This window comes from Pseudodesulfovibrio indicus (assembly GCF_001563225.1).
GTDB lineage: Bacteria > Desulfobacterota > Desulfovibrionia > Desulfovibrionales > Desulfovibrionaceae > Pseudodesulfovibrio > Pseudodesulfovibrio indicus.
This window is the reverse complement of the sequence record NZ_CP014206.1, coordinates 1-452,165: the sequence shown is the minus strand read 5'-3', so window position 1 is coordinate 452,165 and position 452,165 is coordinate 1. Positions and strand designations below refer to the sequence as shown.

The window sequence follows — 452,165 nt, the reverse complement described above, 5'->3', positions numbered from 1 at the left end:
TATCGCCGCAGGGCGCTGGACCCGCAAGCGCAAGGAAGCCATCCTCCGGAGCCGCGTCCGGGCCGGAGAGCGCATCAATCAGGCCGCGCAAAAGGCGAGCGCCCTCCCCGCCGTGCTCATCCAGGGCTCTGCCGTGGGCTACTACGGCCCGTGCGGCAACACCCCGGTCAACGAATACGCCGAGTCCGGCACCGGCTTCCTGGCCGAAGTGACCCGCCAATGGGAGGCGTCGTCCGCGCCGCTCGAGAACGCGGGCGTGCGGCGCTGCATCATCCGCACGGGCATGGTCCTGGGCCACGGCGGCGCGCTGCCGCGCATCCTCACTCCCTTCCGGTTCTTTGTCGGCGGCCCTCCCGGCAACGGGCTCCAGGGCGTGTCCTGGATTCACCTCCGCGACCAGGCGCGGGCCATCCGGTTTCTCATGGAACAGCCGGAGACCAGCGGCCCCTACAACCTGACCGCGCCGCAGCCGGTCAACTTCCGCAAGTTCGCCCACATCCTGGGGACCGTCCTGAACCGGCCCTACAAGACGCCCGTGCCGCCCTTCGCCCTCCGGCTCCTGTTCGGCGACATGGCCGACGAACTGCTCCTCGGCGGGCAGTTCGCCCTGCCCGAGCGGCTCCTCAAGGCCGGCTTCACCTTCCGCTTCCCCCACCTGGACGAGGCCCTGCGGGACATCCTGAAGTAGGGAAGACACTGCCTCCGGCGGCTGGGGGAAGGGGAGAGGGAAAACTTTTGTAAAAGTTTTCCCTCTCCCCTTCCCCCAGACCCCCATCCCCTCTCCCTTTCAAAACTTTTTGGGTCGCTTCGCGAGGGCTTTCCGATATGGGAAGGTTTCCTTCGTGTCCTGTCTTTAATTAAAAAATACCGCCCGAAATCGCCAATCGGCACGGCGGAAGGCTCCCGCACGGCCCCGAGCGAAGCGAGCGATGGGATGCTCAAGGCCCTCGGCCTTGAGCGGGTGCAGGGCGGCGCCCTGCCCGCCGGAGGCATCCGCCCGGCGGAGGCCCCCGGCCCGGAAAGCGCGAACGCCCGAGTCCTTGCGGACCCGGGCGTTTCGGTTACGGCTTGAAGGGACGTCTACAGGACCTGTTCGATATCCAGTCCCAATCCGCTGTTCTCCATGGCCAGGGAATCCCCGAGCACGCAGATGTCGCCGTGTTCGGCGTTGGCGCGCACGGCCTTGGCCAGGTCGCGGAAGTCCGCCTCGGAGGCGTTCAGGGCCTGCTCCCGAATGGCCTGGAGATAGGCGTCGTCCTGGCCGGTCAGGTGCCGGGTCAGGCCGGTGAACCCCTTGGCGTCGGGCAGCTGGTAGCTGTCCATCTCGCCGATGGCCCCGATGATGGACTTTTCCAGCTCGTCGGAATCGATCTTCAGTTTTTCGAGGTGGTCGGCCAGTTCGTCGAACGCCTTGACCGTGTCGGCCACGTTGGGATCGCGGTAGGAGACCAGGGCGATGGCTCCGGCCAGCCGGTCGAGGATGCAGAACGCGCCGTACGCGCCGCCCTGGACGCGGACCTTTTCCCAGAGATAGCCGGTGCGGATGAGCTTGTTGACCACCTGGGCCGCGCCGGTCAGCTCGATGCCGTATTCGGCCAGGCCGCAACCCTTGCCCACGTAGTTGACCTGGGCCGGGATGGCCAGCCCTTCGCGGGCGGGCAGAACGGGCATGGCGCGCTTCACGGGCGCGGGTTCGCTCTCGGGCAGACTCTCCACCACCCGGGCCAGGGCGGGCTCGGCCTGGGCGAACAGGGCTTCGTCCATGGTGGCGTTGAGGATCAGCCCGCTTCGGTTGATCAGCAGGGAACGGAATTTCTCCAGGTCCTTGGCTACGTTGCGGAAGTCCTTGTCGACGCGCTGCTCCAGCTCGCGCAGGAAACGCAGGTTGGTCAGCCCGGACATGGCCTCGTCCATGGCGTGGGCCGCGTGGGTCCGGGCGCGCAGCCGGGTGGCCACGATCATGTGCCCGGACGGGACCAGCCGCTGCTCGGCGCGGGCGCGCGCCTCGGCCACGATGCGTCCGATGCGCTCCTTGTTGTCGAGCTTGGCCGAGGCCAGGATCTCGGAGACGATCTCCAGGGTGTCGGCGAGCTTGTCGCCCGTGGCCTTGGTGCGCAGGAACAGCCGCGCGGCGGGCTCGGCGGAGTTCAGGACCGGGGCGGAGAAGGGCTGCGCCCAGATGCCGCCGGAGGTCCGGGCGATGCGCTGGGAGAGGTCCACGAAGTCGCGCTCGGCGGTGCCGGACTCGGTCAGGGCGCGGCCGAACACCCCCGCGTAGGGCAGCAGCTCGTCCGGGATCGCGGCGAGGTCGAAGCCGAAGTCCAGGTAGCCGATGCCGTTGGTGGGCAGGTCGTGGAAAAGCAGCTCGCGTCCGGCGAGGGACCGCAGCTCGGTGGGGATGGGCCGGTTCTCGGCGGGCAGGTCGGACGTGGTCAGGCGCGGGATGGTGCGCAGCGCCTCGGGGTCGTCCGGCGCGGCCTGGAGCCGCTTGAGTTCGGCGGCGTCGGCCATGACCTGTTCGATCTCGGCCGGGGACATGGCCGCCTTGGCCTTGTTCAGCCGGTCGCGCTCCTCCTTGGCCGCCTTCTTGCCGAGCGTGTGGTCCGGTTCCAGCAGCACGGTGGTCCGGTGCGGGTTGTGCAGGAAGAGCCGCGCCAGCAGCTCCTCGAAGATCTTTTCGCCGCTCTCGATCCACGCCTTGACGTTGCGCAGGGGGGCCTCGAAGGGCAGCAGGGCCAGGGGATCGCCCTCGACGCCCTCGTCGTCATAGAGCCAGGTGGACAGGGCCTGGAACATGAGGGACAGGCCGCGCGGGTACGAGCCGGTGTTGTTCTCGCGCAGGGAGAACTCCACGGAGTTGACGGCGGCCTCGATGTCGCGGGCGTCGATGCCGTTCTCCACCAGGTCCTTGATGGTGTGGAAGATGATGGACTCGACCTTGACCGCGTTGGACGGGTGCATGCCCTTGAGCCCCACGGAGAAGAACATCTGGCGCATGTCCGCCTCGAGCCCCACGCCCGCCAGGTCGTCGCCCAGGCCGGAGTCGGTCAGGGCCTTTTTCAGCGGCGAGCCGGGCAGCCCGATGAGGATGTGCTCCAGGATGTGCAGGGCGAGGTTCAGGTTGGGGTCCGAGGTCTCGGCCAGCAGCCAGTTGACCGTGAACATGCCCTTGGCCAGCCGGTCCGAGGCCGGGTAGCCCGTGCGCACGGCCTTGGCCTCGGTGAACCGGGCCTGGAGCGGCACGCGGGTCGGGGCCACGTCGATGGGCTCGTATTGCGAGAAGACCGCGTCCAGGATTGCCAGCCGCTTCTGCGGGTCGTCGTCACCGTAGAAATAGGCGTAGGCGTTGGACGGGTGGTAGTGGTCCCGGTGGAAGGCCATGAATTGCTCGAAGGTCAGGTCCGGGATGACCGCCGGGTCGCCGCCGGAGTCCAGGCCGTAGGTGGTGTCCGGGAACAGGGACTGCTGGGACGCCTCGTAGAGCCGGGAGTCGGGCGAGGAGTAGGCGCCCTTCATCTCGTTGAAGACCACGCCCTTGTAGGTCAGGTCGCGGTCGGCGGCCTCCAGCTCGTAGTGCCAGCCCTCCTGCTTCAGGGTGTTCTCGGTCAGCCGGGGATGGAAGACCGCGTCCAGGTAGACGTCCACCAGGTTGTAGAAGTCCTGCACGTTGGCCGAGGCCACGGGATAGCAGGTCTTGTCCGGGAAGGTCAGGGCGTTCAGGAAGGTCTGGAGCGACCCCTTGAGCAGTTCCACGAACGGCTCCTTCACCGGGTACTTGTCCGACCCGCAGAGCACCGAGTGCTCCAGAATGTGCGCCACGCCCGTGGAGTCCGAGGGCGGCGTGCGGAACGAGATGCCGAACACCTTGTTCTCGTCGTCGTTGCTCAGGGACAGGACGCGCGCCCCGGTCTTGTCGTGGCGGTAGACCACGGCCTTGGTGGCCATCTCCGCAATTTCCATTTCCCGTATCTTGGTAAAGCCGAAACTCATTGTCGCTCTCTTTTTCTTGGTCTTGCCGGTGGGGCCGAACCCTGTGCGGCTCCGGTCCCCGGCGGGAAATCCCGGTATACACTACCACGGGCCGCTGGGCAAAGTGGAGAAAATCGCAAAAAAAACTTGACGACGCCAGAGCTCGGCCTTAGTGTGCTGAGAACGGTAATCATTCCTAACAATATTTCAACTTCTTTAAAACAGAGGAAATTAATATGAGCAACGAGTACGATGTGAACGACAATCTCCCTGATTTCGCCAAAGTTGGCCAGCCCGTGCCCGAGTTCAAACTGGAGGCCTTCGACCCCACCGAGGGCGGGTTCGTTGAGCTGGATCTGGGCGAGCTGCGCAAGCAGGGCAAATGGACCATTCTCTTCTTCTATCCCGCGGACTTCACCTTTGTCTGCCCCACCGAACTGGCCGACCTGGCCGCCAAGCACCAGGCCCTGGTCGACTTGGGCGCCGAGGTGATCTCCGTGTCCACGGACACCAAATTCTCCCACATGGCGTGGAAAACCAGCGAACGGCTGCTGGAAAACGTGAAGTTCAAGATGGCCGCCGACCCGACCGGTGAGGTCTCCCGCTTCTTCGACGTCTGGGACTACGAAACCGGCCTGGCTCTGCGCGGCACCTTCATCATTAGCCCCGAAGGCGTGCTCGCCTCGTCCGAGATCAACTTCTACAACGTGGGCCGCAACGTCGACGAGCTGGTCCGCAAGATGGAAGCCAACAACTATCTCAAGGACCACCCCGCCGAGGTCTGCCCCGCCAAGTGGACCCCGGGCGAAAAAACCCTGACCCCCAATGACGAAATGGTGGGCAAGGTCTACGAAGCCCTCAACCCCATCGACTAACGGCAGCGAACTCACACTCTCGCTCCGACTGTTGCACCCCGACCCCCGCCACTCCTCCGGCGGGGGTCTTTTTTGTGAAGCTGCCTCCGGCGGCTGGGGGAAGGGGAGAGGGGAAACTTTTGTAAAAGTTTCCCCTCTCCCCTTCCCCCAGACCCCCATCCCCTCTCCCTTTCAAAACTTTTTGGGTCGCTTCGCGAGGGCTTTCCGGTATGGGAAGGTTTCCTTTGTTTCCTGTCTTTTTGAAAAACAACCCGCGATTTGGGGCGGGGCGAGCTGCGGGATGCTTGCAAGTACCCGCCACGTTTTCCAACTGTAAGCGCCCGCCTTGTTGAAAAAACAAGGCGGGCGCTTACAGTTGGTCTATCGCGGGCGCTCTGCGGATACAATCATGGACGATTGAAATGCCACCGGCGTTTTTTCGAGCGGAACCATGCGGGACGAATAAAGCGCGGGACCTTGACCCGTCCCCTTTGATTCCGTCCCTACGTTTACAGCTTGCTGTACATGCGTTGCAGCCGGGCCAGGTGCAGCTGTTCCTCTTTGATGCACTCGCGCACGGCCCCCTTTTCGCGGTCCGGGACAAACGCTTCCATTTCAACGAAGAACAGCAGGGTGTCCTTCTCGAAACCCATGGCCATGCGGATGGCCTCCCGTTCATCGGCCATGGCGGCCATGCGGCTTTCGGCCTCCGGGTCGGAGAAAAGGGCATGGGACTCGATCAAGCCCTGGATATACATGCCGTATTCCTCGCCGGTCGCCCAGGCGGGCAGCTCAATGTCTCCCAGGCGGTCCAGAAGTGCCTGGAATATCCCTTCGTGCCGCCCCTCTTCGGCGGCCAGAAAACGGAACAGTTCCCGCGTCTCGTCGCTGCGGGCGTTCTCCTCCAGGCACAGGTAGAACGCCCGCCCCTTCCGCTCTATATCCACCGCCGTCCGGGCGATTTCATTGGCTTTGAAAAAACTCGCCATGATGACTCCGTGTGTTGGGGTTGGCTAGAGCTCGTTGGGCAGTTCCTTGAGCTCGGCATAGGAGAAGACCGGGCCGTCCTGGCAGACGTATTTGCCGCCGATGTTGCAGCGGCCGCACAGGCCGACCCCGCACTTCATGCGCTTCTCCAGGGTGGTCAGGATCTGGTCGTCTCCGAAGCCGAGCTTGGCCAGGGCCTGGAGGGTGAACTTGATCATGATGGGCGGGCCGCAGGTGACGGCCACGCAGTTCTCGGGCGAGGGGTTCATCTCCAGCAGGACGTTGGGGATCAGCCCGACCTTGTGCTCCCAGCCCTCGGCCGGGTTGTCGATGGTCAGGACCGTGTTCAGGTCCTCGCGGCCCAGCCAGTCGGGCAACTCATAGCTGAAGGCCATGTCCTGGGGCGAGCGCGCCCCGTACAGCAGGGAAATGTTGCCGTAGTCCGCCCGGTTGTCGAGCATGTAGACGAGCAGCGTGCGCAGCGGGGCCATGCCGATGCCGCCGCCCACGAACACGATGTCCCGCCCCTTCAGGTCCTCGTAGGGGAACCAGTTGCCCAGCGGGGCGCGCACGCCCACCTGGTCGCCCACGGACAGGGTGTGCAGCTTTTCCGTGACCTCGCCCGTCCGCATGATGCTGAACTGCAGGTAGTCCATGCGCGTGGGCGAGGAGTTGATGACGAAGGTGGACTCGCCCGTGCCGAATACGGACAGCTGGCCCACCTGGCCGGGATGGAACGTGAAGTCCTTCATGGCCCGCTCGTCGTCGAGCACGATCCGAAGGGTCTTGATGTTCGGCGTCTCCCGGATGATCTCGATGATCGTGCCCATGGCGGGCATGTAGGGGTTCCTGGCGTCGGCCATGTCGAGTTCCAGCAGCATGACTATATCTCCTCCGGGCCGGCGGGCGCGGCCAAAACGTTGCGCACGACCTCGCGGACGTCCATGGAGACCGGGCAGCTCTTGATGCACCGCCCGCAGCCCACGCAGGCGATCGCGCCGCCGTGCAGGGAAGGGTAGTAGCCGAACTTGTGCCCGATCCGGTTCTTGAAGCGATGTCCCTTGGTGGGCCGGGGATTGTGTCCGCTGGCCTCCTCCGTGAACTGGGAGGACATGCAGTTGTCCCAGGTGCGCAGCCGCACGCCCTCCAGACCGCACTGCTCGTCCGTGATGTTGAAGCAGTAGCAGGTCGGACAGAGATAGGTGCAGGCCCCGCAGCTCAAACACTTGGCGGTCGCGGCCTCCCAGAAACCGGCGTCGTCGAACAGCGCGAGCAGCTTGGCGGGCGCGGCGGACAGGTCCGGTCCCGGGGTCATGGCCCCTTCGGCCGCCTCCAGAACGGCGCGGGCCTCGGACTCGCGGGACGCGCCGTCTTCGAGCAGGGCGCCGTCCAGCAGGGTTTCGCCCCGCTCGGTGACGGATTCCAGCAGCCAACCGTCGGAAAGCGGGGTCATGCGCACGTCCGCACCGGCCGTATCCCCCGGACCGCCGCCCACCCAGTTGCAGAAACAGGTGGTGGCGGGCCTGGTGCAGGCCAGGGTCACGATCAGGGTGCGCGTCCGGCGGGCCAGGTAGTTCTGATCCGTGACCTTGTCCGTGACGTAGACGCGGTCGAAGCTGTTGAACCCGGCGGCGTCGCAGCTCCGCGCTCCGACGACCACGGTCGGGGTCTCGTCCTTTCGTTCGCGCACGGACACCCGGACCTTGCCGGGATCGTCCGCGTCCTTGTCGTAGCGGAAGGTCATCAGCGGCTCGCACTGCGGGAACACCGCCCCCTTGGGCGACACCGTGGGCCGCAGCCCCAGCTCGGGAACCATGCCGGAATGGAACTTCCGGAAGACCACCGCCTCGCCCTCCCGGTGGGGGACCAGGGTGCGGTAGGCCGCGGAGAGCTCGGCCAGCCACGGGGACAGATTGTCTTTCGCAAGGAATTTGGCGGCCATTACAGTGTCCTCTCCTTGATGTTGTCCTCTTCGACCTTGAACGCCTGGAGGGGCGGCACGGCGTTGACGTCCATGCCCGCCCGGTAGCCGAACAGCTCGCGGATCTCCTTGTTCATCTTGCGCTTGAAGAGCAGCAGGGGAATGCCCACGGGACAGGCCCGCTCGCATTCGCCGCACTCGGTGCACCGTCCGGCCAGATGCACGGCGTGGATCATCTGGAAGAACCACTTGTCCCGCACGGAGTCTTCCTGCGAGAGCCAGTGGGGATCGCGGCTCTGGGCCACGCAGTGGTCGCGGCAGACGCACAGGGGGCAGGCGTTGCGGCAGGCGTAGCAGCGTACGCAGCGGTCCATCTCGCTCAGCCAGAAGGCCAGACGCTCCTCCTGGGGCCGGGTCTCGAACGCGGTTACGTCCGCATAGTCGTCCTCGGCCTCGCGGGCGTCGGCGGCGCCCACGAGGACGTCCGACAGCGGGGCGGTGTGCACGCCGCAGCGGGCGCATTTGGAGGCGGCCACGTCCTCGAACCGCAAGAGGTGGTCGACGCCGTCCGCCGTGATCCGCACGCCGTCCGCGTCCGTCTCCACGCTCTCCACATAGTCCAGGTCGCCCACGGCTTTTTGGACCTTGCGCAGGGACAGCACCCCCTCGCAGGGCATGGCGAAGACGACCACCTGGTCGCGATCGATGAGCTTCTCCTGGAGCAGCTCGACCACCGAGCGGCCGTCACACCCCTTGACCACGATGCCGACCTTCCGGCCTTTGAGCCCGGGCAGGTAGGTGGCCAGGTTGTGGACGCACAGGGGGCCCCACAGGAGCCGGTCCACGTCCTCCGCGGTGCGCATGAACAGGGGGCTGGTCCGCAGCGGGTCGAAACCCTGCTCCCAGCCGATGACCACGTCCAGGTCCGGCAGCCGCTTTTTGATTTCGTGTTTCAGTTCTTCAAGATTCGACATTGCGTTCTCCGTCAGGCCGCATCGGTCAGCAGGGCTTCCGCCGTCTTGACCAGCGAGGCGTCGAGCCTGGGCGCGGGACCCAGCTCGTGGATGTGTTCGGTAAAGGTCTGGACCACGTTCTTCCACTTCTGGCCTTCCGAGGCCGAGACCCAGGTGTACTCGAAACGGCGCTCGTCGATGCCGAGTATGGGCAGGAACCGCTTGAGCACCTCCAGACGCCGCCGGGCGTAGAAATTGCCCTCGGAGTAGTGGCAGTCGCGCGGATGGCAGCCGGACACGAGCACGCCGTCCGCGCCGTTGACCAGGCTCTTGAGCACGAACAGCGGGTCGATGCGGCCCGAGCAGGGCACGCGGATGATGCGCAGGTCCGTGGGCTGCTGGAAACGGCCCACTCCGGCGGTGTCGGCGCCGCCGTAGGAGCACCAGTTGCACAGGAAGCCGACTATTCGTAATTCCGGAACGGTGATTGCTGACACAGGGCGTTGACCTCCGCGAGGATCTGGTTGTCGGTGAAGTGCTGCAACTGGATGGCCCCCTGGGGGCAGGTCGAAGTGCAGATGCCGCAGCCCTGGCACACGGTCTCGATGACCGAAGCCTTGGTCATCCCCCGGAAGTCCACCGTCTCGATGGCCCCGAAGGGACAGGTCTGGATGCATTTGCCGCAGCCGATGCAGCGCTTTATGGCCACGTTGGATATCTGGGGATCGCTTTCGAGCTGGTCCTTGGAGAACAGGTTCTGCACCTTGGACGCGGCCGCGCCGCCCTGGGCCACGGACGCGGGGATGTCCTTGGGACCCTGGCAGGAACCGGCCAGGTACACCCCGGCGGTGTTGGTCTCCACCGGCCGCAGCTTGATGTGGCTCTCCATGTAGAAGCCGTAGGAATCATAGGAGATCCGCAGCTTCTCGGCCAGCCGGGCCGCGCCCTCGGAGGCCTCGGCGCCCACGGCCAGGACCACGAGGTCCGCCTCGATCTCCACCTGGCCGCCCATCAGGGTGTCCGCCCCCCGGACCACGTACTTGTCGCCCTTGGGGTAGATCATGGCCACGCGGCCCCGGATGTACCGGGTGCCGTATTCCTCCATGGCCCGCCGGGTGAACTCGTCGTACATCTTGCCCGGGGCGCGGATGTCCATGTAGAAGACGTAGGACTGGGATTCGGGCATGTGGTCCTTGGTCAGGATGGCCTGCTTGGCCGTGTACATGCAGCAGAAGCCGGAACAGTACGGACGGCCCACGGACTTGTCGCGGGAGCCCACGCACTGGACGAAGACCACGGTCTCGGGCTCCTTGCCGTCGGACGGCCGCTTCACGTGGCCGCCGGTGGGGCCGGAGGCCGAGAGCAGCCGCTCGTACTGCAGGGAGGTGATCACGTCCGGGTACCGCCCGCCGCCGTATTCGCCATACCGCGTCCAGTCGAACAGGTCGTAGCCCGTTGCCACGATGATGGCCCCCACGGCCTCCTCCACCACCTCGTCCTGCTGGTCGTAGCGGATCGCCCGGGTGGGGCAGACCTTTTCGCAGACGCCGCACTTGCCCTTGGTCAGCTTGATGCAGAACTCGGGGTCGATGGACGCCTTCTTGGGGATGGCCTGGGGGAACGGGATGTTGATGGCCGTGGTCGTGCCGATCTCCTCGTTGAAGCGATCCGTGGCCTTTTTGCTCGGACACTTCTCCGTGCACTGGCCGCAGCCGGTGCAGGCGTCCCAGTCCACATAGGTGGCCTTCTTGCGGACCGAGACGTTGAAATTGCCCACGTATCCGCCGATGTCGGCCACCTCGGAGCTGGCGTACAGGGTGATGTTCGGGTGCTGGGCCACGTCCACCATCTTGGGGCCGAGGATGCAGCTCGAACAGTCCACGGTCGGAAAGGTCTTGTCCAGCTTGGCCATCTTGCCGCCGATGGTGGCGGTCTTTTCCACCAGCACCACCTCCAGGCCGCCGTCGGCGCAATCCAGGGCTGCCTGGATGCCCGCGACCCCGCCGCCGATGACCAGCACGCGCTTGTTGATGGAGAACTTCTTCGGGGTCAGCGTGCGGTCGTTGGCCAGCTTGGCCACGGCCATGCGCACCAGGTCGGCGGCCTTGCGCGTGTTGGCCTCCGTGTCCTTGCCGATCCACGAGACGTGCTCGCGGATGTTGGCCATCTCGAACATGTACCGGTTCAGGCCCGCCCGCTCCACGGTTTTGCGGAAGGTGGGCTCATGCATGCGCGGGGTGCAAGAGGCGACCACCACGCCGTCGAGCCGGTGCTCGCGGATGGCCTCGATGATGGCCGCCTGGCCCGGTTCCGAGCAGGCGTACATGGTGTCGCTGGCAAAGGCCACGTCCGGAAAGGCGCGGGCCTCGAGGGCCACCCGCTCGACGTCGACCGTCCCGGCGATATTGCTGCCGCAGTGGCAGACGAAAACTCCGATTCGCATAATGTATTGACGCTCCTTGGGGCTTGGCCGGTTACGACGCCGCCGCGGACTGGGCGGCGCGCATATGCCGGAGCAGCGTTTTGGGGTCCACGCACAGCTTGTCCAGCATGAGGTCCGAGCCGTTCAGGCCCAAGGCCATGCCGATGAGCTGCGTGTAGTAGAATATGGGCAGGTCGTGCCTGCTGCCGTTGGCCCGGTTGATCTGCCCCTGGCGCAGGTCCAGGTTCATCTGGCACAGCGGGCAGGCCGTGACCATGGCGCTCGCGCCGCAGCACGCGGCGGCGTCCAGCAGCTTGCCGGACAGCCGGGTGACCACCTCGTTCCTGGCCACGCCGAAGGAAGCCCCGCAGCATTCCACCTTGAGGGGAAAGGGCATGACCTCGGCCCCGGCGGCCAGCATGAGCCGGTCCATGGCGATGGGGTTTTCGCAGTCGTCAAAGTCCATGATCTCCGGCGGGCGGTTCATGATGCAGCCGTAGTACGGGGCCACCTTCAGCCCGGTCAGCGGGCTGGTCACCCGGGCCTTGACCGCTTCCGGTCCCAGCTCCTGGTAGATGACCTGGAGCACGGACATGACGGGCAGGTCGTTGCGGCACGGTGCGTCCAGCAGGCTGTCGACCCGGGCCTTGAAGTCCGCGTCGCGCATGCGGCGGGCGGCCGTCTTGAGGTTGGTCAGGCAGCTGGGGCAGGGCGTGATGATGCCCCTGACGTCCTTCAGGGATTCGGCCTGCAGGATGTTGCGCGCGGACAGCGCGGCGGAGAGCACGTGGTCCACGGTGTGGGCCGGGGTGGAACCGCAGCAGCTCCAGTCCGGGATGTCCACCAGCTCGATGCCGAGGGCCCGGCAGATGCCGCGGGTCGAGCGGTCGTACTCGATGGACGTTCCCTGACCGGAACAGCCGGGATAATAGGCGAATCTCAGACTGCGGCTCATTGCTTCCCTTCCTTGCGGTCATACCGTTCGTAGATCCTGGCGATGCTCTCCTTGCCCACGATGTCGTGCGGTCGCATGGCGAGCTTGCGCTTGGGCAGGACCTTGAGGCTCAGGTCCACATCGCTCAGGAATCGGCCCGTGCGGGCCATGTACCGGGTCATCAGGCCCATTTCGAACACCCGACCGTGGCGGCGCACCGAGTCGAGAAAGGCGTCGCAGAAGGTCTTCACCGCGGGCTCCGGGGCCTTGCCCGCCTTGCGGGCCATGTGCCGCAGCACGTCCATGATGGTGGCCACGTCGATGTTGTTGGGACACCGCGTGGTGCAGGACTCGCAGGTGGCGCACAGCCAGAGGGAACGGCAGGACAACAGTGCGTCCCGCTGCCCGGCCTGCAGCCCCCGCATGATCCGGCTGACCGGCAGGTCGTAAAATTCCGTATACGGGCAGCCCGCCGTGCAGTTTCCGCACTGGTAGCACAAGCTGACGTTCTGTCCGCTCTCCCGCTCCACCGCACGGACAAACTCCGCGTCATAGGATTCCTTCATATTGATGACGTTCATGGTTCCATCCGTTCTTGTCTTGTGTTTCCCGGTTGCACCGGCCGTTGGAATGCGCCTTTCAAATCCAGGCTCCTCTCGGACCTCCACTTTGTCTTGATGACGGACAAACCTTCTGCCATCCGATTTCCAATGGGACAAGCCGAAAAAAACCGGTTCCCCTCTTTTATTCGGGGTGTTGGGAATAAAGCTTGACAAAGTTCGTCCTCCCCCCTTGACACCAAAAATCGTTCGGTCTAGAACCGAACCTGAACTGGGGTACAGCATACCGTGTTCCAGTGTCAAGCGGCATAGGGTCCCGATTTTACCAACGTCTAAAACCATATGCGGTGCAACGCATCAGGAAGAAACGATCGCGGCGGATTTGCAAACCGTTTTCTGGGGTACAGTACCCGATCGGGGACGCCATTCGGAGAACATCCAACAATCCAAGTACGATCGGCATTTTCCAAAGACGATGTGCAACCCCCATAATGGAGGACAACTCTTGAAACAGATAAAGCTCTACGGAATAGGTGGCCAAGGCGTGGTCACGGCCGCGAAGATCATTGCGGAAGCCGTGGCGATCGAGGAGGGGCAGTATGCTCAGGCTGTTCCCGCTTACGGGCATGAACGCCGCGGCGCACCCGTCTATTCGGACGTGATGCTCAGCGACAAGCCCATCAAGCTCAAGTCGTTCGTCTATCATCCGGACTACGTCGTGATCTTCGACATGTCCGTCCTGGACAAGGGCGTCGACGTCATGAAGGGCGTCTCTCCCGATACCGTCTTCATCATCAATGAAGAGTGCGTCGATCCCTCCCATCCCTTCCACAAGCACAAGACCTATTACGTCGGCGCCCGCCGCATCGCGGTGGACGTCATCAAGCGGGACATTCCCAACTCCTCCATGTGCGGGGCAATGGCAGGCGCAGGACTGGTCGGCATCGAGGCGACAAAGGCCGTCATCACGAGAAAATTCAAAAAAGCAGGTGAGATCAATGCCGCAGCAGCTCAGCAGGCATGCGATGAACTCCGCAGCAACTAGCGGAAAAAAGGCCCTGAAAGGGCCGGTCGCAACGGTTTTCTTGGCAACGAACACGGGCAGTTGGCGGCTGGAGCGTCCGGTCATCAACGGCGAGGAATGCATCTATTGCGGGACATGCCAGAAGTTCTGCCCGACCAACGTCATCACGGTGACCAAGGCGGATGACGACTCCAGCGTCGTCATTGATTTCGAGTACTGCAAGGGCTGCGGAATCTGCGCGAATCGCTGTCCCAAACAGTGCATCTCCATGGTGCCGGAAGAAGGAGTCTGCAAGTCATGAAAAGAGTGATGCTCGACGGCAACGGGGCCGCCACCGAAGGAATGCGGCTGGCGCGGATCCGAGTGGTCTCGGCCTATCCGATCACCCCCCAAAGCCCGATCTCCGAGAAATTGGCCGATTACGTCACCGACGGCACCCTGGACGCGAAGTACATCCGCGTGGAATCCGAACACTCGGCCATGTCCTGCGCCATCGGCGCGCAGTTGACCGGCGTCCGCGCCGGGACCGCCACGGCCTCGGTCGGCCTTGCCCTGATGCACGAGGTGCTGGGCGTCGCCGCCGGTTGCCGCGTGCCCATCGTCATGCCCGTGGTCAACCGCTCCCTGGTCAGCCCCTGGAGCCTGTGGTGCGACCACCAGGACGCCATGGCCGAACGCGACGGCGGCTGGATGCAGTTCTACGCCGAGTCCGCCCAGGAGGTCCTCGACCTCATCCTGATCGCCTACAAGCTGGCGGAGAAGAACGACGTTCTTCTGCCCGCCATGGTCTGTCTGGACGGGTTCTTCCTCTCCCACATGCCGGACGCCGTTTACGTCCCCGCCCAGGAAGACGTGGACAAGTTCCTGCCGGCCTACAAGAACGACAACCTGAAGCTGGACCCCGACGATCCCATGTTCATCAACGACCTGACCGGGTCCAACGAGTTCATGGAAATGCGTTTCCAGCAGGCGGTGGCCTTTGATTACGCCCAGGATCTCATGCCGGGCGTCATGGCCGAGTTCGAAGAAGCCTTCGGACGCAAGTACAGCATGGTCGAGGCGTATGAATGCGAGGACGCCGAGGCGGTCCTGGTCTCCCTCGGCTCCATGTCCGGCACCATCAAGCACACCGTGGACATGATGCGTGAACAGGGCCGCAAGGTCGGCATGCTCAAGATCACTTCGTTCCGTCCCTTCCCTGCCGAGGCCATTCGCGAACTGATCGGCCACGTGCCGCACATCGGCGTCATCGACAGGAGCGCCAGCCTCGGTTCCGAAACCGGGCCGGTCTGCAACGAAGTCCGCAGCGCGCTGCAGGTTCTGGACAAGGCCCCTGAAGTCCAGGGATTCGTCGCGGGCCTGGGCGGACGCGACGTGCCGCCCACGACCATCGAGGAAGCTTTCGATACGTTGCTCAACGACAAGACCGTCGCAGCCGTCAAGTGGCTGGACGTTCAGGATAATGCCTTAAGGTTAAGGGAGGTCGACGCGTAATGCTTGAGATGAAATCAAAAAGCCGGGGTTTGATCGCGCATGGCGTGAGCGCCTGTGCCGGCTGCGGCCTTGAGCTCGGAGCCCGCTACATCATGGAGGCCCTCGGAGAAAACTCCACGCTGGTCATCCCTCCCGGATGCGCCGCGCTGTTCTCCGGCTACGGCAAGGAAACCGTGACCAAGATTCCGGGGTTCCAGGGCAACCTGGAGAACACTGCGGCCTATGCCGCCGGGATCAAGGCCGGGTACGAGATGCAGGGCCGCGAGGACATCACCGTCCTGGGCATGGCCGGCGACGGCGCCACCGTCGACATCGGCCTCCAGTCCCTGTCCGGCGCCCTGGAGCGCGGGGACAAGATCCTGTACGTCTGCTACGACAACGAGGCGTACATGAACACCGGCGTCCAGGGAAGCGCATCCACGCCGACCTACGCCTGGACCACGACGACCCCGGGCGGCAAGCAGGGCTACCGCAAGAACCTCGCCAAGATCGTCGACGCCCACCGCATCCCCTACCTCGCCACCGCTTCCATCGGCTTCGTCGAAGACTTCCGCAAGAAGCTCGCCAAGGCCAAGGAGGCCACCAAGACCGGACCGGCCTTCATCCATCTGTTCGCCCCCTGTCCCACCGGCTGGAGAAGCCGTCCCGACACCTCGGTGGAAATCGCCCAACTGGCCGTGACCACCCGCTGCTGGCCGCTGTTCGAGATCGTCGACGGCGTGCTGTCGATCACCAAAGAGGTCAAGAAGCCCAAGCCGCTCACCGACTACTTCAAGCTGCAGGGCCGGTTCAAGGGCATCAGCGACGAACAGGTGGAAGCCGTTCGCCAGGAAGTCGACGCCGCCTACGACCGGCTGATGGAAGGAAGAGTCTAGTAATGGCCGCAACGTTGAACGAAATATACAACGCCCGCTCGATCGCCCTCATCGGGGCGTCCCAGGACCCCAACAAAGCGGGATACCAGGTGCTCAAGCTCCTGCTCGACGAGGGCTACGAGGGCAAGGTTTACCCCGTGCATCCCAAGGAACCGGAGATTCTGGGGCGCAAGTGCTACCCCTCGATCCTCGACATTCCCGATGCCGTGGACGTCATGGTCGTCGCGGTCTCCGCCAAGGTGGTCATCAACGTCATGAAACAGGCCGAGCAGCGCGGCGACGTCAAGGGCGCGGTCGTCCTGTCCGCCGGATTCGCCGAGACCGGCGTTCCCGAGCTGGTCGAGGCCGAGGCCGAGCTGGTCAGGATCGCCAAGCGCGCGGGCATCCGCGTGTTCGGCCCCAACTGCATCGGCATGGCCTACCCGGCCCTCAAGCTGAACACCGGGTTCGCGCCCGGCATCAAGCTCATCGAGGGTTCCGCCGCCTACGTGAGCCAGAGCGGCGCCTTCGGCGGCGCGCTGCTCATGTTCGCCGGAGACCAGCCCTGTCCCCAGGGTTTCGCCAAGTTCGGCCACATCGGCAACATGTGCGACGTCTCCAACCTGGAACTCATCGAGGCCTTCAACAACGATCCCTCCGTCAGCGTCACGGGCGCATACATGGAAGCGGTCAAGGACGGCCGGGAACTGATGAGAATCGCCGCCGCCTCGGAAAAGCCGAACCTGATCCTGAAGGTCGGGCGTTCCTCTCTCGGCGCCGCCGCCGCCATGTCGCACACCGGCTCCCTGGCCGGTTCGGACAAGGTCTACGACGGGGCCTTCAAGCAGTGCGGCATCGTGCGCATGGACACGGTCGAGGACATGACCGACGGCATGAAGGCCGTGGCCAGCCTCCCGAAGCCGAAGGGCAACCGGGTCTGCGTGCTGACCGAGGCCGGCGGCATGGGCATCGTCAGCATGGACACCATCGACAAGACGGACCTGGTGCTGGCCTCCATCGCCGGGGACACCCTGGCCAAGCTGGAGGAAACGCTGCCGTCCATGGCCATGATCTGCAAGCCTGACGGCTACATCGACATGACCGCCGCGGTCAGCCCCGAACAGCAGGCCGAATCCCTTCGCCTGGTGTTGGCCGATCCCGGCGTGGACGCCGTCCTGCTTATGGGACTGCCGCCCATTTTCCGGGATGCCAAGGATACCGCGGAACGGATCTCGCCGGTGGCCAAGGAGTTCGACAAGCCGGTAGCCGTGTGCTTCATGCGCGGCGAAAGCATGGCCGAAGGCCGCCGTCACTTCGAAGAAAACGGCATCATGACCTTCGACACGCCGGAAAGGGCGGTCAAGGCCCTGGAGACCCTGTATCGGGCGGCGTTCCGAAACGGACACCCCCTGGAAGACCTGCCCCCCGCGCCGCGGCACCACCTGGTGGAAAAAGCCGTGGCCCAGGGGCGCAATCTGCTCGAACCCGAGGCGGTTTCGCTTCTCGCCGACAACGGCATCCCCACCGTGGACCATGCCTTTGCCACCAGCAGCGAGGAGGCCCAGGACGCCGCCGAGAGGTTCGGCGGGCCCGTGGTGCTCAAGGTGGTGTCTCCCGACGTGATCCACAAGAGCGACGCGGGCGGGGTCAAGGTCAACATCCGCAGCCGGTCCGAAATGGCCGACGCCTACGACGCCATGATGTCCGAAGTCGCGTCCCGGGTGCCTGGCGCAGACATCCACGGGGCCATGATCGTCCCCCTGGCCGAGCCCGGAACCGAGATCATCATCGGCATGGTGCGCGACCCGCAGTTCGGGCCGACGATCATGTTCGGCCTGGGCGGCATCTTTGTCGAGGTGTTCAAGGACGTCAGTTTCCGCGTGGCCCCGTTCAACGAGGAAGTGGCGCTCGACATGATCAAGGAAACCAAAGCCTTTGAACTGCTGGGCGGCGTTCGCGGGGAAACCGCAAGAGACGTCGGTTCGCTCGTCGACCTTCTGGTCAAGGTGTCCAGGATGGCGGCGACGCAGCCGGAGATCAGCGAAATCGACCTCAATCCCGTGCGCATCTACGAGCGGGGCTTGGCCGTGCTCGACGCAAGAATCATCCTTTCTTGCGGAAATTAGGCAAGATGCCGCTTGAGTGACGACAAGGAAAACACTTAGCCTCACCTCCTTAGTAGCCGGGTCCCGGCGTCGTGCAGGCGCCGGGACCCGACCCAAAAAGGAAACAGAGAGCAAACCGTTTAACGGATAGCCAAGGAAATATCATGAAAATCGCGGTAATAGGTTCCGGAGCCATGGGGTGCCTCTTTGGCGGCAAGCTCCAGTTGCAACCGGAGAATGATGTCACTCTGCTGGACGCGTGGCCGGCGCATGTGGAGCAACTGAGCCGGCACGGCCTGACCATGGGCACGGATGACGGGGAAGTCGTGATCCCGATCAAAGCGACTCTTCCCGCCGAGGCCCGGGAAGCCGCAGACCTGGTCATCGTCTTCACCAAGTCCATGCACACGGCAAGCGCCCTGGAGACCGCCAAGGCGGCCATCGGGCCCGACTCCATGGTGCTGACATTGCAAAACGGATTGGGCAACATCGAGAAGATCGCACAGCACGTGCCCATGGCCAACATCGTGGCCGGGGTCACGACCATGCCGAGCGACCTGGCCGGCCCGGGCAGGATCAATTCGCATGGCGTGGGCAAGACCACCATCGGTTCGGCCCTGCCCGAGGGGGCCGGACGGGCGAAAATCGTCGCGGACCTGCTCAACCGGGCGGGACTGGAGACGATCGTCTGCGAAGACATCCTGAGCCGGATCTGGGGCAAGGTAGCCTTCAATTCGGCCCTGAACACCCTGTGCGCGGTCACGGGGCTTCCCGTCGGGGGAATCGGCCAGTGCGAAACCGGACGCAGCCTTGCGCGCAAGGTCGTGGAGGAAGTGGTCTCGGTGGCGCAAAGGAAGGGTTTGTCCGTCGATCTGGAGGAAAACTGGGCCATGGTCGCCAAGGCCCTGGATGAGCATGGAAGCCACAAGCCGTCCATGCTCCAGGACATCCTGTCCAAGCGCGAAACGGAAATCGACACCATCGCGGGCGGAGCCGTGGCCGAGGCCGAAGCCCTTGGCATGGCCGTGCCCACCACGGCGGTCCTCGCGGATCTCGTGCGCACCATCCAACACGAGTATTTGAAATAGTGGGTAGTTCGACATGATGTATTGGGAGCGGTCCTAGATCTCCCGGGTAACACAACAAATAAAAGGGGAAAGATGATGAGACGGTTAATGATTTTTGCGTTGGCTCTGACTTTTTTTGCCGCGTCCATCCAGCCTGCGGCAGCGGAAAAGGTCCTCAAACTGGGGCACATGATGCCCTTGGTTTCGGTTGAACAGTCCTGCGCCCTGAAGTTCAAGGAGTTGGTGGAGACCCGCTCCAACGGCAGGCTGAAGATCGAAATCTACCCCGCCGGACAGCTGGGCCGCGACAAAGACATCCTGGAAGCCCTCCAGTTCGGCACCCTTGACCTGGGCGTGATCACCACCTCTCCGCAGACGAACTTCGCCAAGGAGATCGGTGTGCTGGACGTTCCCTACCTGTTCAGGGACTGGGACCACGTCGGCAAGCTGATGCATGCCGATTTCTATGACAGCCTGCTGAGCTCCACGGAAAAGGCCATGTTCTACAATTTCTGCCTGCTGCCCCGTGGTTTCCGGAACGTCACCAACAACACCCGCCCCATCGTCGAGCCTTCCGACCTGAACGGCCTCAAGATCCGGGTCATCGAAAGCCCGGTCTTCGTCGACACCTTCAAGGCGCTCGGCGCGTCCCCGCAGGCCATGTCCTGGGGTGAGGTGTTCACCGCCCTGCAGCAGGGCGCCATCGACGGCCAGGAAAACGCCATGATCACGATCTACGACGAGCACGTCTACGAAGTGCAGAAGTACGTGTCCAACACGCGCCACATCTTCGCGTTCGCCTCCCTTTGCGGCTCCAAGATGCTCTTCGACGGGTATCCCAAGGAGGACCAGGACCTGATCCGCCAGGCCGCCAAGGACACCGCCGAAAGCATGATGGGCGTCGTCCGCGCCGACGTGAAGAAGGTCGAGGACAAGCTCGTGGCCAAGGGGATGCTGGTCAACGATGTGAACGCCGACGCCTTCCGCTCCGTCATCAAGCCTGTGCAGGAAAAAATCGCCAAGGATTATTCCGAAGACTTCTTCAACAAAATCAAGGCGCTTGCGGAATAATCAATTCCCCCACCCCATACCCTGCAGCCGGGGGATTCTCTTGTCCCCCGGCTGCGCCAAAGGAGATCCGGAATGAAAATGATTCAGCAACTGGCTGACTTCATAGACAGGGGGTGTCGATATGTATCGGTCGCGCTTCTCATGTCGATGACAGTCGTATTCTTCACGTAAATTTGCATGCGCTACCTATTCGGCAATGGGTTGAGCTGGGCCGAGGAGCTGTCCCGCTACATGATGGTATGGCTCATCTACATATGCGCGATCGTCGTCTTCCGCGAAGGGACGCAGATCAGCGTCACGGCGATCGAGGACAAGCTTCCGAACGCCTGGCGGTTCACCCTGAACATCGCGCAGAAGGTGGTCTGCATCGTCTTCTTTCTCATGGTCGGATACCTCGGCATCAAGATAATGCCGTTCGCCAGTTTTCAAAAATCTCCGAACATGCAGATTCCCATGAAGTACATGTACATGCTCTTTCCCATTGCCTCCTGGCTCATCGTGCTGCAACTGATCGCCAACCTCATTCGGGATTTTGGACGCGACCATGACTGAAATACTCCTCCTCTCCACCCTCGCGATGCTGCTCCTCGGGATGCCGGTGGCCATCTGCCTCGGCGCTTCGTCCCTCCTCGTCATCATACTCCAGGGGATGCCCTCACAGATCGCCGTGCAGCGATTCTTCGCCGGCGTCGACGTGCTGCCGCTGATGGCCATTCCGTTTTTCATTCTCGCCGGGAATCTCATGGACAGCGGCGGTCTGGCCAAGAGGCTCGTTTCCCTGGCTAACGTTTTCGTGGGCCGGGTCTCGGGCGGCCTGGGCATCGTCACCATCATGGGCTGCGTTTTCTTCGCCGCCATTTCCGGCAGCGGCGTGGCAACGGCCGCGGCCATGGGCGCGATTATGATCCCCTCCATGGTCAAGCGCGGATACGACCGGGGCTTCGCCTCGGCGGTGGTCGCCTCCGCCAGCCCCATCGGCGTGGTCATCCCGCCCAGCATCTCCTTCATCATTTACGCCGTCCTGACGAGCAGTTCCGTCACGGACCTGTACCAGGCGGGCATCCCCGCCGGAATGATCATGGGCCTGTGCCTTGTTGTCGTGGTGCTGACCATTTCCAAGAAGCAGGGATACAAAGGCGACGACCATCCCTTCTCCTGGTCGGAGGCCCTCCATGCCTTCAAGGACGCCAGCTGGGCGCTGGGCACCCCGGTCATTCTCATCGGCGGCGTGTTCGGCGGCATCTTCACCCCGACGGAATCGGCGGTCGTGGCCGTGGTCTACGCCCTGCTGATAGGCCTCTTCGCCTACCGGGAACTGAAGTGGACCGACCTCTACAGGGTGTTCCTCGATTCCGCCAAGATGACGTCCAAGATCATGCTGATCATTTCCATGGCTCTGTGCTTCGCCTACCTGCTCACCTACAACCAGGTCCCGCAGGCCGTCATGGAGATGTTCCTGAGTTTCTCCGAGAACAAATACGTGGTCCTGATGATCATCAACCTCCTGCTCCTGGTGGCGGGCACGTTCATGGAGACCAGCGCCATCCTGCTGATCACCGTGCCCATTCTCCTGCCGGTCCTGCAGAAGTTCAACATCGACCTGGTCCACTTCGGCATCATCATCAGCGCCAACACGGCCATCGGCCTGATGACGCCGCCCTTCGGAGTGTGCCTGTTCACGACTTCGAGCATCGGTCAGACGAGTATCCAGGAACTCTCCAGGCGGGTCATTCCCTTTATCGGAGCGCTGATAGTGGCCATGGCGATCATCACCTATATCCCGCAGAGCGTCATGTTCATGGTTGACTTGTGGTAACAAGGATGGATATCCTGTATCTCTTGGAAATCGACCGTGTTGGCAACTCCAAAGGACGTTGCCTGCCAAGGAATTCGTGTCCCCGATCACGATGGAAGATGTTGAATATTGATTGTTGATTCGTTACGATGGCGTGGGATGCCAATCCCACGCCATATTCCGTTCGATGAGCCGGGTCGGCGCCGGCTGTCTCCTTTACAAATTCGAAGGATCACCATTTAATGACGACAAGCGACAATCTGTTAATCGAATTTACGCGAAGGAGTCTATTGTGAACGAAGGTAAGGAATTTGTTTTGGAGCAACCGCTTCCCTTGCGGAAGCAAGTCTTCAATTACCTCCGGGACAATATATTATCCAGAAGCTTTACCCCGGACACCCGGATCGTGGAGGCGCAGATCGCCGCGAAGCTCGGCGTTTCCCGCACGCCGGTCAGGGAGGCGCTGCACCTTCTGGAGCAGGAGGGCTTCATCGAGTCCATCCCGAGAGTCGGGTACAAGGTCGTTCAGCTTGACGAGAAGGAACTGGACGAAGTCATAGAGATACGCCGGGTCAACGAGAGTCTGGCGTGCACCCTGGCCGTGAGGAATTACTCGGAGGAAACCCTCGCCGCGTTTCGCAAGAACATCGTCGCCACCCGAAAATCCATGAAACAGGAAGATTCCGACCAGTTCCTTCGCTGCGACGAACAGTTTCATGAGATTCTCGCCATGGCGTCGGGCAGCCGCCACCTCTTGAGCATCTGCCAGTTGCTCCGTCGCCTGATGCTCCGGTACCGCAGCCGGAGCGTCGGTTTTCTCGACTCCTACCAGGGGATTCTGGACGGGCATATCGCCATTGTCGAGGCCTACGGGAACAGGGATGAACAAGGCATGATCAAGGGCTTGAACGCGCACCTCGACTATGTCTGCAAGGAAGTGTGCACCCGGAGCCTTGCGAAAGCCGGGAGCGAAAGCCAGGACTAGGCTCCCTTGTTCGGCGTGCCGCTGCCGGGCGTTGAGGCGCATTCCCCGGCAAGCTTCCAGGGGCAATGAAAAACAACCGGGAACGACCATCGTCGTTCCCGGTTGTTTTTTTATCGATAAAGCCCCGCCGGACGCGGGAGGGCTTTCCGGCTACGCCGTCACCGCGTTTCTCAGTTTGGCCTTGTGCAGCGCGGCGGCGAGTATCAGCCCGAGGCCGATGCCGATGATGCCGGCGCTGAGGATGCGCAGGTGGGGGGGGAGCATGAACGTTATGGTATTGGCGGGGATCAGGAAGAAGGGGATGGCCTTCTTGAAGGTGAAGCCCCACATGATGTCCCAGTTGATTTCGCTGAAGTATCGGGCCGGGGCCGGGGGGGTCGAGAGGAACCGGCCCAGCCTGCCCCCGGTGTGGACGATGTGCGTGTCCGTCAGCTTGTGGAACAGCATGAAGACGGGCGAGAAGACGAGGTTGAACGTCACGCTGACGGAGAAGGCCCAGAGACACCTTTCGAACAGCGAGGCGGGCGCGGAAGAGCCGGGGATGCCGAGCAGCTGCATGAGGTTCCCGGTTCCGTTGGTGAAGACGGCAAACGCCATGGCGATGATGACGCCGTTGACGCCCCACATGAGCATCTTCGGCGCGAGGCCGGGAACGCAGTACCTCCCCGTATACAGACGCAAGGCGAGGCATTCGCCGAACGTACCCAACAGGGCGAACTTGATGAAGGAGGACAAAAGCGGATTGGCCAGCGTCCACGCTTTAAATGCCTGTGCGGTCACGGGAAACGTGGCAAGCGCGCAGAGGGCGCAAAACAGAGCGGCAAATACAACGTCCAGGTATTTCAAAATGTCCTCCTGAATTGTCGGGTTAAAGAATAAAACGTTGGGCATGCGCACCGTATCTCCTGCTGTGATCGGCCACGGCGTTGGCGGCGGGGCCGGGATTGGTTTCGGCAGGCTCGGATGCATTCGGGTGAAGCGGCGTCGGATTGCCCGCCCATTATCGCCTGCCAAACAGGAAATGGAGATAGTGTTTCTCGATCGTTTTCTCAGCCGCTTACGGCCCTCTCTTGCGACAACGCCGATAATGAGGGCTGCCACACCAAAACCGGTAATGGCGTATACGGTACCCCAAAAAATAGCAGACAAATCCCCCATTAAGGCCACAGGCTTTCCGTTCGCCCAAGTCTCAGCCATCGTATCGCACAGCGGCTTTCGAAGGCATTGCACATTGAGGTACAGTATTCCGTATCCTAACGCGGCAAAAAATAAACTGAACGAATATGGTTGTCAAGGGAAAGCGGTTCCGGCCATCGGGCGCGTCCGAACCGGACGGCGGCAGACCTCCCCGTAGGGGGTCTTTTTTGTGAAGCTGCCTCCGGCGGCTGGGGGAAGGGGAGAGGGGAAACTTTTGTAAAAGTTTTCCCTCTCCCCTTCCCCCAGACCCCCATCCCCTCTCCCTTTCAAAACTTTTTGGGTCGCTTCGCGAGGGCTTTCCGGTATGGGAGGGTTTCCTTTGTTTCCTGTCTTTTTGAAAAACAACCCGCGATTTGGGGCGGGAAAAGCGGCGTGCGTTTTAGGGTGAAGCAGCACTTCGTTTCGCCCGTTTTTCCCGTCCGAAATCGCCAACTGTACGCCGGAAGGGGTCCGCACGGACCCGAGCGAAGCGAGCTATGGGATTCTTAAGGCCCTCGGCCTTGAGCGGGTCCAGGGCAGCGCCCTGGTCTCCCCGAAGGGGCCGCCGGAGGCATGCCCAGCCCAGCCTAGCTAGACTGCCTGCCACTCCTCTAGGGCGGCGCGCAGGGCGGGGTGCCGGGCGGAGGCGGCCAGGGACCGGGCCTTGTCGGCGAGGGCGGTCTGGTCGGCGAGGGCGGCCCGGAGGTTGGCGAGGGTTTGGGAGTAGCGTCGGGCCATGTCCTGGAACCCGGCTTGGCGGGCGGTGCGCAGGCAGTGTTCGTAGGCCCGGATGCCGGGGCAGAGCAGGGAGCGGAAATAGGCCGCGGCTGCGGCTTCGGCGTGCATTCCACGTTCGGAAAGGTGGTTGGTGAGCAATTCGTGGCCGTGGTCCCAGAGGGGGTTCTGGTCCAGAAGCAGGGCGAGACGGTCCGGGGCGGGATCGGCCTGATATCGCCGGTCGAGTTCTGCGGCGCGGTGGTCGGGCAGTTTGACGACGAGGTCGAGCCAGGGGGTGAAGCCGGGTTCGAATCCGTCTTCGAGGACCAGGTCGTAGAGATCTTCGACCGGGCGGCGGCAGCGGGCGCGGAGGAGCCGGAGGTTCTCGGATTCGTGGGCGAAGCGGCCTTCGGTGCCGTGGGTGTGGTGGTGGACCACGCTTTCCGGGATCACGGAGAAATGGCCGCCGCGCGCGGCGATGCGGCAGCAGAGGTCCACGTCTTCCATGCCGTTTCTAAAGCCCTCGAAGAACCCGTTTTCGGCCTGGAAGAGGCGGGCGGGCATGAGCAGGGCGGCGGCGGTGATGACGCCGAGCTTGCGGCGGCGGTTCACGGCGGGGTGGGTGCGCGGAAAATACTCGTAGAGATGGCGGAATTCCAGGTTCTGGGACGCGGCGATGCCGAGGTGCTGGACGCGGTTCGCGCGTACGGTGTTGTCGTCCGGGAAGAGGAGCAGGGGGCCGACTCCGGCCAGGCGCGGGTCGGCGCGCAGTCCGTCGAGGAGCGGCGGGAGCCAGTTTTCGGTGACCACGGTGTCGTTGTTGAGGAACAGGAGATGGGCGGCTGAGGCGGCCGCCGCCCCCTGGTTGCAGGCCGTGGCGAAGCCGAGGTTTTCGGGCAGCCGGTGGTGGACGAAGCGGTTGGCGAAGAGGTTCGCGCCCAGGGCGACCCCTTCTGTCGGGGTTTGGTCGGTGGAGCCGTTGTCGGCCAGGACGACCTGGTACCGGTCGCCGGGGGTGTGCGCGGCGATGGAGCGCAGGCACGGCTCGGTCAGTTCCCAGCCGTTCCAGGCCGGGATGACGATGGCGACGTCGAATTCGGCCCCGGCCACGTCAGCCCATCTCCGGCTCGGACTTCCAGGCGAAGAGCGGAGTGAGCGGCTTCATGTTGGTGAAGTCCACGCGCGCGGCCACGAACGCGCCCAGGGCCGGGGGCAGGATGCGGGCGTTGATCAGGTTGCAGGCGCGGGTGTCCTTCCAGGTGCTCATGGGCCCGGCCAGGACCGAGCGGGCCAGGGTGGGCCGGAACCCGGTGGCCCGGTGGACCAGGTCCTGCATTTCGCACCAGGTGAACCAATGCGCCTTGGCCAGGGTCGAGCCGGACTTGCGCACGTTGAGGGAGTAGTAGAGGGAATTCTTGTTCAGGAACCCGATGAGCACGCCCTTTTCGGCCACCCGGGCGGCCTCGGCAAGCATGGCCTCTGGCTCGTCCGAGAATTCGAGCACGGACCACAGCAGGGCGTAGTCGAACTCGTTGTCCGAGAACCCCATGTGTTCGCCGTGGGCCAGGTGCAGCTCGGCGCGGTTGCCGAACCGCTTGCGCGCGGCCATGATCATCTCCGGCGAGTTGTCGATGCCGGTGACGTCCAGCCCCATCTGGTAGAGGTGGTCCAGGAACAGGCCGGTGCCGCAGCCGATTTCGAGCAGCTTGTGCTTGCGCCGGGGCCATCCGGCCAGCACGTCCTGCAACAGCTGCACCTCGCGGTCCAGGGCGTACTGCCCCTCCGGGGTGTCGAACCATGCCTCGTATCTGTCCGGATCCCAAACCATCGCGCGCTTCCTTTTGGTCAAAGTCCCTTTCCTGAAAGTATGACCATCCTGGCCCCTCCTGTAAATAGGGGGGCCGGGAAAGAGGGGCGAAAGGGGCGCGGGGACGGGCGGTACCCGCCGGAAGGGGCTAGCCCCGGACCTTTTCGAGGAAGGCGGTGGTGGAGTAGCCCTCGAGCAGGGGGAGGCTCCGGACCTCGCCGCCGGACTTTGCGACCACGTCCGCGCCCACGATCTGGTCCACGGGCCAGTCTCCGCCCTTGACCAGGACCTGCGGGCGGCAGGCCTTGATCAGCTCCAGCGGGGTGGATTCGTGGAAGATGACGATGTGGTCCACGCAGGTGAGCCCGGCCAGGACAAAGGCGCGCTCCTCGGCGCTGTTCAGGGGCCGGTCGTCGCCTTTGCCGAGCATCTTCACGGACTCGTCGGAGTTCAGGCCGAGGATCAGCGAGTCGCCGAGCGCCCGGGCGCGGGTCAGCAGATCCACGTGGCCGGGGTGCAGGACGTCGAAGCAGCCGTTGGTGAAGACCAGCTTGTGGCCGGGCGCGAACTGTCCCTTCCGCTTGAGGAAGGTGCGGATGGACATCAGCTTGGGATTGTCGGGCAGGGCCATCATTCTTCTCCCGGGCGGGTTCCCTTGCGGCGCAGGGGGACGTTCTTGGGCTTGAGCTTGGAGGTGTCCTGGAAGAGCACCAGCTCGAACCAGTCCATGGCGAAGGACAGGGCCACGTTTTCGTTTTCGAGGATCGCCTTCTGGCGTTTCTCGTCCACGTCCACGCGCTCGAAGAGCTGCATGGTCTGGATGAACTCCTGGAACCGGTCGATTTGGTAAAAGGCGAGAATGGCCATCTGAGCGAGCTTGTCGGAGATGGGGCGGCCGAGCTGCCGGGTGCGCGACAGGATGTTCATGTACCGGTCGTTGAACGCGGTGTAGTCCTTGAACCCCTGGTCCTGCTTCCAGGATTCGCCGGTCCATTCGTCTTTTTCAAGGAACCCCATGCAGTGGTCCTCGCGGACGATGAAGAATTGTTCCCGCACCCCGCCCTTGCCGTCGGGCCGGGTGGCGCGGCCCAGGGGATACATGCGGCACGCGCCGGGCCGGTCCGCGTAGATGCGGCAGCCTTCCTCGGTGACGAAGGCGCAGGTCCGGGCAGCGTTGTCGAGCATCTTGAACTTGAACACCGGGAAGTTGGTGTCCGGGGCGTGCATGCCGGTGGCGTGGACGCGCAGGAAATCAATGGAGTTCATGTCCAGCGCCGCGCGCATGCGCAGCACGTCGTAGGGGGTCAGGACCATGTCCAGGTCCGAGCAGCAGGCGTTGAAGCACTTGATGCCGGGGTAGCATTTGAAACAGTATGTCTTGCCCTCTTCCAGTTCCGGAAGGGAGTCGAGGAATTCCTTGGTTTCGTCTTGTTGCATTATGATTCTCCGGGCGGGGAGCCCCGTTTTTTGCCGCCCGGCACCGCCGGGCGTGAGTTCTCCTAGCACTAGAAGGGAGGAAAGGCAAAGTTGGCCCCTGCCGGCGGCAGGGGTGGTTTGCCTTTGCTTTGATGAGAGGAAGAGGGAGGAGCGCGGGGGTGTTGTCCGCGCGTCCGCGTCTGGGGTTTTATCTGTTGCGGGAGACCGTTTTGCGCTCTTACAGCGCCTTACTTTTTGGCTGGCGCCCCAAAAAGTAAGCAAAAAGTGCGCTGCGGTGCGGCTGCGCGGAAACAGTGGCCAAGAGCCTGTAAGCGCCTCCCGCTGCCCTGACGGCATGTCTGCCGAGGCAGACTCAGTCGGACTCCGCTTCGGCGCTTGAAACAGGCTCTAGGCCCCGGTTTCCGAATGACCGCTCTTCGGACCGGGATTGTCCGAGCGTGGGTGGTAAGGCACAAGAGGGAGGAGCGTGGTGGGTTTGGTGGGAGTGAGTGCGGATTTCTTTTTATGGATAAGAGGAAGAGGGAAGGAGCGCGGTGGGTTTGGGCCGCGCGTCCGCGTCTGATGTACCCCTGTTGCGGGAGACCGTTTTGCGCTCTTACAGCGCCTTACTTTTTGGCTTGCGCCCCAAAAAGTAAGCAAAAAGTGCGCTGCGGTGCGGCGGCGCGGAAACAGTGGCCAAGAGCCTGTAAGCGCCTTTCGCTGCCCTGACGGCATGTCTGCCGGGGCAGACTCAGTCGGGCTGTGCTTCGGCGCTTGAAACAGGCTCTAGGCCTCGGTTTCCGAATGACCGCTCTCCGGGCCGGGATTGTCCGAGCGTGGGTGGGATGGAGGAAGAGGCGGGTTGCGGGGAGGTTGTGGATTTGGCGGGAGAGTGTACGGATTTCTTTTTATGGATGAGAGGAAGAGGGAGGAGCGCGGTGGGTTTGGGCCGCGCGTTCGCGTCTGATGTACCTCTGTCGCGAGGAGTCGTTTTGCGCTTTTACAGCGCCTTACTTTTTGGCTGGCGCCCCAAAAAGTAAGCAAAAAGTGCGCTCGCGGTGCAGCGGCGCGGAAACCGGGGCCAAGAGCCTGTAAGCGCCTCTCGCTGCCCTGACGGCATGTCTGCCGAGGCAGACTCAGTCGGGCTGCGCTTCGGCGCTTGAGACAGGCTCTAGGCCACGGTTTCCGAATGACCGCTCTTCGGACGAGGACCGTCCGAGCGTGGAAGGGCGTGTGGAAGAGGCGGGTTGCGGGGAGGTTGGGGACTTGGCGGAAGTGTGTACGGAAGCCTTTTGGGATTGTGGGAGGAAGAGGGAGGAGCGCGGGAGGTTTGTCCGCGCGTCCGCGTCTTATGTACCCCTGTCGCGATGAGTCGTTTTGCGCTCTTACAGCGCCTTACTTTTTTGGCTTGCGCCCCAAAAAGTAAGCAAAAAGTGCGCTTGCGGTGCGGCTGCGCGGAAACAGTGGCCAAGAGCCTGTAAGCGCCTTTCGCTGCCCTGACGGCATGTCTGCCGGGGCAGACTCAGTCGGGCTGTGCTTCGGCGCTTGAAACAGGCTCTAGGCCCCGGTTTCCGAATGACCGCTCTCCGGGCCGGGATTGTCCGAGTGTGGAGGGATGGCGGAAGAGGGAGGAGCGCGGTAAAGGCGTCCGCGCGTCCGCGTCTGAAGTTTTTTTTGGTGCGAGAGACCGTTTTGCGCTTTTACAGCGCCTTACTTTTTGGCTTGCGCCCCAAAAAGTAAGCAAAAAGTGCGCTGCGGTGCGGCTGCGCGGAAACAGTGGCCAAGAGCCTGTAAGCGCCTTTCGCTGCCCAGACGGCATGTCTGCCGAGGCAGACTCAGTCGGGCTCCGCTTCGGCGCTTGAAACAGGCTCTAGGCCCCGGTTTCCGAATGACCGCTCTCCGGGCCGGGATTGTCCGAGCGTGGGAGGGCGTGTGGAAGAGGCGGGTTGCGGGGAGGCTGAGGGTTTGGCGGGATTGAGTGCGGAAGCTTTTTGGGGTTGTGGGAGGAAGAGGGAGGAGCGCGGCAATGATCTCCGCGCACGAGAGGGACGGCGAAAGAGGTGGAACACGCCCTGGCCGATTCAATTCCAAACCACCCTCTCTCGCGCTTTTGAGGCGCAGCCTCAAACAGCCGTCACCTCTAAACCTCGACCCTTAGCACCCCCGGAGCGCCTTGGGGCGCTGCCCCAACAGCGGCTTTCATACCCCGCCGCTCCGCCCAACGGCCCTCCCATGGAACACCTTTGAGGCGCAGCCTCAAACAGTGGCTCTCCTACCCCGAAGTCCCGTCCGAAGGCCCCTCTTCCTTCGCCCTTCGTACCGTCAAGCGGCAGGGAGCGAGCCCTGTTCTGGACGCCTAGAAGCCGACCGCGAAGGGGCGGCGGCTCCGCTTTCGTGACACCTCGGTATTCCATAAAAGGGGCGTTCCCGTGGAGACTCGCACTTTACTTTTGATCAGATGGAGCCGCCCCGAGCGGATCGGATTCTCAGCGGCCAAACTCCGGGCGGGGATGTCCCCCCCCCCCGGCGTTTCTTTGGTTCTTTCTTTTCGCCCGGAAAAGAAAGAACCCCGCCGGGAGGGCTCCAAAAAAACATGGAGGAGCGCCAGCGACGGCTCTTTCTTCTCCTCTCTCCCCCTCTCCCCCTCTCATCCTCATCTTCCCCCGCAACCAAAAGAGGAAGGGGACGACACCCACCGTCCCCTTCCTCTTCCCCTTCCCCCCTCACTCTGATAAACCCACCCTCAAGGAGCCCAAATGGAAAAACTCAAACTCGTCCAGATGGTCAAAGCCGCCGGCTGAGCGGCCAAAATCGCTCCAGGGGACCTGGAGACCGCACTTTCGGGCCTTTCGACCCTCCCTGACAACCGCGTCCTCGCCGGTGGCCCCGGCGACAACGAGGACGCCGCCATATTGTCCTTTCCCGCGGGCAAGGCCCTGGTCCAGACCGTGGACTTCTTCACCCCGGTGGTCAACGATCCCTACCGTTTCGGCCGCATCGCGGCGGCCAACTCCCTGTCCGACGTCTACGCCATGGGCGGCGAACCCTGGGCGGCCATGAACATCGTCTGCTTCCCGGCCAAGAAACTGCCCATGTCCGTGCTGGCCGAGATCCTGCGCGGCGGCAACGACGCCATGAACGAGGCGGGCGCGGTGCCGAGCGGGGGCCACAGCGTGGAGGACGACGAGATCAAGTACGGGCTGGCCGTGTCCGGCGTGGTGGACCCCGACCGGTTCGCCTCCAACCGGGGCGTGCGGGTCGGCGACGTGCTGGTCCTGACCAAGGGGATCGGCACCGGCGTGCTGGCCACGGCGGTCAAGGGCGAGATGCCCGGCTGCGAGGCCATGGAGGAGTTGTTGTTCGAGACCTGCGGGCAGTTGAACAAGGCGGGCGGCGCGGTGATCCGCGAACTCGGGCTGACCGGAGCCACGGACATCACCGGGTTCGGCCTGGGCGGCCACATGATCGAGCTGGCCGAGGCGAGCCGGGTGCGGCTCGAGTTGCACGCGGCGGACGTGCCGCTGCTGCCCGGCGCATTCGACATGGCGGCCATGGGCATGATGCCCGCCGGGTCCATCTGCAACCGCAACCACTACCTGCCCAAGGTCAGCGTGGCCGAGGGGCTGGACCCCATTCTCCGGGACATGATGTTCGATGCCCAGACCTCGGGCGGCCTGTTGCTGGCCGTGCCGGAGAAAGACCTGGAGCGCGCCCTGGCCCTGCTCGGGGAAGGGGGCGCGACCGGTGCCGTGGTCGGCAGGGCGTTGCCCGGCGAGGCCGGGACCCCGCCGCTGATCATCGTCTAGGGTTCGTCGGTGCGTCCGGCGGCTTTCCCCACCCGCTCGATCTCTTCCTTGAGCTGGCCCATTTCGAAGGGTTTGGCCACGTAGCCGCTCATGCCCGCTTCCAGGAACCGGTCGCGGTCGCCCTTCATGGCGTGGGCCGTCAGGGCGATGACCGGGATGTCGAGCTTGAGCTCCTCGCGGATGACCTTGGTGGTGGCCACCCCGTCCAGCCCCGGCATCTGGATGTCGGACAGGAACAGGTCGAAGCGCTTTTCGCGGAGCAGCATGATGGCGGCCTCGCCGCTTTCCACGCACTCCACGCGGTGGCCGAGTTTTTCGAGGATGCGCTGGATGACCACGCGGTTGACCCGCTCGTCCTCGGCCACGAGGATGTCCAACCCCCTGAATCCCGCCTGGTGGCCGTGCGGGTCGGCGATCGTCGCGGGCGGTTCGGCGTGGCGGGCCTCGATGGTGAAGAAGATGGTCGTGCCTTCGCCCTCCCTGGTGTCCACGGCTATGGAGCCGCCCATGAGCCGGACCAGCCTGCGGACGATGCCCAGTCCCAGGCCCGTGCCCTGGTACTTGCGGGTGGACGAGCCGTCCACCTGGGTGAAGGGGTCGAAGATGGACTCGATCTTGTCGTCCGGGATGCCGATGCCGGTGTCCTCCACCTCGAAGAGCAGCCGGGGCTTGCCCGAGCCGGAGGGCGAGGTCAGCGGGTAGGCGCGGACCTCGATGGACCCGGACTCGGTGAACTTGACGGCGTTGCCCACGAGGTTGAACAGGATCTGGCGCAGCCGTCCCTTGTCGGCCGTGAAATAGCGGGGCAGGGATTCATCGATCTCCCAGCCCATCCGGATGCCGCGTTCCTCCACCGGATAGCGGAAGGTGGAGACCACGTTGTCCAGGACCTCGCCCAGTTCGAAGGGAATCTCATCCAGCTCCAGCTTGCCCGACTCCACCTTGGAGAGGTCGAGGATATCGTTGAGCACCTGGAGCAGGCTGCGCCCGGAGTTGAGGGCGGTCTCCAGGTAATCGCGCTGCAGCGGCAGGAGTTCCGTGAGCTGGAGCAACTGGAGCATGCCGAGCAGCCCGTTGAGGGGGGTCCGGATCTCGTGGCTCATGTTGGCCAGGAATTCGTTCTTGGCCAGGCTCGCGGCCTCGGCCTTGACCTTGGCCTGCTCCAACTCGGCGGTCAGGACCTTGAGCTCGGTGATGTCGGCGGCCATGTGCATGTGCACGAGTTTGCCCTGGAGCCAGTAGATGGCCCGGTCGTGGTTCAGGTGCCAGCGCTTGTGCGACTCGTAGTAGCGCTCGGAGATCACGGTCCCCACCGGGTGGCCGTCGTCGTCTACCAGCCGGGGCTTGGGGCAGTTGGGGCACCGGCGGTCCAGTCCCCGGATCGACTTGTGGCAGGCCATGCCGACCTTGGAGTCGCAGTATCGGTCTTGCATGTGCGCGTTCATGAACAGGATCTCGTTGGTCTCGAAATCCGTGACGTAGATGTCCGCGCTGATGCCGTCCAGGATGGTCAGCAGCCGCTGGTGGGCCTGCTTGACCTCGGTGATGTCCGCGATCATGGCGAAGGCGCCCAGCAGACGGCCGTCCTCGGCCATGAGCGGGGTGGCCGAGATCAGCCCCCACGCCTCGCCGCCGTCCCGGCGCAGGAAACGCCGTTCGTACCGCTCGCGTTTGTCGATCCGATGGCTGCCTGCGGGGGCTCCCTCGAGGTCGGCCTGGTCGATGAAGTCGTTCAGTTCGCGTCCGATGATCTCCTCCACCGGACAGCCGAAGAAATTCGCCACGATCTTGTTGGCGTAGGTGATGCGCTCGTCCGCGTCCAGGCCGAGGATGCCCTCGTTGGCGGTCTCGACGATCAGCCGGTACTGCTCCTGGGTTTTCTTGCGCGCTTCCTCGGCGAACCGTTCCTCGGTCACGTCCCGGCCGTAGACCGCGATGGCGGTGGGCTCGTCGCCGTCCATCACCGGATAGATCGCGCCGTTCAAAATCTTGCCGGACCAGACCACCTGTTCGGTCACCGGCCGACGGGTTTCCAGGGCCTCGCGGAAGACCTTGCGCACGGTTTCCTTGAGGGAGTCGGGGATGAACTCGAAGACGTTCCTTCCCTTGGTCAGCTCCTTGGGCAGGTCGATGAACTTGGCCATGTTCTCGTTCATGGCCAGCACCTTGCCGTCGGGTTTGAACAGGGCCACGGAGTCGTTGGTGGCGTTGAGCGTGGCCCGCAGGGATTGCTCGCTGGTCCGCAGCCGCTCCTCGATGCGTTTGCGCTCGGTGATGTCGCGGGTGGAGCCCAGGTAGCCCACTTGGTTGCCGTCGTCGTCCACGAGCGCCCTGACCATGGTCTCGGCCCAGATGAAGCCGCCGCCCTTGACCTTGAGCCGGATCTCCATGCGCACCGAGGCGTCGGGGGCTTTGCCGTTTGCAGGCACCCGCGCCTTTGCCCAGGCTTCGCGGAATTCGGCCAGGGATGTCGCCTCCAGCATGTCCGAGGCGTTCCTGCCCACGACCTCTTCGGGGGTGTACCCCCGGATGCGCTTCACGGACGGGCTGACGTAGGTATAGCGGCCGTCGATGTCCGCGGTCCAGATGATGTCCGCCGCGTTTTCGGCCAGGAACCGGTATTTGTCGAGATGGCTGCGGGCCAGGGACTCGGCCGTGCGTTGCCCGGTGATGTCGCGGAACACGCCCCACAGCCGGAGGTGGGCATCCAGGGAGGGCCGGTACGCCCAGACGTTGACCTTGACCCAGAGCACGCGGCCGTCGGCGCTCACCAGCCGCTTCTCGAACTCTTTCGCGCTCTCGCCGGAATTGATTATCGTCAGGAGCTTGCTGCGTTCTTCGCTGCGGTCTTCCTCGGGGGTGAAGTCCAGCACCGTCCTGCCGACGACCTCTTCCCGCTCCCGCCCGATCAGGGCGCAGAACGCGGGATTGGTCTGCAGGATGTAGCCCCGGTGGTCGGTGTTGACCACGCCGTCCCCCAGGGCATTGTAGATGCCCTCCAGGCAGACTGGGTCTATGTCCAACCTCTCCGGTTCGGAGGCGTCGGCGCATTTGTCCGGTTTTTCGGTGCTGTTTGCTGTCATGATTCATTGGTCCAACGGGAAATTAAAGCCAGCGTAACCAATGCAATCCTCTTTTTCCACTATAATCACCCCGTTTCACCTACCCCAGGTTGAATCCGCGCGCGATGGCATGTATCCTTCCCTCCCGCCCTCCTGCGCAGGACGGCGCACCCGGCAACCGCAACCGCGAGGAAGAGCATGAAATCAGACAGATACATCCTGTTGGAAGACGAATACGGTGCCCACAACTACAAGCCGCTCGACGTGGTCCTCGAACGCGGCCAGGGCATCTGGGTCTGGGACGTGGACGGCAACCGGTACATGGACTGCCTGTCCGCCTACTCCGCCGTGAACCAGGGCCATTGCCATCCCAAGATCAAACGCGCCCTCACGGACCAGGCCGAAAAGCTGACCCTGACCTCCCGCGCCTTCCGCAACGACCAGCTCGGGTTGCTGTACAAGGAGCTCTGCGACCTGACCAACTCCCACAAGGTCCTGCCCATGAACTCCGGGGCCGAAGCCGTGGAGACCGCCATCAAGGCCGTGCGCAAGTGGGGCTACCAGGTCAAGGGCGTCCCCGAGGACAAGGCCGAGATCATCGTCTGCCGCAACAACTTCCACGGCCGGACCATCACCATCGTCTCGTTCTCCACCGACCCGGTCTCCACCACCGGGTTCGGCCCGTTCACTCCCGGCTTCAAGGTCATCGACTTCGGCGACGCGCAGGCCCTCGAGGACGCCGTTACCGAGAACACCGTGGCCTTCCTGGTGGAGCCCATCCAGGGCGAGGCCGGGGTCATCATCCCGCCCGACGGCTACCTGAAGGACATCCGGCGCATCTGCTCGGAGGCGGGCATCGTCCTCATCTTCGACGAGATCCAGACCGGCCTGGGGCGGACCGGCAAGCTCCTGGCCGAGGAACACGAGGGCGTGGAGGCGGACCTGACGCTCATCGGCAAGGCGCTGTCCGGCGGCTTCTATCCCGTGTCCGCCGTGCTTTCCAACACCGAGGTCCTGGGCGTGCTCAAGCCGGGCGAACACGGCTCCACCTTCGGCGGCAACCCGCTGGCCTGCGCCGTGGCCCGCGCCGCGCTCAAGGTGCTCGTGGAGGAGGACCTCATCGGCAACGCCCAGAGGATGGGCGACTATTTCCTGAAGGGGCTGCGCAAGATCGAGAATCCCAAGATCAGGGAAGTGCGCGGACGCGGCCTGCTCATCGGGGTCGAGTTCCACCCCGAGGCGGGCGGCGCGCGACAGTATTGCGAACGGCTCAAGGAGGCCGGGCTGCTCTGCAAGGAGACGCACCAGACCATCATCCGCTTCGCTCCGCCCCTGGTGGTCACCAAGGCGGACGTGGACTGGGCGCTGGAGCGGATCGCGCCGGTGCTGAGCGAGTAGGGCGTCCCGCCCGGCGGCGGGGCGGCGGTGGCCGGACGGCTAGATGAGCCCGGCGCGCCTGAGTTCCGAGACCAGTGCGCCGGCGTCGGTGGCCACGAAGTCCGGCGACAGCGGGGCGAAGCCGTCGGCGTCGATGCGCCCAGTGGTCACCCCGGCGGACAGGGTCCCGGCGTTCTTGCCGGTCTGCACGTCCATGGGGTGGTCGCCGACCATGAGGGCGCGGTCCGGGGAGACCCCGATGCGCGCAAGGGCTCGGAGCAGATGGTCGGGGTCCGGCTTGAGCCGATTGGTGTCCTCGCGGGGGATGAACACCTTGAGGTGCTCGTCGATATCCGGGAACACGCGCCGGACGGCTGCGGAGATGTTCCGGGTGATGACACCGGCGGCCACGCCCAGCCCGGCCAGCTCGTCGAGCATGGGCCGGGTGAACTCGAACAGGCAGCCGTCGCGGGCCGCGTCCAGCTCCATGGCCGCGATGACCAGCCGCCCGCGCGACAAAAATTCCATGCCCTCGGCGCGGTCGCGCTCCATGACCTCGGCGGCCAGCCGCTCCAGCCACTCCAGGGCCGGGGTCCCGTCCGGCACCGGGCGCTCGTCCATGAACACCTCGCCCAGGGCGGCGATCTTGGTCTTCATGAAGTCGAAATCCAGGGGCACGTCGGCCAGGGTCCCGTCAAAATCGAAAATGATCGCGTCGAGCTTGCGCAAGTGGCCTCCGGGGGGCGGCGGTTCGGGTTCGGGGTATGAAATACTATTTCGCCAGGCTGCGCAACAGGGTCAGGTTGCGGACGTCGTCCTGGAGATCGTCGTCCTTGGGGGTCTCCAGGGTCATGGGGATGTCCCGGAACCTGGGGTCGCGCACGATGTTGGCGAAGCCCGCCTCGCCGATCTCTCCCCGGCCGATGTGCTCGTGGCGGTCCTTGTGGGAGCCGAATTCGTTCTTGGTGTCGTTGAGGTGGAAGAATTTGAGGCGGTCGATCCCGATGATCCGGTCAAAGGCGTCGAAGGTGGCAGCGTAGGCTTCCGGGGTGCGGATGTCGTAGCCCGCGGCAAAGGTGTGGCAGGTGTCGTAGCACACGCCGAGCCGGTCCGGGTGGGCCGAGGCATCGATGATCGCCGCCAGCTCCTCGAAGGTGGAACCGAGGTTGGTCCCCTGGCCCGCCGTGGTCTCCAGCAGGACCATGGCCCCGGCGGTGCCGGAGTCCTCGATGGCCCGGTCCAGGTTGGCGGCGTAGCGCCTGATTCCCTCTTCCGCGCCCGCGCCCAGATGCGAGCCGGGGTGGGTCACGAGGTAGGGCACGGAGAGCTTTTCGATGCGCCGCAACTCCTCGGCAAAGGCGAGGAGCGAGCGGCTCAGGAGGTCGGGTTTGTCCGAGGCGAGGTTGATCAGGTAGGAGTCGTGGGCGGCAATGGGGTAATCGCCCCATTGTTCCCAGGCCATGGCGAAGAGCTCGGCGTCGTAATCGGTCAGCTCCGGGACCTTCCACTGGCGCTGGTTGCGGGTGAAGATCTGCAGGGCCGTGCCCCCCACCCGCCGGATGCGCTCGAAGGCCATGTGCAGGCCTCCGGCAATGGACATGTGCGAACCCAGGAACATGAGCCGGGCGCGTCCCCTAGTCGATCCAGCCGCTCAGGGCCTCGACGATCTTCTGGGCCTGGGCCTGGGAGGAAATGTTGAACTTGGACTTGGGGCGGTAGGTGCCGTCCACTTTCTGGTAGCGGCGGATGGTATATTTGTCCGGGCCGTATTCGCCCTTGGCGCGGTTCAGCTCCTGGTAGCGGAACACGATGGTGGTCCAGGCGCCCTTGGAAAGCACGACCTTGTCCAGCTCCTTGACGATGAGCTGGTTGTCCTCGGAATAGTTGATGGTGATTTCGTCCACGGTGGATGCCATGATGCGCTCCTGATGTATGTGATGTCCGCAGGCTCCTGCGGCCGGGGCTTACCCATACATATGATGATGGGCGAAGGCAACCCCCGGATTCAGGGGGCTCCCGGCGCGGTCGGGAGCGGATTGTCCCGGTTCCGGAAATCCGGTCCCGGGTCTTTTCCGGCCCCGGAGGGAGTCAACGAAATATTGTCAGCCGCGCGGAATACATGTATTCTCCGCCAACTGAAGCCATGCCCATTGCTCCCGGTCCGCGCTCCATGGGAAACAGCGCACTCACCCGGCTCCTGACGCCGACCCTGATCATCGCCGCCTTGCTCGGAGTATTCCTGCTCTGCTGTCCCGGAGCCCGCGCCGAACGGGTGCGCCTGACCGTGGGGGTGGAGTCCCTGGACTACCCGCCCTATGGTTCCTACCGCAACGGCGACTACGAGGGGTTCGCCCGCGACCTGCTCGACTCCTTCGCCGCCGAGGCCGGCGTGGAGCTGGTCTTCGTGCCCCTGCCGGTCAAGCGGCTCTATCAGGAGTTTCTGGAGACCCGGACCCTGGATTTCAAGTTCCCCGACGCCGAGGAGTGGCACCCCAGCAAGCGCGCCGGGCTGAACGTCCTCTATTCCGACCCCGTCTGCACGTACACGGACGGCATCCTGGTCAGGCCGGACAGGCTGGGCCGGGGTGTGGAGGGAATCGGCGTCCTGGGGATCATCGCGGGCTTCAAGCCGTGGCTGCTCAAGCCCAGGCTCAGCCCGAAGAAGCTGACCGTGTCGGAAAACGCGTCCATTTCAGGACTGCTCGGCAAGGCGCTGCGGGGCCGGGTGGACGCCATCTACGTCAACCAGGAAGCGGCCCAGCACCTGCTGGACGAGATGGGCATGCACGGGGGATTGGTCCTGGACCCGGACCTGCCCCACACCACCGGCGACTACCGGCTTTCCACCATCAAGCATCCGGCCGTGATGTGCCGGTTCAACGACTTCCTGCGGTCCCGCACGCCCCTGATCGACTCCCTCAAGCGGAAGCACGGCCTGCCGGTCCGCTAGCCCTTTATTCCCCGATGGTCTCGGCCTTGAGCTGGCCGCAGGCGGCCTTGATGTCCGCGCCCATGGAGCGGCGGATGAAGGCGGTCAGCCCGTGGCTCCAGAGCCGCTTCTCGAACGCCTCCACCTGCTCGCGGTCCGGGGCCTCGTAGGGCATGCCCTCGGTGGCGTTGTAGGCGATGAGGTTGATCTTGCCCTTGCGGCGGTCGATGAGCCGGGCCAGCTGGTCCGCGTGTTCCAGGGAGTCGTTGACCCCCTTGAGCAGCAGGTATTCGAAGGTGATCCGCTCGCGCGGGCGCATGGGATAGGCGTTCAGCGCGGCCATCAGGTCGTTCAGGTGGACCTGGGCGGCCTTGGGCATGATCTTGGCGCGCAGCTCCTGGTTGGGCGCGTGCAGGGAGATGGCGGGCAGGGCTATCTCCAGCTCGCCCAGCCGCTTGAGCTTGTCCGGGAAGCCCACGGTGGAGACCATGGAGCGCCGCCAGGACAGGGACAGGCCGCGCTCGCACGGCAGGTCGGTGAGCACCTTGATGAGCGTTTCAAGGTTCAGGAGCGGTTCGCCCATGCCCATGAACACGAGGTTCTTCAGCTCGTTCATGGAGCGGTCCGCCAGGTATTGGCGGCCCACCAGGATCTGGCCCATGATCTCGCCGTAGGTCAGGTTGCGCTCGAAGCCGAGCTTGCCGGTGTTGCAGAAGGTGCAGGCCATGGCGCAGCCCACCTGGGTGGACAGACATTGGGAGTAGCGGTCCTGCATGGGGATGAGCACGGTCTCGATGAGCTTGCCGTCGGTCAGCCTGAGCAGGAACTTGATGGTCCCGTCACTGCTTTCGGCCACCCGGGCGATCTCGGGCCAGACGATGGCCGCCATGGAGCCGAGCTTCTCGCGCAGGGGCTTGGACAGGTTGGTCATGGCCTCCACGTCGCGCACGCGCTTCTGCCACAGCCACTGCCATATCTGCTCCGCCCGGAAGCGGGGTTCCTTGAGGTCTTCGGCGACGAACGCCTCGAGGTCGTTCTTGTTCAGCTCTATAAGATTGTGCATGGCCGTTCCTTGCGGACTTATGGAGGCCGTGTCAAGGGCGCAGTTGGTCCTGGCCCGGCCGATCGGTTGCCTCACGGGTACTTCTGACGTATAGAATTAAGAGCTGCTTCCAAACAAACAATCCAGGAGGAACACCCTGATGTTCAACAAGTTCAGTAAACTCGTCTGCCTGCTCGTGGTGGCTTCCCTGTTGTCCCTGAACGTGGCCACGGCCCAGGCCGGGCTGATCTCCACCGAGGCGTCCATCGCCGCCAGCCGCGCCGTGGAGAACCGCGCCCTGATCAAGGCGCAGCTCGAACGCGAGGACGTGCGCCAGGTCCTGGCCGGACAGGGACTGACCGCCGCCGAGGTCGACCAGCGCATCGACGCGCTGTCCGACGCCGAAGTGGCGCGGATCGCCGACCACATGGGCGAGATGCCCGCGGGCGGCGGCGCGTTCGGCATCATCATCGGTGCGGCGCTGTTCGTCTTCATCGTGCTGCTCATCACCGACATGGCCGGGGCCACGGACGTTTTCCCATTCGTGAAGAAGGCCAACTAACCTGGGTCCCATGCGCGATTTGAATCCGGGCGGCGGCCGTTGGGCCGCCGCCTGTCTCTTCCTGCTGCTCCTGCCCCTCGTGGCTGGCTGCGCCCTCTACGGCGGGGTCATGCCGCAGGTGCCTTCCGGCGCTCCCCTGGCCCGCGTGGCCGACGTGCCTTTCTACCCCCAGGACGAATACCAGTGCGGCCCGGCCGCCCTGGCCATGGCTCTGACCTGGAGCGGGCTGCCCGTGCTCCCCGAGGAGCTGACCGCCTCGGTCTACACCCCGGCCCGCAAGGGATCGCTCCAGCCCGACATGATCACCGCGGCCCGGCGCAGGGGGCGCATGGCCTATCCCATCCACGGCGCGGACCGGCTGGCCGCCGAGGTCGGCGCGTCCATCCCGGTCGTCGTCCTCCAGAACCTCGGGTTGTCCTGGTACCCGGTCTATCACTACGCCGTGGTCACCGGCCTGGACCACGAGGCGGGAGAAGTCCTGCTCAACTCCGGCCTGACCCGCTCCAAGCGCACGCCCTGGCGGGTGTTCGAGAACACCTGGGGGCCGGACTTCTGGGGGCTGGTGGTCCTGCCGCCGGACCGCATGCCCGCCACGGTCACGGAAAAGGAGTGGCTGGACGGGGCCGTGGGGCTGGAGCGCGCTGGGCAGGCGCGGAGCGCGCTGGTCGCCTACCTCGCGGCCACGAACCGTTGGCCCGCGAGCCGCGACGCCTGGATAGGGTTGGGCAACGCGCGCTACTCCCTGGACGACAAGCCCGGCGCGGCAGAGGCGTTTCGCCGGGCCGCCGAGGCGGACCCGCAGAGCGGCATCGCCTTCAACAACCTGGCCTTTGTCCTGGGCGAGCTGGGCCGCATGGACGAGGCCGTGGCCGCCGCCAAAAAGGCCGTGTCCCTGGGCGGCCCCCACGCCGAGGATTTTCGCAAGACCCTGTCCGACCTGGAGCGGTGACGATCCGGTGCGCTCATATCGAAATATGACCACGTATTCATGCTTTCTATGGGTCGTTTCCCTGGCAGCCGGATAAACAATTGGCTGCATTTGATTATTTCCACTACCTTTCAGAGTCGAATCCGGAGGGGAGGGTATGGCTCGTCCTTTACACAAGGAGGAGGTATGCTCAACTTTTTTGCCTCGCGGAAAGGCATCATTTTCGTGGGGTTGGTCATCGGGTGCCTCGCGGCGCTGCTCCAGTACCTGGGTAATCCGGGGAACATGGGCATCTGCGTGGCCTGTTTCGAACGTGACATCGCCGGTGCCGTGGGGCTGCACCGGGCGGGCGTGGTCCAGTACATGCGCCCGGAGATCATCGGTTTCGTCCTCGGCGCCCTGGCCGCGGCCCTGTTCAGCAAGGACTTCCGTCCGCGCTCGGGTTCGGCTCCCATCGTCCGTTTCGTGCTCGGCGTGTTCGCCATGATCGGCGCCCTGGTCTTCCTGGGCTGCCCGTGGCGGGCCATCCTGCGTCTGGCGGGCGGCGACCTGAACTCCCTGTTCGGCCTGGCCGGGCTGATCGTCGGCATCGGCATCGGCACCGTCTTCTTCCGCCAGGGGTACAACCTGGGCCGGAGCCAGAAGACGTACTCGTCCGTGGGCCTCATCCTGCCCCTGGTCATGCTCGGGTTCCTGGTCCTGATGTTCCTGTATCCGCAGACGGCCGACCAACCGCAGTCCGGGGTGCTCTTCTACAGCCTGAAGGGACCGGGGGCCATGCATGCGCCCCTGTTCATCTCCCTTGGCGTCGGCCTGCTGGTGGGCGTCCTGGCCCAGCGCAGCCGGTTCTGCACCATGGGCGCGTTCCGCGACCTGATCCTGTTCAGGCAGGTTCACCTGCTGTCCGGCGTGGTCGCCCTGCTGGCGGCAGCCTTTGTCGTCAACCTGATCCTCGGCCAGTTCCACATGGGCTTCGAGGGCCAGCCCGTGGCCCATACCCAGGGGCTGTGGAACTTCATGGGCATGGTCCTGGCCGGATTGTGCTTCGCCCTGGCGGGCGGGTGCCCCGGTCGGCAGCTGTTCATGGCAGGCGAGGGTGACGGCGACGCCGGCGTGTTCGTGCTCGGCATGATCACCGGCGCGGCCTTTGCCCACAACTTCGGTCTGGCCAGCTCGCCCAAGGGCGTCGGCCCCCACGGCATCGCCGCCGTGTTCATCGGCCTGGCCGTCTGCCTGTTCATCGGGCTTACCATGCGCAAGAAAGCGGCCTAGGGGGTAACCATGAGTGAATTAGTCGACGCACGGGGCCTGTCGTGCCCCCAACCGGTTCTGGACACCCTGGCCAAGATCACGGCCATGGGGTCGGGTGAACTCGACGTCCTGGTGGACACCGAGGCGTCCAAGGAAAACGTGGCCCGCGCCGCCGAAGGCAAGGGCTGGAAGGTGGTCTCCATCACCGATGAAGGGGAGGAGTACCGCCTGAAGCTGCTCAAGGAGTAGGCTTGGCCTTCTTCGATCTGTTCAGGAAAAAAGGCTCCGGCCCCCGCCCGGACGGGCGAGCGGACCGGGGCCTGCTCGTGTTCGAGCACACCAGCGAGGTCATCCGGGCCGAGAAGGTCCTCAAGGACTCGGGCCGCGAGATCCGGGTCATGGGGCCGCCCCCGGAGATCCAGAAGGGGTGCGACCTGGTGGTCGAGTTCCCGCTCATGGAGAAGCTCGACGTCCAGCGCGTCCTGGCCGGTGCCGGGCTTTCTCCCCTGGAGATCGTGCCGGTGACCGGCCCGCTGCTGGCCCCGGTGGATCTCTTCCAGGTCAAGGACTTCGGGGACCACCTCATGGTCCGGGCCGCCAACATGAAGCTCACCGTGGACAAGCAAACCCTGGTCATCGTCAACGTGTCCGGCGGCGGCTGCCCGGACGTGCCGTATATCGCGGCCCGGCTCATCGGGCAACGGCTGGGGGAAGGCCCGGCCCCGCGCGAGATCGGCCACACTCTGTGCGGCTACGCCCTGGACCTGGCCTACGAGGAGATGGTGCGCCGATGCTCGCCGTAGCCGGAACCGTGCCGGACCCGACCGTGCCCGTGCTGGACGCGGTGGTGGAGTTTGCGGGTGGCGTGCTCCGGGTGGCCGGGCGCGAACTGCCGCCCGACCGGGGGACGCCCGCCCTGCTGGGAGCCGCCGTGGCCGCCTGCCGCTTCCTGGAACTTTCCCTGCCTCACGCCTTTCTGGTGGGGGACGAGGGACTGGGCAGGGGCAGCCGCGCCCTGTACGAGCGCATGGTCGAGGTCCTGCCCGGACGAGATTTTTCGACCCTCGCCTTCCACTATCTCCAGCCCGACGTGGACTGGCACAACCGGGTCCTGTTCGCGGCCCAGTCCATGGCCCCGGCGCCCGCGCTCATCGCGGACGCGGGGTTCATGTACGCGGCCAAGATGAGCGGCCAGGCCGGGGAGTACGGGCTGTTCACCCCGGACGCCGGGGAGCTGGCCTTCCTGGCCGACGAGGACGCGCCGCACCCGTTCTACACGCGCGGCTTCATCCTCCAGGACGAGCACCGCATCCCGGAGCTGATCGCCAGGGCCTATGCCCACGGCAACGCGGCGGCCTGCCTGCTGGTCAAGGGAAGCACGGACCGGATGGCGGATTGCACCGGGGTCCTGGCCGAGGTCTCCGGCCCGTCCGTGGAGGCCATGGAGGCCATGGGCGGCACGGGCGACACGGTCACGGGCATGGCCTGCGCCCTGATGGAATACGGATTGCCCGCGCCCAGGGCGGCCCAGGTGGCGGCCCAGGCCAACCGCTATGCGGGCGAGGCGGCGCGGCCCACCCCGGCCTCGCAGATCGGGGAGCTCATCGCCCACATCCCGGCGGCGCTTAAGCGCGCCCTGGAGGAACTCCCGTGACGAACCGCATCACCCCGGACATGACCCTGCTGGACGTGGTCCACCGATACCGCTCGACCGAGGCGGTCTTCCGCGCCCGCGACGAACAGGCGGGCGAATGTTTGCTCTGCAAGGCGCTCTTCGAGACCGTGGCCGACGTGGCCGCCCGCTACGGCCTGGACCTCGAAGCACTCCTGGCCGACCTCGAAGCCGCCGCCGAATCCGAATAGCCCCCGCGCGGGACCGTCCCCCTCTTCTTGTCCCGGCACATCGAATGCCGCATATTGGCTCCGCAAAGGAAGCCGCCATGGTTTTGGAATACGAATTTCTGGGTCGGGACAAGCTGGTCAAGGGCTTCACCTACCCTATAAAGCGGGGAGATCTGGACGCGGCCCTGGAGCGGGCCGGGGTCACGGAAGTGGAGTATGTCAGTTACACTTGCTGCACTGGGAAAAGCGATAAGAAACTCATAGTTGATGCTTACATGACAGGCGAGGCCTTTCATCCCGGAAGTTGGCACAAGAAGTCGCCATCCATCGGCGTTTATGCCGTAAAGATCGTGGTGTCCCAACGGATAAAACAGCTCCTGGCGGAGCAGGACGTCCTGGACGAATTCACCCGCTGGCTCAAGGAGTTGGAGGGAGCGGAAAACGTCCGGCGGGATCAACGCCAATACTACAAGGTCTTCTTCGCAGAAGACGCGCTGGTGATCGAGCACACACAGGCAACGGGCGGCGCAAGGCCGCCCGCTCGGTTTATGTCTTGTCGGGAATGTTCGGGTCGGTGAAGTGGTTGTCAAGCATCCGTCGAAACAGAGGGACGTTGAAGAGCATGAACGGAGCACCTGAACGGACCTTTCCATCGGTGATGATCTTCATCGCCCCCCTCCACTGATCCGCCCGTTGAAGGGGCTTTTTTCGTTCCTTTCCCCTTCCCGTGCTGCCCCTTGGACTGCACCATGCCGCCGAGGGCTCCGGCGCCTGCGTCACCGTTTTCATTGGTCTTGCCGTCCGGGGAGCCCGGTGTCAGGCCCGGCTCCGGCACATCGGTCACCCGACCCCGGAATTCGGGTGATCCCGGTGCTTCCGTCGTCTTGCCCCGATACACGTCCGGCCTGGGGTCCGTGTCCCTGTCCGTGTCGATGCGGGTGAACGCATCGCTATTCAACAACTCATTCATGTTCTTTTGTTTTCGGGCCGGAGGCTTTCGCCTCCGGCCCTACCGGGAGGTATGACAAGAGGGGCTGTGAAATACCCCTCGCACCATCTTGGTCAGATGCGGCTGCCGGGCACGTAGTCGCCGGGGTAGAGGTGCTCGAACCCCTGGTTGACCTTCTTGACGAAGGCGGGGTCGCGCTTGGACGGGTCGCTGTAGCGCGGGTCGCGCATCATCTCGCGCAGCCGCTCGATGGACAGGTCTTCGCCCCATCCCTTGGCCGAGCCGCGCAGTCCGCTCTCCAGGACCAGGGGCGCGATCTTGGCAAACGCGCTGATCACCGCGGCCCGGTTGCCCGCGCCCGTGGCGTCCAGGGCCGCCAGCAGCTCCTTGCCGCCCACGGCCTCGGCGGCGCGCAGGGCGGAGTCCAGCAGGGCCGGGGTGTCGCCCCGGTGCACGCTGCGCAGGGACTCCAGCTCGGACTCGCGGACCTTGCCCGCCTCGGCCTCCAGCCCGTGGTGGGCGTCCAGGACCAGGGGCAGGAACCACTGGTAGAGGCCGCTCACCTGGGCCGGGGTCAGCCCCAGCTCGTACGCCTTTTCGCGCAGCCCGCCGAGCAGGTCCTCGCGCAGTTCGAACCCGTCGGGCAGGTCCATACCGGGCAGCTCGTAGCCGTCAGGGGCCTCGGGCCTGCCCAGGGCCGCATAGAAGGCGGCCAGCTCGTCCGGGCCGTCCTGGTCGCCGGGCAGCCGGACGTACCCCTCCGGAGTCTTGCCGAGCATGCGCTGGGCGTGGACCAGGGCCTTCACGGCCTCGTCCTTGGTGGCGTACTTCTTCAGCGCCGGATGGTCGCGCAGGGGAATCTCGATCTCCTTGCCGTCCTCGCCCGTCTGGCGCACGGTCCATTCGCCGGGCAGGGTCATCTGCCATTGTTCGTTGTTGTTGCCGGTCATCGGTTGTTCTCCTTTTCGATGAAGTTGTTCTCGTCGAGCATCTGTTTCATGTGCAGGACCAGGGACCTGCGGCCCTCGTTGAATTCGGTGCGGCCCCGGTCCGTGGAATAGGTCGGGCGCAGGAAGCAGCCGCGCTTCTCCAGGTCGTCCATGACCACCCGCCCGTCAGCGGACTCGAAGAGCCGCCGGTAGGCGCGGTGCAGTTCCAGGGGGCTGGCCTCAGGCATGGGGAGCCTCCTCTTCGGTCAGGGAAGGTTCGGGCGGCGCGGCAGGGGACTTTGGCCCGGCGGGTGATTCCGGCTCCACGGGCGCGGGAGCGATTCCCGCCGTCGCGGCCCCGGTCAGCAGCCCCCACAGCTCGGTCAGGGCGCTGGGCCGGTCCGTGTACGCCTCGGACAGGGTCTTGGCGATGGCCGCCGCGTTGGCCAGGGTGGACACGGTCCGGGACTGGCCCGAGTCCTGCTGTTTCCGGGCCCGGCCCTCGGCCACGCCGTCCTCGGACTTCAGGTAGTCGGACGGGGTGTTGAACAGCTCGGCCACGTGCCGGGCCACCCGGTCGGTGTCGAAGTTGTCCATGATCCCGAAGGGATCGCCGGACCCCACCAGGGGGGAGAGGTACTCCATGACCTGGGCCAGCCCCTGGGCCTCGTACTGCTTCTGGGCGCGGGACACGGGCGAGGTGTAGCGCACCTCCAGGTCGCGGGGCGAAAGGTCCCGGGGGAAGGGCGGCAGCTCGCCGGAGCGGAGCATGATCCGGAACACCCGCCGGATGAGCGGGCCCAGGAACTCGGTCTGCAACCGGCCCAGCACCGGGCCGAGCACGCGCATCTTCTCGGCCTGGCGGATGACCGCCTCGGTGGCCGTCACCGCCGGGCCTTCCGGGGTGAGCTGGTCGCCCAGGAAGATGCGCCGGATGGACTCCCGGCGGCCGGTCATCATCTCCTCTGCGGCGCGCAGGTCCACGTTCACCGGCAGCGGTTCGATGCGGTCCGTGGACCCCGCCCGGTAGTACGACAGGCCGCCGGGGCCGGAGCGCACCGGGCCGAGGAAACCGTCGTCCGGGACCATCAGCGGCGGGTCGGACATCTTCTCCGCCGCCATCAGCGCGGTCCGGGCCATGGCGTTCAGCACCCGGGTGTCGGACAGGGCGGTCTGCCCCGGTCCGCGCCCGTAGGTTTCGCCCGCGGCCTTGGCCCAGCGCGGGACCATGTAGGGCATCTCCAGGTAGCCGCTCTCCTCCAGCACGTGCTCGGTCTTGACCTCCATGTACACGCTGGCGAACGGGAAATTGGCCGCCCCGAACCCCGCCGGGTCGCGGTCCGAGCGCGGGAACACCGCGTGCAGCACCTCCACCGGCTCGTCCGGTCGGTCCTCACCCTTGGCCCGGACCTCGTCCGAGCAGGCCGCGCCCCATTCCTGGATCGCCTGCCGGGCCGAAACCTCGTACCGCCGATAGACCGTGTCCACCTGGCCGCGCGCGTTTTCGGCCACGAAGACCTCGCCCAACGGGCGGGCCGAGAACCGGACCACCGTGGTCGGGTCCGCCTCCACATACATGACCGCCGTGCCGAGCAGGGCCACGTCCAGATACAGCTCGTGAACGTGCGCCTGGAACCCGGTGTCCTCGGAGTTGAACAGCGCCACCATGCGCTCGCGGGCCGCCTGCAGGAACTCGCGGACCTCGTCCGCGTCGCCCAGCGCCCGGTCCTTGACCGAGATGTCGAACCACGGCAGGGACGGGTTGGTCAGCAGCCCGCCCAGGGACGAGGCCAGAAGTTCCAGGGAATGCAGCGGGGTGGAATCGAAGATCCGCTCGTCCCCGGCCCGGCCCAGGGTCGCAAAACCCGTTCCGGGCGAGACGAAGCTGTTCTTGCGCGGGAGCATGTACTCGGTCAGCTCCTGCCAGGAGCCGACCCACGGACGCCGCGCCTCTTCAAGGCCCGCGAACCGCCTCAGCAGCGAACGGGCGAGTTCTGTCCTGTCCATGTCACTCCCCCAGCTTGCGCTTCAGGCCGTTTGCCGAGGTTTCTTCGTCCTCGGCCAGCGAGGCCGCGCCGCCGGAAAGCAGGCTCTCTGCCTCGCGCTTGTCCTCCAGCCGCCTGGCCTCCACGACCTTTTCCCGGTCGCGACGGCGCTCGTCGGCCTCCTTTTTGCGCTGTTCCTCCTCGCGGGCCTTGCGCTCCCTGCGCAGCTCCTCGGCCTGGTCCGACTGGCCGCCGCCAAGCAGCGACCCCACCGTGTTGAATACCGACGAGATCAAAGATCCAGCTCCTCCCATGACGTGTGTCCTCCTGTTAAGGGTTGTTTCGCGGGAGCATAGACCCGGTTTTTCCCGAACCCGGGAAATGTCGGCGAATGACAAGGAAAAGCGGCCGAGAGGTATGAAAAATCAACTTGACAGGGTGGCGGATTCAGAGGGTGGGGAGGGCGGTGCGGAGGGCTTGTTTGTATCAAGAAGGGAAGCGGGGCGTTCCTTGCCGGAACGCCCTCGCCAAGGGAGTTGAAAGGCTATGAAAGGAGAGGGGGTTGGCGGCCCGGGGCCGGGCCGGGTTCATGCCTTTAGGGCTTCTTGGCGGGACGGGCCAGGGAACCGGCGACATACGCCGCCGCGCTGGCCAGGGTGGTGGGCACGATGGCGTGGACACCGCCCATGTCCGGCTTGACGATGGACAGGGCCATGAAGGTCCCGACGCCGCAGACGATGGAGGCGATGGCCCCGGCCGCGTTGCCCCGTTTCCAGTACAGGCCGAGCACGATGGGGCAGAGGAACGCCGCCTCCAGCCCGCCGAAGGCAAAGATGTTGATCCAGACCAGCAGGTCGGGCGGCTCGATGGCGGCGACCACGACCAGCAGCCCCATGCCCGCGGTGATGGCGAAGCTCGCCTTCTTGAGCCTGGCCACCGGCATGGCCGAGGCGTCGCCGCGCAGCCGGAATTGGATGTACAGGTCCTTGATGATGGCCGCCGAGATGAGCAGCAGCATGGAGTCCACCGTGGACATGATCGCCGCCAGCGGCCCGGCGATGAAGATGCCCGCCCACACGGGCGGCAGCAGCTCGACGATCAGGGTCGGCATGGCCAGGTCGCCCGCGGGCAGGTCCGGGAACACCGCGCGGCCGAACGCGCCCGCCAGGTGGACGCACAGGATCATGAAGCCGATGAACAGGGTGCCGATGATCATGGCCCGGTGCATGGCGCGGGAGTCCCGGTAGCCCATGCACCGCTGCGCCGTCTGCGGGAGGCCGAGGACCCCGATGCCGACCAGGATCCAGAAGGAGAGGGTGAAGGTCTGGGGTATGGCGCCCCCGGGGCCGGTGGGCGTTATCAGCCCGGGGTCGATCTCCCGGAGCGTGTCCACGCACCGGGCCACGCCGCCTCCGGCCTTGATGACCGCCAGCAGCACGACCACGACGGCGGCGGTCATGACCAGGCCCTGGAGGGCGTCGGTCATGACCACGGCGCGGAAACCGCCCACCGCCGTGTACAGCACCACGCTGATGCCGAAGAGGACCAGCCCCACGACGTAGGGATATCCCGTGACGCTCTGGAAGAGCCGCGCCCCGCCGATGAACTGCGCCAGCATGGCGGCCAGGAAGAAGGCGATCAGCGCCAGGGAGCAGAGGATCACGACGGCGTCGCTTTCGTACCGGGCGCGCAGGTAGTCCGTGATGGTCACGGAGCGGGTCTCGCGGGCCGCGATGGCGAACCGCTTCCCCAGGATGCCCAGGGTGAGGAAGACCGTGGGCACCTGGATCATGGCCAGCAGCACCCAGCTCAACCCCATGCGGTAGGCGACGCCGGGGCCGCCCACGAAGCTGCTGGCGCTGGCGTAGCTGGCCACGATGGTCATGGCGAGCACGAACCCGCCCATGGACCGGCTGCCCAGGAAATATTCCTCGATGAACCCCTGGGAGGTGGCTTCGCAGGACCGTTTGCGCGCCCACAGGGCGATGGCCATGGACGCCGCCAGGTACACGGCCACGGGGAGGATGAGCCGGATGGAGTCGGTCATGGCCTGTCCTCCCCTTCCCGATCGTCCGTTCCCTCGTCGTCCAGGGGGATGTCCCGGAAGAAGAACCGGACGAAGACCCAGAGCAGGATGGTCACGAGCGGGTAGCCCGCCACGCAGCTGTAGAAGAACCAGGCCGGGAACCCGAACACGTAGTCGTAGTCCTCGGGCGCGCCGTTGCCCACGCCGTAACCGAAGACGTACCACCAGGCGAAATACAGGACATAGACGGCCAGGGCGAGCAGCGCCTCCCTGTCGGATTGCCGTTTCCGTTCATCCCGTTCCATCATTCCTCCTGCGGCGTTGGCGGGTCTCACGACATGGAGCCGCCGCCCATCTCGACGCTGCGGTTGAAGGCCACCCGGATAGCGTCCATTATGTTCCCGCGCACGGCGGTCCGGTCAAAATGGGCCAGGGCCGCGATGGTCGTTCCGGCCGGGGCGACGGACATCTCCCTGAGCAGGCTGATGTGCCTGTCGGACCGCTCCGCCATGAGGCTCGCGCCACGAAACAACTTCTTGACCATGCGGGAAGAACTCTCCCGCTCCAGCCCCAATTCCACGCCCGACTCGATCATGGCCTCGATCAGATAAAAGATGAACGCCGGTCCCGAGCCGACCACCGCGGTGAACGCGTCGAACGACCGCTCGGGCAGGACGTGCACGTCGCCCGAGGGGCGGAACAGATCGAGGACGGCCCGTTTCTGCGCTTTTGTCAGGGCCGGGTCGTCGAAGCACACCGCCGTCACGCCCTCGCCGATCATGGCCGGACTGTTGGGCATGGTGCGGACAACGGGGCAGATGTTGTCCACGCCGTGCCGGAGGTCGCTTTGCGTCAGGCCCGCCGCAAGAGACACCAGACACTTGTCCGGTGTCAATGCCGGAAGCATATCCGGCCAGACCGCTCCGGCCTGCTGCGGCTTCACGGCCAGGACGATGAGGTCCGACCTGCTCGTCAGCTCCCCGATGCCGCCGCAGGGGATGAGCCCGGTTTCCCTGGCCAGCGCCTCCAGTTTGTGCGGTGTCTGGTTCAGCCCGAACACCGTGATGTCCTTGGCGCCCGTCAGGGTCCCGATGATGGCCCCGCCCATGTTGCCCGTTCCGATGAATCCGACGTTCATTGCCGTCCTCCTTCGTGTGCTGCAAGAATGCTTTGGGCTGCGGCCCGGATGCCGCCCGAAGGGCCGACGATGCGGCGCAGCTCACCCAGTTCCTTTCTGATTTTCGGCAACAGGCCGGGGTCGCCCAGCCAGGCCTTCATCTGCGCATAGCAGTTCTCCGCGGTGGCCCGCTCCTGAAGGTATTCCGGGAATATCTCCCTGTTGAGCAGGATGTTGGTCAGGCTGGCCCGCTGCGACAGCGCCAGCCTGCGCATGACGAAGGCGGCGGGCGGGTCGATCTTGTAGGCGACGATGGTCGGCGTGCCCACCAGGCCGGTTTCCAGCGTCGCCGTTCCCGATGCGGCCAGGATCATGCCGGACCGGCGTATCATATTGAACCGGTCCTCGGGCTCCACGAAGACCGCGGGCACGCCGGGGGGCCAATGCCGCTTCAGGTAGCGGCGGCTGATGCCCGGAGCCCGAGCGATGGAGAAGAACGTCCAGGGCATCTCCCGATGGATGCGTCCGGCGGCCTCGGCGAACTCGGGCAGGAGGAAGGCGATTTCCTTTTTCCTGCTCCCGGGCATGATCCCGATCTGGAAGGGGTCGGGCTTCATCCGATCCAGCTGTTGCAGCGGGATCATGTCGAGGAGGGGATGGCCGGCGTACAGGGGGCGGCAGCCGCGGGTATGGAAGAAGTCGGGCTCGAAGGGGAGCGCGCAGAGGATGCTCCGCACGCACCGGCGCAGGGTCTTCAGGCCTTTTTGTCTCCAGGCCCAGAGCTGCGGCGCGATGAAGTAGAGGACGGGGATGTTCATGGCGTGGGCGGCCTTGGCCAGCGGCAGGTTGAAGTCCGGGCAGTCCACCATGACGACCGCGTCCGGGCGGTCATGCTCCCATGCCTTGGTGATCTCCCGGTGCAGCCGGAGCAGTCCGGGCAGCCCGAGGAGGACGTCGAGGAAACCCGTGAAGCAGAGTCGGCTCATGGGGAAACGCAGGTCCGCGCCCGCACTGGAGAGCATGGGGCCGCCCATGCCGCTGATATGCAGGGACGGGTCCTGGCGCAGCAGCTCCTCGGTCAGCGCCCCGGCGTACATGTCGCCGGACGCCTCGCTGCAGTTGATCCAGATCTTACGCATGGGCCTTGTCCTTTGCTCCCGGCGTAAGCGGGACGGACCAGCAGCCGGGGGAGGGGGCGGCGGCCGCTCCGGAAAGGGATTTGGTGCTCATGGTCGGGGGAGAAGGGGGCGGTGATGCCCCCGGGACATGCCGGGGGACATCACCAGGAGGTTATGTCGAATGCGATTTAGGCTTTGGCAAAGCTCTCGTTGGCGGAGAGCGGCTTGCAGGTAAACCTGGTCGAGGTCTCGGGGGCCAGGATCTGGCAGACCACGCCTCCGATGAGCAGGGAGGCGATGCAGCACACGAGGGTGGTGGTCACGCCGTACTGTTCGGTGACCACAGGCAGCATCCAGGTTCCCATGCCCGCGCCGATGCGGCTGGCGGCGATGGTCAGGCCGACGCCGGAGCCGCGGAGTTCCGTGGGGAAAAGCTCCGGCGGATACAGCCATTCGGCGACGATGGAGATGGCCAGCACGGTGGAGAAGGCTCCCAGCAGGACGAAGGCCAGGGTCGGGGGCATGGTCTGCCACACGGTCATCAGGGTCAGGATCGCCCCGGCGCCGTAGAAGGTCCACATCAGGAAGGCGCGGCGGGAGATCTTGTCGGCAATGAGGATGCCGATGATGACGCCGACCATGGTGAAGCCGTTGTACATCATGCCCGAGGCATGGGGATTGGCTATGTGGAGGCCCTTGACCACCACGGGCAGGAAGATGGAGATGGCGAAGAAGGGCAGGACCTGGCAGAGGAAGAAGGTGCAGGAGGTGACCGTGTTGCGCCACAGCTCGCGGCTGAACAGTCTGAAGAAGGAGGCGGATGCGGTCTTTTCCTTTTGCTCGGGAAGAGCGAACCCGGTGCCGAGGTGAGCATGCACCAGTTTCAGGGCCGCATCGGCCCCCTTCTTGGACAGGGTCCAGGACGGGGATTCCGGAGATCCGAGCCTGACGATGAGGGTGATTGCGGCGAGCACTGCGGAGGAGCTGATGATCCAGCGCCAGCCGTCGTCTCCCAGATCGCCGAGGGAGGCGATGAAGAATCCGGCGAAGTAGGAGATGATGTAGCCGAAGGTCCAGGCGGCCATGAGCCAGCTCATCATCTTGGTGCGGATTTTCTCCGGGGTCCATTCGCTGAGCAGGGAGACGCCGACGGTGTAGTCCGCGCCCACGCACATGCCGAGCATGAACCTGACGGCCACCAGCAGCGAGGGGTCGGAGATGAAGAACTGGAGAACCGACAGCACGAGGACGATCATCGAAACGAGCGCGTACGCCCCTTTCCGGCCCAGGCGGTCGATGATGATGCCGGTCAGCAGGCTGCCGAAAAGGATGCCGAAAAGGGCTCCCGCACCGATAAGACCCATCCAGTAGCTGTCCAGGCCCAGCACGCCGGTGGCGTACGACAGGGCGATGCCGACAATGCCGAGGATGTATCCGTCACAGATCTGGCCCATGAAGGTGCCTACCGCGATTTTCTTGTGAACGGGCGAAAACGGGGCGTCTTCGAAGCAGATACGGTTCTGTCCACTGGTAGCCATTGTAAACCTCTTCTTTTAGATATTATTGGAGAATCAACTACCTATTACATTCCTCGCGACTTTCCCTTGTAGGCGATCGCATCCAATTCCAGCAGACAGCCGTGGGCGATCTCTCCCGCGCCCAGGCACAGGCGGGCCGGGCGGTGATCGCCCATGAAGTCGGCGTAGACCTCGTTGAAGCCGTCGAAGTCTTCCATGCTGGTCAGGAAGACGTTGACTTTGGCGATGTCCGAAATATCGAGACCGGCGGCGTCCAGGACGCACTTCAGGTTGTACAGCGTCTGGAAGGTCTGCTCCTTGATGGTGGTTCCGACCACATGGCCGGAGGTGGGGTGGAACGGGACCTGGCCACAGATGTAATAGGTGTCCCCCGCTTTGACGCAGTGGCTGTAAGGGCCTATAACTTCAGCGGATTCGGCAGAATTGAAGAATTCCATGAGCTACTCCTTCGGGTATGGGGCTCCTGCCGGAAGGATGCCGGGGGCATTGGCGGCATCCTTCCGGTTAACAGGAGCTGGCTAGGGGTATGGTTAGATTTCCTTTTTGGCGCAGAACTCTTCAAAGAAGAGCCGGGCTTCCGCTCCCATGGTCAGGAACGGTTCCGGGGGAAGCTTTTTGGGGGTCGAGATCTTCTGGAGGAAGGCCAGGTTGTCGCTGTTCATGCCGCTGACCCATTCCGCCAGGTAGTAGCCGCACAGGCTGGTCTTGGCCACGCCCGCGCCCTCGCCGCTGGCCGAGGCGAACACGGTGGAGTTCTGCTGGAGCATCAGCGGCCGGAAGTTCATGGTCATGTTGATCATGCCGCCGTACACGAACTCGAAGTTGACGTGCTTCAGTTCCGGGAAACGGTTCTCGTAGGCCCGGCGGAGCTTGGGAATGGCCCGCTGGATGCGCTGGTGGGAAGTCGTCAGGTTGGTGGCGAAGGAGAACCCGTTGCGCACGAATATGCGGTTGTCGCGGGTGAAGCGGACGGTGGTTCCCGCCGGATGGCCCGCCGTGCATCCCCAGGGCTTGACGCCCGCGAAATGCCGCATCTCGTCGTCGGTGAAGCGGCGGGTGAAGGCGCCGTAGGAGAGCACGGGGCAGAACACCTTGTTGCCTATGCCGAACTGCGGGATGAAGGGGCCGCCCGTGACCAGGACGAACTTGCACTTGACCCGCTTGCCGCTGCGGAGGATGACGCTGGTGGGGCTGCCCTCGTCGATGCGCATGACCGGACACTCCTCGAATACGTCCACGGAGTCCGGCATGGCGGAGAACATGGCGCGCAGGACGTCGGCCGGGTTGATGAGCACGGAACCGGGGGTGTACAGGGCCTTCTTGTAGTACCGGGTGCCGGTGCGGCGGAACAGCTCCTCGCCTTCCACCACTTCGTAGGAGCAGTTCATCCGCTTGAGCTCGTCCACTTCGTGATCGATGAGCTTGAAGCTCTTTTCCTCGGCGCAGCACAGGTATTTGCCGCAGTGATCCCAGTCGACGTCATCAATGCCGTTGTCCTTGATGGTGTCTTCCATCCACTTGATGATGAAGGTGTTCAACTGGAAGTACTTCTGGTTCTCCTCGAAGGAGGAGGCGCCCTGGTCGCCGAAGTCGTGGGGGACGTCGATGATGAAGCCGGCGTTCTTGCCGCTGTCGTTGTCGCCGATCTTGATGGCCTCGAACACGGCGATCCGGGCGTCGGGATGCAGCTCGGCCAGGTGCCTGGCCGCGGCCTGGCCGCCGTATCCGGCGCCGACCACGACGTAGTCGTACTCGTCCCTGATCTCAGAGAGATCGTTGAAGCGGTGGAACTTGTAGTCGGACATTTCCACCCAGCTCTGGCCTGTGGTCGTGGGGTAAATCTTTACGTCTTTCATAACCCAACTCTTTTGTTGAAGTTTTATATTTAGCTAGCTGTGGAGGACGATTCGGGCGTCCGCGATGGCCAGCCCTTTTTCCCATGCGAAGACCGGGTTGAGATCGACCTCGGCGATGTCCCGCAGCTCGTTCACGAGGTGCGAGACCACGCAGGCGGTCTCGGCCAACGCCTCCAGGTCGCAGGGCTTGGAGCCGCGCGCGCCCTGGAGCATTCCCAGTCCCTTGATCTCGCGGATCATGCTGCGGCAGGCGGGCATGTTCACCGGGGCCACCCGGAAGGCCACGTCCTTGAGAATCTCCACGAAGATGCCGCCCAGCCCGAACATCACGGTCGGGCCGAAGGTGTTGTCGTGGCTCGAACCGATGATGCACTCGACGCCTCCGGGCAGCATCGCGGTCATCATGACGCCGAGGATGTCGGCGTCCGACTTGTACAGGCGGCCGTTTCGGACCAACCGTTCGTAGGCCTCGCCCGCCATCTCGCCGGACTCGATGTTCAGGGCCACGCCGCCGGCATCGGTCTTGTGCAGGATCTCCGGAGACACGATCTTCATCACCACCTTGCCGCCGATCTTCCCGTAGACCTCCGCGGCCTCTTCCGCGCTGGTCACCAGGAAGTCCTCGGTGACGCCGAGGCCGTAGCAGCGAAGGATCTCCCGCGCCTCGGTCTCGACCATGTTCACCCGGCCGGATTTTCGGACCGCGTCGATGATGGCCGCGGCCTTTTCCCTGCGGTCGGCGGGCATGTCCGGCAGTTCCCCGGCAGCCTCTTCCGCGAGGGCCTTGCGGAGGTCGCCGTAACCCGAGAGCACGCCCATGGTGCGGACGGCGGCGTCCACCTCGCCGAAGACCGGAACGCCGTTCTCACGGATGTATTCCAGGCATTCGGGGTTCTGGGGCGCATAGATGGAGTGCATCACGACGGGCTTGTCCCCGGCGGCGATCCGCTCGGTCATGCTCCGGGCCACGTCCATCTCCAGGGCGCGGAATTCCTCGGACAGGTCGGCGTATCCGCCGTACAGGCCCACGATGATTATGCCGTCCACATCCGGGTCGTCCAGCAGGACTTCCAGGCAACGGTCGAAAACCCACATGTCAGCTTCGGGGGTGCCCGCCAGATCGACCGGGTTCTTGATGGGGCAGTGCGGCATCAGGATTTCCCGGAGCTTGGCCTGGGTGGCGTCGGACAGGACAGGGGCTTCCAGGTTGAACTTTTCGGCAAAGTCCGTGGCCATGACGCCGTGCCCGCCGCCGTCGGTCAGGATGGCGATGCGCTTGCCCCGGGCGGGCTTGCACTTGGAGAAGGCCTCGGCCGCGTCCAGCAGCTGGTTGGGGCTGTCCACGCGGATGATCCCGGCCTGCCTGAGGGCGGCGTCGAAGATCTTTTCACTGCCCGCCAGGGAGCCGGTATGGGAGGCGGCGGCGCGGGCGCCCGCGGCGCTGCGGCCGATTTTGATGGCGGCGATGGGTTTGCGGGCCGCGGTCTTTTGCGCGGCCTCGATGAATTTGCGGCCGTCCTCCTCGCTCTCGACGCGGAGGCCTTCCATGTACAGGAGCAGGCACTTGGTGTCGTCATCGCCCTCGATGTACTCGACGAAGTCGTGGAACCGCATGTCCATCTGGTTGCCGATGGTCGCCCAGCAGCTGTAGCCGAGGTTGCGGGACTTGGCATTGAAGTTGATGTCGATGCCGAAGTTGCCGCTCTGCAGCACGAGGCTCATGGGGCCGGGGGCCAGGTCGATGATGCTCGCGTTCATGCTCTTGGCCGCGCTGTAGGTGCCCATGCAGTTCGGGCCCTGGACGCGCATGTTGCCCTTGCGGGCGATTTCGAGCATCTGCCGTTCCAGTTCCTTGCCCTCGGGGCCGACTTCGCCGAAGCCGGTGGAGACCACGATGGCGCATTTGACGCCCTTTTCCACACACTGCTCCATGACGGGCAGGATGAACTTGGGGGCGATGGCGATGATGGCCAGGTCCACTTCGCCCGGAACGGACAGGATGTCGGGGAAGGTCGGTCGGCCGAAGATTTCGCCGCCCGAGCGGGAGACAAGGTGGATGTCTCCCTCGAACTTGTTTTCAATCAGGCTCTTGGCTGTCCAATACCCGTACTTCTTCGAGTTGGAGGAAGCGCCGATCAGGGCGACGCTTTTGGGTTGGAACAGGGGGACCAGATCATTCATGAAGAAGCTCCTTACAAGAAACCATCCCCTGTAACGGGGATGGAAACGTACAATTTATGCTTTGATTACGCCAATGGCCATGTCGGGGCAGACGATGCCGCAGATGTCGCACAGCACGCAGTTTTCCGGGTTGGCCTGGACGACATAGTTGTATCCCTGCCCATTGATTTCCTTGCCGATGGCCAGGACTTCCTTGGGACAATTGTCAACACACAGTCCGCACGCCTTGCAGCGGCGGGCGTCGATAACATGGTGCTTGTCAGCCATTGGCGGCCTCCTTGTTCATGGCGGCGTATCCGGCGCGCAGCGCCTCGACGTTCAGTCCGACCAGTTTCGGTTTCTTGGCTCCGAAGACCTCGTTCACGACTTCCTCGACCGTTTCCAGCTTGAGGATTCCGGTCCCGGCCAGCACGGCCCCGAGCATGACCATGTTGGCGCAGCGCACGGTGCCGAGCTCGACGCCCATGTCCGAAACGGGCAGGAGAATCTGGTCACAGCCCTCGGCTTCCCGGGGCGTTTCGATCATGGAGGTGTTGGTGAAGAGCTTGCCGCCGGAGACCGTGCCGTCAAAGCAGTTGTCGTAGATGGACTGGCTGAGGGCCACGGCGATGGTGGCGTCGTTTTCCACGATGGGGCTGCCGATGCATTCGTCGGAGACGATCACGTAGGCGGTGGAGTCTCCGCCCCGCTGCTCGATGCCGTAGGTCTGGGTCATGACGACCTTCAGGTTTTCCTTGATCGCGCCCAGGCAGACCATTTTCGCCATCAGCGCGGACCCCTGTCCGCCGGACCCGGAAAACATACACTTATGCAACATTGTCTTGCTCCGTTTCGTCTTTGAAGACCTGAGGTTTGAAGTAGGCGGTCGCATGTTCGGCGCACCACTGGTAGGAGTCCCGGACGTTCTTCTTCAGCCCGGTCGGGCAGGGCACGATGACCTCCACGAAGGCGTAGCCGAGGCCCTTGACCTGGCATTCGAACGCCTTCTGGATGCTTTTCTTGGCCTTGCGGATGTCCTTGGGGGTGGCGACCGTCTCCCGGGCCAGGTATTTGACGCCGGGCATGTGCTGCATCATCTCCGGCACGAGCAGCGGGTAGCCCTGCCGGGCGGTGTCGCGGCCCTTGGTGGTGGTCGTGGTCACCTGGCCGTGCAGGGAGGTGGGCGACATCTGGCCGCCGGTCATGCCGAAGACCGAGTTGTTGACCATGACGGTGGTGACCGGCATGCCCTTGTTGGCCGCATGCAGCAGGTCGCCGAGGCCGATGGCGCAGGTGTCGCCGTCGCCCGCGTAGGTGAAGACGATGTTGTCCGGCCGGGTCATCTTGTAGCCGATGGCGAAGGACGGGGAGCGGCCATGGGTGGCCTCGATGGCGTCGATATCCATATAGTGATGCGAGAATCCGCCGCAGCCGATGCCGACGATGGCGACGGTCCGCTTCATGATGCCCAGGTTTTCGATGGCTTCGGCCACCAGTCTGGTCACGATGCCGTGCCCGCAGCCGGGGCAGTAGCTGGTCAGTTTGTCGAGGTTCAGCGTCTCGCCGTATTTGGCGCTCAGGTTTTCCATTTGGTTATTCCCCCAGGATTCTTTCTGCTTCGGCAACCATTTCTGCCAGGGTGTTCATGGGCATGTCGCCGCCGGTCTTGCCGAGGAAATGGACCGGGATCCGCCCGTTCACGGCCAGCCGGACGTCGTCGACCATCTGACCGTGGTTCATTTCCACCACCAGGATGTTCTTCACCGATTCGGGAAGGGCCGAGAACGCCTTGTCCGGGAACGGCCACAGGGTGATGGGCCGGATGAACCCGACCTTCCTGCCCTGGGCGCGCATCCTAGTGACCAGGTCCCTGCACATGCGGCCGTGGATGCCGAAGGCGGCGACCACCAGTTCCGCGTCCTCCACCTGCTCGGACTCCCACATGGGCTCGTTCTCGCGGATGACTTCGTACTTGGCGCGGAGCCGCTCGTTCATCACGTAGCCGTCCTCGTGGGAATAGCTGCCGGTGATGAGGGCGCGCTTGGGATGGTCCTGGGTTCCGGTGAAGGCCCAGCCGGAGGTGTCGAACTCGGCGGAATAATCGTTGTAGGCGGGGAGGGTGGCCGACTCGGTCATCTGGGCGCTGACGCCGTCGAGCACGAACAGCACGGGGGTGCGGTACGTGTATGCCAGGCGGATGCCGTGCGGCATGATGTCGGCGATTTCCTGGCCGGAGGAGGGCGCCAGGACGATGACGTGATAGTCGCCGTGCGCGCCGCCCCGGGTGGCGACGAAGTAGTCGCTCTGCGCGCCGAGGATGTCGCCGTCGCCCGGCCCCACGCGCATGGAGTCGAACATGATGCAGGGCAGTTCCGCGGCGCACATGAAGCCGATGGCTTCGTGCATCAGGGTCACGCCGGGGCCGGAGCTGGAGGTTGCGCACAGGGTGCCGGAGCTGGCCGCCCCGGCGAGGGCGCTGGATACGGCGATCTCGCTTTCCATCTGCATCATCTCGCCGCCGTATTCGGGCAGGATGACGGCCATCCTCTTCATGACGTCCGTCGCCGGAGTGATGGGGTATGCGAAGTGATACTTCACTCCGCAACGCGCCAGGCTCTCGGCGAAGGTTTCCGTGTTTTTCAAAAACAAAGTTTCCTGGGTCATATTCACCTCAATGAAATTTGTTGCGGTTCGTCCAATTAACGTCAGCTTGTTCCGTATTGTGGTATATTGTACCACAATACGGGGTAAAAAAAGGAGCAGTCGCCTGCTGCTTACATACCGCATTGCGGTATTGTGTACCGTTAAAGTGCACCTTATCCGAGATGCCGAGTTCCGTCAATACCCCTCGATGAAACTTGTATGAGCCAATTTTATTCATCTATTGAATGAGTTGTTGCATTTTTCAATTCAGATCGCGACAGAGCACATTTCCGGAAAGGTGCTCTTCCAAAAAAAGACAACCCCATTGACATCACGTTTCTGTTGCTCTAATCTTACCACAAAACGGTACGCGATATCATTATTGCGAAGAGGACGAGCCGTTATGTTGCAATGCCCGGCCTGCTTGCTCTTTCGAAATGTCGATGGAGACGGGAGCCGCGTTGACCGGCATTATGGCGGATCAGGTAGTTCATCAGACAAGTTGGGGATGAGATCATGACCGAGGATGCCTGTATAGCCGAACGAAGGAAACTCAATCACTACACCTTTTGGCCCGGTTTCATACTGCTCGCATTCGGGATACTTCTGGGGCTGGTCTATCACGAGGGGCTGGCCGCCATTTTGTCCCGGACCATGAGCTGGATCCACGTGAACTTCGGATGGCTGGAGGTGTCCCTCGGGATCATCATCGTCATGTTCACCGCCGGGATCGCCTTTTCGCCCATCGGCGACATCCGGCTCGGCGGGAGGGACGCCAAGCCCGAGTTCACCTTCTGGCAGTGGTTCGCCCTTTCCCTGTGCGGCTGCATCGGCATCGGCATTCTGTTCTGGGCCATGGGCGAGCCCATCTACCACATGATGCAGCCGCCGCTGAGCCTGCATCTGGAGCCCGGCTCAAAGGACGCGGGGGTGTTCGCCATCGCGCAGACCACCCTGCACTGGACCATCGCCCAGTACTGTTTTTACACCATCTGCGCCGTGGCCATCGCCCTGGTCAGCTACAACCGCAACTATCCCCTTTCCGTCGCGGCCGGGATGTACGCCATCTTCCCGAAGAAATACCGCCCGATCCTGGTCCCGACGGTGCACGCCATCTGCCTGTTTTCCCTGTGTTGCGCCATCGCCACCAGCATGGGCGCGGGGCTCATGCAGATCGGCAGCGGCACCGGCAGGATATTCGGCTACACCCCCGGTGCCGGCACCTGGGCCGTGGCAGCCGCCATCATCATCCCCATCTATGTGCTCTCGTCCTATTCCGGCCTGAAAAAAGGCATGCGCTATCTCTCCACGGGCACCACGCGGGCGTTCTTCTTTTTCATGGCCATTGTTCTTCTGGCGGGGCCCACGCTGTTCATCCTGGGGATAGGCGTCGAGTCCTTCGGCTATTTCGCCAACAATTTCTTCCGCAACAGCACCCTGCTCAACACCATGCAGGTCAACGACAAATGGCCCATGCAGTGGCTCGTTCCCTACATGGAGATCTTCTTCATCTTCGCCCCGCTGCTGGGTCACTTCCTGGCGCGCATGGGCAAGGGGCGGACCATCCGCCAGTTCATCCTGGTCAACGTCGTGCCGCCCACCATCTTCTGCCATTTCTGGATCGCCACCTTCGGCGGCACGGCCGTCTACTTCCAGTGGAGCGGCCTGGTGGACGTCTGGGCGGGCATCCACGAGTTCGGCATGGAATCCATGGTCTACATTCTCCTTTCCCAGTTCCCGTTCAGCAAGATCCTGATGGGAATATTCGTCGTGACCATCGTCTTCTCGTTCGCCACCATGACCGATTCCCTGGTGGCCACCCTGGCCATCATCTCCACCAAGGGCGTTCACGTCGGCGAGGAACCGCCCAAGCACCTGAAGATCATCTGGGGCGTGGTGGTCGGCCTCATCGCCTACGTTTTGTGCATATCCGGGGGGATCGAGCCGGTGCGCGGATTGATATCACTCGCCGGATTCCCGATGATGCTTTTTACTTTCGCCATGTGCGTGTCACTGGTGAAAGACGGTATGCATCTGTTGAACAAACCGGACTGGCTAGACAATAAATCGGATGATTGTTAAAAATGCAAAGCCCTTCCAATCCTGAAGGGCTTTGAATTTTCCCCCGGTGTCAATTCCGGCAATCATCTCTTCGAGGAAAATGATGGCAGACGACAAGTATTTCATGATGCGCTCCCTGGAAAAAGCCTTGTTCGTCATCGAGACGATGGCGACCAAAAGCAACTGGAAACTGAAGACGCTCCACGAGGCGTGCTCCATACCCAAGGGAACGTTGCAGCGCATCCTGCGGACCCTGGAAGAGCTGGACTATGTGCGGCAGATCGAACGCGGCGGCGCGTATGCGTTGACGCTCAAGCTGCACAAGATCGGCAAGCAGATCGCCTCGCAGAGCGACCTTGGCACCGCGCTGAAGCCGATTCTCTCCCGCCTGCGGGACAAGGTGAACGAGACGGTCAACCTGACCGTGCTCACCGGGACAGACATGGTCGTCGTGCATCAGGTCACTTCCGACCACGCGTTGCAGATGGACTCCGTGATCGGCGATTCCTTCCCCGCGTACATGTCCGCATCGGGAAAGGTCTTTCTGGCCTTCCTGCCCGAGGAGGAGCGCCAGCGGTTCGTCAAGGAGCTGCGGCGAAGCGACTCCGGCATCACCAGCGACACCCTCAGCGGTCTCTACGAAGAAATGGAAAAGGTCCGTGAAAACGGGATCGGCTTCGATTTCGAGGAACTGTACAAGGGCGTCCGGTGCGTGGCCGCGCCGGTTTTCGACGACGCGGGAACCATCGTCGCCTCCATAAGCTGCTCGGTCCCCACCGTGCGCCTGGACCGGTATTTCTCCCAGAAGCTCCTGTACGAAATCCCCCTGGCGGCGGGCGAAGCATCCAGGCTGCTGCACGCGCCCGAAAATTCCTTTCATTTCGACATCGACGAAGCGGTCGAGAAGCTCGTGGCCGAATAGCCGAAGACGGCGCGGCTTGCCCGATGAACCCGCAGACCATTGCGGCCCCGAGGAGACGAATAATGGAGCACCCGAAACGATTGACCATCGGGATAAGCGGAGCCAGCGGTTCCGTGCTGGCCCTGGAGCTGCTCAAGGCCCTCAAGGAGATTCCCGGCTGGGAGACGCATCTCGTGATCAGCAAGGGGGGCGTGCGTACCCTCGAACACGAGACGCGCGTCACGGAATCCCAGCTGACGGAATATGCGACCCGGGTGTACGACAGGGAAGACGTCGGGGCCAATGTCGCCAGCGGGACCTTCGTGACCGAGGGCATGGTCATCGTGCCGTGCAGCATGAAGACCGTGGCCGGGGTCTGCCACGGCTATTCCGACAACCTGCTCCTGCGGGCCGCGGACGTGACCATCAAGGAGCGCCGCAAGCTGGTCATGATCGCCCGGGAGACCCCACTCAGCCCGATACATCTGCGCAACATGCTGACCCTGTCCCAGATGGGCGTGGTCATCATGCCGCCCATGCTGACCTATTACACCCACCCCCGGTCCGTCGCCGACATGACCAACCACATCGTGGGAAAAATCCTGCATGAATTCGGCGTCGAAGGACAAGACTTCAAGCGGTGGGGCAACGCGGAGTGCGTCACTCCGCTCCGCGCGCTTTCGTGATTCGGCCTTGAAGCCCGGAAGGATGCTCCGCGGCGGGCGTCCCGTTCCATCCGTCCTTTCGGGAAAGCGCCGGACACGTGCCTCTCGCAAACGCGGCGGGTCTTTCAGGCAGAGTCGCTTTCTCCATGCGTGACTATCCGCTCTTCCGTTAGGCCGTCATCCGGCCGTACCTCCGCCGCAAAAGGCGGGTCATTCCGACACAGCCTTTTCCCCCGTTCGGGTCAATAGGGAACGGTCCGCGCGGGCGCCGCGCCCTGCGTTCAGGACCGTTTTACCGCATCCGAAAAATTCCCTCATTTTTTACAAATCGGCGATTGTGTAGGGCTAGTATTATGCCCAAATCATGCACGAAATGGCGGCGCCCGCCCGCTGCCGCGGAGGTGGTCCCGGAATTGCTCAAGGAGTGTTCATGCGGTTCAACGCGAAACACTACAGGAGGTAACTGTGAGCACCAACAAGGCAATGGACCATACGGCAACCGAGGAAGCGGCCGACGCCCGTCCGGCGGTCAAAAAGGAATCGTCTCCGTCCAAGGGGAAGGGAATATCGCGGCGCAAGATGCTCGGGTTCCTGGGCGTCCAGGTCGTGGCCGGAACCCTGGCCGGGGCGGCCATTGCGGCCCCCAAGAATTTCAAGGCGGAACACTACAACCGGGGGATCACGCCGGACCAGCTGCCCAACACGCGCTCCTGGCTGATCACCGATCCGACCACCTGCGTGGGCTGCCGGACCTGCGAGATCGTCTGCTCCCTGAGCCACGACGACATCTGCCAGCCCGCCCTGTCCCGAATCCACACCACCTATGACCCGCAGCACAAGCTGGTCAAGCTGGCGGTCATGCCCGACGTCTGCCGCCAGTGCAACATGGCCGACTGCTACCTGGCCTGCGAATACGACGCCCTGACCCTTGATCCCAAGACCGGAGCGCGGGTCATCGACCCCGCCAAGTGCGAGGGGTGCGGCGAATGCTTCGCGGCGTGTCCCTACGACATGATCGTGGAGAACAAGGAGAAGAGCATCTTCTCCAAGTGCGACCTCTGCGGCGGCGACCCCATGTGCGTCAAGTACTGCCCGGCGGACGCCCTGAAGTTCATCGAACTCGGTTAACCACACACAACCCAAGGAGACGGTACAATGTACGGATGGGCTGGAAAGATATTGCGAGTCAACCTGGACGACGGTTCCATAGTCAAGGAAGATACGTCCAAGTACCTGAATTATACCGGGGGCATCGGTTTCGGCTACAAGGTGGTCTTCGACGAGGCCCCCACGGCGGGTCCTTTTGACCCCGAAAACCGGATCATCTTCGCGGTGGGGCCGCTGACCGGCTCCCTGGCGCCCTCCACCGGGCGCTCCGAGGTCATCTCCATCTCGCCCCACGTCTACGCGCCCAAGTCCAAGCACCCGCTGGTCACCCGCAGCGGCTTCGGCGGCTATTGGGGCGCGGAGCTGAAATTTGCGGGCTACGACGCCGTGATCGTCCAGGGCAAGGCCAAGAAGCCCGTGTTCATCAACGTCGTCGACGACGAGGTGACCATCGAGGACGCCTCGGGCATCTGGGGCAAGGACACCTTCGAGGCCCAGGACATGATCAAGGCCAGGACGGGCGACGAAAAGACCCAGATCGCGGTCATCGGTCCCTCCGGCGAGCGGCTGGTGCGCATCTCCCCGATCATGCACCGCATCGGCAACGCCGCGGGCCAGGGCGGCTTCGGCGCGGTCATGGGGTCCAAGAACCTCAAGGCCATCGCCATCCGGGGCACCAAGGGCGTGCAGGTCGCGGACAAGAAGAACCTGATCAAGTACGTCAAGAGCGTCCGCGAGTTCCAGCCCGGCCCCCTGGGCTCCACGCCGCTGTCCACCGGCCCGCTCAGCTGGACCGAGAAGCACGTGGACCCCAAGGACATCAACAAGCAGGCCCTGCGTTTCGACCAGACCGAGAGTTGCGCCCCCTGGCTGAACAAGTACCACGTCAAGTCCCAGTCCTGCTACGGCTGCCCCCAGGGCTGCTACTCCTACATGAACGTGGACGGCATGGGCGGCGGCGCGGTGAGCTGCACCCAGTGGTTCTACTCCTGGCTGGGCAACCGCGACAAGGCCACCTTCCTGGCCAACCAGCTGGCCAACAAGCTGGGCGTGGACACCTTCGAGATGTTCCCCATGATCCAGTTCGTCTGGTACCTCCAGGACACCACCGTGGGCGGCAAGGACCTGTTGCAGATCCTCCACGAGAAGAAGCTGGTCGGCGACGAGATCATGGCCGGCCTCGAAAAGGGCCACTACCCGCCCAGGGGCGACTTCAGCACCGACGGCCTGGAGACCATGATGAACATGATCGCCTACCGCCAGGGATTCCTGGGCGAAGCCCTGGGCGAAGGGTTCCGTCGGGCCATGGACATCATCGCCGCCAAGTTCGAATCCATGGGCATGAAGGAAGCGGCGCAAAAGACCATGCACTTCGAGAACATGGAAGGCATCATGGGCGGCGTCGTGGGTGGCAACGGCGGCTGGGGCATGTCGGCCCACTACGATCCGCGCACCTTCGGCTACTACTGGGCCGTGAACTTCGCGGTGGAGAATCGCGATCCCAACCGCCACTCCATGACCAACCTGGTGGAGTGGACCGGCCTGACCTTCGAGCAGGCCATGCCCGTGGCCGTCCGGCACTGGGGCGAGGAGATCGCGGAAAACGGCCTCAACGACCTGCACCGCAAGCGCGACGTCCCCCTGACCTGGAACGGCGAGAAGTCGGCCAAGGCCAATGCCTACCTCGGCCAGTTCATCCACTACCGGGGCTGCATCAAGGACAGCATCACGGTCTGCGACTGGGTCTTCCCGATCATGACCAGCGGACGCAAGGACCGCGACTACACCGGCGACATCACCGTGGAGTACAAGCTCTTCGAGCTGGTCACCGGCGAGAAGATGACCCAGAAGACCCTGGACGACAAGGCGGCCCGGATCTGGGTTTTGCACCGACTGCTGACCGCCATGGAATGGGGCGGCGGCCACAAGGTCAACCTGCGCGAGGAGCACGATCAGCTGCCCGATCACTTCTTCACCCCTTCCGAGACCCGGCTGCTGCCGAGCTACCCCCCGGCGGACCCGCCCCATCCCCCGCTGGTCCGGGAGAACTTCGAAGCGGTCAAGAACGAATACTACAAGCTCATGGAGTGGGACACCGAGACCGGCCTGCCCACCCGGAAGCTGATGAAACGGCTGGGCATGGACGCCGAACTGGCGGCCTTCGAGAAGAAGGCGTTCCGGCTCCCGGCATAGCGGCAACCGTTCCTGGTTCACCTCCGTGGCAGGAGCGTTCAACAACCCCGGCCCCCCACCGTCCTTCCCGGGGGCCGGGGCATACCGTCCGGGCGGCCGCGCCCGGAACCAAACCTAGGAGGATGGATGAAGGCATTGCTCCTGACCCCGCCCGCCCCCCGGCTCTGGAACCCGGCCACGGCCGAGGAGGACCTGCTCCCGTCAAAGACGTGGGTCCCCCTCGGCATCGCCTATCTGACCAGCGCTCTGCGCGCCAACGCCGTGGAGACCGTCTTCCGCGACCTGCACCGGGAGACCTGGCCCGAGGTCGCCGCCCTGCTCGAACGCGAGCGCCCCGACCTGGTGGGCATCAGCTGCTTCACCCTGGGCCGGATCAACGCCGACCGCCTCGCCTCCGAGGCCCGGCGCGTGCTGCCCGAGGCGCGCATCGTCGTGGGCGGGCCGCACGCCACCTTCTTTCCGGAACACGTGCTCGCCAACCCCGCCGTGGACGTGGTGGTCCTGGGCGAGGGCGAGGAGACCATCGTCGAGTTGGTGGCGTGTTTCGAGCGGGGCGGCGACCTCGCGGACGTTCCCGGCCTGGCCCTGCGCACCGGAAACGGCGTGGTCCGCACCCGGGCCAGGGAGCGGTCCACGGACCTGGACGGCCTGGCCTTCCCGGCCTACGACGCCTTCGATCTCGCCGAATACAAGTCTCCTGAAATCCCGGAGAGGTACCGGGACCTCGTCGGGACCCACATCCTCAGCTCGCGCGGCTGCCCCTTCCACTGCGGCTTCTGCTCGGTGAACCGGTTCTTCGAGGGCCGCTGGTCCAGGCGCTCTCCGGCCAACGTGGCCGACGAGGTCGAGCGGCTCATAACGGACCTCGGCGTGGGGCATGTCTATTTTTCCGACGACCTGTTCACCCTGGACCGGCAACGCATCCTCGACCTCTGCCGGGAGATCTCCGATCGCGGCCTGCGCTTTGCCTGGATGGCCGAGACCCGCGTCGACCTGGTGGACGCGGAGCTGCTCGCCCGAATGCGCGAGGCCGGATGCTACCGAATCTACTACGGGGTGGAGTCCGGCAGCCCGCGCGTGCTCAAGGCGGCCAACAAGGGGTTCACCGCCGACCAGGTCCGCGAGGCCTTCGCCAAGACCCACGAAGCGGGGATCGAGCCGTGCTGTTTCCTCATGGTCGGCAACCCGGGCGAGACCCCGGAGACCATCGAGGAAACCGTGGCCCTGATCCGCGAAATCCGCCCGGCGACCATGCCCATCCTGGGCATCAACACCCTGCTCCCGGCCTCTCCCCAATACGATCGGGCCAAGGAGGCGGGGCTGATCAGCGACGGGTACTGGCTCGGCGGGGACGCGCCGCCCCCGTACACCCTGGAGCACGACGTGGACGACCTGATCTATCTGCAGATGCTCCTGACCAGGGGCATCGCCCCGCAGGTCTACGAACAGCTGTGCGCCATGGGTTTCGACGAGAAATACTTCCTCATGCGCCGCATGGCCAAGGGGATGGACCGCCGGGCGTGACGGACCCGGGGCGGGGTGTTGGGTCTTTGCAGACAACTGCCCGGAGAGAAAAGATTTTTTTCGTACCGCCTTGATCGCGGACGGGCAAGGCGCTATACAGAAAGCAAAAGGAATCACCGTGGACATATTCAAATTCGCCATACCGGAAGTGATCTTCGGGCGGGGAAGCCTGCAATACGCCAGCATCTGTGCGAAAAGGCTCGGCGCGTCCAAGATATTCGTGGTCTCCGACCCCGGCGTGGAGAGCGTCGGCTGGGTGGAAAACCTGCTCGACATCCTGCGCAAGGAACGGCTGGACTTCGTCTATTTCAACGATGTGGTTCCCAACCCGCGAGATTTCCAGGTCCACAACGGCGCGGACCTCTACCGCCGGGAGGAGGCGGACGTGGTCCTGGCCCTGGGCGGCGGCAGCCCCATGGACGCGGCCAAGGGCATCGCCCTGATCGTCAGCAACGGGGGCGAGATCGCGGACTACGAGGGGGCCAACATGGTCCGCCGTCCCCTGCCGCCCATGGTCTTCATTCCCACCACCATGGGCAGCGAGTCGAACATCTCGCAGTTCACGGTGGTCACCGACGTGGAGCGCAGGGTGAAGATGACGGTCATCAGCCGGACCCTGGTGCCGAACATCTCCATCACCGACCCGCTGCTGCTCGAAACCCTGAGCAGGGAACAGATCATCCCGCCCCTGTTCGACTCCCTGGCCCACGCCGTGGAGTCCTACGTCTCGCCCATCGCCAATCCGTTCACCGAGGCCTGGAGCCTCAAGGGGCTGGACCTGCTCATCCGGCACATCCGCCCCGCCCTGGAGCACTGCAGGCTGGAAGACCTCGAACAGCTGGCCATCGCCGGGACCTCCTCGGGCATGGCCTTCACCAACGCCAGCGTCGGCCTCGGCCACGCCCTGGCCCACGCCCTGGGCGGCATGCACGACGTGGTCCACGGCACGGCCCACTCTCTGCTCCTGCCCAGCGTCATGCGCTTCAACCTCCCGGTCTGCGAGGCCAAGATGGCCAAGATCGGCGAGATCATCACCGGCAAACGGCTCAGGACGGACGAGGCCACGGCCCTGGCGGGCATCGAGGCCCTGGAACAGCTGCGGGAGGAGATCGGCATTCCCTGCCGCCTGCGCGAGATCCTGCCGGACCGGACCATGCTGCCCCAGGCGAGCCACAACGCGGTCAAGGACATCTGCCTGCTGACCAACCCCAGGCAGGCGGACTGGAAGGACATCCTGAACATCTATTACGAGATGTGGTGACATGAACAGGGAAGACGGCAACGGAGACTCCGGCGTCCGCGCGAGCCTGGACGACATCATCGGCATCGAGTCCATCAAGCTCGGGTTCTTCAAGGAAGTCCAGAAGACCATCAACGAGCTCAAGGCCTCGAACATCGAGCTCGAGCGCAAGCGCCGCGACGTCCAGGACATCCTCAACGGCATCCCCGACGTGGTCGCCGTGGTCTCCCGCGAGTACAAGGTGCTCTCGGTGAACAGCGCCTTCTACGAGACCTACGGCAGCCGCGATCCCATCGGGCTGCCGTGCTACCGGGTGTTCAAGGGCGGGGACAAGCCGTGCTCCCCCTGCCCCCTGCTCATGGCCAGGGAGGAGGGCCGCAAGGTCTGCCGCCAGTTGCAGATCATGAACATCGACGGCGAGAACCGGCAGATCGAATGCTCGGCCACGCTCATGCCCGGCACGGGGGACGCGCCGGGCAAGGTCCTGCTCCTGCACCGCGACGTGACCGTGGAAAAGCAGTACCAGGCCAAGTATTTCCAGGCCGAGCGCATGGCGACGGTGGGCGTGCTGGCCGAGGGCGTGGCCCATGAGATCAACAACCCCCTGACCTCCATCCGGGGCTTTGCCGAGGCCCTGCACGGCCACCTGGACAGGCTGGGCACCTGTCTCAAGGACGGCGAACCGTGCAACGGCCTGCTCGAAACCTTCGAGGAATACCTCGACATCGTGCTCCAGGAGTGCAACCGCTGCTCGGAGATCGTCCAGAACCTCCTCAGCTTCGGCCACCGGGACGTGCGCTCCATGGCCATCGTCAACATCAACAACATCATCGTCAACTGCCTGAAGCTGCTCCAGCCCCGGCTGGCCTCTCTTCCCAACGGGATCATCGGCCTCGACCTGTCCGAAGAGGAACCCTGCCTCATGGGCCATCCGGGCGAGCTGATGCAGGTGGCGCTCAACCTGATCGTCAACGCCCTGTACGAGGTCCGCGACACGGGCGGCACCATCCGCATCAGCACCAGCGTGACCGGGAGCATGATCCAGCTGCGGGTCTCGGACACGGGCAAGGGGTTCGAGCCGGAGGACGCGGAAAAGCTCTTCCAGCCCTTCTTCACCACCAAGCCGGCGGGCCAGGGCATCGGCATCGGCCTGTCCACCTGCTACAACATCATCATGAAGCACGGCGGCGAGATCACCGCCACGAGCGAACCGGGCAAGGGCGCCGTCTTCGAGGTCATCCTGCCCCGGCTGGAGGAGTAGCCGCGCCATGACCACCCCCGAAACCAACCGCATCCTGGTGGTGGACGACGAGCCGTTCATCCGCAAGCTGGCCGAACGCGAACTGGCCCTGCCCGGCAGGGAAGTGACCACCGCGGCCACGGCGGCCCAGGCCCTGCGCCTGGCCAAGCGGAACGGGTTCGACGTGGTCCTGCTGGATGTGCGGCTGCCCGACGGCAACGGCAACCGGCTTTTGGAGCACTTCCGGGAGACCCTGCCCGACGTCGAGGTCATCATGATCACCGGCTACTCCGAGGTGGACAGCGCGGTGGAGGCCATGAAGGCCGGGGCCTACGACTACGTGACCAAGCCCTTTTCCCTGGACCGCATGAACCTGCTCATCGACCGCGCCTATCAGCGGCGGGTCATGCAGCGGGAGCTGCGCAGGCTGCGCATGAACAAGGGCGGCAAGCCCAGGTCGAGGCTCATCGGGACCTCGGCGCCCATGCGCCAGATCGGGTTCCTGGTGGACAAGGTCGCGCCCACGGACGCGCCGGTGCTGATCACCGGGGAGAGCGGCGTGGGCAAGAACGTGGTCGTCAACGTCCTGCACAGCCGCAGCTCGCGGGCGGAGATGCCGCTCATCGTAAAGAATTGCGGCGCGTTCAACAAGGAACTGCTGCGCAGCGAGCTGTTCGGCTACTGCAAGGGGGCGTTCACCGGGGCCGAGACGTCCCAGGAGGGCGTGCTGGCCCAGGCGGACAAGGGAACCCTGTTCTTCGACGAGGTGGGCGAGCTGCCCCTGGAGGTCCAGGCCATGCTCCTGCGGGTCTTCGAATCCCAGACCTACCGGCGCGTGGGCGACCGCGAGGAGCGGTCCGTGGACGTCCGCTTCCTCTTTGCCACCAACCGCGACCTGGCCAGGGAGGTGGAAGAGGGCCGCTTCCACGAAGCCCTGTACCACCGCCTGAACGTCTTCCGCATCGACATCCCCCCGCTCAGGGAGCGCAAGGAGGACATCCCGCAACTCATCGAGCACTTCCTGGAGAACCTCTATCCGGACCGGCCGCCCTACCGGCTGTCCAAGCGCGCCGGGCAGAGCATGATCACCTACGACTGGCCGGGCAACGTCCGCGAGCTGCGCAACGTCATCGAGCGGGGCATCATCCTGGCCGAGAACGACCTGATCACCACCAAATGTTTGCCCTCGGACATCGCCGACTCCCTGGAGCAGGGCGAACCGCTCGCCGCGCTGCCCACGCTGGAGCAGCAGGAGAAACGGTACATCCTGCGGGTCATGGAACACGTCGACCAGAACCGCACCCAGGCCGCGCGCATCCTCGGCATCGGGCGCAAGACCCTGTACCGCAAGCTGCGTTCCTTCGGGGATTCCTGATCCGTTCCGCCCGCCGCGCCGGAGGCGTCCTTCCTTACAGGGACGCTAGGCCGCGACATGGGAGCCGAATATTTCCCAGGTCTTGAGAAAGGTCGCGTCGAAGGTCCGGTTTTCCACGTGGGATCGGGCCTTGCGGCGCATGTAGGCGATGCGTTCCGGGGTGTCGATCATGTGGAGGATGGCCCGGAGCAGGGCGTCCGGGTCGTTTGCCGGGACGATGAGCCCGGTCTCGTTGGGCAGGACGTTCTCGGCCGGGCCGCCCTTGTCGGTGACGATCACGGGCAGACCGGAGGCCTGGGCTTCGAGGACCACGTTGCCGAAGGTGTCGGTGGCCGAGGGAAAGACGAAGAGGTCGGCGCTGGCGTAGGCCTGGGCCAGGGGTTCGCCCTTGAGCACGCCGGTGAAGGTGGCGGGGGTGTTGCGCAGACGCCGCTGCATCTCCGGCAGGTAGGGGCCGTCGCCGACCACGATGAGCTGGAGCGAGTCGCGCATTTTGGCGGCCTTGCGAAACGCCTCGGTGAGCACGTCGAGGCCCTTTTCCACGGACACCCGGCCCACGTAGAGCAGCTTGGTGCGCCCGCCCACATCGAACTTGTTGAAGAATCCGTTGCGCTTGGCGGGGTGGAACCGTTCGGTGTCCACGCCGCGCGGGTAGGTGACGATCTTGCCGGGGTCGATGCCCCGGTCGGTGAGTTCGAACCGGGTCGCCTCCGAGGGCGCGTAGATGACCTGCATCTGGTTGTAGAACCAGGACATGTACCGCCAGCAGCCGTCTTCCAGCCCGGCGTCCTCGGTGAACGCGCCCACGTATTCGGGGAAGGCGGTGTGGTAGGTGCCGTGGAAGGGCAGCTTGAGGATCTTCGAGATGGCCAGGGCCGCGAGGCCGACCGGTCCGGGCGTGGCCGCGAGGATGCAGTCGTACTCCTGCTCGAAGCAGTGGGTGAGCATGTCGAGAAACGGCGGGTAGGCCAGGGAGAGTTCCGGATATTCCGGGATGTTGAAGCGGCCCACCGGTTCGAAGGAGACCGCGCCGGGCACGTCGGCCATGGCCCCGCAGGTGACCACGGTCATGTCCTTGCCGTGGCGGGCGACCATCTTGAGCTGCTGGCGGATGGTCCGGGCCACGCCGTTGATCTCGTCGAAGGTGTCGGTGAAGTGCGCGATCTTGATGTCGTCGCCGGACCGCTTGGCCCTGCTCTTGCTGAACCGCGCCAGGCACTGGTTGGAAAAGGCGCGCTCGTGGGAGAAGAGGTCGTAGCCCACGAAGTAGGGGGCGAGCAGGGTGTAGAGCGAGCCCGCCGACCCGATGGAGTGGAAGACGTCGAAGAGGTTGGCGCCGAGCACGGAATTGAGGGTGCGGTCCGCGAACTGGGCCAGCACGCGGTTGGCGGCCAGGGACACGAAGCGCGCCCATTCCTTTTCCAGGACCACCACGTCGTCCACCTTGCCGCGCGCGATGCGCATCAGGGTCGGGTCGTGGGCGATGATGTCCGCGGCCTCCTTGAGCAGCAGCCCCTGGACCGTGTCCGTGGGGCCGTATTCGCGGTGCAGGGTGGCCTTGCCGCGCCCGATGATCCGCTGGAGCAGGGAGGAGAGGCGGGGCTTGGGCTCCGCGCCGGGGGACAGGGCGGCCTTGATGAACCGGAAGCAGAGGTGTTCCGAGACCTCGGGCGACAGGTGGCCCATGCGCGAGCGGTAGAACTGGTAGCCGATGCCGTAGAGGTTGTGGGCCATGGTCCGGGGCGTGGCCGGGGTTCCGGCGGGGCGCGAGGTCCGGTCGCCCAGCCCGGCCAGGACGTTGTTCAGGCTGGGCTGGCCCGGGAACACGGTGTGCATGCGCGCGATGTTCAGGGAGCTGTGGTCGTCGGACCCGCCGGTCAAGCCCTTTTCCCACGGCTCGTCGCCGTAGGGGGCGAGGTCGTGGGTGTTGGCCAGCCGGTCGATGTCCAGCGGGGTGAGCCGGGTGACGATGTCGCGCAGGGTCTTGTTCTGGCGGGCGTCGCGGGTGCCGTTTTCCTCGAAGGTGTTGAAGAGCAGGAGCGTCTGCTCGAAGTGGGCCGGGGTGAGGCGGTCGTTGACCGCGAAGAGCGGGTGGGCCAGGACGTGGTGGATGTTCTGTTCGCGGAGGTAGGGGACGAGCTCGAAGACGTTCTCGCGCAGTTGCTGGATGTCCTCGTGCTGGGGTTCGGTGATGTCATAGGCCAGGACGTGGAGCTTGCAGCGGTCTTCCGGGAAATAGGTGGTGATCTCCTCGCTGACGAAGGTGTTCGGCAGGTGGGCGATCTCCAGGGCCCCGGCGATGGTGTTGTGGTCGGTGATGGTGACCATGTCCATGCCCCGCTTGAGGGCGGTCTCGTAGAGGGCCTTCGGCTCGGTGAAGCTCTCGGGGCAGCCGATCTTTTGCAGTATCCACTGGGACGGCCGGGTGGAAAACCGGGAGTGGACGTGCATGTCCACCTTGAATTGGGGCTTGAACGCCGGATCGGCCATGGTTGCCTCCGTGGGGGATGTTATGCGCAGCGGCGGTTCAGGCCTTCTTCCTCTGCGGCCTGGCAGGAGACGCACAGGCGCGCGGAGGGGTTGGCCTTGAGCCGGGCCACGCCGATGTCGCAGCCGCATTCCTCGCAGATGCCGTAGTCGGCGCAGGAGAGGCGCTTGAGGGCCTCCTCCATCTCGCGGACGCGGGCCACGCTGCGGCGGCGCATGGCCACGCTCAGCCCGTGCTGGGCGAGCTGGGCCGCGAAGTCGGTGTCGTCGGGGCAGTTCTCCAGGATGGAGATGCCGGTGTTCAATTGTCCGTTGATGGCGTGCAGGCCCTGCATGAGATGGGACCTGATTTCCCTGATCTGGTTCTCGGTCATGGTGCCTCCCGTTGGATGGACTTTGATGTTGCCTCTACCTAGTCCTTCCGACCGGTTCATGAATGGCGCTCAGGTGACGGGTGTTCGACATTTTCGCACTTCGGGCCCCTGGCGAAAACATGGACTCTGCGCGAAAAGACCGATACCATTCCGGGCGGATGCGCTGTCGCGTCCGACTAACTCTTGAAAAAGTCTAGATAATCACGAGGAGCGACGCTCATGAAATGGCTATTCGTTCTCTTTGCCCTGGCCGCCGGCGCGCTGATGCCGTTGCAGGCGGGCATCAACCTCCGGCTCAGGGGTTCCCTGGGCGATCCGGTGTGGGCCGCGGCGGTCTCCTTCGGTGTCGGCACCCTGGCGCTGCTCGGCTATCTGGCGGCCGCGCGGGTTCCCCTGCCGTCCATGGCCATGGCCGGGAGCGCCCCCCTGTGGTCGTGGACCGGCGGCGCGCTGGGCGCGTTCTTCGTGCTCGCGACCATCATCCTGGCGGGCCAGATCGGGGCCACGAGCATGATGGCCTGGCTCCTGGCGGGGCAGATGATGGCCGCGCTGGTGCTGGACCACTACGGCCTGGTGAGTTATCAGGTCCATACGGTGTCATGGCCGCGCATCGCCGGGGTGGGCCTGCTGCTGGCCGGCGCCTTCCTGGTCAACAAATACTGAGGGCGGATACATGGAGTTCGTGAAAAACCTGGCCGCCGTGTGCCGGATGATCAAGATAGAACACTCGGTGTTCGCCCTGCCGTTCGCGTACATGGGCGCGTTCCTGGCGGCCGGGGGATGGCCCGGGCTGTGGAACCTGGCGGTCCTGACCGTGGCCATGGTCGCGGTGCGCTCCTTTGCCATGGCCTTCAACCGCTACGCCGACCTGGACATCGACCGGGAGAACCCGCGCACCCAGAAGCGCGAGCTGGTCACGGGCGAGCTGTCCACGGGCTTCACCCTGATGTTCATCCTGACCACGGCCCTGGTCTTCATCGCGGCCTGCGCCCTGATGAACCCCCTGTGCCTCAAGCTGTCGCCCCTGGCCCTGGCCCTGTCGGCCTTCTACAGCTTCTGCAAGCGGATCACCCGCTGGTGCCATTTCGTGCTCGGCTCGGTGCTGGGGCTGGCCCCGGTGGCTGGTTGGCTCAGCGTGGACCCGGTCTTCACCCTGCCCGCGGTGCTGCTCTTCCTGGGCGTGACCCTGTGGGTGGCGGGCTTCGACCTGCTCTACGCCTGCCAGGACGCGGACTTCGACCGCGAGCGCGGGCTGCACTCCATCCCGGCCCGGCTGGGGGTCCCGGCGGCGCTGGGCGTCTCCTCCCTGAGCCACGCGGTGACCGGCGTGCTGTTCCTGCTGGCCGGCTGGGCCGCGAACCTGGGCGCGATCTATTTCGCGGTGGCCGCGCTGGTGGCCCTGACTCTGATGGCCGAGCACCTGCTGGTCAAGCCGGGCGACCTGAGCCGCGTGAACGTGGCCTTCTTCACCATGAACGGCGTCATCTCCGTGGTCCTGTTCCTGGCCACGGTCATCGACCTGGCGGTCCGAGGATAAGGGAGCGGGGAGGACGATCGTGAAAGAGCAGCTCATGCCGGTCATGGACAAGATTTCCGAGGTCCTCGTCTTCCTGGAGGGGTGGTTCCGCTCCAACGTCCTGACCTGGAAAACCGGCCTGCAATGGGTCTGGGCCGCTGTCGCGCTGCTCCTGGCCCTGCTGGTCTGGCGCGGGCTGCGCCCGAGGTTCGACAACTGGCGCGGCGGGCTGGCCGAGAATCCCGTGGGCCGGGCCGTGCTCTCCGGGGTGCTGAACATCGGCTGGCTGCTGCTCTTCCTGGGGCTGGCCCAGGCGGGCGTGCAGGTCTTCGAGGAGCTCGAATACGTCCCGTGGGTCCTGGACGCCGTGAGCCAGCTCGCCCTGGCCGGCATGGCCCTGCGGCTGCTCGCCCTGGGCATGCCCAACAAGGCGCTGGCGCGCAGCACGGCCACCGTGGTCTGGGTCTTCGTCAGTCTCCATATCCTCGGCCTGCTCACCCCGCTTACCTCGTTCCTGAACAACCTTTCGTTCACCATCGGCGAAACCCGGTTCTCGGCCCTGGATGGGTTCAAGGGGCTGATCCTGGCCACGATCTTCCTCCAGGCGGCGGTCATCCTCTCACGCATCGCGGTGGGCCGCATCACGGCCATGCGCGACGTGTCGCCCTCGGTCCAGGTGCTCCTCGGCAAGACCGTGAAGGTGGTCCTGTTCACCGTGGCCATCCTTATGGCCCTGTCCAGCGTGGGCATCGACCTGACCAGCCTGGCCATCTTCTCCAGCGCGCTCGGCGTGGGCATCGGCTTCGGGCTGCGGACCATATTTTCCAACTACGTGGCGGGCATCATCCTGCTCATGGACCGGTCCATCAAGCCGGGCGACACCATCGAGGTCGGCACGGTCTACGGCGTGGTCACCGGGGTGTTCGGGCGGTTTTCCTCGGTCCGCACCCGTGACGGCAAGGAGTACCTGATCCCCAACGAGCACTTCGTGACCAACGAGGTGGTCAACTGGACCTACTCCGACGCCGACGTGCGCATCCGCGTGCCGGTGGGCATCGCCTATGAATCCGACGTGAACAGGGCGCTCGAACTCATGGAGGAGGCCCCCAAGGGGTTGAACCGCATCCTGGCCTCGCCCGAGCCGCGCGCCCTGCTCGTGGAATTCGGCGACAGCTCCGTGAACCTGGAGCTTCGGATCTGGATAGCGGACACCAAGGACGGCGTGGGCAACATCAAGAGCGACCTGCTGCTGCGCATCTGGAACCTGTTCCACGAGAACGGCATCGAGTTCCCGTTCCCGCAGCGCGACGTGCTGCTCAAGCCCGGCTCGGCCCTGTCCGTGACCCTGGACAAGGGCGGGGACGGCGACGCCCCGAAGCCCCTCAAGAACCCCAACCCCGGAGAATAGGCCGTGCGCCTCGCCGTCTTCCTCCTCGTCCTGGCCGCCTTCGTGCTGCTGTGGGATGCGGGGTGGTGGCTGGCAGGCGTCCCCCCCATGTCGCCCCCGGCCCTGAAGCGCGCCCTGGCGGGAGACACCCCGCCCACGGTCATCGACGTGCGCACCCCGGCGGAGTTCGAGTTCTTCCGCATCCCCGGCGCGGTCAACGTGCCGTACCCGGCGGACCTCATCGACCTGGCCCGGGTGGCCCCGGACCCGTCCGCGCCCGTGGTCGTGGTCTGCATGACCGGCCACCGCTCGCCGCCCACGGTCAGGCAGATGCAGCGGGGCGGGTACACCAACGTGCGCAACCTCACGGGCGGCATGCTCGTCTGGAAGCTCTTCGGCGGCCCGACCGTCTCGGGCGAAACGGATTCCGGCCCCCCGGAGCCGGGCGAATGATCGAGGGGCTGAGCCACATCACCTTTATCGTCCGCGACCTGGATCGCATGACCGCGTTCCTGGCCGCCGTGTTCGACGCGGACCAGGTCTACGACAGCGGCGACGCAACCTTTTCCCTCTCCCGCGAGCGGTTCTTCCGCATCGCCGGGGTCTGGGTGGCCGTGATGGAAGGCGACCCGCTGCCCGAGCCGACCTACAACCACGTGGCCTTCAAGATCCCGGAGAGCGAATTCGACGCCTACGAGGCGCGCGTGCGCGGTTGCGGGGTCGAGGTCCGCGCTGCCCGCCCCCGGGTGGCGGGCGAGGGGCGCTCCCTCTATTTTCACGATCACGACAACCATCTCTTCGAGCTGCACACCGGCACCCTGGAGGAACGCCTGGCCGCCTATGCGCAGGCGAAACCGACACCCTGACGAGGCATGGTATGAAGACCTTTCCCTTTCCCGGCTACGAACCGCTGCTGCCCGACATCGTCCGGGCCGACAACTGCTCCCTGTACGACGCCGGGGGCAAACGCTACGTGGACCTGGAGTCCGGGGTGTGGTGCACGTCGGTGGGCCACGGCAATCCGGCGGTGAAGCGGGCCCTGGTCGAGCAGTTGGAGTCCGTGGCCCACGTGGGGTTCAACTACGGCTCCGGCGTGGTCGAGGAGGCCGCCGGAGCGGTCCTGGAACTGCTCGGCCATGAGGGCGGGCGGTGCGCCTTTCTCTGCTCGGGCAGCGAGGCCGTGGAGTACGGGATGCGGGTCATGCGGTCCGTGCTGGACGGGGCCGAGGTGATGATCCTGAGCGATTCCTATTGCGGGGCCTACGGCGACGCATCCCGGCGCGGGGAAGGGTGGTTCGCGTTCGACTGGTTCGATTGCGACGGGTGCGGGCGCAAGACGTGCTCCCAGGACTGCGCCCGTTGGGCGGCCATCCCCTTTAACTCCGTCGGCGGCTTCCTCTTCGAGCCGGGCAGCTCGTCCGGCCTGGTCCGCTTTCCGCCCGCGCAGCTCGTCGAGTCCATCGCTCGGACCCTGTCGGCCAAGGGCGGCCTGTTCATGGTCAACGAAGTGACCACCGGCATGGGCCGCACAGGCAAATGGTTCGGCTACCAGCACTACGGTGTGCAGCCGGATATCGCGGCCCTGGGCAAGGGCGTGGGCAACGGCTATCCGGTGTCGGTCGCGTCCCTGAGCGCGGGCGTGGCCGATCGGCTGGGCCAGACGCCCATCCCCTACGGACAGTCCCATCTCAACGATCCGCTGGGCGCGGCGGTGGTCCGGTCCGTGGTGGGCGAGATCAGGGAACGGCGGCTCATCGAACGGGCCGGATACCTCTCGGACATACTGCTCCCCGGTTTGCGGGCCATCGCCGAAGCCTGCCCTCGGGATGTCGCGGTGCGCGGGCGCGGGCTCATGGCGGTCATGGACCTGGCCATGGACCCGGCGGACGCGGCCGAACTCCACCGGGAGCTGGTCCGCTCCGGGTACGTCTGCGGCCTGCGGCCCGGGACCTGCGTGCTGCGCATGGACCCGGCCCCGACCATCGACGAGGCCGATCTGCGCGCCTTCCTCCACGCCCTTCGTCCCCTGGCGGCCTGATTCCGACCCCCGCGCCGCCGCGTTCGGACAGTGCCGGGATTTTAGCTTGACACTCAAACTAATCTCCGCCTAGAAGGTTTGAAAGTCAAACTATACCCACTTCAAACAAATTGGACGGAACATGGAATTCGATTCGATATTCTGGGTGGCGCTTCAGTCGAGCCTGATCCTCGGCCTGGTGCACGGGGTCAATCCGTGCGGGCATTCCTGGCTGGTCCTGGCCCCCTTCGTCTACGGCGAGAAGCGTGGCCGGAGGGTGCTGGCCCTGACCCTGGCGTTCATCTCCGGCACCACCCTGGCCTGCCTGCTCATCGGCCTGACCCTGGGGTCGGTCTCCCTGGCCATCCCGGAATCCTTCACCCTGTACGTGGATGTGGCGACCTTCGCCGTCCTGCTGGTCCTGGGGCTGATCCTGATTTTCAGGCCGCATTTGCTGCACAGCCACGACCACGATCATGGCCATGACCATGACCACGATCACGGCCACCATCACCACGCCCATGACCACGATCACGACCACGATCACGACCACCATGACGATCATGACCACGGCCACGAGCACGAGCACGGCGCGGCCTGCGGCTGCACCGGCCGCGGCGGCTCCGTCCGGTCGGCGCGGTCCATGACCGTCTGGGGGCTGTTCACCATCGGGTTCGTGAACATGATCGTGCCCTGCCCGACCGTGGCGTTGATGTACGGCTACGCCCTGGATTCCGGCAGCGTGTTCAAGGGTACGGCGGTCTTCGGGGTCTATGCCGTGGGCACGGGCATCGCGCTGGGCGCGGTGATCTACGCCATCTACCGGGCGGCCTCCATGGTCCGCACCCTGACCCAGGAATGGGTGGAGCCGCTGGTCATGCGCACCGCCGGGGTCATGACCATAGCCTTCGGGGCGTACAGCCTGTATACGTCTTTGTAGAGGGAGGGATGGATGATCGGCAAAATCAATCACGCCATAGTGGAGTTCTTCGAGAAGCTCTCGTCCTGGGAGCACGACGTGGTCCGCGAGAAGGGCATGACCCTGCCGCAGATGCACACCCTGGAGGTGCTCGGCATCCACGGCTCCATGCGCATGAAGGAGCTGGCCGAGGCCATGGGCATCACCACCGGCACCCTGACCGTGCTGGTGGACCGGCTGGAGGACAAGGGGTGCGTGCGCCGCGTGCCCCACGACACGGACCGCCGGTCCATCAACGTGGAGCTGGCCGAGGAAGGGCGCAAGCTCTTCGAGGAGCACGACCGGCTGCACCAGCGCCTCACCGAGGACCTGGTGGCCGCCTGCCCCGCCGAGGACCGCGAGGCGCTCCTGCGCTGCCTGACCAGCATGAACAGCCAGTTCTAGGTCCGGACCGTCTCCCCGGTCGCGCATCGCGCCGGGTTCACCCTTGACCGCGCCATTGACCGAACCCGCCGCCTGTCTTACTTTCGGCGGCATGAGCGAATACATCGATCAGATCGAGACAGGGGCGTCCGTGGGGCTGGTGGAGAAGCGTCTCTTCACCTTTGCCGGGGACGAGCCGCTGGTCCTCGAATCCGGGCGCAGCCTCGGGCCGGTGACCCTGGCCTATGAAACCTGCGGGACCCTCAACGCCGACAAATCCAACGCCATCCTGGTCTGCCACGCCCTGACCGGGGACTCGCACGTGGCCGGGTTCTACGCCGAAGACGATCCCAAGCCCGGCTGGTGGGACATCATGGTCGGGCCGGGCAAGCCCATCGACACCGACAAATTCTTCGTCATCTGCTCCAACGTCATCGGCGGGTGCATGGGGTCCACCGGGCCGCAGTCCCCCGACCCGGCCGCGGGCAAACCCTACGGCGCGTCTTTCCCGGTGGTCACCATCGGCGACATGGTCCGCTGCCAGCGGCGGCTGGTCGAGTCCCTGGGCATCGGGACGCTGCTCGCCGTGGTCGGCGGGTCCGTGGGCGGCATGCAGGTCCTGGAGTGGTCCGTGCGCTATCCGCACATGGTCCGCGCCGCCGTGCCCCTGGCCACCACCACCAAGCACTCGGCCCAGGCCATCGCCTTCAACGAGGTCGCCCGCCAGGCGATCATGGCCGACCCCAAGTGGAACCGGGGCGACTACTACGAGACCGGGCGGCCCGAACACGGCCTGGCCGTGGCCCGCATGGTCGGGCACATCACCTATCTGTCCGACGAATCCATGCGCCACAAGTTCGACCGCAGGCTTCAGGACCGCGTGGAGCTGTCCTTCGATTTCGAGGCCGACTTCCAGGTGGAGTCCTACCTGCGCTACCAGGGCAACAAGTTCGTGGAGCGGTTCGACGCCAACTCCTTCCTCTACCTGACCAAGGCCGCCGACTATTTCAACCTGGAGAACCAGTACGGGGACGGCTCCCTGGTGGCCGCGTTTTCCCGCGCCCAGTGCCGCTACCTGGTGGTCTCCTTCACCTCGGACTGGCTCTATCCCACCTACCAGTCCAAGACCATGGTCAAGGCCCTGAAGAAGAACGGGCTGGACGTCTCGTTCTGCGAGATCGAGGCCCCCTGGGGCCACGACGCCTTCCTGCTGCCCAACACCCGGCTGTCCGACCTGCTCTCCGGGTTCCTGAACAAGGTCTGCGCCCGCTGCGGCATAGGAGGGTGTTCATGAGATTCGACCTTCAAGTCATCGCTTCCTGGATAGAGCCGGAGAGCCGCGTGCTCGACCTCGGCTGCCGCACCGGCTCGCTGCTGGCCCACCTGACCGAGGAGAAGCACATCGACGGCACCGGCATCGAGATCGACGAGGACGCCGCGGGCCAGGCCATCGCCAAGGGCCTCTCGGTGATCCACGGCGACATCTACGAGGAGATAGAGGATTACCCGGACAACGCCTTCGACTACGTCATCCTCTCCCAGGCGCTGATGCAGGTCCTGGATCCCGAGACCATCCTCCGCGAGATGCTCCGCGTGGGGCGCTTGGGCATCGTCTCCTTCCCCAACTTCACCCACTACCGAAACCGGCTCCAGATGCTTTTCACCGGGCGCGCGCCCATGTCCAAGGAGCTGCCATACGAGTGGTACAACACGCCCAACCTGCGGGTCATCCCGATCATCGACTTCCGCCGGTTCTGCAAACACCTGGGCGTGCCCATCGTCAAGGAAGTCGCCATCTCCACCCACCATCACGACGAGCAGGGCAAGGTCATCACCTTCCTGCCCAATCTCTTTGCCACCTTCGGCATCTTCATGCTCGGCCAGGCCCGCTAGGCCCGGGCTGCCGCAAATCGCGGGATTGTTTTCGAAGAAACACGAAACGAAGGGAAACTTACCCTACCGGAAAGCCCTCGCAAAGCGACCCAAAAAGTTTGGAAGGGAAGAGGGGATGGGGGTCCGGGGGAAGGGGAGAGGGGAAACTTTTACAAAAGTTTCCCCTCTCCCCTTCCCCCGGCCGCCGGAGGCGCTCTCCTCCGCCTACTCCCCGCAGGGCACGCCGTGGCTCTTGTAGATGGCGCCGAGGTCGCGGATGAGTTTCTTGTTGTTAAAGACCGCGTGGGCGCGGTCGACGGCGGCGGGGATGATGGCCCGGCGCAGTTCGTCGTCGGTCAGGATGCGGCGGATGATCGCGGCCAGGGCGTCGGGATCGTTGGACGGGCAGAGCAGGCCGGTCTGTTCGTGGGTCACCAGCTCGGGCACGCCGGACACGTCGGTGGCGGCCACGGGCACGCCGGTGGCCATGGCTTCGGCCACCACGTTGGGGATGCCGTCGCGGTCCCCGTCCTTGGCCTTGCGGCAGCCGAGCGTGAAGCAGTCGGCGTCGTTCAGGAGCCGGATGACCTCGTCGTGGGTGATGGTGCCGGGCAGGGTGGTGACGTCGTCCAGCCCCAGCTCGTTGATGAGATTTCTGATCCTGCGGTTGAACTTGGCCTTGCCCTCGCCCACCAGGGTGTAGCGGAACTCAAGCCCTTCGGCCCGGAGCTTGGCCAGGGCTCGAAGCACGGTGTCCAGCCCCTTCTTCTCCACGAACCGGGCCACGGTCAGGATGTGGTAGGGCGGTTCGGCCTCGGGCCGGCGGTCGCCCGGCGAGAACAGGTCGAGGTTGATGCCGTGGTACACGCAGTGGATGGGGTTGCCGTTGGCCACGTGCTCGCGCAGGTACTGCTCGTTGTACCGGGTGCAGGTGACCACGAACCGGGCGCGTTCCACCTTGTCCTCGATGCGGCGCGGGTCCTGGGTGTAGATGTCCTTGGCGTGGGCGGTGAAGGAAAAGGGGACGTCCGCGAGGAAGGCGGCGTACATGGTCACCGTGGTCGGGGTATGGGCGAAGTGTCCGTGCAGGTGGCCGAGGTCCACGCCGTCGTCGAGCACGGACTTCTGCATGATGTACCCGGCCTGGAGCATGTGCTTGACCCAGGTGTGTTTCTTGGGCGCCAGGCGGAACCGCTGCTTCATCAGCTTGAGGCAGTCCAGGTAGCGCCGGGGCATGCGCGCGAACAGCCGGGCGTTGTGGTAGAGCAGCGCGGGCAGGCCGAGGAGCATGGACGAGGGCAGGTAGGTGACGCCCGCCTTGATGGCCGCGATGGACTCGTGGGAGAAATTTTCGCGCGGGGCGCGCATGGAGTAGATGTGGATCTTGAACCCCATCTCTTCCAGGAGGCGAATTTCGTTGGAGATGAAGGTCTCGGAAATGCGTGGATACCCCTTGAGCACCATGCCCAGGGTTCGCTGGCCTGTGTTGGCGGTCATCAGCAGTTCTCGCGGAAGAATTGGAGCCGTTCGCGCATGACGTCGAGTCCGGTCATGGCGAAGGAGTCGAGTTCGGCGGTGTAGGGCGCGGGGTCGGCGAGCAGGGCGTTGATCTTTTCGCGCATGGTTTCGGGCGTGACCCGGCCCCATTCGATGTAGTCGCACAGCCCGCGTTTCTTGAACGCCTCGGCGCGGAGGAGCTGTTCCTGGCGCGGGTTGTCGCGCGGGATGACGAGGGCGGGCTTCTTGAGCGACAGGATTTCGCACATGGTGTTGTAGCCGCCCATGGAGACCACCAGGTCCGCCTTGGCCATCCGCTTCTCCATGTTGCGCACGAACGGCTTGATCTGGACCTTGAGGGCGCGGGCGCGGTCCGCCAGCTCGTCCAGGCGCTCCGGGGAGAGGAACGGGCCGGTGATCATCAGGGTCTTGAAGTCCACGGTGCCGTTGGTCTCCAGCATGCGCAGGTAGGTGTCGAGCACGGTGTAGCCGTCGCCGCCGCCGCCGATGGTGACCACCACCTGCTTGTGCTTGCGCTTGGCCTTGCGCGCGGTCGGGATCATGCGCGGGATGTAGCCGGTGAACACGGTCTTGGCCGCGATGTCCGCCGGGAAGGCGTACTCGGTGATGGGGTCGTACATCTCCTTGGTGCCGTAGACCCATATCTCGGAGTACAGCTCGCGCAGGACCTCGGGAAATTTCTTGCGCTTCCAGTCGGCGCGGGTGGACGCGGCGTCGTCCAGGATGTCGCGCAGGCCGAGGACCACGCGGGAGCAGGGCAGCTTCTTGTTCATCCACTTGAGGGTCGGCAGGACCTCGCCCTTGAGGCCGGTGGGGACCTTGTCCACCACGAAGAGGTCCGGCTTGAACGCCTTGGCCGTGGACAAAATGATGTTCTTGCGGATGGAGATGGCGATCTTGGGGTCCACCTTGATGGAGTGGGGGACGTAGATCACGTTGGTTTTCTTGATCATGCCGGGCATGCGCACGAAATCGATACCCTTGGGGAAGGAATAGCGGCCGACTATGGGGGAGCCGGTGACGATGAGGATGTTCACTTCCGGCCCCACCAGGTTCCTGGCGATGGCCATGGTGCGGCGGATGTGTCCCAGACCGTAAGTGTCGTGGGAGTACATCAGGATGTTGTAGTTGTGCGATTCCATGATTATGCGCGTGTCACAAAAAAAAGCCGGACATACCATCTACTCCGGCAATGGCAGGACTTTATCGGCTTGTGAAGGTTCTGTCCAGAACAGGGCCGTCAAAAGGGGAGATTTCCCCGAACTTTAGTCGGGGCGGGCGTTCGCGTTCACATCCAGGCAGATTTGCGGATCGAAATCGGGGTGTTGCGAGCGCGCCCCGTCGAGGTTCGCGACGTAGAGCCGGTTGTCCGGGACCAGTTTCAGGGCGGACTCGAACCATTGCCTGGCCTCGTCCCTTTCGCCGCGCCGCCAGGCGAGCACGCCGAGGTTGTTCTCGGCGCAGGGGTTGCCGGGGGAACCGGCCAGGGCCTGCTCGAAGGCGAGGCGCGAATCCTCGTTGGCGGCCACCACCGCGTACTGCACCCCGCGCACCAGGTCGGCCTGGGCATAGGTCAGCCGGACGTGGTCCAGTCCCCGGCACGGGCACCGTTTCTTGGTGCACGGCGGGAATCCCTCGTAGAGGTGCACCTTGTCCATGACGTTGCCGAGCACCGTCTTGTCGCCGGGGCAGCGGAACACGGTCCCGTCCGGCTCCAGACGCAGCAGGGTGCGGCCCGCCGAACAGGGCAGCCCCTGGAAATTGAAGGCCACCTTCTTGCCCTGCTCCGGGTGGCCGCCGAAGACCTTATCGGCCCGGTCTCCGTAGGCCTCGGGATAGCGCCGCCCCTCGTGCTCGCCCCGGAAGGGGCGCGGGGTGATGGCGATGCCGTGCTCGGCGAAGAAGGCGCGGTCGCGGGCGAACCGTTCCTCCAGGGAGGGGTGGACCACGTAGTTGACGATGACTTCGAACCCCTTGTCCAGGAGCAGCCGCGCGTTCCTGATGAAGGCGTCCACGCCCTTGATCCGCTCGCGCTCCTCGATGTGCAGGGCCACGTAGAGGTTGTGGACCCGGGCCGGGTCGATGCGCTCGGCGAACTCGCGCACCTTGGAGGACACGGACAGGTTGGTGTCGATGCCGATGACGTGGTTGCGGGTCAGGGTCTCGCAGATGTCGATGATGCCGGGATAGATGAACGGCTCGCCGCCGGTCAGGCCGACCTTCCAGGGCTTGCCGGTCGCGTCGAGGAAACCGCTGATGCGCTCCGCGTCCAGGGTCTCGGTGACCGGGGTGTTGTCGTGGGGAAAATAACAGTATTCGCAGCGGAAATTGCATTTCCGCGTCATGTTCCAGATCATTCTGTTGGACGGGACGTTCATGACTTTCGGCCTCCGTGCACGGTCGTGCCACATTGTCCGTGAAAATGCCAGCGCGGGTAGTGGCTTTTATTTTGTTCCTCTGCTACAACAGCCATCCCATGACTATCGACTATATGAAAACGCTGCTCCACGAATTGGACGCCTGGAAGGACGCGGGCCGGACCGCCGAATTCTGGTGGCGCGACGACGACGCGGCCGAACCCTCGGTGGAACTCGACCGGCTGATCCGGTTGAGCGACCGGTTCGGCGTGCCCTGCGGCCTGGCCACGGTTCCGGCCCTGGCGGGCGAACCCCTGCGCAAGGGGCTGTCCCATGCCAGCCACATCTGGATTCTGCAGCACGGCTACGCCCACAAGAACCGCGCCCAGTCCGGCGGCGGCGCCTGGGAACTGGGGGCCCACCGGCCCAAGTCCGAGGTCCTGGAGGAGCTCCGCCAGGGCATGGGCAAGCTGACCCAGCTGTTCAAGGGCCGTTTCGTGCCCGTGCTGGTGCCGCCGTGGAACCGCATCGACCCGGAGTTGTTCCCGTACCTGCCGGTGATGGGGTACCGGGGGTTGTCCACCAGTTACAAGAAGGGGCGGCCCAATCCGTCCGTCGAACTGCGCGTGGCCGACGCCCACTGCGACGTGCTGCACTGGAAGGACAAGCCCGCCGTGCGTTTTTCCGGGGCCGAGAAGTGCGTGAAATTGCTGGTGGATCACCTGCGCGACAAACGCACGGGCGAGGTCGACGCCAGCGAACCGACCTGCCTTTTGACGCACCATATGGTCATGGACGACGACGCCTGGGAATTTGTGGAAGCGCTCTTTGCCGCCACCTCGGAACACCCCGCAGCGGCCTGGATCACCCCGGCCGAAATCTGGCCGCCAAAGGCGTAGGCAGGGGGCGAACCCACGCCCAGCATGGTTTTCCGAACAAAATGACCGCTTTCTGCTTGCACACCGCAGGCGAACGATCTACCGTCCCTCTCGAACCTTTTCCGAGAGGATTGCCATGACCGCCATCTTGCGTCGTATGACCCCCGCCGACATCGACGATGTCTGCGCCCTGCTGCATGAGAACATGAACTCCAAGTTTTCCGTGGCGCGCTGGCGCGCGCTCTTCTCCCCCTCCTGGTGCGGCGGCAAGCCGGATCTGGGGATAGTGGCCGAAGACAACGGACGCATCGTGGGCGTGCACGGCCACGTCTGTTCCTATCGGGTCATCGACGGCCGCCGCGAGCGGTTCCTCAATTTCACCTCCTGGTACATCCTCAAGGAGTACCGCAGGCAGGGGCTGGGCTCCGGCATGCTGTCCATGGCCACCGCCGACCCGGAGGTGACCTGCACGGTCTTCTCCCTCTCCCCCCGGCAGACCGAGTTCTTCAAGACCCTGGGCATGAGCGTGCTCGAAGAGGACCGGCTGCTCTGGCGCAAGACCGGCAAGGCCTATGAAAACCTGGAGCTGGTCTCCGACCCGGTCAAGATCCGGCAGTGCTGCGACCTGGGCGACATCCGCGTCTTCGACGACCACAAGGACCTGCCGGTCATCCCGGTGCTGGTCATGACCAAGTGCACCCAGTGCCTGCTGTTCCTGTCCCGCGCGGTCAAGCACGGCGGCGTGATCTACTACGACGTGCTCTACCGCTCCAACCCCAAGCTCTTCACCGAGCGGGTCCAGGACATCGCCGAGGCCCTGCTGCCCGACGACGAGTGCGTGCTGGCGGCCGACCGCCGGTTCGTGGAGGGCGACGCGGGCGGCGAGATCGAGACCATCAAGTCCCCGCGCTTCTTCAAGTCCAGCCGCGTGCAGCCCAAGGACATCGACCTGGCCTACTCCGAGATCCCCCTGCTGGGACTCAAGCTCGATTAGCAGGCCGTTTTCAACGGCAACCCGCCTTGCGGCGGCAAACGGTGCAAACCGGAGCGCGCTTCGGCCCCGGGCTGAGGTTGGGCCTTGCGCCGCCTCGTTTTTGCGCGGACTGCGGCCTCGACGTTCCAGCAAAACAGTATACCGCCCTTGCCCAAAACGTGCCGGAAGGGTACGGAGTAGGGCATGAGCGAAGAGAAAACCTACCCCACCGCCCTGGAAGCGCCCCGGTCCGACGTCACCCACCTGACCCTGACCCTGGTGGGCGAGCTGCTGGCGCGTTCGCGGCAGAGCCCGCGCAAGCGGCTGCTGCAGAAACTCCACAAATCCGTCGAGGCCCCGGCGCACCGCATGTTCAACGCCATGCAGCCCGGCACCTACGTCATGCCCCACCGGCACCTCGACCCGCCCAAGGACGAGACCCTGCTGGTCATGGCCGGTTCCATGCTCTTCATCCGCTTCACCGACGACGGCGAGATCGCGGAGCAGACCCTGCTCCAGCCCGGCACCGAGATATTCGGTGTGGACGTGGCCCCGCACATCTACCACACCTACATCCCGCTCAAGCCGGACACCCTGGTCTTCGAATGCAAGACCGGCCCCTACGCCGAGGAATCGGACAAGGACGTGCCGTCCTGGGCGCCACGTGAAGGGACCCCGGAGGCCGAGGCGTACCTGCTGGAGCTGCTGCGGAGCCTGGCCGCCAAGGCGAGCGCCGAGGCCGAGGCCGTCCGGGCGGAGCGGGGCGAGGAACCGGACCAGTAGCCCGGCTTTCCTTGCCCCCCGGCATCGAATCGCGTACAGGGGATGATCTATTTTCGTAAGGAGCTCTCCCCGTGAATACCCGCGCCCTCCGCGCCGACGTCCTCCTCTTCCTGACCGCCGCCATCTGGGGGTTGGCTTTCGTGGCCCAGCGCGTGGGCATGGAGCACGTCGGCCCCCTGACCTTCAACGGCATCCGTTTCGCCCTGGGCGCACTCGCCCTGACCCCCCTGATCATGGTTCTGGAAAAGAGGCGCGCGCCCGGTTTCGCGGGCGCGGACCGCAAGGGCATGGCCGTGGGCGGGCTCCTGCTCGGGCTGGCCCTGTTCGCGGGCGCGACCCTGCAACAGGTCGGGTTGGCCGGTCCGCAGCTGGCCGAGTTCGGCCTGGAGGCCTCCACCGCGGGCAAGGCCGGATTCATCACCGGGCTGTACGTGGTCCTGGTGCCCCTCTTCGGCCTCCTCCTGGCCCAGCGGCCCGGCTGGGGGACCTGGGTGGGCGCTGGGCTCGCCGTGGTCGGCATGTACCTGCTCTCCGTCACCGCGGACCTGACCATCTCCTTCGGCGACCTGCTCGTGCTCGTGGGCGCGTTTTTCTGGGCGGGCCACGTCCTGCTGGTGGGCAAGCTGTCCCCCGGCCTGGACGGGGTGGACGCCATCAAGCTGTCCACGGTGCAGTTCGCGGCCTGCGCGGTGCTCTCGCTCTTCGGCGCGGTGGTCACCGAGGAGATTTCCCTGGCGGGAATCATGGGCGCGGCCCCGGCCATCGCCTACGGCGGCCTCATGTCCGTGGGGGTGGCCTATACCCTGCAGGTGGTGGCCCAGCGGGACGCGCAGCCCGCGCACGCGGCCATCATCCTCAGCCTGGAGTCGGTGTTCGCCGCCATCGGCGGGTGGATCATGCTCGGGGAGGTGCTGACCACCAGGGGATTGGTGGGGTGCGGGTTGATGCTGGCGGGGATGGTCTTGAGTCAGTTGAGACCGTAGTTTTCTTTTTTTTGGGGGGGGAGGGGACTCCTGCTTCCGGTGTTTTTATGGAGGAGGGAGAGCCGTGGCTGTCGCTCCTCCATGTTTTTTGGGACCTTCCCGGCGGGGTTTTCCTTTCCCGGGCGAAAGGAAAGAACCAAAGAAACGCCGGGGGGGCATCCCCGCCCGAGTTTCACCGCCAAGAACCCGATCCGCTCTGCGAAGCCTTCCGGCTCCATCTGATCATAAGTAAAGTGCGAGCCTCCACGGGAACGCCCCTTTCATGGAATACCTCCGGGTCACGGGAACGGAGCCGCCGCCCCTTCGCGGTCGGGTTCTAGGCGTCCGGAACAGGGCTCGCTGCGGGCGGCTTGACGGTACGAAGGGCGATGGAAGAAGGCCTTTGAGCGGGACTCCGGTGCAGGAGAGCCATTGTGCTGCGCCTTGAAGGCGCTCCTTGGGATCTTGCGTTGTTACCGGATTGTTGCCTGGTCGTTATGGGAATGACGGGCGGGCCGGAACGGGAATGGTTAGATATTGTTCAGCCAGCACGTAAGATGGAACTCCTTCCCTCCACTGCGGGGCGGGCCTCCCTTGCACACCCGCCCCGCAGCCTCTCCTTGCCAAACATGCCGGTTTGTGGTTCACAGAAAAGACCATGAAAACGTTCATCTTCTTGCCGCCGGTCTCCAAGCCGACCGGTGGCGTCACCGTGTTGCGGCAGTTGGCCGACATCCTCCACCAGGCGGGGCGGGAAACCTTTCTCGTGGCCAGGGACAAGGGCGGCTGGCGGCCTGCCGGCCTGGCCGATGCCGCGCCGGTCATCGAGTGGCAGGACCTTCGACTGACCGGGGCCGACCTCTGGCTGGTGCCCGAAGGGTGGGTAAACGCCCTGTCGCCCGGCCTGTACGCCGGGTCGCAGTGTCTGAGCTACGTCCAGAACTGGGCCTATCTCTTTTCCTCCATGCCCGATGGCGTGGACTGGCACAGCCTGCCCGTAGAGTTTCTGGCCGTGTCCGATCCCGTGGCCCGGTTCATCAAGGAATCCACCTGTAAGGACGCGCCCGTGCTGCGGCCCGGCATCGACCGGACCATCTTTCACGCCCCGGCCGCCAAACCGCGCGGCAAGGTCAACGTGGCCTACATGCCGCGCAAGAACAAGGCACTGGCCGAGCAGATCAGGGCCATCTTCGACCACCGCTGCGGCGGGTGCGAGGTCAACTGGCTGCCCATCGAAGGGCTGGACGCTCACGGAGTGGCCGAGGTCCTGCGCTCCGCGCACATCTTCCTGGTCACCGGGTTTCCGGAAGGGTGTCCTTTGCCGCCCCTGGAGGCCATGGGGTGCGGCTGCCTGCCCGTGGGGTTCACCGGCTTCGGCGGCTGGGACTACATGCGGTCCATGCGGTCGACCCCCCGCTTTACGCCGTGGGTTCCCCTGCGCGAGGTTCCCTGGTCCGGCAACGGCATGTGGTGCGCCGACGGCGACGTGCTGGACGCGGCCATGAGCCTGGGCGAGGCCGTGGACCTGTTCAACTCGAACGACCCGAGCCTGGACGAAGCGCTGGCCGCCGGCCAGGCCACGGCGGACGCCTATTCCCTGGAGGAGCAGCGGCTGGCCGTGCTCGCCCTCTGGGATTCCCTGTAAGCCAGGAACATCCGCGACCATGTCCAAGAGCAAACGACCCGAACCCGAATCCCTGGAATTGCCGCCTGTCGGCGTTGATTCCCACGCCCACCTCGACCTCGACGACTTCGACGAGGACCGCGAGACGATCATAGGCCGCGCCAGGGCCTCCGGCGTGGGCCACATCGTCAACGTCTTTCTCGGCCCCGAGGCCTACGAGCGGGGGCGTGCCCTGTTCGATTCCCACCCTGAGATATCCTTCATCATGGGCGTTCATCCCAACGACGCGGACCAGCTTGATGACGCGGCAGTAGGCCGCATGCGCGAGCAGTTCAAGGCCGACCCGCGCCTCAAGGGCGTGGGCGAGATCGGCCTGGACTATTACTGGGAGCGCGTGGACCACGACGTGCAGCAGGCAGCTTTCGTCCGCCAGCTCCACCTGGCCCGCGAGCTGGCCCTGCCGGTGATCATCCACTCCCGCGACGCCAACGACGACGCCGTGGAGATCCTGGAGGCCGAGGGGTTCCGGGACTATCCGGTGCTCTGGCACTGCTTCGGCGCGGGCATCGAGCTGGCCGAGCGGCTGGTGGCCAACGGCTGGCACATATCCATCCCCGGACCAGTGACTTTCCGAAAGAATTCCGACGACCTCCAGGCGGCGGTGGCGCGCATCCCCTTCGAGCGACTGCTGCTGGAGACCGACTGCCCCTACCTCGCGCCCGAGCCCTGGCGGGGGAAGCGCAACCACCCGGCGCTCAGCGTGTTCACCGCCCGGCGCGTGGCCCAGATCAAGGGCCGTCCCCTGGAGGACGTGTGGCGCACGGCGGGCGACAACGCGCGGCGCTTCTTCTCCCTGTAGGGTCCTTGCGCGGGCGGCATGGCCGCCAAGACGGGAAATGCCGAATATTGATTTTTCTATTCTCTTGAAAAATGATAGGTGTTGCCGAGGCGGAATCATCCAGTAACGAGGAAAGTCGGCATGACCTTGGGATCGAGCGGGCGCGGGATCGCCGCGCCATTCAGACTCCCCTTCCTTCTGGCGTTGGCCCTGTGCGCGTTGGCGCTTCCGGGGGCGTGTCTTGCCGCGCCCCCAGACCTGCGCCCGCAGATGGTCTTTTCCTCCTTTTCCAGCAACGGCATGAGCGAGCTCTTCGGCCGCATCTTGAGTGAGGCCTATACCGAGTTGGGATACGAGGTCGTCATCTGGAGACTGCCTCCCGAGCGTGCCCTGATCATGGCCAACGAGGGCTTTGTGGACGGTGAGGCGGCGCGCGTGGCGGTGATCGAAAAGGACTACCCGAATTTGATCCGCGTCCCCACGCCGCTCTACTTCAACCGCATTGCGGTCTTTACCAAGCGGTCGGACTATGACCCGGAGTCGGGTTTCCGAGGCATGGGCGACCGCCCGGTATGCATCTGCAACGGTTACAAATTCCTGGAAAAGGCCACCACGGGCATGGACCGGCACACGGTCGCCTCCTACGAGAACATGCTGGCCCTGCTGCAAAACGATCGCGTTGAATTCGGTCTGGCCGAGTATTTCGACATCCTGCCCACCCTGGCCAAGGTCAAGCTGGAGGGGATCAGGATTCTGGACAAGCCGCTGGCGGTCAACCCCATGTACCATTACCTGAACCGGAAACATGCGGACCTCGTCCCTGCCGTGAACCGCGTGCTGAGCCGGATGGCCGACGAGGGGAGGATGGAGGAAATCGCCCATTCGATGATGCACGAGTTCCTCGGCGAAAGCCTCTCGCCCTGCCCCATGCTGGAGGCCCACAACTAGCTGATTCCGCTTGACTCGGAGACCGAAAGGCATAGTCTCCGCCCATGGACATCCTGACCCCCGGCATGCGTTTCATGCTGTTCGGCACCTTCTTTTTTCCATCGGCTCCCTGTTCGTGAAGCTCGCCGGAACCCGTCTGCCCGCAATGGAAATTCTCTTCGTGCGGGGCGTCATCGGGCTGGTCATGTGCTGGGTCATGCTGCGCGGTTCCGGGCGGGACATGTTCGGCAAGCGCAAGCTGCTGCTGGCCGCGCGCGGGCTGCTGGGGTTCGGGGCCATGTTTGCGGATTTCTACACCATCGTGCACCTGCCCCTGGCTGACGCATTGGTGCTCATCTTCTCCCACCCCATCACCGTGGCCCTGCTGGCCTGGCTGATCATGGGCGAGACCCTGTCCAAGGGCGCGATGCTGGCCATCGTCACCTCCCTGGCCGGGGTGACCCTGGTGTGCAGGCCGGGCTTCCTGTTCGGACTGGGCGGCCCGGAGCTGGACCCCATGGGGCTGCTCGCGGCCATGGTCAGCGTGTTCCTGACCTCCTGGGCGATTCTGGCCGTGCGCGTGCTGGCCAAGACCGAGCGCCCGGCCGTGGTCATGCTCTATCCGCCCATCGCCATATCCCTGCTCTCGCCGCTCTTCGCCGAGGGCTGGGTCATGCCGACCCCGGCCGAGTGGGGCGTGCTGGTGGGCGTGGGGCTGTTCATGAACGCGGGCCAGTTCTTCATGACCAAGGGATACGCCATCGAGTCCGCGGCGCGCATCAGCGGCGTCTCCACGCTGGAGATCGTGTTCGCGGCCATGTGGGGCCTGATGTTTTTGGGGGAAGTCCCCGACGCCTGGACCATCGGGGGCGGTTCGCTCATCGTGCTGGGCATCCTGGCCCTGGGCCGCAGCGCCCGCAGAGAGCGGCTGGCCCAGGCGTGACGCCGGTCGATCAGAACTTCTCGAAAATCCGCATCAATTCCTCATCGACCTCTTCGGGATCGTCGGCGTTCAGCGTCACCAGCCGGTGCAGGAAGGTGAAGCTCAACTCGTCCATCTCCTTGAACGACATGGCGGCATAGTCGCCCTTGATGCGCACGATCTCGCCGGTGACAACGATGCGCACGCCCGGCGACAGCGGCAGGTGCAGCTCGCAGGTGATCCCGCTCTGACAGTCCTCGCATCCGGACAGGAGCGCGCCCTTGAGGCTCAGGTTGCGGGTGGCCACCGGGGTGACCACGTCGTCTATGGTCACATAGGCCTCGAAGTCGGCGGAAACTCTGGTGCCGCGTCGCTGATCGCTGGTCATGGCGCAATCCTCCTTACTTTGTTCCTACCACATTCCACGGGCGGCTCAAAGAAAAGAAAACGGGCCGGGACGCTTTCGCGACCCGGCCCGGTGCATTTTCATCAATCGGTGACGGCCTAGTCGTATTCCACGGCGCTGAAGCGCATCAGGGTATCCCAGTTGTGGATGGCCTCCACGTAGCGGATGGTCCCGGTCTTGCCGCGCATGACCAGGGAGGAGGTCTCCGCGCCGTGGCCGTGGTAGGTCACGCCCTTCAGGAAGGTGCCGCCGGAGATGCCGGTGGCCGCGAAGAACAGGTCGTCGGACTTGACCAGGTCGGCCACGGTGAGCACCCGGCGGATGTCCATGCCGAACTCGGCCAGGGCGTTCTTTTCCTTCTGCTTCTGGGGGTCGAGCTTGGCGAACATCTCGCCGCCCATGATCCGGATGGCGATGGCCGAGAGCACGCCCTCGGGGGTGCCGCCGGTACCCATCATGACGTCCACCTCGCAGCGCGGGTCAATGGCCATGAGCGAGCCGGTGATGTCGCCGTCGGTATGCAGCTGGATGCGCGCGCCCGCCTCGCGGATCTCGGAGATGAGCTTTTTGTGGCGCGGCTTGTCCAGGACGAAGACCACCAGGTCGTCCACGTCCTTGTCCAGGGCGCGGGCGATGAGTTTCAGGTTGTGGCCGGTGGGGGCTTCGATGTCCACCACGTCCTTGGCGTTGGCCGGGACCACGAGTTTCTGCATGTAGTAGCTCGGGCCCGGGTCGAACATGGCCCCGGCGGGGCAGACGCCGACCACGGAGATGGCGTTGGGGCGGCCGTTGGCCAGCAGGTTGGTGCCCTCCAGCGGGTCCACGGCGATGTCCACCTTGGGGCCGGAGCCCAGGCCGAGCTTTTCGCCGGCGTAGAGCATGGGGGCGTCGTCTTTCTCGCCTTCGCCAATCCTGATCTGCCCCTGGATTTCCAGGGTGTTGAAGCACAGCCGCATGGCGTCCACGGCGGCCTGGTCGGCGGAGATCTTGTCTCCCTTGCCGAGCCAGCGGGCGCAGGCCAGGGCGGCGGCTTCGGTCACTCGGACCAGGTCCAGTGCGAGGTTTTTCTGTGGGGCTTCCATTGGCAACTCCTAGTATTTCTCCCGGATCATCCGGGCGAAGTTCTCCGGCGTGAATCCGTACTTGTCGGACAGGACCTTGCCGGGCGCGCTGGCGCCGAAGTGGTCCACGCCGAGGATGACGCCGTTTATGCCGACATATTTGTGCCAGAGGGTCGTGCGTCCCGCCTCGGCGGCGGCCCGCGCTGTCACTTCGGGCGGCAATACTTCATTTTTATACGATTCGGGCTGATCGTCAAACAGTTTGGCCGACGGCATGGAGACCACGCGGACCTTGCGCTTGAACAGCTTGGCGGTCTCCAGGCACAGGGAGACCTCGGAACCGGAACCCACCAGGATCAGGTCCGGGGTGCCGTCGCAGTCCTTGATCACGTAGCCGCCCTTGCGCGGGCCGGTGAACAGGGACGGGTATTCGGCCGGGTCGAGGACCGGCAGTCCCTGGCGGGTCAGGAAGATGGTCGAGGGCATCTTCTCCTGGGTCAGGGCGATGTCCAGGCAGACCTTGGTTTCGTTGGCGTCCGCCGGGCGCAGGTCGATGAGGTCCGGGATGAGCCTGAGCGAGCTGACGTGCTCGATGGGCTGGTGGGTGGGGCCGTCCTCGCCGACCCAGAAGGAGTCGTGGGTGAAGACGTAGAGCACCGGCAGCTCCTGGAGCGCGGACATGCGGATGGCGTTGCGGCAGTAGTCGGCAAAGGTCAGGAAGGTGGCCCCGAAGGGGAGCAGGCCGCCGTGCAGCTGCATGCCGTTCATGATCGCCGCCATGGGGAACTCGCGCACGCCGAAGGCCAGGTTGCGCGCGCCAAACCCGTCCACGGCGAAGTCGCCGTAGGTGGAGCGGAAGGTGGCGGTCTGGTTGGACGGGTCGAGGTCGGCGGAGCCGCCCACCAGGGTGGGCAGGGAGTCCATGACCGCGTTCAGGCATTTGCCCCAGGCCTGGCGGGTGGCCATGGTCTCGCCGGGGGTGAATTCGGGCCAGTCGATCTTCCGCTCGGACCGGGGCAGGGTCACGTGGCCCCACATCTCGGCAAAGGCGGCGTCCTTGAGCTTCTCGTCCACCATGGCCTGCCAGTCGGCGGCGTTCTTGCGCATGCCGTCGAACCGCGAGCGGTAGGCGGCGACCACGTCCTCGGGGACGTAGAAGTCCTCGGCGGGCAGGCCGAGCTTCTTCTTGGTGGCCGCGATCTCGTCCGCCTTGAGCGGCTCGCCGTGGGTCTTGTGGCTGCCCTCCATGGAGGCGCAACCCTTGGCCATGACGGTGTGGCCGATGATCAGGGTCGGCTTGCCGGTCTCGAGTTGCGCGTCGGTGATCGCCTTGCGGATCTCGTCGTGGTTGTGGCCGTCCACCTCGATGACCTGCCAGCACAGCCCCTCGAACACCTTGCGGTGGTCGGTGCAGTCCGCCTTGCAGGTCGGACCGGCCAGCTGGATCTGGTTGGAATCGTAGTAGACGATCAGTTTGCCAAGGTTCCACAGCCCGGCCAGGGAGGCCGCGCCGAGCGCGATGGGCTCCTGCAGGTCGCCGTCCGAGGCGAGTGCGTAGGTGTAGTGGTCCATGACGTCCGCGCCGAGCTTGTCGCGCAGGTACGCCTCGGCCGAGGCAAAGCCCACGGACATGGCGAAGCCCTGGCCCAGGGGGCCGGTGGTGGCCTCCACGCCCGGGGTCAGGTGGACCTCCGGGTGGCCCGGGGTCAGGGACCCGAACTGGCGGAAATTCTTGATGTCGTCAATGGAGATGAAGCCGTTGAGGTGCAACAGGCTGTAGAGAAGCATGGACTCGTGCCCGGCCGAGAGGATGAACCGGTCGCGGTTGAACCACTGCGGGTCGTCCGGGTTGAAATTCAGGAACTCGGAGAAGAGGATGGTGGCGTAGTCCGACGAGGACATGGCCCCGCCCGGATGCCCGGAGTTGGCCTTGGCCACGCCGTCCATGATCAGCCCCTTGACCACGGCGATGGTCTTGTCCGTCTGTGTCATGTGTCTATACCCTTGGTTGCTGAGGTTATTTGGAGACGGTGTCGATCAGGTCGATGCGCCGCTGGTGCCGGTCGCCCTCGAACTGCGTTTCGAGGAACACCTTGAGGATGTCCAGGGCCACTCCCTGGCCGGTGACGCGCTCGCCCATGCACAGGCAGCGGGCGTCGTTGTGTCCGCGGGCCATGCGGGCCATGAATTCGTTGGTGCACAGGGCCGCCCGGACGCCCATGCGGTTGGCGGTCATGGTCATGCCCTGGCCCGTGCCGCAGATGAGCACGCCGAGCTTGGCGGGGTCGTCCTTGAGCCGTTCGCAGACCTTGGCCGCGTAGACCGGGTAGTCGCAGGAGTCGAGGCAGTCCGGCCCCTGGTCCTCCACGGTATAGCCCCAGTCGGTCAGGGCCTTGATGCACACCTTCTTGAGATTGTAGCCCCCGTGATCGGAGCCGATGACGATGGTCTTGCTCACTGTTCCTCCCCTTGAGATTGAGCGGGGTCCTGGCCCCGTACGCGGCGCATGCGCGCCTCCCGGTCGTTGGCCAGCTCTTCCTTGAGATGGGCGATCTCCTCCCTGAGGAAGGCGATCTGCTTCAGGCAGAGTTCCTTTTCCTCCATCCGGCCCCTGGGGGCCTCCGCGATGCGGCCGAGGATGCCATATTCCCGATCGAGTTCTTTTTCAAGCCTGCCGATCTCGAACCGCCCGGCCAGGGACCGGGTCAGCCACTTGACTTCGGCGAGCCAGGTCTTCAGGCCGAGGACGACCACGTCCATGACCGTTTCGTCGCGGGACTGCGTGCTCATTGCTTTTCCTCGTATACCACGGGGATCTCCCCGGTTTTTTCATCCACGTAGCCGTTGTCCAGGCGGATGGGGGTGACGTCCTCCGGAAGCGCGAGCTCCAGGGATTGCGCGGGCCAGGGGGCCAGCATAAGCTCCAGGGACTTTATGTGCAAGACGCCCTGTTCCCCGTTGTCCAGGGCCAGGGTCAGCTTGTCGGGCAGGGGCGGGACGCCGTTCACCGCGTCCTCGTAACGGTCCATGTCGAAGGTCCAGCCGGTCAAGGCCCGGGTTGTTCCCTCGAACCGCACAGGGCGGCCCCAGCGGTCCAGGACGATGCGCGAGACCGGCCCGCCCTTGAGCGTGAAGGCGAAGTTTTCGCCCGCCTGTCCGGCCTCGGCGTAGCGCCGGGGGGCCAGGCCCGAGAAGTCGCCCGCCAGGGCGGAGGCCAGCACGGACAGGGAAAAGGGGAAGGGCATGCCGAGCCGGGTGGCGCCGAGCACCGCGTTCTTGTGGGCGTAGGCCTTGTTGTCCTCGGGATAGAAGACCAGCAGCCCCTTCTTGTCCTCGCGGATGTGGGCCAGGAGCCGGCCTATGGAGGCGGACACGTCGAGCCGCATGGGCCCGTTGAAGTCGCCCCACAGGGAGACCAGGGTGCGGTTGGTGCGCCGGGCGGGTTTGGTGCGCGAATACTGGAGCGAGGCCTTGACGCGCACGCCCTTGCCGTCCGGGCGGTCGCAATAGTTCTGCCGGAAGGCGGTCCAGGCGTCCCGGGGCGTGGTCAGCACGGTGTCGGGCGGAATCCTGGTGGCGCAGCCGGAGAGGACGGCCAGGAGCAGGGCGGCCGCCATTGCCGCCAGTGCAGGCATCGGTCTGCGGCGGCTCATAACTGCTTCAGCTTCTCCCGGACCTCGTCAGCCTGCGGGGATTGGAACTTCAGGGAGAAGTTGTACCCCTTGCGGGCCTCCTTGACCTTGCCCAGGGCGGCGGCGATGTCGCCGTAGTGCTCCCAGATGGTCGGGTCCTTTTCGACCACGTCCACGGCGTAGCGGATGTACTCCCACGCCTTGGCCAGGTCGTTCTTCTTGAAGTGGACCCAGGCCACGGAGTCGAGGATGTAGCCGTTCTCCGGGTCCAGGGCCGAGGCCTTGGTGACCAGGACCAGGGCGCGGTCCAGCTCTCGGTTCTCCTCGGCCAGGGTGTAGCCCACGTAGTTGAGCGCGTTGGCGTGGTCCGGATGGGCGCGGATGACCGTCTCCATCAGGGCCAGCCCCTCGGGGCGGCGGCCCAGGGCCTCGTAGACCATGGCCAGCTCGTAGGTCAGCTCCGGATCGTTGGGCAGCCGCGCCAGTCCCTGCCTGAGCGAGAGCTCGGCCCCGGACAGGTCGCCCGTCTGCTTCAGCAGTCCGGCCTCCAGGATGTAGAAGATGGAGGCGTCGGGGTAGAGCCGCTTGCCCTCGGCCGCCATGGCCAGGGCCTCGGCGTCCTTGCCCTGGGCGGCCAGGAGCTGCGCCTTGAAGCGCAGGGCGTGGGGATAGAGGCGGTCGGTCTTGTCCACCTGGTCGAGGAAGCCCATGGCCTTGGCCGGGTCATTCTCGCCCTCGTCGGCGATGACCGCCTTGTAGAAATAGTATTCCGCGGGCACCGCACCGCCGGAGGTCAGCATGTCGAGGACCGTTGACCCCTGGGCGAAGAACCCGTCGTTGATGAACATGAGCACCGCGTCGAGGATGAAGGACTTGGTGGGCGGCCCGGACAGGGCCAGGTCAAGCGCCTTGCCGGGGTCGTTCAGCTTCAGGTTCAGGTTGATGAGCCGCAGCCGCGCCTCGGGGAAGGATTCGCTCTGGTCCAGGATGGTGGAGTAGATCTCCTCTGCGGCCACGTAGTCCTTGGCCAGCTCGTACTGGTAGGCCAGCTCGACCATGGCCTCGGTGTACTCCGGGTCGATGGCCACGGCCTTCTTGAGGTTGGCGATGGCCGCCTTGCGCATGCCCAGGTTGCCCTGGACCCTGCCCATGGCATAGAGGGCGTCGGCGGTTCGGTCCTTCTCCGGGATCTGCTTGAGCACGTCCAGGGCCTCGGCGTCCCGGCCAGCGTCCATGAGCATCTGGCCCAGCCGCTCGCGGGCCTCAAGGTCGTCCTGGTGGCGGTCCAGGTAGTTGTCCATGACCGAGATGGCGTCGTCCACCCGGTTGTCGGCCACGTAGGAATTGGCCAGGTACACGGTCAGCATGCGGTTGTCCGGGAACCGCTCCAGCCCCTCCTTGAGGGCGTTCCGGGACTGCCCGGTGCCGTCGGGGTGGTTCCAGAACATGGCCGCCTTGTCCGCATAGAGCTGCGGGGAGGGCGCGGCCGCGATGACGCGGTCCAGGGCCTCCACCGCGCGGGCGTGGAGATCGTTGACCTGCTCCACGGTCAGCTTGCTGCTCTCGCCCTCCTGGATGTGGCGCTGCAACTGGTGGATGAGATCCTGGTAGACCAGGTAGTCGTAGTCCAGCCGGGCCGTTTCGGTCATGGGCGACGCGGGCGGCAGCTCGGGAGTGCCGGTCCGGGCGGCGCAGCCGGTCATGGCGAAGAGCGCCAGCAGCGCGAGAACCGCCAAGGCGGTGTGAGTTTCAACCCTTGAGAAATGTTTCATCCGTTCGTCCCGATGACGTTTCGCAGCCGTTTATTCCTGTTCCAGAACCCAGTCCTTGGAGAAATCCTTGACCCTGTCGGTCAGGTGATCGCGGATCTTGGACAGCAGCCGGGCCTCGATCTGGCGCACGCGCTCCCTGGTGACGCCGTACTCCTCGCCGATTTCGCGCAGGGTCACGGGGTCGTCGGACAGCAGCCGCTGGTCGAGGATGGCCAGTTCCTTGTCGTTCAGCAAGGGGCGGATCTCCCGGATGTTGTCCAGCAGCAGGTCCACGATCTGGCCGTTGGCGATGGATTCCTCCACGCCGGGGGCCAGCGACGGCAGGAAGTCCATCCTGGTGGCGTCGGAGTCCTCGCCCAGCGGGGTGTTCAGCGACATGTCGTTCTTGGACAGCCGCTGGTCCATCTCGTCGATCTCGGCCTCGGTCACGCCGAGCCGCTCGCTCAGCACCTCGGTGGACGGGTCGAAACCCATGGTCTGGAGGCGCTGCCGCTCCTTGTTCAGATTGTAAAAGAGCTTCCGCTGGGTCTGGGTGGTGCCTATCTTGACCATCCGCCAGTTGTCCATGATGTACTTCAGGATGTACGCCTTGATCCAGAACGCCGCGTAGTAGGAGAACTTGATTCCCTTCTCGGGGTCGAACTTGGTCACGGCCTTGAGCAGGCCGACGTTGCCTTCCTGGATGAGGTCGAGTCCGTTCTGCATCCAGCGGCGCTGAAAGTCCATGGCGATCTTGACCACCAGCCGGAGGTGCGAGGACACCAGCTTGAAGGCCGCGTCCTGGTCGTTCTCCTCCTGCACCCGCTTGGCCAGCGCGTACTCCTCTTCGGGTTCGAGCATGGGGAAGCGGGCGATCTCCTTGAGATAGAGCTGGAGCGGGTCCCTAACCCGCACCGCCTTGGACGAGGGCGTGCTCAGGGCCGGAAGCTTGTCCTCCAGCCCGCGTGCCTTGGCCGGAATCCGCGGCGCGTCGTCCTCGGAGTCGTCGTCCGAAGAGCCGTCGAAAACGTCGCCGTCCAGGTCGTCGTCGGCAAAATCATCGTCGAAGTCAGTGTCGTCAAGATCCGTGTCCTCGAAGCCGTCCTCATCATTTTCGAGGATCTCCGGCTCGACCACGGTGGTCGTTTTTTCAGATGTCATTGTGTATGTGCGGATGCGGCGCTCGGGCGCCCGGTTCAATACTTAATATAATAGAGCAAGAAAGCCACACTATAGATTTTATTCGTGCTTATCAATAATTTTCGGGCAACCCCAACTTGTGCAAAACCGTGCGCCCATCCGCGGCGGCTCGCTTGCGGAGGGGGACAAAAGGCTTGATTTCCGGCAGAAGTCAAGCTATATTGAAATATCTTGATATACGAATACGACACGCGCCCGGCAAGCCCGTAAAAGGCGCGCGCCACAGGGAGGATACCAGTGCCCGATTTCAGGTCAATACTCGACGACGACAGAATATACTATTTCGACGGCGGCTACGGCACGCTGCTCCAGGGCAGGGGGTTGCCCGCCGGGCTGTCGCCCGAGCTGTGGGGGCTCAAGGCGCCCGACGTCATCCGGTCCGTGCACCGGGAATATCTGGAGGCCGGGGCGGACATCCTGACCACCAACACCTTCGGCGGCTCGCGGCCCAAGCTCGGCCTGGACGCCGACCCCTACGAGCTGAACAAGGCCATGACCGCCATTGCCCGCGAAGTGGCCGGGGACAAGGCCTTTGTCGCCGCCTCCATCGGGCCCACCGGGCATTTCGTCAAACCGCTGGGCGACATGACCTTCCGCGAGCTGGTGGACATCTACAAGGAGCAGATCCGCGGCTGCGTGGACGGCGGGGCCGACCTGATCCTGGGCGAGACCCATTTCGACCTGGCCGAGGCCAAGGCCGTGGTCGTCGCCGCGCGCATGGTCTGCGACCTGCCCGTGGCCGTCTCCATGACCTTCGAGGGCGCGGCCTCCCTGACCGGCACCTCGCCCCTGACCTTCGTGGACACCATGCAGAACATGGGCGTGGAGCTGATCGGCACCAACTGTTCCGCCGGGCCGGAGCAGATGCGCGACACCCTGCGCTCCTGGGCCTCCCGCCTGTCCACCCCGACCTTTGCCGAGGCCAACGCGGGGCTGCCGGAGCTGGACGAGAACGGCAACACCGCCTTCCGGCTGGCCCCCGAGTCCTTTGCCGAGCAGGCCGCGACCTTCGCGGAGCTCGGCGCGAAATTCATCGGCGGCTGCTGCGGCACCACCCCGGACCACATCCGCGCCCTGCGCGCCAAGGTCGGCGACGCGCGCTGGAACCGCCCCAACAAGACGGACAACGCCCAGCTGGTCCTGACCTCCCGCGCGGTCTCCGTGCCCGTGGGCTTCGACCACCCCGGCGTGATCATCGGCGAGCGCATCAACCCCACGGGCAAGAAACAGCTCACCGCCGAGCTGCAGGACTCGGTCTTCACCGAGGCCCAGCGGCTGGCCGCCGAACAGGTGGAGCTGGGCGCGCCGGTGCTCGACGTCAACGTGGGCGCGCCCCTGGTGGACGAGGTCGCGCTGCTGCCGGAGCTGATCACCTCCCTGCTGGGGCGGGTGACCACGCCGCTGTCCATCGACTCCAACGATCCGGCCGCGGTGGAGGCCGGGCTGTGGGCCTATCCCGGCTCGCCGCTGGTCAACTCCATCTCCGGCGAACCGGGCAAGATGGAGACCCTCGGCCCGCTGTGCAAACTGTTCGGCGCGCCGTTCATCCTGCTGCCCATCGTGGGCCGCAAGCTCCCGGTCACCGCCGCCGAGCGGTTGGAGGTCATCGAGGGACTGCTCAAGCAGGCGGACGAGCTGGGCATCCCGCGCCGCCTGATCATGGTCGACGCCCTGGCCCTGACCGTCTCGTCCAAGCCCGAGGCCGCCCGCCATTCCCTGGAAGTCATGCGCCAGTGCCGCGACCGCTGGGGGCTGCCCACTACCATCGGGCTGTCCAACATCTCCTTCGGCCTGCCCGCGCGCGAGCTGCTGAACTCCACCTTCCTCTCCCTGTCCATGGCGTCCGGGCTGTGTTCGTTCATCAGCAACCCCAACTCGGCGCGCATCCAGGAGACCCTGCACGCCGCCGAGGTCCTGCTGGGCCGCGACCCGCAGGCCGCCCGGTACATCGACAAGTTCTCCGGCTGGACCGGGGGCGGCGGGGTCCAGGCCGCGTCCACCCAGGCCGCGCCGTCCGGGACCGCGCCCATGCCGCCGGTGCAGGCCGCCGTGGTCAAGGGCGACAAGGACAACGTGGTCGGGCTGGTGGAGGCCGAGCTGGCCGGAGGCATGTCCGCCATGGAGATCGTCAACGACCTGCTCATCCCCGGCATCCTGGTGGTGGGCGACAAGTACGAGACCAAGGAATACTTCCTGCCCCAGCTGCTGCAGTCCGCCGAGACCATGCAGACCGCCTTCGCGCGGCTCAAGCCGCTGCTGGAGGAGGACGGCGCGGCCGGAAACCGGCCCGTGGTGGTTATGGCCACCGTGGAGGGCGACATCCACGACATCGGCAAGAACATCGTCTGCCTGATGCTCAAGAACTACGGGTTCGAGGTGGTGGACCTGGGCAAGGACGTGCCTGCCGCGAAGATCGTGGACGCCGCCGCCGAGCACAACGCCTCGGTCATCGGCCTGTCCGCGCTCATGACCACGACCATGGTCCGCATGGAGGACACCGTGCGGCTGGTGGCCGAACGCGGGCTGCCCGCCAAGGTCATCATCGGCGGGGCCGTGGTCACCGAAAAGTTCTGCAACGCCATCGGCGCGCACGGCTGGTCCACGGACGCCGTGGCCGCGGTCAAGCTCGCCCAGCGTCTGACGCAGTAAAAAACCGGGGGACGGGGAGGGAGCCCTTCCACTGGATGCTCCTTCCCCGTCCCCCGGATTCTCTCTTCCTTCCCGAACTATTCCCGCAGGGTCCCCCCCGTTCACCGGATCGTCGAGACAGTCCCCGTACCAGTCCGGGTCGCCGCCTTTCTCCCCGATGGGGTCGGGCGCGGTCTATCTGCCGGTCTTGACGTCGTAGTGATTCGGGCCGTCCATGGCCTTCACCCCTTCGGGGCGTTGCGGAAAGACCGCAACGTCATCGCTGCTGTCGTTGGCTCTAAGACCCAGGGGACTCGGCCTAAGAGCTAATGCCAAATCCGCTGTCCTGCGGATTTGTCCCGCCAGCCGAAGCGGACGAAATCGAGCCACTGGGATGCCTCCGGCGGCCAGGGGGGAAATCGCTTGAGAGAGGTTTCCCCCCTGGCCCCCCCCCAGATCTTTTTGGGTGCCTTCGGCGGGTCCGTGCGGACGCGGTTTGACATGGGAGCGGGTTGCCCCTTTCCGGCACGACGCATGACTTGCCCTTGCTTTGGTTTTCTCCAACACCCCGGTTTGTCGAGGAATGTCGCCTGAAAGCGGGCGACAGGCATGAAAAATCAACTTGACAGGAAGGCGGAATTGACCGCTTTTGGAGGCCGCCGCCGGTTCCGGCGACTTTTATTTGCCGGGCAAGTCTGCTATTCTGCCCGAAACTCGTCCAAGAGGTATGTATTATGATAAAAATGTGGCGCATTTTCGCCCTGGCGATATTCGTTCTGGTCATGGGGGCCTGTTCCGGCGAGTCCGGGACCGCGCCCGAAAAGTCCGGGGCCGCTTCCGCCGAAACCTCGGCCGCCCCGTCCCACGCCCCTGCGCAGGACGGTATCCCGTTCCTCGACGAGGCCGGGCTGGACAAATACCTGAAGGATAATGCGGGCCGTCCGACCATGCTCTTTTTCTGGGCCACCTGGTGCCCCTCCTGCAAGCAGGAGATTCCCGAGCTGGTCGCCCTCCAGGAGAGCCACGGCGACAAGGTGAACATCATCGCCCTGTCCGTGGACGAGAACCGCGAGGCCCTGGAGAAGTACCTGGAGAAGAAGCCCATGGACCTGCCCGTGTACTGGGGCGACCAGAACCTGGCGCGCAAGTTCCGGGTGGAGGCCATCCCCACCCTGGTCATCTTCGACAAGACCGGAAAGCAGATCTTCGGCCAGGCCGGGGTCTACCCCCACTCCATGCTCGGCGCCATGGCCGACAAACTGAACCAGTAGCCGCCATGATACGCAAAGCCCGCATAGGGGACGTCAAGGCCATCCACGGCCTGCTCATGCTCACGGACCAGCACGACGGCCTGGTCCTGCCCCGTTCCGTCAGCCAGCTCTACTCCCACCTGCGCGACTTCGTGGTCGCCCTGGACGACTCCGGCAAGGTCATCGGCTGCTGCGCCCTGAACATCATCTGGGACAACCTGGCCGAAATCCGCTCCCTGGTCGTCGAGTCCTCGCACCGGGGCAGGAACCTCGGCCGCAAGCTGGTCGAGACCTGCCTGAGCGAGGCCGTGACTTTGGGCATATACAAGGTGTATACCCTGACCGAGGTCCCCAAGTTCTTCGCCAGGGTCGGGTTCGTGGAAGAGGAGATGGAGAATCTCAACCAGAAGATCTTCATCGACTGTCTCAACTGCCCCAGATTCCCCGACCACTGCAACGAAGTGGCCATGATCATCAACCTGTAACCCCGAAGCAAGATGGCTCATAAACTCACACCGTTCATCACCGCCGAACAGATATCCGACCGCGTCCGGGAACTGGGCCGGGAAATCACCGAGTCCTATGCGGGCGACGGCCCCCTGGTCTGCATCTGCGTGCTCAAGGGCGCGTTCCTCTTCTACGCGGACATCATCCGCAAGATCGGCCGCGAGATCGAGGTCGATTTCGTCCGCCTGGCCAGCTACGGCACGGCCACGGCCCGCTCCGAGGACATCGTCTTCTCCAAGGACCTCGAAATTTCCATCGAGGGCAAGGACGTCCTGGTCATCGAAGATATCGTGGACACCGGCCACTCCATGGACTTCCTGCTCCACGTGCTCCGGCGCAGAAATCCAAAGAGTTTGAAAATTTGTGCACTTATTGATAAGCATGAGCGACGGGAACAGGACGTGACCGTGGATTTCGCCGGGTTCAAGCTGAGCGACGGGTTCATAGTCGGCTACGGCCTGGACTATGCCGAGCGGTACAGGGAGCTGGACGGCATCTATGAGCTGTCCAACGAATCTTAGAGCCAACCAACCGGAATTTCTGGAGATCAAGATATGATCGTCACCTGCCCGAATTGCGAGACCAGCTACAATCTGCCGGATGAAAAGATCCCGGCGGGGGGTGCCAAGGTCAAGTGTTCCAAGTGCGCGCACGTGTTCAAGGCCGAACTGCCTCCGGCGACCCCGGAGGAGGAGGTCGAGGCGCTCCTCGAAGACGAGAGCACCGACATGGACACCCGGGCGGGGGACGAATTCGACGAGACCTTCGAGGATGTGGCCGCCGCAGGCGTCGGCGGCGAGACCGCCGAGGACGCCGTTGCCGAGGAGCCCGCGGAACCCCCGGTTCCCGATCCGGCCGACGAGGTCGTGGAGGAGATGCCGGACATGGACGACCTCTTCGACGAGAGCGAAGAGGCGCCCGAACCCGAGGAGGGCCCGCGCGCCGGGGCCGCTCCCCAGGCAGGGGACGAGGCCGAGGAAGACCTGTTCGCCGACCTCGGAAGCGACGGGGACGAGCCGGGCGAAAACCTGTTCGCCGACAGCGGCGACGAGGACGACGGCGATCTCTTCGAGGACAGCGATGACGCCGAGGCGGACGATGTCGACTCGATCTTCGCGGACGACGAAAGGGCCGAGTCCGGCCTGGGCGGCACCCTGGAGCTGGACGAAGAACCGGCCAAGGGCGGACGCAAGCCCCTGGGTTGCCTGATCATCCTGCTCGTCCTGGCGGTGGCCGTGGGCGCGGCGGTGTATTTCAAGGCGTGGACCTACGCGGGCATCGACCTGGGCGACATGCTCAAGAACGTGCCGTTCGTGGGCCAGCTCTTCATGGAGGAGACCGGCGGGGCCGACGAGGCCGCTCCGGGCGAATCCCCGGCCGAGCGGGTGCGCAAGATCGAGCTGAAGAACGTCAAGCAGTACTACGTGGCCAACGAGAAGACGGGCAACCTGTTCGTGGTCGAGGGCAAGGCGGTGAACAAGTTCTCCAAGCCCAAGGAGCGGATCAAGGTCGAGGTCATCCTCTACGACGAGGCCAACAACGTGCTGACCTCCCAGTCCTTCCTGTGCGGCAACGTGCTCTCGCAGTTCCAGCTGCAGGTCCAGACCGAGAAGGAGATCACCGACGGCCTGGCCTCGGACGTGGGCATCCTGTCCAACAACACCTTCATCCGGCCCGGCTCGTCCACCCCGTTCATGGCCGTGTTCTTCCAGCCCCCGGCAGGGGTCAAGGAGTTCATGGTCAAGGTCGTGGACGTGGGCGACCCGGAATAGGGGACTCGCGGCCCGGTTGCATGGAATTCCGGCGGGTGGATGGCGGCATCCACCCGCTTTTTTCGGGCGGACGGTATAAAAAAGGGATATTTTTCACATGATGGCTTATTTTTCGGTCTAACCCCCCGGAACCAGTGGATTTGCGGGCGGCGTTAAAATGACGGAAAAGAGCCGGTGTCAGGGAAAAATGCATTGACGGGAATTGGCGGCCTGTGCTACTTCTCCTCCACTTGTGAAGGAATGCACGAAATGCCGTTTGCCTGGTGCAAAACGAATCGATGTGCGTGATAACCGGATTCACAAGGTGCGAACATGCTCTTTTCAAAAGACGATCGGTGGGTAACAATCACCCAGTTGGGTGGCACCGCGGGAACGATGGGACTGCACATCGTGTCCGCCACCGTCGTCGGGCTGACCTTCGGGTATTTCCTGGACGAGTACTTCGGAACCAGGCCCTGGCTGATCATGATCTTCTTCTTTCTGGGGGTCATAGCCGGGTTCAAGATGGTCTTCGAGGATTTCAGGCGGCTGCAAAGGCGTGAAGAAGCAAAACGGAACGGTTCTTTGAAACAGGATGGAGAAAAGGGTGCTGGGCGCGATGAACCAAAGGCTTGAGCGGCTGCTCGTCAGGAGCGGTTTCACCAAGCCGGACGTGCGCATTGTCGTCCGCAACCAGATCTATGTGTCGCTGGGGACCTCTCTAGTGATCATGCTGGTAACATCTTTTTCCCAGTGGTCTCTGGCCTATCTGGCCGGGGCGGTCATCGCCCTCGTCAACTTCTGGACGCTCGCCCGCGTCACCCAGTCGTTGGTATACGACCAGAAACGGGGACCATTTTTGCTGTTTGTTATATTCATGGGAAAAATGACTCTGAGCGGGCTGGCCCTCTGGTGGTTGATCGGAGTCGAACGTGTTCCCCACTGGGGGTTGATTACGGGTCTGGGAACCGTGGTGGTCAACATCACCGCTACCGGCCTGAGTCAGCTGGGGAAGAAATAGCCGAGCTGCTGTAAGGAGGCTTTAATATGGGTTTTTCGGGCGGTTTGCCGCATCCTCTCTTGTACATGGACATGCTGAAAAGCATCGGTCACTGGGGCGCCAGCGTTGAGCACGCTCTGGGCGTGGACAGCATCAACCACGTTCTCTACATGTGGCTGGTGATGCTCATCATCCTGTCTCTGGGCCTCATGGTCCGCAGCCGCCTTCAGCTGGTTCCCGGCGGCCTCCAGAATGTTTTCGAAACCATCATCGGCGGTCTTGAGGACTTCGTCGTCGCCAACCTCGGCGAGGAAGGACGTCAGTTCATGCCGCTGCTGATCACCATCTTCATCTTCATCCTGGGCATGAACTGGATCGGTCTCGTTCCGGGTTGCGACGCCCCGACCGCGAACATCAACACGCCGGCGGCCATGGCCATCATCGTGTTCTGTTTCTACCAGTTCGTGGGCATGAAGAAATGGGGATTCGGGTACATCAAGCACTTCATGGGCCCGGTCGGCTTCCTGGCCCCGCTCATGCTCATCCTTGAGCCCATCTCTCACCTTGCTCGTCCGCTCAGCCTGACGCTTCGTCTCTTCGGCAACATCCGCGGCGAGGAAATCGTTCTGATCCTGATGTTCTTCCTGGCGCCGATCCTCGGCTCCCTGCCGATGTACTTCCTGTTCGTCCTGGCGAAGACCATTCAGGCCTTCATCTTCTTCATGCTGACCATGCTGTACCTGCAGGGCGCAGTCGAGCACGCTCACTAGAAGAAGGCTGATCAACTTTGGGGAAATGGTCCTTGGACCACAACAATATTACGAATCCGTTTGGAGGAGTTACAATGAAAATCGCTAAGATTCTGTTCACCACCCTGGCTATGGTTCTGGTTGCTTCCGTCGCTTTCGCTTCCGAAGGTGCCGACCCCGTCATGTCCGCCAAAGCCTACGCCACCGCCATCGGCATGGGCATCGCCGCCGGCCTGTGCGGTATCGGTCAGGGCATGGGCGTGAAGGGCGCCTGCGAAGGCATCGCCCGCAACCCCGAAGCCGGTGGCCAGCTGTCCACCACCCTGATCCTGGGCCTGGCCTTCATCGAGTCCCTGGCCATTTACGCCCTGGTCGTCAACCTGATCCTGCTCTTCGTCGTCTAGTTTCAGACCGTCGAAATGCTTTTGAAGGGGAGGCTTCGGCCTCCCTTTTTCAGCCTCTTTCATGTTAAGATTTTCACATGGCTAGGCCGCTCTTGACCCGAAAGAGACCCGAGATATGAAAAGCGAACACATTCCAAAAGCCACCATCGGCAGGCTCGCCGTGTACATCCAGGTTCTGGAGAATCTGCTGCGCGACGGCAACGAAGTCATCTCCTCCGAGAGGCTGGCCCGCGCCTGCTCGGTGAACTCTTCTCAGATCCGCAAGGATCTGGCGTATTTTGGCGAGTTCGGCGTCCGGGGCGTGGGGTACTACGTCCAGGAGCTGATCACCTCCATCAAGCAGTCGCTCGGCATCGACCGGCTGTGGAAATGCGCGCTCATCGGCGTGGGCAACATGGGCAGCGCGCTGCTCAGGCACCACGACTTCGAGAAGCGCGGGTTCAAGATCTGCGCGGCGTTCGACTGCGACCCGGACAAGATCGGGTTGGAGTTCGAGGGCATGGAGATCGTCTGCCCCACGCATTTGAAGGAGCAGGCCCCGGAGCTGAACCTGGAGATCGGGATTATCGCCACGCCGCCGGACAGGGCGCAGCGGGCGGCCAATCACCTTGTCGAGGCGAACATCCGGGGGATTATCAATTTCGCGCCTTCGCGGATCAATGTGCCGAAGCATATTCCCGTTGAGTACGTGGACTTTTTCGACCATTTGTACTCGATCGCGTTTCAGATCACGTTGGGGAATGATTAGGGATTGGTGTTGGCTGAAATTTTTAAAGATGCCCGCTCCGGAGAACGGAGCGGGCATCTTTTTTTGTTGTAGCGGAAGGGAAGAGAGAGGCACGAAGAAGTGAGTGAGAGCCGTCGCTGGCGCTCCTCCATGTTTTTTTGGAGCCCTCCCGGCGGGGTTCTTTCTTTTCCGGGCGAAAAGAAAGAACCAAAGAAACGCCGGGGGGGTGCATCCCCGTCCGGAGTTTGGCCGCTGAGAATCCGATCCGCTCGGGGCGGCTCCATCTGATGAAAAGTAACGTGCGAGCCTCCACGGGAACGCCCCTTTTATGGAATACCGAGGTGTCACGGGAGCGGAGCCGCCGCCCCTTCGCGGTCGGCTTCTAGGCGTCCAGAACAGGGCTCGCTCCGTGCTGCTTGACGGGACGCAGGGCGAAAGAAGCGGGGCCTCCTGACGAGACTTGGGAGAATGAGAGCCACTGTTTGAGGCGTTGCCTCAAAGACGCTCCCGACGAGGGCATTGAGACCCGGATTGGGGGCAGGAAAGCACTGTTTGAGGCTGACGCCTCAAAGGTGTTCCAGGAGTGCCTTTGAGTTGAGAATCGCTGTTCAGAACTGACTGCTAAAAGGCGCTTTATGAGTAAGCTGAACTATACCCGTCCCCGCGAAGCGGCGCCAAAGAGTTTCGGAGGGGGAGATGGGGATGGGGGTCCAGGGGGAAGGGGAAGAGGGGGAAGCCCTTTGCAAAGGGTTCCCCCTCTTCCCCTTCCCCCTGGCCGCCGGAGGCTCTTTACGCCTTGAAGCGGTAGCCGACGCCTCGGATGGTTTCGATCCAGGCGGCGTAGGGGCCGAGTTTCTGGCGCAGGCGGCGGACATGGGTGTCCACGGTTCGGGAGTAGCCTTCGAAGTGGGTATCCCAGACGGTGTCGAGGAGGTTGTCCCGGGTCTGGACCTTGCCCGCGCCGGAGACGAGCACGGTGAGGAGCTTGAACTCGGTGGCGGTGAGGGCGGTCTCCTCGTTGTCGATGGTGATTTGGTGCGCCTCGAAGTCGATGCGCAGCCCTTCGCGTTCCCAGAGTTTGGGGGCGTTGGGTTCGGGTGCGCCGTAACGGCGGAGGATGGCCTTGATGCGCAGGATCAGTTCGCGCGGGGAGAACGGTTTGACCACGTAGTCGTCCGCGCCGAGTTCCAGGCCGACGATCTTGTCCACTTCCTCGCCCTTGGCGGTGAGCATGACCACCGGGATGCGGGCGGTGCCGGGATCGCCTTTGAGCTGGCGGCAGACCTCCAGGCCGTCGGTGCCGGGCATCATGAGGTCGAGGAGGATGATGTCGGGCTTGAAGGCGTGGGCGAGATTGAGGCCGAGCTGGCCGTCCTCTGCGGCGGCGACGTCGAACCCGGCGGCGGTGAGATTGTATTTCAGCAGTTCACGCGTGTCTCTGTGGTCTTCGACCACCAGGATTTTCTGGGCTGACACTGTACGCTCCTTATGAGTGAGGTTGGGACTGCTATACCCCATGTCTGTAACATTGAGTGTTACATGTGAGCGACAATTTCGCAACACGACGGCTTCGGCGATCTGCGGGGGGGCGTCATCGGTCCGGTCTCATGGGCGAGGATAACGCTTTGAATTTATGCGTCAACATTCTGCATCTGATGCATAAAGAGTCTGGCCCGGGCTGCCGATAGTATAGGCAGCGGCAGACGACAACCCCGACCTTGGAGCCAAGAAGTCATGTATTACCACGGATTCGACAAGAAGTTCCCCTCCGGCAGCAAATACTGGACGATGTACGACGACCAGCTCATCGGCATGCTCTTTTCCAAGATCGTGAACAAGACGGTCAGCGTGGAGCAGTCCGGGGCCGACGCCGAGGAGATGGTGGACGAAATGGTCCAGAACCTGTTCGACCTCTGTTTCTACATCAACAAGGATTTTCACGACTGCTGAGCCGTCGTTCGATCACATATCCATTTTGCGGAAGGCCCGGATTGTCCGGGCCTTTTCGTGTTTCAGGGAGAGGGCTTATCATTGACTCGCCGGTCGGTTTTGGGCAAGGATGCCAATAACCGGAAAAGTTTTCGTTCTTTTATAAGGATCGGCATCATGCGAATACAGTCCAAGTTCACCCTCAGCCACCTCATCGTCGGGCTCCTCAGCTGTGTGCTGGCCGGGGGCGTCGCCTACCAGCTCATCAAGGGCGAATACGAGACGCGCTCCCTGCGCAGGGGCTACGATGCTTTCAAGACCGAGCTGGCCGGATACGTGCTCGCGCACGGTTCCCTGAACAACGCCCTGGCGACCGAGCCGTTCGAGGAATACGTCGAACGCATGCGGACGGCCGGCACGCTGCCCGCCCTGGCGACGGACGCCCCGGCCTACAGGTTCCTGGGGCTGGACGGAAAGGGCGTGGTGGTCTTCCCGGCGGGCGGCTACAAGATCGGAGACGTGTTGCCCGAGGAGGTCCTGGCCGCGTCCGAGCCGGTGCGTACCGCAAACGGCATCGAGGCCTACGCCGTGCCCATCGGGGACGAGATTCTGGGCCGGGGGGACGGCGGGCTCATGTCCGTGGTGACCGGGAGCCTGGCCTGGGGCGCGTTGGCGGCCGTGGCGGCCTCGTTGCTGCTGGCGGTGGGACTGGGCCGGGGCATGACCGTCCGGCTGCGCGACCTGGCGAACGCGGTCCGGGCCATGCGCCGCAGCCCGGAAGAGCTGTTTCAGATGGAAGTGGTTCCGGGTGACGAGACCGGCGACCTGGCCGAGGCGTACAACGCCATGAGCCGCGAGCTGGCCCAGGCCAGGGTGGACGTGCGCGAGCTGTCCGTCCGCGACCCGCTGACCGGACTGTACAACCGGCGTGCCTTCGAGGAACAGGCGTCCACTTTCTTCGAGAGCTGCAAGCGGTACGGACAGTCCATGTCGGTGATGATGGGCGACCTCGACCATTTCCGGGTTCTCAATGAGACATTTTCCCACGAGGTGGGCGATCTCGTCCTGGAGCAGGTCGCCAAGCTCATTCTGGAGAACTCGCGCAAGAGCGACGTGGTGGCGCGGTACGGCGGCGAGGAGTTCGTGGTCCTGTACACCAACACCTCGCGCGACAAGGCGGCCATCGCCTGCGAAAACATCCGCAGGGCGGTGGAATCCTTCGACTGGGAGCAGTACCATCCGGGACTGGCCGTGACCATTTCCATCGGGCTGGCGGACAATACGGACCTGAGCAGCACCGGTTCCATGCTGACCCGGGCGGACCAGTACCTGTCCGCGGCCAAGGCGGGCGGCCGCAACCGGCTGGCCGGAGCGGAGTAGCCCGCTATCCCTCCAGGCAGATATTCACGGCCCTGATAACGTCGTCCACGTCCTTGTCCGTCAGCTTGGCGGACAGGGGCAGACTGATGGTCTCGCGGCCGAGCGCCACGGCGTGCGGCGTGTCTTCGAGCTTCCAGCCGTACCGCTCCCGGTAGTAGGGATGCTCTGGGACGGCCAGGTAGTGGACGCCCGCGCCGATCCCTTCCCTGGTCAGCCGGACCAGGAACTGGTCGCGATCGATGCCGCAGGCCACGGGGTCGACCATCAGGGTGTAGAGGTGCCGCGCGTGGCGGGTGCCGGGTTCCTCCGGGGCCGGGGTGCCCACCGGCAGGGGCCGGAACGCCTCCTGGTACCGGTCCCAGATCTCGCAGCGGCGCACGAAATATTCCTCGATCCGCTTCAACTGATGGATGCCGATGGCGGCCTGAATGTCCATCATGTTGTATTTGAACCCGGCGTGGACCACCTGGTAATGCTTGTATCCCTCGTCCGAGAACCGCTTCCAGGCGTCGGCGGACATGCCGTGCAGACCGAGCACCTTGACGTCGCGGATGGCCTCCTCGTCGCGGGCGATGACCATGCCGCCCTCGCCGGTGCAGACGTTCTTGGTGACGTAGAAGGAGAAGCAGCCGAAGTCGCCGAAGGTCCCGGCGTGTTGTCCCTTCCAGGTGGTCTCGATGGCGTGTGCGCAGTCCTCCACGACCTTCAGGCCGTGTTCGTCGGCCAGGGCCATCAAGCGGTCCATGTCGCAGGAGCGCCCGGCGAAGTGTACGGGCAGGATCGCCTTGGTGCGCGGGGTGATCTTCTCGCGGACGCGGTCCGGGTCGATGTTCTGGGTCACGGGGTCCACGTCGGCCAGCACGGGCGTGCCTCCGGCGTGGATGATGGCGTTGACCGAGGCGCAGAACGTCAGCGGGGTGGTGATGACCTCGTCGCCGGGCTTGAGGCCGAGCGCCACCAGCGAGAGGTGCAGGGCCGCGGTGCAGGAGTTGCAGGCCGCGGCGTGGGACGCGCCCACGTAGGCGGAGAAGTCCTTCTCGAACCGGGCCACCTTGGGGCCGGTGCCGAGCCAGCCGGACTTCATGGAGGCCACGACCTCGTCTATCTCGTCCTGCTCGATGCGGGGAGCGCCGAAAACCAGAAAATTATCCTTGGTACGAACGGGCATGTTCGCGTTCTCCTTTTACGGGTTGAGTGAGGCGAGGTTTAGCAGATAATGTGCGGGCGGTAAACGTTGACCGCGCGTTCCCCGGCGGCTATCGAATACGGACCGGACCCAAACCAGACAAGGGGATTTCGTGGATATAGCTCTCATCCTCATGGCGCTCGTCCCGTCCGCCGTCCTGCTGTGGCTGTTCGTTTCGAGCGACAAGTATCCCGAACCGGCAGGGGCGCTGATCTCCTCGTTCCTGCTCGGCGTGCTCATCGTCCTGTGCATCTACCTGGTGTACCCCTTCTTGTCCCTGGTGGAGTCCGCGCTGCCGCCCGACAATCCCTACCTGCTCGGCCTGGGCCACGCCCTGCTCATGGCCGCCATCCCGGAGGAATGCTTCAAGCTGATCGTCCTCCGGCGGTACTGCGTCAACCTCCGGGCGTTCGACGAGCCCATGGACGGCATCGTCTACGGCGTGACCGTGTCGCTGGGCTTCGCCACGGCCGAGAACCTGCTCTTCGTCATGGAGGGGGGCATGGGCGTGGCCGTTGGCCGTGCCTTCCTGGCCGTGCCGTGCCACGCCCTGGTCGGGGCGATCATGGGTTACTACGTGGGCCGGGCCGCCTTTGCCCGCAAGGAGCGCACCGCGCTGTACCTCAAGGCGCTCCTGCTGCCCATCCTGTTCCACGCGCTGTATGATTTCCCGCCCATGAGCTTCCGCATGGCCGAGCGCATCGGCACGGCCATCCCCGGCCCCACGGCCATCGGCCTGAACGTGCTCTTCGGCGCGGTGATCTTCGTCATGGTTCGCTACGTGGCCTCCATCACCCGGCGGATGAAGGCCCAGCAGCGCGAAGGCAAGTCGCCGGGGTTCGGGTTCAGCCGGGTCATGGCGGCCCGCGTGCGCGTGGACCACGAGCTGCGGCGCAGCCGGCTCAAGCGGTGGATGAAGGCGTACCGGGAGGAGTCCGGCCCCATGGATCTGCTCTTTGCCGCGCTCTGCCTGATGGGCGTGTTCTGCGCCCTGGCGGGTGCGGCCCGCATGGGGTCGCCGGGCGATCCCCTGTCGCGGCTTTCCCTGGCCGCCGCCGTGTTCTTTTTCGTCTACGGCATCGGGTTCGCGGCCCGGGGCATGGGCAAGCTCACCGCCCGGATGGTCCGCGAGCGCAAGGGGACCGACGGCTCCCGCTGATCTTCCGTCCGGGATCGTCCCCGGACCGGCCCATGACAATCGGGTGACGCGGCCGGGCGCGGGTTGCGCTTTGGCACGGCATTGGCTATATAGCCTGCCCCGGCCCAATCCCGGACCGGTGAAAGACATCTGATACGAGGTACCGCAAGTGATCAGACCAGATTTCGAAAAGATGAACGGGCTGGTGCCCGCCATCGCCCAGGACGCCGAGACCGGCGAAGTCCTGATGATGGCCTACATGAACGAAGAGTCATGGGAAAAGACCCTTGAGACCGGCGAGGTCCATTATTGGAGCCGCAGCCGACAGGAGTTATGGCATAAGGGCGGTACCTCGGGCCATACTCAGAAGGTGAAGTCCATCCGCATTGACTGCGACGACGACACCTTGGTACTTCTGATCGAGCAGATCGGCGGCGCGGCCTGCCACAAGGGCTACCGCTCCTGCTTCTACCGCGAACTCAAGGATGGCGCGGTGAGCGAATGCTCCCCGTACGTCTTCGACCCCAAAGAGGTTTACAAGAAATGAGCGAACAATTCCTCAGACTCGGCGTTCCCAAAGGCTCCCTCCAGGATGCGACCATCAAACTGTTCGAGAAGGCCGGCTGGAAGATCAAGCTGCACGAGCGCAACTACTTCCCCGACATCGACGACGACCGCATCAAGTGCTCCCTGGCCCGCGCCCAGGAGATGTCCATGTACGTCGAGAACGGCACCTTCGATGTCGGCCTGACCGGCATGGACTGGATTCGCGAGAACAAGTCCGACGTCGTGGTCGTGGATGACCTGATCTACTCCAAGGTCTCCAACCGCAAGGCCCGCTGGGTGCTCTGCGTGCGCGGCGATTCCCCGTACAAGCGGCCCGAGGACCTGCACGGCAAGAAGATCTCCACCGAGCTCATGGGCTTCACCAAGGAATACTTCTCCTCCCAGGGCATCGACGTGGACGTTTCCTTTTCCTGGGGCACCACCGAGGCCAAGGTGGTCGAGGGGCTGTGCGACGGCATTGTCGAGATCACCGAGACCGGCACGACCATCAAGGCCAACGGGCTTCGGATCATCGCCGAGCTGATGCAGACCAACACTCAGATCATCGCCAACAAGGACGCCTGGGCCGACCCCAAGAAGCGCCAGCTCATCGAGGAGATCAACATGCTCCTGCAGGGCGCGCTGCGCGCGGGCAAGATGGTCGGGCTGAAAATGAACCTGCCCAAGGACAAGCTCAAGGAGCTGAACGGCACCCTACCCAGCCTGAATTCCCCCACCGTGGCCGAGCTCCAGGACCCCAACTGGTTGTCCGTGGAAGTAATGGTCGAGGAGAAGATCGTCCGCGAGCTGATCCCGAGATTGGTCAGCTTCGGTGCCGAGGGCATCATCGAATATCCGCTGAACAAGGTCATCTAGTCCGGCGGTCACGAAAGCAAGAACAAGGCGCGGTCCCGAGGGGCCGCGCCTTTTTTTGTCGTGGGAAGGAGGAGGGGGGAGGAGGGAGGAGCGCGGTGGGTTTGGGCCGCGCGTTCGCGTCTGGTGTACCTCTGTCGCGATGAGTCGTTTTGCGCTTTTACAGCGCCTTACTTTTTGGCTTGCGCCCCAAAAAGTAAGCAAAAAGTGCGCTTGCGGTGTGGCGGCGCGGAAACAGTGGCCAAGAGCCTGTAAGCGCCTTTCGCTGCCCTGACGGCATTGTCTGCCGAGGCAGACTCAGTCGGGCTGCGCTTCGGCGCTTGAAACAGGCTCTAGGCCCCGGTTTCCGAATGACCGCTCTTCGGGCCGGGATTGTCCGAGCGTGAGGGGATGGAGGAAGAGGGAGGAGCGCGGGAGAATTGGCCGCGCGTCCGCGTCTGATGTACCCCTGTTGCGAGAAGCCGTTTTGCGCTTTTACAGCGCCTTACTTTTTGGCTGGCGCCCCAAAAAGTAAGCAAAAAGTGCGCTTGCGGTGCGGCGGCGCGAAAACAGTGGCCAAGAGCCTGTAAGCGCCTTTCGCTGCCCTGACGGCATTGTCTGCCGAGGCAGACTCAGTCGGGCTGCGCTTCGGCGCTTGAAACAGGCTCTAGGCCCCGGTTTCCGAATGACCGCTCTTCGGACGAGGACCGTCCGAGCGTGGGAGGGATGGCGGAAGGGGGGGGCGCGGAGAGGTTGTGGGTTTGGTGGGAGTACGTACAGAAGCCTTTTGGGATTGTGGGAGGAAGAGGGAGAAGCGCGGTGGATTTGGGCCGCGCGTCCGCGTCTGGTGTGCTTCTGTTGCGGGTGACCGTTTTGCGCTTTTACAGCGCCTTACTTTTTGGCTTGCGCCCCAAAAAGTAAGCAAAAAGTGCGCTGCGGTGCGGCTGCGCGAAAACAGTGGCCAAGAGCCTGTAAGCGCCTCTCGCTGCCCTGACGGCATGTCTGCCGGGGCAGACTCAGTCGGGCTGGGCTTCGGCGCTTGAAACAGGCTCTAGGCCCCGGTTTCCGAATGACCGCTCTTCGGGCGAGGACTGCCCGAGCGTGAGGGGGATGGCAAAAGAGGTCAAATGCGGAAGGGCAAATCAACTCCAAACCATCCCCTCTCGCGCCTTTGAGGCGCAGCCTCAAAAAGCCGTCACCCCCAAACCACCGCCCTTAACACCCCTGGAGCGCCTTGGGGCGCAGCCCCAACAGCGGCTTTCATACCCCGCCCTCTCGTCCGAAGGCCTTCCCCTGGAACACCTTTGAGGCGCAGCCTCTAACAGTGGCTCTCCTACCCCGAAGTCCCGTTCAAAGGCCCTCTTCCTTCGCACGGCGTTCCGTCAGGACGCAGGGAGCGAGCCCTGTTCTGGACGCCTAGAAGCCGACCGCGAAGGGGCGGCGGCTCCGCTCACGTTGCTCCTCGGTATCCCTTAAAAGGGGCGTTCCCGTGGAGACTCGCACTTTACTTTTCATCAGATGGAGCCGGAAGGCTTCGCAGAGTGGGTCAGCTGTGCATTTTTCGAGGGGGGATTTGACCGCAGCGTAGCAATACTACGTGAGGATCAAATTTCCCCTCGAAAAATGTGCAGATGGCCCGCTATGCGAAGCCGCACCGAGCGGATCGGATTCTTGGCGGTGAAACTTCGGGCGGGGATGACCCCCCCCGGCGTTTCTTTGGTTCTTTCTTTTCGCCCGGAAAAGAAAGAACCCCGCCGGGAGGGCTCCAAAAAAACTTGGAGGAGCGCCAGCGACGGCTCTCCTCTTCCCTCCTCTTCTCTTCCCAAAGAAAAAATCAGGAAACCACCGTCCCCTTCTTCCGAATCTTCAAATTCAAAAACTCCACAAACAACGAAAACGCCATGGCAAAATAGATATACCCCCGGTCGATATGCCTATGCATCCCCTCGGCCATGAGAAAAATCCCCACCAAAAGCAAAAACGAAAACGCCAGCATCTGCACCGTCGGATGCGCCGACACAAATTTCGAAACCGGCCCCGCGAAAACCAGCATCACCCCCACCGCTATGACGATGGCCGCGATCATCACCGTGACGTGCTGGGCCATGCCCACGGCGGTGATCACCGAATCCAGCGAAAAGACCAGGTCGAGCAGCAGAATCTGGACAATGGCCCCGGCGTAGGAATGCACCGCCTTGCCCAGCCCGGCCGCGGGCGGCGGCCCCTCCAGCTTATCGTGAATCTCGTGGGTGGCCTTGGCCAGCAGGAACAGGCCGCCCGAGAGCAGCACCAGGTCCCGGCCCGAGACCACATGCCCGAACACGGTGAACAGCGGCGCGGTCAGCCCCATGATGGCCGAAATGGCCAGCAACAGCGCGATGCGCGTGAGCATGGCCAGCCCGATGCCGAGCCGACGGGCCGTGGCCCGCGACGCCTCGGGCAGCTTGTTGGTGACCACCACCACGAACACGATGTTGTCGATGCCGAGCACGATCTCCAGCCCGGACAGGGTGACCAGGGCGATGAGGTTGTTCAGGGTCCACAATCCTTCGAACATGACGCTCCCTTTTTCAGCGGTTTACGGCGGTACTATGGATGATGGCCGGGCCGGAGGCAACTCACCGAACCGCGTACAGCCCGGCCCAGCCGTGCAGGAAAGTTCGTTTGATCCGGCCGGACAGTCCGGCGCGGGCGAACAGGGGTTCCGCGCCCCCGGCGGCCAAGTATTGCCGGAAGCAGGCGTGGTGGTCCTGCCCGGCCAGCCGCTCCACCAGGTGGATGGCGCGCCCGGTGAACCAGCCCCGGCCCGGCCCGGACGCGAGATAGTCGGCCACCAGGATGCGCCCGTCGTCCTTGAGGACCCGGCGCGCCTCACCCAGGATGGCCGCCGCGATGTGGAGGGGCTTTTCGTGCAGGGCGAAGCTCACGGCCACGGCGTCGAACCGGTTGTCGGGCAGGGGCAGGGCGGCGGCGTCGGCCAGCAGGTAGGCGGGTCCGGGCCGTTTGGCTTCGGCCACGGCGAGCATGTGCGGGGAGAGGTCCACGCCGGTCACGTCCAGCCCGAGTTGTGCTCCGATTCCGGCCAGCAACCCGGTGCCGCAGCACAGGTCCAGCAGGGCGGAGCCGGGCGCGCCCGCCAGTCCGGCCATGGCTTGATGTATGGGGCGCAGGGCGGGACCGACCAGCGGGTCGTAGAGTCGGGCGATGCGGCCGTATTCGTCCATATGGAGGTCAGCGCCCGTTGGCCTTGAGGACTTCCCGGATGAAGGTTTCCGGAAATCCGTAGCTGCGGTAGATGGTAGATGGCCTCCAGCCTGCCGGAGGAGGCGAGCTCCCGCATGCGGCGGTCGTAGATGGCGCACAGGCGCCGCCCGTTGTCGTCCGGGGAGAAGACCGGGAACACTTCCAGGGTCATGAGCGGGACGATGCCGAACTCCACGTCGGGCAGCCCGGAGGCCGCGATGGCCTCCCGCATCACCGTGTCGTCGGTGACGACATATTTCACGTGGCCACGGTCGAGCATGAGGATGGCCGAGGACAGGTCGTAGGTGGGCTGGGGGCGGACCTCCACGGGGAGCAGCATCTGGATGTCGGAGCCGTGGAGGTGGGCGACCTTCTGCCCGGCCAGATCCTCCACCCCGTGGAAGCCGTCGGCCAGGACGTAGCCCACGGCCGGGGAGTACAGGGCGATGACCGATTTGGCGCGGGTGACGCCCTTGACGTTGTCGCGGATGGACACGGTGCACTGGATCTTGCCTTCGGCCACCTCGGCCTTGGCGCGCGCGTAGGGCAGGTCCCGGTGGACCAGGTCGTACCCCTCGGGCTCGAAAACGGCCTTCAGGACCTCGGTGAGCACGCGTTGCTTGCTCATTCGCAGCTCGGTCCCGACCACGGGCATGCCGAACACGCAGGTGGGCGGTTCCGTCCAGTCGCCGTCGGCGGGCGCGGCCTGGACGGACGAGGCCAGAAGGAGGAAGGCCACGACGGCCAGCAGCGTTTTCCTGAGGGGCATGGTGAGATGGATACCATCCCCGGACAGCCAAGTCATCCACCCCGTCGAAAAAAAGAGTGGGGCCCGTTGGACGGTGCGGCGCGTGCCGTGCTAGGTTGGTCGGACCTGGGGGGAGCCATCACATGAAATTCACCGGCGTCAATCTTCTGGACGAATTGGAGCGGCAAGAGCTGGCCGATCTGCGGTCCGTGTTCCGCAGGCGGACCTACGCCAAGGGGACGGTCGTCTTCCGGCCCGAAGGCGAGGAGGACATGGTCTTCGTGGTCGCGGCGGGAAGGGTTCGGGTCTACCTGGCCTACGAGGACAAGGAGTTCACCCTGGCCATCCTCAACCCCGGCGACCCCTATTCCACGCACTCCGGCTGCTACATCCAGGCCCTGGAGGAGGTCGAGCTGCTGCTCACGGACGTGCGCTCGGTCAAGCGGTGCATGGCCGAGATTCCCCTGTTCACCCGGACCATGGTCCGCGTGCTCGGGCACATCCTCAAGAACTCGTTCTCCATCATCGGCGGGCTGGCCTTCAAGGACATCTACAACCGGCTCATGGACTACATCCTGAGCGAGGCCCGCGCCTCGGGCGAACCGCTGGACGGCGGCTGCGTGCTCAAGGTGAACCTGACCATCGAGCAGCTGGCCCAGCTCATGGGGGCCACGCGCCAGACCGTGTCCACCCTGCTCAACGACATGGAGCGCGCCGGGCTGATGCACAAGCGCGGTCGGGGCGAGTATTTCATCCCGGACCTGGACGCCCTGGAGCGGGCGGCCGGGTCCGGGGCGTCGTAATTATTCGAACCAGCCCTGGAGCCGTTCGATGACCGGGCCGTCCACGGCGAAACCGTCGGCCGCGGCCGGGAAATGCCCCCGCCAGAAACGGGCGCGGGTATTGATCGTGCTGACCACGTCCCTGGCCTTGGTCTCGGTCAGGTTCATTGCATCGGCAATGTCGGAGACGGTGAAGCGGAAGGGGTCCCCGCTCTTGGAATAACCTTGCTTGATGAAGTCCAGGGCGCCTTTGAGATCATTGTGTTTAACCATGTCTACTCCCGGGTGTTGCCTGAAGAGGGCATCTTGTTTGCGGTTCGAGTATTCGTTCGCGTCTGCCGGTTTTCCTAGAGAATATTACCCCTGCCCATACGTGGCTTCCCGGAATGTGTCCACCCTGTGGGCCAAAAAGGAAGCGTGCCGGGCGGGAACACGGTCAGCTCGCATGAACAATTCATCACCCGTCGTGGCCGTATTTCCACAACACGCCGTTTTATCCATATAATTCGTCTGTGTTTTTAACGAAGAGGGGTTTTTTCGGCCCGATTCGCCACTTTTTTTCCACTTTTCGTCGTTTTTGTCGGCTGGCCGACATACGCCGCCGCCAGGATCTGGTAGGGTTGGGGTCCATATAGGGTTCTAGACACGGCCGGGCGGGTTGCGACGTTGTCCGGCGAAAGGGATAGGAGGTATCTCATGGCAAAGGAACCGAGACCGATCGATGAACTGACCATCTGGGACGACGCCAAGGCAATGCTCAAAAAAGCGCGCGCCGAGGGCATCGAGACCGTCCACGAGCGGCTGGACCAGCAGACCCCGCATTGCAAGATGTGCGAGCTGGGTACGTCCTGCCGCAACTGTACCATGGGCCCGTGCCGGGTCAGCGAGAAAAAACCCCTGGGCGTATGCGGCGCGGACGCGGACGTCATCGTGGCCCGCAACTTCGGCCGGTTCGTGGCCGGCGGCGCGGCCGGGCACTCCGACCACGGCCGCGACCTGATCGAGGTCCTGGAGGCCATCGTCGAGGGCGAGACCACGGACTACAAGATCACCGAGGAAGGCAAGCTCCGGACCATTGCGGGCGAGATCGGCATCGAGACCGAGGGCCGGACCGTGAAGGAGGTCGCCCACGACGTCATGGACGAATTCTTCGCCGATTTCGGTTCCCGCCGGAAGGAGGTCTCCTTCCTGGCGCGCGTGCCGCAGAAGCGCAAGGACGTCTGGGCCAAGCTCGGCATGACCCCGCGCGGCGTCGACCGCGAGATCGCCGAGATGATGCACCGCACCCACATGGGTTGCGACAACGACGCGCCCAACACCCTGATCCACGCGGCCCGGACGGCTCTGGCCGACGGCTGGGGCGGGTCCATGATCGGCACCGAGCTGTCCGACGTCATCTTCGGCACGCCCACGCCGCGCATGTCCACGGCCAATCTCGGCGTGATCAAGGAGGACCAGGTCAACATCCTGGTCCACGGCCACAACCCCGTGGTCTCCGAGATGATCCTGGCTGCGGCGCGCGATCCCCAGCTGGTGGCCCGCGCCAAGGAGCTGGGCGCTTCCGGCATCAACGTGGCCGGGCTGTGCTGCACCGGCAACGAGCTGCTCATGCGCCAGGGCATCCCCATGGCGGGCAACCACCTGATGACCGAGCTGGCCATCATCACCGGGGCCGTGGAGGCCATCGTGGTGGACTACCAGTGCATCATGCCCTCCCTGGTCCAGATATCCGGCTGCTACCACACCAAATTCATCGACACCGCCAACAAGGCGCGCTTCACCGGCGGCATTCACTACGACTTCCAGCCCGCCACCGCCATGACCCAGGCCAAGGAGATCGTGTCCCTGGCCGTGGAAGGGTTCGCCCAGCGCGACAAGGGCCGCGTTGACATCCCCTGCGAGCCCATCGACATCATGACCGGCTTCTCCAACGAAGCGGTCATCGCGGCGCTCGGCGGCTCCCTCGACCCGCTGGTCCAGGCCATCGTGGCCGGGGACATCCGGGGCGCGGTCGGCATCGTGGGCTGCAACAACCCCAAGATCAAACAGGACTCCCTGAACGTCGGCCTGGCCAAGGAGCTGATCAAGCGCGACATCCTGGTCATCGCCACCGGCTGCGTGACCACCGCCGCGGGCAAGGCCGGGCTGCTCGTGCCCGAAGCCATCGAGATGGCCGGTCCCGGCCTCAAGAAGATCTGCGGCTCGCTGGGCATCCCGCCGGTCCTGCACTACGGCTCCTGCGTGGACAACTCCCGCATCATGCAGCTGTGCGCGGCCCTGGCCAACACCCTGAACGTGGACATCTCCGACCTGCCCGTGGGCGCGTCCTCGCCCGAATGGTACTCGGAAAAGGCCGCAGCCATCGGCCTCTACGCCGTGGCCTCCGGCATCCAGACCCACCTGGGCCACCCGCCCCACATCCTGGGGTCCAAGACCGTCACCAATCTCGCCGTCGCCGGCCTCGAAGACCTCGTCGGCGCGGCGTTCTTCATCGAACCCGATCCGGTCAGGACAGCCGAGATCTTCGATGAGCGCATCAAGGCCAAGCGCAAGGCGCTCGGCCTGAGCGAGTAGGAAGGCCTCCGGCGGCCAGGGGGGCACCCTTTGAAAAGGGGTGCCCCCCTGGCCCCCCCTCCCCAACTTCTTGTCGCGCCTTCGGGTGCGGCAGGGAGCGGGAGGGAGCGCCGGGGCCAACCTCGGTTTTTCCGGTTCAAGAAGACAAGCCCTCGCTTTCGTACACCCCTCGCGAAGCGACCCAAAAAGTTTGGAAAGGAGAGGGGATGGGGGTCCGGGGGAAGGGGAGAGGGAAACTTATCCCAAAAGTTTCCCTCTCCCCTTCCCCCGGCCGCCGGAGGCATCCATCATGAAAATAGCGTTTGCGGGCAAGGGCGGCGTTGGCAAGACCTCGTTGTGCGCCTGGGTGGCGGACTGGCTGGCCCGGAGCGGCAGGAACGTCTGGCTGGTGGACGCGGACACCGCGCTCTCCCTGGGCCAGGCGTCGGGGCTCGGCGTGGACGAGTTGCCGGAGCCGCTGGTGCGGCGCGGCGACCTGGTGCGCGAGCGCATCCATGCGGGCGGCTTTCTGAACCTGAACCCCGAGGTGGGCGACCTGCCGGAAGAGCTGGCCGTGGACCTGCCGCTGGGCGGCGACCCGGTCGAGGGCGTGACGCCCGGCCGCAAGCGGCTGCTGGTCATGGGCGCGGTGACCAACGCGGGCGGCGGTTGCGCCTGCGACGCCAACGCGCTGCTCAAGGCGTTGTTGGCGCACGTGGTCATGGACCGCGACGAGTGGGTGCTGGTGGACCTGGAGGCGGGCGTGGAACACCTGGGTCGCGGCACCGTGGCCCATGTGGACGGGCTGGTGGTGGTCTCCGAGCCGTCCATGCGCTCGTTGCAGACCGGGGCCGAGGTGGGGCGCATGGCCGCGGACCTCGGGCTGACCAACCAGGCCCTGGTCCTCAACCGGTACGAGGGGGATGGTTCCCCGGCCCTGGAGGGGCTGCCCGAGTGGTCCCTGTCCATACCGCCGCTGCCCGGCCTCGGAGCCCGCCAACTGACGAACGCCAGCGTCCTGGGGCTGCCGGAAAGCGACCGCCTGGACGGGTTGGTGCAAACCCTGCTGAAACATCTTTCAAGCTGAACCGACGTTTGTTCACAGGGCCGTCTCGTCGGGCACCATTGTTGAAGCCGAAAGCGCGCACCCTTCAGGTGCGTGCTTTTGTTTGCAGAACAGTGTTTGTTCATGAAAGGTCCGTAGAATTTTTAACAAATTTATAATTGCTAAAAACCTCCGGACAGGAGAGAGGGAGCGAAATGACGAATTTGGCGGTCATGTGAAGGGCATGGGAGGAAGTTATGGGATGGAAAAACTGTAAACTGTGCGTAAAATTTGGCGTTGGGTTCGGCTCGGTGCTCCTGCTGCTCGTGGTTCTGGGGGCATGGGCGCTGTTCGGCATCGACGGCATCGTGAAGAATGCCGGAGAAGTCATCACGGGCAACAAGCTGCGGGGCAATTTTACCCAGAAGGTAGTGGACCATCTGAAATGGGCGGAAAAGGTCAACGAACTGCTGGCCGATTCCCACGTCCACACCCTGGACGTCCAGACCGACCCCCACAAATGCGCCTTCGGCAAATGGTACTACAGCGACGCCCGGACCGAGGCCGAGACCCTGGTCCCGGCCATCCGGCCGTTGATGGCGGATATCGAGGGCGTGCACAACGACCTGCACCGCTCGGCCATCGAGATCGGAGAGAAGTACGCCCCCGCCGACGTTGAGCTGGGCTCCTTTCTGCGCGACAAGAAGCTGGACCACCTGATCTGGATGGGCCAAGTCAAGGACGCGCTCATCAATCCGAGCGCGCGCGAGACCGGCGTTCAGGCAGATCCCCACCAGTGCGGCCTGGGCAAGTGGCTCTATTCCGAAGAGACCGCCAAGCGCATGGAGGCGGACCCCGAATTCGGCAAACTGGTCAAGGCGATCTACGAGCCGCACCGCTCCCTGCACGAATCCGCCAAGGAGATCGACGTGGAGCTTGGCGCCGGTGACCGCGCCAAGGCCCAGGAGTGGTTCCGTGACATCACCGGCCCCCTGGCCGAAGAGACCCTTTCAGCCATCGACCACGTCCTGGCCCTCAACGATTCCCGCGTGGTCGGGTATGAAGCCGCCAAGGCCGTCTATACCGGCAAGACCATGCCCGCCTTGAACAAGGTGCAGGAAATCCTGAACAAGAGCATGGAGATCATTTCCCGCGACATCATGACCGACGACGAGATGCTCAAGGAGGCCACCAGCACCAGGGTGGGGGTGATGATTTTCGCCGTGGTCTCCATCGTCCTGGGCGTGTTCCTGGCCTGGCTCATCGCGCGCGGCATCATCGGCCCGCTGCGCAGGGGCATGGACTTCGCGCAGGAGGTCTCTTCCGGCGACCTGACCGCCACCGTGGACCTGAACCAGAACGACGAGGTGGGGCAGCTGGCCCGGTCCCTGAGCGACATGGCCAAAAACCTCAATCGCGTGGTGGGCGAGGTGAACTCCGCCACCGACGCGGTTTCGGCGGGCAGCGAGGAGTTGTCCGCCTCGGCCCAGTCCCTGTCCCAGTCCGTGGTCGAGCAGGCGGCGTCCATCGAGCAGGTCTCCGCCTCGGTGGAGGAGATGAGCGCGGGCGTGCGCGCCAACACGCGCAGCGCGCAGGAGACCGAAGCCATCGCCATGAAGGCGGCCCAGGGCGCCAAGGACAGCGGCGCGGCCGTGGGCGAGGCCATGGACGCCCTCAAGTCCATCGCCGAGCGCATCACCATCATCCAGGAGATCGCCCGCCAGACCAACCTGCTGGCCCTGAACGCGGCCATCGAGGCCGCCCGCGCGGGCGAGCACGGCAAGGGGTTCGCGGTGGTCGCGGCCGAGGTCCGCAAGCTGGCCGAGCGCAGCGGCAAGGCCGCCGAGGAGATCGGCGGGCTGTCCGAGGCTTCCATGGGCGTGGCCGACAAGGCCGGGCAGATGCTGGCCGAACTGGTGCCCCAGATCGGGCGCACCGCCGAACTGGTCCAGGAGATCGCCTCCAGCTCGGCCGAGCAGGACACGGGCGTGTCCCAGATCGGTGAGGCCATCACCCAGCTGGACCAGGTGATCCAGGGCAACGCCTCCGCGTCCGAAGAGATGGCCGCCACCTCCGAGGAGCTTTCCGCCCAGGCCCAGGCCCTGGCCGAGGCCATGACCTTCTTCAAGGTGGCGCACGGCGGAACGACGTCGGGCGGGCACAAGCGCGTGGTGGCCAAACGCGCCGCGCCCCGCTCCCTGCCCGCCGGTTCGACCCGTGCGCCCAAGACCGTTTCCGGCGCCGACACCGGCACCAAGGGCATCGACAGCGGAATCGACAACGGAATCGACATGGACATGGGTGAAGAGGACTTCGAGCGCTTCTAACCAACAGCCGACGCAGTCGAAAGGGCCGCATCCTTCGGGGTGCGGCCCTTTTTCGCGCGCACCGCCCATTCGCGCCCGTTCCTCATCGTGAAAAGGGCTTGGTTGCGCCGTGTGCAGGGGGGCGGTCCGTCCGGGGGAAAAGAAAAGGCTCCCGGGACAGGCAAGTCGGGGAGCCGTTGTCCATTCCAAGGCGCGCCGGGCGGTAGGCGGCCTGACCGCGTCCGGGGCAGGCAATCCGTTCTACTTTACGTCCTCGTCCGGGAGTCCGTCGAAGCCGACGATATTCTCCAGCCCCGCATCCCAGTTGGCCCGCCTGGCCGTAAAGATGTGCCCGTCGGGGCGGTTCGGGACGTCGCTGTCCAGGCTCCCCGCCGGGACGACCAGCAGGGTTCCGTCCATCTGGATGTTGGGCAGGGCCGAGCCGCAGAGGACGCAGAAGCTCTTGATGTGCCCGGTGTTGTTGAAATCAAAGGTCCGGACAAGTTCCTCCCCCGACAGCCACGTCAGGCGGGCCGTGGAGGAGAACAGGTTGGCCGCGTGGGCGGTGCCCGTGTCCTTCCGGCACCGCTCGCAGTGGCACAGGTAAAACCGCTCGAAATCCCCCTCGACCGTAAACGTCACCTTGCCGCACAGGCACGACCCCGCATGTTTCACTGCACTCTCCTCCCGATTCCCGTTGTCCGATTATTCCGATTCCCCATCCGGCAGCCCGTTTATGCCCTGTTTTGCCCGGCCTGTACAACGATGTCCCCCGTCCCGCGCGGAGAGCCCCCGCAATAAACGAAAAAGGGACCCACGGCATCCCCGCAAGTCCCTTGAAATTTTGGCGCGCCAGGTAGGATTCGAACCCACGGCCGTCGGCTTAGAAGGCCGATGCTCTATCCACCTGAGCTACTGGCGCGCGTGCGAGTCTCATTAATAAGGCGGGTGGCGGAGGTCAAGGATATTCGTCGGGCCGTCAGTCGCCGATGATCTTGACCAGCACGCGCTTGCGGCGGCGGCCGTCGAACTCGCCGTAGAAGATGCGTTCCCAGGTGCCGAAGTCGAGCTTGCCGTCCGTGACCGCGACCACCACCTCGCGGCCCATGACCTGCCGTTTCATGTGCGCGTCCGCGTTGTCCTCGTATCCGTTGTGCCGGTACTGCGAAACCGGCTCGTGCGGGGCCAGCTTCTCCAGCCAGACCTCGTAGTCGTGGTGCAGGCCGGATTCGTCGTCGTTGATGAACACCGACGCGGTGATGTGCATGGCGTTCACCAGGCACAGCCCCTCGCGGATGGAGGACTCCCGCAGGCACGCCTCCACGTCGTCGGTGATGTTCACGAACGCGCGCCGGGTCGGGACCTCGTAAAAAAGTTCTTTTCTGTATGATTTCACGATTGCCTCCCATGGGTTGCGGCGGGGTTGCCGGGTGATGGCGCTCGCCTGCCTCACCGCCCCGGCCAGGGGCCGGGGGCGGGGGGCGCTCCGTGTTTCCACCTTTACTAAAATCAGGGCATGGAATACAAGTAAAGAATTACACTGTTTAAGCCTCGACGGATGGAGATTCATGGACATTTCTCATTGGAGCAAAGCTTCCCCGCGCCTCAAGCCCCAGGTGTGGCCCGCGGTGACGGCCAAGGGGCGTATCCCCGAAGGGTCAACCGTCTTTACCATGGGGAGCTGTTTCGCCCGCAACATCGAAAAACATCTCCAAAGGCTCGGCTTTGCCATTCCCACCTTGGACTTCAGCGTCCCCAAGGAAGAGTTTCCCATGGGTGGCGGCAACGGCATGTTGAATAAATACACTCCGCCGTCCATTTTCCAGGAGATCAGCTGGGCCGCGCGCATCCACGACAGGGACGGCGTGGTCGTGGCCGAGGACCTGCACGACCTGACGTATCCCTGCCAAGGCGGCTACGTGGACCTGCAACTGGGCGGATATGTGCCCGTGGGGTTCGACAGGCTGCTGGAGCGGCGGCAGCAGTTGTACGACGTGGTGCGGAACATCTTTTCCTGCGGACTGGTCGTCATGACCCTGGGGTTGATCGAGGCCTGGCGGGACACCAAAACCGGGCTTTTCATCCAGCAGGCGCCGTCCATCAAGGAAATGATCCGGGATAGGGAACGGTTCGTGTTCCATCTCCTCTCCCACGGCGAATGCCTCGGCTTCGTCGAGGACGCCATCGCCCTGGTGCGGGCGCGCAATCCCAAGGCCCGCTTCCTGCTGACCACCTCCCCGATCCCGCTCGGAAGGACGTTCACCGATGACGACGTCATCGTCGCCAACCTGCACTCCAAGTCCAAGCTCCGGTCCGTGTGCGGCGAACTCGCGGCCAGGGAGGAGGTCGAGTATTTTCCGAGCTTCGAGTCCGTCATGCTGACCAAGGATTGGGACATCTGGTATCCCGACCTTCGCCATGTGGAAGGGTTCTTTGTCGGGGAGATCGTCAACAGGTTGTGCGACGCATATTTCGATTCGAGTGAAAGCGCCAGACTGTACCAACGGTCCTTCTGCTGCAAGAGCAACGAGGAATCGGTCGAGCTCATGCGGGCGGCCTTGGAGTTGGAGGAAAAAGCCGAGTACCACAGCCGGTTGGGCGGGCTGTATAGGTTGGCCGGGAGGCTCGACGAAGCGATCGAGAGCTTCCGGAACGCCAACCGGCTCGACCCGGCAGAGTGGGAAACCTACAGGCACCTGGCGATCCTCGAGGAAAAGAAGGGGTGTTTCAAGGAAGCCCTTCTCTGGTTGGCCCGGGGGGAGGAACACTGGCCGACCGGCAATGGCGAATTGCACCTTATCCAAAGCCGTCTGAGCAACAAGAGCCATGACCGCGCCGCAGCTGTCGAGTCCATGAAGCGCGCCCTGGACGCCGACCCGTCCTTGATGAAGAACAAGCTCTCGCAGGGCCAGGTGCTGTTGTCGGTGAAACAGGTCGACAGGGCCGCTCTCGTCGCGAATGAAGTGATAAACTACAATCTGTCCATTCCTGATTCACACCGTGAGGCCGGGTGCCTGGCGCAGGCGCGTCTGCTGCTCAGCCGCGCGCATGAGCATGCGGGCCGGTTGGACGAGGCCGTGGCCGAGGCAGAGAAAGCCGCGGCCCTGGACAACGGGGATTCTGAAATACGGGCGCATCTCGCGACACTTCGCGAGCGATGAGGGATTTCTGCGGAAAATGGATGCGGCGGGGTTGACGCGCCGATGTCCGAAAGGCGAGGGTGCGCGTTCCGCGGTTGACAGCCCCGAGGGCGTCATCCGGTTGTCCCCTCGTTGTGTTGCCGAAACGTCAGAGGGTTGCGGGAGCGACTTGATGCAAGGGCCGTTTCCCGCCGGGTTTTACCGGCAGGGAGCGGCAAAAGGGCTGATACATGATCCAGATCGATACCACGTCGCACTGCAATCTGAAGTGCCATTTCTGCGCCAGGAGCAAGCCGGAATATGAGGATGCGATCCCCATAAACACGGAGCTTGGCTGGGACGACTTCCTGACGACTATCCATTCCGTGAACGACTACCTGGAGAAAAACGGGCTGGAAAAGACCTGCATCCTGCACGGAGCGGGCGAGCCCCTGCTCTGGAAGCACTATCGGGAGGGGCTCCTTTACGTCCGGAAGCTCGGCTTCAACACCAAGCTCATCACCAACGGCATCCTGCTCAAGGACGAGATGGCGGACTTCGTCATCGAGAACATCACCTTCGGGCTGAACGTCTCGATCAACGCGGCCACGCCGGAGACCTATCGGGAAGTCTGCGGCTTCAACGATCCCGAACGGATTTTCTCCAACTGCCGCTCCTTGCTCGAAAAGATCCGCAAGGCGGAGAAGCGGCCCCGGAGGGTGACCTTCAGCCTGGTCGAGACAGAAAAGAACAGGCACGAGATCCATAAATTCAGGAAGATGTGGGCCGAGTACCGTGACGTCGTGATGGTGGCCATCGTCCAGGATATCTTCAGGCAGAAGGAAGGGACCTTTACCCCGGACATCAACGGGACCTGCGCCCGGTTGAAGCCCCATTCGTTCAAGATCCTGCAAAACGGCGACGTGATGCCGTGCTGCATGAGCCGCTTCATGCCTCTGGGCAATATCCGCAAGCAGTCCCTGGACGAAATCGCGGGGGGTGTCGTGTACCAATCCATGCAGGCGCTGAACGAGGCGGGCAAGCTGGGTGCTATCTACGAATGCAGCAAATTGTGCCTGAACAAACCCGAATAAACGGGAAAGGTGACCAACGCTTCCCTTCGGCCCGCTCCGGCCGGGGGGGGATTCCGACTCCGTGCGAAAGACCCGCGCCCACCGGTGCGGGTCTTTTCGTTGCCGAAAAACGCACGGCCCGCGCGGTTTGCTACGATTGTGTAAGATCACAAAATAATGCTTGCATTCGCACAATGATTGTATACAAGCTCCATCCATTGGTTCGCCGCGATGAGGATTGACCGGTCCGATTAGCGGCGGACGGAGCGGGACGCCCCCGGATTCAACACCCGGATGCGGCTCCCGCCGGGTTTGCGTCATTTCGGCGCGGGCCAACCGTACCAAGGGGGTTTTATGTGTTCAGTTGATGGCTGTGCTTTAATGCCGGCCGGTTTGGCAAGGAGGTGCTTCGGTCACTAACCCATTTTAATCACGAGGTGTTGATGAATGAACACTGTCGGTGTGCATTGCATTCTTGAACTCAAAGGTTGTCCTTCCCATCTGCTCGACGACGAGCAGCTCATTCTCGAAACCATGGTCAACGCGGCTGCGACGGCCATGTCCACCCTGCTCGACATCACGAGCCACAAGTTCGAGCCCCAAGGCGTGACCGCCCTGGCGCTGCTGGCTGAATCCCATATTTCCATCCATACCTGGCCCGAGTCCGGCTATGCCGCGCTGGATATCTTCACCTGCGGCGAAACCGCCCGGCCCAGAGTCGCCTGCGAGTACTTCATCGAAAAGCTCCAGGCCGCCGACCACACCCTGTCCGTGCTCCCGCGCGGCAACGGATGCGGCTGCCACATGCCCATGGCGCCGTCAGAGGAGGCCAACCTTTGGCAGGCTCGAAGCTAACTTGCGACTACTGGATCACCGAGTACATGACCGAGGATGACGTCCACCTCCACGGGGTGGCCGAAATGCTCGAATTCAAGCGGACCGAGTACCAGGAGATGTCCATTGTCCGGTCCAAGACCTTCGGCACGGGGTTGGTCCTGGACGGCAAATGGCAGACCACGGTGCGCGACGAGTTCCTGTACCACGAGCCCCTGGTCCACACCGCCCTCTACCAGCACGGCGCGCCAAAGCGCGTCCTGGTCCTGGGCGGCGCGGACGGCGGCGCCGTGCGCGAGGTCCTCAAGTGGAAGTCCGTGACCAACGCCGTGCAGGTCGAGATCGACGAGGTCGTGTTCAACGCCTGCCAGGAGCACCTGGGTGAGATCCACCAGGGGTGCTTCCAGAATTCGCGCGCCGAGATCCGTTTCGGCGACGCCTTCGAGGTCCTGGAAAAGGAAGGCGGCTCCTGGGACGTCATCGTCTGCGACCTGTCCGACCCCCTGGAGGACAGCCCGGCCATGGACCTGTTCACCAGGGAGTTCTTCACCACCTGCCGCGAAGCGCTGGCCCCCGGCGGCGTCTTCGTCATCCAGGCCGGACCGGTGACGCCGCCCTTCGACGACGGCCACGCGCGCATCGTGCGCACGCTCGGCACCGTGTTCGAACACACCACCCACTTCTTCTCCTGCACTCCCACCTACGTGGTGCCGCTCGGCTTCGCCATGGGCTCCCTCAAGCCCCTGGACACCGACCCGGAACCCGCCAAGGTGGACGCCATCCTGGCCCAAAGCGTGGAAGGGGAGCTGAAGTTCTTCGACGGCATCGCCCTGCGCGGACTCATGAGCCCGCCCAAATACCTGCGCGACAAGGTGGCCAATGGCGAAAGCCTCTCCACCCTCGACGACCCCGCCCGATATACCGGCTCCGGAGTCAAGTCCTAGCAGGGGCGGCATACGCAATGAACGGGCCGGGGATGCGCATACGCATCCCCGGCCCGAGCTTTTTTGGAGGAATGCCTCTGGACTCCCTTCCAAACTTTTATGTCGTTCCGCGAAGGTCGGCGGTGGTCGGTGGCCGTGCTGCTTCAGATTCTTGGACAAAGGCGAAAAAACACGGACACGCGCGGCCGCACGCCCCTGGCGAAGCCACACAAAAAGTTTGGAAGGGAGAGGGGATGGGGGTCCGGGGGAAGGGGAGAGGGAAACTTTTCCAAAAGTTTCCCTCTCCCCTTCCCCCGGCCGCCGGAGGCGCGTTCTATCGCTTCTCCCAGTCCCGGACGTCGCCTTTGACGAGAACGAACAGGGGATGGGGTGCGGGTTTGAGGTCGCGGGAGTCTTCGAACCGGTCGGGGGCGCGCTGTTCGAGCTTGGCGAGCAGGTGGCGCCATTCATAGTCGAGCTGGCCTGTGTGTTCGCGGATGGGCGCGGCCTTGGCCTGTTCGTCGATCTTTGAGCCGTCGAAGTTGTAGCCCCGGTTGCGGGCCTCGCGGAGCACGGCGGCGAGGTAGGCGTCGATGGCCGAAAGCGGGTCCGGGTGATCGCGGAACCGGTTCAGCTGGGGGTGGCGGGTGTACCCTTTGGTTTCGCCGCGCAGGACCTTGCGGGCGAGCAGTCCCTCGCGCCACACCGCGGTCAGTCCCTTGGTGTCCAGAAATCGGGGGTGCACGGTCCAGAGCCGCATGCGGCTACCTCGTCTCGGCCAGGTAGCCCAGCTCGCGCGCGAAGTCCTGGGTCTCGGCCGGGCAGCCGTGCAGGAGGTGCCCCAGCCGCATCATGTCGCCCGCGGGAAAATCCTTTTGCCAACGCTCGTAATAGCCGGTGAAGCCGTACATCCAGAGCATTTCGGACGCCTGGGTGAAGACCTGGCGGGCCAGGGCGTCCCAGGTGGTCGAGGTCTCGATCTTCCAGACCGGATATTCGTCGCCGTCCACCTCGCGCTTGCCCTTGAAATCCACGACGATGTCGAGGACTCCGTCGGGCCTGGGGATGACGGACCAGTAGTAGAGCCAGCCCTCGCCGCCCCATTCGAACTCGATGTGGCGATAGTCGGTCTCCATGTCCGTGGGCGCGTCCAGTCCCCGGACGTCGCACAGGCAGCGGAACAGGTCCTTGATCGGCTCCGAGAAATTGGAATGCACGCTCAAATCGTAATGGGAATCGCCCGACACCAGGCGCGCTTCGAGCCATCCGGCACGCGCTTCGGTGAGGTAGATTTCAAAACGTTCGTCAGACATTCCCGCCTCCAGATCGCTGTTTGAGGCACCCTACACAACTCCGCATTGTTACGCAAAGGGTGGGTGGGGCGGAGCGGCCCGAAATCGTGGCGGAACCCTTGCCGGAAAAAGGTTTACAGGGTGCGGGAATTTCGTTATGCACATTACTCTTCTTTATATGGGAGAATAGCTCAATCATAACCGGTTGATTTGCTTATCTTCCTCCAAAAGGAGCGTAAAGATGTCGGGTTCGATCCCTAGGACCGACCGCGCGGACGGGGCTCGCCTGCCTCGGAAACGATGACCCGCGAGCGCGGAACCCTCATCTTGAAAATATACGTTAAAACACCATTGTCCGAGGTCCGTTGTGGAGGTAACCCATGGAAAACACTAAAGCTGATGAAACCATTGACATGGAAATGAATTTTGCCGACGCCCTTGACGAGTATCTGAACTCCGATTTCGGCGATCTGGACGAGGGGACCATTGTCTCCGGCGAAGTCGTCAAGGTCGACAAGGACTACGTCCTGGTTGACGTGAACTTCAAGTCCGAAGGCCAGATTCCCGTTTCCGAATTCACCGAATCCGACGGCACCGTCGCCATCAAGGTCGGTGAGAAGGTCGACGTATTCGTCGCCCGCAAGAACGAAGCCGAAGGCACCATCTACTTGTCCCGCGACAAGGCCAAGCGGATGCAGCTTTTCGATAAACTGGAAGAGCTCCAGGAGAAGGACGGCGAAGTCGTCGGCCGCATCATCCGCCGCATCAAGGGCGGCTACACCGTCGACCTGGGCGGCGTCGAGGCGTTCCTGCCCGGCTCCCACGTCGACCTGCGTCCGGTCCCCGACATGGACGCCCTCGTGAACCAGGAATTCGACTTCAAGATCCTGAAGATCAACCGCCGCCGTTCCAACGTCATCGTCTCCCGCCGCGTGCTGCTGGAAGAGATGCGTTCCGAACAGCGCGACAAGCTGCTCGACACCCTCGAAGAGGGTCAGGTCGTGCAGGGCAAGGTCAAGAACATCACCGAGTACGGCGTGTTCATCGACCTCGGCGGCCTCGACGGCCTGCTGCACATCACCGACATGTCCTGGAAGCGCATCAAGCATCCCAAGGAGATGGTCAACCTGGGCGACGATCTCGAGCTGAAGATCCTGAACTTCGACCGCGAGGGCCAGAAGGTCTCCCTCGGCCTGAAGCAGCTCGTCCCCGATCCGTGGGAGAACATCGCCGAGAAGTACCCCGAGGGTTCCCGCTTCACCGGCACCATCACCAACCTGGCCGACTACGGCGCGTTCGTCGAGCTGGAGAACGGCGTGGAAGGACTGGTCCACATCTCCGAGATGTCCTGGACCCGCAAGCTCCGCCACCCGTCCCAGATGGTCAAGGTCGGTGAGGAAGTCGAGGTCATCGTCCTCGGCGTCGACCAGGACAAGAAGCGCATCTCCCTCGGCATGAAGCAGATCTCCCCGAACCCGTGGGATGTCGTGGCCGAGAAGTACCCCGAGGGCACCGTCCTCGAAGGCGCCATCAAGAACATCACCGAGTTCGGCGTGTTCATCGGCATCGAAGAGGGCATCGACGGCCTGATCCACGTGTCCGACATCTCCTGGACCAAGAAGATTCGTCACCCCTCCGAGGTCTACAAGGTCGGTGACTCCGTCCAGGCCAAGGTCCTCACCGTGGACAAGGAGAACGAGAAGTTCACCCTGGGCGTGAAGCAGCTGACCGAAGATCCCTGGACCCAGGTCCCGGCCAAGTACCCCGTGGGCCAGAAGGTCACCGGCGTGGTCACCAACATCACCGACTTCGGTCTCTTCGTCGAGGTCGAGGAAGGCATCGAGGGTCTGGTCCACGTCTCCGAGATCAGCCGCAAGAAGATCAAGTCCCCCTCCGAGATGTACAAGGAAGGCGACACCATCGAAGCCAAGGTCATCCACGTGTCCGCCGACGAGCGTCGCCTGGGCCTGTCCATCAAGCAGACCAAGGAAGAGCCCGCCCGCGCCGCTGGTGGCGGCAAGTCCAAGTCCTTCGGTGGCGACAGCGTCAGCGCCGGCTCCACCCTGGGCGACCTGCTCCGCGAGAAGCTGGAGGAAGCCGCCGGTGACGCCCTGGCCGCTGCCGAGGAAGAGGCCGAAGCCGCTGTCGAGGAAACTCCCGAAACCGAAGCTCCGGCCGAGGAAGAAGAGTCCAAATAAGGAAATCCGTCATGCGTTTGGAAGGAACCAAAACCCGTTTCTCCCAGCGCCACCCCCTTCTGTTCGGGGTGTTGATGATCATACTGGCCGTGGCCCTCTTTTCGGGGGTCGCGGCCTTTTTCCGTTCCATGGGCTGGACGCCCGGGGCCATCGCCCTGTCCGGCGACAAGATCGGCATCGTCCACATCGAGGGCATGATCTTCGACTCGGCCAAGGTCGTCTCGTTCATCAAGACCCTTGAGGACGACGACTCGGTCAAGGGCGTGCTGCTGCGCGTGGACTCCCCCGGCGGGGCCATCGCCCCCTCCCAGGAAATCTACGCCGCCGTCAAGAAGCTCGACGAGGTCAAGCCCGTGGTCGCCTCCTACGGCACCGTGGCCGCCAGCGGCGGCTACTACGCCTCCTGCCCGGCGCGGCTCATCTTCGCCAACCCGGGCTCGCTCACCGCGTCCATCGGCGTGGTCGCCGAATTCGTCACCGTGGCCGAGGCGCTGGAAAAATTCGGCATCAAGCCCGAAGTCCTGGCCACCGGCAAATACAAGGGCGCGGGAACCCCGCTGCGCGACCTGACCGACGCCCAGCGCGAACAGCTCCTGGACCTGATGCACGACCTCCACGACCAGTTCGTGGACCACGTGGCCGAAGCGCGCGGCATGGAACGCACCCGCGTGGCCGCCGTGGCCGACGGACGGGCCGTCACCGGACGCCAGGCCGTGTCCCTCGGGCTCATCGACCGCATCGGCACCCGCTCGGACGCCATCGACGAACTCAAGCGGCTGGCCGGAATCGAGGGCAAGGCCCCGGTCCTCGAAGGCCCCGTCGAGGAACGAACCCTGCTCCAGGAAATCGTCGGCTCCCTCAAGATCGACCTCTCCTCCAGCCTGCCCCAGGGCTGGTCCTTCTATTACAGATAGCCGGGGCGCTGCCCCGGACCCCGCTTAAGAACCTTTTGAAAAAGGTTCTTAAGAATCTCCAAAACTTTGTGGGTGCCTTCGGCAGGTCCGTGCGGGCGCGGGGTTGCTTGCGTCTTGTGTCCGGGCGAATAGGCGGAGGGAACAAACTACCGTAAAGGAAGCCGTTTACCCATATCCCCCCCAACCTCGCGAAGCGACCCAAAAAGTTTGGAAGGGTGAGGGAATGGGGGTCTGGGGGAAGGGGAGAGGGAAACTTTTCCCAAAAGTTTCCCTCTCCCCTTCCCCCAGCCGCCGGAGGCATTTCCCCCCGGTCAGGCTCCTTCGAGCTCTTTGAGGATGTGGTCGGTGAGTCGGCCGAATTCCGGCAGGGCGCGGCTTCTGGGGCGTTCCATGTCGACGTCGAGTACGGAGCGGATGCGTCCGGGGCGGCTGGTCATGATGACGATGCGGTCGGCCAGGTACACGGCTTCGTCCACGCTGTGGGTGACGAGGACGATGGTCTTGCGGGTGAGTTCCCAGACCTTGAGCAGTTCGCGCTGGAGCAGGATGCGCGTGTGCGCGTCCAGGGCGCCGAAGGGTTCGTCCATGAGCAGGACGTCCGGGTCGTTGCACAGGGCGCGGGCGATGGCGACCCGTTGGCGCATGCCGCCGGACAGTTCGTGGGGGTAGGCGTGGGCGAAGTCGAGCATGTCGACCATGCGCAGGTAGGTTTCGGCGTGTTGTTCGCGTTTGGCCTTGGGCGTTCCGGCGAAGGCGGGGCCTGCGGCCACGTTTTGGAGCACCGTGAGCCAGGGAAAGAGCGAGTATTCCTGGAAGACCAGGCCGATCTTGCCGCAGGGCCGGGTCACGGCCTCGGCGCGGTAGTGGATGGTCCCGGCGGTGGCCGGTTCCAGCCCGGCGGCCACGCGCAGGATGGTGGACTTGCCGCAGCCCGAGGGGCCGACGATGCAGGTGAAGGAGTTTTCGGCGATGGGCAGGGTGACGTCGTCCACGGCCAGGACGGGATCGCCCCGCTTGGTCTGGTATTGCTTGCAGAGATTGCGGATGTCGATGATCCGCTCTTCGGTACGGGTGTCGTTGCCGTTCATGTGCATGGTTATCTCCGCCAGGAAAATTTCTTGTGTTCGACGCGCCGGAAAATCGTATCCATGCACGCCCCGACCACGCCGATGGAGACCATTCCGGCGATGACGATGTCGGTGGACGCCAGGGTGAAGGCGTGGGTGATCATGTAGCCGATGCCCGAGAGCGAGCCCGGGAGCATCTCCGCCGAGACCAGGCACATCCAGGCGATGCCGAGCCCGATGCGCATGCCGGTGATGATCGACGGCATGGCCGCCGGGAGCAGGACCTTGCGGAAGATCTGGCCCTCGCTGGCCCCGAGCACGCGGGCCGAGTCGATGAGCGTGGGGTTCACGCCGCGCACGCCCTGGATGGTGGAGGTCAGGATCGGGTAGAACGCGCCGACGAAGATGATGAACAGCATGGCGAACTTGATGTTGTCCAGGTAGATGTACGCTTGGCCGACCTCCACGCCGGACAGGGTGGCCAGGCTGGCGATGCCGAACCAGGCCATGACCAGGGGGACCCAGGCCAGGGGCGGGATGGGCCGGAACAGGTTCAGGAAGCCGTTGAAGAAGCCGTAGACCGGCGCGTAGTAGCCCATGACCACGCCGAGGGGGATGGCCACGAGCGCGGCGGTGGTGTAGCCGAGCACCACGCGCACCAGGCTGACCAGCACGTTGGCGGTCAGCGACCCCATGCCTATGAGGTCGCGGAAGGGGTGTATCAGGATGTCGGCCACCTGGGAGATGGACGGCAGGATGACCTGGTTGTCGATGCGGTCGGCCAGGACCAGCCAGATCAGGCAGAGCAGGGCCGGGGCCATGAGCGGCACGGCCAGGGACAGGGGACGGATCTTCATGAACGCTCCGGATAGCCCGGGACCGGGCCGAATGGCCCGATCCCGGAGACGGCCCGCCTAGTGGCTCAGGCTCTTGTTGACGAAAGTGAAGTCGAACAGGAGCGCCTCGGTGGCGGGGCGGTCGGTGTCCTTGAGCTTGCCCTTGAGCTTGTTCATGCTCCGGAGCATCTGGATGAACATCTCTTCGCCGTTCAGCCAGTTCTCGGTGGGGTCGGTGGTGTAGATGATGGCCGACTTGGCCAGGGCCTCGGCGGGAGCGCCGATCCACTGGGCCGAAATCCCGGCGGCCTCGATCTTGTTTTCGTTGCACCACTTGGAGGAGACGGTCATGAGGTCGGTCATGGCCTGGATCACCTCGGGGTGTTCGGCGATGAGCTTTTCGGAGGTGCCCATGACGCAGCAGGGGAAGTCGTGCCACTTGCCCTCGGGCGGCAGGTCGCGGGAGTCCAGGGCCAGGTGGCCCACGCCCTTGAATTCGGCCACAGACGGGTGCGGGGCGGGTCCGACCCAGCAGTCGACCTGCTTGCTGAGCAGGGCCGGGATCAGGTTGGAGGTGGACTTGAGGTCGACCATCAGGATGTCGGCTTCGGCGTTGTTGGGGTCGCCGGTGATCTTGAAGCCCGCGTTGTGCAGCGCGCCCTCGAAGACCACGCGCGGGGCGCTGGTCGGGGAGTGGTAGCCGATCTTGAACGGGGTCTTGGACGCCCGGATGGCGGCGGCCACGTCGTCATAGCCGGTGACCGTGCTGCCCGCCGGGAAGACCATGCCCAGGCCGTCCACGTGCATGGGGCAGAGCGCCTTGACCTTGGTCCCCTTGTCCACGCCGCTCATGAAGGCGGTGCTCGACGCCAGGGCCAGGTCCATCTGGTTCATGGCGAACAGGGTGATGGTCTCGGAACCGCTCTTGGAGACCAGCAGGGTCAGCTCGGCCAGGGGCTGGTCCTGGCCGGTCATGAGCGTGAATTTCTGTTTGGGCACCAGGGTTTTCAGGTAGACCCCGTTGGGCTTGAACGCCTCGCCCCGGACCGCCGCCACCATGAGCGGGGTGTGGTGGGTGGTGAACACGTAGCCCATGTTCAGCTTGGGCACGTCGGAACCGATGGCCGGTCCGGCGCACAGGGTGACGACCGTGATCAAGGCCGCCAGCAGGCACAAGGCCTTGTTGCATGCAATCCTCTTCATCATACCTCTCCTCAACGGGTTGTTTGTTAAAAAAGTTCCAGGAACGCCTCGACGCGGGTGCGCAGCTGTTCGGTGTCGGACGGGGAATAGTCGGTCCCCACGTGCAGGAAGGGCAGGCCGAGCTTGCACTCGACGAACCGTTGCACCAGGGTCGATTCCGCATTGTAGGTGTGGCAGCCCAGCCAGGTCAGGTCGACCACGGCGTCCACCCGGTAGGTCCCGGCCATGGCGCGCAGGTCGTCGAGCCGGTTCGGGTTGGGGGTCATGCACGAGCAGGGAATCTGCAGGTAGCGGCGGGCCAGGGCCTCCCAGGGGTCGCCCTGCTCGTCCACCGCAAGGGGCAGCCCCTTGAGCCCGGAGCAGTTCTCCATGCACACCACCCGCGCGCCCAGCTCCTCCACGATGCGGATGAGCTTGTCCGACCCCTTGCCCGTGGGGCAGCCTGTGAGCAGGATTCGCGGCCCGCTGCGGGCGACCGGGCCGGGCTCGGCCAGGTGCGTTTCGAGGTCGCGGTGCAGCCCGCGCAGGGCGGCCAGGTATTTTTCCGGGTATACGGAAAAGCTTTTGCTCTCCTGCACGGCCAGCAGGTCCGAGGCGGTCAGGGGCGAACGGTCGTCGGCGGCCAGCAGCGCGACCCGGGCCAGCTCGGCGCGGATGGCGTTCTGCTGCACGATCTCCTCATGCAGGGCCTCCTCCGTGACCAGCACGCCCGAGACGCCGGTCAGGAACGCCTCCAGCTCCCTGAGCCCGCGCATCCAGTACTCCAGGGCGGCGGGGCCGGTCTGGGTGTGGGGCAGGTGCATCAGGTGCAGCGGCTTGAGCCGTCCCATCAGCTCGTACATCTTCTTCTTGCCGTCGCAGGTGGTCTCGGCCACCAGCACGTCGGCCGCGCTGAAGAACGGGCAGGTGCCGTTGATCGCATAGCCGTAGCTCGACTTGATGAGCGGACACAGGCTGTGCGGCAGGTCCTCCTCCGCGTCCTTGATGGGGTCCTGCTTCTTGCCGCACAGGCTGACCGGGGCCACCCCGGCCGCCCGGATCAGCTCCGTGGGCGCATAGATGCAGTACACGCCGGCAACCTTGCCGCCGTCTTCCTTCCATGCGTCCAGATCGGCAATGCTCAACTCCGAGAAATTGACGAAATGTTTGATGTTCATGGTTCCGCTCCCCTGAAATCGGCCGCGACAATGCACCGCCCGGCATATCGAACAATTTATTATGTTTTATTTTAGCTATTTAAAATATCTATCAGCAAGGACCTCTGCCTATCCGACCGTTGAAGATGTGTACAAACAAGCAGAGTCCCCCACGGTCTTGCACCAGACCGGAGGGCGTGGGGGGCGGTCGCAGTCCCGGGCGAAGCGGGCGGCGGGGAGCGGTGAAGGGGAAGGCCGGAGGGGGTTGCTAGCCCGGGGTCTCGATCTTCGCGCAGAGGTATTCGGTGGTCAGGGCGCTGGCCGTGTCGGCCTCGAGAATCTTGAATCCGGCGCGTTCGAGCATGCCGGTGATGACCCAGTCGAAGGTGCTGTATTCCTCGCGGATATGCAGGGCGGTCTCGTCGGCGAACTCCTGGCCGTGGTCGCGTGCCAGCCCGTCGAGCAGGGACTGGACGCTGACCTCGAAGTCGGGGTCAAAGGGGAAGATGACGTCGGTCAGGCAGAAGAAGCCGCCGGGCTTGAGCATCCGGTTGACGTTGAGCAGGGCGGCCTGCTTCCAGTAGTCGGGCAGGTGGTGGAGCGCCCATTTGGTGGTCACCACGTCCGCCGGTTCAGCGGGCCGGAAGCCGAGGAAGCCGCCGCGATGGAACTCGATGTTGGCGATGCCCGCCTCCCTTGCCTTGGCCTCGGCGATGGACTGCATCTCGCGGGAGACGTCCACGGCCAGGATAGTGCGGAAGTAGCGGGCCGCGTGCACGGAAAACGCCCCGGTGCCGCAGCCGAGGTCGATGGCGGTCATGGTCCTGGTGTCGGCCGGGGCGAGGCGGTCGACGAAGCGTTTGACCTCCTCGTCGTAGTCCCGAAAATCCATCTGCACGTCATAGTGGTCGGCGCTGGTCTTGTCCGTGTAGTCAACGCCCACTTGCTTGAATTCATTGTAAAACCAGTCTTTCATGATACTCCGTTGATGGTTGTGTCGGCGCGGGGATCAGAATCCGTACCGAGCGTACTCCTTGTCCAGCCGGTTGATGAGCTGGATGTAGCGGTAGGTCCCCTTGATCTGGGCGTCCTCCACCATCTGGTAGCCGCGCGCGCGGCATTCCGGGCAGGCGTCGATGGGGATCTCCACGCCCAGGCAGAGCGGCCCGGAGTCGGCGCGGGTCTCGACCTTGTAGAGCCCCCGGCACTGCTTGCACAGGGTCACGGACTCCTGCTGCACCTCGTTGATGCCGTCGGTGTCGTAGTAGATCTGCTTGTGGCGGATGAAGGTGTTGCCGGAGATCACGCCGACGCGGCTGTCGTCCTTGGGCACGAATTCCGGCGGATCGAAGTACAGGGCCGGGAGCTGCTTGCAGAGCTCCTCGATGTAGGCGGTGGTCCGGGCGTCCTGGCGGATGCGCTCGGCGTTGTAGTTGGGTTCGCGGACGTGGGAGTAGTCCACCCCGGCCATGGCCAGGCAGATGCCGAGGTTGATGTAGGGCAGCGCGCCCTGGATGGAGTAGCCGCCTTCGAGCACGGCGATGTCCGGCTTGAGCATGTCGTTCATGGCCGCATAGCCCTGGGCCGAGAAGTTCATGTTGGTGATCGGGTCGGTGAAGTGGTTGTCCTGCCCGGCGGAGTTGATGACCAGGTCCGGCTTGAAGTCCTCGAGGATGGGCAGGACGATGCGCTCCACGGCCATGAGGAACCCCTCGTCCGAGGTGTTGGGCGGCAGGGGGATGTTGATGGTCCTGCCCATGGCGTTGGGGCCGCCCAGTTCGCGCGGGAAGCCGGTGCCGGGGTACAGGGTGCGCCCGTCCTGGTGCAGGGAGATGAACAGGGTGTCCGGGTCGTGCCAGTAGACGTCCTGGGTGCCGTCCCCGTGGTGGCAGTCGGTGTCCACGATGGCGATGCGCTTGCGGCCGTACTTCTCGCGGATATGCTCGATCATGACCGCTTCGATGTTGATGGTGCAGAACCCGCGCGAGCCGTGCACGACCTTCATGGCGTGGTGCCCGGGGGGCCGGACCATGGCGAAGGCGCAGTCCCGCTCGCCCTCCATGACCAGGTCGGCGGCCTTCATGGCCCCGCCCGCGGAGATGAGGTGCGATCGGGTGGCCACGGCGGCCACCTCGGGGAAGCAGAAGTGGACGCGCTCCACGTCTTCCACGGCGGCCACGTCGGGCTTGTATTCGCCCACGCCCTCGATGTCGAAGAGCCCCTCCTCGCGCAGCTGGTCCTGGGTGTAGAGGAGCCGCTCCTGGCGCTCGGGGTGGGTGGGGGAGATGGCCCAGTCAAAGGCCGGGAAGAAGATGATGCCGAGGGTCTTGTTGGATTTGAGCATGGCTTAACTCCCAACTCTTGGGTTGAGAATGTGACGATATTCTTCCAATAAAGAATCTAAAACTTGATTTAACCTGTTTCGTGTTCCGAAATTGACATTAATAATGTTTCTGATGCGATCGTTGAAATGGTTGGAATCAACATTATCAATTTCGCTTTCTCTAAGTAAGATTAAGGAGTCTTTCCCTTCAAAATAACGAGTGAAATGGGTGAGGACATTTTGAATCTGATGATAACTGTCAGTGTGTAAAATAGGACCCGCCTTTCTAAGAGCCAGATTTGCTTTGCGCAATTTAGAAGAAAAAACTCTCAGATTTTGGATTGAGGCGTTGTCCCATAAATCGTCAACACATTGGTTTAGATCACATAGCATTTCCCATAAGTTGCGAATTGTTTGATAGTGAACATCTTCGTAACGATTCAAGCGATGCCTCTCTATCTCAAATTCTTGCTTGATATGTTCTGAAATTGTTGATTCGGTAACCCTTTTAATTATGAATAAAAAGATTCCCGATATAAAAGTGGCAACTCCTGCCGGAACTGCAATTTCAATAAGCATGGCTTAGCGGCCCTCCCCGAAGGTTTTGACCACGCCGGGCCGGACCTGGCATTTGACGCGGATGTTCTTGCCCACCTCGTCGTATCCCTCGACCATGTTGAAGCTGGAGGCGTGGGTGATCTGGGCGTCCTCGGGTTGCAGGAACACGCCCATGGAGCCGAGCTGCATGGTCAGCTGGTTGACCGCGTCCTTCCTGGCGTCGTCCAGGGAGTACCCGGAGGGCACGTTCTCGCGGTAGGAGAGGGTGGGGATGAACAGGACGTGCCGCTGGGTGTCGGCAAAGAGTTCGAGCTCCCAGGTGGTCCGGGTCAGGGCCGCGCCGATGGCGTTGGCCACGTCGTAGTTCTCCGGCACCTCGGTGGAGAGCTGAAACCGGCGGAAGAGTTCGGCCTTCAGGGCCTGGGCCGGGCCGCCCATGAGGTAGACCTTCTTGGGCACGATCTTCTTGCCCTCGATGAGTTCGTGGATGGTGTAGACCGGCTTGGAGTTGATCTCGTCCACCAGGGAGCGGGTGGCTTCGTGGATGGCGTCCGACGCGCCATCGATGGCCCTGCGCGCCAGGGTTGCGCCGGTCATGCCGTGGGTCGCGGCAAAGGTTTCCATGGCCTGTCTGGACTTCTCGGCGTCGCCCACGGCGCAGATGGTCTCGAAGTTGAGGGCGTCGGTCAGGGTGACGCGCTCGCCGCCCAGGCAGACGGACGGACCGAGCCGGTTGGGACCGACGCGCACCTCGGCCCCGTCGCCGGAGCCGATGACCGAGATGGCGGAGTCGCCGCCCACGCCGATGGAGTGGACCTTCAGGGCCGAGACCAGGGTGGGGTGCGAGCCGATGTCGATGCCCTCGCGCTCGATGAGCGGCGCGCCGTCGGCAAAGACCGCGATGTCGGTGGTGGTGCCGCCGATGTCGAGGATGACCGAGTCGTGGAAGATGTCGGTCAGGGCGATGATGCCCATGACCGAGGCGGCCGGGCCGGAAAAGATGGACTGCACGGGCATGGTCCGGGACTGGGGCAGGGGCATGGTCCCGCCGTCGGCCTTGAGCACGTTGACCTTGACGTGGCCCAGTCCCATCTCGTCCAGCGCCTTTTCCACGGCGGTGGCGAATTGGTTGTAGAGCCGCCAGACCGCGCAGTTGAAGTAGGCCGTGGCCACCCGCCGCGGAAAATTGAGCGCCCCGCCCAGCTGGTGGCCGAGGGTGACGAAGTCCGCGTGCTCGCAGACGTCCACGGACTTGCAGTTGCACACGGTGCGGCGGATCATGTTCTCGTGGCGCGGGTTGCGGGTGGAGAACTTGGACACCGCGGCGAATACCCGCACCTCGTTCTCGCGGCAGCGGTCCACGGCCTCGGCCAGTTGCCGGGAGCTCAGCGCGCGGACCTCGTTGCCCCGGTGGTCGATGGACCCGTCGATGACGTGGAAGTCCTTGCAGGGCATGAAGTTGTGCGGGTCGATGCCCGGCCCTGCGGAGACGATGACGCCCACGTCCTCGGTCTTGCCCTGGACGATGGCGTTGGTGGACAGGGTGGTGGACAGGTTCAGCTGGGCGACCTCGCCGGCATCCACCTGGGCGAGGATTGCCGTCAGCGCCTCGGTGACGGAAGAGAGCAGGTCGTGATGGCGGGTGGGGACCTTGCAGGAGGCGGCCACGGAAACCCCGCCCCTGAGGTCCAGGGCGACCGCGTCCGTGTGGGTCCCGCCCACGTCGATTCCAAGCAGCATTGCGACTCCGGTGTTTTTACAGGCTAGGGGCGATTTTGCACCCCTTGCGCCAAAGGCGCAACCCTCCTTTCGGCCAGTGGTCGAATCGGGTCGGGGAATGGTCGGAGGGCGGGCAGGGGTTTGCCTTTCCACGGCATCTTCGTGTAGCGTGCTGTGGTCAATGCGAACAACCCCCCGGAACTGCGGGGGAAGGAGAGCTTTCATGGGCAGGATATTCATAGCGGGCGCGGCCGGAAACATCGGCTCGGCCCTGATCGATACGCTGGGAGACAAGGCGGAGGTCGTGGCCGGGGTCCATTCCCCGGAAAAGGGCGCCTCCCTGGCCGGGGATTGCGTGGAGCCGCGCGTGTGCGACTTCGGCGACCTCGACTCCATGGAGCGGGCCATGGAGGGGTGCGACCGCATGTTCCTGGTCCTTCCGCTGCACGAGCGGCTGGCCCGCTACGGCAGGGTGGCCGTGGATGCGGCCAGGAAGGCGGGCATCAAGTACATCGTCCGCTCGTCGGCCTACGGCGCGTCCTCGGACGCCCACTGGCGGCTGGGGAGGGAGCACGGCATGGTGGACCAGTTCGTGGAGGATTCCAAGATTCCCTTCACCGTGCTGCGGCCCAACACCTTCATGCAGAATTTCAGCACCTTCATGGCCCCCATGATCCGGTCCGGGGTCATCGCCCTGCCCGAGGAGGAATACAAGGTCAGCTACATCGACGTGCGCGACATCGCGGCCTGCGCCGCCCGGCTGCTGCTCGACAGCGCCGGGTTCGAGGACGGGTTCTACGCCCTGACCGGGCCCAGGGGGCTGACCCTGGCCGAGGTGGCCGAGACCATCTCCGAGGCGGCGGGCGTTAAGGTGGCCTACACCCCCGTGGACGAGGAGACGTTCATCCAGGGGCTGGACCAGGCGGGCGTGCCCGAATGGAACCGGAACATGCTCGTGTCCCTGAGCCGGGTGGTCAAGCTCGGCATGCTGGGCAACGTGACCCAGGCCGTGGAGTACCTGACCGGCGCTCCGGCGCGGACCTTCGCGGACTTCGCCGCCGAGAGCGCGGCCGCCTGGAAGTAGCATGGCCGGGCTCAGGGGGCAGGAAGAACTGCTGCGGGCCATCCGGGCCATCACCTCGGGAAGCCACACGGACGAGATTCACCGGCTGACCGGGCCGGAGTACGACCCGGCCATCCAGGAACTGGCCGAGGCCATGGCCGTGATGCTCGTCCGGCTGGAGGCCCGGGAGGATCGGCTGGAAGAGCTCCTGGCCAAGATTCGGCGCGACACGGTGAACACCATCACCTCGGTCGTCCACGCCCTGGGCGCGCGCGACGCCTATACCGAGGGCCACGGCGAGCGCGTGGGCGTGTATGCCCGGCGGCTGGCCCAGCGGCTCAAGCTGCCCGCCGACGAGGTGGAGCGCATCCGTATCGCCGGGACTCTGCACGACATCGGCAAGATCGGGTTCAGCGACCGGGTCTTCAGCAGCGAGGACACCCCCTTGAGCGAGGACATGGTGGAGGAGATCCACCGCCACCCGGAGTGGGGCCGCGACATCCTCAAGGACCTGGACTTCCTCGGCCCGGCCCTGGAATACGTCTATGCCCACCACGAGCGGCTGGACGGCTCGGGTTATCCGCGGGGGCTGTCCGGCGACGCCATCCCGCTCGGCGCGCGCATCCTCTGCGTGGTGGACTATTTCGACGCCATGACCACGGACCGCCCCTACCAGAAGGGCCGTTCCCGCGAGGCCGCCTTCGCCATCCTGCGGGATTTGGCCGGGACCGCCCTGGACGAGACCCTGGTGGAGGCGTTCATCCTCGAAGTCGAGGAGAACGGTCCGGCGGGTTAGGGGCAAGAACGTGCAAGACCGGCCGCGGTCCGCTGCCGTATCCTCCTTGAAAACAAAGGAGGCATCATGCTGATATTCGACAGTTTTGATACGGGAACCGTGGTGGCGGGGGGCGCGGCAAAGACCGCCGAGGACCTGGAGTGGAACGCCCATCCGGCCTTTGCCGGGGTTTCCCTCAAGCATCTGATCACCGGGGCCGAGACCGGAGGACGGTTCAGCGCCCATCTTGTCCGGCTGGAACCGGGCGCGGAGATCGGCGACCATGTCCATGCGGCCAACTGGGAGCTGCACGAGGTGGCCGCGGGCGAGGGCGTGTGCGTGCTCGACGGGCGCTCCATCGCCTACGGGCCGGGCGTGGCCGCGGTCATGCCGGAAAACGCGCCCCATAGCGTGCGGGCCGGAAAGGACGGGCTTCGTCTTTTGGCCAAGTTCGTGCCCGCGCTGCTCTGACGGAGGACCCTTGGCTGACGAATCCACGACATTCCGTGAAATCCCCGGCCTGGACGGCGTCGGCGTGGTCCGCCACGCGGGACCGCCGCCCACCGGGGCGCGCCACGCCCACCGGTCCGTGTGCGTGTGCGCGGTCCTGTCCGGCGTGCGGATCGTGTCGTGCGCGGGAGCTCGTTGCGAGGCCGGGGCCGGGAACGTGCTGGTCCTCCCCGCCGGGCTGCCCCACACCTGCGCCGGTCCGCCCAGCGAGTATGTCGCGATCTCCATTCCCCCGGCCTGCTTCGAGCGGGGCGGGCTGGTCCCGGATGTGCCGGGGCCGATGATCGTGGACGACCCGGTCCGGTTCGGCGCGGTCCTCCACCTGTCGGAATTGGCCGGGGGCGGCGCGTCCCTGCTGGAGCGGCAGGGGGCGCTGCTGGCGGTCATGGAGCCGCTTTGCGGTTCCGGCCCACCCCAATCAGGTCCTCCGTCCGAGCCGGAGCGCATCGCCCAGGTCCGCCGGCGGCTGGAATCCAACTGCGCGGAAGACCTCCCCCTGGAAGCCCTCGCGGACATGGCCGGACTGAGCCCGTGCAGGCTGAACCGCGCCTTTGCCGCCGCTGTGGGCATGCCGCCCCACGAGTACCAGATTCTCCAGCGCGTGCAGCGGGCCAAGGAATGCATCCGCCAGGGCCTGGAGCTGGCCCGCTGCGCGGCCGAGGCCGGTTTCTCGGACCAGAGCCACATGACCCGCTGCTTTCGCAAGGTCATGGGCATGACCCCCGGCACCTTCGCGGCCGGTGTGACGCGCATCCGTTAAGCTGAACAGAACGTCGGGAAGCCGTTCCACTTTGGGCGCGCTTTTGCTATGGTCGCCGAAACGCGGCGCCCGCCCGGCCGTTGTAACGGACGTCACCATGCTCAAGCGCATTACCTACCTGATTCCCCCGCTCATCGGCCTGATGGTCGCGGCGATGGTCTATATCGGCTACCGGGCGGACCTGGACAACCACGCCCAAAAGAATCACGCCAGGGTGTTGCAGGTGCTCAACGAGACCAGGGCGACCCTGGAGGCCTCACTGGGCGCGAGCGTCCACCTGATCGGCTCCATGGAGGCGTTCCTCAAGGTCAACCCCGAGCCGAGCCGGGCCGAGTTCGAGGTCCTGGCCGGGTCCCTGATGGCCGATGTCCCCGCCGTGCGCTCCCTGATGCTCGCCAGGAACGACGTCGTCACCCGTATCTTTCCCCGGCCCACGGATGGCAAGGTCCTGGGCCGCGACCTGTCCAAGGTGGGACCGGTGGCCCTGCGGACCCTGGTGCAGCGCGCCAAGGAGACCGGACAGCGCCAGATCCTCGCCCAGGAGCAGCACTCCCACGGCGTCGAGGAGATCACCATCCTGGCCCCGGTCCATCCGTCGGGCGGGAAGGGGAGTGACGGGTACTGGGGGTTGGTCTGCGTCAGGATCGACGGCGCCGCCTTTTTCCGCAATGCGGGCATCGGCCTGAGCGGAAACGACGTGATCCTGGCCGTCCGGGACGGCGGACTCCTGGCCACCGAGACCGTGCTGGCGGGCGACCCCGTGGTCTTCGACATGGTCCCCATGGTCCAGACCATCCGCGTGCCGTCCGGCGAATGGGTGCTGGCCGCTGCCCCCGGCGGCGGCTGGGGCGGCTCGCCCTACAGCGCCGCGATCCTCTTCGGCGGCGGCGTGGCCACCATCCTCATTCCCGCCTCACTGTGGGCCGTGGTCGCCATGATCCTCGGCCGCCTCAAGGACCGGGAGCGGTACTACCAGCTGGTCCACAACGCCAAGTCGATCATCCTGCGTATCAACATGGACGGCGACATCGTCTTCTGCAACGAGTACGCCGAGGATTTCTACGGCTACGATCCGGGCGAACTGCTCGGCAAGCCCCTGGTCGGCACCCTGGTCTCGCGCAAGAGCCTGGAAGGCAAGTCCATGCGCCGCTACCTCGACCGGCTGCTCAACAACCCCTCGGCCCACCCGTTCAACGAGACCATGAACATCCGCAAGAACGGGGAGATCGTCTGGGTCGCCTGGGCCAACGACTCGGTCAAGGCCGGCGACGGCACCGTCGCGGGGCTGCTCTGCGTGGGTACGGACATCACCGACCGCAAGCTCATGGAAGAGGCCCTGCGCCAGCGCGAAAAGCAATATCGGCTCCTGGCCGAGAACGTCACCGACATCATCTGGGGGCTGGACGCCGACTACCGGTTCACCTACGTCAGCCCGTCCGACGAGGCCGTGCGCGGGTTCAAGCGGTACGACGTGCTCGGCCGCCCCATAACCGATTTCCTGACCCCGGCCTCGCGCCGCATATTCGAGGACGCCCTGCGCGTGCTCGACGACGCGGACGGGCCGCAGGGACCCGGCACCTCGGTCACCGAGGACCTGGAGTTCATCTGCGCGGACGGCTCCACCGTGTGGCTCGAATCCCACCTCGGCACCCTGCTCAGCGAGGAGGGCGAACGGATCGGGTTGCAGGGCGTCAGCCGCGACATCACCGATCGCAAGCTCGCCGAGGCCCTGCGCGACGACGTGGAGCGCATGGCCCGCCACGATCTCAAGACCCCGCTCGGCGCGGTCATCAGCCTGCCCGAGGAGATCCGCAAGATCGGCAGGCTGTCCGCCCCGCAGGAGGCCATGCTCAAGACCATCGAGAATGCGGGCGCGACCATGCTCGAACTCATCAACCGGTCGTTGGACCTCTACAAGATGGAGTGCGGGACCTACGTCCTCGAGCGGACCACCGTGGACGTCCTCGACGTGCTCGAAAACATCAAGGCCGAGGCGTTGCCCCAGATCCGCGAAAAAGGAATCAGCATGGGCATCGAGGCTCGCGGCGGGCCGAACCCCGGTTCGGCCGTCATCTCCGCGGACGCCGAACTCTTCCGGTCCATGCTCGCCAACCTCATGGTCAACGCGATCCAGGCCTCGCCCGAATCCGGGTCCGTGTCCGTACTCATCGAACTGGAGCGGGACCTGACTATCACCATCCGGAACCAGGGCGAGGTGCCGTGCTCCGTGCGCGATACCTTCTTCGACAAATACTCCACCTCCAGCACCGCGCGCGGCTCCGGGCTCGGCACCTACTCCGCGCGGCTCATCGCCCGGACCCACGGCGGCGACATCAACGTCGAAACCTGGAAGCCCGGCGAGACCTCGGTCATCATCACCCTCCCGCAGTAGGGCGAAGCCTCCGGGCCTCCTTCCCCCGAAATGCCGGCGGCCCGGCGTTCCCGCCTGTGAGGGGGGAGCGCCGGGCCGCGTCGGTGTGGTGAGGAGGCTTTGGTTTAGTCCTGAAGCTTCTTCATGAGCCAGGCCATGTTGTCGCCGAGGATATCCATGGTCAGCATGCCCTCTTCGTCCTTGAGGACCTCGCCCGTTTCGCGGCCGAAGCCCATGTTCCAGTAGCGGGAGCCGGGCACGATCATCTGCTGGATGAAGAACAGGGAGTTGAGGGTGTTGAAGGTCTGCATGGCCCCGCCCCGACGGGCGGCGACCACGGCGGCGCCGACCTTGCGGGCGAGCATGCCGCCGTTGACCAGGGAGACCATGCCCGCGCGGTCGATGAGGGCGGACATCTCGGTGGTGATGGTGGCGAAGTAGGTGGGCGAGCCGAGGATGATGCCGTCGGCGGTCTCCATGGCCGCGATACATTCGTTGAGGAAGTCGTTCTTGACGGCGCAGCGGCGGTCCTTGTTCTCGGCGCATTTGTAGCAGGCGATGCAGCCGTGCATCTTCTTCCCGGCCAGTTCGATCATTTCGGTTTCGATGCCCTGGGCTTCGAGTTTGACAAAGACCCGCTTGATCATGTCGGCGGTGTTGCCGCCCTTGCGTGCGGAGCCGTTGAACGCGACTACTTTCATGGTTCTCTCCTAATAGCTGTTGTAGTGGATGCGGTCTTCAAGGAACCGGCTTTCGGATTTGGGCTGCTGCGCGGGCCAGCCGATGGGGGCAAAGGCCAGGGGAATGATGTTCTCCGGGAGGTCGAACATGGCGCGGTATCCGGCCACGCGGTCCTCCTTGGGATAGATGCCGGTCCAGACCGCGCCCAGGCCGAGGGCGTGGACGGCGAGCAGCAGGTTCTGCATGGCCGCGGAGCAGTCCTGGACCCAGTAGCCCGGGTACTTCTCCTTGGTCAGGTCGCCGCAGACGATGATGCCGAGCGGCGCCTGGAGCACCATCTTGATGTAGGGGTGCAGGTCGGCCATGGCGTCGAGCCGTTCCCGCTCGTTGACCACGATGAACTGCCAGGGCTGCGCGTTGCCCGCGCTGGGGGCCATCATGGCCGCCTCCAGGATCTGGCGTACCATCTCCTCGGGGACGTCCTTCTCTTCGAATTTGCGCACGCTGCGCCGGGTCATCAGGGCTTGCAGGGTATCCATGGGTTTCCTCCCGGTTGGGGGTCGGTGACGTTGTTTACCTTCCCCATGTTCTCTGCTAATGGAGAAAAAAGATCAAGTACGCACTTGAAAGTTCTATAGTAACCAAAAAGAAACCATTGCGGCGGGGCGGTGAATTGGCCGTCCGCGCCGGTGATCGGAGTTCGGACATGGGCGCACCCTGTTCCCTGAAGTTTTGCGGCGACAAGAAGTACTATTGCAGCGTGGAGCTGACCCTGCAGGTCATCGGCGGCAAGTGGAAACCGATCATCATGCACCGGCTGGGAAGCGAGGGCACGTTGCGCTTCAGCGAGGTGAAGCGGTCCATCCCGAACATCACCCAGAAGATGTTGACCCAGCAGCTCCGCGAGCTGGAGTCGGACGGGGTGGTGCTGCGCGAGGTCTATCCGCAGGTGCCGCCCAAGGTGGAGTACTCCCTGACCGATCTGGGGCGCAGCGTGATGCCGGTCATCGCCAGCCTGAGCGAGTGGGGCACCCGGTACGCGCAGTGGTACGCCGAGAGCCAGCCCGACGCCGAGGCCGTATAGCTCGGCGGAATCGGCGGCGCGGTCTTTCCCCGTGCAGGAATTTGCGCTAAGGTGCAACAGGGGGAATCGTCATGACCGATCAGTTCAATCCATCCGCTCCGGGAGAGGGCGCATCCGGGTTCGACGCGGACGCGGCCCGCGAGGACATGGGGCTGTCGGACGAGGAGTTCGCCCTGCTTGCGGGCAGGGCCAGGGAGGAGATTGCGGCCCGTCTGGAGGCGGTGAGGCAGGGGTTTCGGGAGTCGGACCTGCCGGGCGTGGCGTTGAACAGCCACACCATCAAGAGCGTGGCCGCGTCCCTGGGCGCGGAAGGCGTGCGCCGGGTCGCGGAGAGGCTGGAGCTGTGCGCCCGCGAGGGCGACGCGGACCGCTGCTCCCGGCATCTCCCCTCCATGGAGGGCGAGGCCGGTTGGCTGCTGAAGGTCTTGGGACGGCTGTAGGGAGCCGCAGCGCGCCAACGGGAAAACCCGCCCCGTCCGCAAGGATGGGGCGGGTTTTTTCGTGCGTGCTGGTTAGCCCCGGCAGTTGTGTTTCATGTTCGTGCCTTCAACCACGAAGACCACGGTCTCGGCCACGTTGGTGGACAGGTCGCCCACCCGCTCCAGGTGGCGCGCGCCGATGATGGCGTGCACGCCGCGTTCCACGATGCGGGACTCGGCGACCATGTCGGAGACCATCTGGCGCAGGATGGCGATGGTCAGGTCGTCGGCCTTGTCGTCCATGCGGCAGACCTGCCCGGCCAGGTTGACGTCCTCGTCCACGTAGGCCTTGAGGGCCTCGGAGAGCATCATCTTGACGGTGTTGGCCAGGTCTTCCATCTTCGGGTTGTGGGGCATGGGCGGCCGGGTGGACAGGAAGATGGCCCGGTGGGCCAGGTTCACCGCCTCGTCGCCGAGCCGCTCCAGGTTCACCGTGATGCGCTGCGCGCCGATGATGGTTCGCAGGTCCACGGCCATGGGCTGATCCAGGGCGAGCAGCTCAAGGCTGAAATTGTCGATCTCGTCTTCCATCTCGTTGATCACCTCGTCGCCGACGATGACGGATTCCGCCAGGTCGGCATCGTTCTCGAGGTAGGCCCGGATGGCCTTGTGGATGGCGGACTCGGACAGAGCCGCCATACGCAAAACCATGACCTTGAGATCTTCGAGTTTTTTCGAAAAATGTGCGCGTTGTTCCATGATGCGTTGCGTCCTTTGCTTTCAGCTTAACCGAAACGACCCGTGATGTAATCTTCCGTCTGCTTGTTGGCCGGGTTGGTGAACATGGTCTTGGTGTCGTCCACCTCTATGAGCTTGCCCATGTAGAAGAAGGCGGTTCGGTCGGAGACTCGGGCGGCCTGCTGCATGGAGTGGGTGACGATGATGATCGTGAACTCCTTCTTGAGTTCGTGGATCAGGTCCTCGATCTTCTGGGTGGCGATGGGGTCCAGCGCGGAGGCCGGTTCGTCCATGAGCAGGACCTCGGGTTCCACGGCCAGGGCGCGGGCGATGCACAGCCGCTGCTGCTGGCCGCCGGAGAGGCCCAGGGCGGAGGTGTGCAGCCGGTCCTTGACCTCGTCCCAGAGGGCCGCGCCCAGCAGGCTTTCCTCGACCTTCTGCTCCAGGAACTGCTTGTCCTTCACGCCGTTGACGCGCAGGCCGTAGGCCACGTTCTCGAAGATGGTCTTGGGGAACGGGTTGGGTTTCTGGAAGACCATGCCGATGCGTCGGCGCAGCGAGACCACGTCCAGGCCGGGAGCATAGATGTCCTGTCCGTCCAGGGTCATCTTGCCGTCCACGCGGGTGCCGGGGATGAGGTCGTTCATGCGGTTGATGCAGCGCAGATAGGTGGACTTGCCGCAACCGGACGGCCCGATGAGGGCGGTGACCCTGTTGGATTCGAAATTGATGCTGATGTCTTCCAGCGCCTTGAAATCGCCGTAGTGGAAATCAAGGTTGGTGGAAGCCACCTTTATGGAGGTCGTCATTGAACATACTCCGTGGCAATGTGAAAAGATGTGTTCCGCCAGCGGCGCAACACGACACGAGTAACCCGGAGGAGTTACGGGACAATGACCCGTTTGTTACGATTTGGAAACAGCCGCTCATGGCAGCGGCACGGCCACGATCAGTTCGTTTTCCGATCGGGTGATGGTCGGTTCCAGCGCGCCTTCGGGCGGGGTGCGGAAGTATATGACCAGCCGGAATCGGTCCGGGTGTTCGCCCATGACCACGTGCAGCACGGTCGGCCCGTCGGAGCGGATCACGCTGCTCCCCTTGTGGTTCCATTGGCCTTTGAGGTCCACCACCAGCCGCTTGGGGTCGTCGAGGTTGAAATAGGAGGTGTCCGCCACCTCGCGGTCCGTGGCGATGGCGAGCCTGGGACCGGCGCCGGTCTCCTCCAGGGAGACCGAGAGAATCTGGCCGGGACCTGCGGGCGCGGGTTCGGGGGCGGGTTGGATGGCGGGAGCTGCTTCGGTTTCGGGCGCGGCTTGGGCTTCGGGCGCGGGTTCGGGGGCAACGGGCACGTCGGCTTCCTGCCCGTTATCCGCGCTCTCCTCGGCGGATTCCGGCTGCGCGGGCATGGCCGGGGACTCGCTGCCGTCCGGCAGGACAACGGGCAAGACCGTGAAATCCACGGTCATGCGCACCTGGCTGCGCGGCTCGTCCGCCCCCCTGGCCGCAGGGGGAAACACGGACAGCCCGGCCGCGGCGCAGACCGCCAGTAAAAGGACCCATTGCCTGAACGTCTTCGACATGCGAACCCCTCGCTGATGGTGAAACTTCCAGTGGGGTATACTGGAATTGTCGGTCAAAGGCAAAGCCGGGCTACCTGAGGTTGGCGTAGAAATCGGACAGTTGCCGGACGGCTTTCCGGTCGGACCAGCACTCCTCCATGAAGCGCCGTCCGGCCAACCCGGCCGCTTCGCAACGCGGCCGGTCCAGGGCCAGGGAGCGCAGCAGGTCGATGAGTTCCGCCTGGTTGGTGGCCGTAAGCCAGGGCAGTTCACTGGTCCCGGCGAACTCGGCCACCCGCTCGCGGCACCATTCGTCCAGACCGGCGATGACCGCCAATCCCTGGGACAGCCCCTCGAGGCTGGACACGCCGTAGTACCCCTGCATGTGGTCGAAAAGCACGTGGCAGCGCCGTTTGCGCGCCAGGCACTCGTCGTTGGACACGTCGTCGATGAGGTCCACGGAGAGATACGCCGTGCGCTTGTTCACGACCTTGACCGCAGCCAGGAATTCGGCGGTGTTCTTGAGGTCCTTTCGGGTGGGGGAGTGGCAGACCTGGAGCTGGCCGGGGTCGTCGTAGCGGCCCCACAAGGGCTGGAGCAGCGGGTCGTCGATGGGCACCAGATTGGGCTGCCACCGGGCCCCGGGCAGGAGGCGGAGCAGGTCCGGGGTGGAAACCAGGAGATTCCTGCGTCCGCGCTCGCGGTACTTGTCCGCGAACGAGCCGGGGTTGGAGCGGAAGTCGTGGTGGCCGTGGTGATGGTGGACCACCGCCTTACCCTTGAGAAAGTCCGCGGGCTCGAGTCCGCCGAAGGACTGGTGTTCGTCGCAGGTCATGTGGAAATGGAAGACGTCGGCCTCGCGCATGAGGATGGATATCTCCTCTATGCCGTCCGGGCCGAGGTCCGGGACATGGAGGTCCTTTTCCCAGGCGTGGTTGTACCTGGTCTCCAGGGTGACCAGCCGGGCCTTGTGTTCCGTATGCCGGTTCAGCGCCTTGCAGAACTGGATGGCGGTCCCGGCCGGATCATTTATGGCGAGCATGAGAATGCGCATTACGTTCGCCTTTACCCGAAGGTGATGTCCACGTTGTCAAGGAAATAGCCGACTTCCCCGGCCAGCTCGATGGCCGCGTCGCGGTCCCGAGCGGCTCCGGCACCCTCCAGCTCCCTGCCCAGCTCGCTCAGCCGGGGGAACCCATAGGAGCTGCCGTTGCCCTTGAGGGTATGTCCGAACTCGATCACGCTATCGTAATCCTCCTTGTCCAGGGCAGCCTTCAGGGCGATCAACTCCTGGCGCCGGAGATCCAGGTACCGGGCCATGATCGGCTCCAGTTCAGGGTCGACGGTGACGGGAATCCTCGGCATCGGTTCAGAACCTGCTGCCGCGCGAGCCCGAGTTCGCGGAGTTCTCCAGCTGCGCCTTGTTCAGCTTCTTGAGCCAGATCTCGCCCGAGTGGGTGTTGAACATCAGCTTGCGCCCCTGGACCCCGCCCACGTCCTGGGCCTGGATGTCCAGCCGGGCGAACTTGAGCAGCTTCTTGGCCATCTCTATGTTCCGCCTGCCGATGTTGTAGGAGCTGGACGGCTCGATATTGTTCACCGCCACGCCCTGGCCGCCGCCGAACATCTTGATGACCAGCTCGCGGCGCGGCACGCCGATCTTGTCCATGGTCTCCAGCATGTTCTGCAGGGCGGTGTCCACGTAGCGGCAGATTTGCGGCTCGCGCCCGTGGGGGTGCTTGCCGTCGGAGCTGTCAGGAAGAAACGCGTGACAGATGGTCCCGATGCCCATCTTGGGGGCGTGTATGGTCACCGCCAGGCAGGAGCCGAGGACTGTGGTCACCATGGTGGGCTGTACGCCGATGAAACAGTCGCCTGTCTGTAGAAAGACCTTGGGAAGTCCGGAACCGATTCCGCTCATTATCATCTCCGTTGCGCGAGAAAGTCGCTGGTCGCGAGGGCGTATGCTATAAAGCTATCACGTTGGCGTGACAAGTCAATAATGCCCGGCTTTTCTCGTTCGGGAAAAGTCCGGTTTATGTCTTGGGACCATTCGTGCGCAGCTGGCCTGGAATGAGCTGTGACAGGCTCAGGGAGACCAGGGACAGGGCCGCGGCCACCAAGAAGACCAGCCGGTAGTCCGCAAGCCAGATGAGCCCGCCGGAGACCGGGACGACCACGGCGGCGATGTGGTTGATGGTGAACCCCACGGCCATGCCCGAGGCGATGTCCTTGGGGTCCGCGATCTTCTGGTAGAAGGTCTTGATCCCGATGGCGAAGTTGAAGACGATGTTGTCCAGGATATAGAGCGCTCCGGCCAGTACCGCGCTCTCGGTCAGGGCGTAGCCCAGGAAGATCACGGTCAGGGAGGTGTACTCCACGGTCAGCACGGCGCGCTCGCCGAACCGGTTGATGGACCGCCCGATGATCGGGTTGGCGAAGTAGTTGATGACGTTGTTGGCCACGAACAGCGCGGTGACCTGCTCGATGGAGTAGCCGAACTTGGAGACCAGCAGATACACGGCGAAGGCCACGAATATCTGCCGCCGCGCGCCGGAGAGGAAGGTCAGGGCGTAGTAGAGCCAGTACCGCTTGCGGAAGGTCATCTTCTTGACCTGGGGCGGCAGGTCCTTGCTCGACGGGTCGAGGGTCAGGCACCACAGTCCGGCGGCCACGGCCACGCCGCCCAGCAGCGCGAACATCTCGGTGTAGCCCAGCACCCGGGCCAGGAAGTAGATGGCCCCGCCCACGGTGACGTTGGTCAGGGCGTTGACGCTTCGCAGCCTGCCCATGACCACCGGGGCCTGGGTGTGGCTGAAGTACTGCAGGGTCAGCGACTGGTTCATGGTCTCGTAGTAGTGAAAGCCGAAACTCATGAGCAGGGTGGTGAAGACCAGGCCGGGAAGGGAGGGCAGGAGCCCGGTCAGCCCCACGCCCAGGCCGAGGACGGCCACGGACAGGGCGGCCAGCCGGTGCTCGCTGATGAACAGGATCATGTAGATGGCCAGCAGGGCCAGGAAGCCGGGGATCTCGCGCACGGACTGGACCACGCCCATGTCCAGGCCGTTCAGCCCGGCCACTTCCACCGCGAAATTGTTGAGCAGGGTGCGCCAGCCCTGGAAGGCGGCGCCGGAACAGATGACCAGCACCAGCAGGAACAGGTACATCTTTCGTTTCTTGAAGTCGTCCGTCATGGAAGTCCTCGGTTGGGGTGCAGCGGACAATAGGACTTTGCCTTGCCAAAGATCAAGTGTAGATTTGGGCCATGAAAGACGCTCCCATCATCGTTTCCGCCTGTCTGGCGGGCATCTACTGCCGTTACAACGGCGAGGTCGAGCCGTTCGCGCCCGTGGTCGATCTGATCCGCGCCGGGCGCGCCATCCCGTTCTGTCCCGAGGCCTTCGGCGGGCTGCCCACTCCGCGCAGCCCGTGCGAGATCCTGGGCGACCGCGTGGTGGACGCCGACGGGGTCGACCGCACCACCGAGTTCCGTCGCGGGGCCGAAGAGGGACTCCGTCTTGCGCGTCTTGCGGGCTGCACCGAGGCGATCCTCAAGGCGCGCTCCCCGTCCTGCGGCTCCGGCGTGATCTACGACGGCACCTTCACCTCCGCCCGCATCCCCGGCGACGGCGTGTTTGCCGCGCTGCTCAAGGACGCGGGCATCCGGGTGCGCTCCGAAGAGGAGCTGGCGTGAAGGAGTTCGCCGGGCTGCCCCTGACCGTCAGGGCCAACCCGCGCGCCCGCAGGGTCCTGGTCAAGCTGGTCCCCGGCCGGGGGCTGGAGGTGGTCACGCCCAGAGGGTTCGACCCGGCACAGGTCCCCGCCATCCTGGAGGACAAGCGGGGTTGGGTCGAGCGCACCCGCGACCGGCTGCTGGCCGCCGGGACCGATCTCTCCGGCGCATTGCCCGAGCTGCCCGACGTCATCCATTTTCGCGCCGCGGACCGCACGGTCCAGGTGGACTGCGTGGACCGGCCGGGCCGGGTGCGGGTCCTGGAAAACGCGGCCCGGCTCCAGGTGAGCGGGCCGATGGAGGACCGCGCAGCCATCCTGGACGGAATGCGCGCGTACACGGTGCGCAAGGCGCGCGAGATTCTGCTGCCCTGGCTGGAGCGGGCGAGCCGTGCGACCGGCCTCGCCTACTCGGCCCTGCGCGTGCGGAGGCAGAAGACCCGCTGGGGGAGCTGCTCGGCCCGGGGGACCATCTCCCTCAACGCCAAGCTCCTGTTCCTGCCCCCGGAGCTGGTGGACCACCTGCTGCTGCATGAGCTCTGCCACACCAAACACCTCAATCACTCCAAGGCGTACTGGGCGTGCGTGGCCTCCTTCCAACCGGATTTCGAGCGGCTGGAACGCGAGGTCAGCCGGGGCGGCCGATACGTTCCCGCCTGGTTCCGCTGAGCCGTCTCGGCGAGCACCCCGTTCGCGTCTTCCCTTCGAGCCTCCCTTCGCGCTTCCCCCTCATGTCTGCCGCTCATGCCGCCGCTGGCACGCCGTTGACACCGGTCAGCGTACAGCCTATGGTTCGATGCATGTCGAATCCACAAACCAAAGGCGGGCAGGCCGCGAGCGACGAAGAGCTCAAGGGCATGGCCCGGATGTTCAAGGCGCTGTCCAATCCCCATCGGCTGCGCATCTACCGCGAGCTGGCCTCCTGCGTGAGCGGGTCCGTGACCAGGTCGCCGGAGGAGTTCAAGAACTGCCAGCGGGGCTTTGCCGAGCGACTGGGGCTGGCCCCTTCCACGGTGTCGCACCATTTCAAGGAGTTGCGCGCCGCCGGGTTGATCCACATGAAGCGCGAGGCGCGTACCGTGTCCTTCTGGGTGGACCGCGAGGCGGCCCTGATGCTGTCCCACCTGTTCAACAGGTAGCCGCCCTTTTTTTACGGTGTGGAATCGATGTATTTCGAAGTCTCAAATCAACAGCCGGCGACACGCCGGGGATCGGAGGACAGGGCATGAAAGTGATGGCCTTTAACGGCAGCCCGAGGAAGAACTGGAACACGGCCACCCTGCTGGAGCACGCCCTGGAGGGCGCGCGGGAGGCAGGGGCCGAGGTGGAGCTTGTCCACCTGTACCCCCTGGACTTCAAGGGGTGCGCCAGCTGTTTCGCCTGCAAGCGGATCGGCCGCGAGGAGATCGGGGTGTGCGCCCTGAAGGACGAGCTGCGGCCGGTGCTGGAGCGGGTGCGCGCGGCGGACGCGCTGCTCCTCGGCACGCCGGTGTACTACGGCTGCGAGTCGGCCTGCACGCGCGCCTTCATCGAGCGGCTCCAGTTCCCGTACCTGAACTACGCGGACTATTCCAAGCCGCACTTCCCGCGCAAGATCGCGACCGGGCTGGTCTACACCATGAACGTGCCGGAGGGGCTGCTGGAGCGACTGGGCTACCCGGCGTCGTTCGAGCGCACGCGGGCCAACCTGGCGCGCCATTTCGGCTCCTGCGAGCTGCTGCTGGCCACGAACACCAGCCAGTACGACGACTACGACAAGTACGAGGCGGGCTTCGACAAGCAGGACAAGGCACGCCATCGCGAGACCCAGTTCCCGGAGGACTGCCGCCGTGCCAGGGAGCTCGGCGCGCGCCTCGCCCAGGGCTACCGACCGTAATCTCCCCGCGAATCGCCCCAAAAAACCGGGACCGACACCCACGATGTCGGCCCCGGTCTTGTTTTTCGCCGAAGGCTACACAAAAAGTTTGGAAGGGAGGGTGAGAGGGGATGGAGGTCCGGGGGAATGGGAGAGAGGGAACCCTCTCCAAAGGGTTCCCTCTCTCCCATTCCCCCGGCTTGGCCCTCGCTCCCTAGCTGGCGGCGTCTTCGAATTTGGCCTGGATGATGGCGGCGTCTTCGGGCCCGGCTTCGAGCTGCAGGGATTTGGACTGGCCGTGGCAGCGCACGCCCTCGCTGGTCAGGGTGATGTACCCGGCGGACAGGGCGGTGGTGTAGGGCATCTGCTCGCGCATCTCGTCGAAGTTGATGCGGCTGGGGAATATGACGGGCACGGACGCGCCGGAGAAGTCTTCGAACATGATGTATTTCATGGGGTGCTCCTTTTGGTGTCCAAGGGTAGCCGTTGGACGCCCACAGATCAAGATGTTGCCTGAACCTGTTCGACAGGATACATCTAGCACCCATGCAGGCATACAAGAAAATCGGCGTCTGGCAGACCGCGTTTCTCGGCGACGCGGTCCTGACCCTGCCCCTGTTGCGCGCGCTCAAGGACCGGTTCCCGGAGGCGGAGATCCACTTCTTCGTCCGGGCCGGGGTGGAGTCCGTGTTCGAGGGCCAGCCGGAGATCGCCAAGGTCCGCCCGTTCGCCAAGCGCGGCAGGGAGAAGTCCCTGAACGCGGCGGTGCGGCTGGGCTGGGAGATCGGGCGCGAAGGGTTCGACCTTTGGGTGTCGGCTCATACCAGCCTGCGCTCGGCCCTGGTCGCGGGCGCGACCTCCATCGGGCGGCGCATCGGGTATTCCAGGCCGTGGTTCAACCGATTCGCCTACACCGAGACCGTGGACCGGCGGTTCGACGAGCTGGCCGAAATCGAGCGGCTCATGGAGCTGGCCCGGCCGCTCGGCATCGACGGCCCGGCCCCTAGGGCGGAGCTGGTCCTGCCGGAGGCCGCGCGCGAGGCGGCGGATCTGTTCTGGGCCGAGTCCGGATTCAGCGGACCGGTGCTCGGCGTGCATCCCGGCTCCACCTGGCCCACCAAGTGCTGGCCCGTGGAATATTTCAGCGACATCGTCCGGCGGGCGGTGGAGGCGGGCGCGCACGTGCTGGTCTTCGGCGGGCCGGGCGAGGAGCCCGTGGCCCAGGCGGTCATCGACGGCGCCCTGGCCGACCCGTCGCGGGTGACCGACCTTTCGGGCAGGCTGACCCTGCCGCAGCTCGCCGCCTACCTGCGCAGGCTCGACGCGTACCTGACCAACGACTCCGGCCCCATGCACCTTGCGTGGACCCAGGACGTCCCCCTGGTGGCCCTGTTCGGCCCCACGGTGAAGGGGCTCGGGTTCTTCCCGCGCGGGGAGAACTCGGTGGTCATGGAGACCGACGTGGACTGCCGTCCCTGCGGTCTGCACGGACCGAAGAAATGCCCCAAGACCCATTTCCGGTGCATGCGCGAGCTGACCCCTGACCGGGTCTGGGACGCGCTCCGGTCCAAGCTCGGGTTGTAGCGCCTCCCGTTCCGGCCTGGTCCCGCCGGTGCAGCCCGGACTAGGACTTGCCCTCAAAGATCGGGACTCCTTGTTGTCCCCCGGATCGGAGGAGAAAGGGACATTGGCCGGGAGTCGGCGCGATGCTCTTTTGATGATTCATGCCCCGGACGGGCAAAGGAAAAGGGCGGTTTCTTGCGAAACCGCCCTTTTGTTATTGGGGTGGTGAGGGGATCGAGGCTAGCAGGTGCCGGCGTTCTTTCCGCTGTTCTTGCAGTTGATACGCGAGATGGCGCGTTTCAGGGCTGCCTGGTTGCGGATGGACTCGATCTTCTCCTTGGCCGCGGTGGCGCGCTGTTCGGCGCGTTCCTTGGCTTTCGAGGCGCGATCAACATCGATCTCGGTGGCCTTTTCGGCAACTTCCGCCAGGACGGTGACCTGGTTGTTGCTGACTTCTGCGAAGCCACCGGAGACGAAGACGTAATGCGCCTTACCGTCTTGTTTGTAGTGAAGATTGCCGATCCCCAGGGCGGACAGGAAGGGCACGTGGTTCGGCAGTACGCCGAACTCGCCCATGATGCCGGGCGCTCCCACGTATTCCACGTCCTCGGAAAGTACTTTCCGATCGGGGGTGACAATTTCAAGCTTCAATGTGGCCATGAGTTACCTCGCTTACTGCTTGGCTTTTTCGATGGCTTCCTCGATGGGGCCGCACATGTAGAAGGACTGCTCGGGCAGATCGTCGTACTTGCCGTCCAGGATGTCGCGGAACGCCTTAACGGTGTCCTCGGTCTTGACGTACACGCCGGGAACGCCGGTGAAGGCCTCGGCGACGTGGAACGGCTGGGACAGGAAGCGCTGGACGCGACGGGCGCGGGCAACGGTCAGCTTGTCCTCGTCGGACAGTTCGTCCATACCGAGAATGGCGATGATGTCCTGCAGATCCTTGTACTTCTGGAGCACGGACTGGACTTCACGAGCGGTGGTGTAGTGCTCGATACCCAGGACATCCGGGGAGAGGATGCGGGAGGTGGAGTCCAGCGGGTCAACCGCGGGGTAGATGCCCAGCTCGGCGATCTGACGGGACAGAACCAGGGTACCGTCAAGGTGCGCGAAGGTGGTGGCCGGCGCGGGGTCGGTCAAGTCATCGGCGGGGACGTAAACGGCCTGGACCGAGGTGATCGAACCCTTGTTGGTGGAGGTGATGCGCTCCTGCAGCTTACCAAGGTCGGTACCCAGGGTCGGCTGGTAGCCAACCGCGGAGGGCATGCGGCCCAGAAGTGCGGACACCTCTGCACCCGCCTGGGTGAAGCGGAAGATGTTGTCGACGAACAGCAGCACGTCCTGGCCTTCTTCGTCACGGAAGTATTCCGCACAGGTCAGGGCGGTCAGGGCGACGCGGGCACGGGCTCCCGGAGGCTCGTTCATCTGGCCGTAGACCAGGGCGGCTTTCTCCAGAACGCCGGCGTCCTTCATTTCGTGGTAGAGGTCGTTGCCCTCACGGGTACGCTCACCGACGCCCGCGAACACGGAGATGCCGCCGTGCTGCTTGGCGATGTTGTTGATCATCTCCATGAGAATAACCGTCTTGCCGACACCGGCGCCGCCGAACAGGCCCATCTTGCCGCCCTTGGGGAACGGGATGAGCAGGTCAACGACCTTGATGCCGGTTTCGAGCAGCTCAACCTTGGTGGACTGCTCGGTGAAGCCGGGCGCCTCACGGTGAATGGGCAGACGCTTTTCGCAGGGAACCGGGCCCATTTCGTCAGCGGGCTCGCCGACGACGTTCATGATGCGGCCAAGGGAACCCTTGCCGACAGGAACGGTGATGGGAGATTCCTGGTCAGTGGCCTCCATGCCGCGGACGAGACCTTCGGTGGCGTCCATGGCGATGGTCCGGACCACGTTGTTGCCCAGATGCTGGGCCACTTCGCAGATCAGGATCGGCGCGTCCGTGTTGTTGGGGTTTTTAATCTCCAACGCAGACAGAATGTTGGGAAGATTCCCTTCGGCAAATTCGACGTCGACAACGGCGCCGATTACCTGAACGATTTTACCAATATTAGCCATTGTTCATAGCCCCCTTTTATCCTTTCAGCGCTTCCACGCCGCCGACAATGTCCATGAGATCGCCAGTGATGGCGGCCTGCCTTGTCTTGTTGTAGAGCAAAGTCAGGGTGTCCGAGAGTTCGTCACACGCCTTGGTGGCGTTATCCATGGCCGCCATGCGCGCGGCGTGCTCGGATGCGGAAGTATCCAGCAGACCGCGATAGACCTGAACCTTGATGAACCGAGGCAGAAGCTCGGCCAGCAGGCCTTCGACAGACGGTTCGTACAGATAGTCTCCGGAACTTCCGGATTCGCCTTCACCTTCTTCCTGGGCGGCCATGGGCAGCACCATCAGGTCGACGGGCGGCTGCTTGGCCATGCTCAGGAATTCACCGAACACAACGTGAACCTCGTCGAGGTCGCCGTTGATGTAGCCGGCGATCAGCTCGTTGCCGACGCTGGCCGCGAGGGTGAAGTCGAAGCTGGTCATGGCGTCGGCTTCGGCGCGCACGACTTCGTAGTCGAGCTTGCGGAAGGCGTCACGGGCCTTTTTGCCGATGCACCAGACCTTGACGGCCTTGCCTTCGGCGGCCTTTTCCTTGGCCAGTCTCTTCGCAGTGTTGATGATGTTGATATTGAACGCGCCGCAGAGGCCGCGGTCGGAAGTTGCCACCATGATACCCACGGTTTTCACTTCGTCCCGGACTTCCAGCAGCGGATGCACCGATTCGTCAGCACCGGCCGCCAAGTCGCCAAGCATCTCGTAAAACTTGTTCGCATACGGACGGAAGCGTTCGATACGCTCCTGTGCGTTGCGCAGTTTTGCCGAGGCCACCATGTTCATGGCCTTGGTGATCTGCTTGGTTTTCTTGACGCCAGTAATCTGGTTCTGGACGTCTCTTAACGAAGCCATTCAACTACCCCTTGGTTAAGCGCTGAAGCCTTTCTTGAACTCTTCGATGGCGGCCCGGAGGTCGGCTTCGACGGCGTCGTCGATGACCTGCTTCTCGGCGATGGCATCGAGGACGGCGGACTTGGCGTTGCGCATGAACTCGAGGAATTCGGCCTCGAACCTGATGACGGCGTCAACCGGGACGTCGTCGACGTAGCCGCGGGTGCCGGCGAAGAGCACGGAAACCTGCTCCTGGACGGTCAGCGGCTTGTACTGCGGCTGCTTCAGCAGTTCGACCATGCGGGCGCCGCGGTTGAGCTTGGCCTGGGTGGCCTTGTCCAGGTCGGAGCCGAAGGACGCGAATGCGGCCAGCTCGCGGTACTGGGCGAGGTCGAGGCGAAGGGTACCGGCAACCTGCTTCATGGCCTTGATCTGGGCGGAACCGCCGACTCGGGAGACGGACAGACCGACGTTGATGGCCGGGCGGACGCCGGACAGGAACAGGTTGGGCTCCAAGTAGATCTGACCATCGGTGATGGAGATAACGTTGGTCGGGATGAACGCGGAGACGTCGCCGGCCTGGGTTTCGATGACCGGAAGAGCGGTCAGGGAACCGGCGCCGAGGGAGTCGTTGACCTTGCAGGCGCGCTCAAGCAGCCTGGAGTGCAGGTAGAAAACGTCGCCCGGGTAGGCTTCGCGTCCCGGAGGGCGGCGGAGCAGCAGCGACATTTCGCGGTAGGCGGTGGCCTGCTTGGAAAGGTCGTCGTAGCAGATCAGGGCGTGCTTGCCGTTGTTGCGGTAGAACTCGGCCATGGTCGCGCCGGTGTAGGCGGCGATGAACTGCAGCGGGGCAGGCTCGGAAGCGGTGGCCGAAACGATGGTGGTGTATTCCATGGCGCCGTGCTGACGCAGGACGTCGGCGACCAGGGCGACGGACGCCTTCTTCTGGCCGATGGCGACGTAGAAGCAATGCACGTCGGTGGTCTTCTGGGCCAGGATGGCGTCGACGCAGACGGCGGTCTTGCCGGTCTGACGGTCGCCGATGACCAGTTCGCGCTGACCGCGGCCGACCGGGGTCATGGCGTCGATGGCCTTGAGGCCGGTGTAGCAGGGCTCGTGGACCGACTTACGGGAAATGATGCCGGGGGCCTTCATTTCGACGGGACGGACCTCGGAGGTCTCGATGGGTCCCAGACCGTCGATGGGCTGGCCCAGGGGGTTGACGACGCGGCCCATGACGGCGTCGCCGACCGGGACGGAGTAAATCTGACCGGTACGCTTGACCGGGTCGCCTTCCTTGACGCCGGTGTCCGCGCCCAGGAGGGCGACACCAACGTTGTCCTCTTCCAGGTTGAGCACCATGCCCATCAGGCCGCCGGGGAATTCCAGCAGCTCCATGGCCATGACGTTCTCAACGCCGTGCACGCGGGCGATACCGTCACCGACGTAGAGGACGGTACCGGTCTCGCTCATTTCAACACGAGATTCGTAATTCTGAATCTGGTCCTGAATGATTTTGCTGATTTCTTCTGCTTTGATCTGCATTGCCCTACTCACCCCTTTTAATATTTTCTTTCAAAATCTGCAGCTGAGCCTTGAGGCTGGCGTCCATGACCTTGTCGCCAACCTTCAGGACGATACCGCCGAGAATGGACTCGTCGGTACCGAAGGCGAGCTCCAGTTTCTTGCCTGCCTGCGCTTCAAGCTTGGCCTTGATTGCAGACTTTCTGTCCTCGTTGAGTTCGCTCACCGTGATGAGCTCACCGGTGATGACGCCGGACACGGCGTCGATCATGGCCTTATAGTCAGACGCGATGGCGGAGAGCATCTCGACCCGGCCGCGATCGGCCAGCAGGTCACAGAAGTTCTTGACCATCGGTTCAACCGACGCTTTCTCAACCAGCTGGTTCAGAACGGCCTTCTTCTCCTCGGCGCTGAACGCCGGGTTCTTGAAGAATGCCGTGGCCTCCGGGGCAGCCTCGATGGAGGCGGCGATGGCTACCAGCTGCTCGCCGTACTTCGCCTGCTCGGCCTCGCCCTTGGCGGCGCCAACTGCGAACAGAGCTTTGGCGTAGCGGCGGGAAACTACGTTACCGATCAATTGAGCACCACCTTTGTTAAATAGTCATCCACGAGCTTGTCGTGGTCTTCGGCGCTCAGCTTCTCGGCAACGATCTTCTCGGCGGTGGCGATGACCATGTCGGCCAGTTCGGCGCGGATGGACTCGATGGCCGCCTGGGCCTCGTTGCTAGCGGTGCGCCGCGCCTGCTCGGTCAAAGCCGCGGCATCGTTCTTGGCCTTCTCGATGATGGCGGCCTTGATGGCTTCGCCCTGGGCCTTGGCGTCATCGAGGATCTGCTGCTTTTCGGTAGCCATGTTGGCGATGCTCGCCTCGACGGCCTTGAGCTTCTTCTCGGCCTCGGCCTGACGGGCCTGGAGGTCGTCCAGGTCGTTCTTGATGCCGTCGCGGCGGCCGACGAAGAAGTCCTTCACCTTGGCACCGGCGAACTTGTACAGCAGGCCGGCGAAGATGACGAAGTTGAGGATGCGCAGACCGTAATCCTTCACGTTCGCAGCCGTGAATACGGCATGACCGCCTCCGCCTTCGCTGGCAAAAGCGATGGAGGAGATTGCCAGGGCGGCCAGAAGGACCGCAAAAAACACTTTCATCCGTTTCAAAATGAACCCCTCCTCTCGACTAAGCCTGGCCCAGGATCTTGCCTGTTGCCTGCTCAGCGTAAACGTAGACGTCTTTGGTCAGCTGCTCCATGGCGGTCTTGACTTCGGACTGGATCTCGGCGCGCGCGGCCTGGATGGTGCTGGAGGCTTCCTTGCCGGCTTCGGCCAGAATCTCGTGTTCCACGACAACGGCTTCGTCCTTGGCGGTGTTGCGGATCTCTCCGGCTTCCTTGCGGGCCTGCGTGAGCTGGGCCTCGTAGTCGGCCACCTTTTTCTCGGCGCTGGCGTTGAAGCCTTCGATCTTCTCCAGCTGGTCAGCCATCAACCCCTTGCGTTTCTTGATGATCTCGCGAACCGGCTTGATCAGCACGATGTTCAGCAAGAAGATCATCACAATGAAGTTCAGACCTTGGATAAAAATTGTTTTGTCAGGTAATACCATACCATCTGCCCCCGATGAGGTTGTGAATTTTGGCGCAAAGTCACACGCAATTACCCAATTTCAAGGGTTGTGTCAAAGGCTTTTTGCCGTTGAACACCCTTGAAATGGCGCCTCCGAAACCGGTCAGGAAGGATCTATATCCTGCTGCGGCTTCGACTCTGAAACGGTATCCCGGCTCCCCATGTTGAGTTCGCCTTCGAGAACCGCACCTTCCTCGACGACCAGGACCGGAGTCCTGATATTGCCCTGCAAATTCGCAGTCTTGTGCAGGACAACCTTGTTCTTCGCCTCGACTTCACCCTTGATTCTGCCGGACAGGACGAGCTGGCCCACCTTGACCTGACCGTCCACTACGGCCTCCTGACCGATGACCAGCGTTCCTTCGGAAACCACCTCACCCTGGAAGTTGCCGTCGATGCGGACCGCACCTTGGAAATGCAACTTGCCGTGATAATTGGTTCCCGCCCCCAAAAACGCATTGATTTCATCTCTGGCCATGAAACTCCGCTCCTGCAGAAAACCTGGTTGTGAAAAAATGGGCTTGATTTCGGCGCATCAGGCCTGTTTGAACAGGAACCGACGCATGGAAACGTTGAGCACAAGCCCCACGAGGCAAAAATTCACCAGGGTGGCGCTGCCCCCGTAACTGATGAACGGAAGCGGTATGCCGACCACTGGCATAAGCCCGAGCACCATACCCGTATTGATCAGGATTTGCCAGAAGAAATAGAAGAACACACCGGCCGCAAGGTACGATCCGAACAGGCCGCGCGCGTCCCTGGCGATGACCACCATCTGGTACAGGAAGACGCAGAACAGGGACAGCAGGACCATGGTCCCGACAAAGCCCCACTCCTCGCCGAACACGGCCACCGCGAAGTCCGTGTGCCGCTCGGGCAGGAAGCGCAGCTGGGACTGGGTCCCCTCCAGGAACCCCTTGCCCCAGAACCCGCCGGAGCCGATGGCGATCTCGGACTGGATGATGTGGTAGCCCGCGCCCAGCGGGTCGGTGGTGGGGTCCAGGAAGGTCATGATCCGCTGCTTCTGGTAGTCGTGGAGAAAGAACCAGGAGAGCGGCAGCAGGCAGGGGATGGCCACCAGGCAGGTCTTGAACACGCGCGCGGTCACGCCCCGGAAGAGGATCATGCCGCCCAGGATCATCAGGATGGACAGGCCGGAGCCGAGGTCGGGCTGCTTGATGATCAGCCCGGCCAGGACCAGCCCCACGCCCAGGACGTAGGCCAGGCGCACGAAATTCAGCGGTTCGCGCTCCCTGGACAGGATGCGCGCGCCCACGATGAGGATGGCGATCTTGGCCAGCTCGGACGGCTGGAAGTTCATGAACCCCAGGTCGAGCCAGCGCCGCGCGCCGTAGATGGTCTTGCCCATGAAGAATACGGCCACCAGCAGGATCACCGTGGTCCAGAAGAGCGGCCAGGCCAGGGTCTTCAGGTGCCGGTAGTCGAAGAACATGAACACGAGCATGCCGAACAGCCCCATGAGCCCCCAGAGGAGCTGGCGGTGGTAGTAGGGCGCGAGGTTCATGCCCTCCTCCAGCCGGGTGCCGCTGGCCGAATACAGGTTCAGCACGCCGATCAGGAACAGGATCACGGCCAGCCCGAACAGGGGCCAGTTGATGTACAGCAGGAGCCTGCGATCAATCGGCATGGGGTTTCTTCTCCTTGGCTTTGAGCGACAGGGCGCGCACGGCGCGGGCCTTGGCCTTGGCCTCTTCCGGCTTGTGCGTGATCTTGTTCAGGAACAGGTAGTCGATGACCGCCTTGACCACCGGCCCGGCGCCGGAGCCGCCGTGCAGGCCGTGCTCCACCAGGCAGGCGATGGCGAACCGCCGCCCGTCCTTCTCGGCGATGGCGGCCATCCAGGCGTGGTCGCGAAACCGGTAGGGGATCTCGTCGTCCTTCAGCTCCTTGATCTCGTCGGTCAGCCGGACCACCTGGGCCGTGCCGGTCTTGCCGCCCACGACCACGCCCTTGGTGCGCAGCCTGCGCGCGGTGCCGTGGGCGTCCTCCACGGTTTCGATCAGCCCCCGGCGCAGGATGGCCAGGGCCCCGGCATCCAGGGGGAGGGTCCCCTGGACCTCGGTCTTCTCGTCCTTGAGCAGCAGGGGCTTGAGCAGCTTGCCGCCGTTGGCGATGCTGGCGAAGAACCGGACCACCTGGAGGGGGGTGACCAGGGTGTACCCCTGGCCGATGGACATGTTCAGGTTGTCGCCGCCCTGCCAGGACTCCCCGAACCGCTTGAGCTTCCACTCCTTGGTGGGGATGATGCCCGCCTTCTCGTGGGGCAGGCGGATGCCGGTCTTCTCGCCGAAGCCCGCGGCAAAGGCGAACTCGCTCATGCGGTCCACGGTGAGCTTCTTGCCCTGCTTGTAGAAATAGACGTCGCAGGATTCGACCAGGGCGCGGCGGAGGTCCACCTTGCCGTGACCGCCCTTGCGCCAGCAGCGGAAGACCCTGCGGCCGAGCTTGGTGGAGCCGGAGCAGAACACGGTCTCGTTGGGGTCGATCATGCCGTAGTGCAGGCCGGCCCCGGCCACCACGTGCTTGAAGATGGAGCCGGGCGGGTACACGGACTGGATGACCCGGTTCTGCATGGGGTGCAGGGGGTTGTCGCGCAGCTTGGCCCACTGGTCCGAAGACAGGCCGGAGGCGAAGTCGTTGGAGTCGTAGGACGGGGCCGTGGCCAGGGCCCAGAGCTGCCCGGTGTCGGCGTCCATGACGGCCACGCTGCCCGCCTCCTCGGCGAGCCAGTCCATGCACAGCTTCTGCAGCTCCAGGTCCAGGGACAGGGATATCTCGTGACCGGCCTGGGGGTGCTTGAGCACCCGCTCCTTGAGCCGCCTGCCGTTGACGTCCACCTCGTACTGGGTCAGCCCCTTGATGCCGCGCATGCGGTCCTCGAGCATCAGCTCGATGCCCTGGCGGCCCACGTAGTCGCCCAGCGCCAGGTCCGGGCGCGCGCCCAGCTCCTCCTCGTCCGCCTCGGCCACGTAGCCGAGCACGTGGGCCAGCAGCATGCCGTAGCGGTAGAGCCGCCGGGGCCGGTACTGGATCTCCAGGCCGGGCCAGCGCAGCTTGTTGGTCTCGATCAGGGCCAGCTGCTCGAAGGTCAGGTCCGGGACCACGATGAGCGGCTCGAACGGTTTCACCCGCTTGCGGTTCTTGTTGTAGAGGGCCTTGAGCGCGAAATAGTCCTTGCCGGTCCAGACCGCGATCTGGTGCACCAGGCGGTCCACGTCCGGGCAGTCCTCGCGCACGATGCCGAGCGCGTAGGCGGGCTCGTTGACCGCCAGCAGCTCGCCGTTGCGGTCGCGGATCAGCCCGCGCGGGGAAAAGACCGACTCCTGCCTGAGCTGGTTCTCCTTGGCCTTGAGGGCGAAGTCCTCGCCCCGGTGGATCTGGAGATACCAGAGGCGCACGGCGAACAGGCAGAACAGCCCCAGGATGAGCGCCTGGAGCAGGAGCAGCCCGGCCCGGGGGGCCTGCTGTTCGGATTCGTTATAGAGGTCTGACATCCTGTCTCAGCCTCTTGGGGAAGAAGTAGTCGGCGAAAAACCAGATGACCGGGAAGGTCGCGGCCTGGATCAGCCCCTGTATCCAGAGCGGCTCCATGACCACCTTGAGGCTGGCCAGGGAGGCCACCCCGTAGACCAGCACGGGATGGAGCAGCCCGGCCCACAGGCCGAGCAGGGCCATGAACAGGTAGGAGCGCGCCTCGAACAGCCAGCGCCCGGCGAAGTAGGCCGCGGCCAGCAGCCCGTACCAGGCCAGCCCGTAGCCGAAGGGCAGGTTGCCCGCGCCCTCCAGGAGCAGGATCCAGATCAGGGCCAGCAGGGCGGTGCGCTTGCCCGCCTCCTCCTGCATGGAGAGGACGATGCCCGGGGCGAGGAAGTCCACGCCCGGCACGGTCCGCTGGGCCCAGACGCCGAGCACGGTGTACCCGCCCCACCAGAACAGGGCGAGGAGATTATTGGTCCGCGGCAACCGGCTCGCCCTCCTTCCCGGCGGGAGCGCCGGGTTCCTCGCCCGGTTCGGCCTGCACGCGGCCGAGGAGCAGGACCTCCTCCAGCCCGGCGACGTCCACCAGGGGTTCGGCCTGGACCGTCAGGAACAGGGAGATGTCGGAGCGGCGTATCTTGGTCACGCGGGCCACGGGGAGCCCCTTGGGGTAGACGCCGGACAGCCCGGAGGAGAGCAGCAGCTCGCCGGAATCGATGGTCGCGTTCAGGTTCACGTAGCGCAGCTGGAGCTGGTTGCCGTACCCCTGGCCCATGAGCATGCCGGGCGAGCGGTTCTTCTCGCCGATGACCGCGATGCGGCTGTTGGGGTCGGTCAGGAGCAGGACCGTGGAGGTGGCCGCGCCCGAGCGCAGGATGCGCCCGACCACGCCGTCCAGGGCGACCACGGGCATGTCGTCGGTCACGTCCTGGGCCGCGCCCTTGTCCACCACCATGGTGTCCAGCGCGCCCGCCGGTCCCATGCGGTGGCCGATGACCCGCGCCCCGGAAAAGGACCAGGTCTCGGGCGGGACGAAGCCGAGGAGCTTCTCCAGCCGGTCCGCGGACACGGCCTGGGCGTGCATCAGCATGTTGGCCCGGCGCAGCTCGGCGGACTCGGCCTTGAGCTGGTCGTTCTCCTGCTTCAGCCCCACCAGGTAGATGTAGCGGGTCCAGAACCCGGTGACCTGCTCCGCGACCCACAGGCCGGGCTTGAGGATCACGCCGGAGATGTCGAGCCCGGTGTAGCTGGACAGGGCGTCCAGGTGCCCGGTGCGCAGGTTCCAGGTGAAGAGCGTGAGGTACACGAACAGGCAGGCCACGATGAGGGTGGCGATTTTCTTGGGTCCTCTCATGCGTTTTTCCCTGCCCAGTCGTGAAAGCGCACAATTGCGGCCAGGTGCAATCGTGCGCTTTCGGATAGCCTTGTTTCGAACATCGGTCGCCTAGTCGGTGGTGATGTCCTTGTACAGGTCGATGTTGTCAAGCGCCTTGCCGGAGCCGAGCACGACCGCGGTGAGGGGGTCCTCAACCACGGTGATGGGCAGCTGCGTCTCGTGCTGGAGCAACTGGTCCAGCCCCTTGAGCAGCGCGCCGCCGCCGGTCAGGACGATGCCCCGGTCCACGATGTCCGCCGCCAGCTCGGGCGGGGTCTGCTCGAGCGCGATGCGCACGCCCTGGACGATGCCCTCCACCTGCTCGGAGATGGCCTCGCGGACCTCCTCGGCGGTGATGGGACGGTTCTGGGGAATGCCGGTGACCAGGTCGCGGCCCTTGACTTCCATGATCGGCTCCTCGTCACCCAGGGGGTAGGCGGAGCCGATGTGAATCTTGATCTGCTCGGCCGTGGATTCGCCGATGAGCATGTTGTACTTGCGTTTGACGTGCTGCATGATCGCCTCGTCCATCTTGTCGCCGCCGATGCGGACGCTTCGGGCGTAGACGATGCCGGACAGGGAGATGACGGCGATCTCGGTGGTGCCGCCGCCGATGTCCACGATCATGTTCGAGGTCGGTTCTGTGATCGGCAGGTTCGCGCCGATGGCCGCGGCCATCGGCTCCTCGATGAGGTAGACCTCGCGCGCGCCGGCGGACTGGGCCGACTCCTTGACCGCGCGTTTCTCGACCTGGGTGATCCCGGTCGGCACGCAGATCATGATCCGGGGACGGACCAGCCTGCGGGAGTTGTGGACCTTGGAAATGAAGTGGCGGAGCATGGCCTCGGTGACCTCGAAGTCGGCGATGACGCCGTCCTTCATGGGTCGGATGGCCACGATGTTGCCGGGCGTGCGCCCGAGCATCTTCTTGGCCTCCGCGCCGACCGCCAGGACGGTCTTTCCGCCCCGCGAGTCCTTTTTCACCGCGACCACCGACGGCTCTGAGAGCATGACGCCCTTGCCCTTGACGTAGACCAGGGTGTTCGCGGTCCCCAGGTCTATGGCAAGGTCGTTGGAAAACGAGCCGATGATTCTGTTGAGCAGGTTACCCATGTACCCCCCGTTCGAAATTCGAAAACTTTGTCAGAAACCTATGCGTGAAACGCGCTTTCCAAGAGGAGGGAAGTGCGCTAGCGTACAATATGAACTGAAGATTCGTACCAAATGAAACAAGGTCTAGCAATACGCCAGTTGTGGTTCGCGCCTTTTTTCTCAAGATTTTCTAAAAAACATGCAGCGCACCTTCCGACTGTCCGCCCACCTTCGCCGGAAGTTCGGCGAAAGAGTCCAGAAAATTCCCCTGGACGCCGGTTTCTCCTGCCCCAACCGGGACGGCACCCTGTCGCGCACGGGGTGCGTGTTCTGCAACCCGCAGGGGTCCGGTTCCGGACTCCTGGGCAAAGGGTTGTCCCTACCCGAACAATGGGCGTTCTGGCGTGACATCCATGTGAAGAAACACCGGCTTTCCCGGTTCACCGCCTATCTCCAGTCCTATTCCAACACCCACGGCCCGACCGCGAGGCTGGCCGAGACCCTGGACTCCCTGGCCGGGCTCCCCGGTCTGACCTGCCTGGCCATCGGCACCCGGCCCGACTGCCTGGACGAGGAGAAGCTCGACCTCCTGGCCGGACGCCGGGACGCCCTCGGCCTGGCCGAGGTGTTCCTGGAGCTCGGCCTGCAATCGTCGAGCGACGCCACCCTGGCCCACGTCAACCGGGGCCACGGCGCGGCCGCATTCGCCGAGGCCGCCCGCGCAGCCGCCGACCGGGGCCTGACCGTGGTCGCCCACGTCATGGCCGGGCTGCCGGCCCTGGACGGCCGCGAGGGTCTGGCCGAGCTGCTCGACACCGTGGCCTTTGTCAACGCGCTGCCCGTGGGCGGCATCAAGTTCCACAACCTCTACGTCTGCCGGGGCACGCGGCTGGCCCGCTGGTTCGAGGAGGGGCGCTATGTCCCGCCCTCGCAGGAGGAGTACCTGCACTGGCTCGGCCAAGCGGTCATGCGCCTGGACCCGCGCACCGTCATCCACCGCCTGAACGGCAACCCCGCCACCGGCGAACTCCTGGCCCCGGCCTGGGCGGGCAACATGCGCCGCGTCCACAACCTCATCCGCGACCACTTCGAGCGCGAGGACATCTGGCAGGGCAAGTTGAACGGCGCGGAATCCGGCCCGCCCCCGTGGTTTGATCCCGAGAATCCCGGTCCGGAAGACTGTTCCCCGGAGGCGGACGTATGACCGCCGCGCGCACCGAATGCGTCCGGGGCGCGAAGTTCGCCCTGTGCCTCAACTGGGAGAACGGTCTGGTCCGGTCCCTGGACGTGCGCTGGGCCGCCGAGGCCGTGGAATCCGACGTGCTGTCCGATCCCGCCCGCGACCTCAGGGAGGCGCTTTTGCGCTACGAGGCGCGCCGCGACCCGGAGTGGCCCGACCTGCCGCTCGATTTCTCCGGCCTGAGCGCGTTCCAGCGCACCGCGCTGGACGAGCTGCGCCGCATCCCGCCCGGCACCACCCGGACCTACGGCGAGCTCGCCGCCCTCCTGGGGCAGCCCAAAGGGGCGCAGGCCGTGGGCCGGGCCATGGGCGCCAACCCGTTCCCGGTCCTCTATCCCTGCCACCGCGTGGTCGGGGCGAACGGGGCCATGACCGGCTTTTCCGCGTCCGGCGGCATCGAAATGAAAAAGGCCCTGCTTCGCCTGGAAGGCGCGGCACAGGGGCTGTTGCCGGGATTGGAATGATCCGCCGGGAGACCGCATGAGGTACGACTACACTCCCCTTCCGCAGGAGGCCGCCTGTCCGTTCTGCACCACCGAGGTCCCGGCCGGGGCCAGCGTCTGCACCGGGTGCGGGGCCGTGTTCGTGACCAAACGCAGGTTGGGGCGCATGGCCCTTTACTTCTTCTTGGGCGGCCTGATTCTCGGGCACAGCCTCACGTTCGGCACCATGCTTGTTTTCGCCTCGGTCGTCGCCGCGCTGGGGGCGTGGGGCGTGAACTGGTCGGACGCGCGCAAGCCGTTCTGGCTCCGGGACGAACCCTGATCGCCGGGGGCGCAGCCCCGGTTCAGTGGATCGATCTGGACGTGTGCGAATCGCAGGAGGTTTCGGCCAGCGCCTGACGTCTGCGATAGTGCGCACAGTAAGCCATGCGCATGTCGTGGGGCATTCGGCTCCTGCCGCAGCCCGTCCCGTCGCCCAAGGGTTCCGGCGGGTCGAAGCTGACCAGGGCGCGGGCCAGATCGCCCGCCCTGGCCAGGACCGGGGAGCCGGTCAGGTCCACGCAGCGCCACTCCACCCCCAGCGTTTCGGCCCGCTTCCTCCCGAAGGAGACCGCCGCCGGTTCCTCCTCGCTGGTCAGGCACAGGCTCGCGGGCCAGGCCCGTTGTTCCGGCCCGGCATACGGCTCCTCAAAGGCTTTGAAGGGCAGCGCGGCGTCGCCCGTCCCGACGGCGCGGATGCGGTCGGCCAGGGGCGGCGGGCAGACGTCCAGGTAACTCTTGCCCTGTTCCGGCAGGGCCGCGTCCAGGAAGATGATCCTGCTGAAGACCGAGGGCATGCGTTCGGCCAGGGCCGGGGCGAGCATGCCCGCATAGCCGGAGCAAACCAGGACGGCGCGGGACACGCCCGCGTCTTGGATGCGGCGTTCCAGCCCGCGCAGCAGGGCGCGCGACGGCTCGCCTGCGGCGCAGGGAACCCCGTCCCCCAGGCCGGGCGACAGCACCCGGCGGCCCATGTCCCTCAGTTCAAGGGCCAGCTGATTCCATCCCCAGGCGTCCTGAAAGGGGTCGCGCAGCAATACCAGACTCGTCATGTTCCACCTCCGTATGTGGCTTGGCCGGACCGCAACCGGCGCGCCCTCTCCGAGAGCGTTCGGACTCCGCGCGCCGAGTTGTCCCCTGCGAACGGGGATGCGGGCCGACCAATGTAAGGCAGAAACCGTGCCGTTGATATTGATTCAATAATTTCAGATGGTTGATTGGGATGACCCATCAAGGGAGGTTGTCGGAAGATACAAAAGTGTATGGTCGCAGCGGACAATTTTGTGCCGTGACGGGAGGCCGCCTTCCAATACCCCGGGATTTCGGGCGGAAAAAAACGGCGTACCCCCCTCAAGAAGGGAAGCACGCCGTTTCATCCGTTTTCCGCGCCCGAACGGCAGCCGCACGGGCCATAGCAAAGCGAGGGATGGGATTTCCAAGGCCCCCGGCGAGGGGCCCCCGAGAGCCAGCCGCCTAACCGGCGTATTCGAAGCCGATCTTCTCGATGGCGGCCTTGATGTCGTCCTTCCGGATGGGCGCGGGTTCTTCGTAGTTCACGTCGCCGGTGAGCAGGTCGATCTTGACGTCCTTGGCACCGAGTTTTTCCATGGCTTCGGTCACGGACTTGACGCAGTGCTGGCAGGACATGCCTTTGACTTTCACGGTTGCCATAGTGGACTCCTTTGGTTGGTTAGCCGTTGAAGAATCTGAGCCGCAGGGCGTTGGAGACCACGGTCACGGAACTCATGGCCATGGCGGTGCCCGCGATCATGGGGTTGAGGGTCGGGCCGCCGAAGACGTGCAGCACGCCCGCGGCCACCGGGATGCCGATGACGTTGAAGGCAAAGGCCCAGAAGAGATTCTGCTTGATGTTGGTCATGGTCGCGCGCGACAGGCGCAGGGCGGTGAGGATGGCCCGCAGGTCCGAGTGCATGAGGACCACGTCCCCGGACTCCACGGCCACGTCGATGCCGGACCCCATGGCGATGCCGATGTCGGCTCCGGCCAGGGCCGGGGCGTCGTTGATGCCGTCGCCGACCATGGCCACCTTGCGGCCCTGCTCCTTGAGCCGGGCCACTTCCTCGGCCTTGCGATCGGGCAGGACCCCGGCGATGACGTCCTTGATGCCCGCGCGCTCGGCAATGACCCGCGCGTTGACCTCGCTGTCGCCGGTGAGCATGACCGGGGTCAGTCCTTCCCGTTGCAGTTCCGCGATGACCTCCGGGGTCTCGTCGCGCATCTCGTCGGCGATGGCGAACAGGGCGTTGAGCTTGTTGTCCGAGGCGAAGTAGACCACGGTCGCGCCCTGCTTCTCGTAGTGGCCCACGGCCTCCTCCGCGAAACCGTCGTCGCCGAATCCCAGGCCGTGTTCCTGCATGAACGCCCAGTTGCCGATGAGGATGTCGCGGTAGCCGACCTTGGCCTTGATGCCCTTGCCCATGACCGCCTCGAATTCGGCGGGGGCGGGGAAGTCGAGGTCCTTTTCCTTGGCGTGGCGCACGATGGCCTGGGCCAGGGGGTGTTCGGACCGGCTCTCGGCGGACGCGGCCAGATAGATGGCCTCGGTCTGGGCCAGGGTGCCCCGGACCATGGTGATGGCGGCCACCTCGGGGCGGCCATGGGTCAGGGTGCCGGTCTTGTCGAAGACGACGGTGTCCAGCGACCCGGCCTCCTGGAGGGCGCGCCCGGACTTGATGAGCACGCCGAGCTGTGCGCCGCGCCCGGCCGAGACCATGATGGACACGGGGGTGGCCAGCCCCATGGCGCAGGGGCAGGCGATGACCATGACGGCCACGAAGATGCGCAGGGAGAACGGGAAGCCCGCGTTGCCGATGAAGTACCAGGCCAGCCCGGCCAGCAGGGCGGTGAGCATGACCGCGGGCACGAAATAGTAGCTGATGCGGTCGGCCAGGTTGGCGATGGGGGCCTTGGACCCCTGGGCCTCCTGGACCAGGCGGATGATCCGGGCGAGCACGGTGTCGTTGCCCACGCGGTCGGCGCGCATGGTCAGCGAGCCGGAGGTGTTCAGAGTGCCGCCCGCCACGGTGTCGCCGACCTTCTTGCTCACGGGCATGGGCTCGCCGGTGAGCATGGACTCGTCCACGGGCGAGCCGCCCTCGGTCACGGTGCCGTCCACCGGGATGCGCTCGCCGGGCCGGATGAGCAGCAGGTCGCCGGGCTCCACCTCGGACAGCGGCACGGAGGTCGGCTCGCCGTCCTTCAGCAGGGTGGCGGTGTCCGGGGCCAGTTGCATGAGCGCGCGGATGGCGTCCGAGGTCTTGAGCTTGCTGCGGGCCTCGAAGTACTTGCCCAGCGAGATCATGGCGATGAGCACGGCGGCGGACTCGTAATAGAGGTCCATGGCCAGGACGTGCGGGTCGCCGAGGTGGAAGACCAGGGCCAGGGTGTTCCAGAGGGAATAGAGAAAGGCCGCGCCGGTACCCATGGCCACCAGGGAGTCCATGTTCGGGCCGCCGCGCAGCAGGGCCGGGATGCCCTGGAGATAGAAATGCCGTCCGGACCAGACCACGGGCAGGGTCAGCAGGAGCTGGGCCAGGGCGAAGGTCGCGGGGGAGTGCATGGGGTCCAGGAACGCGGGCAGGGGCATGCCCCACATGTGGCCCATGGACAGGACGAGCAGGGGCAGGGCGAAGAGGAAGGCGGGGATGAGCGCCCTTTTCTGGGCCGTCAGCCGCTCCTCGGCCTCCTTGCGCCGCTTGTCGAACAGGTCGGCGGCCTCGGAGCGCACCTCGGAGGTGAACCCCGCGCCGGAGATGGCCTCGCGGATCTCGCGCCGGGAGACCAGGGAAGGGTCGAAGACGAAGTTGCCGGTCTCGGCGGCCAGGTTCACCGAGGCGGTGGAAACGCCGGAGAGATTGCCCACCACGCGCTCGATGCGCGACGAGCAGGAGGCGCAGTGCATGCCGCCCAGGTCGAGGTCCAGGGTGGCCAGGCCGGGCGCGGCGTCGGTATCCGGGGCGAACTCGGCCTCGAACCCGAGGTCCTTGATGCGCTCGGCAACGGCGTCTTCGGAAACCAGGTCCGGGTCGTAGGAGAGGTCCATGCTCTCGGCGGCCAGGTTGACGGAAACAGTGTCCACGCCGTCCATCCCGCCCACCGCGCGCTCGATGCGCCCGGAGCAGGCCGCGCAGTGCATGCCTTTGATTTGTGCAGTCTTTTTCTTCATATTGAGAACCCTTTTCAATTGATGGGTCCAATATGCGCATTGAACGGCCCTTTGGCAAGGGCGGGATTTCGGGTCAGCGGGCGAGAACGGATTCGATGGTCGCCATGGCGTCGAGCAGCCTGGTCCGGTCCCTGGGGGCCAGGTGGGCCAGGGCCTCTTCGGCCTGGCCTGCGGCGGCGCGGTGCAGCCCGGCCATGAACAGGGTCCCGGCGTGGGACAGGCGCAACTCCTTGACCCGGGCGTCGTCCGGGGAGGGCGTCTCCTCCAGCCATCCGTGGCGCGCGAACCGCTTGAGCATGCGGCTCAGGTATCCCTTGTCCAGGCCGAGGCGGGCGGCCAGGTCGCGGGCCGGGGACCCGGGGCGCCCGTCCAGCTCGAAGAGCACCCGCGCCTCGCTCAGGTTCACCTCGCTGCCGTAGAGCGAGTTGCCGAGCAGGCCGAGGTAGTTGGTGTAGAACCGGTTGAAATGCCGGAATCGATCGATCTGGTATTGCGCTGGCATGCCCCACCTTGGGCAAACTGGTTGACAAAGTCAACCAGTTTGCCCATACACCACGAATGGACTTCGCCATTCATCAACACGACCCGGACCGCCCGGACCGAACGCCTCCCGTGGGGGAGACGGTCCGCCTGCACGCAGACTACTACGGGCGGCGGTGGGGGTTCGACCATCGGTTCGAGGCCCAGGTGTCCGGTGAGCTGGCAGCATTCATGGCCGGGTTCGACGCGGCTCGCGACGGGTTCTGGTGGGCGGAGATCAACGGCGCGTTCGCCGGGGCGGTGGCCGTGGACGGGTCGAGGTCCGGTCCGGGCCGGGCGCGGCTGCGCTGGTTCATCGTGCGCGAAGACGCGCAGGGGTGCGGCGTGGGCGGGGCGCTGTTCGCCGAGTCCCTGGCGTTCTGCCGCGGGCGCGGGTTCGGGTCCGTGTACCTGTGGACCTTCGCCGGGCTGGGCGCGGCCCGCAAGCTCTACGAGCGGAACGGGTTCGTGCTGGCCGAGGAGGCCGTGGGCGACGGCTGGGGGCCGGAGATCACCGAACAGCGGTTCGAGCTGGAACCCTAGGCCCGGTCCAGCCCGGCGGCGACCAGCCGCAGCAGGTCGAAGGGACGGGTGCCGCCCAGGGCGTCGAAGACCGGCGTCAGGGCGGTGATGCCCCGGGCGCGGTAGTCGCGCATGACCGACTCCACCTCGTCAAGCTCGTCCGCAGGCAGCCCGGCGGCGCGCCGGTACTCTATCTTTCCCATGTTCACGGCCAGGATCAGGTGCCGCCAGATGGACGACGGCTTGAGCCCGCGCGCCTCGGCCACCGCGTCGATGTCGCCGTGCTCCAGGAACAGGTCCAGGGTGGCCTGGGCCGTGGCCGTGAAGTCCGGCTTCTCGGCCTGGATCTTCCGGGCCTCGCGCAGCGCAAGGGGAATCTCCGGCACGGACGGCGGCCTGCCGTGCTCCTCCTCGTGGGCCGCCAGGCGCTCGAGGAAGGTCTCCCCGAACCGGTCGAGCTTGGTCGCGCCCACGCCGGGCAGGCAGCCGAACTCCTCCAGGTCGCGGGGCCGGTAGCGGACCATCTCGAGCAGGGTCTTGTCCGCGAAGATGGCGTAGGGCGGCACGGACTGCTTCTCGGCCAGGGAGAGGCGCAGGTCGCGCAGCTGCTCGAACAGCTTCTCCGCCTCCCAGCTGGTCAGGATGTCCTCGGCCAGGGCCGCTGCGGGCCGCTTTCTCTTCTTCTCCCGCTTGGGCAGGGCCGGGTCCTTGCGCAGCATGACCGGGCGCTCTCCCTTGAGCACGGGCCAGGAACGCTCGTTCAGGGTCAGGGCGTTGAACCGCTCCGGGTCCACCGAGACCATCCCGGCGGCCAGGAGCTGGCGGTAGACCGACTTCCATTCATCCTGGCTCATGTCCTTGCCGATGCCGTAGGTGGACACGCGGTCGTGGCCGAACCGGAGCACGGCGGTGGTCTCGGCCCCGGTCAGCACCTGGGCCAGATGGTTGACCCCGAACCGCTGCTCCACGCGGAAGACGTTGGACAGCGCCTTCTGGGCGATCTCGGTGCCGTCGTAGGTGTCCACCGGGTTCAGGCAGTTGTCGCAGTTGCCGCACGGCTGGATGTGTTCGCCGAAATAGGCGAGCAGGGCCTGGCGGCGGCAACCGGCGGTCTCCAGAAAGGCGAACAGGGAGCCGAGCTTGGCGTGCTCCACCCGTTTGCGCGTCTCCTGGGCTTCCCCGGACTCGATCATGGCCCGGAGGATGGCTATGTCCTGCATGCCGAAGCACATCCAGGCCGAGGCGGGCAGCCCGTCGCGTCCGGCGCGGCCCGTCTCCTGGTGGTACGCCTCCAGGGACTTGGGCGGCTCCAGGTGGCAGACGAAGCGCACGTTGGGCTTGTCCACGCCCATGCCGAAGGCCACGGTGGCGACCATGATGACCCCCTCCTCGCGCATGAACCGCTCCTGGTTCGCGGACCGCTCGCGGGGGGAGAGTCCGGCATGGTAGGGCAGGGCGTTGTACCCGTTCTTTTGCAGAAATTCGGCGGTCTGCTCCACCTTCTTGCGGGACAGCCGGTAGACGATGCCCGCGTCGCCGGGGTGGTTGTCGTCGATGAACCGCTTGAGCATGCGCGTGGGGTTCTTCTTGGGGACCACGGTGTAGGTGATGTTGGGCCGGTCGAAGCCGGTGGCGAAGACCCGCGCGTCCTCCAACTGGAGGTTGCGCACGATGTCCGCCTGGGTGGGCTTGTCCGCCGTGGCGGTCAGGGCCAGGCGGGGCACGTCCGGGAACCGCTCCCGGATGATCGAGAGCTGCATGTACTCCGGTCGGAAGTCGTGGCCCCACTGGGACACGCAGTGCGCCTCGTCGATGGCGAACAGGGCCGGGTTGCAGCGCGCCAGAAAGTCCAGGAAGCCCGGACGGCAGAGCCGCTCCGGGGCCACGTAGAGCAGGTCCAGCTGCCCGTTTTCGAGCATCCGCTCCACGTCGTAGGCGGTCTGCGGGTCCATGGCCGAGTTCAGGCAGGCCGCGTTCACGCCCATCTGGGCCAGCCCCTGGACCTGGTCCTGCATCAGCGCGATGAGCGGCGACACGCAGACTCCCACGCCGGGCCGCAGCATGGCCGGGATCTGGTAGCACAGGGACTTGCCCCCGCCCGTGGGCATGAGCACCAGTGCGTCGCCGCCGGACAGGACGTGCTCGATGACCGGTTCCTGAAGCCCGATGAAGCCGGGGAAGCCGAAGACGGAGGAGAGGATTTCGCGCGGGGAGGGCATGGCCGAGAGGGTAGGGCAAAGGGGGTCGGAAGGCAATGCGCGTGTATTTTCCGTTGTGTGTGGATTTTTCTTTGAACCTTGGGTAGGTTGCTTGCAGGGTCCATTGATAGGGGGAATCCCGGATGCAAGAAAGACTTGAGGCCGAGGCCAGGCGGTTGCGCCACAAACTGGCCAAGGTCGAGGCCGAGCTGGCCGCCCTCGGGGAACCGGGCCAGGGCGGGGAGATCGGTTTTCTCGACCTTTTCGACCTGGACGAGATCCAGGCCATTCAGGACGCCTTTGCCGCGGCCACGGGCGTGGCCTCCATGATCACCTCGCCGTCCGGCGAACCCATCACCAAGCCGAGCAACTTCTGCTCCCTGTGCGAGAAGATCATCCGCACCACGGAAAAGGGGCGGGCCAACTGCATGCGCTCCGACGCTGCCCTGGGCAAGTTCAACCCCAAGGGCGCGACCCTCAAGCCCTGCCTCAGCTCCGGGCTGTGGGACGGCGGCGCGTCCATCTCCGTGGACGGACGGCACATCGCCAACTGGCTCGTGGGCCAGGTGCGGAACGAAGAGACCGACCTGAAAAAGCTCCGGGCCTATGCCCGTGAGATCGGCGCGGACGAGGATGCCTTCGCCAAGGCCATGGAGGAGGTCACCTACATGCCGCTGGACCAGTTCAGGGAAGTGGGCCGCGCCCTGTTCCTGCTGGCCAACCTCATGTCCTGGACCGCCTACCAGAACCTCCAGCTGCGCGACAACATCCGCGAGATCAGGAATGCCCACAAGCAGGTTGTCAGCCTGCGCAACTATCTTTCCAACATCATCGATTCCATGCCCTCCGTGCTGGTGGGCGTGGACGCCAAGGGTCGCATCACCCATTGGAACATGCGCGCCTCGGCGGTCACCGGATACGAGCCCGGCGAGGTGGAGGGGCGGCTCTTGAGCGACGTCCTGCCCGAGCTGGGCGTGGAGCTCGCCCGGGTCTCCAGCGCCATCGACGAGGGCCGGACCGTGCACCAGGAGCGCGTGCCCGAGGACGTGGACGGGGAGCGCCGTTACCACGACGTCTCGGTCTATCCCCTGGTGGCCAACGGGGTCCAGGGCGCGGTGGTCCGGGTGGACGACACCACCGAGCGGGTGCGCATCGAGGAGATGATGGTCCAGTCCGAGAAGATGCTCTCCGTGGGCGGGCTGGCCGCGGGCATGGCCCACGAGGTCAACAACCCCCTGGCCGCCATCCTGGGCAACGCCCGGCTGCTGAAGAAACGCCTCCTCGAATGGGGCAAGCGCAACGAGCGGGTGGCGCAAGAGTGCGGCCTGGAGCTGGACCGGGTCATCGACTACGCCCGCAGGCGCGAAATCGCGTCCATGATCGACGCCATCATCGAGTCCGGCGAGCGCGCCGGCAACGTGGTCACCAACATGCTCGGCTTTTCGCGCAAGACCGACGGCGACGTGCGCGAGGAGTCCGTGGCCGCGATCCTCGACAAGTCCGTGGAGCTGGTCAAGAGCGGCCAGGACCTCAACCATCACTACAATTTCAAGGACATCGAATTCGTCCGGGAGTACGGCGAGGAGCCCGCGACCGTGCGCTGCGAGCCGGGCAAGCTCCAGCAGGTCTTCTTCAACATCCTCTACAACGGCGCCCAGGCCATGACCTTCGCCATGGCCGAGACGGGCCGCCCGCCCCGTTTCGTGCTGCGCTGCGCCCGATCCGGCGACATGGTCCGGGTGGAGATCGAGGACAACGGGCCGGGCATGGAGGAATCCGTCCGCAAGCGGGTCTTCGAGCCGTTCTTCACCACCAAGGCGCCGGGCGTCGGGACCGGGCTCGGCATGTCGGTCTCCTACTTCATCGTGTCCGAGGACATGGGCGGGACCATGCGCGTGGAATCCATCCCCGGCAGGGGCGCGAAATTCATCATCGAGCTGCCCGCCGCCTGATCCTTTCCCCGCTCTCGTTTCTTTCGGCCCGGCGCCCGCCGTCTCTCCGTGCTTGCGCCCCGGCCGGGCCGGGTATACCATGTATCCTTATGGAAAAGGGTGCGCACTCGCCGCGCCGTCCCGGGTGAACGGGCGGCCCGCTCCGCCATGCGTATTTTCGACCAGTGCAGCCTTCCAGGAACCAGACAACATCCCGGATTATCAGAACAATGAATTTCAATGCCTTTGACGACCGCACGGCGGGCCTCTATACCATCGCCGTCTCCCAATTCGCCCTGGTCTTCATGCTCTCGGCCGTGGCCGTGGCCGTGCCCGCCCTGGGCCGGGAGTTCGGAGCCAGCGCCTCCCAGCTCGGCCTGGTGGAGTCCGGCTACATCTCCGCGGTGGCCATGCTCCTCTTCCCCGTGACCCGGCTGTCCGACAAGATCGGGCGCGGGGCGACCTTCGCCTGCGGTATGACCCTGTTCACGGTGGTCAGCATGATCCTGCCCGTTTGCCACACCATCAACCAGTTCATCGTCCTGCGCGTGTTCCAGGGCGGCGGCGGGGCCATGATGGTCTCCACCGGGCTGGCCATCATTGCCGATCTCTATCCCGGCCCGGGCCGCGCCCGCGCCATGGGCATCGCCTCGGCGGGCGTCTATCTCGGCCTGTCCGCCGGTCCCTGGCTCGGCGGGTTGATCGTCACCAACTTCGGCTGGCGCTGGATCTTCTACGGCGGAGCCATCCCCTGCGCCGTCGGCCTGTTCCTTTCGCTCAAGACCCTGCCGGTGCGCCCGGTCATCGCGCGCGGCGTGCGCTTCGACTTCGGCGGGGCGCTGTTCATCGCGCTGGGCATGATCCTCCTGTCCCAGGGCGGCTCGCACCTCAACGACGTCGCGGGCAGGATCATGCTCGGGGCGGGCGTCTTCTTCCTGCTCTGCTTCGTGGTCTGGGAGGGCCGCGCCAAGGCCCCGCTCCTGAACATCACCCTGTTCAGCGGCAACCCCGCCTTTTCGCTCGGTTCCGCCGCCCAGTTCATCAGCTACGCCGCCATCTACGGCATCACCTTCCTGCTCTCGCTCTACCTCCAGGTGGCGCAGGGCATGACCGCCAGCGAGGCCGGGCTGATCCTCATGGCCCAGCCCGTCACCCAGGTGGTCTTCTCGGTGATCAGCGGCAAGTGGTGCGAGCGCTGGTCCGCCCACCTCGTGGCCACCGTGGGCATGGGGGGCGCCACCCTGGCGCTCGGCGCGGCCATCTTCCTGGGCGGCAGCCGCGAGCTGTGGTTCGTGGCAGGCATCCTCGCCCTGTGCGGCGCGGGCTCGGCCATGTTCGCCACGGCCAACATGGCGGTCATCATGGGCGCGGTCACGCGCGAATACTACGGCGTGGCCTCGGCCGTGGTCGCGGCCATGCGCACCACCGGCATGACCGTCTCCCTGGTGTTCATCAGCGGCGTCTTCGCCGTGGTCATCGGCCCCACGGCCCTGAGCCACGAAAACGCCGCCACCTTCATCAAGGCCATGCACGTCTCGTTCATCGCCCTGACCGGCTTCAGCCTCGCGGGCGTCCTCATGTCCGCCCGCGCCCGATCCAAGGCCGGGAAGAAGGAATAGGACCGCCCTCAGCCTCCACCCCCGCGTCGCCCCCCGGAGCGCCTTGGGGCAAAGCCCCAACAGCGGCCTTTGATCACCCAAGCCCCGCCCAACGGACCTCCCCTGGAGCGCCTTTGGGGCGCAGTCCCAAACAGCGGCTTTCATACCCCGCCAAATCTTACGATGGCCCTCCCATGGAACACTTTTGAGGCGCAGCCTCAAACAGTGGCTCTCCTACCCCGAAGTCCCGTTCGAAGGCCCCTCTTCCTTCGCCCTTCGTACCGTCAAGCAGCAGGGAGCGAGCCCTGTTCCGGACGCCTAGAAGCCGACCGCGAAGGGGCGGCGGCTCCGCTCCCGTGGCCCCTCGGTATCCCATAGAAGGGGCGTTCCCGTGGAAGCTCGCACGTTACTTTTGATCAGATGGAGCCGCCCCGAGCGGATCGGATTCTCAGCGGCCAAACTCGGGCGGGGCACCCCCCCCATAGCATTTTTCTTTGGTTCTTTCTTTTTTGCTTTGGAAAAAGAAAGAACCCCGCCGGGAGGGCTCCAAAAAAACATGGAGGAGCGCCAGCGACGGCTCTTTCTCTTCTCTTCTCATCTCCTTCTCCCAGGAACGAGAAGGGGAGCGCACCCTGACGCGCCGTCCTCGGAACGCGCAAACGGACACGCTCCCGCATGCACAAAAAACCCGGCGGAAGCCGGGCGGTTCATGAAAAAAGGAAAGAAAAAGAGAAACTAGACCACCCCGGCAAGCATCTGGCCGGGGGGCGGAAAGACCTGGGCGGCGGCCCGGGCATATGCGCTGAGGGCCGAGCGCACGCGGCTGCGGGAAGGGACCTCGCCGTCGGAAACCCCAGTATCCGCCGAACTCCCGGCGGACTGCCCCTCACGGTAGACGGCCCCGGTCGCCCCGACCTCTGCCCGCAAGCTCTCCACTTCTGCTTCGGCCCGGAACGCCCGCGCCTTCTGCCTGCGCTCGCGAACGTCGTGCGACAGCGACGGGTCGAGAACCGTGGTCTCCTCGCGGTAGTCCATCCCGAACTTGCCCAGGCGAAAGCCGAACGACGTGGTCGTCGTCCGAGCCTGGGGCTGGACCGAGGGCTTTTCGCTCCGGGTTTCCCCGAGCGAAGACGTCCTCCGGTACAGTTCGGTTGCCTGCGAGGTGATCCTCATGTGCGTCTCCCAATGCCCGGCCTTTTTTTCGCGCAAAAAAAGGCCGTGGCAGCGCCTAAGGCAGCCCGGCCGTCCCTGTGGCTTTCGCCACGCTCCATCCTGAGGGACCCGTGGTTTTCCGCTTCCCGTCCGTGGGAATTGGCAAATCCAAATCGGTCAGTACGCAGTACTATAATCATTCGGTTCATTTTTGACAAGCCCACCCCTTTGGCGCTACTAGCTTAGACCCTGCCACTGAATTTATTTCGGCGGTTCCGGGGGATGGGACGAGATTCAACCAACCGAGAGAGAGTTCGTATGGGTTACACGATTCTGAAAAAAGAGGAGCTGATCCCGGGCCAGACCACCATGATGGTCATCGAAGCCCCCCAGATCGCCAAGAAAGCCAAGCCCGGCAATTTCGTCATGCTCCGCGTCAGCGAGCACGGCGAACGCATTCCCCTGACCATCGCGGACTGCGACCGGGAAGCGGGCACCATCACCATAGTCTACCTGGTGGTGGGCAAGACCACGGCCGAGATGAACACGCTGCAGCAGGGCGGCGAGTTCATGGACGTCTGCGGCCCGCTGGGGCGGCCCACGCACATCGAGAAGTCCGGCACCGTGGTCTGCGTGGGCGGCGGCACCGGCATCGCGGCCATGCATCACATCGCCAAGGGCCACGTGGAGGCGGGCAACCGGGTCATCGCCATCATCGGCGCGCGCTCCAAGAACCTGCTCCTGTTCTGCACCGAACTTTCTTCGTTCTGTCCCGAAGTGCGCATCGCCACCGACGACGGCAGCGAGGGCCACAAGGGGTTCGTCACCGAGGTCCTCAAGGACATCCTGGAGACCGAGGACGAGGTGGCCGAGGTGGTCGCCATCGGGCCGGTCCCGATGATGGAGGCGGTCTGCCGCGTGACCCTGCCCTTCGGCACCAAGACCACGGTGTCGCTCAACTCCATCATGGTCGACGGCATCGGCATGTGCGGCGCGTGCCGCTGCACCGTGGGCGGCAAGACCCTGTTCGCCTGCGTGGACGGCCCGGAGTTCGACGGCCACCAGGTGGACTTCGCCGAGCTCAAGACCCGGCTGTGGCAGTTCAAGAAGCAGGAAGAGGAATCCATGGAGTTGTTCAGCAAGGAGTGTCAGTGCAATGGCCGATAAGAAGCAGAAGAAAGTTCGTGGCCGTACGCCGATGCCCCACCAGGACGCCCAGGTGCGGGCCGGAAATTTCAGCGAGGTGGCCCTGGGCTACTCCCGCGAGCAGGCCCTGATCGAGGCCGAGCGCTGTCTGCAGTGCAAGAAGCCGTTGTGCCAGGAAGGGTGTCCGGTGAACATCGACATCAAGTCATTCATCGGCTGCCTGGTGGACGACGACCTGCAGGGGGCCTATGACGCCATCCGCAAGACCAACTCCCTGCCCGCGGTCTGCGGCCGGGTCTGTCCGCAGGAGAACCAGTGCGAGGGCAAGTGCGTCCTCGGCAAGAAGCACGAGCCCGTGGCCATCGGGCGGCTGGAACGCTACGTGGCCGACACCTTTGCCGCGGAAAGCGCCTGCGAGGAGGTCACGGACCTGTCCACCTGTGCGCTCGAACGCGAGGACGTCAAGGTCGCCTGCATCGGCTCCGGCCCCTCCTCCCTGACCGTGGCCGGGTACCTGGCCGGGCGCGGCATCAAGGTGGACGTGTTCGAGGCCCTACACGAGCCGGGCGGGGTGCTCATCTACGGCATCCCGGAGTTCCGGCTGCCCAAGTCCGTGGTCGCCCGCGAGCTGGACGGGTTGCGCGCGCTCGGCGTGACCTTCCACACCAACTGGGTGGGCGGCAAGACCATCACCATCCAGGACCTCATGGACCAGGGCTACAACGCGGTCTTCATCGGCGTGGGCGCGGGGCTGCCGCGTTTCCTGAACGTGCCGGGCGAGAACCTGGTCGGCGTGTTCTCGGCCAACGAGTACCTGACCCGCGTCAACCTGGGCCGGGCCTATGATTTCCCCAACTACGACACCCCGGCCTACAAGGCCCGGCGGGTGGCCGTCATCGGCGCGGGGAACGTGGCCATGGATGCAGCGCGCACCGCACTGCGCATGGGCGCGAAGGAAGTCTCCATCGTTTACCGCCGGTCCGAGGACGAGATGCCCGCCCGCCGCGAGGAGATCGAGCACGCCATGGAAGAGGGCGTGCAGATCCGCTGCCTGTGCGGCCCGCTCTCCTTCCACGGCGACAACCAGGGCCGCCTCAAGGCCATGACCGTGCAGAAGATGGCGCTGGGCGAACCGGACGACTCGGGCCGCTGCTCCCCGGTCTGTCTGGACGGCGAGACCGAGCAGGTGACCTGCGACATGGCGATCATCGCCGTGGGCACCCGGCCCAACCCGATCCTGCTTGAGGCCACCCCGGACCTGGAGTTGACCAAGTGGGGGTATATCCAGGCCGACCCGGAAACCGGCGAGACCTCCATCCCCAACGTGTTTGCCGGAGGCGATATCGTGACCGGGGCGGCCACGGTTATCTCGGCCATGGGGGCGGGGCGCCGGGCAGCTGCGGAGATTGCCGCCCGGCTGCTTTAGAAGACAATGCGCAAAGCCCCGTCCGACGCACTCGTCGGACGGGGCTTTTGTTTTGCATCAAGGAAGAAGTGGGAAGAGCAAGAGGGGAGGAGCGCGGTCGGTTTGGGCCGCGCGTCCGCGTCTGATGTTCCCCTGTCGCGATGAACCGTTTTGCGCTTTTACAGCGCCTTACTTTTTGGCTTGCGCCCCAAAAAGTAAGCAAAAAGTGCGCTTGCGGTGCGGCGGCGCGAAAACAGTGGCCAAGAGCCTGTAAGCGCCTCCCGCTGCCCTGACGGCATGTCTGCCGAAGCAGACTCAGTCGGGCTCCGCTTCGGCGCTCGAAACAGGCTCTAGGCCCCGGTTTCCGAATGACCGCTCTCCGGGCCGGGATTGTCCGAGCGTGGAAGAGATGGCGGAAGAGGCGGGGCGCGGAGAGGCTGCGGATTTGGCGGGAGAGTGTATGGATTTCTTTTTTTGGATGAGAGGAAGAGGGAGGAGCGCGGTGGGTTTGGGCCGCGCGTCCGCGTCTGGTGTACCCCTGTTGCGGAAAATCCAATTGCGCTTTTACAGCGCCTTACTTTTTGGCTGGCGCCCCAAAAAGTAAGCAAAAAGTGCGCTTGCGGTGCGGCGGCGCGGAAACAGTGGCCAAGAGCCTGTAAGCGCCTCCCGCTGCCCTGACGGCATGTCTGCCGGGGCAGACTCAGTCGGGCTGCGCTTCGGCGCTTGAAACAGGCTCTAGGCCCCGGTTTCCGAATGACCGCTCTCCGGGCCGGGATTGTCCGAGCGTGGGTGGTAAGGCACAAAAGGGAGGAGCGCGGTAAAGACGTCCGCGCGTCCGCGTCTGGGGTTTTTCCTGTTGAGATAGACCGTTTTGCGCTCTTACAGCGCCTTACTTTTTGGCTGGCGCCCCAAAAAGTAAGCAAAAAGTGCGCTTGCGGTGCGGCGGCGCGAAAACAGTGGCCAAGAGCCTGTAAGCGCCTTTCGCTGCCCTGACGGCATGTCTGCCGAGGCAGACTCAGTCGGGCTGCGCTTCGGCGCTTGAGACAGGCTCTAGGCCCCGGTTTCCGAATGACCGCTCTTCGGACGAAGGCCGTCCGAGCGTGAGGGGGATGGCAAAAGAGGTCAAATGCGGAAGGGCAAATCAACTCCAAACCATCCCCTCTCGCGCCTTTGAGGCGCAGCCTCAAACAGCCGTCACCTCCACAGCCCCGTCCATCGCACCCCGGAGCGCCTTGGGGCGCAGCCCCAACAGCGGCTCTCATCACCCAAGCCCCGCCCAACGGACCTCCCTTGGAGTGTCTTTGGGGCACAGCCCCAAACAGCGGCTTTCATACCCCGCCAAGTCTTACGAAGGCCCTCCCATGGAACGCCTTTGAGGCGCAGCCTCAAAGAGTGGCTCTCCTACCCCGAAGTCCCGTCCGAAGGCCCCTCTTCCTTCGCCCTTCGTACCGCCAAGCAGCACGCAGCGAGCCCTGTTCTGGACGCCTAGAAGCCGACCGCGAAGGGGCGGCGGCTCCGTTCTCGTGGCCCCTCGGTATCCCTTAAAAGGGGCGTTCCCGTGGAGGCTCGCACTCTACTTTTCATGGGATGGAGCCGCCCCGAGCGGATCGGAATCTCAGCGGCCAAACTCGGGCGGGGATGTCCCCCCCGGCGTTTCTTTGGTTCTTTCTTTTCGCCCGGAAAAGAAAGAACCCCGCCGGGAGGGCTCCAAAAAAACTTGGAGGAGCGCCAGCGACGGCTCTCCTCTTTCTCCTCTCTTCTCCAAGAGAAAGAAAAGGAACAGCTTTCCTACCCAGCGCTCCCCGCCTTCTCCACTATCCGCTCCAACCGAGTCCTGATCAGCCGAATATGCACCCGCAGGGAATACACATTATCCGTGTACGAAAGCGGCACCGACGTCTCCAGCACCTGCCGGTCCATCTCCTTCAACTGGTCGAGCATCTCCTCGGCGCGGGCCGCATCAGTGAGGTCGAGCGCCTCCATGTCCAGCCGCTTCAAGTGCTTGTACCACTTGAAGATGCGCCGCCTGATCTGCCACCGGTAAGCGGGCGGGGTGATCTTGAACAGCGGGAAGAGCAAGGTCAGCAGGGGGATGAGCAGAATCTTGAGCCGTTCGGCGGTGATGGCCGCCTGGAACGGCAGATACCGCATCAGGAACGGCGGCCCGGACTTGAAGAAGTTGGCGGACTCGTCGCTCAGGGGGAAAAGCAGCGCCTGGCCGTTGGGGAACTCGCCGGACATGGCGAACATGTCGCCCTCACCGTGAATCTTGGCCGCTGCCAGCAGGAAAAGGTAGCGCAGGGCGGGATGCAGATCATCGCGGATGATCAGGTTGGCGGCGGGCGCGACCAAGGTCACGTCGTCGGCGGGCAGGTCGCGCATAAGGTCGATGCCGCCCGGCGGCAGAGTCAGCTTTTTCAGGAAGTGGTGGGTGCGCACGTAGGTCTCGGCCCGGTCGAAGGAATAGAGCTCCACGGTGCGGTTCGCCCCGCTCAGCTCGCGCACGGCCTTTGAATCCACCCCGGCGATGGTGAACAGGGCGTCGATTTCGCGATTCAGGAGCTTGGGCGCGGCCATGCCCGCCCCTTCGGGCAGGAACTCGGCGTTCTCGGCGGTCACCCCGTTCTCCGCGAGCAGCATGGAGACCAGGTGGTTGGTGCCGCTGCCCTCGGCCCCGACGGCCACTCTGCGCCCCTTGAGGTCGGCCAGGGTCTCCAGCCGGAGCCGCTTGGACACGAACACCCAGACCGGCTCGTAGTAGAGAGCGGCCAGGCTCTCCAGATGCGGGTGGTCGTCCGCCTTGGCGATGCCGCCCTGCATGAACGCGGCCTGGACGTCGGACTCCGGGTCCGAGAGGATGGCCAGGTTGTCCATGGAGCCGTTGGAGGTGCGCACCTCCAGATCATAGCCGTGCCCGGCGAAGAACGCCTTGTAGCGCATGGCGAAGGCGTAGTAGGCCCCGCTCTCGCTGCCGGTGACCATGATCACCTTGTCGGGCGGCAGCGGCTTGACGAACTGGAAGGTCCCCCACAGGGCACCAGCCAGGATGCCGATGGCGGCGCCGTATATGATGAACGACATGAGCACGTGGGAATGCAGGAACTTGATCACTCGTTTCAGGTAGGGATTCTTCATGATGGTTGAATATAGATAAACGGGTGTTGCCGTGCAAGCGGCGTGTGCCGGTTTTTTTTACACAAAGCAGCGATGCTTGCGGCAGTCCGGTCGTGCAGGCCGCCCGCGAAACCGAGGGGGACGCGCAGGGACGGGTTGGTGTCCGCAAAATACCGCCCAACACTCGCCACAACAAATCAAACGCGCCCGAGGCTTTTGCCTCGGGCGTATCAATAAATCTAAAAAGAAGACAGGAAGATCAATGCCGCAAACGCACCAATGATTATGCCATAATCCCGTTGATAAGCTTCTCTCGCGGGTTCAGGCCTTCATCTTTGTTGAACCACCGTTTCCATGAAAACGGACGAAGGTCCATATGTCGGGTACGGTACCATTTTCGGATATCCATCAACCCGCCCCAAGTGCATAGTACAAGGGCAATCGATAAGAATATCTGGCCAGCAATCATTTTCATTTGCCCGTCCTTAGCCTTGGCCGCCAGGTACGATCCGGTGGCGCTGATGGAAGGAGAAATGCCTTTATCTTCAAACGTTATTTGGGCCAATAAGCGGGGGACACCTCGCATCGAATATCCTGATAAGCGGCCAGCTTGGTTATGGGAGATTTAACCACAACTTCAAGAGTGACTGAGTCGTGCCCCTGAAAGGGAAGATCAAAGGTAAATAATACAATGTCGCAGCCTTTTTCATTCAAGCCACCCATTGGGTGTGGAGGTGGCGAGACAACCTTCGACACCAACACTATATCGCCGGATTTAATTGTGTATTGAATGGACCCATCCAAATTCGCGAAGAAGTTCATGGGCAAGTGATCACAAGGGAAAGTCAGAAAAAAACCATGCCGGACATCGTATTCAGATGTTAATTCGGCGCTCACAGTACTCCCAGAGTGCAATACATCCAAGTCGCCTATGAATATTGGTTTGTAGAAGGAATCGCTATTGAACCAAACTGCAAGTTCATTTCTGTGTGAATTTGCCCAAAAAGAGACAATCAGCAACACGACAATCAATATGCCCGTTTTTTTCATTTCGCGCCCATGAGGTGGGGCTGAACGCCCCACCCTTTTAATGGCTTTTTACTATCGTTGGCGGTCTCCTCGATCCAACAGCCAATATCTCTTACGCATCTTATCGGCATAGTCCTGGCAATTGTTTTTTTCCCCACCAATGCCCAACAGATTGTACTCTTGTTTCCCCAGACTGCCTACCGTCCGACGCATTCGCTTGTCGTCATAATGCTTATCTTCCAGCTCATAATCTTGAATATTTTCCGTATTGTGCCGAACGCCGTCTTTGAACAATCCAACATCGCCACCTGAACCATCTTCATAAAATCCGTGTTCATGAGCGATTTCCGTGTTCAAGGAATCATCAATCTGGTTGTCGGAAAAAATGCCAAGCAGCGGCAGTCCTCCCAACCCTCTTTTACCAAACCGAAAAAGCCCCACCGGGTCCACCCCGTTGACCGGATCGTCCAGGCAGTACCCATACCAATCCGGATCGCCGCCCCTGTCCCCGATGGGGTCGGGCGCGGTCCATCTGCCGGTGAAGGTGTCGTAGTCTCGCCACCCGAACCGGACAAAGCCCAGATCCCGGTCGTGCAGGCCGCCCGCGAAACCGAGGGGGACGCGCAGGGACGGGTTGGTGTCTTCGATGATCCCGCCGAACGGATCGTACACGATTTCCTTTATCACGTTGTCGTGTGTGTCCACAACCAGGCGCAGGGAGCCGACCTGGTCGTAAAACAGCCCGGCCACGGTCCCGTCGTCGCGGCGCATGGCGTAGGGGGTGCGCTCGTCCTTGCGGTAGGAGAGCTCGTAGGCGTGCCGCCCGTCGTGGAACGCGCCGAGTCGGATGAAGTCAAGCCATTGGTAAGCTTCGACTAGTTGGCCGTTTAGGTACTTGGCTGCCCGCCGGCCCTGATCGTCGTGGCGGAAGGTGTAGACGCGACTGTGGTCCTCAACTTCCATCTTGAGGAGCCGATAGTCCGGCGCGTACTCGTACAGATGGTACGTGCCGCCGTTCGACCAAATTGAGCGGAACCCGTTTTCGTCGTGCGTGAATCCGTTGTTTCCAGTACTCAGCAGCCGGTTGTCCAGGGTGTACCGGTAGTCGCGGAAGCCGGGCCCCACGGTGGCGGGAAAGCAATCCCGCTGTCGGCGACCGTCCCGGTCGTACCAACACTGGCAGATAAGCCGGTTGTTCAGGTACGCCTCCGAAAGGTTTCCGGCCTTGTCGTAGGCATACTTCCAGAGGTTGGCCTGACCGGCCACGCTCTCGGTTTTCTCCACGATTCGACCGTTCCGGTCGTGCTTCAGCCTCATTGCGAATACGCTCATGTGCATCTCCTTCGGGCCGCTGCTCGGGCCGTCCTTTCTTGGTTTGCGGGAGAGCGTAACCCCGGTTTTCGCCGAAATCGGAGTTTGTCGAAGAATGGAGGGAAAAAGCATGCGGGAGGCAGGGAAAAGCAACTTGACAGCCCTGGGGGAATCAGCGGCTTTCGGCCCTTCGGCAGGGCGGGCCGTTTGCCGGACCAGGCGTGCCGTTCACCGTAACGGCCTTGCGCCATGGCTGGAATATGGGTAGAGATGATGAAGTATTGGAGAGTCTTCCAGCACGCAACCCGGACAGAGACGACATGCCCAAGCTCAAAGCCCTGCTCATCCACCCCGACCCAGAGGTCCGCACCGCCCTGCGCGACGTGCTGGACGAGGTGCCGTTCATGCAGGTGCTGGGCGAGGCGGTCTCGGCCTTCGAGGCCCTGGAGCTCTTGGAGGCGATCCCCTACGGCGTGTTCTTCCTGGGCGTGGACCTGCCGGGCGGGGCGAGCGGCATCGAGATGGCCCAGATGCTGGCCGGGCGCAAGAACAAACCCGCCCTGGTGTTCATCTCCGATTCCGAGTCCCAGGCCTATGCCGCCTTCGAGCTGGGGGCCACGGACTACCTGCTCTGGCCGCCCGCGCCGGGCCGCATGGCCCGGACCATGGACCGGCTCCAGACCTTCAAGACCCGGTTCCGGGAGGTGCCGACCCCGGCCCCGTACACCGCCGACGCCGACGACGAGATCGAGGGCGACGACGAGCAGACCGTGAAGCTGCCCCTGCACGACGAGGAGCAGGACTCGCTGCTGGCCGCGCTCCAGGCCGCCTGGGACCAGACCGGCAACCGCAGGCCCGAGATCGACAAGCTGGCCGTGAACCAGGACGGGCGCACCATCCTCATCCCCTACGACCAGATCATCTTCGTGGAGGCGTTCGAGGACTATTCCTACGTGCACACGGCCAATCAGAAATTTCTCTCCTCCTACCGGCTCAAGAACCTGGAGGACAGGCTCGGACCGCACCGGTTCTTCCGCGTGCACCGCAAATACCTGGTGAACCTGGACATGGTCACCGAGATCGCCAGCATGCCCGGCTCCAACTTCATGCTCCGCACCGCGGGCCGCACGCGCATCGAGCTGCCCATCAGCCGCCGACGCATCGCGGAGCTGAAGAAGATCATCGGGCTGTAGAAGGCTGTTTGAAACAACGGGCCGTATTCATCCGGCGTACCGTTCAACTCGCTGCTGCGACCGCTGACCGAATATGGCGGGAGTTGCGCGGCGAAACTGTTATCAAGGAGACTCGCACAACCGATTTCGGTTGGCCCTGCGAGGAGGATATATGGACCAGTCAGGCGCAATAGACAGTTTACTTCAGGAAGAACGGGTGTTCCGCCCGCTTCCGCAGTTGGTCATCGAAGCCAACGTCAACCCCCAGGAGCTGGAGGGGGCGCGCCGGTTCGCGGCCATGGACCCCACGGGCTACTGGGAGGAGGCCGCCGACGAGCTGGACTGGTTCAAGAAGTGGGACCAGGTGCTGGACGACAAGGACGCCCCGTTCTACCGCTGGTTCCCGGGTGCGCGCTGCAACATCGTCTACAACGCGCTCGACCGCCACATCGAGACCGCCAACAAGAACAAGCTCGCGCTCATCTGGGAAGGGGAGCCGGGCGACCAGCGCAAATACACCTATTTCGAGCTCTACCGCGAGGTGAACCGGTTCGCCAACGCCCTGCGTTCCCTCGGCGTGCGCAAGGGCGACCGCGTGGTCATCTACATGCCGCAGCTGCCCGAGACCGTCATCAGCATGCTCGCCGCCGCCAAGATCGGCGCGGTCCACTCCGTGGTCTTCGCCGGGTTCTCGGCCAAGGCGCTGCGCAAGCGGATCAACGACGCGCAGGCCAAGCTGCTCATCACCGCCGACGGCTTCTACCGCAACGGCCGGATCATCAGCCTGAAGGAGACCGCGGACGAGGCGTTGGTCGGGGCCTGCGCCGACTGCGTGGAGACCATGGTCGTGGTCCGGCGCTGCAACATCGGCGTGGACATGGTGGACGGCCGCGACTTCCACTACGACGACCTGGTGCGCCAGGAGCGCAACGAGGCCCCCACCGAGGTCATGGACGCGGACGACCCGCTGTTCCTGCTCTATACCTCCGGGACCACCGGCACGCCCAAGGGCGTGGTCCACTCCCACGCGGGCTACATGGTCGGCGTGCACCGCACCCTGACCACGGTCTTCGACATCAAGCCCACCGACATATTCTGGTGCACCGCCGATCCCGGCTGGGTCACCGGCCACTCGGCGGGCATCTACGGCCCGCTCATGGCCGGAACCACCTCGGTCATGTACGAGGGACACCCCAACTATCCCCAGGCCGACCGCCTGTGGTCCGTGGTCGCCAAGTACGGCGTGACCATCTTCTACACCGCGCCGACCATGATCCGCATGCTCATGCGCTTCGGCACCCAGTATCCCAAGCAGCACGACCTGTCCTCCCTGCGGCTGCTCGGCACCGTGGGCGAGCCCATCTCGCCCGAGGCGTGGATCTGGCTGTACAAGAACATCGGCCGGTCCGAATGCCCGGTGCTCGACACCTGGTGGCAGACCGAGACCGGCATGTTCATGATCTCGCCCATGCCCATCTCCGTGCTCAAGCCCGGCTCCGTGACCAAGGCCCTGCCCGGCGTGTCCGTGGACGTGGTGGACAAGGACGGCAAGCCCGTGCCCACCGGCAAGGGCGGGCTGCTCGTGGTCACCCAGCCCTGGCCGTCCATGATGACCGGGCTGTGGAACGACGACGACCGGTACAAGGAATACTGGACCCAGATCCCCGGCGTGTACTACGCGGGCGACGTGGCCCGCCGCGACGAGGACGGGTACATTTGGATCCAGGGCCGCGCCGACGACGTCATCAATATTGCCGGACACCGCATCGGCTCAGCCGAGCTCGAAGCCGCCTTCGGCATGCACCCGGCGGTCTGCGAATGCGCCGTCATCGGCGTGCCCGACCAGATCAAGGGCGAGGCCGCCAAGGCGTTCGTCCTGCTCAACGACGGCTTCGGGCCGGGCGACGAGATGATCAAGGAACTCAAGAAGACCATCCGCAACGAACTCGGCCCCGTGGCCGTCATCAAATCCATCGAATTCCGCGACAAGCTGCCCAAGACCCGCTCCGGCAAACTCATGCGCCGCGTGCTCAAGGCCGAAGAGTCCGGCTTTGAGATCGCCGACCTGACCGGTTTGGACGAGGATTAGCGCCTCCGGCGGCTGGGGGAAGGGGGAGAAAAACCTTTTGAGAAAGGTTTTTCTCCCCCTTCCCCCAGACCCCCATCCCCCTCTTTTCCAAAACTTTATAGTGCCGCTTCGCGGGGCGGGTCACATTTCTATTCCGCTTGAGCAGATGTTTCCCGTTTGCTTGAATTTCTCCAAGGATAAACTCCATCCAACCGCCCCCGCACATACCTGCCGAAGGCACCCAAAAAGCTTTGAAGGGGGAGTCCAGAGGGGGAAACTTTCTCGAAAGTTTCCCCCTCTGGCCGCCGGAGGCATATCTCCCCCCACCCCGCGCTCTTGCGCGGGGTGGGGGGAGAGGGTAGGTTGCCTCCATGACTCGCATCGCCATCATGTCCGACGTGCACGGGAATTTCGAGGCCCTGAAGGTGGTCCTGTCCGATTTGGACGCGCATTCGCCAGACGCGGCGTATTGTCTGGGCGACATGATCGGGTACGGGCCGCAGCCCCAGGAGTGCGTGGACCTGCTGCGCGAGCGCGGGGTGGAGTGCACCATGGGCAACCATGAGCAGGGGCTGATCAACATCCATTATCTGCGCGGTTTCAACCAGCCTGCGGCGGACGTGTTGCGCCGGACCCGGGAGATGATTTCCGAGGACACGTACCAGTGGCTGGTCTCGCGGCCCAAGTCGTTGGTGGCGCACGGCTGCCGGCTGGTGCACGGGCTGCCGCCGGACTCGGTGACCGAATATCTCTGGAAGCACAAGGACGACATGGACCGGGTCTTTGCCGGGTACGGCGAGGATGTCTGCTTCGTGGGCCACACCCACGACCTGATGCGCTGGACCTGTTCGCGGGGCAGGCCGGTTCGGCATCCCCTGCCCCAGGGGGAGACTGTGCTGGAGGGCGGGGCGCGCCACCTGGTCAACGTGGGGTCCGTGGGCCAGCCGCGCGACGGAGACAACCGGGCCAAGTACGTGCTGTTCGACCTGGAGGCGCAGGCGCTGACCCTGCGTCTCGTGCCCTACGACGTGGAGCGGACCGCCGCGCTGATCCTGGCCCACGGGTTCCATCGCGGGTTTGCGGACCGGCTTCGCTAACGGGGACGCGGCAGTGAAAAGCCCCCGCGCACGATGGTGCGCGGGGGCTTTTTTTGTTGGGGATGGGGATCAGCGGACGAGGACTTCGACCCGCCGGTTTCTCGGTTCGGATTTGCCGTCGGGCGTGGGGATGAGCGGGTTCTCCTCGCCGTGGGAGGTGAGCTCGATGATGTCCTCGGGCAGGCCTTCCTTGACCAGCAGGTCGCGGACCTTCTTCGCCCGCCGGACCGACAGGTCGTAGTTGTACTGCTTTTCGCCCAGGGCGTCGGTGTGGCCGACGACGGACACGTCCGTGGAGGCGCGGTCCTTCCAGGCCTTTATGATGGCCGGGATTTCGGATTCGGATTCCGGCTTGAGTTTGGCCGAATCGCTGGCGAAGTAGAGCAGGAACCGGGCCGTGGGAAGGGGCTGGGCCGCCAGGGCTTCGCCGAAGGTGGCCTGGACCTGTTCGTCGGACAGGGTGGTGACCTTGCCGGAGCCGCTGACGGACTGGTTGGCCTCGGTCAGGGTCACGGCTTCGCCCTCCTTGTCGTTGACGGTCAGTTCGCCCACATGGCCGTTGAGGTCGGGCAGCAGGACCACGGTCTGGCCGCCGCAGCCCGCCAGCATCAGACAACAGATGAAGATGAATGCGAGTCTTTTCATGGCGCGCTCCTAGTCCACCTTGATGAGGAAACGGGTGCCCCGGATGCCGATGGTGGACAACGGGGTTTCGACGACCATGCTGCCGGGCTGGAGCCTGGTCATCTGACCGGAGATGAACTGGACGGTGCCCTTTCTGACGTTGGTCAGGAAACTCATGTTTTCCGCCGCCGGGTCGAAGACGAAGCGGTCGATGCGGACCGTGGACCGGGACCCCAGGGAAAGGATGGTGTCGTCGCGGAAGATGACGCCGATCGAGGAGTTCTCTCCGGTGACCAGCGTATCGCCCTCAAGCAGATAGCCGCCCACCTCGGCCACCAGTTTCTCCCCGTTGCGCTCGATGAAGACCTCGCCGGTGAGGGTCTTGATGGACCCGACCGTCTGGGCGCGGTCCATGGCCAAGGCCGGGGTGGCGGCGAGCAGGAACAGCATCAGAAGGACGATGAGCGATGCGCTCCGCGAACCCGTAGGCGCGACCGCTCTGATCGTTTTTGCCAAGAAACGGAACATGGGGCCTCCTTGTCGGAATAGCTATTTCGCCTGCTATACCAATAATTCGGTTTGTCGGTAAAGCCTATTGGCGAGGTGTCCGCTTTTTTTGTGAGGCATTTATTTTCTCTATCCGACCCCCTTGACACCTATACCCGGTATGGGTATATGGGAATCGAAACGCCCATACCGGGTACAGGTTATAATTGTTGGGACATAGCGCCGGGCCTTAGGGTCGGCGAGAGTGGGAAAAACCCTTTGCAGAGAGCAACAGTCAACTTTGGAGGCACCATGAAAAGCAAGCTCATCCTGGCCACCGCAACCGCCCTGATCACCGTTTTCGCCGTATCCATGGCCTTTGCCATGGGTGGCGGCAACGCCCGCAAGGGCAAGTTCCTGTACCGCAAGAACTGCCGTTCCTGTCACGGCCAGACCGCCAGCGACCTCAGCCCGGCATCCAAGACCCAGGCCGAGTGGACCGCCATGTTCTCGGATACGTCCAAGATCAAGTGCAGCCCGGACTGGACCGTGAACGAGAAGGATTTGAACGACATCTTCTCCTATCTGCACGACTACGCCAAGGACTCCCCGTCCCCGGCCAAGTGCAGCTAGCGCCCTGACGGCGCCGCGCCGGGCAATCCCGGCGCGGCGTCCGCGCGGACCGGTGGAGGAGCCGGGCCGCGCCATACGGCGGCTCCCCCGGCCGCGAGCCGGAACAACCGGCCGGTCGGGAGCCGTGAACATGCAACACAAGCGGACGTTCGGAGGTACTCAGTGCCCAATTCCAAGCAGACTATGTCCCGTCGCGATTTTTTCAGGGCCACCGGCCTGGTCGCGGCAGGGGCGGTGGGCGGCCCTGCGCTGCTCGGCGGCCTGACCAAGTCGCACGCGGCAGCGGCGCCCAAGCCCGCCTGGGAATCCAAATTCTCGGCCTGCGACATTTGTTTCAACAAGTGCGGGCTCATCGCCCGGGTTGAAGACGGGGTCGTCAAGAAGCTCGACCCCAATCCCAAGTTTCTCAAGTCCAGGGGCATGCTGTGCGCGCGCGGCAACGCGGGGTTGGCCCAGGTCTACGACCCGGACCGCCTCAAGCACCCGCTGCTTCGCAAGGGCGAACGCGGCGAGGGCAAGTGGCAGCGCATCCCCTGGGACGAGGCCCTGGACATGGCCGCCCAGAAGATGGCCGAGGTCCGTGACAAGTATACCCCCTGCGGGCAGCTGTTCACGGCGGGCACCGACCTGCACTCGCAGTTCGTGGGCCGGTTCGCCGAAGTCTACGGCTCCTTCAACGTGACCTCGCACGAATCCCTGTGCCTGGTCTCGGGCAGCCGCGCCTTCCTCGACACCTTCGGCGAGGTCCCCTTCGCCGACGTCCTCAATTCCAAGTACGTGATGATGGTCGGGGCCAACCGCTTCGAGGCGCTGGTCACCCCGGACTCCATCGACCTGATGACCGCCATCCGCGAAAACGGCTGCAAGCTGGTCACCCTGGACCCGCGCTACACCAAGACCGCGGCCCTGTCCCACGAGTGGTATCCGGTCAGGCCCGGCACGGACATGGCCTTCATGCTCGCCCTGGCCCACGTGATCATCAACGAGAAGCTCTACGATCCCCAGTGGATTGAGGAGAAGACCTACGGCATCGAGCAGCTCACGGCCCACGTGCAGCCGTATACCCCCGGCTTCGCCAGCGAGCAGTGCGGCATCCCGGCCGAGGACATCACCCGCATGGCCCGCGAGCTGGCAGCGGCGGCCCCGGCCTCCATGGTCTATCCCGGCCGCCGCACCTCGGATTATGAGGATTCCACCCAGATCCGCCGCAGCTTCGCCATCGTCAATGGGCTGCTCGGCAACTGGGACAAGCCCGGCGGGCTGCTGGCCGCGCGCCAGGTGGGCCTCAAGGGCGTGCCCTACGACGCCCCCTGGTACGACGAGAACCAGGAGGACCGCATCGACGCCCACAAGGTGCCGATGATGTTCGAGCACGAGGGGTCCTTCCTGGTCACCCGCGACGCGGTCCTGGCCGACGATCCGTACCCCATCCGCGGCTGGTTCATCTACAAGACCAACCCCATGGGCACGGCCCCCAACCGCAAGAAGACCATCGAGATGATGAACAAGATGGACTTCGTCACCGTGGTGGACATCGCCATGTCCGACACCGCCTGGATGGCCGACCTGGTCCTGCCCTCCCAGAGCTACCTGGAGCGCACCGACCCGTGCTCCGGCCTGCAAGGGTCCGTGGCCTGCGCCTGCGTGGTCAAGCGCGACCCGGTCATCGAGCCGCTCTACGAGTCCAGGCCCCTGTTCGACATCATGAAGGGTATCGCGGGCAGGATGGAGCTGGGCGAGTACTTCGACTTCACCATCGAGGAGTACCGCGAGATGCAGACCCGCGACATCCCGGAGGCCCTGGGGGTCATGGACCGCGACGGCGTGTACTACAACCCGTCCAAGGTCTACGGCATCTACGACGGCCGCATCTACAAGACCCTTTCCAAGAAGGTGGAGCTGTACAACCAGCGGTACGAGCAGATGGGCATCGACCCGCTGCCCGTGTACAAGGAGCCCGACTCCCCGCCCGAGAACCAGTTCCGCATGGTCATCGGCCGCAACGCCATGATCACCCAGACCTCGACCACCAACAACGCCCTGCTCCACGAGTTCATGCCCACCAACACCCTGTGGCTGAATACCGAGGCGGCCGGGAACCTGGGCATCGGCGACGGTGACCTTGTCGAGGTCTCCAGCCCCGTGGGCCGCCAGGAGCTCAAGGCCGAGGTCACGGACAGGATTCGCCCGGACACCGTGTTCATGCTCTCGGGGTTCAACACCCTGTCCACCATGCAGCACCTGTCCCACAACAACGGCGCATCCATCAACGAACTGCTGGACGACGATTACGACGCCATCACCGGCAACGCGTCCATGCACACCACGTTTGTCTCCGTAACAAGGAAGGTGGCGTAATGGCACAGCAACTCGCCATGGTCATCGATGCGGCCAAGTGCATCGACTGCAAGGCGTGCGTGGCGGCCTGCAAGGTGGCCAACGAGGTCCCCGAAGGGCAGTTCCGCAACTGGATCAAGACCACCGGCGCACCGGCGGTCCCGGGCAGGGGCGACGGCAAGCCGCGCTTCCAGCCCGGCGCGTGCATGCACTGCGAAAACCCCACCTGCGTGTCGGCCTGTCCCACGGGCGCGACCTACAAGGACACGGTCACCGGCGAGGTGGTCATCGACGACGCCCTGTGCATCGGCTGCGGCAACTGCATCCCGGCCTGCCCGTACGACGCCCGTTTCCGCAACGAGGTCAAGCGCAAGGCGGACAAGTGCAACTACTGCCCGGAGCGACGCGCCGCAGGGCTGCCCCCCGCGTGCGTGGACACCTGCCCGACCAAGGCGCGGGTCTTCGGCGACATCAACGACCCGGCCAGCGCGGCGGGCATCCTCTACAACAAGAACAAGGAGCGGCTGACCCGCGTGGCGGCCAAGACCGACACCAAGCCGAACATGTACTACCTGGGCGATCCCGGTCCGGGCGAGTGGGGCCGCGAGGCCGTGATCCCCGCGTCCATGGTGGCCATGAAGCAGACCGCCCCGCTGATCAAGGGAGTCGTGGCCCTGTCCGGCCTCGGCGTCCTGGCCATGCTCGGACGGCAGCTGTTTGCCGGTTCCGGCACCGACCACAAGGAGGACGGCGATGCCTAGCAAGACCTACAAGCGACACGACAGGTCCGACATCTTCATCCACTGGTTCAACGCGGCCTGTTGGCTGCTGCTCCTGCTCACCGGCGTGGGGCTGATCCAGAACCCGGACATCGACCCGTTCGGTTCCGGCTATCCCGAGGCGCTGCGTTCCCTGGTGGGCGGCGGCGGAAACCTGCTGGCCATCCACGAGTTCATCGGCCTGGTCTGGATCGCGGGCTTCCTGCTCTACCTGCTGGTCAATTTCCGGGGCGCGAAGTTCTTCCTGGCCGAGGTTTTCGCGGTCAGCCCGGCCCGCGACATGGCCTGGATGTTCAAGAAGATGATCCTCATGACCCTGGGTCCCAAGGCGCTCAAGGCCGTGGGCGCGAGCCCCGACCTGCCCGACCAGGGATACTACAACATGGGCCAGAAGGCGTTTGCCCAGGCCTCGGTGGTGGGCGGCATCGTCATCGCCGTCACCGGCGTGATCATGTACCTCTCCGACCGGACCTTCGGGGCCGAGTCCACGGGCATGGTCGGCTGGGCCGTGACCCTGCACTTCATCGGTGTGGGGCTGGTCTTCGCCGGTCTCCTGGTCCACGTCTACATGGCCGCCATCTCCCCGGAGGAGCGGCCCGGTTTCAAGTCCATGTTCACCGGCGTGGTGCCGGGCGACTACGCCAAGCACCATCACCGGCTGTGGTGGGAAAAGGTCAGATCCGGGTCCGAGGGCTCGGAGTAGCATAGAAAGAGGGTCCCGCGCAGGCGGGAAAAAACAATCCTTTAGGAAGGGAGTGTGTCATGCACAAGAAGTTGATTGCCGTGGCCGTCGTGCTGGCGTTCATGGTGGCGGCTATGGCCGGGCCCGCAGCGGCTCAGGACGGGAAGAAGCCCGCGTTCAAGCAGTATACCGCCATCGTGGACTACGCCTTCGTGGCCAAGTACGCGAAGATGCCCCAGCCCAAGGACGTGATGGTCATCGATTCGCGTCCCTACAAGCCCAAGTACGTCGAGGGGTACATCCCCACCGCCGTGTCCATCCCGGCCAGCCAGTTCGACAAGATGACGGACAAGCTGCCCGCGAACAAGGGCGCGCTGCTGATCTTCTACTGCGGCGGATTCGACTGCCCGCTGTCCCACAAGTCCGCCTATGCGGCCGAGGCCCTGGGCTACACCAACATCAAGGTCTACGCCGCCGGTTTCCCGGACTGGAAGAAGAACGCGCCGTACTATTCCATCGGCCTGGAGAACCTGAGCGAGCGCATCGCCGCCGGTGACCAGCAGCTGGTCATCGACGCCCGCCCGTACAAGAAGTTCCTGGAAGGGGCCATCCCCTCCGCCGTCGGTATCCCCGAGAAGGACTTCGCGGCCAAGCGCGGCATGCTGCCCGTGGACAAGGCCAACGTGACCCTGATCTACTACTGCGGCGGCTATGCCTGCGCCCTGTCCCACAAGTCCGCGGTCAAGGCCCGTTACCTGGGCTACAAGAACGTGCTCGTGGCCGAGGCCGGCTACCCCGGCTGGAAGGAGATGTTCGGCGCGGCCGACACCGGCGCCGTCATGGCCGGCGAGGCCGAAGGCGCCGTGGACACCGAGTGGTTCCTGGCGACCATCAAGAGCAATCCCGATTCCATCCTGCTGATCGACGTGCGTGATCCCGAAGAGTACGCCGCCGGTCACTTCCCGTCCGCCGTGAACATGACCGTGGACATGATCGAGAAGCAGGCCGCCGAGATCCCGACCGACAAGCCCATCGTCTTCTCCTGCGCCTCCGGCGCTCGGGCGGGCGAGGCGTTCTACCTGTTCAAGGACCTGCGCCCCGAGGTGGAGAAGGTCTTCTACCTGGAAGCCACCAACTCCTTCGGCAGCGACAACAGCTATGAGGTCCATCCCAACAAGTAGGGATCGACCGACACGGCCGGGAACATCCCCGGCACGCCGAGAATAAAAAAGGCGGGGAGCAAAGATGCAAAGACCGATCACCTGTGTTGCATGGCTGCTCCTCGCCTTGTGTTTTCTGCCCGTCCGGCCCGCGCTGGCCGACGAGACCGAGATATGGTGGGCTTCTGCCCAGGCCGAGGCGGACCGCGACGGTTACCTGCTGCTGGACGACGACGGGCTCAGGAAGCTCGTGGACGAAAAGGCGGACATGGTCCTGTTGGACGCCCGCGCGGACTACGAGTTCGCGGCCGGGCATCTCCCCGGGGCGGCGAACCTGGAGTTCGACCTGGGCGACGACATCGAGCTGCCGCAGGCCAAGCGCCAGGCCCTGCAGGACCTGCTCGGCCCGGACAAGGACCGGATGCTGGTCGTCTACTGCCGGAGCTTCAGGTGACTGCGCAGCTCCATTGCGGCGCGCTGGGCAGCGCGTCTCGGTTATACCAACGTCTACCGGTACCCAGGCGGCTTTCACGGCTGGAAGGAGAAGCATCCGACCCTGGTGGAAGGCAAGACCGAGGAGAAGCACGTCCTGGCCGTGGGCGACGACTTCCCCACCTGCCGGGTGGCGGTGCTCAACGGCGACGAGGACCGGGAATACCTGGAGCTGCCCGAGGGCGCGCGGTTCCTGGAGTTGTCCGAGCTCAAGGCGCGGTTCGTGCTCATCCAGCTCTACAACACCCTGTGCAACGACTGCGTGGCCGAGACCAAGAAGCTGACGCGGTTCTTCAAGCTCGTGGAGGCGGACCCGGTGCTGCACGGGCAGCTCAAGATCATCGGCCTGGGCATCTACGACTCGAACCAGCAGGTGGTCCGGTTCCGCAAGCACTACGACGTGGCCTATCCGCTGTTCTCGGACAAGAGCGGGCAGATATTCGAATGCCTCGGCCAGGCCGAGTTGCCGCTGGCCTACCTGGTCCGGGCCAAGGGAGACGGGACCTGGAACATCGAGCTGATCAAGCGCGGTTATTTCGAGCCGGACGAGCAGTTCCTGAGCGTGCTGCGGTCGGCGGTGGTCCGGGCCGAGGGCGCGGACTAGGCGTCCGGGACCCTCTCGAGTACGGCCACGACGATGTCCGCCGCGCCCAGGTAGACGGGATGCGGGTCGGCCCCGGCCAGGGCGTCGCGGAAGCGGCGGACCCACGGGAGCATGACCTGGGCGGCGAAGGCTTCGGCCTGTTCGGCCAGGGCTGGATCACTGGCCCAGCCCTCGGCGCAGAGGTGGTAGAGATACTCCAGCTCCAGGGTCAGGTGGTCGGGCGGCTCGTTGGAGTCCAGGGCGACCGAAAGCCCGGCGGCCGCCAGGCGGTCGCGCATGTCCAGGGCGCTCCGGCCCATGGTCCGGCGCTCGTTGCCCAGGTGGCAGGATTCGTAGAGCGGAGCCGGGATGCCGCCGGGACCGGCGATGAACAGGCGGACGTACTCGGTCTCCAGGTCGGAGAAGTCGCCGGATTCCGCCAGCGGCGCGAGGGCGTGGGCCATGTCCCGGAGCGGTCCGGAAGGGAATCCGGGAAAAGCCTGGACATGGTCGAGGAGTTGAGGCAAGGCAGTGTCTGCCAGCCGGGACCAGTCTTCCCGGCCCGGTCCCCGAAACACGGCGACGCACAACTCCATTAGATTGAGAAGCACTATTTTCGACTGGGATATCGGCATGAAGGCAACCCCCGCATTTGCATTGGAAAATACCCTACGACAGTACGGTAAAGAGCATGGCAGGGCAACGGGAACGTGGACCGAGACAAAGGAGACTGAAATGGATGAAGCCATGACCGCGGAAGAGCAGGCGATCAAGAAGAACGTACTCTCCCGCATGAAGCGCATCGAAGGTCAGGTCCGGGGCATCCAGGGCATGATCGAGTCCGGCAAGGAATGCCAGGATATTCTGGTCCAGATGCGGGCCGTCCGTTCCGCGCTCCAGTCCGCCAACAAGCTCATTCTGAAGCGGTATCTGATCAAATGCTATGCGGAATCCATGGAAAACGGAGCGGACCCCAAGGACGCGCTCGAGAAGTTCATCGGCGTCGTGACGGGGTTCATCGAAGGCTAACAACAACCTGGAGAACAGGATGAAGAAACTGATCCTGGCGGCGGCGTTCGCGCTGCTCCTCTGCCAGCCCGTGGCTGCGCGCACCAACTACAACGTCTGCTTCAATTCGTTGGACGCGGACGCCGACGGCTCCATGTCCAAGGGCGAATTCCTGGTCGCCTTTTCCGAGGGCGATACCTCGGTCTTCGACCGGGCCGACGCGGACAGGGACGGCGTGGTGACCCACGAGGAGTGGGAAGCGTACAAGCAGGCCCAGGGGTTCGAAGAGCACGAGTAGGCTCCGAACGACCCGGCTGAACGGCCGCTGTCCCCCAACCGGGGGACGGCGGCCTTCGCTTTTTCGGGGTCAGTGGCTGAAGCGGTCGAGGACGTCCTTGAGCTGGCCCAGGTCGGCTGGCTTGGCCAGGTAGCCGTCCATCCCGGCCCGGATGAACCGCTCCCGGTCCCCGGCCATGGCGTGGGCGGTCATGGCCACCACGGGCAGGCGGGCGTGGGCCCGGTAGAGCGGGTCTGTGCGCAGAGCGGCGGTGGCCTCCAGCCCGTTCATGTCCGGCATCTGGATGTCCATGAGGATGAGGTCGAACGGTTCGCGCTCCACTGCGTCCAGGGCCTCCCGGCCGTTGGCCGCGCACAGGGCGGTGTGGCCCAGCCGCTCCACCATGCGGGACAGGGCCACGCGGTTGACCCGTTCGTCCTCGGCGATGAGGATGCGCAGCGGCCTGCCGGTCCCGGGAATCGGGTCGGTGACCAGCGGCCCGCAGGCCGGTTCCGGCTCGGCGATGTCGAAGGCGGCGCAGAAATGGACGGACGTGCCCACGCCCTGTTCGCTTTCGATGCTCAGGCTGCCGCCCATGAGCCCGGCCAGCCGCTTGACGATGTGCAGCCCCAGTCCCGTACCCTGGAACCGCCTGGTGTACGCCCCGTCCACCTGGATGAACGGGCCGAAGATGCGCTCCACGGCCTCGTCCGCCACGCCGATGCCCGTGTCGCTGACCGTGAAGAGCAGGCGGCAGCGGTCCGGGCCCGAGTCGCCCACCCGGGAGACTTCCACGGTCACCTCGCCGCTCTCCGTGAACTTGATGGCGTTGCCCGCGAGGTTGAACAGAATCTGGCGCAGCCGGGCGGGGTCGCCCACCACCCGGTCAGGGGTGGACTCGTCCAGCCGGACGACCAGGCGGATGCCCTTGGTCTCGGCTGTGTGATGGAAGGTATCGCGGACCAGCCCAAGCAGCTCGGCCGGGCACAGGGGCTGGGGCGACAGCTCCAGCTTGCCCGCCTCGACCTTGGACAGGTCCAGGATGTCGCTGAGCAGTCCGGTCAGGTTGCGGCAGGAGAACAGGGCCGTCTGAACGTAGTCGCGGTGAGTTTCGGACAGCTCGTCCAGGGCCATGAGCTGGAGCATGCCCATGGCCCCGTTCAGGGGCGTGCGCAGCTCGTGGCTCATGTTGGCCAGGAATTCGCTCTTGGCCAGGTTGGCGGCCTCGGCCCGCTCCTTGGCCTCGCGCAGCTCGGCCTCGATGCGCTTGCGTTCGGTGATGTCCTGGATGGCCCCGATGCGCCGCACCGGAAACCCGTCCCTGTCGAACAGGTGGGAGTAGCGGCAGGAGGCGTAACGGTATTCCTCATCGCCTTTGGGCTTGAATCGGAAGTCCGTCTCGTAGGTCGGATTTTCCGGGCAGATGATGGCCACGCCCCGGAGGTACTCCTCGCGGTCGTCGGGATGGATCTGCTCGACGAACGAATTCAGGGCCGGCGCCCGGTCCATGGGCGGAAACCCGAGCAGTTTGCTCATTCCCTCTGACCAGTAGCCCTCGCCGGTGATCAGGTCCCGTTCGAAGCTGCCGAGGGCGGTCAGCTCCTGCGCCCGGTTCAGCCGCGCCTCGCTGGCCGTCAGCCGGTCCTGGGCCTGGAGCAGGTCCGTCATGGCCGCCCGGAGGTCGCGGTTGAGGGCGGACACGGACCGCCAGCGCCACACGGCAAAGGCCACGGCCATGGCGACCATGGCCGCCAGCGCGGCCAGCATGACCCGGAGCACGGTCCAGAACGGCTTGGGTTCGCCCCACCATTTGAGATACAATTCCCGGAATCCCGGCGTGCCGACGAAATTGGACAGCGCCTCGTCGAACCGCCGGGCCAGCTCCGCATCCCCCTTGCGGAGCAGGTAGCCGCGCTTGAGCTCCATGAGCGGCTCCCCCACCTGCCGCAGATGGTTGTCCACCTTGATCTCGATGGCCTTTTTCCAGACCACGGGGGCGGGTCCCACAAGGGCGTCCGCATGCCCGGCCAGGAGGTTGAACAGGGCCTCGTCCAGGGTGTTGTAGGAAAGCAGCCGCATGCCCGGCCGTCTGCCGAGCTTGGTCTGGGCCGCGCTGCTGCTCAGGACCGCGGTGCGCAGTCCCGGCAGGTCGTCGATGGATCGGATGTTCCGGGAGTCGGAGCGTATGAAGCAGGACACGGGGATGGTCTCGAATATCCCGGCAAAGCGGAACTCGGCCTTACGCGCAGGGGAGATGCCGATGCCGGGCATGACGTCGGCCCGGCCGGAGCGGATGGCGTCCAGGGCCTCGGTCCAGCTGCCGACCACGAACAGGTCGTAGGTCAGCCCGGCACGGTGGGCTACCTCCCGGAAGATGTCCAGGGCGTAGCCGTCGGGCCGGTCCTTGGCGTCCGTGGTGTACAGGGGCGGCAGGTCGCGCAGGACCACGGCCGTGACGTGGTCCGCCCCTGCGGCCGGGCGCACGCAGAGGACGCCCAGCCAGAGGGCCAGGGCCAAAACCGCCGCGGTCTTGAACGGATGCAGGGGAGATACGCTCCCGGCGAGAATGGGCTTTTGGGGCATTAGGGCACAATGCCCGATACAAATTTCTGCGCAACCCCTTTATAATGTGCGGGTGATAATTATTCGCCGAGGCCCAAGGAACGAAGAAATCCGGGATCTTCGGTCCAGCCTTCGCGGACCTTGACCCACAGCTCCAGGTGGACCTTGGTGCCGGTCAGCTCCGCGATGTCCTTGCGCGCCTGGGAGCCGATTTCCTTGAGGTTCGCGCCCTGCTTGCCGATGATCATGCCCTTGTGGCTCTTGCGCGAGGTGTAGATGACCGCGTTGATGACCACCATGTCCTCGCGCGTGGTCTCGTCCCACTGCTCGATTTCCACGGCCGTGGAATAGGGCAGCTCCTGCCTGAGCGAATAGAAGAGCTTCTCGCGGATGATCTCCGAGGCCATGAACCGCACGGGGACCGTGGAAATCTGGTCTTCCGGGAACATCTGCGGGCCTTCCGGGGTGAGCGCCAGGATGCGCTCCAGCAGCTCGTTGGTCCCCTTGCCCTTGAGGGCGGACACCGGGACGAACTCCGCCTCGGGCCACAGCTCGGACAACCGGGCCATGAACGGCAGCAGCTGGTCCTTCTCCTTGATCCGGTCGATCTTGTTCACGGCCACCAGAACGGGACGGCCCGCTTCGCTCACCGGCTTGACCAGGGGCGCGATCTCCTTGTCCAGGAGCTGCGGTTTGGCGCAATACAGCGCCGCGTCCAGCAGGACCACCACCGCATCCGACGAGGCCAGCGCGTTCCACGCGGACTCCAGCAGGAAGCGGTTCATCTTGCCGCGCAGCCGGTGGATGCCGGGGGTGTCCAGGAAAACGATCTGGGCCTCGTCAGTGGTCAGGATGCCGCTGATCCGGTTGCGCGTGGTCTGCGGCTTGGGCGAGACGATGGCGACCTTCTGGCCGAGATAGGTGTTCATCAGGGTGGACTTGCCCGCGTTGGGCGGCCCGATCAGGGCGATCATGCCGAATTTGTGCATAAATTACTCTTTGTTGCCGTTGTTTTTCACGCCGGTCTTTCCAAATTTGTTTTCCGCCACGCGGACCTTTTCCACGATGCGGCGGTAATAGTCGCCCGAATTGTCCAGGGTCACCGGCCGCCCGCGTCGCTCGTTCATCTGCATGATCATCACGTTGAGCTTCTGCATCTGGCGGTACCGTTCCTGCTCGTCCTCAAGGTGTTCCAGGAGGTCGATGGCCTGGGAAATCTCCTTTTCCTCGGTGATCTCCGGGGGCAGGTAGCCCGAACTCCTGAGTATCCGGTAAGCCATGCGCAGTTCCGGGGGCAGGTTCGCCGCCTCGTCGGGCCGGAGGGGGAGCCCCCTCCCTTCGAGGTCGTCGAATTTGCCTTCTTCCTGGGCTTTGCGGATATGTTCTTCGGCGATGAGAGCCGTCACGTTGAACATGGGGGTTATTTCCCACACTCCGTGGGGGGAGTCAAAGGGTGTATTAAGGGTGGGGAGGAAGGGGGTCATTTTTTGAGGAAAAGAAGAATGGAGGGAAGAAGAGAAAAAAGGGAAGAAGAAAGAGGAGAGCCGTCGCTGGCGCTCCTCCGTGTTTTTTTGGAGCCCTCCCGGCGGGGTTCTTTCTTTTCCGGGCGAAAAGAAAGAACCAAAGAAACGCCGGGGGGGCATCCCCGCCCGGAGTTTGGCCGCTGAGAATCCGATCCGCTCGGGGCGGCTCCATCTGATCAAAAGTAGAGTCCGAGCCTCCACGGGAACGCCCCTTTTAAGGGATACCGAGGGGCCACGAGAACGGAGCCGCCGCCCCTTCGCGGTCGGCTTCTAGGCGTCCAGAACAGGGCTCGCTGCGTGCTGCTTGACGGTACGAAGGGCGAAGGAAGAGGGGCCTTCGGACGGGACTTCGGGGTAGGAGAGCCACTCTTTGAGGCTGCGCCTCAAAGGTGTTCCATGGGAGGGCCTTCGTAAGACTTGGCGGGGTATGAAAGCCGCTGTTGGGGCTGCGCCCCAAGGCGCTCCAGGGGAGGTCCGTTGGGCGGGGCTTGGGTGATGAGAGCCGCTGTTGGGGCTGCGCCCCAAGTCGCTCCGGGGTGCGATGGACGGGGCTGTGGAGGTGACGGCTGTTTGAGGCTGCGCCTCAAAGGCGCGAGAGGGGATGGTTTGGAGTTGATTTGTCCTTCCGCATTTGACCTCTTTTGCCATCCCTCTCACGCTCGGACGGCCTTCGTCCGAAGAGCGGTCATTCGGAAACCGGGGCCTAGAGCCTGTTTCAAGCGCCGAAGTGGAGCCCGACTGAGTCTGCCCCGGCAGACATGCCGTCAGGGCAGCGAAAGGCGCTTACAGGCTCTTGGCCACTGTTTTCGCGCCGCCGCACCGCAGCGCGCTTTTTGCTTACTTTTTGGGGCGCAAGCCAAAAAGTAAGGCGCTGTAAAAGCGCAAAACGGCTTCTCGCGACAAGGGTACACCAGACGCGGACGCGCGGACGTCTTTACCGCGCTCCTCCCTTTTGTGCCTTACCACCCACGCTCGGACAATCCCTCGCCCGAAGAGCGGTCATCCGGAAACCGGGGCCTAGAGCCTGTTTCAAGCGCCGAAGCGCAGCCCGACTGAGTCTGCCTCGGCAGACATGCCGTCAGGGCAGCGAAAGGCGCTTACAGGCTCTTGGCCACTGTTTTCGCGCCGCCGCACCGCAAGCGCACTTTTTGCTTACTTTTTGGGGCGCAAGCCAAAAAGTAAGGCGCTGTAAAAGCGCAAAACGGTCTCCCACAACAGGAAAAACCCCAGACGCGGACGCGCGGCCCAAACCCACCGCGCTCCTCCCTCTTCCTCTCATCCATAAAAAGAAATCCGTATACTCTCCCGCCAAATCCCCAACCTCCCCGCGACCATCCTCTTCCCCACACCCTCCCACGCTCGGACAGTTCCGGCCCGAAGAGCGGTCATTCGGAAACCGGGGCCTAGAGCCTGTCTCAAGCGCCGAAGCGCAGCCCGACTGAGTCTGCCCCGGCAGACATGCCGTCAGGGCAGCGGAAGGCGCTTACAGGCTCTTGGCCACTGTTTTCGCTCCGCCGCACCGCAGCGCACTTTTTGCTTACTTTTTGGGGCGCCAGCCAAAAAGTAAGGCGCTGTAAGAGCGCAAAACGGTCTTTCGCGACAGGCAAAACCCCAGTCGCGGACGCGCGGCCCAAACCCACCGCGCTCCTCCCTCTTCCTCTCATCCACAAAAAGGAATCCGCACTCACTCCCACCAAACCCACAACCTCCCCGCGACCATCCTCTTCCCCACACCCTCCCACGCTCGGACAGTTCCGGCCCGAAGAGCGGTCATTCGGAAACCGGGGCCTAGAGCCTGTCTCAAGCGCCGAAGCGCAGCCCGACTGAGTCTGCCCCGGCAGACATGCCGTCAGGGCAGCGGAAGGCGCTTACAGGCTCTTGGCCACTGTTTTCGCTCCGCCGCACCGCAGCGCACTTTTTGCTTACTTTTTGGGGCGCCAGCCAAAAAGTAAGGCGCTGTAAGAGCGCAAAACGGTCTTTCGCGACAGGCAAAACCCCAGTCGCGGACGCGCGGCCCAAACCCACCGCGCTCCTCCCTCTTCCTCTCATCCACAAAAAGGAATCCGCACTCACTCCCACCAAACCCACAACCTCCCCGCGACCATCCTCTTCCCCACACCCTCCCACGCTCGGACGGTCCCGGCCCGAAGAGCGGTCATTCGGAAACCGGGGCCTAGAGCCTGTTTCAAGCGCCGAAGCGGAGCCCGACTGAGTCTGCCTCGGCAGACATGCCGTCAGGGCAGCGGGAGGCGCTTACAGGCTCTTGGCCACTGTTTTCGCGCCGCCGCACCGTGAGCGCACTTTTTGCTTACTTTTTGGGGCGCAAGCCAAAAAGTAAGGCGCTGTAAAAGCGCAAAACGACGCATCGCGACAGGGGAACACCAGACGCGGACGCGCGGACGACTCTCCCGCGCTCCTTCCTCTTCAAAGGAACAAGAAGCGAAGGCTACTCCCCGATTCCCTGCAACAGCAGCTTCCACCGTTTGGCCTCGTCCCAGTTGAATCCACCCGGCACGCAGGGCCAAATGGAATTGTTCTGGCAGAGCGGCTCGTCGGCCAGCGGGTACGGGCTGGCCTGACAGGCCGTCTCGAACATGGGCGAGCCGGGGATGGGGGTGTAGTGGGCGAGATGGGGGCGGAAACCGTAGGAACGAACGTGGCGCACGGCCTGCTCCACGTTGGAGAGGTCCTGGCCGGGCAGGCCGAAGAGGATGTAGACACCCACGTCGTCGAGGTCGAAACCCGCGTCCAGGAGGTTGCGCGCCCCGGCCTCCCACTGGTCGCGGGTCAATTTGACGTCGTGGCGATGATCGAAGTCCGTGGTCTCCAGGCCGAGTCGCACCGTGACCAGCCCCGCCGCTTTGAGCCGCGTGCAGACCTCGGGCGTCAGGTGCCGGACGTGCATGGCGTTGGGCGTGTGCAGCCGGATGCCGGGACAGGTTTCGGGCAGCGCGTCGAGGACCGGCCACAGCCAGCGGTCAGGGTTGACCAGCAGGGCGTCGTCATAGAACGCGAAGTCGCGCACCCCCCGTTCGTACTCGGATTGTATGGTCTCCATGACCGCATTGGGCGTACCCTGATCAAAGCGCGGATACAGGGCGTGGCTGGCGCAGTATTCGCAGGAAAACGGGCAGCCTCGCGAGCCGAGAACGAGGGAATAAACGGGATCGGCGTAAAGGTCGAGCGCCAATGAAAGCCCTGCGTTTGCTGGCGGTTGCGGGGCATCGAAATCAATCAGTTGCCAAAAGGCCGCCCAGTTGGCCGGGGCTTCGAGCGGCCCTTGCTGGAGGTGGGCGTCGGCGTGACGGGCCGCGTGTTCCCCGCACAGGGTCGCGTAGGTCCCGCCCAGGAACCGGGGTACGTCGGGCCACAGCTCGGCGCAGATATCGAGGACGTCCAGTGCGCCGGGATACCAATAGGTCATGATGGTCGTGACCAGCACCGCGTCCGGGATCGGATCGAGTGCGGCCAGCGCCTCCTTCACCTGCTCGCGCGGCAACCCGTAGCGGGAGTAGCGGCGGTCCATGAAGGCGAGCGGGGCGGGCGGCTCGATCTCCTCCTTGGGATAGTGGCCGGTGCCGTACTTGCCGGGCGCGGGCCACTTCAGGCCGAGGTCCGGGCGGGTCTCCCAGGTGGGGTCCAGACAGTCGAGCAGGGCCACGGTCGCTCCGGAACGGCGCAGCATGTCGAGGCAGGCGAGCAGCCCGGCGGGGCGCGACCAGACGTTGAAGGCCGCGAAATCGGTGATCCAGGGATTGATGCCGAGCACGCGCGGGGAGCAGGCGCCGGAGTCCGGCCCGTGCCAGGGGATGTGCGGGAACGCGGGCCGTCCCATGGGCGCTACCGGGTCAGGAAGTTGGACAGGATGGACAGGCCGAGCATGGCGATGACGATGATCAGCAGGACGTTGGTCCACTTGTCGCGGCGCTGCACCCGCTCGGCCTTGGACCGGGTGAACTGGCCGACGATCAGGAAGATCAGGCCGAGGATGACGATAAGCTTGACGAGCGTGCCCATGGGGAGGGTGTACAGCAAGTCGGTGTAAAAGTCTTGCCCGGGGTGGCCGGGCGGCGCGCTACGCCCTGATCCAGATGATCCCGCACTGCCGCCCGGTTTCGCGGACCGGGGAGGCGCACGCCTTGCGGTAGGAGAAGAAGGTCTCCTCCATGGTCAGGGTGCACAGGTCCATGCCGAATATCTGCTTCTCGGGCACGCCCGCGTTCATCAGCTGATCGCGGGTCAGCCGCCAGAGGTCCACGGTTTTGGCGGCCGGGTCGAACCAGGGGCGGAACGATGGGCCGAAGTCGGTCTCGAAGTTGACGAACTCGGCGGCCGCGGGCCCGAGGGACGGGCCGCGCACGGCGAAGATGTCCCTGGGCTTCAGGTCGTATCGATCGCAGAAGCGGCGCACGCCGGAGCCGGGGAAGTCGATCTTGTTGCCGCGCCAGCCCGCGTGCAGCCCGGCCACATACCTGCCCGAGCGGTGGGCCAGGAGGATGGGCTGGCAGTCGGCGGTCTTGATCACCAGGCCGTGGCCCGGTGCCGCCGTGGTCATGCCGTCGCCGTCAAGCCGCGCGTGCTCCTCGGGCGCGTGGGGCGCGGGGTCGAAGTGGATGACGTCGCCGTGCACCTGGTTCAGCTCGCACCAGCCGGTCAGCCCCATGCGCTCGAAGACCGCGCGCCGGTTGGCGGCCGCGGCCTGCGGGTCGTCGCCCACGTCGAAGGAGATGTTGGCCGAGTCGTGCGGCGGTTCGGAGACCCCGCCCCGGCGGGAGGTGAAGGCGCAGCCGACCTGCGGGATGTCCACGAACTCGAAGGGGAAGAACGCTATGGCCGCCATAGTTCCTCTTCGGTGCAGACCACGTCCACGGGCTTGTCCCAGGGCTGGGTAGGGATGTCGTCGATGAGCTGGAACTCGTAGGCCACGCCGACCACCAGGGTGTCGCGCATCTGCTCGGTGGCCAGCAGGCGGTCGTAGTAGCCGCCGCCGAACCCCAGTCGGTTGCCCTTGCGGTCGAAGCCGATGCCGGGGATGAGCGCGATCTCCGGGCAACATTCCTGCACGGGCGGGCATTTCACCGCGTCCGGCTCCATCAGGGAGAACGGGCCGGGGACCAGTTCGTCCTCGCAGGCGGCGCAGGCCAGGTCCATCTCTCCCGGCGTGTCCGGTCGGCAGCGGGGCAGGAGCACGCGGCAGCCGCGCTGCCACAGCTCGGCCACCAGCGGGCGCAGGTCCACCTCGCCCTTGATGGGCCAGTAGATCAGCGCCTCGTTGGCGTTCTTCCATTCGAACAGGGTCCGCACCAACTGCACCACGCGGCTCGACGCCTCGGCGATCTCCTCGGCGGAAAGCGCGGCGCGGCGGGCCATGAGCCGCTTGCGCAGTTCGATTTTTTCCTTTTCAGCCATGGCGGGACAATATCACGGCACGGAGCGACAATCCAGCACGGAACGGTGAATTCCCGGTGAAGCCGCGATGGCCCTTGGATTTCGGCCCGTCTTGGTCTATCGTCCCGATTGTTGATTTGCGAACTATACCTGCGGGAGACCGAATGGCCGCCAATATACTGATACTTGACGACGAGAAAAACTATCTGCTCATCCTGGAATCCATCCTGGAGGACGAGGGGTACAGCGTGACCACCCTGTCCGACCCGGAGATGGGGCTGGCCTATCTGGAGGATTCCGAGGTGGACGTGGTCCTGACCGACATGAAGATGCCGGGCCTCACCGGCCAGGACGTGCTGGAGCACTGCAAGAAGAATTATCCGCACATCCCGGTGCTGATCATGACCGCCTTCGGGTCCATCGAGGCCGCTGTGGAGGCCATGCGCATCGGGGCCTTCGACTACATCACCAAGCCGTTCGCCAACGAGGAGCTGCTGCTGTCCATCTCCAAGGCCGTGCAGTACGCCGCCACTCAGCAGGAGAACATCCGCCTCAAACGCGAGATCCGCGACCGCTACTCCAAGGACAACATCATCGCGCGCGGCAAGGGCATGCACCAGGTCCTGGACATGGTGGATCGCGCCGCGCCAAGCAAGTCCACGGTGCTCATCCTGGGCGAATCCGGCACCGGCAAGGAGCTCATCGCCCGCGCCATCCACACCTCGTCGCCCCGGCGCGAGGCCCCGTTCGTCACGGTCAACTGCATGGCGCTCAACCCCGGCGTGCTGGAATCCGAACTCTTCGGCCACGAAAAGGGCTCCTTCACCGGGGCCACGGCCATGCGCAAGGGGCGGTTCGAACAGGCCAACAAGGGCACGCTCTTCCTGGACGAGATCGGCGAGCTGACCCCGGAGCTCCAGGTCAAGCTCTTGCGCGTGCTCCAGGAGCACCAGATCGAGCGCGTGGGCGGCGCCGAGACCCTGGACGTGGATATCCGCATCGTGGCCGCCACCAACAAGAATCTCCAGGACTCCGTGGCCCGGGGCGAGTTCCGCGAGGACCTCTTCTACCGCCTCAACGTGGTCTCCATCTTCATGCCGCCCCTGCGCGAGCGGCGCGAGGACATCCCGCTGCTGGCCGCGCACTTCCTCGAAAAATACAACAAGGAAAACCAGTCGGCCATCACCGGGTTCACCTCGGCGGCCATGGATTACATGTCCGCCTTCGAATGGCCGGGCAACGTCCGCCAGCTCGAAAACGTGGTCGAGCGGTGCACGGTCCTGGCGCGCGGCGACGTCATCGACGCCGACGACCTGCCGCCCGAGATCAAGGACGAGGATTCCCAGTTCAAGTCCGCCGTGGACCTCCTGCCCACCCGCCTCAACCTCGCGGACACCATGGACAAGATCGAGGGAGCCCTGGTCAAGCGCGCCCTGGTGCGCACCGACTTCGTCCAGGTAAAGGCCGCCGAGATGCTCGGCCTGTCCAAGTCCAACCTTCAGTATAAACTGAAAAAATACGGCCTCACGGGCAAGGCGAAATAGATGATCGTCCTCGACTACCCCTACGTTTCCAAGTTTCTGGTCGAATCCGTCCGCGACCTGGGCCTGCCCGTGCTCGACACCCCGCAGGTGCGAGAGCTGGCGGGCGGCGTTCCGCTCGACTACATCGACGAGATCGAGTTTTCCGCCCGGCTCGCCCTGGGCGGCAAGGTCTACACCAACTCCGAGAACGGGCTGGAACACGTCCTGCGCTGCCGGTGCAACGAGGACCTCGCCCGACAGGTGGACATCTGCAAGGACAAGGCGCTGTTCCGCGAGACCGTGGCCAACCTGCACCCGGACTACAGATTCCTGCGCGTGTCCCACGCCGGTCTCTCCGGCCTCGACCTCTCGGATTTCCCCGTCCCCTTCGTGATCAAGCCCGCACGCGGATTCTTCAGCCTCGGCGTGCACGTGGTCAACGACCTCGCGGACTGGCCCGCCACCCTCGAAGCCATCGAAACCGAACGCGCGGCCCTCAACGCCGAATACCCCGAGGCCGTGGTCAGCGGGGCCGAGTTCATCCTTGAGCAGGTCATCGACGGCGAGGAATACGCCATCGACGTCTACTACGACGCCGAGGGCAACCCGGTGATCACCAACATCCTGCACCACCACTTCCTGTCCGCCGCCGACGTCTCGGACCGTCTCTACTACACCTCGGCCCGGATCATCGAGACCTGGCTCCTGCCCTTCACCGAGTACGTCCGCGACGTGGGCCGCGAGTGCGGGTTCAACAACTTCGTCACCCATATCGAGGTCCGCGTCACCCCCGAGGGCGACATCCTGCCCATCGAGGCCAACCCCCTGCGGTTCGCGGGCTGGTGCGTGGCCGATATCACCAACCTGGCCTGGGACTTCAATCCCTACGAGTGCTATTTCAAGGAGCTGCGCCCGGATTGGGACGCCATCCTCGAAGCCAACAAGGGCCAGGCCGTGGTCATGGTCATCGGCGACCTGCCGCCCGGCACCGACCGCGAGTCCATCGGTTCCATCGACTACCAGGGATTCCAATCGATGTTTTCCAACACTTTGGAATTACGAAAAATTGATTACAAAGCCTACCCGGTCTTCGCCTTTGCCTTCGCGCGCATGGACGAGCCCGAACTCGCCCGGCTCAAGCTCGCCCTGGCCGAAGACTTCTGCCGCTTCGTCAAAATGAAATAAGCATGCCTCCGGCGGCTGGGGGAAGGGAGGGAAAAACCTTTTGAGAAAGGGTTTTCCCTCCCTTCCCCCAGACCCCCATCCCTCCCTTTTCCAAAACTTTGTGTCGCTCGCTTCGCTCGTGTCCGTGCCGGGGCGGGGTGGTTTTGCGTTTTGTGTCTGAGGGGCAGGGCGCCGTTTCCCCTTGTCAGCCCCACCTCGCGAAGCGACCCAAAAAGTTTAGGAGGGGAGATGGGGTTGGGGGGTCCAGGGGGGAAGGGGAAGAGGGGGAGCCCTTTTCCAAAGGGTGCCCCTCTTCCCCTTCCCCCCTGGCCGCCGGAGACGTCTTCCACCTGTCATTTCCCGGCTTGCTTCGGGCGGGTGGGCGCAGTAGGGTTCGGGCGTGGAGAATCCCGTCACCGAATACGTATCGGCCATGCTCGATTCCGAGCGCATGGCCCATCAGATCGCCCATTATCGGATCATCGAGGGCGGCGATGCCCGTTTCGGCGAGGTGCGTCGCCCGTGGCCCGCGCCCCTGCGCGGTGCGCTTTCGCTGCTCGGCATCGACCGGTTGTACGACCATCAGGCCGAGGCGTGCGACCGCGTTCGCGCCGGACGCCACGTGGTGGTGGCCACGCCCACGGCCAGCGGCAAGACCCTGACCTACAACCTGCCGGTCATGGAGCGCATTCTGGCCGATCCCGAGGCCAAGGCGCTGTATCTGTTTCCGCTCAAGGCATTGGCCCAGGACCAATTGAAGGGGTTCAATGAATTGGCCGCGCTGCTGCCCTTGGACGGCCAGGAGGAGCGCAGGCCCACGGCGGCCATCTACGACGGCGACACCACGCCGCATTTCCGCAAGAAGATCAGGAATTCGCCGCCCAACGTGATCTTGTCGAACCCGGAGATGGTCCATCTGTCCATGCTGCCGCACCACGCGGGCTGGGCCGAGTTCCTGGCCGGGCTGACGCACATCGTGGTGGACGAGGTGCACACCTACCGGGGCGTCATGGGCGGGCACATGGCCATGGTCTTCCGGCGGCTCATGCGGCTGTGCCGATACTACGGCGCGAACCCGACCTTCGTGTTCTGCTCCGCGACGATCGGCAACCCGGCCCAGCTGTGCCGCATGCTGACCGGGCTGGACGTGCACCCGATTTTGGAGTCGGGCGCGGCGCGCGGCGGGCGGCACATGGTCTTCCTGAACCCGGACGCCAGCCCGTCGCAGGCGGCGATACAACTGCTTCGGGCGGCCCTGGCGCGGGGGTTGCGGACCATCGTCTACTGCCAGTCGCGCAAGATGACCGAGTTGATCTCGCTTTGGGCGGCGGAGCGCAGCGGGGAGTTCAAGGGGCGGATTTCCGCCTACCGGGCCGGGTTCCTGCCAGAGGAGCGGCGCGAGATCGAGGCCAAGATGTCGGACGGCGAGCTGCTGGCGGTGATCTCCACCTCGGCGCTCGAGCTGGGCATCGACATCGGCGGGTTGGACGTGTGCATCATGGTCGGCTACCCCGGCTCGATCATGGCCACCTTGCAGCGGGGCGGGCGCGTGGGCCGCAGCCAGCGGGATTCCGCGGTGGCGCTCATCGCCCAGGAGGACGCCCTGGACCAGTATTTCATGCGCAACCCGGACGATTTCTTCTCGCGCCCGCCGGAGTCGGCCATGCTCAACCCGTACAACCCGGTGATCATGGACCGCCACCTGGTCTGCGCCGCCGCCGAACTGACCCTGCGCCGGGGCGAGGAGTTCCTGCGCGAGGAGGAAGTGGGGAGCCGCGTGGACGAGCTGGTCGAGCTGGGGCGGCTGTTCGAAGTGGAGCCGGACCTGCCCGGCCACGCCGCCGAGATCGTCAGTCATCTGAAGCGGCCTCACCGGGACGTGGACCTGCGGGGCGCGGGCAGCCAATTGCACATCGAGGACGTCTCTGGCGGGGCCGGGCGCAAGGAGATCATCGGGACCATCGACGCCCACCGCGCCTACCGCGAGACCCATCCGGGCGCGGTCTACCTGCACCGGGGCCGGACCTACGTCATCCGGGACATCGATTTCGGGAGCGGGGCGGTGCTGGCCGCGCCCGAGCGGGTCGGCTACTACACCCGTCCCAGGGGGGCCAAGGACACGGAGATCCTGGAGGTCCTGGGCAGCAAGCCGTGCTTCGGCATCCCCGTGCATTTCGGGCGGGTGCGGGTCACGGAACAGATCACCGGATACGAGAAGCGGTCCGTGCGCGGCGGCAAGCTGCTGGGCATCATCCCCCTGGATCTGCCGGACCAGGTCTTCGAGACCGAGGCCATCTGGTTCGACATCGGCCACGACATCCGCCGGCGGTGCGAGGACGAGTATCTGCATTTCATGGGCGGTATCCACGCCTTCGAGCACGCGGCCATCGGCATGCTGCCGCTGCTGGTCATGGCCGACCGCAACGACCTGGGCGGCATCTCCACCCCCATGCATCCCCAGGTGGAAGGCCCGGCGGTCTTCATCTACGACGGCATGCCCGGCGGGGCCGGGCTGGTGCGCCAGGCGTTCGAGCGCGCCGACGAGCTGGTGGGGACCACGCTCAAGACCATTTCGGACTGCCCGTGCGAGCTGGGCTGCCCGTCCTGCGTCCATTCCCCCAAGTGCGGGTCGGGCAACCGGCCCATCGACAAGCGCGCCGCCCGGTTCGTGCTGGAGGCCATCCGGTCGGGCGACCCCAACTCCGTGACCGTAAAGGAGATCGACGTGAACACCCTGCCCGGCATCGACCTGAAGAAGCCCGCGCCGAAGCGGTTCGGCGTGCTCGACATAGAGACCCGCTACTCCGCCGACGAGGTGGGCGGCTGGGGCCGCGCCGACCGCATGGGCGTGTCCGTGGCCTGCCTCTGGGATTCCGGCGAGGAGGCCATGTACGATTACGAGCAGGACCAAATGGACGAGCTGGTCACGCACCTCAAGGCGTTCGACCTGGTCATCGGCTTCAACCACGTGAAATTCGACTATGCCGTGCTCGGCGGGCTGCACCCGTTCCGGTTCCGGTCCCTGCCGAACCTCGACCTGCTGGTGGAGATAAACGACCGGCTCGGCTACCGGGTGAAGCTCGACAACGTGGCCGGGGCCACGCTGGGCGTGGGCAAGTCCGCCGACGGGCTCATGGCGCTGAAGTGGTGGAAGGAAGGGCGGCTCGACCTGATCACCGAGTATTGCCGTCAGGACGTGGCCGTGACCCGCGACGTCTATCTGTTCGGCCGCGAGCACGGCCACATCTTCTTCACCAACAAGGCCGGGCAAAAGGTCAAGCTGCCGGTGGACTGGTAGCCCGACCCCGGCTGCGCGCAAAAAAAGGGTCCGGACCTGCATGGTCCGGACCCTTTTGCGTGTCGTGAACTACAGAGCGGCGGCGATGGCTTCGCCGAAGGCCGTCGCGGCCTTGGGGCCGTTGGCGGTCACGAACTTGCCGTCCACCTCGACGTTGGTCCGGGTGTATTCGCAGCCGTTGCCCTCCAGCTCGCCGCCCGCGCCGCTCTTGGCGTTGGCGGTGCCCTTGCGGCCCTTCATGACCCCGGCATTGGCCAGGACGCCGGGGGCGGCGCAGATGGCGGCCACCACCTTGCCCTGCTCGGCGGCCTCGCGCACCACGCGGTGGGCCTGGGCGTTATGCCAGAGTCTCTTTATGCCGTTGCCGCCGATGACGACCACGGCGTCATAGTCGGCCGTCCGCACGTCCTCCAGAGCCAGGTCGGACTGGACGCGCAGGTTCTTGTTGCTCTTGAGGGAGCCGACCTTGGTGGAGGCCACGGTGCAGGTCGCGCCCGCCGCCTCCAGAACCTTGCGGGTGTTGGTGTACTCGGTGGCCTCGAAGTCGCTGGGGGCGACGATCAGCAGGACTTTTCCGCCCTGGGCGTCGGCCAGGGCCGGGGAGGAGAAACACGGGAGCAGCAGGAGCAAAACGGCAAGGACGAGAAGCCGGGAAACGAAGTCGCGCATGGTATACCTCCGATGGTTGGTGCCGCGTTCGGCGGCGTGACAGATCGGCGGATATATCCCGTTTGACAACTACGGACAAGCTGTATAACTGGCTTGACATGGTGTTGTCCGCATTACGCAACAGGGGGAATTCCATGGCAAAGCGTATCCCGTGTCCGCATCGGTGCGAATCCTTGTGAGCGCGGGCCGCCCCGTCCACTACGGCTGGGTCATCTGCCTGACCGGCTGCGCCGTGCTCTTCGCCTGCCTGGGGCTGGGCCGGTTCTCCTTGGGCATGCTTCTGCCCTCCATGGGCGCATCCCTGCACCTCGACTACGCCCGCATGGGGTTGATCAGCACCGGCAATTTCGCCGGGTACATGAGCGCGGTCCTGGTGGCCGGGACCGCGACCCAATCCCTGGGCGCGCGCCGGGCCATCGCCCTGGGGCTGGCCCTGGTTGGCGGGTCCATGATCCTCATCGCCCGCTGCACGTCCTTTGTTCCGGTTCTGGTCCTGTATTTCGCCACCGGCGTCGGGTCCGGCCTGGCCAACGTGCCGCTCATGGGGCTGGTGTCCCACTGGTTCCTCAGGGACACCCGTGGCCGCGCCGCCGGGTTCATGGTCTCGGGCAACGGGTTGGCGATCATCTTCTGCGGCCTGTTCATCCCCTGGGTCAATCAGGGGTCCGGGGGCGAGGGCTGGCGCACGGGCTGGCTGGTCCTGGGAGGGATCTCCCTGGCCGTGACCATGCTGGCCGCGATCCTGCTGCGCAACCATCCGCGCGAAAAGGGGCTGGAGCCGCTGGGGACCGGAGGGGGGCCGCCCGCGTCCGTGCCGGGGGCCGGCAAACGCGCCGGAGTGGCGCGCCGGGACGTGGTCCATCTGGGCGTCATCTACCTGCTCTTCGGCGCCACCTACGTGGTCTACGCGACCTTCATCGTCACTTCCATGGTGGACGCGCACCACTTCGGCGAGGATGTGGCCGGGCGGTTCTGGGCCGTGGTGGGCGGGCTGTCCGTTTTCTCCGGCCCATTGTTCGGCTGGCTGTCGGACCGGCTCGGGCGCAGGCTCGGCATGATCGCGGTCTTCCTGCTGTTCACCGTGGCCTACGTTTTCGCCGCCCTGAGCGGCACGGGGTTCCTGTACGGCTCCATCGCCCTCTTCGGCATCGTGGTCTGGAGCATCCCGACCATCATGTCCGCCGCCGTTGGCGACTACATGGGGCCGGAGCAGGCTGTGCGCGCCTTCGGGTTCATCACCCTGTTTTTCGGCGCAGGCCAGATAGTGGGCCCGGCCGTGGCCGGGTGGCTGGCCGAGGCCACCGGCGACTTCAACGGTCCCTTCCTGCTCTGCGCGGCCCTCACGGCCTGCGCGGCCGGACTCGCGGCCTTGCTGAAAAAGCCCGCGGAGGCGGGCCGCGCCATGGGTTCCTGATCGGTTTTACCGATATACTCCCTTTGACATTGCGTCGGGCAGCGTATAACGGGCTTTGCTGGATACGTTTACCCTCGCGAACAGATGGTGGTGAACCATGGTGAAGAACAGCCCGCTTTTCCTCCTCTTCTCCGGCCTGCTCCTGGTCGGTCTCTTCCTGTCCGGCGTCTATTGCGGCGCCCTGCCCGAACTCGGATACGAACTCAAGGCCGCCGCCCGGTCCGGCGACGCCTCGGCCCAGCTGGAGCTGGCCCGCGCCTATTACGAGGGCGTGTTCGGCATGCCGGACATGGCCCGGGCCGCCCATTGGCTGCAACAGGCCGCCGACCAGGGCAACACGGACGCCGAGCACATCCTGGGCCGATTCTACGTCAACGGCGTGGGCGTGGAACAGGACGCGGCGGCCGGGATCGCGCTGTTGCGCAAGGCCGCCGACAAGGGCCAGGCCCAGGCCCAGGCCTACCTGGCCCAGGTCTTCGGCCAGGGCATGGGCGTGCCGCGCGACCCCACCCAGTTCCTCTACTGGACCCGGCTGGCCGCGGCCAACGGCGACGCCCAGAGCCAGTACAACCTGGCCGTGCTGCACCTGACCGGCACCCTGGTGCCGGTGGACCCGGCAACGGCCCACGACTGGCTGGTCCTGTCCGCCGAACAGGGCTATACCCAGGCCCAGATCGCCCTGGGCGAGTACCTGGTCCAGGGCATCGACCGCGACCCCGACGTGGTCGAGGCGTGCAAGTGGTTCGCCATAGCCGCCACCCGGGGCCATCCCAAGGGCCGCGAGTATCTTTCGCAGATTGTCGAACACATGACGGTAGCCCAGATGGACGAAGCCGCCGCTTTGGCTGAGGCTTGGTTGGCGGCGCGCGGCTTGCGATAGCGGGCCATTCGCACATTTTTGCCAGGGGGCTTTCATCCTCACGTAGACGGCTACGCTGCGGTGAAAGCCCCCTGGCAAAAATGCACGCCTGACCCACTCTCACAAGCCTATTTCGAGGGCGGAGGGCTTGGCAGAAACAGGGGGCCTTCGGTCGGAGGGGCGGAGGGTTGACCCGCTGTTCGGGTCTGTGCCCCGAAGACGCTCTTTTGGGTGTGAAAAAGATGAAGCCCCGCTCGGTCGTGCGAGCGGGGCTTGTCTTATTCTATTAACTGGAGCGATTCGGGTGCGTCAGCGCCCGACAGCGGCTCTTTGTACCCGGAATAGGCTTTCGAGAGTGGTGCAGCCGTGCATTTTTCGGCCCCCGTTTGACCGCAGCGTAGCCTTCTACGTGAGGACCAAACGGGGGAGCCGGAAAATGTGCGGATGCGCGGCTATCGGAAGCCGCCCCTAGTTCATCGCATATCTCTCGATTTTGCCTTTGTAGGCGAGAACGCCTTCGACAATGCCGTTGGAGAGGTGGTCGAGGTAGGAGTCGCTGGACAGGCGGGAGGCTTCGGTCTTGTTGGTGATGTAGCCGATTTCCACCAGGACCGAGGGCATCTTGGCGCCCATGAGGACGTAGAAGGGGGCTTCGCGGGTGCCCTGGTTCTTGACCGTGTACTTCTTACGGATGCGGTTGATGGTGTTGGACTGCACGTCCGAGGCCAGGTCGCGGGACTCCTTGATCTTGGAGTTGACCATCAGGTCCGTGAGGATGAACTGGAGGTCCGAAATGGCGCGCGGGTCCACGGCGTTTTCGCGGGCCGCGATGCGCACGGCGGCGTCGGACTTGGCCAGGTTCAGGCTGTAGGTCTCCAGCCCGTTGATCTTGCGGCTGCGGTTGGCGTTGCAGTGGATGGACAGGAACAGGTCCGCCTTCTGCACGTTGGCCATGGCCGTGCGCTTCTCCAGGGGGATGAAGACGTCCGTGGTCCGGGTGTAGAGAACATGGAATCCCTGCGCCTCGAACTTCTTGCCCAGCAGCTTGGCGAACTTCAGGTTGATGTCCTTCTCGCGCATGCCGTTGGCCACCGCGCCGGGGTCCTTGCCGCCGTGTCCGGCGTCGATCATGATCGTCTTGACCGTCAGGCCGAGCTGCTCCAGCAGGCTCCCGGCCATCTGCTTGCTCCCGCTGGGCGGGCGGTAGGTGGAGTCCGCCGTGGTGTGGTGCGGCTCTTCCACCCTGGGCCCAAGGGACGCCCGGGTTGTGGCCGGGGCGGAGCCGTCGGGCGCGTACACGTCGACGACGATGCGGTAGGGGTTCTGGAGCGGAAAGATCTTGTAGTCCTGCATGTCCAGGAAATCGAGGACCACGCGGGTGGTGTCCTTGGAATACTGGCCGGTGCGGATGGAGCGCAGGATGCCGTCCGCCACCGTGGTGGATGCGGTCACGTCGTGGCCGAGCCGCGCGTCCTGGATGTCGATGTAGAGCCGGTGCGGGCGGTTCACGTCCGTGTTGGGACCGAGCACCTGGTAGCGGTACTTGACCTGGGCGTCCAGTTCCAGGACCACGCGGGTGTACTCGTCGCTGGAGGTGAACCGGACCACGTCCAGATGGGCCATGCCGGACGGATCGGACGCCTTGGAGGCCAGGGGCTGCTGGCGCACGGGCTTGGCGGCCGGGGCCGCAGCCGGGCCGCTGGCCTGGGCCGAGCCCGAAACCTGGGCGATGGCCCAGTCGTATTTGCCGAGCCGCTTGAGCATGGCCTCGGCCTTGGCCCGCATGTCCGAGCGCGGGTATTCGACGATGATGGACGCCAGGTCGAGCCGGGCGGGGTCTGTCTCGTTGAGCCGCCGGGCGTAGATGTCGGCCCGCCGGTACAGGCAGTCGTCGGCCCAGCCGTGGCGCTCGTAGCGCGCCAATACCCGGCCGTAGTAGTCCACGGCGCGCCGGAAATCGGATTTCAGCCCGCTGCGCGCGCCCAGTTCCTCATATACCCGGCCGATGTAGTACAGGGCCTTGGGCGCGTACGGGCCGTTGGGCGACGCCTTGAGGCAGCGCGTGAAGTCCTTTTCGACCTTTTCCCAGTTGGAGCGGTACTTGGCCTTGCGGCTGTTCTTGAGCAGGGCGTGGAACGCGGCGTGGCCTTCGGTGAAATAGGATTGGGCCGAAGCCGCAGGGGCGGGAGAGGGGTACAGAAGCAGCACCGCCAGGGCGCAGAGCGCCAGGGCGAACAGGATGTTGGTGTGCGCGGCGTTGGGCTGCTTCATGGCTCGTTCGACCGTTTTGGGGCTGGTCCAGGCCCGCTGACGCCGTTCTCGGGACACGGTGATGGAACGGACAGTAGGTCCGTATTTTCCAGAAGAATCTAAAAAAAGTCCAGAAAAAAAGGGCGCAACCCGGTTGCCGGGCCGGTGCGGCGCATCAGGCCATGCCGGTGGCCAGCCAGCGCGCCCAATCCTCGCGTCCGTTCCGCCTGGCCAGGTTGGCAACGGATTCCCAATCATATTCAACCTCTATGAAGTCCGCTTCCCACCCGCCGGGCGCCCGTGTCAGCACGGCGTAGGCCGCTCTGGGCGAACCCGAGGCCATGATGTGGGGCGGATTGTCGTCATCGTAGGCGGGCAGCCCCACACTGCCGGGGTTGACCACGGTGATCCCGCCGGCCATTGCCAGTCCTGCGTGGTGGCTGTGTCCGGCCAGGACCAGGGAGCAGTTCGCCGCCTCGGGCAGCAGGTCGTCCAGGATGGCCGCTTCGGCGCGCGGCGCGGGCAGTCCGGTGGTCACGTCTTCCAGCAGGTAGGTCGCGTCGTCGCGGGGGGTGCCGTGGCAGAGCAGGACGTCCTCCTCCGGGCGCAGGGTCCCGGGCAACCCGGCCAGCCAGGCCAGCCCGTCAGGGCCGATCGCCGCGCGCACGGACGCGGTCTGCGGGGTCGCCTCCAACAGGATGCGGTCCTGGTTGCCGAGCACGGCGGGCATGTCCAGGTCGCGGAGTATGGCCCATGTACCGGCGGGGTCCAGGGGGCCGTAAAAGGTGTCGCCGAGGTTGACGAACCGCGTCAGCCCGCGCTTGCGGGCATGGTCCAGCACGGCGGCAAGGGCCAGCGAGTTTCCATGGATGTCGGCCAGCACGGCCCAGTGATTGCTGTCGCTCATGTCCGAAGTATCGGCCAAGGACGGGGTGAATGCAAGGGCAGAGGATGAGCTTTACTCTTGCGCATGCCCAATATAAGAGAGCCTCAACATGAACAACACGCTCGTCGTCGGCATTTCCGACATGAAACTCTCCCGGAATCCCGGGGACGTCATCGTGACCTACTCGCTCGGCTCCTGTCTCGGCGTGGCGATCTATGACCCCAAGGAGCGGATCGGCGGCATGGTCCATTGCCTGCTGCCTTCGGCGGCGGCGGCCAGGGAGAAGGCGCGCCAGAACCCGTTCATGTTCGTGACCACGGGCGTGGCCATGACCGTACGGCGGCTGGTGGACCTGGGCGCGAGAAAGGAGCGGCTGGTCTTCAAGGTCGCGGGCGGCGCGAACATGCGCAAGGACCGGTTGTTCGACACCGGGCTGAGAAATTTCAACGCGTTGCAGACCCTCATGGAGCGCAACAACCGGAAGCTCGACGCCGTGGACGTAGGCGGCACCATTCCCCGCACACTCTTTCTGTACCTCGACACCGGTCGTGTGGTAGTGAGGTCAATGGGGAAGGAGAAAGACCTATGACCCGACGCGACGAAATCCTGGCCGCCTGCAACAAGGTGGTGGCCATGCCGACCTGCGTGCGCAAGGCCGGGGCGCTCATGGAGGACCAGGAGGTGGACTTCCGCCACCTGGAACGGATCATCGAGCACGACCCGGGCCTGACCGCGAATCTGCTCAAGGTGGTCAACGCCTCGACCCTGACCGGGGGCGAGCCCGTGCTGACCGCCCGCCGGGCCATGGCCGCACTGCATTCCCCGGATGTCCTGCGGTTCTTCGTCTCCACCGGCGTGGCCCCCTATTACGTCAACGTCATCGCGGGGTACGACCAGGCCCCGTCCATGTTCCTGCAGCACTCCACCACCGTGGCCATCGCCTCGCGCGAGCTGGCCCGTGCGCTGGGGCTCGACGCGCCGGAGCACGTCTATACCGCCGGGCTGCTGTCCGGCATCGGCAAGCTCCTGCTGGGCGCGTTCGTCCAGGTGGACCTGCGCGAGATCCTGCGGATGGTGTTCGACGAGGGGTTGCCCTTCGACCGGGCCGAGGAGGCCGTGCTGGGCATCAGCCACGCCGAGGTGGGCGGGTTGCTGCTCTCCCGCTGGGGGTTGCCCGAGCCCATCACCCGGGTGGTCCGCCATCACCTGCGCCCCGACGCGTTCGAGGGCGAGGACCTGGTCCTGGACCTGGTCCACGTGGGCAACGTGCTGGCCAAGATGATCGGCGTGGGGCTGGGCGCGGACGGCCTGAACTACGAGGTCTCCAACAACGTGGTCAAGCGGCTGGGCATCACCTCGGCGGTGCTGGACACGGCTTCGGCCAACGTGGTGGTTGAGCTCAATTCCCTCTGGGATCTGTTCCTGGAGTGCGCCGGGGATTCCTGCAACCTGTAGGCCCGCCCGCCAACCGCTTCCGGGCGGCTGTCTCGGAAAATGCGACCCCCCGCCTGCGCACCGCAGGCGGGGGGTCGTGTTTTCGAGTCTTGGGGCGCGCCGTCCGCAGCGCGGCTAATTGGCCTTGTAGGCCTTCTTGATGAACACCGGGTCCACGGGCACGTCTTGCATGAGGCCCGATCGCGCGGTGCGCACCTCGCTGATCTTCTCGATCACGTCCATGCCCCGGATGACCTTGCCGAAGGCGCAGTACCCGGCGGAGACGCTGCTGGAGAAGGTGCCCGCGCCCACGACGGCGGCGGACTGGCGGTAGTCGAAGGGAGGGTTGTCCTCCACGTTGAAGAAGAATTCGCTGGTGGCTGAATCCGGGACATCGGTCCGGGCCATGGAGATGGTCCCCTTGGTGTTCATCAGTCCGGTGGAGGCCTCGTTGGGGATGGGCGGATAGAGCGGGCTCTTGCGTTTGGCCGGGAAGGTGTAGCCGCCGCCCTGGACGATGTTCATGGCCGTGTCGTCCTCGCCGCCCCGCTTGCGCTGGCGGATCACGCGGTGGAAGATGGTGTTGTCGTAGAAGCCCGCCTCCACGTATTTCAGGAAATTGGCCACGGTCTTGGGCGCGTCGGCGGGATAGAGCATGATCATGATGCGGCCCATGGAGGTCTCCATGACCACCACCGGGTTCGGCCCGGCCTGGGCCGTGGGGGCGAGGGTCAGGAAGAGCCCGAGGGCCAGAACCAGTGCCGAAAGAGCCAGGGAAAGACGTTTCAAGGGAGCTCCCTCCAATGTTTGGTTATCCGGCGAGGGCGGCGAGCAGCAGGGTGCGCGCGCCGTCCTCGTCCATGTCCCGTCCGGTCCACAGCCGGAACTGGGCCAGCCCCTGATGCAGGAACATCTCCAGTCCGGAGATCGTCCTGCGCCCGGCGGCTTCGGCCTCGGCCAGGAACCGGGTCTTCAGGGGATTGTACACGATGTCGTAGGCCACGCCGTCCGGTCCCAGCCGGGCGGGGTCGAAGGGCGTCCTGTCGGCCAGGTCGCCGGACATGCCGAGCGGGGTGGTGTTGCAGACCAGCCCCCAGCCGTTGTCCATGCGCTCGTCCCAGTCCACGCAGGGCACGGCGAAGTCGGCGGCCAGGGACTCGCCCTTGGCCCGCGTCCGGTTGGACACGGCCACTTCGAGGCCCAGCTCCAGGAACCCGGCCACGGCGGCCCGCGCCGCGCCGCCCGCGCCGAGCACCAGGGCCGAGCGGGGCATGGGGTCCAGGGTCCGCAGGGGGGCGACCACGCCGACGACGTCGGTGTTTTCGCCGCAGAGCAGCCCGTTGTCCCAGTACAGGGTGTTCACCGCACCGATGGCCTGCGCCCGGTCCGAGATGCGGTCCAGGAACGGCATGACCGCCCGCTTGTGCGGGATGGTCACGGACAGCCCGTGGATGGGGGTCTCGCGCACGCGCGCCATGAACGCGGGCAGGTCGTCCGGCCTGAGCGGCCACGCCTCGTAGCGCGCGTCCAGGCCGAGTTCCGCGAATCCCCAGTTGTGCAGGGCCGGGCTCATGGTGTGACCGAGCGGCCAGCCGATGATGCCGAAGGCGCGGGTCATGGCCTACAGCTCCCCGGCCTGGGCCAGGCTGCCCACGGCGCGGGCGGTCCAATCCTCGTCCGGTGCCAGGTTCGGCTTGAGCATCTTGGTCAGCACGCCCTTGGGGCCGACCTCCACAAAGTCGTTGACGCCCAGGGCGCGCATGGCCTGCACGGTCTGGACCCAGAGCACGGACGAGGTCATCTGGCGCTGCATGACGGTCAGGATCGCGTCCGGGTCGGGTTCGGGCAGGGCCGTGGCGTTGTGGAAGACCGGGAAGGCGGGTTCCCGCCAGGCCAACCCCTCCAGGAAGGCGGCGAACTCGTCGGCGGCCTCCTTGATGAGCGGGGAGTGGAACGCGCCGGACACGGCCAGCCGGATGGCGCGGCCCCTGGCCTCCTTGACCAGCGGTTCGGCGGCGTCCAGGGCTTCCTTCTCGCCGGAAATGACGAACTGCGCCGGGGTGTTGTAGTTGGCGATGCGCAGCTCCGCGCCGGACAGCTTCACGGCCTCGGCCACGATCTCCTCGACCTTGTCCTGCGGGAGCTTGACCACGGCGGCCATGCCGTGGCCCGCGCCGCCGGACTCGGCCATCAACCGGCCGCGCAGGATGACGGCGCGCACGCAGTCCTCCACGTCGAGGACCCCGGCCGCGCCCAGGGAGGCGAACTCGCCCAGGGAATGGCCCGCGGTGGCCGCCGGGGCGAGCTTGTCGCGCACGGCCATCCACAGGGTCAGGTTGACCACGGTCAGGGCGGGCTGCAGGGCGCGGGTGTCGGCCATGTCGGACTCCTCGCCGTCCCAGTATATCTCGCGCAGGGGCAGGCCGGACTCGCGCTCGGCCAGCTTCCAGAGGTCCAGGGCGGCGGAATCCGCCTCGGCCACGTCGCGGCCCATGCCTTTCTCCTGGGACCCCTGTCCGGGGAAGAGAATGCCGGTCTTGGTCATGTGTATCTCCTTGAATGGTATCGGGCGGGTGCGTCATGATGCCGGTCATGACCGGCCCATCCGGGGGCGTCTTGTCTTGGCGGGTATGGGAATAGCGTGGAGGGAAAGCGCGCGTCAAGCCCGTGCGGGCAGCGGAGCGGCCCGGTTATTTGTGATGGACTCCTCGCGGATGCTGTACTATAGGGGTTGCGGCTTCGTGCGGCCCGCCGACGGCGGGGCGGACAACGCCGCAAAACATAATCGACGGAAGGGTTTCATGACCAGAGAGAGCTACGAGAACGTCATCGCCGAGCACTACAGGAAGGTGGCCGAAGAACAGGGCGATTCCCCGTGCAGCACCATGGCGGATCAGAGCATCCGGCGAATGGAGACCGAGGCCATCTGCGGTTTCGTGGCCGACATCCTGTCCAGGGCCGACCGCAAGCTGGTCATAGCCGACGTGGGTTGCGGCAACGGCTACACTCTGGAGGTCCTGAGCAAGGCGTTCCCCGGACAGATATTCCTGGGACTGGAAAAAACCCCCGAGCTGTTTGCCATCGCCCGGAAGCGGTTTGAGGGCGCAGACAATGTGCGCGTGGTCAGCGGCGACATCCGCAACGAAGCGGACGTGCCCGAGGGCGGCATCGACATTCTCCTCTGCCAGCGGGTGCTCATCAACCTTCTCGACGCCGGGGACCAGCAAAAGGCCCTGAACAACCTGGTCAACGGGCTGCGCAAGCCCGAAGGCGGGCAGGGCGGCCATGCCCTCTTCATCGAGTCGTTCAACTCCTCCCTGGCCAACCTGAACGAGGCGCGCTCCGAGTTCGACCTGGACCCCATTGCCCCGGCCCACCACAACCAGTATCTGGCGGACGATTATTTCGACCATCCGGGCCTTAGGCCCTATGCGTCCGAGACCTTCGATCTGCCCAGCAATCTGCTGTCCACCTACTATTTCACGGCGCGCGTCCTTCATGCCATGCTGACCAAGGGCAAGGACTTCAAGCGCAATTCCGAGTTCGTCAAATTCTTCAGCGCGGCCCTGGCCCCTGCGGTCGGCGACTACTCCCCGCTCAAGTTCTTCGCTTTTTCCCGGAAATCGTAGGCTGGCCCTCTTGCCGTGCGGATGCACGGCTCATGACCTGATTTTCCCTTGAAAAGCGGCATCCGCCCGCAAAAACCGGACTTTTCTTTCGTCAGACCATCAACCAGCTGTATTTATTGAATAAATAAATCGAACATGGATTCCGGCCACTTAGCGCCGACCAACTGTCCGATTTTTCAGACAATATCTAGACTTCTCCGCAACCCTTGTGGCGCGGGGCTTTTCAGGTATTTGCGCCAACAGACTTGATTTGACTGGATTTTCCTTGTATGAATACAGCTAACGGTCAAAAAATGACAACCGGTGGCCGTGGATTCCATGCGGTTGAAACGTTTGGAGTTCGGGAATGACGGAGGAAAAAACGCGCATGACGATAACGGATTCCGATTGCATTTTCTGCAAGATCGTGGCCGGGGACATACCCTGCGCCAAGGTCTTCGAATCGGAAACGGTCCTGGCGTTTCTGGACATCGCGCCCGTGAACGCGGGCCACGCCCTGGTGCTGCCCAAGGACCACCACCCGACCCTCATGGACCTGCCGACCGGGTTGGGAGCCGACCTGCTGGCGGCCCTCAAGGCGGTGGGCGGAGCGGTCATGGAGGCGACCGGAGCCGACGGGCTGAACCTCATGCAGAACAATCATGAGGCCGCCGGACAGCTGGTCCACCACGCGCATTTCCACCTTGTGCCCAGATTTGCGGACGACGGGTTGCGGCTGTGGCCCCAGGCCCCCTACGACGACCCTGAACAAATGCGAAAACTCGCGGCCACCATCGCGGGATTGCTGAAGTAAGTCTTTGAAAAACCTTTTTGGAGGCAATCGATGAGCACCCTCACCAAAGCCGGAATCGTGGATTACATCTACGAACGCACCGACAAGAACCGCGCCGAGATCAAGGACCTGGTCGAGGTCATCCTCGAGATCATGAAGACGGCCGTGAAGAAAGATCACGCCCTCCTGATTTCCGGTTTCGGCAAGTTCGAAGCGTACGACAAGCGGGCGCGCAAGGGGCGCAATCCCCAGACCACCCAGACCATCACCCTGCCGCCGCGCAAGGTGGTCGTCTTCAGGTTGTCCCGCAAGTTCCGCGCTGAACTGAATCCCTAGGCCGGGGACGAAAAAAAGGGCCGAGCGACAACACCCGGCCCCGAAGTTCGACAACGATACGGTCTACGGCTTCTTCAGCACGAATCCCTTGGGGTAGTCCGTCCTGAGCTTGTCGAGCGCCACCCCGGCCGAAATCTCGTCCGGGAACGCGCCCGCCTGCACGCGGAACAACCCTTCGTCCGTCCTGATCATTACAGAGCCTTTGTACCCGTCCGCAAGGAGGCGTGCCAAGGCTCTGTTCGCGTTTTCGAGATCCGAGAACGCCCCCACCTGCACGTAGTACCCGCCGGAGACCGGCGCGACCTCGGTCCCTTCGATGGGCCGGGACATGACCTGCTCGTCCTCAGGGCTCAAGGACGGGCTGGCGGCCTCCTCGGCCCGGACGCCGGTTTCGGAGGGGTGGACGCCTGCGGCGGCGTCGGCCTCGCGGCGCAGCTGGTCGGCGTCCGGCAGCGGCTCTTCGGCCAGCTCGGTCTCGCCCACGGCAGCCCGGCTGGTCCCGGCCTCCTTGGCCGCATCCACCTCGTAGACCTCCTCGATGGGGGCGTCGAGCGGTTCGCCCATGGGCTTTTCCGGCCCGCCCACCACGTAGGTCTCCTCGATGATGCCCGGTTCGGGCTTGGGCTCGGCCTTGACCACCGGCCGTTGTGTGGCCGGGGCGGATTCGATGTGCTTGCGGGCGCAGCCGCCCGTGATGAGCGCGGCAATGGCCAGCACCGCCAGGGTCAGCACGATTCTTTTCATGGGATGATCCCCCTTCGATCCTTGTGACGTAAACGTCTAGAGTATGTCTAAAGTATACGCCAAAGCCGTTGATGGCAAGCCGAAGGGCGGGGGAAGGTTGCGGGTTCCGGCCTCGTGCTCCGCAACCCCGTCAAGTTGATTTTTTATGCTTCTCGACCGCTTTTAGGCGACATTCCCGCCCCAAGGCCGGGTTTTCCGAAAACAGGGTGTAGGGTGGCGGCGAAGTCCGGGGATCGTCCCCGGACGCCATCCCGGTTCCGGGGCGGGGGATCGGCTCCCGCCCCTTATCCGGCTCAGGGCGTGGTCTTGTTCCGGCTGAGGGCCAGGGCCAGGGCCGTGGTCAGCTTGACTATCTCGCCGTTGTTGCGGCGGATGGTGGAGGCCATGCGCCGGGCCAGCCGCTTGAACAGCCGCACGCCGATGGCCGGCTCCTTGTCCAGCAGGTCGAAGAACCGGAGCCGGTCGGTCACCAGGAACCGGGACGGGGCCACGGCCTGGACCGTGGCCGAGCGGGTCTCGCGGTCCATGAGCGCGATCTCGCCGAATACCGGATGGTCGATCTCCTCCAGGGTGGCCAGCACCTTGCGCGGGTTGTCCATCTCCAGGAGCGGGACCTCCATGCCCTTGATGAGCATGGACTTGCTGACCCGGACCCGGCCCTCCACCAGGATGAACATCTCGTCCCCTTCCTCTCCCTCGGTGATCAGGTTCTCGCCCGGCTCCAGGGTGCGCAGGTCGAAGATCGGCCGGACCTTGTCCATGGCCGGGGCCGGGAGGTCCTTAAACAGGGGGATGGAACCCCAGTCGATTCGGTCCGTGGTCATCGCTTCTCTCCCTGCCTCAGGTACAGCACCGCGTCGAACCCCGACAGCGGTTCGGAATCGGGCGGGTTGGCCAGCACGCGCGGTCCCGCGTTGCCGAGCCGCGTCTCCTGGCCCGAAGACTGGAACAGCTCCAGGATGAACTGGTCAAGGGCGGACCCCTGGTCCAGGACGTCCTCCAGGGAGAGCTGGCGGTCCGCCTGGGCCAGTCCCAGGGGCAGCAGCCCGTCGGCCCGGAAGCGGGGGAACAGGTCGCCCCAGGTGAGCCGCTTCTCCTCCTCGGTCAGGGGGCGGATGTCCATGTTGTTGCCGCCGCGCATGCCGAGCATCTCCTGGAGCAGGCTCCAGATGGACGGGTTGACGCCCATCAGCCCCAGGACCACGGAGGTCAGCTGGCCGTGGACCAGGATCTCGTTCACCCCGGCGCGCAGCAGGTGCTTGCGGTTCTCGGGCAGGGCGACCTCGCCGTAGATGGGCACCTTGGGGGCCATCTCGCGCAGGGTCAGGGCGCAGTACAGGGTGTCCTGGTCCGCGTCCTTGGCTTCGCGGCCCCGGTGCTGGGAGAGCAGGTAGATGACCCGCGCCCGGTCGGGCTGGGCCTTGAGCAGCACCGACTCCTGGGTGACATTGCCCCAGACGAAGTGCATCCGTTCCTCCAGCCCCAGCTGCAGGGCCAGGGTCTCGCGCTGGTCCGAGGTCAGGTCGTTGACCAACACCAGGTCGGACTGGCCGCCTTCGCGGGCGCGGAGCACGCCCTTGTCGCGGAGATAGTTCACGAGTTCCGTGCCGAAGTCGTTCCAGCCGATGACGATGACGTGGTTGGTCAGGTTCACCTTGAGCAGCCCCTTGCGCTTTTTGGCCTTGTGTTCCACCAGCATGGAGGCCAGGTTACCCGTCAATGTGGAGACCAGGCCGATGCCGCAGACCATGACCACCAGGCCCATGATCTTGCCGCCCGTGGTGTTCGGGACCACGTCGCCGTAGCCCACGGTGGTCAGGGTGACCACCGCCCACCAGAGCGCGCCGAAGGCGTCGTGCACCGTGCCCTTGGGATAGTGCTCGAAGAAAAAGAAGCCGCCCGTGGCCACCAGCATCAGCAGGAGGATGAGCAGGGTCAGCTTGCCGAACGGGTTCCCGGTCAGTCCCTGGACCGCGCCGCGCAGGGCGGCCAGGGTGCGTGGCGTTTCCACAGGTTTCATAGCACCTTCTATGACCAACAATGGTCCCGGAGTCAAACCGCGCGATGGACTCGGGCGCACCCTTGGGCTACCGTGTTCCCATGCATATCGGACGGTACGAGATACGCGGCCTGCTGGGCCGGGGCGGCATGGGCGCGGTCTACAAGGCGGCCATGCCCGTGACCGGGCGCATCGTGGCCCTCAAGGCGCTGCGCCCGACCGAGATCCTGGAGGACCTGGTGGGCGCGGACCGGCTCGCGGAGATGTTCTTCCAGGAGGCCGCGACCATGGCCGCCATCAATCACCCCAACGTGGCCGCCGTGCTCGACGTGGACCGGGGCGGCGGGACCGTACCCCCGCACTTCACCATGGAATATTTCTGCGGCAACCTCGGTTCGCTCATGGGCGAGACCTACGAGGTGGAGCGCGAGTCCCGGCGGCTCGGCGTGGAAGCCTCCCTGGCCATGGCCCGGGGCATGCTCCGGGGGCTGGACCGGCTGCACTACGAGGGCGTCATCCACCGCGACGTCAAGCCGTTCAACGTCATGCTCGCCGCCGACCAGGGCGGCCTCGGCACGGTCAAGCTCATCGATTTCGGCCTGTCCAAGCTGCGCGGCGAGCGGACCACAGCCCACAAGGGCATGGTCGTGGGCTCGCCCTACTACGCCGCGCCCGAACAGGAGGCGGACCCCGAAAGCGCGGACGAGCGCTCGGACCTCTATTCCGTGGGCGTGACCCTCCACCGGATGCTTACCGGACAGCTGCCGGACCTCAAGGACGCGCAACCCTTGGGCGTCCTGCACGCGGACCTGGACCGGAGCTGGGACGACTTCTTCGCCACGGCCCTGGCCCGCGATCCCTCGGACCGGTTCCGGGACGGCCGGGCCATGCTCGACGCGCTGGACGAACTCGAAGCCCGTTGGCGCGAGCGCATGGACGCGGTGTGCGCTCCCCCGGACCTGCTGGCCGAGCCCGCGCCGACCGCCCCCGGAAAGCGCCTGCGTTCGGCCCCGCTCAAGGTCGGGCTCAAGGAGGCCCGCGCCGTCTTCGGCCTGGACGACCTGTGGCGGCCAAAGGCTTACGCTTCGGGCACGTTCCTGGACAACGGCGACGGCACGGTCACGGACCGGGCCACCGGCCTGATCTGGGAGAAGTTCGGCTCGCGCTATCCCCTGACCTGGGAGCGCGCCGAGGCCCACGCCCGCCGTCTGGACAAAAACCGCTACGCGGGCCGCACCGGGTGGCGGCTGCCCACCGTGGACGAACTGGCCACGCTGTTCACCGGCCGCACCGAGCCGGGCGAGTTCTGTCTCCAGCCCGCGTTCGACCCGCTCAAGAGCCGCCTCTGGTCCGCCGACGCCAAGGCGTTCACCGCCGCCTGGTACGCCGACGCCGAGCTCGGCTTCGTCTCCTGGCAGGACCGCACCTGTCGTTTCTTCGCCCGCGCTGTCACCGGGTAGGGGAGGGAAGAGTGCCGCCGGGTTCACCGCGTTCACCGGGTCGTCCAGACAATACCCATACCAGTCCGGGTCGCCGCCCCGGTCCCCGATGGGGTCTGGAGCGGTCCATCTGCCGGTCTTGACGTCGTAGTGATTCGGGCCGTCCATGGCCCTCACCCCTTCGGGGCGTTGCGGAAAGACCACAACGTCCAAATCCGCTGTCCTGCGGATTTGTCACGCCAGCCGAAGCGGACGAAGCCCAAGTTCCGGTCGTGCAGGCCGCCCGCAAAGCCGAGGGGGATGCGGAAGACCGGGTTGGTGTCCTCGATAATCCCGCCGAACGGGTCGTACAGAACCTCTTTTATCACGTTGTCGTGCATGTCCACAATCAGGCGCAGGGAGCCGAACTGGTTGTGGGAGAGCCGTCGCTGGCGCTCCTCCATGTTTTTTGGAGCCCTCCCGGCGGGGTTCTTTCTTTTTCCAAAGCAAAAAAGAAAGAACCAAAGAAAAATGCTTTGGGGGGCGGCCCCGCCCGAGTTTGGCCGCCAAGAATCCGATCCGCTCGGGGCGGCTCCATCTGATGAAAAGTATCGTCCGTGCCTCCACGAGAGCGCCCCTTATATGGAATACCTCCGGGTCACGGAAGCGGAGCCGCCGCCCCTTCGCGGTCGGCTTCTAGGCGTCCAGAACAGGGCTCGCTGCGTGCCGCTTTACGGTACGGCGAAGGAAGAGAAGAGAGCCTTCGGACGGCTTGGCGGGGTATGAAAGCCATTGTTTGAGGCTACGCCTCAAAGGCATTCCAGAAGAGGAGCTTCGAGCGGGGCTTGGGTGTGGAAGAGCCGCTGTTGGGGCTGCGCCCCAAGGCGCTCCAAAAGACGGCGGGCAACGGTATTCTTTTCTTTTAAATGGAGTGCCTTCGAGTGCCGACGGCACTCGAGCAGCGGCTCTCCTCCCGCGCTCGCACAAGGCTTTCGAGAGTGGGTCAGATGTGCATTTTTCGAGGGGCTGTTTGACCGCAGCGTAGCCTAGCTACGTGAGGATCAAACAGGCCCTCGGAAAATGTGCAGATGGCCCGCTATCGGAAGCCGCCTCCCTTACGAAGACCACCCCCTAACCGTTCACCGGGCGGTTTGTGACCGTTCACCTAAAAATGGGAGCGATTGTCATTTCCTTTCATTACATGGTATGTAGTCCAGGGCCCATGGCGGCAATGGGCGCAAGATTTCAGAGGGTTGCGGCCCGTAAGCGGCGGGCGTTGTGGTGATAACGAACAGCTCAGGAGCATCTCGATGACCGAAGAAGAAAAGAAAATCGAAAGCCTGCAAAAGGACGGACAGATATTTCAGCCCGACGCGGCCATGCAGGATCAGGCATGGATCAAGAGTATGGACGAGTACAACGCGGCCAACAAGCGTGCCCTGGATGACCCGGACGGGTATTGGGGCGAGCGGGCCAAGGATCTGATCAGCTGGTTTTCCGAATTCGATTCGGTACTGGAGGCGGACTACGACAAGCCGGAGTTCAAGTGGTTTTCCGGCGGCCGGACCAACGTCTCCTACAACTGCCTGGACCGCCATCTGACCGACGGCCGCCGCAACAAGGCCGCGCTCATCTGGCAGGGCGAGCCCGAGGAGGACGTGCGCGTCTACACCTATCAGATGCTGCACACCGAGGTCTGCCGGTTTGCCAACGTGCTCAAGAAGAAGGGCGTCAAACGCGGCGACCGCGTCTCCCTGTACATGCCCATGATCCCGGAACTGGCCATCGCCATGCTGGCCTGCACCCGGCTGGGCGCGCCGCACTCCATCGTCTTTGCCGGATTTTCCTCCATCGCCCTGCAATCGCGCATCGAGGACGCCGAGGCCAAGGTCCTGGTCACGGCGGACGCGGTCCTGCGCGCGGGCAAGACCATCCCGCTCAAGCCCAACGCGGACGAGGCCCTGAAGGACTGCCCCTCGGTGGAGCAGTGCATCGTGGTCAAGCGCGGCGGCAACGAGGTGAACATGGTCGAGGGCCGCGACTCCTGGTGGCACGACGAGATCACCGCCGAGGACATCTCCTCGGAATGCCCCTATGAGGAGATGGAGGCCGAGGACCCGTTGTTCATCCTCTACACCTCCGGTTCCACGGGCAAGCCCAAGGGCGTGCTGCACACCACCGGCGGCTACCTGACCTACACCGCGCACACCACCCAGTACGTGTTCGACGTCAAGGACGACGACGTCTACTGGTGCACGGCCGACGTCGGCTGGATCACCGGCCACTCCTACATCGTCTACGGCCCGCTGGCACTCGGCGCCACCTCGGTCATGTTCGAGGGCGTGCCGAGCTATCCCAAGCCGGACCGGTTCTGGCAGATCGTTGACAAGTTCAAGATCAACATCTTCTACACCGCGCCCACGGTCATCCGCGCGCTGATGCGCGAGGGCGAGCAGTGGACCCAGCACTACGACCTTTCCTCCCTGCGGCTGCTCGGGTCGGTGGGCGAGCCCATCAACCCCGAGGCGTGGCTCTGGTACCACAAGAACATCGGCGGCGGGAAACTGCCCATCGTGGACACCTGGTGGCAGACCGAGACCGGCGGCATCATGATCTCCGCCATGCCCTACGCCACCCCGCTCAAGCCCGGCTCCGCGACCCTGGCCCTGCCCGGCATCTCGGCCAAGATCGTGCGCCGCGACGGCACCCAGGCCGACGCCAACGAGGGCGGCCATCTGATCATCGACAAGCCGTGGCCCGGCATGCTGCGCAACGTCTGGGGCGACACCGACCGCTACAAGTCCACCTACTTCGCCGGGTTCCCCGGAGCCTACGAGGCGGGCGACGGCGCGCGCGTGGACGAGGACGGTTACTTCTGGATCATGGGGCGGCTCGACGACGTCATCAACGTCTCCGGCCACCGCATGGGCACCGCCGAGATCGAATCCGCCCTGGTGGCGCACCCGGACGTGGCCGAGGCCGCGGTGGTCGGCATGCCTCACGACATCAAGGGAGAGACCATCTATGCCTACGTCACCCTGCGCTCCGGCCTGGAGCCGACCGACGACATGGTCAAGGAGCTGAAGGTCTGGGTGCGCAAGGAGATCGGCCCCATCGCCACTCCCGAGTTCATCCAGTTCGCTGACGGGCTGCCCAAGACCCGGTCCGGCAAGATCATGCGCCGCGTGCTGCGCAAGATCGTCGAAGGCTCCAGCGAGTTCGGCGACACCTCGACCCTGGCCGATCCGGGCGTGGTCACCGATCTGGTGGAAGGCAACAAGGAACTTGTCGGCTAACTCCCGGTCCGCGAAACACTACAAAGCCCCTGCCTTTTGCAGGGGCTTTTTTTTGTGCTATGTAGAGTGGCAAAAGCACATTTCCCGTAATCCTGGCGAATTGGCGCGGAATCGGATGTTTCCCGGAGGGTTCTTAAGAAAATGATATCGATAATTGTTACTATCTGCTATGGTCCCAGTCACCTGAGAAAAACAAGGGGCAAGCCGCCCCACAACACGTCGTAAGATGAGGAGCCGACCATGACGAAAGACAAGAAATTGACGAGCGCCTTTGGCAGCCCCGTAGGCAACGACCTGAACACCCTGACCGCCGGCGGACGCGGCCCGACCCTGATGCAGGACGTCCACCTGCTTGAGAAGCTGGCCCATTTCGACCGCGAGCGCATCCCTGAGCGCGTGGTCCATGCCAAGGGCGCGGGCGCATACGGGTATTTCGAGGTCACCGCCGACGTGACCAAGTACACCAAGGCCGCTTTTCTCTCCAAGGTGGGCAAGAAGACCGACGTCTTCGCCCGCTTCTCCACGGTGGGCGGGGAGAAGGGGAGCGCCGACGCCGAACGCGACCCGCGCGGTTTCGCCCTCAAGTTCTATACCGAGGAAGGAAACTACGACATGACCGGCAACAACACCCCGGTCTTCTTCATCCGCGATCCCCTCAAATTCCCCGACTTCATCCACACCCAGAAACGCGACCCGGCCACCAACCTCAAGAGCCCGACCATGGCCTGGGATTTCTGGTCCCTGACCCCTGAATCCATGCACCAGGTGACCATCCTGTTTTCGGATCGCGGCACCCCGGCCACCTATCGGAACATGAACGGCTATTCCAGCCACACCTACAAGTGGTACAACGACAAGGGCGAATACTACTGGGTCCAGTACCATTTCAAGACCGACCAGGGGATCAAAAACCTGACCGGCCCCGAGGCCGCGGAGATGTGCGGCAAGGACCCGGATCACGCCACCCGCGACCTGTACGACGCCATCGAGGCCGGGGACTACCCGTCCTGGACCCTGGAGATGCAGATTCTCTCGCCCGAACAGGCCAAGGACTTCGGCTGGGACATCTTCGACATCACCAAGGTCTGGCCGCACAAGGAGGTTCCGCCCATCACCGTGGGCAAGCTCGTGCTCGACCGCAACCCGGAGAACTACTTCGCCGAGGTGGAGCAGGCCGCCTTCAACCCGAGCAATCTCGTGCCCGGCATCGGCGTTTCGCCGGACAAGATGCTCCAGGGACGCCTCTTCTCCTATCACGACACCCATCTGCACCGGCTGGGACCCAACTACCACCTCATCCCGGTCAACCAGCCCAAGCTCGCGCCGGAAAACAACTACCAGCGCGACGGCAACATGCGCGTGGACAACAATGGCGGGGGCGGCCCCAACTACTGGCCCAATTCCTTCCACGGCCCGGTCCCGGACGGCGTCTCCAACGAGCCGGAAATCCCGCTCGACGGCGTGGGCGCGCGCCATGAGTACACCCACCCCAACGACGACTTCGTCCAGCCGGGGACCCTGTACTCCGTGGTCATGACCGACCAGGACCGCACCAACCTCGTGAACAACATCCTCGGCTCCATGAAAAGCGTGCCGCAACCCATCCAGCTGCGCCAATGCGCCCTGTTCTACCTGACCCACAAGGAGTACGGCACCCGCGTGGCCGAGGGCCTCGGACTGGACATGGATGAGGTCGAGCGGCTCGCCGCCATGACCCAGGAAGAACGGGTGGCCGCCACGCCCGTCAAGTAGGGATACCTCCGGTGGCCAGAGGGGGAACTCTTGAAAAAGTTCCCCCTCTGGACTCCTCTTCAAAACTTTTCGGCGCTCGCTTCGCTCGGGGGTTTGCGGACCCGGCGGGGCGGGCGTTTTCGAAGGAGGGGGGAGGAAAGGGTTATTCGTCCCTCCCTTCCCGCATGGCCCGGATCCTTTCGGCGACATATCGGCTGAGGTGGCAGGCCCCGGCCTTTTCGAGCCTGGCGGACAGCTGCACCTGCACCTTCTCCGCCTCCTTCAGCGTCGTCCGCCCGGTCTGCGGAGGTTCCTCCCGGGACCGCAGGATGAGACGTTTGATGTCCGCGAAGAGCTGCTTCTCCAGGGAGTCGCCGGACTCCACGGTGACGGTGGGCCTGTTCGCAGCAGCCTTGGCCCCGCCTTCCTTCCTCTCCTTTTCCCATTGGCGCATCTTGGCCTCGGCCAGGAGGTCGAACCCATGCACGGCTACTCCTCCCCGGCCAGCGCCCAGGCGACCAGGCTTTCGATGCCCGCTATCCGGCAGCGCAGCGCCGCTGCGAACGCCCTGCGGATGTCGGCCTCCTCCTTGAATTCCGTGAGGATGGCCACGGTTCCCCGGACGGACTCCTCCAGGATGCGGCGGACCATGAAGCGGAATGTCCGGGTCTGCTCCAGCTGCGGGAACTGCTCGCGCGCCTGGGCCAGGGTCCTGGTCTCCATGTCCTGGAGGTATGCCGGGACGAAGTCGCCGTATTCCGTTCCCCGGCTCCAGCCGAGGAGGATGACGGCCTTCAACCGGTTTCGGGCCAGGAAGCCGAGCAACTCCCCGGACGCGCCCGCGGCCGTGTCCTGAGTTGGCTCCATGCCCCCGGGCCGGGCAAAGGCGGCGATCCGACCCCGGGTCAGGCGGGACAGTTCGTCCACGAACCCGGGCGTGACGATCGATCGGAACAACGCCTGCTTGTTGGGGAAATACTTGTATACCGTGCCTGCGGCCACGCCCGCCTCCCGGGCGATCATGTCTATGGTCGCGCTCTCGAACCCCTGTTCGGCGAACCTCGATTCCGCCGCGTCCGCAATGCGTTTCCGGATGCTATCCTTGAGTACCTGCGCCATGGGTCCCGCTCCTTGTCGGTTAATAATGAATGAGGCGTTCGTTATTGTTAAAATGAACAGTATGTTCATTTTTGAACCGTGTCAACAGCCTGGATTCCTGAAGGCCGGAGGGCTTTGCGCCGGGGGCGGGGTAGTGTAATCAGGGGCGAAACCCCGGAGGATCCGATGAGCGAGATGACCAACCCCTTTCCGGACGGCACCTGTTTCTTCTGCGGCCCGAACAACCCGTCCGGGCTGAAGCTGACCTTCCACCGCGACGGGGAGGGCGGGGTGTATGCGGACTACACGCCGGAGTCCATCTACTGCGGCCAGGGCGATATCTTCCACGGCGGCCTGCAGATGGGGCTGCTGGACGAGGCCATGTGGTGGGCCGGGTACGAGGCCACGGGGATCATGGAGGCGGTCACGGCCAGCGCGAGTTTCCGGTTCCTGCGGCCGGTATACATCGGCTCCCCCATACGGGCGGCCTGCGCCCTGGTCTCGCGCGAGGGGAACGCCCTCCGGCTCAGGGGAAGCATCCGCAACGCCGAGGGCAAGGTCTGCACCTCGGTGCGGGGCGAGTACCGGATCATCCCCCGCGAGCGGTACGAGACCGTCCTGGCGGCCCGGCCCTGACCGGGACCGGGACCCCCGGATTAAATGGGGCCGGGAAAGCAAAAAGGGAACGCCCCGCGAGGAACGTTCCCTTTCGTTTTGTTCAGGGAGCCCGGTTAGAGGCTGAGGCCCATGGGAGCGAGGTAGAGTTCGCCCCGGAAGGTCAGTTCGGCCGCGCCCTGGAGGAAGACGTTGCCGTCTTCGAGGAACACGGTGAGGACTTCGTTGCCGGTGGTGGTCAGGTCGGCGCGGGACCCGGTCAGGCCGAGCTGGTTGGCCAGGAGCTGGGTGGCGGAGGCCCCGGTGCCGCAGGCGTAGGTCTCGGCCTCCACGCCGCGCTCGTAGGTGCGCAGCAGCATGGTGGCGTCGTCCACCACCTGGGCGAAGTTGACGTTGGTCCCGGCGGGCGCGAAGTGCGCGTGGTAGCGGATCTTGGGGCCGAGGTCCATGATGTCCACGGCGGCCACGTCGTCCACGAACACGACCGCGTGAGGCACGCCGGTGTCGGCGAAGTGCACGGTCAGGGGCGTGCCGTCCACGTCCAGGACGATGCCGGTCTCGGTCCCCTTGGGCGGGGTCAGCTGGACCTTGACGCGGCCCTGGTCCGGGCCGTCGAGCAGGACCTTGGCCTTGATGGGGCCGGCGTCGGTGCCGAAGACGTGCTCGGCGGGGGCCAGGCCGATGGCGTGGGCCAGCTTGCCCGCGCAGCGCGAGGCGTTGCCGCACATCTCGGCGCGGGAGCCGTCCGAGTTGTAGAAGTGCCAGCGGTAGGCCAGCGCCGGGTCGTCGCTGTTTTCGAGAAAGAACAGGCCGTCGGCGCAGACCCCGAAGGCGCGGGCGCAGACCGCCTTGGCCCAGTCGGCCATGGCGGATTGCGGGACCCCGAGCTCCCGGTTGTCGATGACCACGAAATCGTTGCCGCACCCCTGCATCTTGTAGAAGGGCACGGAGCGGGTGAATATGTCCATGTGGGTATCTCCGTATGTTCCCCGACGGGTAGCCGGAGGCGGGGGGTATGGTCCAATTCTTTTTGCGTATGGATGGCGTCAGCTGGTCAGCCAGGCCACGGCCGTCTCTTCGTCCTCGAAGATGCGGTAGTTGACCGAGCGGTTGCAGAGCACGGTCTCCAGCGTGTGCGCCAGCTGTATTTCGTCGGGATTGGGCAGGCAGGCCACCCGGGCGCCCATGGCGGCGGCCTCCACGGATACCTGGGACTCGCCCACGCTGTAGATGTCCAGGGCGTCGACGTTCTTTGTCAGCCGGTATTCCTTGAGCAGCGCCCTGGTCAATCCGTATTCCCGGCCCATGCTCACCAGCAGTCCGGCCAGGTCGGCGAGTTCCTCGCTGGATTCAATGGAGCCGGAGACCGTCACTATGAGGTAGGAGTCCATGGCTTGTATGCAGGCGGTGTATGACATTATGTCTCTTTTGGCTACCAATAGAGATTGTTTATGGATGTGATTGAGAGGTCTGTCAAGCGGTGTATTCTTGCAATTCGCGGGCGGGGGCGGTATCGGTTCGGCCAACCGGATCAAGGAGAAATTGCTCATGTCCAAACCGTGCGTCGGCTGCGGGTGGTGCTGCCTTCAGGACCCCTGTATGGAATCCCACAGGAGATACGGCTACATGCGCCGCTGCCCCGACCTGTTCTGGGACGGGGAGGCGGGCCGGTACATGTGCGGGCTGATGCTGGACCCGGAGACCGCGGAGCAGGTCAAGCGGTCCCAGCACGCCGGGCAGGGGTGTTACGCCCCGCTCAACTCCTGGCGGGAGGATGTTCGGAATCGCGATGACGATTAATTGAAATCCCCCTTGCCCTAATCGGATATTTGGTAAATACTGCGGCCCTATGCGAAGTCTGAGACGCAGGAGAAGCACATGCGCGTGACCTTTGCCGGGGTGGGCGAGGCCTTTGACGAACTGCTCCCCAACACCTCACTGCTCGTGGAGTCCGGAGACTCCTCCATCCTCCTGGATTGCGGGTTCACCGCTACCTGCCGGTTCTGGAGCCTGGCCACCCGTCCGCTGGATCTCGACGCGGTGTTCGTCTCCCATTTCCACGCCGACCACTACTTCGGCCTTCCGGCCCTGGTCGTCCGCTCCATCGAGGAGGGGCGCACCAAGCGGCTGACCATCCTCGGCCCCAACGGCATCGAGTCGCGGTTCAACCGGCTCATGGAGCTGGCCTATTCCAACGCCATGACCAAGGCCAAGTTCGAGATCTTCTTCATCGAGTGCGTGCCGGGCGAGGACTTCAAGCACAGCGGCTTCCGGTTCCGCTTCGCGCTCAACGACCATTCCATGCCCTGCCTGGCCATCCGCCTGGATGCCGGGGGCAAGTCGCTGTACTACTCCGGCGACGGCAAGCCCACGGACGCCACCGTGGACCTGGCCGAGGACTGCGACCTGGTGGTCCACGAGGCGTTCACCCTGGACGAGATCACCCTGGGCCACGGCGACGTGGGCACCTCCCTGGAAATGGCCCGCAAGTCCGGGGCCAAGGCGTGCGCCCTGGTGCACATGAAACGGACCATCCGCCACACCATGATGGACATGATCAAGATGGCCATCCAGACCGTGCCGGAAGTCAACGCCTTCGTGCCCGAACCGGGCGACGTCTACGAGTTCTGACCCCTCCCCCGAGGGGTGTATTTATCATTTCCTTTCATATTGGCCCGTGCCATTCTCTGCTCGCGCGTGTGGCGGTGTACCCATGCGCGAAACAGCCACTACCAGCCACTCCAGGGGAGAAAATGTCCGGGAAATACGACGCCATCGTCTATGAATATTTCGAGAAGGCGCAGGGAACCATCGTGCTCATCAGCGAAGACCCGCTGTTCAAGAAGATGCTTTCCTCGACCATCTTCAAGATCATCGGGACCAAGCGCGACTGCCTGTTCGCGGTGGAGACCCTGCAGGCGGGGTTGAAAAAGATCCAGGACCTGACGAAACGGTCCATGGAATGCATCGTGTTCATCGAGCGCATGGTCGGCGGGGTCACCAGCACCGACACCCTTCTGACCCTCAAGCGGCTGCTGCCCGATCTCAAGATCATCGTTCTGGTGGGCGAGACCAAGCGCGAGAACATCGCCTTCTTCTACGAGATCGGCGTCAGCAACGTCATCTCCAAGCCCGCCTCCATGAACAACATCATCGAGAAGATGGCCTTCACCGTGAAGCCCCAGGGCAAGCTCAGCGAGCTCATGTCCATCGGCAAGCGCTGCCTGGCCGCGGGCAAATACATGGAGGCCATGCAGGTCGCCAAGAAGGTTCTCCAGCTCAAGCCCGAAAGCCCGGCCGGACTCATGCTCCAGGGCGACATCCACATAGCCCAGAACGAGCTGGAAAAGGCGCTAAACTGCTACCACCAGGCGCACGAAAGCTCCAAGATATACCTGGAGCCCATCAAGAAGCTGGTGGACGCCTACCGGGGCGTGGACGAGAACGAGATGCTCAAGTACATGAAGAAGCTCGACCGTCTCAGTCCGCTCAATGCCTACCGCAAGACGGAGATAGGCAAGATCCACGTCAAGCGGGACGAGATGGAGCTGGCCGAGTCCTATTTCGACCAGGCCATCGAAACCGTGACCAAGGAGGCCATGGGCATGATCAGCTCCGTGGCCGAGTCCATTTCCGAAGCCGTGGACGCCAATCCGGGCATGGCCGAGAAGTATCTGGTCAAGGTCCTGGAGGCCAAGGGCAAGACCCTGGGCAAGGATGACATCGCTCTCTTCAACAAGCTCGGCATCGCCCTGCGCGGACAGGGCAAGTGGAAGGAAGCCATCGAGAACTACGCCAACGCCCTGCGCATCTCCCCGGAGGACGAGGGGCTGTTCTACAACATGGGCATGGCGTACTACGACGGCGGGGACAAGCGCATGGCCGTCAAGTGCTTCGACGACGCCCTGCGCATCAATCCCGACTTCTACAAGGTCAGCGAGGCGGTCTCCATGAACCTCGGCACCCTCTACGCCGAGGTCCGCGACTACGAGCGCGCCCTGCCGTGCTTCGAGAGCGCCCTCAAGCTGAATCCGAAAAACGGCCAGGCCCGGCGCAAGGTCGCGGCCCTCAAGGAAGCCGTGGGTTGATCCCGCCGGGTTGACCGGTTCCCCCCACTTCTCTACTGTGGCAGCATGGAAACCAAAACCTGCGCCCCTGGGGCGGAGAGGTGAGTCCCATGGCAGAGTCCGCTGAAAGCGTCGTCCGCGACTTCTTCGAGAAGGAAGGCGGTATCCTCGTCTACATCTCCGACGACTACGGTTTCACGCGCGCCCTGCGCAACGTGGTCTCGCGGGTCATCGGCCTGCGCGGCGAGGTCCTCCAGTCCTTCTCCTCGGTGAATGCGGCCATGGACAAGTGCGCCGAGCTGCGCGACCAGGACATCCCCTTCGTGGTTTTCATCGAGCGCATGCTGGACAACCGGCCGTCCACGGATTCCATCATCCGCATCAAGCGGGAATTCCCGGACGCGAGGATGATCGTCCTCACCTGGGAGGCCACCCAGGAGACCGTGGCCTACTTCTTCGAGCTGGGCGTCAGCCGGGTGCTGGTCAAGCCCGCCTCGGCCAACAAGGTCGTGGAGGAGCTGGCCGGGACCATCTCCCCGCCCATGGAACTCAAACAGCAGATCGAGCGCTGCCGCGAGCTGCTCGCCGCCCGCGACTACGAAGCCGCGCTAAAGAGCTCGGACCGCATCCTCGTCGTCCGGCCGGACAGCGCCCGCGCACTGGCCATGCGCGGCGACGCCCTCATGGGGCTGGGCCGGGTGGACCAGGCGGTCCAGGCCTACATGGCGGCCCACGAGGCCAACCCCATCTTCATGGCCCCGCTCATCAAGCTCGCCGAGGCGTTCCGCGACATGGAGGACGAGCGCGCCCTGGCCTACCTCAAGGAGCTGGACGCCATCTCCCCGCTCAACCCGGAGCGCAAGATCGACATCGCAGAGCAGCACCTGCGCCAGGGCCAACACGAGCAGGCCGAGCAGTACCTGGACCAGTCCATGCGCGCCGCCGAGCGCGAGACCCGGTCCATGGTCGGCGACCTGACCGAGCGCATCGTGGACGCGGTTTCGCCCGTGGCCCCGGACCTGGCGGTCAAATACCTGAGCCGGGTCATCGACACCAAGCGCGTGCTGGGCCGCGACGACCTCGTGCACTTCAACCGGCTGGGCATCATCCTGCGCGGCGAAGGGCGCTGGGCCGAGGCCGTGGACGTCTACGCCAAGGCCGTGGCCCTGGCCCCGGAGGACCCGGTCCTTCATTACAACATGGGGCTGGCGCACTGGGAAGGCCACGAGCGCATGAAGGCCCTGGACTGCTTCGAGAAGGGGCTTGGCATCGACCCGAATTTCTACGCCGGGAGCGTGGGCGCGGCCCTGAACATCGGCTCCCTCTACCTCGACCTGCACTACGCGGACGAGGCCCTCCCTTTCTTCGAGCACGTCCTCTCGCTGGACCCGGAGAACGAACTGGCCAGGGCCAAGCTCGCCAAGGCCGAACACCTGGCCCGGACCGACCCCAGGCCGAGACGCGGCCAAGAACCGGAGCCGGCGGGCGACACCGTCTTCAACCTGGAGGAGCTGGTCGCGCCGTCCAAGAAGAAGAAAAGAAGAAGAAAAAGCGCAAGCCGTTCACCAACCTGGAGATATAGCGGTTGTTGCCTTTCTCCGCGCCCTGGGCGAAGATCACGCCATGAACGGCGCACCCCGCGAGACCAGCCACGTCGCGACCCTGCCCCTGTGGGGCGGGGTGGATTTGCTGCGCGCGCGGTTCGTCACCCAGTCCTTTTCCAAACACTTCCACGAGGGGTTCGCCGTGGGCTGCATCGAGTCCGGGGCCATGCGCTTCCGCTATCGCGGCGAGTCCCTGGTGGCCGCGCGCGGCCAGGTCAACCTGGTGGTGCCGGGCGAGCCGCACGACGGCCACGGCGCGGACCGCGACGGGTGGGCCTACCGCATGTTCTACCTCAAGCCCGAGGCTCTGGCCGCCGCCGCAGGCGAACTCGCGGCCCGGAACCGCGCAGCCGGGCGGGGGCTGCCCCATTTCCGGGCGGGGGTGATCGACGATCCGGCCCTGGCCGCCCGCATCCGGCAAACCCACCGGCGGCTGGAAGACCCGGGCGCGCCGCTCATGGAGAAGGAGTGCCTGCTGCTCGACCTGCTCACCGGCTGGATCAGACGCCACGCGGACGACCGCGCGGGCGGGGTCCGGGCGGGACGGGAGCACCGCGCCGTCAATCTCGCCCGCGAGGTCATCGAGGCGCGCTACGCCGAGGACCTCCCCCTGTTTGAGCTGGCCCGCCTGGCCGGGCTGTCCCCGTTCCACCTGGTGCGCGTGTTCGAGCTCCAGCTCGGGGTCACGCCCCACGCCTATCTGACCCAGACCCGGATCGAGCGCGCCCGCCGCCGGTTGGCCGGGCAGGACCGTCTGGCGGACATCGCCATGGACTGCGGGTTCGCGGACCAGGCCCACCTGACCCGGCTGTTCAAGCGCCAGACCGGGGTGACCCCCGGCAAATACCGCAAGATTCTTCAAAACTCCTAGGCCGGGCAGGGGCATGGTGTCCCCATGCCCAAACAATACCTCGCCTGCGTCAATCTCTCCCTGGCCATGGTCCTGGTCGGCAGCTCGGTGGTGGCCGGCAAGATCATGGTCGAAGAGCTGCCCGTCCACCTGGCTTCGGCCCTGCGTTTCGCCCTGGCCCTGGCCATCCTCGCGCCCCTGGTCCTGGTCCGGGAGGGCGGGCTGCCGCGCCTGTCCCGCCGGACCTGGCTCAAGCTCGCGACGCAGTCCCTGTGCGGCTCGTTCCTGTTCACCGTGTTCCTGCTCCACGGCCTGACCCTGACCGGTCCGGCCTCGGCGGGGGTGATCACCTCCACCACCCCGGCCTGCATGGGGCTCATCGCCTGGGTTTTCCTCAAGGACCGTCCGCACCGCCGGGCCGTCCTCGGCATCCTCCTGTCCGTGGCGGGCGTGCTGGTCCTCAACCTGGCCGGAACCGACGGTCCGGGCGGCGCGAACCCGGTCTTCGGCAATCTTCTGGTCCTGGCTGCCGTGGTCTTCGAGTCCCTGTTCCTGCTCATCCGCAAGACCGTGCCCGAACCCCTGTCGCCCCTGGCCGCGTCCACGGTCATCTCCGGGTTCGGCCTGCTCTGGTTCCTGCCCGGCGGCGTGGTCGAGGCGGCGAGCACCGATCTTTCGGCCATCTCCGCCACCGGCTGGCTGGTGGTCGGCTACTACGGCGCGTTCGTCACCGTTCTTGCCTACCTCTTCTGGTTCGCGGGCATCACCAGGGTGGCGCCGTCCACCGCGGGCGTGTTCACCGCCGTCATGCCCGTGTCCGCGCTCATCCTGTCCGCCCTGGTCCTGAACGAGCCCATCGGCTGGCAGCAGCTCGCGGGCTGCGGCTGCGTGCTCGGCTCCATCGTGCTCATCTCCCGTTAGATCGGTCGCGTGCGGGGAGCGTCTCGGGGCGCGCGCCGTCGCGAGGCCGGTCCCCCGGCGCTGCGGCCCGGGTGGGCCGGTCCGTCCGCGAAAAGGCGGACAGCGTGTGGAGCATGCCGCTGAAGGTGTCCCAGCCCGAGGTGTGGCCGATGGCGTCCAGCCGCAGCCCGGTGCGCAAGGCGCTGTATATGCTGGAGGCGGGGAACTCCATTTTCCGCATCCCCAAGCGGGAGATCACCGAACTCTCCACTGCGAAGCATCCTGGAGCTGGCCGCCGCCGAGTTCGTCCTGGAGAACCCGGGGCTGGGCGAGCGGTTGGCCGCGTTGCGGGAGCCGTGGGAGCGGGCCCGGGAAGCCGGGCGGCTGACGGGCGAAGACCTCGCCCTCATCGACCAGGAGTTCCACGCCGGGCTGGTGGGCCTCATGGACAACAGCATGCTCGACTTCTATTTCGGCAGCATCAACGAGCGGCTCTTCCGCTTCCGGGTGATGGATTTCGACGAGACCCTGAACAGCAAAGCCATCGAAGAGGTGGCCGACAACCATATGGGCATCGTCGACGCCCTGTCGGCGGGCGACAGGGAGGAGGCGGTCGGGCGGCTGAAGGCCAATATTGCGGAAGGCCTCAGAAACGTCGACATCAGTCTCGGCCGCGCCCTGATGCGGACCTACGAGCTTTAGTTCCGGTCCCGGAACGGGGCGGGCGGCGACGGCGCGTTTCCTCACGGGAGGGGGCGCGCCGTTTCCCGTGGGGGGCCCGCCGGAGGGGCCTCTTCTATACTTGGATTGCGTGGGCTTTCGTGCTAGACCGTGCCGCACGAGCTTTGTTTAAGGAGAATACTCGACCATGAGAGCGAAAATACATTTGGAAGCGGCGCTCAAGGGAGCGCTGGACAACTTCGGCTGGGAATGGCCGGAGAAGGCGGTCATCGAGCCGCCCAGGGACAAGCAGTTCGGCGACATGTCCGCCAACGTGGCCATGCTGCTGGCCAAGGAGGCCAAGAAGGCCCCCCGCGCCATCGCCGAGGACATCCAGGCGGCCCTGTCCGGCGACCCGAACATCGAGAAGATCGACATCGCCGGTCCCGGATTCCTGAATTTCACCTTCTCCCCGTCCTTCTGGCGCGAGACCGTCTCGGTCATCGCCGGAGCGGGCGAGGGGTACGGCACGTCCACCATGGGCAACGGCACCAAGGTGCAGGTCGAGTACGTCTCGGCCAACCCCACCGGGCCGCTGCACATCGGCCACGGCCGGGGCGCGGCGCTGGGCGACTCCCTGACCCGCATCCTGGAGAAGGCCGGGTTCGACGTGGAGGCCGAGTACTACATCAACGACGCGGGCCGCCAGATGCTCATCCTGGGCGGGTCCATCCTGTACCGCGCCCGGCAGCTGGGCGGCCAGAACCCGGCCGAGCCCGAGGACTACTACAAGGGCGAGTACATCACCGAGATCGCGGCCGAGCTCATGAAGCAGCGCCCGGACCTGCTCACGCTGCCCGAAGAGGAAGCCGTGGAGGTCTGCAAGGTCTACGGCAAGGACGACATCCTGGAAGGGATCAAGGCCGACCTGGCCGCCTTCGGCGTGCGCCACGACGTCTGGTTCTCGGAGAAGTCCCTGGTCACCGACGGCAAGGTGGACGAGACCTTCGCCGACCTGACCGCGTCCGGCATGGGATACGAGGCGGACGGTGCGTACTGGTTCCGCTCCACCCAGCTCGGCGACGACAAGGACCGCGTGCTGCGCAAGTCCAACGGGGACACCACCTATTTCGCCTCGGACATCGCCTACCACGACAACAAGTTCAAGCGCGGCTTCGACCTCGTGGTGGACATCTGGGGCGCGGACCATCACGGCTACGTGCCGCGCATGATGGCCGCCTGCGAGGCGCTCGGCAAGCCGGGCGGCCTGTCCGTGATCCTGGTCAACCTGGTGAACCTGTTGCGCGACGGCCAGCCCATCGCCATGAGTACCCGCGCGGGCCAGTTCGAGACCCTGAAGGACGTGGTGGACGAGGTCGGGAGCGACGCCGCCCGGTTCATGTTCCTGTCCCGCAAGTCCGACTCCAAGCTCGACTTCGACCTGGAGCTGGTCAAGCAGAAGTCCATGGACAACCCGGTCTACTACGTGCAGTACGCCTATGCGCGCATCCGCTCCCTGGGCAGAAAGGCGGAGGAGACCGGCGTGGCCCCGGCCGCCGTATCCCCGGCCTCCCTGGCCCTGCTCGACACCGAGCACGACATGGAGATGCTGCGGCTGCTGGACCAGTACCCGGACTATGTGGAGTCCGCCGCGCGCACCCAGAGTCCGCATCTGATCTCCATGTATTTGCAGGAACTTGCCTCGACGCTCCACAGATATTATACCAACTGCCATGTGCTCAGCGCCGAGAGGGACGTGGCCGAAGCCCGGCTCATGCTCCTCAACTGCGTGGCGGGCGTGCTCAGAAACGGCCTCGGCCTGCTGGGCGTGAACGCCCCGGACTCCATGTAGGCGAGAACAACCCCAAGGCGGAACGGAAGAATGCCCGACAATATGGAACCGAAATACAAGGTCAAAGTGCCCAAGCTCAACGCGGACAAGCGGAAGATCGAATTCTCCATGTCCCTGCCCGGGTTCATCACGGCCACGGGCGTGGGGGTGCTTGCGCTGACCTTCTTCTTCGTCATGGGCATTCTCATCGGCAGGGGCTACCGCCCCGAGTCCGACGTGCCGCCGCTGGGGCAGATCATGCCGGGCGCCGAGCACGGCGAGCTGGCCCAGGCGAACGAGCCGCCCAAGGTCCTGACCTCCGAGGAGCTGGACTATCAGGAACGGCTCCAGGTCCCGCCGCAGCAGATGCTCGACACCCCGGTCCCGGCGGCCAAGCCCGAACCCAAGCCGGAAGCCAAGCCGGAACCCAAGCCCGAGCCAGCGCCCGCCGCCAAGGCCGAACCCGCCGCTCCCGAGCAGGCGGCCAAGCCCGCACCGGCCGCGCCCGGCGAAACGGTCTTCGACTACGTCTATCAGGTGGCCTCCTTCCGCAAGGAGGAGATGGCCCGGAGCCTGAACGACCAGCTGACCGCAGCCGGGCTGTCCACCCGCATCGAGTCCGGGGAGGCCAAGGGATCCACCTGGCACCGAGTCCAGGTGCTGCACCGCGGCACCCCCGCTTCCACGGGGGACATGAAGGCCGTGCTGGCCAAATTCGGCATCCAGAAGCCGCTGCTCAAAAAGAAGACGGCGGTCCAATAAGGACCCCGCTCAACGAACGAGAAGAGGCTGCCCGGATCACCGCGCAGCCTTTTTTTCGGCAAACAGGAAGGAGAGAAAGACATGACCGACGCATACCCCGGACAATACGGAACCGTGTTCCTCGTTCACGGTGCGCTGTCGGACGCGCGCATGTGGCGCGACCATCAGGAGCTGCTCAAGGACTTGGGTGACATCCGGGCCGTCACGTTGCCCGGATTCGGCCCTGAAGAGAATGCCGAAACGATTGAGTTCGGCATGAATACCCATGCCGAACGATTGGCGAAAGTCGTGGGCCACCCTGGAATTTCCGGCCCGGTCCATGTGGTGGGCTGGTCCTACGGTGCGGACGTGGTCCTCAATGCCCTGGCCCACCTGCACGGCAAGATCGCCTCGGTCATGGTCTACGAGCCGGGTTACCCCGGCTGCCTGGGCGAGGAGGAGATGCGCGACTTCGGCAAGGACGCCGGGGCCATGTTCGGCCCCGTCTTCACCCTGGCCGACGACGGCGACCTGCACGGGGCGGTGGAGGCCCTGGTCAACGGCTCGGGCAACCGGCTCGGTTATTTCGCGTCCCAGCCCGATGCGGTGCGCGCCGTGCAGCTCGACAACGCGCACACCCTGCCCGGCCAGCTCCACCAGCAGGAGACCCCGGACCTGGACGAGGCGCACCTGTCCAAGGTCGAGGTTCCGCTGACCGTGGCCTGGGGCGAGGCGTCCCGGCCCCTGTTCCGGATCGTGTCCCAGGCGGTCGCCCGCACCGTGCCGGGCTGCCGCGCCGTGCCCATACCCCGCGCCACCCACATGCTGCCCGTGGAGGACCCGCGCCGGTTTGCGGACCTGGTCCGCGAACACTTGGGCGGCAACAAGTCCTGACCGCTCGCGCGTCACCCCGGCGCGGTCCGACCGGCCAAGTGCAAACAAAAAAAAGGCCTCCGCAGCGCGCGGGGGCCTTTCTTCCTCTTGCGTGGACCGGGAGCGGCCTAAGCCTGGCCGTGGACGGCCTCATCTCGGTTGAACAGCCGCTTGGCCAGGTAGATGAACGGGGTGTCCAGCGCGGCCACCGCCACCTTGATGAGGTAGGTGGACAGCAGGATCTCCAGGAACACCTCCATGGGGAACACGCCCCAGAAGGCGATGACGCAGAAGATCGCGGAGTCCAGCAGCTGGCTGATCATGGTCGAGGCGTTGTTGCGCAGCCACAGCAGCCGCTCGCCCGTGCGCGCCCGGATGGCGTGGAACGCCCAGACGTCGTGCAGCTGGGAGACCAGGTAGGCGGCCATGCTGGCGAAGGCCACGCGCGGCAGGAACCCGAACAGGGCCTGCAGATGCGGCTGGGCGAAGTCGGACTCCGCGGGCTGGAAATAGAGCGCGATCTGCATGTACCCGACCATCATCAGCAGGGTGACGAAGCCGAGCAGCACGCCCTTGCGGGCCTCCTTCTTGCCGTAGAACTCGCTTAAAAGGTCCGTGGCCAGGAACACGCTGGCGTACAGGATGTTCCCCAGCGTGGTGGTCAGCCCGAACAGCTCCACGGTCTTGAGGACCTGGACGTTGCACAGGAGCAGGTTGAAGACCATCAGGCCGAACAGCCCCACCCGGCCGAACAGCCGGTACACCACCAGGACCATGCTCAGGTCCACCAATGCGAATACAATCCAAAGCGTCTCGTTCATGGAGGGTGACTTGCCCCCATTTCGGCCCCGCGTCAAGTCCGGGGTGGCCGCGCCGGGGGAGCGGAAAAGGAAAAGGGCCGGTCAGACCGGCCCTTTTCTCGTTGATTCGTGCGGGTTGCGGCTAGCCCTTGGTGACCAGGCCGTAGTTTTTCTTGCCCTTGCGGATGATCAGCAGCTCGCCGCCGATGAAGTGGGCGTCGAGGATGTCCTGGCCGTCCTCCACGCGCTCGCCGTTGACGTAGATGCCGCCGCCCTGGATGTCCTTGCGGGCCTGGCCCTTGGATTTCACCAGGCCGAGGTCCATGAGCATCTGGGGCAGGTCCGGGAGATCGCCGGGGGCGTAGCGCACGGCGGGCGCGGACTCGAACGCGGAGCGCAGGGTGGCCGGGTCGATGGCCTTGATGTCGCCCTTGCCGAACAGGGCCTCGGTGGCGGCCAGGACGCGCTCCAGCTCGTGCTTGCCGTGGATCATGGCGGTGACCTCTTCGGCCAGCCGCTTCTGGGCGGCGCGCAGGTGCGGCTCCTCGGCCACCTGGCGCTCCATTTCCACGATCTCGTCCGGGGTCAGGAAGGTGAAGAGCTTGAGGAACTTGATCACGTCCGCGTCGTCGGTGTTGATGAAGAACTGGTAGAAGGCGTAGGGCGTGGTCAGGTCCGCGTTGAGGTAGACCGCGTTGCCCTCGGACTTGCCGAATTTCTTGCCCGAGGCGGTGGTGATCAGCGGGAAGGTCAGGGCAAAGGCCTCGGCCTGCTCGCCGTCGTGGGCGTAGCGGCGGCGGATGAACTCGCAGCCCGCCGTGATGTTGCCCCACTGGTCGCCGCCGCCGATCTGCAGGCGGCAGTCGTGGTTCTTGTACAGGTGGTAGAAGTCATAGGACTGGAGGATCATGTAGGAGAACTCGGTGTAGGAGATGCCGGTCTCCTCGCGGTCGATGCGGCCCTTGACCGACTCCTTCTGGAGCATCCAGTTGATGGTGAAGTGCTTGCCCACGTCGCGCAGCAGCTCGATGCAGGTCATGTCCTTGGTCCAGTCGTAGTTGTTGACGATGTCCGGGCGCTCGCCGGTGTTGCGCTCCACGAAGCGGCGCACCTGGCGCTTGATCATTTCCAGGCGCTCGTCCAGCTTGTCGGCGTCGGACAGCTCGCGCTCCTTGTCCTTGCCCGAGGGATCGCCGATGCGGCCGGTGGCCCCGCCCATGAGGTACAGCGGATTGTGGCCCGCCTTCTTCATGCGCACCAGGCAGAGCAGGGGGACGAGGTTGCCGACATGCAGGCTTTCGGCGGTGGGATCGAAGCCGCAATACATGGTCGCTCCGGGTTCGGACAGATACGCGCGCACCTTGTCCTCGTCAGACACCTGATTGATCAGCCCCCGCCATTTCAACTCGTCGTAGATATTCACTTTCGTCCTCATTTAACTAGGTTTGACAAAGGTTCCCGGTCGCTAGCCGCGCTGGAACGTGGCCATGGATACCGCCTTGCCGGTGGTATCATCTATGTCAAAAATCGCGCCTTGTAAAACCCCTGGGCCGGAGGCCGCCTCCAGCTGCCGGGGCAGCCCGGTGAGGTAGCGGTCGAGGATGATCTCCGGCTTCATGCCGAGGCAGGAATCCGCCGCTCCGCACATGCCCAGATCGGTCAGGTAGGCCGTGCCGCCGGGCAGCACCTTGGGGTCGTTGGTCTGGACGTGGGTGTGGGTGCCGACCACGGCGGAGACCTTGCCCTCCAGGAAATAGCCCATGGCGATCTTCTCGCCCGTGGCCTCGGCATGGAAGTCCACGATCTGCACCGGCACGTCGGCGGGCAGGGCGTCGATCACGGTCTCGGCGGCGGCGAAGGGGCAGTCGATGGGCGGCATGAAGGTCCGGCCTATGAGGTTGATGACCGCCACCGGGGGCAGCCCCTCCTTGCGGAACACGCGCACCCCGGAGCCGGGCAGATGGTCCGGGTAGTTGTGCGGCCGCAGGATGCGCCCGTCGCCGTCGAGCAGGGAATACAGGTCCTTGTACTTCCAGATGTGGTTGCCGCCGGTGATGCCGTCCAGCCCCGCCTTGAGCAGTTCCCGGGCGTGTTTGGCCTTGAGGCCGTAGCCCCCGGACGCGTTCTCGCCGTTGGCGAAGGCCAGGTCGATGGACTCCTCGTCCCTGACGCGGGCGAGGTCGCGGATGACGGCCTTGCGGCCGGGCAGTCCGACGATGTCGCCGAGAAAGAGTATGCGCATGACGTTCCTCTGGTGATGCGTTGGTTGGGCCCGCAGGGGGGCTGATGCGGTCGTGGGGGATCAGACTCTCTGGAATACCGTGGGGGCTACCTGCCTGATGGGCAGGGGCATGCCGGAAAGGCTCTCCGAATGGCCGATGAAGAGATACCCGCCGAGCTGCAAATTGTTGCAGAACTTCTGGAACAGGACCTCCTGCGTGGGGCGGTCGAAATAGATGACCACGTTGCGGCAGAAAATGATGTCCTGCTTGTGGGGCAGCTTGAAGTCGTGCATGAAATTGAGCCGCTGGAAGGAGACCTTGTTGCGCAACTTGGCGTCCATCTTCACCAGCCGTTTGTCCTTGGACTTGAGCATGTATTTCTTCTTGAAAGGCATGGGCACGTCTTCCACCTTGTCCATGGTGTAGACGGCCCGCTGGGCCTCGGCCAGGATCTTCTGGGAGATGTCCGTGGCCAGGACGCCGAAGTCGAACCCCTGATGGGTGTCGGCCCATTCGTGCAACACCATGCCCAGGGTGTACGGCTCCTCGCCGCTGGAGCAACCGGCGGACCAGATGCGCAGGGCTCCGTTACGCCCGATGCCGCGTTTCCACAGCTCGGGCAGCACGATGTTGTTCATGATGTCCCAGTGCTTGGGCTCGCGGAAGAAATGGGTCGTGTTGGTGGTGACCACGTCGATCAGGTGCGAGCGTTCCTGCTCGCGGCCCTCGGGGGAGAAGACGTAGTCGCAGTAGTCCTTGTAGCTGGCCAGCCCCAGGGCGCGCAGCCGTTTCTGGAACCGGGACTGGAGCAGGACCTTCTTGGAGGGCGGCATCTTGATGCCGAACTCGGAGTGGATCAGCTCGCTGAACCGGCGGAACTCGGCGTCGCCCATTTCGGAGCGCACCAGGTTCATGGACTTGTCCATGGCGGTTTTGAGCTTTTCCGGGTCGGCTGCTTCGCGGTTCATGCTTGTCCTCGCTCCATTTGCTGACGGTCGCAGGTTCGTCACCATACGAGATCATTCACGGTGCGGGCCATGATTTTTTTTCCCTGGCAGAAAAAAACACCCGGCTCCATGCGGGGCCGGGTGCGTTCCGATAGCTATTTCGCGTATCCCACGGCCCGTTTCTCGCGGATCACGGTGACTCTGATCTGCCCGGGGTAGGTCATGTTGTTCTCGATCTTCTCGGCGATGTCCTTGCAGAGCACGTAGGTGTTCTCGTCGCCGACCTTTTCGGAATCGACCATGACGCGGATCTCGCGTCCGGCCTGGATGGCGTAGGCCTTCTGCACGCCGTCGAAGCCGGTGGCCAGCCCTTCCAGCTCCTCCAGCCGCTTGACGTAGTTCTCGAGCAGCTCCTTGCGCGCGCCGGGGCGGGCGCCGGACAGGGAGTCCGCGGCCTGGACCAGGTTGGCCAGGATGGACATGGGGGCCACGTCCTCGTGGTGGGCGGCGATGGAGTGGATGATCTCCTTGGATTCGCCGTGCTTCTTGGCCAGGTCCGCGCCGATGATGGCGTGGGGTCCCTCGATCTCGTGGTCCACGGCCTTGCCGATGTCGTGCAGCAGGCCCGCGCGCTTGGCCTCCTTCTCGTTCAAGCCGAGCTCGGCGGCCATGACGCCGCACAGGAAGGCGACCTCCATGGAGTGCTGGAGCACGTTCTGGGAGAAGCTGGTGCGGTAGTGCAGCCGGCCGAGCAGGTTGATGATCTCGGGATGGATGCCGTGGACGCCCACGTCGAAGGTGGCCTGCTCGCCGATCTCCTTGAGCTTGGTGTCCATCTCGCCCTCCACCTTGCGCACGATCTCCTCGATGCGCGCGGGGTGGATGCGGCCATCGTGAATCAGCCGCTCCAGGGCCTGCTTGGCGATCTCGCGCTTGAGCGGGCTGAAGGCGGACAGGACCACGGTCTCCGGGGTGTCGTCGATGATCAGGTCCACGCCCGTGGCCGCTTCAAGGGCGCGGATGTTGCGGCCCTCGCGGCCGATGATGCGGCCCTTCATGTCCTCGGAGGGCAGGGTCACGGCGGTCACGGTCTGCTCGCCCGCATAGTCGCCCGCATAACGCTGCAAGGCCAGGGAAAGGATTTCCTTGGCCTTCTTGGAGGCGTTTTCCTTGGCCTCCATCTCGATGTTGCGGATCATCTTGGCCGCCTCGTGGCGGGTGCGCGACTCGATCTCCTTGAGCAGGTTCTCGCGCGCCTCCTCCACGGTCAGGCCGGAAATCTCCTGGAGCTTGCGCTCATGCTCGTCCGACTTCTGATTGAGGTCTTCCTCCATCTCGGTCAGGTTCTTTTCGAGCTTGATGAGCTGCTTCTCCATCTCGACGACCTGGGCCTCCTTGTCGGCGACCTTCTCGCGCTTGGCGTCGAGCCGCTCCTCCTTGGAGTGGAGCCGCTTCTCCTCGCTCTTGAGCTGGCTCTCGCGGTCCTTGAACTCCCGCTCCAGCTCCTTCTTCTGGTTGAATATTTCGTCCTGGGCTTGGATGCGGGATTCCTTTTTCAGGGCCTCGCTTTCCTTGCGCGCTTCTTCCACGATGCGCTCGGCCAGCCCTCTGGAATCGGAGACTTTCTTGTCGGAGATATATTTGAAAAGCAGGATTCCGGCTCCGAGACCGACAACCAATCCACCGCCGACCATGGCGATTTGGTCAAACATGGGGTTACTCCTTAATTTATGTTGACAGGCTTTTCTGCAGGCGGCCTGTTATCGCCTCGCCCGGGCTTGTAGAGCACGCAAAAAAGGCACTCAACTCCGAAGAGAAGAGAGGAGGGGGATTGGATATGGCTGTAGGTTTATATTTCCGTCCGAAAACGCCGGACTTGGCCGGTCGGACGGTTTGTTAAATCCCCGGGAGGCCGTGTTGCCTGTATGTTTTGAACCTGGCATGTCCAGGTGGGCATGACTCGCGCACCTTCAGGCTTCCCGGCCGGACCGGGCCTGCTCACCAGCACGCTGGAGTCGTCGCCCTTTTACAGAGCATTGGCTCAATAACACTCCGGGCAATCACGCACGCCCCAGGGTAATTCCTTGCCGACCTCGGTCCCGGCCAGTTATCGGTCCGGTTCCGTTGAGGTCTTTTCCAAAATCTCTCCGATCTTCCCTTCCAGCCGCTTCAGTTTTTCCTCAGCGACCAGATAGTCGTCCGCAAGGCTCAATAGCAGGTAGGTGAGCAGCTTTTCCTTGCTGATGTCACCCGCCCCGGCAACAAGCTCCTTGTGCTTGTTCTCGATAAACGCCTGCGCGGACTCGATGCGTTCGTTATCCGCATCCGTCTTGAAGGATATTTCGAGGCCCATCAGGGTCAACGTATAGCGAGGCATCGTAAACCGCTATCATTCCAGCTCGTTCTGGATTTTCTCAAGCAGCGTGTCGATGCGGGATTCGATGTCGCTCCGCAACCGTCTCTCGGCCTCGACTTCCTCCCTCAAGCGCTGATTTTCTTCTTTCAGTTCCGCAATTTTATTCAGCAACCTGTTGAAACGCTCTTCAAGTTGGGCAACTAGTTCCATAACTTTTATCTATTCTTTTTTTGAGTGCAACGCAACATTTCTTTCCACAGTAAAACAGGGGTTTTCCACTGTCCGACCCCTACTTTTTCAACCGCCGCGCGATGATGGTCTGCTTGCCGCGTGCGATGCCCGTCTGCTCGTCGGGAACGTCCTTGGTGATGGTCGAGCCCGCGCCGATCAGCGCGTCCCTGCCCACCGTCACCGGGGCCACCAGCGCCGTGTTGGAGCCGATGAACGCCCCCGGGCCGATGACCGTCTTGAACTTGTTTTTCCCGTCGTAGTTGCAGGTGATCGTGCCCGCGCCGATGTTCGCGCCCGCACCCACCTCGGCGTCGCCCAGGTAGGTCAGGTGGCTCGCCTTGGCGCCCTCGCCCAGGCTCGCCTTCTTCATCTCCACGAAATTGCCGACCTTTGAGCTCTCGCCCAGCACCGTGCCGGGCCGCAGCCGCGAGTACGGCCCCACCGTGGCCCCGGAGCCGACCTTTGCGCCCTCGATGTGGTTGAATTCGCGCACCACGCAGCCCACCGTGGCCCCGGAGCCGACCTTTGCGCCCTCGATGTGGTTGAATTCGCGCACCACGCAGCCGGGCGCGAACGTCGAGTCCATAATGAAATTGTACGACCCCAGCCGCGCGCCGCCGGACACCTTCGACGAACCGTACAGCTCGCAATGGCCGAAGATCTCCGCCCCCGGCTCCACCGTCACCCGAGGCCCCACGATCACCGTGTCCGGGTTGTGGATCAGCACCCCGGCGTCGATCAGCTCGTCCACGATGCGCCGCCGCAAGGTCCCCTCCGCCGCGATCAGCTCGCGCGGGGAATTGATGCCCATCAGCGAGACGTCGTTGCCCGCCTGGACCCCGTCCACGGACAACCCGGCCTTCACCGCCAGCTCCACCAGGTCCGTGATGTAATACTCGCCGGACATGTTCTCGTTCTTGAGCCTGTCGAGCAGCGGGCCGATGGTCTCCACCTTCAGCAGGTAGATGCCCGCGTTCACCTCGCCAGTCACCGGGCCGTGGAGCGAAAAATCATAGTCCTTGGCCTCCACGATGGCCGTCACCCGCCGCTCGGGATCGCGCACCACCCGGCCGAACGCCGCCGTGTCCCGGGGCGTGATGGTCATGAACGCCAGGTCGCAACAGCCCTGCGCGGCCAACAACCGGTCCAGGGCCTCCACCGTGACCAGCGGCGTGTCGCCGTTGATCACCAGGCAGTGCGTGGCCCCGGAAGAGACCACCGCGTCCCACGCCACCTGCAACGCATGGCCCGTGCCCAGCTGCTCCTCCTGCACCACGAACCGGTCCGCCATGGACGGGAACGCCGCGCGCACCCCGTCCGCGTCATGGCCGACCACCGTCAGGATGCGCTCCTGCATCATGGGCGACAGCGCTTCATACACGTAAAACAACATCGGCTCGTTCAACAGCGTCTGCAATACCTTGGCCTTGGCCGAATGCATGCGCGTGCCCTTTCCGGCGGCCAACACCAGGGCGGTCGTCTTGGTCTGAGGCATATCTTCTCCGTAATGGTTCAAATCGAACGTCAACCGGAACCAAATTACCCCTTTGATTCCAAAAGGACAAGAACCAAGCTCAGTTGTGGAGAGTATGGTGGTTCCGGCGGGCAGGGCGCCGCCCTGCACCCGTCGGGGCGCTGCCCCGAACCCCGCCAGGGAACCCTTTGTAAAGGGTTCCCTGGACCCTCCCAAACTTTTTGGGTGCCTTCGGCAGGGCCGTGCGGGGCGGGAGGGCGAGTGGGGAGTGTGGGGGAAAGGGCGGGGGAGAGTGCTGCTTGGAGGATGACTTGGCTGGGCGCGGCAAGGCGGTGTCCCGGAGGGTCCGCGCCGGACGTCTGCGGCGCGCGGTCAGCCGCCCGGCGCGAACCCTCCGGGACGGTTGCCCACGCCGCCGGGCAGGGCGGCGGGCAAGGGATTATGCAAGGGCGGCGTGTGGTGACTTGGGGGGAGGGAAGTCGTTTACCCTTCTCAGCCCCAACCTCGCGAAGCGACCCAAAAAGTTTTGGAAGGGAGAGGGGATGGGGGTCCGGGGGAAGGGGAGAGGGAAACCTTTTCCAAACGGCATTATGTAGGAAATGCACAAATGAAAAGAAGGCCCACTTAACTGATGGGCCTTCTTGGTTTTTAAGTGTTGTCCTTATTGGGATCAAAGGTGTGATGTCGTGTTATTTGTATTCGCGGAGCAGGCAGATTAAGTAAAGACCGAGCAACGCGACCTACACAATGAAGACTTGCGACAAATGAATTGACCGCTGTTTCAAGTGTGTACTCGTCATTTTCTCCATCATCAATATATCGCGCTGACGCAGCACATTCGACCTGATCCACTATGTCTTTTTGGATTTCTGGCAACCCAAGTTCAACGCATTTCCGATGCAACTTAGCAAGATCATGCGTGAACTTAAACGTTCCCCCTTTCTCCGTTATGAAATTTTTAAATGTTTTCTCAAGGCTTTGTTGTGACGCCCATTCTGACAACCCGTAGTTCCTTCTTTGAGCAACCATGTGATTCACTGCACTTGCTAAATCGTCCGTACATTTTACCGGCAACAATTCGGCTGCTATGTAATCGTTATATTGCATCATTAAAGTTTGAACAAAGGGGGTCAGCGATTCTTCTGGAATAGAATTGAGGATAATAGGGGTAGCTCCTTGAATCCATTCAAGAGGATTTACTTGAACACGACCATAAATCCTTGGAAATTTTACAAGATAAGGTTCATGGCCTAACGCAACCACACCTGACCCTGGTGAAAAATCAACTTTAAGTTTTTCACCATAAACCGATCTATACCATTCGCTTATCGTCTTGGTTATCCAATGATCACCAGTCAAAGGTATTTGCAGACCAGTCTTTTGGGAGAACTTCATAAAAGCTTTTATTTCACGGGCGGTAACAGGAACTTTCTCCTGTTGAAGCTCCCAATCAATTTCCGTCATCATTTTTTTCACGTCTTCTACATTCATGGATTGATATTCGCTCATTCGTATTCGTAGAGTCAAATCAAAACGTGTTGATTCTTTTGAAAAAAGAAAAAGATAAACTCTTCACCGCTATTCCAAATACTTGTGGCAACATTTTGCCATCATTGACTTTTTTATAAATCTGTGTCATACAATGGTCATCGAAGTCTCTAGGTCGATGCCATGCACAACCAACATCACTTGCTCGCAGCTCGGGCACGCACAATATCCCTCCCGGAGATCGCTGGATGGGATGACGAAACGGTTCGCGCCACGTTCCGAAAGTTACGCTGGCCCGAGACCGACGGGGATCCCGTATGCCCGGAATGCGGGTGCGTGGACCTCTATTATCTGGGGACCAGGGAACAATGGCGGTGCAAGGGATGCGGCCACACCTTCTCCATCACCAGTGGTACCTGGTTGGCTTCCACCAAGTTGCCCCTGCGGACCATCCTTATCGCCATGGTCACCCTGGCCAATGCGGTCAAAGGCATGTCCGCCTTGCAACTGATGCGGCAGCTGGGTGTCCAGTACAAGACGGCCTACGTACTGTACCTAAAGCTTCGGGATGCCCTGTGGCAGACCCGCGACCCGTTCCCGGCAATGACCGGCCAAGTTGAGATGGATGGGGCCTACATGACCCCGTCCAAGCGGTTCCCGAACAAGGTGGAGGACCGCCAGGAGAAGACGGCCACCTCTAAGCGCCCCAAGCAATGTATCCTGGCCATGCGCAAACGGTCGCCTCATGGCGGCGGGCAGGAGACGCGGGTGAAGGTCGTCACTGAGGAAAACTCGGAAGACATTCTGGAATTCGCCATGGACAACATCGCGGGCGGCACCGAAGTCATCACCGACGAACATTCCGGGTACACGGACCTCAAAGCCTATTTCAAACACACCAGGGTGAACCACAGCATCCATTTCATGGGACCGGCCGGCGAGAACACCAATATCGTGGAATCACTATTCAGCAGACTTCGGCGATGCGTCTGGGGCCAGGTCCACCAGATCAGCGCCAAGAAGCTCTATCTCTACGCCAATGAAATCGCCTACCGGGAAGATGCCAGGAAGTGGGACAACAGGCGGATCGCCTTCGACATGCTGGCGCGGATGCTCACCCTGGAGGACGACGAAAGAAAGCCCCGTTTCCGGGGCTACTGGGGCGACTACAGGATACGCAAGGGCGGCGGGGTATCGCTTGGGGTCGCTGCGTAGTTCTTGAAGGCCCATAGCGCTTGGTGGTTTTCGATTTCCCCCACCTTGACCACGATCCGGTAGCCTTGCAAGGCCCGCTTCACGTCCTTGCGGACATCCCGGTCCATGCCTTTCCGTTTCTGCACTTCGTCGGCGATCTGCCGGGTGGTCAGCGGGCCGCCGTCCGCTTCCTTCAGGATGTCGAAGATCATCCGCTTCAGTTCGCCGTGGATGAAGGTCTTGGTGTACTTCCGCTTGGGCTTGACCGCTTCGGGATCGAATCCTTGGTCAAGAAGACGCATGGATTCGTCAAGGGCCGCTATCTGGATCTGCTTCTTGCGAAGCCGTCTTCGCAGTTCGTCGGCTTCGCCCATCAATTCCGCTTTCTTGCGGGCCAGGGCCACCATAACAGGGGATGTTCGGGTTCTCATAGGCATGCCCCCATCGTATGACGGGAGCATGCTTCACTTCAACGCAGGGCTTGTGCGGCTCCTACATAATGCCGTTTCCAAAAGGTTTCCCTCTCCCCTTCCCCCGGCCGCCGGAGGCATTCTTCTCTAATACGCCAGTCTGCCCAATGATTTCATGATCAGGGTGCAGCCCATGGCGAACATGCCGGTGAGGCCCATGCCGCAGGAGAAGCCGGCCAGGAGGACGGGTGCGTAGTGCCGCCATTGGGCGCCGTATTTTTTGAGGAAGTAGAAGCGGCCGAGGAGCGCGCCGACCACTTCGAGGAGCATGCCGTGGGGCGTGGACTGGCCCAGCCCGCGCACCACGCCGTAGACCAGGAGCACGGGCAGTCCGAGGACGTTGAGCACGGAGTAGAGGACGAGGCCGAGGCCGAGGCCGGACAGGACCACGGGGCCGGACAGGGCCTCGAAGAAGAGCGAGTTGCCTTCCAGGGTGGAGGTCTGGAGGAGCAGGGTGTTCAGGGCCTGGAGGTGCCACAGTTCCTGGGCGAAGGGGTATTCGGGCGACGGGATGGGCGCGAGCTGCCAGAGGAACTGGGAGAAGAGCAGGCTGGAGATCATGACGATGGGGAAGACCAGGATCTCGGCCTTGATGATCCCGCGCAGGCTGGTGCCGGTCAGTTCGATCTGGCGGAACTGGACGGTGGCCTCGCCGTAGTTGTGGATGGGGATGGGGGCGTACCAGATTTCGAGTCCCTGGTAGCCGAAGAACTTGGCCCCGGCGATGAAGGAGAATTCGCGGACCATGGGCAGGGCGATGAACTGTCCGGCCACGCCTTCCATGCGCGCGGTGATGTAGGAGATGACCGGGGTGTAGATGAACCCGTAGAGCACGAAAAAGATCCACGGGAAGCTCGGCACGAGCCAGACGCAGAAGGCGATGTAGCACAGGGTGGAGAAGACGTAGATACCGATGGACACCCAGAAGTTGATGTCGCCGCGCCCCTCGGGCGGGTTGAACAGGGCGGAGAAATCCAGGCCGCCGGAGGAGCTTTTGAAGGATTTGACCACGTAGTAGACGCCCACCGCGCCGATGGCCAGCCCGAGCCCGATGCCGAAGCTCATGTAGAAGTCGAAATTGTTGGCGAAGACCGTCTCCACGGTGGCCATGCCGGGGTGCCAGCGGTGGAGGATGCCGTGGGAGTAGAGGACCGGGTTGGCGACGATGGTCACGATGAGGCCGACCAGCCCGCCGATGACCGCCCAGAAGGGCAGGACCATGCCGATGAAGACCAGGCCGAGGTCGAATTGCAGGCCGGTGGCCACGGCGGGCAGCACGTCCTCGGTGTGCTGGGTCAGCTCGATCCACGGTATGGGGATGAGCCGGATGGGTTCGGTGAACAGCAGCCCGGACAGGGCGGGCAGGAGCACGTAGAAGAAGCCGAAGGCCAGTCCGATGACCCCGCCTATGGAGAAGACGCGCCATTTCCAGCCGGTCTTCTTGTCCTCGGTGGATTCGGCCAGCGCCATGGTGCCGAGCGCGCCCACCGGGGCCATGGGGAAGGGCAGTTTCTCCACGTCCGAGGTGATGCGGTACAGGGAGTAGCCCAGGCCGAAGTGGTCGATGCGCTGGACGAGCTGCGCCCCGATCAGGAGCATGATGGGCACCAGCCAGTCGCGGTGCATGAAGGTCCGCTCCAGGTAGGAGCCGGAGCCGAGCGCCGGGGCGACCCACTGGGGGATGAACTCGGTCAGGCCGAGCATGCGCGCGGCGTCGGACTGGACCAGGTACTGGTTCCACAGGAGGCCCTGGAACGGCGAGGCCAGGGCCGCGCCCGCCATGTAGTACAGAAGGAATATTTCCTGTTGTTTCAGGTGGGTGTAGGACCGTTTCGCGATCTCGGCGAAGAGGATGATGGTCACCCAGCGGGCGGCCGGGCCGATGCCCTGGCCGATGACCAGCTGGAGGTACATGGAGCCGGGCATCATCAGGAAGCCGATGAAGATGGCTCCCACGATGGTCTTCCAGTCGAACCCCTCCTCGAACTTGTCCGGCGGTTTGAGGAGGTCCCGGTATTCCTTGAGTTCCTTATCGTCGTACATGCTCGCTCCGGCCTAACGGTAGTGGTCGAGGATGCGCTCCAGGGCGCCGTTTTCCCGCATCTCGCGGATGCGGTCGTTGAATTGCTCGATGACGGGTTCCCAGTCGCGGTTGCGCGGGAAGATGAAGCGGAACCAGGCCAGGTCCACCGGGTTGGGGTCCATGCGGAACAGGTCCGGGTTCAGGTCCTTTCGGTTGTGGAACATCCATTCTATTTCCGTGCGGTTGATGAGGATGGCGTCGGCACGGTTCAGGATCAGGAGTTGCAGCAGGGCGTCCGGGGAGGGCGCGTCGATGCGTTCTATGCGTCCCGGCCCGAAATGGGATTCCAGGGCGGGATAGACGAATCCCTTTATGCCCGCCACCCGTTTGCCGTAGAGGTCCAGGGGGTGGTGGAAGGCCAGGGTGGAGTCGGCGAGGTAGAGGAACACGTCCTCGTTGACCATGAACGGTTCGGTCCACAGGAACCGATCCGGTTCGAGGACCCATTCACGCGCCGAGGCATAGACGTCCACGTCCCCTTTGCGGAGCATGTCCCAGCCCCGTTTGTCCGGCAGCCGCCGGACGGTGAAGGTCATGTCCAGCGATTCGGTGATGGCCCGCAGTATGTCCGGCAGGATGCCCTTTCCGGGCTGGCCCGGCTCGTCGATGTAGTAGGGCGGCACGTCCGCGTGGGCGATGAACAGGATCAGCCTTTGGCGGGCCTGGGCCGCAAGGGCCGATTCCGTCCCGGTCAGGGCGGCGAGCAGCAGGAGGGCTATGAGGGCGGGGAAGCGTTTCATGGCCGACTCCGTCACAGGGGAAAGACGCTGTACGCCTGGCTGGAGAACAGTCCGATGATCGCGTAGGCGCCGCCCATGAGGAAGTCGCCGAGGATCAGGCCGATGAACAGGTAGCGGACCTTGTTGTACAGGCTGGTGCCGCCGTAGTGCAGGACCAGGTGGTTGCACAGCCAGCCGAGGAAGAACGGGTACCACAGGATCTTCATGCCCGCGGAATAGGCCGCCAGGTAGCCGAGCGGGTGCAGGGGCCACCAGGGCAGCTTGTAATAGCAGTAGATGAGCGCGAACATGACCAGCGCGCCGAAGCCCGCGTAGATGAGCAGCCAGCGGTTCGGCCCGGCGGGCTGGTCCACCAGCCGCTGGGCGTTCTCCAGGTTGGCCAGCACGGTCTGGGTGGCCCAGTCCAGGCGCAGCTCGCGCAGCCCGTAGCGGTGGCCGAGATAGAGCATGGTGGCGAAGGCCACGGCCACGGCCAGGGCCAGGGACAGGCCGATGGCCAGCAGCACGAGATTGCGCCGCCGGGTGGCCTGGCCGATCTTGGCCCCGTGGAACAGGGTGGGGGCCACGGCCTCGCGCACGTCCAGGAACAGGACCTTCTGCATGACCGCGGTGGCGGCCAGCCCGGCGGACCCGAAGATGCCCGTGCCGAACAGGCCCATGAGCCCGTCCGACGGGGCGGCGGTCAGGGTGAAGTAGGGCAGCCCGCCCTGGCAGACCAGCCGGCTGGTGACCAGGACCACGAGCATGAAGGCCATGGGCAGGAGCACGGCCCCGGCCCAGGGCAGGCCGAACCATCGGCACCAGCCCATGAGGAACGCCATGCCCAGGACCAGGCCGATGAGCGGCCAGGCCGGGGGCGCCCAGGTTTCGGGCGGTTCGTTGAAGCCGGGCTTGTGGAGCGGCTTGCCGCCGCAGACCGGGCGGAGCATGCAGAACACGGTCTCGCGCAGGTGGTGGCGGGCCAGCCAGATGAGGAACAGGAAGAAGATGGCGTAGGAGCCGATGGTCTGGGCGTTCTCGGGCCGGGCCAGGTCCGGGCCCAGCGTGGTGCCCAGTGCGGCCTCGGGCAGTTGCCAGCCTATGACGTAGAGCGCGCCGAAGAGCAGCCCGGCCATGAGGTGGAAGAACCACATGGAGAAGGATATCTGGCGGGTGGTCAGGAAGGCGAAGCCCACGAAGGCCGGGATGAAGTAGAGTTTGAGCTTGTAGAAGCCCGAGAACAGGCCGAATTTTGGGAAATAGGACCCGGCCAGCACCAGGGTCGGCAGTTCGGGCACGGACGGATAGTAGAAATGCAGCCCGTTGAGCAGGTGGAGCGCGCCGGTAAAGACCAGGCCGATGAGCAGGAACCGGTTGGACCACCAGCTGCCGAACTGCTTCTGGTCCAGAGCCTCGCCCATGAGCATGGGCACGCGCAGGAGCGGGAAGTTGACCCGCTCGTTGACCACCCACTGGCGGCCGAACAGGGCCATCAGGCAGACCATGACGAAGTAGGCGCCGAGAATGAACAGGGCCCAGACCAGGAGCGGCGGCAGCCAGACCGACCACGGGATGGCGGCCAGAACCTGGGTCACGGACATGTCGCGCCCGCCCTCAAGTCCCTGGAAGAGCAGGGACACGGCCTCGGGGGAGTGCGGGAACCAGGCCTCGGGCAACAGCGGCCCCAGGACCTCGGTCCAGCGGTAGGCGTCCTTGGCGAAGCGCAGCGGCGCGGTGATGTTGACGAAGAAGGTCTCGGTCAGCCCCGCATAGCCGATGGCCGTGAACAGGACCATCATCAGCCAGACCACCAGCAGCTCCACGCCCGAGTAGAAGGGCGGCCTGCGGGTCAGGCGCGAGGCCGCGGCGTCGAGGACGAAGAGCCAGGCCAGGATGAAGAACGGGGCCAGGGGGAAGTGGCCGCCGCCCAGCGGCTCGCCGCCCAGGACCGCGTTGTTGAACGGGGTGAAGACGCACAGGAACAGGCCGAGGGCCAGCCCGGTCAGAAGCGCGCGCAGCCTCAGTCTGCCGTTCATGCCTCCACCTCCCTATCGGCGCTTTCGCGCACGGCGTCCAGGTCGCGGGCGTACTTGACGACGGCGTCGTCGTCCAGGGAGCGCCAGACCAGCAGTTGCTTGCGCAGGTCGTTGATGAAATTCCGGTTCAGGTTTTCCCAGGCGGTCAGTTCGCCCGCCTCATGGGCCAGGACCACCTTGATCTGGCGGAACCCCTGGTAGATGTCCGACGGGCAGAAGACCAGCTTGACCTTTTGGCGCACGCCGAAGTCGAAGGGGGCCAGCCAGACGCGCAGGTCCATGGAGAAGCACAGGTCGTCGGACAGGGGGATGTCCGGGGTCGCGCCGGAAAGCAGTCCGGTCCGGACCTCCTGCTGCTCCAGGTCGAGGAAGTTGCAGACCATGTCGTCGGTGCAGAACATGCCGTGGGACACGTCGTGGTGGGCCATGTAGTACTGGCGCAGGAACCCGCCCGCCGAGTTCATCTCGGTCATCTTGATCAGGAAGGGCAGGATTACGGTCATGCGGCCGCCCTCGGCCTTGGGCATGGTCCAGGACTTGTTCACGTCCGGGATGGCGATGGAGGCCGCCACCCGCGCCGGGTAGATGGCCGAGATCAGGACCACGCCGATGACCAGGATCATGGCGGCCACGCCCGCAGTGGACGAGTAGTTGGCGGTCATGCCCGCCCACAGCGAGGTCCCGGCCAGGAACGCGCTGGAGGTCTGGGCCAGGATGTAGCCGACCACCACGGAGATGACCGCAAAGGCCAGGGCCTCGGCGATGAACAGGAAGGCCACGTGCGGCGGGGCCAGCCCCACCGAGGTGTAGACCGCGATCTCCGGGCGGCGCTCGTAGACCGAGCCGATCATGGTGTTGAGCACGATCAGGATGGAGATGGCCAGCGGGATCAGGATGTTGGCCATGCCCGAATAGTTGACCGCGTCCGAGGCGTAGTACAGGAAGGTGCCGTCCGGCGACCCCTTGAACAGGAGCAGGCCGAACCGCTCGCCCAGGTCGTCGCCCACGCGGTGGCCCACGTCGGGGTGCACGGCGATGCCCTTGAGCCTGCCCGCGGACAGGGCCAGCAGCTCCTCGGCCGGGATGATCACGGTCTCGAAGCCGGGGATGTGCTGGTAGCGGGACTCGGTGGCCATGACGTCCTCGCCGTTCTCGATGGCCTCGGCCTCCACCTCGGAGAGCTGGGTGGCCGCCTGGTTCGGGAAGACGATGGGCGTGATCGGCTCGCCGTCGAGGTCCGGGTTGTCGCGCAGCCCGTTGTCGTCGAACACGCCGACCACGGTCAGGGGGATGCCCCACAGGACCACCTTGCTGCGGGCCGGGTCGTCCGGGTCCGCGCCGATCTGGTCTGCCATGCGCCTGGGCAGCAGGATCGCTTGGCGTTCGCCCTCGCGGAACCAGCGGCCCTTGACCAGGATGCGGTCCAGGCCGCTGACCTGCGGCTCCAGCCAGGACAGGCCGATGAGGCCGCGTCCCCGCGTCTCCTTGCCGTCGCGTTCCACCGGAATGAGCGGGGCGCGCGACTTGTCCGAGGTGAAGCCGGTGTCGTACCACGCGCGCGGGGCCACCACGCCGGTGCCGGAGAAGGAATTGCGGACCACGGACAGGGCCTCCACCGGCAGGTCCTGCCAGTTGAGGTACTTGACCATCAGCCCGTTATAGGAGGCGTGGCCGCTGAACTTGGACCACCCTGCCTGGCGCACGGACTTGACCGTGGTGAAGTTCATGATGGTGAAGGTCAGGATGACCAGGGTGGCGAGGGTCAGGAAGGTCCGCAGGGGGCGGCGCTTGAGGTTGCCCACGCCGAGGACGAAGGCCGCGCCGAAGGCGGCCATGGGCGAGATGCCGGTCAGCTTGACGTGGGAGCTGCGCTTTTGCAGCTCGACCATCTCGCGCTCGAAGCGGAAGAAGATGATCAGGGAGACGAGCAGCGACAGGGCCAGGATGAAGAAGGCCAGGATGACCACCAGGGGCGAGTAGGTCAGCTGGAAGGCCGGGTGGACCAGATAGACCACCCCGATGATCCCGACCAGGAAGCCGAGAAAGGCGACGATCCGCTTCTTGATGTCCACGAAGGAGAAGAACAGCCGCTCCATGCAGTAGGCGAAGGGCACGAACAGGGCCACGTAGAAGAGCACGCCGAAGAGCACGTCCTTCTGGGTCTTGTCCACGTCGTTGTAGACCCGGCTCGCCTTGGACAGCGAGGCGCGGGACGCCTCCACGAACTTGTCCCACTGCTTGGCTTCCTTGAACTTGTAGGCGTTGGCCAGGTCCTGGTCGCCGAGCTTGCGCAGCAGCCGGATGCGGTCGTTGACGATGCCCTTGTCCTCGAGATTGTCGATGCGCGGGCCGAGCAGCCGCCACATGTCGCGGGCCGAGCGGAACTCGGTCATGGGGATCACCGGCCACTGGCGGGCGATGTAGCCCAATCCCTGCGGGTGTTCCCTGTCCGCGTTGAGCAGCAGGACCTTCTTGTCCAGGACCGTGTCGGACAGGGTCAGCTTGACCGGGGTATCCGGCTCCAGGAACAGGGTCCCCAGGGTGGAGGAACGGGTGTCCAGCCGACTGTACCAGTAGCTCACGGGCGGGGCCTCGGTGCGCCCGTCGATGAGCTCCGGCCGGTAGAGATACTTGAAGGTGCGCGGCTCGAACATGTCGAACAGGGTGGTCTGGGTGCAGGAGAAGAGGATCAGGTCCGTGGCCTGCACCGCGCGGGAGAGCTTCAGCCGGTAGGCGTTCTTGCCGGTCTTGGGCTTGTCGATGGCCCAGTCGGCCAGCCCGGTGACGTCGTTGAACTTGAAGGCCTCGATGACCGCCTTGTGGTAACTGACCTTCTTGCTGGCCAGGCCGGGGATGCGGAAATTGCCCTGGGTGTCCACCATGCCGTAGTTGCGGGTCTGCCACTGGAAGGCCAGGACCACCATGCCGGTGCCGGGCCGGTCCGGGAAGATCTCGCCCTTGCGCAGCAGGTTTGCCCTTCCCTCCACGGTGACGAAGTTGTTCTTTTCCCGTTCGCCCGCGTCCGCGATCTCCTCGCTGCAAAGGGCCGAGACCAGGGTCGTGACCAGCCGGGACTGGCGGTTGAGAAAGTCGAAGTCCACCCGGCCGGGCCGGTCGTAGGGGGTGCCCCAGGCCGGGCGCACGTCGTGCACAGTGGCCAGGGTGAAGCCGGGCAGTCCGGCCAGGGCCATGGGTTCGCCGCCCAGTTCCGGGCTGTCCGGGAGGTAGCTCTGCCAGGCGCGCTTGCCGGGCCGCAGGGTGTCGCGGAACAGGTGCGCCGTGCGCGGATGGTATTCCCTCAGCCGGTCCACGGCGTCCTTCATGACCGTGTCCAGCGGGCGGAAGAAGGCGGTCCGGTTGACGTCGGGCTTGATGTCGATGAGCCAGCCCTGGTCGAAGCCGCCCAATCCGTTGCCGTGGGAGGAAAGATACAGCGAGACGTGGGCCGCGATGGAAGTCTCGCCCAGGGCGTCGCGCACCTTGCGGGCCGAAGCGATGTCTTCGAGCTGGCCCGAGGCGTCGGCCAGGATGGCGGACCGGTCGCGGTCGGCGTCGGCGATGAATTTCCCAAGGGCGGCGCGCTCCGCGTCGGGCAGGGCGAAGTCGTCCACCGTGGAGTTGACCCAGTTGAGCCGTTTCAGCCCGATGCGCTCGTCGGCCAGGTTGCGGATGCGCTCCTGGACGGACCCCGCGCCGTCCGGGGCGGTCAGCAGCCTGAGCCGCATGAGCTCGCCGGTGATGTCGTCCTCGCGGTTGCGGACCACGGCCTTGAGCGCGGTCTTGAGCAGCTTGGAGTCCTCGGGCTCGGTCAGGGTCGCGGGGGAGAGCGGCTCGGCCTCGCGCAGCAGGGCCAGTGTCCGCTCGGTGTCGGCCACCAGCGTCTCCAACTCGCCCTTGCGCGCCTTGAGCTCCTTGCCCTTGGTCACCAGCGCCCAGGTGAACTCGCGCATGCCCGCCTGAGCCAGGGACTTGCCCGCCGTGGCCAGGAAGAGCACCGACCGCTTGGGCGGGTGCGCGGCAAAGTGCGCGGCCAGGTCCATGAACGCGCCCATGGACGACGCCTCGTCCGCGCCGGGCGCGTGGCCTTCCACCAGGGCGGTGGAGTCGTAGAAGCTCTCGACGATGACCGTCTGCTTCGAAAGTTCGGGGTCGCTGCCCGCGATGCGGCAGTAGACGTTCTCCAGCCGCTGGTTGCGCCATTTGCCCTTGGAGGTCAGCCCGGCCCGGCCCAGGGCGTGGGGACCGCGCCGCACGAGGTCGTCGCCGAACAGGGCCTGGGCGCGCTCGCGGGAAATCCAGAAGATCGGGAAATCCACCGGGGTCAGCTCGAACTTGTTCTCGAACCTGGCCCTGGGGGCCGGACCGCCGTCGCCGCCCGCGCCCACGAAGATCAGGCCGCGCGCGCCGAGCATGGCCGCGTTGTTCCAGTTTTTGCCGGAATCCATGTCCATGAGGACCACGGACCCCTCGACGTCCAGGGAGTTGAAGTCGGCCACCCGGCCCTGGCCCACGTAGATCAGGTTGCCCTCGATGCCCGGGGGCGCCACGGCGCCGGGGGACAGGGCGTTGGCCCGCAACTGGCGCAGCGGCTCGGTCCGGCCGGTCTCGCGGACGAACAGCTCCGCGCCTTCCTGGATCTGCACCGGGACATGGAAGGACTGCCGCCCGAAGGTGGCGTCCGGGAAAAGGATGCGCAGTTCGTTCTCGACCAGGTCCGCCGCCCGGTCCAGGCCGGGAGAGCCGGGGGAGCGGTCCTCGATCCCGCTCAGGGCGAGCATGAACTGCCGCCCCTTGTCCATGCGCCCGGCCATGGGACCTCCCATGGGACCGGCCATGGAGCCCTGCATGGGTCCTTTCATGCCGTGCCCCATGGAGTCGCCCATGGAACCCGCCATGGGCGCGGCCGGGACGGGGCCGACCGCCGCCAGGACGCAAACGGCCGCGAGCAGGATCGCGGTCAGGACCGGCGTCAGGGCCGGGAACGGGAATGCGCCGCGCCGGGCCATGGGCTAGGCCTCGGCCCCTTTGCGGCCGGTGAGCTTCTCGCCGATGCCGCCGATGGTGATGTCCAGCTCCTCGCGCCGCTCGATGCGGTCCACCTGGCCGTCGCGGACCCAGACCACGCGGTCGGACACGTTGAGCATCTTGTAGTCGTGGGTGGCCGAGATGACCGTGACCCCGCGCTCCTGGGAGAGCATCTGCAACAGATCGATGATCTCCTCGCCCGTGGAAAGGTCCAGGTTGCCGGTGGGTTCGTCCGCCAGGACGATGGACGGGTCGTTGGCCAGGGACCGGGCCACGGCCACGCGCTGCTGCTGGCCGCCGGACAGCTCCAGCGGCTTGTGCTGGAACCGTTCGCCCAGACCGACCAGCTTGAGCAGCTCGATGCCCTTGTCCTGGGCGTCGTCCGCGTTCATGCCCGCAAAGGTCATGGGCAGGGTGACGTTCTCCAGGGCGGTCATCACCGGGATCAGGTTGAAGGTCTGGAAGATGTAGCCGATCTTGCGGTTTCTGAGCCAGGCCAGCTCGAAGGCGTCGAGCTGGGAGATGTCCACCTCGTCGATGAACACCTTGCCCTCGGTGGGCTTGTCCAGGCCGCCGATCATGTTGAACAGGGTGGACTTGCCCGAGCCGGACGGTCCCATGATGGAAATGTATTCCCCGGCGAAGATCTCCAGGTCCACGCCCTTGAGCGCCTGGAGATCGACCTTGCCCATGGTGAAGGTCTTTTTCACGCCGATGACGCGGACTATGGTTCTCGTCTTTTCGCTCATGCTTCGATTCCTCGGGTGTCGCTTCGGGGTCGTTCGGGTGCGCCGGGGGGCGTCAGTGTTCCGCCCGGATGGCCTTGATCGGGTCCATGCGCGCCGCCAGCCAGGCCGGGTACATGACCCCCAGCAGGCTCAGAGCGCAACCGGCCAGGGTGGCCATGCCGATGGAGCCGAGCACTCCGGCCCAGGGCACGGTGCCGAGGACCGCGAAGCCGAACCGGAACCCCCCGGTGATCAGGGAGAAGAGGCAGCCGAGCAGCGATCCGGTGAACGCCCCGGCCAGCCCCTGCATGGCCGCCTCCAGCAGGAAGAGGCGCAGGATCATGGAGTCCAGCGCGCCCAGGCACTTCATGACCCCGATCTCGGAAAACCGTTCGGTCACGGACATCAGCTGGGCGTTGACGATGCCCACGGTGCAGACCAGCAGGGAGAGGAGCACGATCCACCGCTCCTTGGCCGACATGGCCACGGCCCCCTGGGCCAGGTCCACGTCGTACCCGGCCTGGGACAGCGCCCGGGCCGCCTCCTTGCCGCCGTGGGCCAGCATGCCTCCGGCGACGTCCATGTTGACCAGCACGAAACTCAGGAACGACACGGCCAGCACCAGGCTGGAGACCGTGATCATGGACCTGAAAAAGCGGACCTTCAGGCTCTTGAAGCTGATCTCGACGGATTTCGAGAAGGGAAGCGAGATGAGTCGTTCCGGTTTGCCCATGGACATCCTTTCCGTTCAAACTGACTGATATTCTATGCTATATGGATACTATCAAGCCATAACATAAACAAGCTGAAATAGGAATCGTTGCGCGATTTCCGCACATTCACACCGGGGCCGGGCGTCACCGGGCAACGCCCTTGACGATCACCAGGGTCAGGTCGTCCTCCCGGCGGCCCGGTCCGGTGAATTCAAGGACCCTGTCGCAGACGGCGCGCACGATCTCCTCGGCGGTACGGTCGCGGTCCTCGCGCAGTATCGCCCGGATGCGGTCCCGGCCGAACATCTCGCCCCGCCCGTTGCGGGCCTCCCACACGCCGTCGGTGCAGATGCACAGGATCTGGCCCGGCCGGGGCATGTCCATGACCCGCTCGTGGTACATCCAGTCCGGCTCCACCCCCAGGGGGATGTCCCGGCCCTTGAGCTCGCTGAACTCGTCCGTGGCCGGGTCGTAGAACTGGGGCGGCTGATGGCCCGCGTTGACCCAGGTGATGCGCTCGTTGACCGGGTCGATGACCGCGAAGAACAGGGTCATGAACCGGCCGGTATCGCCGATGTCGCGGCTCAGGTGCATGTTCGCCCGGCGGATGTTCTCGGTGGCCGAGCCGGGGGTGGTCGCGTTCTGACGGATCACGGCCCGCCCGGCGGCCATGAGCAGGGCCGCGCCGATGCCGTGGCCGGACACGTCGCCCACGGCCACGGCCATCTGGCCGCAGTTGTCGGCCTCGCAGGCCACGAAATCGTAGAAGTCGCCCCCGGTCTCGTCCGAAAACAGGCTTACGCCCGCGATGTCCAGCCGGGGCATTCGGGGCGCGCGGTGCGGCAGGAAATGCTGCTGCACCTCGCGGGCGATGCGCAGCCCGTCGCGCATCCGTTCGCCCTCGCGCAGGCTGATGATCATGGCGTTGGTGTGCCCGGCGATGAGGCCGAGCTCGTCGGAAGTGGTCACCGGGACGCGGCTGGACAGGTCCCCGTTGGTCACGTTCTCGAGGATCTTGGTCTGGAGGTTGAAGAGGATGCGCAGGTTGCGGGTGTAGGAGACCACCAGGTTGGTGACCATGACCGTGAGGAACCCCATGACGAAGAGGATTTCCGCCAGCACCGAGCGGCCGAGCTCGTCCAGGGTCAGCAGGTTCAGCTCCTGGGTGGCCAGCCAGTTGAGGTCGCGGACCATGACCAGCAGGATGATGGCCGTGCTCAGGGCCAGGATGAGCAGGGCCACCAGGGAGAACTTGCGGGTCATGGTCACGATCCGGCGGGGGGGCTCGTACCAGGCGTCCCCGGCCAGGGCCCGGCGGATGATCGCCCGCTCGCGGGCCAGGGCCATGTCCAGCCCGGCGAACAGCCCCACGGTGAAGATGCCGAGCACCAGCTTCATCCCGCTCTGGATAAGGGGGTAGTGGTAGGCTGCGAACATGACCACGGCGGAGCCGAGTCCCCCGGCGAGAAACAGGGTCAGGTCCATCTGGAACTGGCGCAGGGGCTGGCGCAGGGGAGGGGCGGATTCGACCAGCTTTCGCTGGGCGTAGGGCCTCGCCGCCCAGGCCAGGGCCAGGGGAATGAGGATGATCAGTCCGAGCTCCCAGACCGGGAGCTTGACCATCAGGGGTCAGACCTGCCCGCCGTACACCGTCCCGCCGAGAACGGCGATGACATAATACAGGAGCGGCCTCCACAGGGGTATGGCCGGTTCAGCGCGCATCCATCCTTCCCGTTTCGTTGCGTATTCCTTTGCCAAGCGAGGCAATGTTGTTTAACCATAGATGGTGTCCACTTCGCGGACAAGCCAAAAAATCAGAAGAGGCGTAGACGTATGAAACGAGCATGCATGACCATCGCCGTCCTGGCGCTGCTTTGCGCCACACCGGCCCTGGCCGCCAAGGGATTCCCCACCACCCTGGCCGGGTTCACTCTGGGGGAGCAGGTGGAAGGCTACAAGGGATACTGCCAGATGGACCGCGCCATCCCGGTGTCCGACGCCCCGTTCCTGTCCGAGGCCCTGATCCGTCCCGACGCCCTGCCCGGCGTGCGCGGCGGCAGCCTGAGCTACGGCAACTGCAAGGACAAGGGGCGGCTGGTCCGCATCAAGCTCAAGTTCCACGACCGGGGGCAGGGATTCTTCAACAAGCTCTACGACCGCTACGAGGAAGACTTCGGCAAGCCCGACCGGTACATCGGCGACGCCTTCAAGAACGTCATCGCCTGGGAGTGGGAATTCACGAACGACAAGGGCGAGACCGTCAGCCTGGTGCTCATGTGGAGCCGGGACAACGAGATCCGGCCCGGCGTGTCCATCAAGATGACCCAGGAGACGCTCATGGAGCGCGAGGCCGAGTGCTACCGGGCCGAGAATGCGATCGAGGAATCCACGACCCGGACCCGGGTCCACTCCCTGGATACCTACGTCCCGCGCTAGCCATGCCGGAGATCGCCTGGAACGGGATCGGCCTGGTTGCGCCGTCCGGCTGGGAGCCGTCCGCCATCGAGCGCGACGGGCTGACCCTGGCCGCCGACGACAGGCCGGTCTGCGAGCTCAAGTGGAGCGTGGTCCGGGGATCGTTCTCCTTTGACAAGCACATCCGCAAGCTGACACGCGCCGGACGGGACGCGGCCGTGCGCGTCGTGGACGGGGCCGAGACCCCGCCCGCCTGGAGCGGCTCGGTCGCACGGCTGGAGCAATCCGGCCTGCGCGTGCGGAGTTTTCAGTGGCAGTCCGGCGGCAGCCGGGCGCTGGGCGCGGCCCTGCACCATCCCGCCACCGGGCTGGCCTGCCTGGTCCAGTTTTTCGTGCGGTCCGACGCGGATGAGGACCGGGCCGCCGAGGTCCTGGACACCCTGCGCGACCACACGGGCGGCAAGACCCGCCCTTGGGCCATGTTCGGCCTCAAGGCCCGCGTCCCCGCCGATTTCGCGCTCGACACCTTTTCCTTCAAACCGGGCCACTATCGCGTGGCCTGGTGGCGTCCGGCTTCCGGGAAGACCGGGGGGCGCGTTCCGCCGGGCAAGGGACCCGGCACCCGGCTCGACTTCGAGCGGTTCGCCCCGGCCTCGGTGCTGCTCAAGACCGCGCCCCTGGAGCACTGGGTGCGCACCGGCCTGACCGACCCGCCGCCCGAAGCCCTGACGGTGCGGGCGGGACCGGACCGCGCGGACTGGCGCGGCGCGGCAAAAACGTCGTGGCTGCGGCGGCTGTTGCGCCGCGAAATCTTCGCCTGCGGCCGGGCCTGGGGCGCGGGCAACGCCATCCTGGCGGTCACGGCATCCGGCACGGCGGTGCTCCCGGAGGCCGCCTTCAACGACATCTGCGGGAGTTTCGCCCTTGTTCCGGAAGAAGCGGCCTGAGCCGGTCATCTCGCGGTCCGAGGCCCTGGACATGGTCCCGGTGCGCAACGACGCGGTGGAGGAGACCCCGTTGGACAACGGGCTGGTGCGGCTCGCCTATCCCCTGGCCATCAAGCCGTGGTTCGGCAGGCTGGCCGAGAAGGTCGGCATGTGGGACAAGCGGCCCATGACCAAGCGGGTGGAGCTGGACGAGATGGGCACCTTCGTCTGGACCCGCATCGACGGCCAACGGTCCGTGCGGCGCATCGCCGCCGAGTTCACCGCAGCCTACGGCGTCCAGCCGCGCGAGGCGGAGCTGGCCGTGACCACCTTCATCAAGAACATCGGCCAGCGCGGCATTATCGGCCTTCGCTGATCAAGGCTTGGGACAGCGGGCCATCCGCATATTCTCCGCACAGGGCTTTCATCCTTACATAGACGGCTAGGCTGCGGTGAAAGCCCTGCGCGAAAAATGCACGGCTGACCCACTCTGCCAAGCCTTGAGGGCGGGCGGAGCAGGGGAGTTGTCGGCGGGTTATCGATAAAGAAGCTGAATCAGGCGCGGAGCGGGGCGGGGAGGATTTCCAGCTCCATCTCGGTGGCGGCCTGCTTGAGGAAGGCTCCCATTTCCCGTTTGAGATGCGGACTGTAGCGCAGCAGAAGGATACCCTGGCGGTTGTTCACCACGGTGAACACGCCGAGATTGTCGTGGCCTTCGAGCAAGAACCGGAACAGCCCGATGTCCGACGGCTGGATGCGGACGTAGGTCCGCGCCGACCAGTCCGGTGCCGGGGGGCACATTCGCTTGCGCGGTCTTCTGCGGGATGGTGAAGCCATGCAGGGTGTCTAGCCTCCGCCGGGGCAAAAGGCAAATGGCGTTTGCCTTTTGCCCCGGCGGGGCCGGGAAGAGGGAGGAACGCGGGAGAGTCGTCCGCGCGTCCGCGTCTGATGTTCCCCTGTCGCGATGAGTCGTTTTGCGCTTTTACAGCGCCTTACTTTTTGGCTTGCGCCCCAAAAAGTAAGCAAAAAGTGCGCTTGCGGTGCGGCTGCGCGAAAACAGTGGCCAAGAGCCTGTAAGCGCCTTTCGCTGCCCTGACGGCATGTCTGCCGAGGCAGACTCAGTCGGGCTTCGCTTCGGCGCTTGAAACAGGCTCTAGGCCCCGGTTTCCGAATGACCGCTCTCCGGGCCGGGATTGTCCGAGCGTGGGAGGGCGTGTGGAAGAGGTGGTTTGCGGGGAGGCCGAGGATTTGGCGGGAGAGTGTACGGATTTTTTTTATGGATGAGAGGAAAAGGGAGGAGTGCGGGAGGTTCGTCCGCGCGTCCGCGTCTGGGGTTTTGCCTGTTGCGGGAGACCGTTTTGCGCTCTTACAGCGCCTTACTTTTTGGCTTGCGCCCCAAAAAGTAAGCAAAAAGTGCGCTGCGGTGCGGCTGCGCGAAAACAGTGGCCAAGAGCCTGTAAGCGCCTCTCGCTGCCCTGACGGCATTGTCTGCCGAGGCAGACTCAGTCGGGCTGCGCTTCGGCGCTTGAGACAGGCTCTAGGCCCCGGTTTCCGAATGACCGCTCTCCGGGCCGGGACCGTCCTAGCGTGAGGGGAATGGCAAAAGAGGTCAAATGCGGAAGGGCAAACCAACAGCAGGCCATCCCCTCTCGCGCCTTTGAGGCGCAGCCTCAAACAGCCGTCACCCCCAAAACTCCGTCCATCGCACCCTGGAGCACCTTGGGGCGCAGCCCCAACAGCGGCTTTCATACCCCGCCAAGTCTTACGAAGGCCCTCCCCCGGAACACCTTTGAGGCGCAGCCTCAAACAGTGGCTCTCCTACCCCGAAGTCCCGTCCGAAGGCCCCTCTTCCTTCGCCCTTCGTACCGTCAAGCAGCACGCAGCGAGCCCTGTTCTGGACGCCTAGAAGCCGACCGCGAAGGGGCGGCGGCTCCGCTCCCGTGGCACCTCGGTATTTCATAAAAGGGGCGTTCCCGTGGAGGCTCGCACGTTACTTTTGATCAGATGGAGCCGCCCCGAGCGGATCGGATTCTCAGCGGCCAAACTGTGGGCGGGGATGACTCCCCCCGGCGTTTCTTTGGTTCTTTCTTTTCGCCCGGAAAAGAAAGAACCCCGCCGGGAGGGCTCCAAAAAAACATGGAGGAGCGCCAGCGACGGCTCTCCTCTTTCTCTCCCTCTTCTCTTCTTTCTTCTTCCCTCCATTCTTCTTTCCCAAAAAAGAAAAAGAAAAGGGCGCGAGGGCCATCCGACAACACCCCCCGCACCCACAAACAAATCAACCGGGCCTCAATCGATGATCGGTCCAGAGTACAAATCCCGCCCCGTGCGTTGCGCCTCGGCATACACCGCAGCCCCGACAAGGAACCGCGCCGCATCATCCGCTGCGCTCTGCGACAGGGGCAACTCGATCCGACTCTCCATGTACCCCACCTCGATCGAGGACGCCTTTTGCGTGATCGTGACCTCACCCAGGTCAAGCACCGCCATTCCGGCCAGGTGCGCCTCAGCCTTTCTGATCACTTCTGCTCGCATGGCAGCCCCCATTGTTTATCGTCCCCGTTATACCATATTCCGTTTTAGGGCAATGCGGGGCGGAAAAAGGGCTAGCGCCAATAGATGCGGGCCTCGCGCTCGCCGAAATCGCGGGCCGCCTTCACGTCCAGGCCGAAATAGACGTCGATCCGCCGCTTGAACCGCCGGTTCATCTTGTCCAGCACCCGATAGGGACCATCCAACCCGTCGATCCCGTCGATCCAGACCTCGGTCTGGTCCGTGAGGCCGAGGGGCAGGAGGTCGCGCGACACCGCGATGGCCTTCATGCCGGGCTTGAGGCGGTTGTTCCAGGCCGCGCGATGCGGGTTGCCGTCGGTCTGGGCGCGGGTGGAGTTGTAGGCCGTGACCGTGACCTCCAGGGAGTTCCAGAACACTCGGTTGGGCCGGGCCAGGCCGAAGCCGAGCGCGATGAGCAGGCAGGCGGCGAGCAGGGGGATGAGGATGCGCTTCATCCGCTGGTCTTACGTGGGCGGGGCGGAATGGGCAAGCCGCAGCGCCTGGCGTTATAACATGCGAGCAGTCTTTGCCACTATCCCCGGCATGGGCTAGGAGTTGATAATGACCGGTCGTTTCTTCCTTTCAGATCGTCCATTCCGCCCCAAGAGGCGTTCGGGGCTGTTGCTCCTCTGCGCGGTGCTTGGGCTGGCGCTCGTTCTTCCGCTGCGGGGACTTTCCCTGGCGCGGGAACCGTACCGCATCGGCTATTTGCCGAACGCGCAGATATCCCTGGAGTCCAAGAACCGGCTGGAGGCGGTCTACGCCCGCGCCGGGCTGCCGGTGGAGTTCGTCCCCCTGCCCCAGAAGCGCTCTCTCTACCTTGCTGCGGCGGGGGACCTGGACGGTGATGCCGGGCGTATCTACGGCCTGGAATCGAACTATCCTTCCATGATCCGGGTGGAGGGCAAGCTCCTGAATTTCAACGGTGCGGCCTATGTGATCAAGGGGCAGCACATCGGTGAATACAGGGATTCGCTGCTCGATGTCATGAAGGTGGGCTCCCTTTGCGGGGTCGTCTGGGTCGAAAAGGTCATGAAAGGTCGCTGCCTGGAACAGGTCAACACCTACGAAGGGCTGTTCGCCATGCTCCTGGAAGGGCGCATAGATCTCGTTCTGTCCAGCCAACGCAGCGCAGAGACCGTTTTCCGCAAGGCCCCCCATTTCTATGAGAGCATCGAGCGGTTGGAGCCGCTCGTGTTCCAGACCACATTCTATCACTACCTCAACGAAAAGAACGCGGACATTGTCCCGAAGCTTGAAAAGGCCTTGAAGGAATTGCGCGACGAGAATTACTGGGACGACGAAGCGCAGTAGATCCGGGTCCGGCCGGCGGTCCGGGCGACCGGTCGCGAGTCCGCCCTTTGGCGAGTGCCGTTGGCATTCATTGAATCCGGTCTTTGCTACTTCCCCGGATTCGGGCTATAGGGGAGTATGACGGATCTTGCAGCCATCGCCGCCAACCCTGACGGGCGGATGCGGCGCATGGGCCCCATGCTCCTGTTCGCTGTCTTGGGACTGGTGCTCCTTTTCCTGCTGGGAAGCTTTCCCCAGGCGCGGGCCCCGTATCGCATCGGCTACTTCTCCGACTCGCTGATTGCCGTGGAAGCCAAGAAACGGCTGGAGGTGGTCTATGCGCGCGCCGGGCTGCCCGTGGAGTTTGTACCCATGCCCCCGAAGCGCTCCCTCAACCTGACCGTGGACGGCCTCCTTGACGGGGTTACCGCGCGCGTTCCGGGCCTGGATCAGGAGTATCCCTCGTTGCTCCAGGTGTGCGTCACCATTCTGGATTTCGAAGGAGCGGCCTATGTGATCAAGGGGCAGAATATCGGTGAATACCGGGAGTCCCTGCTCGACGTCATGAAGGTGGGTGCCCTGAGTGGAGGCATCTGGGCCCGGGAAATCATGCACGGGCGCGAGATGGAGCTTCCCAAATCGTACGAATCCCTGTTCGCCATGCTCCAGGGAGGGCGCATCGACATCGCCCTGGCCAACCCCCTGGGAGCGGACGCCCTTCTCCGGAACAACCCCGGACAATACGCCAACATCGAGCGGCTCGACCCGCTCGCATTCCGAGCCCCGTTCTACCACTACCTCAACGAGAAGAACGCCGACATCGTTCCGCTGCTGGAGAAGGCCCTGCAGGAACTGCGCGACGAAGGGTACTGGGACGACCAGGAAGGCTGAGCGCACGGTCGGGCCGACTGCGGCCCTGTTGCGCGTTGCGCTTCCCGGCGAAGTGGCGTTCCCCGGTGCGGAGTTCGGTCAGCGGGCCGTGCAGTAGGCCGCGAACCGCCGCAGCAGCGAGGCGGAGTCCGGGGTGTCGCGCACCGTTTCCAGGATGGCCTCCGCGTCGCGCCCCTTGGCCGTGAGATCATCCCTGCGGCGGGCGATGTATTCCCTGATGGCCGGACTGTCGAACTCGGGGTGGAACTGCACGCCCCACGCGTTTTCCCCCACACGAAAGGCCTGGTGCGGGTCGTGGCTGCCCGTGGCCAGAAGCACGGCGCCGGGCGGCAGCCGCAGCGCGGTCTGGGAGTGGGTCACGTGGCCGGGGAAGACTGCGGGCAGATCGCGGAAGAGCGGGTCGGTTGCCGAGGCCTCGGCGCGGGTGATGTCCGCTGTGCCGATCTCCAGCCCGGCGGGATGGTAGCCTGCCTCTCCGCCCAGGGCGTGGGCCATGAGCTGGTGGCCGAAGCAGATGCCGAACAGGGGCAGCCCCGCCTCCACGGCGCGGCGCACCCAGGCCGAAGCGGCCTCGATCCATGGGAATCCGTCCGTGACCATGTCGTGAGAGCCGGTGACGGCGCAGCCCGCGAACCGGGCCGGGTCCGGCAGCGGGTCGCCCGCCTGGACGTTGACGCTCACCCATTCGTCCCGACCGATCCCCATGCCGTCGGCTGCCCAGTGCTCGAAATCGCCGCGCCGGGCAGCGTAGTCCGGGAAGGTCCCGCCAACTTTCAGAATCAGAAATTTGTGCATGTTTTCCCTGCAAAAATGTAGTTAAGTTGCCGCGTTAAGGGAATGATGTCCCAAGGCGGCAACGGTGTCAACAACCCTTCGTCACCCCCTTTCCCGGCGCGGATGGGGTTGAACCGGGGGCGGTGTTTGCGGTACAAGAGGGCCAAGCATTGGAGCGGACGATGAAACCGACATATTTGCGCGGCGGGATGTCGCGCCGGGAATTTCTCAAAGCCGGGGCCATGAGCGCCGCCGCACTGGGGCTGGCGGGATGCGCCAAGAATCCGGTCACCGGCCAGAGCCAGTTCATGCTGGTCAGCGAGGAAGAGGAGATCAAGATGGATCGCCAGGCCTCGCCCCAGCAGTTGTCCAACGACTACGGGACCACGCAGGACACCTTCCTGAACGACTACGTGTCCGGGGTGGGGCTTTCCCTGTCCGACAAGTCGCACCGGCCCCAGATGCCGTACAACTACCACGTGGTCAACGCCAACTACGTCAATGCCTACGCCTTCCCCGGCGGGACCGTGGCCTGCACGCGCGGCATCCTGCTGGAGGTGGACAACGAGGCCGAGATGGCCGCCCTGCTGGGCCACGAGATCGGCCACGTCAACGCCCGGCACACGGCCTCGCGCATGAGCTCGCAGATGGTCGTGGGCGGGCTGGCCTCCCTGGGCGGGGCGGCGATAGGCGCCAAGTACGGCGGCGGCTGGGGCGCGCTGGCGGGCGGCGTCGGCGGGCTGGGCGCGGGGCTGCTCCTGGCCTCCTACTCCCGCGACGACGAGCGCCAGGCCGACGAGCTGGGCATGGAGTACATGACCCGCGACGGCTACAACCCCGAGGGCATGGTCGGGCTGATGGAGATGCTCAACGACCAGCACACCCGGGAGCCGAGCGCCCTGGAGGTCATGTTCTCCACCCACCCCATGAGCGCCGAGCGGCTGGCCACCGCGCGCGAGACCGCCAACCGGAAATACCTGAGCGCCAAGGAGTACAAGGTGTACCGCGAGCGGTACATGGACAACACCGCGGACCTGCGCAAGCTCGGCCCGGCCATCCACGAGATGCAGGACGCGGAGAAGCTCGGCGGCGAAAAGAAGTATGCGGACGCCGAAGGCAAGATGAAGGACGCCCTGCACCAGGCCCCGGAGGACTACACCGGGCTGCTGCTCATGTCCAAGCTGTTGATCGCCCAGGAGAAGTACAACGAGGCCCTGCCCTATGCCATGCAGGCCAAGGAGGTCTACCCGGATGAGGCCCAGGCCAGCCAGGTGGCGGGCGTGCTCCTGGTCCAGGCCAAGCAGTACGAAAAGGCCTATGCCAGCTTCGAATCCTATGACAAGGCCCTGCCCGGCAATCCCTACACCGGTTTCTACATGGGGTTCTCCCAGGAGAAAATGGGCAACCGCCGCCAGGCCGCCGAGGAGTATTACAAGTTCCTCCAGCAGGTGAACCAGGGCGATCAGGCCAAGCACGCCTATTCGCGGCTGAAGCAATGGGGATACGTGAAATAGCGCGGGGGCGGCCCGGGAGATCGGGCCGACCGCAGGGGTTCTCGGGCCGGCAATGGAATAACCGCCGGGAACGGGGAACAGAAAAGGGAAGGTCCGCCGGGCGGATCTTCCCTTTTTCCTGGTGCTGTGGAGTGTGGGACGGATTCGGCTCGGGGGCTTACTTGGCCACGGCCTTCAGGAAGGCGAACGGCCGGGTCGCTTCGCCCAGCTTGGCGGCGTTCCCGGCGTAGGGCTTGCCGTCGACCATCAGCACGGACCCCTCGGTGAGGCCGATCCTGCGCACCGGGGCCGAGGCCGAAAAGTCGATCTCGGCCAGGGGGATCCAGATCAGGTAAGGGCTGCGCGGAGATTCGACGTAGTAAACCCTGTTTTTCTGGTCCGAGACCGCGCGCCATTGGGTGGAGCTGATGTTGGGCTGTCCCGGCGTGGTGATGCCGAGGGGGACGGAAACGTTGCGGATCACGCCGAAGGCACTGGCCAGGGCCTCGTTGATGTCGCTCGTCTGGGGAATCGCCTTGATGTAGAAGGAGGCGCGGACGAAGCGGTCGCTGGCCCGGTTGGTGCCTGGGAGCATGGTGGTGCCGCCGATGGCGTCCCAGTAGGCCGTCAGGGCGAGTTGCTGATCGAAGGCCGGGGAATTCGTCATGACCTGATAGCGGCGGTCGTGGTGGATGACCAGGCGTCCGTCGAGGTACTCGAAGATCGCGGAATCGCCGCTCGGGTCGCTGATGGCAAGATGCGCCGTGCCGGGTTGGCCGTCGGGCGTGCTGGGAGCGACGATGGAGAAAGGCGACTGCCGCAGGGCCTCCACCGCCTCGTCCACGGTGGCGAAGCTGTCCAGCACGTACTGGCCCCAGGCCGACAGGGACAGCGTCTTCCCGCCGGGAACGGGCTTCCCGTAGTCGGATTCGGCCAGATAGAGAACGTTGGCCACCAGGCCCGCCTCGTTCATGCCGTCAATGGTGGTCACGTCCCATCCGGCCACCGTCACGCTGCCGTATTTCGAAGTCCATTGCAGGGAATCGGGACCGGCGCTGCCGTTCCGCTCAATGCCCTTGGGGTAGATCCAGATGTTCGAGTGCTGGGAGCCCTTCCAGTCGTTCGAGCGGGTGGTGATGACGATTTGGTCCGGGCCGAGATAGGTAGCCCGGCTGCAGGCCGAGGCCGCGCAGGGGTATGCCAGGACGGCGACGCTGAGTATCAGTCCGGCCAGCAGGCCGAGTGCGATCGGGGTGTTCATGGTGCCAACTCCTTTCGGGTGTCGTGTGGAACGATGCTTCCTGTCGTTGATGCCCGGCGTTATGCGGGAGGAGGCCCCTCGGCGGGAGCGCGCGGGCGTTTCGATCGTCGGCGGGCGGCCTCGCCCCGCGCGCGTGACGCGCATGGGGCGGCAACTATGCCGAAGGACTCACGATCCGAGCTTTGTCCGCGGGTGTCAAGGGGCAATATGGCATGGTGACGACAGGGGGGCACCGTCGCGGACAGGGTGCGAAGGCGCGGCGGGACAGGCGACGATACGGCGGAGAAAAAGGCGGGAAAGGACGGAGGGGGGAAGGGGACCGTCCGTTACGCCGGTCTCCCTTCCTTCCCCGCCCGTGGGCGTCAGGCTAGCCGCCGCACTTGGTGTAGGCGCAGGACTTGCACATGTGGCAGCCTTCCTCGAAGACCAGGGGCTCGCCGCAGTCCGGGCAGAGCTCGCGGTTCAGGGCGGCCACCTCGCCGTCCACGCGCTCGCCGCTCAGGTAGCGGGACTCGAACACGTAGGCGATGGCGTCCGGGATGGACTTGACCAGGTGCTTCTTCATGAACTTCGGATTCTCGCCGCCGATGCCCTTGAGCTGCTGGACGATCTCGCGGACCTCGACGCCTGAGCGCAGGGCCAGGGAGACCAGCCGCCCGATGGCCTCGGCCTTGGCGGTGATGGAGCCGCCGGACTTGCCGATGGTGGCGAAGACCTCGAACGGCTTGTTGTCCACCTCGTTGACGGTCAGGAAGAGCATGCCCAGCCCGGTGGGGATCTTCTGGGTGAAGCCGTAGATGACATCCGGGCGGTCCTTGACGATGGACTTGCCCTTGGCGGCCGCTTCCTTCTTCTTGTCGCCGTCGCCGGTGCACAGCACCTGGGAAGTCTTGGACCCGTCGCGGTACACGGTGACGCCCTTGCAGCCGTACTCGTAGGCCTTCCAGTAGATGTCCCAGATGTCTTCCTTGGTGGCGGAGTTGGGCAGGTTCACGGTCTTGGAGACCGCGTTGTCCGTGAACTTCTGGAAGGCGGCCTGCATCTTGAGGTGCCAGATGGGCTCGATGTCCATGGAGGTCACGAAGACGTGGCGCAGGTGTTCGGGCAGGTGGTCCATCTTGCGGATGGAGCCGACCTTGGCGATCTCCTCCATGAGCTTGCCGGAGTAGGCGTCGGCCTCCTTCAGGGCGGCCTCGAAGAACGGGTTGGTCTCCACCAGCTTGTCGTTGTCCATGACGTTGCGCACGAAGGACAGGGCGAACAGCGGTTCCACGCCGGACGAGCAGCCCGCGATGATGGACAGGGTGCCGGTGGGCGCGATGGTCGTGGTGGTGGCGTTGCGGTACGGGCCGAGGTTGGCCTTGCCGAAGGTGGATTCCGCGTAGGTCGGGAACTCGCCGCGCTCCTTGGCCAGCTGCTTGGACGCGCTGCGCGCCTCGGCCTGCACGTATTTCATGACCCGCTCGGCCAGGTCCACGGCGGTCTGGGAGTTGTACGGGACCTTGAGCTGGTAGAGCAGGTCCGCCCAGCCCATGACGCCCAGGCCGATCTTGCGGTTCTTGCCGACCATCTCGGTGATCTGGTCCAGGGGGTAGACCGAGGCGTCGATGACGTTGTCCAGGAAGCGGACGGAAAGATGGATGATCCGTTTCAGCTCGTCCCAGTCGATCTCGGAGTCCTTGCCGTTCTTGCCCTTGGCAAAGCACTTGCCGAGGTTGATGGAGCCGAGGTTGCACGCCTCGTAGGGCAGCAGGGGCTGCTCGCCGCACGGGTTGGTGGACTCGATCTCGCCCAGCGACGGGGTCGGGTTGTCGCGGTTGATGCGGTCCAGGAAGACGATGCCGGGGTCGCCGGACTCCCACGCCTTCTGGACCAGGATGTTGAACACCTCGCGGGCGTTGAGGGTGCCCACGGTCTTGCCGGTGTTCGGGGCCACCAGGTCGTACTCCGCGCGGTCGTTCACGGCCTGCATGAACTGCTCGGTCAGCCCGATGGACAAGTTGAAGTTGTTCAACTCGCCGTCGCGCTCCTTGGCCTTGATGAACTCCATGATGTCCGGATGATCCACGCGCAGGATGCCCATGTTGGCCCCGCGCCGGGTGCCGCCCTGCTTGATCTGCTCGGTGGCGCAGTTGAAGATGCGCAGGAAGGAGAGCGGGCCGGAGGCCACGCCGCCGGTGGAGCCGACCACCGAGTCCTTGGCCCGCAGCCGGGAGAAGGAGAAGCCGGTGCCGCCGCCGGACTTGTGGATCATGGCCGCGTGCTTGACCGCGTCGAAGATGCCCTCGATGTCGTCGGCCACGGGCAGGACGAAGCAGGCCGCCAGCTGCCCGATGTCCGTACCCGCGTTCATCAGGGTGGGGGAGTTGGGCAGGAACCGGTAGGAGGTCATCAGGTCATAGAACTCGCGCGCCAGGGCGGCGGGTTTGACCGAGGACTCCTTGTACTTGCCCTCTTCCTGGGCGATGGCCGAAGCCACCCTCCAGAACATCTCCTTGACAGTCTCGTAGACCACCCCCTCCGTGTCCTTGCGCTGGTATCTGCGCTGCAAAACTATCTTTGCGTTTTCATTGATGATCGGGTCCGGGAGGTTGGCGGGCATTTTGAGTTCTGGCATGACTGACCTTTTACTAAGTTATTAAGATACAAAGAAAATATTGGTAAATGCGCGGCCTGAAAAAGCTGGCGCTAGAGAATTTCTAGACTACAGAAACAGCCGCCGAAACGCCAGCCAAAATGTCCATTCGGGAGCAAAAAAACCGGAAAGCCGCGTACCGTCTGGCCTGGCGGGAATTGCGCAAATAGGAATCAGTCTCGATTTATTCCGGGAACAAAAAAGGGGGGAAACGGGGGGCTGACGGACTGAAAAAACCCGCCCCGCAGGCCGGGGCGGGTGTCGATCAAAAGGCTGGCCCGGAGGCTATTTCCGGAAAGCGTGGAATGCGTAGCCGTACGCTTCCGGATACCGGCGGTAGAGGTCGATCTCGGTGCGGGTCATGTCGATGATGGCCCGGCCGTCCGGGTCGCCGCCGTAGAGGGGCTCGATCTCGTTCAGCCTGCGCTCCACGTCGTCGTAGAAGGCGTCCCAGCACGCCCGGTCAACGCTGAAGTGGCCGAGCACTTCGTACCCCTCGGCGCGGGCCGCCGCGTTGTTGGCTTCCGCGGTGCGCATGGCCGGATAGGCCATGGCCCAGTAGTCGCGCAGCTCGGCCGGCCCGGTCTCCGGGTCGATGAACCAGACCGCGTCGGTCAGGCACAGGCAGCCGCCGGGCTTGAGATAGCGCTTCCACTGCCCAAGGGCCTTGTCCACGCCCAGGATATAGGCCGCGCCCTCGCACCAGATGCAGTCGAAGGACTCGGGCTCGGCCTGGACGTCGCCCATGTCCATGACCGCGGCGATGACCCGGTCGGCCACGCCTGCCGCCTTGGCGCGCTCCACCAGGACGTCCAGGAACGGGCGGTACACCTCGGTGGCCGTGACCACGCCGCCGGATATCTGCGCCAGGGGGATGGTCGCCCCGCCCGAGCCGCAGCCCAGCTCCAGTATCTCCGGCCTGTCCGGCAGCCCGGTGCAGAGTCTGTACGCCCGTTCGGTCATTGCGTAGCTGCCCGGACCTTCCCGGTCCAGCCCCTCGTAAATCTTGAAGAACAGTTCCATGAATCTACCTGATTCCCGGTTGAGGTTGAGGATTTCGTGGGGCGCGGCGGCCATGGCCCGGATGGCGGATATCTCCCCCTCCGGGATGCGCAGGGCGCGCAGGAACAGCTCGTGCTTTTCCGGGGCGCTGCGCTCGAAGCGGACGTGCCAATTGCGCATGTCCGCCTCGCTGAACCCCGCCGCCGAGAGCAGGGAGACCCAGGTCCCCTTGTCCATGGGACCGGCCCCGGCCAACAGGTCGGACCGGCCGAGCAGTCCGGCCACCAGCCGCTGCTGCTCCCGCAGCCCCTCCATCTCCCGGTTCAGCTCGGCCAGCCGGTTCTCCAGCGCCCCGGCCACCCCGCTCCCGGCGGGCTCGTCGAGCATGCGCCCGATCTCGGCCAGCCCGATGCCAGCGCGCCGGTATTCGCAGATCCGCGCCAGCCGCCGGTCGTCCTGCGCCGAATAGCGCCGGTATTCGCCCTTGGCGTGGCCCGACGGGCGAAGCAGCCCGATCCTGTCGTAATAGAGCAGGGTCGAGCGCGACAATCCGTGCCGCTTGGCCAGCCTTCCCACGGTGTACATTCCGATGGTCTCCCTTACGTCCCGGGCCGGAACATCTCTCCGGTGTCCAGGTAGTGGCCGAGCATCCGTTCGAGCAGGGCCATGTTGTCCGCGAGCCGCTTCGCATACCCCTCGAAAAGCGCGGCACCCTCCTCGCTCAGCGCGGTGACGTGGTGGGTCCAGGCAAGCGCGGTCCCGTTTCCGTCCGCTTCCAGGGTGATCTCGAAACGGATGATCCGGTCCCGCCCGGTGCGCACGAACTCCAATCGCGAACACGGCTCGTACCGGCTGGTCAGCCAGGTCTCCGGCCCCTCGGCCGGGAAGTCGGTGCGGAACACGCACCCCAGCTCGTTGATCCCGGATTCGGTGTGCACCACCTCGCAGTCCCAATGCGCGATCCAGTCGTATTCGCGGACCGGGCAGAGCAGCGGCCAGATGTCCCTTGCCGGATGCGCGAGCCGCATGTCCGCCGTTGCGGTCCAGTGTCGATTCCCTTTCACAGCCATGGTTTTCTCCTTGTGGGGTTTGGGGTTCGGTTCCATGGCTGCACTATGAACCTATAGACAGGTCAACGCTTTCCGCAACTTTTTTCCGGATTGGGAGAAAACCCGATTTACCTCCGTGTATTTTTTGTCTATTGGCAAACCAGCGGTTACCCACAAAAATAGAATCACAAAGCGAGCGTTTCCATGCGAATTTCCGACCGGTTGGCGAGGATCAAGCCGTCTGCGACCCTGGCCGTGAACACCAAGGCCCAGGAGCTGCAGGCCCAGGGCCGCCAGATCATCAGCCTGGCCGTGGGCCAGCCCGATTTCGGCACCCCGGAGCACGTCTGCAAGGCCGCCAAGGCCGCCCTGGACGAGGGCTTCACCCGTTACACCCCGGTGCCGGGCATCCCGGAGCTGCGGGACGCCGTGGCCGCCTATTACGAGCGGTTCTACGGGGCCAAGGCCTCCGGCGTGAACGCCATCGTCTCCAACGGCGGCAAGCAGGTCCTTTACAACCTGCTCATGGCCTTGGTGAATTCCGGCGACGAGGTGCTCATCCCGTCGCCCTACTGGGTCAGCTATCCGGCCATGGTTCAGCTGGCCGAGGGCGTGTCCGTGTTCGTGCCCACCACCGCCGAGGAGGGGTACCTGGTCACCTTGGAAGGGCTGGAGGCGGCCCGCACCGACAAGACCAAGGTGCTGATCCTCAACTCGCCGTCCAACCCCACCGGCTGCTGCTACACCCAGGCCCAGCTGGAGGCCATCGCCGCCTGGGCGCGCGCCAACGACATCTTCATCATCTCCGACGAGGTATACGACCGGCTGGTCTACGCCCCGTTCACGCCCGCTTCCCTGGCCAAGACCTGGGAGGCCTACCCCGAGTCCATCGCCATCGTGGGCGCGCTGTCCAAGTCGTTCTGCATGACCGGCTGGCGCGTGGGCTATGCCCTGGCCCACGAGGACCTGGTCAAGGCCATGACCAAGATTCAGGGCCAGTCCACCTCGAACATCAACTCCGTGACCCAGCGCGCGGCGGTCGCCGCCCTGACCGGTCCGTGGGAGGTCGTGGAAGAGATGAAGGTGGCGTTCGCCCGCCGCCGCGACCTGGCCTACGAGATCATCACCGGGTGGGGAGCGGAGTGTCCCAAGCCCGACGGGGCGTTTTACCTGTTCCCGGTGCTGGACAAGTTCTACACCGAGGATGCGCCGGATTCGGCGGCCATGTGCACGAAGATCCTCGAAGAGGTGGGCGTGGCGTTGGTGCCGGGGTCCGCTTTCGGGGACGACAAGTGCATCCGGTTCTCGTATGCGCTGGACGATGAGATCTTGAAGGAGGCGCTCGCCAAGGTGGGGAGTGTTTTGCTGAAGAAATAGTTCTTCTCTTGTTGGAATTGCAGGAGGCCGTCCTTTGGGGCGGCCTTCTTTTTTGGGAGAAGAGAGAGCCGTCGCTGACGCTCCTCCATGTTTTTTGCAGCCCTCCCGGCGGGGTCCTTTCTTTCCAGGGCGAAAGAAAGGACCAAAGAAACGCCCTGGGGGGTCATCCCCGCCCACAGTTTCACCGCCAAGAATCCGATCCGCTCGGTGCGGCTTCGCATAGCGGGCCATCTGCCCATTTTTCGAAGGGGAATTTGATCCTCGCGTAGTATTGCTACGCTGCGGTCAAATCCCCCCTCGAAAAATGCACAGCTGACCCACTCTGCGAAGCCTTCCGGCCCCATCTGATCAAAAGTAGCGTGCGAGTCTCCACGAGAACACCCCTTTTAAGGAATACCGAGGAGCCACGGGAGCGGAGCCGCCGCCCCTTCGCGGTCGGCTTCTAGGCGTCCGGAACAGGGCTCGCTGCGTGCCGCTTAACGGTACGAAGGGCGAAGGAAGAGGGGCCTTCGGGCGAGCCGTGGGTGCAGGAGAGCCACTGTTTGAGGCTGCGGCTCAAAGGCGTTCCAGGGGAGGGCCTTCGTAAGGTTGGGCGGGGTGTTAAAGCCGCTGTTTGGGGCTACGCCCCAAAGACGCTCCATGGGGATTGGGCGCATGTGAAAAAAAACGGCGCGTCCCGGGTGAGCGGGGCGCGCCGGAAGGGGCGGAATAAGGGCCGGTCCGGGAGGCGGGCCGGATGGTCCTGGCTGGGCCGGAAAGGAAAAGGCCGGCTTATTCGTAGAGCTTGTCCACTTCTTCGTAGACGTAGCGCATGTACATCATCTTGGGAGAGCCGCCCATGGCCACGGCCAGGAGACCGGCGTCGATGACTTCGTCGCGGGTCGCACCGTGGGTCACGGCGTTCTGCACGTGAAGGGAGATGCACATGTCGCACTGGGACAGGATCGAGCAGGCGATCAGGATCAGGGACTGGTACTTGTCCTCGATGGCGCTGCCCTTCTTGATGGCGGCGGTGAACCCCTGGTACGCCTTGAAGACGTCCCGGCGGTTCTTGTTCATCTGACGGAAGAGTTCGGTTGCTTTTTCAGCGGGTTCCGGCATTGATATCTCCTGTTTAAGTAGAGTCCGGCCCAGGAGAACGCCTCCTGGGCCGGGCCTATGAGAGGGAGAGAGTCCCGATTGGGTTGGCCTTTGGGTACATTCAAAAAATCGACCTGTAAAGTGGAAAAAAGAAGAAAATAATGCCAAATTGAAGAATTTTCGTCCGCATTTTTTCAAAAAAACAACCGATCCCGCGTATTAGAGCGGAATCGGTTGTTTTCGCTTTCCCTTCGGAAAAGGAATTAATCTTCTTTGCCGTGGACCAGGGTGTACAGCGCGCCCTTTTGGTCGAGCAGATCCTGGTATCCGCCCTGCTCCACGATGCGGCCCGCCTTCAGGACCACTACCTTGTCGTAGTAGGGCAGCATGTCCAGACGGTGGATGACCGCCAGGACCGTGGACTTGCCCTTCCAGTTGGAGGTCAGGATGTTCTGCACCCGCGCCTGGGACTTGTTGTCCAGGGCCGCGGTGGCCTCGTCCAGGATGAGCACCGGCGGGACCTTGAGGAAGGTCCGGGCCAGGGCCACCTTCTGGCGCTGGCCGCCGGACAGCCGGTCGCCCATGGAGCCGACCTCGAAGTTCATGCCCATCTCGGCCACCGGCTCCAGCGCGCCCTGCATGATCAGCGCCTGCATGATGCGGTGGTTGATCTCGTCCTCCGCGCCCTGGGCGTCGGTGCGCACGCGGCCGAACAGGATGTTGTCCTGGATGTTCAGGGCGTCCATGTACTCGTCCGGGTTGAAGAAGGTGAACGCATCGGGATAATCGGCGTTGACCTGCTCCATGAAGTCCCTGCGCGAGCGGACCACGCGGTTGGCGAACCCCTTGTCCAGCTCGGCCTGCTTGTGGATGCCGGGGGTGAACCCCATGGCCAGCTTGAGGATCAGCGCCCGCTCGTCCTCGGACAGCGGCTCGCCGGAATCCAGCCGGTTGGCCACCTTCTGGTAATCGCCGTATTCCGCCTCCGGGATGGGACAGCCGAGGAAGTCCTCGTGGGTCGGTTCCGGGCCGAGCTCGTCGGTGACCACCCGGGCCAGGGTCTCGCCCAGGACCGTCAGGTGGGCCATCAGGCCGTGGTCCTCGAGGAACGCCTGGAAGCGCGGGTGGCCGTGCAGGTGCTCCTGGTCGAACTGCTCCACGTTGGCCGCGCCGAAGGCGATGTTCTCGGCCACGGTCATGTACCGGGAGTAGGAGTCGGTGTCGAAGAATTCGATGTACTCGGCCACGTCCGCATACATGCCCGCCTCGCCCTCCTGGAACTCCTTGCGCGAATCCAGGATAGCGGTCTTGAGGGCGGCGTGGTCGCCCTCGGGGTCCAGCCGGGAGCGCAGGGCGAACGCCAGCACGTCGGTGAACAGCCCCACCTGCTGGGTGATCTTGATCAGGTCGTCCAGGGACGGTTCGTCGCCGCCGGGGCAGGAGCCGCCCTGCATGGCCAGGGAGCGGCAGGAGTAGAGCAGGTTCTCCTTGACCGTGCCGTCGAAGATGAAGGGATGCTGCGCGACCATGCCGAGGTTGTAGGAGATGTCCTGCTTGGTCAGCTCCGAGACCTCGCGGCCGCCGAGCAGCACCGAGCCGCCGGAATACTTGTAGAGCTGGGCCACGCACAGGGCCAGGGTGGATTTGCCCGAGCCGGAGAAGCCGACCAGGGCCACGTGCTCGCCTCCCTTGACCTTCAGCGAGACGTTGTCCAGCAGCCGGATGTTGCCGCCGACCACAAAGGTCAGGTTGCGGATCTCGATGTCGTTGTCCAGGTGGTACGGCTCGCGTCCCTCGGTGAACTGCCTGAACTCCGGCGCGTGGTCGAAGGCGCGCATGATCTGCCCGTAGCGGACCGAGCTGTCCTGGTAGACCTGCCAGAACTCCATCAGCTCCTTCCACGGGTCGTAGAGCTTCTCGTAGGCGGACAGGAAGGCCACGATGGCGCCCACGTCGAACTGGCCCTGGATGGCGTAGTAGCCGCCGATGAGGAAGAGCACGAACGGCCCCAGGCTCATGAAGAAGTTGTTCACGAACTTGATGCCGAACTTGATGCCGTTTTGCAGCACCGTGGCCTTGTAGAGCTTGTCCAGGACCTTGGTGAAGCGCTGCTTCTCAAGGGGGATCGAGGCGTTGGCGTGGACCTCGTGGACCCCGGAGACCGCTTCGCCCACCAGCCCGGAGAGCCGCTGGGTGTGCTTGATGCGCCTGCGGTTGGCCCGGCGGAAATATTTCTGGATGCGCGGCAGCACCGCCAGTTCGAGGGGATAGATGGCGATGGAGATCAGCCCGATGGTCGGATTGAGGTGGATCATGTACCCGGCCATGGCCAGGAAGGTCAGGACGTTTACCGCGGGCACGGCCACGGCCTGGCCGATGAAGGTCGCCACCGGGATGAATTCGGTGATCAGGTACGAGATGACGTTGCCCGGCGAAGTGCGGCGGTAGAACTGGACCGGCAGGGAGAGCAGGTGCTCGTAGAGCCGCTCGCGGATGACCTTCAGGGCGCGCTCGCCGATGTGGACCTGCATCAGGTTGATGGCGAACTTGAGTATTCCGGCCAGGGTCACGGCCCCGATGTAGAGCGCGCAGTAGCGCCACAGGGCGGGCAGGTCCTTCATGCCGATGGCCTGGTTGATGATCCTCTTCTGCATCTCCAGCGGGACCACGCGCATGGCCACGGTGACCACGATGATCCCCACCACGATGAGCTGGAGCGGAATGCTTTTGTAGAGGACCCAGGAGTAAAGAGAGGTTTTCGTTACTCGTTTTTTCTCATTGGGGTGCGGCATGATCCATCCGTTATTCGAGTTCCGGGACAGTTCGGGTATAAACGGTCCGAACCGGTTTTCCAAGCATTATAATGGAAATGGGGGGTGGTGGAGTGGACATGACTATCGGATTTGTGGTCAAAGGTCAGAGGAGGTGCGGAGGCGGCCGTTTCTCTGGAAAAGACTATGCGAATACCGATCAGAATCAAATTCTTCGTGGTCCTGCTGGCCTTCAGCCTCGGCCCCATCTTCATCTCGCGCGGGCTGATGAGCCGCGCCTCCGGCGAGGTGGCGAACAAGACCAGCGAACAGACCCGCCAGGAGCTGCTGCGGATCGTGGCCGACGAGTTCGAGTCCGTGGCCGGGTCGATGCTGGCCCTGATGGAGCGCAGCTCCGAGGCCATGCGGCTGGCTACCATCGGCGTGGCCAGGGAGGCGGAGCTGGCCCTGGAGCTCCCCGCATCCGACGACAGCGGCAAGATTTATTTCACCCAGGAGTTCGGCAACCCCGACCTTAGCCCGCCCGATTCGGCGCGCAGGGACGGTTACGCCCGGCGGACCATGGGCATGCGCCAGCAGCTCATCCAGGTCAGTCTGGAGCACCCCTCTTTTTATCTGCCCGCCTCGGTGCCCGCCGCCTCGGTGCAGGGCGAAATGGAGAAACTGCTCCGGTCCGCCTCCGGCATCCGCGCCCTGTACACGAACCTGCCCTCCGGGCCGTTCTGGATCAACGTGGCCCTTGAGTCGGGCGTGATGCTCTGCTACCCCGGCCACGGACGGCTGCCGCCCATGTTCGACCCCCGCGACCAGGACTGGTTCCGCGAGGCCCGCAACGGGGACAAGTGCCGCTGGTACCGGGTCATCGACCCGACCACGCGGTTCGTGGTCAACAAGGTGGCCTATCCGGTCCGCGACGGCGCGGGCAAGTTCCTCGGGGCCGTGTCCCTGGACGTTCCGGCCCACGCCATCATGCCGGACGACCGGCTGGAGGCGCGCTGGGGCGGCAAGGTGCGCACCTTCCTGGTGGAGCGCGTGGGCGAGGACCGGCCCGCGTCCGCCGGGCTCCCCATCGTGATCCAGCGCGAATCCACCGCCGAAGGCCACCGCCACTGGATGAGCTCCCTGGACCAGGAGAGCCTGATCCTCGACGAACCCGTGGGCCACCAGATTCTGCTCCACGCCCTGGACACCCGCCGCACCGGTGTGGTCGAGCTTTCCTACGAGGGCGAGCCTTCGGTCTGCGCCTTCGCGTCCACGGACACCTACTCCTTCCTGGTCATCGCGCCCAAGACCGTTGTGGCCAAGCTGCCCAACGAGGTCTCGGCCATGCTCCAGGGACTGTTCGGCGAGATGCGCAATCTCTCCCTGCTGGTCTCCGGGGTCATGCTGATCATCACCGGGCTCATCGCCTGGTTCGGGTCCAGGGCCATCACCCGGCCCATCGTGGTCATCGTGGAGGCCGCCAAGCGGCTGACCTCCGGCGATTTCACCGCGCGGATCGACCAGCACACCGGCGACGAGCGCGACGAGCTGATCCGCTCCTTCAACGAGATGGGGCCCAAACTCAAGGAACTGCTCCTCCTGAACCGGGACATGAAAGTGGCCCAGGAGGTCCAGCAGCTGCTGCTGCCCGGCGTGGAGCCGGAGCTGCCGGGGTTCGACATCGCCGGGGGCATCGCCTACTGCGACCGCACCGGCGGGGATTACTACGATTTCCTCAAGATTTGCGGCGGCGGGCGGCCCAGGCTGGCCGTGATCATCGGCGACGTGTCGGGCCACGGCGTGCCGTCGGCCCTGGTCATGGCTTCGGCCAGAGGGCAGCTGCAGACCCTGGCCTCCATGGACATTCCGCCCGAGGAGCGGGTCAATGCCGTGAACCGCGTCCTGAGCCGCGACCTGGACGGCACCGGCCGGTTCCTGACCATGTTCTATCTGCAACTGGAACAGGGCACGCCCCAGGTGCGTTGGGTGCGGGCCGGGCACGACCCCGCCTTCCGCTACAACCCGGACCGGGACGAATTCGGCGAGTTGCTCGGCGAGGGCATCCCCCTGGGCGTGATGGAGGAGTACGGCTACGCGTCCCAGGCCGCGGAGCTGGCCGACGGCGAGATCCTGGTCATGGCCACGGACGGGGTCTGGGAGGCGCGCAACGCCGAGGGCGAAATGTTCGGCAAGAAGAGAATACTTGCCATCATCCGGGAGAGCGCCCATAAAAGTGCCGGGGACATCCGCCAGGCCGTCATGGATGCGGTGGAGGGGTTCCAGGGCAATGGCCAGGAAGACGACATCGCCGTCGTCGTGGTCAAGAAGGAGGCAGGCGAAACGCCCATGGCTCGACATTCCATATCCTTCCGTATGACCAACAAGGAAAACTGCTTCAAGTGTTTCCAGCCCAAGGTGGAGGCCTTCGGGATGGAGCGCGGGTTGCATCCCAAGATCGTTTTCCACCTCACCCTGGTGCTCGACGAGTTGACCACCAACATCATCTCTTACGGCTACGCCGATTTCGACGAGCACCCCATCGACGTGACCATCGAGTTGGAGGGCGACATCCTGACCATCCGGGTGGAGGACGACGCCGAGCCGTTCAACATCCTCGAAGCGCCGGAGCCGGAGCTGGATGTCCCGCTGGAGGATCGGCTCAAGCCCGTGGGTGGGCTGGGCATCCACCTGGTCAAGAACATGGTGCACGACATCCATTACCAGCGGGAGGACGGCAAGAACGTCCTCACCTTGAACAAGAATATCAGCAAGACCCATTGCCCGGTTTCGGGCTAGGGCGCACGGAGGAGAATAATGGCTTTGAATCAGATCGATCAAGACGGGGTGGTCATTTTGGCCGTGGACGGCAACCTCGACGGCGAAGGCACCCAGGCGCTGGAAGAAAAGGTCCTGGCGCTGCTGGAGGCGGGGACCAGCAAGCTGCTGTTCGACTTTTCCAGCCTGGACTACATCAACAGCTCCGGGTTGCGGGTGTTGGTGCTTGCCTACCAGCGGTTGAAGAAGAATGCCGGGACCGTGGCCATTTGCGGGGTGAAGGATTACATCCAGGAAGTGTTCGAGGTTTCCGGGTACGACAAGATTTTTCCGTTGTATGCGGCGCGGGGGGATGCGTTGGGGGCGATGTAATTATTGGGGGGAATTTTCGGGCGGCGATGCCGCCCGGCTTGATGTGTTGCGTGACTGTGGAGGAGGGCTCCGTCCTTTTGGGACGGGGTCTCTTTTTTGTTTTTTGGGCGGAAGGAAGGATGTGAGGGGAGAGGAAGAGGAGAGCCGTCGCTGTCGCTCCTCCATGTTTTTTTGGAGCCCTCCCGGCGGGGTTCTTTCTTTTCCGGGCGAAAAGAAAGAACCAAAGAAACGCCGGGGGGGGCATCCCCGCCCACAGTTTCACCGCCAAGAATCCGATCCGCTCGGTGCGGCTTCGCATAGCGGGCCATCTGCACATTTTTCGAGGGGAAATTTGATCCTCACGTAGTATTGCTACGCTGCGGTCAAATCCCCCCTCGAAAAATGCACAGCTGACCCACTCTGCGAAGCCTTCCGGCTCCATCTGATGAAAAGTAAAGTGCGAGTCACCACGGGAACGCCCCTTTTAACGAATACCGAGGAGCCACGTGAGCGGAGCCGCCGCCCCTTCGCGGTCGGCTTCTAGGCGTCCAGAACAGGGCTCGCTCCCTGCCGCTTGACGGTACGAAGGGCGAAGGAAGAGGGGCCTTCGAACGGGACTTCGGGGTAGGAGAGCCACTGTTTGAGGCTGCGCCTCAAAGACGTTCCATGGGAGGGCCTTTGTAAGACATGGCGGGGTATGAGAGCCGCTGTTGGGGCTGCGCCCCAAGGCGCTCCAGGGGAGGTCCGTTGGACGGGGTGTGGGTGATGGAGAGCCGCTGTTGGGGCTTTGCCCCAAGGCGCTCCGGGGTGCGATGGACGGGGCTATGGTGGTGACGGCTGTTTGAGGCTGCGCCTCAAAGGCGCGAGAGGGGATGATCTGCTGTTGGTTTGTCCAGGGCGCGTTCCACCTCTTTTGCCGTCCCTCTCATGCGCGGAGATCATTGCCGCGCTCCTCCCTCTTGTGCCTTACCACCCACGCTCGGACGGTCCCGGCCCGGAGAGCGGTCATTCGGAAACCGGGGCCTAGAGCCTGTTTCAAGCGCCGAAGCGCAGCCCGACTGAGTCTGCCCCGGCAGACATGCCGTCAGGGCAGCGAAAGGTGCTTACAGGCTCTTGGCCACTGTTTCCGCGCCTCCGCACCGCAAGCGCACTTTTTGCTTACTTTTTGGGGCGCCAGCCAAAAAGTAAGGCGCTGTAAAAGCGCAAAACGGTCTATCTCGACAGGCAAAACCCCAGACGCGGACGCGCGGCCCAAACCTCGCGCGTTCCTCCCCCTTCCTCTCATTCATACAAAGAAATCCGTACACTTTCCGGCCAAATCCTCAGCCTCCCCGCAAACCACCTCTTCCACACGCCCTCCTACGCTCGGACGGCCTTCGTCCGGAGAGCGGTCATTCGGAAACCGGGGCCTAGAGCCTGTTTCAAGCGCCGAAGCGGAGCCCGACTGAGTCTGCCTCGGCAGACATGCCGTCAGGGCAGCGAAAGGCGCTTACAGGCTCTTGGCCACTGTTTCCGCGCCGCCGCACCGCAAGCGCACTTTTTGCTTACTTTTTGGGGCGCAAGCCAAAAAGTAAGGCGCTGTAAGAGCGCAAAACGGTCTATCTCGACAGGCAAAACCCCAGTCGCGGACGCGCGGACAACCCTCCCGCGTTCCTCCCTCTTCCTCTCATCCAAAAAAGAAATCCGCACTCACTCCCACCAAAACCCCAATCTCCTCGCAACCTTCCTCTTCCCCACGCTCTCCCACGCTCGGACAATCCCAGCCCGAAGAGCGGTCATTCGGAAACCGGGGCCTAGAGCCTGTTTCAAGCGCCGAAGCGCAGCCCGACTGAGTCTGCCTCGGCAGACAATGCCGTCAGGGCAGCGAGAGGCGCTTACAGGCTCTTGGCCACTGTTTTCGCGCCGCCGCACCGCAAGCGCACTTTTTGCTTACTTTTTGGGGCGCAAGCCAAAAAGTAAGGCGCTGTAAGAGCGCAAAACGCCTTATCGCGACAGGGGTACACCAGACGCGGACGCGCGGACAACACCCCCGCGCTCCTCCCTCTCAAACAGGAACAAAGGAAAGACAACCCGAAGGCAATCCTATTCCTCGGCTTCGTTGTCGAGGAGGGCCTGTTTGCGGGAAAGTCCCCAGCGGTACCCGGCGAGCTGGCCGGACTTGCGGAGGACACGGTGGCAGGGGATAGCCACGGCCAAGGGGTTGGCGGCACAGGCGGCGGCCACGGCGCGGGCGGCCTTGGGGGCGTCCACGGCACGGGCCAGGTCGGAGTAAGTGGTGGTTCGGCCGTGGGGAACCTTGGCCAACTCGTTCCAGACGCGCTGCTGGAAGGCGGTGCCGATGATGTCCAGCGGCAGGTCGAGCCCCTGGTCCGGGTGGCGGACAAAGGCCGCGATCTCGGCGAGCAGGGGCGCGAGTTCGTCTCCGGCCTCAAGGAGTTCGGCCTTGGGGAACCGGTCGCGCAGGGAGGCGGCGAGTGCTTCCGGGGTGTCGCCGAGCTCGATGGCGCAGACGCCTCGGTCGGTGAACGCGGCCAGGACAAAGCCGAGGAAACAGGGGGCCACGGCATAGCGCATGGTCAGGGTTTCGCCCCCCTTGCGGTAGGTGGCGGCGGGCATGCCGAGGATGCGGTCGGCGCGCTCGTAGAATCGGCTGGAAGAGCCGAACCCGGCCTCGAAGATCGCCTCGGTCACGGGCGCGCCGTCTTCGAGGGCGGCGCGCACCCGGTGGTCGCGCACGGCCTGGCCGTATTCCCTGGGGGACAGCCCGGTGCGCGCCTTGAACAGCCGCTGGAAGTGGGACGGGCTGAGTCCCGCCCGGTGAGCCAGGGTTTCGAGGGACGGCAGCTCGCCGTGCTCGGCGCCCAGCTCCAGCGCGCGGCAGGCCTCGACGACCCTTGCGGAGGCGAGGTCGCGGTGGGTCGGGTCATCGGGCCGGCACCGCTTGCAGGGCCGGTATCCGGCCTGTTCCGCCTGGGCCGGGGTTTCGAAAAACTCCACGTTTTCGGGCCGGGGCGCGCGGGACGGGCAGCCGGGCAAACAGTAGATGCCGGTGGTGCGCACCGCGTAGCAGAAGCGGCCCGCCGCGTTCGAGTCCCGGTCGAGCACGGCGCGCAGCCGGGTTTGCGGGGTATCGTAGCGGGTCATGACCGCCTCCGGGGCAGCCGGAACCGGCCGTCGATGAGCAGGGCCGCGCAGGACACGATGAGCATGCCGACGAGCAGGCGCAGGGTGAACGGTTCGCCGAGGAAGGCGATGCCCAGGCCGGTGGCGCTGAACGGGATGAGCAGGGTGACCAGGCTGACGTTGGTGGCCCCGGCGGACAGGAGCAACCGGAAGAAGATCAGGTAGGCCAGGGCCGAGCAGACCAGCCCGAGGCCCAGGACCGCGCCCAGGACATCCAGACCGGGCATGGGAAGCTCCCAGGGGCGGCACACGACGAGGGCCATGGGGCCGATGAGCAGGGAGGCGGCGGCGAGCTGGCCGCAGCTGACCAGCAGTGGCGGCACCCCGACGAAGCGGCGGGCGTAGGTGGCCCCGCAGGCGTAGCAGAAGGTCGCGGCCATGACCGCGAGCTGGCCCATGACGTGGTCGCCCAGGCCGGTCAGGGCGTCGGTCCCGATGAGCACCGAAACCCCGCCCAGGCCGAGGACCGCGCCCATGAACTTGCCCGCCGAGGCGCGCTCGTCGCGGGTGAAGAAGTTGGCCACCAGGATGGTGAAGGCCGGGGTCAGGGCGTTGATGACCGCTGCCAGGCCGCTGGTGATGTGCTGCTGCCCCCAGACGATGAGGGTGAAGGGCAGGGCGGTGTTCAGCCCGCCGAGGAACAGCAGCTGGGGCCAGCGGTGCAGATGGGGCCGCCACTGCTGCCGGGTCAGCAGGATCAGGGCGAACAGGCCGAAGCAGCCGATGATGACCCGGCCGAAGACAACCAGCAGCGGCGGCAGCCCGCGCAGGGCCACGGCGTTGAAGAAGAAGGACCCGCCCCAGATGGCGGACAGGGTCAGGAGCAGACCCCATTCGAGGAGTCCCATCCGCCTGATGGCGGCGACGGTGTTGGCGTTCTGTGCAGTCATGGGGTTGTTCCTAACCCGATGGGGAGCGGCTGACTATCCGTTTTTTGCGCTCCAATCCGGGCGGCGGAAACGAAAAAACCCGCCCATCCTTTCGGACGGGCGGGCGTGTATGGCTGGTGAGGGCTGGCCTTAGAAGCTGTAGCCGAGGGCCGCGCGCATCTCCGCAGGGATGATGGCGTCCTGGCCGGGCTCCAGAGCCTTCCAGGGAGCGCCGGCTTCCTTGCGGGAACCCTTCACTTCCTCCAGGTCGAAGCCGTAGCGGGGCACGTCGAACTGCTGACCGGGGTAGATCAGGTCGGGATTGTTGATCTTGTCACGGTTGGCCTTGTAGATCAGGGGCCACATGAAAGGATCGTTGTAAATATGCTTGTATTCGGAAATCCACCACAGGCATTCGCCCTTGGTGACGGTGTGGGTCACGGGCAGGGCGTCGTACTCGGCCTTGTACACGGCCATGGGATCGACCACGGGCGCCGGGGCCTGTTCTTCGACGATGACTTCCTTTTCCTCGACCACGACCACTTCGGGTTCGGTCTGGACCTTTTTGGAGCAACCCCAGGCAAAGACAAGGCACAGGGAGATTGCGAGCAAAATCAGTTTCTTCATTAACGGCCTCCTCATATAAGATCTCGTTTCTAACCATCCAGCCGGACGCTGGTTCAATTCCGTATTCTATCGGACCAATTATCAATAATTTTCTTTTCTTGCAACACCATTTTGCTGGTGGGGTTCTGGCGCAGGGCCTCTTCCACCGCGTGGGCCGCCTCGTCCACCCATCCGCCCAGCCGCAGGGACTGGCTGGCCAGCAGGTACATGCGCTCCGGCTCGGCCCCGTAGATGGCGAAGATCAGCCCGCCGTACTCGTCGGCGAAAACCGAGCGGACCAGCTCGTTCTGGGAGAAGATGTACCTCGCCAACAGGACGTTGTCGCTGTAGCGGTGCAGGTAGTAGGGCAACAGCTGGCGGCACTTGGAGATGATGAACCGGATGCGGTCGATCTCGCGGCGCATGGACTCCTCGGTCTGGTTCAGGACCTGGAAGAGCTGATCCGTGACGTCCTTTTCCGAGGCGCTCAGCTCGCCTTCGTAGAGGCGGTGGAACCACGGGGCGTAGTTCTGCTTCTGGTAGGCGTCCTCCTTGAGCTTCAGGGTCTCGTGGAAGATGTAGCCCAGCGCCCAGTCCAGGAACTTGCCGCCCAGCTGGGAGTGGGGGTCGTTGCGGAAGACGTGGTGGGCCGTGTCCTTCATGCGCCACAAAAGCCCCTTGTTCATCTCGCTGCCCACCAGGTCCTTGAGCACGTCGAACTCGACGGTGCCGTCCTCGTCGAACTTGACGAAGAGCAGCTCCAGTTGGTCGCACGCCTGGCAGAAGAACTTGAACAGGTCGCGGACGAATTCCGAATGTTTGGCCGTTATCCATGCTTTCGACATCGCACTCTCCTAATGGGTCACGCCGGGAAGATCACGTCCACCCGCGCGCCGCCGCCCTCGGCGTTGGTCAGGTCCATGACCGCGCCGTGGCTTTCGAAAATGGTCGATACCAGGGCCAGCCCCAGGCCGGTCCCCTGGTCCTTGGTGGTGAAGAACGGATCGCGCACGTGTTCCAGGTGTTCCGGGGCGAATCCCGGCCCGGTGTCCACCATGGTCACGTGCAGCCCTTCCTCGCCCCGCGCGGCCCGGATGGTCAGCTCGCCCGGCCCGTTCATGGCCTGGAGCGCGTTGGCCACCAGGTTGTAGAAGGCGCGGTAGAGCAGGTCCTTGTCGCCCTTGACCGTCATGTCGCCGTCAAAGGCGCGGTCCACGGTCACGCCGAGCTTCTCGCACTCCGGCTCCATGAACACGGCCACCTGCTCCAGGATCGCCTTGACGTCCACGTCGAACATGTTCGGCTTCTTGGGCCGGGCGTAGTCCAGGAATTCGGTCACCGTGCGCGACAGCCGTTTGGCCTCCTCGTGCAGGGCCTCCAGGATGCGCGTGTGGGAGCTGTTCTCCTTGCGCGCCTTTTTCAGGATCAGCTCGGAGCTGGAGCAGATGATGCCCAGCGGATTGCGGATCTCGTGGGCCACGCCCGCGACCATCCGGCCCATGCCCGCCAGCTTCTCCTGCTGTTGCAGCTCGAAGATGAGCCGTTCCTTCTCGCGCAGCTGCCGGTTGCTCAGCCGCTCTGCGCGGCGCAGCACGGTCAGCACCAGGAAGAAGAGGACCACGGAAGTGATCAGGGAGAAGGCGATGACCAGCCGCTCGAAGTTGAGCATGGCCAGGTAGTCGGCGGTGATGTCCTGCTGGAATTCGAGGATGCCCATGATCGGGTTGCGGTCCATGTCCGTGAGGCTGCGCTCGGCGCGCAGGGGATAGTAGGCGCGCAGGACCATGGAACCCGGATCGAGGTTGATCCGGAACAGGGAGGCGAGCTTGGACACCTTGGACAGGATTTCGGCGCTGAAGTCCTGGGTCTCCCAGGTCTTGGTGACCATGTAGTCCGCTTCGTCGTCGTCGCCGAGCTCGTCCCTGTTCAGTGAATAGGTGATGTTGCCGTCCGCGTCGTAGATGCGCAGGGTGGAGACGTGGAAGCTGTGGATGGTGGAGCGGACCACCTGGTCCATGACGTTGTACTGGTCTTCGTTGCGCAGCCGGATGGCCCCGAACTTCAGCACCGTGGGGATGACGAAGCGGGTGAACAACTGGTGGCTGACGTTTTCGGCCAGCAGCAGGGCGAAAGCCTCCTGCTTCTCCAGCAGCGTCTGTTCCGCGTACTTGGAGATGAATACCGACAGCAGCAGGCTGAAGCTCAGGATGATGACCAGCAGGGTCCAGGAGATGACCCTGACGAACTGGAGCGGGCTGCTACTGCTGACCTCGCGATTGTTTGGCAATGAATCAGAACTCCCGTAAATCTCTGTCCGCAGTGAGGAAACCGTTCAGGTCCGCCTTTTCCTTTTCGAGCCCGTCCGCGTTCATGCGCGCTTTGGCCAGCCGCTTGCCCAGCTCCACCGCGGGCTGGTCCAGGGGGTTGATGCCCATGAGCCAGCCGGTCAGGATGGTGGCCGCGCCGAGCAGCCCGATGAGCTTGCCCGCCTGCCGGGGGCTGTCCGCGCCCAGGCGGATCTCCACCAGGGGGACGCCGCTCTCCGAAAGGGCCATGCGCGTGCCCAGCCCCTCGGCCTGGATCAGCTCGCCGAAGTCCTTGCCCCGGACGTAGGCGAACTGGTCGGGCAGGTCCGACGGGAACTTCGGCCCGGCGGGCAGGTTCGGGCAGGTCAGGAACAGGCACGCCTTGTTGCGCAAGCCGTCCATGAACATCTGGTTCACCGAGTGCTGGTCGGTGACGCCCACGGCGGGCACGGGCTGGCTGCCCCTGCCCTCCTTGCCCAGCGATTCGGCCCACAGCTGGGCGAACCAGTCGCCGAAGCTGGCCCACAAGGGGATATAGGTGAAAAAGATCATCTCGGCAAACCCCTTGTCCATCAGCGCCGCGCCCCAGGCGGCCAGCCGGAAGGCGCTCTGGGCGGCCAGCTTTCCGCCGTCCAGTCCGGGGTCGGCCAGGGCGGCAGTGACCTCGCGCGCGCCCGCCATGAGCGCGTCGGTATCCATGCCCAGGAACAGGGCCGGGATGAGACCCACGGCGGAGAGCACGGAGTAGCGCCCGCCGAGGTTGTCCGGCACGGGCAGCGCCCGGATGCCGAATCCGTCGGCCTCGCCGCGCAGGAATCCCTGCTTCTCGTCGGTCACCAGGAGCATGTGTTTCGCCCAGTCGTCGCCGAGCGTGCCGCGCATCCACTCCTTGACGATAAAATACTGGCCCACGGTCTCGATGGTCCCGCCGGACTTGGAGACCGTGACCACCACGGTTTTCTCGGGCGGGAGCTTCTCCATGTAGGCCGCCAGGGCGTAGGCGTCCACGTTGTCCGCGATCCACAGGCTGCGCCCCGTGTGGCCGGGCTGGTCCTGTCCGGGGTGGAACGCTTTCTGGAGGGCGCGCGCTCCCAGTGCCGAGCCGCCGATGCCGAGCAGCAGCATGTGGTCGAACCCCTTGAGGAATCCCTCCAGGTCCGCGAGCTGCGCCTTGAGTTCCGCCTCATAGGGCATGGTCAGGAAGGGCAGTCTGCCCGCGCCGGTCTCCTGCTTGAGCCGCGCGGCCATTTCGTCCGCCCGGGCCTCGTAAGCGGCCATGTCCAGCCGGTTCAGGTCCGCGTTGGTCCAATCCAGAATGTCAGCCATGGTCTCCTCCGTGGATGGGGTCTCGGTTCTGTGCCTCCCGTATGGCACGGGACGGCCGAGGGTACCATTATTTCGAGAAAATGTAATGCCGGGAAGGCGTCTATCGTTTTCCGAAGAGCAGCCGCTGCAGGTCCGCCAGGGTCGGGGCGGTGGCGGAGTGGCAGACCGGGTCGTGGCCCAGCCGGGCCGCCTGCTTGAGCCTCACGTCGTGGGCCGCCACCGGACGCACCTGGCCGTTCAAGTCGATCTCACCCCAGAATACCGAGGACTCGGGCAGGGGCTGGTCGTAGAAGGACGACATGACCGAGGCCACCACGGCCATGTCCAGGCCGGGATCGCGCGAGGCCAGGCCGCCGGTGATCTTGGCGTAGATGTCGTGGCCGCTCAGATTCAGCCGCAGCCGCTTTTCGAGCACCGCCAGGAGCAGGTTCAGGCGGTTGGTGTCGAAGCCCAGCGCCGTGCGCCGGGGGATGGTCAAAAAGGACTTGGAGACCAGGGCCTGGACCTCCACGGCGAAGGGGCGCTGGCCGTCCACGGCCATGGCCATGGCCGTGCCGGACAGGGACGGGTCCCGCGCGCCCAGGAAGAAGGTCGCCGGGTCCTCCACCACCTCCAGGCCGCGTTCCTTCATGGTGAAGACCACCAGCTCGTCGCTGGGGCCGAACCGGTTCTTGAGCACGCGCAGGATGCGGGAAAAATGCTTGCGGTCGCCCTCCAGGTACAGAACCGTGTCGACCATGTGCTCCAGGAGCTTGGGCCCGGCGATCTGGCCGTCCTTGGTCACGTGGCCCACCAGGATCAGGGTGGTGCCGGTCTTCTTGGTCTTTTCCACCAGCTCGCTCGACACCGCGCGCACCTGGGAGACCGAGCCGGGGATGCCCTCGGCCAGGGGCGAGGCCAGGGTCTGCACCGAGTCCACGATGAGCAGTTCCGGCGGCTCGTGCCCTTCGAGCACGGCCAGGGCGTCCTCCACCTTGTTGGTGGCCAGGGCGAGCAGGCCGGGGCCGAGCAGCCCCAGGCGGTCGGCGCGCGCCTTGAGCTGGGGCAGGGATTCCTCGCCGGAGAGGTACACGGCGGTGTGGCCAAGCCGCGCCTGGCTGCCCGCCAGCTGAAGGAGCAGGGTGGACTTGCCGATGCCCGGCTCGCCGCCCACCAGGATGGCCGCGCCCGGCACCAGTCCGGCCCCGAGCAGTTCGTCCAGGGAGGGCAGCCCGGACGGGCGGGCGCCCAGGTGCTCGCTCTCCAGCCCTTCGAGGAGCTGCGGCGAGGATTGGGAGGCGGCGGCGCCCACCGGGGCCGAGGTCCGCTTGGTCACGGTCACGGTTTCGAGGGTGTTCCATTCCTTGCAGGAGGGGCACTGGCCCTGCCAGCGCGGGGACTGTGCGCCGCACGCGGCGCAACGGTAGGTTTCTTTGGTTTTCATGGTGTTGAGTATCCCGTCATTTACCGGGAAAAGTCCAGCGCCGCGAATGTATGCCGGACAATTAATGCGTTGATCCCGCGCCGCGCTCGGCAGTACCCACGCCAGACGGAGAAAAGGCATGAACGACGGACGACACCGCTTCTGGAGCGGGGTGCGCGACGGCTCTCCCCTCCTCCTTCCTCTGATCAAAAAACAGCTCCCACCCCACCACCAATAATAATGTAACCCCCCTCCCCGCAGGCGTACATTCTCCCCATGGTCGACAGAAAGTCTATATTGCGTATGCGAACGTCGAGCGCCGGCCTGCTCCTGTGCCTACTCCTGGCCGCGTTTCTGTCTCCGGCCGTCCCGGCCCGCGCCGAAAGACAACTCTACGTCATCGTGGCCAAGTCGGTCTCGGACGCCAACTACCACCGCGTCTACGACGCAGCCCGCGAGGAAGCCCGCCGCAACGGCGACCGCGTGATCCTGACGGGCGGCGAAGGCAAGGCGCACTTTCGGTTGCAGGACAGGGCGGTGCGGGAAGCGCTCCGCCGAAAGCCGGACGGGCTGGCCATCTCGGTCCTTCGCAGCCGCTATCTGGCGGAAAATTCCTTCAGGGACGTGGCCCGCGACCGGGTTCCGGTGGTCACCTTCGACTCCGATTTCACCGAGAAATACCGGGGGCTGCGGACCGGATATATCGGCACGGACAACGTGGAGCTGGGCAGGGTGCTGGGGCGCGAAACCATCCGGCTGCGGCCCTCCGGCGGGACCGTGGCGGTGATGACCGGCGGCTTGGACGACACCAACCTGAACGACCGCATCCAGGGGCTGGGGGAGGTCCTCGACCTGGGCCGGGAGGCCTGCGGGTGGCGGCTGGACCCGCGCTCGCCGCTGCCCTGCCGGGACAGCTATCCCCAGGCTCTGGAGCAGCTCCAGGCGCTGCTGGAGGACCCGGCGGTGGACGTCATCGTCTCGGTGGGTTGGTGGGCGCAGATGAGCGACGGGTACGAGCAGCTCATCCGCCGCCACATGAGGCAACTGGACGACGGGACCAAGATAGTGATCTTCGCCGGGGCGCATCCCACGCAACTGGCGCTGTTCCGCAAGGGGCTCAGCCACGTCAATATCGGGCTGGATTTCGAGGAGATGGGGCGGCTGTGCTACCGCTACCTGGCCGTGCTGGCCGGGGGCGGCACCGTGCCCGCCGAGACCTGGACCGGCTTCAAGGTCTATCGCCGAAAAGACCGCTGACGGCTAAACGTCCAGTCCCTGCTTCTTGTACTCGTTGAGCTTGTTGCGCAGGGTACGCACGGAGATGCCGAGCAGCTCGGCGGCGCGGGTGCGGTTGCCGGTGGTCTCTTCCAGGCTCTTGAGAATGAGCCGCTTTTCCATCTCGTGCAGCGGCATGACCGACATGGCCTCGTCCGGGGTGGACGGGGGCGCGGCCTCGCATGCGGCCTGCTGGTCGGCGTCGATGTCCGCGAGGTCGTCCGGGGTCCACTGCTCGTCGCCCATGAGGAAGTGGCGCGGGCGGATGGGCCCCTGACCCGCCAGGAGCACGGCGCGCTCCATGAGGTTCTGCAATTCGCGGACGTTGCCGGGCCAGTCGTAGCCCATGAGCCATTTTTTGGCCTCGTCGGTGAAGGCGAGCTTGCCCAGCCCGTAGGCCGCGGTGAACTTGTTGGTGAAGAACTCGGCCAGCAGCAGCACGTCGTCGCCCCGGTCCTTGAGAGCGGGCAGGGCGAGCGGGATGACGTTCAGCCGGTAATAGAGGTCCTGGCGGAACTTGCCTTCCTTGACCGTGTCCTCGATGCGCCGGTTGGTGGTGGCCAGCACGCGGACGTCGATCCTGACCGTCTCCACGCCGCCCACGCGGTCGAACTCCGATTCCTGAAGCACGCGCAGGAGCTTGGCCTGGAGGCCGAGGTCCATCTCGGTGATCTCGTCCAGGAGGATGGTCCCGCCGTCGGCCAGCTCGAACTTGCCGAGCTTGCGCTGGATGGCCCCGGTGAACGCGCCCTTTTCGTGGCCGAACAGCTCGGACTCCAGCAGGTGCTCGGGCAGGGCCGCGCAGTTGATGGCCACGAACGGCTTGTCCGCGCGGTCGGAATTGTGGTGCAGGTAGCGGGCGAACATCTCCTTGCCGGTGCCGGACTCGCCGGAGATGAGCACCGTGGCCTTGGACCCGGCCACCTGCTTGGCCAGTGCCAGCACGCGCAGCACGGCGGTGTGCCGCCCGATGATCTGAAATTTGCTGCCGCCGGAGCCGCCGACGGACGGGGAGGGGGCCGATGCGGGCGCAGACCGGGGCGGGCAGGGCGCGGGTTCCGGCTCCTGCTCGGGTTCTTCGTCCGGCAGGACCAGCCGGATCTTTTCCCAGACCAACGGCTCGATCCAGTAGTCCCGCGCGCCGAGCTCCAGGTATTCCGTTGCCTGTTCCGCGCTGCCCGCTGCCGAGAAGATGACCACGGGCGGGAACCCCTCGGTCTCGGCGGCCTTGCGCAGGAACCCCTTGGCGTCGAACCCCTGCAGCTCCGGGCGGCAGAACACCAGGCAGGGGTGGGATTTCTTGATGAACCCCAGGGCGCCGTTGACGTTGTCGGCCAGACCGGCCTGCAGCCCCGCCTTCTGCAAGGTGGGGAAGATGGCGGTAACGGACTGCGGCTCCGCGATGAAAAGGACTGTTCTGGCCGTCATGGTCCTTTCTATTAACGGCAACACGGAAAGTTTACAAGAGGTTCGCGCGCTTGGCGGGCGGCGGGCAAGGAGACGGACCGAAGCCCCGTCAAATTGTTTTTTTGCACCGTTCGGCTGTCTTTCTCCTACATTCTTTTCCGATCCCCTGTTTTCCGGAAAAGCCGTGGTACGGTTTCTTCCAAAACCGTCCCGCCTTGCGGGCAACAGGAGAAACGACATGGCAAAAGAAAGAGATCGGCGCATCGGAGAGGATCAATTGGTATACGGCCTGCCCAAACGGATGGCGGCCAGGGCCACGGGCAAGGCGCGGGAAAGCGGCGGCTCCGTTTCCGGCGACCCTCCCTACCGTCCGACGCCGGAGCCGGAGGAGCCGGGGAAGCACTTCTTTCGGACCGTGCATCCCAAGCCCGGCGCTTGCGAAAAGTGCAAGGAAATGGAAGGAATCAAATTCAAGGAGGAGCCGGAACGGCCGCACCCCAACTGCAAGAGTGAGATCAGGAAGAATGAAGCGAAGCCGGAAAAGCGGTATTTTTCCGGATTCTTGAGCGGTTATGAGGACAATGCCGTCTATCAGTTCTGGGGCTTGGATACCGTGGTGGTTACTGTCACCCACGTAACCGGCGCACTTGCCTCGGGCGTTCACGTTTTTTCAAACCGTGACGGCGACCGACAAAGTCATATACTGGGCGGAAGCGTCTCCTTTGAATTCCATGCGGAGACAGATGTGCCCGTGTTCTGGAGCATTCATCTGATCCAAAAAGGCGCGAACAACACGATGGTACGGTACGATGTCGAATACGGGATATTGCCCTGAATTGCTTAAGGCCTGTGTAGTGCTCTGCCTCGCGCTGAATCTTTCAGCCGCGGCGCAGGCGGACGGCTCCTTCCAGGTGGGGTGCGGGGATGTCGCAGCAATGATGGTGGCCCTTGGTCCTGATTTGGACAAGGAGCCTGTCGCTTCCTCGCAACGCGGATATGTCGTGGTCTGCCGGATCGGCCTGACTCCGGAAGGCGGCGACCGTTTTGAAGCCTTTCGGATGGCGGCTCGGGACGAGGCCCGAGCCGGGGGCGGCGACCGTTTTTTTGTCATCAGGGGCGGGGGCACGTTCATCACCTCATGGGATTCAACGGTTGCCCTGAACCCTCCGGGATTCCACGTCGTGGGAAGGGACTGGCCCGAGGTCCGCGCCAAGCTCATGGCCATCTGCCCGGACAAGGTGCCGCAGGACGTGCCCCAAGAGGTCCTGAACCACGGGCCGGGACAGCCGTGAGCCGGACCGGCATCGACCTCGCCGCGTCCATCCTTTCTTGCCCTGGTTCCGGCCATCTGCTACTTCTCGGAGGCCTGAGAGCAAACGAGAACAACACATGATCAGCACATCCATACCCGTCCTCTGCTACCACAACGTGTCCGACGTGAACGGGCACACGCCCGCCATGTTTCGCGAGCACCTGGACGCCATCCGCGACGCGGGCTGGCGGACCATCTCGGCCCGCGACCTGCTGGCCGTGGCGCGCGGCGAGCGCAAAGCCCCCGGGAAATCCCTGGTCCTGACCTTCGACGACGGCCACCTGTCCAACTGGCTGACCGTGGTCCCGGAGTTGATCAAGCGGGACATGACCGGCACCTTCTTCGCCCTGACCGACTTCACCGTGGCGGGCGAGGTGCGCACCCCGCAGACCGCGCCGGAGATGCTGCACATGAAGCAGGTCTTCCGGGCCGCCTTCGTGGACGGCGATTTTTCCCAGTTCATCAACGAGTCGGAGATCATGGCCATGCTCGACCAGGGCATGGAGGTCTTCGCCCACGGCTGCCGCCACCAGGCCGCGTTCCTGGACCTGACCCCGCGCGGTCCGCTCGGCGTCAAGGGCACCCACTGGGGCGGCTGGTCCATCTACCCCGGCCACAACCCGGCGTGGCAGACCTACAAGGCGGGCAGCGCCTACGTCTACGACGGGTTCTGGCCCAAGTTCGAGGGGCTGGCCGGGCCGCGCTTCACCAAGCGGTCCGAGGCCGAGCGGCTGGAGTTCTGCCGCCGCGACTTCAAGCGGAGCATGGAGCGCATCCGCGCCCTGAACGGGCTGGACGAGCAGCTGTTCTGCTGGCCGTGGGGCCAGTTCGAGCCGCGGGCCGAGGCCGAGCTCAAGGATGCGGGGTTCGCGGGCGCGTTCACCCTGGAGCGCGGGGCGAACACGCGCGGTACCGATCCCTTCCGGTTCAACCGGCTGGGCGTGGCCGCCAAGAAGGACGGCAAGTGGGTCCAGACGCGGCTGAACATGTACGGCACCGCGCCCCTGGCCCGCGTGTTCTTCAAGAAGTTCCGCAAGAAGCCGGAGATCAACACCGTGCTCTACGCCACGGACTCGGACAAGCTGTCCGGCGGCAGCCGCCAGATGGTCAACAACATCAAGGCCATGGGCGATATGGGCATGAAGGTCTACGCCCTGCTCGACCCCGAGTCCGCCATCCACTCGGCCCTGGAAGGCATCGATGTCGAGGTCATCCCGTTCACCGGGTTCCGCAAGTACGTCAAGGCCGGGAAATTCCTCAAGCGGCTGGTGGCCGACAAGTCCATCGACGTGGTCCACACCTTCCACAACCGGGCGTACAAGATGGGCGTGCTGGCCCGGCTCATGGGCGCGCGCAACAAGCTGTTCATCAACCGGGGGGTCATCTCCAGGCCCAACTCGGTCTTCTTTCTGTGGACCGCCCTGTCGAACGGGGTCATCGCCAACTCCGCCCAGTGCGCCGAGGTCATGCGCAAATACTGGGTGGGGAACAAGCGCCTGAACGTGGTCTACAACGCCTATGCCGGGCCGGATTTCGGCGAGCCCAGGCAGCGCAAGAAGCGGGGCACGCGGTTCATCTACATCGGCAACTCCGCCGAGGTGAAGGGGTTCGACGTCTACCTTCGGGCCGCCGACCTGCTCTGCCAAGGCGGGGCCAGGGACCTGGAGTTCGTGGCCGTGGGCGTGCCGGACGAGAAGCTCGACCGGTTCGAGGGCGTGCTCACCCCGGCCGTGGCCGAGCGGTTCCGCAACGCGGGCGAGATCAGCCATGCGGAGGTCCTGGACGAGCTGCAATTCGCCGACGTGCAGGTCATCCCGTCGCGCAAGGAATCCCTGCCCAACACCCTGCTCGAAGGGTTCGACCTGGGCGTGCCTGCCGTGTGCACCCGTGTGGGCGGCATCCCGGAGGTGGTCCGCGACGGCGTGAACGGCTTTCTCTGCGCCGGCGAGGACGCCGAGTGTTTGGCCGCGCGCATGCGCGAGCTGGCCGAGGACCCCCTCCGCCGCTTCGACATGGGGCTGGCGGGCCGCAGGGTGGTGCGCGTCCTGCTCACCCCGGAGGTCAAGGGGCGCAACCTGATGCGCGCCTACATGGGCGAGCGGCTGTTCGAGCCGCTGGCCGTCGAAGCCGCCGCCACACCCCGGGCTCCCGAACAAGGGGAGGCGTAGGCCATGCCCGGCCCCGCGCACCCGGTCCCGTCCCTGGCCGCGTTCCGGCGCGGGCTGCCCGAGGAGATCAGGGTTGCGCTGCGGCTCGGGTTCACGGGCAAGACCCAGCTCCTGGACGTTGCCGGACGCTGCCTGCGCGCCGGGCGCGACGACCTGTTGCCCACGGCCGGGGCCGCCCTCGGCAAGGTCGTCTCCGAGCGTCCCCTGGACGGCGGGCTGGCCGGGGAGTTGCTGTCCCTCGAAGCCGCTCGGTCGCTCCTCGATCCTCAAACAGCTGCCCGGCTGCGCACCGTGGCCGACCACTGGCGGCGGCCCGATGGACCTTCGGGCGTGGCCGGTTTTCTCGAACTCATGGCCGAACGCGACTTCGAGCGCATCGGAGCATTTCTCACCCGGGCCATGAAGGACGAGCCGGGCAACCTGTTCTGGCGCGAGCAGGCCGTGACCGTGGGGACCGTGTGGAACGACCCGGCCTTCGTGTTCCGCGCCCTGGAGGGCGGCCCGGACGCGGTGGCCGCGCCCTTGTCCGAAGCCTTGGCCCTGGCCCGCGCCTGTTTCGACCCGCCCGCAAAGCCGGACGCCGAAACCCTGCTGCTGGGCGCGCGCACCGCGCCATGGGACACGAATCTCCTGCTGCGCGCCCACGATGCGGCCTGCGGCCTGGCCGACCGGCGCGCCCCGCTTGACGGCACCGTGGCCGTGCTGCTCTATTCCTGGAACAAGGCGGACGAGCTGGACGAGACCCTGGGGTCGCTGCTCGCCTCCGATCTCGCGGGGGCCTCGATCTTCGTCCTGGACAACGGGTCCACGGACCGCACCCCGGAGCTCCTGGCCCGCTGGCGGCCGCACTTTGCGGACACTCTGGGGGAGGGGCGGTACACGGTGGTCTCCCTGCCGGTGAACATCGGGGCCGCCGCCGCGCGCAACTGGCTGCTGCACCTGGACGCGGTCCGGGCGCACGACTTCATCTGCTACCTGGACGACGACGTGGAGCTGCCCGCCGACTGGCTGCCGAGATTCGGCGCGGCCGTGGAGCGTTACCCCGAGGCGGGCGTCTGGGGGTGCAAGGTCGTGGACCACGCCAACCCGCTGCTCATCCAGAGCGCGGACGGCCACCTGCTGCTCGACCCCGCCGAACGCGCGGACCTGACGCGCATGGCCCCCAATCCGTTTCGCCTCTCGGACCTGCATATCCAGACCCTGGATCGCGGGGATTTCGACTACATGCGTCCCTGCGCTTCGGTCACCGGCTGTTGCCACCTGTTCCGCACGCCCACGCTGCTCGACTCCGGCGATTTCGCCATCCAGCTCTCGCCGTCCCAGTACGACGACCTCGAACACGATCTGCGGCTGTGCGAGTCGGGCCGCTTTCCGGTCCACCAGGGCCACCTCGCCGTGCGCCACAAGAAGCGCACCGGCATGGCGTCCCATACCTCGCCGCAGCAGGAGGGCAATGCGTTGGGCAACAAGTACAAGATGCAGACCATGCATGACCGCAGCGGCCTCGCCGCCGCCATGCGGGCCGAGCAAGCCCTGCTCGAAGCCGATCTCCTGGCCAAGCTCGATTATCTGGATTCACTGTAGTTGGCCTTCGGACCCCCCTTTGGATTTGTGGGAGGATGAAGGAGCGCGGGAGGGGTGTCCGCGCGTCCGCGTCTGGGGTTTTGCCTGTTGCGGTAGACCGTTTTGCGCTTTTACAGCGCCATACTTTTTGGCTGGCGCCCCAAAAAGTAAGCAAAAAGTGCGCTGCGGTGCGGCGGCGCGAAAACAGTGGCCAAGAGCCTGTAAGCGCCTTTCGCTGCCCTGACGGCATGTCTGCCGAGGCAGACTCAGTCGGGCTGTGCTTCGGCGCTTGAAACAGGCTCTAGGCCCCGGTTTCCGAATGACCGCTCTTCGGGCGGGGGATTGTCCGAGTGTGGGAGAGCGTGGGGAAGAGGAAGGTTGCGGGGAGGCTGGGGACTTGGCGGGAGAGTGTACGGATTTCTTTTTATGGATGAGAGGAAGAGGGAGGAGCGCGGCAATGACGTCCGCGCGTCCGCGTCTGGTGTCCCCCTGTCGCGATGAGTCGTTTTGCGCTTTTACAGCGCCTTACTTTTTGGCTGGCGCCCCAAAAAGTAAGCAAAAAGTGCGCTTGCGGTGCGGCTGCGCGAAAACAGTGGCCAAGAGCCTGTAAGCGCCTCCCGCTGCCCTGACGGCATGTCTGCCGAGGCAGACTCAGTCGGGCTGTGCTTCGGCGCTTGAAACAGGCTCTAGGCCCCGGTTTCCGAATGACCGCTCTTCGGGCCGGGACCGTCCGAGCGTGGGGGGGGGGTAAAGCACAAGAGGGAGTAGCGCGGCAATGATCTCCGCGCACGAGAGGGACGGCGAAAGAGGTGAAACACGCCCTGGCCGATTCAACTCCAAACCACCCCCTCTCGCGCTTTTGAGGCGCAGCCTCAAACAGCCGTCACCTCTAAACCTCGACCCTTAGCACCCCGGAGCGCCTTGGGGCGCAGCCCCAACAACGGCTCTCATCACCCAACCCTCGCCCAACGGACCTCCCCTGGAGTGTCTTTGGGGCACAGCCCCAAACAGCGGCTTTCATACCCCGCCGCTCCGATCGAAGGCCCTCCCCTGGAACACCTTTGAGGCGCAGCCTCAAACAGTGGCTCTCCTACCCCGAAGTCCCGTTCAAAGGCCCTCTTCCTTCGCACGGCGTTCCGTCTGGACGCAGGGAGCGAGCCCTGTTCTGGACGCCTAGAAGCCGACCGCGAAGGGGCGGCGGCTCCGCTCCCGTGGCACCTCGGTGTCCCTTAAAAGGTGCGTTTACGTGGAGACTCGCACTCTACTTTTGATCAGATGGAGCCGCCCCGAGCGGATCGGATTCTCAGCGGCCAAACTGTGGGCGGGGATGCCCCCCCCGGCGTTTCTTTGGTTCTTTCTTTTCGCCCGGAAAAGAAAGAACCCCGCCGGGAGGGCTCCAAAAAAACTTGGAGGAGCGTCAGCGACGGCTCTTTCTCTTCTTTCCCCCTCCTGCCCAAAAAAAGGAGGAGCCCCACCAAGGTGCTCCTCCTTCCCACTTTCTCCAAAAAAACAAATATCAAGACGTTAAATCCGCCTTCGCCAAAACCGTGATCAACCGCCGCAACATGTCTTTATCAAAAGCGCTCCGCAACGATTTTATGTGCGTCAACGCCTCATACGGCGTCATCCGCCGTCCCTCCCGCCCCCGCGTGAGATTGTCGTACAAATTGCAAAGGGACAACACCTTCACATACGACGGCAACATGGCCCCGGTGGACCCGGACGGATACCCGGTCCCGTCCTCCCGCTCGTGATGAAAAAGGATGCACTGCAACGTCTCCTGCGGCAGCGGCAGCGATGAGCACAAACTCACCCCCAGGGCGGGGTGCGACTTGACCAAATCCTTGTCGGCCCGGCTCAGATTATCGAACTTCTTGGTGAAAATCTCCTGGGGCAACTCCAACTTGCCGATGTCGTGCAGGATCGCCCCCATGCCCACGGACACGAGCAAATCCGAGTCCTCCTTTATGAACGAGCACAGAGTGGTCACGGTCAGGACCATGACCGCGATACCGTGGCGGAACTGCTCGTCCCCGTCGCGGATGAATCGGGCCAGCTCCTTGAGGGCGTCGTCCCGGGCCAGGAACTTGAGGGAATCGGCGATCAGCTTGCGGATGCGCTTGAACTGCCGCTTGTCGATGGGCGAGGGCAGGGAGCGGTCGAACGCCTCGCGGGCCACGGACACGGTGGCGTCGTTCCAGGCGCGGGCGCGCTCGCCCACCGGGATGGACTCATCTTCGAGCAGGTCCAGGATGTTGTCCTGAAGATAGGTGGCGAAGCTGGCGTAGTCCGTCCCCCGGACGTAGAGATGCTCCACGCCGAGCAGGGCGAGCCGCTGCTTGTGCTCGTCCGTGAACAGTTCGCCCTTCTCCGCGTACAGGACCAGCTTGCCGTCCTGTTTCAGGTACAGCGAAAACCCGCCGACCCTGGAGGGGATGACCATGTACGGCGACACCTTGACCAGGACGTCTTTGGATTGGGTTCCGTTATCTGCGCCGTTTCCGGCGGTAGGCATGCTGCCCATGCGTTCTCCTGGCGGAAATACGGGGGCGGGAGGGTGATGGGCCGACAACCCAGGCAACCCGGCCGCCTGCGTGAGGCCCGTGGCTTTCCGTCCCCGCCTCGCGGCGGGTTTGGCTTTATCTCTTTACTGTATCGTATATACCCGCCCGGGGCCGGGCTGTAAAGGATGGGCGGATCAGTCGAAGCACCGCTGCAGGCGGTAGATCTTGTTGGTGTGCTCCACGGACTGGTTCCGGAGGTAGTTGCGGGTGAACTCGAACTGGATCTCCGAGACGCTGACGAAGGACAGCACCACGTCGAACTCCAGGGCTTCCATTCGCTCTATGGCGGTACAGATGTCGTCCCCGGATTCGAAGGTCTTGTCGCCCTTGGAGCGCACGTAGGCCAGGGTCTCCTCCAGCTGGCGGATGATGTTCCCCGGCACGGGCGATTCGAGGCGGTAGGCGGGCAGGGAATCGGTGATTTCCTGCACGGCGCGAGCATGATGCACCTCGTCGGCCATGATGTCCGCAAGGATATCGGAAAGTTCCCGGTCGGCGCGGTGGTTGTCCCGCAGTTGCCGGTAGAAGTCGTAGGCCGCCTGTTCCAGTTGCGCGAGCAACCCGAGCAGCGCGCCAAGGGTGCCGTGGTTCGCCATTTGAGTACTTTTTCAGGGAACAGGCATCCCGTCAACCGTGTTGGAATACCCCATGTTTCAGCCCTTCTCCACATTTCGATCACGCCGCTTGCCAAGCCGTCAGGAATGGTTACCATGCGATGATGAACAAGACCTCCGACATCAAGTCCATCCATATAGAAGGCGCCCGGCACCACAACCTCAAGGACCTGACCCTGGACATCCCCCGCGAACAGCTGGTGGTGATCTGCGGCCCGTCCGGGTCGGGCAAGTCCACGCTGGCGTTCGACATCGTCTACGCCGAGGGCCAGCGCCGCTACGTCGAATCCCTTTCCGCCTACGCCCGCCAGTTTCTGCCCCAGATGGACAAGCCGGACGTGGACAAGGTCGAGGGGCTGTCCCCGGCCATCTCGCTGGAACAGCAGACCGCCACCCGCAACCCGCGCTCCACCGTGGGCACGGTGACCGAGGTCTACGACTTTCTGCGCGTGTTCTTCGCGCGGCTCGGCAAGTTCTACTGCCCGTCCTGCGGCAAGCCCATCGAGGCCCAGACCACGGACGAGATCGTGGAGCGCATCCTGGCCATGGAGGAGGGCGCCCGGTTCATGATCCTGGCCCCGCTGGTCGAGCACCAGAAGGGGACCCACAAGGACCTCTTCGCCAAGCTCAAGAAGGACGGCTTCGTGCGCGTGCGCGTGGGCGGCGAGCTGTACTCCCTGGACGAGGTCCCGGAACTGGAGAAGAACAAGAAGCACACCATCGACCTGGTGGTGGACCGGCTGGTCCTCAAGGAGGGCATCAAGAAGCGGCTGGCCGACTCGGTGGAACTGGCCCTGGACAAGGGGGACGAGCGGCTCATCCTGTCCGTGGTCGGCGGCGACAAGGCGGGCGACACCGTCATGTCCACCCTGTCCACCTGCCCGTCGTGCAAGATTTCCATGCCCCGGCTGACCCCGCAGCTCTTCTCCTTCAACTCGCCCCAGGGCGCGTGCGAGACCTGCAACGGCATCGGCTCCGTGGAGTATTTCGAGCCGGACCTTATCGCGCCCAACAAGGGCTTGTCCCTGGACGAGGGCGGCGTGATCCCCTGGAACAACGCCACCCGCCAGCGCCAGTATGGCCCGCAGCTCAAGAAGCTCGGCAAGCAGCACGGCTTCACCATGGACACCCCGCTGGCCGATTTTTCCACCGAGGCATGGTCCGCGCTGTTCTACGGCGACCGCGAGACGGGCTGGCCCGGCGTGGTCCCCATCCTGGAATACGGCCAGCAGCAGTCCGGCGTCTGGGATCACTGGACCGCCCGGTTTCAGCAGTCGCGGCCCTGCCCGTCCTGCAACGGCGCGCGGCTCAAGCCCGAGGCGCTGGCCGTGCGCGTTGCGGACAAGAACATGGTCGAGTTCACCTCCATGTCCATCCAGCGCGCCCTGGAATGGCTTCAGGGGCTCGAATTCTCCGGCCACGACACGCTCATCTCCGAGCCGCTGCTCAAGGAACTGACCCACCGGCTCGGCTTCATGGTCAACGTGGGGTTGGAGTACCTTTCGCTCGGCCGGAACATGGCCACCCTGTCCGGCGGCGAGGCCCAGCGCATCCGGCTGGCCTCCCAGCTGGGGTCCGGCCTGGTGGGCGTGACCTACGTGCTGGACGAGCCGTCCATCGGCCTGCACCCGCGCGACAACCAGCGGCTCCTGGACACCCTGCGCTCCCTGCAGAGCCGGGGCAACACCGTGCTCGTGGTGGAGCACGACGAGCCGACCATCCGCGAGGCGGACCACGTCATCGAGATCGGCCCCAGCTCGGGCTGGCTCGGCGGCGAAATCGTGTTCCAGGGCAAGGTCGACGACCTGCTCAAGGCGGACTCCCTGACCGGCAAGTATCTGCGCGGCGACCTGTTCATCGCGCCCCCGGAGAAGCGGCGCAAGGCCAAGGGGGAGATCGTCCTCAAGGGCGTGAAGACCAACAACCTCAAGAGCCTGGACGTGTCCTTCCCGCTCAAGACCATGACCTGCGTGACCGGCGTGTCCGGCTCGGGCAAGTCTTCCCTGGTCATGGATTCCCTGTACAAGCACCTGCTCCTGCATCGCGGCCAGAAGGCCAACGATCCCGGAAAGATCGGCGGCATCGAGGGGCTGGACAAGATCGAGAAGGTCATCTCCATCGACCAGTCGCCCATCGGCCGCACCCCGCGCTCCAACCCGGCCACCTACACCAAGATATTCGACGAGATCAGAAAGATCTTCGCCGGTGCCAAGGAGTCCCGCAAGCGCGGCTACCAGCCCGGCCGGTTCTCGTTCAACGTCAAGGGCGGGCGGTGCGAGGCGTGCAAGGGCGACGGCCAGATCCGGGTGGAGATGCACTTCCTGCCCGACGTGTACGTGACCTGCGAGGCGTGCAAGGGCAAGCGGTACAACGCCCAGACCCTGGAGGTGGAGTACAAGGGCAAGAACATCTCCGAGGTCCTGGACATGACCGTGCGCCAGGCGCGCGAGTTCTTCTCCAACCACCCGGCGCTCATGCGCAAGCTGGACGTGCTGGCCGAGGTGGGGCTGGAATACCTGCGGCTGGGCCAGCCCGCCACCACCCTGTCCGGCGGTGAGGCCCAGCGGATCAAGATTTCGCGCGAGCTGGGCAAGCGCAGCCTTCCCGGCGCGCTCTACATCCTGGACGAGCCGACCACCGGCCTGCACATGCACGAGGTGGGCAAGCTCATCCGCGTGCTGCATGCCCTGGTGGACAAGAACGCCACCGTGGTGGTCATCGAGCACAACACGGATGTGGTCATGGCCTCGGATCACGTTATTGATCTTGGCCCCGGCGGCGGCGAGCACGGCGGGCGGATTGTGGCGTCCGGCACCCCGGAGGAGATCATTGCCAATCCCGATTCCGTGACCGGGAAGTTTTTGGTCTGATCGCTGAAGGCTCGGTTTGAAGCATAAAAAAGGGGGCGTATTGCGCCCCCTTTTTTATGGGATGAAGAGATGGAGAAAGGATAGGAGGAGGGAGGAGCTCGGGAGAATTGGCCGCGCGTCCGCGTCTGATGTCCCCCTGTCGCGAGACGTCGTTTTGCGCTTTTACAGCGCCTTACTTTTTGGCTTGCGCCCCAAAAAGTAAGCAAAAAGTGCGCTTGCGGTGCGGCGGCGCGGAAACAGTGGCCAAGAGCCTGTAAGCGCCTCCCGCTGCCCTGACGGCATTGTCTGCCGAGGCAGACTCAGTCGGGCTGCGCTTCGGCGCTTGAAACAGGCTCTAGGCCCCGGTTTCCGAATGACCGCTCTTCGGGCGAGGGATTGTCCGAGCGTGGGAGGGCGTGTGGAAGAGGTGGTTTGCGGGGAGGCCGAGGATTTGGCGGGAGAGTGTACGGATTTTTTTTATGGATAGAGAGGAAAAGGGAGGAGCGCGGTGGTTTAGGCCGCGCGTCCGCGTCTGGTTTGCCCCTGTCGCGAGAAGTCGTTTTGCGCTTTTACAGCGCCTTACTTTTTGGCTGGCGCCCCAAAAAGTAAGCAAAAAGTGCGCTTGCTGTGCGGCGGCGCGGAAACAGTGGCCAAGAGCCTGTAAGCGCCTTTCGCTGCCCTGACGGCATTGTCTGCCGAGGCAGACTCAGTCGGGCTGCGCTTCGGCGCTTGAAACAGGCTCTAGGCCCCGGTTTCCGAATGACCGCTCTTCGGACGAGGACCGTCCCAGCGTGAGAGGGCGCATGGAAGAGGGCAAACGCGGAAGGCCTAGCCAACTCCAGACCATCCCCTCTCGCGCCTTTGAGGCGCAGCCTCAAAAAGCCGTCACTCCCAAACCTCAGAGCTTCGCACCCCGGAGCGCCTTGGGGCGCAGCCCCAACAGCGGCTCTCATACCCCGCCAAACCTTACGAAGGCCCTCCCATGGAACACCTTTGAGGCGCAGCCTCAAATAGTGGCTCTCCTACCCCGAAGTTCCGTCCGAAGGCCCCTCTTCCTTCGCCCTTCGTACCGTCAAGCAGCAGGGAGCGAGCCCTGTTCTGGACGCCTAGAAGCCGACCGCGAAGGGGCGGCGGCTCCGCTCCCGTGGCTCCTCGGTATTCCATAAAAGGGGTGTTCTCGTGGAGACTCGCACGCTACTTTTGATCAGATGGAGCCGCCCCGAGCGGATCGGATTCTCAGCGGCCAAACTGTGGGCGGGGATGCCCCCCCCGGCGTTTCTTTGGTTCTTTCTTTTCGCCCGGAAAAGAAAGAACCCCGCCGGGAGGGCTCCAAAAAAACTTGGAGGAGCGCCAGCGACGGCTCTCCCCAAATCCAACAACGCCCCCTCCCTCCCCTCATCGGCAAGAGGCACAAAAAAAGGGACAACCAGCGACGGCTCTCCCCCATCCCAAAAAGCGCCGGGCCGCAGCCCCAAAAAACAACCTACCGCAAGACCAGCTGCTGCCCCTTGGAAAAGCACCGCTTCCTCACCAAATTACTCACCACCAACGCCCCCAACGCCGTCGACGCCACCAGCATCAGCATGACCACGATCTGATACCGGATCGCGATCAACGGGTCCGTCCCGGACAGAATCTGCCCGGTCATCATGCCGGGGAGCGAAACCAACCCCACCGCCATGAGCGAGTTGATGGACGGAATCATCCCCGCGCGCACGGCCCCGGCCAAAATCTCCCTTGAGGCCTCGCGGTAGTCCGCCCCCAGCGCCAGTTTCATCTCCAACTCGCCGCGCCGTCCGCGCAAGTCGGAAAAGAGCCGGTCCAGACAGATGGAAATGGCGGTCATGGAGTTGCCCACGATCATCCCGGCCAGGGGGATGAAGTACTGCGGCGTCCACCACGGCCTGGCCCCCACGACCACCCCGGTGACCACAATGGAGACCAGGGAATAGGTGATCAGCATGGACGCGAAGGCGGGCAGGACGAACGGCACGGACCGCTCCTTGACCCGTCCCCGGATGGTGTGCACGGCGGCGGCCACCATGAAGGTGAACATGAGCAGCACCAGCCACGCCACGCGCACCTCGAACACGAACTTGAGCACATAGCCCATGAGGAAGAGCTGGGCAAAGGTGCGCACCGTGCCCACGGCCAGGTCGCGGCCCAGCCCCAGCCGCTGGGTCAGGGAGGTCACGCCCGCCAGCAGCACGAAGCCGAGGCAGAGCACCAGCTGCAGCGGGCCTATCTCGATGATGTGCGGGGTCATTGGTCGACGAGCCTCCGGTTCTCGATGGACAGGATGCGGGTCAGGCCGGGCGGCACGGCCTCGGAGTGGGAGATCATGATCACGGTCATGCCGTCCCCGGCCAGTTCGCGCGCCTTGTCGAGGACCACGTCCGCGGACTTGGCGTCCAGGGAGGCGGTGGGCTCGTCGAGCAGCAGGACCTTGGGCGAGAGGAGCAGGGAGCGGATCAGGCAGACGCGCTGGGCCTGGCCCACGGAGAGCTTGTCGGCCTGGGAGTCCGGGGTGACGGCGGCGAGCAGGAACCGGTCGAGCCGGCCGGCCAGGTCCGCGTCCGAGGGGCGCGGCAGGGCGGCGTTGGCCGCAAAGGAAAAGGGGAGCAGGAGGTTGTCGCGCACCGTGCCGGGCAGCAGGTTGGGCATCTGCTGGACGTAGGCCACGTTGCGCCGCAGTTCGGGCGGGGCCAGGTCCGTGATGGGCCTGTCCTCGAACAGGACGGCCCCTTCCTGGGCCTCCTCCAGACGGCAGAGCAGCCGCAGCAGGGTGGATTTGCCCGCCCCGGACGGGCCGCGCAGGAGATAATAGCCCCCGGATTCGAACTCGTAGCTCGCGTCCTCAAGGATGGGCGGGGATCCGGGATAGCCGAAGGAGACTCGCCTGAGCGCGAGCGACATGGCGTCAGCCGTCCTTCTTGTCGAGGAATTCGAGGAACCGGATCGCCACTTCCATGTTCGGGTTCAGCTCCAGCGCCCGCTTCAGGCTGTCGCGGCAGTCCGCTTCGTCGCCGCGTTCGAAATAGGCGCGGGCGATGTTGTAGTGCAGGTTCTCGTCCATGTCGGAGATGGCCAGGGCGCGGGCGTAGTACTCCACGGCCTGGTCAGTGAGCTTGGACTTGCGCAGATTGATGCCGAACTCGTTGAACAGGTGCTTGTGCTCCGGGGAAAAGGCCGCGTCCAGGGTGACCACGCGCTTGAAGATGTCGCCCGCCTTCTCGGTCTCGCCGCGCTCCATGTAGGTCAGCCCCAGGCCGAAGTTGGCCCGGACGTTGCGCTCGTCGATGTCGAGCGCGGCCTCGAACTCGAACTGGGCGGAGTAGAGCGCGCCCTGGTCCCGCTGCTCCTCGGCGCGTTTGAGGGTCTCCTTGAGCTCGCGCATGCGCGGGTAGACCTGGGTCTGGTAGTATTCCAGCTCCGGGTTGTAGTTGGCGAGAAAGTCGGGCAGCAGGACGGGCTCTTTGGGGCCTGAAGGCACATTGTTGTTGTTCAGGGGCTGGACCAGGACCACGCGGTTGCCGTCCTCGTCCGGGTCGGTCTCCTCCACGAACCAGTAGGCCTTCTGGATGGCCTTGCGCTGGGTGGTGCCGGTGCCCACGCGGGACACGGACTGGGTGGAGAACGCTCCGGAAATCTTCTCCACCTGAACGTCCGGGTGGATTTCCCTTCGTTTCCGGTCGGTTGAGGGGGCGGTTATCTCAATGGAAAATTCGTTGGGGGTCACGTCGGTCAGCCTCTTGGTCGCAAAAATAGTGGTCGAGACTCAAAGATACACGCGGGCTTGGCCGAAGGCAACAGGTGCGGTGCGGTGGGGGCCGGGTTTCTCTTGATGGTGACAATTCTCCGCATATTCGATACAGGCAGGAGCGACGGCCGTCGCCCCTGCGGCGGCCGGTCCATCGGACATTGCCCCGCAGAAGTGCTTTCGCCATCGAGAACGGAGAACAACAATGAGTACAATCGGCAACAGGATTCGCGCCTACCGTGAAAAGCAGGAACTGAGCATTGAAGATCTGGCCAACAGGACCACCCTGTCCGAGGACTTCATCCGCGCCGTGGAAGAGGAGGATATGTATCCTTCGCTGCGGCCCCTGGTGAAGCTCGCGCGCGCCCTAGGAGTTCGGCTCGGCACCTTCATGGACGACCACGTATCCAGCGATCCGCTCATCACCCGTCTCGAAGAGCGCGAGGAGGAACTGGTCATGCATCCCGACGGGAAGGAAGCGGGCCTCATTTTCCACTCTCTGGGCAAGGGCAAGACCGACCGGCACATGGAGCCGTTCTTCATCGAGCTGATGCCGGAGTCCGCCAAGGACGAGGCCCTGTCCTCCCACGAGGGCGAGGAGTTCATCGTGGTCCACTCCGGCAAGCTGCGCATCCGCTACGGCCATGAGGAGCAGATCCTCGAAGCGGGCGACTCGGTCTATTTCAATTCCATCGTGCCGCACAACGTGGCCTGTGCCGGAGAGGAAAAGGCGGAGATCTACGCCGTCCTCTACTTCCCCGAATAGGCGGTGTCCATGAGCGCACTGAGAGAAATCACCCTCGGCCGACTGCTGCACGAGACCGCAGTCAACAATCCCGACACCGAGGCCGTCGTCTATGTGGACCGCGACTTCCGGCTGACCTACAAGGAGTTCGACGAGCTCACCGACACCATCGCAAAGGGGCTGATGGGGCTGGGCATCGAGAAGGGCGAAAAGGTGGCCGTGTGGGCCAACAACGTGCCCTACTGGGTGGCCCTGCAGTTCGCCACGGCCAAGATCGGCGCGGTCCTGCTCACGGTCAACACCCACTACCGGTCCCACGAGCTGGAGTACCTGCTCAAGCACTCCGAGACCGAGAACCTGTTCATCATCGGCCAGTACCGCGACCACGACTACCTGACCACCACCTACGAGCAGGTGCCGGAGCTGAAGACCCAGGAGCGCGGCCAGCTGCGCTCGGAAAAGTTCCCGTACCTGAAGCGGGTCTTCTACCTGGGCCACGAGAAGCACCGGGGCATGTACTCCATTCCCGAGCTGCAGGCCATGGCCGCCATGGTCACGGACGAGCAGTACGCCGAGCGCCAGGCCTCCCTGGACCCGCACGACGTGGTCAACATGCAGTACACCTCCGGGACCACCGGGTTTCCCAAGGGCGTGCAGCTGACCCATTACAACATAGCCAACAACGGGTACTGGATCGGCGCGAACCAGAAGTTCGTGCCCGGCGACAGGCTCTGCCTGACCGTGCCCCTGTTCCACTGCTTCGGCTGCGTGCTGGGCGTCATGGCCGCGGTCAACCACGGGGTGACCATGGTCATCCTGGAGGACTTCGTGCCCCTGGACGTCATGGCCGCCATCGACCAGGAGCGGTGTACCGCCGTGTACGGCGTGCCGACCATGTATATCGCCATGCTCGACCATCCGCTGTTCAAGCGCTTCGACTACTCGTCCCTGCGCACCGGCATCATGGCCGGCTCCCCCTGTCCGGTGGAGGTCATGAAGCGCGTCATCGACAAGATGAACATGCGCGAGATCACCATCTGCTACGGACTGACCGAGTCCAGCCCGGTGATGAGCCAGACCGTGGTCGGCGACTCGCTCCGGCACATGACCGAGACCGTGGGCCGGGCCATGCCCGAGATCGAGGTCCGCGTGGTGGACCCGGAGACCAACGTCGAGTGCGCCCCGGGCGTGATCGGCGAGGTCTGCTGCCGGGGCTACAACGTCATGAAGGGCTACTACAACAACGAAAAGGCCACGCGCGAGGCCATCGACGCCGAGGGCTGGCTGCACTCCGGCGACCTCGGCGTCATGGACGAGGACGGCTACCTGACCATCACCGGCCGCCTCAAGGACATGATCATCCGTGGCGGCGAGAACATCTACCCGCGCGAGATCGAGGAGTTCCTCTATTCCATGGAGGGCATCCTGGACGTGCAGGTGGCGGGCGTGCCGTCCAAGAAGTTCGGCGAGGAATGCGGCGCCTTCATCATCAAGAAGAAGGACGCGGATCTTCTGCCCGAGGACGTCATCGACTACTGCCGGGGCAAGATCGCCCGGTACAAGATTCCGAAATACGTGACCTTCGTGGACGCCTACCCCATGACCGCATCGGGCAAGATCCAGAAGTACAAGCTGCGCGAGCTGGCCGCCGAACTCTGGCCGGACGCCTAGAAATACCGTGAACCGCCGGGGGAAGCCTGCCGAGCGCGGCTTCCCCCGGTTCTCTTTGCGCCCCCTCCGGCCCGTTGCCGGGACGGCGACCGTTTTTCGAGCGACCGGGCTCCCTTTGTCGGAAGAGCGCCCGGCCCACCAATTAGGAGGTATGGAGATGGAACAGTACAAGGAAATCGCGCCCCGCCTGGTGGGCGTGCGTGAAGGCGTGGGCTGGACTCCCAAGGAGATGGCGGACCTGCTCGGCGTGCCCGAGGAGAAGGTCACCGGCTACGAGTCCGGCACCGTGGAGATTCCGGTGGGCTATCTGCTGGACGTGTCCCGGCTGTGCCGAGTGGACCTGACCACGCTCATTTCCGGCCGCGAGCCGCACCTGAAGTCCTATTCCCTGGTCCGCAAGGACGAGGGGTTCGCCGTGGACCGGCGCAAGGACTACGACTACAAGTCCCTGGGCTACAAGTTCGCCGGGCGCGAAATGGAGCCGTTCCTGATCACGGTTCCGCCCAAGTCCGGCGACCAGATGAGCGAGACCTCGCACCGGGGCCAGGAGTTCATCTACGTGCTCGAAGGGCGGCTCGAAGTCCGTCTGGGCGGCGAACCGATCATCGCCGAGCCGGGCGACTCCCTCTATTTCAACTCGGAAACGCCCCACGCCCTGCGCGGCCTGGACGGCAAGCCGGTACGTTTTCTCGACGTGATTCTTTAGGGTCGGCCGGGGAAACACCCCGACCCGCCCGGAGAAGTTCATGGATTTTGTTGCGGAAAAATCACGAATACCGATCTGAATCACGGAGAAAACAGCATGTTTACCAAGGAAGAATACGCCAGCTACGAAGATCTGTGCGAACGATATAAACCCGAATGCCCGGCGAATTTCAACTTTGCCTATGACGTCTTGGACAAGATGGACCCGGCCAAGCTCGCCCTGGTCCACGTGGACGACGCCGGGAACCGCAGGGAATTCACCTTCGGCTTTTTTCAGGAGGCCTCCTGCCGCCTGGCCGACGCCCTGGCCAAGAAGGGCGTCAAGAAGGGCGACCGGGTCATGCTCGTGCTCTACCGGCGCATGGAATACTGGACGGTCATGCTCGCCCTGCACCGCCTCGGCGCGGTTCCCATCCCGTCCCCGTCGCTTTTGACCAAGAAGGACATCACCGAGCGCGTCAACTACGCGGGCATCTCGGCCATCATCTGCGAAGACTCCATCGCGGAGCGCGTCAACGAGGCCAAGGGCGGCTGTCCCGGCCTCAAGCTGTTCGTGCAGGTGGACGGCGAACCCGGCGAGGGCTGGGTCGGCTATGAACCGCTCCTGGCCTCGGGTTCCCCCGAGTTCCCGCGCACCGAGGCTTCCCCGGGCGGCGACGACCCGCTGGTCATCTTCTTCTCCTCCGGCACCACCGGCCTGCCCAAGATGGTCCTGCACAACCACAAGTACGCCGCGTCCCACTACACCACCGGGGCGCTGTGGCATGACCTGGAAGAGGGCGACCTGCACCTGACCGTGTCCGACACGGGCTGGGGCAAGTCGGTCTGGGGCAAGTTCTACGGCCAGTGGATGGCCGGTGCCGTCATCTTCGTCTGGGATTTCCGGGGCAAATTCGAGCCTGCGGAGCTTTTGCGCATCGTCGCGGAAAACAAGATCACCACCTTCTGCGCCCCGCCGACCATCTACCGGTTCCTGGTGCGCGAGGACCTGGGCAAGTACGATCTGTCGGCCCTGCGCCACTGCACCACGGCGGGCGAACTGCTCAACGACTCGGTCTTCCATGCCTGGGAAAAGGCGTTCGGCATGCCCATCTACGAGGGGTACGGCCAGACAGAGACCACCCTCCAGGTGGCCACCTTCAAGTTCATGAAACCCAAGCCCGGCTCCATCGGCAAGCCCGTGCCGGGCTGGGAAATCAAGCTCATGGACGAAGAGGGCAAGGAAGTTCCCCAGGGCGAGGAAGGCGAGATCTGCATCCGCATCGACAAGCCCGTGCTCGGCCTGTTCGATTCCTACATGGACGAACCGGACAAGACCGCCTGCGTCAAATGCGACGGCTGGTACCATACCGGCGACAAGGCCTGGGCCGACGAGGACGGCTTCCTCTGGTTCATGGGCCGCACCGACGACCTGATCAAATCCTCGGGCTACCGCATCGGGCCCTTCGAGGTCGAGTCCGCCCTGGTGGCCCACGACGCGGTCATCGAGGCCGCCGTCACCGGCCTGCCCGACGAGGTGCGCGGCCAGCTGGTCAAGGCCACCGTGGTCCTCGCGCCCGGCTACGAGCCGTCCGAAGAGCTGACCAAGCAGCTCCAGGCGTTCGTCCGCGAACTGACCGCGCCGTACAAGTACCCGCGCGTCATCGACTACGTGTCCGAGCTGCCCAAGACCATCTCCGGCAAGATCAAACGCAAGGAAATTCGCGAAGCCGACCTCGCCAAAATGGCGAAGTAGGGCAGCGGATGCCTCCGGCGGCCGGGGGAAGGGGAGGAAAAACCCTTTGAAAAGGGTTATTTCCTCCCCTTCCCCCGGACCCCCATCCCCTCCTTTTCCCAAACTTTTTGGTGCCGCCTTCGGCGGGGACGGGGAGCGGGAGAAAGTAAAACGCACCTGGAATAATCCGGGTGCGTTTTGTTTTAAGGCATGATTTCCAATGGAAACAGGAATGAAAAACACTTTTCGTTCTTCGCTTCCAACCCCAATTCATCAAATCCCCATTTCAAAAGAAACCCATTTCGCTCACTTCCAAACCTCGCGAAGCGACCCAAAAAGTTTGGGAGGGGAGATGGGGATGGGGGTCTGGGGGAAGGGGAAGAGGGGAATCCCTTTCCAAAGGGTTCCCCTCTTCCCCTTCCCCCAGCCGCCGGAGGCTACTCCTCTTTCTTCTCGGCGGCCTCAGCTGCTTCAGCCGCCGCAGCGCCTTCCTCGGTCAGGAGGGTGGCGTAGGCATCCTTGAAGATGAGCTTGGTGGCCAGTTCGTCGGCGGTTTCGCCCAGTTCCATGAGGCGTTCGAGGAAGTCGAGGATGAGCAACCGGCGTTCCTCCTCGCCGTTTTCGAATTCGAATTTGCAGTCGCCGGACTCGAAATAGTGGGCCACGCGTTCCAGATAAGCGATGTCGAGCATGGTGAACCTCGTTGTTATTCGTGATGGTAGGGCATGTTCTTGTGGATGGTCCCGGCGCGGTAGAGCTGTTCCAGGAGCAGCAGCCGGGCCAGTTCGTGGGGCAGGGTCATGTCGCTCAGCCGGATGGAGTGGCGTGCCGCGTTCTTGACCTCGTCGGACAGCCCGAAGGGGCCGCCGATGACGAAAACGGGGCGCTGGTTGGGCGCGTCGGTCCAGGTCTGGAGCCGGTCCGCGAGGGTCTTGGAGGTCATGCGCTCGCCGAACTCGTCGAGGATGATGAGCACGTCGCCGGGCTTGACCTTGGCCAGGATGCGTTCGCCCTCGACCTTGCTCTTGTCGGCCGGGGGCAGCTTGCCGGGCGCGTCCTTGATGACGGTCTCCTCCAGCTGGAAGAAGCGGGAGAGTTTTTTCCAGTAATGGGCGCACCCGTCCTGGGAAAACCGCTCCTTGAGCTTGCCCACCCAGAGGAAGCCGACCTTGCTCATCTAGACGCTCTCCAGGGTGGCGGTGACGGCCTGGCCGTCGAATTTGATGCGCACGTAGCCGCCGCCCGCGAGCATGCCGGGGTTGATGACCGGGGTGTCGCCGACCTTGTCCGCGCCCACGGATTCATGGATGTGGCCGGTGATGGCCAGGGCGGGCCGGGCGCGCTCGATGAAGGCGCGCACGCCGGGGCTGCCCACGTGCTGGCCGTTGGACAGGCGGTCCACGGCCGTATCGACGGGCGGCTCGTGGATGACGCAGACGAGATGGTCGAAGTGGCCGGCCTTGGCGTGGGTGGCTTCGAGCCAGCGGACCAGGGTCTCCTCGGAGATTTCGCCGGGCGTGCCGAAGGGGGTGGGCGTGGACAGCCCCACGCCCATGAGGCCCAGTCCCGGGGCCAGCTCGCGCACGCGCAGGTGGATGTCCATGTCCTCCCGGCGCAGGAACTCGGACACGTCGTCGGTATCCATGTTGCCGGGCTGGGCCAGGATGCGCGGGTTGATCCGGGCCACGGCGTCGATGACGCGCGTTGCGGCCGAACGCCCGCCCCGGTTGGTGATGTCGCCGGTTATGATCACTCCCTCGGCCCCGGCCAGGCCGGGAATGGAGTCGATGAGGTCGATGGATTCGTGGATGTCGCCGAAGGCAATCCAGTACATGGGATCCTCCTGGAAAAAGATGGCATGACCCTAACGGCGGTGCGGGCGCGCGTCAACGCATGGAGGCTGGGCGGGGAAGATTCGGATGACTTTTGACAGTCCGCAGGCTACGGTTGAACAATGAAACAGTTGTTTACGTTGCTGGTCGTTCTCGCGTTGCTCGTGCCGGGTGAAGCCTCGGCGCAGGAGCGGCTGCGGGTCGGCATGCTCGACCTGCTGGAGCAGGGTGGGGGAGCCGAGGCCAAGAGCGTGGTGGGCGAAGCGTACCGGCGGCTCGGCATGGCGGTGGTCTTCGTCTGCCTGCCGTCCAAGCGCGAGTTGGAGTGCGCCGCCCAGGGCGTCACCGATGCCTCCCTTGTACGCACGGCCGCAGTGAGCGCCGAGTATCCGGGCTTGGTTCGGGTCCCGTTCCCCTTGTTCCGCTACACCCTGGTCGCCGCATACGCCCGAGAGGACCTGGATGTTCGTGGGCCGAGCGACCTTGTGGCTCTTAGGGTCGGCGTGGATCGCGGTTCCGTGGGGACGATGCAGTTCTGTCGGCGGAACAACATTTCGGTCTGCGCGCTCAAAGACCTTGGGCAGGGGATGCGAATGCTCCGTGAGGGCCGCCTGGATGCCGTACTGGAGGAGCAGGTGCTGCTCGAGATGGCGGCGAAGAAGGCCGCCGTTCCGCTCAAATGCTCCCTGCCGCTTCAGCGGGGATATTATTATCATTGGCTGAACCGCGAGCACGCCGGACTGGCGCCGCGCCTGGCGTGCTCGCTGAAGTCCATGTACGAGGACGGGACCACCGCCCGGCTGCTCGGCGGTTTCTCCGAGATGCTCAAGGGCCTGGAGGTGCGGGACGAATCCCTCGCCGGAGCGTGCGGGAGCGGCTCCGAAATCTGATCCCCCGCCCCCCAACGGGGCGGATTCTCTCTACTTGCAGGACTTGGTGTCCACGGCCAGGCGGGCCAGTTCGGCCAGCCGCTGGTCCACCTTGCGGTACAGGGTGCCGAGCGGGTACTTGCCGTTCTTGCCCCGCGTGCCGCAGCGCAGGCCGGTGAGGATGAACATGGCCTCCTCGATGGTGGTCACCGGGAAGATGTGGAACTTGCCCTGGTCCACGGCCTCCACGATCTCGTCCTTGAGCATCAGGTTGACCACGTTGTCGGCGGGCAGGATCACGCCCTGGCGACCGGTCAGCTTGCGGCGGCGGCAGACCTCGAAGAACCCTTCGATCTTGCGGTTGACGCCGCCCACGGCCATGACCGCGCCGCTCTGCGAGACCGCGCCCGTCATGGCGTAGGACAGGTTGATGGGGGTGTCGGACAGGGCCGAGAGCAGGGAGGCCAGCTCCGCGCCCGAGGCCGAGTCGCCCTCGATGCCCGCGTAGGACTGCTCGAAGCAGAGCGATCCGGTGAGCACGATGGGCTTGTCCTGGGCGAACAGCCGCACCAGGTAGGACTTGATGATCATCATGCCCTTGGTGTGGATGGGGCCGCCCAGCTGCGCCTCGCGCTCCAGGTCCAGGATGCCGCCGTGGCCCACGCCGACGGTGCAGGAAATCTGGTGCGGCAAGCCGAACTCGTAGTCGCCGAACAGGGTCACGGACAGCCCGTTGGCCCGGCCGATGCCGTGGCCGTCGGTGTCCACCTTGATCACCTGCCGGTCGTAGTCCGCCATGAACTCCTCTTCATAGAGGTTCACGCGGTAGTCCTTGGCGCGGACCGCCTCGCGCATGGCGGCCTGGTCCACTGCGGTCTTTCCGGCCATGCGCGCCAGGGCCGAGGCCTCGATCATCCGTTCGCGGATCAGCGGGATGTACAGCGACAGCCGCTTCTGGTCCTCCACCAGGCGGGAGGCGAAGTCGATGAGCCCGGCCATGGCCTCGCGGGTCAGGGGCAGGACCCCGGCCTCGCGCGCGGTCTGGCCGATGATGGTCAGGTAGTTGCGGATGTTGGCCGCGGTCCGGTGGGCGGCGTGCTGGAGATGGGCCTTGAGCTTGAAATACTTGGCGAACCGGTCATCGTTGTAGAGCAGGATTTCGTAGTGCTCGTCCGTGCCGATGAGCACCACCTTGAGGTCCAGGTCGATGGGCTCGGGCTGGATGGTCCGGGCGCGGACCTGCTCCGGGTCCACCGGGTCCTCGATGCGCGACTGGCCGGAGCGGAGCGCGCGCAGTAGCCCCTCCCAGGAGCTGGGGTTGGACAGCAGGTCCTCGATGTTCAGGATCAGGAACCCGCCGTTGGCCTGGTGCAGGGACCCGGCCTTGATCAGCGTGAAATCCGTGTAAAGCGCGCCCATCTCGGCCTCGCGCTCGATGGAGCCGAGCAGGTTGAAGGCCGTGGGATGGTCCTCCACCACCACGGGCGCGCCCTTGGTCTTGCCGTTGTCCACGAACAGGTTGACCTCGAACCGGGTGAAGAAGTCCTCGCCCGTGGGCATGCCTTCGGGCATCAGCCCGGCCAGGGAATTGTCGCGCGGCATGAACTGGTCCACGTTGTCCACCACCTCGCCGACAAGGGCCTCGAAATAGGCGGGCAGCCCCTCGATGTCCTTGAACTTTTCGGCCACCGGGCTGAAGCATTCCTCCATCACGGCCTTGGCCGTCTCGCGGTGCAGGGCGGACTCGGAGTCGCGCATGTCCATCTCGTTCTGGTTGATCTGGCGCAGGATGGACCCCACCCCGGCCAGCAGCTCCTCGCCCTTGGCCTTGAGTTTCTTGCGCAGGGCGGGCTTGAGCTTGTCGAAGTCCTTGTCCGAGACCACCTCGCCGTCCACGATGGGCGATAAAGTCAGCACGCCCTCCTCGTCCAGGCTGAGGGAGAAGTTCTCCTTCTCGGCGGTGTCGTCCATCTTGTTGAACAGCTCTTCGCGCTTGGAGTTGAACTTCTTGACCAGCCGCTCGTGCTTTTTCTGGAAGGTGTCCTTTTCGAACCGGGCCGGGATGTCCTGGCGGATGTGGTTCATGGCCTTGGACTGGGCGGTTTTGAACTTGCGCCCCTTGCCCGCGGGCAGGGACACGGCGATGGGCTTGTCGGTGTCCTCGAAGTTGTAGAGGTAGACCCAGTCCGCCGGGGGCGCGGCCTTGGCCGCCGCAGGCTCCAGGAAGGACTTCACGAAATAGGTGCGGCCCATGTTCGGCTCGCCTGCCACGTACACGTTGTGCTCGTTGCCCCGAATCTTCAGCGCCAGGGACAGGGCGTGGATCGCCCTCGGCTGGAGCTTTGCGTAGATGTTGCGCGCCGGGATGTCGTCGCTGGTTGCATAGGGGATCGTGGCCGGGTCAATGGCCGCCCGCAGTTTGGAGCCGGGCAGCCCCTTGGGAAGAGTCGTCTTGGTCATTCAGTTCTCATGCTGGGTTGGTTTTTGGCGCGTCGTCGCCACCGTATGCCGAATCTAAGCGCTTTCGGGCCGCTTGTCACCATCGGGTTGCCGATGGAGAAAGCGCAAGCCCGCAAGGGCCGGCATGGATGTCCATACCGGCCCCTGCGGGTGAAAGGGAGGGCTGCGCGATCAGAGGAACATGCGGCTCAGGCGCATGATGGCCGGAGCCAGGAGGATGACCAGGATGACGCGGGTGATGTGGAAGGTCAGGACCAGGAAGATGTCCACGTTCAGGCCGCCCGCCATGCCGGTCATTGCGGTCATTGCGCCGGGGCTGGTGCTGATGAAGGCCGTGCCCGGGTCGATGCCCCAGAACTTGGTGAAGACGATGGCCATGACGCTGCCGAGGATGATCAGCAGCAGGGCCGAGGTCAGGATGGGGACGGCGTAGTGCCTGAGCTGCCCGAGCATGTCCACGGAGAAGCTCGACCCGACCGTGGCCCCGACCACGATCTGGATGAACAGCGACCACTGCCGGGGCAGGGCCAGTGGCAGGGCCAGGCAGAGCTTGAGGACGATGACGCCGAGCATGGCGCCGATGATGACGCTGCCGGGGATGTTCAGTCGGCTGGCGAGCAGCCCGCCCGCCAGGGCGGCCGCCATGATCAGCGCGAGATGGATGATTTGCTGCATTGTTTCCCACCGGGGGGCGGATGTTACCGCCGGTTGTTGTTGCCTTCGATACGGCAGGGTTTCTGTAGCCCCGGGGCCGCCGGTTGGCAACCTCCCGGTCCGGTCCAGGACAGGACCGGACCGGCGGAGACCGGTCCCGGCGGCGGGACGGCCCCGGCAAGGGGGGGCAGGGCCAGGGAGGCGAGCAGCACGAGGACCAGGAGCACGGCCGCGGTCCAGTAGGGGTGCAGGGTCATTGGATCGCCTCCCGCCCGGAGCCTGGCCCGGACGCGTGGTCCGTGCGGCCGGTCGCGTCGGCTCCCTCGTCGGAGGGCGGGGCCTCTTCCATCCGGGCGGCGTCGAGGATCAGCCGCACCTCGGCCTCGGCATAGCCGTGCGCCTGGTCCAGCCGGTCCTTGAACTCCCGCGCATTGGGGAAGGTCCGGCCCGCCAGGGGGGCCAGCCAGGAAACGTCCACGTCGCGGGACAGCGTTTGCACCGCGGCCTCGGTCAGCCGGTACCGCTCGGGGCGATAGGTCTGCTGCATGAACACGTTTTGCAGGAAGAACAGGGAGACGAAGCAGATGACGGCGGCCAGCACCGGGGTCACGGCCCAGCTGCTGCAGATGGCCCCAACCGTGCGCCAGCGGATGGCGCGCCCGCCCTTGAGCAGGCCGATGCCGATGACCGCGCCCACGATGGCCTGCGAGCTGGACACCGGGACCAGCGGGATGGCGGGCAGCCCTGCGGAAACGAAGGCGTCGCTCAGCCCCTGGGACGAGAAAATGGTCAGGACCAGGGAGTGGGAGACCACCACGATGAAGGCGGCCACCGGGGAGAGCTTCATGATCCCGCCGCCGCCCACGGTCATGATGACCTTTTTGGAATAGGTGAACACGCCCACGGCGATGGCCAGGCCGCCGAGGAAGAAGAGCTGCTGCGCGGCGGTCAGGGTGAACAGCCCGAAGAGGTTGATCTCCGAGAAGTCGGAGATGGGCACGAACACGCCCATGACCGTGGAGATGTTGTTGGCCCCCAGCGCGTAGGACCCGAATATCCCGGCCAGCAGCAGGCCCATGCGGGTCAGGTGGTCCTGGGTCAGCATGTGCGGCTTGAACCAGCCGAGGAACCGGCGGCAGAGGAGGTACAGGAGCATGGAGAAGAGCGCGGCCAGGATGGGGCAGAAGACCCAGGTGGACAGGATCTTGGTCAGCGCGCCGTAGTCGATGAGCGACCCGGAGAACAGGTTCCAGCCCACGATGGACCCGACGATGGTCTGGGAGGTGGACGCGGGATAGCTCGCCTTGGTCATCACGAACATGGTCACGGCCGAGGACAGGGCGACCATGAACGCCCCGGCCAGGGCGTTGATGGAGCCGAGCTTGCCCAGGGTCTGGGTGGCCCCGGACCCGCTGACCACGGAGCCGAGAATGACGAACACGCTGCACCAGACGGCGGCGGTGCGGAATCGGATCATCCGGGTGCCCACGGCGGTGCCGAACACGTTGGACATGTTGTTGGCGCCGAGGGACCAGCCCAGGAAGAGGCCGCTTGAGAAGAAGATGGATGTCATGGCCCGCGTCCCTTACAGCGAGCGCTTGATGACGTAGATGGCCAGTTTGTCGGCCACGTCCTCGGCTTTGTCCGCGATCTTGTCCAGGCCGCGCACGTAGTCGCGCAGCTGCATCTTGTGGCTCAGCCGCAGGGACGGCTCGCGGAAGATGTCCCGCTGCAGCCGGGAGACGATCTTGTCGCATTCGGTCTCCCAGAAGGAGACCTTGTGCATGTGGTTGGTTGTGGTGGACAGGTCCTTGAAGAAGGCCCGGGCCGAGAGCACGATGGCCTCGGCGGTCTTGACCACGTTGTCGCTCAGTTCGAGGATGGCGGCGTGGAACGGCTCCGGAACCTCCGGGGATTCGATCTCGATGCGCCAGAGCGCGCCCTTGAACCCGCCCAGCAGGTAATCCATGCTTTCGAGCAGCTCCAGCACGTCCCCGCGCGATTCCGGGATCAGGGTCTTGGAATACAGGGCGGTCTCGATGGTCCGGCGCAGCTCGTCGCCGCGGTGTTCCCTGAGGGTGATGTTGTCCAGCTTGGCCCGGAAACCCTCGGCGTCGCCCGCCAGGTAGGATTCGGTGCCGGACTTGAAGATCAGCCCGGCCTCGCTGATCTCGTTGAGGAATTCGTCTATCTGTCGTTCGATCTTGATGCTGGAGCGGAGGATGTTGATACCCATGATGCGGATCTCTGCGGTTGTTGGTTTTCGGCAATGACCGTCCGGTCCCGGCGTTGGGGGCCGGGAAGCGGGTTCACGGCCCCGGGGGCGGGGCCGTGAGGTGACAAGGAGGTCCGGCGCGGGGAGTGGGGTATCTCCCCGCACCGGAAAGGGGCGCTACCAGAGCTTGCTGTCGAACCCCATGAGGGGCATGACGTACTGCACCCAGGGGATCAGGCACAGCAGGACGACCGTTTGCATGACGATGCCGTACTTGAAGGATTCGAAGCTGGAGTAGTGGTTGGCGAGGTAGCAGATGGTTGCCGGTTTGCTGTTGAAGTAGAGGACGTAGACCTGGTTGATCAGGAAGGCCATGGGCAGCGCGAAGCCGAGCACGTTCCACCCGAAGTTCTGGGCGATGCCGATGATGATCGGGAAGAAGATCATGGTCCGCGCGGTCTTGCTCTGGCTGAGGATGGACGAGTAGTTGAACAGGACGGCGATGACCAGGAAGATCAGGAGCTTGCTGGGATCGCCGTTGAGGCCCATGGCGTCGAACAGGTTGTTGATGCCGATGCCGACGATGTTCGTGGCCTTGATGCCGCCGCCCAGGACGTAGGCGCCGAAGCTGAACATGAGCAGGTGCCACGGGATGTCGGTCTTGTTCCAGTCGATGACGCCGAGCTTGGGCAGCCCGGAGAAGGAGGGCAGCAGACAGATGCCCGCGCCGGTCAGGGCCACGGCGGTGGCGCTCAGCCCGTGCAGCTTGTCGGTGGCCCAGAAGCCGAGGACCAGGAGGAAGATGACGGCGGCCTTGATCTCGTTCAGGGTCACCGGCCCCATCTTTTCCAGTTCGACGCGAAGCCGCTCGAGCCCGCCCTCGATGGTCGGGTGGTTGTCTTCGCCGCGCACCGGGAAGACGAACTTCACGCCCAGGAACCAGCCCAGGGCGAGGACGATCAGCGCCAGGGGCGCCAGGGCCAGGAACCAGTCCATGTAGAATATCTGCGCGCCCGCCCCGGCCAGCATGCTGGCGGCCACCAGGTTGGCGGCGGAGCCGGTCATGTAGGCGCTGCACGACACGTTGATGCCGAGCAGGTTCTGGAGGACCAGGTTGCGCGAGAAGTTGTTGCGCGAGTCGCCGCCGGTGGCGCCGTAGATGGCGCCGATGACCATGAAGATGGGCATGAGCAGCGCGGCCTTGGCGGCGGTGGCGTTGATGAACGCGCCGAGCACGAGGTTGAGGATCAGGAAGGTCCAGAAGACCGGCGTGGCGTGGTGCCCGGCCTTGAGGATGAACTTCAGGGCCAGCCGCTTGGCCAGGCCGGTGGCCACCAGCATGCTGGCCAGGATGAAGCTGGCGATGTTCAGGATCATGACCGGGTGGCCGAAGAAGGCGTAGGCGGCCTTTTCCTTCATGATGCCGGAAAAGACCACGGCCAGGATAAGGAAGATGGAGGTCAGGTAGTTGGGGATGGCTTCCGATATCCAGAGGATGAGGGACGCGCCGAAGATTCCGAGCATGGTGTAGCAGCTCGCGGCGGGCACCTTGGTCTGGACCGCGAACGACTCGATTTCGAAGAATTGGAAGTGGAATACGCAGAAGAAGAGCACGGCCAACGGCACGCCGACCTTCTTGATCATCTCCATGATCGGCCCGGCGGGAAGCGTGGGCAGCTTCTCCAGCGTGTAGTTGCGCATGTCCAGAGGGTCGAAAGAGGCACTTTTGGGGACTGTGGTTGTCAGGGGGGCAGTCATGTCATTCTCCTATCCATCATCGGCGCCCGGAGCCCTCACCGGCTCCGGGCGGTATCTTTCGCACCGTGCCCGGAAGCACGAGTTTGACGTCTACACCATTCCGATGACGCTCTTTGCGGCTTTGAGGTAGTTTCTGTTCTCGAACGAACCGATTTCCAGTGCTTCGATGGCCTTGGACATGCCTTCATAGTCTTCGCTTTCGCAGCAGGCGGTCTCCAGGACCGCACCGTTGAATTCGATGACGCCGTATTCGCAGATGATCTTGTCCACGGAGAAGCCGAACCGCTTCTTGTACACGGACACCGCGGCCAGGCCGGGATGCGCTTCCACGATGGCGATGAAGTCTTCGAGGGTGTACTCGTCCTTGACCAGCTCCACCTCGGCCTTCATGTTTTCGAGAATGGTCGCGACTTCCGCCTTTCCCACAGGGAACTGGAACTTGCCGCGAGGCTGGAAAATCTCATAGCCGTTCTCGGTTTCGCCCACTTTCGTCTTGATGTCGAGCAGGCCGTCACGGACCTTGACGTTGGCCTCGTTGGTGAAGGCGGACAGGAAGTAGATCTCGCTGCTCTCGCGGACCTTGAAGAGCTTGGCCTGCGCCTTCCACATGGATTTCTTCACAATATCGAGGATGCCTTGGCCGAACACGCGGAATTCCGCGCGGGGGACGATCTTGGATGCCTCTTCGGCCGTGGTGGCCGTGTTGGCGGTATACACGTCAGTCATGCTGTTCTCCGGGTTATGGCGGTTACCAGGTGGTGTAGGGATTGGCGACGAGGTTGGAGTTGAAGTAGCGGGGGTCTCCGGTGACTTCCTCTCCGACCCAGGAGGGCTTCTCGAAGGACTGGTCCTCGCTCGGAAGCTCGATCTCGGCGACCACGAGGCCCTTGTTCACGCCGAAGAACTCGTCCACTTCCCAGATGAACCCGCCGAATTCGATCTTGTAGCGGGCCTTCTCGATGATCGGCTTCTCGGCCAGGTCGTCGAGCATCTCGGTGCACTCGGCGTGGGGGATCTCGTATTCGTATTCCACGCGGGTCGCGCCCGTGGTGATGCCCTTGATGGTCAGGAACCCCTTGTCGTCGATGGTCCGCACGCGGACGGTGCGCTCCTTGGCGCTGTTCAGGTAGCCCTGGCGGTAGTGGGTGCCCTTTGCCAGTTCGCGCCAGTCGTCGCCGACCAGCAGGAACTTGCGTTCGATCTCTTTAGCCATTGTTTTCTCCAGTAAAGGTTTCGGGATGCGGTTGGTTGTTCAACAATGGACTTTCAATACGACGGGCTTTATGATAAAAACAAATAATATCTAAACATAATTATTATGACTTGAAGTTATGAATGAAACGTCACTGAAAGTGTTTATGGCCGTGTGCGAGACCGGCAGCTTCACCAAGGCCGCCAGCGAACTGTTCATCACCCAGCCCGCGGTCAGCCGCCACGTGCAGGGGTTGGAGCATCTCTATGGGGTGGAGCTGTTCGAACGCAGGGGAAGGCGCATCGTGCTGACCGCCAACGGGGAGATCCTGCGGGCCAAGGCGCGGGAGCTGTTCGCCCTGCACGCCGAGGTGGAGTCCCTGTTCGACGAGATCGTGGAGCTCAAGCGGGGGCGGATCTCCATCGCGGCCTCGGCGAGCATCGCCACCTATATCCTGCCCCCGGCCATCGCGGCCTTCCGCAAGCAGTTTCCGGGCGTGACCATCGAGCAGCTGTCGGGCAACACCCACGCGGTCAAGCAACTGGTCGGCAGCGGCGAGGCGGACATCGGCTTCGGCGGCGCGGCGGGCGTGGAGACGCGGCAGCTCATCCGCACCCTGGTCCACCGCGAGCGGTTGGAGATCGTGGCCCGGACGGACAGCGCCATCAGCCGCAAGAAGGTGGTCACCCCGGAGGACATGCTGGAGTACGATTTCGTGTGGCGCGAGAAGGGGACCCAGACGCGCCTCTACGTGCGCGAGCTGTTCAAGAACACGCCGCTGCAAGAGCCGGGCGTGGTGGTCCAGCGAGTGGCCACGGCCAAGCGGTTCGCCCAGGTGGAGGGGTATCTTACGGCCCTGCCCTATTCGGCGGTGAAGCGGGAGGTGGAGGACGGCAGGCTGGCCATCCTCAACGTGCCGGGGTTCGACTTCACCATGGACTTCAACGCCTTTGTCAGCGCGGGGCGCAGGCTGGGCACGGCGGCCCAGGCGTTTCTGCAGCACCTCCTGAACCGGGAGGACTTCACCCACTCGCGCAACCTGCGAAAGCTCCTTCAGATGGGCGAATAGGCCCCGCCGGTCCGACGGCATCCCTCCCGCCGGAGGACAAGAAAAGGGCGGCCCCTCGAGGGCCGCCCTTGGTTTTCGTTCGGGTTCCGGGCTAGAGGCCGGTGCCCTGGAACAGCGCCTTCTGGAGGCCCAGGGACCACTGGCCCTTGGGGAATCCGTGCTGCACGGCGAAGTGGTCCAGGGACCGCTTGGTCATGGGGCCGAAGGTCTTGTCGATGGTACCCTTGTAAATGCCCAACTCCTTGAGCCGGTTCTGGATCAGCTCCACGTCGTCGGGGAACACCGGGTTGAGGAACGCCAGGCCGCGTTCCAGGGGACCGGGACCGGCGGCTGCCGGAGCAGGAGGTGAAGCCGGTGGCTGCGCGGTCGGTTCCGCGTAGTTGTACACCGGGTGCGGCTCCGGGGCGGCCTGGGGAGCGGGCTGCGGGGCCGGTTGCGGCGCGTAGGCCGGGGCCGGTGCGGGCTTGGGAGCGGGCTGCGGCGCATAGGCCGGGGCCGGCGGAGGCGGTGCGTTGAAGGTCGGCGCGGGCGCTTCCTCGACCACCATGGGGGCGGGCTTGGGAGCGGCGGCCTGGCGGTCGCCCGAGGGCTTGGAGTCCCAGCGGGCCACCTGGACCCGTTCGCGTTCCGAGGCGGGCACGCCCATGCCCGGGGTGTAGTAGTAGTTGATGTAGAAGTGGTCGCGGATGCTGGTGGGTGAGAACCGGGCGGCGAACATGTGCACGCGCCAGCCCTGGTAGTCCATGATCCGCTCCTTCTCCTTGGCCGTGTTGTCCCGCTCGGTGCGGGCGGTCTTGCGGGTGTTGACGATGGCCTCGAACTGGGAGTCGGGCGCGATGCGGTTCTTGACGAAGGTCAGGACCATGTACGCGCCCTTGGGGGCCTCCTCCTTGGGCGGAAGGTAGGCGTTCTCCCTGGCCACCTTGTAGAGGGCCCCCCAGTCGTTGACCACGTCGTAGGGGACGTTCATGAAGGTGTCCATGGGGACCATGTAGACCTCCACGAACACCGTGGGCGGGGAGGCCGTGGCCGTGGCCACCTGGTTGATGGTGATGCGGGTCCCGTTGACCGAGTACTTGGCCCCGAACTGGAGGGCCACGATGCGGCCGTTGGGGTCGGCCAGGTTGATGACCCCGGCCACTTCCGCGTCGTACACGGAGCCGGTGCCGAAGTTGGTGTAGGTCACCAGGGCGATTCTGCCCGCCTGGAAGGCGGAGTAGAAGTTGTTGGCCACGCCCTCGATGCCGTTCTCGGCTCCGGGGGCGAAACCGATATTGGCCAGGCCGGGCTGGCCCGTGGCGCGGCTGGCTATGGCGAAGGCCACGTCGCGCGCGTCCTGGGGCCACTGGTTTTCGGCGGCCGCAGCGGGCGCGGCCGAGGCCAGGAGCAGGGTCAGCGACAGAAGGAGCGTGAGAATGGGTGTGCGCATGTCGTGATCCTTATTGCAGGAAGTTGTTGTCGTGCAACGGGGCGGGGCCGCCGCCGGGTTGGTAGGAGTTCAGCTCCGGGATTTCCGGGCCGGGCATCTGGAGGTTGGACCCCATGTTGCCCATCAGGGCCTTCTGGTAGTCCTTCTTGGCCTTGTCCAGCTTGGCCTTGGTCTCCTTGGTGAAGGTATACACGCCGTGCGCCCCCTCCACGATCTTGATCGTGGCCAGCAGCTGGGGATTGGAGGCCAGGACCATGTCGAGCACCTTGTCCTTGAGCTGGTCCTTGACCATGTCGGCCACGAACTGCGCGCCGGGGGAGTTCCAGGGCGAGTCGTTGGGGGTGGGCTGGTTCGTGGGTTTGCCGTCCGGGGAGTAGTAACCGCCCCAGTGCCCGTTGGGCGGTTCCAGGGGCACGCCCTCGGGACCGACCTCGCCGGGATAGTTGTCGAACCCGCCGGGGACATTCTGATAATCGGGACCGCCGCCACCGCCGGTGGAGTTGCCGATGGAGCCGCCGCCACCGCCGCCTCCCCCGCCACCGCCGCCACCGCCGTAGGCCAGGGCCGAGGCGGGCAGCAGCAGGCAGGCGCAGAAGGTGAGGAGCAGCAGCGCGCCGCTATGCGTCTTCCGGGATGCTTGGTGTCTGTTCACGTTCTTTCTCCTTCGGGAGCCGGATTATTGCCCGGTGCCCTGGAACAGCGCCTTCTGGACGCCCATGCTCCACTGGCCCTTGGGCAGCCCGTGCTGCTGGTTGAAGGCGTCGAGCGCCTTGCGGGTCAGTGGACCGAAGTCGCGGTCGATCTTGCCGGTGTACAGGCCGAGGTCCTTGAGGCGGATCTGGATGATCTCCACGTCCGCGGGGAAGACCGGGTTCAGGTACTGCTGGCCGAGCGCCAGGGGGCCTTCGCCGGACTGGGCCGGGGCCGGGGCCTGGGTGGCGGGTGCGGTCTGCGTCGCTGCGGGCGCGGCCTGGGCGGCTGCGGCCTGCGGGTTGTACTCGCGCTTGGTGTTGTGGAACTCGCCGACCACGACCTCGGGCAGATAGCCGCCCGCGTCCTGCTTGTAGTTGACGCCCACGTAGAACTTGTAGCGCGAGGAGCCGGGGGCGAACTTGCCGCCCGCGATCAGGATGCGCCAGCCGGAGTCGTTGATGGAGATGGCGTCCGCCAGGGTCTTGCCCGCGCCGAACGGCTTTTCCGTGACCTTCATGTTCAGGGACGCCTCCTCGTAGATGCGGTCCTTGCAGAAGGTCATGATGTAGTAGTTGCCGGTCAGGCCGGTCTTGCTCTCGCCCTCGCCGTAGCTCATGGGCTCGGCGTTCTCGATGGCGAACAGGTAGTAGTCCGTGTAGTTGAGCAGGGAGGAGGCCGCGGCCTTGAACTTGTCCTCGGGGATGAAGAAGGTCTCGACCCTGGGGAAGTCCGGCGGAATGCCCGCCACCACGGACTTGGTGATGTTGATGTGTCCCTGGGTGACGATGTACTGAGTGCAGAAGTAGACGCCGGTGCGGCGGTTGATGATGTCCTTGAACAGGATCACGCCTTCGAGCATGGCCTGGATCTTGCCCGGCGCGAGCTCGGCGGTGATGTAGCCGGTCACGCCCACGTTCTTGACGTCGAACCCGTCGTAGTTGAATTCGAGCTCGCCCACGGCGTGCTGGCCGTTGGGGTCGAGGGTGACGTTGTCCACGCTGATGCGGCCGCCGCGCAGCCGTTCGATGAGGGCGGCGGAGACCAGCTTGATGTCGTCGAGTTTCTGTGCGGGCGCCGGGGGCACCACCTGGGGCGTCGGGACCACCTTGGGCGGCGGCGGGGTCAGGGTCGTGGTGGACGCGACGCAGCCCGCCAGGATCAGCCCGCACAGGAGCGGAAGCAGGGAAAGGTTGTATTTGCGCATGGGTAGTATCGCCTTCTGTTGCTGGTATCGGTTCGGGGCCGGGGGCTAGAGCTGCGGGGTGCCGCCAGCGATGGGCGACGCCGGGGCCGACGACATGGGGTCGTAGGCCGGGTCCGGGGTGAAGCTCGGCTGCTGGGCCATGTTCGGCGCGCTGACGTAGTCCGCCAATTTCTCCATGGCCTTGCTCAGTCCCTTTTCCGTGCCGTAATCCATGGCCTTGCCGATGCCGTACCGCCCCATGGCGCGGGTGACGACGCCCACGGCGCGGGTCTTGACCTGCTGGCTCACGGCGTTGCGCGCCAGGTTGATGCCCGCCTTGGCGGTGTTGAACGCCTTATTCGCGTCGATGGCGGACATCTGGCCTGCCAGGGCCGAGGCCCCGCCGCCGATGACGATGCCCTTGGCGATGTCGGCCCCGCTCAGGCCGTCGCGGTAGGCGTTGGCCCCGCCGCGCGCCGCGCCCAGGGTGACCGAAGTGACCCAGCCCACGCCGGGCACGAAGGACAGCCCTTCCTGGGAGATCTCACCCATCTTGTCCAGAATCTCCAGCGTCTTGACGCAGGCGTCCAGCATCTCGGCCTCGCTTTGCGCCTCATTGGAATACTGTTCGAGAAATACCTGGCGCACGGTCAGCAGGTCCCGTTTGGAGATGGTGGACCCGGAAAAGGCCTCGACCATGGTGTTGTGCTCCGCCGGGGAGAGGTCCTTGAATATCTCGGCCACCTCGGCCCTGGTCCAGGGGTCCATCTGCGGTTTGGAGGTATCGCTTTCAAAGGCTCCTCCTCCGCCGCCACCGCCGCCGTAGGCCGCAGCCAGGGCGGGGGTCAGTAACAGGCCCAGCGCGAGCAGGCCCGCCAGCATTGTCCGCATTCCTCTACGTTTGCATACCATGTCGATCTCCTTGAAATGAATAAAGCGGTTCCCTCTATCTGCCGTCTGTCGCAATGGACTGGCCGACCGCCCCATCCGGGTCGGCAAGGTCCATGTACTTCTGCTTGATGCCCGCTGCGGGCGGCACGAATTCGGGGACCATGGCCGCCAGCTCCGGGTGGCTCAGCCGAAAGAGCCGGAGCGGGGGGCTGGATTCCCCGTTGTCGTCGATGTGGGTCAGGTAAATCTCGGTGAAGGGCGAGTTGCCCTTGGAGGCGAAGCACAGCCATTTGGAGTTGGGCGACCAGGAGTGCCACGAGTTCATCAGTCCCGTGTTGGCCCTCAGCGGACGCGGTTCGCCGCCCTCGGCGGGGACGATGACCAGCCGCGAGTCGGGCTGGAGCACCAGGCCGGTGGCGCACTGGGTGAAGACCAGCCATTTGCCGTCCGGGGAATAACGCGGGAAGAAGTTGCTCCTGCCGTTGGCCGAGGCTCCCTTGATCGGCTCGGGGCTGCCGCCCTTGCCTCCGTTGAACGGCACGGACCACAGGTCGAACTGCATTGGGTACTTCTCGTCCGCATCCAGGATGTTCTGCCTGGGGTCTTCCCTGATCAGCCTGCCCGCCTCGATGTCCGCAACCAGCTCCGGTTTGACCGTGGCGCGGGCAAAGGCCACGCGCGCGCCGTCCGGGGTGAAGGAAGGGTTGGTCTGGATGTAGGCCGTATCGTCGGCTCCGGGCAGGGGGACGACCTTGCCGGTCTTCCGGTCGCGGATGGCGATCTGTCCGGTTGCCGGGTAGAACATCTGCGAGAAATAGAGGTCGTCGAGCATGATGAAGGCCGAGGTTTCGCCCACGGTGGAGGCCGCGTATCGCCCGTCCGGGGAGAAGGAGGTGAACAGGCCCATGCTGTACTTGGCGGGCTTGGGCGGGGGATAGTCGTTCCAGGAGACCACGTCGCGGTCGCGGACCGTGACCTTCTCGCCCACGTCCATCAGGGCGTAGCCGCCCTTGTCGCCCTTGTAGTCCATGTCCATGCCGTAGGTGGACCCGTCCTGGGAGTACGCGTGGCAGTTGAAGCAGATGGGCAGGTCCTGCATGACCACGCGCGGTTTGCCGTGCTCCGCGAGGTCGCCGACCACCATTTGGCTGTCGAAGGGATTGTCCTTGGCGACACGGAAGGGCAGCCGCTTGCGCAGGAAGGCGATGTCCGCCCCGGCGGGGTCCGGGGACACGGCGAAGGAGGTCCGGGCGGACGAGACGAGCAGTCCGTAGGCCACGCCTTCCACCGCGACCTCGATGGGCCTGTCGCCCGCGCCTTCCTTGATCCGCGCCCACAGGGCCGGGTCGGGAGCCCAGGAGGATTCGTCCACGATGCCCCGGCACACGGGCCGGCCGTCCACGCTCAGGCTGATCAGCCAGGCCGGTGCCGCCGGGTCTTCCCAGCGCAGGATGGGCGAGGCCGCGTCCGACGGGACCAGCGCGCCGTCCGCCGGATCGAGCATCTTGATTTCGGTCCGTTCGCCCGCCGGAGCCAACCCGCCCACATAGGCGGACAGGGAGGTGCCCGGAGGCAGCTGGATCGAGGGGGTGCGGAAGAGCGGGTAGGCTCCGGCCGAAAGGGGGGCGGACAGGATCAGCCAAGCCGCCAGGGCCAGGAGGGCGGCGGGCTTCGGGAGGTTTGCAAACGTCATATTCAGACCTGGTATATCGTTGTTTGTATTTATTGATGTTGCTTAATACGAGATTACGTCTCCACTGTACTTTTGGCAAGAAATAAGCGGCAAGCTATACCCGCGGAAGCGGATTCGGCGGCCGGGCGGGGGCGTGCGCAAAGACCCGGGCGGGCCTAGCGGATGTAATTGGGCAGATTGAGGAAGAGATTCGTGGTATAGGACGTCATCTTGTCCATTATCCACGGGAAGGCGATGAGCAGCGCCAGGAAGATGGCGATGATCTTGGGCACCATGGTCAGGGTCATCTCCTGGATCTGGGTGGCGGCCTGGAGGATGGAGATGAAGATGCCAACGGCCATGCCGATGCCGAGCATGGGCAGGGCGATGATCAGGGTCATTTCAATGGCTTGTCGTGCAAAGCCGACGACGAATTCAGGTGTCATTGGACGCAGCTCTCCCCGGGTAACACAGTGCGCATGGTCACTGGAAGGTGTTGACCAGTGAACCCACCAGCAGGTTCCAGCCGTCGATGAGGATGAAGAGGAGAATCTTGAACGGCAGCGAGATCATGACCGGCGGCAGCATCATCATGCCCATGGCCAGCAGGATGGACGCCACCACCATGTCCAGGATGAGGAACGGGATGTAGATCAGGAAGCCGATGGTGAAGCCGGTCTTTAGCTCGGAGATGGTGTAGGCCGCCACCAGCATGATGGTCGAGACCTCCTCCTTGTTCTCCGGGCGCGGTTCCTTGGTGATGGAATAGAAGATCGACAGGTCCTTCTCGCGGGTGTGCTTGAACATGAACTCGCGGATGGGGACCTGGGCGCGGTCCAGCGCCTCGGTGAAATTGATGGACTCGTTCATGTACGGCTGAAGCGCCGTCTCGTTGATCGTCTTGCCCACCGGGTACATGATGACCAGAGTCATGAAGATGGCCAGGGCCGCCAGGATCTGGTTGGGCGGCATCTGCTGCGTGCCCATGGCCTGGCGGATGAAGTGGAAGACGATGATGATCCGGGTGAAGGAGGTCATGGTCAGCATGATCGCCGGGGCCATGGACAGGACGGTCAGCATGAAGAGGATCTCCAGCAGTGTGGAGACCTCCTGCGGATCGGCCTGGCCCGCGGCCAGCTCCATGGTCAGCTTGGGAATGGTCGGCCCCTGGGCCAGGGCAAGGCCCGGCAGGAACAGCGCGGCCGCGAGCGCGGCCAGGGCCAGGGGAATCCACCTACGCATCGTCCGACCCCTTCTTCAACACGGCGGCGAAGCTCTTGCGTTCGGGCCGCTCCTCTTCCGGGGCGGCTTCGCTCTCGGAGAGCAGGGTGATGGCGTGTTCGGTGACCCCGAGCAGCAGGTCGCGGTCGCGGTAGCGGACCACGGCCACGGACTGCCGGTTGCCGAGCATCAGCCGGTTGCGCAGCCTGGGGCCGTCCTTGCCGGTGGTCAGCGCGCCGGGCACGCCGTACCGCCGGAGCAGCCAGTAGGCGAGGAAGATGACGCCGAGCAGCAGGCAAAGGTAGCCTGCGGTGGTCAGGAAGGTGGTTCCCGAATCCACCGCGGGAAGCGGCATGGGCGCCGGGGTGGAGACCGTGGCGGTGCTATCCAAGTTGCTTCACCCGCTCGATGGGGCTGATGATGTCGGTCAGGCGGATGCCGAATTTCTCGTTGATGACCACGGCCTCGCCGCGCGCCACGAGCTTTCCGTTGACGTAGATTTCCAGCGGTTCGCCGGCCAGCTTGTTCAGCTCGACCACGGAACCCTGGCCCAGCTGGAGCAGCTCGTTGATGAGCAGCTTGGTGCGGCCCAGCTCTGCCGAGACCTCCAGGGGAATGTCCAGGATGAAGTCCAGATCGCGTTTGCCCGAAGAGCTTCCGGCCTTGGCGTCCGGCCCCATGTCGGCCAGTTCGTAGTCGTGGGTCTGGGTGGAGAGGAACGCCTGTTCCTTCTCGTGCTTGACCTCGTCCTGCTCGGTCTCGGCCAGAGCAGCGGCCCATTCGTCGGCCAGGGACTCGTCGTCGTTCCCCAGCTCGGCGCTGCCCGCCATGGACGGGTCGGTCACGTCTTCGAGCCCCCCCAGGGGATCGTCGCTGTCGCCGCTTTCCAGGAGGGCGTCCGCCCATTCCTGCGCAAGTTTGTCCTGATCGTCAGCCATGTCGCTTACCTCGCAAAATTCTGTTGTCTGCGGACGGGCCGTCAAAAACCGGGACGGTCCGGACCGTAGGCTGCAAGAAGCGTGCTACTGGATGACCATTTCCGTGATGTAGACCCGGAGCACACCGCCGTTCCCGATGATCTGATTGAGCCTGTCCGCTATCTCCTGCTTCAGCTCGACCTTGGCCTGCATGGTGGACAGGCCGTCGTAGCTCTTGCTGGAAAGCAGCAGGAGCAGGGTGTCCTTGATCTTGGCCTCGTACTTGGCCAGGGCCGCCTGGGCCTCCTCGTCGCGGACTTCGACCTCCACGCCGAGCTTCAGGTAGCGCCGCCCCAGCGGGTCCGCCAGGTTAACCAGGAACGTGGGCAGCGGCACGAGCTGCCCCTCCAGACTCTCGGCGGGCTTGCCCGCGTCGCCTCCGGCGTCCTGGGTGGCCGCCGCGTCTTCGGGAGGCGCGGCAAAAAACATCTTGTAGCCGAACCAGCCGCCCACGCCGAGGGCGATGAGCACCACGGCGATGATGATCCACTTGAGCAGTCCGCCCTTTTTCTTCCCTTCTTCCTGGGTCAGTTCGTCTTGAGCCATGGCCGACACCTTTTCTGCTGGTTGTTCTCGGTCCTATACCGTCAATCGGGTCAGTTTTCCAGACAAAGTTTAGACTCTAGTAGCCGCCGATGGGCTTGGCGGTCTTGAGCAATATCTCCACCCGCCGGTTCTTGGGCGAGGCCACGGGCCTGCCCAGCTCGTTCACGGCCGGGAAGGCGTTGCCGTAGGCGGAGAGCGAAAATCTCGAATTGGGTACGCCCTTCTCCACCAGGAAGGCGAGCACGGACAGGGCGCGGTCGCCGGACAGGTCGAGCGGAGTCTGCGTGGCGTCGCTCTGGTCCGTGTACCCGGCCACGTTGATGGGCGCGTCGGTCTGGGTCATCATCGGCACCAGCTTGGCCATCAGGAACTTGCCCCGGTCGGACAGCTCCGAGCCGCCGGGCGCGAACAGGATCTGGTCCGTGAAGACCAGGGCCACGCCGTCCTGCTTGGCCAGGACGTCCAGGTTCTGGTCCAGCTCGGACTTGCTGATTTCGTCCGGCAGGACGTCGTCCGGGTAGAGCAGGTCCTTGATCCGCTGCTGCTTCTCCAGCACCTCCCACGGCTTTTCCATGAGGTCCACGATGAGCCGCTCCTTGGCGTTGACCCGGCCCGAGCCGCGCTTGTCGAGCAGGCCGAGGTCCGCCGTGGTCAGGGTCACCTTGGTCAGGATGGAGTTGTCCATGGAGGCCATGGTCAGCAGGAGTACGAAAAAGGTCAGCAGCAGGGTCATGAGATCCGAAAAGGTGATCAACCAGAGGGCCAGCGGCGGGCAGACTTCCTTCTTCTTCCTGGCCATGGCCTACCTCAGCTCCTCGGGCGTGGAGACGTCGAACTCGAAGCCGTTTACGGTCATGCTGTCCTTCCGGTCCCTGACCACGGGCATGGCATCCACGATGCGGTCGCCCAGCCGGCTGGACCGCTTGTCCAGGACGATGTCCACGCGCCGGTTGCGGCTGCGGTTCTCTGCGGTGTCGGGCGGATAGTGGGGCCGGTACTTGCCGAACGCCTCCACCCGGATCATGTCCGGGTCCATGCCCTTGTCGAGCAGGTAGCGGTAGATGGCCAGGGCGCGGTTCAGGGAGAGCTTCCAGGAGAGATCGGGGTTCTGCTCGTCGTCGCCGGGCTGGTAGTCCAGGTCCCGCTCGTCGCGCAGGTCCGAGGTGTGTCCGGCCAGGAGCAGCGGGTATTTGACCTGGAGCAGCAGCGGCAGGAAGCGGTCCAGGGTGGCCAGCCCCTCGGCGCTCAGGGTGAAGCCGTCCGGGGCGAAGAGCAGCCGCGCGTTGATGGACAGGATCTGGACGAACCGGCTGGAAGAAAAGTTGATGTCCTGGTCCACGTTCTCCCATTTCAGGGCCTGGAGCGGCTCCAGGTCGCCGGTGTCGATGGGGCCGGGCTCCACGGTCTGCTTGGTGTCCTTCTTGGAGAACACCTCGTAGCTCGCCTTGTCGAAGCCGAAGGTGCCGATGATGGACCCGAGCGCCACCAGCTTGCGGCGCTGGTCGATGGTGGCCATGGACACGAGCAGGATGAAGAAGGTCAGCATGAGGGTCATGCAGTCCGCGAACGTGACCATCCAGAGGGGGATCTCCTCGCAGATCAGTTTTTTCTTCTTCTTGGCCATGGCGTCCCCCGGGGACCGAGGTTAGTCCGAGATGATCCGATCCTTGGGCGGCAGGTAGCTGTTCAGCTTCTCTTCGATGATGCGCGGGTTCTCGCCCTTGGAGATGGACAGGATGCCCTCCATGATCATCTCGCGCAGCAGGATTTCCTCCTTGCTGCGCGCCTTGAGCTTGCCCGCCATGGGGATGAGGATCAGGTTGGCGATGAGCGCGCCGTACAGGGTGGTCAGCAGGGCCACGGCCATGGCCGGGCCGATGGAGGACGGGTCGGACATGGTCTGGAGCATCTGCACCAGGCCGATGACCGTGCCGATCATGCCCATGGCCGGGGCCAGGGTGCCCAGCGCCCCGACCACGTCAGCGCCCGTGGCGTGGCGTTCGCCCAGGTACGAAATCTCGGTTTCCAGGATCTCCTGGATGGTCTGCGGCTCCAGGCCGTCCACGGTCAGCTGGAGCCCCTTGCGCATGTAGTCGTCGTCGATCTCCTTGATCAGCGGCTCCAGGGACAGGATGCCCTCGCGGCGGGCTCGGTTGGCGTAGTCCTTGAACCGCTCGATGATCTCGGAGGGCGAGTCCAGGCTGGTGAAGAAGGTGTTCTTGATGACCCCGATGACGCCGATGATGTAGTTCATGGGGTAGTTGACCAGTCCGGCGCCGATGGTGCCGCCCACGACGATCAGCAGGGAGGGCACGGACACGAAGATGATCAGGCTGGAGCCGGTCATGATCGCCGACAACACCAGGCCGAACGAGAGGACGATGCCGATTATGGTTCCGAGATCCATACAGTTGCCGCCTTGTTCCTATCCTCGCGGGGGCCGCTCCCCGAAAATTCGCGTTCCTATGCGCACCAGCGTCGCGCCCTCCTGCACCGCCGGGATGAAGTCCCCGGTCATGCCCATGGAGAGGTGCGGCAACCGCATGCCCAGCCTCGTTTCCAGCCCGTCGCGCAGCTCGCGCAGACGGGAAAACACCGGCCTCGCGCCCTCGGGATCGTCGAAAAACGGCGGCATCGTCATCAACCCGACGAGACGCACGCCCTTCAGCGACAGGACCTCCTCGGCCAATCGGGGCAGGCTCTTCTCCGGAACTCCGGACTTTTGTACCTCGCCCGCAATATTCACCTGAAGCAGAATGTCCTGGACCAATCCGAGGCTCGCGGCCTTTTTGTGCAATGCCTGGGCCAGCTTGGAAGAGTCCACGCTGTGCACCAGGGTGAAATTCCCGGCCACGTATTTGGCCTTGTTGGACTGCAACCCGCCGATGAAATGCCAGTTCACCGGCAGCCCGGCCAGCGCTTCCTGCTTGGCCAGGGCCTCCTGGACGTAGTTCTCGCCGAACTCGGTCTGGCCGCTTTCGGCCAGGTCGCGGACGTCCGACGCCGGGTGCAGTTTGGACACCGCCACCAGGGTCACGTCCTCCGGGGCGCGGCCCGCCTCCTTGGCGGCCCCTGCCAGGGCTTCTCTCACGGCGGCCGCACGCTCGGCCAGTTCCCGTCTTCTTTCGTTCGTCACTTGTCGTCCACCCCGGCCCTTGCGTCCCAATGGCTCTTATCGGTCCGATTATCAATTAGTTTAATGAATTATTGACGGTTTTCACGCTTCCCGCCTGTCCGAGTACGCTTATACCACGACTCGGCCACTCCTAACTACCCGAAATTTTGCCGGAAGTGTAACCATTGAGAAAAAGCCAATATTCTCGAAAATTTATGTCTAGATTTACTCTAAAAACCATCCCCCGACAGGCGAAAGCCCTTGTCCCGCCCCGAAAACAAGACCGGGTTGACGCCGGGAGAAATGTACGGCTATAATGGTCCTACCAAACAAGGGCCTTTCTTCAAAAATCAATGCAAAATGCCGTTTGATCGGCGCATAGGTAGTGCCAATGAGCGAGACAGCCAAGGTTCATCATCTGTTTTTGCCGGTGCGGGCGGGCCGCGCCAGCGAAGAGGTCGCGTTGCAGATCGAGGCCGCCATCGTGGACGGCAGGCTGACCCCGGGCGAGCGGCTGCCGAGCGAGCGGGAGATGCAGACCCGGTTCGGCACCGGACGCGGCGTGGTGCGCGAGGCGATCAAGATATTGCAGCAGAAGGGACTGCTCGGTGTGAAGAAGGGGGCCAAGGGCGGGGCGTACGTCCGGCAGCTCGACGTGGGCAACGTGTCCGAGTCGCTGGCCCTGTTCCTGAAGCAGCACCCGGTGGAGCCGGAGAAGCTCATCGAATTCCGCGAGACCCTGGACCGGGCCATAACCCAGATGGCCATGGCCCACGGTCAACCGGCGGAAAAGGAGGCCCTGGTCCGGGAGGCGTCCCGGCTGGAATCCATGCTCGACGCGCCCGATCCCGATTTCGAGGCCACCAGCGAGCTGGACCGGAAATTGAACCTCGACCTGGCCCGCATGGCCCGCAACCCGTTGTTCGAATGGGTCATGCACGCGCTCCAGATGGGATTCAGCTCCCACGACTACGCCCTGTACCGGGACCCCGACTACCGGAGGAGGGCGGCGGCCAACTGGAGCGACACGGCCAAGGCCATCGCCGGGGGCGACGTCATGCGCGCCCTGGCCTACATCGGACACCACTACGTGCTGCTGCGGCAGTGCGTGGAGGAGCGCGGCGTGCCGACCAACGGGCTGGGCGCCGAGTTCCTGCAGGAAGACAATCAACAGCCAAAAGAGAGAAAAGCCGAATGAAGCAATACGATTACATAATTGTAGGCGGCGGTTCCGCCGGTTCCGTCCTGGCCAACCGCCTTTCCGCGAACCCCAAAAACAAGGTCCTGGTCCTGGAGGCGGGGCTTCCCGACTTCAAGCTCGACTTCCGCATCCACATGCCCGCCGCGCTGACCTATCCGCTGGCCGGGAAGACCTACAACTGGTGGTACGAGTCCGACCCCGAGCCGCACATGAACAACCGCCGCATCTACCAGCCGCGCGGCAAGGTCCTGGGCGGGTCCAGCTGCATCAACGGCATGATCTACATTCGCGGCAACGCCATGGACTACGAGAAGTGGGCCGAAGAGGACGGCCTTGACGAGTGGTCCTATGCGCACTGCCTGCCCTATTTCAAGCGGTTCGAATGCCGGACCGCGGGCGCGGACGAGTACCAGGGCGCGGTCGGCCCCCTGTACCTGACCGAGCCGGAATGCGACAATCCGCTCTTCGACGCCTTCTTCGGCGCGGTCCAGCAGGCGGGCTATCCCGTGACCAAGGACGTCAACGGCTATCAGCAGGAAGGGTTCGGCAAATTCGACCGCAACACCCACCGGGGCCGCCGCTGGAACGCGGCGCGGGCCTATGTCCACCCGGTCAAGAACCGCCGCAACCTGACGGTCAAGTGTTTGGCCACGGCCACCCGCATTCTCTTCGAAGGCAAGCGCGCCGTGGGTGTGGAATACGCCCGTGGCCGACGCCTGCACAAGGCCTACGGCGGCGAGGTCATCTCCTGCGGCGGGGCGATCAATTCCCCGCAGCTGCTCCAGCTTTCGGGCGTGGGCAACGGCGCGGAGCTGAGCGCGCTCGGCGTCAACGTGGTCCACGACCTGCCCGGCGTGGGCGAGAACCTCCAGGATCACCTGGAGCTCTATGTCCAGTACGCCTGCAAGAAGCCGGTCTCCATGTTCCCGTGCCTGAAGTGGTACCGGCAGCCGTGGATCGGCATGAAGTGGCTCTTCGGCCAGACCGGCGAGGCGGCCACCAACCATTTCGAGGCCGGCGGCTTCATCCGGAGCAACGACCAGGTGGAGTACCCCAACCTCCAGTACCATTTCCTGCCCATCGCCATCCGCTACGACGGCTCGGCCCCCAACGAGGGCCACGGCTACCAGGTCCACGTCGGCCCCATGAACACCGATGTGCGCGGGCATGTGAAGATCAAGTCCGACGATCCCGCCGAGCACCCGTCCATCCTGTTCAACTACCTGTCCACGGACCAGGAGCGCAGGGAGTGGGTGGAGGCCATCCGCAAGACCCGCGAGATCATGACCCAGCCCGCCTTCGACGAGTTCCGGGGCAAGGAGCTGGCGCCGGGCGCACAGGCGCAGACCGACGAGGAGATCCTCGATTTCGTGGCCCGCGAGGGCGAGTCCGCCTACCACCCGAGCTGCACCTGCGCCATGGGCACCCACGACATGGCGGTCACCGACCCCGAGCTGCGCGTGCGCGGCGTGGAAGGGCTGCGCGTGGTGGACGCCTCGGTCATGCCCTACGTGACCAACGGCAACATCTACGCCCCGACCATGATGATCGCGGAAAAGGCCGCGGACATCATCCTCGGCAACACGCCGCTGCCCCCCGAGCACGCGCCGTTCTACAAGCACGAGCGGAGGGAGGCGTAGCCATGTTGCTGGGCAACCATTACATCGACGGGCAGTGGCGCGGCAGCACGCACGGCGGCAGGCGCGAGATTCACAATCCCTTTGACGGCTCGGTCATCGCCGTGGTCGCCGAGGGCGGGCGCGAGGACGCCGAGGCCGCCATCGGCGCGGCCCGGCACGCCTTCGACCAGGGCGGCTGGCCGCAGACCCCCGCCGTGGAGCGCGCCCGGCTGCTGTTCCGGCTGGCGGACCTCATCGAGCGCGACTCCGAGGAGCTTGCGCGGCTGGAGAGCCTCGACACGGGCAAGACCGTGGAGGAGAGCCGCTGGGACATGAGCGACATCATGGGCATCTTCCGGTACTTCGCCGGGCTGGCGGACAAGGACGGCGGCGAGACCATCGCCTCGCCCAACCCGAACTCCACCAGCCGCGTGGTGCGCGAGCCGGTGGGCGTGTGCGGGCAGATTTCCCCCTGGAACTACCCGCTGCTCCAGGCGTCCTGGAAGATGGCCCCGGCCCTGGCCGCCGGTTGCTGCATCGTCATGAAGCCGAGCGAGATCACCCCGCTGACCACCCTCAAGGTCACGGAGCTGGCCGAGGAGGCCGGGTTCCCGCCCGGTGTGGTCAATACCGTGCTCGGTTCCGGCCCGGAAGTGGGCGCGCCCCTGTCCGAGAGCGACGACGTGGACCTGATCTCCTTCACCGGCGGCATCGAGACCGGCAAGGCGATCATGCGCTCGGCAGCCGGGAACGTGAAGAAGGTCGCCCTGGAACTGGGCGGCAAGAACCCGAACATCATCTTCGACGACGCGGACCTGGACCTGGCCGTGGACCACGCCCTGAACGGCGTCTTCTTCCACGCCGGGCAGATCTGTTCCGCCGGGGCCAGAATCCTGGTCCAGGACAAGCTCCACGACCGGTTCGTGGCTGCGCTCAAGGCGCGCATGGAGCGCATCGTGGTCGGCAACGGATTCGACGAGAAGACCCAGATGGGACCGCTCATTTCCGCCGCCCACCGGGCCAAGGTCGAGGAGTACGTGGCCATCGCGGTCGCCGAGGGCGCGAACCTGGTCCTGGGCGGCAAGCGGCCCGACGACCCGGCCCTCGCCGACGGCTACTTCTACCTGCCCACGCTGTTCACCGACTGCGGCAACCACATGCGCATCGTGCGCGAGGAGGTCTTCGGCCCGGTGATCACCGTGGAGCGGTTCACGGACGAGGCCGAGGCGGTCTGGCGGGCCAACGACACCATCTACGGGCTGTCCGCCGGGTTCTGGACCCGCGACCCGGACCGCATGGAGCGGGTTTCCGCCGCGCTGCGGTTCGGCACGGTCTGGGTCAACGATTTCAACGTCTATTTCGTCCAGGCCCCCTGGGGCGGCTACAAGCAGTCCGGCCTGGGGCGCGAACTGGGGAAGATCGGCCTCGAAGAGTACACCGAGGTCAAGCACATATACCGCAACCACGCCACCGAGCCGCTCAACTGGTTCGGGGCGTAGGCTGCAGCGCATTTCGCGTGCGGGAGCGGCCGGCCACGGGCGGGCCGCTCCCTCAACCGCAACATGGGAGGTTTGATGTCCATCGGCTTACGACGCATTCTCGCCGTCGCTTTCATTGTCGCAACACTGTTTTGTTCGTCCCTCACGGCTTTTGCCGCCGACAAGATCACCATCGCCAGCGTCTCCTGGACCGGCGTGACCATCAAGTCCGAGGTGGCGGTCAACGTCCTCGAAAGCCTGGGCTACCAGGCCGAAAACAAGGTCTTTTCCGTGCCCATCGTCTACTCGGCCCTGTCCACGGGCGATGCCGACGTCTTCTTCGGCAACTGGATGCCCTCCATGGCCAACGTCGCCGACAAGTTTTTCGACAAGGGCACGGTGGTCAAATACGTGGCCAACATGCCCGGGGCCAAATACACCCTGGCCGTCCCCACCTACTGCGCCGAGGCCGGGCTCAAGGACTTCAGCGACATCGCCAAATACGGCGACAAGCTGGACTGGAAGATCTACGGCATCGAGCCGGGCAACGACGGCAACCTGATCATCCAGGACATGATCGACAAGAACCTGTTCGGACTGGGCAAGTTCAAGCTGGTCGCGTCCAGCGAGGTGGCCATGCTTTCCGAGGCCCAGGCGTTCGCCGCCAACGACAAGTGGATCGTTTTCCTGGGCTGGGCGCCGCACAGCATGAACGAGCGCATCGACATGACCTACCTGACCGGCTCCACGGCCGATACCTTCGGCGACAACAACGGCACGGCCACGGTCTGGACCAATATCCGCAAGGGGTTCGACAAGGACAATCCCAACGTGGCCAGGCTGTTCAGGAACATGGTCTTCCCGGTGGACATGATGAACCAGATCATGACCGCCGTGTACAGGGACAAGGGCCTGAAGCCCGTCCAGGCGGCCCTGGCCTGGCTCAAGGACCATCCCGACATGTACGGCAAGTGGCTGGACGGCGTGACCACCGCCGACGGCAAGCCCGGAGCCGCCGCCTTCAAGGCGTATCTCGACTCCAAGGTCTAGCCGCCCCCACCCGCAAAAAGAACAGGGAGCCGTTTCGCAACGGCTCCCTTTTTTGTTGGCCGGCGGGGCTAGGCGGGGATGACGATGGTGTGGATGGTCCGCACGAGCTCGGCTTCGCCCTTGGCTGCCATGGTCTCGTACAGGGACATGATGGTCGCCTGGGAAAAGACGTAGTTGCGGAACTGGTTGAACGGCTTCTTCTTGAGGTCGGCCGGGGCGATCTTGTAGTCGCGCACGGCCACCTTCTCCATGACCGGGATGAGCCACTGGGCGGCGGGGACGGTGAGCACCCAGTCGTGGTCGCCCAGGTGGGTGACGAATCCTTCCTGGCGGCGGGGCAGGGGCAGGGTCTTGCCGCCGGGAGCGAGCAGCCCGTATGCCACCGGGTCCTTGCCCGCGATGATGGCGGCTGCGGTCAGCCAGCCGACCACCTGGGCCTCGTCGGCCTCGGTGCGCGGGTGGTTGTGGGCGCACGCCTGGGCCACCACGATCTCGGCGGGCAGGCCGCGGACGATGGACTCGGCCACGCCCAGGACGTGGTGCTCGCCGGTCCCGGCCAGGGACAGCTCGGTCCGGGATTCGCCGTTCTTGTTCCACTGGAAGACCCACGGCTTGTGCAGGTCGTGGAGCAACTGGGCGGCCAGGACCACGTCGCGGTCGAGCATGTAGTCGTACACTTCCCGGTAACCGTCGTACAGGGCCATGGACACGCGCACGTTCAAGCCGGTGTGGGTGCACAGCCCGCCGGGGTAGGCGTGGTGGCTCTGATAGCCGCTGCCGGGCGCGGACCAGAACGGCTGGGGCGCGACGGCGCTGCCCTGGGACGGGGGCAGGAAGTCGGCCTCGGCCACGTCCTTGAGCAGCCCCTTGGCGGTCAGCTCGCTGTACACTCCCTTTTTCTCGGCGCTGCCCAGGGCGCGGGTCAGGGTGGGCGAGGGGTTGTCCAGGATGGCCTGGACCTTGGCGCGCACGGCCGGGTTGCGGATGGCCGAGGCCGCCTGCCGGATGGACTGCCAGGAGGCGGAGACCGGACCGGAGGCGTCGGCCATGGCCTGCGGGTCCATGGCCAGACATTCGTCCAGGCTGACGGTGGCCGGTGAGGCCTGGGCCGTGGCGGGCAGGGCGGCCATGGCCAGGGCCACGCCCGCAAGGCCGCCCAGTTTCATGAAGTCGCGGCGGTTGAACAGTTCGGAAGGCATAGTTTCTCCTTGGATTCAAGCGGGTTGGAATGTCCAAGAAGTATACGTCGCGGATTCGTCGATTGGCCGACGGACAGGTGACCGTCGGTTACCTGAAAATGAAGAATCGGTAACGGTGGGGCCATGCCGACTTCGGGAAAAAATCACAATTCACCCATTATCTATATATAGAGGCTTGACGAGCGGGGGAAAAAGCGGGCATAGCTCCCCCTCAGCCCGCCGGGAAGGGACGTTCGGGACGGCCGGACCCCGAAAAACGGCGGAACAGACCGGAAAATCTAGCAGTCTGTTGAAGAATGCGCGAGTGCAGGAGCGCAATCGCGCGCTGTTCAACAGCCTGATATGAGAGCCGAACATGCCGAAAGACCTGATCATCGTCGAGTCCCCCGCCAAGGTGAAGACCATCTCCAAATTCCTGGGCAAGGATTACATCGTGGACGCCTCCGTGGGTCACGTGCGCGACCTGCCCACCCGCGACCTGGGCGTGGACGAGGAGAACGACTTCGCCCCCCACTACGAGGTCATCCAGGGCAAGGAGGACGTGGTCAAGCGGCTGCGCGCCGCCGCCAAGAAGGCGGACACCGTCTACCTGGCCCCCGACCCCGACCGCGAGGGTGAGGCCATCGCCTGGCACGTTGCCGAGCTGCTCAAGCCGGTCAACGACAAGATCAGGCGCATCCAGTTCAACGAAATCACGGCCCGCGCGGTCAAGGAGGCCCTGGAGCACGCCCAGGACCTGAACGAGAACCTGTTCGACTCCCAGCAGGCCCGGCGCATCCTGGACCGGCTGGTGGGCTACAAGATCTCCCCGATCCTGTGGAAGAACGTCAAGCGCGGCATCTCCGCCGGGCGCGTCCAGTCCGTGGCCCTCAAGATCCTGGTCGAGCGCGAAAAGGAACGCCGCGCCTTCAAGGCCGACGAGTACTGGCCGTTCAAGGTCCTGCTCGAAGGCGGGAACCCGCCGCCGTTCTGGATGGACCTGCACAAGCTGGAGGACAAGGCCGTCAAGCCGGGCGCCAACCACGTCTCCACCGCGAGCGAGGCCGAGACCCTGCAGCAGGAGCTGGAAAACGGCGCCTTCACCGTGGACTCCGTGCAGGAGAAGCAGCGCAAGCGCGAACCCCTGCCGCCCTACATCACCTCCACCCTGCAGCAGGACGCCAACCGGCGCATGGGCTATTCCGCCAAGCGGACCATGTCCATCGCCCAGCGCCTCTACGAGGGCGTGGAGCTCGGCACCCGGGGCACCACCGCGCTGATCACCTACATGCGTACCGACTCCGTGCGCATCGCCAAGGAGGCCCAGGACGCGGCCAAGGAGCTGATCCTGGACCGGTTCGGCGCGGACTACTACCCGCCCAAGACCCGGAATTTCAAGACCAAGGGCGGCGCGCAGGACGCGCACGAAGCCATCCGCCCCGTTGACGTGACCATCACCCCCGAGAGCGTGAAGTCCTTCCTGCCCGGCGAGCAGTACAAGCTGTACCGTCTCGTCTGGCAGCGGTTCGTGGCCTCGCAGATGGCCGCGGCCACCTTCTGGGACACCACGGTGCTCGTCTCGGCCCCGCGCACCGTGTGGCGCGCCAAGGGCGAGCGGCTGCTCTTCGCGGGCTTCCTGGCCGCCATGGACAAGGCCAAGTCCGAGGACGAGGCCGAGCTGCCCAAGCTCTCCGAGGGCGAAGTCCTCAAGCTCAACGAGCTGAAAAAGGAACAGAAGTTCACCCAGCCGCCGCCGCGCTACTCGGAAGCCTCCCTGGTCAAGACCCTGGAGGAGCTCGGCATCGGCCGCCCGTCCACCTACGCGGCCATCATCTCCACCCTGCTGGAGCGCGAGTACGCCCGCCAGGAGGAGAAGCGGTTCGTGCCCACCGAGCTGGGCTTCACCGTGTCCGACCAGCTGTCCGAACACTTCCAGGCGCTCATGGACGTGGGCTTCACCGCCCAGATGGAGACCATGCTCGACGACGTGGCCGACGGCAAAAAGGACTGGAAGGAACTGCTCAAGAATTTCGGCGGCGATTTCTATCCCACCCTGGAAAAGGCGCGCACCGAGATGGGCCGCTCCCAGCAGGTCACGGACATCAAGTGCGAGAACTGCGGCAAGCCCATGGCCGTCAAGTTCGGCAAGACCGGCGAGTTCCTGGGCTGCACCGGGTTCCCGGCCTGCCGGACCATCAAGAACTTCACCCGCGACGAAGAGGGCAACATCGAGGTCGTGGACCGCGAAAAGCCCGAGGATACCGGCGTCACCTGCGAGAAGTGCGGCCGACCCATGGCCATCAAGCAGTCCCGGCGCGGCGAGTTCCTGGGCTGCACCGGCTACCCGGACTGCAAGTCCATCGTCAACTTCACCCGCGACGCGGACGGCAACATCCAGGTCGTGGAGTCCGAAAAGCCCGAAGTGGTCGGCACCTGCCCGGACTGCGGCGGCGAGCTGCTGCTCAAGAAGGCGCGCACCGGCTCCCGGTTCATCGCCTGCTCCAACTACCCGGACTGCACCTATGCCGCGCCGTTCTCCACCGGCGTTCCCTGCCCCAACGAAGGGTGCGACGGCGAACTGGTCGAGAAGTCCTCGCGCCGGGGCAAGCTCTTCTACTCCTGCTCCGCCTATCCCAAGTGCGACTACGCGGTCTGGAACTGGCCCATCAAAGAGGAGTGCCCCAAGTGCGGCCACCCGATCCTCACCCGCAAGGCCACCAAGGACAAGGGCGAGCACATCGCCTGCCCCAAGAAGGGCTGCGGATACACGAGGCCAATCGAAGATTAGGCCTCGTGTATCCGGCGGCGGCTTCCGATAGCGGGCCATTCGCACATTTTTTCAGGGGGGCTTTCATCCTCACGTAGACGGCTACGCTGCGGTGAAAGCCCCCCTGAAGAAAATGCACGCCTGACCCACTCTCGAAAGCCTCGCTGCGTACGATCGCGGGGGAGAGAGCCGCTGTCGGGTGCTGAAGCACCCGAGTCGCTCCAAAGAGGTGGCTTGTTCCTTTCTCCGTGCGGGGGTAGAGCCGCTGTTTGAGGCTGTGCCTCAAAAACGCTCCAGAAGAGGGCCGTTGTTTGTTACGCCGTGCGGGAACTGGAGCCGCTGTTTGAGGCTGACGCCTCAAAGGTGCTCCAGGGAGAGGGCTGTTCAACTTTTGCGCTCCGATGGGGCGCTTTTTTTGTGGGAAAAGTTCGGTTTGTTGACCTGGGTCAATGTTTTTTGGGGGCGGGGTTGGTAGGGGTGAGGTGCGGACGGTCGGGGAGCCGGCTGTTCGCAAGAGCACACTCTCTCGGGCGGCCGCCATTCCGTCCGGAACCGACACACCCTCTCCTCCTCAACGAAGGCCGTCCCCCCAAGGGCGGCCTTCCGGGGTGTGTGGGCGGCGCTGGATTGTTTGGGCGAAAGCGGGTATTCGCTCCCCATGGCCGATACCAATCCGACAACCGACGCGGTGCTGGAAGCCGCCAGCCGTCTGGGGCGACCCGTGGAGCCGGAACAAGGCGCACTGCTGGCCGCGTACCTGGACCAGCTCGTCAAGTGGAACAGGAAGATGAACCTGGTGGGCAAGTCCGACTGGCGCTCCGTGTTCGACACCCTGGTGGTGGACTCCCTGTTCCTGGCCGATTTCCTGGCCGGGATGAATCTGCCGGACCGCCCGCTGTGCCTCGACTTCGGGGCCGGTGCCGGGTTGCCCGGCATCCCCCTGCGCGTGCTCTGGCAACAGGGCGACTACTGGCTGGTCGAGGTCCGTGAGAAGCGCGCCACCTTCATGAAGAGCGTGCTCGGGCGGCTGCGTCTGCCCGCCACCAACGTCTTCGCGGGCCGCGCCGAGGACGCCCTGGAACGCCTGGCCCAGGCCGGGCACCAGGCCACCGCCGACCTCATCCTCAGCCGCGCCTTCATGCCCTGGCAGGGGCTCCTGGACTTCATCCGCCCCATGCTGCGCAACGAGCCGGACCGCAGCGGCGCGGCCGTGATCCTGTCGAACGATCCGCCCCCCGCCGAGTCCGCCATCCCAACGGGCTGGCAACTCGCCGACGTCGCCTCCTATCCGGCGGCGGGAGGCGAACGCTACTTCTGGTCGTTCAGGGTCGAGTAATGCCTCCGGCGGCCAGAGGGGGAAACTTTCGAGAAAGTTTCCCCCTCTGGACTCCCCCTTCAAAGCTTTTTGTGTGCCTTCGGCAAATCTCGGCGGACACGCAAAGAAGGCCTCCGTTCCATGGAACAGAGGCCTTTTCGTCGTCAACCGACCCCGCGAAGCGGCGCCAAAAAGTTTCGGAAAGGAGAGGGGATAGGGGTCCGGGGGAAGGGGAGAGGGAAAGCCCTTTACAAAGGGTTTCCCTCTCCCCTTCCCCCGGCCGCCGGAGGCGCCTTCCCCTCTACAGCACGTCCCAGGTGGCGCCTTGCGGGGTGTCCTTGACCTCGACCTGCATAGCCGCGAGTTCGTCGCGGATGGCGTCGGACTTGGCGAAGTCCTTGTCCGCGCGGGCCTGTTTGCGGGCGTCGAGGAGCTCCTGGACCTTGGCCGGGTCGATGCCCGCGCGGGCGGCGCGGTTGTCGCGCAGCTCGGTCAGGAACTCGGCGGGGTCGCGCTCGAAGATGCCGAGCACCCCGGCCCACTTGGCCACATCGGCCTTGATGCGTTCGAAGAAGTCGCGGCCCCCTTCGGACTTGCGGAGGTTCTTGTCCTCGCACACGCGCCCGGCGAGGCGGACGGCGGAGAACACGTGGCCGAGCGCCCCGGCGGTGTTCAGGTCGTCGGCCATGGCCTCGTCGAAGTGCTTCTCGATGGCCTCCAGCTCGGCGGTCAGCTCCTCGGGGAACGGGGATTTCTTCCAGGCGGTCTTGGCCAGCTCCGCGTTCACCTGGTTGAGGGCGGAGTAGATGCGCTTGACGCCCTTTTCAGCCTCTTCCAGGGCCTCGAAGGAAAAGTCGAGCGGGCTGCGATAGTGCATGGTCAGCAGGAAATAGCGCAGGGTCTCGGCCAGGAACTTGTCCAGGATGTCGCGGATGGTGAAGAAGTTGCCCAGCGATTTGGACATTTTCTCGGAGTTGATCTGCACGAACCCGTTGTGCACCCAGTAGTTGGCGAACGGCTTGCCCGTGGCGGCCTCGGATTGGGCCACCTCGTTTTCGTGGTGCGGGAAGGACAGGTCCTGGCCGCCGCCGTGGATGTCGAGCGGCAGGGGGGAGTATTTCTCGGACATGGCCGAGCACTCCAGGTGCCAGCCGGGACGGCCCTTGCCCCAGGGGGATTCCCAGAACGGCTCGCCGGGCTTGGCGCCTTTCCACAGGGCGAAGTCCAGCGGGTCCTGCTTCTGCTCGCCGGGGGCGATGCGCGCGCCGGACTCCAACTCGTCGATGTTGCGGCCCGAGAGCTTGCCGTAGCCCTCGAAGGAGCGGACCTTGAAATACACGTCGCCGTCCGGGGTGGGGTAGGCGTGGCCCTTGTCGATGAGCCGCTGGGTCAGCTCGATCATCTCCGGGATGTGCTCGGTGCACTTGGGCTCCACCGTGGGCCGCTGGATGTTCAGCTTGTCCATGTCCACGTAGAACTCGCCGATGAATTTCTCGGCGATCTCGCTCGCTTCCTTGCCCACCTCGCCCGCGCGCTTGATGATCTTGTCGTCGATGTCCGTGAAGTTGCGGATGAAGTTGACGTTGTAGCCCACGGACTTCAGGTAGCGGTACAGGACGTCGAAGACCACGCTGGAGCGGGCGTGCCCGATGTGACAGAGGTCGTAGGCCGTGATGCCGCAGACGTACATGTTGACGTCGTTGTTGTTGGCCGGGACGAACTCTTCCTTCTGCCGTTTGAGCGTGTTGTAGATTCTCATTGGATTACTCCATTTTTATTTCATTGAAATAATGCAACTTTGATTAAAAATCGGGTGCAGGTTCCAGGCGCGCGTCCGTGTTCAGCAGGCTGAGATTCTCGAACAGGTCGCGGCCCATGAAGAAGTAGAGCACCGGGACGGGCGCGGCCGGTGACGCGGACAGGGTCAGGGTGCCGGGCTCGTTCAGGAACCGCTTGAGGCCGAGCATGGTCCGCTTGGCCGGTTCGTTCTGCTGGCTGTCCGCGTAGTTGGCCAGCCCGTCCAGCTCGGCGCTGATGCTGTTCAAGGTGGTGGCCCGGGACACGTTCATGCGTGCGGCCCAGTCCGCGAGGATGAGGTCCATCAGCTCGCGGTTCTCGAAGGTCAGCGCGGCCTCGCGGATGTCCAGGGAGAACCCCTGTTCCGTGCGGAACCCGCCCAGGTCGAGGTTGCCGACCTGGCCGGAGAAGCGCAGGGAGCCGAGCTTGGGGTCGTCCAGGGAGAGGGTCCGCACGGTCAGGATGCGTCCCTCGGGGTCGTAGGCGTAGTCGAGCGCGCCGTTGCCGGAGAGGGTCTCTATGCCCATGCCCCGGAGATAGGGAGCCCAGTCGCCGAAATTCTGCGGGGTCACCGGGATGGTCAGGCCGCGCGCGGTCAGGGTGGCGAACCGGGGCACCGCGTTCTTCTGGTCGAAGGCGGTGATGGACACCTCGTCCGCCTGGACGTGCTGGCCCGAGGGGAACAGGGCGTCCACCCCCTCAAGGGTCACGGCGTGATCCATGATGTCCACGGACAGGTCCGCGTAGGAAAAGGCCAGACCGGGCGTCTCGGCCACGGCGCGGGACAGCTCCTTGTCCACCTCGGAATTGACGAACCATTTCAGGCCGAAGAAGCAAAGCGTCACGAAGATGACGAAGGAGAGGAGGAATTTCTTCAGCCCGGACACGGTCTACAGCTCCTTCAGGCCGGTGACCGAGGCCACGGCCTTGATGCCTTTTTTCTCGCCGGTGAAGCCGAGCTTCTCTTCGGTGGTGGCCTTGAAGTTGACCTGATGCGGCTCCAGGCCGAGCAGCCGGGCCGCGTTGCGCGCGATCAGCGCGCTGTGGGGCGCGAGCCTCGGCACCTGGGTGATGACGGTCAGGTCCGCGTGGACGATGCGCGTTCCGGCGCGTTCGGCCATGGTCAGCACCTCGCGCACCAGCATGCCGGAGTTGGCGTTGTCGAAATTCGGGTCGTTGTCCGGGAAGTGGGTGCCGATGTCCCCGCCGCCGAAGGTGCCGAGGATGGCGTCGGCCAGGGCGTGCAGCAGCACGTCGCCGTCCGAGTGGGCGACTATGGTCGGCCCGCCGGGGATGTTCACGCCGCCCAGCACCATGGGGCGGTCGTTCTCGCCGCCGAACCGGTGCACGTCGTACCCCCAGCCCACGCACGGGACCGTGGTCCGCGCGTCCTTGAGCCGGTTCAGGTCCTCGGGGACGGTGATCTTGACGTTGGCGGCCTCGCCGGGGACGGTGACCACCTCGGCCAGCCGCTCCACCATGGAGGCGTCGTCCGTGACCTCCCAGCCCTCGGCCAGGGCGCGCTCGTGCGCTTCCTTCAGGATCGCGGTCTCGAACCCCTGGGGGGTCTGCACCGCTGCCAGCTCGGCGCGGTTCAGGGTCTCGGCCACCTTCCCGCCGTCCACCCGCTTGACCGTGTCGGTCACCGGGATGACCGGGATGACGCCTTGCGCGCCGTTTTCAAGGGCGGTGATCAGGTCGGCCAGGATGCGGGGGGAGAAAAAGGGCCGGGCCGAGTCGTGGACCAGCACGCTCGCGCAGTCGCGGGGCAGGGCGGCCAACCCGTTGCGGACCGAGTCCTGGCGGCGCTCGCCGCCCGCGGTCACGACCCACTTCACGCCCAGGTCCTCGGTCCTGAAGGCCTGGCGGACCTGTTTCTCCATGGCCGTGACGTCGTCGGGCGGGAACACGAAGACCAGCCCCTTGATCCCCGCATTGCGGGAGAAGGTCCGGGCGGAGTGCCAGAACAGCGGCGCGCCGCGGTATTCGAGGTACTGCTTGCGCTCGCCGCCCGAGGCTTCGGCCAGTCTCCTGCCGGAGCCGGCGGCCAGGATGATGCCCCAGATGTCGTTCATCGATGGTCCCCGCATGGTCCCAGGGTTGATAATGGGCGCACGGGGGAGGGGAAGCCTCCCCCGTGCGGTATCACAAGTCGGAGCCGGTCATAAGCCGGGTTTTGTTCCCCTTTCGGGGCGGTCATCATTCATCTAGGCCGCCCGTTACCGGACGGCTCGAGCAACCAACCCGACAGCTTCGGCCGGGCCGGCCTCAAACGCTGTCCTATTCGGTCTTGCTCCGGACGGAGTTCACCTGGCCTGCCGCGTCACCGCGACAGCCGGTGGGCTCTTACCCCACCGTTTCACCCTTACCGCCGGGGAACCCCCGGAGGCGGTCTGCTTTCTGTTGCACTTGACGGAGATCACTCCCCCTGGGCGTTACCCAGCGTCCTGCCCTGCGGAGCCCGGACTTTCCTCCCCGGCCGTGAGGCCGCGGCGATGACCCGTCCGACTCCAGACTTGTCTGCTATTGCTGTTCGGCTGCGGGCTGCACGTGGGCCTGCCAGTAGATCAGCCGCTGGCAGTTGGGGCAGCTCAGGATCTGCTGGCCCTTCTGCAGGTCGTTGTAGGCCTGCGGCGGGATCATGATGTTGCAGCCCGCGCACACGCCCTCGGACACCGGCACGATGACCGGGTGTTCCATGCGCTCGCGGATGAATTCGTAGCGGCCCAGGATCGGCGGCGGCACGGCCTTGCAGGCCTTCTTGCGCTTGCGGACCAGGGTCTCCAGCTTCTTGTTGGCCTTGTCCAACCGCTCGTCCAGGGTGGTCTTGAGGGCGTCGTACTGTTCCTGCACGCCGCTCATCTCGTCGTTCAGGGCCTGGGTGGCCTCGTCCTGGCGGACCAGCTCCTCGCGCACGGCCTCCTGCTCGTCGTCGCGCATGCGGTTGAGCTTCTCCAGGGAATCCATCTCGCGCATCATGGCGTGGTATTCCTTGGTGTTGCCCACGAGCATCAGCTTGTTCTTGGACTTCTTGATCTTGCCCGCGTCCTCTTCGATCTCGAAGGAGAGCTTCTTCTTCTGCTCCTTGAGGATGGACATCTTCTCGTCGATCTGGGTGCGACGCTCCTCGAATTCGCCCATCTGCTCCTCAAGATCGGTAAGCTCCTTGGGGGCCTGCTCGATCTCGGAAGTGAGCTCAAGGATCTCGTCGTCCACTTCCTGAAGGACGATCAACTGTTCAATCTGTTTCTGGTACATGGGTTTACCTCGCTGTCTATTTGAAATCACGAAAAAGTGTGTCTGCTAACCAACATACGGGCGGAAGGGGTCCACGCCCTCGAAAAAGCGGACCTCGGCGTCCAGGGTCTCGCCCAGCTCCAGGGCGAACCGGCGCATCATCTCCTCCTCAAAGGAGAAGTGGCCCACGTCCACCACGCAGACCGGGGCTTCCACCGCCGCGTGGTACTTCATGTCCCCGGTCACGAACACGTCCGCGCCCGCGCGGGCCGCCGCCGCGATCATGTCCGCGCCCGATCCGCCGCAGTAGGCCACGCGGCCCACGGTCTCCGGCTGCGGCCCGGCCGAGCGCAGCCCCGACCCTCCGGTCAGGGCGGCCAGCCGGTCCATGAACGCGGAAAACGCCATGGGCTCGGGCAGGTCGCCGGTCTCGCCGAACCCGACCTCGCTCCTCGGCGCGGTCAGGGAGCGCAGGTAGAACAGGGGACGCCTGCCCAGGGAAAATTCGATCCGCGAGGCCACCTCGTTCCAGTGGTCCTCGTCCACCACCAGCCGGACCTCGCCGGTGCGGCTCTGGGCCACGGAGTGGACGCCCTCGTGATTGGCCCAGATGTCGGCGGCCTCGCGGGAGATCGGCTCCTCGCAGTAGAAGGACGCCTCCACCGGGGTGTCGGCGCGCTCCACCTCCAGCAGCCGCCCGCCCGTCAGCCCGAGTTCCCGGCCCAGCCAGAAGGCGGGACCGTCGGGCCGCGTGTCCAGGGAGGTGTGCGCGCTGTAGAGCCACGCCCCGGCGCCGATGACCCGGCGCAGCACGTCCAGATACATTCCCTCCGCGCTCGGCGGTTTGGGCTTCATGTACAGGGGATGGTGGGTGATCACCGCGCCCGCGCCCCAGTCCAGGCAGCGGGCCACGGCCTCCGGGGTCGGCTCCAGGGTCACGGCCACCTTGGCGGTCTCGGCCAGGGTTCCGGCCACCTGGACCCCGGAATTGTCCCACGCGCTCTGGTTCGCCTCGGGGGCGAGCTGTCGGAAAATCGATAAAATATCTTTAATTTTCATACACTTATCCCCACTTACCATAAAAAGCATGCTCCCGTAGGGTTTCCCCCTCGGGAGCATCCTCTGTCCTCTTCGATCACCCGGCCTTGGGCCTTGATGGGAGATTTCAGGATATATGCGTTCACCAGATTTCTGGTCGTGGTCAACTACGTCCTCCGGCAAGGGGTCATTGGTAGGCCAGCCAGGATTCGAACCTGGGACCGACCGGTTATGAGCCGGTGGCTCTGCCAACTGAGCTACTGGCCCGCCGTGGAGTTGGGTACCATAGCCGCAAGGCGGCTGTTGTGTCAAGAGTGCGGCGAGCGGCTTGGGATAGCGGGCCATCTGCACATTTTCCCCGGGGGGCTTTCCTCCTCACGTAGGCCGACTCCGCTGCGGTGAAAGCCCCCCGGAAGTACCTAAGGCATAAGATCTTGTACGGCTCGAAGACTCGCCTACAATTCACTTAAAAATGCACGCCTGCCCCGCTCTCACAAGCCTCGCTGCTTACGCACTCGGATGGAGAGAGCCGCTGTTCGAGGCAGGAAGCCTCGAATGCGCTCCAGAAGAGGACGGTTGTTCGTTACGTCCTGCAGTAGAGAGCCGCTGTCGGGCGGCTGCGCCTCCCGAATCGCTCCAAAGAGGGGGTATTAACCTTACTTGTGTGCGGCGGGAGAGCCGCTGTTTGGGGCTTTGCCCCAAAGGCACTCCAAAGACGGGAGGTTATCCCTTTTCGGCTTCCACCTTGCGGATGGTGCGGCGGGCGAACCAGAGGGCGATGACGGCGGAGGTCCAGACGATGGCGAGGATGGAGAACCACAGGGCGGTGATGGGGTAGTCCAGAACCTGGGTGAACAGGGTGAAGAGCAGGAGGGGGCGGCCACCTGGCGGGAGAGGCCGAGCCAGATGGCGAACAGGGGGCGTTTCATGCCCTGGAGGACCGAGGTGGGTACGAAGATGGCCACGTAGCCGTAGAGGGTGAAGGCGTCGATGCGCAGGTAGCCCGCGCCCACGGCCACAACCGCCGGGTCCTGGGTGAAGATGCGCATGAGCGGTTCGGCGAACAGGAAGATGGGCACGGACAGGGGCAGGAGCAGGTACGCGCCGTAGATCAGATTCCGGCGCAGGTTCTCGCGCACGCGGTCGATCTTGCCCGCGCCGAAGTTCTGGGCCGTGATGGTCAGGGCGGCCACGGAGAGGCCGATGGTCGGCATGAGCACGATCTGGTCGATGCGGGTGGCGATGCCGTAGGCCGCCGACGCCTCGGGACCGAACCCGGACACGAACCGGAAGATGACGAAGAACCCGAGCGCGATGGTCATGGAGTTCAGCGAAGCCGGAAAACCCTGGTGGGCGATCTCGGCGTAGATGCGCGGGCGCGGGATCAGGTTGCGCCCCCTGGCGGTCTTGATCAGCCCGGTGCGCCGCGCCTTGAACGCCAGGTAGACCGCGCCCAGGGACTGGAGCACCACCGTGGCCCAGGCCACGCCCGCCAGCCCCATGGCCGGGAGCCCGAACCCGCCGTGGATGAACCACGGGTCCAGGACCACGTTCAGGGCCGCCGTGAAGCAGAGCACGTTGCGCAGGCTGGCCGTGTCGCCCTGGGACTGGAGCACCGCGTTGAACAGGTAGATGGCCACCGTGGACACGTTGCAGGCGAAGATCGGGTTCATGTACGCCAGGCACGTCTCCAGGTACTGGCCCTCGGCCCCCAGCCAGCCGAAGATGGCCGGGGAGAAGGTCAGCCCGAACCAGGCCAGGAACGCGGACACGAAAATCCCGAAGCTGAGCATCTGCACCGCCGTGAGCGCGGCCCGGTCGCGGTCTTTGGCCCCCAGGGCCGAGCCCATCAGTGCGGTGGACCCGGTGCCGATGCCGCTGGCCAGGGCGGTGATGATGAAAAAGACGGGCAGGGAGAGGGCCAGGGCGGCCTGGGCATGGGTGTCGATGCGCCCGGCCCACCAGGTGTCCACCACGTTGAACATGGTGTGGAAGAAGAACCCCACACTGGAAGGGATCGCAACCTGGCGGATCACTTCCGGAATGGGGCGCGAGGTCAGGTCGGTCTTGTCGAGGGCGGGCGCTGTCATGCGCCCATTGTATACATTTGCCTTCGCGTGATACAGTTATTTCATCTTTCCGTTCGCAAAGGAGGCCCGCCATGCCCAAAAAGGGACTGATCCTGACCGTTCTGGCCGCAGCCGTGCTGCTCGCCGCCAACGCCCTCGCCGAGTCCAGGGTGCTGACCTTCGACGGCGACGGCTGGGGGACCGGCGTGTGGGGCGCGTACAACACCACCATCCGCATGGAACCCTCCGGCGGCAATCCCGGCGCCTGCGTCCGGTTCCACGGCATCGGCGGGCTGGGCGGCTCCTTCGCCAACCAGGGGGTCACCGGCGACCTGGCGGCAGCGGGGTTCACCCGGCTGTCCATGGACATCAAGGCCGTCCAGTGGTTCCTGCGTCCGGACAACACCAGGCCCAAGGGATTCTTCTTCATCCGCAACGACTCCGGAGCCGCCCCGTGGGTCAAGGCGATCCCCCTCTTTGCGCCGACCACCGCCGCGTACAAGACCTGCTTCGTGAATTTCAATCCGGCGTGGACCGACGCCCAGGCCCGGGCCGACGGCTGGACCGCCATGGCCTTCCCCGGCACCATTGGCACCGTTTCCTTTGCCGAAACCCTGCGCCGCGTGGCCCAGACCGGCTTCTGGGTCCAGGATCTTTCCGCCGGGGCCGAATGCTCCGTGCTGGTAGACAACTGGACCCTCGGCACCCGCACCGCCATGATGCCCATGAAAAAGGACATGAAGATGGACCCCAAGCGGCGGATTCAGCCGTTCCCCGGGGTGCCCAACAAGCAATAGCCGGTTGTTGACGGCCAAGCCCCCCTCCCTGTAGCCTCGGCCCATGGGAAAGCAACCGACCAATGCGGAGGTCCGCTTCTGGCGCGACCCCGACCTGCCGGGCGTTGAAGTGCGCCGGTCCTCCTACAACGAGGAGGCCTTCCGCACCCACGTCCACGCCGAGTACTCCATCGGCTTCATCGAGACCGGCCGGACCACCTTCGAGCTGGACGGCATCCCGCACGCCGCCGCCACCGGGCAGCTCGTGTTCATCGGCCCGAATCAGGCCCACGCCTGCAACCCGGACCTCGGCTCGGGCATGACCTACCGCATGTTCTACATCGACCCGAAATGGCTCATCGCCATGGCGGGAGAAGTCTTCGGCACCGGCCACGAGCCGCCCCGGTTTCCGGCCCCGGTGGTGGACGACCGGCAACTTGCCGATATCCTCCTCGCCCTGTACCAGGCCATTGCCGAGGGCGCGGACCGGTTGGAAAAGGAGTCCCTTCTGGTCCAGATGCTGGCCGACGCCCTGACCCGCCACGCCGAGCCGGGCCGCCCCACCGAACCCTCCGGCGGCGAGGAGACCGTGGAGATCATCAAGACCTACCTGGCCGACAACCTGGCCGAAAAGGTCTCCCTCGACGATCTGGCGCGTGCCGCCAACCTCAGCCGCTACCACCTGCTGCGCGTGTTCCAGGCCGGGGCCGGACTGCCGCCCCACGCCTACCAGAACCAGCTTCGCGTGGATCTGGGCAGGCAGCTCCTGGCAAAGGGACACCCCGTCAGCGAGGTCGCCCTGGAAGCCGGGTTCGCGGACCAGTCGCACTTCACCCGCGTGTTCCGCAAATACACCGGGGCCACCCCGCGCCAGTACCGGGATTCCGGCCGGTCCTGATACGGCCGGTCCTGATCCGGACCGCAATTTCGTACAATACGCTCCCGTCGGCCACGGCTAGGGTCCATCTCCGCAACCAAAGGAGAAACCCCATGCTGTTATGGCAAAAGATGATGATCGGGCTGGCCCGGAGCGAATCCGTGACCCGCCGGATGCAGAATTCCCGGTACATGGCCCGGTTCGCCCGCCGGTTCGTGGGCGGCCGGGACGGGGCCGAAGGACTGGAGCGCGCGAAAACCCTGCGCGAACAGAACCTGTCCGCCTCCCTGTTCTACCTCGGGGAATACGTGGCCGACCCGCAGGAGATCGCAACCACCCGCCGGGCCTTGTCCGACGCGGCCAAGGGGTTGGGTGCATCCGGCCTGGACGTGCACCTGTCCGTGGACCCCACCCAGCTGGGCGCCATGCTCTCCTGGGAAACCTGTCGCGAGAATGTGACGGCCCTGGCCCGCGAAGTGGCGGACCATGCCGGGAATGGACGGGACGTTCTCATGCTCGACATGGAGGACTCTTCGGTCACCGAACCGACCCTGGACCTCTACCATTTCCTGCGCAACGAGGGGTTGCCCGCGGCCGTGACCGTGCAGGCCTACCTGCACCGCACGCCCGGCGATCTGGCCCGGCTGGTGGCGGACGGGGCCATGGTCCGGCTGGTCAAGGGGGCCTTTGCCGAATCCGGCAAGGTGGCCGTGACCGGAAGACATGACCGGGACGAGGCCTACCGCAAGGCCGTCGTAACGCTGCTCTCGCCCAAGGCCCGCGAACGGGGCGTGTATCCGGTGTTCGGCACCCACGACCACCGCATGGTCGCCTTTGCCGAGCACGTGGCCGCGACCAACGGCTGGCGACGGGACCAGTGGGAAGTGGAAATGCTCCTGGGCGTGCGCTCCGCCTACCAGCGCGAACTGGCCGCCCGAGGCGTTGCCGTGCGTCTGTATCTGCCGTTCGGCCGCGACTGGTGGCCCTATTCCATCCGCCGGGTGGGGGAGAACCCCAAAAACCTCGGATTCGTGTTCCGCTCCATGGCGGGCGGCGGCGAATAGCGCCGCTTCGCAATTTCGTACAATACCCGGCCCGCCCGCTTCGGCATGGTGTTCTCCCAAACCCACAGGAGAACACCATGTCCGATACTTCCGCCGCTCTGGAGCGTAATTCCGCCTCCTACCTCGCCCCCGCCTTCCTGGCGATTACCGTCCTGCTCTGGGGCACCTCGTTCATGGCCACCAAGACCGCCCTGGCCGGGTTCGCGCCCTCGACCATGGTCTGGCTGCGCATGACCATCGCCACGCTCATGATACTGCCCATGGCCCGGCGCATCCCCAAGCCCGACTACCGGCCCGGCGACTGGAAGATCCTCGCCTTCCTCTGCCTCATGCAGCCGTGCCTCTATTTCCTGCTCGAAAGCAACGCCGTGAACCTGACCACCTCGTCCCAGGCGGGCATGCTCTCCTGCCTGGTGCCGCTGCTCGTGGCCGCCGGGGCGTGGATCATCCTGCGCGAACCCTTGACCCGCAACATCCTGCTCGGCCTGGCCGCGTCCATGGCGGGCGTGGTCTGGCTCTCCCTGGCCGGAGCGCCCGACGCTGACGCGCCCAACCCCGCCCTGGGCAACCTCCTGGAGGTCGGCGCGCTGACCTGCGCCGCCGTCTACATGGTGGTCATGAAACAACTCTCCACCCGCTACTCCACCTGGTGGCTCACCGGACTGCAATGCCTGGCCGGGGCCGTCTTCTTCCTGCCCGGCGGCATCCTGGCCGCGCCCACGGACTGGAGCGCCATCCCCCTGCGCGCCTGGCTCGGCGTGGGCTACCTCGGCGGGTTCGTCACCCTCGGCGCCTTCGGCCTGTACAACATGGCCCTGACCATGATGCCCGCCGGACGCGCCGCCCTGTCCATCAACATGGTCCCGCCCGTGGCCCTGGTCGCGGGCTGGCTCCTGCTCGGCGAAAGCCTGACCCTCGCCCAGATGGCCGCCTGCTGCGTGGTCGGGCTCGGGGTGTGGATCGGGCGGCGGTGAGGGGGGCGAAGTGCGAAGAGAAGAGAGAGGGGAAGCCGCTTCGCGGCGGGAGCGGGTGATTTCGCCTCCGGCGGGCAAGGGGTTGAGACCCCTTGCATCCCCGTTGTCGCCTGCGGCGAAGGGGGGCGGCTGGAGTTGGGGTGAGGCGGTGGGCGTGGACGGGCGCGGGCAGGCGGTGTCCCGAAGTGTTCGCGCCGGACGTCTGCGGCGCGCGGTCAGCCGCCCGGCGCGAACCCTCCGGGACGGTTCCCCACGCCGCCAGGCAGGGTGGACGAAAAGGGAATACGTCAGGGCGGCGAGTTGAAACTCAGCTCAAGAAAGCGATTGTCCTTTGTCAGCCCCAACCTCGCGAAGCGACCCAAAAAGTTTTGGAAGGATGGGGGGATGGGGGTCCGGGGGAAGGGGAGAAGGAAACCTTTTCCAAAAGGTTTCCTTCTCCCCTTCCCCCGGCCGCCGGAGGCAAAAAAAAGTGCGGGCCGCCAACGCGGCCCGCACTTTTCAGGTGCTCTCGGCTGGTCGGGCTATTTGAGGCCCAGTTCCTTTTTGAGGAATTCGAAGTCGATGTTGTTGGACACGAGTTCGGCGCCCTGTTTGATTTTGATGGCGTCGCGCAGTTTGTGTCGGGACAGGATGTCGTCCATCTTTTTGGCCACGGTGAAGGTATCTTCGCGGACCATGATGATGGGGGTTTCCAGAACTTCGGACCGGGTCAGGATGATGTCGTTGGGGTAGAGGTTGCCGGTCAGGATGAGGCAGGGGCAGTCGCCTTCCAGCGCCACGAGCTGCACGTCGGACCGGTCGCCGCCCACGATGATGGCGGAGTTCTTCTTCTTGCGGAAGTGGGTCATGAAGTTTTCGACCTGCATGGTGCCGATGAGGAAGGACTCGACCACGCGTTCGGACTTGTTGTGGGCGGAGATGATCTTGCCGCCCAGGCGGTCGGCGAGGTCGCCCACCTTGATGGCGCCCATGAGCGGGTCGCGGGGGATGACGCCGAGGATCTTGACGCCCTTGGCTTCCAGGGCCGGGCCGAGGAGCTGGGTGATCTCGTCCATGAAATTCGGGGGCACGTCGTTGAGGATGACGCCGGCCATGAGGTCGCCGAGGGTTTCCTTCATGACCATGAGATAGTCGTATTTGAGTTCCTTCTGGAACCGGTCGATGATCACGGTCTTGACGCCGAGCTTCTTGATCACGGAGATGGCGTCGGTGTCGCAGTACTTGCCGGAGTACATGGACCCGGACCCGGCCACCAGGGTGACGTCCTTGTCCTTGGACACGGCTTCGTAGCCGTCGACGATGGCGTCGAGCAGCCCTTCCATCTTGCCGGTGAACGCCTTGACCTTGAAGTCCTGGGTGACGACCACGGGGGTGACCATGGTCGGGTCTTCGCTGAGTCCGAGCACGTCCTGGACAAAGGCGGCGTCTTCGTCGCCGAGCTTGCCGTCGATCTCCATGGGCATGGCTCCGACCGGCTTCATGTAGCCCACGTTGTACCCGTCTTTTTGCAGGCGCATGCCCAGGCCCATGACGATCATGTTCTTGCCCGAGTATCCGGTTGTAGAGCCTATGTAGAGTCCAGCCATGCCTTATGTCCTCCTGGGGTGTGATGCGCGGGGCGGATCGGCGTCGCCCCATTTCCTGTTATTATATGAGACCGTGAAAAATGTCCAAACGTCAAATGGGACCGACGGTGATGCGCATGTCGGTGACGAAGGCCCCTTCCGCGTCCACCAGGATCGGGTTGAGCTCGGCCTCGCGGATTTCCGGGAAGTCGTCGGCCATCTGGGACATGGACAGCAGGATGTCCTCGATGGCCGTCAAGTTGACGGGTTCGCCGCCGCGCACGCCCCGGAGCAGGGGGAACGAGCGGATCTCGCGGACGATGTCCTGGACGTCGTGCAGGGCGAGCGGGGCCAGCCGGTAGCTGACGTCGCCCAGCACCTCGGCGGACGGTCCGGCCATGCAGAAGGAGATGAGCGGGCCGAACTGCGGGTCGCGGGTGAACCGGATGACCACCTCGCGCGCTTTGACCGGGCCCATGGTCTGGACCAGGCAGCCCGCGATGTAGATGTCGGGGCGTTTGCGCTGAGCGCGGGCGGTGATGGCCAGCCAGGCGTCGCGCACCTCGCGCGGGGTGTGCAGGTCCAGCGCCACGCCGTCCACTTCGCCCCGGCTGGACAGGTGCGGTGATTCGATCTTGAGGGCCACGGGGTAGCCCATCTTCTTGGCCGCGCGCACGGCCTGTTCCGAGGTCCGCACCAGCCGGGTCTCAGGCACGGGGAGCTCGTAGGCGGCGGCGATGTCCATGGCGTCGGCAAAGGGCAGTTCGGTCAGGCCGATGTTGAGGGCGTTCTCGATGGTCCGTTCGGCCCGTCCCTTGTCGCGGCGGAAGCAGACCTCCACCGGGTAGGGGCGGTTTTTCCAGCGATAGTGGGCGAGCATGGCGGAAATGGCCCGCACGGCGGGTTCGGGATAGCCGTAGCAGGGGATGCCCGCCTTGAGCAGCATGTCCCGGCCGGGGCCGATCCTCTCGTCGCCCATGAAGCTGGCGAAAATGGGTTTGGCGCAGGTCTTGGCCACGTCGATGACCGCCTGGGCGGTCTCCACGATCTCGGCGGAGGCCGTGGGCGTGAGCAGGACCAGGATGGCGTGGGTGAGTTCGTCCTCGGCCACGGCTTCGAGGGTGGCGCGGTACCGTTCGGCCTTGGCGTCCCCGATGATGTCGATGGGGTTGTAGATGGACGCGAAGGGCGGCAGGGCCTCGGTCAGTTTTTCCAGGGTGGCCAGGGAGGGGCGGGCCAGGTTCAGCCCGGCGTCCTCGCAGGCGTCGGCGGCCAGGATGCCGGGTCCGCCGGAGTTGGTGACCACGGTCAGGTTCGGTCCTTCGGGCAGGGGTTGGGCCGCGAAGGCCCGCGCCAGGTCGAACAGCTCTTCCAGGCTCTCCACGCGGATGATGCCCGCCTGCTTGAAGGCGGCGGTGGCGGCCTCCACGTTGCCGGCCATGGCACCGGTGTGGCTGGAAGTGGCCCGCGCGCCCGCCGGGGTGGTGCCCGCCTTGATCATGATGACCGGCTTCTTTTCGGTCACCAGGCGTGCCCTGGACTGGAACTTGCGGCCGTCCTCCACTGATTCGAGGTAGCCGATGATGACCTTGGTGTCCGGGTCGTCGCCCAGCGCCTCCAGTACGTCCGCCTCGGAGACGCCCGCCTTGTTGCCCAGCGAGATGAATTTGGAGAATCCGATGGATTCGCCGTCGGCCCAGTCCAGGATGGCGGCGCAGAGCGCTCCGCTCTGGGAGAAGAAGGAGATGGACCCCTTGGCGGGCATGGCCTGGGCGATGGTGGCGTTCAGGTCGATGCCGGTGTTGATCAGCCCCAGGGTGTTGGGGCCGAGCAGGGTGATGTTCCTGCGCCGGGCCAGTTCGGCCATCTCCATTTCCAGCTCGAACCCGTCGCGGCCGGTTTCGCGGAACCCGGCGGTGATGACGCAGACGGCGTCCACATGGGCGTCGGCCAGCTCGCGCATGGCCTGCAGCACCTGCTCGCGCGGGAGCACGATGATGCCGAGGTCCGGCGGGCGCGGCAGATCGGCGGCCGTGGGATACGCCGTCAGGCCGAGAATTTCTCCCCCTGCGGGATTGACGGGGAAGATTGTCCCCCTGTACCCTCCCGAAATCAGATTCGACAGCAGGACGTGACCGAGCTTGATCGGGCTGCGTGACGCGCCGACCACGGCGATGGACGCGGGGCTGAAGAGTTCACTTAAATGGGCGTCTGGATGCATAGATAAGGGGGTTGAATGGATACCGCTGAGCTACAGGATTGTATCCACCATAGGTTTGCCCAAGTCAAGTTCCTGGAGAACGCGCTTACGCACTCCTCGTTCGCCAATGAGCAGGACGGGAACGACGACAACGAGAGGCTGGAATTTCTGGGCGACGCCGTGCTGGAGTTGTGCATATCCGAGGAAGGCTTCAGGCGGTATCCCACTGCCCAGGAGGGCCAGCTGACGCGCATCCGCTCGCAGCTGGTCAAGGAGCAGTCCCTGGCGGCCATCGCCCGGGACTTGAAACTCGACAAGTACATCCGGCTGGGCCGCGGCGAGGAACTGCAGGGGGGGCGCGATCGCGATGCCCTGCTGGCCGACGCCTTCGAGGCGCTGCTCGGCGCGGTCTTTTTGGACGGCGGTTTCGATGTCGCCCGACGCACGGTGCTCGCCATCTTCGAGGACCAGTGGCCTGCGCGGGCCGTGATCCCCGAGACCAAGGACTACAAGAGCCGCCTTCAGGAGGTGGCCCAGGAGCTGTTCAGGGACCGCCCGGTGTACGTCCTGGCCGGGACCAGCGGGCCGGAGCACGAGAAGCTCTTCGAGGTGGACGTGACCCTGCCCGGAGGCGAGAAGTTCCGGGGCGTCGGCACCAGCGTGAAACGCGCCGAGCAGGAGGGAGCCCACCTGGCCCTCCAGTTTCTCGAAGAAGAATAGAACCCCGAAAACAGAACGCGGAAACGACCGGAACCAAACCCCGCGGCGCGATGCCGCGGGGCTGGTATCCGATCGTCTTCAGTCGCTTTCGCCGGGCTAGGACTAGCCGCCGATGAGCTGCATGGCCATTCTGGGCAGGGAGTTGGCCTGCGCCAGCATGGCGACTGCGGACTGGGTGAGAATCTGGTTGCGGACGAACTCGGTCATTTCCTGCGCCACGTCGACGTCGGAAATGCGGGATTCGGCTGCCTGCAGGTTCTCGGCCTGGATTTCCAGGTTGGTGATGGTGTTTTCCAACCGGTTCTGCATGGAACCGAGGTTGGCGCGGATCTTGTCCTTGGAGATGATGGCCTGGTTGATGGCCTCCATGGCGGTCTGCGCCAGCGCCTGGGTGGAGATGGACCGGCCCGCGTTCATTTCCTCCCAGGTCCCGCCGGTCTTCAGGGCAGCGGTGTGGCCCAGGCCGAAAGACGAGGCGGTGGAGCCCTGGATGGCGACGTAGTAGTAATCTTCGGAAGAGTCGTTGCCGGTGCCGAAGTGGATCTTCAGCGGGCCGCGGGACTGCAGTCCGGTGCCGTCGTGGTCCACTCCGGGGTCGCCGGAGAGGTTGCCGTTCAGCAGGTAAATTCCGTTGAAGTCGGTGGCGTTGGCGATACGGGTGATTTCCGAGGACATGGCCTGGTACTCGGAATCGATGATCAGGCGCTGATCGGAGTTGTAGGTACCCGTGGAAGCCTGCATGGCCAGCTCTTTCATGCGAATGAGCTTTTCATCGATGACCTGCAGCGCGCCGTCGGCCGTCTGGATCAGCGAGATGGCGTCGGCTGCGTTTCGGATGCCCTGGTGCAGGGAGCTGATTTCCGAGCGCATGAGCTCGCGGATCGCCAGTCCGGCGGCGTCGTCGGCAGCGGTGCCGACACGCAGACCGGAAGACAAACGCCGGGTGGAAACGCCGAGCCGTCCATAATGCTCGGACAAGTTTCTCTGGGCGTTCATCGCCATGAGGTTGTGGTTAATGACTAAAGACATCGGAACCCTCCTTGTTCGATTCACAAATCCATTTTGCCAAAGTTAAGCATCATATGTGCCAACTTAACTTTATTAAGTAATATTAAGATGGTGTGTATCTAAAAATAGTCTAGAAAGGCTGTTTTTTCCTGTCTTGGAAATGGGGGGAGAGGAGCGGGCGTCAAGGGTTTGTCAATTTTTGCCGCATGGCGGGCGGGGGAGGGGACGGCAGGGGGTGCCGTCCCCTTTTTGTTTGGGAGAGGGGGAAGGGGGAGAGGAAGGGACCGGCGGGGGGGCCTTCCTCATTTGGTTGCGGGGTAAAGCCGCGCGCGAAAATTTCGGGCTGACGGCGGGATAATTGCCCCGGCCTGTTTGTTTCTATTGTGGTAACAGTGTTTCAAAAACGTGCGGCGACGTCAAAGAGAAAGGAGCCGGGCTGATGCTGGGGGGTGCATCGGCCCGGCTCCTTGTGGTGAGGGCCGGAGGGTTAGTCCGTTGACTCCGGCTTGGGGTAGGGATGGGTTTTGAGTGCCAGGCGTTTGCGCCAGTTCTTTTTGATGAAATAGACGTAGCGGAACTGACGGAACCGGAGCGGGATCGCGCGGTCGAGGTTGGCCCGCAGCGTCCTCCCTCTCCCCCCGCCCTTCTTGTTGGTCGTGAGCAGCATCACATGGTAATACTCGGCGTCCAGGAAGTAGAACTCGGTCCAGTGGTGGCCACAATAGAGGAAGTTCGCGGCTTGGTAGACGACGCCGTTCCGTCCGCAGCGCTCGTCGGCGAAGGATTGCACCCAGGCGACGCTCGGGCATGCCCGCTTGATGTACTTGAAGGCGTAGGAGAGCGCCTTGCTCTCGCTGTTCCTGGGGGCCACGTCGGCCAGCCACATGCGGTTCAGCTCCATATACTCGCCTGTCTTCGTGTCCGGCACGATCTTGCCGACCTGTATCGGGTTCAGGGCGTAGCCGAAGGAGAGCGCCCCGGCCAGGTTCCGGCGGTAGTAGACGCCGAGGTGGCAATAGCTGTTGTTGACGATGCGGTGGGAGTAGTGGTGCTTGATGAGCAGCTCCCTAGCCAGCCTGGAGGGAATCCAGGCGACGTAGAAGTCGCGGCAGCCGAAACCGGCCACGCCGGACTCGCCCTCGATGTAGCCGGGGCGGTCGTCGGCGGGCGGGTCGAACTTACCGGGGATGGGTGGATGATGCGGTTTGATACGGGAAGGCACGGCGTTTCTCCTTGGGGGAGGCTCGGCGGCCTTCGGGGTCGGGACTCTCGGTCCTCATGCGGTTCATTGTCTTGCAGCGCGGGCATTGGATGTCCAACGCGCCGTCTTCAATCGATTCCATGGCTAGCAGTCGTGAGCATCTGCGACAACGAAACTCATTCATATTACCTTACTTTACAGGTTACGTCGCGGCCTGCTATTTCCCTTTCAGCCTGTACAGGTGAATGGAGCAGCTGGCCTCGGCTGGTGGTGCGGTACTCCACACCGCGCCAGTGGGGGCGGTGCGAACGCCCCCGCCTGTTCCTCTTGAGATCGGCCCGCCGGATTCGTCCGGCGGGTCTTTGTCTTGGTTGCGCCTATGCGGTTTTCAAAGAGCAGTTGGGGTTAGGCTCGGTCGGCCTCGGCCTGGCAGTCGCGGCAGAGGTCGCAGCCGGGGACGGCCTGGAGCCGGGCGGGCGGGATCGGGTCGCCGCACTCGCGGCAGACGGGGACGCCGTCCACCGTGGGTGCGCCGGGGCCGGGGCGGCGGTGGCGCGCGGCCAGGGCCACGGCCCGGTCCATGGTCTCGTAGTTCTGGGCGTAGTCGGCTTCGTCCATCACGCCCCCAGCAGGGTCATGGCAAGGGCTGCCCCCAGCAGCACAGCCACCGGAACCAGCACGTCGCCCCAGGAGTCGGGTGTCCAACGCCACGGGGCCAGCAGGGCCACGACCTCGGTGCGCGGACTGGCCGCGCTGCCGTTGCGGACAGCGCGGTAATACGCCTGCATGTACTCGCGGTAGTAGAGGCATAGGGCTCCGGCCACGGCCCCGGCCCAGGGGTTCCCGGTCATCATCCAGACGATGATGGCCGGGATCAGCGCCATGGTCAGGTGCGTCAGCCAGTCCCAAGGGTGGTCAAGGCTGGTCATTACGGGGCCTCCGGCCAGGTCACGTCGGCGGGGAACCCAGCCTGTTCCGGGACGTCGCGCAGAGCCTGGCGGTATGTGGCCCAGGCGGCGATTTGCTCAGGGGTCAGAGGGGCATCGGCAACCTGGGTCCAGTCGCTAGCCGAGAGCAGCGCGTCACGCTCGGCGCGCACAGTCCTGGCGGCATCCGTCGTGATGAGTTCGCTCAGGTTGTCGAGAGTGTCGCCGATGGCCAGGGCCGGACAGTCCTGTATCCATACGCAGATTTCGCCTTGCGATGCATGGTGTGTGCGGGCCTCGGGGGTATCGGTCGGGTAGGTGCTGCCGGTATGGCATCCGTTGCGGAAAACGCAGAGCATAGGTTGCCTCCTAGAATATAATTCCGTGCGTGGTCGGGGTAATCAGCGCCTGACTGTACGATCCCGTCGATGCGCGTCTGTTCAGCATTGCACCAGATGTGACACAATACCCGTAAGTGCCAGCTCCTGATGCGTCGGCGCTGGTGACCTGCATCTGGCCCAGGTCGGCGGCATGGTAGCCATAGGTGGCGCAGTTGACCGCGTGGGAACTCCAGGCCGTGATGACCGCGCCCATGTTGGCCTTCATGCCTACCCCACAGTTGTCGGCATTGGACGATGCGGCGGAGATGAAGGACGATCGCATGCCCATGATGCCATTGGTGGCACAGGAGGAGACGTCGGACGAATCAATGACCGCTCGCGAGTCCTGGACATACACGCCGATGTCCCCTGCCCCTGAAAAATCGCAGCCGGTCGCAGACAAGGAGCTGTTGCTCTGCACAACAATGTTGCGCCAATCGCCATCACGGAATCCGCCGGACATTGAGAGGACCGATCCGATGAGGTGGATACCGATATGGGACCCTGCCGTGCCGCTGGAGTCCATGGCCAGGGGGGCCAACAGTTCAGGCATGATACATCTATCACCAGCGAAAACAGCTGCTCCGTCCGGGATGGCAGACCGCTGAACCTGCACGACCGCGTCCTCGCTGGCGATAGACACCCAGGGCAGGAACGCGCAGGACAGTGCAACAGATTCTGCCCAAACGAACCCGGAGCGGAGCAACACGGTGGCGATATATCCGTCGCCCGCGCTGTAGTAGGTCCGGGACAGGAAGGAGATGGCCTGGGTGATGGAAGAGAAATCCCCGCCCGGCCCGACCGTGACAACGATGTCCTCGGTCAATCGGGTTCGCGCGTAGTTTGCGATCATGAAGGATATGGCCTGGCCAAGTTGGGTTGTGTCCTCGGCATCAAGGACGATTCCGGCCCCGGCAATGATGCCCACAAGCTCTTCCTGGACCCCGTTCAGCCACTTCTCCGTGACCACGGTGGCGGGAACGCCCAGGGCCGGGTTGCCCTCGGTAAACTGATGGGCTTCGGTTGCGGTGGAATGGTCAATTCTGTCCATTATTCGTCTCCATAGGCAAAAGTTAAAAGGGTGTGCGCCGGAGCAAGCCGGAGCATGTTACACTCAAAGGCCTCGTTGCCCCAATCGGCCAGGGGTTCGCCTGCGGCAGCTCCTCCGGCCTCGAAATATCTGACGGTTGCATCCGGGCCGCGCATGCGCCAGGCATGGGTCCAACCATCGTTGGTCAGCGGATCGCCGGTGTCCGATCCGGCCAGGAACGGGTGGAACTCCTCGACCACGGCGGCTACGCCCAGGGCGGCGGCGATCTCCTCGTAATACGCGACCGACTGTCCGCCCTGCGCGGTCAGGACCAGGAGGAGCGCCTCGCGCCGTTCCTGGATCGTTTCGGACGCCTGGGAACACTGGCCGGGCAGGCCGCAGACCCGCTCCCAATCGGAGAGCAGCTCCAAGGCCGTGCGCGGGTCCAGCTCGTCCAGCACGTCGTCGGCCCGGCGGTCCGCCCTGGCCAGCTCCGTGGCCATGGCCAGGAGCAGGAGGCACCACACGCTGTCGAGGTCGGTGGGCAGGGCCGCCCCGCGCGGGGCCAGGGCCATCAGCTGGTCACGGTACTGCTCGGCGGTCAGCATTAGAGATCACTCCAGGTGATGGTTCCCAGCGTGGCCACTTCGCCCACGGCGTGGGCCACGTCGGCGGCCGGGGAAAGGAGGACGTGATCGGCCTCGCCGGTGGCAATGGAAATGGCCTCCCGCAGATGGCTGACGCGGATGGTCGCGCCCGGCTCGGCGGCGCGCAGGAGCATGTCGCCCAGCTCGGCCTCGATGGCGGCCTGCACGGCTTCGGTGTTGGGGCTGATGCTGATGGCCGGGTCCATGGGAACGGCCACCGGCGCGACCACGAAGACCTCGGCGGTAACGGGGCGCGCCGCGTCCAGGTACGTCTGCACCGCGTCCACGGTCTCGGCGGCGGGGATGCCATCCTCGGTCGTGCCGTCGGTCATGACGCGCACGGTCACGGTTCCGGCTCCCAGCTCCAGGGGATAGACCCAGGCGCGGGTCACGCCGGAGACCTCCAGCGCCCAGGCAACGTAGTCGAAGTCCGCGCCGCCGTGCGGGGCCTGGCGTATCCTGGCCAGGAGCCGGGATCGGAGGTCGCCGTCGCCTTCCACGTCAGCGCCGCCGGAAAGTTCCCCGGCAACGGCCGTGGACTGCACCCCGCTCAGAGCGGAAACGAGCTTGAGCTTGACCCCGGCGGCGGTGTTGGCGTCGGCACCGGCCTCCACGGCCGTTACGGCCACGGCCGCCGACCCGGCGGCAATGGTCCCGTCCTCGGTGGTGGAAAACTCCAGGCCATCGGAACGCGAGACCACCGTGCCGGTCGGGATCACGCTGCCGTCGGAGCCGGTAAACGTGACCAGGCCGGTGGCCGAAGCCGCCGACTTGCGCTGCTTGCCCCAGATGGACGCCCATCGCTCCAGCTGCTCGGCGTCGGCGGTGTCGGGCATGCCCTGGGCCGCGATCCAGTCGAGGTAGCCGTACAGGCCGTGCACGGCTCCTGCCTCAACAACGGCAAGGATGCCGAGGAGGGTCCGGCGCTGGCTGGCGTCGGCCCCGGCCAGACGCGACTCGATGTCGGCCTTGACCCGGCTGATAAGATCACTGAGGGACGGACGGTCAAACGGCATCAGATATTCTCCCAGAGGTAGTCGAATTTGAACTCAATGGCCGGGGCGTTGGGCCGGTACATCTTGACCAGCAGCCCCAGGACGCCACGACGGACCCACCAGGTCTCCACGGACACGGATTCGGCCACGCCGTCCTCGACGAACCAGGCCAGGGCCTCCTCGGCGTATTCCCTGGCGCGGATCGGGACGGACGGCACATGCTTCTCGCGGCTGAGCAGCCAGAGCCGGGAACCGATGCGGTCGCCGTTCACCTCGGCGAAGGTGTCGGCCCACCACCCCCGGCGGTCGGAGGTGTTGTCCGGCAGTTCGTCGTCGGCCTCGGCCCGGCGGTCGATGAACAGGGACAGGACCACGGCGGTTTTCAGGGTGTCGTCCTGGACCAGGGAGAGATTCTCCAGGGTCAGGTCCGCGCCCATCTCCTTCCAAACCAGCGCCGCGTCCATCTAGTCCACCTCCGGGGGCTGGATGCCGTGTTCGGTTGAAGGACCGAACACCGAGCCGTCGTGGTAGGTATCGGTGGTCCAGGTGCCCCCCGTGTAATTGAGGGCGTCGCCGTAGCCGGCCACGTCCATCTCGCGGCGCTCGTCGGCGTGGATCTCGACCTCCTTGCCGGAAATGTGCACCCGTTCCTCGCCGCGAATATCAATCACGCGGGCCTGGAGGGCGATCCTGTTGCCGCGCCGGAGGACGATGCGGCAGCCGTCCGCGCTCTGGTCCTCGTCCGTGTAGAGTGCGACCTCGCCGTTCTCCAGCCCCTTGAGGCGGTAGCGGCGATCGTCCACGTTGATGATGATGGTGTGGGAACGGTTGCCGCCCAGGGAGAGGGCCACGGCCTCGGCACCGGCATGCGGCACGGAGGTGAACCCGTACTGCTGGAACCGCTCCAGAGAGGACAATACCTCGTCACCCAGGAGCTTGGCCTGGAGGGTCTGGAGGGTGGTCTCGTCGTCGGCCAGGGTCAGCACGGCGCGGGACACCAGGAGCATGACTTTGCGGCGCAAGGGCGCGAGGGTCTTTTCCAGCAGGCGCATTACCATGTCGCGTCCTCCGGTTCCGGCAGCGCGGCGCGGAGGAACGCCTCACGCGGCAGCAGGTCGAGATCGGTCCACCATCCCTTTCCATCCAGAGTCAGGGCGGCCCCGGCGATGAGCAGCTCCTGGTCAACGGCCAGGTAGGCGTCCTTCACCCGGACGAGGCGGTTGGGTGTCCACAGCCCGTCGGCATGGGTCCAACCGGCCACCCGGTACTGGACCCGGCGGCTGCGGCCGAAGCGGACGTTGCATTCCCAGTCGGCCCGCTTCTGAGCGGCGGCCTGGTCGATGTTCTCCTCGGCCAGAACGGTGAGTGGACGGTGGCGGCTCACGCCGGTATCCGTGGCCGTGGCCAGGGGATGCGCCGCGTCCTCGGCGTTCCAATCGTCGCCGCCCGCGCTTTGGCCTTTGACCGTGTACGAGCTGAACCGATCGCGGTTGGAAAACCGGGCCGAGGCCGTGACGATGTTTTCGCCCAGGGCCAGGCGGGTGGAAACGCGGTCGGTTCCCGCCTTGGTCAGGAGCAGGTTGCCCAGGCCGTCGGACATGAGCAGCACGGCCCGGACGCGGGCGGCCGACTCAAGGGTATCGAAAATCGAATCCCCCTCGTTATTTTTGAGGGTGGAGAACACGCCGCCGACGTCCGTTTCGGCCTTCACGCCGACGCCGAAGGGCTTGCACAGGTCCTTGGCCACCTGGAGCAGGGTCCGGTCGGCGAATTGCGTTGACGGAGCGGAACAGTCCACAAGGTCGCCGGTCAGGTCGCGGCCGGATACGGTGATGCCATGCGCGGCCCCGTCGTAGCTCGGCTCGGCGTCGTCTATGTGGCCGGTGATGATCGTCTTGCCGTCGATCAGCACGGAGCATGCCAGGCCGGGCTTGATCGGCCGGGCGACGGACGAACCGTTCCAGCGATCGGTCAGCCCCAGCTCGAAGGTCGAGGCGAGCTGTTCCATGGAGCGGCGGATCGTGATGCTCTTCCATCCGGCGTAAATCTGACCGCCGACCTTGAGGGTAACGTCATGACTAGCCACCGAGAACCTCCAGGACGGAACCGCCGGGGATCGCGCCGGGATGGCGGACCTTGTTGCGGGTGACGATTTGATCCGCCTGGGCCGCGTCGCCGTAGATGTCATAGGCGACAACCACGGCGGGCAGGGTCTCGGCGGGCTGGTACGAGGTGAGCCTGGGCAGGGACTCGCGGCTGGCGAAGTCCTGGACCACGGCAACGCGCAGATCGGTCAGGGCGGCGTACTCCGGGTCGCTGGCCTCGGACGAGGACGCATCGATGGCCTGCACCAGCTCCTCGCGCACGGCCAGGGCGTCGTCAAAGGTTTCGAATCCCGTGGACGAGCCAGTGGAAGTCGAGGCTGTTGACGCGGCGGTCGTAGAAGCAAAGGCCGTGGCGGCAGAGGCCAGGGCCGTGTTGCGGATCAGCCTGGTCAGGGCCGAGCCGTTGGCCGCGACCTTCGCGCCCACGGTGGACAGCGGCGAGCTGGCCGCGCGCGTGGACGAGGAAAAGGAAAACAGGCTGGAGAACAGGGACAGACCGGAGGTATCAAAGGAGACCAAGTCAAAGAGATCATCGACCAGGGCGCAGAGCCGGTCGGCCAGCAGGTCGGGGAAGTTCAGCAGGGACAACCCGTCCGCCTTCAGGCTGGTGATGTCCGCCAAGGCCGAGTTGGCCATGTCGAACGGCATGCTGGTCATGTCCATGGCTCCGGAGATCGCATCCAGGGCCGAATCGACGGCGTCCAGCGCCTCCAGCCGGACCCACTCCGGCCCGGACACGTCCCAGGTCTCCACGAACCCGGCGGCCGTGACTTCGGTAAGCGAGGCGGACGCGGTCTGCACCCCCACCGCCGTGTTGACGGTCCGACTCGGCAGCACGGTCTTGCCCGCCTGGACGCAGGAGATGGTGAAGGTGGCCATGCCGCCCTTGCGGGTGGATTCGCGGACCGACCATTCCAGGATGTCCACGGTCCGGCTCCCGAAGTACGGGTGGATCAGCTCGCCCGGTCCGGCCTCGTCCAGGGCTTCCAGCAGGGCGTCCCGCGCGGCCATGTAGTCCGGGCCGATGACGAAAGCCTGGAAGGAAAACCGGTGTGCTTTCCTCCCGAGGTCTTCGGTGGCCGGATCGTCGCGCAGCGGGTACTCGGTGACCTGCTTGCGGCGGCCGCCGGACAGCTCATGCTCTTCGACAAAGAACGGCTTGCCCCTGAACTTCGCGTCGCGCAACTCTTCTTGCCAGCTCATCGGCCCACCCCCGCCATGTAAATGCCGGAATCAACGTCCAGTTCCATCCCGCTGGCGTCCATGCGCGTTACACGAGTTCGGTCGTCGCTGACCTCGATGCGCAGCTTGCCCTCGGGCCGCTCTTGCTTGCCGAAGCCGATCAGGTCCATGAGCTGCTCGCCCAGGTTGCCCCCGGCCCAGGCCCCGGCAATGCCGCCGCCGACGCCGCCGATGGCCGCGCCGATGGCCGTACCCAGGCCGGGAACGATGGAACCGAGTGCCGCGCCGAGCTGCGCACCGGCAACCGCGCCGCCCCAGCCGCCCAGGCCGGAGCCCACGGCCCCGCCGGAAGCGTTCACTTTGGCCGAGGTCGAAGCGCTGTCGTCGGTCCAGGCGTCGTAAAGTTCGTAGGCGGTCCCGGCCATGGCCAGCGCGCCGCCGATGCGGCCGCCCCACTTGCCTGCCCCGGCCAGGGTCTTGCCGAGCCTGCCGCCGCGCTTCGATATGGCGTTGCCGGACTTGCCGCCGCCCTGCCATCCGCCGCCGTACTCGCCGGGCATGAGGCTCATTTGCTTGTTGACCACATAGACGGGCAGCGGCGTCTTCATGCCGCCCAGGAGGCTGCCCGCCGCACCGGCCGCGCCGCCCTTGCCGCCGAACAGGCCGCGCAGGCCACGGACCCCGTTGTATACCTTGCGGCCCACCACCAGCGCGCCGAGCGCGGCAGCGCCGTAGCCCAGCCCGGCCATCAGCTTGTCCGCGCCTTCCGATCCCAGGGCGTTGAGGGCGTCGGCGGCCTTCTCGATGATGCCGGACAGCCGGTTGTCCGCGAACTTGGACCAGGCCGTATATAATGAGGTCATGCCCGCCGAGGCGTCTTTGGCCGCGCGGGCCGAGTCGGCCAGGGTGGTGGCGCCGTCGCCCTGCACGGCCATGAACTTGGCCAGGGAATCCAGGGAGCCGGTGCGCTTGAACTCTCCGGCGGCCTGGTTGAAGGCGCGGACCGCCTCGGCGTCGAAGATGCGACCGAGCTTGACCGTGTCGCCGCCGGTCTTGGTGATGATCTCGGCCATGATCTCGTTGATGGGCCGAAGCATGCCCTCTTTCCAGGCGTCTATGCCTGCGTTCTTGAGGCGCTTGAGCTTGGCCGGGTCGGACAGGGTCCGCATGGTCGCCTCAAATGCGGTGGCGGCCATTTCGGAGGACCCCGTACCCATGCGGATCATCTGGAGCGCCGCGCCCATCTCGCGCAGCGCGCCGGTGCCGCCGCGCCCGGCCGCTGTGTAGGCGGTGATGACGCGCGGACCCAACGCCGCGAGGTTTTGCAGGGTGAACGCGCCCATCTTGCCTTGAGCGTTCAGGATGTCCAGAGCCTCCAGGACCTGGTCCGGGCTCTTGATGTCCATCTTCTGGAACTCGGCCAATAAAGCGCCGACATCCTGACCGGCCGCGCCGGTTGCGCTGATGGCCACGCCGATATTGCGGATGTTGTCCTCGGCGAACTTCAGGTCGCCAGTCAGCTCGACTATCTGTTCGATGGCGGAGGTTATCTGGCCTGGGTCAACGCGGATTATCGGGGCCTGAGCCACCTCGTAAATCTGCTGTTTGAGCTGCTCGACTTGTTTCTCGGCAATGGACGCCTGAATGCCCAACCGGGTGAAGCGGGTCTGGGTGCCTATCAGCATCCTGGCCGTACCCAACCCGGCGGCACCGGTGACAAGGGCGGTGTAGCGGTTGCCCAGGGCGTCCAGCCCGCGCCCGGCGGCGGCCGTGGACCGGCGCAGCATGTCGAGGCTGCGCGATCCACGGCTGGCCAGGTTGCCGAGCGCGCTGGAGTAACTCTTGGCCTTGCCCTGGAGGTTGCCCGCCAGGTCCAGGATCACGGAGGTGCGCATGTTGCTCATTTGGCTCGCTTCATGTGTTGCAGGTATCTAAGCAGTCTGCGGAGGGGCATGCCGAGCAGCTCGCGCTCGGGCCACCCCGTCCTAATGGCCAGGATCAGGACGATTTGCTCAATCGTTCCCGCCTGACCCGTCAGTTCGCCCCCGATCGCTCAGGGCGGCACCGACGTCCAGGCTTACGGCGGCGTCCATGGCCTCCGCCTCCGCCTGGATGCTATCCAGATCAGCCGGGGAAAGCCGCTTGATCCACGCCAAATCGGCGGGGCCGGACAGGGAGCCGAAGGACACGACCTGACGCCGCAGGACTCCGAGTCCCAGGCGCGTGGGGCTGACCAGCAGCGCCGGTCCCTGCGGAGTCATTGCCACGCGCTCGGCTTCCTCGGTGGCTTCGATGACGTCGCCCGCCGTGGCCTCGCGCAGGACAACCTCGCGGCACTCGGCCTCGCCTACCGTTACAAACTTGGTCAGGGGAACGGTCCTTTGCATCTAGTCCTCCTCGCAGGTGATGGCGGACATCTTCACGTCGACCTCGCCGCCCTTGACCTTGAGGGACACGGCGTCGGTGACGAATGCCCCGGTCAGGACGAACCGCTTGCCGGTGTCGGTCTCGAAGATCACGGTGGCGTCGGTGATCTTCATGATGTCGGCCAGGGACGTGTCCGCAGTGTGGTAGACGGTGCACTCCAACTCCGGTGCCTCGGTGGTCTCGGTGAAGCCGTGGACCTTGCCGGAACCCTTGACGGGTTCGCGGGACACGCCGCCGGGCTTGAGGGTGGCCTCGTCTGCGGTGCGCAGTTCGCTGCCGTTCACGCGGATGATCGCTTTCCCGGTTACTTGCATGATTCCCTCCTACAGGATGAACTGAATCTGCTCGGCGAAGACGCGGAGCTGGTTGACGATGTTGGCCGGGAACAGGACGTTGAGACGGTTGGGATTGTCCGCGTCGCGTTCGACAATAAGGTCTTGCTTGAATTGTTCGAAGTTCTCCACCAGCCCCTTTTCCTCCAGCTCGCGGAACAGGGCGAGCAGTTCGGATCGGACGATGGACGGGGTGACGATGGCCTGGCCGGGACCGAAGCGGGTTCCGTCGTCGGCCAGCTTGTGGCGCGGGAACTTCTGCGTGATCCGCGAGCGGGTGGCGTAGCGGATGTAGCTGAGCGTGGCCGGGGTGGTCACGTCCAGGTAGCTCGGATCGGGCAGGCCGTAGGCGTTGGTCTGGTAGGTGGTGACGGCGCGCTCGATGCGGACCGTGCCGTCGCTGCCCACGGTGAAGGTGGACAACCCGTCATAGAGGAGCAGGTTGCGCTCCTCCTTGGTCCAGCGGTCCTCCTTGGCCGGGGCCAGGACGCCGGTCAGGGCCAGGGTCTGGAGCGGGCGCGCCGGGTCGATGGACAGGGAGTCGCAGGCCACGGTGGCATAGACGGCGGCCCATACCCAGGGAGAGGTGGGCGAGCCGTCGGCGGGCATGCAGCTGTCCAGGTGGTTGTTGCGGGTGGAGGACCAGGTGGCCGCGCCGGTGTGCGTCTCGCGGAGCGCGGTGTAGGCGATGCCGTCCTGCATGGACATGGGCCCCCAGCGGGTCAGCAGCTCGGATTCCAGGGCGGTCATGTTCGCCCCGTCGGTCCAGGGCATGACCAGGCCGTTCCACCATTCGTCGCCCATGACGTCGATGGCGTCGGCTACGTCCGGGTTGGCCGCGCCGTTGGCCATGGCGGCGATGGCCACGGACAGACCGGCGGGCAGAGTTTCCCCGGTGTAATAGTTGAACCGGATGTCGATGTCGTTGCCGGACTCGCCCTTGTGGCGGGCGGTCAGGGTGACGGCCCCGGCGTCGGCGCTTGCGGTCACGGCCAGGCCGGGGGCGTCCGAATAGGCGTTGATGGCGGCGGCCAGGGCCGTGGCCACTTCGGCGGCCGTGTCCAGGGCGGCCACGGCAGCGCGGACGCGGCGGCCGCCGATGTAGCAGTTGAGAACCCCGGCGGCCGTTGCCGAGCCGGTGATGGTGATAGTCCCGGTGGCGGCCACGCCCGCGTCGTCGTCCGAAAGCGGGATGGCCCAGGTCTCCAGGTACTTGTCCGCGCCCTTGATGGCGTCGAACATCTCGGCCAGCATGGACCCGTTGCCGAACAGGCTGACGGCGTGGTCCGCGCTCAACACGCGCACCGGCACGGCCTCGTCGGCGGTCCCGGCGGCCAGCATCTGGCCCAGGACCAGGAGCTTGTACTCGATGTCCGGCGTTCCCAGGACGGCGTTCGAGTTGTCGAACTCGATGTAGACCAGCGGCACCCGCAGGTTGTCGGGGATTTCGTTGAAGCTGATGGCCATGGGCTACTCCTTGGTTTCCGAGGTTGCGGCCTTGGCCTTGGCTTCGGCGGCCTTGGCTTTGGTCTGGGCGGCCTGGGCGGCCTTGACCCCGTTGGCGATGGCCTCGGCGGTGGTTTTTTCCACGCCGCCGTCGCGCAGGCGGCGTCTCCAGAAACTGGTGTCCGGGACTACCTTGCCGTAGCTCGGCAGGGGTTCCATGGTGCGCGGATCGCGGACCACCAGCCCGTCCTCGGCGGGTTTGATGCAGAGGGTTTTTCTCTCCACGGTTGCCTCCCGCTACCCTCCCTGGGGCAGCTGTACCTTGTCCTCGGCCAGGGGCGCGTCGTCCGCGACCGGGAACTGGGTGTAAAGGGTTTCGAACAGGTCGAGGGCGGCCAGGTCCTCGTCGGACAGGGCCTTGCCCAGCAACATGGTCTGACGCCAGGTGATGGCCCACATGGCCACGCCCAGCTTGTCCACGGTTGCGGAAAAAAGGTTGTCGCCCCGAACCGCCTGCGGAGTGTTGACGCACTCGTTGTCCAGGGACCAGGTGTTCTCGGGGATGGTCATGGCCAGGGCGTTGACCAGGACTGATGCGCCTTGATCCCGAGAGACCTTGGGGGCGTCCCTGGTCACGACGAACGCGCCCCAGGAAATGGTGGCCTGAAAGTCGCCGTGGTCGTATTTGAGATCGGAAAAACCGAGGGTGGCCACGAACACGGCCGGGGCCTTGGCCATGATCCGGCGCAGCTCGGCCTGATCGAAACGGCCGCCATGCGACTCCACGGAAACGGATGCGGGCAGGGCTGTCTTGAGGGTGTCCGCCACGGCGGTGCGAAGGGTATCCAGGCTCATTGCAGGGCCTCCATCTGGCGGTCGATAAAGTCGTCGACGAGGGCGGCCAGGTCTTCCTCGTTCTCCACGGACAGACCGAGATACTCCCTGGCCGGGATCGTGATCCGGCGGCGGGAACCGACCAAGGACATATCCAAGCCGAAGTTATGGGCGGCGGCGTAGACCAGGTTCGACCCCCATTCCACATGATCGCCGCCGATGCCGACGGCGTAGGCGATGGAGTCGAGGAGCGCGCCGGAAGCGTTCAAGAGGCTCTGCCCGTGGTGGCGGGATGCGGCGTAGGACTCGGACCACGGCTCCCAGGGCGTCCCGTCGGGTGCGGTCTTCTCTTCGTCGATCCGCCGCCGGGTCTGTGACTCAAGGAGCGCGCCCGCCTCGTCCATGAGGGGGCGCGTGTCCAGGTTGCCGAGCGCGCCTATGCGGCTCGCCAGCCGCTCCAGCTCGCCCATGGAGACTTGCAGGGTGACGCTCACAGCAGCCCCCCGCCGCGCCCCGCGACCGAAGACGCGGGGCTTGGAGATGACGGCCGGTTCGGCGGCCTGGCCGCCCGACGCCTCCGGCACAGGTCCCAGGGAGACCACGCCCTTGGAGATCTTCTCCAGCAGGGAGCGGGCGTCCTTGAACCGGTTGCGGATTTCCTCGGTGGCCAGGGCGTCGTTGTTGCACATGCGGTAGACCGCGATGTCCACGGCGACCTGGACCAGCACGGCCGGGACCGTGGCCAGGGGAACGTCGTACCGGGCCGAAACGTAGAGATCGACCTCGGAATCGGCGTCGGCCAGGGCGCGGTCGACCACGTCCTGGTCGGCCGCGCCGTCACCGTCCCGGTCGGCGAGGACCAAGAGCTGATCCTCGCCGTACCGGTCGATTATGTCCTGTTGGGTGGCGTAGGCCATTACCCGTTGCTCCTACTTCTTGGCCTTGGCGTCGGCATCAGCCTTGGCCTTGGCGTCGGCGGCGGCTTTGGCGTCGGCGTCGGCCTTGGCCTTGGCTTCGGCGGTGGCCTTGGCCTTGGCTTCGGCGTCAGCCTTGGCCTTGGCAGCAGCCTTGGTGTCCTTTTCGTCCTCGGCCAGGGTCACAACGAGCATCGGCTCGGCCTTGATGGCCGCGAGCTGCTCGGCGGTGAACTTGTCGTCCGGGTAGGTGGTCGGTTTGGCCGGGTGGGCCATACCGCCCCGGCGGAAGCCTTCACGCTTGGAGATGATGGTAATGCTCATGCTTCACCTCCCCTATGCGCCAGCGCCGGTGGAGCCCACCGAGGTGTGCCAGAGGCCATAGCCGCCGTTGGAGCGGGCTTCGGCCCCGAATTTGAACGCGCCGCGATTGAAGACATCGTCGGACTGGGAGTCGGTCTGCTGCACGAAGACGGGCTTCTTGCGCTCCTGGAACAGGAACGGCTTGAGGGGGCGGGTGGTGCAGTGGAGGAACCAGGCCGTGGACGAGGTCAGGCGCGGATTGACGAGCAGCTTTGCCGTCCCCTTGTAGGGGTTGGGGCTGTCGTCGCCCAGCTTGTCGGCCGTGAGGAGCAGGGTGCCCATCGCCTCCAGGGCGGGCGGGACTTCCAGCGTGTCGGGGATCAGGTTGAGGGGACGGCCGTCCTCGTCCTTGAAGTTCATCATGGCCGTGCGGGCAGCGCCATAGCTGGCCAAGGCGAGCGCCAGGGTGGCGTTGGAAAGCGCGGTGGTCAACTTGTTGGACACCGAGGTCTCACCCACGGGGTGGTCGGTGTCATAGAAGTACTGGCCGTCAAAGCAGACATTGGTGAAGGCGTTGTTCTTGAGGTCGGACACGATCTCGTCAGGCAACTGCTTGGCCGAGAACCCCGCTTCCATCGCCATGGGGCCATAGATTCCCAGGGTGTCGTCCTCGATGTCATTGCGCATGACCTCGATGGTCGCTTCCCAGTCCTTGTTGATGATGGTGTACGCGAATGCGGCCAGGGCCTTGACCACCTTGGAGCCGACCCACTCCCGCATTCGGGGGAAACGGGAAAGCCAGGCGTAGTCGTTCTGCTTGGTGGAAGACGGCACGAGGGTGGCGGTCTTCTCCCAATCCGACGGCGCGGCCTCGAACTGCTTGTTGAAGGTCGCCTTGAGGTTGGTGAAGATGTCGGCCACGACCGACTTGTTGACGAGCAGGCCACCGAAGGCGAAGCCGGACAACACACCCAGATCAGGGGTTGCGGCGGTGGCGGACTCGGGGATCGCGGCCATGGCCAGGCAGGCTCCGACAAGCAGGACCCAGGCCAGGGCGGTGGTGAAATAGCGTTTCATTTTTTTATGTCTCCTTGGGTTACTCGACCCACACGCCGTCGGATTCCACGCCGACCACGATGCCCGCTGCGGAGCGGGTCGAGGTGCCGTCGGTCGCGGCCACGGTCTGGTCGTCGACGATGTAACAAGGCTTGCCCAGGCTGGCCTGGGTGACGGGGTCGGCGTCCGAGTTCTCGAACTTGAACGCCTTCAGGCGACCGACACGGACGGTCTTGTCGCCGTCAGCGCCGTCGGTGTTGTCCACCTGTTCCTCGGCGCGCCCGAGGTAGGTGAGGGTCGTGGCCGTGCTGCCGGGGGCGGCGTAGCCGGTGGCGTTGGCCACCACGATGCCGCCGCCGTAAACCTTGGCACCGGCAGCCATCGGGACGGGGATTTCCTTGCCGTCCTTGAGCGGGGTGTTGCGATCAGCGGAAAGAGCCATGGGTTAGCCCTCCTTCCCGGCGTACTTGGCCAGGTCTTCAGCGGTGTTGCCGAACTGCGCGGCGATGTGGGCCTGCTGCTGGTTCAGGGCCTTTTCCGTGTTGCCGGGCGTTTCCGGCAGCTGCGGATCGGCGATGAGCTGGGGCGCGGACTTGGCGAACGCCTCGAACTGGGCCAGGCCGTTTTCGGTCCGGCACATGGCCATGTGGTAGTCCTTGCTCGCCGGGGCAATCTTGCCTTCCCTGATGGCGGTGTTGACCGCGACCTCGATCTTGCCGTCCAGCTCCTTGGCGTCGCGCTCCTTGATCGCCTTCTCGGCGGTCTCGGCGCGATTGAGGGCCTGCATCAGGTCGGCGCGCGGCACCAGGCTGGACAGGTCCACGCCCTGGGGCAGCCCTTGGGCGTTGAGAGCCTTGCTCGTGGTCAGTTCCTTGGCCTTGGCGGCAGCCGCGTCGGCCCCCGCGTCCTCGGTCAGGCCGAGCGCGGACAGCAGGTCCTTGCTCATGGCCCGGTTGGAAGCCGTGGAAAGGTCCCCCTGGACCTTGGTCACGGCGTCGATGATTTCCTGGTCGGATGCCGTCTCCGGCAGACCAAGCTTTTGGCACAGTGCCTTGCGCATGGCGTCGTCCTCCATGGTTGCCACCTGCCGGTTGAGCGCGGTCAGGTGAAGGTTGGGTTTATTGGTCAGCCCTGCGGAATCCAGGGCTACGATGCGCAGATCCTTGGTGTAGAAAAAGACGGGGCTGAGATAACGGTATTCGCGGGCCTCGACCTGAGCGCGACCGCGCACGGTCCAATCCACGCGCCCCCACACGCCGCCATCTCCATTTCGGTCGGCCAACTCCGTGATCCACGCGGCGGCCGGGGCTTCCTCGCCCAAGGCTCCTTTCTTGTCGGTGGAGTGCTCGCGGTCGATGGGCATGTCGATTTGGCCGCCAACGAAACGATCCATGACGGAGCGATGTTCCTCGGGGCCGAACCACCAATAGCGGCCGTCGCGGCCCTCGACTTTGGGACCGGGGGGCAGGAGCTGCACCCACTCAGGCGCGGCCCCGTTGACCAATTCAACATTTATTGCTTTGAGGAAGTCTTTGTGCATGGAGCCGACGTTGACACGCTCAACCGGCCCCTGGCTTGTAACCGAGGTTATAAAATGAGACGGGGATCAGGTCGGGCTGGCTGGGATCGGGTGACAATGCCGGGCATCGAGGACCACGGCGGGGCGTTCACAGGCGTTCATGAACGCCCTACGGCGCATTTTCCCGGAAAAACCGGGCGAGGGCTCGCGCCGGAGGGCGACGGCGCGACAGGGGCGAATTTGGCGGAGTGGGTTTGACTCGGACGATGTGAGGGTGTATTTATGGATCAGCTGGCCGCGACACGGTGATGAATCTCCCGGCCGTAACCCGGCGCTTGCGTCGGTGTATTATGCGGGGTTGCCGGACTCGGTCCGGGCAGGGAGGCCCCGCCGGTCAGCTGACAATGAGCCTCGTACCCCGAGGCTCATTTTTGTTTGCCCCGCAGGCGGCGCAGCTCGACGTCCCGTCGGGCGTCGCTGGACGGCAAGCGCCGGAGGCTCGTCATAAACAGCGCCTTGCCCGTCCGCGTAGCCTTGACCACCACCACATACCCGTCGGACTCCAGCAGATAGACCAGGCTCCTGGGGCCGTCCTGGATGGCCTCGCCGCGATCCAGGGCGTCCTGGACGGTGGCGTATTCGTCGAAGGCCAGTTCGGGATGCGCGCGCAGCTGCTTGGCCATTGTCTCCGGCGACAGGTTGACCAACCGGACCTTGCCGCCGATCCGGGCCGCGTCGGCCTCGGACATGAGGCCGATGGGAAAGTCCGCCTTGGGCGACTTGGCCCAATCCTCCAGCGTACCCGCCACCAGCTCGCGGACAACCGGGCCGCCTTCGGCTCCTGCCTGGACGAGCTTCTGCCCTGCCAGCTCCAGGGACTTGTTGAGGCGGCCTGCCGCGCCGGGGTTGTAGTCCCAGCCGGGGTCGACGCCGACCGGCACGCGGTGCACCTCGCCGGTGCGCTTGTTGACCCACTCCCGCGTCCCGAGGTTCGGGGCCTTTGTCCTGACCGGCACAGATGAAGGCATGCGGTGGCCGGTGGGCAACCCTGTGTCCGGGTTGATCTCCTGCTCCGGCTCCGGGGCGCGAACGCCGTTCTTTTGCAACCGCGCGTATTCGCCCTTGGAGACCTGGCGCACATGGCACTTGCAGCCCCAGCCGTTGGGCGGCATGTGCGTTGACCAGAACGTTTCATCCACCGGCAGCAGCAGGCCGTGAAAGGCCACATGCTCCGGGCGGTGCTCCCGCGACGGTCCCAGCTGATAGAGCAGGTACGGCAGCCCGGCCTTGGTGCGCTGAATGCGCTCCCACTGCCCGGCGCTGCGCGCGGTGCGCATGTTGGTCTCGTATATCACCTTCAGGCGGCGGGGGCTGCCGAGCTGCACCATGCGCGTCTCGCCGGTCAACGGGTCGGTCTGCGCCTTGACGCCCCACCACCCCTTGCGCTGGAGGGTCGGAGTCAGGTTCTTGGCGAAGTCGCGGTAAGTGCGGCCCTCGGCCAGGGCGCGGTCCACCTCGGCCCGGATGTCGGAAAGAATATCGAGCTTGGTGGCCTTGGCCACAGTGAACGCCGAGGCATGCTCCTCGCGCCAGACGTCGGTGTGGTCGAAGCTCGGCTTGATGCCCTTGGACCTGAACCAGGCCAGGGCTTCCTTGGGCGGCGGGATGAGATGCGCGGGCTTGGCCACGGCTAGTCCTCAACGTCGCCCAGGCCGCGCGCCCTGAAGGTCGCCTCGGCCAGGGAGCGGATCAGCGTCTCGGCGTCCATGGCGCGGGCGATCTCGCCCAGGCCGTCCAGGAACTCGTCGTAATCGGCGCAGCGGTCGGCCAGTTCCTGCACGGGGTTGACGAGGGGGGCCATGATCGGCTCCCAATCGGCCAGAGCCTCGTCGGCCATGCGCTCCAGCTCGTCGGCGTCGGTTTCGGCGCGGTTCATGGCGCGGTTGATAGCCGGGGCCGGTTCTGCCTGAGCGTCCAGGCCGAGCAGGTCGGTGTCGCCCTCGGGCTCCGGGAATCCCAGCCGCTCGCGCACTGACCGGGCCGAGATGCGCGCGCCGCCGAGCGGCACGATCTTGTTGAGGATGTCGGCCAGCGCCGTGATGTCCTCGGGCTCCTCCTCATGGATGCGGACGCGGGGATAGCGCTCCTGGACGCCGTAGTTCAGGTCCACGAACGGTTTGACCAGGTCGCGGTTTACCGTCGCCGCGACCTGCTTGCCGTCGTCATTCTTGATGTCCAGCCGGACCTCGTTGTGCACCTCGGCCTGCGCCTGGGAGCTGCCGTCGTCCGTGGTCATGGTCTGGCCCAGGATGCCCTTGGAAATCTGGCGGTCCAGGTACTCGGCCAGCCGCAGGAACAGCTCCTGACCACCGGCGGACTTGGCCGCCTCGACGAACTCCAGGCGCATGGAGTCGGGCAGGATCGCGGCCGCGTCCATGCCGATGTTGGCCACGGCCCGGCGCAGGATGTCCTTGTCGCGCTCGGAGGCGTTCTCGCCGTATCGACCGATGCGGATGGGCATGCCGAACACCTCGCAGAACGCCATCCAGTCGGTCAGCGAATACGCCTTGCACATCCAGGCCACGGCGGCAAGCCGGGCAATGCCACCCCGGATCGGGATGCCGGACTTGAGATGCGGGATATGCACGATAAACTTGAACGGCGAAAGCGGAACGCCCTCAAAACTCGCCTCGTCGGTCAGCAGATGCAGCTTCTGGCGGGAGGTCCTATCGAAGACGAAAAAGCGCGGGTCGCGCCAGATGTACTCCCTGGGCGTCCACTGGGCTCCGCTCTGGTCCCACATGATCTCGCAGGCGGAATACCCCTTGCCCAGGCTGTCCAGCAGGTCGGTGACCAGGTGGGAAAATTCGGGACGCTCCACCAGCTCCTTGACGGCCTCGGCTATCTCCCGGTCCTTGGGGGAATCCGAGGCGGGAATAACGTTGGGCTCGATACCGGCCACGGCCCGCTTGCGGGTGGACAGGACCGAGGCGTAGTGCAGGTCGCGCTCCTCCATCTCTTCCGCCAGGATCAGATACTCGCGGGCGTCGCCGTCGGCAGCCGCGCGCAGGACTTGGGCGAGTCGCTGCGGGGTCAGCCCCAGGGCCACGGATTCATTGTCCCAGATGGAACGGATTCCGGTCAGAGACGGGGCCGCCGCCTCTTCGGTCAAAGCCTTGCGGACGATGGGATTGCCTCGGCTGTCATACAGGAGGGGAGTCTTCATAGAATACCTCTGCTGAATCCGGCGGTGCAGCGACACGGCCGGTCGTCTTTGTCGTCGTCAATCCTGGGGGGGCGGACGGCTTCGTATTCGAAACGTTCCTGGCCGACGTCGGCGGCGGCCTGGGCGAGAAAGCAGGCCCAAGCTCGGTCGGCGTGGCCCGAGGCATCGGACTCGGCCACGAAACGCGGGGCCCCGGTGGGGGTGCTCTCACGGCGCAGCTTATGCAGGTCGGCCCGCAGCGCTTGATCACCGAGAGGAATGCGCACGGTCTTGTCGTCGAAGCCTTCCTTGCCCAGGGTCGCCAGGTAGAGTTTGGTCGCAGGGTTGAAGATGACTCCCTGGACACGCACCTGACCGTGGCGGCGTTTGGCATCCTCGACGGGTTTCTCCCCCATGCCGGTCTGGTCCATGCGGCAGGCCACAACGTGGTAGCGGGCGAAGACTTCGTCCAGGAGAGCGTCCTGCTCGGCAAAAGAGATCCGCTTGCGCACGATCACCTCGCGGGTCCAAAGGACGTCGCCCACCTTCTCGAAAATCCAGATGACGAACAGGTCGCCCCGTATGCCGATGTCCACGCCCACGAAGCAGGGGCCGCCGGTGTAGTTCTCCGGGATGCCCGCCCGCTCATGCTCCACGCCGCCGATCAGGTCGTAGGAGAGCCAGGCGGACGCCTCGTCCAGCCACTTCAGCTCGTATTCCTGCGCCCAGGCGTCGTCGTCGCCCAGACCGGCGCGCAGCTCGGCTATGTCACGCGGAAGCCCCTCGGCAACGGCCTGGTGAATGTCCACCACATGGCGGCTCCACACCTTGCCGAGAGCGGCATCGGTCATCAGCTCGTAGAATTTATTGCCCTTGCCGTTGGGGGTGGAGACCACGCGCAGCCGGAGTCCAGGCTTGGAGATGACCGGGAACAGCGCCGCCCATATCTTGCGGGAGTCGGCATGGTAGGCGAACTCGTCGAGGAACACGTTGGCCGAAAAACCGCGCGCCGTGTCGGGGTTTGCAGGCAGGGCCGTCACCCGGCTGCCGTGCTTGAGGATGATCTCCTGGGCCTTGATGGAGGAGCCGTCCTCGTACCGGTACCCGGAGTCCTCGGAGTAGGCGTCGAAGCCAGCGCCCATGGCGCGCAGGTGGAGCTTGAGGCCTTCGTCCATGGCCTCCTTGGCCTGGCGCTCGCCGCGCGACAGGATAACCCACCGGGTGCGCTCCTTGCGGATGTCGTGTTCCAGGATGTCGTCGGCGATCTCGTAGGTGGTGGTAAACGTCTTGCCGGTCTGGCGTGCGAACATGCCGACCTTGAACCGGGACTGATCCGCAGCCCATCGCTGCTGATACGGATGCAGGATGCCGTTGCTCATGCCTCGCCTCGGTAGACGGCCCGGATGCGCTGGAGGACGTCCTCGGCGGAAGCCTTGCCGCCGTCCTGCTTGGCGACTTCTTCCACGGCCTTGTCCATCTCGGCCTCGGCCTCGGCCCGCGCCTCCTCTCGCAGCTTGGCGATGAGGTCGGCGTCCTGCTTGGAGGCCCTGGCCAAGTGGTCCATGGCCTTGGCCATCTCCATGGCCCCGCGCGGGGACAGGGTGAGCAGCACGGATTGCGCATCGTCGCTGCCGGGGTTGTCGGCCCCGTCGGGCAGTTGGGAGATCATGTCCAGGATGACGCCGTGAAGCAGCTCGATGTTGAGCCTGGCGGTCTTGGATTCCGGGGCGTCGCCCTGGTTCCGCACGATAGCCTCGGCCACCTCGCGGGACCGGCGGATGCGTTCGCTGACCTTGTCGATATGCTGCTTGTAGCGGCCCAGCGCCGACCGCGAAACCTGTACGTCCATGGACTCCAGGTGCGTGAGGATTTCGTCCAGGGTGCGTCCCTGGTCCAGGAGCGCGCCGATGCGGTCACGGATGGCGGGCGGCAGCCGCTTTATGGTGGATTGACGGGGCATGCTACACCCCCGGCACAGGCCGCTTGACGCCGGGTACGCGGGCGCGCCCGGCGGCCACGTCGGCCCCGCGCGCGGTCAGCTGCACGACCCTGACGGACTCCAGCTCCTTGACGGCGACAAGCCCCTGCTCGGCCAGCCAGGCGGCGTCGGTCTCCACCTGGTCCTGGGAGCAGTTGTGGGCCATTTCGCGCAAGCCGGATGCCAGTACGTAGGTGTTGGCCTGAGCCGCCGGGGCCAGGTCCAGCAGGCAGAGCAGCACAAGGCGGCGGTCCTCGGTAAGCAGATCAGCGAAGCTCATTATTTCCCTCCGGATAATTCGTGTTCGAGGAGCAGGTTGAGGGGGCGCTCTATGCGCTTCATGGCGTCGGCGTTTGCCTCGGCACCGACCCGCAGCGCCTTGATGTCTCCGGCCATGTCTCCGAGCTGTTCCTTGATGGCGGAAATCTCCCGCCCCGTCGGAGCGGCGGCCTGAGTATCCTTCACCGTCTGGAGTTTGTCCCGCAGCAGGGCTACTTCGTCCTCATGCGCCTTGCATTTCCGGTCGCAGTCCTTGCGGCCAACGAACTTGCTGCCGAGGTAGATGATGCCGACGGTAGTGAGGAGCTGGGCCGCCGTGATGAGGAAGGAAATAACGCGGCTCCAGTCGGCCAGAGTGGAGAGGTCAGTCATGTTCAACCTCCGGCAACCCTTCGGCCCAGTCAATCAGGGCGTTGAGCTGGGCCTCCATGTGACGGCTGCGCCTGGCGTTGTCCCGGACGTGGGCGAGGATGTCGGCGAGGGTCACGGCTGCGCCTCCTCGAAGTACCCCGGCACCAGCGGTTCCGGCGGCTCCGGCCTCTCCAGCAGCGCCGGGGGCGGCTCCGGGCAGGGCGCGACCACCGTCACCGGGACCGGCTCCGATGGCCTCGTTGTAGAGGCGCACCCACTCAGGGCTGACGCGGACAGTGCCGTCAGCAACGACAATATGATCACGGCTCGCATTGGCTATCCTTTGCTTGGTCAGCTCGCGGGACTGACGGTTGATGGTTTTTCGGGCGGCCAGGTACTCGGCCTCCAGGGCGTTGCCCCGGGCCGTGGCGGCCTCCAGGGCATGACGGGCCAGGGCCTCGGCCTCGGCCAGGGCCTCGGCGTGACCGGCGCGAATGTCGGCCACCTCGGCCCGGCGCTTGAGGTCGGCGGCGGCGTATCCGGCGCGGTAGCCCTTCCAGGCGGCCACGCCCACCAGGACGGCCAGCAGGATGGTCAGGGCCAACCCCACGGCAACCCTCTTCCAGACAGAACCGGTCAGGGTGGAGATGATGTTCATGGGCACATTCCTTTGCCCCACCCGGCACCCTCGTACAGAGGTTCGAGCAGGAGCAGGATTCGGCGCGGATAGGCGCGGTTCTCGCGGATGGCCCAGGGGGCACGCCCGGCGTTGACCGCTTCCACCTGGTCCCACCATTGGGCCGGGTCCAGCCCCTGGGCCTCGGCCAGCCGCTCGTCGCGCCGGAGCCAGCCCAGGCCGCCGTTGTAGGCGGACAGGGTCTTGGCCATCCGGTCGCAATCGGTGGCTGCCGAAATGCGGGACCACAGGTGCAGGTCGTAGGCGGTCAGGGCGCGCAGCGCCCAGCCCGGATTGAACGGATCGGCCTCGCCGACCTGCGGAGCGACCTCAGGGAGCCAGTTGGCGGTGGACGCAGTGAACTGCGCCAGGCCGTCAGCGTAGGGCGACCGCGCGTCGGGGTTCCAATAGCTTTCCTGGTGGACCTGGGCCGCGAAGGTGGCTACGGGCGCATTAAGCCCCCACTCCGCGCGGGCGCAGCGGATGAGCGTCGAGCGGTACTGCTGGGCGCGGGCAGGGATGTCGCCCGCGTCGGCCCATGAGGCCATGCCCAGGACGGTCAGCAAAGCGACCGTCAGGGCAAGCAGCAGCTCCCAGTTGCGGCGCAACATCTACAGCCCCAGCCCTACGGCCAGCATGGCGGCGGCCACGATTACGGCGCGGCGGATTTGAGCGGTGATGTAAAGCGTGTCCCACAGGTCAAACCTCAGCGCATCGCCGGACATTTCCCTGGGGTTCACCGGGTCGGGCGACAGAATGTGCGGCCTGGCGTACGGGAACAGCGCCCGGTCAAGGATGTACCCGGCCACTCCGGCCAGGAGGACCAGGGCGACCTTGTAGGCGATGACGCCGAGCTGCTGCGGGGAGATCAGGGCGACCAGGCAAAGCAGGGCAAGGGCCAGGGTCGCGGTCTTGGTCATTCGGGGGGTGCGCATGGGGCCTCCTCTTTTGGGAAGGCGGGCAGCGCCTAGGAGACCGTCGCGCCCGCCTCCCCGTTGATGGGGTGTTCTCGGGGGCCACGATACGGCTGGCGCGGAGGCGGGTCTTGTAACCGAGGTTATAAAAAGGAGGGCGTGGAAAAGGCCGCCCGGAGGCGGCCTGGTTGGGAAATCTAGAGAGGGATGTCCAAGAACTTTGGGACGTCGTCGAATGGCTTGTCCAATAGTAGGGACACGGCGGCCTGTTTGTTGACAGCTAGAGTCTTGCCGTCCACCCCGATATCCACGAAAATATGATGGCCACGACTCCGAGAAAGGTCAGGCGGCAGGTCCGCCTCGTCCCAAACGACGAACTCAAGCGTAACCACATCTCGCCACTCCCCACTGTGCAGGTGCACCTCATGCTCGGCAACCCCAATGCAATCCATCTGTGAGGAGTATCTGACCAACCCCGGGAACTTGTCCGCCAAGGCCAGGGCTACGGAGTCGACAAGTTCGATTGTCTTTGGGGATGTGTCACGGGGGAGAGCGAAGCTGGACACAACCAAAGGGCCATGCGAAGGCAGGTCCGGCAGCTCAATTGCAGCAGCATCCGAATAAAGCCTCTGTCCATTCTCAAGGACCTCAACGTTAGGCCCTGTAAGACGTTTGTTTTTTGGACCCAAGACCGCCTCCTGATCCGGGAGGACGCCGAACGTCACGACATACTGTCCGGCCTTGATCCCTTTTTCGTAGATCGAGGGAAACCAACTCCGAAAATGTCCCCCCCTCACCACGACATCCCATTGCCTGGGATCAACCGAGGCGTCGGTATACAATGGGCGGCTGTCCGGCGGAGGAGTGCCAATCCAGGTGTTCACCTTGGTGCCGTCGGGGAGATTGGTTTCAACTTCAAGGACCAACCTGCCATTCCAGGCAATATTCAACTTGGCCGTTGAGAATTGGGGATGGATATTTTGACCATCCCCACAGCCATATAGGGCAATGACCAGCAACAGAATCAGCACAAATGGCTTAATCACCCGGAGCCTCCTTTCCAATTCTTCACACCCGACCCTTGAATCCCTCGACTAAAGGCAGCCCGCCAAGCCGCCTACTCAGCTTTCTTCATCTTTTCGGTTTGTGATTCCGCCAGTACAGAAGCCATCGTTTCCACGCTCCGGCGACCTTTTTCCGGGCTGGCACGGTAGTTGGCGATGAGCGCGGACTCGCGGGGAGAAAGCTCCATGGGCGGTTCTCCCCCTAGCAACAGCCACTGCGGGTCAACGCCAAAATCCTTTATCAGCTTCTGGAGAAATGAAGCCGAGGGTTCGTTGTCTCCCCGCTCATAGCGGATCAAAGTATTCCTCCCGATGCCCACTCTTTTCGCAAAGTCGCCCTGGGTCATTTGCCCTCTGATTATGGCAATGCGCTGGCCTAGCGTGTCTTCAGGCATGACAATCCTTTTCACCCAACTATGGTGCTTGACATTGCACCAATCTTGGTGCAAACAATAAATACACAACGCGACAGATAACGACTCTCGCTAGTGCGAGAGCAAACAAAACAAGGTGTTAGACCATGCCTCGAACCTCCAAGGAAGTCCTCGAAGACTTTGCCCGCAAAGGCGTTTCCATCGCCGCCTGGGCGCGAGCCAAGGGCTATGACGCGGATCTCACCCGCGCGATCCTTCGCAATGAACGAGCCGCCATCCGTGGCCAGTCCCACAACATCGCCGTCGAGTTGGGACTCAAAGATGGCGAGATCGTCCGGGAACACGACATTGCTACGGCCATGACCGCTTAGCCCACCTATACCCGGCACTGCCCAGGAAAACAATGTCCAGGAAGCCACAAAAACTAGGCGCAGGCATGGTCCAATTGACCCTGCCGCTGTCCAGCCTGCCGTCCCAGGAACGCGGAGCCGAGAGTCTGCGGGCGTCCGGGGCCGTCAAGGAGGCCCTGCGCCAGGCCTTGGACCGGTGTGGGCTGTCCCGCGACACCGTGGCCGACGAGCTGACCAGGCTGACCGGGGAGACCGTCACGGTCCACACCGTCAACAACTGGGCCGCCCAAGGCAAGAGCGAGCGACGCATCCCGCTGGATCAGCTGGCGGCCCTGTCCATCGTCACTGGAGACCCCGGCATCGCCCGCGCGGCCCTGGAGCCCGCCGGGCTCGTCGTCTTGGATAAGGATCAGGCGATCTATTACGAGCTCGGCCTTGTCGAGGCCGAGGCAAAGCAACGAGCCGAGGCGCGCAAAGCCGCCTGGGCCAAGCTCAAGAGGTAGGAGGCTGTCATGAGTAGAATTTGCGGCGGGTGCGCCCATTATGAACACACGGTAGGCTGTCTGCACATCGGTGCTGGTTCCCGGTTCTGCATGGCCGGTCATGCCACGACACCGGCGTGTCCTTATTACGAGGACGCCCTTGACCCGAACACCAGAGCCTGCGCCACCTGCCGTTTCCTGCTGTCCGACGACGCCGGACGCGGAGAATGCCACGCCCCCGACTCCACCTGGCCCAAGCGCTCCGATATCCGCTGCAAGGTCTGGGAGCAAAGGGGATGAACAGTATTCCATTCATTTGCGCCATATTCCACGAGAATGCGTTGACCATCGAACTGGAGCGCGACCGGGAAGACTTCTGGGTCAACCTGGGCGAGTTCGCCGGGTGGGGCCGCTTCCGCAACCGTGACAGGGTTTGGCACAAGGGTGAGGAAGTCCTCATTCCCCTGGGGGTGAAGATCGATCCGGCAACCGTCAAACGCCCCCCGGTCAAAGAACATGTGTTCCTATTAGTCGAAGTAGTTCCGGCACATTCTCCGCCGCCTTCTCCCATAGTATGCGCGTCAAATGTTCTATGGAGGAAGCGGGAAGCTCTCGAAGTGCTTGCAAAACAGAACGCTTATCTGCGGGGGCTAGAGAACTGTGATTGACGCACGATTCAATCATATCCCTGCATTCGGCATGGAAACGCACGGTGACGGTCCTCTTGACGACCGCAAGCCCGCCGTCCTTTTGCAGGAAATCCTGGCCATCGTGGAGAATCCTTATGGCGGAAACAGAGACCATCGGTTCGTCTCCGGACATGCGGACACCGCTGACAAGCATTCCATGCTCCTCAAGGTAGACCATGTTGGAGCTCAGCTTCCGCTCGTCGCCTTCGGCCAGGTCCAGAAGGTTCTCCCATGTTCCGCGCGGCGCTTCGCACGGGTGGAACGAGGCCAGGTGTTCAAGGATTCGCACCTGCAAGGCTCGATCAATTTTACTCATATTTCCGGTTCCTCCTGTGCGGTTCGAGCGCCGAAGAGCGCCCGTGGTTTGTCCGCCCCGACCATAGCAGGAGGAACCGGCATCCACAAACAACAGGAGGAGGCCATGCACCACAAGCCGATCACCGTCGCGGATACGCTCCAGATGCAGCGCATGCGCCAGGCCCTGGCCCTGATCGAACAGCGCGTCATCACCGATGCCGACCTGCGGACCATCTGCCCCAGGCCGGACGACCGGGCCAACCTGGTGGCCTTGCTCCTGGCCGGTGGGTTCGTGGCCGCCACCCTGTACCCGGTGAATCCGGGATCGGAGGCCAAAGCCCATGGCTAAGTCCACCTCCTCCCGCCGCGTCCTGCGCGTTCTGGCCCTGCTCAAGGGGCATACCCTGGACGGGTTGGCCAACGGCGAGATCGCCCAGGCCCTGGACGAGACGCCCGTCAACATTTCCCGCGCCCTGGCCGTCCTGGCCGAGGAGGGGTGGGTCACCCAACTGCCCTCCGGGCGCTATGCCCACCACATCAGCGTCTTGCAGCTCGCCCAGGCCCACGCCAACGAAATGGACCGGGCGTCCTCCCGCATCCGCGAAATCAACCAGCGCGTCATGGCGGGCGCGCACAACTAGGAAGGAGACACCTTAGATGTCTAACAAAATTATCCTACAAGACGACCTGACCGCTGACGAGATGTACATCCAGAACAACACCGAGCTGACGCTCAACCGCATCCTGGCCGACCAGCAGGGCAACCCCGCCGTCTACGCACTGGGTGCCTCGGGACCGGCTCTGTGCCGCAAGATTCGTGGCGTGCTCCCGGACGCAGTGTTTTGCTCTATCGAGGCCAACGGCGTCGAGATCGGATTGTCCGGCATCGTGCAGGGGTTGCAGACATGCGGCGCACTGTTCGGCCTGCTCCTGGCTCTCAAGGAGGCGCGTCATGGCAACTAGAAAGCTCGTCAACGCCAAAGACATCCTGGGCAGCCTGGATTTGCAGGAGCTTATATCCAATACCGCAGCGACCGAAGACGAACTGGGGGCGCTGCAGGAGAGAGCTGTGACCGCCGTCAGCATGGCTATGTCCCTGGAGATCGAAAACGAGAAGCAGCTTACTGACGAGGCCCTGGCCACCATAGCCGGAAGCGTTGTCACCACCATGGACGTCAAGAGCGCGGCCCTGTCCGGCTACCAGGTGCTGGTCAGCTATTTCGGCCCCACCGGCGTACCGGACCAGCTTCCCACCACCTGGGCGAAATCATGGTCAGGCTGGCGGATCGACACCCCCCTGATCCCGGAGATCGCGCCCGAGCGCAGCGCGGCCCTGACCGACGTGCAGCACACCGCCTCGGCAGCCATCCAGGCCGTTATGGACGTCGAAGGAGTACTCCGGGACCTGGGCCGACTGGATGCGACCCTGTTTTATGCGAACGTCGCAGATTCTATGCTCGTGCAAATTTTTGAAAAAGTAAAAAAAGAAAAGGCTTACAAAAAACTTCACTACCACGACGAGTCCGGAAACCTGCGACAGTTTCAGACTTTAGAAGAATTCTGCGGGGCCAAGCTCGGCAAATCCTATCGCCGCCTGCAAGAGCTCTCCGGGCACATGCAGGCCCTTGGAGCCGACCTCTACGAAGCGGCTGAACGTATTGGCTTCCGTAACCGAGACTACCGCGCCTTGAAGGCGTTGCCCGAGGCCGAGCAGGCCATCGTCAAGCAGGCCATCGAGTCCGAGAGCAAGGAAGAGGTCCTCACGATCCTGGAGGACCTGGCCGCCCGCAACCAGGCCGAGCGCGAGGCCGCCAGGAAGGAACGCGAGGACCTTGCCGCCGACCATGAGGCGCGGGGCAAATTGCTGGAGGACAAGAGCCAGCGGCTCGCCAAGACCGAGGAGGAGCTGTACCGGCTCAAGAGCCTGCCCAAGGACGCGGATCTGGAGCTGCGCCTGGCGCGCGAGGCCGAGGCGGTCCAGGCCATGGAGAAGGCGTACATGGCGGCCCTGGTGGGGCTCAACGAACTGCTGGTTCAGGTCGAGGCGATCTTGAACAGCCACGACGTATCGGTCCACACCTCACAGCATGCGGTGGGCACTGTCGGCAACTACTGCCGGGCCGTCAACGCCGTGTTGATCAAGCACGAAATCCCGGTGGACTTCGAGGAAGAAGTCAGCCCGGAATGGATGCGCGAGACTGCCCTGGACGAACTGGAAGCTGGCCGGACCAACATTCCCACCGGGCGGGGCTGGTAGATCATGACCGTCAAGCTCGGCGTCCTCGACACCCTCCGCGCCCTGGCCTCCCGTTTGGACGAGGCCGGGCACGGCCAGCGGCAGCGCCTGGTCAGCCAGGCCGCGCGCCTCCTGAATTGTTCCGAGCAGACCGTATACCGCAAGCTCAAGTCCGAGATCGGCTGGACCTCGGGTCGCAAGCGGAGGGCCGACGCCGGGCGGCTGACCGTGTCCGAGGACACGGCTCTGGCCGTGGCGCACCTGATGCATAAGGCCACGCGCGAAAACGGCAAACGGATCATGCACATGACCGACGCCAGGGACATGATGAAGGAGTCCGGGTTCGAGGACGCCGACGTTTCCACCACCACCATAAGCAGGGCCATGCGCCGGTACGGGTGCCACCCGGACATGCTGGCCCAGGGGAAGGCGCACGTACACATGCGGTCTCTACATCCCAACCACGTCTGGCAGGTGGACCCCTCCATGTGCGTTCTATTCTACCTGCCCAAGGGCGGGTTGAGCGTGATGGAGGAGAGCAAGTTCTACAAAAACAAGCTCCACAACTTCCGCAAGCACGAGCAGGAGCGGGTGTGGCGCTACGTCATTACCGACCACTATTCCGGCACCATCTACGTCAAGTACGTGCAGGCTCCCGGCGAATCGGCCCAGGGACTGGTGGACGTCTTCCTGGACGCCATCAGCGACCGGGGGCTGCGCGACCCCATGCACGGGGTGCCGGACATGCTGATCATGGACAAGGGCAGCGCGAACACGGCCCACCTATTCACCAACCTGCTGGAGAGGCTGGGCGTGAAATGGGACACCCACCAGGCGGGCAATCCGCGCGCCAAGGGGTCCGTCGAATGCGGCAACAACATCGTTGAAACCAAGTTCGAATCCCGGCTCACCTTCCTCCGCGTCCAGGACGTTGCCGAGTTGCAGGATGCGGCAAACCGTTGGGCGCAGCACTTCAACGCCCGCGCGATCCACACCAGGACCGGCAAGTCGCGCAACGATGTCTGGCTGACCATCACCGAGGCGCAGTTGCGACTGGCCCCGGCCCTGGAGCTGTGCCGGGAGCTGGTCACGACCAAGCCCGTCCCCGCCAAGGTGACCGACTCCCTGACCATAACCCACGCGGTTAAAGGCTTCGGGAAAAACGAGTACGACCTGCGCATGTTGCCGGTGGTGCCGAGCATGCGAGTACAGGTGGTGGTTAACCCCTATCGCGCTCCTGCGGTGGACGTAGTTGTGCCCGATCCGTCCCTGCCCGAAGACCCGGTTTGGACCGTGGAGCCGGTGCGCAAGAACGATGTCGGCTTTTGGGAAGACGGCCCGGTGTTCGGGCAGGACTACCAGGCTCAGCCGGACACCATTGCGGACCGGCACGTCAAGGCCATCGACGAAGCGGCAGGCACGGACGCCAAGCACCCCCGCGCCCCCCAGGGCGTGGACGTCATGGCCGACATCAAGCCCGCCCCCGAATACCTGCCCAAGCGGGGCCGCGATCTCGGCCTGGACGCGAGCCGCCGGGAGTTGCCGCCGCTGACCGTCGTGGAGGCCGCCATGCAGCTGCGCGCCCGCCTGGGCGACCAGTGGTCCGGCGAGTCCTACGCATGGCTCACGCAACGCTACCCGGACGGCGTCCCCGTGGACGAAATGGAGTCCATCGAGGCCCGGTTCGCCAAGCGGGACGTTACGCCCGCGCCGCTCAAGCTGGTGGCCAACGGGGGGAGATCATGAGCCTGCTGAAATATTTGATGAAGGAGGTTGGCCTCTCGCAGCGCGCTCTGGCCCGAGGATTGGCCCTCAGCCCGGCCACGGTCAACGAGATCGTCAACCGCGACAACTGGCCCAAGAGCCTGGACCGCAAGGAACTCCAGTCGAACATCCGCAAGCAACTGCGGGATGCCGGAGTCGGCAGCAACCGGGTCTCGGCCCTGTTCCGCTCCCCGTCCACGCGCAAAAGCAAACCGGCGGCTGCCGTCGCCACAACCCAGGAGGAGACCCCTATGTTGTTAGCCAGACAGGAACTGTTCCCGGAGACCAAGCGTCATTTCGGATTGGTCCGCAACCCGTTCGGTGAGGTCACCGGCCCCGAGGAAGTGTTCCTCTCGGCAGACATCCGGTATGTCCGCGAGGCCATGTTCCTCACCGCCCGTAAGGGTGGATTCATTGCCGTTATCGGCGAGTCCGGGTCCGGCAAGTCCACGCTGCGCAAGGAGCTGGTGGACCGCATCAACCGCGAGAAGCAAGCCGTCCACATCATCGAACCGTATGTCCTGGCCATGGAGGACAACGACAAGACCGGCAAGACGCTCAAGGCGCAACATCTGGCAGAGGCGGTCCTGGCCACCGTGGCCCCGTCCGAGGCGCTCAAGTCTTCGCCCGAGGCCCGGTTCCGCCAACTGCACCGCGTCCTGCGCGACTCCGCCAACGCCGGGGCCTCCCATTGCCTGATCATTGAGGAGGCGCACGGGTTGCCCATCACCACGCTCAAGCACCTCAAGAGGTTCCTGGAGCTGGAGGACGGCTTCCGCAAGCTCCTGTCCATCATCCTGCTCGGCCAGCCCGAACTGAAGCACAAGCTGTCGGAAAGCAACGCCCAGGTCCGCGAGGTGGTCCAGCGCTGCGAGAAGATAGAACTGCGCCCCATGAACGGTTCCTTGCCCGAGTACATCAAGTTCCGCTTTGCCCGCGTCGAGGCCGACGCGGAAAAGATCATCACCGCCGACGCCATCGAGGCGCTGCGCTCCAATCTGACCGGCGCTACCAGCCGCTCGGGCGTCAACGACTCGGTGTCCCTGGTCTATCCCCTGGCCGTGGGCAACCTTGTGGTGGCCGCCATGAACCTGGCCGCCAACGTGGGCTCCCCGCAGGTCACCCCCGAAATCGTTAACCAAGTTTAGGAGGCCGGATCATGAAACTCGAAATCGTCCCTGAAAACGAGACCCGGCGACAGACCGGCAACCGGGCCTGGAGCATGCCTAACGGTTCCATCAGTCACAGTCTCGCCCGCCAGGCCCTGGAGCTGAAAGGACTGATCCAGCGAGACATGGCGGCCGTGTCCGTTGAAAGGGCAAACGGCATCTGCAACCTGATCCTTGAAGTTAGCAAGGACGTTGCCAAGCTTGAAACCGAACAGATTGCAGGAGGAATTCATGGCTAGAACCAAACCCAACACCCTGGTCATCACCACGGCCAACCAGGCAGAGGAGGCCATGCTCTCGCTGGCCCGACTGACCCGGAAAATCAAGGCGATCGAACTGGACGCCCAGGAGAACATCGACACCATCAAGACCAACGCGGTGAACGAAATGGAGCCGCTCAAGGCCACCATCAAGGAGCTGGGCGACGCCGTGTGCACCTATGCGACCCTGAACAAGGATCAGTTGTTCAAGGGGCGCAAGAGCCTGGAAACGCCGTATGGCGTATTCGGCTGGCGCAAGGCTACCAAGCTGCTCACCATTGCGAAGATGAACCTGTCCGATGTCCTGGAGCGACTCCGCGAGCTGAATATCATGGAAGCCATCAAGACGAAAGAGTCCGTGGACAAGACCGTCATGCGGGACTGGACCGACGCCAAGCTGCAATCCGTTGGCATGCGCCGGGTAGTCTCGGACGAGTTCTTCCTGGAGCCGAACGACGAGAACGTCGGGGGTGAGTCATGAGCGATTGCGCGCGCTGCAAACCGCTGAGAGGCGCTGAGGCTCAGGTCATGCGCCTTCAGCGGAACACCAAGGAGTTTGTCAAGCTGCTGACCAACGCCCGCGAGGATGGCGGTTTGACCAAGGTCCAGTGCGAGGTCATGGACCGGCTGGTGGCGCAGAACGAAGCCATACTCACGGGACGGTCTGCCGAGCCTGTCGAACTCCGCACCCGGCGCGTCGAGGTCATGGCCACGACCACCGAGGCGGTCCTCGTCCGCATTGAAAATCCCGGCATCAAGACCTGGCTGCCCCGCAGCCAGGTCAAGTTCCCGGACGGTGTGGTGCGGGGGGATGTCCTTGATGTCGACATCCCCGCCTGGCTCCTGAGTAACGCATACGGCACCCCGGACAGGTAGGAGGGAGCATGAAGATACGCAAGGAATTGTACCTCCGCGAAGAGGACAAACCCAAGTTGAGCGGCTCCCAGCCGCTGCCGCTGTGGATGCCCGCCGGGTACAAGTGCAAGGGCTCCGGGGCGGCCATCGCCCGCGAGCTGCGCGACATCGATGGTGTGTTCTGCATGGGCTGCGAGCTCGGCCCCTGCGCCCTGCCCGAGGGAGTGGAGCCGGACCGGATGCTGCGCATACGGAAGGAGCAGGTCCATGGCTGATGCACCGCGCTTCAAGAAGGACTACCCCGGCAAGCAGATCACGCTTCGCCAGGACGCTCCTGAGGACCGATGCGGCCTGTTCATAGCCGGAGCCACGGCCCGGATAGACCGGCGCGTCAAGGCCAGGGACACCATGCTCGGACCGTGGTCTCTACCCGGCGACCAGGACGCCTGGTGGCTGCGCCTCAACCTGCGCTGCCCGCACTGCGGCCATACGCATGAGGCGTTCGTACCCGAAGCCTGGATTGCCCAGGGCCTCATCGTGTTCCTGGACGAGGAGTAGTGCCGTGGACCACTCCCATATCATCAAGAAAATCCAGAAGCTGTTGAGCTTGGCTTCGTCCGACAATGAACACGAGGCGGCAGCGGCGGCAGCCAAGGCACAAGCCCTGTTGTCGGAATACAACCTGGCCATGTCGGACATTCCCGAGCAAGAGACGCGGGAGACCAAGGCCGAGCGGGCCAAGGCCAGGACGCGCCAGCGCCTGGAGGACTGGGCCTTTGCGTTGGCGAATCACACAGCGGACGCCTTCGATTGCCGCTACTTCCATTCGGCTGATGGCCACACCGTTTTCGTCGGGGTCGGCGCGGATCAGGAAGTGTGCGCTTGGACGTTCCACTACCTCTATAGGACGCTGTTGCGCATGGGCTCAACATACCTGCGCGAGCAGTGCCGGAGGCTGCGGTCAAACCGGTCCAGGGACGCGGCCCGCATTTCGTATCTGAACGGCGTTGTCTACACCGTATCCAAGCGGCTCCAGGCCCAAAAGAAGGTCACCCCGGTCACGGAGTCGGCCCTGGTGCCTGTCAAGGAGAGCGCCATCGAGGCGGAAATGCCCGATGACTTGAGACACCGTGAGCCCAAAAAGCGAAAGGTCCGCGACCGCGATCTGCTGAACGGATTGCGCGATGGCCGGGCGGTTCCTCTTTCGAAGCCGCTGAACGCGGCCCAGCGAACCGTACTGCAAGAGGGATAGTAATGCTCCATTACCGCTGCAACAAGCTCCATCTGACCATCACGCTCAAAGACTGTGAAGCACTCCGCAAACGTCCACAATGGGGCGGCCAAGCCAATTGCGGCAGCGGAGGCCCCGGCAGACCGCCTCAGTGCAACGGCTGCGAAGATTGGATGCAGTGGGACGAGAGCAACGGCCAGGAGCTGACCCGATTTGAACCTAAAGCAAAAGGAACACCAACGCCCCAGGAGGGACATATGACAACCAAGAAAGTAGGGATTTGCGCAGGCTGCGGACTGGAAAAGACCCTGTTGTCCAAGACCCACTGTCACCAGTGTGTCAAGAACCAGAAGAAGGACGAACCGAAGACGGACGCGGCTCCCGCCTCGCGCAAGGTCGCGCTGGATTTTGCCCAGGACATCGACATCCTGGACGCGCTCACCGAGGCAGCGCATTGCAACTACCGCACACTGCCCAGCGAGATCCTCGCCACCCTGCGCCTCTCCATGGAGTCCGGCAACCGGCCCTTGCCTGGCGCGACCCCTTGTGACTCGTAATTTTGTAGTCGATATGTGTACCAATTTCACCTTCGACGATTACGGGACCGAACTCTTTGTCGGCGACCGCGTGACAGACGACCAGGGCCGTACCGGGACCATCAAATTCGACGATGCAGGCTTTTACATCGTTCCCGATGGAGATTTCCTGGAAGGCAATATCAAGTTCATTGAACCGAATTAAACCCACGTAGGAGATACCATGGAAGCTTTATGGAGTACCCCCAACCGGGACAAACTTGATTTCTACGGCGACACCTATTCCGTTCCCCTCGTCGCGTACAATGATAAGGGGCAGGTCCTGCCCTACATGATTCGTTGGGATTTCTTTCAGGCCGGGTGGGTCATAGCCACCCTTCCCGACGGCCCTGCGCCCAGCGACTACCCCGACATTCAAAAAGAAGTGGATACCTGGATGGACCCGCAGTTCCATTTTCAGGTCAATCGCGCTTGATCTGTAATCATCTGCGCCTGACGAGTCCGTAGGGACGAAACGCCCGCAAGGGCGTCGCGTAGCAAGCAACCTAGGAGACGGCCAATGACGACGGTATCAACCTGGAGGACCAACCTCATACGCAAGGCCAAGACGCTGCAAAAGCGCGTCCTGGTCATGCCCGACGAGGATTATCGTTTTATGTTGGAGGATAGGTACAAACAGTCCTCCACGGCTGACCTGACCATGGAGCAGCTCCAGGACCTCGTGACTCACCTGGACGTCATGGCGGGCAACAGTGCAAAGCAACGACCGTCCCGGCCCGACGCCCAGGCTCAAAAGATTTGGGCGCTCTGGCAGGCGCTCCATGAAGCCGGAGTTGTCCGCGATCCGAGTGAGGCGGCCATCAATGCCTACGTCAAACGCATGACCCGGCGCGGCAAAGCATCCGGCGTCGAGTCCTACCGGTGGCTGAATCATTACCAGGCCAGCGGTATCATTGAGGCGCTCAAGAAATGGTCGCAACGCGTGGGGTAGTATGAGCAACGAATCCAAAACCAGACAGCGCGCAGCGGCACTCTTGATTGACTTGGCCGACCGTATCGCCGACCGGGCTCGGAAGGACCTTAAGATTCCGAAAGCTCAAGCTGAAGAGTTCGGTGCGGATGTAGCGGATTACGTCGGCGAGGCTTATGGAGGGCAGAACTTCTATATCCCCATGGACATGATCGGTCGAATTCGCACTAGGGACTCTCAAATCTACGACGAGTTCACCGGCGACAACCAGGAAGAACTGGCGATCAAGTACGGATTGTCAACGCAGCACATCTACCGTATTCTCCGTAGAGAAGGTGAGCGCCGCCGCGTCAAGCAACACGCCTTGCCATTCTGATTTTACATTTCATTATATGTAACGCCGTTTCCGAATCGACCGTCCCGGTATATCCCGGATGGTCCCGGATGATCCCGATTATCTCACCCGTACCCGTTAGTTATCCCGTGAGTCGTTAGCGGGGGAAGAAGAGGATGAGAGGGTGAGAGAATGAGAGAGGAGAAGAGTAGAGAAGAGGAAGAGGAGAGCCGTCGCTGGCGCTCCTCCGTGTTTTTTTGGAGCCCTCCCGGCGGGGTTCTTTCTTTTCCGGGCGAAAAGAAAGAACCAAAGAAACGCCGGGGGGTCATCCCCGCCCACAGTTTGGCCGCTGAGAATCCGATCCGCTCGGGGCGGCTCCATCCGATCAAAAGTAGAGTGCGAGCCTCCACGAGAACGCACCTTTTATGGAATACCGAGGTGCCACGGGAGCGGAGCCGCCGCCCCTTCGCGGTCGGCTTCTAGGCGTCCAGAACAGGGCTCGCTCCCTGCTGCTTGACGGTACGAAGGGCGAAGGAAGAGGGGCCTTCGAACGGGACTTCGGGGTAGGAGAGCCACTGTTTGAGGCTGCGCCTCAAAGGTGTTCCATGGGAGGGCCTTCGGTCGGAGCGGCGGGGTATGAAAGCCGCTGTTTGGGGCTGTGCCCCAAAGATGCTCCATGGGAGGTCCGTTGGGCCGGGGGGTGGGTGATGAGAGCCGCTGTTGGGGCTGCGCCCCAAGGCGCTCCAGGGGTGCTATGGGCGAAGGTTTGGGGGTGACGGCTGTTTGAGGCTGCGCCTCGAAGGCGCGGGAGGGGATGGTCTGGAGTTGAATCGGCCAGGGCGTGTTCCACCTCTTTCACCGTCCCTCTCGTGTGCGGAGATCATTACCGCGCTACTCCCTCTCGTGCCTTACCTCCCACGCTCAGACAATCCCAGCCCAAAGAGCGGTCATTCGGAAACCGGGGCCTAGAGCCTGTTTCAAGCGCCGAAGCACAGCCCGACTGAGTCTGCCTCGGCAGACATGCCGTCAGGGCAGCGAAAGGCGCTTACAGGCTCTTGGCCACTGTTTCCGCGCAGCCGCACCGCAAACGCACTTTTTGCTTACTTTTTGGGGCGCAAGCCAAAAAGTAAGGCGCTGTAAAAGCGCAAAACGGTCTCCCACAACAGGAAAAACCCCAGACGCGGACGCGCGGCCCAAACCCACCGCGCTCCTCCCTCTTCCTCTCATCCATAAAAAGAAAATCCGTACACTCTCCCGCCAAATCCTCGGCCTCCCCGCACTCCGCCTCTTCCGCACGCCCTCTCTCGCTCGGACATTCCCGGCTCAAAGAGCGGTCATTCGGAAACCGGGGCCTAGAGCCTGTCTCAAGCGCCGAAGCGGAGCCCGACTGAGTCTGCCCCGGCAGACATGCCGTCAGGGCAGCGAGAGGCGCTTACAGGCTCTTGGCCACTGTTTCCGCGCCGCCGCACCGCAAGCGCACTTTTTGCTTACTTTTTGGGGCGCAAGCCAAAAAGTAAGGCGCTGTAAAAGCGCAAAACAGTCTACCACAACAGGCAAAACCTCAGACGCGGACGCGCGGACATCACTACCGCGCTTCTCCCTCTTCCGCCATCCCCCTCACGCTCGGAGGGTCTTCGCCCGGAGAGCGGTCATTCGGAAACCGGGGCCTAGAGCCTGTTTCAAGCGTCGAAGCGCAGCCCGACTGAGTCTGCCTCGGCAGACATGCCGTCAGGGCAGCGGGAGGCGCTTACAGGCTCTTGGCCACTGTTTTCGCGCCCCCGCACCGCGAGCGCACTTTTTGCTTACTTTTTGGGGCGCCAGCCAAAAAGTAAGGCGCTGTAAAAGCGCAAAACGACTTATCGCGACAGGGGTACATCAGACGCGGACGCGCGGACAACACTCCCGCGCTCCTCCCCCTTCCTCTCATCCATAAAAAGAAATTCGTACAATCTCCCACCAAACCCACAACCTCTCCGCGCCATCCCTCCCACGCTCGGACAATCCCGGCCCGAAGAGCGGTCATTCGGAAACCGGGGCCTAGAGCCTGTTTCAAGCGCCGAAGCGCAGCCCGACTGAGTCTGCCCCGGCAGACATGCCGTCAGGGCAGCGAAAGGCGCTTACAGGCTCTTGGCCACTGTTTCCGCGCCGCCGCACCGCAAGCGCACTTTTTGCTTACTTTTTGGGGCGCCAGCCAAAAAGTAAGGCGCTGTAAGAGCGCAAAACGACACATCGCGACAGGGGTATATCAGACGCGGACGCGCGGACGTCATTACCGCGCTCCTTCCTCTTCCTTCCCCGGCCATTTCGTGCCCGCACCAAAACCGGACGGCCCCTCCGTGTTTCCACGGAGGGGCCGCTGGGTTTCTTTACCTCCCGAGGGTCAGGCGGGAGGTACTTGGAGAAGGAGTCTTCAGTATGGGTTACTAAAGACCCTTTGGAGGCTTATCGCTTCATGGCGATGACTTCGCCGAGCATGGAATCCACGGTGGTGATCACCTTGGTGTTGGCCTGGAAGCCGCGCTGGGTGGTGATCATCCGCACGAATTCCGTGGCCATGTCCACGTTGGACTGTTCCAGGGCGTTGCCGTCGATGGTCCCCTTGCCGGTGGAACCCGCCTGGCCGGTCAGGGCCGGGCCGGACTCCAGGGTCTCGGTGAACAGGTTGCCGCCCTCACGGCGCAGGCCGTGCTGGTTGGTGAAGGTCGCCAGGGTCACGGCGTAGAGCTCCAGCACCTGGCCGTTGGAATAGTGGCCGGAGATGACGCCCTCGCGCGAGACCGAGATGTTCTGCAGGATGCCGGCGGAGTAGCCGTTCTGGCTCTGGTACAGGGTGGAGGAGCCGCCGGTGTCGTAGCTCTGGGTGGCCAGCGCCGAGACCGCCGGGTCCTTGAAGTTGGCCAGGTAGCCGGTATTGCTGATGTTGTTTCCAACATCGGCCGCTGTGGTGGGCAAAGTACCCAGTCCTCCGCCCCAGCCGATGGTTACGGGGCCGCCGGTGTTGCTCGACAAATCCTTGTTGGAGATGCCGAAATCGATCTGAAGGGGCGTTGCGTTCACGGACTCGGCGGTCGAGGCGTTTGACTTGCCCAGGAAGTTGGCCGTGCAGACCGGGTAGCCGCTGGTGGAGAAGTCCGCCAGATCCCAGTTGTTCAGGTCCTTGATGTTGGCACCGCCGTTTGACTTGAGCGTGTAGGCGGACATGCCGGACAGCTGGCCGGTGGTGAAGGTCAGGGTGCCGATCATCAGCACACCTGCGGCGGAGGTGCCGCCCTGGCCGATGGGGGTCATCAGGCCGTCGGCGCCCGACAGGACGCGGCGATCCGCATTGGGTTCGCAGGTGACCATGAATTCCCACACCGTGTCGCCGCCCGCGTTGCTCATCTCGACCGGGTCGAAGTACACAGTCAGGTTGTGGGCGGTGCCGATGTCGTCATACACCTTCAGGGTGGTGGAGTAGGCGTACAGGGTCCCGGCCAGCGGAGTCTCCTGGGTGCCGTCCCAGTTGTTGAACATGGCGAAATACGGGTCGGTTCCGCTGGTGGAGCCGTCGGCCGCCGTGGGGTCCAGGTTGGTGACGATGGACACGTTGGTGGTCGCCTTCGGCTCGGACTGGAAGTTCTCCATGCGGATATCCGTGGGGGTGCCGATGATGCGCGCGGAACTCGTGGACTGCGTGGTGGACGACGTGGTGGTCGTCACCGTGGTGGAGTCGCGCTGGATTTCCCACCCCTGCAGCACGTAGCCGTGGGGGTCGACCAGGTAGCCGTCCTGATCGAAGCGGAAGTTGCCCGCCCGGGTGTAATATTTCATGTCCTCGCCGGGGGGAGAGACAACGAAGAGTCCATCGCCGGAGATGGCCATGTCCGTGGCCGCCGTCGAGGACTCGAAGGCCCCCTGTCCCCAGTCCGAATAGACGGTGGACACGCGCACGCCGCGCCCGACCTGGCCGACGCCGTTGACCGTGGCGAAGTCGGCACTGGCAAGGTCCTCGAACTGCATCATGGCACCCTTGAAGCCCGTGGTGTTCACGTTGGCCAGGTTGTTGCCGATGACCGTCATCCTTTCGGAGTGGACCGTCAGGCCGGAAATGCCCGAGTAGAGTGATGCTCCTAAACCCATAATAACCTCCTAATCTCTTCTCCAAGAGTCGGCGGCCTCCGTTGGCTGCCGCGTGAAATTCGTATCTAGGCCCCGGCTTCCCCGTCTTCGCCCGAGGTGTCGGTGGGATCCACCACGCTCGAGGCGTCGGGATCGACGACTTCCTTGACGTTGAGCAGGTTGACGAACCGACCGTCGGCCAACCGCAGGTACTGGGTGCCGTTCTCGTTGACCACCGCGTCCACGCGCCCGGAAATTTCGGTCTGGACCATGACGTAATCGCCGCCGGTGTCCTCGCCCAGGATGCCCACGCCGTACTGGCCGTCGTCCAGCTGGTTGCCGTTCTCGTCCTTGCCGTCCCAGGTGTACTGGTAGGTCCCGGCTTCCTTGCTGCCGAGCTCCACGGTGCGGACGATGGCGCCCTCGCTGTCGTAGATGTTCATCATGATGCGGGTCACGGTTTCGCCGAAGCCGTAGTAGATGGTCGAGGCGTTGCCGTCGTCCAGGCTGACCTTGTAGCCCTCGGCCTTGACTTCCTTGCCGATGAAGCTGACCGCGGTGAGCATGTCGTCCTGGGCCATGGTCTCGTTGAGGGCGGAGATGCCGCTGTTGATGCTGGTCAACTGCTCCAGGCTGGAGAACTGCGCAAGCTGGGAGGTCATCTCGGTGTCCTCCATGGGATTGAGGGGATCCTGGTGCGTGAGCTGGGCCACGAGAATGGTCAGGAACGAGTCCTGGTCCAGGCTGGTCTTGTGCTCGTCCGGCGCATTGGAGGCGGCAAGACGTTCTTCCTGCGCTCCGAGATAGACGCCCGTTGTATCTACATAACCCATGACAATCCTCGCTTAGGCGATAATGTGCAAACCGTGGTCGGAACTAATTGCCCGTTCCCCGACAGATTGCATGTCGCGGGCCAAACCGGTGCCGTTCTGCTCCCGCATGGAGCGCATGTGGTTGCGCATGGCGACCATGGCCTCGCGCTCGCGATACAGGTTGTGTTCGCTTTCGCCGAACCAGCCATTGTGGTTGGAGTTGTCGGCAAGCCCGGTCTGGACCTCCAGCTTGTCGACCTTCAGCCCTTGAGATTCTAAAGAATTCTTAATGATGTCGAGATTGTCCGCGATGACCTTGGTGGTGTCGGCGTGCTCGGTGCGGATGGTCGCGCTGACCTCCTTGCCCTGGACCGAGAGGACCACGGACAGCTTGCCGAGGTTCTCCGGGGTGAGCTGGATGGTGAGCTGCTTGGCCCCGTTGCTCAGGGTCTTGAGGATCGCCTGGTCCACCTGGCGCATGACCTTGGGGGGGGAAACTTTTTCCGCCGCCTTGGCTGCGGCGGTCGCTGCGGTCTGCTGGGCGGCCACGGTCTTGGCCGAGGTGTCGGCGCTGGCGGCGCGCAGGTTCCCGGACGCCTTCTCTTCGGCGCGGGCGGCATCCTCGCCTCCCTGGGCATAGGCGTTGTTCCACTTGCGGTCGTGTTCGGCCTCGTAGTCCTCGTCCTTGCCCTGGGCCCCGGCGTCATCCCGGGTATTGGCGTCGGCCTTGATCGCCGCCTTTCCGGCGTCGGCCTGCTGCACGTTCCGGCGGGCGGCGTCGTCCCCGGAGGATTCCCGGCGCGAGTTGAAGGCATCGGCCATCTCCTCGCGGGCCTCGGAGTCGTTCTTGTGGTCGGCCACGCGCGGCTTCAGGTCGACGGCCGCCTCAAGCTGTGCGGCGGCGGTGGATTCCTTGTTCGCGTCACCCATGGAGGCGGCAAAGGCCTTGCCCAGGGCGCGGACCAGCTTCTGGTCCTTCTTGTCCAGACCGGCCATCTCCTGGCTGATCTTGGTAAAAGCGGCCTTGACGTCCTTGGGCAGGCTGTTGGTGGCGAAGAGTTCCTGGACCTGATTGACGAATTCCTTGGACAGCCCCATGGCCGAGACGAACGCCTCGACCTCGTCCTTGGTGAACAGGAGCTGTTTGTCCCCGGACAGGGAGTCGATCTTGGCCTCCACCTGCTTCAGGACCTGGTCCACGTTGCCCTTCTCCAGCTGGGAAATGAGCTTGGCGCTCTCCTTTTCGGAGAAGCCGATCTTGTTGAAGAATCCGGCCAGGCTGGCCTTCTGCTCGTCGCTCATCTCGGCCTTGCGCAGGTCGGCCATCTTCTTGGCCACGGTGGCCACGAACTTGCCCCAGGTCAGCCCTTCTTCGGAGTTGACCTCCTTCTCGATGGCGGCGATTTCCTCGTCGGACATGCCGTAGGCCTGGAGGTCCTCCTTGACCGCGTCCAGGTCCTCCTGGGTCATGCGGCTTTCCAGGGACTTGTCCTGCGTCTTTTCCTCGGTCCCGGTCCGGGCCTTGGTTCCCGCGACGCTGGAGGGCGTCTTCTCTTCCTCGTCCTTCACCTTGGGTGCGGAGTCGAGCATCTTCTCCCTGCTCGAGACCGGTGCCATGGCCAGTTCGTCCTCGACCATCTCCGTGTGCTCGTTGAACAGCTCGGCAAAAAGGGCGCGCCTGTCGTCCTTGGATCCGTCGTATGCGGTCTTGGTGCCGCTCTTGCCGGTGGTGGCCAGCTTGACGAGCTTGGCCGCTTCGGAAACGACTTCTGTGGCGGTGCCGGGAATATTCTGCATGCTTTTCTCCTTCGGCACACATTCAATCAAAAGGCGTGCCAACTGGGAAAAAGCTTTAAATCAGTGAGTTAAGCCCGTTTATGGGGCGGCAGAAATGACCCTTTCGGGCCGGGCGCTGCGAAAGCGGCCTAGCGGCAGGCGGCGACCAGCCGCTCCAACAGGGCCAGCACGTGCGCCCAGGCAGGGCGGGAGTAGTCGTTGTTTTCCAGGTACATGTGGGCGAATCCGGTAAAGGGGCGGGCCATGGGCGGGCTTTCGGCCCAGAAGGACTTGTCCAGCACGGCCCCGGACTTGAGGCCGTGCTTGAACTGACGGCTGATCTCCGGGACGTGGGCCAGCAGCGAACCGGCGGTCTCCTCCGCAGACTCGGCAAGGCGTTTCCAGGCCCCGGCGGGTTTGCCCTCGCCCCACAGCCCGAACAGGTGGCCGAACCAGGTCTGCCAGAAGTCCGAAGCGAGCTGCTCGGCATCGGGCGCGGCTTTGCCCAGCCGTTTCAAGGCGTAGAGGCCGAGGCCGGACTTGCCGGTCTCGGACAGGGACAGCCCCGGCAGCTCCAGCTTGCCCAGCCGCCCGGGGGTGGGCGCGGCCAGCAGCTGGCGCGCCAGGGCGGCCACCCTGCCCGGCTTGAACGGATCGTGGCAGAGCAGGGAATCCCGGGTGCAGTGCCAGCATCCCTTGGCGCAGTCCATGTCGGCCCGGAGCACGTAGTGGCCCGGGGCGAGCGGGCCGGTCTCCCACGGATTGACGTTGCCCATGGACAGGTTCAGGCATTTCAGCCCGGTCCAGGCGGCCAGGTGCATGGGGCCGGTGTCCGGGGTGATGAACAGCCCGAGGGCCTGGCCCACGGCCCCGAATTCGTCCAGCCCCAGGGTCGCGCAGAGGTTCAGGGCCGGTCCCTTGGCCAGCCGGACCACCTCCAGGCCCAAATCCTTCTCGGCCGGGCCGCCGAACAGGATGGGCCGCAGGGAGCGGGCGTGCAGCTCGTCCACCAGGGCGGCCCAGAATTCGGCGCTGGGCCGCTTGGCCGCGTCGCTGGCTCCCAGGAACAGCCCCACCTTGTTGGAGCCGGGCAGGGTTCGGGGGGCCGACAGGGTCGTGGCGGCTATTTCCATATGGGAGATGGCGTCCAGCCCGTTCAGTTCGGCCCAGTGGAACCGGTTGTAGAGATTGTTGCCCACCAGGGACGAGCGGTAGAGCTGCCAGTCGCCGTGCACGTAGCGCGTGCCGTCCGCGCTCTCCACCGGGCCGAGCTTGGTTTCGGCCCGGACCTGCCCCGCGAGGACCGCGGCCTTGGCCTGGACCGAAAGGTTGATGACCATCTCGAAGTCGTACTTCCTGAGCACGTCCGCCCCAGACCAGGGGAAATAGGTGGCCTGGGGGGAGAGGCGCATGAGCGGCTCGTAGAAGATCTTCTCGGCGGCCACGAAAATGGGGTGGCCGGGGTAGCGCCGGGCCAGCCAGAGCATGAGCGGATAGGAGAGTATCAGGTCCCCCATGCGCTGCATCTGGAGTATGAGGATCGGCTTCTCGTCCATGGGCTAACCGAAGGTTTCGCGCACGGCCTCGATGAGCGCGCGCATGCGGTGGTCGTAGGTGTGTTCTGCCAGGACCCGCTTGCGGGCCGCGTCCGCCACTTGCTTGCGGGCCGCCGGGTCGTTCAGGTACCGCTCGACCAGGGCCGGGATCTCGTCCGGGTTGCGGTAGCAGACGATCTCGCGCTCCGGTTCGAACAGCTCCTCCACCTGTCGGCGGTGATCCGTGAGCAGGAATCCGTTGCAGCACGGCACGTCGAAGACCCGCTGGTTGACCGCGCCCTTCATCTGCTGGCTGGTGCAGTTGAAATTGATTTCGCTCAGCGGATAGAAGTCGGGCAGGTCGTCGTAATAGGACAGCTCCGGATGGTAGCGCCAGCCCTGGACGGTGGCCAGCAGCTCCTGCCAGCCGGGGTCGCCGACGATGAGCGGCTCGAAGGGGATGAGCCGGGACACGCAGTCCAGCCGGTAGAGCAGGGTGGCCTGCCAGGTGACGAAGGTCTCGAAGGCCAGTCGGCGCTCCGGCTCCGGGAAGGCCGCGTACCCGGCGTGGACCTCCGGGTACTCGCGGGCCAGGAACGGCCCGGCCAGTTGGTCGTCCGACCGGGCAAAGGCGGCGGCGGCCTCCATGCCCGCGCGGAACAGCGGTTCGGACGGCCCGGCGGCGCGGGCGCGCAGCAGGGTCTTCCTGAGCATGGAGTTGCCCACGAAGGAGACTCGGGCGCGCCACGGTTCCACCGGGGTCTCGCGGTGCGGGACCAGCCGGGACGGGTCCGCGCCCAGCGGCAGGTGGAAGACGTGCGCGAACCCCATGGCCGTAAGCGAGTCCACGGTGTCCAGGTCCCAGGTGAACAGGGCGGTGCGGTCGAAATAGCGGTCCGCGTAGACCCCCAGGATGAGGTGCGGATTGTCCACGAACCAGGAGGCCAGGGGCAGGCCGTACCGCTCCAGCAGGGAGACGAGCACGCCCTCGCGGTCCACGCCCAGGTGGTTCACGGTGAGCACGAAGTCCGGCCGGAAGGAGGAAAAGGCGTCCTCCATGACGGTCACGAACTCGTCGAGGTCCATCTCCTTGGCCCCGAGGTCCAGGAGCAGATGGTCCACGCCGAGGCGGACGCAGGCGGCCTCAAGCTCGCCGATGAGAAAATACTGGCTGGTGAGCAGCAGGATGCGCGGGGTTTTTCCCCGGAATTTCGGCCAGGTCGTCAGGGATTCTTGCATTGCTCCCTTCCTATCCGCAGGGGACCCTTTTGTCTACAGGTCCTCGTCTTTGCAGGACCGTTCCTTGGTCCGGTACATGGCCTGGTCCGCCCGGTGGGTCATGGTCTCCAGGGAGTCGCCTTCGATGAACTGGGCCAGCCCGTGGCTGAACGATATCTTCACGTCGGAATCTATCTCGGCCAGGGCGCAGGACACGCGGTGGATGAGGGCTTCGGCCTCGGCCATGCCGCCGTCCAGGAGGATGACGAACTCGTCGCCGCCCCAGCGCGCCAGCAGGTCCGTGGGCCGGATGGTCCGCCTGGTGGTCTCGGCCACGGTGCGCAGCACCTCGTCGCCCTTGATGTGGCCGTAGACGTCGTTGATCGCCTTGAACTTGTTCAGGTCCAGGATGACCACCGAGAAGGGGATGCCGTAGCGGCCCGCCTTGTAGGCGGACTCCTCGAACGCCTCGTCCAGCGCGCGGCGGTTGGCGGCCCCGGTCAGCGGGTCGGTCTTGGCCAGCCGTTCCAGTCGTCCCTGGTAGTGGTTGATGGTCAGCGTGCAGAGGATGATGATCAGCACCGAGGCGAGCAGGCCGATGATCACGGTGCGCACCAGGTTGTTGCGCGCCGAGACCAGCGCCGAGGTCTCGCTCTGCTCCACGATCAGATACCACTTCAGCTCCGGGATGTAGCGGACGGAAAGGAGGTAGTGCTGGCCCTCCCAGTCGTACTCGAAGCTCCGCGCCTCGTCGTTCGCGGCGAGGATGGCCGGGGCCACGTCGCGGATGCCCCCGGCCTTGGTGATGTAGTAGCGCTCGATGCGCGAGCGGTCGCGGTGGACCTGGACCAGGCCGTCCTGGTCCACCAGGTAGACCTCGCGCGAGTACTCGGCGCGGGCCTGCTCCAGCAGGGCGGTGACCCGGTTGATGTTCACGCCCACTCCGGCCACGCCCAGGAGGCGGCCCTTTTCGTCCGTGACCCGGAAGTTGACGAAGATGGTCAGCGCGCCGTCCTCGGCCTCGTTGGTGTCCACGTCCAGGTCGAACTCGTGACCGGTGCGGACAAAGGCGTAGTACCAGACGTCGTGCGGATCGCGCGGGCCGACCTTTTTGAGGATGCCGCCCTGGTAATAGTAGTTGTCCGTGACGGCAGAGACGAAGAAGGTGGTCAGAAAATCGTATTTTTCCCGCAGCTGGCTCAGGTAGTCGGTGATCGGGCCGAGATCCTTCTCGCCGTCCTCGATCCACTCCTTGAGAAAGGCGTCGTGGGCCATGGAGGTGGAGACGAGGATGGGCCGGAGCATGTCCGAATGAACCTCGGAATAGATGTTCTTGCCGGTCAGAGGCAGGGAGGAATTGAGCAGCTCCGCGCGCACGGCGGCCTTGGTGAAGGCGTAGTTGACGAGGCTGGTCGCCAGGAACGCCACGACCAGTATCAGGGTCAGGGCGGTGATGAGCTTGGTCTTTACGGACATGGGGGGAGTTTAGGGGAGCGGGGGCCGAAGGGCAACCCCTCTAGAGGTCGTCGGAATCGAGAATGATGGTCACCGGGCCCCAGTTGGTGAAGTCCAGGTGCATCTCGGCGCCGAACCGCCCGGTGGCGAACCCGGCCGGGGCCAGCCCGCGAGCGTCCTCCACGAACCGGTTGAACAGGGACTCGGCGATGTAGGGGTGGCAGGCGTCGGTGAAGGAGGGGCGGCGGCCTCTCTTGCAGTCTGCGTACAGCGTGAACTGGGAGATGAGCATGACGTCGCCGGAGATATCGGTCAGCGAAAGGTTCAGCTTGCCTTCCTCGTCCGGGAAAATCCGCAGGTTGATGAGCTTGTCGAGCATCTTCGACCATTTGGGGGATTCCGGCAGGTCCGCCTTGTCCGCGTTGCCGAATCCGACCAGGACCAGCAGGCCGGTGCCGATCTCGCCGACCACGGTCTCGTTCACCGAGACCGAGGCGCGGCTCACGCGTTGGATGACGATGCGCATCACTGCACTCCGGCGGGCTGTTCGGTCACGGGGGGCTGCTGCTGGGCCTCGCGGACGCAGCCGCGCGACAGGGTCCCGAAGAGGAAGAAGCAGACAAAGGCCAGGAAGGCGATGCCGCTCAGTATCCGCTTGGGGTTGGTCCGCGAGTCCTTGGGGATGAGCAGGGAGGTCATCAGCTTGCCGTAGGACATGCCGTTGATCTCGCCGCGCTTCTCTTCCTTGCCGTTGTTTCCGGTGCCGGTCATCATTCTTCCCAGTAGGTGGCCTTGGACGAGCCCTTTTCCGAGACCGAGACCTCCACCAGGGAGACGTGGCCGGGCAGGTTTCCCTTGAGGTTGCGGTAGATGAACATGGCCAGATTCTCGGACGAGGGGTTGATCTCGGTGAAGCACTCCACGTCGTTCAGGTGCTTGTGATCGAGCTTGTCGAGCACGGTCCTGGTGCGGGCCTTGAGGTCCTTGAAATCGAGGAGGTACTGGACCTTTTCGTCCAGGGTGTCGCCCTCGACCACCACCTCGACCCCGAAGTTGTGGCCGTGCATGTTCTCGCACTTGCCGCAATAGTTGCGCAGCTGGTGCGAGGCCGAAAATTCCTGCGTTATGGTCAGCTTCCATTTGCCGGGCATCACTTGGACTCCTTGTAATCGTCAGGCCGCAGGTACCCGTCCCGAAACGATTCGGCCGGGTACTTCCGTTCGTTGATCTCGCATTTTTCGTGGGCCGCCGCAACCAGGTCGATGCCGGTCTCGTCGGCCAGCCGGACCAGGTAGATGAGCACGTCCGCCATCTCCTCGGCCACGCGGCGCTTGCGGTCCTCGGGCAGCGCCCGGCTCTCCTCCGGGGTCAGCCACTGGAACAGCTCGTTCAGCTCCCCCACCTCGCCGGTCAACGCCATGACCAGGTTCTTGGGCGTCTGGTGCTTCTGCCAGCGGCGGTCCTCCACGAACCTGCGGTGCCGCTCGTTGAGTTCGGTCAGGGTGTCTTTGCTCATGGGCGGATGATTGTCCGGCGCGGGCCGGTTGTCAATGAAAGGGGCGCGCTACTTCTTCCGGTTCAGCACTTCCTCGCGCAGCTTGCGGGCCAGCTCCTCGCGGGCCGGTTCCAGCCCCTCGCGGTACCCCTTGGCGTCGCCGTACTCGAAGAACTGCCGGTAGTGGCCGTGCACGGACTTCACCGGGCGGGCGTGGCGCACGGGGCACCAGTACTGCTCGGTGCGCGCGGCCACCTCGCGGACATAGGCGATGACTCCGTTGAAGTAGCCGCAGTACATGCAGTTCAGCTTCTCGATCCAGTTCAGGTAGCCCAGGTTCTGGCGGTCGATGATCACGTAGTCGCGCCGCCGGGCAAAGGGGATGCCGTAGATGGGGAAGCAGATGTACTGGTACAGGGTGACCACCAGGTCCAGGATCAGGCAGGGGATGATCGCGCCCCAGATGATCGGGATGGTCAGGATGATCAGCGGCCCGGAGTCGTACACGTAGTCCAGCCACTTCTTGAGAAATTCGTGCTGCTTCTCCTTGATCTCCCGGGAGAAGCGGACCTTGTGCCTGCGGATGGTGTATTCCAGGTCCTCGCGCTTGGCGCGGAGTTCGGTCTCCAGCTCGCCTTCCAGCTGTTCGATCTTCAGCAGCAGTTCGTCGATTCGGCTCATGGGTTTCCTTGGGGTGGAGTAGAGGGTTCGGTAGATGGACTTTCGGAACGAGTTGTCCGGACGATACCCGATCCGCGGAGCGGCGACAAAAAGTTTTGGAGGGTTCTTGGGGAACCTTTTTCAAAAGGTTCCCCAAGCCGCCGGAGGCATCCCTATTCCTCGTTCGCGGCCTTGTACAGCTTGGCGTCGCCGTTCTGCCAGGCCTCTATCTCCTTCCAGAAGTCGCGGCCCGGATAGACCTTCCAGCCGTTGCCCAGCCGCAGGTTGACCACCGAGTCGCGGGTGATCAGGCCGAGGTTCACGGCAGTGGAGCCGGGGTAGCGCTGGAGGACCGCCTTGAGCGCGTTCAGGTGGGCGTCCTCGGCATTGCGCTCGCCGATCCACAGGGACACCGGCTGGTCCGAGCCCTGGACCGCGTCGGCCAGGAACAGGACCTTGTCGGCCAGGATCTTGGCGGACTTAGGCGCGTCCTCCGGCCCGGACTGGTCGTCGCGCTGGTCGATCTTGCCCTGGACCAGCAGGGGGCGGTCCGCGTCGAGCAGCTCGCGCGCCTCGGCGTAGACGTTGGGCAGCATGGTGACCTCGCCGGAGGTGGTCAGGTCTTCGGCGGTGCAGAACGCCATGGGGTCGCCCTTGCGGGTGATGAATTGCTTGAAATCCGGGATGATGACCGCCACGCGCACCTCGGTGCCGTTGGGGATGGTCTTGCATTCCTCCAGGGTGACCGTGCGCAGCCGGTGCATGTCCTGGCGGTAGGCCAGCAGCGGATGGCCGGACAGGAAGAAGCCGAGGACCTCCTTCTCCAGTTGGAGCTTCTCGCGGTCGTCGAACTCCTCGCACAGGGAGCAGGTGGGGGTGTGGGCCGGTTCCGTCTTGGCCCCGCCGCCGAGCATGTCCAGCATGTTGAGCATGCCGGACTCCTTCTCCTTGGCCTTTTTCTGGCCGAGCGCCACGGCCTTTTCCAGGTCCTCCAGCAACGCCTGGCGGGAGCAGGAGAAGCAGTCGAGCGCGCCCGCCTTGATCAGCGATTCCAGGACCCGCTTGGTCACCCGGCGCAGGTTCACGCGCTCGCAGAAGTCGAAGATGTTCTTGAACGGACCGTTCTCGGTCCGCTCGGCGGCGATCTCGTTGATCGCCTCCTCGCCCACGTTCTTGATGGCCGCCATGGCGAACAGGATCTCCCCGTCCTTGACCGAGAACCGGGCCTGGCCCGCGTTGATGTCCGGCTGGCGGACCTTGATCTCCATGTCGCGGCAGGCGTTGACGTACATGATGATTTTTTCGGTGTTGTTCATTTCCGTGGACATCAGGGCGGCCATGAACTCCACCGGGAAATGCGCCTTGAGGTAGGCGGTGTGGTAGGAGATGAGCGCGTAGGCCGCGGAGTGCGACTTGTTGAAGCCGTAGGCCGCGAACTTCTCCATGGTGTCGAAGATCTCGTTGGCCACGGTCTCGTCGATCTTGTTTTCGCGCGCGCCCTCCAGGAACCGGGAGCGCTGCTTGGCCATCTCCTCGGCGATCTTCTTGCCCATGGCGCGGCGCAGCAGGTCGCCCTCGCCGAGCGAGTAGTTGGCGATGGTCATGGCCGTGGCCATGACCTGCTCCTGGTAGACCATGACGCCGTAGGTGGGCGACAGGGTGTCCGTGAGGGACGGGTGCGGGTAGGTGACTTCGATGTCGCCGTGTTTGCGCATGATGAATTCGTCGACCATGGACACGCCGTGCGCGCCGATCATCCCCAAGGGGCCGGGCCGGTACAGGGCGAGCATGGCCACGATGTCCTCGAAGCAGTCCGGGCGGAGCATGCGCAGGTACTTGCGCATGCCGGACGATTCCACCTGGAAGATGCCGTCCGTGTCGCCCTTGGCGAAGATGGCGAAGGTGGCCGGGTCGTCCAGGGCCAGGGTGTCGAGGTCCGGGGCCTTCTTGCCCTGCTCGCGGATGATGTCCAGGCAGTCCTCGATGACGGTCATGGTCCTGAGCCCCAGGAAGTCGAACTTGATCAGCCCGACCTTCTCGACCTTCTTCATGTCGAACTGGGTCACGATTTCGCCCTTCTTCCCCTTGTAGAGAGGAAGGTACTCGGTCATGGGCTTGTCCGAGATGACCACGCCCGCCGCGTGGGTCGAGGCGTGGCGGCACAGCCCCTCCAGCCTCGTGGAAATGTCGATGAGCTTGGCCACCTTGGGGTCGGTGGCGACCATGTCGTCCAGCTCGGTCACGCCCTTGACCGCGTTGGGCACGGTGATCTTGGCCTTTTCCACGCCCAGGAGCTTGGCCATGATGCCGGGGTCGTCCGGGATGAGCTTGGCGATGCGGTCGGTCTCGCCGAAGGACATGCCCAGCGCCCGGCCCACGTCCTTGATGACCGCCTTGGTCTTCATGGTCCCGAAGGTGGTGATCTGGGCCACGCGGTCGAAGCCGTACTTCTCGGCGCAGTACTTGACCACCTCCAGGCGGCGGCGCTCGCAGAAGTCCACGTCGATATCCGGCATGGACACGCGCTCCACGTTCAGGAATCGCTCGAACAGCAGGTCGTAGGGGATCGGGTCGAGGTTGGTGATCTTCAGCGACCAGGCCACGATGGACCCGGCTGCCGAGCCGCGCCCCGGCCCCACCGGGATGCGGTTGTCCTTGGCCCAGTTGATGAAGTCCTGGACGATGAGGAAGTAGGCCGGGAACCCCATCTGGATGATGACCCCCAGCTCGTAGTCCAGCCGCTTCCAGTACTTGTCCTCGTCCACCTCGTAGGTCAGGGTCGCGAGCCGCCGCTTGAGGCCTTCGCGGCAGAGGCGGTCGAACTCCTCGTTCATGGACACGCCTTCGGGCAGCTCGTAGTGCGGGAAATAGTAGTTGCCGAGCTCGATCTCCAGGTTGCACTGCTCGGCGATGCGCTGGGTGTTCAGGATCGCCTCGGGCACGTGGGCGAAGGCCCGCTCCATCTCCTCCGGCGTCTTGAAGTACAGCTCGCGGGTCTCCATGCGGAACCGCTTCTCCGCGTCCACCGTGGTCTGGGTCTGGATGCACAGCAGGGTGTCGTGGGCCTCGTAGTCCTCGGCGGTCAGGTAGTGGCAGTCGTTGGTGGCCACCAGGGGCAGCCCGGTTTTCTCCGCGCACTTGACGAGCAGCTCGTTGAGCCGGGTCTGCTTGCCGATGCCGTTGTCCTGCAGCTCCAGGTAGAAGTTGCCGGGGAAGATGGACTCGTAGATCCGGGCCATCTCCGCGCCCGCGTCCACGCCTTCGTTCATGAGCTTGCGGGGGACCTCGCCGGCCAGGCAGGCGGACAGGGCGATCAGCCCCTCGGAGTACTTCTTGAGCAGATGCTTGGACACGCGCGGCTTGTAGTAGAACCCGTCCAGGTAGCCGATGGAGACCAGCTTGATGAGGTTCTTGTACCCCTGCTGGTTCTTGGCCAGCAGCACCAGGTGGTAGCCGCCGCCCTGTTCCTTGCGCAGGTGGGCCTCTTCGTCGTCCAGGTCGCCGGGGGCCACGTAGACCTCGCAGCCGATGATCGGCTTGATGCCGAGCGCCTTGGCCTCGGTGTAGAAGGTCACGGCCCCGTACATGGACCCGTGATCGGTGATGGCCACCGCGGGCATGCCCAGGTCCTTGGCCCTGGTGAGCAGGTCGTTGATGCGGATGGCGCCGTCCAGAAGGCTGTATTCTGTATGGACGTGAAGGTGAACGAATTCGGCCACTTAAACAAACTCCTTGGGTTCGATCACGGATGATAGCGTAAAGCAGTGAGGAGTTCCAGAAGCATTTGGGAAGGGGGGCTGGCGGTCCCATTCGCGTATTGACATGGCGGCGCGAACGCGGTCCATTGCATGACGAACCTCTGACCCGGGAGTCGACTTGGAACCGCTGACCGACGTCACCGCCTATCTCTGGCACCGGCTGCCGCTGATCCTGCTCTTCGGGTGCGGGTACCTGGTGTACCAGCTCATGGCCGCCACCCGGATCACCGACGGGTTCGTGTCCTGGGCGTTGCGCCGCAGCCGGGGGCGCGCCTCCCTGGTCCTGTTCTACGTCATCGCCGCGTCCGCCGCGCTCTCGTCCTTCATCCCCAACACCATCACGGTGCTGACCTTGATCCCGGTGCTCAAGCGGCTGGACCGCGACTTCGCCCGCCAGGGGGTGGGCGGCATGACCACGGTGCTCATGTGCTCGGCCATCTACGGCGCGGCCATCGGCGGCATGGGGTCCATGATCGGCTCGCCCGCCAACGCGGTCCTGTTCGCGGCGCTCGATCTCTTCGATGTGGCCGGGCGGGACCGGATCACCTTCTTCAACTGGTTCCTGTGGTCCGTGCCGCTGGTGGTCGCCTTTGTGCTGGCCGCCTGGTTCGTGGCCGCGGGGCTGGGGCTGCCCGGCGCGGCCCGCCACGTCGTGGCGGACATGGCCTGCCTGGGCGCCGGAGAGAGGGCCGACGCCCGACAGCGATACGGGGCGCGGCTGTTCTGGCTGTACATGGGATATTGGGTGCTGGAGGCCGTGGCCCGCGAGAACCTGGCGTGGTTCGCGCCGCTCTCGCCCGTGGCCGCGCTGCTGTTCGCCGGGCTGTTCCTGTATCTGCTCTTTGTCCGGCCCGCGCCCGACGGGCTTGCGCGCTCCGGCCCGCTGCTCGCGCCCGGCGACCTGCTTAAGTCCGTGCCGCGCCGGGGGCTGATCTTCATCCTGGCCCTGGCGGTCCTGTTCGGCGTGGTCCACTGGACCGGGCTGGACAAACGGGCCGTGGTCCTGGCCGGGGAACTGCTCAGGGGAGACATGTCCCCGTGGACGCTCTTCCTCCTGACCATCCTGGCGGTCATCTTCCTGACCGAGGTGCTGTCGAACACCGCGGTGGTGGCCGCCTTCTTCACCATCGCCTTCTATGCGGCCAAGGGACACGCCATGGACCCGCTGCCGTTGATGATCGGGGTGGGGGTGGCCTCCACCTGCGCCTTCATGACCCCCATCGCCACCACCTCCAACGCCCTGGCCTTCGGCGAGATGCGGGGCGCGTCGCTGACGCGCATGCTCGGCATGGGGCTCGTCCTCAACGTGCTGGGCGCGCTGCTCATGACCGGCTGGCTGGGCTGGGTCCTGCCCTTGATCTACGGGCGCTAGGAAGGGGTGCGCCTCCCGGCGGCGCGACGGGTGCGGGGGCTATGCCCTGCTAATCCTTGAACAGCTGCTTGATGTCCTTGACGTAGGAGAAGGTGCGCAGCTTCCATCCCCGGCCGTCGGGGTTGTAGTAGTAGATGTCGAAGGTCTTGGGCAGGTTGGGGAAGAGCAGGATATAGCGCAGCCGGAGCACGGTCTTGCCCGCATGCTGCTTGAGCACCTGTTCGTAGCCCAGCGGCTTGCCGTTCTTCTTGTACTCGCTGTAGATCTCGAACTTGAGCTTGTCCATGGCGTCGGTCTTGGCGTTGCCGAGCAGGGCGTTGAAGGCGTTGTCGAGCTGGCCCTGGACCATCAGGTCGAGGAACCGTTCGGCGTGCGCCTCCGGGCCCTCCTGTTTCCAGCCGGACGGCGGTTCGATGTCGGCGGCCTGGGCGGCGGGCGCGGCCAGGGCCAGGGCGAGGATCAGGAAGAGGGCGGTATACAGTGTGCGCATGGGGTGCTCCTTTGGTTTGTGAGAGGGACCATAGCAGAGTTCCCCGGGGGGAGCGAGGGGGGGGCGTCCGGTTCCGGTCCGGGAACGTACCTATATATAATGAATGGGTCTCCTCAATGCGTTTCACAGGGCGTGTGGAAAGGTGCGACAATTATGATTGTAAAATCAGTATGTTGAGAAGAAGCGTCGATTTTCTCGAAAAAAGCGCTTGACCTGTGGAGGGGTTTCACCTAGAACTCCTCTTCGCCGCTGGGGAACACCCCGAACGTGACCCCGAGCGGCTTGTTCTTTCTCAAATATTTTGAATGGTTAACACCAACTGACCAACCTGAAAAAAGTTGAAAAAAGGTGTTGACGGGGGCGACGCAAAAGCATAGTTTCCCCTTCCTGCCTGAGGGCGGGACGTTCTTTGAGAAAAAGACGAAATGGTCTTTGACAATTAAATAGCGAGTTGAGCAAATAAGATCACGAAATCACAGCCCGTTTAATAACGAGTTTGAAGAGTGATCAACATTCTCCAA

The 452,165-nt window shown here is 64.6% G+C and carries 429 protein-coding genes, 2 tRNA genes, 2 other RNA genes, 2 pseudogenes and 1 riboswitch (1 of these 436 running past the window's edge); of the genes and pseudogenes, 185 read left to right on the top strand and 250 right to left on the bottom strand.

Annotated elements, in window-relative coordinates; genetic code table 11:
- A protein-coding gene (locus tag AWY79_RS02165) for a TIGR01777 family oxidoreductase (RefSeq protein WP_066799675.1) crosses the window boundary here: on the top strand, positions 1-688 show its 3' portion. The gene continues 215 nt to the left of window position 1, outside the view; 688 of the gene's 903 nt are visible here — the last part of the coding sequence; its start codon lies off the left edge, out of view; the stop codon is at positions 686-688.
- A gap of 392 nt (positions 689-1,080) precedes the next feature.
- Here AWY79_RS02165 and AWY79_RS02160 read toward each other — a convergent pair whose 3' ends face one another.
- Positions 1,081-3,990 carry an insulinase family protein gene (locus AWY79_RS02160; protein WP_066799673.1) on the bottom strand — a complete coding sequence of 970 codons (2,910 nt, stop codon included), beginning with the start codon at positions 3,988-3,990 and terminating at the stop codon, positions 1,081-1,083.
- Between the two features lie 215 nt (positions 3,991-4,205).
- Here AWY79_RS02160 and AWY79_RS02155 point away from each other — a divergent pair, with 215 nt between their 5' ends.
- Positions 4,206-4,844, top strand: a complete 639-nt coding sequence (locus AWY79_RS02155; RefSeq protein ID WP_066799671.1) for a peroxiredoxin — start codon at positions 4,206-4,208, stop codon at positions 4,842-4,844.
- Positions 4,845-5,332: 488 nt separating this feature from the next.
- On the opposite strand, the gene AWY79_RS02150 is transcribed toward AWY79_RS02155, so the two are convergent.
- From AWY79_RS02150 to AWY79_RS02115, 8 genes are read right to left on the bottom strand one after another with little or no spacing between them, the layout of a single operon-like run.
- Positions 5,333-5,812 carry a ferritin-like domain-containing protein gene (locus tag AWY79_RS02150; protein ID WP_066799670.1) on the bottom strand — a complete coding sequence of 160 codons (480 nt, stop codon included), beginning with the start codon at positions 5,810-5,812 and terminating at the stop codon, positions 5,333-5,335.
- Positions 5,813-5,836: 24 nt separating this feature from the next.
- Positions 5,837-6,691 (bottom strand): FAD/NAD(P)-binding protein, encoded by an 855-nt coding sequence (locus AWY79_RS02145; RefSeq protein ID WP_418055038.1) that lies wholly within the window; start codon positions 6,689-6,691, stop codon positions 5,837-5,839.
- A 2-nt stretch (positions 6,692-6,693) separates the two neighbouring features.
- Positions 6,694-7,752, bottom strand: coding sequence for a 4Fe-4S dicluster domain-containing protein (locus tag AWY79_RS02140; RefSeq protein ID WP_066799669.1), 1,059 nt, complete (start codon positions 7,750-7,752; stop codon positions 6,694-6,696).
- Complete coding sequence (locus AWY79_RS02135) at positions 7,752-8,705, bottom strand: 4Fe-4S dicluster domain-containing protein (RefSeq protein WP_066799668.1); 954 nt, start codon at positions 8,703-8,705, stop codon at positions 7,752-7,754. The genes AWY79_RS02140 and AWY79_RS02135 overlap by 1 nt, the downstream gene beginning before the upstream one ends.
- 11 nt (positions 8,706-8,716) lie before the next feature.
- A complete protein-coding gene (locus AWY79_RS02130) occupies positions 8,717-9,181 on the bottom strand; it encodes a hydrogenase iron-sulfur subunit (RefSeq protein WP_066799667.1) in 465 nt (154 codons plus the stop codon).
- Complete coding sequence (locus AWY79_RS02125) at positions 9,148-11,127, bottom strand: CoB--CoM heterodisulfide reductase iron-sulfur subunit A family protein (RefSeq protein WP_066799665.1); 1,980 nt, start codon at positions 11,125-11,127, stop codon at positions 9,148-9,150. The genes AWY79_RS02130 and AWY79_RS02125 overlap by 34 nt, the downstream gene beginning before the upstream one ends.
- A gap of 31 nt (positions 11,128-11,158) precedes the next feature.
- Positions 11,159-12,061, bottom strand: coding sequence for a CoB--CoM heterodisulfide reductase iron-sulfur subunit B family protein (locus AWY79_RS02120; protein ID WP_066799663.1), 903 nt, complete (start codon positions 12,059-12,061; stop codon positions 11,159-11,161).
- Positions 12,058-12,621 carry a 4Fe-4S dicluster domain-containing protein gene (locus AWY79_RS02115; protein WP_066799661.1) on the bottom strand — a complete coding sequence of 188 codons (564 nt, stop codon included), beginning with the start codon at positions 12,619-12,621 and terminating at the stop codon, positions 12,058-12,060. Before AWY79_RS02115 ends, AWY79_RS02120 begins: the two co-directional genes overlap by 4 nt.
- A gap of 484 nt (positions 12,622-13,105) precedes the next feature.
- On the opposite strand from AWY79_RS02115, the gene AWY79_RS02110 reads away from it, so the two are divergent.
- The 10 genes from AWY79_RS02110 (at position 13,106) to AWY79_RS02065 (ending at position 22,995) form a co-directional block, all read left to right on the top strand.
- Positions 13,106-13,645 (top strand): 2-oxoacid:acceptor oxidoreductase family protein, encoded by a 540-nt coding sequence (locus AWY79_RS02110; protein WP_066799659.1) that lies wholly within the window; start codon positions 13,106-13,108, stop codon positions 13,643-13,645.
- Positions 13,646-13,685: 40 nt separating this feature from the next.
- Entirely contained in the window at positions 13,686-13,925 is a 240-nt protein-coding gene (locus tag AWY79_RS02105; protein WP_199533830.1) for a 4Fe-4S binding protein, read from the top strand.
- Positions 13,922-15,118 (top strand): pyruvate ferredoxin oxidoreductase, encoded by a 1,197-nt coding sequence (gene porA, locus AWY79_RS02100; protein ID WP_066799655.1) that lies wholly within the window; start codon positions 13,922-13,924, stop codon positions 15,116-15,118. The genes AWY79_RS02105 and porA overlap by 4 nt, the downstream gene beginning before the upstream one ends.
- A 44-nt stretch (positions 15,119-15,162) precedes the next feature.
- Positions 15,163-15,993 (top strand): thiamine pyrophosphate-dependent enzyme, encoded by an 831-nt coding sequence (locus tag AWY79_RS02095; protein WP_199533829.1) that lies wholly within the window; start codon positions 15,163-15,165, stop codon positions 15,991-15,993.
- Between the two features lie 2 nt (positions 15,994-15,995).
- Entirely contained in the window at positions 15,996-18,098 is a 2,103-nt protein-coding gene (locus AWY79_RS02090; RefSeq protein ID WP_066799651.1) for an acetate--CoA ligase family protein, read from the top strand.
- Between the two features lie 143 nt (positions 18,099-18,241).
- Positions 18,242-19,165, top strand: coding sequence for a ketopantoate reductase family protein (locus AWY79_RS02085; protein ID WP_066799649.1), 924 nt, complete (start codon positions 18,242-18,244; stop codon positions 19,163-19,165).
- Positions 19,166-19,264: 99 nt separating this feature from the next.
- Positions 19,265-20,215, top strand: coding sequence for a TRAP transporter substrate-binding protein (locus tag AWY79_RS02080; protein ID WP_158509832.1), 951 nt, complete (start codon positions 19,265-19,267; stop codon positions 20,213-20,215).
- A 177-nt stretch (positions 20,216-20,392) separates the two neighbouring features.
- Positions 20,393-20,767 carry a TRAP transporter small permease gene (locus AWY79_RS02075; RefSeq protein ID WP_078063575.1) on the top strand — a complete coding sequence of 125 codons (375 nt, stop codon included), beginning with the start codon at positions 20,393-20,395 and terminating at the stop codon, positions 20,765-20,767.
- Positions 20,760-22,031 carry a TRAP transporter large permease gene (locus AWY79_RS02070; protein ID WP_066799643.1) on the top strand — a complete coding sequence of 424 codons (1,272 nt, stop codon included), beginning with the start codon at positions 20,760-20,762 and terminating at the stop codon, positions 22,029-22,031. The genes AWY79_RS02075 and AWY79_RS02070 overlap by 8 nt, the downstream gene beginning before the upstream one ends.
- 313 nt (positions 22,032-22,344) lie before the next feature.
- The gene (locus AWY79_RS02065; RefSeq protein WP_158509831.1) at positions 22,345-22,995 is read left to right on the top strand and encodes a GntR family transcriptional regulator; all 651 of its coding nucleotides are present in this window, start codon (positions 22,345-22,347) and stop codon (positions 22,993-22,995) included.
- A 150-nt stretch (positions 22,996-23,145) separates the two neighbouring features.
- Here the strand turns inward: AWY79_RS02065 and AWY79_RS02060 are convergent, their stop codons facing one another.
- The 5 genes from AWY79_RS02060 to AWY79_RS02040 all read right to left on the bottom strand — a co-directional run bounded on the left by AWY79_RS02060 (position 23,146) and on the right by AWY79_RS02040 (position 28,132).
- The gene (locus tag AWY79_RS02060; protein WP_066799639.1) at positions 23,146-23,841 is read right to left on the bottom strand and encodes a hypothetical protein; all 696 of its coding nucleotides are present in this window, start codon (positions 23,839-23,841) and stop codon (positions 23,146-23,148) included.
- A 921-nt stretch (positions 23,842-24,762) separates the two neighbouring features.
- Positions 24,763-25,998, bottom strand: a complete 1,236-nt coding sequence (locus tag AWY79_RS02055; RefSeq protein WP_066799637.1) for a glycosyltransferase family 2 protein — start codon at positions 25,996-25,998, stop codon at positions 24,763-24,765.
- Position 25,999: 1 nt separating this feature from the next.
- The gene (locus AWY79_RS02050) at positions 26,000-26,716 is read right to left on the bottom strand and encodes a class I SAM-dependent methyltransferase (RefSeq protein ID WP_066799635.1); all 717 of its coding nucleotides are present in this window, start codon (positions 26,714-26,716) and stop codon (positions 26,000-26,002) included.
- Positions 26,717-26,843: 127 nt separating this feature from the next.
- Positions 26,844-27,326, bottom strand: coding sequence for a D-glycero-beta-D-manno-heptose 1-phosphate adenylyltransferase (rfaE2, locus tag AWY79_RS02045; RefSeq protein ID WP_066806920.1), 483 nt, complete (start codon positions 27,324-27,326; stop codon positions 26,844-26,846).
- Positions 27,326-28,132, bottom strand: a complete 807-nt coding sequence (locus AWY79_RS02040; RefSeq protein ID WP_066799633.1) for a YkgJ family cysteine cluster protein — start codon at positions 28,130-28,132, stop codon at positions 27,326-27,328. Before AWY79_RS02040 ends, rfaE2 begins: the two co-directional genes overlap by 1 nt.
- A 2,735-nt stretch (positions 28,133-30,867) precedes the next feature.
- Here AWY79_RS02040 and selD point away from each other — a divergent pair.
- Positions 30,868-31,917, top strand: a complete 1,050-nt coding sequence (gene selD, locus AWY79_RS02035; RefSeq protein ID WP_078063572.1) for a selenide, water dikinase SelD — start codon at positions 30,868-30,870, stop codon at positions 31,915-31,917.
- Here the strand turns inward: selD and AWY79_RS02030 are convergent.
- Positions 31,914-35,000, bottom strand: coding sequence for a PAS domain-containing hybrid sensor histidine kinase/response regulator (locus tag AWY79_RS02030; protein WP_066799630.1), 3,087 nt, complete (start codon positions 34,998-35,000; stop codon positions 31,914-31,916). The two genes, selD and AWY79_RS02030, sit on opposite strands and share 4 nt — an antisense overlap.
- Positions 35,001-35,177: 177 nt before the next feature.
- Here AWY79_RS02030 and rocD point away from each other — a divergent pair, with 177 nt between their 5' ends.
- Positions 35,178-36,377: an ornithine--oxo-acid transaminase gene (gene rocD, locus AWY79_RS02025; protein ID WP_066799628.1), complete on the top strand. Its 1,200-nt coding sequence runs from the start codon at positions 35,178-35,180 to the stop codon at positions 36,375-36,377.
- A gap of 39 nt (positions 36,378-36,416) precedes the next feature.
- Here the strand turns inward: rocD and AWY79_RS02020 are convergent, their stop codons facing one another.
- Genes AWY79_RS02020 through AWY79_RS02010 form a run of 3 tightly spaced genes read right to left on the bottom strand, consistent with a single transcriptional unit; the run spans position 36,417 to position 38,272 of the window.
- Positions 36,417-37,085, bottom strand: a complete 669-nt coding sequence (locus tag AWY79_RS02020; protein WP_066799626.1) for an HAD family hydrolase — start codon at positions 37,083-37,085, stop codon at positions 36,417-36,419.
- A gap of 43 nt (positions 37,086-37,128) precedes the next feature.
- On the bottom strand, positions 37,129-37,974 hold the full coding sequence (locus tag AWY79_RS02015; RefSeq protein ID WP_066799624.1) for a deoxyribonuclease IV: 846 nt from the start codon (positions 37,972-37,974) through the stop codon (positions 37,129-37,131).
- Positions 37,975-37,990: 16 nt separating this feature from the next.
- Positions 37,991-38,272, bottom strand: a complete 282-nt coding sequence (locus tag AWY79_RS02010) for a hypothetical protein (RefSeq protein WP_066799622.1) — start codon at positions 38,270-38,272, stop codon at positions 37,991-37,993.
- 227 nt (positions 38,273-38,499) lie between these two features.
- On the opposite strand from AWY79_RS02010, the gene AWY79_RS02005 reads away from it, so the two are divergent.
- Complete coding sequence (locus AWY79_RS02005; protein WP_158509830.1) at positions 38,500-39,306, top strand: substrate-binding periplasmic protein; 807 nt, start codon at positions 38,500-38,502, stop codon at positions 39,304-39,306.
- A gap of 4 nt (positions 39,307-39,310) precedes the next feature.
- Here the strand turns inward: AWY79_RS02005 and rlmN are convergent, their stop codons facing one another.
- Positions 39,311-40,348, bottom strand: coding sequence for a dual-specificity RNA methyltransferase RlmN (gene rlmN, locus AWY79_RS02000; RefSeq protein WP_066799619.1), 1,038 nt, complete (start codon positions 40,346-40,348; stop codon positions 39,311-39,313).
- A 139-nt stretch (positions 40,349-40,487) separates the two neighbouring features.
- Between rlmN and AWY79_RS01995 the strand changes: the two genes are divergently transcribed.
- The 8 genes from AWY79_RS01995 (at position 40,488) to AWY79_RS01960 (ending at position 45,488) form a co-directional block, all read left to right on the top strand.
- A complete protein-coding gene (locus tag AWY79_RS01995; RefSeq protein ID WP_066799617.1) occupies positions 40,488-40,889 on the top strand; it encodes a PA2779 family protein in 402 nt (133 codons plus the stop codon).
- Positions 40,890-40,899: 10 nt separating this feature from the next.
- Positions 40,900-41,838 carry a PA2778 family cysteine peptidase gene (locus AWY79_RS01990; RefSeq protein WP_066799615.1) on the top strand — a complete coding sequence of 313 codons (939 nt, stop codon included), beginning with the start codon at positions 40,900-40,902 and terminating at the stop codon, positions 41,836-41,838.
- A 165-nt stretch (positions 41,839-42,003) separates the two neighbouring features.
- Positions 42,004-43,089 (top strand): YedE family putative selenium transporter, encoded by a 1,086-nt coding sequence (gene yedE, locus AWY79_RS01985; protein ID WP_066799611.1) that lies wholly within the window; start codon positions 42,004-42,006, stop codon positions 43,087-43,089.
- A 9-nt stretch (positions 43,090-43,098) separates the two neighbouring features.
- On the top strand, positions 43,099-43,317 hold the full coding sequence (locus tag AWY79_RS01980; protein ID WP_066799609.1) for a sulfurtransferase TusA family protein: 219 nt from the start codon (positions 43,099-43,101) through the stop codon (positions 43,315-43,317).
- A 2-nt stretch (positions 43,318-43,319) separates the two neighbouring features.
- Positions 43,320-43,871 (top strand): putative Se/S carrier protein, encoded by a 552-nt coding sequence (locus AWY79_RS01975; RefSeq protein ID WP_066799607.1) that lies wholly within the window; start codon positions 43,320-43,322, stop codon positions 43,869-43,871.
- The gene (locus AWY79_RS01970; RefSeq protein ID WP_066799605.1) at positions 43,859-44,722 is read left to right on the top strand and encodes an NAD(P)H-hydrate dehydratase; all 864 of its coding nucleotides are present in this window, start codon (positions 43,859-43,861) and stop codon (positions 44,720-44,722) included. The genes AWY79_RS01975 and AWY79_RS01970 overlap by 13 nt, the downstream gene beginning before the upstream one ends.
- Positions 44,719-44,931: a DUF1858 domain-containing protein gene (locus tag AWY79_RS01965; protein WP_078063570.1), complete on the top strand. Its 213-nt coding sequence runs from the start codon at positions 44,719-44,721 to the stop codon at positions 44,929-44,931. Before AWY79_RS01970 ends, AWY79_RS01965 begins: the two co-directional genes overlap by 4 nt.
- 77 nt (positions 44,932-45,008) lie before the next feature.
- Positions 45,009-45,488 (top strand): hypothetical protein, encoded by a 480-nt coding sequence (locus AWY79_RS01960; protein ID WP_066799602.1) that lies wholly within the window; start codon positions 45,009-45,011, stop codon positions 45,486-45,488.
- A gap of 484 nt (positions 45,489-45,972) precedes the next feature.
- Here the strand turns inward: AWY79_RS01960 and AWY79_RS01955 are convergent, their stop codons facing one another.
- The 16 genes from AWY79_RS01955 to AWY79_RS01880 all read right to left on the bottom strand — a co-directional run bounded on the left by AWY79_RS01955 (position 45,973) and on the right by AWY79_RS01880 (position 61,231).
- Positions 45,973-46,809: a hypothetical protein gene (locus AWY79_RS01955; protein ID WP_066799600.1), complete on the bottom strand. Its 837-nt coding sequence runs from the start codon at positions 46,807-46,809 to the stop codon at positions 45,973-45,975.
- Positions 46,806-47,036: a Bbp19 family protein gene (locus AWY79_RS01950; RefSeq protein WP_066799598.1), complete on the bottom strand. Its 231-nt coding sequence runs from the start codon at positions 47,034-47,036 to the stop codon at positions 46,806-46,808. Before AWY79_RS01950 ends, AWY79_RS01955 begins: the two co-directional genes overlap by 4 nt.
- On the bottom strand, positions 47,029-48,795 hold the full coding sequence (locus tag AWY79_RS01945; RefSeq protein ID WP_078063569.1) for a portal protein: 1,767 nt from the start codon (positions 48,793-48,795) through the stop codon (positions 47,029-47,031). Before AWY79_RS01945 ends, AWY79_RS01950 begins: the two co-directional genes overlap by 8 nt.
- Before the next feature lies 1 nt (position 48,796).
- The gene (locus tag AWY79_RS01940) at positions 48,797-49,069 is read right to left on the bottom strand and encodes a hypothetical protein (protein ID WP_066799596.1); all 273 of its coding nucleotides are present in this window, start codon (positions 49,067-49,069) and stop codon (positions 48,797-48,799) included.
- 299 nt (positions 49,070-49,368) lie between these two features.
- Complete coding sequence (panF, locus tag AWY79_RS01935; protein WP_066799589.1) at positions 49,369-50,820, bottom strand: sodium/pantothenate symporter; 1,452 nt, start codon at positions 50,818-50,820, stop codon at positions 49,369-49,371.
- Positions 50,817-51,104, bottom strand: a complete 288-nt coding sequence (locus tag AWY79_RS01930) for a YhdT family protein (RefSeq protein ID WP_066799587.1) — start codon at positions 51,102-51,104, stop codon at positions 50,817-50,819. Before AWY79_RS01930 ends, panF begins: the two co-directional genes overlap by 4 nt.
- 26 nt (positions 51,105-51,130) lie before the next feature.
- The gene (gene proC, locus AWY79_RS01925) at positions 51,131-51,937 is read right to left on the bottom strand and encodes a pyrroline-5-carboxylate reductase (RefSeq protein WP_066799585.1); all 807 of its coding nucleotides are present in this window, start codon (positions 51,935-51,937) and stop codon (positions 51,131-51,133) included.
- The gene (gene lpxB / locus AWY79_RS01920; RefSeq protein WP_066799583.1) at positions 51,934-53,055 is read right to left on the bottom strand and encodes a lipid-A-disaccharide synthase; all 1,122 of its coding nucleotides are present in this window, start codon (positions 53,053-53,055) and stop codon (positions 51,934-51,936) included. Before lpxB ends, proC begins: the two co-directional genes overlap by 4 nt.
- Before the next feature lie 167 nt (positions 53,056-53,222).
- A complete protein-coding gene (locus tag AWY79_RS01915; protein ID WP_066799581.1) occupies positions 53,223-54,572 on the bottom strand; it encodes an MFS transporter in 1,350 nt (449 codons plus the stop codon).
- A 44-nt stretch (positions 54,573-54,616) separates the two neighbouring features.
- The gene (locus tag AWY79_RS01910; RefSeq protein ID WP_066799579.1) at positions 54,617-55,009 is read right to left on the bottom strand and encodes a RidA family protein; all 393 of its coding nucleotides are present in this window, start codon (positions 55,007-55,009) and stop codon (positions 54,617-54,619) included.
- Between the two features lie 93 nt (positions 55,010-55,102).
- Positions 55,103-56,428, bottom strand: a complete 1,326-nt coding sequence (locus AWY79_RS01905; RefSeq protein ID WP_066799577.1) for an NAD(P)/FAD-dependent oxidoreductase — start codon at positions 56,426-56,428, stop codon at positions 55,103-55,105.
- A 33-nt stretch (positions 56,429-56,461) separates the two neighbouring features.
- Entirely contained in the window at positions 56,462-58,609 is a 2,148-nt protein-coding gene (locus tag AWY79_RS01900; RefSeq protein ID WP_066799575.1) for an acetate--CoA ligase family protein, read from the bottom strand.
- A gap of 54 nt (positions 58,610-58,663) precedes the next feature.
- A complete protein-coding gene (locus tag AWY79_RS01895; RefSeq protein WP_066799573.1) occupies positions 58,664-58,876 on the bottom strand; it encodes a 4Fe-4S dicluster domain-containing protein in 213 nt (70 codons plus the stop codon).
- Positions 58,869-59,426 (bottom strand): 2-oxoacid:acceptor oxidoreductase family protein, encoded by a 558-nt coding sequence (locus AWY79_RS01890; RefSeq protein ID WP_066799571.1) that lies wholly within the window; start codon positions 59,424-59,426, stop codon positions 58,869-58,871. The genes AWY79_RS01895 and AWY79_RS01890 overlap by 8 nt, the downstream gene beginning before the upstream one ends.
- Positions 59,416-60,177: a thiamine pyrophosphate-dependent enzyme gene (locus AWY79_RS01885; protein ID WP_066799569.1), complete on the bottom strand. Its 762-nt coding sequence runs from the start codon at positions 60,175-60,177 to the stop codon at positions 59,416-59,418. The genes AWY79_RS01890 and AWY79_RS01885 overlap by 11 nt, the downstream gene beginning before the upstream one ends.
- A gap of 4 nt (positions 60,178-60,181) precedes the next feature.
- Positions 60,182-61,231, bottom strand: a complete 1,050-nt coding sequence (locus AWY79_RS01880; RefSeq protein WP_233490977.1) for a pyruvate ferredoxin oxidoreductase — start codon at positions 61,229-61,231, stop codon at positions 60,182-60,184.
- A gap of 516 nt (positions 61,232-61,747) precedes the next feature.
- Here AWY79_RS01880 and AWY79_RS01875 point away from each other — a divergent pair.
- From AWY79_RS01875 to AWY79_RS01835, 9 genes are all read left to right on the top strand, one after another.
- The gene (locus AWY79_RS01875) at positions 61,748-63,313 is read left to right on the top strand and encodes a BCCT family transporter (protein WP_078063568.1); all 1,566 of its coding nucleotides are present in this window, start codon (positions 61,748-61,750) and stop codon (positions 63,311-63,313) included.
- An 82-nt stretch (positions 63,314-63,395) separates the two neighbouring features.
- Positions 63,396-64,214, top strand: a complete 819-nt coding sequence (locus tag AWY79_RS01870; RefSeq protein WP_066799565.1) for an IclR family transcriptional regulator — start codon at positions 63,396-63,398, stop codon at positions 64,212-64,214.
- 62 nt (positions 64,215-64,276) lie between these two features.
- Entirely contained in the window at positions 64,277-64,879 is a 603-nt protein-coding gene (locus AWY79_RS01865; protein WP_066799563.1) for a UbiX family flavin prenyltransferase, read from the top strand.
- Positions 64,880-65,323: 444 nt separating this feature from the next.
- Positions 65,324-65,986 carry a 4Fe-4S dicluster domain-containing protein gene (locus AWY79_RS01860; RefSeq protein ID WP_066799561.1) on the top strand — a complete coding sequence of 221 codons (663 nt, stop codon included), beginning with the start codon at positions 65,324-65,326 and terminating at the stop codon, positions 65,984-65,986.
- 27 nt (positions 65,987-66,013) lie between these two features.
- Positions 66,014-68,158, top strand: coding sequence for an aldehyde ferredoxin oxidoreductase N-terminal domain-containing protein (locus AWY79_RS01855; RefSeq protein ID WP_078063566.1), 2,145 nt, complete (start codon positions 66,014-66,016; stop codon positions 68,156-68,158).
- 126 nt (positions 68,159-68,284) lie between these two features.
- On the top strand, positions 68,285-69,682 hold the full coding sequence (locus AWY79_RS01850) for a B12-binding domain-containing radical SAM protein (protein ID WP_066799557.1): 1,398 nt from the start codon (positions 68,285-68,287) through the stop codon (positions 69,680-69,682).
- 118 nt (positions 69,683-69,800) lie between these two features.
- Complete coding sequence (locus AWY79_RS01845) at positions 69,801-70,943, top strand: iron-containing alcohol dehydrogenase (RefSeq protein ID WP_066799555.1); 1,143 nt, start codon at positions 69,801-69,803, stop codon at positions 70,941-70,943.
- Position 70,944: 1 nt separating this feature from the next.
- On the top strand, positions 70,945-72,183 hold the full coding sequence (locus AWY79_RS01840) for a two-component system sensor histidine kinase NtrB (RefSeq protein ID WP_066799553.1): 1,239 nt from the start codon (positions 70,945-70,947) through the stop codon (positions 72,181-72,183).
- Positions 72,184-72,190: 7 nt separating this feature from the next.
- Positions 72,191-73,537 carry a sigma-54-dependent transcriptional regulator gene (locus AWY79_RS01835; RefSeq protein ID WP_066799551.1) on the top strand — a complete coding sequence of 449 codons (1,347 nt, stop codon included), beginning with the start codon at positions 72,191-72,193 and terminating at the stop codon, positions 73,535-73,537.
- A gap of 45 nt (positions 73,538-73,582) precedes the next feature.
- Here the strand turns inward: AWY79_RS01835 and AWY79_RS01830 are convergent, their stop codons facing one another.
- Together AWY79_RS01830 and AWY79_RS01825 are read right to left on the bottom strand one after the other, a co-directional pair.
- Positions 73,583-76,027 carry a glycosyltransferase gene (locus AWY79_RS01830; protein WP_066799549.1) on the bottom strand — a complete coding sequence of 815 codons (2,445 nt, stop codon included), beginning with the start codon at positions 76,025-76,027 and terminating at the stop codon, positions 73,583-73,585.
- Between the two features lie 20 nt (positions 76,028-76,047).
- Positions 76,048-76,398: a TraR/DksA family transcriptional regulator gene (locus AWY79_RS01825; RefSeq protein ID WP_066799546.1), complete on the bottom strand. Its 351-nt coding sequence runs from the start codon at positions 76,396-76,398 to the stop codon at positions 76,048-76,050.
- Positions 76,399-76,617: 219 nt separating this feature from the next.
- On the opposite strand from AWY79_RS01825, the gene AWY79_RS01820 reads away from it, so the two are divergent.
- The 10 genes from AWY79_RS01820 (at position 76,618) to metW (ending at position 84,553) form a co-directional block, all read left to right on the top strand.
- Positions 76,618-77,061 (top strand): DMT family transporter, encoded by a 444-nt coding sequence (locus AWY79_RS01820; protein WP_066799545.1) that lies wholly within the window; start codon positions 76,618-76,620, stop codon positions 77,059-77,061.
- Positions 77,062-77,071: 10 nt separating this feature from the next.
- On the top strand, positions 77,072-77,935 hold the full coding sequence (locus tag AWY79_RS01815) for a UbiA-like polyprenyltransferase (protein ID WP_066799544.1): 864 nt from the start codon (positions 77,072-77,074) through the stop codon (positions 77,933-77,935).
- Between the two features lie 19 nt (positions 77,936-77,954).
- Positions 77,955-79,322, top strand: a complete 1,368-nt coding sequence (locus tag AWY79_RS01810; protein WP_078063565.1) for a mechanosensitive ion channel family protein — start codon at positions 77,955-77,957, stop codon at positions 79,320-79,322.
- 3 nt (positions 79,323-79,325) lie between these two features.
- Positions 79,326-79,754 (top strand): rhodanese-like domain-containing protein, encoded by a 429-nt coding sequence (locus tag AWY79_RS01805; RefSeq protein ID WP_066799543.1) that lies wholly within the window; start codon positions 79,326-79,328, stop codon positions 79,752-79,754.
- Positions 79,751-80,167, top strand: coding sequence for a FosX/FosE/FosI family fosfomycin resistance hydrolase (gene fosX, locus AWY79_RS01800; protein WP_066799542.1), 417 nt, complete (start codon positions 79,751-79,753; stop codon positions 80,165-80,167). Before AWY79_RS01805 ends, fosX begins: the two co-directional genes overlap by 4 nt.
- An 11-nt stretch (positions 80,168-80,178) precedes the next feature.
- A complete protein-coding gene (locus AWY79_RS01795) occupies positions 80,179-81,339 on the top strand; it encodes an aminotransferase class III-fold pyridoxal phosphate-dependent enzyme (RefSeq protein ID WP_066799540.1) in 1,161 nt (386 codons plus the stop codon).
- Positions 81,340-81,460: 121 nt separating this feature from the next.
- Positions 81,461-82,258, top strand: coding sequence for an urease accessory protein UreH domain-containing protein (locus AWY79_RS01790; RefSeq protein WP_066799538.1), 798 nt, complete (start codon positions 81,461-81,463; stop codon positions 82,256-82,258).
- Between the two features lie 12 nt (positions 82,259-82,270).
- On the top strand, positions 82,271-82,681 hold the full coding sequence (locus AWY79_RS18525) for a MarR family winged helix-turn-helix transcriptional regulator (RefSeq protein WP_066799537.1): 411 nt from the start codon (positions 82,271-82,273) through the stop codon (positions 82,679-82,681).
- 91 nt (positions 82,682-82,772) lie between these two features.
- Positions 82,773-83,954: a homoserine O-acetyltransferase MetX gene (gene metX / locus AWY79_RS01780; protein ID WP_066799535.1), complete on the top strand. Its 1,182-nt coding sequence runs from the start codon at positions 82,773-82,775 to the stop codon at positions 83,952-83,954.
- Positions 83,951-84,553, top strand: coding sequence for a methionine biosynthesis protein MetW (metW, locus tag AWY79_RS01775; protein ID WP_066799533.1), 603 nt, complete (start codon positions 83,951-83,953; stop codon positions 84,551-84,553). The genes metX and metW overlap by 4 nt, the downstream gene beginning before the upstream one ends.
- Positions 84,554-84,757: 204 nt before the next feature.
- On the opposite strand, the gene AWY79_RS01770 is transcribed toward metW, so the two are convergent.
- From AWY79_RS01770 to AWY79_RS01760, 3 genes are all read right to left on the bottom strand, one after another.
- Positions 84,758-86,029 carry a glycosyltransferase gene (locus AWY79_RS01770; RefSeq protein WP_066799530.1) on the bottom strand — a complete coding sequence of 424 codons (1,272 nt, stop codon included), beginning with the start codon at positions 86,027-86,029 and terminating at the stop codon, positions 84,758-84,760.
- The gene (locus AWY79_RS01765; protein ID WP_066799528.1) at positions 86,029-87,192 is read right to left on the bottom strand and encodes a glycosyltransferase family protein; all 1,164 of its coding nucleotides are present in this window, start codon (positions 87,190-87,192) and stop codon (positions 86,029-86,031) included. Before AWY79_RS01765 ends, AWY79_RS01770 begins: the two co-directional genes overlap by 1 nt.
- 123 nt (positions 87,193-87,315) lie before the next feature.
- Positions 87,316-88,395, bottom strand: coding sequence for a radical SAM protein (locus tag AWY79_RS01760; RefSeq protein WP_233490976.1), 1,080 nt, complete (start codon positions 88,393-88,395; stop codon positions 87,316-87,318).
- Between the two features lie 131 nt (positions 88,396-88,526).
- Here AWY79_RS01760 and AWY79_RS01755 point away from each other — a divergent pair, with 131 nt between their 5' ends.
- The 8 genes from AWY79_RS01755 to AWY79_RS01720 all read left to right on the top strand — a co-directional run bounded on the left by AWY79_RS01755 (position 88,527) and on the right by AWY79_RS01720 (position 96,335).
- Positions 88,527-89,306: a polysaccharide deacetylase family protein gene (locus tag AWY79_RS01755; protein ID WP_066806916.1), complete on the top strand. Its 780-nt coding sequence runs from the start codon at positions 88,527-88,529 to the stop codon at positions 89,304-89,306.
- A gap of 115 nt (positions 89,307-89,421) precedes the next feature.
- Complete coding sequence (locus AWY79_RS01750) at positions 89,422-90,279, top strand: GNAT family N-acetyltransferase (RefSeq protein ID WP_066799524.1); 858 nt, start codon at positions 89,422-89,424, stop codon at positions 90,277-90,279.
- A 183-nt stretch (positions 90,280-90,462) separates the two neighbouring features.
- Positions 90,463-91,041, top strand: a complete 579-nt coding sequence (locus AWY79_RS01745; protein WP_066799522.1) for a WbuC family cupin fold metalloprotein — start codon at positions 90,463-90,465, stop codon at positions 91,039-91,041.
- Between the two features lie 71 nt (positions 91,042-91,112).
- Complete coding sequence (locus AWY79_RS01740) at positions 91,113-92,024, top strand: DMT family transporter (RefSeq protein ID WP_066799520.1); 912 nt, start codon at positions 91,113-91,115, stop codon at positions 92,022-92,024.
- 637 nt (positions 92,025-92,661) lie between these two features.
- Entirely contained in the window at positions 92,662-93,648 is a 987-nt protein-coding gene (locus AWY79_RS01735) for a glycosyltransferase family protein (protein WP_066799518.1), read from the top strand.
- A gap of 19 nt (positions 93,649-93,667) precedes the next feature.
- On the top strand, positions 93,668-94,486 hold the full coding sequence (locus AWY79_RS01730) for a TatD family hydrolase (protein ID WP_066799516.1): 819 nt from the start codon (positions 93,668-93,670) through the stop codon (positions 94,484-94,486).
- A 120-nt stretch (positions 94,487-94,606) separates the two neighbouring features.
- On the top strand, positions 94,607-95,413 hold the full coding sequence (locus AWY79_RS01725; RefSeq protein ID WP_078063563.1) for a substrate-binding periplasmic protein: 807 nt from the start codon (positions 94,607-94,609) through the stop codon (positions 95,411-95,413).
- A 145-nt stretch (positions 95,414-95,558) separates the two neighbouring features.
- A complete protein-coding gene (locus AWY79_RS01720) occupies positions 95,559-96,335 on the top strand; it encodes a DMT family transporter (protein ID WP_233490975.1) in 777 nt (258 codons plus the stop codon).
- Between the two features lie 10 nt (positions 96,336-96,345).
- Here AWY79_RS01720 and AWY79_RS01715 read toward each other — a convergent pair whose 3' ends face one another.
- The 8 genes from AWY79_RS01715 to AWY79_RS01680 all read right to left on the bottom strand — a co-directional run bounded on the left by AWY79_RS01715 (position 96,346) and on the right by AWY79_RS01680 (position 104,325).
- On the bottom strand, positions 96,346-96,702 hold the full coding sequence (locus AWY79_RS01715; RefSeq protein ID WP_066799511.1) for a PilZ domain-containing protein: 357 nt from the start codon (positions 96,700-96,702) through the stop codon (positions 96,346-96,348).
- Positions 96,703-96,818: 116 nt separating this feature from the next.
- Positions 96,819-97,802, bottom strand: a complete 984-nt coding sequence (glpX, locus tag AWY79_RS01710) for a class II fructose-bisphosphatase (protein ID WP_066799509.1) — start codon at positions 97,800-97,802, stop codon at positions 96,819-96,821.
- Between the two features lie 9 nt (positions 97,803-97,811).
- Entirely contained in the window at positions 97,812-99,773 is a 1,962-nt protein-coding gene (gene tkt, locus AWY79_RS01705) for a transketolase (protein ID WP_066799507.1), read from the bottom strand.
- Positions 99,774-99,798: 25 nt separating this feature from the next.
- Complete coding sequence (rpiB, locus tag AWY79_RS01700) at positions 99,799-100,239, bottom strand: ribose 5-phosphate isomerase B (protein ID WP_066799505.1); 441 nt, start codon at positions 100,237-100,239, stop codon at positions 99,799-99,801.
- A complete protein-coding gene (locus AWY79_RS01695; RefSeq protein WP_066799503.1) occupies positions 100,236-100,571 on the bottom strand; it encodes a hypothetical protein in 336 nt (111 codons plus the stop codon). Before AWY79_RS01695 ends, rpiB begins: the two co-directional genes overlap by 4 nt.
- Positions 100,568-101,416, bottom strand: a complete 849-nt coding sequence (locus tag AWY79_RS01690; RefSeq protein WP_066799501.1) for a hypothetical protein — start codon at positions 101,414-101,416, stop codon at positions 100,568-100,570. Before AWY79_RS01690 ends, AWY79_RS01695 begins: the two co-directional genes overlap by 4 nt.
- A gap of 14 nt (positions 101,417-101,430) precedes the next feature.
- Positions 101,431-103,149, bottom strand: coding sequence for a tetratricopeptide repeat protein (locus AWY79_RS01685; protein WP_233490974.1), 1,719 nt, complete (start codon positions 103,147-103,149; stop codon positions 101,431-101,433).
- A 66-nt stretch (positions 103,150-103,215) separates the two neighbouring features.
- A complete protein-coding gene (locus AWY79_RS01680; protein WP_066799497.1) occupies positions 103,216-104,325 on the bottom strand; it encodes a sigma-70 family RNA polymerase sigma factor in 1,110 nt (369 codons plus the stop codon).
- A gap of 276 nt (positions 104,326-104,601) precedes the next feature.
- Between AWY79_RS01680 and AWY79_RS01675 the strand changes: the two genes are divergently transcribed.
- The 10 genes from AWY79_RS01675 to AWY79_RS01630 all read left to right on the top strand — a co-directional run bounded on the left by AWY79_RS01675 (position 104,602) and on the right by AWY79_RS01630 (position 113,401).
- Positions 104,602-107,013, top strand: coding sequence for a homocysteine S-methyltransferase family protein (locus AWY79_RS01675; RefSeq protein ID WP_066799495.1), 2,412 nt, complete (start codon positions 104,602-104,604; stop codon positions 107,011-107,013).
- A 713-nt stretch (positions 107,014-107,726) separates the two neighbouring features.
- Complete coding sequence (locus tag AWY79_RS01670) at positions 107,727-108,263, top strand: TlpA family protein disulfide reductase (protein WP_066799490.1); 537 nt, start codon at positions 107,727-107,729, stop codon at positions 108,261-108,263.
- Positions 108,264-108,268: 5 nt separating this feature from the next.
- Positions 108,269-108,727, top strand: a complete 459-nt coding sequence (locus AWY79_RS01665) for an N-acetyltransferase (protein WP_066799488.1) — start codon at positions 108,269-108,271, stop codon at positions 108,725-108,727.
- 12 nt (positions 108,728-108,739) lie between these two features.
- Complete coding sequence (gene hpt / locus AWY79_RS01660) at positions 108,740-109,270, top strand: hypoxanthine phosphoribosyltransferase (protein ID WP_066799487.1); 531 nt, start codon at positions 108,740-108,742, stop codon at positions 109,268-109,270.
- A 33-nt stretch (positions 109,271-109,303) separates the two neighbouring features.
- Positions 109,304-110,521 (top strand): DUF3426 domain-containing protein, encoded by a 1,218-nt coding sequence (locus tag AWY79_RS01655; RefSeq protein WP_066799486.1) that lies wholly within the window; start codon positions 109,304-109,306, stop codon positions 110,519-110,521.
- Between the two features lie 312 nt (positions 110,522-110,833).
- A complete protein-coding gene (locus tag AWY79_RS01650) occupies positions 110,834-111,136 on the top strand; it encodes an AtpZ/AtpI family protein (RefSeq protein ID WP_066799485.1) in 303 nt (100 codons plus the stop codon).
- Positions 111,108-111,521: an ATP synthase subunit I gene (locus AWY79_RS01645; protein ID WP_078063561.1), complete on the top strand. Its 414-nt coding sequence runs from the start codon at positions 111,108-111,110 to the stop codon at positions 111,519-111,521. The genes AWY79_RS01650 and AWY79_RS01645 overlap by 29 nt, the downstream gene beginning before the upstream one ends.
- 26 nt (positions 111,522-111,547) lie before the next feature.
- A complete protein-coding gene (gene atpB / locus AWY79_RS01640) occupies positions 111,548-112,270 on the top strand; it encodes a F0F1 ATP synthase subunit A (protein WP_066799483.1) in 723 nt (240 codons plus the stop codon).
- A gap of 74 nt (positions 112,271-112,344) precedes the next feature.
- Complete coding sequence (locus AWY79_RS01635; protein ID WP_014323136.1) at positions 112,345-112,653, top strand: ATP synthase F0 subunit C; 309 nt, start codon at positions 112,345-112,347, stop codon at positions 112,651-112,653.
- A gap of 115 nt (positions 112,654-112,768) precedes the next feature.
- Positions 112,769-113,401, top strand: a complete 633-nt coding sequence (locus AWY79_RS01630) for a redox-sensing transcriptional repressor Rex (RefSeq protein WP_066799481.1) — start codon at positions 112,769-112,771, stop codon at positions 113,399-113,401.
- Between the two features lie 768 nt (positions 113,402-114,169).
- On the opposite strand, the gene AWY79_RS01625 is transcribed toward AWY79_RS01630, so the two are convergent.
- Positions 114,170-114,856 (bottom strand): response regulator, encoded by a 687-nt coding sequence (locus AWY79_RS01625; protein ID WP_066799480.1) that lies wholly within the window; start codon positions 114,854-114,856, stop codon positions 114,170-114,172.
- Between the two features lie 258 nt (positions 114,857-115,114).
- Here AWY79_RS01625 and AWY79_RS01620 point away from each other — a divergent pair, with 258 nt between their 5' ends.
- Positions 115,115-115,330 carry a hypothetical protein gene (locus tag AWY79_RS01620; protein ID WP_066799478.1) on the top strand — a complete coding sequence of 72 codons (216 nt, stop codon included), beginning with the start codon at positions 115,115-115,117 and terminating at the stop codon, positions 115,328-115,330.
- Between the two features lie 156 nt (positions 115,331-115,486).
- Complete coding sequence (locus AWY79_RS01615) at positions 115,487-116,689, top strand: GGDEF domain-containing protein (RefSeq protein ID WP_066799476.1); 1,203 nt, start codon at positions 115,487-115,489, stop codon at positions 116,687-116,689.
- A gap of 4 nt (positions 116,690-116,693) precedes the next feature.
- On the opposite strand, the gene AWY79_RS01610 is transcribed toward AWY79_RS01615, so the two are convergent.
- Entirely contained in the window at positions 116,694-117,857 is a 1,164-nt protein-coding gene (locus AWY79_RS01610; protein ID WP_066799474.1) for a DegT/DnrJ/EryC1/StrS family aminotransferase, read from the bottom strand.
- 130 nt (positions 117,858-117,987) lie between these two features.
- Here AWY79_RS01610 and AWY79_RS01605 point away from each other — a divergent pair, with 130 nt between their 5' ends.
- The 3 genes from AWY79_RS01605 (at position 117,988) to hisG (ending at position 120,435) form a co-directional block, all read left to right on the top strand.
- Complete coding sequence (locus AWY79_RS01605) at positions 117,988-119,034, top strand: PrsW family glutamic-type intramembrane protease (RefSeq protein ID WP_133987339.1); 1,047 nt, start codon at positions 117,988-117,990, stop codon at positions 119,032-119,034.
- Between the two features lie 148 nt (positions 119,035-119,182).
- The gene (hisI, locus tag AWY79_RS01600; RefSeq protein WP_066799470.1) at positions 119,183-119,560 is read left to right on the top strand and encodes a phosphoribosyl-AMP cyclohydrolase; all 378 of its coding nucleotides are present in this window, start codon (positions 119,183-119,185) and stop codon (positions 119,558-119,560) included.
- Complete coding sequence (hisG, locus tag AWY79_RS01595) at positions 119,557-120,435, top strand: ATP phosphoribosyltransferase (protein ID WP_066799469.1); 879 nt, start codon at positions 119,557-119,559, stop codon at positions 120,433-120,435. The genes hisI and hisG overlap by 4 nt, the downstream gene beginning before the upstream one ends.
- Before the next feature lie 1,810 nt (positions 120,436-122,245).
- On the opposite strand, the gene AWY79_RS01590 is transcribed toward hisG, so the two are convergent.
- The 3 genes from AWY79_RS01590 to AWY79_RS01580 form a co-directional block, all read right to left on the bottom strand.
- Positions 122,246-122,968 (bottom strand): TerC family protein, encoded by a 723-nt coding sequence (locus AWY79_RS01590; RefSeq protein ID WP_066799468.1) that lies wholly within the window; start codon positions 122,966-122,968, stop codon positions 122,246-122,248.
- Positions 122,969-123,029: 61 nt separating this feature from the next.
- Positions 123,030-123,560 carry a class I SAM-dependent methyltransferase gene (locus AWY79_RS01585; protein ID WP_158509829.1) on the bottom strand — a complete coding sequence of 177 codons (531 nt, stop codon included), beginning with the start codon at positions 123,558-123,560 and terminating at the stop codon, positions 123,030-123,032.
- Positions 123,461-124,423 carry a substrate-binding periplasmic protein gene (locus AWY79_RS01580; protein WP_066799465.1) on the bottom strand — a complete coding sequence of 321 codons (963 nt, stop codon included), beginning with the start codon at positions 124,421-124,423 and terminating at the stop codon, positions 123,461-123,463. Before AWY79_RS01580 ends, AWY79_RS01585 begins: the two co-directional genes overlap by 100 nt.
- Before the next feature lie 122 nt (positions 124,424-124,545).
- Between AWY79_RS01580 and AWY79_RS01575 the strand changes: the two genes are divergently transcribed.
- The gene (locus tag AWY79_RS01575; protein ID WP_066799463.1) at positions 124,546-125,205 is read left to right on the top strand and encodes a Crp/Fnr family transcriptional regulator; all 660 of its coding nucleotides are present in this window, start codon (positions 124,546-124,548) and stop codon (positions 125,203-125,205) included.
- On the opposite strand, the gene AWY79_RS01570 is transcribed toward AWY79_RS01575, so the two are convergent.
- Complete coding sequence (locus tag AWY79_RS01570) at positions 125,206-125,457, bottom strand: hypothetical protein (protein ID WP_066799461.1); 252 nt, start codon at positions 125,455-125,457, stop codon at positions 125,206-125,208.
- 423 nt (positions 125,458-125,880) lie between these two features.
- On the opposite strand from AWY79_RS01570, the gene cooS reads away from it, so the two are divergent.
- The 3 genes from cooS to AWY79_RS01555 all read left to right on the top strand — a co-directional run bounded on the left by cooS (position 125,881) and on the right by AWY79_RS01555 (position 131,109).
- Complete coding sequence (cooS, locus tag AWY79_RS01565; RefSeq protein ID WP_066799459.1) at positions 125,881-127,758, top strand: anaerobic carbon-monoxide dehydrogenase catalytic subunit; 1,878 nt, start codon at positions 125,881-125,883, stop codon at positions 127,756-127,758.
- A gap of 289 nt (positions 127,759-128,047) precedes the next feature.
- Positions 128,048-128,824 (top strand): ATP-binding protein, encoded by a 777-nt coding sequence (locus AWY79_RS01560; protein WP_066799457.1) that lies wholly within the window; start codon positions 128,048-128,050, stop codon positions 128,822-128,824.
- A gap of 215 nt (positions 128,825-129,039) precedes the next feature.
- Entirely contained in the window at positions 129,040-131,109 is a 2,070-nt protein-coding gene (locus AWY79_RS01555; RefSeq protein ID WP_066799455.1) for a methyl-accepting chemotaxis protein, read from the top strand.
- Positions 131,110-131,349: 240 nt separating this feature from the next.
- Here the strand turns inward: AWY79_RS01555 and AWY79_RS01550 are convergent, their stop codons facing one another.
- The 3 genes from AWY79_RS01550 to AWY79_RS01540 all read right to left on the bottom strand — a co-directional run bounded on the left by AWY79_RS01550 (position 131,350) and on the right by AWY79_RS01540 (position 132,484).
- The gene (locus AWY79_RS01550; RefSeq protein ID WP_066799453.1) at positions 131,350-131,763 is read right to left on the bottom strand and encodes a GFA family protein; all 414 of its coding nucleotides are present in this window, start codon (positions 131,761-131,763) and stop codon (positions 131,350-131,352) included.
- Positions 131,764-131,933: 170 nt separating this feature from the next.
- A tRNA-Arg gene (locus tag AWY79_RS01545) sits at positions 131,934-132,010 on the bottom strand.
- A 57-nt stretch (positions 132,011-132,067) separates the two neighbouring features.
- Positions 132,068-132,484: a secondary thiamine-phosphate synthase enzyme YjbQ gene (locus tag AWY79_RS01540; protein ID WP_066799451.1), complete on the bottom strand. Its 417-nt coding sequence runs from the start codon at positions 132,482-132,484 to the stop codon at positions 132,068-132,070.
- Between the two features lie 172 nt (positions 132,485-132,656).
- Between AWY79_RS01540 and AWY79_RS01535 the strand changes: the two genes are divergently transcribed.
- From AWY79_RS01535 to AWY79_RS01520, 4 genes are all read left to right on the top strand, one after another.
- On the top strand, positions 132,657-134,249 hold the full coding sequence (locus AWY79_RS01535; protein WP_066799449.1) for a GSCFA domain-containing protein: 1,593 nt from the start codon (positions 132,657-132,659) through the stop codon (positions 134,247-134,249).
- 209 nt (positions 134,250-134,458) lie between these two features.
- On the top strand, positions 134,459-135,301 hold the full coding sequence (locus AWY79_RS01530) for a radical SAM/SPASM domain-containing protein (protein ID WP_066799447.1): 843 nt from the start codon (positions 134,459-134,461) through the stop codon (positions 135,299-135,301).
- Positions 135,302-135,727: 426 nt separating this feature from the next.
- Positions 135,728-136,135 (top strand): adenosylmethionine decarboxylase, encoded by a 408-nt coding sequence (gene speD, locus AWY79_RS01525; protein ID WP_066799445.1) that lies wholly within the window; start codon positions 135,728-135,730, stop codon positions 136,133-136,135.
- The gene (locus AWY79_RS01520) at positions 136,117-137,058 is read left to right on the top strand and encodes a spermine/spermidine synthase domain-containing protein (RefSeq protein ID WP_066799443.1); all 942 of its coding nucleotides are present in this window, start codon (positions 136,117-136,119) and stop codon (positions 137,056-137,058) included. Before speD ends, AWY79_RS01520 begins: the two co-directional genes overlap by 19 nt.
- Before the next feature lie 313 nt (positions 137,059-137,371).
- Here AWY79_RS01520 and AWY79_RS01515 read toward each other — a convergent pair whose 3' ends face one another.
- Both AWY79_RS01515 and AWY79_RS01510 read right to left on the bottom strand, forming a co-directional pair.
- The gene (locus tag AWY79_RS01515) at positions 137,372-137,797 is read right to left on the bottom strand and encodes a pyrimidine dimer DNA glycosylase/endonuclease V (protein ID WP_066799441.1); all 426 of its coding nucleotides are present in this window, start codon (positions 137,795-137,797) and stop codon (positions 137,372-137,374) included.
- Between the two features lie 4 nt (positions 137,798-137,801).
- Positions 137,802-138,350, bottom strand: coding sequence for a hypothetical protein (locus AWY79_RS01510; RefSeq protein WP_066799439.1), 549 nt, complete (start codon positions 138,348-138,350; stop codon positions 137,802-137,804).
- Between the two features lie 359 nt (positions 138,351-138,709).
- Between AWY79_RS01510 and AWY79_RS01505 the strand changes: the two genes are divergently transcribed.
- Together AWY79_RS01505 and sppA are read left to right on the top strand one after the other, a co-directional pair.
- Entirely contained in the window at positions 138,710-140,527 is a 1,818-nt protein-coding gene (locus AWY79_RS01505) for a 30S ribosomal protein S1 (protein ID WP_066799437.1), read from the top strand.
- Positions 140,528-140,538: 11 nt separating this feature from the next.
- The gene (gene sppA / locus AWY79_RS01500; RefSeq protein ID WP_066799435.1) at positions 140,539-141,441 is read left to right on the top strand and encodes a signal peptide peptidase SppA; all 903 of its coding nucleotides are present in this window, start codon (positions 140,539-140,541) and stop codon (positions 141,439-141,441) included.
- Positions 141,442-141,752: 311 nt separating this feature from the next.
- On the opposite strand, the gene AWY79_RS01495 is transcribed toward sppA, so the two are convergent.
- The 8 genes from AWY79_RS01495 to AWY79_RS01465 all read right to left on the bottom strand — a co-directional run bounded on the left by AWY79_RS01495 (position 141,753) and on the right by AWY79_RS01465 (position 150,304).
- Positions 141,753-142,535 (bottom strand): ABC transporter ATP-binding protein, encoded by a 783-nt coding sequence (locus AWY79_RS01495; protein ID WP_233490973.1) that lies wholly within the window; start codon positions 142,533-142,535, stop codon positions 141,753-141,755.
- A gap of 2 nt (positions 142,536-142,537) precedes the next feature.
- Entirely contained in the window at positions 142,538-143,365 is an 828-nt protein-coding gene (locus AWY79_RS01490) for an ABC transporter permease (protein ID WP_066799433.1), read from the bottom strand.
- Between the two features lie 57 nt (positions 143,366-143,422).
- A complete protein-coding gene (locus tag AWY79_RS01485; protein WP_066806914.1) occupies positions 143,423-144,547 on the bottom strand; it encodes a CmpA/NrtA family ABC transporter substrate-binding protein in 1,125 nt (374 codons plus the stop codon).
- 26 nt (positions 144,548-144,573) lie between these two features.
- Positions 144,574-145,704, bottom strand: a complete 1,131-nt coding sequence (locus tag AWY79_RS01480) for a double-cubane-cluster-containing anaerobic reductase (protein ID WP_066799431.1) — start codon at positions 145,702-145,704, stop codon at positions 144,574-144,576.
- A 247-nt stretch (positions 145,705-145,951) separates the two neighbouring features.
- The gene (locus AWY79_RS01475) at positions 145,952-146,659 is read right to left on the bottom strand and encodes a class I SAM-dependent methyltransferase (RefSeq protein WP_066799429.1); all 708 of its coding nucleotides are present in this window, start codon (positions 146,657-146,659) and stop codon (positions 145,952-145,954) included.
- 33 nt (positions 146,660-146,692) lie between these two features.
- The gene (locus tag AWY79_RS01470) at positions 146,693-148,027 is read right to left on the bottom strand and encodes a histone deacetylase family protein (RefSeq protein ID WP_066799428.1); all 1,335 of its coding nucleotides are present in this window, start codon (positions 148,025-148,027) and stop codon (positions 146,693-146,695) included.
- Positions 148,028-148,030: 3 nt separating this feature from the next.
- Positions 148,031-148,585 carry a hypothetical protein gene (locus AWY79_RS18595; protein ID WP_133987341.1) on the bottom strand — a complete coding sequence of 185 codons (555 nt, stop codon included), beginning with the start codon at positions 148,583-148,585 and terminating at the stop codon, positions 148,031-148,033.
- A gap of 3 nt (positions 148,586-148,588) precedes the next feature.
- The gene (locus tag AWY79_RS01465) at positions 148,589-150,304 is read right to left on the bottom strand and encodes a hydantoinase/oxoprolinase family protein (protein WP_066799426.1); all 1,716 of its coding nucleotides are present in this window, start codon (positions 150,302-150,304) and stop codon (positions 148,589-148,591) included.
- Positions 150,305-150,506: 202 nt separating this feature from the next.
- Here AWY79_RS01465 and AWY79_RS01460 point away from each other — a divergent pair, with 202 nt between their 5' ends.
- The 5 genes from AWY79_RS01460 (at position 150,507) to AWY79_RS01440 (ending at position 155,783) form a co-directional block, all read left to right on the top strand.
- Positions 150,507-151,367: an SDR family oxidoreductase gene (locus AWY79_RS01460; RefSeq protein WP_066799424.1), complete on the top strand. Its 861-nt coding sequence runs from the start codon at positions 150,507-150,509 to the stop codon at positions 151,365-151,367.
- Between the two features lies 1 nt (position 151,368).
- Positions 151,369-152,142 (top strand): HD-GYP domain-containing protein, encoded by a 774-nt coding sequence (locus AWY79_RS01455; protein ID WP_066799422.1) that lies wholly within the window; start codon positions 151,369-151,371, stop codon positions 152,140-152,142.
- A 66-nt stretch (positions 152,143-152,208) separates the two neighbouring features.
- A complete protein-coding gene (locus AWY79_RS01450; RefSeq protein ID WP_099093183.1) occupies positions 152,209-152,592 on the top strand; it encodes a cupin domain-containing protein in 384 nt (127 codons plus the stop codon).
- Positions 152,593-152,602: 10 nt separating this feature from the next.
- Positions 152,603-153,391, top strand: coding sequence for a helix-turn-helix domain-containing protein (locus tag AWY79_RS01445; RefSeq protein WP_066799420.1), 789 nt, complete (start codon positions 152,603-152,605; stop codon positions 153,389-153,391).
- Between the two features lie 97 nt (positions 153,392-153,488).
- Complete coding sequence (locus tag AWY79_RS01440; protein WP_066799418.1) at positions 153,489-155,783, top strand: PAS domain S-box protein; 2,295 nt, start codon at positions 153,489-153,491, stop codon at positions 155,781-155,783.
- A gap of 104 nt (positions 155,784-155,887) precedes the next feature.
- Here the strand turns inward: AWY79_RS01440 and AWY79_RS01435 are convergent, their stop codons facing one another.
- Together AWY79_RS01435 and AWY79_RS01430 are read right to left on the bottom strand one after the other, a co-directional pair.
- The gene (locus tag AWY79_RS01435) at positions 155,888-156,463 is read right to left on the bottom strand and encodes a flavodoxin family protein (protein ID WP_066799416.1); all 576 of its coding nucleotides are present in this window, start codon (positions 156,461-156,463) and stop codon (positions 155,888-155,890) included.
- Positions 156,464-156,472: 9 nt separating this feature from the next.
- Positions 156,473-156,982: a nitroreductase family protein gene (locus tag AWY79_RS01430; RefSeq protein WP_066799414.1), complete on the bottom strand. Its 510-nt coding sequence runs from the start codon at positions 156,980-156,982 to the stop codon at positions 156,473-156,475.
- 167 nt (positions 156,983-157,149) lie between these two features.
- Between AWY79_RS01430 and AWY79_RS01425 the strand changes: the two genes are divergently transcribed.
- A complete protein-coding gene (locus tag AWY79_RS01425; protein WP_066799412.1) occupies positions 157,150-157,527 on the top strand; it encodes a winged helix-turn-helix transcriptional regulator in 378 nt (125 codons plus the stop codon).
- A gap of 71 nt (positions 157,528-157,598) precedes the next feature.
- Entirely contained in the window at positions 157,599-157,967 is a 369-nt protein-coding gene (locus AWY79_RS01420) for an Hpt domain-containing protein (protein WP_066799410.1), read from the top strand.
- Between the two features lie 72 nt (positions 157,968-158,039).
- Here the strand turns inward: AWY79_RS01420 and phoU are convergent, their stop codons facing one another.
- The 7 genes from phoU to AWY79_RS01385 all read right to left on the bottom strand — a co-directional run bounded on the left by phoU (position 158,040) and on the right by AWY79_RS01385 (position 163,437).
- On the bottom strand, positions 158,040-158,705 hold the full coding sequence (gene phoU, locus AWY79_RS01415; RefSeq protein WP_066799408.1) for a phosphate signaling complex protein PhoU: 666 nt from the start codon (positions 158,703-158,705) through the stop codon (positions 158,040-158,042).
- 26 nt (positions 158,706-158,731) lie between these two features.
- Positions 158,732-159,493 (bottom strand): phosphate ABC transporter ATP-binding protein PstB, encoded by a 762-nt coding sequence (gene pstB / locus AWY79_RS01410; RefSeq protein WP_066799403.1) that lies wholly within the window; start codon positions 159,491-159,493, stop codon positions 158,732-158,734.
- 117 nt (positions 159,494-159,610) lie between these two features.
- Positions 159,611-160,264, bottom strand: coding sequence for an AMIN domain-containing protein (locus tag AWY79_RS01405; RefSeq protein ID WP_066799402.1), 654 nt, complete (start codon positions 160,262-160,264; stop codon positions 159,611-159,613).
- A gap of 70 nt (positions 160,265-160,334) precedes the next feature.
- Positions 160,335-161,297, bottom strand: coding sequence for a glycosyltransferase (locus tag AWY79_RS01400; RefSeq protein ID WP_066799401.1), 963 nt, complete (start codon positions 161,295-161,297; stop codon positions 160,335-160,337).
- An 11-nt stretch (positions 161,298-161,308) separates the two neighbouring features.
- Positions 161,309-161,608: an Hpt domain-containing protein gene (locus AWY79_RS01395; RefSeq protein WP_066799399.1), complete on the bottom strand. Its 300-nt coding sequence runs from the start codon at positions 161,606-161,608 to the stop codon at positions 161,309-161,311.
- A gap of 4 nt (positions 161,609-161,612) precedes the next feature.
- A complete protein-coding gene (locus tag AWY79_RS01390) occupies positions 161,613-162,164 on the bottom strand; it encodes a chemotaxis protein CheD (protein WP_066799397.1) in 552 nt (183 codons plus the stop codon).
- A 115-nt stretch (positions 162,165-162,279) separates the two neighbouring features.
- On the bottom strand, positions 162,280-163,437 hold the full coding sequence (locus AWY79_RS01385) for an MFS transporter (RefSeq protein WP_066799395.1): 1,158 nt from the start codon (positions 163,435-163,437) through the stop codon (positions 162,280-162,282).
- 71 nt (positions 163,438-163,508) lie between these two features.
- Between AWY79_RS01385 and AWY79_RS01380 the strand changes: the two genes are divergently transcribed.
- The 4 genes from AWY79_RS01380 (at position 163,509) to AWY79_RS01365 (ending at position 165,851) form a co-directional block, all read left to right on the top strand.
- The gene (locus tag AWY79_RS01380; RefSeq protein ID WP_066799393.1) at positions 163,509-163,937 is read left to right on the top strand and encodes a 2-thiouracil desulfurase family protein; all 429 of its coding nucleotides are present in this window, start codon (positions 163,509-163,511) and stop codon (positions 163,935-163,937) included.
- A complete protein-coding gene (locus tag AWY79_RS01375) occupies positions 163,934-164,644 on the top strand; it encodes a M48 family metallopeptidase (protein ID WP_066799391.1) in 711 nt (236 codons plus the stop codon). The genes AWY79_RS01380 and AWY79_RS01375 overlap by 4 nt, the downstream gene beginning before the upstream one ends.
- Before the next feature lie 131 nt (positions 164,645-164,775).
- A complete protein-coding gene (locus AWY79_RS01370; RefSeq protein ID WP_066799389.1) occupies positions 164,776-165,114 on the top strand; it encodes an ArsR/SmtB family transcription factor in 339 nt (112 codons plus the stop codon).
- An 86-nt stretch (positions 165,115-165,200) separates the two neighbouring features.
- Positions 165,201-165,851 carry a flavodoxin family protein gene (locus AWY79_RS01365; RefSeq protein ID WP_066799387.1) on the top strand — a complete coding sequence of 217 codons (651 nt, stop codon included), beginning with the start codon at positions 165,201-165,203 and terminating at the stop codon, positions 165,849-165,851.
- A 193-nt stretch (positions 165,852-166,044) separates the two neighbouring features.
- On the opposite strand, the gene AWY79_RS01360 is transcribed toward AWY79_RS01365, so the two are convergent.
- Positions 166,045-166,284: a hypothetical protein gene (locus tag AWY79_RS01360; protein ID WP_066799386.1), complete on the bottom strand. Its 240-nt coding sequence runs from the start codon at positions 166,282-166,284 to the stop codon at positions 166,045-166,047.
- 92 nt (positions 166,285-166,376) lie between these two features.
- Between AWY79_RS01360 and AWY79_RS01355 the strand changes: the two genes are divergently transcribed.
- Entirely contained in the window at positions 166,377-167,414 is a 1,038-nt protein-coding gene (locus AWY79_RS01355) for a glycosyltransferase family 9 protein (RefSeq protein WP_066799385.1), read from the top strand.
- Between the two features lie 219 nt (positions 167,415-167,633).
- On the opposite strand, the gene AWY79_RS01350 is transcribed toward AWY79_RS01355, so the two are convergent.
- The 13 genes from AWY79_RS01350 to AWY79_RS01290 all read right to left on the bottom strand — a co-directional run bounded on the left by AWY79_RS01350 (position 167,634) and on the right by AWY79_RS01290 (position 179,461).
- On the bottom strand, positions 167,634-168,053 hold the full coding sequence (locus AWY79_RS01350; protein ID WP_066799383.1) for a F0F1 ATP synthase subunit epsilon: 420 nt from the start codon (positions 168,051-168,053) through the stop codon (positions 167,634-167,636).
- Positions 168,054-168,065: 12 nt separating this feature from the next.
- Complete coding sequence (gene atpD, locus AWY79_RS01345; RefSeq protein WP_066799373.1) at positions 168,066-169,463, bottom strand: F0F1 ATP synthase subunit beta; 1,398 nt, start codon at positions 169,461-169,463, stop codon at positions 168,066-168,068.
- Positions 169,464-169,479: 16 nt separating this feature from the next.
- Positions 169,480-170,355 (bottom strand): F0F1 ATP synthase subunit gamma, encoded by an 876-nt coding sequence (locus tag AWY79_RS01340; RefSeq protein WP_066799371.1) that lies wholly within the window; start codon positions 170,353-170,355, stop codon positions 169,480-169,482.
- A gap of 15 nt (positions 170,356-170,370) precedes the next feature.
- The gene (gene atpA / locus AWY79_RS01335; protein ID WP_066799369.1) at positions 170,371-171,879 is read right to left on the bottom strand and encodes a F0F1 ATP synthase subunit alpha; all 1,509 of its coding nucleotides are present in this window, start codon (positions 171,877-171,879) and stop codon (positions 170,371-170,373) included.
- Positions 171,880-171,883: 4 nt separating this feature from the next.
- Positions 171,884-172,435 (bottom strand): ATP synthase F1 subunit delta, encoded by a 552-nt coding sequence (atpH, locus tag AWY79_RS01330; RefSeq protein WP_066799367.1) that lies wholly within the window; start codon positions 172,433-172,435, stop codon positions 171,884-171,886.
- Entirely contained in the window at positions 172,432-173,013 is a 582-nt protein-coding gene (atpF, locus tag AWY79_RS01325) for a F0F1 ATP synthase subunit B (RefSeq protein ID WP_066799361.1), read from the bottom strand. Before atpF ends, atpH begins: the two co-directional genes overlap by 4 nt.
- Before the next feature lie 19 nt (positions 173,014-173,032).
- Positions 173,033-173,455, bottom strand: a complete 423-nt coding sequence (locus AWY79_RS01320) for an ATP synthase F0 subunit B (protein ID WP_066799360.1) — start codon at positions 173,453-173,455, stop codon at positions 173,033-173,035.
- 123 nt (positions 173,456-173,578) lie between these two features.
- On the bottom strand, positions 173,579-173,953 hold the full coding sequence (locus AWY79_RS01315) for a bactofilin family protein (protein WP_066799359.1): 375 nt from the start codon (positions 173,951-173,953) through the stop codon (positions 173,579-173,581).
- 57 nt (positions 173,954-174,010) lie between these two features.
- Positions 174,011-175,123: a rod shape-determining protein RodA gene (gene rodA / locus AWY79_RS01310; protein ID WP_066799358.1), complete on the bottom strand. Its 1,113-nt coding sequence runs from the start codon at positions 175,121-175,123 to the stop codon at positions 174,011-174,013.
- Positions 175,113-176,990 carry a penicillin-binding protein 2 gene (mrdA, locus tag AWY79_RS01305; RefSeq protein WP_066799356.1) on the bottom strand — a complete coding sequence of 626 codons (1,878 nt, stop codon included), beginning with the start codon at positions 176,988-176,990 and terminating at the stop codon, positions 175,113-175,115. Before mrdA ends, rodA begins: the two co-directional genes overlap by 11 nt.
- Entirely contained in the window at positions 176,974-177,459 is a 486-nt protein-coding gene (locus tag AWY79_RS01300; protein ID WP_078063555.1) for a hypothetical protein, read from the bottom strand. The genes mrdA and AWY79_RS01300 overlap by 17 nt, the downstream gene beginning before the upstream one ends.
- Positions 177,443-178,327, bottom strand: coding sequence for a rod shape-determining protein MreC (gene mreC / locus AWY79_RS01295; protein WP_066799354.1), 885 nt, complete (start codon positions 178,325-178,327; stop codon positions 177,443-177,445). Before mreC ends, AWY79_RS01300 begins: the two co-directional genes overlap by 17 nt.
- A 90-nt stretch (positions 178,328-178,417) precedes the next feature.
- Complete coding sequence (locus tag AWY79_RS01290) at positions 178,418-179,461, bottom strand: rod shape-determining protein (RefSeq protein WP_066799352.1); 1,044 nt, start codon at positions 179,459-179,461, stop codon at positions 178,418-178,420.
- Positions 179,462-179,639: 178 nt separating this feature from the next.
- On the opposite strand from AWY79_RS01290, the gene mnmL reads away from it, so the two are divergent.
- From mnmL to AWY79_RS01275, 3 genes are read left to right on the top strand one after another with little or no spacing between them, the layout of a single operon-like run.
- The gene (gene mnmL, locus AWY79_RS01285; protein WP_066799350.1) at positions 179,640-180,644 is read left to right on the top strand and encodes a tRNA modification radical SAM protein MnmL/YtqA; all 1,005 of its coding nucleotides are present in this window, start codon (positions 179,640-179,642) and stop codon (positions 180,642-180,644) included.
- A complete protein-coding gene (locus tag AWY79_RS01280) occupies positions 180,641-181,144 on the top strand; it encodes a methylated-DNA--[protein]-cysteine S-methyltransferase (RefSeq protein WP_066799347.1) in 504 nt (167 codons plus the stop codon). Before mnmL ends, AWY79_RS01280 begins: the two co-directional genes overlap by 4 nt.
- Positions 181,145-181,160: 16 nt before the next feature.
- Positions 181,161-181,445 (top strand): hypothetical protein, encoded by a 285-nt coding sequence (locus AWY79_RS01275; protein ID WP_066799338.1) that lies wholly within the window; start codon positions 181,161-181,163, stop codon positions 181,443-181,445.
- A 22-nt stretch (positions 181,446-181,467) separates the two neighbouring features.
- Here the strand turns inward: AWY79_RS01275 and AWY79_RS01270 are convergent, their stop codons facing one another.
- From AWY79_RS01270 to AWY79_RS01255, 4 genes are all read right to left on the bottom strand, one after another.
- Positions 181,468-182,214: an alpha/beta fold hydrolase gene (locus tag AWY79_RS01270; protein ID WP_133987345.1), complete on the bottom strand. Its 747-nt coding sequence runs from the start codon at positions 182,212-182,214 to the stop codon at positions 181,468-181,470.
- A gap of 421 nt (positions 182,215-182,635) precedes the next feature.
- Positions 182,636-182,833, bottom strand: a complete 198-nt coding sequence (locus AWY79_RS01265) for a heavy-metal-associated domain-containing protein (RefSeq protein WP_066799333.1) — start codon at positions 182,831-182,833, stop codon at positions 182,636-182,638.
- 19 nt (positions 182,834-182,852) lie between these two features.
- A complete protein-coding gene (locus tag AWY79_RS01260; protein WP_066799331.1) occupies positions 182,853-185,348 on the bottom strand; it encodes a heavy metal translocating P-type ATPase in 2,496 nt (831 codons plus the stop codon).
- Between the two features lie 73 nt (positions 185,349-185,421).
- A complete protein-coding gene (locus AWY79_RS01255; protein ID WP_066799329.1) occupies positions 185,422-185,850 on the bottom strand; it encodes a MarR family winged helix-turn-helix transcriptional regulator in 429 nt (142 codons plus the stop codon).
- Positions 185,851-185,906: 56 nt separating this feature from the next.
- Here AWY79_RS01255 and AWY79_RS01250 point away from each other — a divergent pair, with 56 nt between their 5' ends.
- Positions 185,907-186,410 (top strand): GNAT family N-acetyltransferase, encoded by a 504-nt coding sequence (locus AWY79_RS01250; protein WP_066799327.1) that lies wholly within the window; start codon positions 185,907-185,909, stop codon positions 186,408-186,410.
- On the opposite strand, the gene recQ is transcribed toward AWY79_RS01250, so the two are convergent.
- Positions 186,407-188,608, bottom strand: a complete 2,202-nt coding sequence (recQ, locus tag AWY79_RS01245; protein WP_066806910.1) for a DNA helicase RecQ — start codon at positions 188,606-188,608, stop codon at positions 186,407-186,409. The genes AWY79_RS01250 and recQ overlap by 4 nt on opposite strands.
- Positions 188,609-188,730: 122 nt before the next feature.
- Here recQ and AWY79_RS01240 point away from each other — a divergent pair, with 122 nt between their 5' ends.
- Both AWY79_RS01240 and AWY79_RS01235 read left to right on the top strand, forming a co-directional pair.
- The gene (locus tag AWY79_RS01240) at positions 188,731-190,539 is read left to right on the top strand and encodes a PocR ligand-binding domain-containing protein (RefSeq protein WP_066799325.1); all 1,809 of its coding nucleotides are present in this window, start codon (positions 188,731-188,733) and stop codon (positions 190,537-190,539) included.
- A 209-nt stretch (positions 190,540-190,748) separates the two neighbouring features.
- Positions 190,749-192,137: an MFS transporter gene (locus AWY79_RS01235; RefSeq protein WP_066799324.1), complete on the top strand. Its 1,389-nt coding sequence runs from the start codon at positions 190,749-190,751 to the stop codon at positions 192,135-192,137.
- Positions 192,138-192,851: 714 nt separating this feature from the next.
- Here AWY79_RS01235 and AWY79_RS01230 read toward each other — a convergent pair.
- Positions 192,852-193,289, bottom strand: coding sequence for a hypothetical protein (locus tag AWY79_RS01230; protein ID WP_066799322.1), 438 nt, complete (start codon positions 193,287-193,289; stop codon positions 192,852-192,854).
- Positions 193,290-193,586: 297 nt separating this feature from the next.
- Here AWY79_RS01230 and AWY79_RS01225 point away from each other — a divergent pair, with 297 nt between their 5' ends.
- Both AWY79_RS01225 and gltA read left to right on the top strand, forming a co-directional pair.
- Positions 193,587-194,435, top strand: a complete 849-nt coding sequence (locus AWY79_RS01225; protein WP_066799320.1) for a sulfide/dihydroorotate dehydrogenase-like FAD/NAD-binding protein — start codon at positions 193,587-193,589, stop codon at positions 194,433-194,435.
- Positions 194,425-195,840 (top strand): NADPH-dependent glutamate synthase, encoded by a 1,416-nt coding sequence (gltA, locus tag AWY79_RS01220; protein ID WP_066799318.1) that lies wholly within the window; start codon positions 194,425-194,427, stop codon positions 195,838-195,840. The genes AWY79_RS01225 and gltA overlap by 11 nt, the downstream gene beginning before the upstream one ends.
- Positions 195,841-197,607: 1,767 nt before the next feature.
- Here the strand turns inward: gltA and AWY79_RS01215 are convergent.
- The 3 genes from AWY79_RS01215 to AWY79_RS01205 all read right to left on the bottom strand — a co-directional run bounded on the left by AWY79_RS01215 (position 197,608) and on the right by AWY79_RS01205 (position 201,294).
- A complete protein-coding gene (locus AWY79_RS01215; RefSeq protein ID WP_066799316.1) occupies positions 197,608-198,954 on the bottom strand; it encodes a TAXI family TRAP transporter solute-binding subunit in 1,347 nt (448 codons plus the stop codon).
- Positions 198,955-199,485: 531 nt separating this feature from the next.
- Positions 199,486-199,983, bottom strand: a complete 498-nt coding sequence (locus AWY79_RS18590) for a hypothetical protein (RefSeq protein WP_133987491.1) — start codon at positions 199,981-199,983, stop codon at positions 199,486-199,488.
- Between the two features lie 51 nt (positions 199,984-200,034).
- A complete protein-coding gene (locus AWY79_RS01205; RefSeq protein WP_066799312.1) occupies positions 200,035-201,294 on the bottom strand; it encodes an RHS repeat domain-containing protein in 1,260 nt (419 codons plus the stop codon).
- A 299-nt stretch (positions 201,295-201,593) separates the two neighbouring features.
- Here AWY79_RS01205 and AWY79_RS01200 point away from each other — a divergent pair, with 299 nt between their 5' ends.
- The 3 genes from AWY79_RS01200 (at position 201,594) to AWY79_RS01190 (ending at position 205,610) form a co-directional block, all read left to right on the top strand.
- Positions 201,594-202,466, top strand: a complete 873-nt coding sequence (locus AWY79_RS01200; protein WP_066799305.1) for a LytR/AlgR family response regulator transcription factor — start codon at positions 201,594-201,596, stop codon at positions 202,464-202,466.
- Positions 202,467-202,617: 151 nt separating this feature from the next.
- Positions 202,618-204,534, top strand: coding sequence for an acetate--CoA ligase (gene acs, locus AWY79_RS01195; RefSeq protein ID WP_066799303.1), 1,917 nt, complete (start codon positions 202,618-202,620; stop codon positions 204,532-204,534).
- Positions 204,535-204,884: 350 nt separating this feature from the next.
- Positions 204,885-205,610, top strand: coding sequence for a metallophosphoesterase family protein (locus AWY79_RS01190; protein WP_066799301.1), 726 nt, complete (start codon positions 204,885-204,887; stop codon positions 205,608-205,610).
- Positions 205,611-205,679: 69 nt separating this feature from the next.
- Here the strand turns inward: AWY79_RS01190 and AWY79_RS01185 are convergent, their stop codons facing one another.
- Together AWY79_RS01185 and AWY79_RS01180 are read right to left on the bottom strand one after the other, a co-directional pair.
- Positions 205,680-206,255, bottom strand: a complete 576-nt coding sequence (locus AWY79_RS01185; protein ID WP_066799299.1) for an OmpA family protein — start codon at positions 206,253-206,255, stop codon at positions 205,680-205,682.
- Positions 206,256-206,264: 9 nt separating this feature from the next.
- The gene (locus tag AWY79_RS01180; RefSeq protein ID WP_078063554.1) at positions 206,265-206,762 is read right to left on the bottom strand and encodes a FecR family protein; all 498 of its coding nucleotides are present in this window, start codon (positions 206,760-206,762) and stop codon (positions 206,265-206,267) included.
- Between the two features lie 270 nt (positions 206,763-207,032).
- On the opposite strand from AWY79_RS01180, the gene AWY79_RS01175 reads away from it, so the two are divergent.
- The 6 genes from AWY79_RS01175 to AWY79_RS19570 all read left to right on the top strand — a co-directional run bounded on the left by AWY79_RS01175 (position 207,033) and on the right by AWY79_RS19570 (position 213,407).
- Positions 207,033-207,353: a c-type cytochrome gene (locus tag AWY79_RS01175; RefSeq protein ID WP_066799295.1), complete on the top strand. Its 321-nt coding sequence runs from the start codon at positions 207,033-207,035 to the stop codon at positions 207,351-207,353.
- Positions 207,354-207,536: 183 nt separating this feature from the next.
- Positions 207,537-209,711, top strand: coding sequence for a molybdopterin-containing oxidoreductase family protein (locus AWY79_RS01170; protein WP_066799293.1), 2,175 nt, complete (start codon positions 207,537-207,539; stop codon positions 209,709-209,711).
- Complete coding sequence (locus tag AWY79_RS01165) at positions 209,711-210,451, top strand: 4Fe-4S dicluster domain-containing protein (protein ID WP_066799291.1); 741 nt, start codon at positions 209,711-209,713, stop codon at positions 210,449-210,451. The genes AWY79_RS01170 and AWY79_RS01165 overlap by 1 nt, the downstream gene beginning before the upstream one ends.
- On the top strand, positions 210,444-211,172 hold the full coding sequence (locus AWY79_RS01160; RefSeq protein ID WP_066799285.1) for a formate dehydrogenase subunit gamma: 729 nt from the start codon (positions 210,444-210,446) through the stop codon (positions 211,170-211,172). Before AWY79_RS01165 ends, AWY79_RS01160 begins: the two co-directional genes overlap by 8 nt.
- A 59-nt stretch (positions 211,173-211,231) precedes the next feature.
- The gene (locus AWY79_RS01155; protein WP_066799284.1) at positions 211,232-212,332 is read left to right on the top strand and encodes a rhodanese-like domain-containing protein; all 1,101 of its coding nucleotides are present in this window, start codon (positions 211,232-211,234) and stop codon (positions 212,330-212,332) included.
- Positions 212,333-212,396: 64 nt separating this feature from the next.
- On the top strand, positions 212,397-213,407 hold the full coding sequence (locus tag AWY79_RS19570) for a rhodanese-like domain-containing protein (RefSeq protein WP_271121205.1): 1,011 nt from the start codon (positions 212,397-212,399) through the stop codon (positions 213,405-213,407).
- On the opposite strand, the gene AWY79_RS18920 is transcribed toward AWY79_RS19570, so the two are convergent.
- Positions 213,404-213,850 carry a TorD/DmsD family molecular chaperone gene (locus tag AWY79_RS18920; protein WP_066799281.1) on the bottom strand — a complete coding sequence of 149 codons (447 nt, stop codon included), beginning with the start codon at positions 213,848-213,850 and terminating at the stop codon, positions 213,404-213,406. The genes AWY79_RS19570 and AWY79_RS18920 overlap by 4 nt on opposite strands.
- Before the next feature lie 271 nt (positions 213,851-214,121).
- Between AWY79_RS18920 and AWY79_RS01135 the strand changes: the two genes are divergently transcribed.
- Together AWY79_RS01135 and AWY79_RS01130 are read left to right on the top strand one after the other, a co-directional pair.
- Positions 214,122-214,415, top strand: coding sequence for a metal-sensitive transcriptional regulator (locus tag AWY79_RS01135; protein ID WP_066799279.1), 294 nt, complete (start codon positions 214,122-214,124; stop codon positions 214,413-214,415).
- A 19-nt stretch (positions 214,416-214,434) separates the two neighbouring features.
- Positions 214,435-214,692, top strand: coding sequence for an EF-hand domain-containing protein (locus AWY79_RS01130; protein WP_066799277.1), 258 nt, complete (start codon positions 214,435-214,437; stop codon positions 214,690-214,692).
- 69 nt (positions 214,693-214,761) lie between these two features.
- Here the strand turns inward: AWY79_RS01130 and AWY79_RS01125 are convergent, their stop codons facing one another.
- The 7 genes from AWY79_RS01125 to AWY79_RS01095 form a co-directional block, all read right to left on the bottom strand.
- Complete coding sequence (locus AWY79_RS01125; protein ID WP_066799276.1) at positions 214,762-217,254, bottom strand: ATP-binding protein; 2,493 nt, start codon at positions 217,252-217,254, stop codon at positions 214,762-214,764.
- A 59-nt stretch (positions 217,255-217,313) separates the two neighbouring features.
- Positions 217,314-218,222 (bottom strand): GTPase Era, encoded by a 909-nt coding sequence (gene era, locus AWY79_RS01120; RefSeq protein ID WP_066799271.1) that lies wholly within the window; start codon positions 218,220-218,222, stop codon positions 217,314-217,316.
- 3 nt (positions 218,223-218,225) lie between these two features.
- Positions 218,226-218,648, bottom strand: a complete 423-nt coding sequence (locus AWY79_RS01115) for a DnaJ family domain-containing protein (protein ID WP_066799269.1) — start codon at positions 218,646-218,648, stop codon at positions 218,226-218,228.
- A 2,554-nt stretch (positions 218,649-221,202) separates the two neighbouring features.
- Complete coding sequence (locus tag AWY79_RS01110; protein ID WP_066799267.1) at positions 221,203-222,591, bottom strand: B12-binding domain-containing radical SAM protein; 1,389 nt, start codon at positions 222,589-222,591, stop codon at positions 221,203-221,205.
- Between the two features lie 5 nt (positions 222,592-222,596).
- Positions 222,597-222,773 (bottom strand): hypothetical protein, encoded by a 177-nt coding sequence (locus AWY79_RS19070; RefSeq protein ID WP_199533828.1) that lies wholly within the window; start codon positions 222,771-222,773, stop codon positions 222,597-222,599.
- Between the two features lie 58 nt (positions 222,774-222,831).
- Positions 222,832-223,596 carry a purine nucleoside phosphorylase YfiH/LACC1 family protein gene (locus tag AWY79_RS01100; protein WP_066799264.1) on the bottom strand — a complete coding sequence of 255 codons (765 nt, stop codon included), beginning with the start codon at positions 223,594-223,596 and terminating at the stop codon, positions 222,832-222,834.
- Positions 223,584-224,165 (bottom strand): 5-formyltetrahydrofolate cyclo-ligase, encoded by a 582-nt coding sequence (locus AWY79_RS01095; protein WP_066799262.1) that lies wholly within the window; start codon positions 224,163-224,165, stop codon positions 223,584-223,586. Before AWY79_RS01095 ends, AWY79_RS01100 begins: the two co-directional genes overlap by 13 nt.
- 143 nt (positions 224,166-224,308) lie before the next feature.
- On the opposite strand from AWY79_RS01095, the gene AWY79_RS01090 reads away from it, so the two are divergent.
- The 3 genes from AWY79_RS01090 to AWY79_RS01080 all read left to right on the top strand — a co-directional run bounded on the left by AWY79_RS01090 (position 224,309) and on the right by AWY79_RS01080 (position 230,129).
- Entirely contained in the window at positions 224,309-225,688 is a 1,380-nt protein-coding gene (locus AWY79_RS01090; protein WP_066799261.1) for a sigma-54-dependent transcriptional regulator, read from the top strand.
- Positions 225,689-226,852 (top strand): ATP-grasp domain-containing protein, encoded by a 1,164-nt coding sequence (locus AWY79_RS01085; RefSeq protein ID WP_066799260.1) that lies wholly within the window; start codon positions 225,689-225,691, stop codon positions 226,850-226,852.
- A gap of 379 nt (positions 226,853-227,231) precedes the next feature.
- Positions 227,232-230,129 (top strand): DEAD/DEAH box helicase, encoded by a 2,898-nt coding sequence (locus AWY79_RS01080; RefSeq protein ID WP_066799259.1) that lies wholly within the window; start codon positions 227,232-227,234, stop codon positions 230,127-230,129.
- A 69-nt stretch (positions 230,130-230,198) separates the two neighbouring features.
- On the opposite strand, the gene AWY79_RS01075 is transcribed toward AWY79_RS01080, so the two are convergent.
- A complete protein-coding gene (locus AWY79_RS01075; RefSeq protein WP_078063552.1) occupies positions 230,199-230,798 on the bottom strand; it encodes a DJ-1/PfpI family protein in 600 nt (199 codons plus the stop codon).
- A gap of 163 nt (positions 230,799-230,961) precedes the next feature.
- Between AWY79_RS01075 and AWY79_RS01070 the strand changes: the two genes are divergently transcribed.
- On the top strand, positions 230,962-232,212 hold the full coding sequence (locus tag AWY79_RS01070) for an MFS transporter (RefSeq protein WP_066799257.1): 1,251 nt from the start codon (positions 230,962-230,964) through the stop codon (positions 232,210-232,212).
- A gap of 97 nt (positions 232,213-232,309) precedes the next feature.
- On the top strand, positions 232,310-233,092 hold the full coding sequence (locus AWY79_RS01065; RefSeq protein ID WP_066799255.1) for a tetratricopeptide repeat protein: 783 nt from the start codon (positions 232,310-232,312) through the stop codon (positions 233,090-233,092).
- Between the two features lie 447 nt (positions 233,093-233,539).
- Here the strand turns inward: AWY79_RS01065 and AWY79_RS01060 are convergent, their stop codons facing one another.
- Complete coding sequence (locus tag AWY79_RS01060) at positions 233,540-235,342, bottom strand: N-acetylmuramoyl-L-alanine amidase (protein ID WP_066799253.1); 1,803 nt, start codon at positions 235,340-235,342, stop codon at positions 233,540-233,542.
- Between the two features lie 154 nt (positions 235,343-235,496).
- Complete coding sequence (locus AWY79_RS01055; protein ID WP_066799251.1) at positions 235,497-236,228, bottom strand: metallophosphoesterase family protein; 732 nt, start codon at positions 236,226-236,228, stop codon at positions 235,497-235,499.
- A gap of 88 nt (positions 236,229-236,316) precedes the next feature.
- Between AWY79_RS01055 and AWY79_RS01050 the strand changes: the two genes are divergently transcribed.
- Both AWY79_RS01050 and AWY79_RS01045 read left to right on the top strand, forming a co-directional pair.
- Complete coding sequence (locus tag AWY79_RS01050) at positions 236,317-236,796, top strand: chemotaxis protein CheD (RefSeq protein WP_066799249.1); 480 nt, start codon at positions 236,317-236,319, stop codon at positions 236,794-236,796.
- On the top strand, positions 236,793-237,662 hold the full coding sequence (locus AWY79_RS01045; protein ID WP_066799247.1) for an HDOD domain-containing protein: 870 nt from the start codon (positions 236,793-236,795) through the stop codon (positions 237,660-237,662). Before AWY79_RS01050 ends, AWY79_RS01045 begins: the two co-directional genes overlap by 4 nt.
- A 114-nt stretch (positions 237,663-237,776) precedes the next feature.
- On the opposite strand, the gene AWY79_RS01040 is transcribed toward AWY79_RS01045, so the two are convergent.
- Genes AWY79_RS01040 through AWY79_RS01030 form a run of 3 tightly spaced genes read right to left on the bottom strand, consistent with a single transcriptional unit; the run spans position 237,777 to position 240,186 of the window.
- Complete coding sequence (locus AWY79_RS01040; RefSeq protein ID WP_066799245.1) at positions 237,777-238,430, bottom strand: peptidylprolyl isomerase; 654 nt, start codon at positions 238,428-238,430, stop codon at positions 237,777-237,779.
- A gap of 22 nt (positions 238,431-238,452) precedes the next feature.
- Positions 238,453-239,259 carry a shikimate dehydrogenase gene (gene aroE / locus AWY79_RS01035; RefSeq protein WP_066799243.1) on the bottom strand — a complete coding sequence of 269 codons (807 nt, stop codon included), beginning with the start codon at positions 239,257-239,259 and terminating at the stop codon, positions 238,453-238,455.
- Between the two features lie 3 nt (positions 239,260-239,262).
- Positions 239,263-240,186 carry an ACP S-malonyltransferase gene (locus tag AWY79_RS01030; RefSeq protein ID WP_066799241.1) on the bottom strand — a complete coding sequence of 308 codons (924 nt, stop codon included), beginning with the start codon at positions 240,184-240,186 and terminating at the stop codon, positions 239,263-239,265.
- A 256-nt stretch (positions 240,187-240,442) separates the two neighbouring features.
- Between AWY79_RS01030 and AWY79_RS01025 the strand changes: the two genes are divergently transcribed.
- The 3 genes from AWY79_RS01025 to AWY79_RS01015 all read left to right on the top strand — a co-directional run bounded on the left by AWY79_RS01025 (position 240,443) and on the right by AWY79_RS01015 (position 242,378).
- The gene (locus AWY79_RS01025; RefSeq protein WP_066799239.1) at positions 240,443-241,270 is read left to right on the top strand and encodes a class I SAM-dependent methyltransferase; all 828 of its coding nucleotides are present in this window, start codon (positions 240,443-240,445) and stop codon (positions 241,268-241,270) included.
- A 367-nt stretch (positions 241,271-241,637) separates the two neighbouring features.
- Positions 241,638-242,063, top strand: coding sequence for an HIT family protein (locus AWY79_RS01020; protein WP_078063867.1), 426 nt, complete (start codon positions 241,638-241,640; stop codon positions 242,061-242,063).
- A 30-nt stretch (positions 242,064-242,093) separates the two neighbouring features.
- On the top strand, positions 242,094-242,378 hold the full coding sequence (locus tag AWY79_RS01015) for an integration host factor subunit alpha (RefSeq protein WP_066799235.1): 285 nt from the start codon (positions 242,094-242,096) through the stop codon (positions 242,376-242,378).
- 63 nt (positions 242,379-242,441) lie between these two features.
- Here the strand turns inward: AWY79_RS01015 and AWY79_RS01010 are convergent, their stop codons facing one another.
- From AWY79_RS01010 to AWY79_RS01000, 3 genes are all read right to left on the bottom strand, one after another.
- Positions 242,442-243,122, bottom strand: coding sequence for an SPOR domain-containing protein (locus tag AWY79_RS01010; protein ID WP_066799233.1), 681 nt, complete (start codon positions 243,120-243,122; stop codon positions 242,442-242,444).
- Between the two features lie 293 nt (positions 243,123-243,415).
- Positions 243,416-243,946: a cyclic nucleotide-binding domain-containing protein gene (locus AWY79_RS01005; RefSeq protein ID WP_078063550.1), complete on the bottom strand. Its 531-nt coding sequence runs from the start codon at positions 243,944-243,946 to the stop codon at positions 243,416-243,418.
- Positions 243,943-245,133, bottom strand: a complete 1,191-nt coding sequence (locus tag AWY79_RS01000) for a potassium channel family protein (protein WP_269465350.1) — start codon at positions 245,131-245,133, stop codon at positions 243,943-243,945. Before AWY79_RS01000 ends, AWY79_RS01005 begins: the two co-directional genes overlap by 4 nt.
- A gap of 89 nt (positions 245,134-245,222) precedes the next feature.
- Here AWY79_RS01000 and AWY79_RS00995 point away from each other — a divergent pair, with 89 nt between their 5' ends.
- Entirely contained in the window at positions 245,223-246,581 is a 1,359-nt protein-coding gene (locus AWY79_RS00995) for a protein kinase domain-containing protein (RefSeq protein WP_066799231.1), read from the top strand.
- Positions 246,582-246,733: 152 nt separating this feature from the next.
- On the opposite strand, the gene AWY79_RS19200 is transcribed toward AWY79_RS00995, so the two are convergent.
- Positions 246,734-247,003 carry an RHS repeat domain-containing protein gene (locus AWY79_RS19200; protein ID WP_066799230.1) on the bottom strand — a complete coding sequence of 90 codons (270 nt, stop codon included), beginning with the start codon at positions 247,001-247,003 and terminating at the stop codon, positions 246,734-246,736.
- An 846-nt stretch (positions 247,004-247,849) separates the two neighbouring features.
- On the opposite strand from AWY79_RS19200, the gene acs (AWY79_RS00980) reads away from it, so the two are divergent.
- Positions 247,850-249,835 (top strand): acetate--CoA ligase, encoded by a 1,986-nt coding sequence (gene acs / locus AWY79_RS00980; protein ID WP_066799221.1) that lies wholly within the window; start codon positions 247,850-247,852, stop codon positions 249,833-249,835.
- 240 nt (positions 249,836-250,075) lie between these two features.
- Positions 250,076-251,587: a catalase gene (locus AWY79_RS00975; protein ID WP_066799219.1), complete on the top strand. Its 1,512-nt coding sequence runs from the start codon at positions 250,076-250,078 to the stop codon at positions 251,585-251,587.
- A 142-nt stretch (positions 251,588-251,729) separates the two neighbouring features.
- On the opposite strand, the gene AWY79_RS00970 is transcribed toward AWY79_RS00975, so the two are convergent.
- Both AWY79_RS00970 and AWY79_RS00965 read right to left on the bottom strand, forming a co-directional pair.
- Positions 251,730-252,053 carry a hypothetical protein gene (locus AWY79_RS00970; protein ID WP_066799214.1) on the bottom strand — a complete coding sequence of 108 codons (324 nt, stop codon included), beginning with the start codon at positions 252,051-252,053 and terminating at the stop codon, positions 251,730-251,732.
- Positions 252,054-252,055: 2 nt separating this feature from the next.
- Complete coding sequence (locus AWY79_RS00965; RefSeq protein WP_066799212.1) at positions 252,056-252,685, bottom strand: helix-turn-helix domain-containing protein; 630 nt, start codon at positions 252,683-252,685, stop codon at positions 252,056-252,058.
- Positions 252,686-252,850: 165 nt separating this feature from the next.
- Here AWY79_RS00965 and AWY79_RS00960 point away from each other — a divergent pair, with 165 nt between their 5' ends.
- The gene (locus tag AWY79_RS00960) at positions 252,851-253,300 is read left to right on the top strand and encodes a PaaI family thioesterase (RefSeq protein ID WP_066799210.1); all 450 of its coding nucleotides are present in this window, start codon (positions 252,851-252,853) and stop codon (positions 253,298-253,300) included.
- A gap of 95 nt (positions 253,301-253,395) precedes the next feature.
- On the opposite strand, the gene dapF is transcribed toward AWY79_RS00960, so the two are convergent.
- Positions 253,396-254,247, bottom strand: a complete 852-nt coding sequence (gene dapF / locus AWY79_RS00955) for a diaminopimelate epimerase (protein WP_066799209.1) — start codon at positions 254,245-254,247, stop codon at positions 253,396-253,398.
- Positions 254,248-254,325: 78 nt separating this feature from the next.
- Complete coding sequence (locus tag AWY79_RS00950) at positions 254,326-254,697, bottom strand: hypothetical protein (protein WP_133987432.1); 372 nt, start codon at positions 254,695-254,697, stop codon at positions 254,326-254,328.
- A gap of 130 nt (positions 254,698-254,827) precedes the next feature.
- On the opposite strand from AWY79_RS00950, the gene AWY79_RS00945 reads away from it, so the two are divergent.
- The 7 genes and pseudogenes from AWY79_RS00945 to AWY79_RS00915 all read left to right on the top strand — a co-directional run bounded on the left by AWY79_RS00945 (position 254,828) and on the right by AWY79_RS00915 (position 260,721).
- Positions 254,828-255,079 carry a hypothetical protein gene (locus AWY79_RS00945; RefSeq protein ID WP_066806894.1) on the top strand — a complete coding sequence of 84 codons (252 nt, stop codon included), beginning with the start codon at positions 254,828-254,830 and terminating at the stop codon, positions 255,077-255,079.
- A 78-nt stretch (positions 255,080-255,157) separates the two neighbouring features.
- Complete coding sequence (locus tag AWY79_RS00940; RefSeq protein WP_066799206.1) at positions 255,158-255,910, top strand: MBL fold metallo-hydrolase; 753 nt, start codon at positions 255,158-255,160, stop codon at positions 255,908-255,910.
- A 122-nt stretch (positions 255,911-256,032) separates the two neighbouring features.
- Positions 256,033-257,367 carry a tetratricopeptide repeat protein gene (locus AWY79_RS00935; RefSeq protein ID WP_066799204.1) on the top strand — a complete coding sequence of 445 codons (1,335 nt, stop codon included), beginning with the start codon at positions 256,033-256,035 and terminating at the stop codon, positions 257,365-257,367.
- Between the two features lie 89 nt (positions 257,368-257,456).
- Positions 257,457-258,701, top strand: a pseudogene (locus AWY79_RS19575) (tetratricopeptide repeat protein); the annotation flags it as partial.
- Positions 258,702-258,969: 268 nt separating this feature from the next.
- Positions 258,970-259,365 (top strand): annotated as a pseudogene (locus AWY79_RS19190) (AraC family ligand binding domain-containing protein); the annotation flags it as partial.
- 42 nt (positions 259,366-259,407) lie between these two features.
- Entirely contained in the window at positions 259,408-259,821 is a 414-nt protein-coding gene (locus tag AWY79_RS19185) for a helix-turn-helix domain-containing protein (RefSeq protein ID WP_233491036.1), read from the top strand.
- Between the two features lie 24 nt (positions 259,822-259,845).
- The gene (locus AWY79_RS00915; protein ID WP_066799197.1) at positions 259,846-260,721 is read left to right on the top strand and encodes a DMT family transporter; all 876 of its coding nucleotides are present in this window, start codon (positions 259,846-259,848) and stop codon (positions 260,719-260,721) included.
- Here AWY79_RS00915 and AWY79_RS00910 read toward each other — a convergent pair.
- A complete protein-coding gene (locus tag AWY79_RS00910) occupies positions 260,708-260,932 on the bottom strand; it encodes a hypothetical protein (protein ID WP_133987436.1) in 225 nt (74 codons plus the stop codon). The genes AWY79_RS00915 and AWY79_RS00910 overlap by 14 nt on opposite strands.
- On the opposite strand from AWY79_RS00910, the gene AWY79_RS00905 reads away from it, so the two are divergent.
- From AWY79_RS00905 to AWY79_RS00890, 4 genes are all read left to right on the top strand, one after another.
- The gene (locus AWY79_RS00905) at positions 260,908-261,402 is read left to right on the top strand and encodes an FCD domain-containing protein (protein WP_078063547.1); all 495 of its coding nucleotides are present in this window, start codon (positions 260,908-260,910) and stop codon (positions 261,400-261,402) included. The genes AWY79_RS00910 and AWY79_RS00905 overlap by 25 nt on opposite strands.
- Positions 261,403-261,568: 166 nt before the next feature.
- The gene (gene argS, locus AWY79_RS00900) at positions 261,569-263,212 is read left to right on the top strand and encodes an arginine--tRNA ligase (RefSeq protein ID WP_066799190.1); all 1,644 of its coding nucleotides are present in this window, start codon (positions 261,569-261,571) and stop codon (positions 263,210-263,212) included.
- A 42-nt stretch (positions 263,213-263,254) separates the two neighbouring features.
- Entirely contained in the window at positions 263,255-263,953 is a 699-nt protein-coding gene (locus AWY79_RS00895) for an SPOR domain-containing protein (RefSeq protein ID WP_233490971.1), read from the top strand.
- An 81-nt stretch (positions 263,954-264,034) separates the two neighbouring features.
- Positions 264,035-264,826: an alpha/beta fold hydrolase gene (locus tag AWY79_RS00890; RefSeq protein ID WP_066799186.1), complete on the top strand. Its 792-nt coding sequence runs from the start codon at positions 264,035-264,037 to the stop codon at positions 264,824-264,826.
- A 107-nt stretch (positions 264,827-264,933) separates the two neighbouring features.
- On the opposite strand, the gene AWY79_RS00885 is transcribed toward AWY79_RS00890, so the two are convergent.
- The 10 genes from AWY79_RS00885 to AWY79_RS18060 all read right to left on the bottom strand — a co-directional run bounded on the left by AWY79_RS00885 (position 264,934) and on the right by AWY79_RS18060 (position 274,344).
- Positions 264,934-265,626, bottom strand: a complete 693-nt coding sequence (locus tag AWY79_RS00885; protein ID WP_066799184.1) for a queuosine precursor transporter — start codon at positions 265,624-265,626, stop codon at positions 264,934-264,936.
- Positions 265,627-265,747: 121 nt separating this feature from the next.
- Positions 265,748-267,028, bottom strand: coding sequence for a tyrosine--tRNA ligase (gene tyrS, locus AWY79_RS00880; protein ID WP_066799183.1), 1,281 nt, complete (start codon positions 267,026-267,028; stop codon positions 265,748-265,750).
- A 42-nt stretch (positions 267,029-267,070) separates the two neighbouring features.
- Positions 267,071-267,847 (bottom strand): TIGR00282 family metallophosphoesterase, encoded by a 777-nt coding sequence (locus AWY79_RS00875; RefSeq protein ID WP_066799181.1) that lies wholly within the window; start codon positions 267,845-267,847, stop codon positions 267,071-267,073.
- 60 nt (positions 267,848-267,907) lie between these two features.
- Complete coding sequence (locus AWY79_RS00870; RefSeq protein WP_066799179.1) at positions 267,908-268,795, bottom strand: CheR family methyltransferase; 888 nt, start codon at positions 268,793-268,795, stop codon at positions 267,908-267,910.
- Between the two features lie 134 nt (positions 268,796-268,929).
- A complete protein-coding gene (gene rny / locus AWY79_RS00865) occupies positions 268,930-270,486 on the bottom strand; it encodes a ribonuclease Y (protein WP_066799176.1) in 1,557 nt (518 codons plus the stop codon).
- 185 nt (positions 270,487-270,671) lie between these two features.
- Positions 270,672-270,855: non-coding RNA, 6S RNA (gene ssrS / locus AWY79_RS00860), on the bottom strand.
- A 26-nt stretch (positions 270,856-270,881) separates the two neighbouring features.
- Entirely contained in the window at positions 270,882-271,127 is a 246-nt protein-coding gene (zapA, locus tag AWY79_RS00855; protein ID WP_233490970.1) for a cell division protein ZapA, read from the bottom strand.
- Between the two features lie 36 nt (positions 271,128-271,163).
- A complete protein-coding gene (locus tag AWY79_RS19065) occupies positions 271,164-271,340 on the bottom strand; it encodes a hypothetical protein (RefSeq protein ID WP_166671402.1) in 177 nt (58 codons plus the stop codon).
- 79 nt (positions 271,341-271,419) lie between these two features.
- Complete coding sequence (locus AWY79_RS00850; RefSeq protein WP_066799172.1) at positions 271,420-272,856, bottom strand: NTP transferase domain-containing protein; 1,437 nt, start codon at positions 272,854-272,856, stop codon at positions 271,420-271,422.
- Between the two features lie 627 nt (positions 272,857-273,483).
- Complete coding sequence (locus tag AWY79_RS18060; RefSeq protein WP_078063546.1) at positions 273,484-274,344, bottom strand: HEPN domain-containing protein; 861 nt, start codon at positions 274,342-274,344, stop codon at positions 273,484-273,486.
- A gap of 162 nt (positions 274,345-274,506) precedes the next feature.
- Between AWY79_RS18060 and AWY79_RS00845 the strand changes: the two genes are divergently transcribed.
- Complete coding sequence (locus tag AWY79_RS00845; protein ID WP_066799170.1) at positions 274,507-275,538, top strand: IS1595 family transposase; 1,032 nt, start codon at positions 274,507-274,509, stop codon at positions 275,536-275,538.
- On the opposite strand, the gene AWY79_RS00840 is transcribed toward AWY79_RS00845, so the two are convergent.
- The 8 genes from AWY79_RS00840 to AWY79_RS00805 form a co-directional block, all read right to left on the bottom strand.
- The gene (locus AWY79_RS00840; RefSeq protein ID WP_148651016.1) at positions 275,490-275,948 is read right to left on the bottom strand and encodes a hypothetical protein; all 459 of its coding nucleotides are present in this window, start codon (positions 275,946-275,948) and stop codon (positions 275,490-275,492) included. The genes AWY79_RS00845 and AWY79_RS00840 overlap by 49 nt on opposite strands.
- Before the next feature lie 126 nt (positions 275,949-276,074).
- The gene (locus tag AWY79_RS00835) at positions 276,075-278,030 is read right to left on the bottom strand and encodes an OPT family oligopeptide transporter (protein WP_066799166.1); all 1,956 of its coding nucleotides are present in this window, start codon (positions 278,028-278,030) and stop codon (positions 276,075-276,077) included.
- Between the two features lie 12 nt (positions 278,031-278,042).
- Entirely contained in the window at positions 278,043-278,810 is a 768-nt protein-coding gene (locus AWY79_RS00830; protein ID WP_066799165.1) for a substrate-binding periplasmic protein, read from the bottom strand.
- A gap of 11 nt (positions 278,811-278,821) precedes the next feature.
- A complete protein-coding gene (locus AWY79_RS00825; protein WP_066799163.1) occupies positions 278,822-280,825 on the bottom strand; it encodes a DUF6785 family protein in 2,004 nt (667 codons plus the stop codon).
- On the bottom strand, positions 280,822-285,831 hold the full coding sequence (locus AWY79_RS00820; RefSeq protein WP_233490968.1) for an FtsX-like permease family protein: 5,010 nt from the start codon (positions 285,829-285,831) through the stop codon (positions 280,822-280,824). The genes AWY79_RS00825 and AWY79_RS00820 overlap by 4 nt, the downstream gene beginning before the upstream one ends.
- A gap of 3 nt (positions 285,832-285,834) precedes the next feature.
- A complete protein-coding gene (locus AWY79_RS00815) occupies positions 285,835-286,599 on the bottom strand; it encodes an ABC transporter ATP-binding protein (RefSeq protein ID WP_066799161.1) in 765 nt (254 codons plus the stop codon).
- A 52-nt stretch (positions 286,600-286,651) separates the two neighbouring features.
- Positions 286,652-287,311: an ABC transporter permease gene (locus AWY79_RS00810; RefSeq protein WP_066806889.1), complete on the bottom strand. Its 660-nt coding sequence runs from the start codon at positions 287,309-287,311 to the stop codon at positions 286,652-286,654.
- Between the two features lie 124 nt (positions 287,312-287,435).
- A complete protein-coding gene (locus tag AWY79_RS00805) occupies positions 287,436-288,914 on the bottom strand; it encodes a PP2C family protein-serine/threonine phosphatase (protein WP_233490967.1) in 1,479 nt (492 codons plus the stop codon).
- Positions 288,915-289,124: 210 nt separating this feature from the next.
- Between AWY79_RS00805 and AWY79_RS00800 the strand changes: the two genes are divergently transcribed.
- Genes AWY79_RS00800 through AWY79_RS00790 form a run of 3 tightly spaced genes read left to right on the top strand, consistent with a single transcriptional unit; the run spans position 289,125 to position 291,008 of the window.
- Positions 289,125-289,727 carry a hypothetical protein gene (locus AWY79_RS00800; protein ID WP_066799159.1) on the top strand — a complete coding sequence of 201 codons (603 nt, stop codon included), beginning with the start codon at positions 289,125-289,127 and terminating at the stop codon, positions 289,725-289,727.
- 2 nt (positions 289,728-289,729) lie between these two features.
- On the top strand, positions 289,730-290,653 hold the full coding sequence (locus AWY79_RS00795) for a hypothetical protein (protein WP_066799157.1): 924 nt from the start codon (positions 289,730-289,732) through the stop codon (positions 290,651-290,653).
- On the top strand, positions 290,631-291,008 hold the full coding sequence (locus tag AWY79_RS00790; protein ID WP_066799155.1) for a PqqD family protein: 378 nt from the start codon (positions 290,631-290,633) through the stop codon (positions 291,006-291,008). The genes AWY79_RS00795 and AWY79_RS00790 overlap by 23 nt, the downstream gene beginning before the upstream one ends.
- Before the next feature lie 179 nt (positions 291,009-291,187).
- On the opposite strand, the gene AWY79_RS00785 is transcribed toward AWY79_RS00790, so the two are convergent.
- From AWY79_RS00785 to AWY79_RS00775, 3 genes are all read right to left on the bottom strand, one after another.
- The gene (locus tag AWY79_RS00785) at positions 291,188-291,469 is read right to left on the bottom strand and encodes a DUF4911 domain-containing protein (RefSeq protein WP_066799153.1); all 282 of its coding nucleotides are present in this window, start codon (positions 291,467-291,469) and stop codon (positions 291,188-291,190) included.
- 1,449 nt (positions 291,470-292,918) lie between these two features.
- On the bottom strand, positions 292,919-293,164 hold the full coding sequence (locus AWY79_RS00780) for a hypothetical protein (RefSeq protein ID WP_133987442.1): 246 nt from the start codon (positions 293,162-293,164) through the stop codon (positions 292,919-292,921).
- A 71-nt stretch (positions 293,165-293,235) separates the two neighbouring features.
- Positions 293,236-293,637, bottom strand: a complete 402-nt coding sequence (locus AWY79_RS00775; protein WP_066799148.1) for a 3D domain-containing protein — start codon at positions 293,635-293,637, stop codon at positions 293,236-293,238.
- Between the two features lie 166 nt (positions 293,638-293,803).
- On the opposite strand from AWY79_RS00775, the gene AWY79_RS00770 reads away from it, so the two are divergent.
- Together AWY79_RS00770 and AWY79_RS00765 are read left to right on the top strand one after the other, a co-directional pair.
- Positions 293,804-294,496 carry a hypothetical protein gene (locus AWY79_RS00770; protein WP_066799147.1) on the top strand — a complete coding sequence of 231 codons (693 nt, stop codon included), beginning with the start codon at positions 293,804-293,806 and terminating at the stop codon, positions 294,494-294,496.
- 117 nt (positions 294,497-294,613) lie between these two features.
- Positions 294,614-295,366, top strand: coding sequence for a substrate-binding periplasmic protein (locus tag AWY79_RS00765; protein WP_133987444.1), 753 nt, complete (start codon positions 294,614-294,616; stop codon positions 295,364-295,366).
- A gap of 78 nt (positions 295,367-295,444) precedes the next feature.
- Here the strand turns inward: AWY79_RS00765 and AWY79_RS00760 are convergent, their stop codons facing one another.
- Entirely contained in the window at positions 295,445-296,161 is a 717-nt protein-coding gene (locus AWY79_RS00760; protein WP_066799145.1) for a glutamine amidotransferase, read from the bottom strand.
- Positions 296,162-296,322: 161 nt separating this feature from the next.
- On the opposite strand from AWY79_RS00760, the gene AWY79_RS00755 reads away from it, so the two are divergent.
- The gene (locus AWY79_RS00755) at positions 296,323-297,654 is read left to right on the top strand and encodes a M48 family metalloprotease (RefSeq protein ID WP_066799144.1); all 1,332 of its coding nucleotides are present in this window, start codon (positions 296,323-296,325) and stop codon (positions 297,652-297,654) included.
- Positions 297,655-297,811: 157 nt separating this feature from the next.
- Here the strand turns inward: AWY79_RS00755 and AWY79_RS00750 are convergent, their stop codons facing one another.
- The 4 genes from AWY79_RS00750 to AWY79_RS00735 form a co-directional block, all read right to left on the bottom strand.
- A complete protein-coding gene (locus AWY79_RS00750; protein WP_066799142.1) occupies positions 297,812-298,894 on the bottom strand; it encodes a linear amide C-N hydrolase in 1,083 nt (360 codons plus the stop codon).
- A 367-nt stretch (positions 298,895-299,261) separates the two neighbouring features.
- The gene (locus AWY79_RS00745; protein ID WP_066799140.1) at positions 299,262-301,511 is read right to left on the bottom strand and encodes a vitamin B12-dependent ribonucleotide reductase; all 2,250 of its coding nucleotides are present in this window, start codon (positions 301,509-301,511) and stop codon (positions 299,262-299,264) included.
- 303 nt (positions 301,512-301,814) lie between these two features.
- On the bottom strand, positions 301,815-303,116 hold the full coding sequence (locus AWY79_RS18055; protein WP_078063545.1) for a MerR family transcriptional regulator: 1,302 nt from the start codon (positions 303,114-303,116) through the stop codon (positions 301,815-301,817).
- Positions 303,117-303,130: 14 nt separating this feature from the next.
- Positions 303,131-303,601, bottom strand: a complete 471-nt coding sequence (locus AWY79_RS00735) for a hypothetical protein (protein ID WP_133987446.1) — start codon at positions 303,599-303,601, stop codon at positions 303,131-303,133.
- Positions 303,602-303,784: 183 nt separating this feature from the next.
- On the opposite strand from AWY79_RS00735, the gene AWY79_RS00730 reads away from it, so the two are divergent.
- Positions 303,785-304,957 (top strand): pyridoxal phosphate-dependent aminotransferase, encoded by a 1,173-nt coding sequence (locus AWY79_RS00730; protein WP_066799132.1) that lies wholly within the window; start codon positions 303,785-303,787, stop codon positions 304,955-304,957.
- A gap of 771 nt (positions 304,958-305,728) precedes the next feature.
- Here the strand turns inward: AWY79_RS00730 and AWY79_RS00725 are convergent.
- Both AWY79_RS00725 and AWY79_RS19545 read right to left on the bottom strand, forming a co-directional pair.
- Positions 305,729-306,058, bottom strand: coding sequence for a carboxymuconolactone decarboxylase family protein (locus AWY79_RS00725; protein ID WP_066799130.1), 330 nt, complete (start codon positions 306,056-306,058; stop codon positions 305,729-305,731).
- Between the two features lie 242 nt (positions 306,059-306,300).
- Entirely contained in the window at positions 306,301-308,829 is a 2,529-nt protein-coding gene (locus AWY79_RS19545) for an ABC transporter transmembrane domain-containing protein (protein ID WP_066799128.1), read from the bottom strand.
- A gap of 165 nt (positions 308,830-308,994) precedes the next feature.
- On the opposite strand from AWY79_RS19545, the gene AWY79_RS00715 reads away from it, so the two are divergent.
- Together AWY79_RS00715 and AWY79_RS00710 are read left to right on the top strand one after the other, a co-directional pair.
- Positions 308,995-311,586: a SpoIIE family protein phosphatase gene (locus AWY79_RS00715; RefSeq protein WP_066799126.1), complete on the top strand. Its 2,592-nt coding sequence runs from the start codon at positions 308,995-308,997 to the stop codon at positions 311,584-311,586.
- Positions 311,587-311,604: 18 nt separating this feature from the next.
- Entirely contained in the window at positions 311,605-311,937 is a 333-nt protein-coding gene (locus AWY79_RS00710) for an STAS domain-containing protein (RefSeq protein WP_066799124.1), read from the top strand.
- Between the two features lie 2,061 nt (positions 311,938-313,998).
- Here AWY79_RS00710 and ada read toward each other — a convergent pair.
- The 7 genes from ada to radA form a co-directional block, all read right to left on the bottom strand.
- Positions 313,999-315,060, bottom strand: a complete 1,062-nt coding sequence (gene ada / locus AWY79_RS00705) for a bifunctional DNA-binding transcriptional regulator/O6-methylguanine-DNA methyltransferase Ada (RefSeq protein WP_066799122.1) — start codon at positions 315,058-315,060, stop codon at positions 313,999-314,001.
- Positions 315,057-315,989, bottom strand: a complete 933-nt coding sequence (locus tag AWY79_RS00700) for a DMT family transporter (RefSeq protein ID WP_066799120.1) — start codon at positions 315,987-315,989, stop codon at positions 315,057-315,059. The genes ada and AWY79_RS00700 overlap by 4 nt, the downstream gene beginning before the upstream one ends.
- Positions 315,990-316,118: 129 nt before the next feature.
- Positions 316,119-316,595, bottom strand: coding sequence for a LysM peptidoglycan-binding domain-containing protein (locus AWY79_RS00695; protein WP_066799118.1), 477 nt, complete (start codon positions 316,593-316,595; stop codon positions 316,119-316,121).
- Positions 316,596-316,648: 53 nt separating this feature from the next.
- Positions 316,649-317,419, bottom strand: coding sequence for a hypothetical protein (locus AWY79_RS00690; RefSeq protein WP_066799116.1), 771 nt, complete (start codon positions 317,417-317,419; stop codon positions 316,649-316,651).
- A 17-nt stretch (positions 317,420-317,436) separates the two neighbouring features.
- Positions 317,437-318,861, bottom strand: coding sequence for an ATP-binding protein (locus AWY79_RS00685; protein ID WP_066799115.1), 1,425 nt, complete (start codon positions 318,859-318,861; stop codon positions 317,437-317,439).
- Between the two features lie 4 nt (positions 318,862-318,865).
- The gene (locus tag AWY79_RS00680; protein ID WP_066799114.1) at positions 318,866-320,206 is read right to left on the bottom strand and encodes a glucose-6-phosphate isomerase; all 1,341 of its coding nucleotides are present in this window, start codon (positions 320,204-320,206) and stop codon (positions 318,866-318,868) included.
- A 100-nt stretch (positions 320,207-320,306) separates the two neighbouring features.
- On the bottom strand, positions 320,307-321,629 hold the full coding sequence (gene radA / locus AWY79_RS00675) for a DNA repair protein RadA (RefSeq protein ID WP_066799113.1): 1,323 nt from the start codon (positions 321,627-321,629) through the stop codon (positions 320,307-320,309).
- A 282-nt stretch (positions 321,630-321,911) separates the two neighbouring features.
- Between radA and AWY79_RS00670 the strand changes: the two genes are divergently transcribed.
- A complete protein-coding gene (locus tag AWY79_RS00670; RefSeq protein WP_066799112.1) occupies positions 321,912-322,865 on the top strand; it encodes a substrate-binding domain-containing protein in 954 nt (317 codons plus the stop codon).
- Positions 322,866-322,868: 3 nt separating this feature from the next.
- On the opposite strand, the gene AWY79_RS00665 is transcribed toward AWY79_RS00670, so the two are convergent.
- On the bottom strand, positions 322,869-324,311 hold the full coding sequence (locus AWY79_RS00665) for a sigma-54 dependent transcriptional regulator (RefSeq protein WP_066799111.1): 1,443 nt from the start codon (positions 324,309-324,311) through the stop codon (positions 322,869-322,871).
- A 217-nt stretch (positions 324,312-324,528) separates the two neighbouring features.
- Here AWY79_RS00665 and AWY79_RS00660 point away from each other — a divergent pair, with 217 nt between their 5' ends.
- From AWY79_RS00660 to AWY79_RS00645, 4 genes are all read left to right on the top strand, one after another.
- Positions 324,529-325,125, top strand: a complete 597-nt coding sequence (locus AWY79_RS00660; protein ID WP_066799109.1) for a hypothetical protein — start codon at positions 324,529-324,531, stop codon at positions 325,123-325,125.
- A 19-nt stretch (positions 325,126-325,144) separates the two neighbouring features.
- Entirely contained in the window at positions 325,145-325,582 is a 438-nt protein-coding gene (locus AWY79_RS00655) for a hypothetical protein (protein ID WP_133987489.1), read from the top strand.
- Between the two features lie 97 nt (positions 325,583-325,679).
- The gene (locus AWY79_RS00650) at positions 325,680-327,770 is read left to right on the top strand and encodes a glycosyltransferase (protein ID WP_066799105.1); all 2,091 of its coding nucleotides are present in this window, start codon (positions 325,680-325,682) and stop codon (positions 327,768-327,770) included.
- 3 nt (positions 327,771-327,773) lie between these two features.
- Entirely contained in the window at positions 327,774-329,354 is a 1,581-nt protein-coding gene (locus AWY79_RS00645) for a glycosyltransferase family 2 protein (RefSeq protein WP_066799103.1), read from the top strand.
- Positions 329,355-330,849: 1,495 nt separating this feature from the next.
- Here AWY79_RS00645 and AWY79_RS00640 read toward each other — a convergent pair.
- Both AWY79_RS00640 and AWY79_RS00635 read right to left on the bottom strand, forming a co-directional pair.
- Positions 330,850-331,857, bottom strand: a complete 1,008-nt coding sequence (locus AWY79_RS00640) for an HD-GYP domain-containing protein (RefSeq protein WP_066799101.1) — start codon at positions 331,855-331,857, stop codon at positions 330,850-330,852.
- A gap of 49 nt (positions 331,858-331,906) precedes the next feature.
- A riboswitch (cyclic di-GMP riboswitch) is annotated at positions 331,907-331,981 on the bottom strand.
- A gap of 50 nt (positions 331,982-332,031) precedes the next feature.
- Positions 332,032-332,493 carry a hypothetical protein gene (locus AWY79_RS00635; protein WP_066799099.1) on the bottom strand — a complete coding sequence of 154 codons (462 nt, stop codon included), beginning with the start codon at positions 332,491-332,493 and terminating at the stop codon, positions 332,032-332,034.
- Between the two features lie 122 nt (positions 332,494-332,615).
- Between AWY79_RS00635 and uvrA the strand changes: the two genes are divergently transcribed.
- Positions 332,616-335,381 carry an excinuclease ABC subunit UvrA gene (gene uvrA, locus AWY79_RS00630; protein WP_066806880.1) on the top strand — a complete coding sequence of 922 codons (2,766 nt, stop codon included), beginning with the start codon at positions 332,616-332,618 and terminating at the stop codon, positions 335,379-335,381.
- A 1,462-nt stretch (positions 335,382-336,843) separates the two neighbouring features.
- Here the strand turns inward: uvrA and AWY79_RS00625 are convergent.
- Genes AWY79_RS00625 through AWY79_RS00615 form a run of 3 tightly spaced genes read right to left on the bottom strand, consistent with a single transcriptional unit; the run spans position 336,844 to position 339,018 of the window.
- Positions 336,844-337,626 (bottom strand): ABC transporter permease, encoded by a 783-nt coding sequence (locus AWY79_RS00625; protein WP_066799097.1) that lies wholly within the window; start codon positions 337,624-337,626, stop codon positions 336,844-336,846.
- Positions 337,623-338,276, bottom strand: a complete 654-nt coding sequence (locus AWY79_RS00620; RefSeq protein WP_066799096.1) for an ABC transporter ATP-binding protein — start codon at positions 338,274-338,276, stop codon at positions 337,623-337,625. The genes AWY79_RS00625 and AWY79_RS00620 overlap by 4 nt, the downstream gene beginning before the upstream one ends.
- A gap of 4 nt (positions 338,277-338,280) precedes the next feature.
- Entirely contained in the window at positions 338,281-339,018 is a 738-nt protein-coding gene (locus AWY79_RS00615) for a tetratricopeptide repeat protein (RefSeq protein WP_233490966.1), read from the bottom strand.
- A 307-nt stretch (positions 339,019-339,325) separates the two neighbouring features.
- On the opposite strand from AWY79_RS00615, the gene AWY79_RS00610 reads away from it, so the two are divergent.
- From AWY79_RS00610 to AWY79_RS00595, 4 genes are all read left to right on the top strand, one after another.
- Positions 339,326-339,886, top strand: coding sequence for a helix-turn-helix domain-containing protein (locus AWY79_RS00610; RefSeq protein WP_066799095.1), 561 nt, complete (start codon positions 339,326-339,328; stop codon positions 339,884-339,886).
- A gap of 9 nt (positions 339,887-339,895) precedes the next feature.
- Positions 339,896-341,536, top strand: coding sequence for an AMP-binding protein (locus tag AWY79_RS00605; protein WP_066799094.1), 1,641 nt, complete (start codon positions 339,896-339,898; stop codon positions 341,534-341,536).
- A 157-nt stretch (positions 341,537-341,693) separates the two neighbouring features.
- Positions 341,694-342,242, top strand: a complete 549-nt coding sequence (locus tag AWY79_RS00600) for a helix-turn-helix domain-containing protein (RefSeq protein ID WP_066806877.1) — start codon at positions 341,694-341,696, stop codon at positions 342,240-342,242.
- A 96-nt stretch (positions 342,243-342,338) separates the two neighbouring features.
- Positions 342,339-343,976, top strand: a complete 1,638-nt coding sequence (locus tag AWY79_RS00595; protein WP_066799093.1) for an AMP-binding protein — start codon at positions 342,339-342,341, stop codon at positions 343,974-343,976.
- A gap of 416 nt (positions 343,977-344,392) precedes the next feature.
- Here the strand turns inward: AWY79_RS00595 and AWY79_RS00590 are convergent, their stop codons facing one another.
- Genes AWY79_RS00590 through AWY79_RS00580 form a run of 3 tightly spaced genes read right to left on the bottom strand, consistent with a single transcriptional unit; the run spans position 344,393 to position 345,789 of the window.
- Entirely contained in the window at positions 344,393-344,647 is a 255-nt protein-coding gene (locus AWY79_RS00590; protein WP_066799091.1) for a hypothetical protein, read from the bottom strand.
- A 14-nt stretch (positions 344,648-344,661) separates the two neighbouring features.
- Positions 344,662-345,132, bottom strand: a complete 471-nt coding sequence (locus AWY79_RS00585) for a 23S rRNA (pseudouridine(1915)-N(3))-methyltransferase RlmH (protein ID WP_066799089.1) — start codon at positions 345,130-345,132, stop codon at positions 344,662-344,664.
- Positions 345,133-345,789 carry a metallophosphoesterase family protein gene (locus tag AWY79_RS00580; protein ID WP_066799087.1) on the bottom strand — a complete coding sequence of 219 codons (657 nt, stop codon included), beginning with the start codon at positions 345,787-345,789 and terminating at the stop codon, positions 345,133-345,135.
- Positions 345,790-345,909: 120 nt separating this feature from the next.
- Here AWY79_RS00580 and AWY79_RS00575 point away from each other — a divergent pair, with 120 nt between their 5' ends.
- Entirely contained in the window at positions 345,910-346,677 is a 768-nt protein-coding gene (locus AWY79_RS00575) for a substrate-binding periplasmic protein (RefSeq protein WP_066799085.1), read from the top strand.
- Positions 346,678-346,707: 30 nt separating this feature from the next.
- Here the strand turns inward: AWY79_RS00575 and AWY79_RS00570 are convergent, their stop codons facing one another.
- The 8 genes from AWY79_RS00570 to AWY79_RS00535 form a co-directional block, all read right to left on the bottom strand.
- The gene (locus AWY79_RS00570; protein WP_066799082.1) at positions 346,708-349,116 is read right to left on the bottom strand and encodes a Lon protease family protein; all 2,409 of its coding nucleotides are present in this window, start codon (positions 349,114-349,116) and stop codon (positions 346,708-346,710) included.
- Between the two features lie 171 nt (positions 349,117-349,287).
- Positions 349,288-349,881 (bottom strand): AbrB family transcriptional regulator, encoded by a 594-nt coding sequence (locus AWY79_RS00565; RefSeq protein WP_257721331.1) that lies wholly within the window; start codon positions 349,879-349,881, stop codon positions 349,288-349,290.
- Positions 349,815-350,027, bottom strand: coding sequence for a hypothetical protein (locus tag AWY79_RS00560; protein ID WP_066799079.1), 213 nt, complete (start codon positions 350,025-350,027; stop codon positions 349,815-349,817). Before AWY79_RS00560 ends, AWY79_RS00565 begins: the two co-directional genes overlap by 67 nt.
- Positions 350,024-351,343, bottom strand: a complete 1,320-nt coding sequence (locus AWY79_RS00555) for an inorganic phosphate transporter (RefSeq protein ID WP_066799077.1) — start codon at positions 351,341-351,343, stop codon at positions 350,024-350,026. Before AWY79_RS00555 ends, AWY79_RS00560 begins: the two co-directional genes overlap by 4 nt.
- Positions 351,344-351,355: 12 nt before the next feature.
- Positions 351,356-352,006, bottom strand: a complete 651-nt coding sequence (locus AWY79_RS00550; RefSeq protein ID WP_066799075.1) for a DUF47 domain-containing protein — start codon at positions 352,004-352,006, stop codon at positions 351,356-351,358.
- 156 nt (positions 352,007-352,162) lie between these two features.
- Complete coding sequence (locus AWY79_RS00545) at positions 352,163-353,686, bottom strand: SLC13 family permease (RefSeq protein ID WP_233490965.1); 1,524 nt, start codon at positions 353,684-353,686, stop codon at positions 352,163-352,165.
- 147 nt (positions 353,687-353,833) lie between these two features.
- Entirely contained in the window at positions 353,834-354,469 is a 636-nt protein-coding gene (locus AWY79_RS00540) for a hypothetical protein (RefSeq protein ID WP_066799071.1), read from the bottom strand.
- A gap of 22 nt (positions 354,470-354,491) precedes the next feature.
- The gene (locus tag AWY79_RS00535) at positions 354,492-354,956 is read right to left on the bottom strand and encodes a CYTH domain-containing protein (RefSeq protein WP_066799069.1); all 465 of its coding nucleotides are present in this window, start codon (positions 354,954-354,956) and stop codon (positions 354,492-354,494) included.
- Positions 354,957-355,095: 139 nt separating this feature from the next.
- Between AWY79_RS00535 and AWY79_RS00530 the strand changes: the two genes are divergently transcribed.
- Positions 355,096-356,004 (top strand): LysR family transcriptional regulator, encoded by a 909-nt coding sequence (locus AWY79_RS00530; protein ID WP_158509827.1) that lies wholly within the window; start codon positions 355,096-355,098, stop codon positions 356,002-356,004.
- A gap of 91 nt (positions 356,005-356,095) precedes the next feature.
- On the opposite strand, the gene AWY79_RS00525 is transcribed toward AWY79_RS00530, so the two are convergent.
- The 14 genes from AWY79_RS00525 to AWY79_RS00460 form a co-directional block, all read right to left on the bottom strand.
- Entirely contained in the window at positions 356,096-357,433 is a 1,338-nt protein-coding gene (locus AWY79_RS00525; protein ID WP_066799065.1) for a peptidoglycan-binding domain-containing protein, read from the bottom strand.
- Positions 357,434-357,443: 10 nt separating this feature from the next.
- Positions 357,444-358,085, bottom strand: coding sequence for a hypothetical protein (locus AWY79_RS19540; RefSeq protein ID WP_066799063.1), 642 nt, complete (start codon positions 358,083-358,085; stop codon positions 357,444-357,446).
- Between the two features lie 24 nt (positions 358,086-358,109).
- Entirely contained in the window at positions 358,110-359,330 is a 1,221-nt protein-coding gene (locus AWY79_RS00515) for a peptidoglycan-binding domain-containing protein (protein WP_066799061.1), read from the bottom strand.
- 45 nt (positions 359,331-359,375) lie between these two features.
- Positions 359,376-360,200 (bottom strand): hypothetical protein, encoded by an 825-nt coding sequence (locus tag AWY79_RS00510; RefSeq protein WP_133987413.1) that lies wholly within the window; start codon positions 360,198-360,200, stop codon positions 359,376-359,378.
- Positions 360,201-360,255: 55 nt separating this feature from the next.
- Positions 360,256-361,893, bottom strand: coding sequence for a TolB family protein (locus AWY79_RS00505; protein ID WP_066799057.1), 1,638 nt, complete (start codon positions 361,891-361,893; stop codon positions 360,256-360,258).
- Between the two features lie 155 nt (positions 361,894-362,048).
- Positions 362,049-362,318, bottom strand: a complete 270-nt coding sequence (gene fliQ, locus AWY79_RS00500; RefSeq protein WP_066799055.1) for a flagellar biosynthesis protein FliQ — start codon at positions 362,316-362,318, stop codon at positions 362,049-362,051.
- 37 nt (positions 362,319-362,355) lie between these two features.
- Positions 362,356-363,114 carry a flagellar type III secretion system pore protein FliP gene (gene fliP, locus AWY79_RS00495; RefSeq protein ID WP_066799052.1) on the bottom strand — a complete coding sequence of 253 codons (759 nt, stop codon included), beginning with the start codon at positions 363,112-363,114 and terminating at the stop codon, positions 362,356-362,358.
- Complete coding sequence (gene fliO / locus AWY79_RS00490; protein WP_078063541.1) at positions 363,107-363,484, bottom strand: flagellar biosynthetic protein FliO; 378 nt, start codon at positions 363,482-363,484, stop codon at positions 363,107-363,109. The genes fliP and fliO overlap by 8 nt, the downstream gene beginning before the upstream one ends.
- A complete protein-coding gene (gene fliN, locus AWY79_RS00485; protein WP_066799041.1) occupies positions 363,477-364,031 on the bottom strand; it encodes a flagellar motor switch protein FliN in 555 nt (184 codons plus the stop codon). Before fliN ends, fliO begins: the two co-directional genes overlap by 8 nt.
- Positions 364,032-364,115: 84 nt before the next feature.
- The gene (locus AWY79_RS00480) at positions 364,116-364,616 is read right to left on the bottom strand and encodes a flagellar basal body-associated FliL family protein (RefSeq protein WP_066799038.1); all 501 of its coding nucleotides are present in this window, start codon (positions 364,614-364,616) and stop codon (positions 364,116-364,118) included.
- Positions 364,617-364,692: 76 nt separating this feature from the next.
- A complete protein-coding gene (locus AWY79_RS00475) occupies positions 364,693-365,415 on the bottom strand; it encodes an OmpA/MotB family protein (RefSeq protein ID WP_066799036.1) in 723 nt (240 codons plus the stop codon).
- Between the two features lie 3 nt (positions 365,416-365,418).
- The gene (locus tag AWY79_RS00470) at positions 365,419-366,240 is read right to left on the bottom strand and encodes an OmpA/MotB family protein (protein WP_066799034.1); all 822 of its coding nucleotides are present in this window, start codon (positions 366,238-366,240) and stop codon (positions 365,419-365,421) included.
- Between the two features lie 21 nt (positions 366,241-366,261).
- On the bottom strand, positions 366,262-367,023 hold the full coding sequence (locus AWY79_RS00465; protein WP_066799032.1) for a motility protein A: 762 nt from the start codon (positions 367,021-367,023) through the stop codon (positions 366,262-366,264).
- A gap of 18 nt (positions 367,024-367,041) precedes the next feature.
- Positions 367,042-367,752, bottom strand: coding sequence for a YggS family pyridoxal phosphate-dependent enzyme (locus AWY79_RS00460; RefSeq protein ID WP_066799030.1), 711 nt, complete (start codon positions 367,750-367,752; stop codon positions 367,042-367,044).
- 370 nt (positions 367,753-368,122) lie between these two features.
- Between AWY79_RS00460 and AWY79_RS00455 the strand changes: the two genes are divergently transcribed.
- The 4 genes from AWY79_RS00455 to AWY79_RS00440 all read left to right on the top strand — a co-directional run bounded on the left by AWY79_RS00455 (position 368,123) and on the right by AWY79_RS00440 (position 373,079).
- Complete coding sequence (locus AWY79_RS00455; protein ID WP_066799027.1) at positions 368,123-368,929, top strand: FadR/GntR family transcriptional regulator; 807 nt, start codon at positions 368,123-368,125, stop codon at positions 368,927-368,929.
- Positions 368,926-370,572, top strand: a complete 1,647-nt coding sequence (gene betA, locus AWY79_RS00450) for a choline dehydrogenase (RefSeq protein ID WP_066799026.1) — start codon at positions 368,926-368,928, stop codon at positions 370,570-370,572. The genes AWY79_RS00455 and betA overlap by 4 nt, the downstream gene beginning before the upstream one ends.
- Positions 370,573-370,574: 2 nt before the next feature.
- Positions 370,575-372,050: a betaine-aldehyde dehydrogenase gene (gene betB, locus AWY79_RS00445; RefSeq protein WP_066799023.1), complete on the top strand. Its 1,476-nt coding sequence runs from the start codon at positions 370,575-370,577 to the stop codon at positions 372,048-372,050.
- 75 nt (positions 372,051-372,125) lie between these two features.
- Positions 372,126-373,079, top strand: coding sequence for an ABC transporter substrate-binding protein (locus tag AWY79_RS00440; protein ID WP_066799021.1), 954 nt, complete (start codon positions 372,126-372,128; stop codon positions 373,077-373,079).
- Positions 373,080-373,147: 68 nt separating this feature from the next.
- Here the strand turns inward: AWY79_RS00440 and AWY79_RS19515 are convergent, their stop codons facing one another.
- Positions 373,148-374,278, bottom strand: a complete 1,131-nt coding sequence (locus AWY79_RS19515) for a twin-arginine translocation signal domain-containing protein (RefSeq protein ID WP_066799019.1) — start codon at positions 374,276-374,278, stop codon at positions 373,148-373,150.
- A 355-nt stretch (positions 374,279-374,633) separates the two neighbouring features.
- Between AWY79_RS19515 and topA the strand changes: the two genes are divergently transcribed.
- Positions 374,634-377,045 (top strand): type I DNA topoisomerase, encoded by a 2,412-nt coding sequence (topA, locus tag AWY79_RS00430; protein WP_066799017.1) that lies wholly within the window; start codon positions 374,634-374,636, stop codon positions 377,043-377,045.
- Positions 377,046-377,682: 637 nt separating this feature from the next.
- Positions 377,683-378,360, top strand: a complete 678-nt coding sequence (locus tag AWY79_RS00425; protein ID WP_066806876.1) for a 16S rRNA (guanine(527)-N(7))-methyltransferase RsmG — start codon at positions 377,683-377,685, stop codon at positions 378,358-378,360.
- Between the two features lie 280 nt (positions 378,361-378,640).
- Here the strand turns inward: AWY79_RS00425 and cysS are convergent, their stop codons facing one another.
- From cysS to AWY79_RS00385, 8 genes are all read right to left on the bottom strand, one after another.
- Positions 378,641-380,098, bottom strand: a complete 1,458-nt coding sequence (gene cysS, locus AWY79_RS00420; RefSeq protein WP_066799015.1) for a cysteine--tRNA ligase — start codon at positions 380,096-380,098, stop codon at positions 378,641-378,643.
- Positions 380,099-380,141: 43 nt separating this feature from the next.
- Complete coding sequence (locus AWY79_RS00415) at positions 380,142-381,023, bottom strand: hypothetical protein (protein ID WP_066799013.1); 882 nt, start codon at positions 381,021-381,023, stop codon at positions 380,142-380,144.
- 3 nt (positions 381,024-381,026) lie between these two features.
- Entirely contained in the window at positions 381,027-382,211 is a 1,185-nt protein-coding gene (ispD, locus tag AWY79_RS00410) for a 2-C-methyl-D-erythritol 4-phosphate cytidylyltransferase (RefSeq protein ID WP_078063540.1), read from the bottom strand.
- Between the two features lie 75 nt (positions 382,212-382,286).
- Positions 382,287-382,648: RNase P RNA component class A (gene rnpB / locus AWY79_RS00405), an RNA gene on the bottom strand.
- Positions 382,649-382,659: 11 nt separating this feature from the next.
- Positions 382,660-383,394 carry a zinc ribbon domain-containing protein gene (locus tag AWY79_RS00400; protein WP_066799009.1) on the bottom strand — a complete coding sequence of 245 codons (735 nt, stop codon included), beginning with the start codon at positions 383,392-383,394 and terminating at the stop codon, positions 382,660-382,662.
- 45 nt (positions 383,395-383,439) lie between these two features.
- Entirely contained in the window at positions 383,440-384,432 is a 993-nt protein-coding gene (locus AWY79_RS00395) for a Nif3-like dinuclear metal center hexameric protein (RefSeq protein ID WP_066799007.1), read from the bottom strand.
- 170 nt (positions 384,433-384,602) lie between these two features.
- Positions 384,603-384,678: transfer RNA gene (locus tag AWY79_RS00390), tRNA-Ile, on the bottom strand.
- A gap of 389 nt (positions 384,679-385,067) precedes the next feature.
- Positions 385,068-386,501 carry an MATE family efflux transporter gene (locus AWY79_RS00385; RefSeq protein WP_233490964.1) on the bottom strand — a complete coding sequence of 478 codons (1,434 nt, stop codon included), beginning with the start codon at positions 386,499-386,501 and terminating at the stop codon, positions 385,068-385,070.
- A gap of 71 nt (positions 386,502-386,572) precedes the next feature.
- Here AWY79_RS00385 and AWY79_RS00380 point away from each other — a divergent pair, with 71 nt between their 5' ends.
- The 4 genes from AWY79_RS00380 to AWY79_RS00365 all read left to right on the top strand — a co-directional run bounded on the left by AWY79_RS00380 (position 386,573) and on the right by AWY79_RS00365 (position 390,171).
- Positions 386,573-387,277 carry a hypothetical protein gene (locus AWY79_RS00380; protein WP_066799005.1) on the top strand — a complete coding sequence of 235 codons (705 nt, stop codon included), beginning with the start codon at positions 386,573-386,575 and terminating at the stop codon, positions 387,275-387,277.
- Between the two features lie 43 nt (positions 387,278-387,320).
- The gene (locus AWY79_RS00375) at positions 387,321-388,154 is read left to right on the top strand and encodes an AraC family transcriptional regulator (protein ID WP_066799003.1); all 834 of its coding nucleotides are present in this window, start codon (positions 387,321-387,323) and stop codon (positions 388,152-388,154) included.
- 92 nt (positions 388,155-388,246) lie between these two features.
- Positions 388,247-389,197: a proline dehydrogenase family protein gene (locus AWY79_RS00370; RefSeq protein WP_066799002.1), complete on the top strand. Its 951-nt coding sequence runs from the start codon at positions 388,247-388,249 to the stop codon at positions 389,195-389,197.
- 77 nt (positions 389,198-389,274) lie between these two features.
- A complete protein-coding gene (locus AWY79_RS00365) occupies positions 389,275-390,171 on the top strand; it encodes a DMT family transporter (protein WP_066799001.1) in 897 nt (298 codons plus the stop codon).
- A gap of 521 nt (positions 390,172-390,692) precedes the next feature.
- Here the strand turns inward: AWY79_RS00365 and AWY79_RS00360 are convergent.
- Positions 390,693-391,757, bottom strand: a complete 1,065-nt coding sequence (locus AWY79_RS00360) for a phosphotransacetylase family protein (protein ID WP_066799000.1) — start codon at positions 391,755-391,757, stop codon at positions 390,693-390,695.
- A 91-nt stretch (positions 391,758-391,848) separates the two neighbouring features.
- The gene (locus tag AWY79_RS00355; protein WP_066798998.1) at positions 391,849-393,957 is read right to left on the bottom strand and encodes an acetate--CoA ligase family protein; all 2,109 of its coding nucleotides are present in this window, start codon (positions 393,955-393,957) and stop codon (positions 391,849-391,851) included.
- 15 nt (positions 393,958-393,972) lie between these two features.
- Between AWY79_RS00355 and rnc the strand changes: the two genes are divergently transcribed.
- Positions 393,973-394,656 (top strand): ribonuclease III, encoded by a 684-nt coding sequence (rnc, locus tag AWY79_RS00350; RefSeq protein ID WP_066798996.1) that lies wholly within the window; start codon positions 393,973-393,975, stop codon positions 394,654-394,656.
- Positions 394,657-394,758: 102 nt separating this feature from the next.
- Here rnc and AWY79_RS00345 read toward each other — a convergent pair whose 3' ends face one another.
- The 35 genes from AWY79_RS00345 to AWY79_RS00175 form a co-directional block, all read right to left on the bottom strand.
- On the bottom strand, positions 394,759-395,685 hold the full coding sequence (locus AWY79_RS00345) for a flagellin N-terminal helical domain-containing protein (protein ID WP_066798994.1): 927 nt from the start codon (positions 395,683-395,685) through the stop codon (positions 394,759-394,761).
- 466 nt (positions 395,686-396,151) lie between these two features.
- Positions 396,152-396,886: a Mom family adenine methylcarbamoylation protein gene (locus tag AWY79_RS00340; protein ID WP_233490963.1), complete on the bottom strand. Its 735-nt coding sequence runs from the start codon at positions 396,884-396,886 to the stop codon at positions 396,152-396,154.
- Entirely contained in the window at positions 396,843-397,049 is a 207-nt protein-coding gene (locus tag AWY79_RS18045) for a Com family DNA-binding transcriptional regulator (protein WP_078063538.1), read from the bottom strand. The genes AWY79_RS00340 and AWY79_RS18045 overlap by 44 nt, the downstream gene beginning before the upstream one ends.
- Positions 397,050-397,270: 221 nt before the next feature.
- The gene (locus AWY79_RS00335) at positions 397,271-397,483 is read right to left on the bottom strand and encodes a TraR/DksA C4-type zinc finger protein (protein WP_166671400.1); all 213 of its coding nucleotides are present in this window, start codon (positions 397,481-397,483) and stop codon (positions 397,271-397,273) included.
- Positions 397,483-397,794: a hypothetical protein gene (locus AWY79_RS00330; RefSeq protein ID WP_066798991.1), complete on the bottom strand. Its 312-nt coding sequence runs from the start codon at positions 397,792-397,794 to the stop codon at positions 397,483-397,485. The genes AWY79_RS00335 and AWY79_RS00330 overlap by 1 nt, the downstream gene beginning before the upstream one ends.
- Positions 397,794-398,150, bottom strand: a complete 357-nt coding sequence (locus tag AWY79_RS00325; protein ID WP_066798990.1) for a tail fiber assembly protein — start codon at positions 398,148-398,150, stop codon at positions 397,794-397,796. Before AWY79_RS00325 ends, AWY79_RS00330 begins: the two co-directional genes overlap by 1 nt.
- A gap of 10 nt (positions 398,151-398,160) precedes the next feature.
- Positions 398,161-399,222 carry a right-handed parallel beta-helix repeat-containing protein gene (locus AWY79_RS00320; RefSeq protein WP_066798989.1) on the bottom strand — a complete coding sequence of 354 codons (1,062 nt, stop codon included), beginning with the start codon at positions 399,220-399,222 and terminating at the stop codon, positions 398,161-398,163.
- Positions 399,222-399,809, bottom strand: a complete 588-nt coding sequence (locus AWY79_RS00315) for a YmfQ family protein (protein WP_066798987.1) — start codon at positions 399,807-399,809, stop codon at positions 399,222-399,224. Before AWY79_RS00315 ends, AWY79_RS00320 begins: the two co-directional genes overlap by 1 nt.
- Positions 399,809-400,864 carry a baseplate J/gp47 family protein gene (locus tag AWY79_RS00310; RefSeq protein ID WP_066798985.1) on the bottom strand — a complete coding sequence of 352 codons (1,056 nt, stop codon included), beginning with the start codon at positions 400,862-400,864 and terminating at the stop codon, positions 399,809-399,811. The genes AWY79_RS00315 and AWY79_RS00310 overlap by 1 nt, the downstream gene beginning before the upstream one ends.
- The gene (locus AWY79_RS00305) at positions 400,864-401,307 is read right to left on the bottom strand and encodes a phage GP46 family protein (protein WP_066798983.1); all 444 of its coding nucleotides are present in this window, start codon (positions 401,305-401,307) and stop codon (positions 400,864-400,866) included. Before AWY79_RS00305 ends, AWY79_RS00310 begins: the two co-directional genes overlap by 1 nt.
- On the bottom strand, positions 401,308-401,901 hold the full coding sequence (locus tag AWY79_RS00300) for a phage baseplate assembly protein V (RefSeq protein ID WP_233490961.1): 594 nt from the start codon (positions 401,899-401,901) through the stop codon (positions 401,308-401,310).
- Positions 401,895-402,929 (bottom strand): phage baseplate assembly protein, encoded by a 1,035-nt coding sequence (locus tag AWY79_RS00295; protein ID WP_066798978.1) that lies wholly within the window; start codon positions 402,927-402,929, stop codon positions 401,895-401,897. The genes AWY79_RS00300 and AWY79_RS00295 overlap by 7 nt, the downstream gene beginning before the upstream one ends.
- Positions 402,922-404,151, bottom strand: a complete 1,230-nt coding sequence (locus AWY79_RS00290; protein ID WP_078063537.1) for a DNA circularization protein — start codon at positions 404,149-404,151, stop codon at positions 402,922-402,924. The genes AWY79_RS00295 and AWY79_RS00290 overlap by 8 nt, the downstream gene beginning before the upstream one ends.
- Complete coding sequence (locus AWY79_RS00285) at positions 404,148-406,034, bottom strand: phage tail tape measure protein (protein ID WP_066798975.1); 1,887 nt, start codon at positions 406,032-406,034, stop codon at positions 404,148-404,150. Before AWY79_RS00285 ends, AWY79_RS00290 begins: the two co-directional genes overlap by 4 nt.
- A 108-nt stretch (positions 406,035-406,142) precedes the next feature.
- Positions 406,143-406,517 (bottom strand): phage tail assembly protein, encoded by a 375-nt coding sequence (locus AWY79_RS00280; RefSeq protein WP_066798973.1) that lies wholly within the window; start codon positions 406,515-406,517, stop codon positions 406,143-406,145.
- Positions 406,518-406,871 (bottom strand): phage tail tube protein, encoded by a 354-nt coding sequence (locus AWY79_RS00275; protein ID WP_066798971.1) that lies wholly within the window; start codon positions 406,869-406,871, stop codon positions 406,518-406,520.
- A gap of 9 nt (positions 406,872-406,880) precedes the next feature.
- Entirely contained in the window at positions 406,881-408,356 is a 1,476-nt protein-coding gene (locus tag AWY79_RS00270) for a phage tail sheath subtilisin-like domain-containing protein (RefSeq protein ID WP_066798969.1), read from the bottom strand.
- Positions 408,357-408,359: 3 nt separating this feature from the next.
- On the bottom strand, positions 408,360-408,620 hold the full coding sequence (locus tag AWY79_RS00265) for a DUF2635 domain-containing protein (RefSeq protein ID WP_133987418.1): 261 nt from the start codon (positions 408,618-408,620) through the stop codon (positions 408,360-408,362).
- A gap of 12 nt (positions 408,621-408,632) precedes the next feature.
- Positions 408,633-409,190: a phage protein Gp37 gene (locus AWY79_RS00260; protein ID WP_066798968.1), complete on the bottom strand. Its 558-nt coding sequence runs from the start codon at positions 409,188-409,190 to the stop codon at positions 408,633-408,635.
- Complete coding sequence (locus tag AWY79_RS18520) at positions 409,187-410,086, bottom strand: phage virion morphogenesis protein (RefSeq protein ID WP_099093181.1); 900 nt, start codon at positions 410,084-410,086, stop codon at positions 409,187-409,189. Before AWY79_RS18520 ends, AWY79_RS00260 begins: the two co-directional genes overlap by 4 nt.
- A gap of 12 nt (positions 410,087-410,098) precedes the next feature.
- Positions 410,099-410,407, bottom strand: a complete 309-nt coding sequence (locus tag AWY79_RS00250) for an HI1506-related protein (RefSeq protein ID WP_066798966.1) — start codon at positions 410,405-410,407, stop codon at positions 410,099-410,101.
- A gap of 12 nt (positions 410,408-410,419) precedes the next feature.
- Entirely contained in the window at positions 410,420-411,463 is a 1,044-nt protein-coding gene (locus tag AWY79_RS00245) for a Mu-like prophage major head subunit gpT family protein (protein ID WP_233490960.1), read from the bottom strand.
- Positions 411,464-411,482: 19 nt separating this feature from the next.
- Complete coding sequence (locus AWY79_RS00240; RefSeq protein WP_066798964.1) at positions 411,483-411,884, bottom strand: hypothetical protein; 402 nt, start codon at positions 411,882-411,884, stop codon at positions 411,483-411,485.
- A 3-nt stretch (positions 411,885-411,887) separates the two neighbouring features.
- Positions 411,888-412,982, bottom strand: coding sequence for a phage protease (locus tag AWY79_RS00235; protein ID WP_078063536.1), 1,095 nt, complete (start codon positions 412,980-412,982; stop codon positions 411,888-411,890).
- A 404-nt stretch (positions 412,983-413,386) separates the two neighbouring features.
- Positions 413,387-414,649 carry a phage head morphogenesis protein gene (locus AWY79_RS00225; RefSeq protein WP_066798961.1) on the bottom strand — a complete coding sequence of 421 codons (1,263 nt, stop codon included), beginning with the start codon at positions 414,647-414,649 and terminating at the stop codon, positions 413,387-413,389.
- 2 nt (positions 414,650-414,651) lie between these two features.
- Positions 414,652-416,187, bottom strand: a complete 1,536-nt coding sequence (locus AWY79_RS00220) for a DUF935 domain-containing protein (protein ID WP_066798960.1) — start codon at positions 416,185-416,187, stop codon at positions 414,652-414,654.
- Positions 416,184-417,545, bottom strand: a complete 1,362-nt coding sequence (locus AWY79_RS00215) for a terminase large subunit domain-containing protein (protein WP_066798958.1) — start codon at positions 417,543-417,545, stop codon at positions 416,184-416,186. The genes AWY79_RS00220 and AWY79_RS00215 overlap by 4 nt, the downstream gene beginning before the upstream one ends.
- Positions 417,542-418,126 carry a DUF3486 family protein gene (locus AWY79_RS00210; RefSeq protein WP_066798956.1) on the bottom strand — a complete coding sequence of 195 codons (585 nt, stop codon included), beginning with the start codon at positions 418,124-418,126 and terminating at the stop codon, positions 417,542-417,544. Before AWY79_RS00210 ends, AWY79_RS00215 begins: the two co-directional genes overlap by 4 nt.
- 1 nt (position 418,127) lies before the next feature.
- Positions 418,128-418,424: a VpaChn25_0724 family phage protein gene (locus AWY79_RS00205; RefSeq protein ID WP_066798955.1), complete on the bottom strand. Its 297-nt coding sequence runs from the start codon at positions 418,422-418,424 to the stop codon at positions 418,128-418,130.
- The gene (locus AWY79_RS00200; RefSeq protein ID WP_066798953.1) at positions 418,424-418,795 is read right to left on the bottom strand and encodes a DUF2730 family protein; all 372 of its coding nucleotides are present in this window, start codon (positions 418,793-418,795) and stop codon (positions 418,424-418,426) included. The genes AWY79_RS00205 and AWY79_RS00200 overlap by 1 nt, the downstream gene beginning before the upstream one ends.
- Positions 418,788-419,432 carry a hypothetical protein gene (locus tag AWY79_RS18515; protein WP_066798951.1) on the bottom strand — a complete coding sequence of 215 codons (645 nt, stop codon included), beginning with the start codon at positions 419,430-419,432 and terminating at the stop codon, positions 418,788-418,790. The genes AWY79_RS00200 and AWY79_RS18515 overlap by 8 nt, the downstream gene beginning before the upstream one ends.
- The gene (locus tag AWY79_RS00190) at positions 419,429-420,061 is read right to left on the bottom strand and encodes a transglycosylase SLT domain-containing protein (protein WP_066798949.1); all 633 of its coding nucleotides are present in this window, start codon (positions 420,059-420,061) and stop codon (positions 419,429-419,431) included. Before AWY79_RS00190 ends, AWY79_RS18515 begins: the two co-directional genes overlap by 4 nt.
- Complete coding sequence (locus AWY79_RS00185) at positions 420,062-420,385, bottom strand: putative holin (protein ID WP_066798947.1); 324 nt, start codon at positions 420,383-420,385, stop codon at positions 420,062-420,064.
- 176 nt (positions 420,386-420,561) lie between these two features.
- Positions 420,562-421,410 (bottom strand): hypothetical protein, encoded by an 849-nt coding sequence (locus AWY79_RS00180; protein WP_066798940.1) that lies wholly within the window; start codon positions 421,408-421,410, stop codon positions 420,562-420,564.
- A 71-nt stretch (positions 421,411-421,481) separates the two neighbouring features.
- Positions 421,482-421,823, bottom strand: a complete 342-nt coding sequence (locus AWY79_RS00175) for a helix-turn-helix domain-containing protein (RefSeq protein WP_066798938.1) — start codon at positions 421,821-421,823, stop codon at positions 421,482-421,484.
- 125 nt (positions 421,824-421,948) lie between these two features.
- Here AWY79_RS00175 and AWY79_RS00170 point away from each other — a divergent pair, with 125 nt between their 5' ends.
- From AWY79_RS00170 to AWY79_RS18585, 3 genes are all read left to right on the top strand, one after another.
- Positions 421,949-422,173: a helix-turn-helix domain-containing protein gene (locus tag AWY79_RS00170; RefSeq protein WP_066798936.1), complete on the top strand. Its 225-nt coding sequence runs from the start codon at positions 421,949-421,951 to the stop codon at positions 422,171-422,173.
- A gap of 65 nt (positions 422,174-422,238) precedes the next feature.
- Entirely contained in the window at positions 422,239-422,655 is a 417-nt protein-coding gene (locus tag AWY79_RS00165; protein WP_066798934.1) for a hypothetical protein, read from the top strand.
- A 9-nt stretch (positions 422,656-422,664) separates the two neighbouring features.
- Complete coding sequence (locus AWY79_RS18585; protein ID WP_133987424.1) at positions 422,665-422,934, top strand: hypothetical protein; 270 nt, start codon at positions 422,665-422,667, stop codon at positions 422,932-422,934.
- A 207-nt stretch (positions 422,935-423,141) separates the two neighbouring features.
- Here AWY79_RS18585 and AWY79_RS00155 read toward each other — a convergent pair whose 3' ends face one another.
- Positions 423,142-423,639: a hypothetical protein gene (locus tag AWY79_RS00155; protein ID WP_066798932.1), complete on the bottom strand. Its 498-nt coding sequence runs from the start codon at positions 423,637-423,639 to the stop codon at positions 423,142-423,144.
- Between the two features lie 105 nt (positions 423,640-423,744).
- Between AWY79_RS00155 and AWY79_RS00150 the strand changes: the two genes are divergently transcribed.
- The 17 genes from AWY79_RS00150 (at position 423,745) to AWY79_RS00075 (ending at position 433,017) form a co-directional block, all read left to right on the top strand.
- Entirely contained in the window at positions 423,745-423,969 is a 225-nt protein-coding gene (locus AWY79_RS00150; protein WP_066798931.1) for a hypothetical protein, read from the top strand.
- Positions 423,962-424,261, top strand: a complete 300-nt coding sequence (locus tag AWY79_RS00145; RefSeq protein WP_066798930.1) for a helix-turn-helix domain-containing protein — start codon at positions 423,962-423,964, stop codon at positions 424,259-424,261. Before AWY79_RS00150 ends, AWY79_RS00145 begins: the two co-directional genes overlap by 8 nt.
- A 16-nt stretch (positions 424,262-424,277) precedes the next feature.
- Complete coding sequence (locus AWY79_RS00140) at positions 424,278-424,583, top strand: hypothetical protein (RefSeq protein WP_066798929.1); 306 nt, start codon at positions 424,278-424,280, stop codon at positions 424,581-424,583.
- Complete coding sequence (locus AWY79_RS00135) at positions 424,573-425,877, top strand: hypothetical protein (protein ID WP_066798927.1); 1,305 nt, start codon at positions 424,573-424,575, stop codon at positions 425,875-425,877. The genes AWY79_RS00140 and AWY79_RS00135 overlap by 11 nt, the downstream gene beginning before the upstream one ends.
- A 3-nt stretch (positions 425,878-425,880) precedes the next feature.
- Positions 425,881-427,602: a DDE-type integrase/transposase/recombinase gene (locus AWY79_RS00130; RefSeq protein WP_066798924.1), complete on the top strand. Its 1,722-nt coding sequence runs from the start codon at positions 425,881-425,883 to the stop codon at positions 427,600-427,602.
- Positions 427,599-428,768, top strand: coding sequence for an AAA family ATPase (locus AWY79_RS00125; protein ID WP_066798922.1), 1,170 nt, complete (start codon positions 427,599-427,601; stop codon positions 428,766-428,768). The genes AWY79_RS00130 and AWY79_RS00125 overlap by 4 nt, the downstream gene beginning before the upstream one ends.
- Before the next feature lie 11 nt (positions 428,769-428,779).
- On the top strand, positions 428,780-429,028 hold the full coding sequence (locus tag AWY79_RS00120) for a hypothetical protein (RefSeq protein ID WP_066798919.1): 249 nt from the start codon (positions 428,780-428,782) through the stop codon (positions 429,026-429,028).
- On the top strand, positions 429,021-429,530 hold the full coding sequence (locus tag AWY79_RS00115) for a host-nuclease inhibitor Gam family protein (protein ID WP_066798917.1): 510 nt from the start codon (positions 429,021-429,023) through the stop codon (positions 429,528-429,530). The genes AWY79_RS00120 and AWY79_RS00115 overlap by 8 nt, the downstream gene beginning before the upstream one ends.
- A gap of 47 nt (positions 429,531-429,577) precedes the next feature.
- On the top strand, positions 429,578-429,925 hold the full coding sequence (locus AWY79_RS00110; protein WP_066798915.1) for a hypothetical protein: 348 nt from the start codon (positions 429,578-429,580) through the stop codon (positions 429,923-429,925).
- 8 nt (positions 429,926-429,933) lie between these two features.
- A complete protein-coding gene (locus AWY79_RS00105) occupies positions 429,934-430,179 on the top strand; it encodes a hypothetical protein (protein WP_066798913.1) in 246 nt (81 codons plus the stop codon).
- On the top strand, positions 430,172-430,462 hold the full coding sequence (locus AWY79_RS00100) for a hypothetical protein (RefSeq protein ID WP_066798911.1): 291 nt from the start codon (positions 430,172-430,174) through the stop codon (positions 430,460-430,462). The genes AWY79_RS00105 and AWY79_RS00100 overlap by 8 nt, the downstream gene beginning before the upstream one ends.
- A gap of 4 nt (positions 430,463-430,466) precedes the next feature.
- Positions 430,467-431,156, top strand: a complete 690-nt coding sequence (locus AWY79_RS00095) for a DUF2786 domain-containing protein (RefSeq protein ID WP_066798909.1) — start codon at positions 430,467-430,469, stop codon at positions 431,154-431,156.
- Between the two features lie 236 nt (positions 431,157-431,392).
- Positions 431,393-431,692: a hypothetical protein gene (locus AWY79_RS00090; RefSeq protein WP_066798907.1), complete on the top strand. Its 300-nt coding sequence runs from the start codon at positions 431,393-431,395 to the stop codon at positions 431,690-431,692.
- 13 nt (positions 431,693-431,705) lie between these two features.
- Positions 431,706-431,876, top strand: coding sequence for a hypothetical protein (locus AWY79_RS18915; protein ID WP_158509826.1), 171 nt, complete (start codon positions 431,706-431,708; stop codon positions 431,874-431,876).
- 18 nt (positions 431,877-431,894) lie between these two features.
- Complete coding sequence (locus AWY79_RS00085) at positions 431,895-432,146, top strand: hypothetical protein (RefSeq protein WP_066798905.1); 252 nt, start codon at positions 431,895-431,897, stop codon at positions 432,144-432,146.
- An 84-nt stretch (positions 432,147-432,230) separates the two neighbouring features.
- Positions 432,231-432,662: a regulatory protein GemA gene (locus tag AWY79_RS00080; RefSeq protein WP_066798902.1), complete on the top strand. Its 432-nt coding sequence runs from the start codon at positions 432,231-432,233 to the stop codon at positions 432,660-432,662.
- A 1-nt stretch (position 432,663) separates the two neighbouring features.
- Positions 432,664-433,017 carry a Mor transcription activator family protein gene (locus AWY79_RS00075; RefSeq protein ID WP_066798899.1) on the top strand — a complete coding sequence of 118 codons (354 nt, stop codon included), beginning with the start codon at positions 432,664-432,666 and terminating at the stop codon, positions 433,015-433,017.
- 2,400 nt (positions 433,018-435,417) lie between these two features.
- On the opposite strand, the gene AWY79_RS00070 is transcribed toward AWY79_RS00075, so the two are convergent.
- The 12 genes from AWY79_RS00070 to dnaE form a co-directional block, all read right to left on the bottom strand.
- Positions 435,418-437,094: a flagellar hook protein FlgE gene (locus tag AWY79_RS00070; protein ID WP_066798895.1), complete on the bottom strand. Its 1,677-nt coding sequence runs from the start codon at positions 437,092-437,094 to the stop codon at positions 435,418-435,420.
- Between the two features lie 65 nt (positions 437,095-437,159).
- A complete protein-coding gene (locus AWY79_RS00065) occupies positions 437,160-437,906 on the bottom strand; it encodes a flagellar hook assembly protein FlgD (protein WP_066798893.1) in 747 nt (248 codons plus the stop codon).
- A 12-nt stretch (positions 437,907-437,918) separates the two neighbouring features.
- Positions 437,919-439,682: a flagellar hook-length control protein FliK gene (locus AWY79_RS00060; RefSeq protein WP_066798891.1), complete on the bottom strand. Its 1,764-nt coding sequence runs from the start codon at positions 439,680-439,682 to the stop codon at positions 437,919-437,921.
- A 128-nt stretch (positions 439,683-439,810) separates the two neighbouring features.
- Entirely contained in the window at positions 439,811-441,217 is a 1,407-nt protein-coding gene (locus AWY79_RS00055) for a glycosyltransferase family 9 protein (RefSeq protein WP_066798888.1), read from the bottom strand.
- A gap of 3 nt (positions 441,218-441,220) precedes the next feature.
- Complete coding sequence (locus AWY79_RS00050; protein WP_066798887.1) at positions 441,221-442,435, bottom strand: CgeB family protein; 1,215 nt, start codon at positions 442,433-442,435, stop codon at positions 441,221-441,223.
- 33 nt (positions 442,436-442,468) lie between these two features.
- Positions 442,469-443,890 carry a sensor domain-containing diguanylate cyclase gene (locus tag AWY79_RS00045; protein ID WP_066798886.1) on the bottom strand — a complete coding sequence of 474 codons (1,422 nt, stop codon included), beginning with the start codon at positions 443,888-443,890 and terminating at the stop codon, positions 442,469-442,471.
- Between the two features lie 40 nt (positions 443,891-443,930).
- A complete protein-coding gene (dtd, locus tag AWY79_RS00040; RefSeq protein ID WP_066798885.1) occupies positions 443,931-444,395 on the bottom strand; it encodes a D-aminoacyl-tRNA deacylase in 465 nt (154 codons plus the stop codon).
- Entirely contained in the window at positions 444,395-444,640 is a 246-nt protein-coding gene (locus AWY79_RS00035; protein ID WP_133987430.1) for a hypothetical protein, read from the bottom strand. The genes dtd and AWY79_RS00035 overlap by 1 nt, the downstream gene beginning before the upstream one ends.
- On the bottom strand, positions 444,640-445,020 hold the full coding sequence (queD, locus tag AWY79_RS00030) for a 6-carboxytetrahydropterin synthase QueD (protein WP_066798880.1): 381 nt from the start codon (positions 445,018-445,020) through the stop codon (positions 444,640-444,642). Before queD ends, AWY79_RS00035 begins: the two co-directional genes overlap by 1 nt.
- A complete protein-coding gene (locus tag AWY79_RS00025; protein WP_066798879.1) occupies positions 445,020-445,385 on the bottom strand; it encodes a nucleotide pyrophosphohydrolase in 366 nt (121 codons plus the stop codon). Before AWY79_RS00025 ends, queD begins: the two co-directional genes overlap by 1 nt.
- Positions 445,386-445,433: 48 nt before the next feature.
- Positions 445,434-446,045 carry a hypothetical protein gene (locus tag AWY79_RS00020; protein WP_066798877.1) on the bottom strand — a complete coding sequence of 204 codons (612 nt, stop codon included), beginning with the start codon at positions 446,043-446,045 and terminating at the stop codon, positions 445,434-445,436.
- Between the two features lie 152 nt (positions 446,046-446,197).
- Positions 446,198-449,743, bottom strand: a complete 3,546-nt coding sequence (dnaE, locus tag AWY79_RS00015) for a DNA polymerase III subunit alpha (protein WP_066798875.1) — start codon at positions 449,741-449,743, stop codon at positions 446,198-446,200.
- Between the two features lie 157 nt (positions 449,744-449,900).
- Between dnaE and AWY79_RS00010 the strand changes: the two genes are divergently transcribed.
- On the top strand, positions 449,901-451,154 hold the full coding sequence (locus tag AWY79_RS00010) for an SLC13 family permease (RefSeq protein WP_066798873.1): 1,254 nt from the start codon (positions 449,901-449,903) through the stop codon (positions 451,152-451,154).
- 49 nt (positions 451,155-451,203) lie between these two features.
- Here AWY79_RS00010 and AWY79_RS00005 read toward each other — a convergent pair whose 3' ends face one another.
- A complete protein-coding gene (locus AWY79_RS00005; RefSeq protein WP_066798862.1) occupies positions 451,204-451,644 on the bottom strand; it encodes a hypothetical protein in 441 nt (146 codons plus the stop codon).
- Positions 451,645-452,165: the final 521 nt, after the last annotated feature.

Excerpts from the sequence above, each read along its gene's own strand:
- AWY79_RS02160 (WP_066799673.1), bottom strand. The coding sequence starts at position 3,990 with ATGAGTTTCGGCTTTACCAAGATACGGGAAATGGAAATTGCGGAGATG.
- AWY79_RS02155 (WP_066799671.1), top strand. The coding sequence starts at position 4,206 with ATGAGCAACGAGTACGATGTGAACGACAATCTCCCTGATTTCGCCAAA.
- AWY79_RS02150 (WP_066799670.1), bottom strand. The coding sequence starts at position 5,812 with ATGGCGAGTTTTTTCAAAGCCAATGAAATCGCCCGGACGGCGGTGGAT.
- AWY79_RS02145 (WP_418055038.1), bottom strand. The coding sequence starts at position 6,691 with ATGCTGCTGGAACTCGACATGGCCGACGCCAGGAACCCCTACATGCCC.
- AWY79_RS02140 (WP_066799669.1), bottom strand. The coding sequence starts at position 7,752 with ATGGCCGCCAAATTCCTTGCGAAAGACAATCTGTCCCCGTGGCTGGCC.
- AWY79_RS02135 (WP_066799668.1), bottom strand. The coding sequence starts at position 8,705 with ATGTCGAATCTTGAAGAACTGAAACACGAAATCAAAAAGCGGCTGCCG.
- AWY79_RS02125 (WP_066799665.1), bottom strand. The coding sequence starts at position 11,127 with ATGCGAATCGGAGTTTTCGTCTGCCACTGCGGCAGCAATATCGCCGGG.
- AWY79_RS02120 (WP_066799663.1), bottom strand. The coding sequence starts at position 12,061 with ATGAGCCGCAGTCTGAGATTCGCCTATTATCCCGGCTGTTCCGGTCAG.
- AWY79_RS02115 (WP_066799661.1), bottom strand. The coding sequence starts at position 12,621 with ATGAACGTCATCAATATGAAGGAATCCTATGACGCGGAGTTTGTCCGT.
- porA (WP_066799655.1), top strand. The coding sequence starts at position 13,922 with ATGAAAAGAGTGATGCTCGACGGCAACGGGGCCGCCACCGAAGGAATG.
- AWY79_RS02090 (WP_066799651.1), top strand. The coding sequence starts at position 15,996 with ATGGCCGCAACGTTGAACGAAATATACAACGCCCGCTCGATCGCCCTC.
- AWY79_RS02085 (WP_066799649.1), top strand. The coding sequence starts at position 18,242 with ATGAAAATCGCGGTAATAGGTTCCGGAGCCATGGGGTGCCTCTTTGGC.
- AWY79_RS02075 (WP_078063575.1), top strand. The coding sequence starts at position 20,393 with ATGCGCTACCTATTCGGCAATGGGTTGAGCTGGGCCGAGGAGCTGTCC.
- AWY79_RS02070 (WP_066799643.1), top strand. The coding sequence starts at position 20,760 with ATGACTGAAATACTCCTCCTCTCCACCCTCGCGATGCTGCTCCTCGGG.
- AWY79_RS02050 (WP_066799635.1), bottom strand. The coding sequence starts at position 26,716 with ATGGTTTGGGATCCGGACAGATACGAGGCATGGTTCGACACCCCGGAG.
- rfaE2 (WP_066806920.1), bottom strand. The coding sequence starts at position 27,326 with ATGGCCCTGCCCGACAATCCCAAGCTGATGTCCATCCGCACCTTCCTC.
- AWY79_RS02040 (WP_066799633.1), bottom strand. The coding sequence starts at position 28,132 with ATGCAACAAGACGAAACCAAGGAATTCCTCGACTCCCTTCCGGAACTG.
- AWY79_RS02030 (WP_066799630.1), bottom strand. The coding sequence starts at position 35,000 with ATGACAGCAAACAGCACCGAAAAACCGGACAAATGCGCCGACGCCTCC.
- rocD (WP_066799628.1), top strand. The coding sequence starts at position 35,178 with ATGAAATCAGACAGATACATCCTGTTGGAAGACGAATACGGTGCCCAC.
- AWY79_RS02015 (WP_066799624.1), bottom strand. The coding sequence starts at position 37,974 with ATGTTCCTGGGTTCGCACATGTCCATTGCCGGAGGCCTGCACATGGCC.
- AWY79_RS02010 (WP_066799622.1), bottom strand. The coding sequence starts at position 38,272 with ATGGCATCCACCGTGGACGAAATCACCATCAACTATTCCGAGGACAAC.
- AWY79_RS02005 (WP_158509830.1), top strand. The coding sequence starts at position 38,500 with ATGCCCATTGCTCCCGGTCCGCGCTCCATGGGAAACAGCGCACTCACC.
- rlmN (WP_066799619.1), bottom strand. The coding sequence starts at position 40,348 with ATGCACAATCTTATAGAGCTGAACAAGAACGACCTCGAGGCGTTCGTC.
- AWY79_RS01995 (WP_066799617.1), top strand. The coding sequence starts at position 40,488 with ATGTTCAACAAGTTCAGTAAACTCGTCTGCCTGCTCGTGGTGGCTTCC.
- AWY79_RS01990 (WP_066799615.1), top strand. The coding sequence starts at position 40,900 with ATGCGCGATTTGAATCCGGGCGGCGGCCGTTGGGCCGCCGCCTGTCTC.
- yedE (WP_066799611.1), top strand. The coding sequence starts at position 42,004 with ATGCTCAACTTTTTTGCCTCGCGGAAAGGCATCATTTTCGTGGGGTTG.
- AWY79_RS01980 (WP_066799609.1), top strand. The coding sequence starts at position 43,099 with ATGAGTGAATTAGTCGACGCACGGGGCCTGTCGTGCCCCCAACCGGTT.
- AWY79_RS01970 (WP_066799605.1), top strand. The coding sequence starts at position 43,859 with ATGCTCGCCGTAGCCGGAACCGTGCCGGACCCGACCGTGCCCGTGCTG.
- AWY79_RS01960 (WP_066799602.1), top strand. The coding sequence starts at position 45,009 with ATGGTTTTGGAATACGAATTTCTGGGTCGGGACAAGCTGGTCAAGGGC.
- AWY79_RS01955 (WP_066799600.1), bottom strand. The coding sequence starts at position 46,809 with ATGACCGGCAACAACAACGAACAATGGCAGATGACCCTGCCCGGCGAA.
- AWY79_RS01950 (WP_066799598.1), bottom strand. The coding sequence starts at position 47,036 with ATGCCTGAGGCCAGCCCCCTGGAACTGCACCGCGCCTACCGGCGGCTC.
- AWY79_RS01945 (WP_078063569.1), bottom strand. The coding sequence starts at position 48,795 with ATGGACAGGACAGAACTCGCCCGTTCGCTGCTGAGGCGGTTCGCGGGC.
- panF (WP_066799589.1), bottom strand. The coding sequence starts at position 50,820 with ATGACCGACTCCATCCGGCTCATCCTCCCCGTGGCCGTGTACCTGGCG.
- AWY79_RS01930 (WP_066799587.1), bottom strand. The coding sequence starts at position 51,104 with ATGGAACGGGATGAACGGAAACGGCAATCCGACAGGGAGGCGCTGCTC.
- proC (WP_066799585.1), bottom strand. The coding sequence starts at position 51,937 with ATGAACGTCGGATTCATCGGAACGGGCAACATGGGCGGGGCCATCATC.
- lpxB (WP_066799583.1), bottom strand. The coding sequence starts at position 53,055 with ATGCGTAAGATCTGGATCAACTGCAGCGAGGCGTCCGGCGACATGTAC.
- AWY79_RS01915 (WP_066799581.1), bottom strand. The coding sequence starts at position 54,572 with ATGGCTACCAGTGGACAGAACCGTATCTGCTTCGAAGACGCCCCGTTT.
- AWY79_RS01910 (WP_066799579.1), bottom strand. The coding sequence starts at position 55,009 with ATGGAATTCTTCAATTCTGCCGAATCCGCTGAAGTTATAGGCCCTTAC.
- AWY79_RS01905 (WP_066799577.1), bottom strand. The coding sequence starts at position 56,428 with ATGAAAGACGTAAAGATTTACCCCACGACCACAGGCCAGAGCTGGGTG.
- AWY79_RS01900 (WP_066799575.1), bottom strand. The coding sequence starts at position 58,609 with ATGAATGATCTGGTCCCCCTGTTCCAACCCAAAAGCGTCGCCCTGATC.
- AWY79_RS01895 (WP_066799573.1), bottom strand. The coding sequence starts at position 58,876 with ATGGCTGACAAGCACCATGTTATCGACGCCCGCCGCTGCAAGGCGTGC.
- AWY79_RS01890 (WP_066799571.1), bottom strand. The coding sequence starts at position 59,426 with ATGTTGCATAAGTGTATGTTTTCCGGGTCCGGCGGACAGGGGTCCGCG.
- AWY79_RS01885 (WP_066799569.1), bottom strand. The coding sequence starts at position 60,177 with ATGGAAAACCTGAGCGCCAAATACGGCGAGACGCTGAACCTCGACAAA.
- AWY79_RS01875 (WP_078063568.1), top strand. The coding sequence starts at position 61,748 with ATGACCGAGGATGCCTGTATAGCCGAACGAAGGAAACTCAATCACTAC.
- AWY79_RS01870 (WP_066799565.1), top strand. The coding sequence starts at position 63,396 with ATGGCAGACGACAAGTATTTCATGATGCGCTCCCTGGAAAAAGCCTTG.
- AWY79_RS01865 (WP_066799563.1), top strand. The coding sequence starts at position 64,277 with ATGGAGCACCCGAAACGATTGACCATCGGGATAAGCGGAGCCAGCGGT.
- AWY79_RS01855 (WP_078063566.1), top strand. The coding sequence starts at position 66,014 with ATGTACGGATGGGCTGGAAAGATATTGCGAGTCAACCTGGACGACGGT.
- AWY79_RS01850 (WP_066799557.1), top strand. The coding sequence starts at position 68,285 with ATGAAGGCATTGCTCCTGACCCCGCCCGCCCCCCGGCTCTGGAACCCG.
- AWY79_RS01840 (WP_066799553.1), top strand. The coding sequence starts at position 70,945 with ATGAACAGGGAAGACGGCAACGGAGACTCCGGCGTCCGCGCGAGCCTG.
- AWY79_RS01835 (WP_066799551.1), top strand. The coding sequence starts at position 72,191 with ATGACCACCCCCGAAACCAACCGCATCCTGGTGGTGGACGACGAGCCG.
- AWY79_RS01830 (WP_066799549.1), bottom strand. The coding sequence starts at position 76,027 with ATGGCCGATCCGGCGTTCAAGCCCCAATTCAAGGTGGACATGCACGTC.
- AWY79_RS01825 (WP_066799546.1), bottom strand. The coding sequence starts at position 76,398 with ATGACCGAGAACCAGATCAGGGAAATCAGGTCCCATCTCATGCAGGGC.
- AWY79_RS01820 (WP_066799545.1), top strand. The coding sequence starts at position 76,618 with ATGAAATGGCTATTCGTTCTCTTTGCCCTGGCCGCCGGCGCGCTGATG.
- AWY79_RS01815 (WP_066799544.1), top strand. The coding sequence starts at position 77,072 with ATGGAGTTCGTGAAAAACCTGGCCGCCGTGTGCCGGATGATCAAGATA.
- fosX (WP_066799542.1), top strand. The coding sequence starts at position 79,751 with ATGATCGAGGGGCTGAGCCACATCACCTTTATCGTCCGCGACCTGGAT.
- AWY79_RS01795 (WP_066799540.1), top strand. The coding sequence starts at position 80,179 with ATGAAGACCTTTCCCTTTCCCGGCTACGAACCGCTGCTGCCCGACATC.
- AWY79_RS01790 (WP_066799538.1), top strand. The coding sequence starts at position 81,461 with ATGGAATTCGATTCGATATTCTGGGTGGCGCTTCAGTCGAGCCTGATC.
- AWY79_RS18525 (WP_066799537.1), top strand. The coding sequence starts at position 82,271 with ATGATCGGCAAAATCAATCACGCCATAGTGGAGTTCTTCGAGAAGCTC.
- metX (WP_066799535.1), top strand. The coding sequence starts at position 82,773 with ATGAGCGAATACATCGATCAGATCGAGACAGGGGCGTCCGTGGGGCTG.
- metW (WP_066799533.1), top strand. The coding sequence starts at position 83,951 with ATGAGATTCGACCTTCAAGTCATCGCTTCCTGGATAGAGCCGGAGAGC.
- AWY79_RS01770 (WP_066799530.1), bottom strand. The coding sequence starts at position 86,029 with ATGACCGCCAACACAGGCCAGCGAACCCTGGGCATGGTGCTCAAGGGG.
- AWY79_RS01765 (WP_066799528.1), bottom strand. The coding sequence starts at position 87,192 with ATGGAATCGCACAACTACAACATCCTGATGTACTCCCACGACACTTAC.
- AWY79_RS01760 (WP_233490976.1), bottom strand. The coding sequence starts at position 88,395 with ATGACGCGGAAATGCAATTTCCGCTGCGAATACTGTTATTTTCCCCAC.
- AWY79_RS01755 (WP_066806916.1), top strand. The coding sequence starts at position 88,527 with ATGACTATCGACTATATGAAAACGCTGCTCCACGAATTGGACGCCTGG.
- AWY79_RS01750 (WP_066799524.1), top strand. The coding sequence starts at position 89,422 with ATGACCGCCATCTTGCGTCGTATGACCCCCGCCGACATCGACGATGTC.
- AWY79_RS01745 (WP_066799522.1), top strand. The coding sequence starts at position 90,463 with ATGAGCGAAGAGAAAACCTACCCCACCGCCCTGGAAGCGCCCCGGTCC.
- AWY79_RS01735 (WP_066799518.1), top strand. The coding sequence starts at position 92,662 with ATGAAAACGTTCATCTTCTTGCCGCCGGTCTCCAAGCCGACCGGTGGC.
- AWY79_RS01730 (WP_066799516.1), top strand. The coding sequence starts at position 93,668 with ATGTCCAAGAGCAAACGACCCGAACCCGAATCCCTGGAATTGCCGCCT.
- AWY79_RS01725 (WP_078063563.1), top strand. The coding sequence starts at position 94,607 with ATGACCTTGGGATCGAGCGGGCGCGGGATCGCCGCGCCATTCAGACTC.
- AWY79_RS01720 (WP_233490975.1), top strand. The coding sequence starts at position 95,559 with ATGGAAATTCTCTTCGTGCGGGGCGTCATCGGGCTGGTCATGTGCTGG.
- AWY79_RS01715 (WP_066799511.1), bottom strand. The coding sequence starts at position 96,702 with ATGACCAGCGATCAGCGACGCGGCACCAGAGTTTCCGCCGACTTCGAG.
- glpX (WP_066799509.1), bottom strand. The coding sequence starts at position 97,802 with ATGGAAGCCCCACAGAAAAACCTCGCACTGGACCTGGTCCGAGTGACC.
- tkt (WP_066799507.1), bottom strand. The coding sequence starts at position 99,773 with ATGACACAGACGGACAAGACCATCGCCGTGGTCAAGGGGCTGATCATG.
- AWY79_RS01695 (WP_066799503.1), bottom strand. The coding sequence starts at position 100,571 with ATGAGCACGCAGTCCCGCGACGAAACGGTCATGGACGTGGTCGTCCTC.
- AWY79_RS01690 (WP_066799501.1), bottom strand. The coding sequence starts at position 101,416 with ATGCCTGCACTGGCGGCAATGGCGGCCGCCCTGCTCCTGGCCGTCCTC.
- AWY79_RS01680 (WP_066799497.1), bottom strand. The coding sequence starts at position 104,325 with ATGACATCTGAAAAAACGACCACCGTGGTCGAGCCGGAGATCCTCGAA.
- AWY79_RS01670 (WP_066799490.1), top strand. The coding sequence starts at position 107,727 with ATGATAAAAATGTGGCGCATTTTCGCCCTGGCGATATTCGTTCTGGTC.
- AWY79_RS01665 (WP_066799488.1), top strand. The coding sequence starts at position 108,269 with ATGATACGCAAAGCCCGCATAGGGGACGTCAAGGCCATCCACGGCCTG.
- hpt (WP_066799487.1), top strand. The coding sequence starts at position 108,740 with ATGGCTCATAAACTCACACCGTTCATCACCGCCGAACAGATATCCGAC.
- AWY79_RS01655 (WP_066799486.1), top strand. The coding sequence starts at position 109,304 with ATGATCGTCACCTGCCCGAATTGCGAGACCAGCTACAATCTGCCGGAT.
- AWY79_RS01650 (WP_066799485.1), top strand. The coding sequence starts at position 110,834 with ATGCTCTTTTCAAAAGACGATCGGTGGGTAACAATCACCCAGTTGGGT.
- atpB (WP_066799483.1), top strand. The coding sequence starts at position 111,548 with ATGGGTTTTTCGGGCGGTTTGCCGCATCCTCTCTTGTACATGGACATG.
- AWY79_RS01635 (WP_014323136.1), top strand. The coding sequence starts at position 112,345 with ATGAAAATCGCTAAGATTCTGTTCACCACCCTGGCTATGGTTCTGGTT.
- AWY79_RS01630 (WP_066799481.1), top strand. The coding sequence starts at position 112,769 with ATGAAAAGCGAACACATTCCAAAAGCCACCATCGGCAGGCTCGCCGTG.
- AWY79_RS01620 (WP_066799478.1), top strand. The coding sequence starts at position 115,115 with ATGTATTACCACGGATTCGACAAGAAGTTCCCCTCCGGCAGCAAATAC.
- AWY79_RS01615 (WP_066799476.1), top strand. The coding sequence starts at position 115,487 with ATGCGAATACAGTCCAAGTTCACCCTCAGCCACCTCATCGTCGGGCTC.
- AWY79_RS01610 (WP_066799474.1), bottom strand. The coding sequence starts at position 117,857 with ATGCCCGTTCGTACCAAGGATAATTTTCTGGTTTTCGGCGCTCCCCGC.
- hisG (WP_066799469.1), top strand. The coding sequence starts at position 119,557 with ATGAGCGAACAATTCCTCAGACTCGGCGTTCCCAAAGGCTCCCTCCAG.
- AWY79_RS01590 (WP_066799468.1), bottom strand. The coding sequence starts at position 122,968 with ATGTTCGAAGGATTGTGGACCCTGAACAACCTCATCGCCCTGGTCACC.
- AWY79_RS01585 (WP_158509829.1), bottom strand. The coding sequence starts at position 123,560 with ATGGCCGGACTGGCGGGCGCGCCCGGCTCCGCCCTGCTGGACCTGTGC.
- AWY79_RS01580 (WP_066799465.1), bottom strand. The coding sequence starts at position 124,423 with ATGCCCCTCAGGAAAACGCTGCTGGCCGTCGTGGCCTTCCTCCTTCTG.
- AWY79_RS01575 (WP_066799463.1), top strand. The coding sequence starts at position 124,546 with ATGAAATTCACCGGCGTCAATCTTCTGGACGAATTGGAGCGGCAAGAG.
- AWY79_RS01570 (WP_066799461.1), bottom strand. The coding sequence starts at position 125,457 with ATGGTTAAACACAATGATCTCAAAGGCGCCCTGGACTTCATCAAGCAA.
- cooS (WP_066799459.1), top strand. The coding sequence starts at position 125,881 with ATGGCAAAGGAACCGAGACCGATCGATGAACTGACCATCTGGGACGAC.
- AWY79_RS01560 (WP_066799457.1), top strand. The coding sequence starts at position 128,048 with ATGAAAATAGCGTTTGCGGGCAAGGGCGGCGTTGGCAAGACCTCGTTG.
- AWY79_RS01555 (WP_066799455.1), top strand. The coding sequence starts at position 129,040 with ATGGGATGGAAAAACTGTAAACTGTGCGTAAAATTTGGCGTTGGGTTC.
- AWY79_RS01535 (WP_066799449.1), top strand. The coding sequence starts at position 132,657 with ATGGACATTTCTCATTGGAGCAAAGCTTCCCCGCGCCTCAAGCCCCAG.
- AWY79_RS01530 (WP_066799447.1), top strand. The coding sequence starts at position 134,459 with ATGATCCAGATCGATACCACGTCGCACTGCAATCTGAAGTGCCATTTC.
- speD (WP_066799445.1), top strand. The coding sequence starts at position 135,728 with ATGAACACTGTCGGTGTGCATTGCATTCTTGAACTCAAAGGTTGTCCT.
- AWY79_RS01515 (WP_066799441.1), bottom strand. The coding sequence starts at position 137,797 with ATGCGGCTCTGGACCGTGCACCCCCGATTTCTGGACACCAAGGGACTG.
- AWY79_RS01510 (WP_066799439.1), bottom strand. The coding sequence starts at position 138,350 with ATGTCTGACGAACGTTTTGAAATCTACCTCACCGAAGCGCGTGCCGGA.
- AWY79_RS01505 (WP_066799437.1), top strand. The coding sequence starts at position 138,710 with ATGGAAAACACTAAAGCTGATGAAACCATTGACATGGAAATGAATTTT.
- sppA (WP_066799435.1), top strand. The coding sequence starts at position 140,539 with ATGCGTTTGGAAGGAACCAAAACCCGTTTCTCCCAGCGCCACCCCCTT.
- AWY79_RS01495 (WP_233490973.1), bottom strand. The coding sequence starts at position 142,535 with ATGCACATGAACGGCAACGACACCCGTACCGAAGAGCGGATCATCGAC.
- AWY79_RS01490 (WP_066799433.1), bottom strand. The coding sequence starts at position 143,365 with ATGAAGATCCGTCCCCTGTCCCTGGCCGTGCCGCTCATGGCCCCGGCC.
- AWY79_RS01485 (WP_066806914.1), bottom strand. The coding sequence starts at position 144,547 with ATGAAGAGGATTGCATGCAACAAGGCCTTGTGCCTGCTGGCGGCCTTG.
- AWY79_RS01480 (WP_066799431.1), bottom strand. The coding sequence starts at position 145,704 with ATGAACATCAAACATTTCGTCAATTTCTCGGAGTTGAGCATTGCCGAT.
- AWY79_RS01475 (WP_066799429.1), bottom strand. The coding sequence starts at position 146,659 with ATGAAAGACTGGTTTTACAATGAATTCAAGCAAGTGGGCGTTGACTAC.
- AWY79_RS01470 (WP_066799428.1), bottom strand. The coding sequence starts at position 148,027 with ATGCTCAAATCCAACAAGACCCTCGGCATCATCTTCTTCCCGGCCTTT.
- AWY79_RS18595 (WP_133987341.1), bottom strand. The coding sequence starts at position 148,585 with ATGCTTATTGAAATTGCAGTTCCGGCAGGAGTTGCCACTTTTATATCG.
- AWY79_RS01465 (WP_066799426.1), bottom strand. The coding sequence starts at position 150,304 with ATGCTGCTTGGAATCGACGTGGGCGGGACCCACACGGACGCGGTCGCC.
- AWY79_RS01460 (WP_066799424.1), top strand. The coding sequence starts at position 150,507 with ATGGGCAGGATATTCATAGCGGGCGCGGCCGGAAACATCGGCTCGGCC.
- AWY79_RS01455 (WP_066799422.1), top strand. The coding sequence starts at position 151,369 with ATGGCCGGGCTCAGGGGGCAGGAAGAACTGCTGCGGGCCATCCGGGCC.
- AWY79_RS01450 (WP_099093183.1), top strand. The coding sequence starts at position 152,209 with ATGCTGATATTCGACAGTTTTGATACGGGAACCGTGGTGGCGGGGGGC.
- AWY79_RS01440 (WP_066799418.1), top strand. The coding sequence starts at position 153,489 with ATGCTCAAGCGCATTACCTACCTGATTCCCCCGCTCATCGGCCTGATG.
- AWY79_RS01435 (WP_066799416.1), bottom strand. The coding sequence starts at position 156,463 with ATGAAAGTAGTCGCGTTCAACGGCTCCGCACGCAAGGGCGGCAACACC.
- AWY79_RS01430 (WP_066799414.1), bottom strand. The coding sequence starts at position 156,982 with ATGGATACCCTGCAAGCCCTGATGACCCGGCGCAGCGTGCGCAAATTC.
- AWY79_RS01425 (WP_066799412.1), top strand. The coding sequence starts at position 157,150 with ATGGGCGCACCCTGTTCCCTGAAGTTTTGCGGCGACAAGAAGTACTAT.
- AWY79_RS01420 (WP_066799410.1), top strand. The coding sequence starts at position 157,599 with ATGACCGATCAGTTCAATCCATCCGCTCCGGGAGAGGGCGCATCCGGG.
- phoU (WP_066799408.1), bottom strand. The coding sequence starts at position 158,705 with ATGGAACAACGCGCACATTTTTCGAAAAAACTCGAAGATCTCAAGGTC.
- pstB (WP_066799403.1), bottom strand. The coding sequence starts at position 159,493 with ATGACGACCTCCATAAAGGTGGCTTCCACCAACCTTGATTTCCACTAC.
- AWY79_RS01405 (WP_066799402.1), bottom strand. The coding sequence starts at position 160,264 with ATGTCGAAGACGTTCAGGCAATGGGTCCTTTTACTGGCGGTCTGCGCC.
- AWY79_RS01400 (WP_066799401.1), bottom strand. The coding sequence starts at position 161,297 with ATGCGCATTCTCATGCTCGCCATAAATGATCCGGCCGGGACCGCCATC.
- AWY79_RS01395 (WP_066799399.1), bottom strand. The coding sequence starts at position 161,608 with ATGCCGAGGATTCCCGTCACCGTCGACCCTGAACTGGAGCCGATCATG.
- AWY79_RS01390 (WP_066799397.1), bottom strand. The coding sequence starts at position 162,164 with ATGAGCGGAATCGGTTCCGGACTTCCCAAGGTCTTTCTACAGACAGGC.
- AWY79_RS01385 (WP_066799395.1), bottom strand. The coding sequence starts at position 163,437 with ATGACGGACGACTTCAAGAAACGAAAGATGTACCTGTTCCTGCTGGTG.
- AWY79_RS01380 (WP_066799393.1), top strand. The coding sequence starts at position 163,509 with ATGAAAGACGCTCCCATCATCGTTTCCGCCTGTCTGGCGGGCATCTAC.
- AWY79_RS01370 (WP_066799389.1), top strand. The coding sequence starts at position 164,776 with ATGTCGAATCCACAAACCAAAGGCGGGCAGGCCGCGAGCGACGAAGAG.
- AWY79_RS01365 (WP_066799387.1), top strand. The coding sequence starts at position 165,201 with ATGAAAGTGATGGCCTTTAACGGCAGCCCGAGGAAGAACTGGAACACG.
- AWY79_RS01360 (WP_066799386.1), bottom strand. The coding sequence starts at position 166,284 with ATGAAATACATCATGTTCGAAGACTTCTCCGGCGCGTCCGTGCCCGTC.
- AWY79_RS01355 (WP_066799385.1), top strand. The coding sequence starts at position 166,377 with ATGCAGGCATACAAGAAAATCGGCGTCTGGCAGACCGCGTTTCTCGGC.
- AWY79_RS01350 (WP_066799383.1), bottom strand. The coding sequence starts at position 168,053 with ATGGCCACATTGAAGCTTGAAATTGTCACCCCCGATCGGAAAGTACTT.
- atpD (WP_066799373.1), bottom strand. The coding sequence starts at position 169,463 with ATGGCTAATATTGGTAAAATCGTTCAGGTAATCGGCGCCGTTGTCGAC.
- AWY79_RS01340 (WP_066799371.1), bottom strand. The coding sequence starts at position 170,355 with ATGGCTTCGTTAAGAGACGTCCAGAACCAGATTACTGGCGTCAAGAAA.
- atpA (WP_066799369.1), bottom strand. The coding sequence starts at position 171,879 with ATGCAGATCAAAGCAGAAGAAATCAGCAAAATCATTCAGGACCAGATT.
- AWY79_RS01320 (WP_066799360.1), bottom strand. The coding sequence starts at position 173,455 with ATGGTATTACCTGACAAAACAATTTTTATCCAAGGTCTGAACTTCATT.
- AWY79_RS01315 (WP_066799359.1), bottom strand. The coding sequence starts at position 173,953 with ATGGCCAGAGATGAAATCAATGCGTTTTTGGGGGCGGGAACCAATTAT.
- rodA (WP_066799358.1), bottom strand. The coding sequence starts at position 175,123 with ATGCCGATTGATCGCAGGCTCCTGCTGTACATCAACTGGCCCCTGTTC.
- mrdA (WP_066799356.1), bottom strand. The coding sequence starts at position 176,990 with ATGTCAGACCTCTATAACGAATCCGAACAGCAGGCCCCCCGGGCCGGG.
- mreC (WP_066799354.1), bottom strand. The coding sequence starts at position 178,327 with ATGAGAGGACCCAAGAAAATCGCCACCCTCATCGTGGCCTGCCTGTTC.
- AWY79_RS01290 (WP_066799352.1), bottom strand. The coding sequence starts at position 179,461 with ATGGGTAACCTGCTCAACAGAATCATCGGCTCGTTTTCCAACGACCTT.
- mnmL (WP_066799350.1), top strand. The coding sequence starts at position 179,640 with ATGCAGCGCACCTTCCGACTGTCCGCCCACCTTCGCCGGAAGTTCGGC.
- AWY79_RS01280 (WP_066799347.1), top strand. The coding sequence starts at position 180,641 with ATGACCGCCGCGCGCACCGAATGCGTCCGGGGCGCGAAGTTCGCCCTG.
- AWY79_RS01275 (WP_066799338.1), top strand. The coding sequence starts at position 181,161 with ATGAGGTACGACTACACTCCCCTTCCGCAGGAGGCCGCCTGTCCGTTC.
- AWY79_RS01270 (WP_133987345.1), bottom strand. The coding sequence starts at position 182,214 with ATGACGAGTCTGGTATTGCTGCGCGACCCCTTTCAGGACGCCTGGGGA.
- AWY79_RS01265 (WP_066799333.1), bottom strand. The coding sequence starts at position 182,833 with ATGGCAACCGTGAAAGTCAAAGGCATGTCCTGCCAGCACTGCGTCAAG.
- AWY79_RS01260 (WP_066799331.1), bottom strand. The coding sequence starts at position 185,348 with ATGAAGAAAAAGACTGCACAAATCAAAGGCATGCACTGCGCGGCCTGC.
- AWY79_RS01255 (WP_066799329.1), bottom strand. The coding sequence starts at position 185,850 with ATGCCAGCGCAATACCAGATCGATCGATTCCGGCATTTCAACCGGTTC.
- AWY79_RS01250 (WP_066799327.1), top strand. The coding sequence starts at position 185,907 with ATGGACTTCGCCATTCATCAACACGACCCGGACCGCCCGGACCGAACG.
- recQ (WP_066806910.1), bottom strand. The coding sequence starts at position 188,608 with ATGCCCTCCCCGCGCGAAATCCTCTCCTCCGTCTTCGGCTTCCCCGGC.
- AWY79_RS01240 (WP_066799325.1), top strand. The coding sequence starts at position 188,731 with ATGCAAGAAAGACTTGAGGCCGAGGCCAGGCGGTTGCGCCACAAACTG.
- AWY79_RS01235 (WP_066799324.1), top strand. The coding sequence starts at position 190,749 with ATGAATTTCAATGCCTTTGACGACCGCACGGCGGGCCTCTATACCATC.
- AWY79_RS01230 (WP_066799322.1), bottom strand. The coding sequence starts at position 193,289 with ATGAGGATCACCTCGCAGGCAACCGAACTGTACCGGAGGACGTCTTCG.
- AWY79_RS01225 (WP_066799320.1), top strand. The coding sequence starts at position 193,587 with ATGGGTTACACGATTCTGAAAAAAGAGGAGCTGATCCCGGGCCAGACC.
- gltA (WP_066799318.1), top strand. The coding sequence starts at position 194,425 with ATGGCCGATAAGAAGCAGAAGAAAGTTCGTGGCCGTACGCCGATGCCC.
- AWY79_RS01215 (WP_066799316.1), bottom strand. The coding sequence starts at position 198,954 with ATGAAGAATCCCTACCTGAAACGAGTGATCAAGTTCCTGCATTCCCAC.
- AWY79_RS18590 (WP_133987491.1), bottom strand. The coding sequence starts at position 199,983 with ATGAAAAAAACGGGCATATTGATTGTCGTGTTGCTGATTGTCTCTTTT.
- AWY79_RS01205 (WP_066799312.1), bottom strand. The coding sequence starts at position 201,294 with ATGAGCGTATTCGCAATGAGGCTGAAGCACGACCGGAACGGTCGAATC.
- AWY79_RS01200 (WP_066799305.1), top strand. The coding sequence starts at position 201,594 with ATGCCCAAGCTCAAAGCCCTGCTCATCCACCCCGACCCAGAGGTCCGC.
- acs (WP_066799303.1), top strand. The coding sequence starts at position 202,618 with ATGGACCAGTCAGGCGCAATAGACAGTTTACTTCAGGAAGAACGGGTG.
- AWY79_RS01190 (WP_066799301.1), top strand. The coding sequence starts at position 204,885 with ATGACTCGCATCGCCATCATGTCCGACGTGCACGGGAATTTCGAGGCC.
- AWY79_RS01185 (WP_066799299.1), bottom strand. The coding sequence starts at position 206,255 with ATGAAAAGACTCGCATTCATCTTCATCTGTTGTCTGATGCTGGCGGGC.
- AWY79_RS01180 (WP_078063554.1), bottom strand. The coding sequence starts at position 206,762 with ATGTTCCGTTTCTTGGCAAAAACGATCAGAGCGGTCGCGCCTACGGGT.
- AWY79_RS01175 (WP_066799295.1), top strand. The coding sequence starts at position 207,033 with ATGAAAAGCAAGCTCATCCTGGCCACCGCAACCGCCCTGATCACCGTT.
- AWY79_RS01170 (WP_066799293.1), top strand. The coding sequence starts at position 207,537 with ATGTCCCGTCGCGATTTTTTCAGGGCCACCGGCCTGGTCGCGGCAGGG.
- AWY79_RS01165 (WP_066799291.1), top strand. The coding sequence starts at position 209,711 with ATGGCACAGCAACTCGCCATGGTCATCGATGCGGCCAAGTGCATCGAC.
- AWY79_RS01160 (WP_066799285.1), top strand. The coding sequence starts at position 210,444 with ATGCCTAGCAAGACCTACAAGCGACACGACAGGTCCGACATCTTCATC.
- AWY79_RS01155 (WP_066799284.1), top strand. The coding sequence starts at position 211,232 with ATGCACAAGAAGTTGATTGCCGTGGCCGTCGTGCTGGCGTTCATGGTG.
- AWY79_RS18920 (WP_066799281.1), bottom strand. The coding sequence starts at position 213,850 with ATGGCCCACGCCCTCGCGCCGCTGGCGGAATCCGGCGACTTCTCCGAC.
- AWY79_RS01135 (WP_066799279.1), top strand. The coding sequence starts at position 214,122 with ATGGATGAAGCCATGACCGCGGAAGAGCAGGCGATCAAGAAGAACGTA.
- AWY79_RS01130 (WP_066799277.1), top strand. The coding sequence starts at position 214,435 with ATGAAGAAACTGATCCTGGCGGCGGCGTTCGCGCTGCTCCTCTGCCAG.
- AWY79_RS01125 (WP_066799276.1), bottom strand. The coding sequence starts at position 217,254 with ATGCCCCAAAAGCCCATTCTCGCCGGGAGCGTATCTCCCCTGCATCCG.
- era (WP_066799271.1), bottom strand. The coding sequence starts at position 218,222 with ATGCACAAATTCGGCATGATCGCCCTGATCGGGCCGCCCAACGCGGGC.
- AWY79_RS01115 (WP_066799269.1), bottom strand. The coding sequence starts at position 218,648 with ATGTTCAACGTGACGGCTCTCATCGCCGAAGAACATATCCGCAAAGCC.
- AWY79_RS01110 (WP_066799267.1), bottom strand. The coding sequence starts at position 222,591 with ATGGGACGGCCCGCGTTCCCGCACATCCCCTGGCACGGGCCGGACTCC.
- AWY79_RS19070 (WP_199533828.1), bottom strand. The coding sequence starts at position 222,773 with ATGGGCACGCTCGTCAAGCTTATCGTCATCCTCGGCCTGATCTTCCTG.
- AWY79_RS01100 (WP_066799264.1), bottom strand. The coding sequence starts at position 223,596 with ATGGCGGCCATAGCGTTCTTCCCCTTCGAGTTCGTGGACATCCCGCAG.
- AWY79_RS01095 (WP_066799262.1), bottom strand. The coding sequence starts at position 224,165 with ATGGCTGAAAAGGAAAAAATCGAACTGCGCAAGCGGCTCATGGCCCGC.
- AWY79_RS01090 (WP_066799261.1), top strand. The coding sequence starts at position 224,309 with ATGGCCGCCAATATACTGATACTTGACGACGAGAAAAACTATCTGCTC.
- AWY79_RS01085 (WP_066799260.1), top strand. The coding sequence starts at position 225,689 with ATGATCGTCCTCGACTACCCCTACGTTTCCAAGTTTCTGGTCGAATCC.
- AWY79_RS01075 (WP_078063552.1), bottom strand. The coding sequence starts at position 230,798 with ATGCGCGACTTCGTTTCCCGGCTTCTCGTCCTTGCCGTTTTGCTCCTG.
- AWY79_RS01065 (WP_066799255.1), top strand. The coding sequence starts at position 232,310 with ATGGTGAAGAACAGCCCGCTTTTCCTCCTCTTCTCCGGCCTGCTCCTG.
- AWY79_RS01060 (WP_066799253.1), bottom strand. The coding sequence starts at position 235,342 with ATGAAGCAGCCCAACGCCGCGCACACCAACATCCTGTTCGCCCTGGCG.
- AWY79_RS01055 (WP_066799251.1), bottom strand. The coding sequence starts at position 236,228 with ATGAGCGACAGCAATCACTGGGCCGTGCTGGCCGACATCCATGGAAAC.
- AWY79_RS01050 (WP_066799249.1), top strand. The coding sequence starts at position 236,317 with ATGAACAACACGCTCGTCGTCGGCATTTCCGACATGAAACTCTCCCGG.
- AWY79_RS01045 (WP_066799247.1), top strand. The coding sequence starts at position 236,793 with ATGACCCGACGCGACGAAATCCTGGCCGCCTGCAACAAGGTGGTGGCC.
- aroE (WP_066799243.1), bottom strand. The coding sequence starts at position 239,259 with ATGACCCGCGCCTTCGGCATCATCGGCTGGCCGCTCGGTCACACCATG.
- AWY79_RS01030 (WP_066799241.1), bottom strand. The coding sequence starts at position 240,186 with ATGACCAAGACCGGCATTCTCTTCCCCGGACAGGGGTCCCAGGAGAAA.
- AWY79_RS01025 (WP_066799239.1), top strand. The coding sequence starts at position 240,443 with ATGACCAGAGAGAGCTACGAGAACGTCATCGCCGAGCACTACAGGAAG.
- AWY79_RS01020 (WP_078063867.1), top strand. The coding sequence starts at position 241,638 with ATGACGATAACGGATTCCGATTGCATTTTCTGCAAGATCGTGGCCGGG.
- AWY79_RS01015 (WP_066799235.1), top strand. The coding sequence starts at position 242,094 with ATGAGCACCCTCACCAAAGCCGGAATCGTGGATTACATCTACGAACGC.
- AWY79_RS01010 (WP_066799233.1), bottom strand. The coding sequence starts at position 243,122 with ATGAAAAGAATCGTGCTGACCCTGGCGGTGCTGGCCATTGCCGCGCTC.
- AWY79_RS01005 (WP_078063550.1), bottom strand. The coding sequence starts at position 243,946 with ATGACCACGGACCGAATCGACTGGGGTTCCATCCCCCTGTTTAAGGAC.
- AWY79_RS00995 (WP_066799231.1), top strand. The coding sequence starts at position 245,223 with ATGCATATCGGACGGTACGAGATACGCGGCCTGCTGGGCCGGGGCGGC.
- AWY79_RS19200 (WP_066799230.1), bottom strand. The coding sequence starts at position 247,003 with ATGGAGGAGCGCCAGCGACGGCTCTCCCACAACCAGTTCGGCTCCCTG.
- acs (WP_066799221.1), top strand. The coding sequence starts at position 247,850 with ATGACCGAAGAAGAAAAGAAAATCGAAAGCCTGCAAAAGGACGGACAG.
- AWY79_RS00975 (WP_066799219.1), top strand. The coding sequence starts at position 250,076 with ATGACGAAAGACAAGAAATTGACGAGCGCCTTTGGCAGCCCCGTAGGC.
- AWY79_RS00965 (WP_066799212.1), bottom strand. The coding sequence starts at position 252,685 with ATGGCGCAGGTACTCAAGGATAGCATCCGGAAACGCATTGCGGACGCG.
- AWY79_RS00960 (WP_066799210.1), top strand. The coding sequence starts at position 252,851 with ATGAGCGAGATGACCAACCCCTTTCCGGACGGCACCTGTTTCTTCTGC.
- dapF (WP_066799209.1), bottom strand. The coding sequence starts at position 254,247 with ATGGACATATTCACCCGCTCCGTGCCCTTCTACAAGATGCAGGGGTGC.
- AWY79_RS00950 (WP_133987432.1), bottom strand. The coding sequence starts at position 254,697 with ATGTCATACACCGCCTGCATACAAGCCATGGACTCCTACCTCATAGTG.
- AWY79_RS00945 (WP_066806894.1), top strand. The coding sequence starts at position 254,828 with ATGTCCAAACCGTGCGTCGGCTGCGGGTGGTGCTGCCTTCAGGACCCC.
- AWY79_RS00940 (WP_066799206.1), top strand. The coding sequence starts at position 255,158 with ATGCGCGTGACCTTTGCCGGGGTGGGCGAGGCCTTTGACGAACTGCTC.
- AWY79_RS00935 (WP_066799204.1), top strand. The coding sequence starts at position 256,033 with ATGTCCGGGAAATACGACGCCATCGTCTATGAATATTTCGAGAAGGCG.
- AWY79_RS19185 (WP_233491036.1), top strand. The coding sequence starts at position 259,408 with ATGGAGAAGGAGTGCCTGCTGCTCGACCTGCTCACCGGCTGGATCAGA.
- AWY79_RS00915 (WP_066799197.1), top strand. The coding sequence starts at position 259,846 with ATGCCCAAACAATACCTCGCCTGCGTCAATCTCTCCCTGGCCATGGTC.
- AWY79_RS00910 (WP_133987436.1), bottom strand. The coding sequence starts at position 260,932 with ATGGAGTTCCCCGCCTCCAGCATATACAGCGCCTTGCGCACCGGGCTG.
- argS (WP_066799190.1), top strand. The coding sequence starts at position 261,569 with ATGAGAGCGAAAATACATTTGGAAGCGGCGCTCAAGGGAGCGCTGGAC.
- AWY79_RS00895 (WP_233490971.1), top strand. The coding sequence starts at position 263,255 with ATGGAACCGAAATACAAGGTCAAAGTGCCCAAGCTCAACGCGGACAAG.
- AWY79_RS00890 (WP_066799186.1), top strand. The coding sequence starts at position 264,035 with ATGACCGACGCATACCCCGGACAATACGGAACCGTGTTCCTCGTTCAC.
- AWY79_RS00885 (WP_066799184.1), bottom strand. The coding sequence starts at position 265,626 with ATGAACGAGACGCTTTGGATTGTATTCGCATTGGTGGACCTGAGCATG.
- AWY79_RS00875 (WP_066799181.1), bottom strand. The coding sequence starts at position 267,847 with ATGCGCATACTCTTTCTCGGCGACATCGTCGGACTGCCCGGCCGCAAG.
- AWY79_RS00870 (WP_066799179.1), bottom strand. The coding sequence starts at position 268,795 with ATGAACCGCGAAGCAGCCGACCCGGAAAAGCTCAAAACCGCCATGGAC.
- rny (WP_066799176.1), bottom strand. The coding sequence starts at position 270,486 with ATGTTTGACCAAATCGCCATGGTCGGCGGTGGATTGGTTGTCGGTCTC.
- zapA (WP_233490970.1), bottom strand. The coding sequence starts at position 271,127 with ATGGGCCTCGAAATATCCTTCAAGACGGATGCGGATAACGAACGCATC.
- AWY79_RS19065 (WP_166671402.1), bottom strand. The coding sequence starts at position 271,340 with ATGGAACTAGTTGCCCAACTTGAAGAGCGTTTCAACAGGTTGCTGAAT.
- AWY79_RS00850 (WP_066799172.1), bottom strand. The coding sequence starts at position 272,856 with ATGCCTCAGACCAAGACGACCGCCCTGGTGTTGGCCGCCGGAAAGGGC.
- AWY79_RS18060 (WP_078063546.1), bottom strand. The coding sequence starts at position 274,344 with ATGAGCGAATATCAATCCATGAATGTAGAAGACGTGAAAAAAATGATG.
- AWY79_RS00845 (WP_066799170.1), top strand. The coding sequence starts at position 274,507 with ATGCACAACCAACATCACTTGCTCGCAGCTCGGGCACGCACAATATCC.
- AWY79_RS00840 (WP_148651016.1), bottom strand. The coding sequence starts at position 275,948 with ATGAGAACCCGAACATCCCCTGTTATGGTGGCCCTGGCCCGCAAGAAA.
- AWY79_RS00835 (WP_066799166.1), bottom strand. The coding sequence starts at position 278,030 with ATGTACGACGATAAGGAACTCAAGGAATACCGGGACCTCCTCAAACCG.
- AWY79_RS00830 (WP_066799165.1), bottom strand. The coding sequence starts at position 278,810 with ATGAAACGCTTCCCCGCCCTCATAGCCCTCCTGCTGCTCGCCGCCCTG.
- AWY79_RS00825 (WP_066799163.1), bottom strand. The coding sequence starts at position 280,825 with ATGAACGGCAGACTGAGGCTGCGCGCGCTTCTGACCGGGCTGGCCCTC.
- AWY79_RS00820 (WP_233490968.1), bottom strand. The coding sequence starts at position 285,831 with ATGGCCCGGCGCGGCGCATTCCCGTTCCCGGCCCTGACGCCGGTCCTG.
- AWY79_RS00815 (WP_066799161.1), bottom strand. The coding sequence starts at position 286,599 with ATGAGCGAAAAGACGAGAACCATAGTCCGCGTCATCGGCGTGAAAAAG.
- AWY79_RS00810 (WP_066806889.1), bottom strand. The coding sequence starts at position 287,311 with ATGGGCAAACCGGAACGACTCATCTCGCTTCCCTTCTCGAAATCCGTC.
- AWY79_RS00805 (WP_233490967.1), bottom strand. The coding sequence starts at position 288,914 with ATGGTCAAGCTCCCGGTCTGGGAGCTCGGACTGATCATCCTCATTCCC.
- AWY79_RS00800 (WP_066799159.1), top strand. The coding sequence starts at position 289,125 with ATGAAACGAGCATGCATGACCATCGCCGTCCTGGCGCTGCTTTGCGCC.
- AWY79_RS00795 (WP_066799157.1), top strand. The coding sequence starts at position 289,730 with ATGCCGGAGATCGCCTGGAACGGGATCGGCCTGGTTGCGCCGTCCGGC.
- AWY79_RS00785 (WP_066799153.1), bottom strand. The coding sequence starts at position 291,469 with ATGGCTTCACCATCCCGCAGAAGACCGCGCAAGCGAATGTGCCCCCCG.
- AWY79_RS00780 (WP_133987442.1), bottom strand. The coding sequence starts at position 293,164 with ATGCGAGCAGAAGTGATCAGAAAGGCTGAGGCGCACCTGGCCGGAATG.
- AWY79_RS00775 (WP_066799148.1), bottom strand. The coding sequence starts at position 293,637 with ATGAAGCGCATCCTCATCCCCCTGCTCGCCGCCTGCCTGCTCATCGCG.
- AWY79_RS00765 (WP_133987444.1), top strand. The coding sequence starts at position 294,614 with ATGACGGATCTTGCAGCCATCGCCGCCAACCCTGACGGGCGGATGCGG.
- AWY79_RS00760 (WP_066799145.1), bottom strand. The coding sequence starts at position 296,161 with ATGCACAAATTTCTGATTCTGAAAGTTGGCGGGACCTTCCCGGACTAC.
- AWY79_RS00755 (WP_066799144.1), top strand. The coding sequence starts at position 296,323 with ATGAAACCGACATATTTGCGCGGCGGGATGTCGCGCCGGGAATTTCTC.
- AWY79_RS00750 (WP_066799142.1), bottom strand. The coding sequence starts at position 298,894 with ATGAACACCCCGATCGCACTCGGCCTGCTGGCCGGACTGATACTCAGC.
- AWY79_RS00745 (WP_066799140.1), bottom strand. The coding sequence starts at position 301,511 with ATGCCAGAACTCAAAATGCCCGCCAACCTCCCGGACCCGATCATCAAT.
- AWY79_RS18055 (WP_078063545.1), bottom strand. The coding sequence starts at position 303,116 with ATGTACACCGTGGGAAGGCTGGCCAAGCGGCACGGATTGTCGCGCTCG.
- AWY79_RS00735 (WP_133987446.1), bottom strand. The coding sequence starts at position 303,601 with ATGGCTGTGAAAGGGAATCGACACTGGACCGCAACGGCGGACATGCGG.
- AWY79_RS00730 (WP_066799132.1), top strand. The coding sequence starts at position 303,785 with ATGCGAATTTCCGACCGGTTGGCGAGGATCAAGCCGTCTGCGACCCTG.
- AWY79_RS00725 (WP_066799130.1), bottom strand. The coding sequence starts at position 306,058 with ATGCCGGAACCCGCTGAAAAAGCAACCGAACTCTTCCGTCAGATGAAC.
- AWY79_RS19545 (WP_066799128.1), bottom strand. The coding sequence starts at position 308,829 with ATGCCGCACCCCAATGAGAAAAAACGAGTAACGAAAACCTCTCTTTAC.
- AWY79_RS00715 (WP_066799126.1), top strand. The coding sequence starts at position 308,995 with ATGCGAATACCGATCAGAATCAAATTCTTCGTGGTCCTGCTGGCCTTC.
- AWY79_RS00710 (WP_066799124.1), top strand. The coding sequence starts at position 311,605 with ATGGCTTTGAATCAGATCGATCAAGACGGGGTGGTCATTTTGGCCGTG.
- ada (WP_066799122.1), bottom strand. The coding sequence starts at position 315,060 with ATGACCCGCTACGATACCCCGCAAACCCGGCTGCGCGCCGTGCTCGAC.
- AWY79_RS00700 (WP_066799120.1), bottom strand. The coding sequence starts at position 315,989 with ATGACTGCACAGAACGCCAACACCGTCGCCGCCATCAGGCGGATGGGA.
- AWY79_RS00695 (WP_066799118.1), bottom strand. The coding sequence starts at position 316,595 with ATGAAGAAACTGATTTTGCTCGCAATCTCCCTGTGCCTTGTCTTTGCC.
- AWY79_RS00690 (WP_066799116.1), bottom strand. The coding sequence starts at position 317,419 with ATGTCGAAAGCATGGATAACGGCCAAACATTCGGAATTCGTCCGCGAC.
- AWY79_RS00680 (WP_066799114.1), bottom strand. The coding sequence starts at position 320,206 with ATGGCTGACATTCTGGATTGGACCAACGCGGACCTGAACCGGCTGGAC.
- radA (WP_066799113.1), bottom strand. The coding sequence starts at position 321,629 with ATGAAAACCAAAGAAACCTACCGTTGCGCCGCGTGCGGCGCACAGTCC.
- AWY79_RS00670 (WP_066799112.1), top strand. The coding sequence starts at position 321,912 with ATGCGAACGTCGAGCGCCGGCCTGCTCCTGTGCCTACTCCTGGCCGCG.
- AWY79_RS00665 (WP_066799111.1), bottom strand. The coding sequence starts at position 324,311 with ATGACGGCCAGAACAGTCCTTTTCATCGCGGAGCCGCAGTCCGTTACC.
- AWY79_RS00660 (WP_066799109.1), top strand. The coding sequence starts at position 324,529 with ATGGCAAAAGAAAGAGATCGGCGCATCGGAGAGGATCAATTGGTATAC.
- AWY79_RS00650 (WP_066799105.1), top strand. The coding sequence starts at position 325,680 with ATGATCAGCACATCCATACCCGTCCTCTGCTACCACAACGTGTCCGAC.
- AWY79_RS00645 (WP_066799103.1), top strand. The coding sequence starts at position 327,774 with ATGCCCGGCCCCGCGCACCCGGTCCCGTCCCTGGCCGCGTTCCGGCGC.
- AWY79_RS00640 (WP_066799101.1), bottom strand. The coding sequence starts at position 331,857 with ATGGGCAGCATGCCTACCGCCGGAAACGGCGCAGATAACGGAACCCAA.
- AWY79_RS00635 (WP_066799099.1), bottom strand. The coding sequence starts at position 332,493 with ATGGCGAACCACGGCACCCTTGGCGCGCTGCTCGGGTTGCTCGCGCAA.
- uvrA (WP_066806880.1), top strand. The coding sequence starts at position 332,616 with ATGAACAAGACCTCCGACATCAAGTCCATCCATATAGAAGGCGCCCGG.
- AWY79_RS00625 (WP_066799097.1), bottom strand. The coding sequence starts at position 337,626 with ATGACCCCGCACATCATCGAGATAGGCCCGCTGCAGCTGGTGCTCTGC.
- AWY79_RS00620 (WP_066799096.1), bottom strand. The coding sequence starts at position 338,276 with ATGTCGCTCGCGCTCAGGCGAGTCTCCTTCGGCTATCCCGGATCCCCG.
- AWY79_RS00610 (WP_066799095.1), top strand. The coding sequence starts at position 339,326 with ATGAGTACAATCGGCAACAGGATTCGCGCCTACCGTGAAAAGCAGGAA.
- AWY79_RS00605 (WP_066799094.1), top strand. The coding sequence starts at position 339,896 with ATGAGCGCACTGAGAGAAATCACCCTCGGCCGACTGCTGCACGAGACC.
- AWY79_RS00600 (WP_066806877.1), top strand. The coding sequence starts at position 341,694 with ATGGAACAGTACAAGGAAATCGCGCCCCGCCTGGTGGGCGTGCGTGAA.
- AWY79_RS00595 (WP_066799093.1), top strand. The coding sequence starts at position 342,339 with ATGTTTACCAAGGAAGAATACGCCAGCTACGAAGATCTGTGCGAACGA.
- AWY79_RS00590 (WP_066799091.1), bottom strand. The coding sequence starts at position 344,647 with ATGCTCGACATCGCTTATCTGGAACGCGTGGCCCACTATTTCGAGTCC.
- AWY79_RS00585 (WP_066799089.1), bottom strand. The coding sequence starts at position 345,132 with ATGAGCAAGGTCGGCTTCCTCTGGGTGGGCAAGCTCAAGGAGCGGTTT.
- AWY79_RS00580 (WP_066799087.1), bottom strand. The coding sequence starts at position 345,789 with ATGTACTGGATTGCCTTCGGCGACATCCACGAATCCATCGACCTCATC.
- AWY79_RS00575 (WP_066799085.1), top strand. The coding sequence starts at position 345,910 with ATGAAACAGTTGTTTACGTTGCTGGTCGTTCTCGCGTTGCTCGTGCCG.
- AWY79_RS00570 (WP_066799082.1), bottom strand. The coding sequence starts at position 349,116 with ATGACCAAGACGACTCTTCCCAAGGGGCTGCCCGGCTCCAAACTGCGG.
- AWY79_RS00560 (WP_066799079.1), bottom strand. The coding sequence starts at position 350,027 with ATGACCCTGCACCCCTACTGGACCGCGGCCGTGCTCCTGGTCCTCGTG.
- AWY79_RS00555 (WP_066799077.1), bottom strand. The coding sequence starts at position 351,343 with ATGACATCCATCTTCTTCTCAAGCGGCCTCTTCCTGGGCTGGTCCCTC.
- AWY79_RS00550 (WP_066799075.1), bottom strand. The coding sequence starts at position 352,006 with ATGGGTATCAACATCCTCCGCTCCAGCATCAAGATCGAACGACAGATA.
- AWY79_RS00545 (WP_233490965.1), bottom strand. The coding sequence starts at position 353,686 with ATGCGCAACTACACGCTGGAGAAGCTGCCCACGCTTCCCGCCGGGCCG.
- AWY79_RS00540 (WP_066799071.1), bottom strand. The coding sequence starts at position 354,469 with ATGACTGACGTGTATACCGCCAACACGGCCACCACGGCCGAAGAGGCA.
- AWY79_RS00535 (WP_066799069.1), bottom strand. The coding sequence starts at position 354,956 with ATGGCTAAAGAGATCGAACGCAAGTTCCTGCTGGTCGGCGACGACTGG.
- AWY79_RS00525 (WP_066799065.1), bottom strand. The coding sequence starts at position 357,433 with ATGCGCACACCCATTCTCACGCTCCTTCTGTCGCTGACCCTGCTCCTG.
- AWY79_RS00515 (WP_066799061.1), bottom strand. The coding sequence starts at position 359,330 with ATGCGCAAATACAACCTTTCCCTGCTTCCGCTCCTGTGCGGGCTGATC.
- AWY79_RS00510 (WP_133987413.1), bottom strand. The coding sequence starts at position 360,200 with ATGCGGACAATGCTGGCGGGCCTGCTCGCGCTGGGCCTGTTACTGACC.
- AWY79_RS00505 (WP_066799057.1), bottom strand. The coding sequence starts at position 361,893 with ATGACGTTTGCAAACCTCCCGAAGCCCGCCGCCCTCCTGGCCCTGGCG.
- fliQ (WP_066799055.1), bottom strand. The coding sequence starts at position 362,318 with ATGACACCTGAATTCGTCGTCGGCTTTGCACGACAAGCCATTGAAATG.
- fliP (WP_066799052.1), bottom strand. The coding sequence starts at position 363,114 with ATGCGTAGGTGGATTCCCCTGGCCCTGGCCGCGCTCGCGGCCGCGCTG.
- fliN (WP_066799041.1), bottom strand. The coding sequence starts at position 364,031 with ATGGCTGACGATCAGGACAAACTTGCGCAGGAATGGGCGGACGCCCTC.
- AWY79_RS00480 (WP_066799038.1), bottom strand. The coding sequence starts at position 364,616 with ATGGCTCAAGACGAACTGACCCAGGAAGAAGGGAAGAAAAAGGGCGGA.
- AWY79_RS00475 (WP_066799036.1), bottom strand. The coding sequence starts at position 365,415 with ATGGCCAGGAAGAAGAAGGAAGTCTGCCCGCCGCTGGCCCTCTGGTTG.
- AWY79_RS00470 (WP_066799034.1), bottom strand. The coding sequence starts at position 366,240 with ATGGCCAAGAAGAAGAAAAAACTGATCTGCGAGGAGATCCCCCTCTGG.
- AWY79_RS00465 (WP_066799032.1), bottom strand. The coding sequence starts at position 367,023 with ATGGATCTCGGAACCATAATCGGCATCGTCCTCTCGTTCGGCCTGGTG.
- AWY79_RS00455 (WP_066799027.1), top strand. The coding sequence starts at position 368,123 with ATGAGCGAGACAGCCAAGGTTCATCATCTGTTTTTGCCGGTGCGGGCG.
- betA (WP_066799026.1), top strand. The coding sequence starts at position 368,926 with ATGAAGCAATACGATTACATAATTGTAGGCGGCGGTTCCGCCGGTTCC.
- betB (WP_066799023.1), top strand. The coding sequence starts at position 370,575 with ATGTTGCTGGGCAACCATTACATCGACGGGCAGTGGCGCGGCAGCACG.
- AWY79_RS00440 (WP_066799021.1), top strand. The coding sequence starts at position 372,126 with ATGTCCATCGGCTTACGACGCATTCTCGCCGTCGCTTTCATTGTCGCA.
- AWY79_RS19515 (WP_066799019.1), bottom strand. The coding sequence starts at position 374,278 with ATGCCTTCCGAACTGTTCAACCGCCGCGACTTCATGAAACTGGGCGGC.
- topA (WP_066799017.1), top strand. The coding sequence starts at position 374,634 with ATGCCGAAAGACCTGATCATCGTCGAGTCCCCCGCCAAGGTGAAGACC.
- AWY79_RS00425 (WP_066806876.1), top strand. The coding sequence starts at position 377,683 with ATGGCCGATACCAATCCGACAACCGACGCGGTGCTGGAAGCCGCCAGC.
- cysS (WP_066799015.1), bottom strand. The coding sequence starts at position 380,098 with ATGAGAATCTACAACACGCTCAAACGGCAGAAGGAAGAGTTCGTCCCG.
- ispD (WP_078063540.1), bottom strand. The coding sequence starts at position 382,211 with ATGAACGACATCTGGGGCATCATCCTGGCCGCCGGCTCCGGCAGGAGA.
- AWY79_RS00400 (WP_066799009.1), bottom strand. The coding sequence starts at position 383,394 with ATGTACCAGAAACAGATTGAACAGTTGATCGTCCTTCAGGAAGTGGAC.
- AWY79_RS00395 (WP_066799007.1), bottom strand. The coding sequence starts at position 384,432 with ATGAAAATTAAAGATATTTTATCGATTTTCCGACAGCTCGCCCCCGAG.
- AWY79_RS00385 (WP_233490964.1), bottom strand. The coding sequence starts at position 386,501 with ATGACAGCGCCCGCCCTCGACAAGACCGACCTGACCTCGCGCCCCATT.
- AWY79_RS00380 (WP_066799005.1), top strand. The coding sequence starts at position 386,573 with ATGCCCAAAAAGGGACTGATCCTGACCGTTCTGGCCGCAGCCGTGCTG.
- AWY79_RS00375 (WP_066799003.1), top strand. The coding sequence starts at position 387,321 with ATGGGAAAGCAACCGACCAATGCGGAGGTCCGCTTCTGGCGCGACCCC.
- AWY79_RS00370 (WP_066799002.1), top strand. The coding sequence starts at position 388,247 with ATGCTGTTATGGCAAAAGATGATGATCGGGCTGGCCCGGAGCGAATCC.
- AWY79_RS00365 (WP_066799001.1), top strand. The coding sequence starts at position 389,275 with ATGTCCGATACTTCCGCCGCTCTGGAGCGTAATTCCGCCTCCTACCTC.
- AWY79_RS00360 (WP_066799000.1), bottom strand. The coding sequence starts at position 391,757 with ATGGCTGGACTCTACATAGGCTCTACAACCGGATACTCGGGCAAGAAC.
- AWY79_RS00355 (WP_066798998.1), bottom strand. The coding sequence starts at position 393,957 with ATGCATCCAGACGCCCATTTAAGTGAACTCTTCAGCCCCGCGTCCATC.
- rnc (WP_066798996.1), top strand. The coding sequence starts at position 393,973 with ATGGATACCGCTGAGCTACAGGATTGTATCCACCATAGGTTTGCCCAA.
- AWY79_RS00345 (WP_066798994.1), bottom strand. The coding sequence starts at position 395,685 with ATGTCTTTAGTCATTAACCACAACCTCATGGCGATGAACGCCCAGAGA.
- AWY79_RS18045 (WP_078063538.1), bottom strand. The coding sequence starts at position 397,049 with ATGAATGAGTTTCGTTGTCGCAGATGCTCACGACTGCTAGCCATGGAA.
- AWY79_RS00335 (WP_166671400.1), bottom strand. The coding sequence starts at position 397,483 with ATGGACGAAGCCGACTACGCCCAGAACTACGAGACCATGGACCGGGCC.
- AWY79_RS00330 (WP_066798991.1), bottom strand. The coding sequence starts at position 397,794 with ATGACCAGCCTTGACCACCCTTGGGACTGGCTGACGCACCTGACCATG.
- AWY79_RS00325 (WP_066798990.1), bottom strand. The coding sequence starts at position 398,150 with ATGCTCTGCGTTTTCCGCAACGGATGCCATACCGGCAGCACCTACCCG.
- AWY79_RS00320 (WP_066798989.1), bottom strand. The coding sequence starts at position 399,222 with ATGGACAGAATTGACCATTCCACCGCAACCGAAGCCCATCAGTTTACC.
- AWY79_RS00315 (WP_066798987.1), bottom strand. The coding sequence starts at position 399,809 with ATGCTGACCGCCGAGCAGTACCGTGACCAGCTGATGGCCCTGGCCCCG.
- AWY79_RS00310 (WP_066798985.1), bottom strand. The coding sequence starts at position 400,864 with ATGCCGTTTGACCGTCCGTCCCTCAGTGATCTTATCAGCCGGGTCAAG.
- AWY79_RS00305 (WP_066798983.1), bottom strand. The coding sequence starts at position 401,307 with ATGGACGCGGCGCTGGTTTGGAAGGAGATGGGCGCGGACCTGACCCTG.
- AWY79_RS00300 (WP_233490961.1), bottom strand. The coding sequence starts at position 401,901 with ATGGTAATGCGCCTGCTGGAAAAGACCCTCGCGCCCTTGCGCCGCAAA.
- AWY79_RS00290 (WP_078063537.1), bottom strand. The coding sequence starts at position 404,151 with ATGAGCTGGCAAGAAGAGTTGCGCGACGCGAAGTTCAGGGGCAAGCCG.
- AWY79_RS00285 (WP_066798975.1), bottom strand. The coding sequence starts at position 406,034 with ATGAGCAACATGCGCACCTCCGTGATCCTGGACCTGGCGGGCAACCTC.
- AWY79_RS00280 (WP_066798973.1), bottom strand. The coding sequence starts at position 406,517 with ATGCAAAGGACCGTTCCCCTGACCAAGTTTGTAACGGTAGGCGAGGCC.
- AWY79_RS00275 (WP_066798971.1), bottom strand. The coding sequence starts at position 406,871 with ATGCAAGTAACCGGGAAAGCGATCATCCGCGTGAACGGCAGCGAACTG.
- AWY79_RS00270 (WP_066798969.1), bottom strand. The coding sequence starts at position 408,356 with ATGGCCATCAGCTTCAACGAAATCCCCGACAACCTGCGGGTGCCGCTG.
- AWY79_RS00260 (WP_066798968.1), bottom strand. The coding sequence starts at position 409,190 with ATGAGCCTGGATACCCTTCGCACCGCCGTGGCGGACACCCTCAAGACA.
- AWY79_RS18520 (WP_099093181.1), bottom strand. The coding sequence starts at position 410,086 with ATGGCCTACGCCACCCAACAGGACATAATCGACCGGTACGGCGAGGAT.
- AWY79_RS00250 (WP_066798966.1), bottom strand. The coding sequence starts at position 410,407 with ATGAGCATTACCATCATCTCCAAGCGTGAAGGCTTCCGCCGGGGCGGT.
- AWY79_RS00245 (WP_233490960.1), bottom strand. The coding sequence starts at position 411,463 with ATGAAACGCTATTTCACCACCGCCCTGGCCTGGGTCCTGCTTGTCGGA.
- AWY79_RS00240 (WP_066798964.1), bottom strand. The coding sequence starts at position 411,884 with ATGGCTCTTTCCGCTGATCGCAACACCCCGCTCAAGGACGGCAAGGAA.
- AWY79_RS00235 (WP_078063536.1), bottom strand. The coding sequence starts at position 412,982 with ATGCACAAAGACTTCCTCAAAGCAATAAATGTTGAATTGGTCAACGGG.
- AWY79_RS00220 (WP_066798960.1), bottom strand. The coding sequence starts at position 416,187 with ATGAAGACTCCCCTCCTGTATGACAGCCGAGGCAATCCCATCGTCCGC.
- AWY79_RS00215 (WP_066798958.1), bottom strand. The coding sequence starts at position 417,545 with ATGAGCAACGGCATCCTGCATCCGTATCAGCAGCGATGGGCTGCGGAT.
- AWY79_RS00210 (WP_066798956.1), bottom strand. The coding sequence starts at position 418,126 with ATGCCCCGTCAATCCACCATAAAGCGGCTGCCGCCCGCCATCCGTGAC.
- AWY79_RS00205 (WP_066798955.1), bottom strand. The coding sequence starts at position 418,424 with ATGAGCTTCGCTGATCTGCTTACCGAGGACCGCCGCCTTGTGCTGCTC.
- AWY79_RS00200 (WP_066798953.1), bottom strand. The coding sequence starts at position 418,795 with ATGACTGACCTCTCCACTCTGGCCGACTGGAGCCGCGTTATTTCCTTC.
- AWY79_RS18515 (WP_066798951.1), bottom strand. The coding sequence starts at position 419,432 with ATGAACATCATCTCCACCCTGACCGGTTCTGTCTGGAAGAGGGTTGCC.
- AWY79_RS00190 (WP_066798949.1), bottom strand. The coding sequence starts at position 420,061 with ATGTTGCGCCGCAACTGGGAGCTGCTGCTTGCCCTGACGGTCGCTTTG.
- AWY79_RS00185 (WP_066798947.1), bottom strand. The coding sequence starts at position 420,385 with ATGCGCACCCCCCGAATGACCAAGACCGCGACCCTGGCCCTTGCCCTG.
- AWY79_RS00175 (WP_066798938.1), bottom strand. The coding sequence starts at position 421,823 with ATGCCTGAAGACACGCTAGGCCAGCGCATTGCCATAATCAGAGGGCAA.
- AWY79_RS00170 (WP_066798936.1), top strand. The coding sequence starts at position 421,949 with ATGCCTCGAACCTCCAAGGAAGTCCTCGAAGACTTTGCCCGCAAAGGC.
- AWY79_RS00165 (WP_066798934.1), top strand. The coding sequence starts at position 422,239 with ATGGTCCAATTGACCCTGCCGCTGTCCAGCCTGCCGTCCCAGGAACGC.
- AWY79_RS18585 (WP_133987424.1), top strand. The coding sequence starts at position 422,665 with ATGAGTAGAATTTGCGGCGGGTGCGCCCATTATGAACACACGGTAGGC.
- AWY79_RS00155 (WP_066798932.1), bottom strand. The coding sequence starts at position 423,639 with ATGAGTAAAATTGATCGAGCCTTGCAGGTGCGAATCCTTGAACACCTG.
- AWY79_RS00150 (WP_066798931.1), top strand. The coding sequence starts at position 423,745 with ATGCACCACAAGCCGATCACCGTCGCGGATACGCTCCAGATGCAGCGC.
- AWY79_RS00145 (WP_066798930.1), top strand. The coding sequence starts at position 423,962 with ATGGCTAAGTCCACCTCCTCCCGCCGCGTCCTGCGCGTTCTGGCCCTG.
- AWY79_RS00140 (WP_066798929.1), top strand. The coding sequence starts at position 424,278 with ATGTCTAACAAAATTATCCTACAAGACGACCTGACCGCTGACGAGATG.
- AWY79_RS00135 (WP_066798927.1), top strand. The coding sequence starts at position 424,573 with ATGGCAACTAGAAAGCTCGTCAACGCCAAAGACATCCTGGGCAGCCTG.
- AWY79_RS00130 (WP_066798924.1), top strand. The coding sequence starts at position 425,881 with ATGACCGTCAAGCTCGGCGTCCTCGACACCCTCCGCGCCCTGGCCTCC.
- AWY79_RS00125 (WP_066798922.1), top strand. The coding sequence starts at position 427,599 with ATGAGCCTGCTGAAATATTTGATGAAGGAGGTTGGCCTCTCGCAGCGC.
- AWY79_RS00120 (WP_066798919.1), top strand. The coding sequence starts at position 428,780 with ATGAAACTCGAAATCGTCCCTGAAAACGAGACCCGGCGACAGACCGGC.
- AWY79_RS00115 (WP_066798917.1), top strand. The coding sequence starts at position 429,021 with ATGGCTAGAACCAAACCCAACACCCTGGTCATCACCACGGCCAACCAG.
- AWY79_RS00110 (WP_066798915.1), top strand. The coding sequence starts at position 429,578 with ATGCGCCTTCAGCGGAACACCAAGGAGTTTGTCAAGCTGCTGACCAAC.
- AWY79_RS00105 (WP_066798913.1), top strand. The coding sequence starts at position 429,934 with ATGAAGATACGCAAGGAATTGTACCTCCGCGAAGAGGACAAACCCAAG.
- AWY79_RS00100 (WP_066798911.1), top strand. The coding sequence starts at position 430,172 with ATGGCTGATGCACCGCGCTTCAAGAAGGACTACCCCGGCAAGCAGATC.
- AWY79_RS00090 (WP_066798907.1), top strand. The coding sequence starts at position 431,393 with ATGACAACCAAGAAAGTAGGGATTTGCGCAGGCTGCGGACTGGAAAAG.
- AWY79_RS18915 (WP_158509826.1), top strand. The coding sequence starts at position 431,706 with ATGTGTACCAATTTCACCTTCGACGATTACGGGACCGAACTCTTTGTC.
- AWY79_RS00085 (WP_066798905.1), top strand. The coding sequence starts at position 431,895 with ATGGAAGCTTTATGGAGTACCCCCAACCGGGACAAACTTGATTTCTAC.
- AWY79_RS00080 (WP_066798902.1), top strand. The coding sequence starts at position 432,231 with ATGACGACGGTATCAACCTGGAGGACCAACCTCATACGCAAGGCCAAG.
- AWY79_RS00075 (WP_066798899.1), top strand. The coding sequence starts at position 432,664 with ATGAGCAACGAATCCAAAACCAGACAGCGCGCAGCGGCACTCTTGATT.
- AWY79_RS00070 (WP_066798895.1), bottom strand. The coding sequence starts at position 437,094 with ATGGGTTTAGGAGCATCACTCTACTCGGGCATTTCCGGCCTGACGGTC.
- AWY79_RS00065 (WP_066798893.1), bottom strand. The coding sequence starts at position 437,906 with ATGGGTTATGTAGATACAACGGGCGTCTATCTCGGAGCGCAGGAAGAA.
- AWY79_RS00060 (WP_066798891.1), bottom strand. The coding sequence starts at position 439,682 with ATGCAGAATATTCCCGGCACCGCCACAGAAGTCGTTTCCGAAGCGGCC.
- AWY79_RS00055 (WP_066798888.1), bottom strand. The coding sequence starts at position 441,217 with ATGGACGAGAAGCCGATCCTCATACTCCAGATGCAGCGCATGGGGGAC.
- AWY79_RS00050 (WP_066798887.1), bottom strand. The coding sequence starts at position 442,435 with ATGCAAGAATCCCTGACGACCTGGCCGAAATTCCGGGGAAAAACCCCG.
- AWY79_RS00045 (WP_066798886.1), bottom strand. The coding sequence starts at position 443,890 with ATGTCCGTAAAGACCAAGCTCATCACCGCCCTGACCCTGATACTGGTC.
- dtd (WP_066798885.1), bottom strand. The coding sequence starts at position 444,395 with ATGCGCATCGTCATCCAACGCGTGAGCCGCGCCTCGGTCTCGGTGAAC.
- AWY79_RS00035 (WP_133987430.1), bottom strand. The coding sequence starts at position 444,640 with ATGACCGGCACCGGAAACAACGGCAAGGAAGAGAAGCGCGGCGAGATC.
- queD (WP_066798880.1), bottom strand. The coding sequence starts at position 445,020 with ATGCCCGGCAAATGGAAGCTGACCATAACGCAGGAATTTTCGGCCTCG.
- AWY79_RS00025 (WP_066798879.1), bottom strand. The coding sequence starts at position 445,385 with ATGAGCAAAGACACCCTGACCGAACTCAACGAGCGGCACCGCAGGTTC.
- AWY79_RS00020 (WP_066798877.1), bottom strand. The coding sequence starts at position 446,045 with ATGAGCCGAATCGACGAACTGCTGCTGAAGATCGAACAGCTGGAAGGC.
- AWY79_RS00005 (WP_066798862.1), bottom strand. The coding sequence starts at position 451,644 with ATGCGCACACTGTATACCGCCCTCTTCCTGATCCTCGCCCTGGCCCTG.